At 60.8% G+C, this 461,373-nt stretch carries 406 protein-coding genes, 18 tRNA genes, 6 pseudogenes and 2 riboswitches (2 of these 432 only partly in view); of the genes and pseudogenes, 168 read left to right on the forward strand and 262 right to left on the reverse strand.

What is annotated here, in order from left to right; genetic code table 11:
• The 4 genes from ACSQ17_RS01370 to cysW form a co-directional block, all read left to right on the forward strand.
• On the forward strand, positions 1-729 hold the 3' portion of the coding sequence (locus ACSQ17_RS01370; RefSeq protein ID WP_436067277.1) for a SulP family inorganic anion transporter. Its footprint begins 837 nt before the window's first position; only the last 729 of its 1,566 coding nucleotides appear in the window; the start codon falls outside the window, past its left edge; it ends in the stop codon at positions 727-729.
• A gap of 160 nt (positions 730-889) precedes the next feature.
• Positions 890-1,903 carry a thiosulfate ABC transporter substrate-binding protein CysP gene (gene cysP / locus ACSQ17_RS01375; RefSeq protein WP_436067278.1) on the forward strand — a complete coding sequence of 338 codons (1,014 nt, stop codon included), beginning with the start codon at positions 890-892 and terminating at the stop codon, positions 1,901-1,903.
• Positions 1,904-2,113: 210 nt separating this feature from the next.
• Positions 2,114-2,962, forward strand: coding sequence for a sulfate ABC transporter permease subunit CysT (gene cysT / locus ACSQ17_RS01380; protein ID WP_436067279.1), 849 nt, complete (start codon positions 2,114-2,116; stop codon positions 2,960-2,962).
• The gene (gene cysW / locus ACSQ17_RS01385) at positions 2,959-3,786 is read left to right on the forward strand and encodes a sulfate ABC transporter permease subunit CysW (protein ID WP_436067280.1); all 828 of its coding nucleotides are present in this window, start codon (positions 2,959-2,961) and stop codon (positions 3,784-3,786) included. The genes cysT and cysW overlap by 4 nt, the downstream gene beginning before the upstream one ends.
• Before the next feature lie 85 nt (positions 3,787-3,871).
• Here the strand turns inward: cysW and ACSQ17_RS01390 are convergent, their stop codons facing one another.
• From ACSQ17_RS01390 to ACSQ17_RS01405, 4 genes are all read right to left on the reverse strand, one after another.
• Positions 3,872-5,056, reverse strand: coding sequence for a YeeE/YedE family protein (locus ACSQ17_RS01390; protein WP_436067281.1), 1,185 nt, complete (start codon positions 5,054-5,056; stop codon positions 3,872-3,874).
• A 165-nt stretch (positions 5,057-5,221) separates the two neighbouring features.
• Positions 5,222-6,148, reverse strand: a complete 927-nt coding sequence (locus tag ACSQ17_RS01395) for a sulfurtransferase (RefSeq protein WP_436067282.1) — start codon at positions 6,146-6,148, stop codon at positions 5,222-5,224.
• 103 nt (positions 6,149-6,251) lie between these two features.
• Entirely contained in the window at positions 6,252-7,487 is a 1,236-nt protein-coding gene (locus tag ACSQ17_RS01400; protein WP_436067283.1) for an acyl-CoA dehydrogenase family protein, read from the reverse strand.
• A gap of 3 nt (positions 7,488-7,490) precedes the next feature.
• Entirely contained in the window at positions 7,491-7,805 is a 315-nt protein-coding gene (locus tag ACSQ17_RS01405; RefSeq protein ID WP_436067284.1) for a hypothetical protein, read from the reverse strand.
• 390 nt (positions 7,806-8,195) lie between these two features.
• On the opposite strand from ACSQ17_RS01405, the gene ACSQ17_RS01410 reads away from it, so the two are divergent.
• From ACSQ17_RS01410 to ACSQ17_RS01460, 11 genes are all read left to right on the forward strand, one after another.
• On the forward strand, positions 8,196-9,527 hold the full coding sequence (locus tag ACSQ17_RS01410) for an OprD family porin (protein WP_436067285.1): 1,332 nt from the start codon (positions 8,196-8,198) through the stop codon (positions 9,525-9,527).
• A gap of 318 nt (positions 9,528-9,845) precedes the next feature.
• Positions 9,846-10,838: an aliphatic sulfonate ABC transporter substrate-binding protein gene (locus ACSQ17_RS01415; RefSeq protein WP_436067286.1), complete on the forward strand. Its 993-nt coding sequence runs from the start codon at positions 9,846-9,848 to the stop codon at positions 10,836-10,838.
• Between the two features lie 3 nt (positions 10,839-10,841).
• Complete coding sequence (locus ACSQ17_RS01420) at positions 10,842-11,666, forward strand: ABC transporter permease (RefSeq protein ID WP_436067287.1); 825 nt, start codon at positions 10,842-10,844, stop codon at positions 11,664-11,666.
• 2 nt (positions 11,667-11,668) lie between these two features.
• Positions 11,669-12,400 carry an ABC transporter ATP-binding protein gene (locus ACSQ17_RS01425; protein WP_436067288.1) on the forward strand — a complete coding sequence of 244 codons (732 nt, stop codon included), beginning with the start codon at positions 11,669-11,671 and terminating at the stop codon, positions 12,398-12,400.
• 380 nt (positions 12,401-12,780) lie between these two features.
• A complete protein-coding gene (locus tag ACSQ17_RS01430; protein WP_233684648.1) occupies positions 12,781-13,419 on the forward strand; it encodes a peroxiredoxin in 639 nt (212 codons plus the stop codon).
• A 22-nt stretch (positions 13,420-13,441) separates the two neighbouring features.
• A complete protein-coding gene (gene ssuE, locus ACSQ17_RS01435; protein ID WP_436067289.1) occupies positions 13,442-14,035 on the forward strand; it encodes an NADPH-dependent FMN reductase in 594 nt (197 codons plus the stop codon).
• A gap of 83 nt (positions 14,036-14,118) precedes the next feature.
• A complete protein-coding gene (locus ACSQ17_RS01440) occupies positions 14,119-15,084 on the forward strand; it encodes a sulfonate ABC transporter substrate-binding protein (RefSeq protein ID WP_436067290.1) in 966 nt (321 codons plus the stop codon).
• 71 nt (positions 15,085-15,155) lie between these two features.
• On the forward strand, positions 15,156-16,304 hold the full coding sequence (gene ssuD, locus ACSQ17_RS01445) for an FMNH2-dependent alkanesulfonate monooxygenase (RefSeq protein ID WP_436067291.1): 1,149 nt from the start codon (positions 15,156-15,158) through the stop codon (positions 16,302-16,304).
• 88 nt (positions 16,305-16,392) lie between these two features.
• Complete coding sequence (gene ssuC / locus ACSQ17_RS01450; RefSeq protein WP_436067292.1) at positions 16,393-17,187, forward strand: aliphatic sulfonate ABC transporter permease SsuC; 795 nt, start codon at positions 16,393-16,395, stop codon at positions 17,185-17,187.
• Positions 17,184-17,984, forward strand: a complete 801-nt coding sequence (ssuB, locus tag ACSQ17_RS01455) for an aliphatic sulfonates ABC transporter ATP-binding protein (RefSeq protein WP_436067293.1) — start codon at positions 17,184-17,186, stop codon at positions 17,982-17,984. The genes ssuC and ssuB overlap by 4 nt, the downstream gene beginning before the upstream one ends.
• Before the next feature lie 94 nt (positions 17,985-18,078).
• Complete coding sequence (locus ACSQ17_RS01460; protein ID WP_056842174.1) at positions 18,079-18,294, forward strand: TOBE domain-containing protein; 216 nt, start codon at positions 18,079-18,081, stop codon at positions 18,292-18,294.
• Positions 18,295-18,355: 61 nt separating this feature from the next.
• Here ACSQ17_RS01460 and ACSQ17_RS01465 read toward each other — a convergent pair whose 3' ends face one another.
• Positions 18,356-18,925 (reverse strand): hypothetical protein, encoded by a 570-nt coding sequence (locus tag ACSQ17_RS01465; protein ID WP_436067294.1) that lies wholly within the window; start codon positions 18,923-18,925, stop codon positions 18,356-18,358.
• A 106-nt stretch (positions 18,926-19,031) separates the two neighbouring features.
• Between ACSQ17_RS01465 and ACSQ17_RS01470 the strand changes: the two genes are divergently transcribed.
• Together ACSQ17_RS01470 and ACSQ17_RS01475 are read left to right on the forward strand one after the other, a co-directional pair.
• A complete protein-coding gene (locus tag ACSQ17_RS01470; RefSeq protein ID WP_436070408.1) occupies positions 19,032-19,568 on the forward strand; it encodes a DUF3087 family protein in 537 nt (178 codons plus the stop codon).
• A gap of 136 nt (positions 19,569-19,704) precedes the next feature.
• Positions 19,705-21,558 carry a diguanylate cyclase gene (locus tag ACSQ17_RS01475; RefSeq protein ID WP_436067295.1) on the forward strand — a complete coding sequence of 618 codons (1,854 nt, stop codon included), beginning with the start codon at positions 19,705-19,707 and terminating at the stop codon, positions 21,556-21,558.
• 18 nt (positions 21,559-21,576) lie between these two features.
• Here ACSQ17_RS01475 and ACSQ17_RS01480 read toward each other — a convergent pair whose 3' ends face one another.
• From ACSQ17_RS01480 to ACSQ17_RS01535, 12 genes are all read right to left on the reverse strand, one after another.
• Positions 21,577-23,325: a NahK/ErcS family hybrid sensor histidine kinase/response regulator gene (locus tag ACSQ17_RS01480; protein WP_436067296.1), complete on the reverse strand. Its 1,749-nt coding sequence runs from the start codon at positions 23,323-23,325 to the stop codon at positions 21,577-21,579.
• A complete protein-coding gene (ercA, locus tag ACSQ17_RS01485) occupies positions 23,309-24,472 on the reverse strand; it encodes an alcohol dehydrogenase-like regulatory protein ErcA (protein WP_090252847.1) in 1,164 nt (387 codons plus the stop codon). Before ercA ends, ACSQ17_RS01480 begins: the two co-directional genes overlap by 17 nt.
• 90 nt (positions 24,473-24,562) lie before the next feature.
• Positions 24,563-26,431: an alpha/beta hydrolase family protein gene (locus ACSQ17_RS01490; RefSeq protein WP_436067297.1), complete on the reverse strand. Its 1,869-nt coding sequence runs from the start codon at positions 26,429-26,431 to the stop codon at positions 24,563-24,565.
• Positions 26,419-27,573: a pyrroloquinoline quinone biosynthesis protein PqqE gene (gene pqqE / locus ACSQ17_RS01495; protein ID WP_436067298.1), complete on the reverse strand. Its 1,155-nt coding sequence runs from the start codon at positions 27,571-27,573 to the stop codon at positions 26,419-26,421. Before pqqE ends, ACSQ17_RS01490 begins: the two co-directional genes overlap by 13 nt.
• The gene (gene pqqD, locus ACSQ17_RS01500; RefSeq protein ID WP_090252838.1) at positions 27,545-27,823 is read right to left on the reverse strand and encodes a pyrroloquinoline quinone biosynthesis peptide chaperone PqqD; all 279 of its coding nucleotides are present in this window, start codon (positions 27,821-27,823) and stop codon (positions 27,545-27,547) included. Before pqqD ends, pqqE begins: the two co-directional genes overlap by 29 nt.
• 85 nt (positions 27,824-27,908) lie before the next feature.
• Complete coding sequence (gene pqqC / locus ACSQ17_RS01505) at positions 27,909-28,661, reverse strand: pyrroloquinoline-quinone synthase PqqC (RefSeq protein WP_422909651.1); 753 nt, start codon at positions 28,659-28,661, stop codon at positions 27,909-27,911.
• Positions 28,662-28,738: 77 nt separating this feature from the next.
• A complete protein-coding gene (pqqB, locus tag ACSQ17_RS01510; RefSeq protein WP_090252832.1) occupies positions 28,739-29,653 on the reverse strand; it encodes a pyrroloquinoline quinone biosynthesis protein PqqB in 915 nt (304 codons plus the stop codon).
• 70 nt (positions 29,654-29,723) lie between these two features.
• Complete coding sequence (gene pqqA / locus ACSQ17_RS01515; RefSeq protein WP_003243383.1) at positions 29,724-29,795, reverse strand: pyrroloquinoline quinone precursor peptide PqqA; 72 nt, start codon at positions 29,793-29,795, stop codon at positions 29,724-29,726.
• Positions 29,796-30,166: 371 nt separating this feature from the next.
• Positions 30,167-31,687, reverse strand: a complete 1,521-nt coding sequence (gene exaC, locus ACSQ17_RS01520) for an acetaldehyde dehydrogenase ExaC (RefSeq protein ID WP_436067299.1) — start codon at positions 31,685-31,687, stop codon at positions 30,167-30,169.
• 168 nt (positions 31,688-31,855) lie between these two features.
• Positions 31,856-32,584 carry a thiosulfate oxidation carrier protein SoxY gene (locus ACSQ17_RS01525; RefSeq protein ID WP_436067300.1) on the reverse strand — a complete coding sequence of 243 codons (729 nt, stop codon included), beginning with the start codon at positions 32,582-32,584 and terminating at the stop codon, positions 31,856-31,858.
• Positions 32,581-33,861, reverse strand: a complete 1,281-nt coding sequence (locus ACSQ17_RS01530; RefSeq protein ID WP_436067301.1) for an FAD-dependent oxidoreductase — start codon at positions 33,859-33,861, stop codon at positions 32,581-32,583. The genes ACSQ17_RS01525 and ACSQ17_RS01530 overlap by 4 nt, the downstream gene beginning before the upstream one ends.
• 194 nt (positions 33,862-34,055) lie before the next feature.
• A complete protein-coding gene (locus tag ACSQ17_RS01535) occupies positions 34,056-35,831 on the reverse strand; it encodes a methanol/ethanol family PQQ-dependent dehydrogenase (RefSeq protein ID WP_233684633.1) in 1,776 nt (591 codons plus the stop codon).
• Between the two features lie 314 nt (positions 35,832-36,145).
• Between ACSQ17_RS01535 and ACSQ17_RS01540 the strand changes: the two genes are divergently transcribed.
• Positions 36,146-37,399 carry an ABC transporter substrate-binding protein gene (locus tag ACSQ17_RS01540; protein WP_436067302.1) on the forward strand — a complete coding sequence of 418 codons (1,254 nt, stop codon included), beginning with the start codon at positions 36,146-36,148 and terminating at the stop codon, positions 37,397-37,399.
• A gap of 209 nt (positions 37,400-37,608) precedes the next feature.
• Here the strand turns inward: ACSQ17_RS01540 and ACSQ17_RS01545 are convergent, their stop codons facing one another.
• From ACSQ17_RS01545 to pedF, 5 genes are all read right to left on the reverse strand, one after another.
• Complete coding sequence (locus ACSQ17_RS01545; RefSeq protein WP_090252817.1) at positions 37,609-38,538, reverse strand: quinoprotein relay system zinc metallohydrolase 1; 930 nt, start codon at positions 38,536-38,538, stop codon at positions 37,609-37,611.
• A 59-nt stretch (positions 38,539-38,597) separates the two neighbouring features.
• On the reverse strand, positions 38,598-38,915 hold the full coding sequence (locus tag ACSQ17_RS01550) for an EthD family reductase (RefSeq protein ID WP_090252814.1): 318 nt from the start codon (positions 38,913-38,915) through the stop codon (positions 38,598-38,600).
• A gap of 18 nt (positions 38,916-38,933) precedes the next feature.
• The gene (locus ACSQ17_RS01555) at positions 38,934-39,683 is read right to left on the reverse strand and encodes a quinoprotein dehydrogenase-associated SoxYZ-like carrier (protein ID WP_090254090.1); all 750 of its coding nucleotides are present in this window, start codon (positions 39,681-39,683) and stop codon (positions 38,934-38,936) included.
• Between the two features lie 38 nt (positions 39,684-39,721).
• Positions 39,722-40,561 (reverse strand): substrate-binding periplasmic protein, encoded by an 840-nt coding sequence (locus ACSQ17_RS01560; protein WP_436070409.1) that lies wholly within the window; start codon positions 40,559-40,561, stop codon positions 39,722-39,724.
• A gap of 62 nt (positions 40,562-40,623) precedes the next feature.
• A complete protein-coding gene (pedF, locus tag ACSQ17_RS01565) occupies positions 40,624-41,043 on the reverse strand; it encodes a cytochrome c-550 PedF (RefSeq protein WP_436067303.1) in 420 nt (139 codons plus the stop codon).
• Positions 41,044-41,352: 309 nt separating this feature from the next.
• Here pedF and exaA point away from each other — a divergent pair, with 309 nt between their 5' ends.
• Together exaA and ACSQ17_RS01575 are read left to right on the forward strand one after the other, a co-directional pair.
• Positions 41,353-43,224 (forward strand): quinoprotein ethanol dehydrogenase, encoded by a 1,872-nt coding sequence (gene exaA, locus ACSQ17_RS01570; RefSeq protein WP_436067304.1) that lies wholly within the window; start codon positions 41,353-41,355, stop codon positions 43,222-43,224.
• A 116-nt stretch (positions 43,225-43,340) separates the two neighbouring features.
• Positions 43,341-43,988, forward strand: coding sequence for a pentapeptide repeat-containing protein (locus tag ACSQ17_RS01575; protein ID WP_436067305.1), 648 nt, complete (start codon positions 43,341-43,343; stop codon positions 43,986-43,988).
• 370 nt (positions 43,989-44,358) lie between these two features.
• Here ACSQ17_RS01575 and ACSQ17_RS01580 read toward each other — a convergent pair whose 3' ends face one another.
• The 3 genes from ACSQ17_RS01580 to ACSQ17_RS01590 are packed head-to-tail and all read right to left on the reverse strand — an operon-like array spanning position 44,359 to position 46,701.
• Complete coding sequence (locus ACSQ17_RS01580; protein ID WP_436067306.1) at positions 44,359-45,009, reverse strand: response regulator transcription factor; 651 nt, start codon at positions 45,007-45,009, stop codon at positions 44,359-44,361.
• A complete protein-coding gene (locus ACSQ17_RS01585; protein ID WP_090252801.1) occupies positions 45,006-46,262 on the reverse strand; it encodes a HAMP domain-containing sensor histidine kinase in 1,257 nt (418 codons plus the stop codon). Before ACSQ17_RS01585 ends, ACSQ17_RS01580 begins: the two co-directional genes overlap by 4 nt.
• A gap of 1 nt (position 46,263) precedes the next feature.
• The gene (locus ACSQ17_RS01590) at positions 46,264-46,701 is read right to left on the reverse strand and encodes a copper-binding protein (protein WP_090252799.1); all 438 of its coding nucleotides are present in this window, start codon (positions 46,699-46,701) and stop codon (positions 46,264-46,266) included.
• Positions 46,702-46,857: 156 nt separating this feature from the next.
• Here ACSQ17_RS01590 and ACSQ17_RS01595 point away from each other — a divergent pair, with 156 nt between their 5' ends.
• The 7 genes from ACSQ17_RS01595 to ACSQ17_RS01625 all read left to right on the forward strand — a co-directional run bounded on the left by ACSQ17_RS01595 (position 46,858) and on the right by ACSQ17_RS01625 (position 52,734).
• Positions 46,858-48,051: an ABC transporter substrate-binding protein gene (locus ACSQ17_RS01595; protein WP_436067307.1), complete on the forward strand. Its 1,194-nt coding sequence runs from the start codon at positions 46,858-46,860 to the stop codon at positions 48,049-48,051.
• 99 nt (positions 48,052-48,150) lie between these two features.
• Entirely contained in the window at positions 48,151-49,116 is a 966-nt protein-coding gene (locus ACSQ17_RS01600; protein WP_436067308.1) for a YVTN family beta-propeller repeat protein, read from the forward strand.
• The gene (locus ACSQ17_RS01605) at positions 49,113-49,835 is read left to right on the forward strand and encodes an ABC transporter ATP-binding protein (RefSeq protein ID WP_436067309.1); all 723 of its coding nucleotides are present in this window, start codon (positions 49,113-49,115) and stop codon (positions 49,833-49,835) included. The genes ACSQ17_RS01600 and ACSQ17_RS01605 overlap by 4 nt, the downstream gene beginning before the upstream one ends.
• 73 nt (positions 49,836-49,908) lie before the next feature.
• Positions 49,909-50,700, forward strand: coding sequence for an ABC transporter permease (locus ACSQ17_RS01610; RefSeq protein ID WP_436067310.1), 792 nt, complete (start codon positions 49,909-49,911; stop codon positions 50,698-50,700).
• A gap of 120 nt (positions 50,701-50,820) precedes the next feature.
• The gene (locus tag ACSQ17_RS01615; RefSeq protein ID WP_436067311.1) at positions 50,821-51,366 is read left to right on the forward strand and encodes a PQQ-dependent catabolism-associated CXXCW motif protein; all 546 of its coding nucleotides are present in this window, start codon (positions 50,821-50,823) and stop codon (positions 51,364-51,366) included.
• A 55-nt stretch (positions 51,367-51,421) separates the two neighbouring features.
• Positions 51,422-52,087 carry a response regulator gene (locus tag ACSQ17_RS01620; RefSeq protein WP_090252782.1) on the forward strand — a complete coding sequence of 222 codons (666 nt, stop codon included), beginning with the start codon at positions 51,422-51,424 and terminating at the stop codon, positions 52,085-52,087.
• 92 nt (positions 52,088-52,179) lie between these two features.
• Positions 52,180-52,734 (forward strand): cysteine hydrolase family protein, encoded by a 555-nt coding sequence (locus tag ACSQ17_RS01625; RefSeq protein WP_090252780.1) that lies wholly within the window; start codon positions 52,180-52,182, stop codon positions 52,732-52,734.
• Between the two features lie 69 nt (positions 52,735-52,803).
• Here the strand turns inward: ACSQ17_RS01625 and nahK are convergent, their stop codons facing one another.
• The 5 genes from nahK to pqqF all read right to left on the reverse strand — a co-directional run bounded on the left by nahK (position 52,804) and on the right by pqqF (position 61,183).
• Complete coding sequence (nahK, locus tag ACSQ17_RS01630) at positions 52,804-55,446, reverse strand: hybrid sensor histidine kinase/response regulator NahK/ErcS' (RefSeq protein WP_436067312.1); 2,643 nt, start codon at positions 55,444-55,446, stop codon at positions 52,804-52,806.
• On the reverse strand, positions 55,385-56,539 hold the full coding sequence (nosP, locus tag ACSQ17_RS01635) for a nitric oxide-sensing protein NosP (RefSeq protein WP_167144905.1): 1,155 nt from the start codon (positions 56,537-56,539) through the stop codon (positions 55,385-55,387). Before nosP ends, nahK begins: the two co-directional genes overlap by 62 nt.
• A 94-nt stretch (positions 56,540-56,633) precedes the next feature.
• Positions 56,634-57,026: a hypothetical protein gene (locus ACSQ17_RS01640; protein ID WP_233684619.1), complete on the reverse strand. Its 393-nt coding sequence runs from the start codon at positions 57,024-57,026 to the stop codon at positions 56,634-56,636.
• Positions 57,027-57,188: 162 nt separating this feature from the next.
• The gene (locus ACSQ17_RS01645; protein WP_436067313.1) at positions 57,189-58,373 is read right to left on the reverse strand and encodes a porin; all 1,185 of its coding nucleotides are present in this window, start codon (positions 58,371-58,373) and stop codon (positions 57,189-57,191) included.
• Positions 58,374-58,711: 338 nt separating this feature from the next.
• Positions 58,712-61,183: a pyrroloquinoline quinone biosynthesis protein PqqF gene (pqqF, locus tag ACSQ17_RS01650; RefSeq protein WP_436067314.1), complete on the reverse strand. Its 2,472-nt coding sequence runs from the start codon at positions 61,181-61,183 to the stop codon at positions 58,712-58,714.
• Between the two features lie 225 nt (positions 61,184-61,408).
• Here pqqF and ACSQ17_RS01655 point away from each other — a divergent pair, with 225 nt between their 5' ends.
• The 3 genes from ACSQ17_RS01655 to ACSQ17_RS01665 all read left to right on the forward strand — a co-directional run bounded on the left by ACSQ17_RS01655 (position 61,409) and on the right by ACSQ17_RS01665 (position 62,825).
• A complete protein-coding gene (locus tag ACSQ17_RS01655) occupies positions 61,409-62,002 on the forward strand; it encodes a hypothetical protein (protein WP_436067315.1) in 594 nt (197 codons plus the stop codon).
• Positions 61,983-62,606, forward strand: a complete 624-nt coding sequence (locus tag ACSQ17_RS01660) for an HD domain-containing protein (protein WP_436067316.1) — start codon at positions 61,983-61,985, stop codon at positions 62,604-62,606. The genes ACSQ17_RS01655 and ACSQ17_RS01660 overlap by 20 nt, the downstream gene beginning before the upstream one ends.
• A gap of 129 nt (positions 62,607-62,735) precedes the next feature.
• Positions 62,736-62,825 (forward strand) — tRNA-Ser (locus ACSQ17_RS01665).
• Positions 62,826-62,980: 155 nt separating this feature from the next.
• Here the strand turns inward: ACSQ17_RS01665 and ACSQ17_RS01670 are convergent.
• The 3 genes from ACSQ17_RS01670 to dapA form a co-directional block, all read right to left on the reverse strand.
• On the reverse strand, positions 62,981-63,850 hold the full coding sequence (locus tag ACSQ17_RS01670) for a phosphoribosylaminoimidazolesuccinocarboxamide synthase (RefSeq protein ID WP_436067317.1): 870 nt from the start codon (positions 63,848-63,850) through the stop codon (positions 62,981-62,983).
• Between the two features lie 87 nt (positions 63,851-63,937).
• Positions 63,938-65,056: an outer membrane protein assembly factor BamC gene (gene bamC, locus ACSQ17_RS01675; RefSeq protein WP_436067318.1), complete on the reverse strand. Its 1,119-nt coding sequence runs from the start codon at positions 65,054-65,056 to the stop codon at positions 63,938-63,940.
• Positions 65,057-65,073: 17 nt separating this feature from the next.
• Complete coding sequence (dapA, locus tag ACSQ17_RS01680) at positions 65,074-65,952, reverse strand: 4-hydroxy-tetrahydrodipicolinate synthase (RefSeq protein WP_436067319.1); 879 nt, start codon at positions 65,950-65,952, stop codon at positions 65,074-65,076.
• Between the two features lie 227 nt (positions 65,953-66,179).
• Here dapA and ACSQ17_RS01685 point away from each other — a divergent pair, with 227 nt between their 5' ends.
• Positions 66,180-66,737, forward strand: a complete 558-nt coding sequence (locus tag ACSQ17_RS01685) for a glycine cleavage system protein R (protein WP_436067320.1) — start codon at positions 66,180-66,182, stop codon at positions 66,735-66,737.
• A 10-nt stretch (positions 66,738-66,747) separates the two neighbouring features.
• Positions 66,748-67,221, forward strand: a complete 474-nt coding sequence (locus tag ACSQ17_RS01690; protein ID WP_436067321.1) for a peroxiredoxin — start codon at positions 66,748-66,750, stop codon at positions 67,219-67,221.
• 135 nt (positions 67,222-67,356) lie between these two features.
• Here the strand turns inward: ACSQ17_RS01690 and ACSQ17_RS01695 are convergent, their stop codons facing one another.
• A complete protein-coding gene (locus tag ACSQ17_RS01695) occupies positions 67,357-67,608 on the reverse strand; it encodes a sulfurtransferase TusA family protein (protein WP_436067322.1) in 252 nt (83 codons plus the stop codon).
• A gap of 106 nt (positions 67,609-67,714) precedes the next feature.
• Here ACSQ17_RS01695 and ACSQ17_RS01700 point away from each other — a divergent pair, with 106 nt between their 5' ends.
• Positions 67,715-69,148 (forward strand): M48 family metalloprotease, encoded by a 1,434-nt coding sequence (locus tag ACSQ17_RS01700; RefSeq protein WP_436067323.1) that lies wholly within the window; start codon positions 67,715-67,717, stop codon positions 69,146-69,148.
• A 45-nt stretch (positions 69,149-69,193) separates the two neighbouring features.
• Here ACSQ17_RS01700 and nadA read toward each other — a convergent pair whose 3' ends face one another.
• The 16 genes from nadA to aspS all read right to left on the reverse strand — a co-directional run bounded on the left by nadA (position 69,194) and on the right by aspS (position 82,624).
• The gene (nadA, locus tag ACSQ17_RS01705; RefSeq protein ID WP_257779261.1) at positions 69,194-70,252 is read right to left on the reverse strand and encodes a quinolinate synthase NadA; all 1,059 of its coding nucleotides are present in this window, start codon (positions 70,250-70,252) and stop codon (positions 69,194-69,196) included.
• A gap of 171 nt (positions 70,253-70,423) precedes the next feature.
• Positions 70,424-70,499 (reverse strand) — tRNA-Lys (locus ACSQ17_RS01710).
• A gap of 58 nt (positions 70,500-70,557) precedes the next feature.
• Positions 70,558-71,232, reverse strand: a complete 675-nt coding sequence (gene queC, locus ACSQ17_RS01715) for a 7-cyano-7-deazaguanine synthase QueC (RefSeq protein ID WP_436067324.1) — start codon at positions 71,230-71,232, stop codon at positions 70,558-70,560.
• A 1-nt stretch (position 71,233) separates the two neighbouring features.
• Positions 71,234-71,881 (reverse strand): 7-carboxy-7-deazaguanine synthase QueE, encoded by a 648-nt coding sequence (gene queE / locus ACSQ17_RS01720; protein WP_436070410.1) that lies wholly within the window; start codon positions 71,879-71,881, stop codon positions 71,234-71,236.
• A gap of 335 nt (positions 71,882-72,216) precedes the next feature.
• Positions 72,217-73,038 carry a tol-pal system protein YbgF gene (gene ybgF, locus ACSQ17_RS01725; protein ID WP_436067325.1) on the reverse strand — a complete coding sequence of 274 codons (822 nt, stop codon included), beginning with the start codon at positions 73,036-73,038 and terminating at the stop codon, positions 72,217-72,219.
• A 6-nt stretch (positions 73,039-73,044) separates the two neighbouring features.
• Positions 73,045-73,542 (reverse strand): peptidoglycan-associated lipoprotein Pal, encoded by a 498-nt coding sequence (gene pal, locus ACSQ17_RS01730; protein ID WP_436067326.1) that lies wholly within the window; start codon positions 73,540-73,542, stop codon positions 73,045-73,047.
• 66 nt (positions 73,543-73,608) lie between these two features.
• The gene (gene tolB / locus ACSQ17_RS01735; RefSeq protein ID WP_436067327.1) at positions 73,609-74,907 is read right to left on the reverse strand and encodes a Tol-Pal system beta propeller repeat protein TolB; all 1,299 of its coding nucleotides are present in this window, start codon (positions 74,905-74,907) and stop codon (positions 73,609-73,611) included.
• Positions 74,904-75,854, reverse strand: a complete 951-nt coding sequence (gene tolA, locus ACSQ17_RS01740) for a cell envelope integrity protein TolA (protein ID WP_233684601.1) — start codon at positions 75,852-75,854, stop codon at positions 74,904-74,906. The genes tolB and tolA overlap by 4 nt, the downstream gene beginning before the upstream one ends.
• A complete protein-coding gene (gene tolR, locus ACSQ17_RS01745; protein WP_436067328.1) occupies positions 75,854-76,306 on the reverse strand; it encodes a protein TolR in 453 nt (150 codons plus the stop codon). Before tolR ends, tolA begins: the two co-directional genes overlap by 1 nt.
• 33 nt (positions 76,307-76,339) lie before the next feature.
• Positions 76,340-77,011, reverse strand: coding sequence for a protein TolQ (gene tolQ / locus ACSQ17_RS01750; RefSeq protein WP_436070411.1), 672 nt, complete (start codon positions 77,009-77,011; stop codon positions 76,340-76,342).
• A 32-nt stretch (positions 77,012-77,043) separates the two neighbouring features.
• Positions 77,044-77,496, reverse strand: coding sequence for a tol-pal system-associated acyl-CoA thioesterase (gene ybgC / locus ACSQ17_RS01755; RefSeq protein ID WP_436067329.1), 453 nt, complete (start codon positions 77,494-77,496; stop codon positions 77,044-77,046).
• A 52-nt stretch (positions 77,497-77,548) separates the two neighbouring features.
• On the reverse strand, positions 77,549-78,601 hold the full coding sequence (ruvB, locus tag ACSQ17_RS01760) for a Holliday junction branch migration DNA helicase RuvB (protein ID WP_436067330.1): 1,053 nt from the start codon (positions 78,599-78,601) through the stop codon (positions 77,549-77,551).
• On the reverse strand, positions 78,602-79,207 hold the full coding sequence (ruvA, locus tag ACSQ17_RS01765; RefSeq protein WP_436067331.1) for a Holliday junction branch migration protein RuvA: 606 nt from the start codon (positions 79,205-79,207) through the stop codon (positions 78,602-78,604). It lies immediately after the preceding gene.
• Positions 79,208-79,230: 23 nt separating this feature from the next.
• Positions 79,231-79,755, reverse strand: coding sequence for a crossover junction endodeoxyribonuclease RuvC (gene ruvC / locus ACSQ17_RS01770; RefSeq protein WP_436067332.1), 525 nt, complete (start codon positions 79,753-79,755; stop codon positions 79,231-79,233).
• Between the two features lie 241 nt (positions 79,756-79,996).
• Complete coding sequence (locus ACSQ17_RS01775; RefSeq protein ID WP_436067333.1) at positions 79,997-80,746, reverse strand: YebC/PmpR family DNA-binding transcriptional regulator; 750 nt, start codon at positions 80,744-80,746, stop codon at positions 79,997-79,999.
• Between the two features lie 102 nt (positions 80,747-80,848).
• Entirely contained in the window at positions 80,849-82,624 is a 1,776-nt protein-coding gene (aspS, locus tag ACSQ17_RS01780; protein WP_436067334.1) for an aspartate--tRNA ligase, read from the reverse strand.
• 292 nt (positions 82,625-82,916) lie between these two features.
• Here aspS and ACSQ17_RS01785 point away from each other — a divergent pair, with 292 nt between their 5' ends.
• The 5 genes and pseudogenes from ACSQ17_RS01785 to ACSQ17_RS01805 all read left to right on the forward strand — a co-directional run bounded on the left by ACSQ17_RS01785 (position 82,917) and on the right by ACSQ17_RS01805 (position 86,589).
• Positions 82,917-84,035, forward strand: coding sequence for an HD domain-containing phosphohydrolase (locus tag ACSQ17_RS01785; protein ID WP_436067335.1), 1,119 nt, complete (start codon positions 82,917-82,919; stop codon positions 84,033-84,035).
• A 147-nt stretch (positions 84,036-84,182) separates the two neighbouring features.
• The gene (locus ACSQ17_RS01790; protein ID WP_108489828.1) at positions 84,183-84,653 is read left to right on the forward strand and encodes a Dps family protein; all 471 of its coding nucleotides are present in this window, start codon (positions 84,183-84,185) and stop codon (positions 84,651-84,653) included.
• A gap of 102 nt (positions 84,654-84,755) precedes the next feature.
• Positions 84,756-85,826, forward strand: a complete 1,071-nt coding sequence (locus ACSQ17_RS01795) for a GGDEF domain-containing protein (protein WP_436067336.1) — start codon at positions 84,756-84,758, stop codon at positions 85,824-85,826.
• A gap of 160 nt (positions 85,827-85,986) precedes the next feature.
• Positions 85,987-86,259, forward strand: a pseudogene (locus ACSQ17_RS01800) (cold shock domain-containing protein membrane protein); the annotation flags it as partial.
• Between the two features lie 105 nt (positions 86,260-86,364).
• Positions 86,365-86,589, forward strand: coding sequence for a cold-shock protein (locus ACSQ17_RS01805; protein ID WP_233685204.1), 225 nt, complete (start codon positions 86,365-86,367; stop codon positions 86,587-86,589).
• A gap of 49 nt (positions 86,590-86,638) precedes the next feature.
• Here ACSQ17_RS01805 and ACSQ17_RS01810 read toward each other — a convergent pair whose 3' ends face one another.
• Positions 86,639-86,845 carry a SlyX family protein gene (locus ACSQ17_RS01810; protein WP_436067337.1) on the reverse strand — a complete coding sequence of 69 codons (207 nt, stop codon included), beginning with the start codon at positions 86,843-86,845 and terminating at the stop codon, positions 86,639-86,641.
• Positions 86,846-86,848: 3 nt separating this feature from the next.
• On the reverse strand, positions 86,849-87,274 hold the full coding sequence (locus ACSQ17_RS01815; RefSeq protein ID WP_436067338.1) for an HIT domain-containing protein: 426 nt from the start codon (positions 87,272-87,274) through the stop codon (positions 86,849-86,851).
• 768 nt (positions 87,275-88,042) lie between these two features.
• Between ACSQ17_RS01815 and ACSQ17_RS01820 the strand changes: the two genes are divergently transcribed.
• Positions 88,043-89,347: an OprD family porin gene (locus ACSQ17_RS01820; protein ID WP_436067339.1), complete on the forward strand. Its 1,305-nt coding sequence runs from the start codon at positions 88,043-88,045 to the stop codon at positions 89,345-89,347.
• Between the two features lie 95 nt (positions 89,348-89,442).
• Here ACSQ17_RS01820 and ACSQ17_RS01825 read toward each other — a convergent pair whose 3' ends face one another.
• Complete coding sequence (locus ACSQ17_RS01825; protein WP_233685203.1) at positions 89,443-89,850, reverse strand: PaaI family thioesterase; 408 nt, start codon at positions 89,848-89,850, stop codon at positions 89,443-89,445.
• A 115-nt stretch (positions 89,851-89,965) separates the two neighbouring features.
• Here ACSQ17_RS01825 and ACSQ17_RS01830 point away from each other — a divergent pair, with 115 nt between their 5' ends.
• Genes ACSQ17_RS01830 through ACSQ17_RS01840 form a run of 3 tightly spaced genes read left to right on the forward strand, consistent with a single transcriptional unit; the run spans position 89,966 to position 93,240 of the window.
• Positions 89,966-91,681 carry a proline--tRNA ligase gene (locus tag ACSQ17_RS01830; protein ID WP_436067340.1) on the forward strand — a complete coding sequence of 572 codons (1,716 nt, stop codon included), beginning with the start codon at positions 89,966-89,968 and terminating at the stop codon, positions 91,679-91,681.
• A gap of 26 nt (positions 91,682-91,707) precedes the next feature.
• Positions 91,708-92,661, forward strand: coding sequence for a hypothetical protein (locus ACSQ17_RS01835; RefSeq protein ID WP_436067341.1), 954 nt, complete (start codon positions 91,708-91,710; stop codon positions 92,659-92,661).
• 6 nt (positions 92,662-92,667) lie between these two features.
• Positions 92,668-93,240, forward strand: coding sequence for a transglycosylase SLT domain-containing protein (locus tag ACSQ17_RS01840; RefSeq protein ID WP_436067342.1), 573 nt, complete (start codon positions 92,668-92,670; stop codon positions 93,238-93,240).
• Positions 93,241-93,272: 32 nt separating this feature from the next.
• On the opposite strand, the gene ACSQ17_RS01845 is transcribed toward ACSQ17_RS01840, so the two are convergent.
• Entirely contained in the window at positions 93,273-93,548 is a 276-nt protein-coding gene (locus tag ACSQ17_RS01845) for an acylphosphatase (protein ID WP_436067343.1), read from the reverse strand.
• Positions 93,549-93,551: 3 nt separating this feature from the next.
• Positions 93,552-94,031 carry a TlpA disulfide reductase family protein gene (locus tag ACSQ17_RS01850; RefSeq protein WP_436067344.1) on the reverse strand — a complete coding sequence of 160 codons (480 nt, stop codon included), beginning with the start codon at positions 94,029-94,031 and terminating at the stop codon, positions 93,552-93,554.
• Between the two features lie 30 nt (positions 94,032-94,061).
• Here ACSQ17_RS01850 and ACSQ17_RS01855 point away from each other — a divergent pair, with 30 nt between their 5' ends.
• Both ACSQ17_RS01855 and ACSQ17_RS01860 read left to right on the forward strand, forming a co-directional pair.
• The gene (locus tag ACSQ17_RS01855; RefSeq protein WP_436067345.1) at positions 94,062-95,471 is read left to right on the forward strand and encodes a PilZ domain-containing protein; all 1,410 of its coding nucleotides are present in this window, start codon (positions 94,062-94,064) and stop codon (positions 95,469-95,471) included.
• A gap of 139 nt (positions 95,472-95,610) precedes the next feature.
• Positions 95,611-96,003, forward strand: coding sequence for a hypothetical protein (locus ACSQ17_RS01860; protein WP_436067346.1), 393 nt, complete (start codon positions 95,611-95,613; stop codon positions 96,001-96,003).
• A 50-nt stretch (positions 96,004-96,053) separates the two neighbouring features.
• Here ACSQ17_RS01860 and ACSQ17_RS01865 read toward each other — a convergent pair whose 3' ends face one another.
• Positions 96,054-96,260 carry a hypothetical protein gene (locus ACSQ17_RS01865; protein ID WP_436067347.1) on the reverse strand — a complete coding sequence of 69 codons (207 nt, stop codon included), beginning with the start codon at positions 96,258-96,260 and terminating at the stop codon, positions 96,054-96,056.
• A 168-nt stretch (positions 96,261-96,428) separates the two neighbouring features.
• Positions 96,429-97,658 carry a virulence factor BrkB family protein gene (locus ACSQ17_RS01870; protein ID WP_436067348.1) on the reverse strand — a complete coding sequence of 410 codons (1,230 nt, stop codon included), beginning with the start codon at positions 97,656-97,658 and terminating at the stop codon, positions 96,429-96,431.
• Between the two features lie 104 nt (positions 97,659-97,762).
• On the opposite strand from ACSQ17_RS01870, the gene arsC reads away from it, so the two are divergent.
• Genes arsC through ACSQ17_RS01885 form a run of 3 tightly spaced genes read left to right on the forward strand, consistent with a single transcriptional unit; the run spans position 97,763 to position 99,118 of the window.
• A complete protein-coding gene (gene arsC / locus ACSQ17_RS01875; RefSeq protein WP_436067349.1) occupies positions 97,763-98,116 on the forward strand; it encodes an arsenate reductase (glutaredoxin) in 354 nt (117 codons plus the stop codon).
• Positions 98,113-98,718 carry an NAD(P)H:quinone oxidoreductase gene (gene wrbA / locus ACSQ17_RS01880; protein WP_436067350.1) on the forward strand — a complete coding sequence of 202 codons (606 nt, stop codon included), beginning with the start codon at positions 98,113-98,115 and terminating at the stop codon, positions 98,716-98,718. The genes arsC and wrbA overlap by 4 nt, the downstream gene beginning before the upstream one ends.
• Positions 98,711-99,118 carry a DUF2069 domain-containing protein gene (locus ACSQ17_RS01885; protein ID WP_436067351.1) on the forward strand — a complete coding sequence of 136 codons (408 nt, stop codon included), beginning with the start codon at positions 98,711-98,713 and terminating at the stop codon, positions 99,116-99,118. The genes wrbA and ACSQ17_RS01885 overlap by 8 nt, the downstream gene beginning before the upstream one ends.
• A 58-nt stretch (positions 99,119-99,176) precedes the next feature.
• On the opposite strand, the gene hda is transcribed toward ACSQ17_RS01885, so the two are convergent.
• From hda to ACSQ17_RS01900, 3 genes are all read right to left on the reverse strand, one after another.
• A complete protein-coding gene (gene hda / locus ACSQ17_RS01890; RefSeq protein ID WP_436067352.1) occupies positions 99,177-99,881 on the reverse strand; it encodes a DnaA regulatory inactivator Hda in 705 nt (234 codons plus the stop codon).
• Positions 99,878-100,969: an AI-2E family transporter gene (locus ACSQ17_RS01895; protein ID WP_436067353.1), complete on the reverse strand. Its 1,092-nt coding sequence runs from the start codon at positions 100,967-100,969 to the stop codon at positions 99,878-99,880. The genes hda and ACSQ17_RS01895 overlap by 4 nt, the downstream gene beginning before the upstream one ends.
• A 120-nt stretch (positions 100,970-101,089) precedes the next feature.
• Positions 101,090-102,130, reverse strand: coding sequence for a DUF2066 domain-containing protein (locus ACSQ17_RS01900; protein WP_436067354.1), 1,041 nt, complete (start codon positions 102,128-102,130; stop codon positions 101,090-101,092).
• A gap of 312 nt (positions 102,131-102,442) precedes the next feature.
• Here ACSQ17_RS01900 and purM point away from each other — a divergent pair, with 312 nt between their 5' ends.
• Genes purM through ACSQ17_RS01915 form a run of 3 tightly spaced genes read left to right on the forward strand, consistent with a single transcriptional unit; the run spans position 102,443 to position 104,893 of the window.
• Positions 102,443-103,501: a phosphoribosylformylglycinamidine cyclo-ligase gene (purM, locus tag ACSQ17_RS01905; protein ID WP_233684573.1), complete on the forward strand. Its 1,059-nt coding sequence runs from the start codon at positions 102,443-102,445 to the stop codon at positions 103,499-103,501.
• On the forward strand, positions 103,501-104,151 hold the full coding sequence (purN, locus tag ACSQ17_RS01910; RefSeq protein ID WP_436067355.1) for a phosphoribosylglycinamide formyltransferase: 651 nt from the start codon (positions 103,501-103,503) through the stop codon (positions 104,149-104,151). Before purM ends, purN begins: the two co-directional genes overlap by 1 nt.
• A gap of 25 nt (positions 104,152-104,176) precedes the next feature.
• Positions 104,177-104,893 carry a DUF3108 domain-containing protein gene (locus ACSQ17_RS01915; protein ID WP_436067356.1) on the forward strand — a complete coding sequence of 239 codons (717 nt, stop codon included), beginning with the start codon at positions 104,177-104,179 and terminating at the stop codon, positions 104,891-104,893.
• A gap of 76 nt (positions 104,894-104,969) precedes the next feature.
• Here the strand turns inward: ACSQ17_RS01915 and ACSQ17_RS01920 are convergent, their stop codons facing one another.
• The 13 genes and pseudogenes from ACSQ17_RS01920 to ACSQ17_RS01980 all read right to left on the reverse strand — a co-directional run bounded on the left by ACSQ17_RS01920 (position 104,970) and on the right by ACSQ17_RS01980 (position 120,261).
• Positions 104,970-105,509 (reverse strand): DUF2058 domain-containing protein, encoded by a 540-nt coding sequence (locus ACSQ17_RS01920; RefSeq protein ID WP_436067357.1) that lies wholly within the window; start codon positions 105,507-105,509, stop codon positions 104,970-104,972.
• Between the two features lie 71 nt (positions 105,510-105,580).
• A pseudogene (mazG, locus tag ACSQ17_RS01925) lies at positions 105,581-106,411 on the reverse strand (nucleoside triphosphate pyrophosphohydrolase).
• A gap of 27 nt (positions 106,412-106,438) precedes the next feature.
• On the reverse strand, positions 106,439-108,682 hold the full coding sequence (relA, locus tag ACSQ17_RS01930; RefSeq protein WP_436067358.1) for a GTP diphosphokinase: 2,244 nt from the start codon (positions 108,680-108,682) through the stop codon (positions 106,439-106,441).
• 155 nt (positions 108,683-108,837) lie between these two features.
• A complete protein-coding gene (gene rlmD / locus ACSQ17_RS01935) occupies positions 108,838-110,190 on the reverse strand; it encodes a 23S rRNA (uracil(1939)-C(5))-methyltransferase RlmD (protein ID WP_436067359.1) in 1,353 nt (450 codons plus the stop codon).
• A complete protein-coding gene (gene cysM / locus ACSQ17_RS01940) occupies positions 110,190-111,101 on the reverse strand; it encodes a cysteine synthase CysM (protein ID WP_436067360.1) in 912 nt (303 codons plus the stop codon). The genes rlmD and cysM overlap by 1 nt, the downstream gene beginning before the upstream one ends.
• Before the next feature lie 94 nt (positions 111,102-111,195).
• On the reverse strand, positions 111,196-111,534 hold the full coding sequence (locus ACSQ17_RS01945) for a DUF3325 domain-containing protein (protein WP_436067361.1): 339 nt from the start codon (positions 111,532-111,534) through the stop codon (positions 111,196-111,198).
• A gap of 1 nt (position 111,535) precedes the next feature.
• The gene (locus tag ACSQ17_RS01950; protein ID WP_436067362.1) at positions 111,536-113,065 is read right to left on the reverse strand and encodes a PepSY-associated TM helix domain-containing protein; all 1,530 of its coding nucleotides are present in this window, start codon (positions 113,063-113,065) and stop codon (positions 111,536-111,538) included.
• Positions 113,062-113,358 (reverse strand): iron transporter, encoded by a 297-nt coding sequence (locus ACSQ17_RS01955; protein WP_436067363.1) that lies wholly within the window; start codon positions 113,356-113,358, stop codon positions 113,062-113,064. The genes ACSQ17_RS01950 and ACSQ17_RS01955 overlap by 4 nt, the downstream gene beginning before the upstream one ends.
• Positions 113,351-114,247, reverse strand: coding sequence for an alpha/beta hydrolase (locus tag ACSQ17_RS01960; protein WP_436067364.1), 897 nt, complete (start codon positions 114,245-114,247; stop codon positions 113,351-113,353). Before ACSQ17_RS01960 ends, ACSQ17_RS01955 begins: the two co-directional genes overlap by 8 nt.
• Complete coding sequence (locus ACSQ17_RS01965) at positions 114,244-115,734, reverse strand: class I SAM-dependent methyltransferase (protein WP_436067365.1); 1,491 nt, start codon at positions 115,732-115,734, stop codon at positions 114,244-114,246. Before ACSQ17_RS01965 ends, ACSQ17_RS01960 begins: the two co-directional genes overlap by 4 nt.
• A gap of 89 nt (positions 115,735-115,823) precedes the next feature.
• Positions 115,824-118,064, reverse strand: coding sequence for a TonB-dependent siderophore receptor (locus ACSQ17_RS01970; protein ID WP_436067366.1), 2,241 nt, complete (start codon positions 118,062-118,064; stop codon positions 115,824-115,826).
• A 142-nt stretch (positions 118,065-118,206) separates the two neighbouring features.
• Positions 118,207-119,547 (reverse strand): histidine kinase sensor domain-containing protein, encoded by a 1,341-nt coding sequence (locus ACSQ17_RS01975; RefSeq protein ID WP_436067367.1) that lies wholly within the window; start codon positions 119,545-119,547, stop codon positions 118,207-118,209.
• 3 nt (positions 119,548-119,550) lie between these two features.
• Positions 119,551-120,261, reverse strand: a complete 711-nt coding sequence (locus ACSQ17_RS01980) for a response regulator transcription factor (RefSeq protein WP_436067368.1) — start codon at positions 120,259-120,261, stop codon at positions 119,551-119,553.
• A gap of 115 nt (positions 120,262-120,376) precedes the next feature.
• On the opposite strand from ACSQ17_RS01980, the gene ACSQ17_RS01985 reads away from it, so the two are divergent.
• The 3 genes from ACSQ17_RS01985 to ACSQ17_RS01995 all read left to right on the forward strand — a co-directional run bounded on the left by ACSQ17_RS01985 (position 120,377) and on the right by ACSQ17_RS01995 (position 124,044).
• Positions 120,377-123,127, forward strand: coding sequence for an ATP-binding protein (locus ACSQ17_RS01985; protein ID WP_436067369.1), 2,751 nt, complete (start codon positions 120,377-120,379; stop codon positions 123,125-123,127).
• 63 nt (positions 123,128-123,190) lie between these two features.
• Entirely contained in the window at positions 123,191-123,619 is a 429-nt protein-coding gene (locus ACSQ17_RS01990; protein ID WP_436067370.1) for a hypothetical protein, read from the forward strand.
• 20 nt (positions 123,620-123,639) lie between these two features.
• Entirely contained in the window at positions 123,640-124,044 is a 405-nt protein-coding gene (locus ACSQ17_RS01995; protein WP_436067371.1) for an META domain-containing protein, read from the forward strand.
• Between the two features lie 132 nt (positions 124,045-124,176).
• On the opposite strand, the pseudogene ACSQ17_RS02000 reads toward ACSQ17_RS01995, so the two are convergent.
• The 4 genes and pseudogenes from ACSQ17_RS02000 to ACSQ17_RS02015 form a co-directional block, all read right to left on the reverse strand.
• Positions 124,177-124,937 (reverse strand): annotated as a pseudogene (locus ACSQ17_RS02000) (amino acid ABC transporter ATP-binding protein).
• 9 nt (positions 124,938-124,946) lie between these two features.
• Positions 124,947-126,044 (reverse strand): amino acid ABC transporter permease, encoded by a 1,098-nt coding sequence (locus tag ACSQ17_RS02005; RefSeq protein ID WP_436067372.1) that lies wholly within the window; start codon positions 126,042-126,044, stop codon positions 124,947-124,949.
• Between the two features lie 9 nt (positions 126,045-126,053).
• Positions 126,054-127,238 (reverse strand): amino acid ABC transporter permease, encoded by a 1,185-nt coding sequence (locus ACSQ17_RS02010; protein WP_436067373.1) that lies wholly within the window; start codon positions 127,236-127,238, stop codon positions 126,054-126,056.
• Between the two features lie 101 nt (positions 127,239-127,339).
• Positions 127,340-128,368 carry an amino acid ABC transporter substrate-binding protein gene (locus ACSQ17_RS02015; protein WP_436067374.1) on the reverse strand — a complete coding sequence of 343 codons (1,029 nt, stop codon included), beginning with the start codon at positions 128,366-128,368 and terminating at the stop codon, positions 127,340-127,342.
• Positions 128,369-128,849: 481 nt separating this feature from the next.
• Here ACSQ17_RS02015 and ACSQ17_RS02020 point away from each other — a divergent pair, with 481 nt between their 5' ends.
• The 5 genes from ACSQ17_RS02020 to rhlB all read left to right on the forward strand — a co-directional run bounded on the left by ACSQ17_RS02020 (position 128,850) and on the right by rhlB (position 135,510).
• Positions 128,850-129,509 (forward strand): alpha/beta hydrolase, encoded by a 660-nt coding sequence (locus ACSQ17_RS02020; RefSeq protein ID WP_436067375.1) that lies wholly within the window; start codon positions 128,850-128,852, stop codon positions 129,507-129,509.
• Positions 129,510-129,531: 22 nt separating this feature from the next.
• Positions 129,532-131,433 (forward strand): acyl-CoA synthetase, encoded by a 1,902-nt coding sequence (locus tag ACSQ17_RS02025; RefSeq protein ID WP_436067376.1) that lies wholly within the window; start codon positions 129,532-129,534, stop codon positions 131,431-131,433.
• A 194-nt stretch (positions 131,434-131,627) separates the two neighbouring features.
• Entirely contained in the window at positions 131,628-132,566 is a 939-nt protein-coding gene (locus ACSQ17_RS02030) for a GGDEF domain-containing protein (protein ID WP_436070412.1), read from the forward strand.
• 236 nt (positions 132,567-132,802) lie between these two features.
• The gene (locus ACSQ17_RS02035) at positions 132,803-133,966 is read left to right on the forward strand and encodes a dipeptidase (RefSeq protein WP_436067377.1); all 1,164 of its coding nucleotides are present in this window, start codon (positions 132,803-132,805) and stop codon (positions 133,964-133,966) included.
• Between the two features lie 104 nt (positions 133,967-134,070).
• Positions 134,071-135,510: an ATP-dependent RNA helicase RhlB gene (gene rhlB / locus ACSQ17_RS02040; protein ID WP_436067378.1), complete on the forward strand. Its 1,440-nt coding sequence runs from the start codon at positions 134,071-134,073 to the stop codon at positions 135,508-135,510.
• Between the two features lie 68 nt (positions 135,511-135,578).
• On the opposite strand, the gene dinB is transcribed toward rhlB, so the two are convergent.
• On the reverse strand, positions 135,579-136,640 hold the full coding sequence (gene dinB / locus ACSQ17_RS02045; RefSeq protein ID WP_436067379.1) for a DNA polymerase IV: 1,062 nt from the start codon (positions 136,638-136,640) through the stop codon (positions 135,579-135,581).
• A gap of 415 nt (positions 136,641-137,055) precedes the next feature.
• Here dinB and ACSQ17_RS02050 point away from each other — a divergent pair.
• The 6 genes and pseudogenes from ACSQ17_RS02050 (at position 137,056) to ACSQ17_RS02075 (ending at position 142,265) form a co-directional block, all read left to right on the forward strand.
• Positions 137,056-137,132 (forward strand) — tRNA-Met (locus ACSQ17_RS02050).
• Between the two features lie 122 nt (positions 137,133-137,254).
• Positions 137,255-137,331, forward strand: a tRNA-Met gene (locus tag ACSQ17_RS02055).
• Between the two features lie 122 nt (positions 137,332-137,453).
• Positions 137,454-137,530 (forward strand) — tRNA-Met (locus tag ACSQ17_RS02060).
• A 255-nt stretch (positions 137,531-137,785) separates the two neighbouring features.
• A pseudogene (gene mprF, locus ACSQ17_RS02065) lies at positions 137,786-140,347 on the forward strand (bifunctional lysylphosphatidylglycerol flippase/synthetase MprF).
• 7 nt (positions 140,348-140,354) lie between these two features.
• Complete coding sequence (locus ACSQ17_RS02070; RefSeq protein WP_436067380.1) at positions 140,355-141,632, forward strand: virulence factor family protein; 1,278 nt, start codon at positions 140,355-140,357, stop codon at positions 141,630-141,632.
• 84 nt (positions 141,633-141,716) lie between these two features.
• A complete protein-coding gene (locus tag ACSQ17_RS02075; protein ID WP_436067381.1) occupies positions 141,717-142,265 on the forward strand; it encodes a cytochrome b in 549 nt (182 codons plus the stop codon).
• Positions 142,266-142,362: 97 nt separating this feature from the next.
• Here ACSQ17_RS02075 and ACSQ17_RS02080 read toward each other — a convergent pair whose 3' ends face one another.
• The gene (locus tag ACSQ17_RS02080; protein WP_436067382.1) at positions 142,363-144,264 is read right to left on the reverse strand and encodes a potassium transporter Kup; all 1,902 of its coding nucleotides are present in this window, start codon (positions 144,262-144,264) and stop codon (positions 142,363-142,365) included.
• Positions 144,265-144,482: 218 nt separating this feature from the next.
• On the opposite strand from ACSQ17_RS02080, the gene rimO reads away from it, so the two are divergent.
• Positions 144,483-145,805: a 30S ribosomal protein S12 methylthiotransferase RimO gene (rimO, locus tag ACSQ17_RS02085; protein WP_233686608.1), complete on the forward strand. Its 1,323-nt coding sequence runs from the start codon at positions 144,483-144,485 to the stop codon at positions 145,803-145,805.
• Positions 145,806-145,898: 93 nt separating this feature from the next.
• Here the strand turns inward: rimO and ACSQ17_RS02090 are convergent, their stop codons facing one another.
• The gene (locus ACSQ17_RS02090) at positions 145,899-146,867 is read right to left on the reverse strand and encodes an integron integrase (RefSeq protein ID WP_436067383.1); all 969 of its coding nucleotides are present in this window, start codon (positions 146,865-146,867) and stop codon (positions 145,899-145,901) included.
• Between the two features lie 144 nt (positions 146,868-147,011).
• Between ACSQ17_RS02090 and ACSQ17_RS02095 the strand changes: the two genes are divergently transcribed.
• The 12 genes from ACSQ17_RS02095 to ACSQ17_RS02150 all read left to right on the forward strand — a co-directional run bounded on the left by ACSQ17_RS02095 (position 147,012) and on the right by ACSQ17_RS02150 (position 157,135).
• Positions 147,012-147,506 carry a metal-dependent hydrolase gene (locus tag ACSQ17_RS02095; RefSeq protein WP_436067384.1) on the forward strand — a complete coding sequence of 165 codons (495 nt, stop codon included), beginning with the start codon at positions 147,012-147,014 and terminating at the stop codon, positions 147,504-147,506.
• 117 nt (positions 147,507-147,623) lie between these two features.
• Complete coding sequence (locus ACSQ17_RS02100) at positions 147,624-148,043, forward strand: hypothetical protein (protein ID WP_436067385.1); 420 nt, start codon at positions 147,624-147,626, stop codon at positions 148,041-148,043.
• 76 nt (positions 148,044-148,119) lie between these two features.
• Positions 148,120-148,509, forward strand: a complete 390-nt coding sequence (locus ACSQ17_RS02105) for a hypothetical protein (protein ID WP_436067386.1) — start codon at positions 148,120-148,122, stop codon at positions 148,507-148,509.
• A gap of 608 nt (positions 148,510-149,117) precedes the next feature.
• Entirely contained in the window at positions 149,118-149,528 is a 411-nt protein-coding gene (locus tag ACSQ17_RS02110) for a hypothetical protein (RefSeq protein ID WP_436067387.1), read from the forward strand.
• Between the two features lie 413 nt (positions 149,529-149,941).
• Positions 149,942-150,475, forward strand: a complete 534-nt coding sequence (locus tag ACSQ17_RS02115; protein ID WP_436067388.1) for a hypothetical protein — start codon at positions 149,942-149,944, stop codon at positions 150,473-150,475.
• Positions 150,476-151,063: 588 nt separating this feature from the next.
• Positions 151,064-151,879: a hypothetical protein gene (locus ACSQ17_RS02120; RefSeq protein WP_436067389.1), complete on the forward strand. Its 816-nt coding sequence runs from the start codon at positions 151,064-151,066 to the stop codon at positions 151,877-151,879.
• 219 nt (positions 151,880-152,098) lie between these two features.
• Positions 152,099-152,557 (forward strand): SRPBCC family protein, encoded by a 459-nt coding sequence (locus tag ACSQ17_RS02125; protein WP_436067390.1) that lies wholly within the window; start codon positions 152,099-152,101, stop codon positions 152,555-152,557.
• Between the two features lie 88 nt (positions 152,558-152,645).
• The gene (locus ACSQ17_RS02130; protein ID WP_436067391.1) at positions 152,646-153,041 is read left to right on the forward strand and encodes a hypothetical protein; all 396 of its coding nucleotides are present in this window, start codon (positions 152,646-152,648) and stop codon (positions 153,039-153,041) included.
• 133 nt (positions 153,042-153,174) lie between these two features.
• Entirely contained in the window at positions 153,175-153,507 is a 333-nt protein-coding gene (locus ACSQ17_RS02135) for a YegP family protein (RefSeq protein WP_436067392.1), read from the forward strand.
• A 115-nt stretch (positions 153,508-153,622) separates the two neighbouring features.
• Positions 153,623-154,294 (forward strand): COG3650 family protein, encoded by a 672-nt coding sequence (locus ACSQ17_RS02140; protein WP_436067393.1) that lies wholly within the window; start codon positions 153,623-153,625, stop codon positions 154,292-154,294.
• A gap of 96 nt (positions 154,295-154,390) precedes the next feature.
• The gene (gene gap / locus ACSQ17_RS02145; RefSeq protein WP_436067394.1) at positions 154,391-155,398 is read left to right on the forward strand and encodes a type I glyceraldehyde-3-phosphate dehydrogenase; all 1,008 of its coding nucleotides are present in this window, start codon (positions 154,391-154,393) and stop codon (positions 155,396-155,398) included.
• A gap of 120 nt (positions 155,399-155,518) precedes the next feature.
• The gene (locus tag ACSQ17_RS02150) at positions 155,519-157,135 is read left to right on the forward strand and encodes an NAD(P)/FAD-dependent oxidoreductase (RefSeq protein WP_436067395.1); all 1,617 of its coding nucleotides are present in this window, start codon (positions 155,519-155,521) and stop codon (positions 157,133-157,135) included.
• A gap of 9 nt (positions 157,136-157,144) precedes the next feature.
• Here ACSQ17_RS02150 and ACSQ17_RS02155 read toward each other — a convergent pair whose 3' ends face one another.
• From ACSQ17_RS02155 to ACSQ17_RS02200, 10 genes are all read right to left on the reverse strand, one after another.
• Positions 157,145-157,540, reverse strand: a complete 396-nt coding sequence (locus tag ACSQ17_RS02155; protein WP_436067396.1) for a DUF488 domain-containing protein — start codon at positions 157,538-157,540, stop codon at positions 157,145-157,147.
• Between the two features lie 63 nt (positions 157,541-157,603).
• Complete coding sequence (locus ACSQ17_RS02160; protein WP_436067397.1) at positions 157,604-158,698, reverse strand: PLP-dependent cysteine synthase family protein; 1,095 nt, start codon at positions 158,696-158,698, stop codon at positions 157,604-157,606.
• A 10-nt stretch (positions 158,699-158,708) separates the two neighbouring features.
• Positions 158,709-159,614, reverse strand: coding sequence for a DMT family transporter (locus tag ACSQ17_RS02165; protein ID WP_436067398.1), 906 nt, complete (start codon positions 159,612-159,614; stop codon positions 158,709-158,711).
• Positions 159,615-159,707: 93 nt separating this feature from the next.
• On the reverse strand, positions 159,708-160,040 hold the full coding sequence (locus ACSQ17_RS02170; RefSeq protein WP_436067399.1) for a Na+/H+ antiporter subunit G: 333 nt from the start codon (positions 160,038-160,040) through the stop codon (positions 159,708-159,710).
• A gap of 10 nt (positions 160,041-160,050) precedes the next feature.
• Positions 160,051-160,320: a K+/H+ antiporter subunit F gene (locus ACSQ17_RS02175; RefSeq protein WP_436067400.1), complete on the reverse strand. Its 270-nt coding sequence runs from the start codon at positions 160,318-160,320 to the stop codon at positions 160,051-160,053.
• A complete protein-coding gene (locus tag ACSQ17_RS02180) occupies positions 160,305-160,802 on the reverse strand; it encodes a Na+/H+ antiporter subunit E (protein WP_436067401.1) in 498 nt (165 codons plus the stop codon). Before ACSQ17_RS02180 ends, ACSQ17_RS02175 begins: the two co-directional genes overlap by 16 nt.
• Positions 160,799-162,304 carry a monovalent cation/H+ antiporter subunit D gene (locus ACSQ17_RS02185; RefSeq protein WP_436067402.1) on the reverse strand — a complete coding sequence of 502 codons (1,506 nt, stop codon included), beginning with the start codon at positions 162,302-162,304 and terminating at the stop codon, positions 160,799-160,801. The genes ACSQ17_RS02180 and ACSQ17_RS02185 overlap by 4 nt, the downstream gene beginning before the upstream one ends.
• The gene (locus tag ACSQ17_RS02190; RefSeq protein ID WP_436067403.1) at positions 162,301-162,633 is read right to left on the reverse strand and encodes a Na+/H+ antiporter subunit C; all 333 of its coding nucleotides are present in this window, start codon (positions 162,631-162,633) and stop codon (positions 162,301-162,303) included. The genes ACSQ17_RS02185 and ACSQ17_RS02190 overlap by 4 nt, the downstream gene beginning before the upstream one ends.
• Positions 162,633-165,425 (reverse strand): monovalent cation/H+ antiporter subunit A, encoded by a 2,793-nt coding sequence (locus ACSQ17_RS02195; protein ID WP_436067404.1) that lies wholly within the window; start codon positions 165,423-165,425, stop codon positions 162,633-162,635. The genes ACSQ17_RS02190 and ACSQ17_RS02195 overlap by 1 nt, the downstream gene beginning before the upstream one ends.
• Before the next feature lie 310 nt (positions 165,426-165,735).
• Positions 165,736-166,197 (reverse strand): glycine zipper domain-containing protein, encoded by a 462-nt coding sequence (locus tag ACSQ17_RS02200; RefSeq protein WP_233686047.1) that lies wholly within the window; start codon positions 166,195-166,197, stop codon positions 165,736-165,738.
• Between the two features lie 175 nt (positions 166,198-166,372).
• On the opposite strand from ACSQ17_RS02200, the gene ACSQ17_RS02205 reads away from it, so the two are divergent.
• On the forward strand, positions 166,373-166,609 hold the full coding sequence (locus tag ACSQ17_RS02205; RefSeq protein ID WP_436067405.1) for a hypothetical protein: 237 nt from the start codon (positions 166,373-166,375) through the stop codon (positions 166,607-166,609).
• A gap of 7 nt (positions 166,610-166,616) precedes the next feature.
• Here ACSQ17_RS02205 and pdxH read toward each other — a convergent pair whose 3' ends face one another.
• From pdxH to dinG, 5 genes are all read right to left on the reverse strand, one after another.
• Positions 166,617-167,264, reverse strand: a complete 648-nt coding sequence (gene pdxH, locus ACSQ17_RS02210) for a pyridoxamine 5'-phosphate oxidase (RefSeq protein WP_436067406.1) — start codon at positions 167,262-167,264, stop codon at positions 166,617-166,619.
• A gap of 89 nt (positions 167,265-167,353) precedes the next feature.
• Complete coding sequence (locus ACSQ17_RS02215; RefSeq protein WP_436067407.1) at positions 167,354-168,034, reverse strand: OmpA family protein; 681 nt, start codon at positions 168,032-168,034, stop codon at positions 167,354-167,356.
• Positions 168,035-168,128: 94 nt separating this feature from the next.
• On the reverse strand, positions 168,129-169,274 hold the full coding sequence (locus ACSQ17_RS02220; RefSeq protein WP_436070413.1) for a serine hydrolase domain-containing protein: 1,146 nt from the start codon (positions 169,272-169,274) through the stop codon (positions 168,129-168,131).
• A gap of 114 nt (positions 169,275-169,388) precedes the next feature.
• A complete protein-coding gene (locus ACSQ17_RS02225; RefSeq protein ID WP_436067408.1) occupies positions 169,389-171,590 on the reverse strand; it encodes a beta-agarase in 2,202 nt (733 codons plus the stop codon).
• A 136-nt stretch (positions 171,591-171,726) separates the two neighbouring features.
• A complete protein-coding gene (gene dinG, locus ACSQ17_RS02230) occupies positions 171,727-173,871 on the reverse strand; it encodes an ATP-dependent DNA helicase DinG (protein ID WP_436067409.1) in 2,145 nt (714 codons plus the stop codon).
• Positions 173,872-173,969: 98 nt separating this feature from the next.
• Here dinG and ACSQ17_RS02235 point away from each other — a divergent pair, with 98 nt between their 5' ends.
• A complete protein-coding gene (locus ACSQ17_RS02235; RefSeq protein WP_436067410.1) occupies positions 173,970-174,434 on the forward strand; it encodes a CopD family protein in 465 nt (154 codons plus the stop codon).
• A 47-nt stretch (positions 174,435-174,481) separates the two neighbouring features.
• On the opposite strand, the gene ACSQ17_RS02240 is transcribed toward ACSQ17_RS02235, so the two are convergent.
• From ACSQ17_RS02240 to ACSQ17_RS02255, 4 genes and pseudogenes are all read right to left on the reverse strand, one after another.
• A complete protein-coding gene (locus tag ACSQ17_RS02240; protein ID WP_436067411.1) occupies positions 174,482-175,243 on the reverse strand; it encodes a collagen-like protein in 762 nt (253 codons plus the stop codon).
• Positions 175,236-175,556, reverse strand: coding sequence for a DUF1145 domain-containing protein (locus ACSQ17_RS02245; protein ID WP_436067412.1), 321 nt, complete (start codon positions 175,554-175,556; stop codon positions 175,236-175,238). The genes ACSQ17_RS02240 and ACSQ17_RS02245 overlap by 8 nt, the downstream gene beginning before the upstream one ends.
• A 200-nt stretch (positions 175,557-175,756) precedes the next feature.
• Entirely contained in the window at positions 175,757-176,479 is a 723-nt protein-coding gene (locus ACSQ17_RS02250; protein WP_436067413.1) for an OmpA family protein, read from the reverse strand.
• A gap of 141 nt (positions 176,480-176,620) precedes the next feature.
• Positions 176,621-176,974, reverse strand: a pseudogene (locus ACSQ17_RS02255) (OmpA family protein); the annotation flags it as partial.
• Positions 176,975-177,411: 437 nt separating this feature from the next.
• Here ACSQ17_RS02255 and ACSQ17_RS02260 point away from each other — a divergent pair.
• Entirely contained in the window at positions 177,412-177,909 is a 498-nt protein-coding gene (locus tag ACSQ17_RS02260) for a DUF6231 family protein (protein WP_436067414.1), read from the forward strand.
• Between the two features lie 4 nt (positions 177,910-177,913).
• Positions 177,914-178,384: a YchJ family protein gene (locus ACSQ17_RS02265; RefSeq protein WP_436067415.1), complete on the forward strand. Its 471-nt coding sequence runs from the start codon at positions 177,914-177,916 to the stop codon at positions 178,382-178,384.
• A gap of 16 nt (positions 178,385-178,400) precedes the next feature.
• On the opposite strand, the gene ACSQ17_RS02270 is transcribed toward ACSQ17_RS02265, so the two are convergent.
• Entirely contained in the window at positions 178,401-178,967 is a 567-nt protein-coding gene (locus tag ACSQ17_RS02270; RefSeq protein ID WP_436067416.1) for a hypothetical protein, read from the reverse strand.
• A 112-nt stretch (positions 178,968-179,079) separates the two neighbouring features.
• On the opposite strand from ACSQ17_RS02270, the gene ACSQ17_RS02275 reads away from it, so the two are divergent.
• The 5 genes from ACSQ17_RS02275 to nadE all read left to right on the forward strand — a co-directional run bounded on the left by ACSQ17_RS02275 (position 179,080) and on the right by nadE (position 184,098).
• A complete protein-coding gene (locus ACSQ17_RS02275) occupies positions 179,080-179,571 on the forward strand; it encodes an LEA type 2 family protein (RefSeq protein ID WP_436067417.1) in 492 nt (163 codons plus the stop codon).
• Positions 179,572-179,576: 5 nt separating this feature from the next.
• Positions 179,577-179,780, forward strand: a complete 204-nt coding sequence (locus ACSQ17_RS02280; RefSeq protein WP_436067418.1) for an SEC-C metal-binding domain-containing protein — start codon at positions 179,577-179,579, stop codon at positions 179,778-179,780.
• A gap of 7 nt (positions 179,781-179,787) precedes the next feature.
• Positions 179,788-180,252 (forward strand): DUF2489 domain-containing protein, encoded by a 465-nt coding sequence (locus tag ACSQ17_RS02285; RefSeq protein WP_436067419.1) that lies wholly within the window; start codon positions 179,788-179,790, stop codon positions 180,250-180,252.
• Positions 180,253-180,404: 152 nt separating this feature from the next.
• Positions 180,405-182,918, forward strand: coding sequence for a penicillin acylase family protein (locus tag ACSQ17_RS02290; RefSeq protein WP_436067420.1), 2,514 nt, complete (start codon positions 180,405-180,407; stop codon positions 182,916-182,918).
• Between the two features lie 352 nt (positions 182,919-183,270).
• Positions 183,271-184,098: an ammonia-dependent NAD(+) synthetase gene (gene nadE / locus ACSQ17_RS02295; RefSeq protein ID WP_436067421.1), complete on the forward strand. Its 828-nt coding sequence runs from the start codon at positions 183,271-183,273 to the stop codon at positions 184,096-184,098.
• A 58-nt stretch (positions 184,099-184,156) separates the two neighbouring features.
• Here the strand turns inward: nadE and dcd are convergent, their stop codons facing one another.
• A complete protein-coding gene (gene dcd / locus ACSQ17_RS02300) occupies positions 184,157-184,723 on the reverse strand; it encodes a dCTP deaminase (protein WP_233686065.1) in 567 nt (188 codons plus the stop codon).
• A 326-nt stretch (positions 184,724-185,049) separates the two neighbouring features.
• On the opposite strand from dcd, the gene ACSQ17_RS02305 reads away from it, so the two are divergent.
• Complete coding sequence (locus ACSQ17_RS02305; protein ID WP_004423761.1) at positions 185,050-185,259, forward strand: cold-shock protein; 210 nt, start codon at positions 185,050-185,052, stop codon at positions 185,257-185,259.
• A 176-nt stretch (positions 185,260-185,435) separates the two neighbouring features.
• Here ACSQ17_RS02305 and apbC read toward each other — a convergent pair whose 3' ends face one another.
• Positions 185,436-186,527 (reverse strand): iron-sulfur cluster carrier protein ApbC, encoded by a 1,092-nt coding sequence (apbC, locus tag ACSQ17_RS02310; protein ID WP_436067422.1) that lies wholly within the window; start codon positions 186,525-186,527, stop codon positions 185,436-185,438.
• 169 nt (positions 186,528-186,696) lie between these two features.
• Between apbC and metG the strand changes: the two genes are divergently transcribed.
• The 9 genes from metG (at position 186,697) to ACSQ17_RS02355 (ending at position 195,668) form a co-directional block, all read left to right on the forward strand.
• Positions 186,697-188,739, forward strand: a complete 2,043-nt coding sequence (gene metG / locus ACSQ17_RS02315; protein WP_436067423.1) for a methionine--tRNA ligase — start codon at positions 186,697-186,699, stop codon at positions 188,737-188,739.
• Between the two features lie 146 nt (positions 188,740-188,885).
• On the forward strand, positions 188,886-189,470 hold the full coding sequence (gene rsxA, locus ACSQ17_RS02320) for an electron transport complex subunit RsxA (protein ID WP_090252381.1): 585 nt from the start codon (positions 188,886-188,888) through the stop codon (positions 189,468-189,470).
• Positions 189,467-190,042 (forward strand): electron transport complex subunit RsxB, encoded by a 576-nt coding sequence (gene rsxB, locus ACSQ17_RS02325; protein WP_436067424.1) that lies wholly within the window; start codon positions 189,467-189,469, stop codon positions 190,040-190,042. Before rsxA ends, rsxB begins: the two co-directional genes overlap by 4 nt.
• A complete protein-coding gene (rsxC, locus tag ACSQ17_RS02330) occupies positions 190,039-192,330 on the forward strand; it encodes an electron transport complex subunit RsxC (RefSeq protein ID WP_436067425.1) in 2,292 nt (763 codons plus the stop codon). The genes rsxB and rsxC overlap by 4 nt, the downstream gene beginning before the upstream one ends.
• 40 nt (positions 192,331-192,370) lie before the next feature.
• The gene (locus tag ACSQ17_RS02335) at positions 192,371-193,402 is read left to right on the forward strand and encodes an RnfABCDGE type electron transport complex subunit D (RefSeq protein ID WP_436067426.1); all 1,032 of its coding nucleotides are present in this window, start codon (positions 192,371-192,373) and stop codon (positions 193,400-193,402) included.
• Between the two features lie 29 nt (positions 193,403-193,431).
• Positions 193,432-194,046: an electron transport complex subunit RsxG gene (rsxG, locus tag ACSQ17_RS02340; protein ID WP_436070414.1), complete on the forward strand. Its 615-nt coding sequence runs from the start codon at positions 193,432-193,434 to the stop codon at positions 194,044-194,046.
• A complete protein-coding gene (locus ACSQ17_RS02345; protein WP_436067427.1) occupies positions 194,039-194,746 on the forward strand; it encodes an electron transport complex subunit E in 708 nt (235 codons plus the stop codon). The genes rsxG and ACSQ17_RS02345 overlap by 8 nt, the downstream gene beginning before the upstream one ends.
• On the forward strand, positions 194,743-195,381 hold the full coding sequence (gene nth / locus ACSQ17_RS02350; protein WP_436067428.1) for an endonuclease III: 639 nt from the start codon (positions 194,743-194,745) through the stop codon (positions 195,379-195,381). The genes ACSQ17_RS02345 and nth overlap by 4 nt, the downstream gene beginning before the upstream one ends.
• A 107-nt stretch (positions 195,382-195,488) precedes the next feature.
• Entirely contained in the window at positions 195,489-195,668 is a 180-nt protein-coding gene (locus tag ACSQ17_RS02355) for a PA3496 family putative envelope integrity protein (RefSeq protein WP_436067429.1), read from the forward strand.
• An 84-nt stretch (positions 195,669-195,752) separates the two neighbouring features.
• Here ACSQ17_RS02355 and gloA read toward each other — a convergent pair whose 3' ends face one another.
• The 3 genes from gloA to ACSQ17_RS02370 form a co-directional block, all read right to left on the reverse strand.
• Positions 195,753-196,145, reverse strand: coding sequence for a lactoylglutathione lyase (gloA, locus tag ACSQ17_RS02360; RefSeq protein WP_436067430.1), 393 nt, complete (start codon positions 196,143-196,145; stop codon positions 195,753-195,755).
• Positions 196,146-196,239: 94 nt separating this feature from the next.
• The gene (locus ACSQ17_RS02365) at positions 196,240-197,457 is read right to left on the reverse strand and encodes an argininosuccinate synthase (protein ID WP_108486094.1); all 1,218 of its coding nucleotides are present in this window, start codon (positions 197,455-197,457) and stop codon (positions 196,240-196,242) included.
• A 131-nt stretch (positions 197,458-197,588) separates the two neighbouring features.
• On the reverse strand, positions 197,589-198,506 hold the full coding sequence (locus tag ACSQ17_RS02370; protein WP_436067431.1) for a flagellar protein MotY: 918 nt from the start codon (positions 198,504-198,506) through the stop codon (positions 197,589-197,591).
• A 216-nt stretch (positions 198,507-198,722) separates the two neighbouring features.
• Here ACSQ17_RS02370 and pyrC point away from each other — a divergent pair, with 216 nt between their 5' ends.
• On the forward strand, positions 198,723-199,769 hold the full coding sequence (gene pyrC, locus ACSQ17_RS02375; RefSeq protein ID WP_436067432.1) for a dihydroorotase: 1,047 nt from the start codon (positions 198,723-198,725) through the stop codon (positions 199,767-199,769).
• Positions 199,766-200,440, forward strand: a complete 675-nt coding sequence (gene rnt / locus ACSQ17_RS02380; RefSeq protein WP_436067433.1) for a ribonuclease T — start codon at positions 199,766-199,768, stop codon at positions 200,438-200,440. Before pyrC ends, rnt begins: the two co-directional genes overlap by 4 nt.
• Positions 200,441-200,542: 102 nt before the next feature.
• Here rnt and ACSQ17_RS02385 read toward each other — a convergent pair whose 3' ends face one another.
• Positions 200,543-205,387, reverse strand: a complete 4,845-nt coding sequence (locus ACSQ17_RS02385; RefSeq protein WP_436067434.1) for an NAD-glutamate dehydrogenase — start codon at positions 205,385-205,387, stop codon at positions 200,543-200,545.
• Positions 205,388-205,571: 184 nt separating this feature from the next.
• Here ACSQ17_RS02385 and ACSQ17_RS02390 point away from each other — a divergent pair, with 184 nt between their 5' ends.
• From ACSQ17_RS02390 to ACSQ17_RS02415, 6 genes are read left to right on the forward strand one after another with little or no spacing between them, the layout of a single operon-like run.
• Positions 205,572-206,531, forward strand: a complete 960-nt coding sequence (locus ACSQ17_RS02390; RefSeq protein WP_233686077.1) for an AAA family ATPase — start codon at positions 205,572-205,574, stop codon at positions 206,529-206,531.
• Between the two features lie 5 nt (positions 206,532-206,536).
• The gene (locus ACSQ17_RS02395; protein ID WP_233686078.1) at positions 206,537-207,478 is read left to right on the forward strand and encodes a DUF58 domain-containing protein; all 942 of its coding nucleotides are present in this window, start codon (positions 206,537-206,539) and stop codon (positions 207,476-207,478) included.
• Complete coding sequence (locus tag ACSQ17_RS02400; RefSeq protein ID WP_436067435.1) at positions 207,475-207,969, forward strand: DUF4381 domain-containing protein; 495 nt, start codon at positions 207,475-207,477, stop codon at positions 207,967-207,969. The genes ACSQ17_RS02395 and ACSQ17_RS02400 overlap by 4 nt, the downstream gene beginning before the upstream one ends.
• Positions 207,962-208,993 carry a vWA domain-containing protein gene (locus tag ACSQ17_RS02405; RefSeq protein ID WP_436067436.1) on the forward strand — a complete coding sequence of 344 codons (1,032 nt, stop codon included), beginning with the start codon at positions 207,962-207,964 and terminating at the stop codon, positions 208,991-208,993. The genes ACSQ17_RS02400 and ACSQ17_RS02405 overlap by 8 nt, the downstream gene beginning before the upstream one ends.
• Positions 208,990-210,738, forward strand: a complete 1,749-nt coding sequence (locus ACSQ17_RS02410) for a VWA domain-containing protein (protein ID WP_436067437.1) — start codon at positions 208,990-208,992, stop codon at positions 210,736-210,738. Before ACSQ17_RS02405 ends, ACSQ17_RS02410 begins: the two co-directional genes overlap by 4 nt.
• A complete protein-coding gene (locus ACSQ17_RS02415) occupies positions 210,735-212,375 on the forward strand; it encodes a BatD family protein (protein WP_436067438.1) in 1,641 nt (546 codons plus the stop codon). Before ACSQ17_RS02410 ends, ACSQ17_RS02415 begins: the two co-directional genes overlap by 4 nt.
• 284 nt (positions 212,376-212,659) lie before the next feature.
• Here ACSQ17_RS02415 and ACSQ17_RS02420 read toward each other — a convergent pair whose 3' ends face one another.
• The 10 genes from ACSQ17_RS02420 to ACSQ17_RS02465 all read right to left on the reverse strand — a co-directional run bounded on the left by ACSQ17_RS02420 (position 212,660) and on the right by ACSQ17_RS02465 (position 226,964).
• Entirely contained in the window at positions 212,660-215,038 is a 2,379-nt protein-coding gene (locus ACSQ17_RS02420) for an efflux RND transporter permease subunit (RefSeq protein ID WP_436067439.1), read from the reverse strand.
• Between the two features lie 19 nt (positions 215,039-215,057).
• The gene (locus tag ACSQ17_RS02425) at positions 215,058-216,149 is read right to left on the reverse strand and encodes a WD40/YVTN/BNR-like repeat-containing protein (protein ID WP_436067440.1); all 1,092 of its coding nucleotides are present in this window, start codon (positions 216,147-216,149) and stop codon (positions 215,058-215,060) included.
• A gap of 195 nt (positions 216,150-216,344) precedes the next feature.
• Positions 216,345-217,715: a DUF1329 domain-containing protein gene (locus ACSQ17_RS02430; RefSeq protein WP_436067441.1), complete on the reverse strand. Its 1,371-nt coding sequence runs from the start codon at positions 217,713-217,715 to the stop codon at positions 216,345-216,347.
• Between the two features lie 64 nt (positions 217,716-217,779).
• Positions 217,780-219,741, reverse strand: a complete 1,962-nt coding sequence (locus ACSQ17_RS02435) for a DUF1302 domain-containing protein (protein ID WP_436067442.1) — start codon at positions 219,739-219,741, stop codon at positions 217,780-217,782.
• 634 nt (positions 219,742-220,375) lie between these two features.
• Positions 220,376-223,036, reverse strand: coding sequence for an aminopeptidase N (gene pepN, locus ACSQ17_RS02440; protein ID WP_436067443.1), 2,661 nt, complete (start codon positions 223,034-223,036; stop codon positions 220,376-220,378).
• Positions 223,037-223,090: 54 nt separating this feature from the next.
• The gene (locus tag ACSQ17_RS02445) at positions 223,091-223,927 is read right to left on the reverse strand and encodes a DUF2797 domain-containing protein (RefSeq protein ID WP_436067444.1); all 837 of its coding nucleotides are present in this window, start codon (positions 223,925-223,927) and stop codon (positions 223,091-223,093) included.
• Positions 223,927-224,190 (reverse strand): YeaC family protein, encoded by a 264-nt coding sequence (locus tag ACSQ17_RS02450; protein WP_436067445.1) that lies wholly within the window; start codon positions 224,188-224,190, stop codon positions 223,927-223,929. Before ACSQ17_RS02450 ends, ACSQ17_RS02445 begins: the two co-directional genes overlap by 1 nt.
• A 46-nt stretch (positions 224,191-224,236) precedes the next feature.
• Complete coding sequence (locus ACSQ17_RS02455) at positions 224,237-225,106, reverse strand: rhomboid family intramembrane serine protease (protein WP_436067446.1); 870 nt, start codon at positions 225,104-225,106, stop codon at positions 224,237-224,239.
• Positions 225,103-226,077 carry a metallophosphoesterase gene (locus tag ACSQ17_RS02460; protein WP_436067447.1) on the reverse strand — a complete coding sequence of 325 codons (975 nt, stop codon included), beginning with the start codon at positions 226,075-226,077 and terminating at the stop codon, positions 225,103-225,105. Before ACSQ17_RS02460 ends, ACSQ17_RS02455 begins: the two co-directional genes overlap by 4 nt.
• A complete protein-coding gene (locus ACSQ17_RS02465) occupies positions 226,077-226,964 on the reverse strand; it encodes an NAD(+) kinase (RefSeq protein WP_233686090.1) in 888 nt (295 codons plus the stop codon). Before ACSQ17_RS02465 ends, ACSQ17_RS02460 begins: the two co-directional genes overlap by 1 nt.
• Before the next feature lie 97 nt (positions 226,965-227,061).
• On the opposite strand from ACSQ17_RS02465, the gene ACSQ17_RS02470 reads away from it, so the two are divergent.
• Complete coding sequence (locus ACSQ17_RS02470) at positions 227,062-228,006, forward strand: DUF1853 family protein (protein ID WP_436067448.1); 945 nt, start codon at positions 227,062-227,064, stop codon at positions 228,004-228,006.
• 1 nt (position 228,007) lies between these two features.
• Here ACSQ17_RS02470 and ACSQ17_RS02475 read toward each other — a convergent pair whose 3' ends face one another.
• From ACSQ17_RS02475 to ACSQ17_RS02495, 5 genes are all read right to left on the reverse strand, one after another.
• The gene (locus ACSQ17_RS02475; protein WP_436067449.1) at positions 228,008-229,117 is read right to left on the reverse strand and encodes a cyclic nucleotide-binding domain-containing protein; all 1,110 of its coding nucleotides are present in this window, start codon (positions 229,115-229,117) and stop codon (positions 228,008-228,010) included.
• A gap of 27 nt (positions 229,118-229,144) precedes the next feature.
• Positions 229,145-230,092, reverse strand: coding sequence for a 1-aminocyclopropane-1-carboxylate deaminase/D-cysteine desulfhydrase (locus tag ACSQ17_RS02480; protein ID WP_436067450.1), 948 nt, complete (start codon positions 230,090-230,092; stop codon positions 229,145-229,147).
• A 2-nt stretch (positions 230,093-230,094) separates the two neighbouring features.
• Positions 230,095-231,465, reverse strand: coding sequence for a chromosome partitioning protein ParA (locus ACSQ17_RS02485; RefSeq protein ID WP_436067451.1), 1,371 nt, complete (start codon positions 231,463-231,465; stop codon positions 230,095-230,097).
• 265 nt (positions 231,466-231,730) lie between these two features.
• Positions 231,731-232,099 (reverse strand): nuclear transport factor 2 family protein, encoded by a 369-nt coding sequence (locus ACSQ17_RS02490; RefSeq protein ID WP_436070415.1) that lies wholly within the window; start codon positions 232,097-232,099, stop codon positions 231,731-231,733.
• A gap of 126 nt (positions 232,100-232,225) precedes the next feature.
• Positions 232,226-234,259, reverse strand: coding sequence for an FAD-dependent oxidoreductase (locus ACSQ17_RS02495; protein ID WP_436067452.1), 2,034 nt, complete (start codon positions 234,257-234,259; stop codon positions 232,226-232,228).
• 221 nt (positions 234,260-234,480) lie between these two features.
• On the opposite strand from ACSQ17_RS02495, the gene ACSQ17_RS02500 reads away from it, so the two are divergent.
• A complete protein-coding gene (locus tag ACSQ17_RS02500) occupies positions 234,481-235,518 on the forward strand; it encodes an AraC family transcriptional regulator (RefSeq protein WP_436067453.1) in 1,038 nt (345 codons plus the stop codon).
• A 280-nt stretch (positions 235,519-235,798) separates the two neighbouring features.
• Here the strand turns inward: ACSQ17_RS02500 and ACSQ17_RS02505 are convergent.
• The 12 genes from ACSQ17_RS02505 to gspE form a co-directional block, all read right to left on the reverse strand.
• Positions 235,799-235,875 (reverse strand) — tRNA-Asp (locus ACSQ17_RS02505).
• Positions 235,876-235,974: 99 nt separating this feature from the next.
• Positions 235,975-236,051, reverse strand: a tRNA-Asp gene (locus ACSQ17_RS02510).
• Positions 236,052-236,083: 32 nt separating this feature from the next.
• Positions 236,084-236,159: transfer RNA gene (locus ACSQ17_RS02515), tRNA-Val, on the reverse strand.
• Between the two features lie 125 nt (positions 236,160-236,284).
• Positions 236,285-236,806, reverse strand: coding sequence for a type II secretion system protein M (locus ACSQ17_RS02520; RefSeq protein WP_436067454.1), 522 nt, complete (start codon positions 236,804-236,806; stop codon positions 236,285-236,287).
• A complete protein-coding gene (gene gspL / locus ACSQ17_RS02525; protein WP_436067455.1) occupies positions 236,803-237,933 on the reverse strand; it encodes a type II secretion system protein GspL in 1,131 nt (376 codons plus the stop codon). The genes ACSQ17_RS02520 and gspL overlap by 4 nt, the downstream gene beginning before the upstream one ends.
• Positions 237,930-238,895 carry a type II secretion system minor pseudopilin GspK gene (gene gspK / locus ACSQ17_RS02530; protein WP_436067456.1) on the reverse strand — a complete coding sequence of 322 codons (966 nt, stop codon included), beginning with the start codon at positions 238,893-238,895 and terminating at the stop codon, positions 237,930-237,932. The genes gspL and gspK overlap by 4 nt, the downstream gene beginning before the upstream one ends.
• Positions 238,892-239,590, reverse strand: a complete 699-nt coding sequence (gspJ, locus tag ACSQ17_RS02535; protein WP_436067457.1) for a type II secretion system minor pseudopilin GspJ — start codon at positions 239,588-239,590, stop codon at positions 238,892-238,894. Before gspJ ends, gspK begins: the two co-directional genes overlap by 4 nt.
• A complete protein-coding gene (gspI, locus tag ACSQ17_RS02540) occupies positions 239,587-239,976 on the reverse strand; it encodes a type II secretion system minor pseudopilin GspI (RefSeq protein WP_436067458.1) in 390 nt (129 codons plus the stop codon). Before gspI ends, gspJ begins: the two co-directional genes overlap by 4 nt.
• Positions 239,973-240,515: a type II secretion system minor pseudopilin GspH gene (gene gspH, locus ACSQ17_RS02545; protein ID WP_436067459.1), complete on the reverse strand. Its 543-nt coding sequence runs from the start codon at positions 240,513-240,515 to the stop codon at positions 239,973-239,975. Before gspH ends, gspI begins: the two co-directional genes overlap by 4 nt.
• Positions 240,516-240,520: 5 nt before the next feature.
• Positions 240,521-240,946: a type II secretion system major pseudopilin GspG gene (gene gspG / locus ACSQ17_RS02550; RefSeq protein WP_257778607.1), complete on the reverse strand. Its 426-nt coding sequence runs from the start codon at positions 240,944-240,946 to the stop codon at positions 240,521-240,523.
• Between the two features lie 3 nt (positions 240,947-240,949).
• On the reverse strand, positions 240,950-242,167 hold the full coding sequence (gene xcpS, locus ACSQ17_RS02555) for a GspF family T2SS innner membrane protein variant XcpS (protein ID WP_436067460.1): 1,218 nt from the start codon (positions 242,165-242,167) through the stop codon (positions 240,950-240,952).
• On the reverse strand, positions 242,167-243,654 hold the full coding sequence (gspE, locus tag ACSQ17_RS02560; protein ID WP_436067461.1) for a type II secretion system ATPase GspE: 1,488 nt from the start codon (positions 243,652-243,654) through the stop codon (positions 242,167-242,169). Before gspE ends, xcpS begins: the two co-directional genes overlap by 1 nt.
• A gap of 246 nt (positions 243,655-243,900) precedes the next feature.
• Here gspE and ACSQ17_RS02565 point away from each other — a divergent pair, with 246 nt between their 5' ends.
• Positions 243,901-244,545 carry a type II secretion system protein N gene (locus ACSQ17_RS02565; RefSeq protein WP_436067462.1) on the forward strand — a complete coding sequence of 215 codons (645 nt, stop codon included), beginning with the start codon at positions 243,901-243,903 and terminating at the stop codon, positions 244,543-244,545.
• 4 nt (positions 244,546-244,549) lie between these two features.
• The gene (gspD, locus tag ACSQ17_RS02570) at positions 244,550-246,499 is read left to right on the forward strand and encodes a type II secretion system secretin GspD (protein ID WP_436067463.1); all 1,950 of its coding nucleotides are present in this window, start codon (positions 244,550-244,552) and stop codon (positions 246,497-246,499) included.
• Positions 246,500-246,634: 135 nt separating this feature from the next.
• Here gspD and ACSQ17_RS02575 read toward each other — a convergent pair whose 3' ends face one another.
• The 16 genes from ACSQ17_RS02575 to leuC form a co-directional block, all read right to left on the reverse strand.
• Positions 246,635-249,379 (reverse strand): peroxidase family protein, encoded by a 2,745-nt coding sequence (locus tag ACSQ17_RS02575; RefSeq protein WP_436067464.1) that lies wholly within the window; start codon positions 249,377-249,379, stop codon positions 246,635-246,637.
• A 143-nt stretch (positions 249,380-249,522) separates the two neighbouring features.
• Positions 249,523-252,162, reverse strand: a complete 2,640-nt coding sequence (locus ACSQ17_RS02580; protein WP_436067465.1) for a LuxR C-terminal-related transcriptional regulator — start codon at positions 252,160-252,162, stop codon at positions 249,523-249,525.
• Between the two features lie 224 nt (positions 252,163-252,386).
• Complete coding sequence (locus tag ACSQ17_RS02585; RefSeq protein ID WP_436067466.1) at positions 252,387-253,598, reverse strand: O-succinylhomoserine sulfhydrylase; 1,212 nt, start codon at positions 253,596-253,598, stop codon at positions 252,387-252,389.
• A gap of 45 nt (positions 253,599-253,643) precedes the next feature.
• Complete coding sequence (gene purF / locus ACSQ17_RS02590) at positions 253,644-255,152, reverse strand: amidophosphoribosyltransferase (protein WP_257778887.1); 1,509 nt, start codon at positions 255,150-255,152, stop codon at positions 253,644-253,646.
• 45 nt (positions 255,153-255,197) lie between these two features.
• Complete coding sequence (locus tag ACSQ17_RS02595) at positions 255,198-255,752, reverse strand: CvpA family protein (protein WP_436067467.1); 555 nt, start codon at positions 255,750-255,752, stop codon at positions 255,198-255,200.
• A 140-nt stretch (positions 255,753-255,892) separates the two neighbouring features.
• Complete coding sequence (locus ACSQ17_RS02600; RefSeq protein WP_436067468.1) at positions 255,893-256,489, reverse strand: SPOR domain-containing protein; 597 nt, start codon at positions 256,487-256,489, stop codon at positions 255,893-255,895.
• Positions 256,473-257,780, reverse strand: coding sequence for a bifunctional tetrahydrofolate synthase/dihydrofolate synthase (folC, locus tag ACSQ17_RS02605; RefSeq protein WP_436067469.1), 1,308 nt, complete (start codon positions 257,778-257,780; stop codon positions 256,473-256,475). The genes ACSQ17_RS02600 and folC overlap by 17 nt, the downstream gene beginning before the upstream one ends.
• Positions 257,777-258,661: an acetyl-CoA carboxylase, carboxyltransferase subunit beta gene (gene accD / locus ACSQ17_RS02610; RefSeq protein WP_436067470.1), complete on the reverse strand. Its 885-nt coding sequence runs from the start codon at positions 258,659-258,661 to the stop codon at positions 257,777-257,779. Before accD ends, folC begins: the two co-directional genes overlap by 4 nt.
• 202 nt (positions 258,662-258,863) lie before the next feature.
• On the reverse strand, positions 258,864-259,484 hold the full coding sequence (locus ACSQ17_RS02615; protein WP_436067471.1) for a phosphoribosylanthranilate isomerase: 621 nt from the start codon (positions 259,482-259,484) through the stop codon (positions 258,864-258,866).
• A 106-nt stretch (positions 259,485-259,590) separates the two neighbouring features.
• Positions 259,591-260,457 (reverse strand): tRNA pseudouridine(38-40) synthase TruA, encoded by an 867-nt coding sequence (truA, locus tag ACSQ17_RS02620; protein WP_436067472.1) that lies wholly within the window; start codon positions 260,455-260,457, stop codon positions 259,591-259,593.
• Positions 260,458-260,460: 3 nt separating this feature from the next.
• Positions 260,461-263,316, reverse strand: coding sequence for a FimV/HubP family polar landmark protein (locus ACSQ17_RS02625; protein ID WP_436067473.1), 2,856 nt, complete (start codon positions 263,314-263,316; stop codon positions 260,461-260,463).
• A gap of 154 nt (positions 263,317-263,470) precedes the next feature.
• Entirely contained in the window at positions 263,471-264,481 is a 1,011-nt protein-coding gene (locus ACSQ17_RS02630; RefSeq protein WP_436067474.1) for an aspartate-semialdehyde dehydrogenase, read from the reverse strand.
• 129 nt (positions 264,482-264,610) lie between these two features.
• Positions 264,611-265,723 carry an aspartate-semialdehyde dehydrogenase gene (gene asd, locus ACSQ17_RS02635; protein WP_160015298.1) on the reverse strand — a complete coding sequence of 371 codons (1,113 nt, stop codon included), beginning with the start codon at positions 265,721-265,723 and terminating at the stop codon, positions 264,611-264,613.
• Between the two features lie 52 nt (positions 265,724-265,775).
• Positions 265,776-266,858, reverse strand: coding sequence for a 3-isopropylmalate dehydrogenase (gene leuB, locus ACSQ17_RS02640; RefSeq protein WP_436067475.1), 1,083 nt, complete (start codon positions 266,856-266,858; stop codon positions 265,776-265,778).
• A 75-nt stretch (positions 266,859-266,933) separates the two neighbouring features.
• Positions 266,934-267,581, reverse strand: coding sequence for a 3-isopropylmalate dehydratase small subunit (gene leuD / locus ACSQ17_RS02645; protein ID WP_436067476.1), 648 nt, complete (start codon positions 267,579-267,581; stop codon positions 266,934-266,936).
• A 10-nt stretch (positions 267,582-267,591) separates the two neighbouring features.
• Positions 267,592-269,019 (reverse strand): 3-isopropylmalate dehydratase large subunit, encoded by a 1,428-nt coding sequence (gene leuC, locus ACSQ17_RS02650; protein ID WP_436067477.1) that lies wholly within the window; start codon positions 269,017-269,019, stop codon positions 267,592-267,594.
• A gap of 182 nt (positions 269,020-269,201) precedes the next feature.
• On the opposite strand from leuC, the gene ACSQ17_RS02655 reads away from it, so the two are divergent.
• Positions 269,202-270,095, forward strand: a complete 894-nt coding sequence (locus tag ACSQ17_RS02655) for a LysR family transcriptional regulator (RefSeq protein ID WP_233686122.1) — start codon at positions 269,202-269,204, stop codon at positions 270,093-270,095.
• 103 nt (positions 270,096-270,198) lie between these two features.
• The gene (locus ACSQ17_RS02660; protein ID WP_436067478.1) at positions 270,199-273,492 is read left to right on the forward strand and encodes a sensor domain-containing protein; all 3,294 of its coding nucleotides are present in this window, start codon (positions 270,199-270,201) and stop codon (positions 273,490-273,492) included.
• 48 nt (positions 273,493-273,540) lie between these two features.
• Here ACSQ17_RS02660 and ACSQ17_RS02665 read toward each other — a convergent pair whose 3' ends face one another.
• On the reverse strand, positions 273,541-273,984 hold the full coding sequence (locus ACSQ17_RS02665; RefSeq protein ID WP_233686124.1) for an Hsp20 family protein: 444 nt from the start codon (positions 273,982-273,984) through the stop codon (positions 273,541-273,543).
• A 125-nt stretch (positions 273,985-274,109) separates the two neighbouring features.
• On the opposite strand from ACSQ17_RS02665, the gene ACSQ17_RS02670 reads away from it, so the two are divergent.
• The gene (locus ACSQ17_RS02670; RefSeq protein WP_436067479.1) at positions 274,110-274,856 is read left to right on the forward strand and encodes an SDR family oxidoreductase; all 747 of its coding nucleotides are present in this window, start codon (positions 274,110-274,112) and stop codon (positions 274,854-274,856) included.
• An 83-nt stretch (positions 274,857-274,939) separates the two neighbouring features.
• Here the strand turns inward: ACSQ17_RS02670 and ACSQ17_RS02675 are convergent, their stop codons facing one another.
• From ACSQ17_RS02675 to ACSQ17_RS02695, 5 genes are all read right to left on the reverse strand, one after another.
• The gene (locus tag ACSQ17_RS02675; protein WP_436067480.1) at positions 274,940-275,911 is read right to left on the reverse strand and encodes a tRNA dihydrouridine synthase; all 972 of its coding nucleotides are present in this window, start codon (positions 275,909-275,911) and stop codon (positions 274,940-274,942) included.
• Between the two features lie 115 nt (positions 275,912-276,026).
• A complete protein-coding gene (locus ACSQ17_RS02680) occupies positions 276,027-276,476 on the reverse strand; it encodes an acyl-CoA thioesterase (RefSeq protein ID WP_436067481.1) in 450 nt (149 codons plus the stop codon).
• On the reverse strand, positions 276,473-277,123 hold the full coding sequence (locus ACSQ17_RS02685) for a bifunctional 4-hydroxy-2-oxoglutarate aldolase/2-dehydro-3-deoxy-phosphogluconate aldolase (RefSeq protein ID WP_436067482.1): 651 nt from the start codon (positions 277,121-277,123) through the stop codon (positions 276,473-276,475). The genes ACSQ17_RS02680 and ACSQ17_RS02685 overlap by 4 nt, the downstream gene beginning before the upstream one ends.
• A 36-nt stretch (positions 277,124-277,159) precedes the next feature.
• Positions 277,160-278,968 carry a phosphogluconate dehydratase gene (gene edd, locus ACSQ17_RS02690; RefSeq protein ID WP_436070416.1) on the reverse strand — a complete coding sequence of 603 codons (1,809 nt, stop codon included), beginning with the start codon at positions 278,966-278,968 and terminating at the stop codon, positions 277,160-277,162.
• A gap of 89 nt (positions 278,969-279,057) precedes the next feature.
• Positions 279,058-279,738: a 6-phosphogluconolactonase gene (locus ACSQ17_RS02695; protein ID WP_436067483.1), complete on the reverse strand. Its 681-nt coding sequence runs from the start codon at positions 279,736-279,738 to the stop codon at positions 279,058-279,060.
• A 94-nt stretch (positions 279,739-279,832) separates the two neighbouring features.
• On the opposite strand from ACSQ17_RS02695, the gene ACSQ17_RS02700 reads away from it, so the two are divergent.
• Positions 279,833-281,695 (forward strand): sensor domain-containing diguanylate cyclase, encoded by a 1,863-nt coding sequence (locus tag ACSQ17_RS02700; protein ID WP_436067484.1) that lies wholly within the window; start codon positions 279,833-279,835, stop codon positions 281,693-281,695.
• Here the strand turns inward: ACSQ17_RS02700 and ACSQ17_RS02705 are convergent.
• From ACSQ17_RS02705 to ACSQ17_RS02740, 8 genes are all read right to left on the reverse strand, one after another.
• Positions 281,665-282,504: an alpha/beta fold hydrolase gene (locus ACSQ17_RS02705; protein WP_436067485.1), complete on the reverse strand. Its 840-nt coding sequence runs from the start codon at positions 282,502-282,504 to the stop codon at positions 281,665-281,667. The genes ACSQ17_RS02700 and ACSQ17_RS02705 overlap by 31 nt on opposite strands.
• Before the next feature lie 11 nt (positions 282,505-282,515).
• On the reverse strand, positions 282,516-283,055 hold the full coding sequence (locus tag ACSQ17_RS02710; protein WP_436067486.1) for a TetR/AcrR family transcriptional regulator: 540 nt from the start codon (positions 283,053-283,055) through the stop codon (positions 282,516-282,518).
• A 171-nt stretch (positions 283,056-283,226) separates the two neighbouring features.
• Positions 283,227-283,302 (reverse strand) — tRNA-Glu (locus tag ACSQ17_RS02715).
• Positions 283,303-283,350: 48 nt separating this feature from the next.
• Positions 283,351-283,426 (reverse strand) — tRNA-Ala (locus tag ACSQ17_RS02720).
• Between the two features lie 51 nt (positions 283,427-283,477).
• Positions 283,478-283,553 (reverse strand) — tRNA-Glu (locus ACSQ17_RS02725).
• A gap of 66 nt (positions 283,554-283,619) precedes the next feature.
• A tRNA-Ala gene (locus ACSQ17_RS02730) sits at positions 283,620-283,695 on the reverse strand.
• A gap of 146 nt (positions 283,696-283,841) precedes the next feature.
• Positions 283,842-285,323, reverse strand: a complete 1,482-nt coding sequence (gene gltX / locus ACSQ17_RS02735; protein WP_436067487.1) for a glutamate--tRNA ligase — start codon at positions 285,321-285,323, stop codon at positions 283,842-283,844.
• Between the two features lie 32 nt (positions 285,324-285,355).
• The gene (locus tag ACSQ17_RS02740; protein WP_436067488.1) at positions 285,356-286,276 is read right to left on the reverse strand and encodes a LysR family transcriptional regulator; all 921 of its coding nucleotides are present in this window, start codon (positions 286,274-286,276) and stop codon (positions 285,356-285,358) included.
• Positions 286,277-286,383: 107 nt separating this feature from the next.
• Here ACSQ17_RS02740 and ACSQ17_RS02745 point away from each other — a divergent pair, with 107 nt between their 5' ends.
• From ACSQ17_RS02745 to ACSQ17_RS02755, 3 genes are all read left to right on the forward strand, one after another.
• Positions 286,384-287,433, forward strand: a complete 1,050-nt coding sequence (locus ACSQ17_RS02745; RefSeq protein WP_436067489.1) for an HlyD family secretion protein — start codon at positions 286,384-286,386, stop codon at positions 287,431-287,433.
• A 49-nt stretch (positions 287,434-287,482) separates the two neighbouring features.
• The gene (locus ACSQ17_RS02750; RefSeq protein ID WP_436070417.1) at positions 287,483-288,973 is read left to right on the forward strand and encodes an MDR family MFS transporter; all 1,491 of its coding nucleotides are present in this window, start codon (positions 287,483-287,485) and stop codon (positions 288,971-288,973) included.
• Between the two features lie 70 nt (positions 288,974-289,043).
• Complete coding sequence (locus ACSQ17_RS02755) at positions 289,044-289,943, forward strand: EamA family transporter (RefSeq protein ID WP_436067490.1); 900 nt, start codon at positions 289,044-289,046, stop codon at positions 289,941-289,943.
• Positions 289,944-290,178: 235 nt separating this feature from the next.
• Here the strand turns inward: ACSQ17_RS02755 and uvrB are convergent, their stop codons facing one another.
• Complete coding sequence (uvrB, locus tag ACSQ17_RS02760) at positions 290,179-292,194, reverse strand: excinuclease ABC subunit UvrB (protein ID WP_436067491.1); 2,016 nt, start codon at positions 292,192-292,194, stop codon at positions 290,179-290,181.
• A 175-nt stretch (positions 292,195-292,369) separates the two neighbouring features.
• Here uvrB and ACSQ17_RS02765 point away from each other — a divergent pair, with 175 nt between their 5' ends.
• The 4 genes from ACSQ17_RS02765 to ACSQ17_RS02780 all read left to right on the forward strand — a co-directional run bounded on the left by ACSQ17_RS02765 (position 292,370) and on the right by ACSQ17_RS02780 (position 296,129).
• On the forward strand, positions 292,370-293,566 hold the full coding sequence (locus ACSQ17_RS02765; protein WP_436067492.1) for an amino acid aminotransferase: 1,197 nt from the start codon (positions 292,370-292,372) through the stop codon (positions 293,564-293,566).
• A 64-nt stretch (positions 293,567-293,630) separates the two neighbouring features.
• Positions 293,631-293,706, forward strand: a tRNA-Asn gene (locus ACSQ17_RS02770).
• 541 nt (positions 293,707-294,247) lie between these two features.
• Positions 294,248-294,472, forward strand: a complete 225-nt coding sequence (locus ACSQ17_RS02775) for a DUF2061 domain-containing protein (protein WP_436067493.1) — start codon at positions 294,248-294,250, stop codon at positions 294,470-294,472.
• A gap of 97 nt (positions 294,473-294,569) precedes the next feature.
• Entirely contained in the window at positions 294,570-296,129 is a 1,560-nt protein-coding gene (locus ACSQ17_RS02780) for a beta (1-6) glucans synthase (protein ID WP_436067494.1), read from the forward strand.
• Here the strand turns inward: ACSQ17_RS02780 and ACSQ17_RS02785 are convergent, their stop codons facing one another.
• Positions 296,130-296,498 carry a hypothetical protein gene (locus tag ACSQ17_RS02785; protein ID WP_436067495.1) on the reverse strand — a complete coding sequence of 123 codons (369 nt, stop codon included), beginning with the start codon at positions 296,496-296,498 and terminating at the stop codon, positions 296,130-296,132.
• Positions 296,499-296,657: 159 nt separating this feature from the next.
• On the opposite strand from ACSQ17_RS02785, the gene ACSQ17_RS02790 reads away from it, so the two are divergent.
• The 3 genes from ACSQ17_RS02790 (at position 296,658) to ACSQ17_RS02800 (ending at position 299,439) form a co-directional block, all read left to right on the forward strand.
• Positions 296,658-297,230 carry a hypothetical protein gene (locus tag ACSQ17_RS02790; RefSeq protein ID WP_436067496.1) on the forward strand — a complete coding sequence of 191 codons (573 nt, stop codon included), beginning with the start codon at positions 296,658-296,660 and terminating at the stop codon, positions 297,228-297,230.
• A gap of 141 nt (positions 297,231-297,371) precedes the next feature.
• A complete protein-coding gene (locus tag ACSQ17_RS02795; protein WP_436067497.1) occupies positions 297,372-298,670 on the forward strand; it encodes a serine/threonine protein kinase in 1,299 nt (432 codons plus the stop codon).
• Positions 298,663-299,439, forward strand: a complete 777-nt coding sequence (locus ACSQ17_RS02800; RefSeq protein WP_436067498.1) for an MlaA family lipoprotein — start codon at positions 298,663-298,665, stop codon at positions 299,437-299,439. The genes ACSQ17_RS02795 and ACSQ17_RS02800 overlap by 8 nt, the downstream gene beginning before the upstream one ends.
• A 66-nt stretch (positions 299,440-299,505) precedes the next feature.
• Here ACSQ17_RS02800 and ACSQ17_RS02805 read toward each other — a convergent pair whose 3' ends face one another.
• The 10 genes from ACSQ17_RS02805 to ccmA all read right to left on the reverse strand — a co-directional run bounded on the left by ACSQ17_RS02805 (position 299,506) and on the right by ccmA (position 306,806).
• The gene (locus ACSQ17_RS02805) at positions 299,506-299,832 is read right to left on the reverse strand and encodes a hypothetical protein (RefSeq protein ID WP_436067499.1); all 327 of its coding nucleotides are present in this window, start codon (positions 299,830-299,832) and stop codon (positions 299,506-299,508) included.
• Entirely contained in the window at positions 299,829-301,031 is a 1,203-nt protein-coding gene (ccmI, locus tag ACSQ17_RS02810) for a c-type cytochrome biogenesis protein CcmI (RefSeq protein WP_436067500.1), read from the reverse strand. Before ccmI ends, ACSQ17_RS02805 begins: the two co-directional genes overlap by 4 nt.
• Positions 301,031-301,513: a cytochrome c-type biogenesis protein gene (locus tag ACSQ17_RS02815; protein WP_436067501.1), complete on the reverse strand. Its 483-nt coding sequence runs from the start codon at positions 301,511-301,513 to the stop codon at positions 301,031-301,033. The genes ccmI and ACSQ17_RS02815 overlap by 1 nt, the downstream gene beginning before the upstream one ends.
• Positions 301,510-302,046 (reverse strand): DsbE family thiol:disulfide interchange protein, encoded by a 537-nt coding sequence (locus tag ACSQ17_RS02820; RefSeq protein WP_436067502.1) that lies wholly within the window; start codon positions 302,044-302,046, stop codon positions 301,510-301,512. Before ACSQ17_RS02820 ends, ACSQ17_RS02815 begins: the two co-directional genes overlap by 4 nt.
• Positions 302,043-304,016: a heme lyase CcmF/NrfE family subunit gene (locus tag ACSQ17_RS02825; RefSeq protein WP_436067503.1), complete on the reverse strand. Its 1,974-nt coding sequence runs from the start codon at positions 304,014-304,016 to the stop codon at positions 302,043-302,045. Before ACSQ17_RS02825 ends, ACSQ17_RS02820 begins: the two co-directional genes overlap by 4 nt.
• A complete protein-coding gene (ccmE, locus tag ACSQ17_RS02830) occupies positions 304,013-304,501 on the reverse strand; it encodes a cytochrome c maturation protein CcmE (protein WP_233686147.1) in 489 nt (162 codons plus the stop codon). The genes ACSQ17_RS02825 and ccmE overlap by 4 nt, the downstream gene beginning before the upstream one ends.
• On the reverse strand, positions 304,498-304,674 hold the full coding sequence (gene ccmD / locus ACSQ17_RS02835; RefSeq protein ID WP_436067504.1) for a heme exporter protein CcmD: 177 nt from the start codon (positions 304,672-304,674) through the stop codon (positions 304,498-304,500). The genes ccmE and ccmD overlap by 4 nt, the downstream gene beginning before the upstream one ends.
• Positions 304,671-305,429 carry a heme ABC transporter permease gene (locus ACSQ17_RS02840; RefSeq protein WP_436070418.1) on the reverse strand — a complete coding sequence of 253 codons (759 nt, stop codon included), beginning with the start codon at positions 305,427-305,429 and terminating at the stop codon, positions 304,671-304,673. The genes ccmD and ACSQ17_RS02840 overlap by 4 nt, the downstream gene beginning before the upstream one ends.
• 73 nt (positions 305,430-305,502) lie before the next feature.
• Positions 305,503-306,174 carry a heme exporter protein CcmB gene (gene ccmB, locus ACSQ17_RS02845; RefSeq protein ID WP_108490504.1) on the reverse strand — a complete coding sequence of 224 codons (672 nt, stop codon included), beginning with the start codon at positions 306,172-306,174 and terminating at the stop codon, positions 305,503-305,505.
• The gene (gene ccmA, locus ACSQ17_RS02850) at positions 306,171-306,806 is read right to left on the reverse strand and encodes a cytochrome c biogenesis heme-transporting ATPase CcmA (protein WP_436067505.1); all 636 of its coding nucleotides are present in this window, start codon (positions 306,804-306,806) and stop codon (positions 306,171-306,173) included. The genes ccmB and ccmA overlap by 4 nt, the downstream gene beginning before the upstream one ends.
• A gap of 163 nt (positions 306,807-306,969) precedes the next feature.
• Between ccmA and fliK the strand changes: the two genes are divergently transcribed.
• Together fliK and ACSQ17_RS02860 are read left to right on the forward strand one after the other, a co-directional pair.
• Positions 306,970-308,514 (forward strand): flagellar hook-length control protein FliK, encoded by a 1,545-nt coding sequence (fliK, locus tag ACSQ17_RS02855; protein ID WP_436067506.1) that lies wholly within the window; start codon positions 306,970-306,972, stop codon positions 308,512-308,514.
• Positions 308,511-308,840, forward strand: coding sequence for an EscU/YscU/HrcU family type III secretion system export apparatus switch protein (locus tag ACSQ17_RS02860; RefSeq protein WP_436067507.1), 330 nt, complete (start codon positions 308,511-308,513; stop codon positions 308,838-308,840). The genes fliK and ACSQ17_RS02860 overlap by 4 nt, the downstream gene beginning before the upstream one ends.
• 20 nt (positions 308,841-308,860) lie before the next feature.
• Here the strand turns inward: ACSQ17_RS02860 and ACSQ17_RS02865 are convergent, their stop codons facing one another.
• The 34 genes from ACSQ17_RS02865 to putP all read right to left on the reverse strand — a co-directional run bounded on the left by ACSQ17_RS02865 (position 308,861) and on the right by putP (position 340,576).
• Positions 308,861-309,265 carry a DUF2802 domain-containing protein gene (locus ACSQ17_RS02865; protein ID WP_257778649.1) on the reverse strand — a complete coding sequence of 135 codons (405 nt, stop codon included), beginning with the start codon at positions 309,263-309,265 and terminating at the stop codon, positions 308,861-308,863.
• A 3-nt stretch (positions 309,266-309,268) separates the two neighbouring features.
• On the reverse strand, positions 309,269-309,748 hold the full coding sequence (locus ACSQ17_RS02870) for a chemotaxis protein CheW (protein ID WP_108490500.1): 480 nt from the start codon (positions 309,746-309,748) through the stop codon (positions 309,269-309,271).
• Between the two features lie 105 nt (positions 309,749-309,853).
• Entirely contained in the window at positions 309,854-310,714 is an 861-nt protein-coding gene (locus tag ACSQ17_RS02875) for a CheW domain-containing protein (RefSeq protein ID WP_436067508.1), read from the reverse strand.
• 87 nt (positions 310,715-310,801) lie between these two features.
• Positions 310,802-311,590 (reverse strand): ParA family protein, encoded by a 789-nt coding sequence (locus ACSQ17_RS02880; protein WP_436067509.1) that lies wholly within the window; start codon positions 311,588-311,590, stop codon positions 310,802-310,804.
• Positions 311,591-311,641: 51 nt separating this feature from the next.
• Positions 311,642-312,511, reverse strand: a complete 870-nt coding sequence (motD, locus tag ACSQ17_RS02885; RefSeq protein ID WP_233686156.1) for a flagellar motor protein MotD — start codon at positions 312,509-312,511, stop codon at positions 311,642-311,644.
• A gap of 12 nt (positions 312,512-312,523) precedes the next feature.
• A complete protein-coding gene (locus ACSQ17_RS02890; RefSeq protein WP_436067510.1) occupies positions 312,524-313,264 on the reverse strand; it encodes a flagellar motor protein in 741 nt (246 codons plus the stop codon).
• Entirely contained in the window at positions 313,264-314,382 is a 1,119-nt protein-coding gene (locus ACSQ17_RS02895) for a protein-glutamate methylesterase/protein-glutamine glutaminase (RefSeq protein WP_436067511.1), read from the reverse strand. The genes ACSQ17_RS02890 and ACSQ17_RS02895 overlap by 1 nt, the downstream gene beginning before the upstream one ends.
• Before the next feature lie 43 nt (positions 314,383-314,425).
• Positions 314,426-316,654: a chemotaxis protein CheA gene (locus tag ACSQ17_RS02900; RefSeq protein ID WP_436067512.1), complete on the reverse strand. Its 2,229-nt coding sequence runs from the start codon at positions 316,652-316,654 to the stop codon at positions 314,426-314,428.
• Positions 316,655-316,666: 12 nt separating this feature from the next.
• Positions 316,667-317,455 (reverse strand): protein phosphatase CheZ, encoded by a 789-nt coding sequence (locus tag ACSQ17_RS02905; protein ID WP_436067513.1) that lies wholly within the window; start codon positions 317,453-317,455, stop codon positions 316,667-316,669.
• A 19-nt stretch (positions 317,456-317,474) separates the two neighbouring features.
• Complete coding sequence (locus tag ACSQ17_RS02910; RefSeq protein ID WP_177480012.1) at positions 317,475-317,849, reverse strand: chemotaxis response regulator CheY; 375 nt, start codon at positions 317,847-317,849, stop codon at positions 317,475-317,477.
• Positions 317,850-317,956: 107 nt separating this feature from the next.
• Positions 317,957-318,703: an RNA polymerase sigma factor FliA gene (fliA, locus tag ACSQ17_RS02915; RefSeq protein ID WP_233686161.1), complete on the reverse strand. Its 747-nt coding sequence runs from the start codon at positions 318,701-318,703 to the stop codon at positions 317,957-317,959.
• Positions 318,700-319,530, reverse strand: a complete 831-nt coding sequence (gene fleN / locus ACSQ17_RS02920; RefSeq protein WP_233686162.1) for a flagellar synthesis regulator FleN — start codon at positions 319,528-319,530, stop codon at positions 318,700-318,702. The genes fliA and fleN overlap by 4 nt, the downstream gene beginning before the upstream one ends.
• Positions 319,531-319,608: 78 nt before the next feature.
• Complete coding sequence (gene flhF, locus ACSQ17_RS02925; RefSeq protein ID WP_436067514.1) at positions 319,609-320,916, reverse strand: flagellar biosynthesis protein FlhF; 1,308 nt, start codon at positions 320,914-320,916, stop codon at positions 319,609-319,611.
• A gap of 15 nt (positions 320,917-320,931) precedes the next feature.
• A complete protein-coding gene (flhA, locus tag ACSQ17_RS02930; RefSeq protein ID WP_436070419.1) occupies positions 320,932-323,055 on the reverse strand; it encodes a flagellar biosynthesis protein FlhA in 2,124 nt (707 codons plus the stop codon).
• A gap of 133 nt (positions 323,056-323,188) precedes the next feature.
• Positions 323,189-324,325 carry a flagellar biosynthesis protein FlhB gene (gene flhB, locus ACSQ17_RS02935; RefSeq protein WP_436067515.1) on the reverse strand — a complete coding sequence of 379 codons (1,137 nt, stop codon included), beginning with the start codon at positions 324,323-324,325 and terminating at the stop codon, positions 323,189-323,191.
• Positions 324,325-325,101: a flagellar biosynthetic protein FliR gene (gene fliR / locus ACSQ17_RS02940; RefSeq protein WP_436067516.1), complete on the reverse strand. Its 777-nt coding sequence runs from the start codon at positions 325,099-325,101 to the stop codon at positions 324,325-324,327. Before fliR ends, flhB begins: the two co-directional genes overlap by 1 nt.
• Position 325,102: 1 nt before the next feature.
• Positions 325,103-325,372 carry a flagellar biosynthesis protein FliQ gene (gene fliQ / locus ACSQ17_RS02945; protein ID WP_233686166.1) on the reverse strand — a complete coding sequence of 90 codons (270 nt, stop codon included), beginning with the start codon at positions 325,370-325,372 and terminating at the stop codon, positions 325,103-325,105.
• A 2-nt stretch (positions 325,373-325,374) separates the two neighbouring features.
• The gene (gene fliP, locus ACSQ17_RS02950; RefSeq protein WP_233686167.1) at positions 325,375-326,160 is read right to left on the reverse strand and encodes a flagellar type III secretion system pore protein FliP; all 786 of its coding nucleotides are present in this window, start codon (positions 326,158-326,160) and stop codon (positions 325,375-325,377) included.
• Positions 326,160-326,591, reverse strand: coding sequence for a flagellar biosynthetic protein FliO (gene fliO / locus ACSQ17_RS02955; protein WP_436067517.1), 432 nt, complete (start codon positions 326,589-326,591; stop codon positions 326,160-326,162). Before fliO ends, fliP begins: the two co-directional genes overlap by 1 nt.
• 2 nt (positions 326,592-326,593) lie before the next feature.
• Entirely contained in the window at positions 326,594-327,064 is a 471-nt protein-coding gene (fliN, locus tag ACSQ17_RS02960) for a flagellar motor switch protein FliN (RefSeq protein WP_436067518.1), read from the reverse strand.
• Between the two features lie 37 nt (positions 327,065-327,101).
• Positions 327,102-328,073 (reverse strand): flagellar motor switch protein FliM, encoded by a 972-nt coding sequence (gene fliM, locus ACSQ17_RS02965; RefSeq protein ID WP_108490484.1) that lies wholly within the window; start codon positions 328,071-328,073, stop codon positions 327,102-327,104.
• A 13-nt stretch (positions 328,074-328,086) separates the two neighbouring features.
• Complete coding sequence (fliL, locus tag ACSQ17_RS02970; RefSeq protein WP_436067519.1) at positions 328,087-328,617, reverse strand: flagellar basal body-associated protein FliL; 531 nt, start codon at positions 328,615-328,617, stop codon at positions 328,087-328,089.
• 232 nt (positions 328,618-328,849) lie between these two features.
• Positions 328,850-330,097 carry a flagellar hook-length control protein FliK gene (locus ACSQ17_RS02975; protein ID WP_436067520.1) on the reverse strand — a complete coding sequence of 416 codons (1,248 nt, stop codon included), beginning with the start codon at positions 330,095-330,097 and terminating at the stop codon, positions 328,850-328,852.
• 116 nt (positions 330,098-330,213) lie between these two features.
• Positions 330,214-330,567: an Hpt domain-containing protein gene (locus tag ACSQ17_RS02980; protein ID WP_233686172.1), complete on the reverse strand. Its 354-nt coding sequence runs from the start codon at positions 330,565-330,567 to the stop codon at positions 330,214-330,216.
• 30 nt (positions 330,568-330,597) lie between these two features.
• Positions 330,598-332,292: a SpoIIE family protein phosphatase gene (locus ACSQ17_RS02985; protein WP_436067521.1), complete on the reverse strand. Its 1,695-nt coding sequence runs from the start codon at positions 332,290-332,292 to the stop codon at positions 330,598-330,600.
• 15 nt (positions 332,293-332,307) lie between these two features.
• A complete protein-coding gene (locus ACSQ17_RS02990; RefSeq protein ID WP_090252075.1) occupies positions 332,308-332,613 on the reverse strand; it encodes an STAS domain-containing protein in 306 nt (101 codons plus the stop codon).
• Between the two features lie 157 nt (positions 332,614-332,770).
• The gene (gene fliJ, locus ACSQ17_RS02995) at positions 332,771-333,223 is read right to left on the reverse strand and encodes a flagellar export protein FliJ (RefSeq protein ID WP_436067522.1); all 453 of its coding nucleotides are present in this window, start codon (positions 333,221-333,223) and stop codon (positions 332,771-332,773) included.
• Between the two features lie 3 nt (positions 333,224-333,226).
• On the reverse strand, positions 333,227-334,588 hold the full coding sequence (gene fliI / locus ACSQ17_RS03000; protein ID WP_436067523.1) for a flagellar protein export ATPase FliI: 1,362 nt from the start codon (positions 334,586-334,588) through the stop codon (positions 333,227-333,229).
• On the reverse strand, positions 334,578-335,396 hold the full coding sequence (gene fliH, locus ACSQ17_RS03005) for a flagellar assembly protein FliH (RefSeq protein WP_436067524.1): 819 nt from the start codon (positions 335,394-335,396) through the stop codon (positions 334,578-334,580). Before fliH ends, fliI begins: the two co-directional genes overlap by 11 nt.
• A gap of 3 nt (positions 335,397-335,399) precedes the next feature.
• On the reverse strand, positions 335,400-336,416 hold the full coding sequence (fliG, locus tag ACSQ17_RS03010) for a flagellar motor switch protein FliG (protein ID WP_436067525.1): 1,017 nt from the start codon (positions 336,414-336,416) through the stop codon (positions 335,400-335,402).
• Complete coding sequence (gene fliF / locus ACSQ17_RS03015; RefSeq protein WP_436067526.1) at positions 336,409-338,196, reverse strand: flagellar basal-body MS-ring/collar protein FliF; 1,788 nt, start codon at positions 338,194-338,196, stop codon at positions 336,409-336,411. The genes fliG and fliF overlap by 8 nt, the downstream gene beginning before the upstream one ends.
• A 15-nt stretch (positions 338,197-338,211) precedes the next feature.
• The gene (fliE, locus tag ACSQ17_RS03020; protein ID WP_090252062.1) at positions 338,212-338,541 is read right to left on the reverse strand and encodes a flagellar hook-basal body complex protein FliE; all 330 of its coding nucleotides are present in this window, start codon (positions 338,539-338,541) and stop codon (positions 338,212-338,214) included.
• 94 nt (positions 338,542-338,635) lie between these two features.
• A complete protein-coding gene (locus ACSQ17_RS03025) occupies positions 338,636-338,857 on the reverse strand; it encodes a VF530 family DNA-binding protein (RefSeq protein ID WP_436067527.1) in 222 nt (73 codons plus the stop codon).
• 231 nt (positions 338,858-339,088) lie between these two features.
• Positions 339,089-340,576, reverse strand: coding sequence for a sodium/proline symporter PutP (gene putP, locus ACSQ17_RS03030; protein ID WP_436067528.1), 1,488 nt, complete (start codon positions 340,574-340,576; stop codon positions 339,089-339,091).
• Between the two features lie 603 nt (positions 340,577-341,179).
• Between putP and ACSQ17_RS03035 the strand changes: the two genes are divergently transcribed.
• Complete coding sequence (locus ACSQ17_RS03035; RefSeq protein ID WP_436067529.1) at positions 341,180-342,040, forward strand: HDOD domain-containing protein; 861 nt, start codon at positions 341,180-341,182, stop codon at positions 342,038-342,040.
• On the opposite strand, the gene ACSQ17_RS03040 is transcribed toward ACSQ17_RS03035, so the two are convergent.
• The 5 genes from ACSQ17_RS03040 to ACSQ17_RS03060 form a co-directional block, all read right to left on the reverse strand.
• Positions 342,041-342,460, reverse strand: a complete 420-nt coding sequence (locus ACSQ17_RS03040) for a group I truncated hemoglobin (RefSeq protein WP_436067530.1) — start codon at positions 342,458-342,460, stop codon at positions 342,041-342,043.
• A gap of 2 nt (positions 342,461-342,462) precedes the next feature.
• Positions 342,463-343,320, reverse strand: coding sequence for a DUF3034 family protein (locus ACSQ17_RS03045; protein WP_436067531.1), 858 nt, complete (start codon positions 343,318-343,320; stop codon positions 342,463-342,465).
• 2 nt (positions 343,321-343,322) lie between these two features.
• Positions 343,323-345,662 (reverse strand): putative bifunctional diguanylate cyclase/phosphodiesterase, encoded by a 2,340-nt coding sequence (locus ACSQ17_RS03050; protein ID WP_436067532.1) that lies wholly within the window; start codon positions 345,660-345,662, stop codon positions 343,323-343,325.
• A complete protein-coding gene (locus ACSQ17_RS03055) occupies positions 345,646-346,329 on the reverse strand; it encodes a methylamine utilization protein (protein WP_233686185.1) in 684 nt (227 codons plus the stop codon). The genes ACSQ17_RS03050 and ACSQ17_RS03055 overlap by 17 nt, the downstream gene beginning before the upstream one ends.
• A 162-nt stretch (positions 346,330-346,491) precedes the next feature.
• Complete coding sequence (locus ACSQ17_RS03060) at positions 346,492-347,244, reverse strand: AraC family transcriptional regulator (protein WP_436067533.1); 753 nt, start codon at positions 347,242-347,244, stop codon at positions 346,492-346,494.
• Positions 347,245-347,418: 174 nt separating this feature from the next.
• On the opposite strand from ACSQ17_RS03060, the gene ACSQ17_RS03065 reads away from it, so the two are divergent.
• The 4 genes from ACSQ17_RS03065 to cmoB all read left to right on the forward strand — a co-directional run bounded on the left by ACSQ17_RS03065 (position 347,419) and on the right by cmoB (position 350,357).
• Positions 347,419-347,814, forward strand: a complete 396-nt coding sequence (locus ACSQ17_RS03065; RefSeq protein WP_436067534.1) for a protease inhibitor I42 family protein — start codon at positions 347,419-347,421, stop codon at positions 347,812-347,814.
• A gap of 96 nt (positions 347,815-347,910) precedes the next feature.
• Positions 347,911-348,546 carry a lysoplasmalogenase gene (locus ACSQ17_RS03070; RefSeq protein ID WP_436067535.1) on the forward strand — a complete coding sequence of 212 codons (636 nt, stop codon included), beginning with the start codon at positions 347,911-347,913 and terminating at the stop codon, positions 348,544-348,546.
• 69 nt (positions 348,547-348,615) lie between these two features.
• The gene (cmoA, locus tag ACSQ17_RS03075) at positions 348,616-349,392 is read left to right on the forward strand and encodes a carboxy-S-adenosyl-L-methionine synthase CmoA (protein WP_436067536.1); all 777 of its coding nucleotides are present in this window, start codon (positions 348,616-348,618) and stop codon (positions 349,390-349,392) included.
• The gene (gene cmoB, locus ACSQ17_RS03080) at positions 349,389-350,357 is read left to right on the forward strand and encodes a tRNA 5-methoxyuridine(34)/uridine 5-oxyacetic acid(34) synthase CmoB (RefSeq protein ID WP_436067537.1); all 969 of its coding nucleotides are present in this window, start codon (positions 349,389-349,391) and stop codon (positions 350,355-350,357) included. The genes cmoA and cmoB overlap by 4 nt, the downstream gene beginning before the upstream one ends.
• A 74-nt stretch (positions 350,358-350,431) precedes the next feature.
• Here the strand turns inward: cmoB and pdxJ are convergent, their stop codons facing one another.
• The 12 genes from pdxJ to rpoE form a co-directional block, all read right to left on the reverse strand.
• Positions 350,432-351,178: a pyridoxine 5'-phosphate synthase gene (gene pdxJ, locus ACSQ17_RS03085; protein ID WP_436067538.1), complete on the reverse strand. Its 747-nt coding sequence runs from the start codon at positions 351,176-351,178 to the stop codon at positions 350,432-350,434.
• Positions 351,171-351,869, reverse strand: a complete 699-nt coding sequence (gene recO, locus ACSQ17_RS03090) for a DNA repair protein RecO (RefSeq protein WP_436067539.1) — start codon at positions 351,867-351,869, stop codon at positions 351,171-351,173. Before recO ends, pdxJ begins: the two co-directional genes overlap by 8 nt.
• A gap of 46 nt (positions 351,870-351,915) precedes the next feature.
• On the reverse strand, positions 351,916-352,818 hold the full coding sequence (gene era, locus ACSQ17_RS03095; RefSeq protein ID WP_436067540.1) for a GTPase Era: 903 nt from the start codon (positions 352,816-352,818) through the stop codon (positions 351,916-351,918).
• A complete protein-coding gene (rnc, locus tag ACSQ17_RS03100; RefSeq protein WP_436067541.1) occupies positions 352,811-353,500 on the reverse strand; it encodes a ribonuclease III in 690 nt (229 codons plus the stop codon). The genes era and rnc overlap by 8 nt, the downstream gene beginning before the upstream one ends.
• A complete protein-coding gene (locus ACSQ17_RS03105) occupies positions 353,497-353,874 on the reverse strand; it encodes a DUF4845 domain-containing protein (RefSeq protein WP_422909860.1) in 378 nt (125 codons plus the stop codon). The genes rnc and ACSQ17_RS03105 overlap by 4 nt, the downstream gene beginning before the upstream one ends.
• A 104-nt stretch (positions 353,875-353,978) precedes the next feature.
• Positions 353,979-354,833, reverse strand: a complete 855-nt coding sequence (lepB, locus tag ACSQ17_RS03110; protein WP_436067542.1) for a signal peptidase I — start codon at positions 354,831-354,833, stop codon at positions 353,979-353,981.
• Between the two features lie 5 nt (positions 354,834-354,838).
• Entirely contained in the window at positions 354,839-356,638 is a 1,800-nt protein-coding gene (gene lepA, locus ACSQ17_RS03115) for a translation elongation factor 4 (protein ID WP_436067543.1), read from the reverse strand.
• Positions 356,639-356,829: 191 nt separating this feature from the next.
• Positions 356,830-358,266 (reverse strand): DegQ family serine endoprotease, encoded by a 1,437-nt coding sequence (locus ACSQ17_RS03120; protein ID WP_436067544.1) that lies wholly within the window; start codon positions 358,264-358,266, stop codon positions 356,830-356,832.
• A 28-nt stretch (positions 358,267-358,294) separates the two neighbouring features.
• Complete coding sequence (locus ACSQ17_RS03125; protein WP_436067545.1) at positions 358,295-358,750, reverse strand: SoxR reducing system RseC family protein; 456 nt, start codon at positions 358,748-358,750, stop codon at positions 358,295-358,297.
• Entirely contained in the window at positions 358,747-359,694 is a 948-nt protein-coding gene (locus tag ACSQ17_RS03130; RefSeq protein ID WP_436067546.1) for a MucB/RseB C-terminal domain-containing protein, read from the reverse strand. Before ACSQ17_RS03130 ends, ACSQ17_RS03125 begins: the two co-directional genes overlap by 4 nt.
• A gap of 23 nt (positions 359,695-359,717) precedes the next feature.
• The gene (locus ACSQ17_RS03135) at positions 359,718-360,311 is read right to left on the reverse strand and encodes a sigma-E factor negative regulatory protein (RefSeq protein WP_233686202.1); all 594 of its coding nucleotides are present in this window, start codon (positions 360,309-360,311) and stop codon (positions 359,718-359,720) included.
• A gap of 38 nt (positions 360,312-360,349) precedes the next feature.
• Positions 360,350-360,925: an RNA polymerase sigma factor RpoE gene (gene rpoE / locus ACSQ17_RS03140; protein ID WP_233686203.1), complete on the reverse strand. Its 576-nt coding sequence runs from the start codon at positions 360,923-360,925 to the stop codon at positions 360,350-360,352.
• A gap of 367 nt (positions 360,926-361,292) precedes the next feature.
• On the opposite strand from rpoE, the gene nadB reads away from it, so the two are divergent.
• On the forward strand, positions 361,293-362,909 hold the full coding sequence (gene nadB / locus ACSQ17_RS03145; protein WP_436067547.1) for an L-aspartate oxidase: 1,617 nt from the start codon (positions 361,293-361,295) through the stop codon (positions 362,907-362,909).
• Here nadB and ACSQ17_RS03150 read toward each other — a convergent pair.
• Positions 362,878-363,330: a protein YgfX gene (locus tag ACSQ17_RS03150; RefSeq protein ID WP_436067548.1), complete on the reverse strand. Its 453-nt coding sequence runs from the start codon at positions 363,328-363,330 to the stop codon at positions 362,878-362,880. The genes nadB and ACSQ17_RS03150 overlap by 32 nt on opposite strands.
• Positions 363,314-363,568, reverse strand: coding sequence for a succinate dehydrogenase assembly factor 2 (locus ACSQ17_RS03155; protein WP_233686206.1), 255 nt, complete (start codon positions 363,566-363,568; stop codon positions 363,314-363,316). Before ACSQ17_RS03155 ends, ACSQ17_RS03150 begins: the two co-directional genes overlap by 17 nt.
• Positions 363,569-363,888: 320 nt before the next feature.
• Between ACSQ17_RS03155 and ygfZ the strand changes: the two genes are divergently transcribed.
• From ygfZ to ACSQ17_RS03170, 3 genes and pseudogenes are all read left to right on the forward strand, one after another.
• Positions 363,889-364,830, forward strand: coding sequence for a CAF17-like 4Fe-4S cluster assembly/insertion protein YgfZ (gene ygfZ / locus ACSQ17_RS03160; RefSeq protein WP_436067549.1), 942 nt, complete (start codon positions 363,889-363,891; stop codon positions 364,828-364,830).
• A gap of 55 nt (positions 364,831-364,885) precedes the next feature.
• Positions 364,886-365,722, forward strand: a complete 837-nt coding sequence (locus ACSQ17_RS03165) for an HDOD domain-containing protein (protein WP_233686208.1) — start codon at positions 364,886-364,888, stop codon at positions 365,720-365,722.
• Positions 365,723-365,790: 68 nt separating this feature from the next.
• Positions 365,791-365,994 (forward strand): annotated as a pseudogene (locus ACSQ17_RS03170) (substrate-binding periplasmic protein); the annotation flags it as partial.
• A gap of 175 nt (positions 365,995-366,169) precedes the next feature.
• Here ACSQ17_RS03170 and ACSQ17_RS03175 read toward each other — a convergent pair.
• Positions 366,170-367,540 (reverse strand): transposase, encoded by a 1,371-nt coding sequence (locus tag ACSQ17_RS03175; RefSeq protein ID WP_436067550.1) that lies wholly within the window; start codon positions 367,538-367,540, stop codon positions 366,170-366,172.
• 107 nt (positions 367,541-367,647) lie between these two features.
• Between ACSQ17_RS03175 and ACSQ17_RS03180 the strand changes: the two genes are divergently transcribed.
• Entirely contained in the window at positions 367,648-368,163 is a 516-nt protein-coding gene (locus ACSQ17_RS03180) for a substrate-binding periplasmic protein (protein WP_436067551.1), read from the forward strand.
• 15 nt (positions 368,164-368,178) lie between these two features.
• Here ACSQ17_RS03180 and ACSQ17_RS03185 read toward each other — a convergent pair whose 3' ends face one another.
• Positions 368,179-369,591 (reverse strand): sensor histidine kinase, encoded by a 1,413-nt coding sequence (locus tag ACSQ17_RS03185; protein ID WP_436067552.1) that lies wholly within the window; start codon positions 369,589-369,591, stop codon positions 368,179-368,181.
• Positions 369,584-370,255, reverse strand: coding sequence for a response regulator (locus ACSQ17_RS03190; RefSeq protein ID WP_436067553.1), 672 nt, complete (start codon positions 370,253-370,255; stop codon positions 369,584-369,586). The genes ACSQ17_RS03185 and ACSQ17_RS03190 overlap by 8 nt, the downstream gene beginning before the upstream one ends.
• 206 nt (positions 370,256-370,461) lie before the next feature.
• On the opposite strand from ACSQ17_RS03190, the gene ACSQ17_RS03195 reads away from it, so the two are divergent.
• The 6 genes from ACSQ17_RS03195 to ACSQ17_RS03220 all read left to right on the forward strand — a co-directional run bounded on the left by ACSQ17_RS03195 (position 370,462) and on the right by ACSQ17_RS03220 (position 376,873).
• Positions 370,462-371,727, forward strand: coding sequence for an OprD family porin (locus ACSQ17_RS03195; protein ID WP_436067554.1), 1,266 nt, complete (start codon positions 370,462-370,464; stop codon positions 371,725-371,727).
• Positions 371,728-371,756: 29 nt separating this feature from the next.
• Positions 371,757-372,740: a Bug family tripartite tricarboxylate transporter substrate binding protein gene (locus tag ACSQ17_RS03200; protein ID WP_436067555.1), complete on the forward strand. Its 984-nt coding sequence runs from the start codon at positions 371,757-371,759 to the stop codon at positions 372,738-372,740.
• A 90-nt stretch (positions 372,741-372,830) separates the two neighbouring features.
• Positions 372,831-373,286, forward strand: coding sequence for a tripartite tricarboxylate transporter TctB family protein (locus ACSQ17_RS03205; RefSeq protein ID WP_436067556.1), 456 nt, complete (start codon positions 372,831-372,833; stop codon positions 373,284-373,286).
• 3 nt (positions 373,287-373,289) lie between these two features.
• Positions 373,290-374,804, forward strand: a complete 1,515-nt coding sequence (locus ACSQ17_RS03210) for a tripartite tricarboxylate transporter permease (RefSeq protein ID WP_436067557.1) — start codon at positions 373,290-373,292, stop codon at positions 374,802-374,804.
• Positions 374,797-375,843 (forward strand): AbrB family transcriptional regulator, encoded by a 1,047-nt coding sequence (locus tag ACSQ17_RS03215; protein ID WP_436067558.1) that lies wholly within the window; start codon positions 374,797-374,799, stop codon positions 375,841-375,843. The genes ACSQ17_RS03210 and ACSQ17_RS03215 overlap by 8 nt, the downstream gene beginning before the upstream one ends.
• Positions 375,844-376,006: 163 nt before the next feature.
• The gene (locus ACSQ17_RS03220; RefSeq protein ID WP_436067559.1) at positions 376,007-376,873 is read left to right on the forward strand and encodes a DUF6279 family lipoprotein; all 867 of its coding nucleotides are present in this window, start codon (positions 376,007-376,009) and stop codon (positions 376,871-376,873) included.
• Here ACSQ17_RS03220 and ung read toward each other — a convergent pair.
• Complete coding sequence (gene ung, locus ACSQ17_RS03225; RefSeq protein WP_436067560.1) at positions 376,870-377,565, reverse strand: uracil-DNA glycosylase; 696 nt, start codon at positions 377,563-377,565, stop codon at positions 376,870-376,872. The genes ACSQ17_RS03220 and ung overlap by 4 nt on opposite strands.
• Positions 377,566-377,895: 330 nt before the next feature.
• Here ung and ACSQ17_RS03230 point away from each other — a divergent pair, with 330 nt between their 5' ends.
• Positions 377,896-378,783: a DUF2971 domain-containing protein gene (locus ACSQ17_RS03230; protein WP_436067561.1), complete on the forward strand. Its 888-nt coding sequence runs from the start codon at positions 377,896-377,898 to the stop codon at positions 378,781-378,783.
• Positions 378,784-378,914: 131 nt separating this feature from the next.
• Here the strand turns inward: ACSQ17_RS03230 and ACSQ17_RS03235 are convergent, their stop codons facing one another.
• On the reverse strand, positions 378,915-379,796 hold the full coding sequence (locus ACSQ17_RS03235) for a helix-turn-helix domain-containing protein (protein WP_436067562.1): 882 nt from the start codon (positions 379,794-379,796) through the stop codon (positions 378,915-378,917).
• Positions 379,797-379,979: 183 nt separating this feature from the next.
• On the opposite strand from ACSQ17_RS03235, the gene ACSQ17_RS03240 reads away from it, so the two are divergent.
• From ACSQ17_RS03240 to mmsB, 6 genes are all read left to right on the forward strand, one after another.
• On the forward strand, positions 379,980-381,476 hold the full coding sequence (locus ACSQ17_RS03240) for a CoA-acylating methylmalonate-semialdehyde dehydrogenase (protein ID WP_436067563.1): 1,497 nt from the start codon (positions 379,980-379,982) through the stop codon (positions 381,474-381,476).
• A 161-nt stretch (positions 381,477-381,637) separates the two neighbouring features.
• The gene (locus tag ACSQ17_RS03245) at positions 381,638-382,885 is read left to right on the forward strand and encodes a substrate-binding protein (RefSeq protein WP_436067564.1); all 1,248 of its coding nucleotides are present in this window, start codon (positions 381,638-381,640) and stop codon (positions 382,883-382,885) included.
• Between the two features lie 6 nt (positions 382,886-382,891).
• Positions 382,892-384,058 carry an acyl-CoA dehydrogenase family protein gene (locus ACSQ17_RS03250; protein ID WP_436067565.1) on the forward strand — a complete coding sequence of 389 codons (1,167 nt, stop codon included), beginning with the start codon at positions 382,892-382,894 and terminating at the stop codon, positions 384,056-384,058.
• 101 nt (positions 384,059-384,159) lie between these two features.
• The gene (locus tag ACSQ17_RS03255) at positions 384,160-384,978 is read left to right on the forward strand and encodes an enoyl-CoA hydratase (protein ID WP_436067566.1); all 819 of its coding nucleotides are present in this window, start codon (positions 384,160-384,162) and stop codon (positions 384,976-384,978) included.
• A gap of 54 nt (positions 384,979-385,032) precedes the next feature.
• Positions 385,033-386,136 carry an enoyl-CoA hydratase/isomerase family protein gene (locus tag ACSQ17_RS03260; RefSeq protein ID WP_436067567.1) on the forward strand — a complete coding sequence of 368 codons (1,104 nt, stop codon included), beginning with the start codon at positions 385,033-385,035 and terminating at the stop codon, positions 386,134-386,136.
• A gap of 43 nt (positions 386,137-386,179) precedes the next feature.
• Positions 386,180-387,100: a 3-hydroxyisobutyrate dehydrogenase gene (mmsB, locus tag ACSQ17_RS03265; protein WP_436067568.1), complete on the forward strand. Its 921-nt coding sequence runs from the start codon at positions 386,180-386,182 to the stop codon at positions 387,098-387,100.
• A gap of 133 nt (positions 387,101-387,233) precedes the next feature.
• Here the strand turns inward: mmsB and ACSQ17_RS03270 are convergent, their stop codons facing one another.
• Genes ACSQ17_RS03270 through ACSQ17_RS03280 form a run of 3 tightly spaced genes read right to left on the reverse strand, consistent with a single transcriptional unit; the run spans position 387,234 to position 392,127 of the window.
• Positions 387,234-388,568 carry an HlyD family type I secretion periplasmic adaptor subunit gene (locus ACSQ17_RS03270; RefSeq protein ID WP_436070420.1) on the reverse strand — a complete coding sequence of 445 codons (1,335 nt, stop codon included), beginning with the start codon at positions 388,566-388,568 and terminating at the stop codon, positions 387,234-387,236.
• A gap of 31 nt (positions 388,569-388,599) precedes the next feature.
• Complete coding sequence (locus tag ACSQ17_RS03275) at positions 388,600-390,735, reverse strand: type I secretion system permease/ATPase (RefSeq protein WP_436067569.1); 2,136 nt, start codon at positions 390,733-390,735, stop codon at positions 388,600-388,602.
• A gap of 48 nt (positions 390,736-390,783) precedes the next feature.
• Positions 390,784-392,127, reverse strand: a complete 1,344-nt coding sequence (locus ACSQ17_RS03280; RefSeq protein WP_436067570.1) for a TolC family outer membrane protein — start codon at positions 392,125-392,127, stop codon at positions 390,784-390,786.
• Between the two features lie 320 nt (positions 392,128-392,447).
• Between ACSQ17_RS03280 and ACSQ17_RS03285 the strand changes: the two genes are divergently transcribed.
• Complete coding sequence (locus tag ACSQ17_RS03285; RefSeq protein ID WP_436067571.1) at positions 392,448-413,348, forward strand: Ig-like domain-containing protein; 20,901 nt, start codon at positions 392,448-392,450, stop codon at positions 413,346-413,348.
• 77 nt (positions 413,349-413,425) lie between these two features.
• A complete protein-coding gene (locus ACSQ17_RS03290) occupies positions 413,426-413,764 on the forward strand; it encodes a tryptophan synthase subunit beta (RefSeq protein WP_233686244.1) in 339 nt (112 codons plus the stop codon).
• Between the two features lie 68 nt (positions 413,765-413,832).
• Here ACSQ17_RS03290 and lapD read toward each other — a convergent pair whose 3' ends face one another.
• The 3 genes from lapD to ACSQ17_RS03305 all read right to left on the reverse strand — a co-directional run bounded on the left by lapD (position 413,833) and on the right by ACSQ17_RS03305 (position 418,168).
• The gene (gene lapD / locus ACSQ17_RS03295) at positions 413,833-415,767 is read right to left on the reverse strand and encodes a cyclic di-GMP receptor LapD (protein ID WP_436067572.1); all 1,935 of its coding nucleotides are present in this window, start codon (positions 415,765-415,767) and stop codon (positions 413,833-413,835) included.
• Between the two features lie 264 nt (positions 415,768-416,031).
• Positions 416,032-416,283 carry a DUF1145 domain-containing protein gene (locus ACSQ17_RS03300; protein WP_233686246.1) on the reverse strand — a complete coding sequence of 84 codons (252 nt, stop codon included), beginning with the start codon at positions 416,281-416,283 and terminating at the stop codon, positions 416,032-416,034.
• Positions 416,284-416,380: 97 nt separating this feature from the next.
• Positions 416,381-418,168, reverse strand: coding sequence for an alkyl/aryl-sulfatase (locus ACSQ17_RS03305; RefSeq protein WP_436067573.1), 1,788 nt, complete (start codon positions 418,166-418,168; stop codon positions 416,381-416,383).
• 96 nt (positions 418,169-418,264) lie between these two features.
• On the opposite strand from ACSQ17_RS03305, the gene ACSQ17_RS03310 reads away from it, so the two are divergent.
• Entirely contained in the window at positions 418,265-419,188 is a 924-nt protein-coding gene (locus ACSQ17_RS03310) for a LysR family transcriptional regulator (protein ID WP_436067574.1), read from the forward strand.
• 13 nt (positions 419,189-419,201) lie between these two features.
• On the opposite strand, the gene ACSQ17_RS03315 is transcribed toward ACSQ17_RS03310, so the two are convergent.
• Complete coding sequence (locus ACSQ17_RS03315; protein ID WP_233686249.1) at positions 419,202-419,639, reverse strand: hypothetical protein; 438 nt, start codon at positions 419,637-419,639, stop codon at positions 419,202-419,204.
• A 251-nt stretch (positions 419,640-419,890) separates the two neighbouring features.
• Positions 419,891-420,015, forward strand: a riboswitch (guanidine-I (ykkC/yxkD leader).
• 53 nt (positions 420,016-420,068) lie between these two features.
• Between ACSQ17_RS03315 and ACSQ17_RS03320 the strand changes: the two genes are divergently transcribed.
• The 12 genes from ACSQ17_RS03320 to ACSQ17_RS03375 all read left to right on the forward strand — a co-directional run bounded on the left by ACSQ17_RS03320 (position 420,069) and on the right by ACSQ17_RS03375 (position 433,569).
• Positions 420,069-421,145: a putative urea ABC transporter substrate-binding protein gene (locus tag ACSQ17_RS03320; protein ID WP_436067575.1), complete on the forward strand. Its 1,077-nt coding sequence runs from the start codon at positions 420,069-420,071 to the stop codon at positions 421,143-421,145.
• A gap of 320 nt (positions 421,146-421,465) precedes the next feature.
• Positions 421,466-421,573, forward strand: a riboswitch (guanidine-I (ykkC/yxkD leader).
• 66 nt (positions 421,574-421,639) lie between these two features.
• The gene (locus tag ACSQ17_RS03325) at positions 421,640-422,707 is read left to right on the forward strand and encodes a putative urea ABC transporter substrate-binding protein (RefSeq protein WP_436067576.1); all 1,068 of its coding nucleotides are present in this window, start codon (positions 421,640-421,642) and stop codon (positions 422,705-422,707) included.
• 97 nt (positions 422,708-422,804) lie between these two features.
• Positions 422,805-423,620: an ABC transporter permease gene (locus ACSQ17_RS03330; RefSeq protein ID WP_436067577.1), complete on the forward strand. Its 816-nt coding sequence runs from the start codon at positions 422,805-422,807 to the stop codon at positions 423,618-423,620.
• A complete protein-coding gene (locus ACSQ17_RS03335) occupies positions 423,617-424,411 on the forward strand; it encodes an ABC transporter ATP-binding protein (protein WP_436067578.1) in 795 nt (264 codons plus the stop codon). The genes ACSQ17_RS03330 and ACSQ17_RS03335 overlap by 4 nt, the downstream gene beginning before the upstream one ends.
• Positions 424,408-425,136 (forward strand): urea amidolyase associated protein UAAP1, encoded by a 729-nt coding sequence (locus tag ACSQ17_RS03340; protein WP_436067579.1) that lies wholly within the window; start codon positions 424,408-424,410, stop codon positions 425,134-425,136. Before ACSQ17_RS03335 ends, ACSQ17_RS03340 begins: the two co-directional genes overlap by 4 nt.
• A 10-nt stretch (positions 425,137-425,146) precedes the next feature.
• On the forward strand, positions 425,147-425,782 hold the full coding sequence (locus ACSQ17_RS03345) for an urea amidolyase associated protein UAAP2 (protein ID WP_436067580.1): 636 nt from the start codon (positions 425,147-425,149) through the stop codon (positions 425,780-425,782).
• A gap of 191 nt (positions 425,783-425,973) precedes the next feature.
• Complete coding sequence (gene uca, locus ACSQ17_RS03350) at positions 425,974-429,573, forward strand: urea carboxylase (RefSeq protein WP_436067581.1); 3,600 nt, start codon at positions 425,974-425,976, stop codon at positions 429,571-429,573.
• A gap of 195 nt (positions 429,574-429,768) precedes the next feature.
• Positions 429,769-431,241, forward strand: a complete 1,473-nt coding sequence (locus tag ACSQ17_RS03355) for a sensor domain-containing diguanylate cyclase (protein ID WP_436067582.1) — start codon at positions 429,769-429,771, stop codon at positions 431,239-431,241.
• Entirely contained in the window at positions 431,238-431,444 is a 207-nt protein-coding gene (locus tag ACSQ17_RS03360; protein WP_436067583.1) for a cysteine-rich CWC family protein, read from the forward strand. Before ACSQ17_RS03355 ends, ACSQ17_RS03360 begins: the two co-directional genes overlap by 4 nt.
• Before the next feature lie 2 nt (positions 431,445-431,446).
• Complete coding sequence (locus tag ACSQ17_RS03365; protein WP_436067584.1) at positions 431,447-432,139, forward strand: pseudouridine synthase; 693 nt, start codon at positions 431,447-431,449, stop codon at positions 432,137-432,139.
• 376 nt (positions 432,140-432,515) lie between these two features.
• Entirely contained in the window at positions 432,516-433,400 is an 885-nt protein-coding gene (locus tag ACSQ17_RS03370; RefSeq protein WP_436067585.1) for an alpha/beta fold hydrolase, read from the forward strand.
• 95 nt (positions 433,401-433,495) lie between these two features.
• Positions 433,496-433,569, forward strand: a tRNA-Gly gene (locus ACSQ17_RS03375).
• A 51-nt stretch (positions 433,570-433,620) separates the two neighbouring features.
• On the opposite strand, the gene ACSQ17_RS03380 is transcribed toward ACSQ17_RS03375, so the two are convergent.
• Positions 433,621-435,003, reverse strand: coding sequence for a heavy metal sensor histidine kinase (locus ACSQ17_RS03380; RefSeq protein WP_436067586.1), 1,383 nt, complete (start codon positions 435,001-435,003; stop codon positions 433,621-433,623).
• Entirely contained in the window at positions 435,000-435,671 is a 672-nt protein-coding gene (locus ACSQ17_RS03385; protein ID WP_436067587.1) for a heavy metal response regulator transcription factor, read from the reverse strand. The genes ACSQ17_RS03380 and ACSQ17_RS03385 overlap by 4 nt, the downstream gene beginning before the upstream one ends.
• Before the next feature lie 147 nt (positions 435,672-435,818).
• On the opposite strand from ACSQ17_RS03385, the gene ACSQ17_RS03390 reads away from it, so the two are divergent.
• Both ACSQ17_RS03390 and uraH read left to right on the forward strand, forming a co-directional pair.
• A complete protein-coding gene (locus ACSQ17_RS03390; RefSeq protein ID WP_436067588.1) occupies positions 435,819-436,319 on the forward strand; it encodes a GlcG/HbpS family heme-binding protein in 501 nt (166 codons plus the stop codon).
• 14 nt (positions 436,320-436,333) lie between these two features.
• Entirely contained in the window at positions 436,334-436,744 is a 411-nt protein-coding gene (gene uraH, locus ACSQ17_RS03395; protein WP_436067589.1) for a hydroxyisourate hydrolase, read from the forward strand.
• 121 nt (positions 436,745-436,865) lie between these two features.
• Here uraH and gdhA read toward each other — a convergent pair whose 3' ends face one another.
• Both gdhA and ACSQ17_RS03405 read right to left on the reverse strand, forming a co-directional pair.
• On the reverse strand, positions 436,866-438,203 hold the full coding sequence (gene gdhA, locus ACSQ17_RS03400; RefSeq protein ID WP_436067590.1) for an NADP-specific glutamate dehydrogenase: 1,338 nt from the start codon (positions 438,201-438,203) through the stop codon (positions 436,866-436,868).
• A gap of 328 nt (positions 438,204-438,531) precedes the next feature.
• Positions 438,532-438,606: transfer RNA gene (locus ACSQ17_RS03405), tRNA-Arg, on the reverse strand.
• Positions 438,607-438,729: 123 nt separating this feature from the next.
• On the opposite strand from ACSQ17_RS03405, the gene ACSQ17_RS03410 reads away from it, so the two are divergent.
• On the forward strand, positions 438,730-439,209 hold the full coding sequence (locus ACSQ17_RS03410; RefSeq protein WP_436067591.1) for a GNAT family N-acetyltransferase: 480 nt from the start codon (positions 438,730-438,732) through the stop codon (positions 439,207-439,209).
• Positions 439,210-439,330: 121 nt separating this feature from the next.
• Here ACSQ17_RS03410 and ACSQ17_RS03415 read toward each other — a convergent pair whose 3' ends face one another.
• Together ACSQ17_RS03415 and ACSQ17_RS03420 are read right to left on the reverse strand one after the other, a co-directional pair.
• Positions 439,331-440,383 carry a Glu/Leu/Phe/Val family dehydrogenase gene (locus ACSQ17_RS03415; RefSeq protein ID WP_436067592.1) on the reverse strand — a complete coding sequence of 351 codons (1,053 nt, stop codon included), beginning with the start codon at positions 440,381-440,383 and terminating at the stop codon, positions 439,331-439,333.
• Between the two features lie 107 nt (positions 440,384-440,490).
• Positions 440,491-443,958: an indolepyruvate ferredoxin oxidoreductase family protein gene (locus ACSQ17_RS03420; RefSeq protein WP_436067593.1), complete on the reverse strand. Its 3,468-nt coding sequence runs from the start codon at positions 443,956-443,958 to the stop codon at positions 440,491-440,493.
• A gap of 201 nt (positions 443,959-444,159) precedes the next feature.
• On the opposite strand from ACSQ17_RS03420, the gene ACSQ17_RS03425 reads away from it, so the two are divergent.
• Positions 444,160-444,627: an Lrp/AsnC family transcriptional regulator gene (locus ACSQ17_RS03425; RefSeq protein WP_160088079.1), complete on the forward strand. Its 468-nt coding sequence runs from the start codon at positions 444,160-444,162 to the stop codon at positions 444,625-444,627.
• 108 nt (positions 444,628-444,735) lie between these two features.
• Here the strand turns inward: ACSQ17_RS03425 and phnN are convergent, their stop codons facing one another.
• Positions 444,736-445,317, reverse strand: a complete 582-nt coding sequence (gene phnN, locus ACSQ17_RS03430; RefSeq protein ID WP_436067594.1) for a phosphonate metabolism protein/1,5-bisphosphokinase (PRPP-forming) PhnN — start codon at positions 445,315-445,317, stop codon at positions 444,736-444,738.
• Between the two features lie 427 nt (positions 445,318-445,744).
• On the opposite strand from phnN, the gene ACSQ17_RS03435 reads away from it, so the two are divergent.
• Positions 445,745-446,062: an Arc family DNA-binding protein gene (locus ACSQ17_RS03435; RefSeq protein WP_233686265.1), complete on the forward strand. Its 318-nt coding sequence runs from the start codon at positions 445,745-445,747 to the stop codon at positions 446,060-446,062.
• 171 nt (positions 446,063-446,233) lie between these two features.
• Here the strand turns inward: ACSQ17_RS03435 and mgtE are convergent, their stop codons facing one another.
• Positions 446,234-447,676, reverse strand: coding sequence for a magnesium transporter (gene mgtE, locus ACSQ17_RS03440; RefSeq protein ID WP_436067595.1), 1,443 nt, complete (start codon positions 447,674-447,676; stop codon positions 446,234-446,236).
• A gap of 325 nt (positions 447,677-448,001) precedes the next feature.
• On the opposite strand from mgtE, the gene ACSQ17_RS03445 reads away from it, so the two are divergent.
• Positions 448,002-448,499 carry a DUF4124 domain-containing protein gene (locus ACSQ17_RS03445; protein WP_436067596.1) on the forward strand — a complete coding sequence of 166 codons (498 nt, stop codon included), beginning with the start codon at positions 448,002-448,004 and terminating at the stop codon, positions 448,497-448,499.
• A gap of 115 nt (positions 448,500-448,614) precedes the next feature.
• Here ACSQ17_RS03445 and ACSQ17_RS03450 read toward each other — a convergent pair.
• The 14 genes from ACSQ17_RS03450 to ACSQ17_RS03515 all read right to left on the reverse strand — a co-directional run.
• Positions 448,615-448,691, reverse strand: a tRNA-Arg gene (locus ACSQ17_RS03450).
• A 68-nt stretch (positions 448,692-448,759) separates the two neighbouring features.
• Positions 448,760-448,836, reverse strand: a tRNA-Arg gene (locus ACSQ17_RS03455).
• A 106-nt stretch (positions 448,837-448,942) separates the two neighbouring features.
• Positions 448,943-449,033: transfer RNA gene (locus ACSQ17_RS03460), tRNA-Ser, on the reverse strand.
• Positions 449,034-449,094: 61 nt separating this feature from the next.
• Positions 449,095-449,280, reverse strand: coding sequence for a carbon storage regulator CsrA (gene csrA / locus ACSQ17_RS03465; protein ID WP_025165378.1), 186 nt, complete (start codon positions 449,278-449,280; stop codon positions 449,095-449,097).
• A 187-nt stretch (positions 449,281-449,467) separates the two neighbouring features.
• On the reverse strand, positions 449,468-450,706 hold the full coding sequence (locus ACSQ17_RS03470) for an aspartate kinase (RefSeq protein WP_436067597.1): 1,239 nt from the start codon (positions 450,704-450,706) through the stop codon (positions 449,468-449,470).
• Positions 450,707-450,819: 113 nt separating this feature from the next.
• Entirely contained in the window at positions 450,820-453,444 is a 2,625-nt protein-coding gene (gene alaS, locus ACSQ17_RS03475; protein ID WP_436067598.1) for an alanine--tRNA ligase, read from the reverse strand.
• Positions 453,445-453,565: 121 nt separating this feature from the next.
• Positions 453,566-454,570 (reverse strand): low-specificity L-threonine aldolase, encoded by a 1,005-nt coding sequence (gene ltaE / locus ACSQ17_RS03480; protein WP_436067599.1) that lies wholly within the window; start codon positions 454,568-454,570, stop codon positions 453,566-453,568.
• Between the two features lie 239 nt (positions 454,571-454,809).
• Positions 454,810-455,820 carry a succinylglutamate desuccinylase gene (astE, locus tag ACSQ17_RS03485; RefSeq protein WP_436067600.1) on the reverse strand — a complete coding sequence of 337 codons (1,011 nt, stop codon included), beginning with the start codon at positions 455,818-455,820 and terminating at the stop codon, positions 454,810-454,812.
• A 10-nt stretch (positions 455,821-455,830) separates the two neighbouring features.
• Entirely contained in the window at positions 455,831-456,118 is a 288-nt protein-coding gene (locus ACSQ17_RS03490; RefSeq protein WP_090382908.1) for a topoisomerase II, read from the reverse strand.
• Positions 456,119-456,134: 16 nt separating this feature from the next.
• Positions 456,135-457,499, reverse strand: a complete 1,365-nt coding sequence (gene astB, locus ACSQ17_RS03495; RefSeq protein WP_436067601.1) for an N-succinylarginine dihydrolase — start codon at positions 457,497-457,499, stop codon at positions 456,135-456,137.
• Positions 457,496-458,959: a succinylglutamate-semialdehyde dehydrogenase gene (gene astD, locus ACSQ17_RS03500; RefSeq protein ID WP_436067602.1), complete on the reverse strand. Its 1,464-nt coding sequence runs from the start codon at positions 458,957-458,959 to the stop codon at positions 457,496-457,498. Before astD ends, astB begins: the two co-directional genes overlap by 4 nt.
• Positions 458,960-459,034: 75 nt before the next feature.
• Positions 459,035-460,051 carry an arginine N-succinyltransferase gene (gene astA / locus ACSQ17_RS03505; RefSeq protein WP_436067603.1) on the reverse strand — a complete coding sequence of 339 codons (1,017 nt, stop codon included), beginning with the start codon at positions 460,049-460,051 and terminating at the stop codon, positions 459,035-459,037.
• A gap of 11 nt (positions 460,052-460,062) precedes the next feature.
• Complete coding sequence (gene aruF / locus ACSQ17_RS03510) at positions 460,063-461,079, reverse strand: arginine/ornithine succinyltransferase subunit alpha (protein ID WP_233686275.1); 1,017 nt, start codon at positions 461,077-461,079, stop codon at positions 460,063-460,065.
• A gap of 175 nt (positions 461,080-461,254) precedes the next feature.
• Positions 461,255-461,373, reverse strand: the 3' portion of a protein-coding gene (locus tag ACSQ17_RS03515; protein WP_436067604.1) for an aspartate aminotransferase family protein. Its footprint extends 1,102 nt past the window's final position; only the last 119 of its 1,221 coding nucleotides appear in the window; its start codon lies beyond the right edge, outside the window; the stop codon is at positions 461,255-461,257.

The raw sequence follows: 461,373 nt of genomic DNA on the forward strand, positions 1-461,373 counted from the left end.
GCAGACCGCTCGCAACAACTGCTGGATGCCAACCAGGAAGTACGCGCCCAGGGCCTGTCGAATATCCTCGGCCCCTGGTTCGGCGGCTCGCTGTCGGCAGGCTCCTTCACCCGCTCGGCACTCAATCAGCAAGCCGGGGCCTGCTCGCCGATGGCCGGGGTCTTCGCCGCCCTGCTGGTGGCGCTGTTCGCCCTGTATGGCAGCCGCCTGTTCGCTTATGTGCCAATTCCCGCCATGGCGGCGAGCATTCTGCTGATCTGCTGGGGACTGTTCGACCTCGCTGCCGTCAAGGCCCTCAAGCGCGTCAGCCCCAGCGAGTTTCTGGTGATGCTGCTGACCGTGCTGGCAACCCTGGTGCTGGAGTTGCAGAGCGCTATCTACGCTGGCGTGCTGGCTTCGCTGGTCGTCTACCTCAAGCGCACCTCTCAACCGCGCGTGCGTCAGTGGCAGGACGGTGAACAGGAGTGGCTGCGCATCGAAGGTTCGATCTTCTTCGGTGCCTGCAATTACCTGCAACAGTTGCTGCAACGCAGCTCGGCACGCTCGGTAATGATCGATGCGCGGCACATTAATTTTATCGACTACGCCGGGGTCGCCATGCTGCACCAGGAAGCCCGCCGCCTGCATAACCAGCAGCGCCTGTTGGTTGTGCACCACGCACGGCCCCAGGTGATCGCAGACATCTACAAGCTGGAAGGCCGTGAACACTGCCCGGTGCAGTTCGCCTGAACAGCACCTCATTAAGACATAAAAGGAATATAAATAGCGTTAAAAATTACTTTTTATGAATAAAAAAGTTGTGCAGTATCCCCTCGTACTCCTGGCCCAGTGGTCAGGCATTCAAGCAAACGCCTGCAAGACGGGCTCAGTGACGAGGAAAGTCTGCATCATGCTCAAGAAACTTCTGCTGGCCAGCGCCATTACCTCAAGCCTGTTGAGCAGCGCCGCTGCCCTGGCCCAGGACAAGCCAATCCTGAATGCCTCCTACGACATTGCCCGGGAACTGTTCGCCGAGATCAATCCCAAGTTCGTCGCCCACTGGAAAGCCCAGACCGGCAAGGAACTGAAGATCGACCAGTCGTTCGCCGGTTCCTCGCGCCAGGCGCAAGACATCATCCAGGGCAAGAAGGTCGATACCGTGACCTTCAACCAGGTCACTGACGTGGACATCCTGGCCAAGCGTGGCCTGGTCCGCGAAGACTGGGCCAAGCAGTTCCCCAACAACAGCTCGCCCTACTACAGCACCACCGCTTTTCTGGTGCGCAAAGGCAACCCGAAAAACATCAAAGGCTGGGACGACCTGGCCCGTGAAGACGTGAAACTGGTCTTCCCCAACCCGAAAACCTCCGGCAATGCGCGCTACAGCTACCTCGGTGCCTGGCTGCATGCCAATGAACAGTTCAAGGGCGATGAAGCCAAGATCAAGAGCTTCGTCGGCAAAGTGCTGCACAACGTCGAGAACTTCCCCACCGGTGGCCGCGCCGCCACTGTTGCCTTTGCCCAGAATGGCCAGGGTGACGTGCTGCTGACCTTCGAGTCGGAAGTGGTGAACATTGCCAAAGGTGAAGAGTTCAAGTCCGGCGAATACGAGATCGTCGTGCCGCCGGTCAGCGTACTGGCCGAGTTCCCGGTTGCCCTGGTCGACAAAGTGGTCGATGAAAAAGGCACTCGCGAGGTCTCCAAAGCCTACCTAGACTTCCAGTACAGCAAGGACATCCAGCAACTGCTGACCACCTACAGCTACCGCGTGCATCACCCGGAAGTCGTGGCGGCCACTGCTGACCAGTTCCCCAAGATCCGCCTGATCAACCCGACCGAGGTTCTCGGCACCTGGGATGAGATCACTGCCAAGCACTTCGATGCCGATGGTATCCTTGACCAACTGTTGGCTGAGGGCCGCTAGGAACCTCTTTACGATCTGCTGCGCGTCGGCCCTGCGGCGTTAAAAACCGGCTCGGAATGCTCATGTACAAAAGTACACTCCGCTTCCTCGCCTGTTTTTGCCTTGCAGGACTCTAGCTCGCGAGATCGTAAAAAGGCTCCAAGGCCCTGCTGGTTTGAGTCACACACAGACCGCCGTACCTACGGCGGTTTGTGCATTCAGAGATTTGTCGTGCCAAACACTCCCCGCTTCTTTCTGCAGAACCCGCTGCTGCCAGGCTTTGGTCTGAGCTTCGGCTTCAGCACTTTTTATATCTCGCTGATTATTCTGTTCCCGCTGTCGGCGCTGCTGCTGTATGTCAGTGACATGAGCTGGGCGCAGTACTGGCGGGCCATTAGCGACCCCCGCGTGGTGCAGAGCTACAAGGTGACCTTGAGTGGTGCCTTCTACTCGACCATCGCCGCGCTGCTGATCGGCCTGCTGCTGGCCTGGATCATCACCCGTTACGATTTCCCAGGCCGGCGTCTGGTGGATGCCTTGGTTGATCTGCCCTTCGCCCTGCCCACCTCGGTGGCCGGACTGACCCTGGCGACGCTGCTGGCCCCTGGCGGCTGGCTCGGCCAATGGTTCGAGCCGCTGGGCATCAAAGTGGCCTACGCCTACCCTGGCATTCTGATCGCCATGGTGTTTACCAGCCTGCCCTTTGTGGTGCGCACCGTGCAGCCGGTGCTGCAGGACCTGGGCCGCGACTACGAAGAAGCCGCCAGCACCCTGGGTGCCAATCGCCTGCAGACGTTCTTCTACGTGGTGCTGCCTACCCTGACCCCGGCGCTGGTCACCGGCGCGTCGCAATCCTTTATCCGCAGCCTCGGCGAGTTCGGCGCGGTGATCATGATCGCCGGCAATATCCCGTTCAAAACTGAAGTCTCCTCGCTGATGATTTTCGTGCGCTTGCAGGAGTTCAACCACAACGCGGCTGCGGCGATTGCCTCAGTCATTCTGCTGGCCTCACTGGTGCTGCTGTTCAGTCTGCAAGTGCTGCAAGGCCGCCTGTTCAAATGGCAACGGCAAGGCAAATGAGAAAACCACAATATTGGCATCAATGGTTGCTGATCGGCCTGGGGTTGAGCCTGGTCACCCTGCTGCTGCTCATTCCACTGGCGTTGATCTTCAGCAAGGCGTTCTCCGGTGGCCTGGCGTTGCTGTGGAGCAACCTGGGCGAAGACTACATGCTGCATGCCATCGGCCTGACCCTGCTGGTTGCCGGGCTGACCGTGCCGATCAACCTGTGCTTCGGCATCATGCTGGCCTGGTGCGTGACCCATTACGATTTCCGTGGGCGCAAACTGCTGACCACGATAATCGACATTCCCTATGCCGTTTCGCCCGTCGTCGCCGGGCTCTGCTACCTGGTCGTGTATGGCCTGGAGCACGCCCTGGGGCGCTGGTTCTACGACAACGGCATGCAACTGATGTTTGCCTGGCCGGGCATCGTCATGGTCACCATTTTCGTCACCGCGCCCTATGTCGCGCGCATTCTGATTCCAGTGATGCAGGCCCAGGGCCAGGATGAGGAAACCGCCGCCCTATGCCTGGGTGCCGGCGGCTGGCAGATCTTCCGCCATATCACCCTGCCGAAGATCAAATGGGCGCTGCTGTATGGCGTGGTGGTGACCAACGCCCGTGCAGTTGGCGAGTTTGGTGCGGTGTCGGTGGTGTCCGGCACCATTCTCAACCAGACCCTGACCCTGCCCTTGCTGGTCGATCAGTTGAACAACGACTACAAGCCCTCCGCCGCCTTTACCGCCGCCGCACTGCTGGCTTGCATGGCGCTACTGACCCTGCTGCTGAAGACCTTTATGGAATGGCGGCAACGCACCCTGATGCAGCGCGCCGAAGCGTAAGCCCGGCGGGTTACGCTTCTGTAGGAGCACGCCATGCGTGCGAAGTGCATTCGCGGGCATGGCCCGCTCCTACACGCGTTAGCATTTACGGCCAATAGCGCCGTAGCCTAAGGCCTATCAGCACCCCCAGCAGGCAAAACACACCGAACACCCAGCCGGACACCGCACCGGCCATAACCCCCGACAACAGCGTGCCCACGGTGCAACCCAGTGCCAGCATGCTGCCCCAGCCCAGCAATACGCCGCCCAGTAGATTACGCAGCAGTTCACTGACGCGCGGACGCTTGGGCTGGAAATCCCCCGCTAGCAAGGCACTGGCCCAGGACGCCACAACCAGCCCCAGGATAAACAGGCCGTTGTTCGACAGCAGCGTCTCCTTGATCACCGTGGCGCAACCGGAAAAACCATCCAGCCCTTCCAAGCGTTCCGGCAACCAGCCGAAGCCATCAGCAGCCGTGCGCGCCACACTGCCCAGCTCAGCCGTCACCCCCAGAGGGCCGACGCGCAGGTAACTCAAGGTGGCGAGAAAGCCGATCAACACCCCGCCCACCCAGGTCGGCCAACGCTGGCCAAACAGCAGTTGCAACAGATTGCGCACAGGTGCACGCGGCTCAGCACTGGGTTGCACATGCAGCAACAGCCAACTGGCCAACCCACCCAGCAACGCAAGCTGCAGCAGCAACGACACGCTATACCCCTGCCAGGCGGGCAACCAGACCACCGGAGCCTGCTGGATGCTCAGCAGATACAGCGGGTTCCAGCAGAGAAAGCCCAGGTAAAAACCGATCAGCGCACCGAACACTGCAAACAGCGAGGCGAACGCGCCTTCACCCAAACGGTAAAGATGCGCACTGATGCAGGAGCCGGACAGTGCCATACCAATGCCGAACACCGCGGCACTCAGCCCCAGCACCCAGCTCAGCGGGCCAACATGGGCATCCGGCGGCAAGCGCCCAGCGCTCGGGTCCGGCAAGAACGCACCAAACACCAGGTGATAACCAAGCGTCCCCACTGTCAGCGCCGCGATAATGCCAAGCAGGCCGTCCGGCTTGCGTTGCTCGATAAAGTCGCGGGTTACGCAGAAAAAACAGAAACGTGAACGCTGCAACAGCACGCCAAACACAGCACCGCCGAGCAGCGACAGGCTCAACGCCTGACTACCGCTGTCTGCCCCGGACAAGCGCCAGATAGCAAAGCCCAGCGCCAGGCTCGCTACCAGAGCCAATCCGCCCGCCCAGCGTCCGGGCGTATGCAGAGAGGTCGTGACCATATAAACCCCCAAATAAAAAAATGACCGGAGTCATTTTTGATGTCGCGTAACGACGGTCCGCAGGGTGGCCGCCAATAAAAGAAGAGCGAGCGCCCTGCCTGAACGCTCACCCTTAAAAAGTGACACGGCGGTTAAGCGCCGTGCCGATAGATGTTTATGCCGTAGTTACTTGCCGCCCCAGACGGTGCCAGCCACGTTAACCACCGGCACACCAACGGCGTTGCCGTACTCGGTCCAGGAACCGTCGTAGTTGCGCACGTCATAGCCGAGGATCTTCTTCAGGGCGAACCAGGTGTGGCTGGAGCGCTCGCCGATGCGGCAGTAGGTGATGATCGGCTTGCTGCCATCAATACCCACCGCGCCGTAGACCTTTTTCAGCTCTTCAACCGATTTGAAGGTGCCATCGGCAGCCACTGCCTGGCCCCAGGGCACATTGACGGCACCCGGTACGTGGCCGGCGCGCACTGCCAGTTCCTGCACACCCTGCGGGGCGAAGACCTTGCCGTTGTATTCATCAGCGGAACGGATATCCACCAGTTGTACGTCGCTGCGGTTCTCTGCCGCTGCCAGCACGTCCGGGAGGAAGGCGCGCAGGTCTTTATTCGCCGTTTTGACCGTGACATTGCCGGCTACCGGCGTTTTCGCGCGGTTATCCAGAGCGCGTTTTTCCGCCTCCCACTTCACTCGGCCGCCATCGAGCAGTTTGACGTTGTCCACGCCATACACATCGAACACCCAGGCGCCCCAGGCGGCGAACCAGTTGTTGTTATCGCCGTAGAGCACCGTGGTGGTGTCCGCCGAGATGCCTGATTTACGCAGCAACGCCTGGAAATTTTCCTGGCTGGCGATATCACGGCGCACCGGATCGACCAGATCACGGTGCCAGGCAAAATTCACCGCACCCGGGATATGCCCACGCTCGTAAACGCCCGGTGCAACACTCACCTCGATGATCCGCACCTTGGGGTTGTTCAGGTTCTTTTCCAGCCACTCGGTGCTGACCAGCACATCACTGGTGGCCAGCGCCTGGGCGGCTTGCAACAGCGTGGCAGCCGCCAACAGGCCGGCACCAAACAGGTTTTTGATAGTCATTTCACACTGCCTCAACGGTTATGAAACACGGCCAGGTGGCCCTATTGGTTTACTGGTTTATCAATCTGCTGCATGTCTTTTCTGCGCGCCCCTCCCTGTCGTATCAGCCATACAGCGAAGGCGTGGGCGCCTTGCCGTTGAGTAACCAGTGCCCGAGATCGCGCACCTTGTAATCGAGCGGGTCATGCAGGCTGTGCACCCGCACGTTTCTCCAGAAGCGATCAAATCCGTACTTCGAACTGGTGGAACTGGCGCCCATGTTTTCAAAGATGCGTGCGGTGATTTCCAGCGCGGCGCGGGCCGACACCACCTTGGCTTCGCTGATATGCAAGGCCACCTCGGCGCGTTCGGCAGCCGTCAGTGCGGGTTTTTCCCAGGCGCTCTGCAGGCGCTGGGCGGCGTTGTCCGCCAACAGCTGGGCGCTGCGAAAAAGCAGCCACAGCTCGCCATAACGCTGTTGAATAAAAGGATCATCACTGGCCAGGGCCACACCGGAAGCCGGCCAGGCGCGACTGCTGTCACGGGTGTAACGCAGCGCAGCATCCAACGCGCCCTGGGCATTACCCAGATACAGCTGGGTCAGAATCAGTTGCGACAGGCACGCGCGCAGCGTGGTGCGCGGGCTGACGCCAGTGGGGCCGAGCAACTCGCTGCTGTCGACAAAGACATTCTCGAACTGCACCGTGCCGCTGTCGGTCTGGCGCTGGCCAAAACCATCCCAGTCATCATTCACCGCCACCCCTTCGCGCTGCGTGGGGAGCACGATAAACACCCGGTCGTCGGGGTTGTGACTACGCGGCACATTGATCACCAGGGCATCGGCACCGAGCGCGCCGGAGCAGAATGATTTGCTGCCATTGAGCTCGTAATGCTCCTCACGGCGGCTGAGTTTCAGACGGGTATCGCGACCGTTGGTGGCATTGCCCCAGAACCAGCGCTCATGCACCGTACGGCTCAACCAGTGGCGCTGCTGATCGGGGTTGCCGAACAGCAAAATGGTCGCTACCTGCAGGTGTTGAAAGGCGAACAGATGGGCCAGCGAGCTGTCCACGGCGGCCAGGTAACGGATGATCCGGTAGAGCTCCGGCCAGACCAGGCTCTGACCACCAAACTGCTGTGGAATGGCCAGGGTCAGCAGGCCGCTGTCGCGCAGTAACTGACGCTCGGCCTGGGCACTACCGCCCTGCCGATCACGCTGCACGGCAGTGGCCGCCAGCTTGCGCGCCAGGCGTTCAATCTTGCCGCTGCGGTTGGCGAAGTCACTGGGAAACAACCTGGGATCAAACAGCGGCTCGGCACTTTCAAAGGCCTGCGCAGTGGCACGAAACTCGGCAGCCATAAACTATTGCACCCGACCAGCAACACGCTCAAGGCGCTGCGCCCACCGATCCTGTTCACCAGCCGACTGCTGGATACGCGGCTCGGAGGGCTGCCATTGCACAAGCTGCAGTGCCTGATCGCGGTGTTGAGCGCCGGGCTGCTCGACGATGGAGCGATCCAGATGCCCCCATAGCTGGGTGCTGGTCGGGACGGGCTGTTGATAGCCGCTACGCGCTTGCACGGCGGCATCGGCGGGTACTGCGCTGAACAGACCAAGGCCCAGCGCCAGGCTAGTGCCGAGTAAGGGATGACGGCTAAAGGTAGACAACTTGGGCATGGCAGACCTCGTCAAGGACGTGCCGGCCATCAATGCGGGCCGGATCACTGGCAACTTCAGGTTTGAACAGGAAGTCCGGTGATCCGGTAGAGACAAGCTAAATGATCTAAAAAACATGAGGCAAATAATTTTTAAGCATTAGCTTATGGGTCTTGCACCTAAGCACCTCTTATTCTTTTTAGTTACTACAAAGTGAAAATAAATTCTTTTTAGGGATTACCAATAATCCCTACAGTGCGCTCAAGCCGACAGCGGACCACCGCATCGGGCCCATGAAACATCAAGGGGCTCTTTGCTATTTCGCTGAGACAGGTGCAACGCACACCGTCCGCTCGAGCCCCTCTGCAGTGCCACACACAACAGCACAGACCTGCATTTGGAGCCTCGAACATGAAGAAATCCACACTGGCCCTGGCCATCACTCTGGCCGCCATCGCCAACCAGGCCACTGCCGCCGGCTTTATCGAAGACAGCAAAGCCAGCGTCGGCCTGCGTAATTTCTACTTCGACCGTAACGACAAGAACACCGCCAACAGCAACAGCGAAGCCAGCGAATGGGGTCAGGGCTTTATCCTCAACTACCAGTCCGGCTACACCGAAGGCACCGTCGGTTTCGGCCTGGACGCTATCGGCCTGGTCGGCATCAAGCTCGACTCCGGCGGTGACAACAGCACCCCGCGCAGCCGCGCCCCAGGCTCGTTGTTCCCTCTGGAAAACGACGACAGCGCGGTAGACAGCTACGGCAAGGCCGGCGTGACTGCCAAGGCGCGCATTTCCAAAACCGAGCTGCGCATCGGCACCCTGCAGCCCAAGCTGCCGGTAATCAACTTCAACGACGGCCGCCTGCTGCCGCAAACCTTCGAAGGCGCGCAGATCACCTCCGCCGAGATCGATGGCCTGACCCTCACCGCCGGCCAGCTGGAGAGCACCAAGACCCGCAGCTCCACTGACGACATCGCCCTGCGCATTGGTGGCGCCGGTAGCTTCCAGGGCAAAGCCGCCGACTCCAATGAATTCACCTACGCCGGTGGCGATTACAAGATCACCAAGGACCTCACCGCGCAGTACTACTACGGCAGCCTGGAAGACTTCTACAAACAGCACTTCCTCGGCCTGACCCACAACCTGGCGCTGCCGGTGGGCGCGCTGAAAACCGACCTGCGCTACTTCAACAGCGGCTCCGACGGCAAGAACGGCAACCTCGCCGGTCGCACCGAAGGCTACAAGAGCAGCGGTTTCTGGCGTGCAGGCGACAGCAAAAACGGTGAAGTGGATAACAACACCTGGAGCGCCCTGTTCACTTACAGCCTGAGCGGCCACGCCCTCAGCGCCGGTTATCAGCAGGTTTCCGGCAACAGCGCCTTCCCGTTTGTCAGCCAGGGTGATGGCGCCACCGCGTACCTGATCACCGACCGGCAGATCGGCAAGTTCGCCAGCGCCGGTGAGCGCACCTGGCTGGCCGAGTACGCCTACGACTTCGCCAGCGCCGGCATTCCCGGCCTGAAAGCCACCGTGACCTACCTGTCGGGTAGCAACATCGACGCTGCCGACAGCGACCGCAAGGAATGGGAACGCGACTTCCGCCTGGATTACACCCTGCAGGAAGGTGCCCTGAAAGGCCTGGGCGTGTCCTGGCGCAACGCCACCTTCCGTGGCAACACCGCGACTGCCGATCAGGATGAAAACCGGCTGATCCTCAGCTACAGCCTGCCATTGCTCTAAGAACCTATTCACGATCTGCTGCGCGTCGGCGCTACTGCGTTAAAAACAAGCTCGGCAAGCCGCTGGCGGCTAACGCGCTTTAGCGCGGCCCGAAGGGCGAGCGAAGTGAGTAGTGCTCATTTACAGCTCGTAAACTCCGCGTCCTCGCTTGTTTTTGCCTTGTATCGCTCTAGCTCGCAAGATCGTGAACAGGCTCTAACGCACACGCAACCACTGTGCACCGGCCTGACCACAGGCCGGTTTTACCTTCGCTTTACGCTGACCTGAAGTGCCCGTCCACGGGTCGACAGGCGACAACCCTAACCAGAGGAAACGACCATGGGTCTGTTCAATCTGCGTCGGGGGCTGACCGCCCTGTTTGTGGCGATTCTGCCTGCCGGCGCTTATGCCGAAACACCAAAAGAAGTCCGCCTGGACTACGCCTATTACGCCCCCACTAGCCTGGTACTGAAGCAACAGGGACTGCTGGAGAAAGCCCTCGCGCCACAAGGTATCAGTGTCAAATGGGTCTTCAGCCAGGGCAGCAACCGCTCGCTGGAATACCTCAATGGCGGTAGCACCGATTTCGCCTCCACTGCCGGCCTGGCCGCCGTACTCAGCCGCGCCAATGGCAGCCCGATCAACACCGTTTACGTGGCCAGCCGCCCGGAATGGACCGCGCTGGTGGTGCCCAAGGATTCACCGATCAACAGCCTGGCCGGTCTGAAAGGCAAGAAGATCGCCGCCACCAAAGGCACCGATCCATTTCTGTTCCTTCTGCAAAGCCTGCAGAAAGCCGGGCTGGATAAAAACGCCGTGGAAATCGTCCACCTGCAACACCCCGATGGCCGCGTCGCGCTTGAGCGTGGCGATGTCGACGCCTGGGCCGGGCTTGATCCGCTTATGGCCTCCAGCCAACTGCAAGCCGGTTCGCGCCAGCTGTATCGCAACCTCGACTTCAACAGCTATGGCGTACTCAGCGTCACCGAGAAATTCGCCGCCACTCAGCCCGAGCTGATCAAGCAGGTAATCGGTGCCTATGAACAGGCCCGCGAGTGGGCGATTGCCAACCCGGATGCCCTCGCCCAGCTGCTCGCCGATGAAGCCAAGCTGCCGCTGGAAGTGGCCAAGCTGCAACTGTCGCGTACCGACTTCAGCAACTCGCAGCCCGGCGCCGAGCATATCGCTGCACTGAAAGCCGCCGCGCCGATTCTGCTGGATGAGCAACTGGTGCGCCCAGGCACTGACGTGGCCAAGGTGGTGGATCAACTGATCAGCCCACAACTGGCTGCCAGCGTGATCAAGCAATCCGTAGCCAACGCGAGCAACTGAGTCATGGGCACCCTCAACCTCACACTCAGCCGCTGGGCCGAACGCCTGCCACGCTGGCGGCCAAGTCTGGCCAATCTGCGCGGTTGGGCGGTGCCCCTGGCACTGCTGCTGGGCCTGGAAGCCCTGGTGCGTTTCGCGGTGCTGCCGGCGCACCAGATGCCTGCGCCGACTCAAGTGGCGCAAACCCTGTTCAACCTGGCGGTCAGTGGCGAGTTGCTGCGGCATATCAACGCCAGCATGCTGCGAGTTGCTGCCGGCTTTCTGATCGGTGCTGGCCTGGCCATCGTGATCGGTACCTGGGTCGGCCTTAGCAGGCGTGCCGAGGCCTATCTGGAGCCGACCTTTCAGGCACTGCGGGCGATTCCCAGCCTGGCCTGGGTACCTTTGCTACTGCTCTGGCTGGGCATTGATGAAACGCCCAAGGTGGTGCTGATCGCTCTCGGCGCATTCTTTCCGGTGTACCTGGCGCTGCTGGCCGGGATCCGCAATATCGACCGCAAGCTGGTCGAAGTCGGCCAGCTTTATCAACTCAGCCGCTTCGCCCTGGTGCGGCGGATTCTCCTGCCGGCCGCCCTGCCCAACCTGTTCACCGGGCTGCGTGGCGCGCTGAGCCTGAGCTGGATGTTTCTCGTGGCGGCCGAGTTGATTGCCGCGACGCGCGGGCTTGGCTACCTGCTCAGTGACGGTCGGGAGACTTCACGGCCGGACCTGGTAATTGCCGCCATTCTGCTGCTGGCGGTGCTCGGCAAACTCAGCGACAGCCTGCTCAAATACTGGGAAACCCGCGCACTCAAATGGCGTGACAGCTACCAGGGCGGGGAGAACTGAACATGAGCGCACTGCTGCAACTACAGAATATTCACAAAGCCTACGACGGCCTTCGCGTGCTCGATGATGTCAGCCTGAGCCTGGCCCCTGGCGAGATCGTCAGCCTGCTCGGCCCCAGCGGCTGTGGCAAAAGCACCCTGCTGCGCATCGCCGCCGGGCTCGATCAGGATTTCAGCGGCGGGCTGGAATTCAACCCACTGCTGCAATTTGGCCGTGGCACCGGCATCGGTGTGGTGTTTCAAGAACCGCGCCTGATGCCCTGGTTGAATGTCGCGCAGAATGTCAGTTTTGCCGATGGTTGGATCGCCGATGACAAATGGGTGCAGCAACTGCTGCGCGATGTCGGCCTCAGCGGGCATGCCGATGCCCTGCCCAAGCAATTATCCGGTGGCCAGGCGCAGCGCGCGGCGATTGCCCGCGGCCTGTATGGCAAACCCCATGTGCTGCTGCTTGATGAGCCATTCAGCGCAGTGGATGCCTTTACCCGCATGAAGCTGCAGGACCTGCTCGGCGAGCTGGCCGAGCGCTATGAAATTGCCGTCCTGCTGGTCACCCACGATCTGGACGAAGCGTTCTACCTGAGCGACCGCGTGCTGATCCTCGGTGGCAGCCCCAGCCGCCTGCAACGCGAACTGGCAGTGCCGCTGGCGCGCCCTCGCGACCGCCGCTCGGCGGAGCTGGCCTACCTGCGTGGCGAGGCCCTGACTGAGCTGTACCAGTCCCACGCCTTGTAACCAGGCAACGAATTCCTCAGGTGGAATATTTACCGGGCGCATGGCCCGGTTTTTTTATTACCCGTACCAATAGCCTGCGATGCCGGTCGTCATCCGCAACTGACGCGAATCGGATTCGTAGGGTGCGCCGTGCGCACAAAGCATTTCGACTGTTTGGAAACAATACCGGTGCAGAGCAAAAATCCCGGTGCGCACAGCGCACCCTACAGACGGCCACTGGTATGCGGCGCGGAACATAGCCTTTTAGAGCCGCCGCTGCGTACTCAAGCACCGCCTTATATATCTTTAAGTGCTAAATAAATTGTTATTTATTCTTTTTAAAATCTATCAAGCCTAAGCATAGTGAGCGCCACGCAACGACTTACCCAAGGAGCACGAGCATGACCATCCGCCTCGGCGACATCGCCCCCGACTTCGAACAGGACTCCAGTGAAGGCCGCATTCGCTTCCACGAATGGCTGGGCACTAGCTGGGGCGTGCTGTTCTCTCACCCAGCCGACTTCACCCCGGTGTGCACCACCGAGCTGGGCTTTACCGCCAAACTGAAAGAGCAATTCGCCGAGCGTGGCGTCAAGGCCATCGCCCTGTCGGTAGACCCGGTGGACTCGCATCTGAAGTGGATCGACGACATCAACGAAACGCAGAACACCCGGGTCAACTTCCCGATCCTGGCTGACGCTGACCGCAAGGTCTCCGATCTCTACGACCTGATCCACCCGAACGCCAACGACACCCTGACCGTGCGCTCGCTGTTCATCATCGATCCGAACAAGAAAGTACGCCTGATCATCACCTACCCGGCCAGCACCGGGCGCAACTTCCACGAGATCCTGCGGGTGATTGATTCGCTGCAACTGACCGACAACCACAAGGTCGCCACCCCGGCCAACTGGGTAGATGGTGAAGAGGTGGTGATCGTGCCATCGCTCAAGGATGAAGAAGAGATCAAGCAGCGCTTCCCCAAGGGTTACCGCGCCGTAAAACCCTACCTGCGCCTGACCCCGCAACCGAACCGCTAAGCATTTGTTTTAAGGAGCCAGCATGCTGGTCGTATCCCTGGGCGGCAGCCCGAGCCTGAAATCACGCAGCAATATCCTGCTTGATCGCGCCAAACACTGGCTGCAACTGCGCGGTGTTGAAGTGATCAGCTATCAGGTGCGTGATTTCGATGCGCAAGACCTGCTGTTTGCCGATTTCGGCAGCCCGGCCGTGCGGCAACTGATTGAGCAGGTGGAGCGCGCCGACGGCGTGATCATCGCCACGCCGGTCTACAAGGCGTCGTTCTCCGGCGCATTGAAAACGCTGCTCGATGTACTGCCCGAACGGGCCCTGAACCACAAAGTAGTGCTGCCCATCGCCACCGGCGGCAGCAGCGCCCACATGCTCGCCGTGGACTACGCGCTCAAGCCGGTACTGGCGGCGCTGAAAGCCCAGGAAATGCTGCACGCGATCTTTGCTGACGACAGCCAGATTGCCTACGGTGAGAACGGCGCACCGGCGCAGTTGGCCCCCGCGCTGGAGCAGCGTCTGGACGATGCCTTGCAGCACTTCCAGCAGGCTCTGGCACGCAGGCCGGCACCGATTGATCCAGGCGTGCTGAATGATCGACTGATCAACGCACGCTGGAGTATTTGAAACACCGCTACACCCCACCTTACTCGCCCGCCAACGGGCAAGCAGGTCGCAACCCAATAACCCCAATAGCAAAGGAGAGCGCTATGCGCACTATCACTTTGCGTCGGAGTCTGGTCGCCCTGTTTGCCGCGGCCATTTCCTTCGGCGCCATCACCCAAGCACAAGCTGAAACCTTACGTATCGGCTACCAGAAATACGGCACCCTGGTGCTGCTCAAAGCCAAGGGCACGCTGGAAAAGCGCCTGGCCGAACAGGGTGTAGAGGTCAAGTGGACCGAATTCCCCGGCGGCCCGCAGCTGCTCGAAGGCCTTAACGTCGGCTCGGTAGACTTCGGTGTGACCGGCGAAACCCCGCCCGTATTCGCCCAGGCCGCTGGTGCCGACCTGGTTTATGTGGCCCACGAGCCACCGGCCCCGACCGGTGAAGCGATCCTGGTGCCGAAGGATTCGTCGATCAAATCGGTCGCCGAACTCAAGGGCAAGAAAGTCGCCCTGAACAAGGGTTCCAACGTGCACTACCTGCTGGTGCGTGCCCTGGAAGACGCTGGTCTGAAATACAGCGATATCCAGCCGGTGTACCTGCCACCGGCCGACGCCCGTGCGGCGTTCGAGCGCGGCAGCGTTGACGCCTGGGTCATCTGGGACCCCTTCCAGTCCGCCGCCGAACACCAGTTGCAGGCGCGCACCCTGCGCGACGGTACCGGCCTGGTCGACAACCACCAGTTCTACCTGGCGACCAAACCTTATGCCGAGAAAAACCCGCAAGTAATCGGTGCCCTGGTGGAAGAAATCCGCGGCGTGGGTGAGTGGGTACAGGGCAACCTCAAAGAAGCCACCTCTCAGGTTGCCCCGCTGATCGGCCTGTCGCCGGAAATCACTCGGCAGGCTGTTGAGCGTCAGGGCTACGGCGCGCAGTTCATCTCGCCACAAGTGATCGAGGCGCAGCAGAAGATCGCTGACACCTTTACCGACCTCAAGCTGATCCCCAAAAAGCTCAGCATCAAGGACGTGATCTGGACGCCACCAGCCAAAGTCGCCGCTGCCCAGTAACGCTCGCCACACCACCGTAGCCCGGATGCATTCCGGGCTACGCCAACGATTTCACAAGAGGAGACAACTCCATGAGCTTGAATATTTTCTGGTTCCTGCCCACCCATGGCGACGGCAAATACCTGGGCACCGCCGAAGGCGCACGCGCCGTCGATCACGGTTACCTGCAGCAGATTGCCCAAGCCGCCGACCGCCTTGGTTTTGGCGGTGTATTGATTCCCACCGGACGTTCCTGCGAGGACTCCTGGCTGGTGGCAGCGTCCCTGATTCCCGTCACCCAGCGCCTGAAATTCCTCGTGGCCCTGCGCCCCGGCATCATTTCGCCGACTGTTGCAGCCCGTCAGGCGGCCACCCTGGATCGTCTGTCCGGCGGCCGCGCGCTGTTCAACCTGGTCACCGGTGGCGACCCGGACGAACTGGCTGGCGATGGCCTCAACCTGTCCCACGCCGAACGCTACGAAGCCTCGGTGGAATTCACCCGCATCTGGCGACGCGTGCTGGAAGGTGAAGTGGTGGATTACGACGGCAAACATATTCAAGTCAAAGGCGCAAAACTGCTCTACCCCCCTATTCAACAACCGCGTCCGCCGCTGTATTTCGGCGGTTCATCGGATGCGGCGCAAGACCTCGCCGCCGAGCAGGTCGAGCTGTACCTGACCTGGGGCGAACCACCGGCCGCCGTGGCCGAGAAGATTGCAGCGGTGCGTGAGAAGGCCGCAGCGCAAGGCCGTGAAGTGCGCTTCGGCATCCGCCTGCACGTGATCGTGCGCGAAACCAACGCCGAAGCCTGGGCCGCCGCCGACAAGCTGATCAGCCATGTCGATGACGAAACCATCGCCCGCGCTCAGGCTTCCCTTGCGCGCTTTGACTCGGTTGGCCAGCAACGCATGGCCGCCCTGCACGGCGGCAGCAAGGACAACCTGGAAGTGTCACCCAACCTCTGGGCCGGGGTTGGTCTGGTGCGTGGCGGTGCTGGCACCGCGCTGGTCGGCGATGGCCCGACCGTGGCCGCACGGGTCAAGGAATACGCCGAGCTGGGTATCGACACCTTTATCTTCTCCGGCTATCCGCACCTGGAAGAGTCGTACCGGGTTGCCGAACTGCTGTTCCCGCACCTGGACGTCAACCGCCCGCAACTCCCGACCGGCACCGGCTATGTCAGCCCGTTCGGCGAGATGGTCGCCAACGACATCCTGCCCAAGGCGGCTTCGGCCAGTTGAAGCAATGCCGTAGGAGCGGGCCATGCCCGCGAACCGTAACGACCTCGCGGGCATGGCCCGCTCCTACAGAGACCTGATGGGGTTTGCAATGAGCAACACAACCTTGAACAAAATGGCCCTGCGCCTGGCCCCCTGGGCCTTGCCGGTGGCGTTGCTGACGGCCTGGCAACTGGCGGTGGTCGGCGGCCTGCTGTCCACCCGTATTCTGCCGGCCCCGAGCGCGGTGATCAGTGCCGGTTGGGAGCTGCTGCGCAGCGGTGAAATCTGGACGCACCTGGCCATCAGTGGCTGGCGCGCCAGTATCGGTTTTGCCATCGGCGGCGGCCTGGGCCTGCTGCTGGGTTTTATCACCGGCCTGTCGAAATGGGGCGAGCGCTTTCTCGACAGTTCCGTGCAGATGATCCGCAACGTGCCGCATCTGGCGCTGATCCCGCTGGTGATCCTCTGGTTCGGCATCGACGAGAGCGCGAAGATCTTTCTGGTCGCCCTCGGCACGCTGTTCCCGATCTACCTGAACACCTACCACGGCATCCGCAACGTTGACCCAGCACTGGTGGAAATGGCCCGCAGCTATGGCCTGTCGGGCTTCAGCCTGTTCCGCCAGGTCATCCTGCCCGGTGCCCTGCCCTCGATCCTGGTCGGCGTGCGTTTCGCCCTGGGCTTTATGTGGCTCACCCTGATCGTCGCGGAAACCATTTCCGCCAGCTCCGGCATCGGCTACCTGGCGATGAACGCCCGCGAATTCCTGCAAACCGACGTGGTGGTACTGGCCATCCTGCTGTACGCCGTACTCGGCAAGCTGGCGGATGTGGCCGCACGCACGCTTGAACGCATCTGGCTGCGCTGGCACCCGGCCTATCAGGTCAAGGCAGGTGGACAATGACAGCGCTGCATACATTGAAACGCGGCCTGCCGCTGGCGATCAACGCGATTCACAAGGCCTTCGGCGAGCGCGAAGTGCTCAAGGATATTCAGCTGAATATCCCTGCCGGACAGTTCGTCGCCGTGGTCGGCCGCAGTGGTTGCGGCAAGAGCACCCTGCTGCGCCTGCTGGCGGGCCTCGACGTACCGATCCAGGGAAATTTGCATGCCGGCAATGCGCCGCTTGCAGCATCACGCGAAGACATCCGCCTTATGTTTCAGGACTCACGCCTGCTGCCCTGGAAGCGGGTGATCGACAACGTTGGTCTGGGCCTGTCCGGCGACTGGCGGCCACGGGCGCAACAAGCGCTGGAAGCCGTCGGCCTGGCGGATCGCGCCAACGAGTGGCCAGCGGCCCTATCCGGTGGGCAAAAGCAGCGCGTGGCCCTGGCTCGTGCGCTGATTCACCAACCACGCCTGCTGCTGCTAGACGAGCCGCTCGGCGCGCTGGATGCCCTGACCCGCATCGAGATGCAGCAACTGATCGAGCGCCTGTGGCAACAGCATGGATTCACCGTACTGCTGGTAACTCATGACGTCAGTGAAGCGGTGGCCATCGCCGACCGGGTGATCCTGATCGAAGACGGCCAGGTCGGCCTGGACATCAACGTCGACCTGCACCGCCCACGCCAGCGTGCCTCGGCGAAGCTGGCCGCCTATGAGGAACAGGTGCTTAACCGCGTGCTGTCGCTGCCCGAGCTGCCTGCACAACCCGAACCCGTTTCACCCTTGCCCACGCAACTGCACTGGGCACTCTGAAAACCTACCCGTAGCCCGGATGCCATCCGGGAGCGGTGCCAACTATCCCCCGGATCGCATCCGGGCTACTTGAAGACCTGAAAGGAGCATCACCATGACCATTAAAGCCATCAACGTACGCAACCAGTTCAAAGGCACCATCAAGGAGATCGTGCTGGGCGACGTACTCTCGGAAATCGACGTGCAGACTGCCTCCGGCATCGTCACCTCGGTCATCACCACCCGTTCGGTCAAAGAGCTGGAACTGGGCGTGGGCAGCGAAGTGATCGCCTTCGTAAAATCCACCGAGGTATCGATCGCCAAGCTGTGAACGGCAGCACCCGAGCAGATCGGCATACTCCGATCTGCTCATCTATTCCTGCTGCCATCCTTCACTGCAAGCGATAACGCTTCAGTTCGCTGGCACTGAGCATCCGCATGCGCTGCGGCGCGGTGCTGTTGATTGCCTCAAGCAACTCGGGCGCTATCTTCATGTCCTTGAAATAGGCAATCTGACTGGCACGACTGACACTGTTGGACGTCGAGTGCACTGAATCACTGCCCGAGTAATAGGGCCGGTGAATGCCAACATGACCGCGCACGGTCTTGTTGCGCCCCGCCGCCAGCAGGTACACGCAACTGCCCTGACACACGCCGGTGGACGGCACCAGGCTGTCGAACGCGGTTTCACGCAATAAGCGGCCAATGCGCATGGCCTCGCTGACGCTGCCGCCAATGCTGTCGAGCATGACGATTTTCCGGGAGAACTTGCCCGGATTGGCCTTGATGCCCTTGAGCAAGGCTTCATAATCGCCCGGCACAATTTCCTCGGAAACCTTGGCCACCAGAATCCGTCCCAGGGTCTTATGCTGCCCGGCCTGCACTTCAACCTTGGCCAGCACCTGGCTGGAGCCCAGCAACGCTGCACAGAGAATTACAGCCTGATACACACTACGCCTCATAAATCCGTTATTTCCTTAACCCACAGCACTGATGGATCGGCAAGATACCCTTGACCCGCTGATCGCGCACACGCTAATTCACCGCAGAGAGAGCCCCGTGGCCACGATGTTCAAAACCCAGCCGCTCAACCCCGAAGATTACCGCCAGCAGACACGTCGCAGCAGCCTGATCATTGCCCTGACGTTCATCGCCCTGGCCCTGCTGCTGTCCACTGCTGCCGTTGCACTGTTCGGCCAGGCCGGCGGCGACAACTTTCGCTGGAACCTGGGCGGTGTGCTCGTCGCCCTGCTGCTGACCGTCGCCCTGGTGCGCGGCTTTATGTGGTCGCAGCCATGGATGGCCGCTGCGGTCTACGGCTGGCGGCTCAAACGCAGCCTGATGCGCGTCACCAACGTCATGCATCACGTCAAGGCCGGGGTAAGCGCCCATGACCCCGACGCCATGCGCCTGCTGCGGTTCTATCACCTGGGCCTGACCCAGATGCACCAACTGGATGGCAACTCCAGCGCCCTCAGCGAGGCTGTTGCAGAGATCAACCGGCACAAGGAACGCATGGAAAGCCTGGGCATGGATATCGACCAGCCGCGACTGAATCCGGACTGGCTGACCGCGGTCAAAAAAATTCCGGCCCTGCCCAGCTGACCGAGCTATCGACGGGTATGCGCGGGATCGATGGTGTTTGGTCGGCACCCGGCCACTCTTGTAAACTCGCCGCGCAAAACCATGGGCCGGTTTTACCAGCGCCACGTTTGCCTTTATCCACTCAGCGGTAGCTCACATGCACACCCCCCGCGTCCGTCAGTGGCTGAGCACCTGGTTGCTGACCTGTCTGATCTGCCTGGCGGTTCCAGCCTGGGCACGTGCGCAGGTGGTGGACGTCAGCGTGATGCCGAGCGAACCGCTGTCACTCACCCAGTATGTCGCCCTGCTGGAAGACCCCGAGCACAGCCTGAGCCTGGCCGATGTACAGACGCCCGAGCAGGCCGCGCGCTTTCGTGGCGACCTGCCGGATAGCAGCTCCCTGACACTGGGGTTTACCCGCTCGGCCTACTGGCTGCGGCTGACCCTGCGTAACAGCAGTAAACACCCGCTAGCGCACATGCTGGTAGTGGAAAACCCGCGTATCTCGCATGTCCAGGCCTATCTGCCGGATGCCCAGGGCCACTACCAGAGCTACGCCACGGGCTGTGACACCGCCACCGCGCGCCTGTACCCCAACCGTAACTTCGTGTTCCCGCTGAGCCTGCCGCCTGACAGTGAACAGGTGGTGTACCTGCGCGTGCATTCCAGCGTTGGCCTGCTGGTACCATTACGGCTGTGGTCAGACGCGGCATTCCACCTGCACGAGCGTGACGACTACCTGGTGCAGGCCTGGTACTTCGGCATTGCCAGCGCGATGATCCTGTTCAACCTGATGCTGTTTGTCGCCCTGCGCGATCGCATCTACCTGCTTTATGTGGCCTTTGTCGCCTGCATGGTCTGCACACTGGCCATCAAGAACGGGCTGATGGGCGAATTTCTGCCAGGCGGCACGGTCCTCGACTCTAACGCGGCCTACTACTCCGGCGCCTCCCTGACGGTCAGTGCACTGATGCTGTTTATGCGGCGCATGCTGCGCACAGATCAGTTGCTGCCCAGAGTGGATCGCCTGCTGCTCGGGCTGATCGTGCTCTTTGCCCTCACTCCGCTGGCCTATGCCCTGGCCCTGCCAATGCTGGCACGTGCGGCAATCCTGCTGTACCTGAGCAACGTGCTGGTGATTCTTGCGGTGGTGGTGGCCTGCGCCATCAAGCGCCAGCGCAGCGCCTATTTCTTTCTCGCCGCCTTTGCCCTGCTGATGCTTGGGGGCGCGATGACTACTCTGCGGGCCATGGGCATCGTGCCCACCAATGCCTTTACTGTGGATGGCATCCAGCTCGGCTCGGCGATGGAAATGCTCCTGCTGGCCTTCGCACTGGCCGACCGTTTCAACGTCATGCGCCGCGACAAGGCCAGGGTGCAGGAACAACTGCTGCACGCACAGCAGCAACTGGTGGACACCCTGAAAAGCTCCGAGCGCGAGCTGGAACAACGGGTGGCACAACGCACCGATGAATTGCAGCTGCTCAACAACAAGCTGGAAACCCTGAGCCTCACCGACAGCCTGACCGGTATCGCCAACCGCCGTCACTTCGACAGCATCCTGCAGCAGGAATGGCAGCGCGCCGTGCGCCAGGGACAGCCCTTGGCCCTGGCCATACTCGATGTGGATTGGTTCAAACGCTATAACGACCACTACGGCCACCCGGCCGGTGACGCCTGCCTGCGGCAGATTGCGCAAACCCTGGCCACCACGGTCAGCCGCGCCAGTGATCGGGTGGCGCGCTACGGCGGCGAGGAATTTGTGTTTATCGCACCGATGACCGATGCCCAGGGCGCACTGGAGATTGCCAACCGAGTGATCCAGGCACTCGACGCACTGGCCTTGCCACACAGTCAGGCACCCAGCGGCCGCGTGAGCGTAAGCATTGGCGTAGCAGTCCTGGTGCCCAGCGCCGAGCAAACCGCCAGCATGCTCCTGCAACATGCAGATGCCGCGCTCTACCAGGCCAAGACCCAGGGCCGTAACTGCGCGGTACTGGCCAGTTTGTAAGCGCGCGCTTAGCGAGGCTCAGGCGCTTTGCAGAATCTGGCTCAGCACCGCGCGCAGCTTGCCGGGTTTGACCGGTTTGTTGAGCAGAGGCACGCCCATGCCGTGCAGTTCACGACGGCACTGATCGCTGCGATCAGCGGTAATCATCACCGCGGGAATTGTCACCCCGAAGTGCTCACGCAAATGCTGCACCACCTGGCTGCCAACCACCCCATGGTCGAGGTGGAAGTCGGCCAGGATCAATTCCGGGGCCTGCAGGCCAAGCACCTGCAACGCAGTGGCCTGATCGGTGGCGGTGAGTACCTCGCAGCCCCACTGTTCCAGCAGTGCTCTCATGCTGTGCAGAATGCTCAGCTCGTTATCCAGCACCAATAATCGCCGCCCTGGCAGCGGATCCCCCAGGCGCTGTTGTGGCGGCATCGGTGCTGCCAATGTGCGCGGCTGGCTGCCGCTGGCCAGTGGCACCTGAATGCTGAACACCGAACCACGCCCCGGTTGTGAACGCACCTTGATCGGGTAACCGAGGATGCGCGCAATCCGCTCGACAATCGCCAGGCCCAGGCCCACGCCCTTGCGTTCGGCGGCGCGGCCGACATTCAGCTGGTTGAATTCAAGGAAGATGCTTTGCAACTGGTCTTCGGCAATCCCCGTGCCGCTGTCCCACACCTGCAACTCGACATACCCGCCACGCTTGCGCGCGCCAAGCAGCACACGGCCCTGCTCGGTATAACGGCAGGCGTTGCTGAGAAAATTACGCAGGATGCGCGTGAGCAGGCGCAGGTCAGTATTGAGCAGGTGCTCGCCATGACGTACGCGCAGTTGCAGCCCGGCTGCAGCTGCCACCGGCTGAAACTCCGAGGCCAGTGGCGCAAGCAGCTCGTCGAGGCTGTAGACGTCCAGATCGGGTTTGATCGCCGCCTGATCCAGGCGGGCAATGTTCAGCAGATCGGTAAGCAGGTCTTCGGCGCCTTCCAGTGCCTGGTGAGTGCGCTCCACTAGGTTCTGCTCACTGGCCGGCAGGCTGCGCTCGCGCAGGGTCGAGATCAGCAGGCGCGCGGCGTTCAGCGGTTGCAGCAAGTCGTGGCTAGCGGCGGCCAGGTACTTGTCCTTGCTGCGGTTGGCCTCTTCAGCGGCATCACGGGCTTCGCGCAGGGCCTTCTCGATCCGCTTGCGCTCGACGATCTGCTGCAACAGGTTGCGGTTGGCCTCCTGCAACTCACCGGTGCGTGCGCCGACCCGTTGTTCCAGTTCGTCATTGAGTTGTTGCAGGCGTTGCTGGGCCTGTTTGCGCTCGGTGATATCGGCGACAAAGCCTTCGAACAGACCGTTCTCATCGGGTTTGAGCAGCAGGTTCATCAGCACGTCGATCACGCTGCCGTCACGGCGGCGCAGCTGGGTTTCATAGCCAAACAGCCCAGGTTCATGGGCCAGCACGCTACGTATATGTTCCAGCTCGGCAACACCGCCAACGAACAGGTAGTTGGCCAAGCCCGTCAGCGACCAGAGCACCTGCTGCGGATCGTCGTACCCCAGCATACGCGCCAGGGCTGGATTGGCGGCAAGCAGGCCGTCCTGCAGGCTGGCCTGGAAAATCCCGTGCACGGCGTGCTCGAACAACCATTTGTAGCGGTTGCGCTCGGTTTCCAGCTCCTCCAGGCGCGCCAATAGCTCGGGGTAATGGCTTTTGCGTGCCGAATGACTGCCCAGCCCCAGCAGGCCGGCAAGGGCCTCACTCTGCGACTGCGGCAAATCAGAGGGCTTCGCCATAGACGACCTCGACATCACGCTGACTGGACTCACGCGGGTTGGTCAGGATGCACGGGTCTTCCATGGCATGCCGCGAGAGGAACGGAATATCGGAGCTGGAAACCCCGTGCAGCTTGAGGGTTTCATGAAAGCCTACGGACTTCTTGAAGGTCACCAGATGCTCTACCAGCCGCTGGCGGATCTGGTTGTGGTTGAGCCCGCGCACATCGATACCGAGGGTTTGCGCAACCATGCTGAAACGCTCGGGTGCGGCACTGTAGTTGAACGCCACCACATGCTCGACCAGCGCCGCATTACACATGCCATGGGGCAGATCGAGAAAGCCGCCGAGGCTGTGGCTCATCGCATGCACCGCGCCGAGAATCGCATTGGAGAACGCCAGCCCGGCCTGCATGCTGCCGAGCATGATCTTCTCGCGCAGGGCAATATCGTTCGGCGTGGCAATCATCTGCACCAGGTTGCCGTTGATCAGGCGCATGGCCTCCAGCGCATGGGTATCGGTGAGCGGGCCACTGCCGGTGGAAACGAAGGCTTCGATGGCATGCACCAGTGCATCGATGCCGGTACAGGCGCTGAGGAACGGATCCATGCTCAGGGTGGTTTCCGGGTCGATCAGCGATACATCCGGCACTACCGCTTTGCTGACGATGGAGAACTTCATCCGTTCCTGTTGGTTGGAGATGATCACGAACTGCGACACGTCGGCCGAGGTGCCGGCGGTGGTGGGAATCAGGATCAGCGGCGGGCTGGGCACACGGATGGTGTCCACGCCTTCGAATTCGAGAATGCTGCGGCCGTGAGCGACAGCAATACCGATGCCTTTGGCGCAGTCCATCGGGCTGCCGCCACCAATGGCAACGATCACGTTGCAGGCGTTGGCCCGGTAGATTTCCGCGCCGAGCATCACCTCTTCAACCCGTGGGTTGGGCGATACATCGGTGTACAGGCAGTAGTCGATATTCTGCGCCTGCAGGCTGGCTTCAACATCCGCGACCCAGCCGGCGGCAACCACGCCGGGGTCGGACACCACCAGCACCTTACGCGCACCAAAGGTACTGGCGTAGTTGGCAACGTTGTGCCGGCAACCGGCACCAAAAATGATTTCCGGTGAAACGAATTTACGTAACTGGCTGAGGGTGTGGCTCATACAACGGCCTGTTCTTGTTGTTATGGAATAGGTTAAGCGAGGTATGCGCCAGCCTACTGCATTGCTCGGTTTATGCAATGCGACCTGCGCTCAGCTCAACTGCTGATAAAACCCATATTCGGCACGCAACGCGGCGGCCAGATTGGCGGCCTGACGGAAACCGTGGCGTTCGTCGGCGAACAGCTGATATTCCACCGGCAACCCACGCTGGCGTAATGCTTCGACCATGGCCTCGGTCTGGCTCGGTACCACCACGGCATCCAGCGCGCCCTGGAAGAAAATAACCGGTGCCGTGATCCGCTCGGCCTGCACCAGGGGGGTGCGCTCCCGGTAGCGCTCGGCATCCTGCTCCGGGTCGCCAATCAGCCAGTCGAGGTAATCCGCCTCGAACTTGTGGGTCTGCCTGCGCAGCGCCAGCGGGTCACTGACGCCATAGAGACTGGCTCCCCCACGAAGCGGCGGCAGCTCGACCAAAGCCCGCAGCGCGCTGAAGCCCCCCGCGCTGGCGCCGCGTACGAACACGCGTTGCGGATCAATACGACCAGCAGCGGCCAGCGCATCGATAGCGGCGCGAATGTCCTCGACCTCCAGCTCGCCCCATTGCGCAGCCAGACGCAGACGATAGGCGCGACCATAGCCGCTGCTGCCACGGTAATTGAGGTCGAGCACCGCATAACCGCGCAGGGTCCAGAAGGCGATACGCGGGTCGAACACCGGGTAGCAGGCCGAGGTGGGGCCGCCATGCAGAAAGATCACCAGCGGCGGGCGCTCCCCGGTTGATACCGGCGAGTAGAAAAAACCGTGGCTGCGTTCGCCTTCACCCACAACGCAGTTAAATGGTTGGGGGCGGGACAGTTGTTCCTCGCCCAGTGGCTGTTCACCACCGGCCAGTATCTGCACCGTACCATCGCCTCGGCTAATCGCCAGCACCGCCGGCAGGCGATTCGGTGCGGCAGCGATGCAATAGAAGTAAGCGGCATCGGCAGCCAGGCTGCGAAAACGCGTGAAGTGCTCGGCGAGTTGCCGCTCGTAGGTTGCACCGTGCGCACCATCAGTCTCGGCAGCAAAACAATCGGTGCGCGCAGCGCACCCTACAAGAACGCCTGTGCCTTGCTCGAAACGCGTCAGCAACAGTTCGCCGTTTTCCAGCGGCAGGTAGGTTCGACCGCCCAGTTGCCAGGGCGCGGGGGCATGATCAAAGGGCGCAGCGCGTGCATCATGCTGTTTATCAACGCACCTGGGCTGCCACCAACCCGCCTTGTCGCTCAGCACCCACAACCGGCCCTGCACATCGAAACGCGGCTGCTGCAACGATTGATCACGCCCCTGCCCGGCCAGCACCTGGGTGCGCTCGCCCGACTTACGTTGGCACAGGCGTGTGGCAACCCAGGGCTGATCGGGGCGATCCCATTCGATCCAGGCCAGCCGCTGGCCATCGGTATTGGCCACTGGCGCGACGTAAAAATCAGCGCCTTCGACCAGTACCTCGCGCTTGCCCGTCAGACCAATACGCACTAGGCGATGCACCACCGCGCCGCCTTCATGGCTTTCCTCCACGGCCAGCAGCGCCTGCCAAGCGGGCACAAAACACAGGTCGCCATAACGGCAGTTGGGTGAGTCGGTCACGCCGTAGGGTGCGCTGTGCGCACCGCCGCTCTCGGTGATATCGATCAGGTAAACCTGCTGATCATTTTCATTGACGAAGGCCACGCCCTGCTCCGTGGCACAGCACGCACCACCGCCGTATTCGTAAACCCGGCTGCGTACGGAGAACCCCGGCGGGGTCAGTTCAGTCACGACTCCATCACGACAAAAGAACAACCCACAGCGCGCCAGTAACGGATCAAACGCCACCCACAACACTCCGCCGTGGGCCGCATGCAGTTCGGCGAAGTCAGCGCTGGCCGCTGCGGCCTGTTCGGCGCTCCAGATCGCGTCGGGGTCGATCAGGCCTTGCATATGATCCGCGAGGCCTTCTCATTGCGGTATTGCAGGGCCTCCAGCCCCAGCGGCGCGTCATCGGCCTGCTGGCGCGCGGCGAGAATCACGCCATGGTGCGCCGACTTGCTGCACACCGGGTCGGCGTTGCTGGCATCGCCGGTGAGCATAAAGGCCTGGCAACGACAGCCGCCGAAGTCCTTGTGTTTCTCGTCACAGCTGCGGCATGGCTCGGGCATCCAGTCATCACCACGGAAGCGGTTGAAACCGAAGGAATGCCGCCAGATATGTTCAAGGCTGTGCTCGCGCACATTGGGAAACTGCACCGGCAACTGCCGCGCGCTATGACACGGCAACGCGGTGCCATCCGGGGTGATGTCGAGGAACAGGTTGCCCCAGCCGTTCATGCAGGCCTTGGGACGCTCCTCGTAATAGTCCGGGGTGACGAAGATCAGCTTGCAGGGGTGATTCTCGGCCGCCAGCTTGTCGCGCCACTGATTGGTGATGCGTTCGGCGCGCTCCAACTGGGCACGGGTCGGCAGCAGCCCTGCGCGATTCAGTTCGGCCCAGCCATAGAACTGGCAGGTGGCCAGCTCGACGAAATCCGCCTCCAGCTCCAGGCACAGCTCGATGATCCGCTCGATGTTATCGATATTGTGCCGGTGGGTGACGAAGTTCAGCACCATCGGGTAGCCATGCGCCTTGACCGCACGGGCCATGGCCAGCTTGTGAGCGAAAGCCTTTTTCGAGCCGGCCAGCAGGTTGTTCACCTCCTCGTCGGCGGCCTGAAAGCTGATCTGGATATGATCAAGCCCGGCCTCGGAGAACTCAGCAATACGCGCTTCGGTCAGACCGATACCAGAGGTGATCAGGTTGGTGTAATAACCCAGATCACGCGCGGCCTTGATCAGCTCGGCCAGGTCCTGGCGCACCAGCGGCTCGCCGCCGGAAAAACCCAGTTGCGCCGCGCCCAGCTCACGGGCCTGGCGGAACACCTCGATCCACTCGGCAGTGCTCAGCTCCGCGCCCTGCTGGGCGAAATCCAGCGGGTTGGAGCAGTACGGGCATTGCAGCGGGCAGCGGTAGGTCAGTTCGGCCAGCAGCCACAGCGGCGGCCCTGGTTCATGACCTGCTTTAGCGAAGCTCGATCCAGAACTGAGCACTGGCGACCTCCATAAAGGCGAGAATATCTTCGTCGATCCCCGGCACATCCGGGAAACGCTGGTGCAGGCTGTCGATGATCTCGGCCACCGAGCGCTTGCCATCGACCTGCTGGAGAATCTCACTGGCACTGTCGTTGAGCTTGATCATGCCTTCCGGGTAGAGCAGTACATGGCAACCCTGGGCCGGCTCGAATTGCAGACGAAAGCCGCGGCGAATGGCGGGGATAGTGGGCAGGATGGTGGCAGTCATAATCTCGGCTCCGTTGCGGTGCGCGCGGCGCACCCTACATACCGTTCACCCGTAGGGTGCGCCATGCGCACCTTTTGTCTGTGGCTCATAGCGCAATCCCCCGATGCCAGACGCGCTCGGCGGTCACCGTGTGATACGGCGCGCGCTCCAGCTGGTAGGCCATGCTCATGGCGTCGAGCATGCTCCACAGCACATCCAGCTTGAATTGCAGAATTTCCAGCATGCGCTCCTGCGCTTCACGGGTGCGGTAGTGCTCCAGGGTGATCCGCAGGCCATGCTCGACATCACGACGCGCCTGTTGCAACCGCGCGCGAAAATAGCTGTAACCCTCGGCATCGATCCAGGGGTAATGCTGCGGCCAACTGTCCAGGCGTGACTGGTGGATTTGCGGGGCGAACAGTTCGGTCAGCGAGCTGCTGGCGGCCTCCTGCCAGGACGCGCGGCGGGCGAAATTGACGTAGGCATCCACGGCAAAGCGCACGCCGGGCAGCACCAGCTCTTGCGACAGCACCTGCTCGCGCTCAAGGCCCACGGCTTCAGCCAGACGCAGCCAGGCTTCGATACCGCCCTCCTCGCCCTGCGCACCGTCGTGGTCAAGAATGCGTTGCAACCATTCGCGGCGGGTGTCGCGATCGGCGCAGTTGGCCAGGATCGCCGCATCCTTGAGCGGGATGTTCAGTTGGTAGTAGAAGCGATTGGCCACCCACCCTTGAATCTGCTCACGGCTGGCGTGGCCGGCATACATCGCCTGATGAAACGGGTGGTGAATGTGGTAGTACGCGCCCTTGGCGCGCAAGGCCTGCTCAAACTCGGCAGGGCTCATGGCGGGTTGGCTCATCAGTATCTCCAATACGCGTTGCCGTAGGGTGCGCCGTGCGCACCCGCATTCGTTGAGGTGCGCACGGCCTGGGCGCCCTACAAAACGATGCTCATGCCATCAAACGCGACCTCGATACCGTGCGCGTCGAGTTCGGCGCGCTCAGGCGAATCCAGGTCGAGAATCGGGTTGGTGTTGTTGATATGAATAAGGATCTTGCGCGCGGATGGCAGGCCGTCGAGCACCTCGATCATGCCGCCAGGACCGCTCTGGCACAGATGGCCCATCTCGCTGCCGAGCTTGTCGCCCACTTCGCACACGCGCATTTCATCATCGCGCCACAGCGTACCGTCCACCAGCAGGCAGTCGGCGCGGCGCATCCAGGCCAGCAACGGTTCATCAACCTGACCCAGACCGGGGGCATAGAACAGCGTGCTGCCGGTGCGGCGATCCTCGACAAACAAACCAATGTTGTCGCCCGGATGCGGGTTGCCACGGTGCGGTGAATACGGCGGTGCACTGCTGCGCAGCGGCACGGCCGTGATCGACAAGTTGGCACAGGCCGCAATGCTGAACGGCTCGCCATCGAGGGTAATCAGGTTGTGCTGCAAACCGCCATTCCAGTGGCTGAGCATGTTGAACAGGGGAAAGCCGCTGGTCAGGTCCTGATGCACCATCTCGCTGCACCAGACCTGGTGCGGACAGCCTTCGCGCAGGGTCAGCAGGCCAGTGGTGTGGTCGATCTGGCTGTCGAGCAGGATGATCCCGGCGATGGCGCTGTCGCGCAGCCGACGCGCCGGGTTGAGCGCAGGAAAGGCTTCGATCTGTACGCGGATATCCGGCGAGGCGTTGCACAGGATCCAGTCCTGGCCATTGTCACTCAGGGCAATCGAAGACTGGGTACGTGGCTGCGCCCGTACGCTGCCCGCGCGCACGCCACGGCAGTTACGGCAGTTGCAGTTCCACTGGGGGAAGCCACCGCCGGCGGCGGAGCCAAGAATCTGGATATGCATGGACGCTTCCGATTGCGATGCCGATGGGCATGCCTGTTGGGATGCCCCGGCAATGCCGGGGCAAAACGGCTCAACGATTGGCGAAGTACATGGTCACTTCGAAACCAATACGCAGGTCGGTGTAGGCGGGTTTAGTCCACATGGCGCGGTCCTCTTCTTATCGACGCCGGCGAATTCCGGCCCCTTCATTAAGCCCCCCGACCGACAGCAGCCAAATGGTACTTTGGGATGAATTTCTGCTGACATTGGTAGCGTTTACGGGCCCCGGCTGATGCCAACCGATTTAGGGTGCGCCGCGCGCCGCGCAATAGTGGAAGCACTGGCCTGCGGTGCGCACGGCGCACCCTACAGGTACATGTTTGGCACGGCGCAATAAAAAACGCGGCCGAAGCCGCGTTGCGATAGTGACCTGCTGCAGCAGTTATCTGCCCAGACCACAAACAGATCTCGCCGACCGGCGAATCGCAGGAAGGAGCCCGGCGCACTGGAGCGGATACGCCGGGGTTACACGAGTTAGAAGAAGCCCAGCGGGTTGATGTCGTAGCTCACCAGCAGGTTCTTGGTCTGCTGGTAGTGGTCGAGCATCATCTTGTGGGTTTCACGGCCCACACCGGATTTCTTGTAGCCACCGAACGCGGCGTGCGCCGGGTACAGGTGGTAGCAGTTGGTCCATACGCGACCGGCCTTGATTGCCCGACCCATGCGGTAGGCGACGTTGATGTCGCGGCTCCACACGCCTGCACCCAGGCCGAACTCGGTGTCGTTGGCAATCGCCAGCGCTTCGTCTTCGTCCTTGAAGGTGGTCACGCCGATCACCGGGCCAAAGATTTCTTCCTGGAACACGCGCATCTGGTTAGTGCCCTTGAGCAGGGTCGGCTGGATGTAGTAACCGTTGGCCAGGTTGCCTTCGAGTTTCTCCACGCCACCGCCGGTGAGCACCTGAGCACCTTCCTGCTGGGCGATCTCCAGGTAGCTGAGGATCTTGTCGAACTGCTGCTGCGAGGCCTGGGCGCCGACCATGGTGTCGGTGTCCAGCGGATCGCCACGCTTGATCTGCTTGATCTTCTTCATCACCTCGACCATGAACGACTCATAGATCGATTCCTGCACCAGCGCACGCGACGGACAGGTGCACACCTCGCCCTGGTTGAAGAAGCCCAGTACCAGGCCTTCAGCGGCCTTCTCGATAAACGCCGGCTCGGCATTCATGATGTCGGCGAAGAAGATGTTCGGCGATTTGCCGCCCAGTTCGACGGTGCTCGGGATGATGTTTTCGGCGGCACACTTGAGGATATGCGAGCCCACTGGAGTCGATCCGGTGAAGGCGATCTTGGCAATACGTTTGCTGGTGGCCAGTGCTTCACCGGCTTCACGGCCGAAGCCCTGGACGACGTTGAGCACACCCGGCGGCAGCAGGTCGCCAATCAGTTCCATCAGCACGGTGATCGACAGCGGCGTCTGCTCGGCCGGTTTGAGCACGATGGCGTTGCCAGCGGCCAGAGCCGGTGCGAGTTTCCAGGCACCCATCAGCAGCGGGAAGTTCCACGGGATGATCTGCCCGACCACGCCCAGCGGTTCATGGAAGTGGTAGGCCACGGTACCTTCATTGATCTCGGCGGTGCTGCCTTCCTGCGCGCGGATGCACCCGGCGTAGTAGCGGAAGTGGTCAGCAGCCAGCGGCACGTCGGCGTTGAGGGTTTCGCGCACGGCCTTGCCGTTATCCCAGGTCTCGGCCACGGCCAGCAGTTCAAGGTTGGCTTCGATGCGGTCGGCGATCTTCAGCAGAATGTGCGAACGCTCCTGCACCGAGGTCTTGCCCCAGGCATCGGCAGCGGCGTGAGCAGCATCCAGCGCCTTGTTGATATCGGCGGCGTCGGAGCGGGGGAACTCACCGATCACCGAACCATCCACCGGGCTGGTGTTGCTGAAGTACTGGCCACTCAGCGGGGCAACAAACTCACCATTGATGTAGTTGCCGTAGCGCGGTTTGAGGGTGATAACGGCGCCTGGCGTACCGGGTTTGGCGTAAAGCATGGGATTGACCTCTCTTGTTGGCGGAGCCTGCCCCCTGGGACGTGGAGCAGGTCATGGTTCGATCTTAGGAAGCGCCCTGCTCGACCGGTATGCGCCCATGGCACAAAACCTCTCGTCATTTGGTAGTAGAGCCGTAAAGCTCGCCCCAGAGCCGTGCACCGCCCTGTTTCAGGGCAGCTGCTGGCTAAACGCGCGGCCATCGGCATCCACCCAACGCAGCAGCAGCGGTGTCTGCCCGGCGGGCAGCAGCATCCTCCAGTAAGGGTTGGCCGCCAAACCCTCGAAAGGTTCGATGCGCAGCAGATTGCCGTGCGTCCCGCTGACCTCAAAATGTGTCGGCAAATGCCGGGGCAGCAGTTGGCCATCCACGCTCGGACGCCGCCCGGTTTCCATTGGATGGCGCAACAGGCTGCGCAACTCCAGACCGCGTCCCTGCGGCTTCAGCCAGGCCTGCAACGGCCCCAGGTTGCTGCCTGGCTGAGCGGTGCTCGGCGACAGGCAACTGCTGTTCAACACCTCCACCGCCTGCGCCGCCAGCCACACACGCCCGCGCCCATCACGGGCCAGTACGATCAGTTGCTGACTGCGCGGCAGGCGCACACGGGTCGACAGACGCAGCGGCGCGTCCCAGGCCTGCACGTGCAGCGTGGCGATACGCGGATCGTCTTCGCCGCTGCGCAGCAGGCTGAGCGATACCGGGGGCTGGGCATTGCGCAGGGTCAGGTCAATGGCGACAAACGCGCCATCCTCGACCCAGGTCGGCACCGCCAGGCTCAGCCCTTGTGTCTGCACCTCATGGCCCTGCAACCACTGTTCAACGCTGTGCTGCGCCTGGCCCCAGGGCTGCGCAGCCACAGGGCCGGCCAGCACCAGCAACACCAGCAGGCGCAGGGTCATGCCAGATGCCCCCAGGCATCCATGCAGATGCTCTGGTACCAGGCGTCGGCCAGCGCCGCTTCCTGTGCCCGTAACCCGGCGGGCGGTTGCAACGGGCTGAGCGTCAGGCTGCCTGGCAGCTCAACCAGGCGCTGCTCCTGAATGCCGTAATCGGCCGCAATCGACACCGCCTGGCCCGGTGCCAGCGCGCTGTAACAGGTGTTGCGCCAGGCCGCACTTGGCGGCTCCTGGCCGGCCAGGTCTGCCAACAGGGCCGCCACTGCCACTTTGGCCTGAGCATTGGCGCTGTAGGCTGACTTGGGCATGGGCGCGGCGATGCAGGCATCCCCCGCCACATAGATGTCACCGGCTTCGCGGGCCTGAAAGGTGGCCGGGCGAATCGGCACCCAACCGCTGCTATCGACCAAGCCGCTGCGGGCAGCAATTTCGGCGGCTTTCTGCGGTGGAATCAGGTTGATCACCGCTGCGCGATGGCGCTGGCCAAACTCACAGAGCAGCTCGCGCCGCCCGGCATCGGCGCGCACCACGCGACCATCGCCGGCACGCCCAACCCACTCGATGCGCTCGCCATAAAGCGCCTGCCAACCCTGTTGAAACAGCGCCTGCTTGGAGAAACTGTCCTTGCTGTCGAGGATCAGCACCTTGCTGCGTGGCTTGGCCTGGCTCAGGTAATGGGCAATCAGGCTGGCCCGCTCATAGGGCCCCGGCGGGCAGCGATAGGGATTGTCCGGCACGCTGATGATCACCAGGCCGCCATCGTCCATGGCCTGCAGTTGCCGGCGCAGCAGAGCGGTTTGTGCGCCAGCCTGCCAGGCATGCGGCAGACGGCTGGCGGCATTGCGGTCGTAACCTTCGATGGCCTGCCAGTCCATGTCGATTCCAGGCGCCAGCAACAACCGGTCATAGCGCAGACGCTGGCCGCCCTGCAGCACCACCTGCCGGGCCTGCAGGTCAATTTCCCGCGCCCATTCGCGCACATGCAGCACCTGTTGCTGCTGCAAGGCGCGGTAATCCTGACGCAGGCTGCGCAGCTCACGCAGCCCGGCGAGCACATGATTGCTGAAGGGGCAGGTGTGAAAGTCAGACTTCGGCTCAATCAGCACCACATCCAGCTGCTCGGCCTGACGTTTCAGGTAGCGCGCCGCCGTAGCGCCGGCAAAACCACCGCCGATCACCAGTACCCGCGCCCGGCCGACACTGGCTTGCAGCGCCCCCGGCAACAGCCAGGGCAGCATGGCGGCCCCGGCGAGCAATTGACGACGTGTAAGGCCCTGCATAGCGGCTCCTGCTTTCGTTGATGCTGCCACGCTGCTACAGCACGGCGGAGATGACCATGCCTCTTTGGTCTTGAGGCAGCCGTGCCAAAGCATAGGCAGCGCGCAGAATTCAAGCCTGCGCGCACCCGATTTGCCTGCTGCACAAATGCAAATGGCCGGTCTAGACCGGCCATTTGCTACAGGCTAATTACCACTCAACGCTTGCTGACCAGGTCCTTGGGCAGTTTGAAGGTCCAGAGCATGCCGCCCTGGTTGTAGTTCTTCACCCGCTTGGCCACTTCGCCGCCCCACAGTGGTACTGCACCACCCCAGCCGGAGAGCACTGAAACATACTGCTCGCCGTCCATCTCCCAGGTTACGGGCGAACCCAGCACGCCGGAGCCGGTCTGGAATTCCCAGACCTTCTCGCCGGTCTTGGCGTTGAAGGCCTGCAGGAAACCTTCCGGGTTGCCGGTAAACACCAGGTTACCCTTGGTGGTCATCACCCCACCCCACAGCGGCGCGTAGTTCTTCTGCCGCCAGACTTCCTTGCCGGTTTTCGGGTCGATGGCGCGCAGCACGCCGATGTAGTCCTCGTTCAGCGGCTTGATGGTGAAGCCAGCACCGAGGTAGGCCGCGCCTTTCTTGTAGGCGATGTCCTCGTTCCAGATGTCCATGCCCCACTCGTTGGACGGCACGTAGAACAACCCGGTGTCCTGGCTGTAGGCCATCGGCATCCAGTTCTTCGCACCGAGGAAGGCCGGCGCGGAGAACACGCTCTTGCCCTTTTCCTTCGCGCTTGGCGAACCAGGACGGTTGCTGTCGTCGTAGATCGGCCGACCATTCTTGTCCAGGCCTTTGGCCCAGGTGATCTTGTCGACAAACGGGAAGCCACGGATGAACTTGCCGTTGGTGCGATCGAGCACGTAGAAGAAGCCGTTACGGTCAGCGGTGGCTGCGGCCTTGATGGTCTTGCCGCCTTCCTGATAGTTGAAGGACACCAGCTCGTTGACACCGTCGAAGTCCCAGCCGTCATGCGGGGTGGTCTGGAAGTGCCACTTGATGCTGCCATCATCCGGGTTCAGCGCCAGGCGCGAAGACGAATAGAGGTTGTCGCCCGGGCGCAGGTGCGAGTTCCACGGCGCCGGGTTACCGGTGCCGAACAGCAGCAGGTTGGTTTCCGCGTCGTAGTAACCGCCCAGCCAGGGCGCGGCGCCACCGGTTTTCCACAGGTCACCCGGCCAGGTCTTGCCGGCTTCGCCACCGCTGATGCCGTTCTCAATCGCCTTGCCGTCCTTGTAGACGTAGCCCATGTGACCTTCCACGGTCGGACGGCTCCACAGCAGTTCGCCGTTTTTCGGGTCGTAGGCTTCGATTTTGCCGACCACGCCGAATTCGCCACCGGACACCCCGGTGATCAGCTTGCCGTTGACCACCAGCGGTGCCGCCGTGATCGAGTAACCGGCCTTGTGGTCCGCCACGTTCTTGCGCCAGACCACCTTGCCGGTGTCCTTGTGCAGAGCCACCAGCTTGGCATCCAGGGTGCCGAAGATCACCAGGTCGCCATACAGCGCCACGCCACGGTTGATCACGTCGCAGCACGGACGAATGTCATCCGGCAGACGCGCATCGTATTGCCACAGCTCGCGCCCGGTGCGGGCATCGACGGCAAACACCCGCGAGTAGGACGCGGTGACATACATCACGCCGTCCTTGATCAGCGGCTGCGCTTGCTGACCACGCTGCTTCTCGCCACCGAAGGACAGCGTCCATACCGGGCGCAAGTCCTTGATGTTGTCTGTGTTGAGTGTGGCCAGCGGGCTGTAGCGTTGGCCTTGCAGCCCCAGGCCGTTGGTGACGATCTGGTCGGTGGTGGTGGCGTCCTTGAGGATTTCCTCATCGGTCACCGCCAGGGCGGCGGCGGACGGCATCAGCATCGCCGCGCACAGCGCGGTGAGGAGGAAAGGCTGGCGAAGACCGGTGTGTTTCATTGCGGCTACCTCTGTGGGTTCATTGTTATCACCGGGAATTTTTCCCGATCTGCCACAGATTCTTGGCTGCCCAGCCTCCCCCAACAATTGAACGCAGTACCGATTTAGCTACTCCCTTGGTAGCAATACCGCCCGTTTTATCGCTGCCTGACGCAGCTGCCACGCAGGCAATTTTCCCGCCCGGATGTGCACCCACACCGTACCGGCACATGGCCTGGCCGACTTAAGTGCTAGCCCTGCCCCCTGAAAAGAGCATACCCAGCCCCCGGCCCAGCCGTTAGAAAGCTACTCCCCCACGCTAAGGAGCAAGCCATATGGGCCGCACCACCCCACTCAGCCACCTGTTGTTGAGCTGCCTGCTGCTGGCAGGCCTGGGCAACCTTGCCCAGGCCGAGCCCATCAAGATCGGCCTCAACTACCCACGTACCGGCAATTACAAGGATGAAGGTCTGGAGCTGCGCCGTGGCGCGCTGCTGGCCGTGGACGAAATCAACAAGGCAGGTGGCGTGCTCGGCAAACCGCTGGAGCTGCTCAGCAAAAACACCAGCTCACAGGCCGACAAGGCCGTCAGCAATGTCGATTACTTCGCCAACCAGGACGCGCGCATGGTGTTTGGCGGCGCCACCAGCGAAGAGGCGATAGCCGCCGGGCAACGCGCCCGCGAGCGCGGCCTGCTGTATTTCGCCACCCTGAGCTATGCCAATGAAGTGACCGGCCAGGCCGGCCATCGCTATCTGTTCCGGGAGTCCAACAGCGCCTGGATGAGTGCACGGGTGCTCGGCGAATACCTGTCCTGGCATATGCCACGCCAGCGCTATCACTACATCATTGTCGATGACGCCTGGGGCCGCAGCATGGAAAACGCCCTGCGCCTGGCCACCAACAGCACCGACCGTGCACGCCACGGCCGTACTGCGCTACCCAGCGGTCTGGTGCGCCGTGAGCAGTACCTGGCGGCGCTCAATAAAGCGGCCCGCAGCGAGGCGGATATCCTCGTGCTGGTGCTGCTCGGCGAGAACCTGCAGCGCAGCATGCGCATGGTGCACAACATGGGCCTCAAGCAACGTACGCAGATCATCGTGCCCAACCTGACCAAGAGCGTGGTGCAGCAGGCCGGGCCGCTGGTGATGGAGGGCGTGATCGGCACCGAAGCCTGGACCTGGAACCTGCCCAGCCAGGACAACATCGCCCAGGGCCAGCAATTCGTTGAGCGCTATATCAGCGATTATCAGGAGTACCCCGGCAGCACCAGCGCCTCCGCCTACTCCATCGTCAAGCAATGGGCCGATGCCGTGCAGCGCACGCAAAGCCTGGACAGCGAACGGCTGATCAGCACCCTGGAAGACCACAGTTACCAGTTGCTCAAGGGGCAGCAGCAGTGGCGCGCCTTCGACCATCAGAACGTGCAGAGCATCTATGCGGTACGGGTACGCAAGCGTGACGACGTGATGCTCGACCCGTTCAAGCAGCACTACTTCGACATCATCCACCATATGGACGGCGACCAGGCCGCGCCGAGCCAGGATGAGTGGCAGCAGGAGCGCGGCGAGGAATTGCAGCTGCGCTAAGCCAATCATGTGTTGCCAGGGACAACCCGTAGGGTGCGCTGCGCGCACCGGGATTCAACGTCTGCGCGGACATACCCCCAATTAGACGAGTAATGACTTGTGCGCACGGCGCACCCTACGAAGCAAGAGCACCTCACGTCTGTGTCGATAAATACAGACGTACCACACTCGTGGTATAGAGCCACCGCATCTGGGTATCGCAGTTTTTCTTAGCGATCCACCCGCTGCATCGCGGCCTGCTCATAACGCGGGTAGAGATGACTGACGCTGCGGATCAGCTCATAACGGCTGAGGTTTACGCCGGCAAAGCGTTCCGGGATGGCGGTGCGGATCAGTTCATTCATTTCCGCGCCCTGCTCGGCACCGCTGCGCATGACGCCGTCCAGCCAGCCGAGGTAATCACGCATCTGGGCAAAGGGCGCAGCATCGCTGGCCAGCGGGCCATGGCCGGGCACGATCTGCTTCCAGGGCAGGTGCTGCAGCTGGTCGAGATCCGCCAGCCAGGTGGCCAGGCTCGGTGTGCCGGGTGTGGTCAGGGCACGTTGATAAAACACCAGATCACCGGCAAACAGCACGCCGCTCTGCACATCGAGAATCGCCAGATCAGCCCCGGTGTGGCCGCTCAGGGCCAGCAGTTGCAGCGTCCGCCCGCCTACCTCAAGCATTCCCGGCTCAAGGCTCTCAGTGGGCAGCAGCACTTCGGTGCCGCGCATCCAGTCGCCCACCAGGCGGTACATGTTCTCCGCCATGGTATCGCCCTGCTCTACCAGCAACGCGGTGGTGCCGGGCAAGGCGGCAATCGGCACATCGCTGAAGGCCTGATTGCCCAGCACATGGTCGGGATGATGATGGGTCAGCATGACCTTGAGCAGCGGCTTGTCAGTGACGCGGGCAATCGCTTGGCGCATCACCTCGCCGTAACGCCGCGACGGCCCGCTGTCGATCACCACAACGCCTTTATCGGTGACGATAAACCCGGTGTTGACGATATTGCCGCCATTGGCCTGGGAGAAGTTGTCCGTGCTGCCTTCAAACAGCCACACGCCATCGGCAATCTGCCGGGGCTGTAGGTCGTAGGCGAGCGGATTGGCGTGCACGCAGGCGCTGGCCAGCGCCGCCAGTATGAGTATCCAGCGCATAAGCACCTCGCGATAAGACGGGCAGCGCCGTGCTGGGCTGCCCAGGGCAGAACCGCCATTTAGGGCGCGAGGCGGACCTCGCTGATCTGCACCAGCGGCTGGCTGTCGGTAAAGTTCGGCAGATCGCCCATGATCCGTGCCGCGTGCGGGGCAAAGCTCTGCTCGAACACCGCCACGCTGTCGAAATACAGATGCCCCATGGCGATATAGGGCGCGGCCTCACCGGGCGTGGCGCTGGCCAGGCCAGCGTCCACGGCAATGCCTTGGCACGCGCTGCCCAGGCATTCGCGCACGATCGCCATATGCTGCTCGCAGTAATAGGTCATGTCGAAACGCACACCGGGAGTATTGGGGTACAGCACGCTGACTTTGATCATGGCAGGTCCTTGTGGCTTTCAGAGTTCGGCTTTGAATTCATTGCCGTTGTTGTCACGCAACCATAGCTCGGTCTCGACGTTGCCCTTTACATCGAGGCTGATGGTCGGGTTTTCGCTGACGGCGGGAAACAGTTCGAGGCTGGCCAGGGTGTTGCCGCTGCGATCACGCAACTGCGCCTGGTTGAGAAAAAATTCCGGAATACCGCCGACCAGGCCGTTGTCCATCGGGTGGGCCACCTGCACGCGAAGGCGGTTGGCATCAGCCAGGACAAAGCGCTTGCCGAGCACTTCACCCAGATGCTCCTCCCAACCGGCCTGGGCGCGCACCACACTGGGGGCTGTGCAGCCGCCACCGGCAGCATCGATTTGCGTCGAACCGACATGCCAGAGCCCGTCACGGGTCAGTACCGCCACCCGCAGCGGCGTGGCCTGCTCGACCCGAATGCGGATGGCCAGCCGTGGCAGCACCTGCTCACCCGGCTGGAAATCGAAGATCTGTGGAATCGGATTGAGTTCGGCCCAGGCCAGCATGCGCACCACCTGACCGTCGAAGGCACTGGCGTCGATCTGAATCGGCACCTGCCGCGCGTCCTCGGCAAACGGCGGCGCGCTGAGCTTGACCCGCTCATCGAAAACAAAGGCTTCGCCGCCCAGCAGACGCTCGTGGTAGTAGTCCCACATCACCGATGTGACCGGGTCGCGCTGGCTGCCCCAGCTGTCCCAGGGCACGGCAAACAGCGCCAGCAGTAGAAATGAACGCCAATCCAGTTCCATCCCACACCTCCCGGTGCCGTTGACCTGCAGCCCTACTCAACCTCCTGGTACAACCCCGGCAACTCATAACGCAGACCGTAGTGGCCATAGATACGCTTGAGCTCCCCGGCGAGAATCAGCTCTTCGAGCTTTTCTTCCAGGGCATAGGCCAATTGCCGATTGCTTTCATGCACCGCCATGCCGATGTCCCAGACCTGCTTGCCCATGTCCGGGTAAGCGTTCTCGGCCAGCGCCAGTTGCTCGTCAGCCGCCAGTTTGAGCTGCCAGTCGACCTCGCCGCGCAGCGCCATCACCGCATCCACTTCACCGGCTTTCATCGCCGCGAACGCTTGCTGAACATTGCTGTAGTGATGGGTCTGCTGGCTGAGCATGCCGTCTTTCACCGATGACAGATAAAAGGACGGCACGCTTTCCACCTCGACACCAATGGGGTGGCGCTGAAACACCGCCACACTGGGCACCGCGTCCAGCCGGCGGCGGTCGAATGCCACCTGCCAGCGCTCACGCTGATACGGGCCGAACATCACCACCAGTTCGTTGACCAGCTCGCCGAACTCGTTGCTCTTGTAGGAAAACTCGCGGTCATAAGGCACGCGCAGCATCACATCCGCCAGCTCATGCGGGCGCAGGTAATGCCCGCGCCAGATGTAATCACGCAGGTCATCGTCGAGCTTCTCGCCCGGCGGTGCCCAGATCACCTCAAGCCTGAGTCCCAGACCTGCGGCCAAAGCCTCGGCGACCTCATAGTCGACGCCACGGGATTTCCCGTCCTGCTGAAAGCTGTAAGGCGCGAAATCCTGATACAGCGCCACCTTGAGCACACCGGACTCGACAATCGAGTCATAGCTGCGCACCTGCGCCTGCAGCGGCATACAGACCGCCAGCAGTACAGAACACCACAGCCCCAGCCACGCCAGTCGCCGAGCCATGCCGATTACTCCTCGATGGCCACGCTCTCCAGGTAACTGCGCACGGCCCACAGCGCTTCCTGGCTGAGGTAGTCGGCCATTTTCGGCATATACACACGACCATCACGCACGGCGCCGTTGATCACCCGCTCCTTGAACCACTCATCGCCGCTGATGCCGGCTTCGAGCAGGCGCAGGTCCGGGGCGATACCGCCGGACTTGGCTTCCAGGCCATGGCACGCCGCACAGTTCTGGTTGTAGGCCGAAGAGCCAATCTCGATGGCGCGCGGGTTGCCCCGGTAGGGGTTCTCATCACGCCATTCTTCACCCAGCGGCTCCAGACCTTCGGTCTTTACCGCCTGCGGCACCACATCACCATGCGCCCAGAGGTTGGCCGAGAAGGCCAACAGCAGCAGAGCAAAACCGGTGTTCTTTTTAATTGTCATGTTCAAGGCCTCATCGAATGCACGCACACAGCTCGTACGGAGCTTGCTTGCGAGCATCTTAGAAACAGCGCCGCGCCCGCCGAATGCTGCTTTGGTGGCCCGCGACTAGTCCCTTGGTAGTAGAGCTTGCGACCCCATGACAGGTGGCTTTGGCAGCAAGGCTAAGTCATGTCCGGTTTGGGCATTCTTCCCGGCGCAGGCGGGAGTTTTTCCGTTTCGGCGCAACCCCCGTGGTTCCACTATCGGCTCGCCAGGTCGCCAACAGCACAGGACCTGCAACCTTCACCACCACGATGGGAAACCACAACCATGACAACAAGATCGTTACCCAGCATGCCGCGCCCCGTGGCACTTGCCGTCCACAGCCTGCTGCTGGCCGGTGGCCTGGCCTTGAGTGGCAGCGCCCTGGCCAAGAATGTCACCTGGGACGACATCGCCAACGACCACACCACCACCAACAACGTGCTGCAGTACGGCATGGGCACCAACGCCCAACGCTGGAGCCCGCTGGCCCAGGTCAACGACCAGAACGTGTTCAAACTGACGCCAGCTTGGTCCTTCTCCTTCGGTGACGAAAAGCAGCGCGGCCAGGAATCCCAGGCCATCGTCCATGACGGCGTGATCTACGTCACCGGCTCCTACTCGCGGGTATTCGCCCTCGACGCAAAAACCGGCAAACGCCTGTGGACCTACAACCATCGCCTGCCGGACAACATTCGTCCGTGCTGCGACGTGGTCAACCGCGGCGCGGCCATCTATGGCGACAAGATCTACTTCGGCACCCTCGACGCCCGCGTCGTGGCGCTGAACAAAGACACCGGCAAGGTGGTGTGGAACAAGAAGTTCGGTGACCACGCCGTCGGCTACACCATGACTGGCGCACCAACCCTGGTGAAAGACCAGAAGAGCGGCAAGACCCTGCTGATCCACGGCAGCTCCGGTGACGAATTCGGCGTAGTCGGCAAGCTGTTTGCCCGCGACCCGGACACCGGTGAAGAAGTCTGGATGCGTCCGTTCGTCGAAGGCCACATGGGCCGCCTGAACGGCAAAGACAGCACCCCGACTGGCGACGTGAAAGCACCGAGCTGGCCGGATGATCCCAACCACCCAACCGGCAAAAAGGCCGCTTGGAGCCAAGGCGGTGGTGCACCGTGGCAGAGCGCCAGCTTCGACGCGGAAACCAACACCATCATCATCGGCGCTGGCAACCCGGCTCCATGGAACGGTTGGGCACGCACCTCCGACGGTGGTGATCCGAAGGATTACGACAGCCTCTACACCTCCGGCCAGGTTGGCGTAGACCCGACTACCGGTGAAGTGAAGTGGTTCTACCAGCACACCCCGAACGATGCCTGGGACTTCTCCGGCAACAACGAACTGGTGCTGTTCGACTACAAGGACAAGGCCGGTAAAACCGTCAAAGCCACCGCCCACGCCGACCGCAACGGTTTCTTCTATGTGGTCGACCGTGCCAACGGCAAGCTGCAGAACGCCTTCCCCTTCGTCGACAAGATCACCTGGGCCAGCCACATCGACCTGAAAACCGGTCGCCCGGTTGAAAACGAAGGCCAGCGCCCACCAAAACCGGAGCCAGGTGAAGCCAAAGGCAAATCGGTAGAAGTGTCGCCGCCATTTCTCGGCGGCAAAAACTGGAACCCGATGGCCTATAGCCAGGACACCGGCCTGTTCTACGTTCCGGCCAACCACTGGAAAGAGGACTACTGGGCCGAGGAAGCCAACTACAAGGCTGGCTCCGCTTACCTGGGCATGGGTTTCCGCATCAAGCGTCTGTATGAAGACCACGTCGGTATCCTGCGTGCGATGAACCCGACCACCGGCAAGGTCGTTTGGGAGCACAAGGAAAAACTGCCACTGTGGGCCGGCGTACTGGCGACCAAGGGCAACCTGGTGTTCACCGGCACCGGCGACGGCTACTTCAAGGCCTTCGACGCGAAGAACGGCAAGGAGCTGTGGAAGTTCCAGACCGGCACCGGAATCATCTCCCCGCCCATCACCTGGGAACAGGATGGCGAGCAGTACATCGGCGTAACCACCGGTTACGGCGGCGCAGTACCGCTGTGGGGTGGCGACATGGCCGAGCTGACCAAGCCGGTCGCGCAAGGCGGCTCGTTCTGGGTATTCAAGCTGCCAAGCTGGGATAACAAGACCGCACAACGCTGATCGCAACTCGCATGGCGCACCCTAGGGTGCGCCATGCGCATCCACTTTCGCGCTTCCAAGCAACCACCTGCGTTGCTCCCGTGGTGCGCACGGCGCACCCCACCCGAGGACTCGCCATGAATTACCTGCCTCTGCTTCTGCCTGTCGTACTGCTGACTCTGGGTACCGAACTGGTCAACGCCGATGAGGTGCTCACCGTCAACGGCTGCCGCATCGAAGCCGACAGCCAATGCCCCAACGCCAACCTGCAAGGTGCCAACCTGAGCAACCAGGACATGCGCCGCATGAACCTGGAAGGTGCCGACCTGCGTGGTGCCGATTTACGCCATAGCCGCCTGGACCTGGCCAATCTGGAAAAAGCCAACCTGCAAGGTGCCAACCTGACCCGTGCCAGCCTGCAACAAAGCCAGTTGCGCCTGGCCGACTTCAGCAACAGCACCCTGGTGGCCATCAACGGCTGGGCCATGTATGCACAGGCGGCAAAGTTCAATCAAGCCGATATGCGCGCCGCCAACCTGGAATTCGCTCGCCTGTCTGCAGCCAAGCTGCACAATGCCAACCTGCAAGCGGCCAATCTGGAAATGACCTGGCTAAGCAAGGCCGACCTCAAGGGCGCCGATCTCCAGGATGCCAACCTGCAAGAGGTCAAACTCTCCGGCTCCAACCTCGCCAACGCCGACCTAAGCGGCACGCGCACCCACTATGGCAACTTCCAGGGTGCCAATATGGAAGGCTGCACCGCCTGCCCCGATGGCTGGGAATAACCCCACGCTACCCCCCTACAACCCCCCTTCCTCTGTAGGAGCGGGCCATGCCCGCGAACCTCTACACAGCACAAAGCCGTAGCCCGGCTGCACTCCGAGGAGTTCAGCCGGGCTACCTATTATTTCATCTAGAAAAACTGCTCAGAACCTGTTCACGATCTCGCGAGCTAGAGCGATACAAGGCGCTACGTTAGTAACAGCCTCCGGCTGGTCAAAACAAGCGAGAAACGCAGCGCAGCGGAGTAACAGACAACGGCTGGCCCGCAGGGTGAGCGCAGCGAATCACGCGGAGTTTACGAGTTGTAAATGAGCAGGCCGAGCTTGTTTTTAACGCAGTAGCGCCGACGCGCAGCAGATCGTGAACAGGTTCTCAGGCGCTTTCCAGGCCCAGGCGGATGACCCCGGTATCGATGGCCAGATGCACCAGCTCGGCCTGAGAGCTGACCTGCAGTTTGCTCTTGAGCAAGGTCAGGTAGTTGGACACGGTCTTGCCGCTGATGCACAGCCGCTCGGCAATCTGCCGGCTGGGCATGCCTTTGGCCAGCATCACGAATATCTCGAACTCGCGCTGAGTCATGCCGCGCAGGCGCGGGTCACTGCTGCCCTCCCCCTGAGGATTACAGGCCAGGTGCGTGGCCAGGCTCTGCTCGATATAGGCATGCCCGGCCAGGGTGCGTTTAACCGCTTCAACCAGCACCTCAGGTGAGGAGGTCTTGGTCAGGTAGCCCAGCGCACCGGCTTCCAGGGCCTGGCGCACCAAAGGCAGTTCATCGTGCATGCTGAAGAACAGCACCCGCAGTTGCGGCAGGCGCTGCCGCAGCCGCCGAGTGGTTTCCAGCCCGCTGATCCCCGGCAGGCCAATATCCATGATGACCAGGTTGGGGATTTCCTCCTGAACCATCTGCAGGGCCTGTTCGCCATCGCAGGCCTCGCGCACCTGCACCTCTGGCAACAAGGCCCGCAGCAGGCTGGCATAGCCCTGACGGACCACCGCATGATCATCGACCAGCAGAATCTTCATAGCTCAGGCTCCGGCACTATCAGGGTCAGGCACAGTGCCCACCCCGCTTGAGGACGGCTGTGTACGCGCAGTACGGCACCCAGGCTGCGCGCCCGCTCGTGGATCGAGCGCAGGCCGATGCCGGGACGCTGCGGCAGTTGCGCACCACAACCATTGTCACGAATAAACAGACGCAAACGCTGCCCCTGATAATGCAGGCGCACGCGCACTTCGCTGGCCTGGGCGTGCCTGGCGACGTTGGTCAGGGCCTCCTGCACCAGCCGGTACAGATGCGCCTTGGTCGGCAGTGGCAAACTTGGCAGCCGGCGGCTGAGCGAAACCTGGCACTGCACGCGCTGTGCGGCCTGCCAGTTATCAGCGAGCAGTTGCAGCGCCTCGTCCAGTTCAAGGCGCTCCAGTACCACCGGGTAGAGATCACGGATCAAGGCGCGAAAACCGTCCTGCAAGCGCTGGCAGTGGTTGTCCAGATGCTGGGCGGTCAGGCGCACCTGCTCGGGCTGAGCGGCCACCGCTTGCAGCAGGCAGGCCTGGGCACGGATACCGCTGAGGTACTGGCCGAGGTCGTCATGCAGGGTCTGCCCAAGACGGGTGCGCTCGCGCTCTTGCAACGCCATCAGCGCTTGAGTCAGTTCGGTATTGTCGGCCTGCACCTGTTGCAGGGTGGTGGCCATGGCATTGAAATGCCCGGCCAGTTGCCGTGCCTCTGGCAGGCTGTGCGCCGGCAGACGCGCATCGAACTGGCCCTGAGTCACCTGTTGCAGACCGCATAGCAACTCATCCAGCACGCGCAGGCCACGGTGCACGGCCCAGCGAATCGCCACCAGGCTGATCAACAGCGCCAGCAGGCAGAGCAACAGCAGTTGCAGAAGCGAATCCCAGACTTCATCGATTTCATCCGCCGGATCGACGGCAATCTGCAACTGTCGGCCATCGGCCAGTTGCACCACACGCGGGCGGTGTTGCTGCGGGAACAGACGCTGCCCCAGCCATTGTTCAAGCGACAACTGTGGCACGGCGGCAGGTGCTGGTAGCCACTGCACCCGCACATGCCGCAGGTTGCCGGTCAGCCCGCTGTGCAGGCTGGCCGGGTCACGCTGAGCCGCTTCGTACAGGTACTCGACCACCGCCTCGGCAGCCTGCACCTCACGCTGTACATCCTCGCGGGCCTGGCGCAGCAGCAACGCCAGGCCCAGCACCGTGACCAGTGCAAAAAACAGCGTCACCAGCAGGTAGATGCGCCATAGAACGGACACGTTACTTGACCACGAAGTGACCGAGCATGCCCTTGCCTTCCAGGCCCTTGGCATAGAAACGGAACGTGCCGGGCTTGATCGGCACGAAGAAGATCTCCGCCTCACCGGCTTCCTCAAACTCCAGTTCGGTAAGGGTGATGGCCTTGATCTCGACACCACCGGCTTCGACCTTGCGCAGGTAGATCGAGGTGGCGAACTCGGGGGCCTGGAAGGCGTACTCCTTCAGCCCGCTGGCGATGATCTTCAGCTGATAGGCCTTGCCAGTTTCCAGCTGGTATTCGCTCTGCGACAGGCTGTAGTCGCTGGCCTCACTGCCCAGCAGCAGATCCGGCAATTTCTCGGTGCGACGGGTCAGGTCGCCGGCCGCATAAATGTTGTCAAAACCGATCAGGCTGCTCAGCAGAATCAGCGCCAGGGCGAGTGTTTTGAGCGTGCTCATGGAGGGTACCTGTTCTTGTTTTATGGGATGGGATCATCCTAAAACGCTGACGCACCCGCCGACTTACTACCTTGGTACTGGCGTACTGGTACTTTGGGCATATTTCCCGAATACCGGGCTGTTCCTATGCTGGCAACACCTATCCAGGAGTTGCCCATGCGTCGGATCAGCCACCCCCTCATGCTCTGCGCCGCCGCCCTGCTCGGCATGAGCGAACCCGTCCTGGCCAACCCGCCGGCCACCGAGTTGCAGGTGCGTATCGCTTACCTGGGTTACACCCCGGCAACCGGCCCGGTGCTGTCCAACGTCATCCCCGAGCCGGCCGATACCGGCCTGCGCGGGGCCGAGCTGGCGATTGTCGACAGCAACAGCACTGGGCGTTTTCTCAAGCACAGTTACCAGCTCGACGTAGCCGAACGCGGCGACAACGACAGCCTGCTGGCTGCAGCCCGTGAACTGCACGCACAGGGCCTGCGCCTGTTCGTGGTCAATGCGCCGGCAGCAACCCTGCGCCAACTCAGCCAGGCGCTGCCCGACAGCCTGCTGCTCAATGCCGGCAGCGCCGACGACAGCCTGCGCCACAGCCAGTGCCTGAACAATGTGCTGCACACCCTGCCCAGCCGCGCCATGCTCGCCGATGCCTTGGCGCAGTTTCTCGCCGTGCGCAAATGGACGCGCTGGCTGCTGGTGACCGGCAGCACCGAGGACGATATCGCCTACGCCGCCGCACTCAAGCGCGCGGCCAAACGCTTCGGCCATCGCATCGTCGCGGAAAAGGCCTGGAGCTTCGACAACGACCAGCGCCGCAGCGCCCAGGCGGAAATGCCGCTGTTCACCCAGACGGCGGAATACGATGTGGTGCTGGTGGCCGACGAGCGTGGCGACTTCGGCGAGTACCTGCCCTACAACACCTGGTACCCGCGCCCGGTGGCCGGCACCCAGGGCCTGACCCCGACTGCCTGGCACAAGACAGTGGAAACCTTCGGTGCCGCGCAGTTGCAGAAACGCTTCGAGGCCCACGCCCAGCGCTGGATGAACGACCGCGATTTCGCCGCCTGGATGGCCGTGCGCAGCATTGCCGCCGCGGTGACCAAACTGCGCCAGAACGACGCCCAGGCAATCCGCACCCTGGCCTTGAGCGAGCAGCTGCCGCTCGATGGTTTCAAGGGTCGCAAGCTGAGCTTCCGCCCGTGGAACGGCGAACTGCGCCAACCAATCCCGTTGGTACAGCCGCGCGCGCTGGTCAGCACCTCGCCACAGGATGGTTTTCTGCACCCCAACAACGAAATGGACAGCCTCGGCTATGACCGGCCGGAAGTGAGCTGCGATCTGGCAGGCAACAGTAATTGATGGTGCGCGCGGCGCACCCTACCGCGCGTAGAACCGTAGGGTGCGCCGCGCGCACCACCCACACAACTTGCAGCCCAAAACAACAAGAGGATCAACCCCATGCGCCTGACTCACCTTGCCTGCGCCATTGCCCTTGGCCTGGCCAGCCACACCGCCCTGGCGGCCACCGCCTATGTGTCCAACGAGAAAGACGACAGCATCAGCGTGATCGACCTGGACAGCCTTGAGGTCACCGCCATCCTTGAGGTGGGCATGCGCCCGCGCGGCCTGCTGCTGTCTTCCGACAACAAGCTGCTGTACATCTGCGCCAGCGACTCGGACCGGGTACAGGTGATGGACCTGGCCACCCGCACCATCGTCAAGGAGCTGCCTTCTGGAGCCGACCCCGAGCAGTTCGCCCTGCACCCCAACGACCGCTGGCTGTACATCTCCAACGAAGACGATGCGCTGGTGACCGTGGTCGACACCCAGAGCGACGAGGTGCTGGCGCAGATTGATGTCGGCGTCGAGCCGGAAGGCATGGCCGTCAGCCCCGATGGCAAATGGGCGGTCAACACCAGCGAAACCACCAACATGCTGCACTGGATCGACACCAGCACCCAGCAGTTGGTGGACAACACCCTGGTCGATCAACGCCCCCGCCATGTCGAATTCGACAAGACCGGCAAACGCCTGTGGGCTTCAGCCGAGATCGGCGGCACGGTCAGCGTGATCGATGTGGCCAGCCGGCAGATCGAGAAGGTGCTGACCTTCCAGATCAAGGGCGTGCACCCGGACAAAGTCCAGCCGGTCGGGGTCAAGCTGAGCGACGATGGCAAGTACGCCTTTGTCGCCCTCGGCCCGGCCAATCATGTGGCCGTGGTCGATGCCAAAACCTATGAGGTGCTCGATTACCTGCTGGTCGGACGCCGCGTCTGGCATATGGCGTTCACTCCAGATCAGAAACGCCTGCTGACCACCAACGGGGTCAGCGGTGATGTGTCGGTGATTGATGTCGACAGCCTCAAGGTGACCAAGTCGATCAAGGTCGGTCGCTACCCTTGGGGCGTGGTTGTCACGCCATGAGTGCACTCCAGGTACAGGGCGTGAGCTTCGCCTACGGCCCACGCCAGGCGTTGCAGGAGGTCAGCTTCAATGTCGCGGCGGGCAGCTTCAGCGCACTGCTAGGGCCTAACGGTGCGGGCAAGTCGACGCTGATCGCCCTGCTCACCCGGCTCTACGACCTGCAACACGGCGACATCCACATCTTCGGCCACAGCCTGCGCCGCGAGCCGCGTCAGGCCCTACGCCAGCTGGGTGTGGTGTTCCAGCAGAGCACCCTGGACCTGGACCTGTCGGTGCAGCAGAACCTCGCCTACCACGCGGCGCTGCATGGTCTGAGCAAACGCGAAGCCGGGGCGCGCATCGACGAGGAACTGGCCCGCCAACAGCTCGGCGAACGCCGCCACGAGAAGATCCGCGCGCTGAATGGCGGCCACCGCCGCCGCGTCGAGATTGCCCGTGCCCTGCTGCACCGGCCACGCCTGCTGCTGCTCGATGAAGCCAGCGCCGGCCTCGACCCGGCCAGCCGCCTGGCGCTGAACCAGCATGTGCGCACGCTGTGCAGTGAGCAGCAACTGGCGGTGCTGTGGACCACCCACCTGCTCGATGAGATCGACAGCCAGGACGACCTGCTGATTCTCAACCGCAGCCGTCTGGTCGCCCAGGGCCCAGCCGGCGAATTGGGTGATGATCTGGCCGCCAGCTTCGCCCGCCTCACTGCACCAGCGCCGTGCCAGGCGTAGGGTGCGCCGTGCGCACCGTCATTAATTCATGCAAGAACCTGGTGCGCACGGCGCACCCGATGGAGGTTGGTCGATGAACGCCTACTGGTATTGCCTGCAAGGCATCGTGCAACGCGAATGGCTGCGTTTCGTACTGCAGCGCAGCCGCTTCTTCAGCGCTCTGGTGCGGCCATTACTGTGGCTGCTGGTGTTCGCCGCCGGTTTTCGCGCGGCGCTGGGCATCGCCATCATCGAGCCGTACGACACTTACATCACCTACGAAACCTATATCGTGCCGGGGCTGGCCTGCATGATTCTGCTGTTCAACGGCATGCAGGGCTCGCTATCGATGGTCTACGACCGCGAGATGGGCAGCATGCGTGTGCTGCTGACCAGCCCGCTGCCACGGGCCTTTCTGCTCGCCGGCAAACTGCTGGCCATCGCCCTGATCTCGCTGCTGCAGGTGTACGCCTTTCTCGCCATTGCCTGGTTCTACGGCGTGCAACCGCCGGTCTGGGGCCTGCTCAGCGCCCTGCCCGCCCTGCTGCTGGTGGCCCTGTTGCTCAGCGCCCTCGGCTTGCTGCTGTCCAATGGCATTCGCCAGTTGGAGAACTTCGCCGGGGTGATGAACTTCGTCATCTTCCCGCTGTTTTTCCTCTCATCAGCGCTCTACCCACTGTGGAAGATGCGCGAGGCCAGCGAGTGGCTGTACTGGCTGTGCGCCCTCAACCCCTTCACCCATGCCGTGGAGCTGGTGCGCTTTGCCCTCTACCTGCGCTTCAGCCCCTTGGCGCTAGCCGTATGCCTGGGCCTAACCCTGCTGTTCGCAGCGCTCGCGGTGCTGACCTTCAACCCGCAACATGCAGCCCTGCGCAAAGGCAGCTAGGCATATCAGGCACCACGCATATCTACTACTTTGGTACTGGTTTTCATCTCCAACGTAGAATTCCCAAAGCATCGGCATTGCCCTGTAATAGATCCATAAAAAGAATCGAGAACAAAGGCGATGAAACACTGGCCAAAGGCCCTGATATTGCTTGCCAGCCTGCTACCGACCAGCGCCATACTGGCCGATACCCCGTTGTTTTCTGCCGATGGCTATCGCCTCAGCCATTACCGCAGCCCCACACCGCTAACCCACGAACACGCACGCACCCTGGACACCGTTGCCCTGCAGCAGTTGCTGCGTGAACAGCCTGGCACTCGGCTGATCGACGTTTATCGCCAGCAATGGCTGCACGGCCAGTTCATCGAGGATGAAGTGCACGCCAACCTGCCTAACAGCCTGTGGCTGGCCAATACCGGCGACGGTGAGCTGAGTCCGCAGTGGCAGAATTACTTCCAGCGCAGCCTGGCCCAGGCCAGCCAGGGCAATCGCGCCTGGCCGCTGGTGTTCTACTGCCGCTCCGACTGCTGGCTGGGCTGGAATGCGGTAAAACGCGCCCATCATCTGGGTTACACCAAACTGTACTGGTACCGTGACGGCATCGACGCCTGGCAACAGGCCGGCCTGCCCCTGATACCCGCACAACCACTGCCCTTGCTGCGTTAAACCATGCGTTACGGCTGCAACCCCACCATAATCAAAACAACGAGGTGATAAGGCCATGTACAAAATTCTGATTGCCGATGACCACCCGCTGTTTCGCGAAGCCATCCACAACGTCATCAGTGACGGCTTCCCCGGCAGCAACATCATGGAAACTGCCGATCTCGACAGCGCCCTGGTAATGACCCAGGAACATGACGACCTCGACCTGATCCTGCTCGACCTGAACATGCCTGGCATGCACGGCCTGGGCGGGCTGATTAACCTGCGCAACGAGGCGCCGACCATTCCAGTGGTGATCGTCTCGGCCGAGCAGGACAAACAGATCGTCCTGCAGGCGATTACCTACGGCGCGGTCGGTTTTATCACCAAGTCCTCGCCACGGGCGCAGATGACCGATGCCATCCAGCAGATTCTCAACGGCAACGTCTACCTGCCGCCGGACATCATCCGCACGCAGAAGAGCGGCTCGCAGCGCAGCCACGCCGACCACCACAGCTTCCCGCCGGAACTGCTGCAGGCACTGACCCGCAAACAGCTGCTGGTACTCGAACGCATGACCAAGGGCGAGTCCAACAAACAGATCGCCTACAGCCTGGACATCGCCGAAACCACGGTGAAGGCCCACGTCTCGGCCATCCTGCGCAAGCTCAATGTGCACAACCGGGTACAGGCCATTCTCTCGGCCGGGGATATCGACTTCGCCGCTTATCTGCGCCGCTGAACCGCACCCACAGCCATATGCGGCAACGCCCACGGAGGGCGTCGAGTCGCCAGCGACTACTCACCTCACGCTCTCACTACAAGGCTTAGCGCATGTCTAAAACAGCACTGATCATCGTCGACCTGCAGAATGACTATTTCCAAGGTGGCAAATGGCAGCTCGAAGGCAGCGAAGCGGCCGCCGCCAATGCCGCACGCCTGCTCACCGCGTTTCGCGCCAAGGGCTTGCCGGTGGTGCACGTGCGCCATGTATTCGCCAGCAGCGATGCGCCCTTCTTCGCCCCAGGCTCCAAGGGTGCCGAGGTCTACCCACTGGTGCAGGAGCAACCGGGCGAGGCCGTGCTGATCAAGCAGCAGATCAACAGCTTTCGTGATACCGAGCTCAAACAGGTGCTCGACCAGGCCGGAGCCAGTCAGGTGCTTATCTGCGGGGCCATGAGCCACATGTGCATCGACGCCGTAACCCGCGCCGCACATGACTTCGGTTACAGCTGTGCGGTCGCGCATGACGCCTGCGCCACCCTGGCCCTGGAGTTCAACGGGGTGAGCGTGCCGGCCAGCCAGGTACACGCCGCCTATATGGCCGCACTGGCGTTCGCTTATGCCAAGGTGGACACCACCGACGCCCTGCTCGGTGATCTGGCGTAACCATCAGATGCGATATGCACCGGCCCGCTTTACCGGCCGGTGCATCCAGGAACGAAACGGCAACCAACCCTAGCCAGCCGCGCCGCGATCCAGCAAATGACTCATCGCCGTCTTCAGTTTCATCGGTCGCACCGGCTTGTGCATCAGGGTGTGGCCCAGCTCGCGCATCTGTTGTTTGAGTTCGTTGCTGTAGTTGGCGGTGATCATCAACGCGGGCAAGGGTGAGCTGCGCCGGGCATTGATCTGCGCCACGGCATCAACACCGTTGTGGTCGTCATCGAGGTGGTAGTCGGCGATCAGCAGGTCGGCATCGGCATGGAAGTTGTCGACCTGGCGTGCCAGGTCCTCTTCGGACAAGGCCGTCACCACCTGACAGCCCCAGGCTTCCAGCAGCGTGCGCATACCGGCACAGATGGCGGCATCGTTATCCAGCACCCAGATGCGCGAACCGCTAAGCCGCTCCACCAGCGGGTTGGGCGCTTCCTGCACGGCACGGGCACGCGGCGCGAGGCTGGTCAACGGCACTTCGATGGCGAACATCGAACCCTTACCCTGGCGCGAGGTCACGCGAATGCGGTGGCCGAGCATGCGGGCGATCTTCTCGACAATCGCCAGGCCCAGCCCCAGGCCACGGTCCTGCTTGCGGTGGCTGACATCACCGCGTTTGAACTCCTGGAAGATCTCGCCGAGTTTGTCATCGGCGATGCCAATACCGGTGTCCCACACTTCGATCGACAGGCTTTGCCGGCGCCGCCGACAACCCAGCAGGATGCGCCCGCTGGAGGTGTAGCGGATGGCATTGCTGAGCAGGTTGCGCAGAATCCGCGCGAGCAACTGAATATCGCTGCGCACCAGCGCCGAGCTGGGGATGAAGTCCAGGCGCAGACCTTCGCTGCCGGTGATCTGGTGGTATTCGGCGGCCAGGTTTTCCAACAGTTCGCCAACCGCGAACGGAGCGATATCCGGCTTGATCACCCCGGCATCGAGTTTGGAAATATCCACCAGGGTGCCAAGCAGGCTTTCCACATCTTCCAGCGAGTTGCTGACATTGCGCACCAGGGCGGCGCTGTCGGCGAGGTCGCGTTTTTCCAGCAGTGCACTGGTAAACAGCCGCGCCGCATTGAGCGGCTGCAACAGGTCGTGGCTGACGGCAGCAAGAAACTTGGTCTTCGACAGGTTGGCCTGCTCCGCCTCGCCTTTGGCCTCACGCAGGCGGGCTTCCATTTGCGTGCGCTCATCGATCTCGCGGCGCAGCTGGGTGTTCAGATCGGTCAGTTCGGCAGTGCGTTCACGCACCCGCTGTTCCAGGTGCTGGTAGGCCTGATGCAGGGCTTCGGCAGTACGCCGGCGTTCGGTGATGTCGCGGATCAGCACGAAGATGCCGACCACCTCACCGCTGGCCTGACGGTTGGGCACATAGGAACGCAGCATGTAGCGCTCCTGACCATGGTGATTGGTTTCGGCAAATTCAAAGGTCACGCTTTCGCCAGACAGCGCCCGTTCGATAAACGGCTCCAGCCGCCGGCAATGCTCTTCGCTGTGCACCACCCGCAGGCTTTGCCCGAGCATCGCATCACGGGGCCAGCAGTACCATTCCTCGTAAACCTTGTTGGTGAACTGGTAGACCAGATCCGCCGTGAGGTAAGCAATCAGCGCTGGCACATGGTCGGTGATCAGGCGAATCCAGCGCTCGCTTTCGCTCAGTGCCTTGGCATGGCGGTGGCGCTCGGTGATGTCGGTGAAGGTGTTGACGAAGCCGCCGGTGGGCAGCGGATGGGTGCGCACCTCCAGCATGCGCCCATCGAACAGGCACAACTCCAGCTCCGCAATCAGCCGACCGTTGGCATCGCGACTGGCCGGCGTCAGCAGTTCCAGCTCGCTCTCGGCCATTACCTCGGCAAACGGCCGATGGGCACTGATTGGCGCCAGGCCGCAGAGGTCGAGAAAACGGTGGTTCCACAACTCCAGCTGGCCCTCGGCATTGACCATGGCCATGCCTTGGGACAGGTTGTCCATGGCCCGTTGCAATAACCGCGACTTCTGCGCCAGGGCTTGCTCGCGGCGCATGGTTTCGTTGAGTTTGACCTCGGTGATGTCGGTGTAGAGGATCACCAGCCCGCCCTCGCGAGTCGGCCGTTCGCTGACCTGCACCCAGCGGCCGTCCTGCAGGCGGTAGAGCATGTTGTCGTCGCGATTGCCGCGCTGCTCCTCGACCACCAGGCCAGTGCTCTTGCTCAGGCGCTTGATCTCGGTCAGGCGCGTGCCGGGGGTGATCCGCGCCCGGCTGCCGGCCCAGAACGACTTGAAGCGGCTGTTGAACAGCACGATGCGCTGCTCGCGATCAAACAGCACGAAGGCATCGGAAATACTTTCGATGGCATCGATCAGGTGCTGGTGAGCCGTCTCTGCCCGCAGGCGCGCGTCGCTGAGCAACTGGTTGCTGGATTTCAGCTCGGCCATGGCCTGGTTGAGGGCATCGGTGCGCTCACGCACCTGCTCGGCCAGCACAACCGAATGCTGGAACGCGGCGTAGGCATCGTCACCGCGTGAATGCACCGATTCGACCCGCTCGATCAGTGCGCTGTTGATCTGCCGGAGTTTGCCATTCTGCCGCTCCAGTTCCAGGCAACGGGCTTGCAGCTCGGCCACATCAGCCGCGACCGGGACGGCCAATGGCGACTCCGGTAAAGGTCTGGTTGATGTGCATGCCATTGAACTGCTCTCCGTAGGTGTTGAAGCCGATCACGTTCTGGCTGCGCAGAAAGGCCGACACCGGCTCGACCCCGTCGCGCCCTTCGATTTCCAGACGACGCAGAAAGCAGTCGCAGCCTATCGTCAGCAGCAACGGCCCAAGCCGCTCACGCAGGCCGTCGAACACCCCTTGCAGGTCCGGCAGCAATGGTCCGGGCTGCATGGCGGTCAGCACGATGCCGTTCTCCACCGCGCAATAGAAGGTCAGGCTGAGGTCATCATTGACCCGCTGGATGGAGCGCACGTAGTACTGACCACCAATGCGCACGGCCAATGGATGGGCGGCAAACAGGCGATGGTCGAGGGCCTCCAGCGGCACGCCGATCAGCTCGGCATACTCCAGCGCCGCCGGTGCGGCATTGAGTTCATAGACCCGCCGGCTGGTGCTGTCGGCACGGGTTACTACCAGCTTCTCGTCGCGCGGCAGGATGTGATGGGTGCTGAACACCTCGAAATCCAGCCAGGTATTGAACAGCACCACCACAGCGGCCCCTGTGTGGAACTCGCCGTTGTAGTAGACGTGGGTGTGGGTCAGGTGGTTGTCGTCGCCGGCCGAACCGCCGAAGTGCGGAATGCTGCCAAAGGCTGCGCTCAGCGCGCCGAGCACCACTTCCTCGCGGCTGGACAGGCCGTCGAGCAGGGTCAGGGCGAAACTGTGCCCCTTGATGGTGGCCAGTTCATTGTTGCGGCAATCACTCACCAGGCGCTCAACCAGCTGTTGCGCATCGATCAGGCTAAAGCGCTCCATCTCGTCGATCAGCGCGCTGGCAATCGAAAAACTGCGGTGATCAAAGCCGATGGCGCTGACGCAACCACGGTCATAGCCCTGGGCAGTGATCTCCCCCGCACTGGTGCAGCCCACCAGGTTGATCCCGCCGAAGTATTGATCCAGGGCTTCGCCCAGGCTCTGCAGGTCGTATTCCGCCGAGCAGAAGAACAGTACGAAGCCAAGGTGCGGGTGGATCAGCTGACGGGCCAGTTCCTGCGCCACCAGCTCGACATCCGTGGCGTTGGCGGTGGCGGTCACCACACCTTCGGTAAGCGTATGCGGCATCGCGGCCCCCATGAGAAACACGGTTATTACTGGGGTTATTCTACGAAGCCGCCCCACCGCCCCACATGCCACTTGAGTAGCGCAGGACTAGTTCCTAAGTAGCGGGCCAGAACAACAGTGTCAGCACCAGCAGGCCGCTGTAGAAGCCGATCTCCAGGGTTTCACTGAGCGGCTGAATACGCCGTAGAGCCCCGTAGATATGGACGATGATCATCATCACAGCCACGGCGGCGAGCACCTCGAAAGTCGTGTGAATCGCCTCGCCAGTCAATGCGGCGCGCAACATCAACGCTTCGACAATCAGGATAAAAGCCCCCAGGCAGCGCCCGAAATACACCGCCAGGTGGGTGTGGCTGGGCAGCGTCCAGCCCATCAGACGGGCCCAGACCAGCGGGATGCAGAAAATCGGTAATGCAAAGACCAGGGTGGTGGCCAGAGTCAGCCACAGCAGGTATTGCTGGGCATGTGCACTCCATAAACCGAGCATGGTGTCTTCCTTGGTGTCAGGTGGGGTTACAGGCAACGCATCAGCACGAGTGGCAATGCGAGCAGTACGCTGCTGCAGGGCAGCAGAATCAGCAGGGCATCCAGGGGCATGGCAACCTCCAGGTAAAAGCCGGGCAAGGTTTGCCCGGCCTGTGCTGCATGCTTACCAGCTGAGAACGGCACCCACCGCGAAGGTGTTGGTGTCCTCACCCAGACCGCTGCCCTCGGCGGCATCGATCTCGTACTGGTTGTACTCGGCCACCAGCTTGAGGTTGTCGTTGATGGTGCGGAAGTAGGCAATGCCGCGAGTCTCGTAGTCGGCGGCCGTACCCAGGCCGTTGCCGTCATCCTCGGTTTTGCCATAGGACAGCGCCACGCGGTTTTTGCCGAAGGTGTAGGAGCCCTGCAGCAGGTAGCCTTCGCTGTCGATCTCGCGCAGCGTGGCTTCACCGGCGTTGTTGGTGAAGAACGGGTTGATCCCTTCAGCCTGGAAGCCCGACGCAGTGACCGAGAAGCCGGCCATCTTCGCCTGCACGCCGTAACCCAGGCCTTGCGAGGTCACGCTGTCGACGGCCTTATCGGTGTTATCGGAGGTTTGGTAAGCGCCGTTGAGCCAGGAGTAGATGGTCGCGTCGCCCACATCGAACTGGTAGCTGACCTCGGACTCGAAGCGCGGCTCTTCCTGGTAGGACTTGCCCACGGCGCTGTCATCGTTGGTGTCCACTGGGTCCATGATGCCCACGGCCACGCGCAGGCCTTCTGCCAGGTTGTTGTTGCGGTAGGTGATCTGCGACGTCGGGAACGGATACGGGTAGCCGGTGCCGATGTTGCCGAACGATACGCCGTTGCCATCCACCAGGCCCAGGGTGTCACTGACGTTGCCGTAACCGGCCAGCAGTTCGTCCAGGAAGATGTTCGAGCGCGAGAACAGGCCAAAGTCCTTACCCACCAGCACCTCGCCCCACTCCGGGCTGGAAACGGTGCCGTAGAACTGACGCACATCGATAGCGGTATCGGTGCCGTTGGTTTCGCTGTCGTTGATGGTGACCCAGAACGACGAACGCCCGCCGAGTTTCAGGCCATCGATCTGCTTGCCAAAGTTGAAGCCGATCCAGTTGGGCAGAAAGCCCATTTTCACTCGCGACTGGCGACGGTCAAACTGCTCGCCTTCACGGTCGACATCGCTGTTCACATAGAAGGCGTTGATATAGCCATCGGTGGAAAAGGTGGTTTCGTCCTGGTCATACAGGACGATCTCGGCAGCTGCATGTTGTGCTGTCGCCATGGCGACGGCAGCAACCAGGGTCAGGGGCAGAAATCGGGTGCTGGCGATCTTGTTGTTGTTCATAACACTCTCCGCTGGATGGGACGACCGGCAACGGTCAGTCGGGTCGGAGGCGATTATCGAAAAGCCCTGATAGCGGCCATACGCTGCCATGGCCTTGATTGCCTGCTGCTTTGGCGCGTCCTGGAGGCGCTGTCGGAACGGTGTACGACCGCCACTCCCAAAGACCCTGCCCGCAAGGATGCCCACCCAAGGTCGTAGACGGACTAAGCCCTGCCCAGATGAACAATGGCGGCATGGCTGCGGGTGAGAAATGCATGGACGCGAACGAACCCGTCCGCAAACGGGCTGAACCCGAGAGGCGCGCAAACGTAGAGAAGGAACGTGGCGAGAAGCAGCCCTTAGATGTGAGCGGGCGCGGGCTCGTTGCTCAGCACGTACCAGCCCGCAGACGTTTCAAGCAGCGTCTGCTGAGCCTGCTGCACGGCCTCCAGGCTGAGCGACTGCAATGCCTGTTGCACGGCCTCGCCATGTGCATCTGCAAGACCGGCCAGGTGCGCCAGCCAGGCTTGCTCGGCCAGCCCGTCACAGCTGCGCGCCTGCACCTGCCACTGACCACGCAGTGCAGTAATCGACGCAGCCAATGCAGCCTGATCCAGCCCAGCCAGCCAGGCACTGCGCGCCTGCAGAAAAGCCTGAATGTGCTGCAGAATGTCTCCAGCCTTGCACCCCGGTGATTGCACACCGAACAGCAACCCGCGTCGCCCCTGGATCTGCCGGTAACTGCAGAACACCGCATACCCCAGCTGCAACTCACTGCGCAGACGCTGGTAGAACGCGCCCTGGTGCAGATGCGCCAACAGCCGCCAGCAGGCCTCGGTGGCGGGCGACTCATCCACTTGCGGACAGAACAGCAGCAGCGCGCTGTCCCCAGGCGCGGTCCGTGTTCGCCAGTGCAAGCCAGACTGCAACGGGGCAACGAGCGCAGACGGCCAGAGCGCTGAGGTGCTGAACAGGCGCTCAATCCGTAGCTGATCCGGGCGATCCAGCCCTACCCCGAGGGCTTCGATGCGCATCGGGCGATAACGCTGTTGCAGCGTAATAGCCACCTCGCCCGCAAGCGCTTGTGCTTGACCTTGCATCAGCTCGGCAGACGCCACCAACAACTGGCGTATCGGCATGCTCGGCGCCTCAGCGACCGCCAGCGCTGAGCACTGCGCCGGCGGAGGCTGCAACAGCGCCGGCATCAACAGACCAACCGCCGCGGGAATCAACCTGGCACTGCCTTGCACACGCACACTCAGGCTGGCGGCCTCTGCCTCCAGACTCAGGCTGATACCGACGTTATGCAGATGCTGGGTCACGGCCCGCAAAGCGGTGTGCGCCAGGTTGAGCAATACGCTCGCACCCAATGGCTCAGCAAAACAGCAACGCGCCTGCCACACCGCCATGGTCGCCGGCACCCTGTAATCAACCGGCGTCGCTAGCCAGCGCCATGCGGCGGGCACGGCAAGCTTCACCGTCGGCAACTCGGCCGCTGCCAGCAAGGGGTTGCGTGCCGGTAACTGCCAACGGCCACGCAGCACTGGCAGCGGCAGCGCCGGCTCGGCACGCATCTTCAAGGGGAACCCCGCACCAGGCCAGGGTGGCAGCTCGTGCTCATCCGCCAGCAGCACACAACGGCGCTGCGGCTCTTGCAACTGCTGCAACAGCTGGCAAATCGCCCCGCCGTCATCAGACGCGGGAGCTTGCCAGTCACGGGCCAACGCCAGTGGTGTCATGCCACACAGGCGCAACTGGCGAGTCTGCTGATACGCCTCATGCCACGCCAGAGGATCGGCCTGCGCGCTGACGAAGGCCAGCCAATCAAGCAGCAACGCCACCGCCTCATCCGGGGCAACACCACCGCGCATACTCAACAGCAGCAGGGCTTGTCCGGCATGGCAGTACAACACCTGGGCACGCGCCACCTCGCCCAATCCACGCTCGCGCAAGCCGGCATTCAAGCCTGCCGGCGCTTCATCCAATAGCCAGCCGAGCAGCCAGTCCAGGGCGCTGTCCGCATGGGTTTCAGGCAACTCCAGGGCAAACCCCAGGTGCAAAGTGGCGGTTGCATTCGGCAGGTTCAGCCGCAGTCGTTCCGTGCGCAGCGGCAACAGTGGCGCCGGCCGACTGCGCACGACTGCCTGCGCCTGGGGCAGTAGCGCCCCATGGCGTTGCGACAGAGCCTTGAGATGCGCCAGTGACAGCGGCGCAACAATACTCAACTGACAATTGCCCGCGCGATAGAACACCTGATGAAAAGTCCGTAACGCCAGCTGGAACGCGGCATCGGTGACCGGCAACGTGTCGCGATTACCCGCCTGAAACACAGCGCAACGATGCCCTTCGGCCAGGGTTTGCCCCAACGCAGCGCCAAGCAGGGTGTCGACATCCTGGCTACGGGCAATGAATTCGGCATGCACCACGTCTCGCTCGCGCAGTTGCTCGGCCTCATCCAGCAGCGGCCGGGCCAGCATGTCCAACAGCCGCACCAGCGCCTCTTCCAGATAATCGGCCGGCACCTCACAGAAATACTCGGTGTAATTCGCCTGCGTGGTGGCATTCACCTGGCCGCCGCACGCCTGCACAAAGGGCATCAGGCGTTGCTCAGCGGTAAACCCGGCGCTGCCAAGAAACAGCAGGTGCTCCAAAAAATGCGCCAACCCCGGATACGCCAACGGTTCATCATGGCTGCCCGCATTCACCCGTACACACAGCCCTGCCCGGCTTGCCCAGGGCTGACTGAACAGACGCACCGCCAGGCCGCTCTCAAGCGTCAGACGCAGCGGTTGTAGACCGAGATGGATGGGGCAATCAGGCAGTTCGGACATAGCAGGCAACGCCATAGGCGCACAATCAAGCACGCAGCATCGACCGCCTAAAGCAGCGGCACAATTGTTCTTTGGGAGTAATTCTGCCCAACACTGAGCCGGGGATAACGCCGTGCATTGAACGAATCAGCGCCCAGCTAGACAGCTCGGCTGACTGGCAGTAGCTTCTAGGCTCATTTGCAGGTGTTCACTCTGGACGCCTAATCCGCTATCTCCTGGCCCCGTATGCAGACGCGCAAAAACCTTCTAAGCCTCCTGCTGCTAGCCCCGATTGCGGCACTGGCAGCCGAGCCGATCCTCACTGCCAGCACCGAAACGCACAGCCCGGATGAGCGCATACCCGCCGAGGAAATCGTCGAGGCGATGCTGCAAACAGCGCAACCTGAGGATCTCGAAAGCCTGGCCAGCTGCACAACCGAGCAGGGACTGACAACGGCGCAGACCCGTTCACTGTTTAGCAGCGTGGCACTCCCCCGCCTGAGCACAACAGAGCGTATTCACTTCCTGCGCCCGGCGTTACAACCCTACTGCTTCACCTTCTATGGCGCTCACCTGTTCCGCTACTGGCTGATCGCCGAACGCGAGCAGGCCGGCGCAAAGCACTACGCCGTACTCTGGAGTGGCATCGGTGACGCCTTCGAAGTCTTGCCAGCTATCAGTCATGGCCAGTACAGCATCCGTGAAACGAACTGCACGGCTACGGCTTGCCGCACCCGCGAATTGCGCTTCAACGGCCAGACCTACAGCGACGCCCACTGCACCCACACAGCGTTTGATAAGAGCGGTAAGGAAATCACCCGTGACGAACCTTGCTCATGAAGCCCTCGCCCACTCCTGGCAACGCGCCTGGAGTCAGCTCGGCCTGCACGCACCTGACGGCCTGTTTGAACGGCTACTGACTGCGTATAACGAGCCGCATCGCCGCTACCACACGCAGCAACATCTGGCGGAATGCCTCGAACATTTAACCGCCGCCTACAGCTTGGCCAGCGAACCCGGCGAGGTCGAACTCGCCCTGTGGTTCCACGATGCGATCTACGCCCTGCGCGGCCCCGACAATGAACAGCGCAGCGCCGACTGGGCGGTCAAGGAGCTTGCAGCATGCGGCGCCATTGCTGTCACACAGGCGCGCGTTCAGGCCCTGATCATGGCGACCTGCCATAACGCAGTACCCAGCGACCCCGATCAGCAACTGCTGGTGGATATCGACCTGGCCATACTGGGCGCAGCCCCTGCACGCTTCAGCGAATACGACCGGCAAGTGCGTGAGGAATACAGCTGGGTACCCGGCCTGCTCTACCGCATCAAACGCAAGGCCGTACTCAAACACTTTCTAAGCCGTGAGCGCCTCTACAACACAGATCACTTTCAAGAGCACTACGAGGATCAGGCCAGAATCAACCTAAAGACCGCAATTGGATAAATACTGATCGACCTAGCCAAATTTCGCTCCTGCTCACCTGCTTTGATCCCAAGCTTCTGAAAGTATGTGAAAAATTTCAAACCGGGGGTTCGCCAAACGCACTTCAGCTGTTATCATGCGCGCCGCCACGGGAAGATGCCGGAGTGGCCGAACGGGACGGATTCGAAATCCGTTGTATCAGCGATGGTACCTAGGGTTCAAATCCCTATCTTCCCGCCATATAGCAGTATTAAAGCCCCTGACTTTTTAGCGAAGTCAGGGGCTTTTTCGTTTCAGGCCGTTAATAAATGTCGCATGCCTGATTCAAGCGCCACCCACAAAAAAGGGGCACCGCAGTGCCCCTCTATGCCGCTATAGCCAATTCGTCGAAGAGGTTAGACCGTCAAACGCGTCAAAGCCTCGCGGTACTTGTCGGCAGTTTTCTGGGCAACCTCGGCGGGCACTGCTGGGGCTGGCGGCTCTTTGTTCCAGCCGGTGGATTCCAGCCAATCGCGGACGAACTGTTTGTCGAAGCTGGGCGGGTTCTTGCCTTCTGCATAGCTGTCCGCCGGCCAGAAGCGGCTGGAGTCAGGGGTCAGGGCTTCATCCATCAGGGTCAAGGTGCCGTCTTCGTCCAAGCCGAATTCGAACTTGGTGTCGGCGATGATGATGCCGCGGGTGGCGGCGTATTCCACCGCTGCACTGTAGAGGGCGATGGCAGTGTCGCGCACTTTGGCGGCCAGTTCAGCGCCGATGATCGCTTCACACTGTTCGAAACTGATGTTTTCGTCATGGTCGCCCACAGCGGCCTTGGTCGATGGGGTGAAGATTGGTTGCGGCAGTTTGGCCGCTTCCTTGAGTCCGGCTGGCAGTTGAATGCCACAGACGGTGCCGCTCTTCTGGTATTCCTTCCAGCCGGAGCCAACGATGTAGCCACGTACGATGGCTTCCACCGCGACTGGTTTAAGGCGCTTGGCGACAACTGCGCGGCCTTCGACCAGCGGCAGTTCAGCGGCCGGCACGATGTCTTCAACCTTGTCGCCGGTGAAGTGGTTCGGCACCAGGTGCTCCAGCTTGGCAAACCAGAAGTTGGAGATGGCGGTGAGGATCTTGCCCTTGTCCGGGATCGGCTCGTTGAGGATCACGTCGAATGCCGAAAGGCGGTCGGTGGCGACCATCAGCATGCGTTTGTCGTCGATCTCATATAGATCACGGACTTTGCCCGAATAGATTTTCTTCAGGCTCAGGGTGGTGGCTGTGCTCATGTCGGAATTTCCGCCTCTGGTAAACAAAACAGGCGAAACCCGCCGGGTTTCGCCTATTGGTAGTGCCGGTGCAGCAGTTGCCTGCTATCAGCCAAGGTTTTCCTGGATCAGGTCAAGCACCTTGCGCGCCACATCAGCGGGGGCGATGGTGTTGAGGTCTTTTTCCACGGTGACCTGTACGCTGTCGCCAACGGTGCTCAGGCGTACCTGATAGCGCTCGGCGCGGGCTTCGATTTCTTCCTTGCTTGGCTCGCTACCGAAGACTTTGCCAAAGAAGCCTGGCTTGTCGTCCGGCTTCTGAGCGCGCTCAGCCAGGTTGATGTAATACACACCGAGGCTGCGGTTGATGTCGTCGATACGTACATCTGCCATTTCCAGTGAGCGACCGACACCCGACCAGGCGCGGTCAAAATCGGCGCCCAGGCTCAGCACCGGGTTGCCGTTGCCGTCTTCCGACAGGCTGACGCGGTTGGGAGCGTCAAAGTCGCGCGCAGCCAGCAACGATACCGAACCACCCTGCTCGGCGCTGCGCGCCAGGGTCACGAGCATTTCATCGAGCAGTGCAGCATCCAGGCTTGGGTTGCTGCTGCGGTTGGTGAACGCGACATCAGCTGTGCTGCCAGCTGGACGCTCGGCGCTGACCACGAAGATTTCGCTGGTATTGCGCTGCACGCCTGGCTCGATACGCACCCGCACGCGGGTTTCGGCATCTGGATTGACGCCGGATACACGGCTGCTCAGACGACGTGCCATGGATTCGGACAAGGCATCAAAACGCTGCCAGGCGGTGCTGAACTCACCGGTCTGCGGACGCTCTTCGGCAATCTGAAAACCATTGTCAGCAAAGAACTGACGCGCCACCGGCCAGACTTCAGCCGGTACACGCTGCGCCACAACCCAGCGCGACTCGCCGCTCTTCTGCAGGCTGAAGTCGCTGGTGTTGTTGGCTACGGCCAGGGCTTGCGGGCGCGGCACGATAAACTCACCGGTATCGGTGGTCGTGGCGACCTGCTGCGGCACAGGCAACAGCGGGTCGATACGCTTGGCGTCCACGTTTGCAGGGATTTGCATCGGAGCCGTCTGGCGCGCCTCGAGGTAGTCGCTGCCACGGTCACGGAAGTAGCCGTTTTCGCCATAGATCCAGCCACAACCGCTGGTACCCGCGATAATCAGGGCCAGTGCAGAAAGTCCGGTGAGTCGCTTCATGCGTAGTAATTCCTCAATTAAACCAATACGCCGGACTGGCGCAGGGCCTGACGCAGCGGTTCATGACAACGCGGGCTGAGCCAGGTGAGCGGCAGACGGATACCGTCTGGCATCAAACCCATTTCATGCAGAGCCCACTTCACCGGAATCGGGTTGGATTCGATAAACAACGCCTTGTGCAGCGGCATCAGGCGGTCATTGATGGCGCGAGCGATGGCCGCTTCACCGCGCATGGCAGCGGCGCACAGGTCACTCATGGCGCGCGGAGCGACGTTGGCAGTTACCGAAATATTGCCTTTGCCGCCCATCAGCATCAGCTCCACGGCGGTGGCGTCGTCACCGGAGTAGACGAGGAAATCCTTGCCTACGCGATCCAGCACTTCCTGGCCGCGTTGCAGGTCGCCGGTGGCTTCCTTGATACCGATGATGTTGTCGATCTTGGCCAGACGCTCGACAGTTTCCGGCAGCATGTCGCAGACCGTACGGCCCGGCACGTTGTAGAGAATCTGCGGAATGGCAACCGACTCGGCGATATGGCGGAAGTGCAGGTACAGGCCTTCCTGGGTCGGTTTGTTGTAATACGGGGTGACCAGCAGACAGGCGTCAGCGCCAACATCTTTAGCGGCGCGGGTCAGTTCGACCGATTCGCGGGTGGAGTTGCCACCGGTGCCGGCGATAACCGGGATACGCCCGGCAACCTGATCGACCACTCGACGGATCACTTCTACGTGTTCACCCACGTCAAGCGTGGCGGACTCACCCGTGGTGCCGACCGCGACGATGGCGTTGGTGCCCTCTTGCAGGTGGAAATCCACCAGTTTGCTCAAGGCCTGCCAATCAAGACCACCTTGCGCATCCATGGGCGTAACCAGTGCCACCATACTGCCCGCAATCATGCAACCGCTCCTGCCGGAAAAAGAGAGCCGTAATGGTACTGGGGCCACCTGCCTTGCACAAGCGAAGTACCGCGGCAACGCGTATACAATCTTTCTCAGGCAAACGCGGCACATTCCACATCGCCAGACCCCGCCGGCATTCCCCTGAGCGGTGCTTTTCGCTACCCTTCCGGCTTTAGATCGGCGCTGTACAAACAGGTCGACCGCTTATCGTCTAGGAAGGCTGCATGTCCACCCCCCCAGTTCGCGAACAATTCCTGCTTGTCAGCGCCCTTGGCCCTAACGCCATGGAGCTGACCAATGTGCTCTGCCGTACCAGCCATGAGAACCGTTGCGCCGTGGTCAGCACCCGCCTGAGCCGTCATGGCGAATATAGCGCGCTGGTCTTGCAGATATCCGGCAGCTGGGACGCGCTGGCGCGCCTGGAATCGAGCCTGCCGGCACTGGCCAAGAAGCACAGCTTTTCGGTCAATGTGATCCGCAGTTCGGCATCGGAAAGCCGTCCACAGGCCCTGCCCTATGTGGCCTATGTCAGCTCGGCCTACCGCCCGGACATTCTTAATGAGTTGTGCCAGTTCTTTCTCGACCACCATGTCGAACTGGAAAACCTTACCTGTGACACCTACCTGGCCCCACAGACCGGCGGCACCATGCTCAATGCCACGCTGACCGTGACCCTGCCAGCCGGCACGCAGATCAGCTGGTTGCGCGATCAGTTCCTCGATTTCGCCGATGCGCTGAACCTCGACGCGTTGATTGAACCCTGGCGTCCACAGAATCCATAAGGAGCATTTTATGGCCGTAGCACTCGACACCCCGGTTGCAGATTTTCAGGCAGAGGCCACCAGCGGTCAGACCGTCAAGCTGTCAGCACTCAAAGGCCAGCAAGTGGTCATCTACTTCTACCCGAAGGACAGCACTCCAGGCTGCACCACCGAAGGCCAGGGCTTTCGTGACCACTACCCGGCGTTTCAGGCGGCCAATACCCTGGTGTTTGGCGTTTCCAGGGACGGCATGAAGTCCCATGAGAACTTCAAGTGCAAGCAGGAATTCCCCTTCGAGCTGATCTCCGACAAGGACGAGGCCGTGTGCCAGCTGTTCGACGTGATCAAGCTGAAGAAGCTCTATGGCAAGGAGTATCTGGGCGTCGATCGCAGCACCTTCCTGATCGACAAAGACGGCGTGTTACGTCAGGAATGGCGCGGCGTCAAAGTACCCGGCCATGTCGAGGCCGTACTGGCAGCAGCCCAGGCATTGCACAAGGCCTGAGAGACACCCGATAAAAAGCCGGTCAATTGACCGGCTTTTTTCTGCCTGCAACCTACGCAACTCCGAGTAACCCATTGCTCAGCCAGTGCAATGGCAAAGCCCTTCAGAACCCAACTAATTCTGTAACACGCAGGGCTACGCCTTGCGCAGCCAATAGCGGTACACACCTTCATCAACCTCTTCACGCAACAGGCGATGCCCTGCCAGGCTGGCGAAGGCACGAAAATCCCGCTGCGAACCGGCATCAGTGGCTTCAACCTTGAGCACTGCGCCGCTGGCCAGGCGGTTGAGTTCCAGCTTGGCCTTGAGCAAAGGCAGCGGGCAGTTGAGGCCGCAGGCATTCAAGTGCGCATCGAAGTCTTCGGCACGCCATTGCATATCAGTCATTTATCTACTCCAAGAAGGCCGCAAGGATAACCAAGGCCGCACAACCCTGGCCAGCACCGCTGCCTGGCAGCTACAGTAGCGGCTTTGTTCGACACGAGCTTTGTGCATGAACCTTCTGCGCCCTACCCTGTTGACGCTAACCTGCCTGCTGGCAACCCCCGGCATGGCCAGTGATCTGCCGTCCCTTGGCGACGCCAGTTCCGCCATCGTATCGCCACAACAAGAACACCAACTCGGCCGCGCCTGGCTGAGCCTGGTGCGTGGCCAGGTCAGTCAGCTCGACGACCCGCAACTCAAGGATTTCGTCGAAACCAGCGTCTACCGCCTGAGCGAAACCAGCCAGCTGCAAGATCGCCGCCTGGAGTTCGTGCTGCTCAACAGCCCGCAGATCAACGCCTTTGCCGCACCAGGCGGGATTGTCGGGGTCAACGGCGGCCTGTTCCTGTATGCCCAGACGGAAGCCGAATACGCCTCGGTGATGGCCCACGAACTGGCGCACTTGTCGCAGCGACACTTCGCCCGAGGCCTGGAAGCGCAGCAGCGCATGCAACTGCCGGTCATGGCCGGCCTGCTTGCCGGCATCGTGGCGGCCGCAGCTGGCGCGGGCGACTTGGGCATCGCAGCCATCGCCTCGACCCAGGCAGCGGCTATGCAGGAGCAGCGACGTTTCTCCCGACAGAATGAGCAGGAGGCCGACCGCATCGGCCTGGTCAATCTGGAGAAAGCCGGCTTCGATCCCCGCGCCATGCCCAGCATGTTCGAGCGCCTGATGCGCCAGTACCGCTATGATCGCATGCCGCCGGAATTCCTCCTGACCCACCCGGTGTCCGAATCACGAATCGCCGACACCCGCAACCGCGCCGAGCAGTACACCGCCAAGGGCACCCTCGACAGCGTGCGCTACCAACTGATGCGCGCACGCGTGCAATTGACCTATGAAGAAACTCCTGGGCTCGCTGCCAAGCGTTTTCGCAACATGCTCGACGAAAACCCGCAGATGGAAGCCGCGCGTTACGGCCTGGCGATTGCGCAGATCAAAAGCGGCCAGCACAAGGACGCCCGCGAAACCCTGCAACCGTTGCTCGCCAGCGCCCCCAACGATGTCAGCTACAACCTGGCGCAGATTGAACTGGACATGGCCGCCAACCGCCTGAGCGACGCACAGAGCCGCGTCACCCGTCTGCTTTCGCTGTACCCGAACAGCTACCCGGTCAACCAGGCGCACATTGACCTGCTGATGAAACAGAGCCGCACCCAGGAAGCCGAACGGGCGCTGGATGATCTGTTGAAGACTCGCGGCAAAGACCCTGACGTCTGGTATCAGGTGGCCGAAGTACGCGGTCTGATCGGTAACACCATTGGCCTGCACCAGGCCCGTGGCGAATTTTTCGCCCTGGTCGGCGACTACAACCAGGCCCTGGAACAACTCGACTTTGCCAAACGCCGTGCCAGCAACAACTTCCAACTGGCATCGCGGATCGACGCCAGGCAGCGCGAATTGATGGAAGAGAAGCGCATCATCGAACAGATGTTGCGCTAAACACGAAAAAGCCCGGCACTGGCCGGGCTTTTTCATTTTATGGCATCAGGCATTGCCGCTGAGCTTGAGCCGCGCCGCCTGAGTGAAATCCAGCATGCGCTTGAGTGGCTTGATCGCCTTGGGAATCAGTGCCGGATCGACGAATATCTCGTTACTGCCCTCGCGCAAGCACTCCAGAGTGCGCTGCAGAGTATTCATCGCCATCCATGGGCAGTGCGCGCAACTGCGACACGCGGCGCCGTTGCCGGCGGTGGGCGCGGCGACAAACTCCTTGTCCGGGCACAACTGCTGCATCTTGTAAAAGATCCCAGCATCGGTGGCGACGATAAAGGTCTTGTTCGGCAGGCGCTGCGCTGCAGCAATCAGCTGACTGGTGGACCCCACCGCATCGGCCAGCTCGATAACCGCTGTTGGCGACTCTGGGTGTACCAGTACCGCGGCATCCGGGTACAGCGCCTTCATATCCGCCAGTTGCTTGGCCTTGAACTCTTCATGAACGATGCAGGCGCCGTCCCACAACAGCATGTCGGCACCGGTCTTGTTCTGGATATAGCGTCCCAGGTGCTGATCCGGGGCCCAGATGATGCTTTCACCGTTATCCATCAGGTGTTCGACGATCTCCACGGCGCAGCTGGACGTCACCACCCAGTCGGCCCGCGCTTTAACCGCGGCCGAGGTATTGGCGTACACCACAACGGTACGCTGCGGATGCTGATCGCAGAACGCCGAAAACTCTTCCACCGGGCAACCCAGATCAAGCGAGCAAGTCGCCTCAAGCGTCGGCATCAGCACGCGCTTTTCCGGATTGAGGATCTTCGCCGTCTCCCCCATGAATTTGACGCCCGCCACCAGCACCGTCTGCGCGGGATGCTGATTGCCAAACCGGGCCATTTCCAGGGAGTCGGACACACAACCGCCGGTCTCTTCCGCCAGCGCCTGCAACACCGGATCGCAGTAATAGTGAGCCACCAGCACAGCGTTCTGCTTTTTCAGCTCGGCGGCGATCTCGGCGCGGTAAAACGCCTCCTGCTCGGGCGTCAGCGGCTTGGGTTGCTTGGCATCAAGGTGGGCTTGTACCAGCAGGCGTTCGGAAATCTGGGTCATGTCATCAGGCTCTGAATATGCTTTCAGTGCAGCGAGTATACCCGCCTGGATGATGCCGCAGCAGGCAGCGTGCAACCCCATGCAGGCGGTAAAAGTTACAGATACAAAAAAGCCCGAAAATTCCGTTAATCAGAATTTTCAGGCTTCTCATACCTTCGAGGAAGGTCAATATGGTGGGTCGTGTAGGATTCGAACCTACGACCAATTGGTTAAAAGCCAACTGCTCTACCAACTGAGCTAACGACCCGACGCGGTGCGCATGATACTGATTTAATTCATAAATTCAACAGTTCATGACGATTTTTTTAGAAATACCGGGTTGGATCAGCCAAGCCCGCAGCACTAAAACCCGCAGCGCGCAAACGACAGCTGTCGCACTTGCCACAGGCACGGCCCTGCTCGTCGGCCTGGTAGCAGGACACGGTCAACGCATAATCAACCCCCTGCTGCACACCCGCCTGGACAATCTCGGCTTTGCTCATGTTCTGCAACGGCGCCTGAATGCGAAAGCCCTGTCCCTCAATGCCGGCCTTGGTCGCCAGGTTGGCCATGCGTTCGAAGGCCCCGATAAACTCCGGTCGGCAATCCGGGTAACCGGAGTAATCCACGGCATTGACCCCAATAAAAATGTCGCGTGCGCCTAATACCTCTGCCCAGCCCAAGGCTAGGGAGAGGAAGACCGTATTACGGGCCGGCACATAGGTCACCGGAATGCCTTCAGTGGGACCTTCCGGTACATCAATAGTCGCATCGGTCAGGGCCGAGCCGCCCATGCCATTGAGATTAAGGCCAATCACCTTATGCTCGACCACGCCCAGCTGCCGCGCTACCTGCTCAGCCGCTTGCAGCTCGGAACGATGGCGCTGACCGTAATCGAAACTCATGGTGTAACAGCTGTAGCCCTCAGCCTTGGCCAGCGCCACCACGGTGGCCGAATCCAGGCCGCCGGAAAGTAGAATTACCGCTTTTTTATCGCTCATCTCAGTGTCCCGGCTCGTCATTCCAGAGAATCTTGTGCAGTTGCATCTGCAAGCGCACAGGCAGGTTGTCGGCAATGATCCATTCGGCTAGCGAACGCGCATCCAGCTCATGATGGCTGGGCGACATCAGCACCTCGCTGACACGCGCTTCCAGGCGGTACTGAATCAGCTTGCTCACGGCCCAGTCGTAATCCTCACGCGAGCAGATAACAAACTTGACCTGATCATTCGGTGTCAGCAGATCGATATTTTCATAACGATTCCGCGCCACTTCAGCCGAACCCGGAGTTTTAAGGTCGAGCACTTTGCTCACCCGCGGATCGACCGCCGACACGTCCAGAGCGCCGCTGGTTTCCAGCGACACCTCATAGCCGGCATCGCACAGGCGCTTGAGCAGAGGAATGCAGTTGGGTTGCGCCAGCGGTTCGCCACCGGTCACGCAGACATAGCGCGGCTTGTAGCCGGCCACCTGCTCGATGATGGCATCCAGCGACATGATCTCGCCGCCACTGAAGGCATAGGCGGTGTCGCAGTATTGGCAACGCAAAGGACAGCCGGTCAGGCGAACGAACACAGTCGGCAAGCCGGCGGTGCGCGTCTCGCCCTGCAGCGAGTAGAAAATCTCGGTAATGCGCAGGGTTTCTTGCATATCAGCCACGGGCGTGACGGCTAAACAGGCCATCCGCCTCCGTTGCGGGAAAAGGGCCGCGGATTGTATACGAAAAAATTTCCGGGAGAAATTTTTAACGTTGCGCAGCAACGGCCCGCGGGGTGGCTGCCAAGGATGGCAGTCCATAAAAAACTGCCTGGAGCAGTCTTTAACGTCGCGCAGCGACGGCCCGCAGGGTGGCCGCCAGAGATGGCAGACCATAAAAACCTCCGCAGGAGATTCTGCTTCCCACAGCGATGGCCACAGAACGCCCTCACAAATACCGGCGCATAAAAAACCCGCGCCAGGCGCGGGTTTCATGACTGCAATTCAGCTTACGGCAAGCGCTGCAAGTCGCGCTGTGCCAGCTGTGCAGCAGAACTGCCTGGGTACTGCGCAATAACCTGCTGCAGAATACCCTTGGCCTTGTCGCTATTACCCAGACGTTGCTCAACGTCCGCCAGTTTAAACAGCGAATCCGGCACCTTGGCGTGGCTCGGGTAGGTCTGGCTGACGCGCGCAAAAGCCTGGCCTGCACCCTGCAGATCGCCCTTGGCCAAGTTCACCTCACCCAGCCAGTACTGCGCATTGCCGGCGTATTGGCTATTTGGGTATTTGCGCAGAAAGGCTGTGAATGCCTGGCTGGCCTTGTCGAAGTCCTTGGCCTTGATCAGGTCAAAGGCGGCTTCGTAGAACAGCTTTTCCTTGGCCGGATCGGCAGGCTCGCTGCTTGCCGGCGCTTGCGCCTGACCAGCCACTGGCGGGGTCGGCGTACCGTTGGCGTTGATCGCGCCAGCGGTTGAAGAATTCGGGTTGACTGCAGCACCTGCTGCGCCACCACTCAGACGCTTATCAAGATCCTGATAACGCTCCAGGCTTTCTTGTTTAAGACGCTGAATCTCGTTCTGTTGCTCTTCCAGCGTACCGCGCAGTTGCGCGATCTCTTCCTGCATCTGCTGCAGCTGGTTGAACAGCATGCCCTGCGCCGAGACAGGAGCCGCAGCCCCTGCCCCGGCGTAGGTGCCGGACGTACCATAACCAGCAGGCGGGTAACTGCTGCCGTAACCGGCATTGTTATCCACCACGGGAACCTCAGCCACAGCCGCAAGCGGCAGGCTGAGCGCCAAAACGGTTAAAGCACGACGGCACGTACGCATATCGAATTACTTACGCAGTTCGACGCGACGGTTTTGAGCCCAGGAAGACTCGTCGTTGCCAGTTGCAACCGGACGCTCTTCACCGTAGGAAACCAGTTCCAGTTGAGCTGGGGAAACGCCTTGCAGTACCAGGTAACGCTGTACAGCTTTGGCGCGACGCTCGCCCAGAGCCATGTTGTACTCACGGGTACCGCGCTCGTCAGCGTGGCCTTCCAGAACTACGCGAGCGCCATTGCCTTGCAGGTCTTTGGCGTGCACGTCCAGAGCGCGCATGGCCTCTGGCTTCAGGTCGGAGCTGTCGTATTCGAAGTAGAAAGTGGTGATAGCGCGCAGAGCAGCTTCTTCGCTCAGGCTGCCATCAACAGCGCCAGTGTTGGCACCGTAACCAGCGTTAGGATCAACAGCGCCTTCGCCAGCAGCGTCGCCGCCTTTCGAGGAGCAACCAACTACAACGGCCAGAGCCAGGCTCAGGGCAGCAAACTTACCAAATTTCAGCATTTCCATCATGTAACTCCTAATGAACCCCAGTGTGTTAAGCAGTATTTCAAGCAACAAAGGTGTAGCGCCGCATCAGTTCAGGTAAGGGGACCAAGAAGGCTCTCGAACTTCGCCTTGAGCGGTAGGAAGAGGGAGCCTGACGCGACCATTGGTGGACGCTAATACCAGGACTCCCCGGCCCTGCTGGCGGGTGGCGTAGATTACCATGGTGCCGTTGGGCGCGACAGTAGGCGACTCATCCAGACTGGTATCTGAAAGTATCCGCAAATTGCCGCGCTGCAGGTCTTGTGCCGCCACTTTGAACACGGTGTAACCATCCTGGCGATGAATCATGACCAGGGTCTTCTCATCGGCGGAGAGTTTCGGGTTGGCGTTGTAGTTACCAATAAAGGTCACACGCTCTGCCGAACCACCGTTGATGTTGGTTTTATAGATCTGCGGTTTACCGGAACGATCCGAGGTGAAGTACAGGGTCTGACCGTCCTTACCCCAGAAGGGTTCGGTATCGATCGACGGCTGGTTGGTGACACGACGCAGCTGACGAGACCCCATATCCATCACATAGATTTCCGGGTTGCCATCGCGCGACAGCACGAACGCCAGGCGATTGCCATCTGGCGACCAGGCTGGCGCGCCATTGAGGCCTTCGAAATTGGTGATCTGCTCGCGGCGACCGGTATCGATGTGTTGTACGAAGATGCGCGGACGCTTCTGCTCGAACGACACGTAGGCGATGCGACGGCCGTCGGGCGCGAAGGACGGCGACAGAATCGGCTCACGCGACTGCAGCAGGGTTACCGCACGCGCACCGTCATAGTCGGAGCGCTGCAAGGTGTAACGGGTGTTGTTGACCGCAAAACGCTCGGCCGTCACATACAGCATGCGCGTCGAAAAAGCGCCCTTGACACCGGTGAGCTTCTCGAAGGATTGGTCAGCAATGTGGTGCGCCATATCACGCAGTTGATCAACGCCGCCGCCTACGCTGCCAGTCATGACCTGCTGCTGGGTGGTGACGTTGAACAGAGCGAACTGCACCTGCAGACGACCCGCGTTGGGCACGATGCTGCCCACCAGCACATATTGCGCGCCCAGAGCCTGCCAGTCGCGGTAGATCACTTCAGCCGCCTGAGTCGGCAGGCTGATCATGTTTTGCCGGGGAATCGGCTCGAATACGCCGGAGTTGCGCAGGTCGCTGCCGATAATTTCCGCCATGTCTTCAGGCAGCACATTGCCGCCCTGCCAGCCAAACGGCACCACGGCGATGGGCGTGGCACGGTCGGTGCCACTGCTGATCACCAACGGATCAGCAGCCTGAACGGTGCCGACCACCAAGGTCAGACCGAGCAGAACAAGACGCATCAGGGTATTCACAGACCTAAATCCTCCGGTTTGAAGACAGCGCGACGCTGCCGGTAAAGGCGATCAAAAGTAGCGCGGTCCAGCTGTTGCATTTCAGCAATACGTCCGACGTTACGCACCGCTTGTACGGCTGAATTATCAAATGGCGAGTCACCGCTGGAGCGTGTCACGCTGGCATTGGTAATGGTGCCATCGGGCAGCATTTCGATCAGCACTTCTACGCTCATGCCATTACGCGCTGATGGCGGTCGCCGCCATTGCTGGCTGACCAGCATAACAATCAGGTCATCCAGGCTGCCGGCAACTTCATCACCAACCGTATCAGCGATTGCCTGCTGGCGCCCCACATCCTCGGACAGCAACTCGGCCAATGCAGCAGCCTTCTTGTCTTCTACGGCCTTGCGCTGGGCCGCTTCTGCCGCCTTTTTCTTGGCGTCATCCGCTTTTTTCTTCTTTGCAGCTTCAGCGGCGGCTTTCTTCTTCGCCTCTTCTGCTGCTTTTTTCTTGGCGTCTTCAGCGGCTTTTTTCTTAGCAGCCTCATCCGCGGCTTTCTTCTTGGCTACATCAGCAAGCTTTTTCTGCTCAGCCGCTTTCTTCTCGGCATCAGCTTTTTTGGCTGCTTCGGCTTTCTGAGCCTCTTGCGCTTTCTTTTGTTCCGCAGCCTTGGCTGCTACTTTTTCCTGTTCGGCTTTTTTCTGCTCAAGCTGCTCGGTCTCGTACACCGGAGCCGTGGTCTTTTTGGTTTCGCCGGCGATTTTCTGATTGGTCTGGGTCGTGGCCTGGCTCTGTGACTGCAACTTGTACAGGGTGGCTTGCACCACAGGTTTGGCCGGCGGCAGATCGGGGGCAAAAGCAAAGCTGACGAACAGCATGGCAAACATGATGACGTGCAGGCCCACAGCCCAGACCACAGGCCAGAACAGACTTTCCGAGGGCGAACGCTCGCGCTGGTCGTGCATCAGGGGGCCTCGGTAATCAGCCCGACGTTACCGACGTCAGCCTGTTGCAGGCCGCCCATGGCCGCCATGATGGTGCCGTAGTCGACTGTCTTGTCACCACGTACAAACACCTGCACCTGCTTGCCGGTTGCCCGGCTCTGACTGATGATCGAGGTGACCGCGCGGGTCATTTCTTCCAGTGTCAGTGCTTTGTCCTGCACCGTGTCGACATCGACCTCGGTGCCCATATTCCAGTAATAGGACTTGTCAGCCTTGATCGAGATGGTCAACACCTGCGCGTTGTTGTCCTGTGGCAGGGCTTCACTGCTGACTTTCGGCAGATCAACCTTGACGCCCTGATTGAGCATCGGCGCGGTCACCATAAAGATCACCAGCAGCACCAACATCACATCGATGTAGGGCACCACGTTCATCTCGGCGACGGGCTTGCGTCTGTTGCGAATTCTGGCCATGGCTTAAAACCTTTCTTAAAGAGTGCCTAAGGCTTAGTCGTCGCTGGTGTGGACTTTGCGGTGCAGGATCGCCTGGAACTCATCGGCGAAGGTGTAGTAGCGGCCAATCAGCATTTCGCCGCGCGCCGAGAAGCGGTTGTAAGCGATCACCGCAGGAATTGCGGCGAACAGACCGATCGCGGTAGCGATCAGCGCCTCGGCAATACCCGGCGCCACAGTGGCCAGGGTCGCCTGCTGCACTTGGGCCAGGCCGCGGAAGGAGTTCATGATGCCCCATACGGTACCGAACAAACCGATATAGGGGCTGGTCGAACCCACGGTGGCAAGGAACGGCAGGCTCTGCTCAAGCTTCTCTTCCTCACGGGAGATCGCCACCCGCATGGCACGCGCTACGGCATCCATCACCGCATCCGGATCGACACCAGCCTGCTGACGCAGACGCGAGAATTCTTTAAAACCTGCACGGAATATCTGCTCCAGGCCAGAATCCGGGTCCGGGTTGCTACCCGCCTGGCGATAGAGTTTGGACAGGTCGATGCCCGACCAGAAACGCTCTTCGAAGTTGTCCAGCGCACGCTTGGCTGCGCGCAGCAGTGCCGTGCGCTGGAAGATCATGACCCATGACATGACCGATGCGGCCACCAGCGTCAGCATTACCAGTTGCACCACCAGGCTGGCGTTGCTGATCAGACTCCACATCGACATATGGTCAACGGCGTTGGCTGTTGCTTCCACGCTTACTCTCCTGCTCTAGATGTACCCGCGCCGCCCTGCCCGGCAAAGGCCGCATGCAGAGTTTGGGGAATGGCCCGGGGTTTCAAATTGTCGGCGCGCACACAAGCCACCATAAACTGCCCTTCACACAGCAGCACATTATCCGCCGCCCGCCTGACCTGTTGACGAAAACGCAGGCTGGCGCGGTTCAACTCGACTACTTCAGCACTTACCAGCAACTCATCATCAAGCCTGGCCGGTGCGTGATAGCGCGCCTCGGCCGAATGCACAACGAACAACAGGCCCTCCTCGGCCAGCGTCGACTGGAGAAAACCCAGATCACGCAGGCGCTCGGTGCGAGCCCGTTCCATAAATTTGAGGTAATTGACGTAGTAGACGATGCCGCCCGCATCGGTGTCTTCGAAATAAACCCGACAACGAAGGGTGAACGGCTGAACTCCGTTTTGCGCGCGCATACTCTAGTGCCAGCTCCTGGTCTTGCCAATCGTCTTGGCCAAGTATTTTTTCTTAATCATCGTCGCGGCCAAACAGATCTGCGGTAGGCAACTCGCCCATACGCTTGGGCACATTGAGACCAAAGTGCAGGTAGGCATGCCGCGTGACGACACGTCCACGCGGGGTGCGCATGATATAGCCCTGCTGAATCAGATAGGGCTCGAGCACATCCTCAATGGTGTGACGCTCTTCACTGATCGCCGCAGCCAGGTTGTCGATACCGACCGGGCCACCGTCGAACTTCTCGATCATGGTCAGCAGTAGACGTCGGTCCTGGTGATCGAAGCCACGCTCATCGACATCCAAGAGATTCAGCGCCAGGTCGGCAATAGGCCGGGTAATCTCGCCCTGCCCGCGCACCTCGGCAAAATCACGCACGCGACGCAGCAGGCGGTTGGCAATACGCGGCGTACCGCGCGCGCGTCGGGCAATCTCAAAGGCACCATGGGGTTCGATGGGCAAACCAAGAATTCCCGCCGAACGCATGACGATGGTCGCCAGATCGTCGGTGTTGTAGAACTCCAGACGCTGGACGATACCGAAGCGATCACGCAGCGGATTGGTCAGCATGCCGGCGCGCGTGGTCGCGCCGACCAGGGTAAAGGGCGGCAGATCGAGTTTGATCGAGCGCGCAGCCGGACCTTCACCGATCATGATGTCGAGCTGGAAGTCTTCCATGGCTGGATAGAGCACTTCTTCGACAATCGGCGACAGTCGATGAATTTCATCGATAAACAGTACGTCACCCGGCTCAAGATTGGTCAGCAAGGCGGCCAGATCACCCGGGCGTTCAAGCACAGGGCCCGAGGTGCTTTTGATCGAGACGTTCATTTCCTGCGCAATGATATTGGCCAGGGTGGTCTTGCCCAGGCCGGGCGGGCCGAAGATCAGAGTGTGATCAAGCGCTTCACTGCGGCCACGGGCAGCCTGGATAAACAGCTCCATCTGCTCACGCACATTCGGCTGGCCAATATACTCAGCCAGTTTCAGCGGACGGATGGCGCGATCCACCTGCTCATCACGGTCGCGACTGGTGGCGGTAATCAGGCGATCAGCTTCTAGCACTTAGACCATTCCCTTCAGGGCTCGACGAATCATATCTTCACTGCTCAAACCGTCTTCCTTAATAGCTGAGACGGCGCGACTGGCTTCCTGGGGTTTGTAGCCGAGCGAAATAAGTGCACTGACTGCATCATTCTCCGCGCTTGTGACTGCACTAGCACCGCGAGGTTCCACCACCAGGGTCGACATGCCCGGCACGGTTTCCCAGGCCTTGAAGCGGTCCTTCAGTTCAACCAGCAGGCGTTCGGCGGTTTTCTTGCCAACACCGGGGATCTTCACCAGCACCGAGGTGTCCTGAGCTTGCACACAACGCACCAACTCATCGACCTCAAGGCCGGACATCAATGCCAGCGCCAGTTTCGGGCCAACGCCATTAAGGCGAATCAGTTCGCGAAACAGCTCACGCTCACGCTTTTCAAAAAAGCCGTACAGCAAATGCGCATCCTCGCGCACCACCAAATGGGTGTGCAGGATCAACGGCTCACCCACTGCCGGCAGACGGTACAGGGTGGTCATGGGCACTTCCAGCTCATAACCCAAACCATTTATGTCAATAATCACATGGGGCGGCTGTTTTTCCGCCAGGGTGCCGCGCAAACGTCCGATCACCGTTGCTTTCCTTAAAAATGAAGTTACAACCGAAGGCGACCGGCGCGCCGCTTGGCACCGACCAGACCGTGAGGAATCAGACTTTGCCGATGATGGACATGACACAGGGCAATGGCCAGAGCGTCGGAGGCATCGATTTGTGGCTTCTGCACCAGTTTGAGCAGGTGCATGACCATCAGCTGCACTTGTTCCTTATCCGCCCCGCCCGTGCCGGCAATCGCCTGTTTGACCTGGGTGGCGGTGTATTCGGCAATATCCAGCCCCGCTTCGATACCCGCAACAATGGCCACACCACGCGCCTGCCCGAGCTTGAGCGCGGAATCAGGGTTGCGCGCCATAAACACCTGCTCGATGCCCATGGTCACCGGCCCGTAGGTTTCGATCACCTCGCGCACCCCGCGAAACACCACCTGCAATCGCTCCGGCATCGAACCGTTGCCCGTACGAATGCAGCCCGAGGCGACATATTCGCAGTTGCGCCCGGTATCACGCACCACACCGTAACCGGTGATGCGCGAACCGGGGTCGATGCCAAGGATCAAGGTCATGCCTTCCGCCCACTCAAGGTACCAGCCACTTAGCCAGCACACTGTCTATTTATCCAGCTCGCGAGTATAGAGCCCGCCTGCGCCTACGTCACTCAGGCACAGGCTATAAAAGCGGCCAAGCATCATTCATATCGACCCACAACGGCACACCGCTCAGCTCAATGAGCAGCCAGCCACAAAAAAGCCGGAGCGCTCAGGCCAATGACCTGAATACCTCCGGCTCTGCTCTACCCGTAACCACTCAGCCAAGCTGTTCCATAATCTCGTCAGGAATCTCGGCGTTGTGATAGACCTCCTGCACATCATCGAGGTCTTCGAGCATGTCGATCAGCTTGATGACTTTCTGCGCAGTTTCCAGGTCGGTAATCGGTGCACTGATCGACGGAATCATGGCGATTTCCGCCTCTGCCGCCTTGAAGCCGGCCGCATGGAGCGCCTCGTTGACGGCATGAAAGTCAGCAAAGCTGGTGGACACCATTGCCGAGCTGTCTTCGGCCATTTCCACATCGTCGGCACCAGCCTCCAGCGCGGCCTCCATCAAGGCATCTTCGCTCACACCGACAGCAAAGCTGATCTGCCCCTTGCGATCGAACATATAGGCCACCGAACCATCGGTACCCAGGTTGCCGCCACACTTGGTAAAGGCGTGACGCACTTCGGCCGCGGTGCGATTGCGGTTGTCGGTCATGGCCTCGACGATGATCGCCACACCACCCGGCGCATAGCCTTCGTAACTCAACTCGGCAACGTTGTCGGCTTCGTTATTACCAGCACCGCGGGCGATGGCGCGATCGATCACGTCGCGCGACATATTGTTGGTCAGCGCCTTGTCCACCGCCAGGCGCAGACGCGGGTTGTCCGCCGGGATCGGACCACCATGCTTGGAGGCGACGGTCAGTTCGCGAATCAGTTTGGTGAAAATCTTGCCGCGCTTGGCGTCCTGACGCCCTTTGCGGTGCTTGATGTTGGCCCACTTGGAATGACCAGCCATAACTCACTCCGGTTGTTTCATATCCGATTTCGAGGCCTGAGAGTGCGAGTCTCGCAGGCTCTATAAAGAAGAAGCCTGGTAAACCAGGCTTCTTGTGACGCTTTATTCCGCTTTCGGCTGCTCGCGCAGGCGAATGTGCAGTTCACGTAGCGACTTGTTGTCCACCTCACCCGGCGCCTGAGTCATCACGCAGGCCGCGCTCTGGGTTTTCGGGAAGGCAATCACTTCGCGGATCGACTGCGCACCGGTCATCAGCATCACCAGGCGATCCAGGCCGAAGGCCAGGCCGCCATGGGGCGGCGCACCGAACTTCAGGGCGTCAAGGAGGAAGCCGAACTTCTCCTGCTGCTCGTCTTCACTGATGCCCAATACGCGGAACACGGTCTGCTGCATGGCCTTGTCGTGGATACGGATCGAACCGCCGCCCAACTCGGTGCCGTTGAGCACCATGTCGTAGGCACGCGACAGCGCCGCCGCCGGGTTGGCTTCAAGCTCAGCCGGGGTGCACTTCGGCGCGGTGAACGGGTGGTGCATGGCGGTCAGGCTGCCATCGTCGTTTTCTTCGAACATCGGGAAGTCGACAACCCACAGCGGCGCCCACTCGCAAGTCAGCAGATTGAGATCGTGACCCAGCTTGATGCGCAGCGCGCCCAGGGCTTCGCTGACGATCTTGGCCTTGTCGGCACCGAAGAACACGATGTCGCCATCCACTGCACCGACGCGATCAAGGATCACATTGATGTTGTCCAGTGGGATGTTCTTGACGATCGGCGACTGCAGGCCATCCACGCCATTGGCACGCTCGTTGACCTTGATATAGGCCAGGCCTTTGGCACCGTAGATGCCTACGAACTTGGTGTACTCGTCGATCTTGCTGCGCGGCATGCTCGCCCCGCCCGGCACGCGCAGCGCGGTCACGCGGCATTTCGGGTCGTTGGCTGGGCCGGCGAAGACTTTGAAATCAACGTCTTTGAGCTGGTCGGCAACATCCACCAGCTCCAGCGGGTTACGCAGGTCCGGCTTGTCAGAGCCGAAACGACGCATGGCTTCGGCCAGGGTCATGTGCGGCAGCTCGCCGAATTCGACGTTGAGCACTTCCTTGAACAGCTGGCGAATCATCTTCTCGGTGATGGCCATGATGTCGGCCTCATCGAGGAAGCTGGTTTCGATGTCGATCTGGGTGAATTCCGGCTGGCGGTCAGCACGCAGGTCTTCGTCACGGAAGCACTTGGCGATCTGGTAGTAGCGGTCGAAGCCCGCGACCATCAGCAGCTGTTTGAACAGCTGCGGCGACTGCGGCAGCGCGAAGAAACTGCCGGCGTGGGTGCGGCTCGGCACCAGATAATCACGCGCGCCCTCAGGGGTGGCACGGGTAAGAATCGGCGTTTCCACATCAAGGAAGCCGTTGTCATCCAGATAACGACGAATGCTGCTGGTGATGCTCGAACGCAACTTCAACTTGGCTGCCATTTCCGGGCGACGCAGGTCGATAAAGCGGTAGCGCAAGCGGGTTTCTTCGCCCACATCTGTGTATTCGTTGAGTGGGAACGGAGGAGTTTCCGCTTCGTTCAGCACTTGCAGCTCATAGCCCAGCACTTCGATCGCGCCGGACGCCATGTTGGCGTTACCGGCACCGGCCGGACGCAGACGCACCTTGCCGGTGATCTTGACCACGTACTCGCTGCGCACTTTATCGGCAGTGGCAAATGTCTCAGCGCGATCCGGGTCGAATACCACCTGAGCCAGACCTTCACGGTCACGAATGTCGAGGAAAATCACCCCGCCATGGTCACGGCGGCGATGTACCCAACCGCAAAGGGTGACTTCCTGGCCGTCCAGGCTCTCGTTCAGTTGGCCGCAATAATGGCTGCGCATCATGGTGGTAGTCGCTTCTCTTGAGTCTTGAATTCGTTGGGCCGCAATGACTGCGACGCTCGTTGGCCGGACAACCGGCTGGCGCAGGCGCCATTTTCCGCAATTGCGCTGCCTTTCAGGGGTACTAACGACCAGCGGCGCATGCGCAACCGCCTGCCAGCGCCCACAAAACGCGGCAAAGCGCGGGATTATATATGGTTAGACCGCCACTTGCAGCCGCCGGCCCACGCGCTTTTGCCAGCTCTTTCTATACTCAGACGTGCAGCGCCCTGACCATCGAGATAGGAAGAGGCTTATGGCCACGCCGAATCTGGCAGAAATACCCAGCGACTTACTGGCCGATTTTCGCCTGGAGTCCAGCGAACAGTTTCAGCGCTGCGAGCAATTGCTGATCGAACTGGAACACACGCCCGGTGACAGCGAACGCCTGCGTGAGCTGTTTCGCCTGGTGCACACGCTCAAGGGCAACCTTGGCTATATCGGCCTAGACGCACTGATGAAGGTGCCACAAGCCATGGAGGATGTGCTCGCACGCCTGCGCGAAGCGCAGCTCGATTTCGACAGTTTGCTCGGCGACATCCTGCTGCTGACCCTTGACCACCTCAAAGAGCAGATCCGCCACGCCCTTGGCGGCGCCGAACCGCAGCTCAGCCCAGCACAGAGCAAGGCCCTCACGCAGGCGCTCAGTGCCCTGGCGCTCGCCCCAAACACTCAACAAACCGGCATTCGCAGTGCCCTATTGCAGCAACTCGACCCCAGTTCACGCCCACCTGCCAGTATCGCGACCGCCGAGCCGGAAGCCGCCGAATTGCTCAGACACTACGGTATCGAGGCAGACGCCGACCTGTTGTTCTTTGTCGATTTGATGCAAGCCAGCGAACGTCGCTCGCACTTCTGGCAAGGACGCGGCCTGCGTCAGCTCGACCTGGGCCTGGCGATCAACCAACGCGGCGGCAGCCCCGAACACCCCGAACAGCTGGCCGCCGCCATCTGCCTGCATGATCTCGGCATGGCCTTTCTGCCGTTGGAGATGCTGCACAAGGAGGCGAACTTCACTCGCGAAGAACGCCGGCAGATGCAGTCACACCCGCGCCTGGCCTACGAGCTACTCAAACGCATGCCGCGCTGGGACGCTGCTGCCGAAATCACCCTGCAGCATCAGGAACAGGCCGACGGCAACGGCTATCCAAAAGGACTGAAAGAAATCGAGATCAGTCCAGGCGCCTTAATCATCAGCATCGTCGATACATTTGACGCCCGCACCCATGAGCGTGCTCATCAAACCTTGAACAAGCGCCCGCTGCTACGTGCCATCCTTGAAATCAACAACCTGGCTGGGCGGCAGTTCAGCGCACACTGGGTTGAGCTGTTTAACCAGACACTGCAACAACAACCAGAGCTGGCGCACCGCTAAACGCCCGGAAATTGAACCCACGCCAAGTAATAGCCTCCAATCATCACTTTCATTGATATAAACCACGATAAAGCTCGGTAAAGCCCATGGTAGTCTCTGCCCATTAATGGGCAGCCAAGCCCCGAGCCACCTGAGAGGAGAAATGGTATGGAAATCAATATCGGAATTGCCGAGCAAGACCGCGCCGCCATCGCCGAAGGCCTGTCACGCCTGCTTGCCGACACCTACACCCTGTACCTGAAAACCCACAACTTTCACTGGAACGTCACCGGCCCGATGTTCAATACCCTGCACCTGATGTTTGAAGGTCAGTACACCGAACTGTCACTGGCCGTCGACCAGATCGCCGAGCGTATTCGCGCCCTGGGCTTTCCGGCACCTGGCACTTACGCGGCCTACGCCCGCCTCTCCTCCATCAAAGAGGAAGAAGGCGTACCGGCGGCCCAAGACATGATCAAACAGTTGGTACAAGGTCAGGAAGCGGTCGTACGCACCGCGCGCGGTATTTTCCCGCTACTGGACAAGGTCAGCGACGAACCGACAGCGGATTTGCTGACGCAACGCATGCAAGTCCATGAAAAAACTGCCTGGATGCTGCGTAGCCTGCTGGCGGCATAGGTAAATCACGTAAAAGGCCCGTTTCTACGGGCCTTTTGCTAGGCGCTTGAGCGGCAGCTGTTCTATGCTTTGGTCAATTGCAACTTGGCCACAGTGACGTGCATGAACAAACCCGCAAAAGCCCCCAGCGTCCTGGAACTGTTCCCCGAAGAAACCCGCGATGCAGCGGCGCTTCTGAAGAAAGCAGTCCCCCTGATGATGCGCCACGATATTCCACCGAACCCGGTGCATTACGCCCTCTGGTACACCTACAGCAAGGGCCTGGAACCCGAACTCAACCGCCGCCTGGACAAAACCGTCGCCGACTTTGACAGTTTCCCTCCGGAAACTGCGGCCAAGCTGTTTCGTGACTACATCATCCATGGCGAACTTGAAGAAGCCCGCGCCGGCCAGCAACAGGTCATCGAATTGGTCGACGATATCGAAGGCAATGTGTCACGCAGCATCCTGGGCAGCCGCAACTACCAAGTTAGCCTGGAACATGGCCTCGCCGCCTTGCAGGAACCGATCATTGATGACCTGCCCAATGTGCTCAACGAACTGCAGCAAAGCACCCAGTTAATGCAGGATCAGCAGGACAAATTCCTCTACCGCCTCAACGCCGCGCAACAGGAAATCAAAAGCCTGCGCAGCCAGCTGGAGCGTGCGCACATCGCCGCGACACTGGACAGCCTGACCCAGGTATTCAACCGCAACGCCTTCAGTCGCCTGCTGGAGCAGACCTTGAGCAGCGAACACGATGGCGTCGCCCTGGTCATGCTGGATATCGACCACTTCAAACAATTCAACGACCAGTACGGCCATCCCCTGGGCGATCGCGTGCTACAGCATGTTGGCCAGCTACTACGCGATATGCTCCCGGCACGCGCAATCGCCGCGCGTTATGGCGGCGAAGAGTTCTGCATCATCCTGCGCGACTGCTTTGATGCGGCAACCGTGCATACCTTTGCCGAACAATTGCGCCTGAAAATCCAGTCATTGCGCATCAAGGTGCGCCGTACTGACGAAGTACTCGACAGCATTACCGCCTCTTTCGGCTATGCCCTGGCAATCCCTGGTGACACGCTAGAGACCCTGCTGACCCGCGCTGATGACGCGCTCTATCAAGCCAAACGCGACGGCCGCAACCAGGTAACCCCCCCCCCAGCCAAACAGCACTCAGCGCCTGATTGAGAACCCCACCTCTTTACTGTTAAATACGCCCCGTGCCGCCGGGCCACCTCCATGGTTCGGCGTATAGGCTGGCTTCACGCGCTCTACTCCCTCCCGCAACAGCAACTACGCGCAACCAGCTCTTCCTGATGATTATTTGAATTAAGCGAGCCCATCGAACATGTTGAAAATTGTCCACCTTCTGACCGGCGCACTTGCTCTACTGCTTTCTTTTGCACCCTCCTTACGCGATACCCCTGAATCACTGCTGCAACAACCCGAGGCTCTGTGCCTTGCCCTGTTCGGTTTCCTCAACCTGCTGCTTGCCCCACAACTGCCAATCTGGCATGCCGGCCTGCGCCATCAGGCACAAAACCTGGTTTCCGCACTGCTGGTACTTGGCACACTGCTGCAAACACTGATCCTGCTCGCGCCACTGCCGCAGATTGCCAGCCAACCCGCCAGCCTGTTCAGCCTGATCATCATCGCCACCGCCATTGCCATCCATCTGGCTACCAACCTGCGTCTGAAATCACGCAGCGCCTCCAGCACGCAAGACCTGGGCGACCGCGAAACAGGCACCGTCAAATGGTTCAACACTTCCAAGGGTTTCGGCTTTATCTCCCGCGACTCGGGTGACGATATCTTTGTTCACTTCCGCGCCATTCGTGGCGAAGGGCATCGCGTTCTGGTTGAAGGCCAGCGCGTTGAATTCGCAGTCATGCAGCGCGACAAGGGTCTGCAAGCCGAAGACGTAATCGCCGCATTACCGACACGCCGCTAACCCTTAAATGAAAAGGCCCGCACAATGCGGGCCTTTTCATTTGATCAGATCAGTAATGCGGTGGTGGGGCTTCACTCTCAGCCTGCCCAAACTGCGAACTCACCTCATCCTGCCGTTTAACCAACGCCGCAACCTGCATCTGCAAACGCTCAATCAAGCGCTGCTGCACCACCAACTCATCATTGAGTGCCTGAATCGTGTCGTCCTGAAAAGCCAGACGGCTTTCCAGCTCATTGATACGCTCGTCTATGTTCACAAATCAACTCTCAGCAAAATTGAAATCGCCAGTCAGCACCAACCGTAAGCGTACTTTTAATATTGCCAACTGCTTAGCACTGTAGGCCTGTGCAGGATGCCGCCCCCATACTGGCGCCGGCCAGGCAATGTCTTCACGCCGACGCACAATGACATGCATATGCAGCTGACTGACCACATTCCCTAAAGTCGCCACGTTCATCTTGTCCGCAGCAAAACAATCCTTGAGCACCTCAGCCAACCCAGTGGTTTCACGCCAGAGCTGCAACTGATCCTCTGCATCCAACTGAAACAACTCACTGACATCCTCACGGCGCGGCACCAGGATAAACCAGGGGTACTGCACATCATTCATCAGCAACAAACGGCTCAGTGGATAATCGCCCATCCAGATAGTGTCCTGCTGCAAGCGCGCATCGAGTGCAAACATAATCATTTCCCTTGCTACAAACTCAGAATGTGGGTACCGCAATCACTTATAACCGCATAAACCGCTCAACTTTCGTTGCACAGAAATAAAAGCAGAACAAATCGAAAATAACCGTCTGTTGCCGTACCCCAGCCACTGCACAAAGGATACGCCGAAGCGCCACAACCAACACCTGCCCCAGCAAAACCATCACGCACCAAGAGGCAGCACACCCCACATGCACCACAGGGAGGCGCACCAAAATTGTTCCCTTCGGTAATCCCTCACAACATGCCACTGATGGCAGACCAGCCTCACTACAAGCCTGTGCCAAGCCATAGCGGAAAGCAGTTCACAGAAAAGCCTGCCGGCCCATTAAAAAACAGAAATAACCACTGAAAATTTCAGGAAAAACCAACGCAAAGCCCGAAAACACTGGACCCCAATCACTGCAACACAAGAAAATTCCGAGTTTTTCGATTTTGAGCATGACTATTGCTATACAAACCCTGACAAATCGCACTGCACCGTTTGGCAGCCCCAGGCCACCAGCGAGCAAGGGCAAAAATCCGTCAGTATTGACTCGCAGCACGCCAGGAACTTCTACAAAATTGCGACATGATTCATAAGCTTTTGCGACACGAGCGTGAAGAAATCGTAATGAATAGATTGCAACTATCGCCAACATTGGCAGCGTGCTATAAGTTACCGCCGACACAAAAAGAAAGAGCCGTCCATATAACAACCAACCGGACGACACAACTTTTCTAAACCAAAGGAGCAATCACGATGCAAGTGATGAAGTGGAGCGTAATCGCCCTCGCAGTAGCAGCGGGCACCACCCAAATGGCAGTGGCTTCCAGCCAGTCCGAATCCAAGGGTTTTATCGAAGACACCAGCTTCGACATCTTCACCCGCGCCCTGTACTTCAACCGCGACTTCCGCAATGGCGACGGCAACGTTGCTGACGCAAATAAGGCGAGCGGCTTCAAGAGTGGTTACCGTGAAGAGTTCGGCCTTGGCGTACGCCTGCTGCTGGAATCCGGCTTCACCCAAGGCACTGTAGGTGTTGGTTTTGATGCTCACAGCCTGAGCAGCGTAAAACTGGACAGCGGCCGTGGTCGCCAGGGCACTGGCCAGTTCGCAGTGACGGATGAAGGCCGCCCTGATGACACCCAAACAGAGGTTGGTGGTGCTATCAAATTCCGCGTATCTGATACCGTGCTGAAACATGGCAACATGTTCACCGCCAGCCCAGTATTTTCTACCGACGACAGTCGCATCCTGCCGGAAGTTGCCACTGGCACCCAAATCGTCAGCAATGAGATCGAAGGCCTAGAACTCAACGCTGGTCGTTTTACCGCACTGAGCAGCCAAACTGCCACCGGTCGCGACGTTAACGACAACGCCCCCCTAACTTCCACCAACCTTGTTGGTGCCAACTACCAGTTCACAGAAAACTTCAGCGCTGGCTACCACTATGCCGACACTGAAGATTACTGGAAAAAGCACTACATCAACGCCAACTACACCATTCCTCTCAGTGATGACCAGTCCCTGAACTTTGACTTGAATGCTTACCGCACCAAGAGCCAAGAAAAGGAACTAGGTGACAAAGTTGACAACAAGCTCTGGAGCCTGGCAGGGGCCTACAACTTTGGCGCCCATACTGTAACCCTCGCTTACCAACAGTCTTCCGGTGAAACAGCCTATAACTACGGCGTGGATGGCGGCGGCACTGTTTGGGTCGCAAACGCCACTACCAGCGAGTTCTGGAGTGAAGACGAGAAGTCTGCACAGGTTCGTTATGACATCGACATGGAGTCATACGGCGTGCCGGGTTTGAGCTTTATGGCTCGCTACATCAGTGGTTGGAACGTAACTTCAGCTGCAGGAACCGATGGTAAAGAGCACGAACTTGGCCTTCAGGCCAGGTATGTGATTCAAGAAGGCGCAGCTAAAGACCTTTCCTTCCGCGTTGCACACAACCTGACACGTGCCGATAGGGTAGCTGCAGCAGGCCCATCCAACGCTCGAGATGGTGATGTGAACGAAGTACGTATCTTTATCGACTACCCACTGGACGTTCTGTAATCCAGTTGTAGTTTGATACTGAAACAAGAAAGCCCGACTTAGGTCGGGCTTTCTTATTGCACGTCTGAACTGTAGCCAGACAAGGAGCCCAAATATTAAATGGGCAACGCATAAGTCCCTGTCACATGCGCTACCAACTCATCTTCATTACCCAATGAATAGACCGAAACTTCGCAAACTGCCTGCCTGCGACTCAATCTCAATATCTGCGCCTCTGCCAATAGATCAATCGGCTTAGGCTTAACCAAGAAGTTGATATTGAGGTTTGACGTTACCGCCATCTCAACCCGCCCGAGGCGACCCAATACAACGGCATACATGGCCGCATCTGCCAGCGCCATGATGGTCGGGCCGGACAAGGTGCCACCAGGACGCACCAGTTTGCTGTGAAATGGCACGCGCGCCAGTGCTCCCTCGCCGTCCAGACGATCAATACACAAGTTGATGTCTTCCGCCATCGGCAACCCTGCACGAATCAGCGCCTGCACCTGCTCTGCCGTCAATATCGACACACTCCCCTCCTTTTATAAGCACACGCCAGCATCCTGTACGCATCTGTACAGGCACCGTACAATGCGGGCCATTGAAAATCTCTTGCAACCGACAGAACAGCCAAATATGCGTACTAGCCAGTTCCTGCTCTCGACTCTCAAAGAAACCCCGTCCGACGCCGTAGTGATCAGCCATCAACTGATGCTGCGTGCCGGCATGATTCGCAAGCTCGCTTCCGGCCTCTACACCTGGCTGCCCATGGGTCTGCGCGTGCTGCGCAAGGTTGAGAACGTTGTACGTGAGGAAATGAACGCCGCCGGCGCACTGGAAGTACTGATGCCTGGTATTCAACCCGCTGAACTGTGGCAGGAGTCCGGGCGTTGGGAACAGTACGGCCCTGAACTGCTGCGTATGAAGGATCGCCACGGCCGTGACTTCTGCGCAGGCCCGACTCACGAAGAAGTGATTACTGATCTGGCACGCAACGAGCTGAACAGCTACAAGCAGTTGCCGATCAATATGTATCAGATCCAGACCAAGTTCCGCGACGAGATTCGTCCGCGCTTCGGCCTGATGCGTGGCCGCGAGTTCATCATGAAGGATGCCTACTCCTTCCACGTTGACCAGGCTTCGCTGCAAGAAACCTATGACCGCATGCACCAGGCCTACTGCAATGTATTCACCCGCCTGGGTCTGAACTTCCGACCTGTGCAGGCGGATACCGGCTCCATCGGCGGTACTGGCTCTCACGAGTTCCACGTGCTGGCCGACTCCGGCGAGGACGATATTGCCTTCAGCGACAGCTCCGATTACGCCGCCAATATCGAAAAAGCCGAAGCAATTCCGCGCGAAAGCAGCCGTGGCGCGGCGACTGAAAGCATGCGCATGGTTGAAACACCGGACACCAAGACCATCGATGCACTGGTGCAGGGCTTCGGTCTGGCCATCGAAAAAACCATCAAAACCCTGATCGTCCACGGCGCCAAAGAAGGCACCCTGGTCGCCCTGATTGTCCGCGGCGACCACGAGCTCAATGAGATCAAGGCTGCCAATCTGGAACAGGTTGCCAGTCCGCTGGTGTTTGCCAATGAAGCCGAGATCCGTGCAGCTGTCGGTGCCGGCCCAGGCTCGCTTGGCCCAGTGAACCTGCCGATTACTTGCATCATTGATCGCTCGGTTGCCCTGATGAGCGACTTCGCTTCTGGCGCCAATATCGACGACAAGCACTACTTCGGCGTCAACTGGGAGCGCGACCTGCCCTTGCCGGAGGTTGCCGATCTGCGCAATGTGGTGGCCGGTGACCCTAGTCCTGACGGCAAAGGCACCCTGGAAATCAAGCGCGGCATCGAAGTCGGGCATATTTTCCAACTCGGCACCAAGTACAGCCAAGCGCTGAACTGCCAAGTGCTGGGCGAAAACGGCAAGCCGGTAATCCTGACCATGGGCTGCTACGGCATCGGTGTTTCTCGCGTGGTGGCAGCCGCCATCGAGCAGAACAACGACGAGCGCGGCATCCTCTGGAATGACGCGCTCGCGCCTTTCCATATCGCCCTGGTACCGCTGCGTTACGAAACCGACGCTGTGCGCGAGGCCACCGACAAGCTGTATGCCGAACTCACCGCAGCAGGCTTCGAAGTGCTGCTGGACGACCGTGACAAAAAGACCAGCCCAGGCATCAAATTTGCGGATATGGAACTGATCGGTATCCCGCACCGCATTGTCGTCAGCGACCGCGGTCTGGCCGAAGGTAACCTGGAATACAAGAGCCGTCAGGAAACCGAAGCCCAGGCCGTGCCTGTGGCCGACATCATGAGTTTTATCCAGGCCCGTATCCGCCACTGATCTCAGCCCTTTTAGCAAGAGTCGTCATGTTCAAGCGAAACACCCTCAGCCTCATTGCCACCCTACTGGGTGGCACCCTGCTACTTAGCGGTTGCGCCAATCATTTGCCGCAACGCAGCGAGCACGAGGAGCGTATCGAGCGCAAACTGCTCGATCACAGCCTGCAGATCGATGTGGGGGAGCCGCGCGTACTGGAGCTGCCACAGCGCCGTGTACGCGTGCATGAACAGAAGACCTTCGAAGTGACAGCCTTCGACGTGACACGCCGTTACGACCGCTATACGCCTTACCAACCCTGGCGCGAACTGTATGAAGTACCGCTCGGGGCACTGGCGATTGTCGGCGGTATTGGCGCAAACGTGATGAATGTGGTGCTACTAGGCAGCCTGCCGGATACCGTCACCAAGGACTGGATCAGTTACGGCTTTGCCGGTATCAATCCGGCGATGAACGTCGAATCCAACGGACGCTCACAGCAGAACCTCGCCAGCCTGGAAGAGCGCCGCCAGGATGCGCGCATGGAGTACTCCAGCCTGCCTTGGGCCGAACGCCCGGTGCAGGTCAAAGCGGGCGAACAGACCCATGAACTGCTCACCGACCGCAACGGCATCCTGCGTCTGAACCTGCTCGACAGCCCATTTGCCGAGCAGGATATGACACGCATCAGCACCCTGCTGCTGACCGTCGAAGATGACCAGGGCTCGGCCCGCGCCGACGCCTCCCTGCTGGTCAGCCGTACCTTGCGCGGCAAGCTGCAGGAAGCCCACGAGCTGATCTATGCCGACCTTGAAGGCGATGACGTGGCCCAATGGGTACATCGGGTCAAGCGCCTGTCGGAACTCGGCCTTGAGGAAGAAGCCAGCGAGCTGGAACAGAGCCTGATCGAACTGACGCGCAATGACCCCGAGCTGCAGAAGATCTTCCTGCTGGCCCTGACCAGGGATGCCGGACGCCTAGTCGCTGACCCCGGCCACGACTGACACCCCATGTGGCCGCGCCTGACCTGCGTCCTACTTGGCCTGCTGTGGTGGGGCGCGAGTCAGGCGGATGTGCGCCAGGCCCCGGAACCGGAACTGCGCGCCCTGCTCCAGCAAACAGTGGCTCAGGCTGATAGCTTTCAGGATCGTTTTGATGCCGAGGTCTGGCTGCTGGATATGTCCACGCGCATGCGTCGCTACATTCCAGATGCAGAGGAACGTCTGAGCCTGTTACGGCTCGTGCATCGTGAGGCCAGCAAGGCGGGTTTGCGCCCTGATTTAGTGATTGCCCTGATTCATGCCGAGAGCCATTTCGACCGCTTCGCCATTTCTTCGGTCGGCGCTCAAGGCATGATGCAGGTGATGCCGTTCTGGAAAGCCGAGCTGGGGCGGCCACATGACAACCTCACTGACAACGCCACCAACCTGCGCTACGGCTGCACCATTCTCAGTTTCTATCTGCGCAAGGAAAACGGCGATCTGAATCGCGCGCTGGCACGCTATAACGGCAGCCTCGGCAAGCACGCTTATCCGGCCAAGGTGGTCGGTTTCTGGCATGACTTCTGGTACGTCAAACCCTAGGATCGGTTAGCGGCGCATAAGCCATCATCGACTTATCGCCGCACAATAAACCCGGCAACCCCCTGCACAGCCTGCTCATGCAGCTCCAGGCCACTGACCTGCGCAGCTTGCGGGCCTGCCTGCAACCAACTCGCCAATTCGCTCACAGCGGCCTCAGCCCCCTCAAACAGCACTTCAACCCGACCGTCCGCCAGATTGCGCACCCAGCCACTCAGCTCAAGGCGTTCAGCCTGCTCCGCTGTCGTTTGCCGAAAGCGCACACCCTGAACATGCCCACTGACATAGCCATGCATACAAACATGCGCCATGGCCTACTCCTGCGCCTTGAGCGCGGCCAGATGTGCCGTTAAGCCGGCTGCCGTCTGCTCGCCCAGCAAACGCTCACGCATTCGCCCCTGAGGATCGACGATATAGGTCACGGGCAGTACCTCTGCGCGTGGCAACTGATAACGTTCGGCCGGGTCCTGCGCCAGTACTGTGAAAGTGATGTTCATGTCCTGCGCCGCCTGGCTCAGCTTTTCACCCTGCAACCCGTCGAAATTCACCCCGAGCACCTGCACCGATTGTGCCTTGAGCTGGGTTTCCAGGGCATTGAGTTCAGGAATCTCGGTACGGCATGGCGCACACCACTGCGCCCAGTAATTAATCACTAACCACTGGCCTTCCAGGCGCTCAACCGCTACCTTTCGTCCATATTGATCGACGCCTATGTCTTCAGCACACCCTGCCAGAATCAGACCTATGCCGACGCCTGCCACAGCACGAATGATCGCCTGGAAACGCATTCCCATGCATTCGCTCCCTGATTCGATAAGGTTGATATGACATTAGATGCCTTGCGCCTGGAAGTGCCAGACATCCTCGACAACGACGTCGCGCCGCTGGCCGATCTCAACGAGCAACTGGCCCAGGCGCGTCTGCAACCTGCAGAACAGTCCCTGCAGCAGGTGCTTGGTCTGCTCTTCAGGCTGAACCGCAGTGCCATGACCTTACTCGAAAGGCAGCGCGCACTGCAAAGCTTCAGCGATCAGTACCGGCACTACAGTAAGGCCTATCAAGGCGAGATGCCGCCCAGTGCACTGTTCGTGCATCTGTGCAGCGAACTGGCGATCGGTTTCAAACGCCTGCTGCTGCAAATTCTCCAGGGCCGCCAGCCGTCACGTCCGCACCTGGCCTGGTGCCTGTATATGGCTCAGCACTTCCTGGCGCAGAGCCTCTTGCGGCACTACCAGCTTTATCAGGAACCACCAGCAAGCCTGTGGCGCGACAGCCACCTGCTGTACTGGATCGGCGAACACCAGGATTGCCTGGATGAACCCGTCGCCGCCGCATTCCTACCACAACCCGCCAGTACCTTGCGCGGCATCTACCAACAGATGCTGCTACTGGCACTGAGTAACCCGTTCCACCTGGCTGATGGTGAATGTGCCTTATTGTTTGGCGCCCTCTCCCCTCTATCCGGCCTGGCTCGCCTGCTGCCCTGGGATGAAGACGACGATATCGAAGGTCCGACAATCGACCTGACCGAGTCTCAACCCTGCCTGAGTTACGATCAGGCTGCCGAAGGCAGCCCGGCCTATTTGCGCCGTTTTGAGCTGGGCGCTCTACTGGTCGCCCTGCATGAGCCCGCGCCACTGCAAAGTCAGGCGGAGCGCCAGGTATTGGAGCGCGTGCAACAGCACTGGTTGGGACGTCAGCAACGTCGCCACGCCCGCGCCGACCACAGCTCCACATGCGAGATGGTGGTTGGGCTGACGGGCATCCATACCCAACTGCTGGAACAACGACCTGCCCGCACTGCCGCACAGATGCTCGACGCAAGCCCCGGTGGCGCTCGCCTGCTGTGCAATGCCGACCACGCCGTTCAACTATCAGTTGGTCAACTGGTGCTGCTGCTCACCGGCAGCGATACCCCGACACTGGCCCTGGTACGCTGGCGCCACCTGAACAGTGAAGGCCTGCACCTCGGTCTGCGCTATTTGAAAGGCCTGCCACGCCCCGTGTGGTTGCGCCGTGCGCCCAGTGCACAAACCCATCCCGGCGTGCTGCAAAGCACACCGGCACCGGGTAATGGCTGGCATCACGGGCTGTGGCTGCCCAATGGGCAGTTCGTCGAAGGGGAAAACGTCTGGCTGCAACTGGCCAGCGCACACAATCAGGCCATTCTGCCGCTGCCTGCAGCCAACCTGATTACAGCCTCGGTCACCCGCCACCCGATGCAGTTGGCCTAGATGGATTTACCCTTACGCTAAAACTGCGAGAAAGGTCACGCCGAACATCGGCCAAGCGCACAGTTTCATCGGGAAGGCTCCACTTATAATGGATCGCACTCACGCATGATGCGATCTGTTATTACCCTGGAACACAACCATGACCCAAGCCCTCGACAAGTTGGTAGGCCCAGTACCTGCAGCCATCGTCAACCTCGCCCGCTTACAGGTCACCCCATACGAAGGGCGTGTCGCCGAGTTCAATGTAGCCGCCTGGTTGCACTTGCCCGGCTTGGCTAACCTGCCGGTATCCCTGCTGATCAGCTACCGTGACGGCGGTAACCTGCGCGAAGTGATGGTCGACCACGGCAAGGTCAATCAACACAGCAAGATCCTGCTTTCCGGCGTAGCGCGCCTGCCGGTCAAACAGAAAATCGAAGACATGCAGGTGCGCCTGCGCTCTGCCGTATCGGCAAACAGCCTGATCGTCGAAGAGTTGTTTGTGCAAGCTATGGAACTGGCACAAGCCGACAGCCGCCAGGCACTCGCCTGAGCCACCGCGAAGCAGCCCAAAACCCCGCGCACTGTCGCGGGGTTTTGCATTCAGCCTGAGACTACACCACTGGGCGTTTTGCTGGATTGTGCCTCAGGAAGCGCTAGAGCTGAGGACTCGTCGGAAGATGTAGCAATATTGACCAACGATTGCGGCCAGCTGCTAAAACGCAGACCGGTGATGCGGTTGAGGCGCTCAAGGGCCTCCTGGGGATCACGCTTATACAGATGAATCACTTTGCCTTTGCTGGCTGTCATAACGCCTTCACACTCCGCTAATCCCTGCCCTGCTGGCAACCTGATCGCTATCTGCAGTTGCGATAGCGAGAAGCGTGCCAGCCTCCCTTATAAGCTCATTTGGCGACCTTCATGGTCACCGGTGCCATCATGCGCCATCAGTGCAGCGCCGCAAACTGACGTTTTACGTCACTCGGCAGCGTCAGCCTGAGGCTGCAGCCACTGCGCCAGGTCTGCTGCAAACAGTTGCGTCTGCTCATCCTGCAAACGCTCCACCCCCCTGCGCAGCGACGGATACCAGGGTTCCTCAAGTTGCTCTGGCAGGTTCTCCACCCGAGGTAACGGCCACGGGCTGTGGCTCAGCAGTTGTTGCACCGGATAATGACTGAGATCGCGGCTCAGCACCCAAGCGCCGGGACCGGTCGAGGCAATCAACTTCTGCTGTTCGAGGAATGCCAGAATCTCTTCCCACTCGTGCTCGGCCAATTGCCAACCCTGGCGCTGTACATCACGTAAACGCACCTTGAGGCCTGCTTGTTGGCGCTCATAAAACACCCGCAGCACGCCGAAGACTGTCAGTAAGCGCGGCATGGCACGCCTGCGCCATTGCTGGGAAATCCCCAGATTGCACACCAACTCCGCGCCGAACAACACGATCAACCAGGACAGATAGATCCACAGCAGAAACAGCGGCACCGTGGCAAAGGCGCCATAGATCAGTTGATAGCCCGGAAACAGACGTACATACAGGCCGAACAGCATCTTCGCCACTTCAAACAGGATGGCGGCAAACAAGCCGCCCAATAGCGCATGTCGCAGCGGCACTCGGGCATTCGGCACCGTGGCATACAGCAAGGTGAAGGCCGCGACGCTGAACAGCAGCGGCATGAATTTCAACAGCGCCTGCATGCCAAGCAAGGCATCCGGCCCGGAGATCAGCGACAGCGAGGTGATATAGGTGCTGATGGCAAAGCCACCGCCCAGCAGCAACGGTCCTAGGCTGAGAATCGCCCAATACAGCAGAAAGCTGGAAACACCGCGCCGCGGTTGGCGCACACGCCAGATGGTGTTGAAGGTTTTCTCGATGGTGACCAGCATCCAGAATGCCGTGGCGGCCAACACCACCACCCCTACCCAGGTCAGCTTTCGCGCCTGGGTAGTAAAATCACGCAGGTATTGCTGCAGGGTTTCACCAGCCGAGGGCACAAAGTTGCGGAAGATGAAATTCTGGATTTGCTCGCCGGTATCCTGAAATGCCGGGATGGCAGACAACATGGAAAATGTCACGGTCATCATCGGCACCACCGCAAACAGGGTGGTATAGGTCAGCGCCGCCGCATTGTTGGTACCTTGATCAGCGATAAACCGCTGCAACAGGAAACGCCAGAACTCCAACAGGTTGATAACGCGCTGCCGCATGCACTCTCCTTAGCCACCCGCACTCAGCAACCTGCTGTGGACGCAGGCGTAAATGCCGTTAGCAGGTAGAATAGCCGCCATTGATGGCCACAGGCGACCCGAACATGACCGATCTGACGCTCTACCATAACCCGCGCTGCTCGAAATCGCGCAGCGCCCTGCAACTGCTCGAAGAGCGCGGACTCACCCCAGCCATTGTGCGCTATCTGGAAACCCCGCTAAACGCCGCGCAGTTGCAGGAACTGCTGGGCAAACTCGGCATCCGCCCCCGGCAACTGCTGCGCACCGGCGAGGACGAGTACAAGGCCCTCGGCCTGGACGACCCACAATTGACGGATGAACAGTTGATCACCGCCATGACCAGCCACCCCAAACTGATCGAACGCCCCATCCTGGTTGCAGGCGACAAAGCCGTGGTCGGCCGTCCACCGGAAAGCATTCTGGAGATCCTGCCGTGAGCGCCGCCTATATTCTGGTGCTGTATTACAGCCGCCACGGCGCCACCGCCGAAATGGCCCGGCAGATTGCTCGCGGCGTCGAAATGGGCGGTTTGGAAGCGCGCCTGCGCACGGTGCCGGCTATTTCCGCCGAGTGTGAAGCCACTGCCCCTGCAATTCCGCCGGAGGGCGCGCTGTACGCCAGCCTGGACGACCTGAAAAACTGTGCCGGTCTGGCGCTCGGCAGCCCGACTCGTTTCGGCAATATGGCCGCGCCGCTCAAGTACTTCCTCGATGGCACCAGCGGCCTGTGGCTGACAGGCGGCCTCGTGGGCAAACCGGCAGGGGTATTCACCTCCACCGCCAGCCTGCATGGCGGCCAGGAAAGTACCCTGCTGTCGATGCTATTACCGCTGCTGCACCACGGCATGCTGATCACTGGCCTGCCCTACAGCGAAGCCGCACTGCTGGAAACCCGTGGCGGCGGTACACCTTACGGTGCCAGTCACCATGCCGGCGCCGATGGCAAACGCGCCCTGGATGAACATGAAACGGCCCTGTGCCGTGCGCTCGGCCAGCGCCTGGCATACACCGCAATCAAACTGGAGAGTGCCCGTGGCTAGAATCGCCAAACCGCTGCCCAGCCTGGAATGGCTGCAACCGCGCCTGAACATCAGCCGCGCCGCCAGTCTGTTGAGCTTCTTTAGCCTGGCCGCCCTGCTGCTGGTGTGGAATCTGCACTACGCCAACATCCCCGGCAAACTGCTGTGGGTCATCCTTGGCTTGCAACTGACGCCACTGTTACTGCTCGCCCCAGGTCTGCTGTTGGGCAACGCACGCGCACATGCCTGGGCCTGTTTCGTGGTCAACCTGTACTTTATCCAGGGTGTGCTCGCTGCTTTCGACCCGAGCAAAGCGCTGTATGGCTGGCTGCTCACCCTGCTCAGCTTCAGCCTGTTCTGCGCGGCACTGATGTTCACCCGCTGGCGCTTTCAGTACGAACGCAAGCTGGCTGGGGAATAACGGCGCATCCCTGACCTCAAAGCAACACTCGCAAGTGCCGTTGCTTTGAGGTGGGCAGTTACCAGCCCAGGGTTTCCTTGAGGAAGGGAATGGTCAGCTTGCGCTGAGCCTGCAACGAGGCCTGATCCAGGCGCTCAAGCAATTCAAACAGCGCATTCATGCTGCGCTCACCGCGAGTCAGGATAAAACGCCCGACTTCATCACTGAGATGCAGGCCACGGCGCGAGGCGCGCAGCTGCAGGGCGCGCAACTTGTCCTCATCAGACAGCGACTGCAACTGGAACACCAGCGCCAGGGTCAGGCGCGATTGCAGATCCGCCAACTTGATTGGCAGCTCCCGCGGCGACGTACCCGCTGCCAACAGCAGACGGCGACCACTGTCACGCAAGCGATTAAACAGGTGGAAGAGCGCCTCTTCCCACTCACTGTTGCCAGCCACGGCATCCAGGTCATCCAGACAGACCAGCTCGCACTGCTCAAGGTTATCCAGCAGCGCCGGGCCATACTCGACCACGTCGGCCAACGGCAGATACACCGCCGGCTCGCCACGCTGCTCAAAACGCAAGCACGCCGCCTGCAACAAATGACTGCGTCCAACGCCCTCACCGCCCCACAGGTAGATCAGGCTCTCGGTCCAGCCAGCGTCGGCCTCGCACAGCCGCTCGACATAGCCGAGGGCCGCCGCGTTAGCACCGGGGTAGTAGTTGGCGAAAGTGGCGTCATCACGCAGACGCACACCTAAAGGCAGTTGTATGGGGGTCATGCTGGGTTGGGCGGCTCGTCGGAACCACTGGCTGGCTCACCGTAAAGATCGGAAAGTTTATAGAAATCATGCAGATGACGCACTAACACCATGATCACAGCCGCCACTGGCAGCGCCAGAAGGATGCCGGTAAAGCCGAACAGTTGACCGCCGGCCATGATGGCGAAGATCACTGCGACCGGGTGCAGGCCAATGCGGTCGCCCACCAGCATCGGTGTCAGCAGCATGCCTTCGAGCATTTGCCCGACGATAAAGACCGCTGCAATGCCCAGCAGCGGGTAGAAGTCCAGGCCGAACTGGAACAGCCCCGCCGTCAGCGCGGCCCCGATGCCCACCACCACGCCCAGGTACGGCACGATGCTGGCCAAGCCGGCCAGCACGCCGATCAGCAAACCAAGTTCGAGGCCAATCACCATCAGGCCAGTGGCATACAGCACTCCCAGCGCCAGCATCACCAAGAGTTGGCCACGCAGGAATGCCCCCAGCACTTCGTGGCATTCGCCGAACAGTTGCACGATCAGCCCCTCACGGCCGCGCGGCAGCAAGCTGCGCAGTTTGGCGACCATTAAGTCCCAGTCACGCATCAGGTAAAAACTCACCACCGGTATCAGCAGCAAGTTGGCCAGCCAGGCCAGCAGTGCCATACCCGAGGCCGTGGCCGTGGACAGCAGCGCACCAACGATATCGGTGGTTTTACCCAGCTGCCCGGAGAAGGCAGCCTTGAGTTGATCAAAGCGCCAGAAGCCATCGTTCAAACCCAGTTTGAGCTGAATCCATGGCAACGCCTGATGCTGCGCCCAATCGAGCATCTGCGGCGCCAGTTCGTACAAACGCACCAACTGTTTGCCCAGCATGGGCACCAATACCAACAGCAGAATGGCCATGATCAGCGTGATCAGGGCAAACACCACCACAACGCCCCAGGTGCGTGACAATTTCCAGCGTTCCAGACGATCAACCAGTGGATCGCCCATGTAGGCCAGCAGAATGCCGATCAAAAACGGCGAAAGAATCGGTGCCAGCAGGTACAGCAGACCACCCAGCAGTAATGCCGCAACTATCCATATCCAACGATGCGAATCGATCATGCCCTGCGCTCCATATGCCCACTGCTATCCAGAAATCTGCCTGACCTGTACCTCAGCCCATATGAAAAACCGCAGCTATGAGCTGCGGTTTTCAACTTGAGAAGGCGCTATGCCCGCAGTCTACCAGCGAAACCTCAACACATTATCAGGCGCTGCCGCAGCAGGCTCAGCAGCCGCAGCTGGCGGCGTGAGCGGCTGCCCGGCATCCACCGCCGCCTCGGCCGGCACTTCCTGCAAGCGCGCCAATGCCAGTTGTGCGCGCAACTGTTCAGCATTGGCATTCACCGCAAAGGTCAGCGTATCGCCCTGAACCTTGCGCAATTGCGCGGCAAAAGGCTCAAGAATCCGCTGTAGCTCGGCATAGCGCGCCAGGTCGACACCCTGCACCTGCACGGTCAGGGCCGTGGCCGCACCTGGGGCGACAATAAAGCGTGGTGCTAAACGCTGATTGACGGCCAGCAGGATGGCATCGGCCAGCGCAGCCTGGTCAGCGCCCTGCACGGAGCCTTGCTCACGTTCATCACCCAGCCACAAGCGCCACTCGGCCTGCCACTGACCATTTGCCTCGCGCGCAACGACGGCCAGCAAGGCATCGGCGGCGTAGCGCTCGGAGGCTTCACGCAAGGCAGCCGGATCATTCGCAGTGAGGTTTTCCGCAACCGCCACCAGTTGCTCGGAAAGATCGGCCAACGGCAAGCGCAGCGGCAGACCACGGTGCTGCGCGGCCTGATTGAGCGGCGTAGCAGCGGCTTGGCCATCACCAAGCAGACGACTGCCGTCGCTGGCATCACTCAACCACCACAGCAGAATGCTCGGGCGATTGGCGCCCCACAGCGCCAGACCGGCCTGACGCAGGCTGCGGTCGGTACTCTGTGGGTCAAAGTCGACCAGCAGTTTGTCGCCTTCATAGCCATATTGACTGACGATCTGCTGCGGGTCCTTGTGCAGTGCCGCCAGGGCCGGGTTCTGCGCTGCATCGGCTTTGCCCGTCAGGCGCAATACCAGGGTATCCAGCGCGCGGCTCAGAGCGGCCGCGCGCTCTTCCGGCTGCTGGCTGCTGACTGTTTCACGAACTTGGTACAGGTCAGTCACGGGGGCAGCAAAAGCTGGCAGGCCGAACAGCGACACACAGACAAGAAACAGGCGAGCGGTCAAACGCATGGATGGATTCTCGACGGACGGAAAGTGGCGCGCAGGCCGGGTTGAAAAATACTCGCCCCTGCCAATAGCGCAGCAGGCAGAGGACACAAGCGCGAGTTTAGGGCTGTCAGGGCGCATTCCAAAGCCATTTTCACCACCCAACCGACAGTAACGCTTCATATACAGCCCTTGGCTACCTTAAACAGCCGTCTACACAGCCGCAACCAGAGCGGGTGGCCGCTGCCGGGCAAGCCTGATAAAATCGCGCGCCTTCGCAGACCGCCGCCATAAGCGGTGGTGCCAATCCGCATTTCCCCCTAAAGGCCTGGATCTATGAGCAAGCAACCCTCCATCAGCTACAAGGACGCAGGTGTAGATATCGACGCGGGCGAAGCCCTGGTCGAACGCATCAAAGGCGTGGCCAAGCGCACCGCGCGTCCGGAAGTCATGGGTGGGCTGGGCGGCTTCGGCGCGCTGTGCGAGATCCCGGCAGGCTACAAACAACCCGTACTGGTCTCCGGCACCGACGGCGTGGGCACCAAGCTGCGCCTGGCGCTGAACCTGAACAAGCACGACAGCATTGGCCAGGACCTGGTCGCTATGTGCGTCAACGACCTGGTGGTCTGTGGCGCCGAGCCGCTGTTCTTCCTCGACTACTACGCCACCGGCAAGCTCAACGTTGACGTGGCCGCCACCGTAGTCACCGGCATCGGCGCTGGCTGTGAACTGGCGGGTTGCTCGCTGGTTGGCGGTGAAACCGCTGAAATGCCGGGCATGTACGAAGGCGAAGACTACGACCTGGCCGGTTTCTGCGTCGGCGTGGTGGAAAAAGCCGAAATCATCGACGGCTCGAAAGTCGCCACCGGTGACGCGCTGATCGCCCTGCCATCGTCAGGCCCGCACTCCAATGGCTACTCGCTGATCCGCAAGATCATCGAAGTGTCTGGTGCAGACATCGAAACCACTCAGGTCGATGGCAAGCCGCTGACCGACCTGCTGATGGCCCCGACCCGCATCTACGTCAAACCGCTGCTCAAGCTGATCAAGGACACTGGCGCGGTCAAAGCCATGGCCCACATCACCGGTGGCGGCCTGCTCGACAACATCCCGCGCGTGCTGCCAAAAGGCGCACAAGCCGTGGTCGACGTGGCCAGCTGGACGCGCCCGGCGGTATTCGACTGGCTGCAGGAAAAAGGCAACGTTGATGAGCACGAGATGCACCGCGTACTCAACTGCGGCGTCGGCATGGTGATCTGCGTGGCCCAGGATCAGGTTGAAGTCACCCTGCAAACCCTGACCGCTGCTGGCGAGCAGCCTTGGGTGATCGGTCAGATCGGCGAAGCCGCCGAAGGCGCTGCTCAGGTCGTATTGAACAACCTGAAACAGCACTAATGCCAGCACAGTGCAATGTGGTGGTGCTGATCTCCGGCTCCGGCAGCAACCTGCAGGCGCTGATCGACAGCATCGCCCATGACAGCAATCCGGCACGCATCAGCGCGGTGATTTCCAACCGCGCCGATGCCTACGGCCTGGAACGGGCCAAACAGGCCGGCATTGCCACCGCCGTGCTCGACCACAAGCAGTTCGACGGCCGCGAGGCCTTCGATGCTGCGCTGGTCGAGGCCATTGATGCGTTTGATCCGCAACTGGTGGTACTGGCTGGCTTTATGCGCATCCTCACCCCCGGTTTCGTTCGTCACTACGCCGGCCGCCTGCTGAATATCCATCCGTCTTTGCTGCCGAAATACAAAGGCCTGCACACCCATCAGCGGGCGCTGGACGCCGGCGATACTGAGCATGGTTGCAGCGTGCACTTCGTCAGCGAGGAACTCGATGGCGGACCACTGGTCGTACAGGCAGTGGTACCGGTACAGTCGGATGACTCGCCCAGCAGCCTGGCACAGCGTGTACACGAGCAGGAACATGTGATTTACCCGCTGGCTGTGCGCTGGTTTGCCGAAGGCCGTTTGCAGCTGGCCGCGCAGGGGGCGATGTTGGATGAGCAATTGTTACCGAGCACTGGACAGCTAATTCGAACGTAGCCACTTATTCGAACCGGGAGACACCATGCGCCGCGCCTTACTGTTCGCACTGACCCTTTTGAGCCTGCCGGCACTGGCCGTCGAGCTGAAGCCATTCTCCGCCAGCTACACCGCCGACTGGAAACAACTGCCCGTCAGCGGTAGCGCCGAACGCAGCCTTGAAGCCCTGGATAACGGGGTGTGGAAGCTCAACTTCGAAGCCTCCATGTTGGTGGCCAGCCTGACCGAACAAAGCACCCTGCGTGTGGACAAAGAAGTCTTCCTGCCGCAGACCTACTTGTATGAACGCAACGGCCTGGGCAAGGGCAAGAAGATCGAGCACGACTTCGACTGGAGCGCCAAACAGGTCATCGGCAGTGATCGCGACACCCCAGTGCGCCTGCCACTGAACCGTGGCCTGCTGGACAAATCGACCTACCAGTTGGCCCTGCAATATGACGTGGCCGCCGGCACCAAGAGCATGAGCTACCAGGTGGTCGATGGCGACGAAGTGGAAACCTACGATTTCCGCGTGCTGGGTGAAGAAACAGTGCGTACCAAGGCCGGCCTGATCGATGCCATCAAGGTAGAACGCGTGCGCGACCCGACGCAAAGCAGCCGCAAAACCATCCTCTGGTTCGCCAAGGACTGGGACTTCCTGCTGGTACGCCTGCATCAGGTCGAGAAAGACGGCAAGGAATACCAGATCATGCTCAAGGAAGGCAGCGTCAACGGCAGAACGGTCGAAGGCCGTAAGGACTAAGCCATAGCCAATAAAAAGCCGAGCTAGATGCTCGGCTTTTTTATGCGCTGATTTCTGCAGGCTTAGCCCGGGGCCATTACCACATCAGATCATCCGGCACCTGATAGGCCGCGTAAGGATCATCAGCATCTGGCGCTTCGGTCGGGGTATTGAGCAGTACCACGCGCCGGGCGTCGCGCTCCTGAATCTTTAGCGCGGCTTCACGCGGGATCACTTCATAGCCACCGCCGTGACGGACAATGGCCAGCGAGCCGCTGCTGAGCTTGTTGCGCATCAGGGCGTTGACCGACAGACGCTTGACCTTCTTGTCGTCGACAAAGTTGTAGTAATCCTCGGTGATCAGCTTGGGCAGGCGCGAGACTTCGATCAGTTGCTTGATCTGCGCTGCACGGGCTTTCTGCTCGATCTTTTCCTGCTGCTGACGGTTCAGTTCCTGATCACGCGCCGCCTTCTCGGCCATGGCCTGCTGCGCGGCGAGCTTTTGCGATTCGTCCTTCTCGGCCTGGCCTTTATTCACCAGGCGCTGCTGTTTCTGTTGCTGCTTGCCGGCCTGCTTGGCCTGCTTTTCATTGACCAGCCCGGCTTTAAGCAACTGATCGCGTAGTGAGAGAGCCATAACCTACCTTTCCAACCATCAATTTAAAGCGGGCGTGCCCACCATCGGCGGGCAGACTGCACCCGCACAACTCAACAACTCGGGGTCTGCTTTTCCAGTTTCTTGGCTTCGCCCCAGAGCGCGTCCAATTCATCCAGGGCGCAATCTTCCATGCTGCGCCCCGCTTCGCGCAATGCCTGCTCGATAAAACGAAAACGCCGTTCGAACTTGGCGTTAGCCGCACGCAGCGCCGTTTCCGGATCGACCCTTAGGTGCCGGGCCAGGTTGCTGACCACAAACAGCAGATCGCCGATTTCTTCGCCAATCGCCTCGGGGTCGTTCTCGCTCATGGCCTCCAGCACTTCATCCAGCTCTTCGCGCACTTTATCCACCACCGGCAAGGCATCGGGCCAGTCGAAGCCGACCTAAGCAGCGCGCTTCTGCAACTTGATCGCCCGGCTCAGCGACGGCAGCGCCGTGGGCACATCGTCGAGCAGCGACAGCTGCTCGGGAGCGGCCGCCTTCTCGGCGCGTTCCTCGGCCTTGATCTCTTCCCAACGCTGCTTGACCGCGGCCTCCTCCAGCTTGGCCACATCCACGGCGCCATACAGATCGCCATCGGGGAACACATGAGGATGGCGGCGAATCAGCTTGCGGGTAATGCCATCGACCACCTGGGCAAACTCGAAGCGCCCTTCTTCACGGGCCAGCTGGCTGTAATACACCACCTGAAACAGCAGGTCGCCCAGCTCACCCGGCAGATGATCGAAGTCGCCACGCTCGATGGCATCGGCCACTTCGTAGGCCTCTTCGAGGGTGTGCGGCACGATAGTCGCGTAACTCTGCTTGAGGTCCCAGGGGCAGCCATGCTGCGGGTCGCGCAGCCGGGCCATCAGGTGCAGCAGGTCATCGAGTTGGTACATGGCACATCCAGTTAAGTCGTAATCGCCTCAGGAAACTCGATGGCGGCGCGCTTCAATAATGTTGGGCAGCTGAGAAATACGCCCCAGCAGCCGGCCCAATGCATCCAGCCCAGGAATCTCCACGGTAATCGACATGGACGCGGTGTTGTCGTCCTTGTTCGAGCGGGTATTCACCGCCAGCACATTGAGCTTCTCGTTGAGCAGCACCTGGGTCACATCACGCAGCAGACCAGAACGGTCGTAAGCCTTGATGATGATGTCGACCGGATAGGTCTGCACCGGTACCGGCCCCCAGCTGACCTGGATGATCCGCTCCGGTTCGCGCCCGGACAGCTGCAGCACCGAAGCACAGTCCTGGCGGTGGATGCTCACGCCACGGCCCTGGGTGATGTAACCGACAATCGGGTCACCCGGCAGCGGCTGGCAGCAGCCGGCCATCTGCGTGAGCAGGTTGCCGACACCCTGAATCTGGATATCGCCACGCTTGCCCGGCTTGAAGCCCAACGCCTTACGCGGGATCAGCTCCAGTTGCTCATTGACCCGGTCCGGCTCGACCAGTTGCTGCGCCAGGTTGACCAGTTGCACCAGGCGCAAATCACCGGCGCCGAGCGAAGCAAACAGGTCCTCGCTGGTTTTCAGGTTGGCTTTCTCGGCCAGTTTGTCGAAGTCCACATGGGGCAAGCCCAAGCGCAGCAGTTCACGTTCAAGCTGCTGCTTGCCGGCGGCAACGTTCTGGTCGCGGTCCTGCAATTTGAACCAGTGGACGATCTTCGCCCGTGCCCGGCTGGTGGTGACATAACCGAGGTTGGAGTTCAGCCAGTCGCGGCTCGGCGTGCCGTGCTTGCTGGTGATGATCTCCACCTGCTCGCCGGTCTGCAGGCTGTAGTTGAGCGGCACGATGCGCCCGTTGATCTTGGCGCCACGGCAGTTGTGGCCGATCTCGGTGTGCACGCGATAAGCAAAGTCCAGCGGTGTCGCGCCTTTGGGCAGGTCGATGGCGTGACCGTCCGGGGTGAACACATAGACCCGGTCCGGCTCGATATCCACGCGCAGTTGTTCGGCCAGACCGCCGATATCGCCCAGTTCTTCATGCCATTCGAGCACCTGACGCAGCCAGGAAATCTTCTCTTCGTAATGGTTGGAGCTGGCTTTGACGTCGGTGCCTTTGTAGCGCCAGTGCGCGCACACGCCCAACTCGGCTTCTTCGTGCATCGACTGGGTGCGGATCTGCACCTCCAGCACTTTGCCTTCCGGGCCAAGCACGGCGGTGTGCAACGAGCGGTAGCCGTTTTCCTTGGGGTTGGCGATGTAGTCGTCGAACTCTTTGGGAATGTGCCGCCACAGGGTGTGGACGATGCCGAGGGCGGTGTAGCAATCACGCACCTGCGGCACCAGCACGCGCACCGCGCGCACGTCGTAGATCTGGCTGAACTGCAAGCCCTTGCGCTGCATTTTGCGCCAGATCGAGTAGATGTGTTTGGCCCGGCCACTGATGTCGGCCTTGATCCCGGTGGCTTCCAGCTCGCTGCGCAACTGGTCCATCACTTCATTGATGTAGTGCTCACGGTCCAGCCGGCGCTCGTGCAGCAGCTTGGCGATCTGCTTGTACTGCTCGGGCTCCAGGTAGCGGAAGGACAGGTCCTCCAGCTCCCACTTGATATGGCCGATGCCCAGGCGGTGGGCCAACGGTGCATAGATGTCGAACACCTCACGGGCCACGCGCTGCCGCTTCTCGTCGTCAGCGCCCTTCACCGCACGGATCGCGCAGGTGCGTTCGGCCAGTTTGATCAGCGCCACGCGCACGTCATCGACCATCGCCACCAGCATCTTGCGCAGGTTTTCCACCTGGGCCTGGGAGCCGAGCACCAGAGAATCGCGCGGGTTCATCGAAGCGCTGATCGCCGCCATGCGCAGCACGCCCTCGACCAGTTTGGCCACCACCGGACCGAAGCGCTGATGCACCAGCGCCAACGGCACCTTGCCTTCACGCACGCAGCGATAGATCACGGCGGCGACCAGGGAATCCTGGTCGAGCTTGAGATCGGCGAGAATTTCGGCGATTTCCAGACCGGAGCGAAAACTCGATGCACCCTCGGTCCACAGGTTCTGCGCGGCATTGGCCTGCTGCTCCGCTTCACGGGCGAATTCGCAGGCCTCACGCAGGGCGTCACGATCCAACGCCGGATCGACACTCAGTACATGCCCGAGCCAGGCTTCAAGGTTGATGCTGCCGTCATCGTTGATCGGCTGATGCGCTCTGACCTGAACCATCTTGCTACCTTCCCTACGGCAGACCAGAGCCTGCCGAATAGTCGCCAGCTTCTATGAGCCGGTCGGTTGAACCGCTTGAAAGCGCAATCCCTGTGCGCCCCGTTACCACTCACTGGGCTATTGCCCCGGTAAAACCTTGACCGCAGGTATTAAGCCTAGGGTCGAACAAACAGCGCCATCGCTTCAACGTGCGCAGTTTGTGGAAACATATCGAGGATACCCGCCCGTTCCAGCTGATACCCCTGCGCCAGCAATTCGGCGCTGTCGCGGGCCAGGGTAGTCGGGTTGCACGACACATACACAACCCGTTTGGCGCCCAGCGCCGACATCTGCTGAACAGCCTGCAACGCGCCATCACGCGGCGGATCCAGCAGCACCGCCGCAAAGCCACCCTGGGCCCAGTCCGCGTCGGCCAGCGGCTTGGACAGATCGGCCTGGAAAAAGTGCGCGTTGCCCAGACCGTTGCTCACAGCATTTTCAGCGGCGCGCTCGACCATGGTTTGCACGCCCTCCACCGCCACCAGCTCGCGCACCCGCAGGGCCAGTGGCAAGGCGAAATTGCCCAGGCCGCAGAACAGATCCAGTACCCGCTCATCGGCCTGCGGTGCCAGCCACTCCAGCGCCTGCGCAACCATGGCGTCATTCACTGGCGGGTTGACCTGAACAAAATCACCAGGCCGATACGCCAGGTCGAGGTCAAACGCATCCAGGCGATAACTCAGTGGCTGCGCCGGCCCAAACGGCTGCGGCTCGCCCGTACCGTGCAACCAGAGCTGTGCCTTCTGCGCCGTGCAGAACGCCTGCAAACGGGCCAGGTCCGCTTCGCTCAACGCAGCGGTATGTCGTATCAGCACAGCACTGGAGCTGCCGCTGAACAACTCGACATGACCAATGGCCTGGGGCTTGTCCAGCTCGCGCAATACCTGGGGTAACGCGCGCAGGATCGGCTGCAAGGCTTGTACCAGCACCGGGCAATCGCTGATGGCGATGATGTCCTGGCTGGCTGCTGCGCGAAAACCGACATCCAAACGCTTGGCCTTGTTGTCCCAGCGCACGGCGATCCGCGCGCGGCGGCGATAACCCAGTTCAGGGCCGACCAGCGGCGCAGCCCACTCCTGCGGCTGAAGATTGGCCAGGCGGCTAAGTTGCTCGGCAAGCATGCGCTGTTTCAGGGCAAGCTGCTCGGCATGGGGCATATGTTGCAGGCTGCAACCACCGCAGACCTTGGCATGCGCGCAGGCCTCGCTGCGGCGTTCGGCGTTGGCGGTGAGAATGCGTTCGACCCGCGCCTCGACCACCTTGCCGTGGGCGCCGAGTACCCGCGCTTCGATCTGCTCGCCGGCCAGTGCGCCACTGACAAACCAGGTGCGCCCCTCGCTGAACGCGATACCCCGGCCGTCGTTGGCCAGGCGCTCGATAGCCAGTTTCTGCTTCTTGCCCACCGGCACCTGGGGGGCACGGGAACCGCCGCTGGGTTGAAAGCGCAGGCCGCCGTCTTTCTTGGCCATTAGTTGCTCTGGCCATCCGTATTGGGGGCGTCGTAAACACCGCTGGACAGGTAACGGTCGCCACGGTCGCAGATGATCGCCACCATCACCGCGTTCTCCACTTCCTGGGACAGGCGCAACATCGCCGCCACCGAACCGCCGGAAGACACGCCGCAGAAGATGCCCTCTTCACGCGCCAGACGACGCATCACGTCTTCGGCTTCCTGCTGGCCCATGTCGATGATGCGGTCCACCCGCTCGGCCTGATAAATCTTCGGCAGGTACTCCTGCGGCCAGCGGCGGATGCCGGGAATCGCCGCGCCTTCCATCGGCTGCAAACCGACAATCTGCACCTCGGGCTTCTGCTCTTTCAGAAAGCGCGAGACGCCCATGATGGTCCCGGTGGTGCCCATCGAGCTGACGAAATGGGTGATCTGCCCGCTAGTCTGCTGCCAGATTTCCGGGCCGGTGCTGGTGTAGTGGGCAATCGGGTTGTCGCCGTTGGCGAACTGATCAAGCACCTTACCCTTACCGTCGGCCTGCATCTGCAGGGCCAGATCGCGGGCTTCTTCCATGCCACCCACCAGAATCAGCTGCGCGCCGTAGGCGGTCATCGCTGCCTTGCGTTCGGCGGTGGAGTTGTCCGGCATGATCAGGATCATCCGGTAACCCTTGATTGCCGCTGCCATGGCCAGGGCGATGCCGGTGTTGCCACTGGTGGCTTCGATCAGCACATCACCGGGTTTGATGTCTCCGCGCAGTTCGGCGCGGGTGATCATCGACAACGCCGGACGATCCTTCACCGAACCGGCCGGGTTGTTGCCTTCCAGCTTCAACAGCAAGGTGTTGCTGGTGGTACCCGGCAAGCGCTGCAAACGCACCAGCGGGGTGTTGCCGACGCAATCGGCGATGGTTGGGTAATGCAGGCTCATGGCGAACGAAATGATCCAGAAGCAAAGAAAGCCGCCATGATAACGGCAAACTGCGCTCGGCCATATCAGCGAACACCACTACACGGCAGCAAAATTACCCCGCCAGGGCATACAGCAGCAGCCAGCACGGCAGTCCCAGCACCGGCGCGTACACCGCCAGGCGCGGTGCATAGGGCAACAACAGCGCCAGGGCAAAGCCGCTCAGCGACAGCATGCCGAACCAGCCCACCGGGCCCATCGCCCAGCCCCAGGCTTGTGCGCACCCCAACAGGCTGGCGGCCAGCAGCAACCAGCCGCTGCCACGCAGAACGCGGCGTTGCAGCAACGTCGGTACCCTGCCCCAAACCTGTTTGTAATGCCGCTCCAGGCCCTGACACAGGGCCAACATGCAGCTGTAGGCCAGCAAGAAGCTGCCCAAGAATGCCGTCATCATTTCAATTCACCTGCGCCTGTGCGTGCCGTACCCGCCGCTCGCTGTGTTGCACCTGTGGCTGACGCAAACGCCAGACACTCCAGGCCAGCAGCAGCCCCAGCGCCACCACCGTCACCTCCAGCCACAGGCGCATGCTGTCGCCCCAAGCCTGGCCGTCACTGACTGCACTGAGCAGCGGCAAGCCCAGGCACAGCAGCGCCGCCAGGCTCAGCTGCTCACGCCAGGCTTGCAGACGCGGGCGCAGCCAGGCATGCAGCAGGCTCAGCAGCCAGATTGCGAAGAAGCCACGCACCTCCCAACCGCCACGCTGGGCCAGCTCAACCGGCAGCAGGCGGTTGAGCCACAACAGGCCGATACAGGCCACAGCCAGACCGGCAATTGTCGCCACGTTGAGGCTTTCCACCAGGCGATAGAGCTGTTGCCCCAACGGGCTTTCACTGGCGTATTTACGCCGCCGCTTGACGGTAAACAGCACCAGCCCGGTGCCGATCATGGCGCTGCTGAGCAAGCCGCAGACAAAGTACAACCAGCGCATCGGGTAGCCGCCGAACTGCGCAAAATGCAGACCAAACATTACCCGCTGCGCCAGCACGCTGGGGCGCAGCTCCGGCGGCCCGGCCAGCAGCTCACCGGTGACGCCGTCAAACAGCATGTTGTGGCCTTTGGTCAGAGCAATGCGGTTACCCAGCACCCGGCGCATTTCGATATGTGCATCACTGCGTCCGGGGTGCTCGATCACCACACCACTCAGCGGCCCCATGCGCGCTTCAGCCTGAGCCAGCAGTGGAGCCAGCGCCGTCAGCGGCGCCGGGTGGGTCTGCGCCTGACGGGGCTCTTCCACGACCTCAATGTGCTCGCGGTAGAACGCCGCAAAATCACCTTTATAGAGGCTGTCCAGCGCCGCTGGCATATAGATCAGGGCAAAAATCGACAGGCCGGTGTAGGTGATCATCAGGTGAAACGGCAACAGCAGCACTGCCCCGGCATTGTGTGCATCCAGCCAGGAGCGCTGGCCCTTGTTCGGACGGAAGGTGAAGAACTCCTTGAAGAACTTCTTGTGGATGATGATGCCGCTGACCAGTGCCGCCAGCATGGCCATGGCGGCCAGGCCGACAATCCAGATACCCGGATTGCGTGGCATGCTCAGGCTGTAGTGGAAACGAAAGAAAAATGTACCGCCGGCCGTGTCGCGCACCACCAAGGGCTCACCGGTGAGTGGGTCCAGGTAGGTGCTGATGCCCGAGCGCCGGTCGCCCGCTGTCACCCGCAAGGCAGACATGCGCTCGCTGGGCAGGCTGATGTTCCAGGCGCTGGCATCAGCATGCTGGCGTTGCAGATAAGTCACCGCATACTCGACAGCCTGGGCGTTGCTGACCGACGTCTGCTTGATCTCCGGCTGCATCCAGTGATCGATCTCCTGGTCGAACACCGCCAGGCTGCCGGTGAGGAAGATGGCAAACAGCAGCCAGCCGAACAGCAGGCCACCCCAGGTGTGCAGCCAGGCCATGGATTGGGTCAGGGTCTGTTTCATGCCAGGCGCTCCAGCAGGTGTGGCCAGAAGCCGATCAGCGCCAGCGGTGCAGCGGCCGGCACCACCGCCCAGGCGCGCCAGACGCTGCGTGCGGCAAACGCCCAGAGAATCGCCAGGGTGTAGAAGGTGAATGACAGCAAGCTGGCGATCAGCAGCGCATCCACCCGGGCCAGCGGCAACAGCTGCGCCAGGGCGGCGGTCAATGCGTAGGTGAACACATAGCCGCCCAGCAGCCCGGCCAGCACCCGTGAACAGATCGGCCATGCCTGGGTTGTTTCAACGGCCTTACTCATTGCTAACCTCCTGCGCCAAGCCGGCCGCCATGCGCAGTGCCGGCCGCAAGGACGCGGCCAGCATCGGTCCATGGCCCAAACCGGCAAATTCCTGATAGGTCACCTGCATGCCCGACCAACGCGCCAGGCGTTCGGCCATCTGCCGCGCGGCATCGGCCGGAACCGCGGCCATGGCCTTGCGCCGCTGCTCCAGCAGCGCCGGATCGACTCCGGGTCGAGCGTTACCGGGCAGGCCTTCGTCACTGCCGCGCACGACCAACAGCTGGGCAGTGGCCCCGGCAAAATCACGCTCTGCCTCCAGCAACAGCCCGGACTGCCACCACAGCGACGGGCTGGCGGCGATGTAGCGGCTAAAGCTGGCCGGCTGGGTGAACAGGGTATTGAGCACGAACAGCCCGCCGAACGAATGCCCCCAGAGCGCCTGTTGCGCCGGATCAACCGGCTGCAGCGCAGCCACCTGCGGCTTGATCCGTTGTTCCAGCAACGCCAGAAAGGCCGCGGCACCGCCACCCTGCACCCCGTTGAACGCCTGCATCGGCTGACCATCGCGGCGCGCCGGGGTGTAATCGAGGGTGCGTGCCGGCACATTGAAGGGCCGCTCACCGGCATGCCCGATAAACACCAGCAGCGGTGGCGTCCCCGCCCTCAGCTCATCCAGCCATTGCGCCTTCAGCGCTGCCAGCGCGGCATGGCCATCGAGTAGATAAAGCACCGGGAAACCGCCGGCCGGTGCTGCACGCGCCGGCACCAGCAGCTGCACCTGATAGCTGCGCTGGGCATCTGCCGACTGCACCTGAAACGGCTCAAGCCGTTGGTAACCGGGATAATCCGCAGCGTTCACCACGCTCAGCCAGGACAGACAGAACAACCACAACCAGCAGCGCTTCATGGCACGACCCCCAGCACTTGCCAGCTGGGCAAGGTGTGTTGCTCGAAGTGCTGCACGCGCTCGGCGGCCTGCTCCACCGTTACACCGTGGCGGCGTAGCAGGGCCTGAATGGTTTCACTCATTAAAACGCCGCGTAACTGCGGATGCTCCAGCAGCACGCGGGCGGCGGCCATTTCCAGCTTATCTGCCGGCACACTCGCGCCCAGGCTCGGTGCCGCCAGGTGCGCGTAGCCCTCACCTTGCAAGGCTCCTTCGGCCAGCAGACGGTTGAGTGTCTGACAGCGGGTGACATCCACCGGAGCCTGCAGCAAGGGATGGGCATAACCCGCCCAGGTCAACAGCTGCAAGGCGCCGCTGAGCTGGCCAACCTGCGCCGTCAGGGCGGGCCGCCGCACCAGTTTGGCAAAGCTCTGCGGTCCCTCGCCAAGGGCCTGCAGCAGCGGCTGATACAACTCGGCAGGGCCCTGCAGCGGGCCGATGCGCGTTGAAAATTCCACCGCCCCCGGTGCTGGCGCGGCGGGCAACAGTGCCCAGCAGCTGTCCAGCAAGGCTTGACGATGTGCAGTGGCCGACAGGGCCTGATCGCCGCGCTGATACAGGTCACTGCGCTGGGCCTGGTTGCGCGCCAGGTCCTTGGCGGTTTCCCGCAGCAGCGGGTCAGTCAGGCCCTGGATCGCGGCCAGGCAGTTACCGGGCAACGACAAAGCATCAATGTTTTCCAGTGGAATGGCGCTGCCGATCAGTTGACAGCCAAGGCGGGCAAATTCCGCCATGACATCAGCCACCGGCAACGGCTGCCAGTGCTCGCACAGCAGCTCATGGGCCAGATAATCCAGCCCCTGCTCGGCACTGCGCGCCAGCAGCCGGGCCATCTCAGGCTGCTCGACAAAATAGCCGGCACCGCCTTGTTGCAAGGCCTGCAATGCCTCCAGCGCCGCCTGCACACGCTGCGGCGGTGAACCTTTGCTGTGTTGCGCGTGCTGCCAGATAAACCGCTGAGCTGCTGCCAACGGCGCCATGCCGGGCTGACACATATAACCCAGGCACAGCAGCCCATTGGCGTTGAGGCGCTGCTCAACAAAGCCACGGATGGCCGCCCGCTGCGCGGGCGCTACCCAGCTGTACACGCCATGGGCAACGATAAAGTCATAGCCCTCGCCCGGCTGCGCGAGCAACTCGGTGAAATCGGCTTGCACAAACTCGATATTGCTCAACTGCGCAGCGGCGGCCAAACGCCGGCCCTGCTCGATATGCCGGGGGTTGAAGTCCACCGCCACGAACTGCCCCGCCGGGTTGCTGGCGGCCAGCAGCAGGCTGTTCAGGCCTTGCCCACAACCCAACTCGCAATAGCGAAACCACGACAACAAGCTGCTTGCTCGTTGCCCGAGGGCAGTTTGCAGCGCCACTAGCCAGCTGGGTGCCAACTGCGGCTGTACATGATGGGGATAGGGCAACTCGGCCAGATACCCCTGATTCCACACTTGCATTAAGCGTTTTCCTGCACTGAAAAGGCTCCGCCAGGACACGCCCGACGGAGCCGAAACCCGCCGTAGCAACGGGTAAGGAGCACGATGACCTAGAAGGACGCGGTGACCGAGGCGAAGTAGGCACGCCCGGCTTCGTTGTAGGTGTTGGCCCCGGCTTCGGTGGCGTTGCCTTCGCGGTAGATGCGCTTGTCGAACAGGTTGTTGATGCCCATGCGCACGCTGTACTGCTCATTGAAGGCATAGCCGGCGCTGACGCCCATCAGGCCGTAGGGATCGATGTCCTGCTGTGCCTGACTGTCGATCGCCACGTTGCGTCGGGCGTTGTAGCTCGGGGACTCCTGGGTGCCGTAGTAGGTGCCACTGACCTGCAGCGACAACTTCTCGGTGGCGGCCCAGTCCAGACTGGTGTTGAGGGTGTATTCGGGAATGATGCTCAGCGGCTCGCCGCTGTCCTTGTCCTTGGACTCGATCATGTAGGTGAAGTTGGTATTCCACTCCAGCGTCGGGCTGAGGGTGACGAACAGGTTGCCTTCAACCCCCTCGACCACCGCCTTGCCGGAGTTTTCCCAGTTCTGCACACGACGACCGTTCGCCAGGCGGAACTCCGCCGTGTTGCTGGAAACGATCTTGTTCTTGTAGTCGTTGCGGAAGTAGGTCGCGCTGGTACGCCAGGTGCCTTTATCGAAGGCCAGGCCGATTTCCTTGTTGATGCTGGTTTCCGGCTCCAGGTTCGGGTTCCCGATCAGGTAGCAGCCACCGGCGTTGGCTTCTGCCGCGTTACAACCAAAGCCCATGCTGTAGAGCAGGTAGTTGGGGTTGGACTGATACAGGTTGGGGGTCTTGTACGCCCGCGCGATACCGCCTTTGAGGGTCAGCTCATCGGTCAATTCATGGGAGGCATTGAGACTCGGACTCCAGTTGCCGCCGAACTCTTCATGGTTGTCGTAGCGCAGGCCCGGGGTAACGATGGTGCGCTCACCCACCTCGATGTTGTCCTCGGCAAACAGCGCAAAGCTGTGCGCGGTGGTCTTGGTCTGGCTGCGATCAAAACCGGGAATCGCCGGCACACCGCCAACACCCGGATCCCAGGTTTGCGCACGCATGGAGCCTGGGTCATTCAGGCTCTCATACAGGTATTCTCCGCCCAGGGTCAGCACCTGTGGCGCACCGACTTCCAGCGGCAAATTGACTTCAGCGTTGGCGCGGGTGTTGCGCAGACGCGACATAAACACCCCGGCACCTTCCGCCGGCGCGCCCTCACCGCCCCCGGCCAGCCCCTCATTAAGGCGCTCGTTACGGGTGTAGTCGTAAGCCAGCGAGGCGGTGGAGCTGCCCCAGTCATAAATGCCGTTGTGGGTCAGCGCGTAGCTGCTGCGCTGGATGATGTTGGTTTCCTTGCCATACAGCTGGTTCACGAATGCACCGCCGCCATTGAGCATGGTATCGCCGGCATAGATGTTGCCCTGACGGCTGTAGGTGGCTTCCAGGTCCAGGCTGTGATCGGGATTCAGCTGCCAGCTGAGCAGGCCGCTGATGTCCTTGTTGCGCACGCCTTCACGACCCGCCACCAAGGTATCGGCCCCCACCTGATGTTCACCGTTGATATCAGCATCATCGGCATTGGTCTTGTTGGCACCGCCATACAGGCGGAAGGCCAGGCTGTCGTTCAGCGCACCGCTGAGGTTGAAGTTGGCACGCTGGCCGGTCCCTTCGGCATCGTCTTCCGGCTGGATCGCGTACAGGGTGACCGAGCCACGCAACTCCTCGGTCGGCCGCTTGGTGATGATATTCACCACCCCACCCATGGCCCCGGAACCATAGCGGGCGGCGGCCGGGCCGCGGAGGATTTCGATGCGCTCGACTTCTTCAGCCGGCACCCAGTTGGTTTCGCCACGGGTGTCACGGTCACCGGTCCAGCCATAACGTACGGCGTTGCGCGAGCTGGAAGGACGACCATCGATAAGAATCAGGGTGTTTTCCGGACCCATGCCGCGCAGGTCGATCTGGCGGTTGTTGCCACGACTGCCACTGGTGCTGTTGCCGGTCAGGTTGACCCCCGGCTCGCGGCGGATCACGTCGGAGAGGTCATTGGCCGGCGGACGCTTCTTGATGTCCTCAGCGGTGATGATCGACACACCCGGCGCCTGCTTGAGCTCCTGTTTAGCGGTGACCACGGCATCCTTGAGCGTGATCGCATCGGTGGGTTCGGCGGCTGCACTCAGGGCATCCACCTCGGCATCCACCACCTCGGCGGCAAACAGTGTGCAAGGGGAAAGACTGGCCGCAACGATGGCCAATGACAGATGACTGAGCTTGAATCGCGACTGCATGAACACCCTCTCCTGTGGCGAATGGTCCGCATCCAGGCTCAGGCTCAGGCGCTGACAGCAAAGCGCTGCGCCAACCCGACCCGTATGCGGGAACGGCGCAAATGCTACTTATTCCTATTTGATAGTAAAGTGCATTTACAATCTATACACTTTTCAGCCGAAAATTCAGACGCAAGCCTTCGCCCGCGTTCTCGGCCCACATCGCGCCGCCCTGCATTTGCATGGCGCTGCGGGCAATCGCCAGGCCCAGACCAAAACCATCACCACCGGGGCGAGCCGCTGACAGACGAATAAACGGTAAGAACATCTGCTCCAGCTGCGCGCCCGCAACGCCACCACCCTGATCCTCCAGCCAGAACAGCCACTCGCCCTGCTCCATGCGCCCACCCAGGCTGATCAGCCCGCCTGCCGGAGAATGCCGAATGGCATTGCGCAACCCGTTCTCTAGCGCCTGCGCCAAGGCATTGAGGTGCCCACACACGCAGCAGTCATCAGGCAGCAGACAACGCAGCTGGGCCTGCGGCCAGCCACTTTCAAAGCAGGCATCCTCGACCAGCAAGGCCCACAGTGACGGCAGGCTGATCGGCTCCAGCTCAGGTTGCGGACGCTCGGTACCCAGCCAGATCAACTCCAGGGTGTCATCCACCAGGCACTGCATGCCGCTGACCTCGCGCTCCAGGCGCTGACGCAGCGGCTCGGCATCCAGGCCACTCTCACAGGCCACCCGCAAGCGGCTCAAGGGGGTGCGCAGCTCATGGGAAAGATCGCGCAACAGCTGCCGTTGCAAGCTGAGCATGCCCTGCAGGCGCTCGGCCATATGGTCGAAGGCACGGCCCAGCTCGCCCAGCTCATCCTGACGGGTACTGATCTGACTGGCCGTGCGTACACTCAGCTGCTCATCACGCAAGGCGTTGGCCTGCTCACGCAGGTGCTGCAGCGGGGTAATCAGTAGGCGATAGAGCAAGGCACAGAGCAGCAGCGCCAGCCCACAGGGCAGCAGGCCGTGCACCAGCAACTGGGCATGCCAGGTAAAACCTTCCGGCAGAAAACGCTCCGGCAACTCGATCACCAACTGGCCATCCAGGGGCTGTTGCGGAAACGGCAAGGCAAGCACTGGCAGGCCACTGGCGCGCTTGCTCATCGGCCAGTCAATGCGGCGCATGGCTGTCAGACGCTCGGTTTCCTCAAGACTCAGGACGCGCGTACCCAGCGCACGCAAATCACGCCCAACAACCGTCAGCCAGACTGACTCGCGCTGCTGCATCTGCGCCTGCCAACGCTCAACGCCTGCGGCACCGCCGCTGCGCCAAGCCTGTTCAGCTTCACCGGCATAGCCGAGCAATTGCTGCTGAGCCGCTTCGCTGAGCAAATAACCGCGAAATTCGATACGCCCGCCCCAGGACCAGCTGACCCAGATGATCAGTAGACAGAAGGCCAGGACCAGCAAAGCCAGCCGCCAGAACAGCGAATGACGCCCCGGCACGGCTCAGGCACCTTCACGAGTAAACAGGTATCCCTTGCCCCACACGGTTTCCAGGCGCCCGGCGGTATAGCCGACAGCCTGCAACTTGCGGCGCACGTGGCTGATATGCATGTCCAGGCTGCGGTCATGTCGCGAATAGGCGCGGCGCAACACCTGCTGATAGAGGAAGGCCTTGCTCATCAGCCCTTCCGGGTGACGCACAAACAGTTCAAGCAGGCGAAATTCGGTGTGGGTCAACTCGGCCCACTGCCCCTGCCGCGACACATCCATGCGCGCCTCATCGAACTGCAATTGCGGGTCAAGGCTGGCCTGCACCGGCTCACGTCGCTCATAGGCCACCCGGCGCAACACTGCGGCAATCCGCACATGCAACTCATCCATGCTGAAGGGCTTGGCCAGGTAGTCGTCAGCGCCCTGACTGAAGCCAGCAATGCGGTCCTGCTCGCCACCCAGGGCCGAGATCAGAATCACCGGCACCCCTAGGCGCTCACGCAGATGTTGCAACGCCTGCAAACCGCTGATGCCTGGCAGCAGGATATCCAGCAGCACCAGGTCAAACGCTCCACTGCTGGCCAGGCGCAAACCCTCGCGACCATCCTGGCTAAGGCTGACGTTATAGCCGCGTGCCTGCAGGTTGACCTGCATGTGACAGGCCAACAGGGGATCATCTTCAACCAGAAGAATGCGCGCGGCAGGGAAATGACAGGAGAGCACGAGTAGCACCAGATCAAATGATAATAATTATACCTATTATTCTCACCACACTCATCTACAGATTCTCGCTCGCCGAATCGCTACACTGCCGACATATCACCCCAGGAGGCGTCGCGTGTTAAAGGATCTAGGCATCAAAGGCCGTGTGCTTATGCTCACCCTGCTGCCCACCAGCCTGTTGGCGCTGGTTCTGGGTGGTTACTTCACCTGGGTGCAGCTGTCCGGCTTACAGGGGCAACTGCTGCAACGCGGCCACATGATCAGCGAACAGCTCGCGCCTCTGGCCGCCCCCGCCTTACGGGCTGGTGATGCGCTGCTGCTGCAACGCATCGCCACCCAGGCTCTGGAGCAACCGGACGTACGCGCGGTGAGTTTTCTAGCCCCGGAACGCAGCCCACTGGCCCATGCCGGCCCGCGCATGCTGACGCCCTCACCCATGGCCGAAGAACAGCAGCCGGCACAGAGCAGCAGCCAGGACGCCACACGCTTTCTCATGCCGGTGTATCAGCAACACCTGAGTCTGACCGGCAGCACATTCAGCGAACCTGGCACCCAGCTGCTCGGCTGGGTCGAGCTGGAGCTGTCGCATCACAGCACCCTGCTCAGCGGCTACCGCAGCCTGCTGGCCAGCCTGCTGCTGATTGCCACCGGGCTGATGGTCACCGCCCTGCTCGCCGTGCGCATGAGCCGCACCATCAACGACCCGCTGCGACAGATCAAACAGAGCGTTGCCCAGCTCAAGGACGGCCATCTGGAAACCCGCCTGCCGCCACTCGGCAGTCATGAGCTGGACGAGCTGGCCTCGGGCATCAACCGCATGGCCGAGTCCCTGCAGAACGCCCAGGAAGAACTGCAACACAGCGTCGACCAGGCCACCGAAGACGTGCGGCAGAACCTGGAAACCATCGAAATCCAGAACATCGAGCTGGACCTGGCGCGCAAGGAGGCCCTGGAGGCCAGCCGGATCAAGTCCGAATTCCTCGCCAACATGAGCCACGAGATCCGCACCCCGCTCAACGGCATCCTCGGCTTCACCAACCTGCTGCAAAAAAGCGAACTCACCCCGCGCCAGCAGGATTACCTGGGCACCATCGAAAAGTCCGCCGACAGCCTGCTGGCGATCATCAACGAGATTCTCGACTTCTCGAAGATCGAGGCCGGCAAGCTGGTACTGGAAAATATTCCGTTCAACCTGCGCGACCTGCTGCAGGACACCCTGACCATCCTCGCCCCGGCGGCCCATGAGAAACAGCTGGAACTGCTCAGCCTGGTCTATCGCGACACGCCACTGTCGCTGATCGGTGACCCGCTGCGACTCAAGCAGGTGCTGACCAACCTGGTGAGCAACGCGATCAAGTTCACCCGCGCCGGCACCATCGTGATTCGCGCCATGCTCGAAGACGAAAGCGCCGACCGCGCACAGCTGCGCATCAGCGTGCAGGACACCGGCATCGGCCTGTCCGATGAAGACCTGCGCGAACTGTTCCAGGCCTTCAGCCAGGCCGACAACTCGCTCAGCCGCCAGGCCGGCGGCACCGGTCTGGGCCTGGTGATTTCCAAGCGCCTGATCGAGCAGATGGGCGGCGAGATCGGCGTCGACAGCACACCTGAACAAGGCTCGGAGTTCTGGATCAGCCTGAGCCTGCCCAAGGCCCGCGATGACGCCGAAGACCTGCCACGGCCACCGCTGCTTGGGCGGCGCGTGGCGATTCTGGAAAGCCACGAACTGGCACGCCAGGCCCTGCAACATCAACTGGAAGATTGCGGTTTGCAGGTCAGCGATTTCGACAACCTCGACAACCTGCTGCTGGCCGTCGCCGAAGCCCGCCACAGCAGCCAGCCAATCGAGCTTGCCGTACTCGGCGTCAGCACCCAGACCCTGCCACCGGATCGCCTCGGTCAACGCATCTGGGAACTCGAACACCAGGCCTGCAAAACCCTGTTGCTGTGTCCCACCACCGAACAAACGCTGTACCACGGCCTGCTCCCGGACGCCTACAGCCAATTGCAGGCCAAACCGGCCTGCACTCGTAAGCTGCAGCGCGCTCTGGCGGAACTGATCAGCCCACGTCAGCAGCGCACGGAAAATCCGCAGAGCGCACCCAGCCGAGCACCGCAAATTCTCTGTGTCGACGACAATCCGGCCAACCTGCTGCTGGTGCAAACCCTGCTCGATGACATGGGCGCCCAGGTCAGCATCGCCAACAGCGGCTATGAAGCCGTGGAAAAAACCGCCGAGCATGTCTTCGACCTGATCTTTATGGACGTGCAGATGCCCGGCATGGATGGCCGCCAAGCCACCGAAGCGATTCGCCTGCAGGAAAGCGAGAGCGGCCGCAGCCCGGTGCCGATCGTCGCCCTGACCGCCCACGCCCTGGCCAACGAAAAACGCGCCCTGCTGCAAAGTGGCCTGGATGACTACCTGACCAAGCCGATCAGCGAACGCCAGCTGGCCCAGGTAGTGCTCAAGTGGACCGGTCTGGCCCTGCGCAACCAGAGCGTCGAGCCGCCCAGCGCAGGCAAGGTGCAGCACAGCCTGAGCGTACTGGATGCCGAAGAAGGCCTGCGCCTGGCAGCCGGCAAGGCCGACCTCGCGGCTGACATGTTGAGCATGTTGCTGGCCGGCCTGCCCGGCGACCGTCAGGCCATTCGCCAGGCGCGTGACAGCGGCGAGCGCAACAGCCTGATCGAACGGGTACACCGTCTGCACGGGGCTACGCGCTATTGCGGCGTGCCGCAGTTGCGCGCCGCTTGTCAGCGCAGTGAAACCCTGCTGAAACAGAACGACCCGGCCGCCCAACAAGCCCTGGATGAGCTGGATGCCGCCATCGAACGACTGGCCCGTGAGGCGCAAGTCAGCGCATGATGCGGCCGGCCAACGCCGCCCATGGCGGCTGCGTGTTAGCATTTGCGCCTATTTGGAGGCTCCATGGCTGAACACGACTTTCGCTACAACCTGCTCAACCCCGAACACACGCTGATCGAATGCCGCGCACTGGCCCCAGGCCGTTACCAGGTTACTGGCAATGGTGGCTCGATCCAGAGCGGCGACACCCTGCTGGTCACCCTCAAGGGCAGCCGCGAGCTGTCCATGCGCTTGCAGGCCGACAAGGTGCGCCACCTGATCAACCCGCGTGGCCAATGGGTCGCCGTGGCAACCGGCCCGGCGTTCAAGGAGCTGGCCATCTTCAATTGGCAGGTCAACTGCGACAGCTGCAATGCTCAGCTCGATTTCGAGTTTGCCGTCGATGCTGCCCTCGGCAAGAAGGCCCAGGCCCCAGCGGCCGAAGCGCGCATCAACGAGTTGGGCTGGCAGTCGCACAACGCCAAACACCTGTGCCCTAAATGCCAAAAATAAGCCGCATCCCAGGAGGCTATATGAACCGACTACTGACCATCAGCCTGCTGGCCTTGGGCCTCACCGGCTGCGCCTCATCCGGCCCGCAACTGGAAACCGAGCACAGCTACCGGGTGGAATGGATTGGTGAGCGCCCGCTGATCGACCGTAGCTACCTGAGCATTACCTTGGCTGACGATGGTCGGGCCTACGGTAATGCCGGCTGTAACCACTGGTTTGCCAACTACAGCCTGAACGGCGAAAAACTCAGCATCAGCACGCCGGGCAGTACCCGAAAAATGTGCGCACCGGCGCTGATGGAGCAGGAAACCCGCTTTCTCGAAAGCCTGAGTCAGGTACAGCGCTGGGACTTTTCGCCCACCGGGCAACTGCGCCTGTGGCCCGCCGAAGGCAAGCCGCTGCGCCTGTGGTCAGAAGACAAGTAAGCATTGGCATCAGATAAAAAAGGGAGCCCGAGGGCTCCTTTTTTATGCCAGCCATCCCTGGCGGCTATCTTGCGGGCCGTCGCTACGCGACGTTAAAAATGGCTCCCAGCCATTTTTTGTTACCGCTGAAACTCAATGAATGATCTGGCTGAGGAACAGCTTGGTGCGCTCGTTCTGCGGATTGGTGAAGAAGGCGTTGGGCTCGTTCTGTTCAACGATCTCGCCCTTGTCCATAAAGATCACCCGGTTCGCCACGGTGCGGGCAAAGCCCATTTCATGGGTTACGCAGAGCATGGTCATGCCGTCTTCGGCCAGGCCGATCATGGTATCCAGCACTTCCTTGACCATTTCCGGATCGAGTGCCGAGGTCGGCTCGTCGAACAGCATGATCTTTGGTTTCATGCACAGCGCACGGGCAATCGCCACACGCTGCTGCTGACCACCGGAGAGCTGCCCAGGAAACTTGTTCGCCTGCTCCGGAATACGCACACGCTCAAGGAAGTGCATGGCAATTTCCTCGGCCTGGCGCTTGGGCATCTTGCGCACCCACATGGGCGCCAGCGTGCAGTTCTGCAGCACCGTCAGGTGCGGGAACAGGTTGAAGTGCTGGAACACCATGCCCACTTCGCGGCGCACCGCCTCGATGTGCTTGAGATCGTGGGTCAGCTCGGTGCCATCAACAATGATGCGCCCCTGCTGATGCTCTTCCAGACGGTTGATGCAGCGAATGGTGGTCGATTTGCCCGAGCCAGAGGCCCGCACAACACGATACGCTCACCTTGCTGAACGCTCAGGTTGATGTCCTTGAGCACATGGAACTGGCCGTACCACTTGTTCACGCCTTGCAGCAGGATCATCGGCTCGGCGCTGGGCTGCTTGATTGCTTCACTCATGATTCACTCCTAACGCTTGTGGCCGGTGTCCAGCTTTCTCTCCAGACTCTGGGAATAGCGGGACATACCAAAACAGAAAATCCAGAAAATCAGCGCGGCGAACACATAGCCTTCAGTGGCCATGCCCAGCCAGGCTGGATCAGTAGTGGCTTGCTTGATGCTGTTGAGCAGGTCGAACAGGCCGATGATGATCACCAGGCTGGTGTCCTTGAACAGCGCAATAAAGGTGTTGACGATGCCGGGGATCACCAGCTTCAGGGCTTGCGGCAGGATCACCAGGCCCATCATCCGCCAGTAACCCAGCCCCATGGCCGCTGCGGCTTCGTACTGGCCTTTGGGAATGGCTTGCAGACCACCGCGCACCACTTCAGCGATATACGCCGACTGGAACAGGATCACCCCGATCAGCGCGCGCATCAGTTTGTCGAAGCTCAGGCCTTCCGGCAGGAACAGCGGCAGCATCACCGAAGACATAAACAGCACGGTGATCAACGGCACACCGCGCCAGAACTCGATGAAGGTCACGCAGATCACGCGGATCGCCGGCATGTCCGAACGCCGTCCCAGCGCCAGCAGAATGCCCAACGGCAAGGCACCGGCGATACCGACAGCAGCGATCACCAGGGTCAGCATCAGGCCGCCCCACTGGCTGGTCGGCACAGTCGACAGGCCAAAGAAGCCACCGTGCAGCAGCCAGAAAGCCAGCACCGGGTACACCACCAGGAAGCCCAGGCCATACAGCGCCTTGCGCGGCATCAGCGACACGAACAGCGGTGCAGCACCGATGATCGCCAGCCACAGCGTGGTATCCACCCGCCAGCGCAGCTCCGTCGGGTAGAAGCCGTACATGAACTGGCCAAAGCGTTGCTGCACAAACACCCAGCAGGCTCCGCCGCTGGTGCAGTCAGCACGGGTCGTGCCGGTCCAGTCCGCATTGATGAAGGCCCACTGAATCAGCGGTGGCAACATCAGCCAAACCAGGTAGACCGCGAACAGCGTCAGCAGTGTATTGAACCAGCTGGAGAACAGATTACTGCGCAGCCAGCCGACCACGCCGACGCTCATCGCCGGTGGTGGTAGATCAGGTTTGAATGTATGAGTTTGCATGGCTGCTCCTTACCGCTCGATCAGCGCAATGCGCTTGTTGTACCAGTTCATCAGCATGGAAATGCTGATACTGATCGCCAGGTACACACTCATGGTGATGGCAATCACCTCGATGGCCTGACCGGTCTGATTGAGCACCGTACCGGCAAACAGCGAGACCATGTCCGGGTAACCGATACCAGCGGCCAGCGAGGAGTTCTTCGCCAGGTTCAGGTATTGGCTGGTCAACGGCGGAATGATCACCCGCAGTGCTTGCGGAATGATCACCAGGCGCAGGGTCTTGCCTGCGGGCAGGCCCAGCGAACGCGCCGCCTCGGTCTGCCCGTGGCTGACGGCCATGATCCCGGAGCGCACGTTCTCGGCAATAAAGGCGGCGGTGTAGATGGTCAGCGCCAGGGTCAGCGCCATCAACTCAGGGATCAGCACCCAGCCGCCACGGAAGTTGAAACCGGTCAATTCAGGCACGCTCCACTGCAGCGGATTGCCGCCCAGCAGAATCGCCAGACATGGCAGCCCGATCAGCAGCGGAATAGCGCCCAGGGAAACCGGAAACAGCTGGCCGGTGGCCTCGAAACGCGCCTTCGACCAGCGCGACAGCAGCACCACGCAGATGATTGCCACAATCAGCGCACCGGCAAACAGCGCAAAGCTGTCGGTCGGGCTGGGGGCCGGCATATACAGGCCACGGCTGTTGAGGAAGAAGGCTTCACCAACGCCAAGGCTCTGCCGCGGTCCTGGCAGCGAGAGCATGACGGCGAAATACCAGAAGAATATCTGCAACAACGGCGGGATATTACGGAAGGTTTCGATGTAAACGGCGGCCAGCTTGCTGACCAACCAGTTGGGCGACAAGCGCGCCACACCCAGCAAGAACCCCAACAGGGTCGCAAAGACGATACCGATCACCGACACCAACAGGGTATTGAGCAAACCCACCACGAAAACACGCCCATAGGAGTTGCTTTCGTTGTAGTCGATCAAGTGCTGGGCAATGCCGAAACCGGCGCTGTTATTGAGGAAGGAAAAGCCGGAGGTAATCCCGCGTTTTTCCAGGTTGGTCTGGGTGTTGTCAAACAGAAACCAGCCGAGCGCCACAACGGCGATAACGGCAAGAATTTGAAATAGCCAGGCACGCACCTTGGGGTCGGTCCAAACCGATCCACCCGGGCGCGGGACATTTGCAGTGGTTTGCATAAGAGCCCTCTTGGAACCCTCATGCCCGCAACAGCGGGCATGAGGTTCACATCAGTCAGAACAATGCCAGCCACTCAGGACGAGCGGTTGGCAGCGGACGGTCAGCGCACCGGCGGTGCGTACTGCAGACCACCTTTGTTCCACAGGGCGTTGAGGCCACGCTCGATCTTCAGCTCGCTGCCGGTACCGACGTTGCGCTCGAAGCTCTCACCGTAGTTGCCCACTTGCTTGACGATCTGTACCGCCCAGTCTTTCGGCAGTTTCAGGTCTTTGCCGAACTCGCCTTCAGCACCGAGCAGACGCGCCACGTCGGGGTTCTTGGTGGATTTGGCCTGTTCTTCAACATTAGCCGACGTCACACCCAGCTCTTCAGCGTTGAGCATCGCGTAGAGCGACCAGCGCACGATGTCGAACCACTCTTCGTCACCCTGGCGTACGACCGGGCCCAGTGGCTCTTTCGAGATCACTTCCGGCAGTACCACGTAGGAATCCGGATCGGCCAGTTTGATGCGCTGTGCGTACAGCTGCGACTGGTCGGAAGTCAGCACGTCGCAACGGCCCGCTTCAACCGATTTGGCGCTCTCGTCGGAGGTATCGTAGGTGATCGGGGTGTACTTCAGGCCGTTGGCGCGGAAGTAGTCGGAGAGGTTCAGCTCGGTGGTGGTACCCGCCTGGATGCAGACAGTCGCGCCGTCGAGTTCCTTGGCGCTGGAAACGCCGAGCTTCTTGTTCACCAGGAAGCCTTGACCGTCGTAGTAGTTGACGCCGGCAAAGTTCAGACCCAGACCGGAATCACGCGAGCTGGTCCAGGTGGTGTTACGCGAGAGGATGTCGACTTCACCGGATTGCAGCGCAGTGAAGCGCTCCTTGGCGGTCAGCGGGCTGTACTTGACCTTGGTCGCGTCACCGAATACTGCAGCAGCCACTGCGCGGCATACGTCAACGTCGAGACCCAGGTAATTACCCTTCTCATCGGCGTAGGAGAAGCCAGGCAGACCATCGCTGATACCGCACTGTACAAAACCTTTTTTCTGGATCGCGTCCAGGGTAGCGCCTGCGTGAGCGAAACTGCTGACACCGAGAACAGCGGCGGTGGTCAGTACTGCCAATGTGGATTTCACCATCTTCATTAAAACCTCCAGTTGCTTTTGTTGTGTTTGGAGTCTCGGCCCTACCACCGTACCCTTATGGGGCTCGTTGACTGTGTCGGCAGCAACACACTCAGCCGGGGATCAGACCTTAGTTAGAGTCTAGTTGCCGATTGCTCCAGCGGCCATAGACTCTCACCCGCCCATTATTTGAATGGGCTAGAGACAGATAGCAAGTGACTTGTCGCACAGCCTGTAGCGCCTGGCGAACGGTTTGAAAAGCCTGTTACAAGGCATTTCAGTCTGCTCCGTGCCCGCTTGAGTGGCAGTGTTACCACCGGCGAACAACGTCATCAGTCCCTAGGGTGTATAGCAAGGCCCGTACCAGCACCGCGCTTTGAGCACCATACGGAGAGGTCAAGAGCAAAACTTGCACCCTGGCGACAACTTCTTTCTAGAATCGCCACCCTGAAAATTTTCCCGCGCACTAAATCAGCGCGCACGCACCACAGCGGAGCCTCAGATGAGCGAACCCTTGATTCTTCAGCCCACACTTGCCGCCGATTCGTGCGTCATTTGGTTGCACGGCCTGGGGGCCGACCGTTACGACTTCATGCCCGTGGCCGAAGCGCTGCAACAGCGCCTGCACAGCACTCGCTTCGTATTGCCGCAGGCACCAACCCAGGCGGTGACCATCAACGGCGGCTACGCCATGCCCAGCTGGTACGACATTCTGGCCATGAGCCCAGCGCGGGCGATCAACCGTGAGCAACTGGAAGCCTCGGCGCAACAGGTGATCGAACTGATCGAGGCGCAGCGCGACAGCGGCATCGATCCGGCGCGCATCGTTCTCGCCGGTTTCTCCCAGGGCGGCGCGGTGGTGTTGCACACCGCCTTCCTGCGCTGGCAATTCGCCCTCGGCGGAGTGCTGGCACTGTCGACCTATGCGCCGACCTTCAGTGACGACATCCAGCTGGTGGATACAAAAAAACAACTGCCGGTGCTGTGTTTGCATGGCACATTCGACGATATCGTGTTGCCGGCCATGGGTCGTGCAGCCCATGACTACCTGGAGGCCTCTGGCGTCAGTGTGCAATGGCGTGATTACCCGATGGGCCACGAAGTGGTAAACGAGGAAATCCGCGACATCGCTGACTGGCTGGAGCTACGGTTCAACAGTTGACTGCCTGCGAGCGAAACCACCTATGCCTGCTATTCCTGCGATCAAGACCCTGCGCGACATTCAGCAGATCGAGCAAACCCCGCTCACCGAGCGCGACCTGCCGACCAGCACCTATGAGCTGATCCGCCGCAGTGCCACGTTGCAGGGTGACGCGCCAGCGCTGTCCTTCATCTTGCAGGGCAACGTGGACGAGCCGGCCTACCGCCTGAGCTACCGCCAACTGCTGGGCAAGATCACCCAGACCGCCAATGCCTTCCACCACCTGGGCCTGCGTCCAGGCAAAGCAGTGTCGTTTCTGCTGCCCAACCTGCCGCACACCCATTTCACCATCTGGGGTGGCGAAGCCGCCGGGATCGTCAACGCAATCAATCCGCTGCTCGACCCGGAGCATATCGCCGAGCTGATTCAGGCTTCGGACTCGGAGCTGCTGGTCACCCTCGCCCCCTTCCCCGGCACTGACTTGTGGGCCAAGGTCGAAGGCCTGCGCGATCAGTTGCCGAACCTCAAGGCGATTATCTGCGTTGACATGGCCAACCTGCTGCCAGAGCCGCAGCGCAGTGGCCTCAAAGCCCAGCGCGGCGCCCTGCCTGCCGGCGTACTGGATTTCGATGAGCTGATCGCCAACTGCCCGGACGATCACCTGGAAAGCGGCCGGGTGATCGCAGCCGACGAGATTGCCAGCTACTTCCACACCGGCGGCACCACTGGCACGCCGAAACTGGCGCCGCACAGCCATGGTAACGAAGTGGCGATGGCTTACAGCATGAACCTGGTCACCCGCTTCGAGCCGGGCGATGTCACCCTCTGCGGCCTGCCGCTGTTCCACGTCAACGGTGTGATCGTCACCGGCCTGACCGCCTTTATCGGCGGCGCCGAAGTGCTGCTGGCTACCCCGCAGGGTTATCGCAACACTGCGTTGATCGGTAATTTCTGGAAGATTATCGAGCGCTTCAAAGTCAGCTTCTTCAGCGGCGTACCGACCATCTACGCCGGCCTGCTGCAAGTTCCCAGCGAAGGCCATGACCTCAGCTCGTTGAAATACGCCCTGTGTGGCGCCGCGCCGATGCCGGTGGAGCTGATCCGCCAGTTCGAAAGCAAAACCGGGCTGACCCTGATCGAAGGCTACGGCCTCACCGAAGGCACCTGCGGCAGCTGCGCCAACCCGCCAGCAGGCGAACGTCGCTCGGGCTCCATTGGCCTGCCGATGCCCTACTGCGAGGTGGCGATCAAGGTACTCGATGAACAGGGCAACTATTTAAGGAATGCGGCCAACAATGAAATCGGCAATCTGTGCATCCGCGGTGCCACGGTATTCAAGGGCTACCTGCAGAGCAGCAAGAATGCCGGCATCTGGGTCGATGGCGACTGGTTCAACACTGGCGACCTGGGTCGTGTGGATGCAGACGGCTATATCTGGCTGACCGGCCGCAGCAAGGACCTGATCATCCGCGGCGGCCACAATATCGACCCGCAGATGATCGAAGAAGCCTTGCACAAACATCCGGCCGTGGCTATGGCCGCAGCAGTCGGCAAGCCTGATGAAAAAGCCGGTGAACTGCCGGTGGTCTACGTGCAGCTCAAGCCAGGCGCACAGGTCAGTGAAGCCGAGCTGCTGGAACACGCGGCCGCGCATATCCCCGAGCGGGCAGCCATCCCCAAGGACGCCTGGATCATCGATGCCATTCCGCTGACCGCCGTGGGCAAGACCTTCAAACCAGCCCTGCGCTTCGACGCCATTGCCCGGGTCTACCAGGCCGCGCTGACGGAACTGGACGAGCAGTTGCGCGTGGAAGTGCTCAGCGATGACCAGCGCGGCCAGGTGGCGCACATCCACCTGCCAGCCGGGAAAGCCGCACTGGCCGATGCCGTGGCCAAGCGCCTGAGTGGCTTTGCCGTCGGCATACAACTGCACCACGATCAATAACAACCACCCGGCGCAAGGATCGCGCCAGATTTGTGACCAACCATTCAACTTTAAGACCACTGGTCGCCCAACGCCCATACAAGGATTGTCAGCCCTCAGGCAGCGGAATATGTTCAGCCATGGTGTTCGCCCTTAATGCAGGGAGCGTTAGCGATGCACACTCGGCCCAAGACAAGACCCTACCTGCCACCGCGATGAAAAACGCCAAGTGGCAGGCAGACCTGCACCAACTCCGCCACCTGCGACTGTTCAATAATGTCGCCGCCAGCAGCATCAGCCAGCTGCTCAAGGAATTTCGCGCCTGCGATCTGGACGCTGGCGAAGTGCTACTTTCGCCCTTCAACCGCAATCAGTACCTCTACCTGCTGCTCAAAGGTCAACTCAAGGTCTACCTCGGCTCGCTCGACAGCCAGCCAGTGAGCACCCTGAAAGTGGGCGACTGCGCCGGCGAAATCAGTTTTATCGACAATGAACACCCCTCGGCCTATGTGGTGGCCAGCGAGCCCTGCTGCGTGCTGCGCCTGCATCGCGAGTCGCTGTTCAACCTGTTCCGGCAATCACCCGAACTGATGCAGAACCTGCTTGAACTGCTGTGCGATCGAGTGCGCCAAGGCAATCGGATCATCCTCGACAGCGAGCAGACCGCCAACATCGACGCCCTGACCGGCACCTACAACCGTCGCTGGCTGGAGCATATCTTCGAGCGTGAAAGCACCCGCAGCGCCTTCAATGAAAAACCGCTGTGCATGCTGATGCTCGACGTCGATCACTTCAAAGCCTACAACGACCAGCACGGCCACCTCGCCGGCGACTATGCGCTGTGCCTGGTCGCCCACACCCTGCGCAATCAGCTACGCCCCAAGGACAGCCTGACCCGCTACGGCGGCGAAGAGTTCGTCATCCTGCTGCCGGAAATCAGCCTCGATGAAGCGCGCCATATCGGCGATCGCCTGCGCCAGGCGCTGCATCACGTCAGCTCGTTCCATTCACCGATTGGTGTGCTGCCGGGTGTGACCGTATCCATCGGTCTGGCGCAGATGCAGCCCAAAGACAGCCTGCAAGGGCTGATCGCCCGCGCCGACAGTGCGCTGTATCGGGCCAAACAAAAAGGCCGCGACTGCCTCTGCGGCTGACCTCTACGATCTGCTGCGCATCGGCCCTGCTGCGTTAAAAACAAGCTCGGCCTGCTCATGTACAAAAGTACACTCCCCCCTCGCTTGTTCTTGCCTTGCATGGCTCTAGCTCGCGAGATCGTAAACTGGCTGCAAAAGCGCACGCGTCTGAAACCCACTCACTCGCTACCAATCACTTTTCTACCCACTCTTGTTAGAGTGCTGCGCATAACAACAACGCCCGGATGGCACCCACTATGCGCAAAATTCTGCTGACCCTCCTGATTGTGCTGCTGATCGCTGCTGGCAGCGTGTTCGCCCTGCCCGCCTTGCTTGACCGCAAGATGAACAGTGTCGAATCTCCCGCGCCCTACACGGCCAGCGAACCGGCCAAGCAGCTGCATCAACAGCTGTTTATCGCCGACCTGCACGATGACGTGCTGCTGTGGGAACGTGACCTGCTCAAGCGCTACGACTTCGGCCACTCTGACCTGCCGCGCATGCTCGAAGGCCATGTAGGCCTGCAGGTGTTCTCCACCGTGACCAAAACCCCGCGCGGCATCAACTACGAACGCAACAGCGGCGACAGCGACAACATCACCCTGCTGGCCATGGCCCAACGCTGGCCCAAGGAAACCTGGACCAGCCTGCTGCAACGCGCGCTCTACCAGGCACACAAGCTCAATACAGCCAGCACCAACAGCGACGGCCGCCTGGTGCTGATCAAAACCCGCGACGACCTCGGCCGCTTTATCAGCGCCTGGCAAAAAGACCCGCAACGCGTCGCGGCGATTCTCGCCACCGAAGGCCTGCAACCGATCGAGGGCAAACTGGAGAACGTCGATGCACTGTATGACGCCGGCTTTCGCATCACTGGCCTGACCCACTTCTTCGATAACGAAATCGGCGGCTCGGCCCATGGTCTGGAAAAAGGCGGCCTGACCCCGTTGGGCCGGCAAGTGATCAAGCGCCTGGAAGAAAAAGCCATGCTGATCGACCTGGCTCACGCTTCACGCCCGTTGATTGACGATGTACTGACCATCGCTACCCGCCCGGTTCTGGTCTCCCACACCGGCGTCGAAGGCACCTGCAAGGGCACGCGCAACCTCAGCGACAAACACCTGAAAGCCATTGCCGCCACTGGCGGAGTGATCGGCATTGGTTACTGGGATGCCGCCGTTTGCGCCACCTCGGTCGAGGCAATCACCAAGGCCATCCGTTATACCGCCGACTTGATCGGCGTACAGCATGTGGCCCTCGGCTCGGATTTCAACGGCACCATCCACGCCCCCTTTGATGTAACAGGCCTGCCACAGCTGACCGAAGGCCTGCTCAAGGCAGGCTTCAACCGCGATGAAATTGCCGCCATCATGGGCGGCAACGTACAGCGCCTGCTGCTTGCCAGCCTCCCCGCAGATTGAGTAAAAACCAGTCAACCGCTGCCATCCGGCGTGGCACTTCGCCGCGCCGGCTTCTTGCTTTACACTGGCGGCCGTTCACTCCTTAACCAATTGATGAGATGACCGTGCTCAAAGCACTCAAGAAAATATTCGGCAAAGCCGAGGGCGAGCAGCCCAGCCCAGCAAGCCCGCCCGTAACGCCCAGCGCACCGCGCGCCAAGCAGGATGCCCACGCGGACAACGACAGCCGCAACAGCAAACCGCGCGTTGCAGAAACCGCTGAAAAACCGCCACAGCGCCAGGAAAAATCGGCAAAACCGCGTCGCGAACGCCCGGCCAAGCCTGTCGATACCTGGAAACTGGAAGACTTCGTCGTCGAACCGGCCGAAGGCAAGACCCGTTTCCACGATTTCAAGCTCTCTCCCGAGCTGATGCACGCCATTCATGACCTCGGCTTCCCCTACTGCACGCCGATTCAGGCGCAGGTGCTGGGTTACACCCTCAGCGGCCGCGATGCGATTGGCCGTGCCCAGACCGGCACTGGCAAAACAGCAGCCTTCCTGATCTCGATCATCACCCAGCTACAACAGACCCCTGCGCCGAAAGAGCGCTACATGGGCGAGCCGCGCGCGCTGATCATTGCGCCGACCCGCGAACTGGTGGTGCAGATCGCCAAGGATGCCGCCGCCCTGACCAAATACACCGGGCTCAACGTGATGAGTTTTGTCGGTGGGATGGACTTCGACAAACAGCTCAAGCTGCTGGAGTCGCGCTTCTGCGACATTCTGGTGGCGACACCGGGTCGTTTGCTCGATTTCAACCAGCGGGGCGAAGTGCACCTGGACATGGTAGAGGTGATGGTGCTCGATGAAGCCGACCGCATGCTCGACATGGGCTTTATCCCGCAGGTACGGCAGATCATCCGCCAGACTCCGATGAAGGGCGAACGCCAGACCCTGCTGTTCTCCGCCACCTTTACTGACGATGTGATGAACCTGGCCAAGCAGTGGACCACCGACCCGGCCATCGTCGAGATCGAACCGGAAAACGTCGCCAGCGACACCGTTGAGCAGCACGTCTACGCCGTAGCCGGCAGCGACAAATACAAACTGCTGTACAACCTGATCACCCAGAACGACTGGATCCGTGTGATGGTCTTCGCCAACCGCAAGGATGAAGTGCGGCGCATCGAAGAGCGCCTGACCCGCGATGGCATCAGTGCCGTGCAGATGTCTGGCGATGTGCCGCAGCACAAGCGTATCCGCGCCCTGGAAGGTTTCCGCGAAGGCAAGATCCGCGTAATGGTCGCCACCGACGTCGCCGGCCGCGGCATCCACGTTGACGCCATCAGCCACGTGATCAACTTCACCCTGCCGGAAACCCCGGACGACTACGTACACCGTATCGGTCGTACCGGCCGCGCCGGCACCAGCGGCACCTCAATCAGCTTTGCCGGCGAAGACGACGCCTACGCCCTGCCCGCCATCGAAGCGTTGCTGGGCCGCAAGATTGCCTGCGAAATGCCGCCGGACGAGCTGCTCAAACCGGTACCGCGCAAGCACTGACCTAGGCACGACTAAAAAGGCGAAGCCCCAAGGCTTCGCCTTTTTTATGGCCTGCCGGCAACAACCTGTCAGGGCGCAAACAACTCCAGCTGCTCGTGCTGGCCGCGCAGGTCATGCAACCGCACGCCAACCCCCAGCAGACGCACCGCCTTGTTGCCTCGGGCGTAGGCGGCACTCAGCAGCCGCGCGTAGCTGTCCAGATCACGCCGTGCGCCGGCCTGTTCCAAGGTGGTCTGGCTGAAGTCGTGAAACTTGATTTTGACAAAAGGCTTGTCTGGCCGATAACTCGCATCCAGCCGCGCCATACGGGTTGCCAGTTGCTCCAGCAGCGCAGGCAACTGCTCCAGGCAGGCAGCCAGATCGGGGAGATCCTTGTCAAAAGTATTTTCCACACTGACGGACTGGCGCCGGCTGTCGTTATGCACCGCGCGCTCATCAATACCACGCGCCAGCCCCCAGAGACGTTCGCCGAAGCTGCCAAATTCCTTGGCCAGCGCCAGCTTGTTCCACTCGCGCAAGTCACCACATGTGCGAATGCCCAGACGACCGAGCTTGTCGGCCGTGACCTTGCCCACGCCATGCAACTTGCTCACCGACAAAGCCGCAACAAAATCCTCAACCTGATCGGGAGTGATGACAAACAGGCCGTTGGGTTTTTTCCAATCGCTGGCGATCTTGGCCAGGAACTTGTTCGGCGCCACACCCGCGGAAACGGTGATGTGCAGCTCCTGCGACACTCGCCTGCGAATATCCTGAGCAATACGCGTGGCACTGCCGGCAAAATGCGGGCTGTCACTCACATCCAGGTAGGCTTCATCCAGCGACAGCGGCTCAATAAGCTCGGTGTAATCGCGAAAGATCGCCTGAATCTCTCGCGACACCGCCTTGTAGACATCCATCCGCGGTTTAACGATCAACAGCTCCGGGCATAGCTTCAGCGCCTGCCCCGAAGCCATCGCCGAGCGCACACCATAACTGCGCGCCTCGTAATTACAGGTAGCAATCACCCCACGGCGATCCGCCGAGCCACCGACTGCCAAGGGTTTACTGGCCAGGCTCGGGTTATCACGCATCTCGATTGCCGCATAAAAGCAGTCGCAATCGACGTGGATGATTTTGCGGCTGTTCATCGTCAAATCCACAATCCCACTGAGCGCTACTGCTCAGCCGCGCCAATTGGAGCCGTGAGTGTGGCCTTCACACCATCGTCCGACTTATTGGTATAGGGCTGGATGATCAAGGCAACGACCAACATAAAGGCCACCAGCGGCAACCGTATGCTCTTGGCAGCCACTGCGACGCCGTATCCGGGACAAGCCCTGGTGTCAGCGGCGAGGTATTCAGTACTGATGACATCGCTCCTCTTCAATGGCCACGGACTCTAGCCCAACAGCCGGGCTGCGGGCTATGGCGAAAAGCTCGTGTCTTACCGGGCAGGCTCTAACTCAGGGCTTGCCAAGGGCCAAATGGCTAAGCGACTGAATAAAAACAACTTCCGCCGATCTTTAAGGTTGACACAGAGGTTTTTGCCGCTAAAATGGCCGCCGCGGGATGGAGCAGTCTGGTAGCTCGTCGGGCTCATAACCCGAAGGTCGTTGGTTCAAATCCAGCTCCCGCAACCAGATACTCAAAAAAGGCCACTCAAACGAGTGGCCTTTTTTGTTTCTCCACCGCCATTATTTAAGTTATTGATTAAAAACCACTAATCAATTGACAAAAGACCATTGGTGTATAGAATGGCCGGCGCGGGATGGAGCAGTCTGGTAGCTCGTCGGGCTCATAACCCGAAGGTCGTTGGTTCAAATCCAGCTCCCGCAACCAGATACTCAAAAAAGGCCACTCAAACGAGTGGCCTTTTTTGTTTCTGCCTCGCTAAAAATCTAAGCATTTGATTAAAAACACTATTTTGTTGACAGCTCGCGCTTTCTATATAGAATGGCCGGCGCGGGATGGAGCAGTCTGGTAGCTCGTCGGGCTCATAACCCGAAGGTCGTTGGTTCAAATCCAGCTCCCGCAACCAGATACTCAAAAAGGCCACTCAAACGAGTGGCCTTTTTGTTTATGGGCACTTTATCGCTCAGGTGCCCATATGGGTTACTCAGCCGCTTTAAGAAATATTGTTTTCTTCAGGGCTTGGAAGTTGTTCACATCGCCCACATGCTGCGGTGCAAACAGCATGAGGTGCTCGATGCGCGCCACACCCGACTCCACCGGCAATACCACTCCTGACGACACCCAACCGGACGACAATCGGCAGCTACGCTGGCTCGAACGATTGAGCGCCTATCGCCAGCCCATCGGCCTGCTTTTCACCCTGCTGCTGTTCAGCGCCGGCCTGTTTGCCTGCTGGCATCTACTCCATGAGCTGGACCCCGACGCGCTGCGCAGTGCCATCGCCGAGGTGCCCGCAAGCAGCCTGCTGGCGGCCGTCGGGGCAACCGCCATCGGGTTCCTCGCACTCGCTGGCTACGAGTGGTCCGGCTGCCGTCTGGCCGGGGTTCAACTGCCCATCGGGCGCATGTTGCTGGGGAATTTCTGTGCGTCGGCCATCGGCAACGCGATCGGTTTTTCCATGCTCACCGGCGGCTCGGTTCGCTACCGCCTGTATGCTCGAGACAATCTTGGCGCAGCCGATATTGCCCGCATCACGCTGTTTGCCAGCCTGGCCTTGGGTTGCGCGTTACCACCACTGGCTGCCCTGGCCGCACTGATCAACCTGGAGGCGGCCTCCCTGGCGCTACGCCTGCCCCCCTTGCAGGTGCAGGTTATCGCCGGCAGCGTGCTGCTGTTTACTCTGGGGCTGATTGTCGTACTGGCGCAACAGCGTGAACCGTAGGCACCCACACCGGGCTGCGTGACCATCCGCCTGGGCGCACGCCGCCTGCGTTTGCCGGGCTTACGCCTGAGCGGTCTGCAATTGCTGATTACCCTGGTTGATGTGTGTGCCGCTGCCAGCGTGCTGTACCTGCTGCTGCCGGAAGCACCGCCGCTGGCAACCTTTCTACTGGTCTACCTGCTGGCTCTGGCCGCTGGCGTGCTTAGCCATGTTCCCGGCGGCGTCGGGGTATTCGAGGCAGTGCTGCTGGCTGCGTTCGCCGGGCAACTGGGCGCGGCGCCACTGGCGGCCGCCCTGCTGCTTTACCGCCTGATTTATGTGGGCCTGCCGCTGTTGATCGCCTGCCTTCTGCTGCTGGCGAATGAAGCACGTCGCTTTCTACCGGCGGGCCGCCAGGCGGTACAGAGTGCTTCGGGGCTCGCCGCACCGGTGCTGTCACTGCTGGTGTTTCTTTCCGGGGTGGTGCTGCTATTTTCCGGAGCGACACCGGCCATTGATACCCGCCTGGAATACCTAAGCTTTCTGATTCCTCACCGCCTGATCGACGCCTCTCACCTGGCCGCCAGCCTGATCGGGGTTCTCTGCCTGCTGCTGGCTCATGGCTTGCGACGCCGACTGTCTGCCGCCTGGGCGCTGACAGTTGGTTTACTGGCCTGCGCGGCCGTGCTGTCGATACTCAAGGGGTTCGACTGGGAAGAGGCCAGCCTGCTACTGCTCACTGCGGCCTTGCTGGCGCTATTTCGCGGCGCCTTCTATCGCCCAAGCCGCCTGCTGGAGATGCCCTTCTCCCCGGTCAATCTGGTGGCCAGCATCTGCGTGCTGAGCGCAGCACTGTGGCTGATGCTATTCGCCTATCAGAATGTGCCCTACAGCCACGACCTGCTCTGGCAGTTTGCAGTGGACGCCGATGCACCGCGAACCCTGCGCGCCACCCTGGGCAGCGGCTTGCTGCTCGCCGCCCTGGCTCTGCTCTGGCTGCTGCGACCAACGCCGATGGTGATCCACGCACCGACAGCTGCAGAACTGAGCACGGCAGCGCGCATCGTCAAAACATCGGAGCAGCCGGATGGCGGCCTGGTGCTGACCGGTGACAAGGCCCTGCTGTTCAACCCCAGAGGCGATGCCTTTCTGATGTTCGCCCGCCAGGGACGTAGCCTGATTGCCCTGTTCGACCCGATTGGGGCCGCCAGTTGCCGGGCTGAGCTGATCTGGCAGTTCCGCGACCTCTGTGACCTGTACCACGTACGCCCGGTGTTTTATCAGGTGCGCGCCGAGAACCTGCCCTATTACATGGACATTGGTTTGAGCGCCATCAAGCTCGGCGAAGAGGCGCGCGTTGACCTGCCGCGCTTCGATCTGGAGGGCAAAGGCAAGGCCATGAAAGACCTGCGCTACACCCTAAACCGTGGGCAGCGCGACGGCCTGGCCCTGGAAATATTCGCTGCCGGACAAGCCCCCATGGCCGCACTGCAAGCTATTTCCGAGGCCTGGATGCAGGGTAAACAGGTGCGTGAAAAGGGCTTTTCCCTGGGCCGCTTCGACCCTGACTACCTCAAGCACTTCCGCATTGCCGTGGTTTCGCTGGCCGGCCGGCCACTGGCCTTTGCCAACCTGCTGGAAACTGACAGCCAGGAATTGGCCAGCCTCGACCTGATGCGCGTGCACCCCGAGGCGCCAAAGCTGACCATGGAGTTCCTCATGCTCAACCTGCTGCTGCACTTCAAGGCCAGCGGCCACCAGCGTTTCAGCCTGGGTATGGTGCCCCTGGCCGGCCTGCAACTGCGCCGCGGTGCGCCACTGACCCAGCGCCTGGGTTCGCTGGTCTTTCGCCGGGGTGAACAATTCTACAATTTCCGGGGCTTGCGCCGCTTCAAGGATAAATTCCAACCGGAATGGGAGCCGCGCTACATGGCCGTACCGCCAGGCATTGATCCACTGGTGGCACTGGCAGACACCGCGGCGCTGATTGCCGGCGGTTTTACCGGACTGATCAAACGCTGAGGCCCGCATGCTCAAACGTCTCTGGCAACGCTTACTGCTGGTGCTTGTCCTCACCCTGGGTCTGTCGGCGATTGCCTGGCAGCTCTGGCAGCACCCTGCGCAACAGACCAAGATAGAGCGGCGCCAACTGACCGATGGCAGCTCGGCCAGCCTGGCAACCCCCGCCGGCACGGCCAAAGCCCAGGTACTGCTACTGCTCGACCCCAGTCAACACTTGCAGGATGGTGAATTGCTGGCCCTGGCCCAGGACAGTGGCGCACGCATCCTGCAACTGAGCCTGCCCGGCAATGACTGCGATGCCCAACAACACCGCCTACAGGCTGCCACAGATGCGCTGCAGCACACCCCTACGCTGGTCGCCGGTATCGGCCCAGGTGCAGCATTCGCCTGGCGCTGGCTGGCTACACAGAGCAATGACGAGGCGCAGGCCCTGTCGGTGGGTTTCAGCCTGCAAAAACCGGACTGCGCCGCCCCACTGCCCGAGCGTGCGGCCCATGGTCGCTGGAACGTGGCCTGGAACAACAACCCGGATGAACCCAGTGCAGGTTTCGCGCGCGCCCAGGCCAACGCACAAACCAGCATCAGCGACTACAGCACCCAACTACCAGAGCTGCTCAAGCAACGCCTGCTGAGCCTGTTACAGGGCCAGGGCGAACCGATGCCGGTGATTGAAGTAGCGGCCAGCCAGCCAGGTGATACCGTCACCCTGTTCTATTCCGGCGATGGCGGTTGGCGCGACCTCGACCGTGACGTGGCAGCGGAAATGGCCAAACGCGGCTATCCCGTGGTGGGCATCGATGCCCTGCGCTACTTCTGGCAGCACAAAAGCCCGCAACAGGGCGCCGCCGATCTGGGCCAACTGATGCGGCAGTACCGCGAGAAATGGGGCGCCAAGCGCTTTGTTCTGGCCGGGTACTCTTTCGGCGCAGATGCACTGCCGGCGTTCTACAACCGGCTCACGGCAGACGAACAGCAGCAGGTGGACGCCATTTTGCTGCTGGCCCTGGCGCGCAGTGGCAGCTTCCAGATCGAGGTGCAGGGCTGGCTCGGCAAAACCGGGCAGGAAGCGGCCACCGGCCCGGAGCTGAGCCGGCTACCAGCGCACAAAGTGCTCTGCGTCTATGGTCAGGAAGAAGGTCCGGAGAGCGGCTGTACCCAACCCAATGCCGTCGGTGAGGCGCTGAAACTGCCTGGTGGCCATCACTACGACGAGAACTACCCGGCACTGGCTGACAAACTCTTGCAGGCCATCCAGCAACGCCAGGCCAACGGCCACAAAGATTGATCTGCCTTCATGCTCCGTTAAGTTTTTTTAACTAACCTAGGCCACACCGCAGTACCTAAAAACGAGAAACAGCAAGGAACCGTGATGAACCAGAACCCTCTCCCCACGCGCTACGGAAAGCTCTCCATCGCCCTGCACTGGCTGATACTGATATTGATCGCGGGGGTGTATGCCTGCATCGAACTCAAGGGCAATTTCCCCAAAGGCAGTGATACCCGCGAACTGCTCAAGCAATGGCACTTCATGCTCGGCCTGGCAGTATTCGCCCTGGTCTGGCTGCGCCTGCTGGCTCGCAGCCTCAGCCCGACACCCGCCATCGTACCGGCCCTACCCGCCTGGCAGGCCATCCCGTCGAAACTGATGCACCTGGCGCTCTATGCACTGATGATCGGCGCACCACTGGCGGGCTGGCTGATCCTCAGCGCGGCGGGTAAACCAATCCCGTTCTTCGGCCTGGAGCTGCCAGCGCTGGTCAACAAAGACCCTGACCTGGCGGGCACCATCAGGGAATGGCATGAGCTGGCGGGCAGCGCCGGCTACTGGCTGATCGGCCTGCATGCGGCGGCTGGCCTGTTGCACCACTTTGTAGTGCGCGACAACACCCTGACCCGCATCCTGCCTGGTCGCGGCTAAGGCTGATCACCTGCACCAGTGTGCCCAACGGCACGTCGGTGCAGGTGCAATGCCCGCCAGCCAATGCCTGAGCTAGCGCCCAGGCGCTGTGCCCACTTCAGATCTCGACCTGAGTACCCAGCTCAATCACACGATTGAGTGGCAGTTTGAAAAACCGCAGATTGCTGTTGGCATTCTTCAACATGAAGGCAAACAGCGCCTCACGCCATCGCGCCATGCCGATACGCCGGGTCGGGATCACCGTCTCACGGCTGAGAAAGTAGGTGGTGCGCATCGGGCTGAAATCCAGCTCATTGAGGTGGCAAAGCCTCAATGCCTCGGGCACATCGGGCTCATCCATAAAGCCAAAATGCAGCACCACGCGGAAGAAGCCCTCACCAAAGGCGTCCACTTCAAAACGACGCTCCGGTGCAACCCGTGGGCTGTCTTCACTCACCACAGTCAATAGCACCACCTGCTCGTGCAACACCTGGTTGTGCAACAGGTTATGCAGCAGCGCATGGGGCACCGCCCCCGGCCGGGCCGTGAGAAACACCGCCGTACCCTGTACCCGATGCGGTGGTTGCGCCCGAATGCTGTTGATAAACAGCGGCAGGCCCAAGGCCGTTTCATCCAGGCGCTCGACCAGAATCTGTCGCCCGCGTTTCCAGGTGGTCATCAACGTGAACAACACAATCCCCGCCAACACCGGGAAAGCCCCGCCTTGAAGAATTTTCGGCACGTTAGCGGCGAAGAACAGCGCATCGACCAGCAAAAAACCCAGCAGCACAGGGATCGCCAACAGCTTGGGAAGCTTCCACAGCAGCAACATCACCGCCGACACCAACAAGGTGGTGATCAGCATGGTGCCCGTCACCGCCACGCCATAGGCCGAGGCCAGTGCGCCGGACGACTCGAAGCCCAAAACCAACAGCACCACGCCGACCATCAAGGCCCAGTTAACCGCGCCGATATAAATCTGCCCCTGTTCATGGTCAGAGGTGTGCTGCACGAACATGCGCGGGATGTAACCCAGCTGGATGGCCTGATGGGTCAGCGAAAACGCCCCGGAAATCACCGCCTGCGAGGCGATCACCGTGGCCAGGGTGGCCAGCAGCACCATCGGCAGCAACGCCCAGGCCGGGGCCAGCAGATAGAACGGATTGCGTGCCGCCTCGGGACTGCCGAGGATCAACGCACCCTGACCGAAGTAGTTGAGCAAAAGCGCCGGCAACACCAGCAGAAACCAGGCTCGGGCAATCGGCTGCCGACCAAAATGGCCCATGTCGGCATACAGCGCTTCCGCCCCTGTCAGAGCCAGCACCACGGCGCCGAGAATGACCACGCCAATCCCCGGGTGCGAGATAAAGAAATTCACACACCAGTAAGGGTTCAGCGCCTTGAGCACTTCCGGCTGCTGAACGATGCCGTATACCCCCAAGGCACCCAACACGCTGAACCAGAGCACCATGATCGGCCCGAACAGCACGCCAATCCGCGCCGTACCGTGCTTCTGAATCATGAACAGTGCCACCAGCACCACCAGCGACAGCGGTACCACCCAAGGCTCCAGCCCCTCGAAGGCCAACTCCAGCCCCTCAACAGCGGACAGCACTGAAATCGCCGGTGTAATCATGCTGTCGCCATAGAACAGCGCCGCCCCAAACAACCCCAGCAACACCAGCAGCGCCTGCAACCGCGGGAATGGCCGTGCCGCGCGCTGCGCCAGTGCGGTCAACGCCATGACCCCGCCCTCACCCTGGTTATCCGCACGCAGGACAAACAGGATGTACTTGATCGACACCACCCAGATCAGCGACCAGAAGATCAGCGAGAGAATGCCCAGCACCCCGTCATGGTTGGCCTGCACCCCGTACTGCCCCGCGAAGACCTCCTTGAGGGTATACAGCGGGCTGGTGCCGATATCGCCGTACACCACCCCCACGGCCGCGATCAGCAACTTGCCAGATGACTTCGACTGCGCATGCTGCTCGGCCGTTTGCGTAACACTTTCGCTCATCCACATGCTCCATGACGTGATAATGCTGCGCTTCCAGGTACTGACCACAGCGGCGTACCAGCCACTCATCCAGCCGCGTGGCATTCCTACAGGCTAGCGGCTAAAAGACCCTTCGTAGTGGTGGCAATGGCGCAAGTCTGCCGCTAGAATTGCGCACTTTTTGATCAGAGGCGCAGTAAGCGCCCAGCATCCATCCGTACACGCCTGAGGTTAACGCCATGTCCACCCCCGCCACGCCGAAAGTCGGCTTTGTCTCACTCGGCTGCCCCAAGGCCCTGGTGGACTCCGAGCGCATCCTCACCCAGTTGCGCATGGAAGGCTATGAGGTTGTGCCGACCTACCAGGATGCCGACGTTGTCGTGGTTAACACCTGTGGCTTTATCGACAGCGCCAAGGCTGAATCCCTGGAAGTGATCGGTGAAGCGATCAAGGAAAACGGCAAGGTGATCGTCACCGGCTGCATGGGCGTGGAAGAAGGCAGCATCCGTGACGTGCACCCCAGCGTGCTTTCGGTGACCGGCCCGCAGCAGTACGAACAAGTGGTCAACGCCGTGCATGAAGTCGTGCCGCCACGCCAGGATCACAACCCACTGATCGACCTGGTGCCGCCACAGGGCATCAAACTCACCCCGCGCCACTATGCCTACCTGAAAATTTCCGAAGGCTGCAACCACAGCTGCAGCTTCTGCATCATCCCGTCGATGCGCGGCAAACTGGTCAGCCGCCCGGTGGGTGAAGTGCTCAGCGAAGCCGAGCGCCTGGTCAAAGCCGGCGTCAAAGAGCTGCTGGTGATCAGTCAGGACACCAGCGCCTATGGCGTGGACATGAAGTACAAGACCGACTTCTGGAACGGCCAGCCGGTGAAAACCCGCATGACCGAACTGTGTGAAGCGCTCTCCAGCATGGGCGTGTGGGTGCGCCTGCACTACGTCTACCCCTACCCGCACGTTGACGAACTGATCCCGCTGATGGCGGCTGGCAAGCTTCTGCCCTACCTGGACATCCCCTTCCAGCACGCCAGCCCGCGCGTACTCAAACTGATGAAGCGCCCCGCCTTCGAAGACAAGACCCTGGCGCGCATCAAAGCCTGGCGCGAGATCTGCCCGGAGCTGACCATCCGCTCGACCTTTATCGTCGGCTTCCCCGGCGAAACCGAAGAAGACTTCCAGTACCTGCTCGACTGGCTGACCGAAGCCCAGCTCGACCGCGTGGGCTGCTTCCAGTACTCGCCGGTAGAAGGCGCCCCCGCCAACCTGCTCGACAACCCGGTACCGGATGACGTCAAGCAAGATCGTTGGGATCGTTTCATGGCCCACCAGCAAGCCATCAGCACCGCCCGCCTGCAACTCAAGGTCGGTAAAGAAATGGACGTGCTGATCGATGAAGTCGACGACCAAGGCGCCGTTGCCCGCTGTTACGCCGATGCACCAGAGATCGACGGCAGCGTGTTTATCGCCAGCACCGAGGTCAATCCGGGTGACAAAGTCCGCGTACGCATCATCGACGCTGATGAATACGACATGTGGGCCGAACTGATCTAAGCGTCACGCAACTGCACGCAACCTCCAAAAGCCCCGCCTCGTGCGGGGCTTTTGCCATCTGCTTAAGCAGGGATCAACAAGCAAAGCTGCCTGCTAGATACGATCAAGCGGACTAAGCACACCCAGTGCGCCGCGATTGAGCACATGGGTATAAATCTGCGTCGTCTTCACATCCGCATGACCGAGCAATTCCTGCACGGTACGAATGTCCTGGCCAGCCTCAAGCAGATGAGTCGCAAACGAATGGCGAAAGGTGTGAGGCGTAGCCGGTTTAATCAATCCCGTACGCCTTACTGCTTCACGTACCGCGCGCTGAATGGTTTTCTCATGCACATGATGACGGAATATGCCTTTGGAGCGCGGGTCTTGCGAACGATTACCTGACGGAAAGACAAACTGCCAACCCCACTCCGCCGCCGCATTCGGGTACTTGCGCGCCAACGCGAATGGCAGGTTGGCTCGGCCAAAACCCTCTGCCAGATCGGTGCGATGCAAAACAGCGACTTTCTGAAGATGCTCCTGCAACGGCACAATCAAACGCTGCGGCAGCATAGTCACCCGATCCTTCTGCCCCTTGCCATCACGCACCAGCACTTCACCACGGGCAAAATCGATATCCTTGACCCGCAAGCGCAACGCCTCCAATAAGCGCAGCCCGGCACCATAAAGCAGATTGGCAACCAGCCACTGCACACCCGACAACTCATCCAGCACCCGCGCCACCTCATCGCGCGTCAGTACAACGGGCAAATGCTTGGGCTTTTTGGCGCGAACAATGTCATCGAGCCATGGCAAGTTCACACCCAGAACCTGCTTATAAAGAAACAACAGCGCCGCCAGCGCCTGATTCTGCGTCGAGCCTGATACATTCCGGCCAACAGCCAAATGACTCAAAAACGCCTCAATCTCCGCAGCCCCCATTTCAGCGGGATGCCGATAACGATGAAAACGTATATAACGCTTCACCCACTCGGCATAGACAGCCTCGGTACGAATCGAATAATTTCTCAAACGAATCTGCTCGCGCACCTGCGCCAGCAGTTTTGGCTTGCCGTCATCCATGTCGTGTTGCTCCCTGAGTAATGTCGCGTTTGCCGCGACCTACTCCAAGCTAGACAAGGACTTGAAAAACGACAAGGAACGTTATCCGACATTCACTCGGATGTTATGCGACAGCGATGTCGTCTAATTATAGTTAGGGTCTTTATGTTCATTGGCCATCTTCCAGCTGGGTATATTTCCGCGAAATTGCTGCTTAAGCAGTTCGCAGATACTGGAGTTTCTACAAAATTTTTTATCTTAGCCGGAGCACTTGGAGGCATCGCACCGGACTTAGATATGTTCTATTTTTACTTAATCGATAACAGACAGAATCATCATCATACATACTGGCCGCACTACCCCGTACTTTGGCTGACCATCCTGGCAGCGTCGAGCATCTGGTTCAAACTCGCCAACAATAAATCAGCCCCAGCACTCGCAGTAATTTTCTCAATTAGCGGATCAATTCACATGCTGCTAGATTCAATAGTAGGCGACATATGGTGGTTTGCTCCATTCATAGATAAACCCTTCGCACTTTTCACTGTAGAAGCTGTTTATAAGCCTTGGTGGCTAAATTTCATTCTGCACTGGTCGTTTGCGCTTGAAATACTAGTATTAGGTTGGGCTTATTATTTATGGCGCTCCAAATCTGCATAACCCTAACAAATGGTTCAAACCGTTCGCTTCGCTCACTGGGACGGGCTAAAGCCCGCCCCTTAACCAAACGTTAGGCCCTATATGTCTCGCATAGTAAAACGACCAGGCGACCTTCTGATGCTCCCACTATCAAAACAAGGGAGACATGCGTACTGCCAATGGTTACCGGACGGCACTGCTCGCTTCTTTCTTGCTTCTTGCACTACAGAATTGAAGGCAGAGGAAATTATTGCTCTACCAGCTGCATTTCGCGTCGTCGTATTTAACGACACACCAAATCGCTATAAGTGGGCAAAGGCAGGAAAAGCAGAAATCCCTGCACCACATATGCGCCCCCAGAGCTATGCCAAAAAAGATGCAATTACTGGAAAATTAAGTATCTACACTGAGGGTAACGAAATACCAGCCACCCCTGAAGAAGTAAAAGGCCTAGAGACCATGGCTGTTTGGGCTCACCCTCACATTGTCGAAAGACTCGAAGCGCAGCTTGAAGGTAAGGAATCAATGTTCTTTCGTAGCATTAGCGTTGTGGCCTAACAAATGGTTTAAGCCGTTCGCTTCGCTCACTCGGGACCGGCTAAAGCCGGCCCCTTAACCAAACGTTAGAGGTCGCATGGATCGCGTCGATAGATCACCAAAGAAAATTTACGCAATAGCCGGTGCAATAGCGCTTCTCGTCATTTCGGGAATTAGTTTCTTGCTTTGGCCATTAAGCGGTGAAAAGTTCAACAAAGATGCATGGCAGAGAACCATCACAGATAAAGAAAGCTCAACCTGTTACCGCGGAGAAATGGCAAAAGATATAATCAAAAACCACCTTTCCGCCGGAATGAAACAACAAGAGATAATCTCCTTACTTGGTAAACCTGACACAGATAAGGGCGTAGACGAGATCCGCTACATTCTTGGCATGTGTAGCGGGCTTGGCTTCGATTACGATGCACTACATATCTACTTCAAAAAGAGTGGCGAGTTCTCGCATGCCAAAATTTACCAACACTGAGCGGGCGCCTCTAACAAATGATTCAAATCGCTCGCTCCGCTCGCTGGGACCGGCGAAGCCGGCCCCTTAACCAAACGTTATGTGTACCGTCCCGGTAGAGCTTGACCTTCTAAGCCGGGATTCAATTCCTGCCCCTGGCTGGCAGGGTAAAATAATATCCGCTATGGAGATTTAGCTCTCACAGATATTTAACCCTCTTGGTACTGAGCGGCCCTGCCTAGTCTCAAGAAGGAATTTCTATGTTAACTATGAGCTTTGTTATCGCGGTCTGCGTAACAGTTGACCCCGTTAGCTTAGTTCAATTTACCACTGAAATAGTGAAGTTGGCTTTCTGGGGAGTGAAACTCTACCTAGTCGCCAAACAAATTAATGAAAGTAGTAAAAAGAACAAAAACTAATACCGAGGGTATTTCAGAATAAAACTGAGAAAATTGAAAATAAAAAATAAATTTCAAATTAGAAGCGTCTTTCTCTCAAACGAGACCTGAGTTTGGCGCTCAACAGAATTAACTGTAGCTAGGCACACATAACAACTGGTTCAAATCGCTCGCTCCGCTCGCTGGGACCGGCTAAAGCCGGCCCCTTAACCAAACGTTAGGTTCTACAGCATGGAAGCATCACAAACCTCATCACCTCTCCAAAAAATGAGCTTCATCGAAGGGAGCCAGCCGCTATGGAAGGCATTCTGGGTTTTGTATGTTATAGGCAGCCTTTCTTTCACGGCTATTTTCGTAGTACTAATAAAATCCCTCTCAACAAGCTATGCACTATTACAAGCAAGTCGTATTTTAAATTTACAAACGGAACAAGTATTGGTAATAGCTGCCACTACAGCTGTAGTGGTCTATGTTATGTATTTCTTGTTTTGTTTAATCGCTGTCTGGCGCTGCTCCATAAACTCCGCAAACCAATATTGGCAGCTTCTCGCTAAATCCATAGTTTTAATACACTTTGCTTGGCTTTCTTGGAAAGCGTTTGTCGCCTTCGGCTCTTTAGTAACGTACTTTTCTCACCAGTGAATAGCGTAAAACCTAACAAGTGGTTCAAGCCGTTCACTTCGCTCACTCGGGACCGGCTAAAGCCGGCCCCTTAACCAAACGTTAGGCGTAAGAGCAAAGCCATGCTCGATGACCGTGCACAGGAACACAGCAGCCGCATCGCGGCGTCAGCACAGAATCGAGTGGCCGTCTGAAGATAGAGGCCGTTATTTGTGCTCAGCAAGGGAGTTGTTTTCAGGAAATGCGCACATCACAAATAACTTCCGGGGTCGAAACCGACACACCGTGCGCCCCGCCGGTTAAGCTCAGCGCTGGCAGCAAGTCCTTCGTCCGGCTCGAAGCCCCCAGCCTAACAACTGGTTCAAGTCACTCGCTTCGCTCGTTCGGGACCGCGTTCCGCGGCCCCTTAACCAAACGTTAGGCAAAGGAAATACATGAGCGACTGGGACTTTCTCCACGATATGCATAATGAAGGTTATAGCGCAGAGCAAATAGCGGATGCCGCTGCATGTGGATATAACCCTTGGGAAGACTACATCGATGAGCTGATTGATGATGAGGGAGGCTGGGATTCTAATAGTGAACTAAAGAACCCAACAAATCTTCAGCTTTGGGAGTTGCTAGATGAGCTAGTTGAAACAGCTCGAAATTATCTAGAAGTAACGGGGCGACACTTGCCAATTTATGGAGAGCTTGGCGAGCTCTATGGCGAGGCTCAATATGGAATCAAAAGGCATAAACCATTTACGCAAGGCTCCGATGGTAAATTGGGCAACGATTTCGTCGAAATAAAAACAATTAGCCCATTCAAATCAGGCGACACCGTTTCGGTCAAGCGAGCTGGAAATTTCAATAAGCTTCTTATCGTGAAGATCAGTGAAGATTTCGAGTTTAAGGCAAAGCTGCTCGATCGAAAGAGTCTACAGAAAGGGCAAGGAAAACATATTAAGGCCAAGTGGAGTGAGTGAGCTGCCTAACAATTGGTTCAATTCGCTCGCTCCACTCGCTGGGACCGGCTAAAGCCGGCCCCTTAACCAAACGTTAGAGCTATACATGAACCCAAAAAAGCTGAAACCGTGGCTCTTTACATCGCTTCTAGCGCTGTCAGTGCGATTTTGTGCTGGTCTTTATTACATATACATAGGCTGCCCAAGAATCTTGGGAGATTGCTATAAAGAAGGTGCTAGCGCCGCATTTTGGCCAATAACAGTTTCCACGCTAGCATTTTACATATCGACATTGGCAATTATTGCCATATTAGCAATAAGAACACTTAAATTCTTAGTGCGGTTTGCGAAACAAAAATTTATCGCGAATAGCTCTAACTAGTGGTTCAAATCGTTCGCTTCACTCACCGGGGCAGGCTAAAACCCCTGTCTAGACACAACGTTAGACATTCATGCTTTCAAAGCTTTTTTGTATTGTGTACACCCACAACAGCGCACGCTTGCTTGCGAGAGGGTGCGTAGCATTTTGTGTGACAGGGGTCGGGCTCTACCCTCTTTAACTCAGCGCCTGCAACAGCCCCTAAAAATGACTGGAGTATTAAACCCACGATGAAAATCTATGTATTTCTTGTGTTTGCAGCGGTTGGTTTGATCGCGCAACCAGCATTGGCGAACTACCCGTGCCCGGGTGGTCCAGGGCCTGGTGAGCAGCAAATTGGGGTTGGCGGTGGCTCGCATGGAGTTGCCGCTGTTCCTCTGTGTGTGGCAACCGGTGGAGGGGCTGATGGTGGTGGCGCTGAGAGCGCTGGCGGTGGATATGCGGGCGGCTATAGATGTGACGGCTGCAATATTTTTGCCGATCCCGGCCCGCCTAGTTACGACGCCATGAGTATCGCCATCAACGAGCAGGCGGCCAGAAACGCAGAAGTCCAAAAGCAGATGCTGGAAGCCGAAGCAAAGCTGAAAAAGCTGGAAGCGGATCCGGATTACCAACGCTTCAAGCAGGGTGAATGGAAAGTTTTTCAGGCTAAGAAAGATTCAGCCCCCGGAGACAATTGCGTTGCCATGTGGAGCAAAGAGGGTGGCGCGGTCAGTATTGTCGGCCCCGGAAAAGCCTATCAGGGTGGCATGTTGATCTTCTGGAGCGCCGATATTCCCAGGCCCTCGGACACGCAAACTGTAGCGGTGACGCTTAAGCAGTCGAAGTATCAACCGCAGTCGGTGAATGCGTTGAATTTTTCGGTACCGAATATCCCGGCCGGCGCGATTGGCATGACAGTGCCGAACATTGAAGCGGCGCTGAACACGATGCTGGATGTTGAGCATTTCATCGTTGAGATGGGTGGACGTGCTGTTGCAGATATCGACTGGACCGATGGTTTGGCAGCACGAGCCAAGCTGAGTCAATGCGTCAGTAACCGCTAATGGAAACGCTGATATTGCGGCTTTCAGTTGCATCACAGTATTGAACTTATTGCGCTTCGCCAGGCGTAACGCGTAACAATCAAGAAAACAGCACTTTAAATGATGTGTACATCTGAGTATCTAACAATTGGCTGAAAACGCTCACAGTACTCACTGGGGCCGGCTAAAGCTGGCCCTTTAACCAAAAGACTCACTTATCAAACAAATAGCGGGGAACCAGTGAAGAGTTTTAAATGTGAACTTTTACTCGCAGCACCCGTATCGCTAATCTACGAAGCCTTAACCACTCAGCATGGCATCGAGGGCTGGTGGACTACCTCTAGTACGGTCGGCACATCTGTTGGCGAGCAGATAACCATTCACTTTGGTGATACCTACAAAGTGATGCACATTGAAGCCCTGCATCCATTTACCGAGGTTCGATGGAGCGTCACCGACGCACAACTGATAGCCCCTAGGTTAACACGAACAAATGAATGGATTGGCACAACGATTGTTTTTCAACTCACTCCCCAATCCGGGAAAGTCACGCAACTGCAACTTGAACACGTCGGGCTCACGCCACAGATTGAGTGTTACGAGATTTGCAGTCAGGGCTGGAATCAGTTTTTGGGAAGCCTCAAGACCTATGTAGAAACGGGTAAGGGCTCTCCGTATGTCGAGCAACCCACGGCCTAACCCATCTACGCCACATATTTGACTCGATGAGCGCAGCGCCTACCGCGCTCTGGCGGATCGGGTGCACGGCAATCAGGACACCCGAACCATGAATCAGCACCCACCCCATTCGCTCAAAAGGTTCTGCGCCGGGCTGCTGCTTGGCATGCTGCCCGTCGCCAGCCTGGCCTCGCCCATAGGTCCGATCAGTGAGATCAGGGTACTGGAACAGGGCGTTGGGCCGCAGGCAGAAGGCTGTGCAGGCTTTAGCATCAGCCCGGCACAGGTGCAGGCCTTCCTGAGCCAGGCTGTGTTGCTTTCTGCGCGCCAGCAGCACGATTTCTTCCTTTACGGCCCATGCAGCGCGCGCGGTACGTTGCAAAACCGTTATGGGCAGTGGCACTGGGTTATCCGCAACCTGGGCACAGCTACGCTGACGTCCAGTCATGGCAACAGCTTTCTGCTGGGTGACCCAACCCAGGAGTCGGACCTGTCCGGCGACTAGCCCATTGGGCACAACCATGCGCATCTCACTCACACGGTCATATGCCCTTGCTATGCTTTGCCTCGTCGATCACCGCCGGTAAGCGCGGTTGATCGTTGTCCTACCCCTTCCTTACTACTTGTTGGAGGCCGCCATGGCTGGTTGGTATGAACTGACGAAAAACGATAAAGGCCAGTTCTTTTTCGTGTTGAAAGCGGGTAACGCCGAGGTGATTTTGCGCAGTGAACAGTATGAGAGCCGCGCTGCTGCCGAGGGCGGGATTGCCTCAGTGCAGAAGAACGCACCGGCCGATGAGCGTTACGAGCGCAAGGATGCCAGCGATGGGCGTTTTTACTTCAACCTCAAGGCGGCCAACCATCAAGTGATCGGCTGCAGCCAGATGTACAAGGCTGCAGCCAGCCGCGAGGTCGGCATCGAGTCGGTCAAGAGCAACGGCCCGACCACCATCATCAAGAGTGATCTTTAAACTCAGGTGCACGCTGGCTCAGGCTGGCGTGCACCTGCCGCTCAAGCGGGCGGGCTTGCCCTTGTGATCGACCAGGGGCCTAGGTAACGTGAGCGCACTTTTCAGGAGTGCCACGATGCGTTTCAGCCGCCCGTTCTGCTTTGCCTTGCTGCCACTGCTTGCCAGTTGCCAGGTGTTTACCGACAAACCTACTGAAACTGCGCCCACGCAGAGCCGCCTGCAGGGTGAACTCAGCCTGAACGCGGGACAACTGCGCTTTCGCCCCTGCCAGGAGCAGCGCCAGTTTGTGGTTGAGGATGCCGGCGCAAACGGACTGAGCCGTGATGTTGCCGGCCTTCTGGCCGATGGCTCTGGCAGCCTGTATGTCGATATGCGCGGCCAGTTGCTGGCCAGCCCTCAGAAGGATATCGACGGCAAATTCCTCCCCAGCCAGGTGTATCGCCTACAAGCCGAAGGGCCTGGCTGTAGCGACATCAACTTCGCCCGTACGCTGCTGCGTGCCAGCGGCCATGAGCCGGACTGGAGCATTGCGGTAAGCAACCAGGGGCTGGTCCTGCACCGTCCGGGGCAAGAGCCGCAGGCACTGCCCTATCTGGAAGAACAACTGCCGGAAGGCCGCCTGAACCTGAGCAGCGAGGCCAATGGCCAGCAGCTTGAACTCTGGGTAGCCAAGCAGCGTTGTGTCGACAGCATGAGTGGCACCGTCCAGCACCTGAGTGCCGAGCTGCGTCTTAACGGTCAGGTTCTGCGTGGCTGCGGCTACCTCGGCGGCGCGCGCAACGATTAACCAAACCGCATAAATACGCAGTGAGCTGAGATAGATCAGCTGCCTGCTAGGTGATTGGCCTAAGCTGAAAAGGAAGTCAGCCAAAGGAATATCACTATGCTGCGCATTGCCATCAATGGATATGGACGTATTGGCCGCTGCTTGGTGCGTGCCCTGTTCGAACGCGAACTGCACCAGCAGATCCACATCACCGCCATCAACGACCTGGGCGAACAAAGCACCCTCGCCCACCTCACCCGCTTCGACTCGACCTTCGGCCGCTTTCCCGGGCAGATCAACCTGCAAGGCGATGTGCTGCAGGTCAACGGCCAATCCATCCAGCTGCTGCGCGAGCCGGAGGTCAGCAATCTGCCGTGGCGCGCGCACGCATTGGACCTGGTGCTGGAATGCTCAGGCAAGATGAAAAAACGCGCCCAGGTCGAACAGCACCTGAGTGCCGGCGCGCCGCGCGTACTGCTCTCGCACCCGCTGGATAGCGCCGATCTGACGGTGGTTTACGGGGTCAATCATCAGCTGTTGGGTGACCAGCAGATCGTCTCCAACGCCTCCTGCACCACCAACTGCCTGGCGCCGCTGGCCAAGGTACTGCACAAGGCCGTGGGCATCCGCCAAGGGCTGGTGAATACCATCCACGCCTACACCAACGATCAGAACCTGCTGGACAAGACCCATAGCGATCTCTACCGCGCCCGCGCCGCCGCCTTGTCGATGATACCCACCAGCACCGGCGCGGCCAAGGCCATCGGCCTGGTGATGCCGGAGCTGGCCGGCCGCCTGGATGGCCTGTCGATCCGTGTGCCGACACCCAACGTCTCGCTGGTCGACCTGACGTTTACCAGCGAACGTCCAACAAGCCGTGAAGCGATCAACGCCGCGCTGCTGGAAGGTGCGCAGCAATTGCCGCCGGGTGTGATGGAGTGCAATGAGCTGCCGCTGGTCTCCAGCGACTTCAACGGGCATCCCGTGTCCTGCGTGGCAGACCTCAGCCACACCCGCGTGCAGGGTGGTCTGGTCAAGGTGCTGGCCTGGTATGACAACGAGTGGGCCTTTGCCAACCGCATGCTCGATGTGATGCTCGCCTGGGTAAAACCTGAAGCACGCTAATACTTCGCAGCCAGGCCGCTGCCCGTGATCGGCGGCGGCCTTTAAGCACCGATCAGGCGTATAATCGCCGCCTTTTAAAAGCTGCCGGGTTGCCTCCGGCCCTGAAAGTGGATCGCCTTCATGCTTCGTATCACTGAACTCAAGCTGCCCCTCGACCACCCCGAAGAAGCCCTGCGCCCGGCCATCGTCCAGCGCCTGGGCGTCGCCGACAGCGAGCTGCTCGACTTCACCCTGTTCAAGCGCAGCTACGATGCGCGCAAGAAATCCACCGAACTGCACTTTATCTACACCATCGATTGCCAGGTCAGCGATGAAGCGGCGCTGCTGCACAAGCTCGCCGATGACCGGCATATCAGCATTGCCCCTGACACATCCTACAAACCGGTTGGCCACGCCCCACACGACCTCACCGAACGCCCGCTGGTGGTCGGCTTTGGCCCCTGCGGGATTTTCGCTGCGCTGATTCTCGCCCAGGCGGGCCTCAAGCCCATCGTGCTGGAGCGCGGCACCGAAGTGCGCCAGCGCACCAAAGACACCTGGGGGCTGTGGCGCAAGAAGGTGCTCAACCCCGAGTCCAACGTGCAGTTCGGCGAAGGCGGTGCCGGTACCTTCTCAGACGGCAAGCTGTACAGCCAGATCAAGGACCCCAAGCATTACGGGCGCAAGGTGCTGCACGAGTTCGTCAAGGCCGGAGCACCGGACGAGATTCTCTACGTCAGCAAGCCGCATATCGGCACCTTCCGCCTTACCGGCGTGGTCGCCACCATGCGTGAAGAGATCAAGGCACTGGGCGGCGAAGTGCGCTTTCAGCAGCGCGTCAGCGATGTGCTGATCGAAGATGGCCAGCTCAAGGGCGTGGTGCTCGACAGTGGCGAGCAGATCCTCAGCCGCCAGGTGATCCTGGCCCTGGGCCACAGCTCGCGTGACACCTTCCGCATGCTGCACAAGCGCGAAGTGTTTATGGAAGCCAAGCCCTTCTCGGTAGGCTTTCGTATCGAACACCCACAAGGTCTGATCGACCGTGCGCGCCTAGGCAAATACGCCGGCCACCCAAAACTGGGGGCAGCAGATTACAAGCTGGTGCACCACGCCAAGAATGGCCGCTCGGTGTACAGCTTCTGCATGTGCCCGGGCGGCACCGTTGTTGCGGCCACCTCAGAGCCGAACCGCGTGGTCACCAACGGCATGAGCCAGTACTCGCGCAACGAGCGCAACGCCAACGCCGGCATCGTCGTAGGCATCACCCCGGAGCAGGACTATCCGGGTGGTCCGCTGGCCGGTGTGGAATTGCAGGAGCGGCTGGAATCCCAGGCCTACCTGCTCGGCGGCAGCAACTACGAAGCGCCAGGGCAACTGGTCGGCGACTTTATTGCCGGCAAGCCTTCTACTGAACTGGGCAGCGTCGAGCCCTCGTACAAACCGGGAATCAAACTGGGCGACCTGGCACTGGCATTGCCGGACTTCGCCATCGAAGCAATCCGCGAAGCGCTGCCGGCCTTCGGTAAGCAAATCAAGGGTTTCGACCTGCATGATGCGGTGCTCACCGGCATCGAAACCCGCACCTCCTCGCCACTGCGCATCACCCGTGGCGCGGATATGCAAAGCCTTAACGTGCGCGGCCTGTACCCGGCCGGTGAAGGTGCTGGTTACGCTGGCGGTATTCTCTCCGCCGGGGTGGACGGCATTCGCGTGGCTGAAGCGCTGATTCGCGACATGCTCGGCATTGCTGAAAGCTAATCCAGCACATTACATCCTGTCGGCGTAGCAAACCGGCGAGCTGGGCGGCCCACGACGCGCCAGCTCGTCCTCGAGAAACTCGGCCAGCACCTGGGCATTGTTCAACTGCGTATCACGGGCAGTGAACAGCAGGGTTAATACGCCCTGTTCGGCCAGTTCCAGCAGCCCTTGCCAATATTCAGGGTGGGCCGCCAACTCGATACGGTACTGCGCACGGAATGCCTCAAACGCTTGCGGCTCGTGGGCAAACTGCCGGCGTAACGGCGTGGACGGCGCCACCTCCGGCAACCAGGCATCCAGCTGCAACTTCGTCTTACTCAGCCCACGCGGCCAGAGGCGATCAACCAGCACTCGCCGACCATCCGTTGCCGAACTGGCTTCATATACTCGCTTGCACTGGATCATTAGCCCGCCCTCCTTACATGCCCAGGCGCCAGTGGCACATGGCCAGGTCGGCCACGGGCCGCTCTACAGTCCAGCCGTAGCGACTTCAGCTGACAGAACGAGCCCTTGTTCGGCGCAACCGGCCACTGCCGCGATCAGCGGCGCGAGGTCAAAGCCCTGGGCATGCAGCCAGTCCTCGTCGTAATAGGTGGTGGCATAGCGTTCGCCACCATCACAGAGAATTGCCACCACCGAACCGGATTCCCCCGCTGCGACCATCCGCTGCGCCACCAGCAGTGCGCCGATCAGATTGGTGCCGCTAGAGCCACCCACCTTGCGCCCCAGACGCTGCGCCAGGTAATGCATGGCCGCCAGTGACAAGGCGTCCGGCACCTTACACATGGCATCGATCACCGACGGCAGAAAGGACGCCTCGACCCGGGGCCGGCCGATGCCTTCGATCCGCGAGCCACAGTCCAGGCTCAGGCTGGCATCGCCGGTGCGGTAGTAATCGAAAAACACCGAACGCTCAGCATCAGCGCAGAACACCTGAGTGTTGTGGCGGCGATAACGCACATAACGCCCCAGTGTTGCCAGGGTGCCGCCGGTGCCAGGGCTGGACACCAGCCAGCTCGGCTCAGGGAAGCGCTCGCTGCGCAACTGCTGGAAGACCGACTCGGCGATGTTGTTGTTGGCGCGCCAGTCGGTGGCGCGCTCGGCGTAAGTGAACTGATCCATAAAATGCCCGCCGCTCTCACGGGCCAGGCGTTCGGACTCGGCATAGATCTGCGTGGGATCCTGCACCAGATGGCTCTGGCCGCCGTAGAAGGCGATTTGCGCGATCTTCTCCTTCGAAGTGCTGGCCGGCATCACCGCGATAAACGGCAGCCCCAGCAAGCGGGCGAAATAAGCCTCGGAAATCGCCGTGGAGCCGCTGGATGCCTCGATCACCGGGGCGCCGGGTTTGAGCCAGCCGTTGCATAGCGCATAAAGAAACAGCGAGCGCGCCAGACGGTGTTTGAGGCTGCCGGTGGGGTGACTGGACTCGTCCTTGAAATACAGCTCGACGCCCGGCAAACCCGGTAGCGCCAGGGGAATCAGGTGGGTGTCGGCGCTGCGCTGAAAATCCGCCTCGATAATACGGATCGCCTCGCGCGCCCAGGTTCTTGAATCACTCATCGCATGCTCCTCAATCCAACACCCCAGCCGGCAGCGCAGGTGCCGTACGCCACTGACTCAACAACACGCCGGTAAACACCAGCGCAGCGGCCAATACCTGCATGCCATTAAGGCTCTCCCCCAATAACAGAATGGCAAACAGCAGGGTGAACACCGGGATCAGGTTGGTAAAACCCGACGCCCGGCTGGCCGGCAAGCGGCTAACGCCGAAGTTGTACAACCCATAAGCGCCCACCGTGACCAGAATACCGAGGTAAGCCACAGCGCCCAGGCCCATGGGGCTGATACGGGTGGGCAACGGCTCGGTAACCAGGGCCAAAGGCAGAAAAAACAAGGTGCCGACAAAGGCCACCATGGCGGTCAGTAGAAAGGGCGAATAGCGCGATGACAGGTGCTTGAGCAGCAAGGTGTAACCCATGGCGCAGAGCATCGCCAGCAGCTCGTAGAAGTTGCCGAGAATCGGGTTGCTGGCGTGTTCATCGGCACTGCCGGCCAGGCTCAGCCATACCGCACCAATCACCGCGAGCAGAAAGCCGGCCAACGTCGTGCGGCTGATCCGTTCACCCAGAAAGATAAACGCCCCCACCGCGACCAGCAGCGGCAGCAAGGCCGTCACCATGCCCGCTTGCGCGGCGCTGGTGTGCTGCAGGGCCAGGGCTTCGAAGAGGAAATACAGACAGGGTTCGCAGGCGGCCAGGCCCAGCAGGTACTTCCAGTCACCCGCGCGGTAGTGCATCTGCCCACGCCAGCGCCAGGCCAGCAGAAACACCAGGCTGCCAAGGGCCATGCGGCCGAAGATCACCCACAGCGGCGGCAGCTCGGCAAAGGCCAGTTTCAGCGCAATAAAGGAACTGCCCCACAGCGCCATTGCCACGATCAGGCAACCGATTGCCACGCCCTGCCCTTGCCTGTGCATACCAACCGCCACTGCGCTGAAAACCGCAGTCTATCCAGACCACCTGCCAGGCGACAGGCACAGTGGCGCAGTAAAGCTGTACTGCGTGCAGCCTCAGGAATCCCAGGGCTGGCCGCGGGTACGCTCGAACAGTTTGACCTTCTTCTGCATCGCCGCCTTCGACAGCATGTGTGCGCTCACCGGGGCGGTGATGAACAGGAACAGGGTGATCAGCAACTCATGCATACTCAGCCCCGGCTCCTGGCTGCTGAAGAAGATCATCGAGGCCATGATCACCCCACCCACGCCCAGGGTGGTGGCCTTGGTTGGCCCATGCAGGCGGGTGAAGAAATCCGGCAGCCGGTACAGGCCAATCGCCCCGATCAGGATGAACAGGCTGCCGAGAATCAGGCACAGCGAAACCAGTATTTCGATCCATAGCGGCATGGCATTTCCCTCAGTCGATGATGTCGCCGTGGAGCAGATGCTTGCCCACTGCCACGGTGCTGACAAAACCCATGACAGCGATCAGCAGCGCGGTTTCGAAGAACACATTGGAGTTCAGCCAGATACCAAACAGCACCACAATGGCCAGGCCGTTGATGTACAGGGTATCCAGCGCCAGCACCCGATCGGGCATGCTCGGCCCCTGCAACAGGCGCAGCATATTAAGCAGCGCAGCACCGCCCAGCAGGCACATGCACAGCGGAATTACGTAGGCAAGCATTCGAATATCTCCAGCAGCGGCGCTTCGTAACGGCTCTTCACTTCATCGATCAGGGCCTGTACATCCGGAACATCCAGACCGTGCAAGAGCAAGGTCTTGTGGTCGGCACTGAGACCGGCCGACACCGTACCTGGGGTCAATGAAACGATGCTGGCGAGCACCGCGAGGACAAAGTTGTTCTCGATCGCCATGGGCACTTCGACAAATGCCGGGTTCAACCGGCTACGCGGTCCGAGCACCAGCTTGGCCACATGCAGGTTGGCCACCACGATGTCGCAGAACACCCGCAGCATAAACCTGCACAGCAGCAGCGGCTTGCGCACCGACGGCACATCAAGCAGGAAGTTGCGGGTCAACAGGGTGATTCCCCAGCCCAGCAAAGCCCCAAGCAGCAGTTGTCCAAGGTTGAAGGTATTCACCAACAGCAGCCAGATCAGGGTCAACAGCAGCGTCAGCAATGGATGGGGCAGCCAGCGCTTCATGCCTCACCTCCGGGAATAATGGCCAGGTAGGGTTGCAGGTTCAGCAACTGATCGGCCGTGGCCTGCAAGTACGCGGTGATCGGCTGAGCAGCCAGCACCAGCACCACGCTACCCAACAGCAATCCACACACCGCCAGCAACCGGATCGGGTCGGCCTTGTCGGCCGTTGAGGCAGGTTGCGTGCTGCCCGCCCAGAACAGCGCACTGCCGGCACGGCTCAACGCAATCAGCAGGCCCAACCCGCCGATCAGCAGCAGAGGCCAGAGCAGCAGCGCTTGCCCGTCCAGCGGTACGGCACGTAGCAGCATGACCTTGCCGAGAAACCCGGAAAACGGCGGCAAGCCGGCTACCGAGATGGCGGCAGCAAAGAACAATCCGCCCAGCAGCAGTGGCTGACGCAGCGCCTGTTGCTGCAACAACTCGCCACCGGCACTGCCACGCTGGCGCACCACCAGGTCGGCCAGCAGGAACAGCCCACCCGCCACCAGCGTACTGTGCAGCAGGTAGAACAGCGCCGCGCCCAGGCCTGCCGCACTGCCCAGGGCCATACCGGCCAACAGGGTGCCCACCGAAACCACCACCAGATATGCCAGCAACACCTGCAACTGCCGCGCAGCCAGCACGCCGATCACCCCGGCGGCGATGGTCAGGGCCGCCAGCCACCAGAGCAGCTCATGGGCCAGGTTGGCCAACGCCCCGGCAGCGCTGCCGAAAATCAGGGTAAACACACGCAGAATCGCGTACAGGCCGACTTTGGTCATGATCGCGAACAGCGCCGCCACCGGCGCGCTGGCCGAGGCATAGGCACGCGGCAGCCAGAAGTACAACGGCAGAATGGCTGCCTTGAGGGCAAACACCACCAGCAGCAGATAACCTGCGGCGGCCAGTAGCGGGGCCTGCTCGGGATCGGCAGCGGCAACCTTGGCAGCCAGATCGGCCATGTTCAGCGTACCGGTCAGGCCATACAGCACACCCACCCCGATCAGGAAGAACGAAGAACCCAGCAGGTTCAGCACCACGTAGTGCATCCCTGCTCTCACCCGCGCCGCGCCGTTGCCATGCACCAGCAAGGCGTAGGAGGAAATCAGCAGAATCTCGAAGAACACAAACAGGTTGAACAGGTCACCGGTGAGAAACGCGCCGTTGATACCGAGCAACTGGAACTGGAACAAGGCATGGAAGTTCGGACCGCGCTCGTCATCACCACGGCAGGCATACAGCACGGCAAACCCGCCCAGCAGCACCGTTAGCAGCAGCAATACGGCACTCAGGCGATCCAGCAGCAGGATGATGCCAAACGGCGGTTGCCAGTTACCCAGGGCATACACCCGCAACTGATCATCCCCGGCCAGCAGCAACAGGGCCACCGCCACCGGCACCAGGGCCCAGGTTGCCAACAGCGACAGCACACGCTGGGCCGGTTTGCCCATGCGGTGGGCGACCAGCAGCACAGCGCCCATCAACATCGGCAACAGAATCGGCAGAATCAACAAATGGTTCATGTGCGCGGCTCCTCACCGTCGACATGGTCGGTCTTCAGCTCACCCAAACCGCGCAGTGACAGCACCACGACAAAGGCGGTCATGGCAAAACCGATGACGATCGCGGTCAGCACCAGTGCCTGCGGCACCGGGTCGGCATACTGGCTGCTGCCGGAGCCGATCACCGCAGCTCCGCCGGTCACCAGGCGGCCCATGGCAAACAGGAACAGGTTGACCGCATACGAGAGCAGCGTCAGCCCCAGCACCACCGGGAAAACCCGTGCACGCAGCAGCAAGTAGGTGCCAGTGGCCGCCAATACGCCCAGGGTGATTGCAAATAGCGACTCCATCAGAGTACCTCCTTGCTGGACTCGTCCTGACTGACATGGCCGATATTGGAAAGGATCAGCAAAGTGGCCCCGACGACCGCCAGGTACACCCCCAGGTCAAACAGCAAGGCAGTGGCCAACTCGATCTCACCGATCAGCGGAATCGCGAAGTGACCGAAGCTGGTGGTCAGGAACGGATAACCGAACAGCCAACTGCCCAATCCGGTCAATGCGGCCAGCAATACGCCGCTGCCGGCCATGGCGTGGTAACTCAGGGGCTGACGGGTTTGCGTCCAGGTCACGCCATGGGAGATGTATTGCAGGATCAGCGCCACGGCCGTGATCAGCCCGGCAATAAAGCCACCACCGGGCAAGTTATGCCCACGCAGGAAGATAAAGGCCGAGATCAGCAGCGCCATCGGCAGCAGCACCCGCGAGAGCTTGTCGAGGATCATCGGGTGGCTGTCGGTGGACCACAGCCGTCCCTGCGCATCACGCTCCGGGTGCGGCAGGTGCAAGCCGTACAGCAGCGCATAGATGCCGACAGCTGCAATCGCCAGCACGCTGATCTCGCCAAGGGTATCGAAGCCGCGGAAGTCGACCAGAATCACGTTCACCACGTTGGTGCCACCGCCACCCGGCACGCTGTTCTCCAGGAAGAACCCGGCAATGCTCTGATAAGGCCGGGTCATCACCGCATAGGCCAGCAGCGCAATCAGCAGGCCCACACCGCCGGCGATGCCCAGATCACGCAGCACGCGCAGGCTGCTGGACTCGGCCGGGGTGCGATCGGGCATAAAGTACAGCGCCAGCATCAGCAGGATGATGGTCACCACCTCAACCGACAGTTGCGTCAGGGCCAGGTCCGGGGCCGAAAAACGCGCAAAGCCCAAGGCCACCATCAAGCCGGCCGCCCCGAGAATCATCAGTGCCACCAGGCGTTGCCGGTGGAACGCTACGGTAAACAGTGCGGCCAGGCACAAAATGGCCATGCCCAGAGCCGTCATAGCGTCTATCGGGGTCAGAGCCAACGGCCCCTGCAACTGCTCCAGCGGGCTCAGGGCCACCACCACCAAAAGCAGCGCCGCGCCCAGCATCCAGCCCAGATAGCGCTGCTGCGAGCCATTTTCCAAACGCCCGGTGATGCTGCGCGACAGCAGGTTCAGGCTGCGCATCGCCTGCTCGAAGACCTGCGTGGCATCAATACTCGGCAAGCCCTCATACCAGCGAAACAACGGCTTACGGCAGGCATACACCAGCAACCCGCCGAGCAAGGCGACAAAACTCATCAGCAGCGGCAGGTTGAAACCGTGCCAGATCGCCAGGCTGTAACTCGGCAGATCGCCACCCAGAGCGGCCGAGGCGCTGACGGCCAATAACGGCGCCACGGTGTACGCCGGCACCACCCCCACCAACAGGCAGAGGAACACCAGAATCTCCACCGGAATCTTCATGTAACGCGGCGGCTCATGTGGCGGGTAATTCGGCAGGTCGATCGGCTCACCATTGAAGAACACGTCATGGATAAAACGCAGCGAATAGGCCACAGCAAACACCCCGGCCAAGGTCGCGACCGCTGGAATCACCCAGTTAAAGCTGCCCAGCAGGTGCTGGTTGAGGGTTTCGCTGAAGAACATTTCCTTGCTCAGGAAGCCATTGAGCAACGGCACTCCCGCCATCGCCGAGGCCGCCACCATGGCCAGCAGCGCGGTATGCGGCATGTATTTCCACATGCCGTTGATACGGCGCATGTCGCGGGTGCCCGTCTCATGGTCGATGATCCCCGCCGCCATAAACAGTGAAGCCTTGAACGTGGCGTGGTTGATGATATGGAACGCCGCAGCCACCGTGGCCAGATCGGTGTCCAGGCCGAACAGCAAGGTAATCAGGCCCAGATGACTGATGGTCGAATAGGCCAGCAGGCCCTTGAGGTCATGCTGGAACAACGCCATGCAGGCACCGACCAGCAACGTCACCAGACCGGTCATGCTGACCAGGTAGAACCACCACTCCGAACCGGCCAGAGCCGGATACAGGCGGGCCAGCAGAAACACTCCAGCCTTGACCATGGTCGCCGAGTGCAGATAAGCCGACACCGGGGTTGGCGCCGCCATGGCATGCGGCAGCCAGAAATGAAATGGAAACTGCGCCGACTTGGTAAACACCCCCAGCAGCACCAGAATCAGCGCCAGCGGATACAGGGCATGACCACGAATCAGCTCGCCAGCGGCCAGCACCTCACTCAACTCAAAGCTGCCCACCATATGACCGATCAGCAGAATGCCGGCCAGCAGCGCCAGGCCACCACCACCGGTCACGGTCAGGGACATGCGCGCGCCGCGCCGGGCATCCGAACGTGCCCCCCAGAAACCGATCAGCAGGAACGACGACAAGCTGGTCAGCTCCCAGAACATCAGCATCAGCAGCAGGTTTTCCGAGAGCACCACACCCAGCATGGCGCCCATGAACAGCAGCAGGAAGGCAAAGAAGCGCCCCATCGGCTCAGCGTCCGACAGGTAATAACGGGCATAAAGAATGACCAGCAGGCCGATGCCGAGAATCAGCAAGGAAAACAGAAAACCCAGGCCATCCAGGCGCAGACTGAGGTTCAGGCCCAGCGCAGGCAGCCAGTCAAGACGAGCCACCAGAGGCTCACCGGTAAATACCGCAGCCTGCTGGGACAGCAGCAGAGCCAGTGCAATCAGAGGGGCCACGGCAGTCGCCATGGCGCAAGCAGAACGCCCAAAACGCTCGGCCAGTAATGGCAGAAGAATGCCGAGAAACGGCAAGGCGATGATCAGCGCAAGCGTCATAGAAAAACCCCTTAATACGAACCAGGCACACGCACCTGGCTGGCTGACTGCCAAACCTGCTTATGGGCTGCTCGCTACAGAACCTATCTGCAACGCAGCCGGCACAGAAGTATTACACCGCCCAACAGCGAACGCGCAGCAACGCAACGCGGCAGCGATTATCCATAACTATCGTCTAACCGTCATGGATAGAATTATTACTAAAAGCTCAATACGCCCCACATACAAACCGGGCAAACCACTGAACAGGCTGAAAAACAGCCATAAAAAAACCGGATCAGCCTTACGACTGATCCGGTTTTTGCGTCACTCAGTGAGTAACGCGGCTGGTGCCATTGACGGTCATGATGCGCACACGCTCACCGACACGGAAGATCTGATTTTCTTCCACCGCCTGAACATAGGCACGCATGCTGCCGTCATCTTCCAGCACGGTGATTTCCACGCCCTGGGTACGGGTCAGGCCTTCTTCGGTCATGGCACCCAACAGGCCACCCGCCACTGCGCCAATCACCGCCGCCACGGCACTGCCGCGACCACCACCCACACCACTGCCGGCGACACCGCCGATCACTGCACCGGCACCGGCACCGATAGGGGTTTTCGTGCCTTCGATCTTCACCGGACGCAGCGCTTCGATGGTGCCCATGCGCACGGTCTGTACGGTACGCGCCTCGTCGCGCGAATAGGTATCACCGGTCAGGCTGGAGGCACAGCCACCCAGCAGGGCCAACGCAGCAAACGAGGCAACCAACAGCAAGGGTTTACGCATGATCAGTTCTCCAATTGGGCAGGTATCCATTAGAACGCCTGCGGGGCTTATATGTCACTCGACAATCTGCCGCAAAACTTTACCCCGACAGCATGCCAGAAGCGTGGCGCGACACTGTGCCACGTTCAGGGCTAACCGCCGCGTGGCCTAAGCTAGAACCTGATTTGGGGGGCTTATGGATTACTTTATCGTCGTCATCACCAGCGTTGCCGGGCTTTACTTTCACTGGTGGCTGTATGTGCGCATCAAGCGCTGGGGCGACCGTGATCTGGCGCTGTCGCTGGCTGGCGACTCGCCGGCGAAACGCAGTTACATGCTTGAGCGCCTGCGTGAAGCCCAAGCGGCCGGCATCAAGCGCAACGCCCTGCCCGCCTGGCTGGAACAGGCCGCCGCGCAGTATTGCGAAGACTAGAGCAGCATCAGGGCGCCAGGCGCTCACGCAGCCAGGCGTCGTTGTGCAGGCGGAAATTCAGGCGATCATGCAGACGGCTGGAGCGCCCCTGCCAGAATTCGATCCGCTCTGGCAGCAGGCGATAGCCGCCCCAGTGCGGCGGACAGTGTGGCGTGCGATCCAGAAAGCGTTGCTCGGTCTGCGCCAGCAGCCCTTCCAACTCGGCACGATCGGCAATCACCCGGCTCTGCGGTGAAGCCCAGGCCCCCAGACGGCTGCCCAATGGGCGCACCTGAAAATAAGCATCGCACTCTGCCGCCGTCACCCGCTCGACACGCCCTTCGATGCGCACCTGACGCTCCAGGCTAGGCCAGAAAAAGGTCATGGCGGCAAACGGATTGGCGGCCAGGTGTTGGCCTTTGGCGCTGTCGTAGTTGCTGAAGAAGGTGAAACCGCGTGCATCCAGGCCCTTGAGCAACAGAACCCGGCAGTGCGGACGACCTTCGCCATCCACAGTCGCCAAGGTCATGGCATTGGGTTCGACCGGCGGTTGCTCGGTCTTGACTGCATCGGCAAACCATTGCTCGAACAGCGCAAACGGCTCAAGCGGTGCTTGTGCTTCGCTCAGGCCGTCACGGGTGTAGTCACGGCGCATGTCAGCCAGGGTCTGGGTCATCGGCAAATCCTCTTGAACAGATGCGCCCTAGCTTACCCGCGAGCGCTCTATTTGGCTTGATCTGCGGCAACACCCGGTTGCGCAGCAGCCTATTGGCTGCTGGCTGGCTTGTCGGCCTTGGCGACGGTTTTGGCGTTCTTGTCGGCAACCGGCTTGACCGTAGCGACCGCAGCAGCCGGGAGCGGCTGGCTGTATTTGGCGATCAGGGCGTTGAGGGTGTCTTTCGAAGTCAGGAGGATTTCCACCCGGCGGTTCAGCGCACGGCCTTCCTGGCTGTCGTTGGCGGCACGCGGCATGTCCGAGCCCAGCCCCTTGACCATCAGACGGTTCTGCTTGAGACCACTGAGGCGGAAGATCGAGGTGAACGCACGGGCGCGCTGCTGGCTCAGTTCGCGGTTGGCATTCACTTCACCGCTGCTATCAGCATGGCCGAGAATCAGCACACCAATGGTTTCATCACTCTCCAGCAGCTTGGCCATGCGGCTCAACGGGCCGAGGGTAGTCGGCAGCATCATATGTGGACGGTCCGGGTTGAATGACCCTTGTACCGGCGCGGTGACCACCAGCAGGTTTTCCCGGCGCTCGAACTCGAAGTGGGTGCCCTTGATGGCTTCGCGCACCTTCGGCTCATACACATCCAACCAGGCCTGAGTCACTGCCGGTGGCGGCATGGCGACGACTTTCGGTGCAGGTTTTTCGGACTTTTCGAACAGGCTGCAGCCGCTGATCAGGACACACAGGGCAATGGCGAGAGTTCTGTTGGCGAGCATCGGGAATCCACATCGTGATAAACAAAAAGAAGCCGGCGATGGCCTGCACGAACAGCAGGCCATGCCATGTTGCGCCGCAGTTTAGCCGAGCTGGCTATAAACAATCAGCCAATAGACGCGCAAGTTTCTGCGCACGGGGGTCCATCAAGACGAACGGTCCCAGGTTATTGGTGACAAATCCGAAGGCTACGTCCCGTTCCGGGTCGGCAAAACCAATCGAACCACCCGCGCCAGGATGACCAAAGGCCCGTGGACCGAGGCCATAGGTGGCATTGGCCACCTCGGGCTGATCCAGCATGCAGCCCAGACCAAAGCGGGTGCGGGTCAGCAGAGTCTTGTCGTCGCCCACGGCGTGCTCGCGGGTCAGCTCGTCGAGCAATTCGCTTTCCAGCAGACTGCCATCGAGCAGGCCAGTGTAAAAACCGGCCAGGCTGCGGGCATTGCCGTGGCCGTTGGCTGCCGGCTGCTGCATGCGCCGCCATTCGGGCTTGTTGGTGCTGGTCATGATCGACGGCGGGTTGGTGAAGGCCCGCGTACTCATGGCGGCAGGCTCGCTCATCATGGTTTTGAGCAGGCGCTGGGCTGCCGCATCGCCAAAATTGCCCTTGCCACGGGAAATGATCGCCACCCGGTCGAACTCCTCGTCGGCCAGGCCGACGTGAAAGTCCAGCCCCAGCGGCTTGGCAATGCGCGCAACAATCGACTCACCCGGCCCGCGCCCTTCAACCCGGCGCAGCACTTCACCGACCAGCCAGCCGTAGGTAATCGGCGCATAGCCATGGCCGTCACCCAGTGACCACCAGGGCTCCTCGGCGGCCAGCGCGGTGGTCATGGCCTGCCAGTCATAGAGGGCTTCGGCCGGCAGCATCTGACGCAGGGCCGGCAGCCCGGCCTGGTGACTAAGCAGATGACGCAGGGTGATTTTTGCTTTGCCGGCCGCCGCAAATTCGGGCCAATAGCGGGCCACGGGGGCATCCAGCTCCAGCTTGCCTTCGGCGACCAGTTGCAGCGCAGTCACCGCAGTAAAAGTTTTGGTGCAGGAAAACAGGTTGAGAATGGTGTCGCTGTGCCAGGGCTGTTGGCCGTCCTTGTCGGCCACACCGGCCCACAGATCGACCACGGTTTCACCGCCCACCTGCACACAAAGTGCCATGCCACGCTCTTGCGGCTCATCAAACAGCGCCGCAAAACCATCGCGCAGCGCCTCGAACTTGAGGTCGAAATAACCCTGTATCTGCACCACCCTCTCCTCGTTCATGCTTGGCTTAATGCCTGCGGATTGTTCCAGCTCCGGCGCCGGCGGTGAACCCGGCGCAAGATTGGCAACCCCATTATCAGCCTGGCGAATAGCGCGTTACGGCTTCTCAGGCGCACTCGCCGGGATGGGCTTAAGCAGCAAGTTCGGCACGCCCAGGTTGGCTTTGCGCACCGTTTTGACAAAGCCCTGCCAAGGGCGGTCGGTGATGGCAACCAGGCCCAGGTGACCATTTTCACCATCCAGCAGGCGACCGGTAACCGGCTGATCGAGGTACTGGAACCAGTGCACACCGACAACCTGTGGTTCTTCCAGGGCCTTACTGAGAAAGTGCGCATAGGCCGGGCCACGCTCTTCTTCCTTGTAAACCTCGGCCACACCGCCCCAGAAAGGCCCGCGATCACGCGAGCCGAAGTGGAATTCACTGACCATCACTGGCTTGTCCAGCTGCCGCAATGCCGCAAAGTCATAACCTTGCTGCGGTTCACGGGTGTAGAGATTGAAACTCAGCACATCACAGAAGCGTGCGCAGGCACTCACCGCCTCGGGGATGCTGCTGGCAAAACGGCCGCCCAGCAGCAAGTGGTTGGGCGCATGCCAGTCAAGCGAGTCGGCAATGGTCTTGAAGTAGGTTTCCGCGTACAGGCGCAGGAAGGTCTGCATGTCCTGCTCGATGGCTGGAAATTCGGCGCTCGGCAACGGTGCCTGGAACCCTGGATCTTCCATCAGCTCCCAGGCTTGTAGCTCGATACCCCAGGCGCGGGACAGACCATTGTGGTTCCGGTACTTGTCGCGCAACTGTTTGAGGAAGGCCCGCTTTGCCGGCACATCGGTGGTCAGGCGCAACGTGGCGTAAGCCAGGGCATATCGGCCGTTGGGGTCATCCGCCGGGCCGGCCCAGGCCAGCTCGTTGTCGGCGAAGTAACCCAGCAACCAGGGGTTGTCGCGATGGTCACGCGCGGCAATCGCCACAGCCCGTTCGGTGGCCATGGCAAAACGCGGATCGAACGGATCCGGCATCGCGCCCCACCAATCGACACCGGTGCTGATGGTGGCGTAATCGCCACGGATCGACAGCGAGAGGGTGAACGGCATCCGGGCATCGCCAGCAAAAGTCGGCTCACTCCAGCCGCCCAGGGTGTTGAAGCCCCAGGCCTGCAGGCGGTCCTGACTGCGCGAACGCCAGGCGGCGGCGTCAAACTGACCGTAGCTGCGGTGCACGTTGGCCTTGTAGAAGTCGAACCAGCGCCCGCTGGCATAAGCCCGGCCCTGATTGGCACCAGTATCACTGCGGCTATCGGCAGTGCCGGAGTATGCGGCCAGCGCTTCGCCCGTTTGTGGCAGCGCGCTGAACATCGCCTCACGCCCCTCGACATAGGTCGCGCTCTGCTGGGTGGTCACGGCGTTCACGCCCAGCGAGTAGAACGGGTTGCCCTCGGGCGTCACCAGGTACCAACGACCGTCACGTTTTTCCGTACGGAAAAAACCGCTGGCCTCGAACGGCTGACCGCCCGTCCAGCCGGCGAACTTGTCCTGCGCTGGACGCTCGGCCAACCAGCCTTGCAGCTGCTTCTGCTCCTGGCCGATGGCCTGCTGCAGTTGCTCGTCGCTCTTGACCTTATCCGGCCAGTCGGCGCGGGTGAACTGGCCATAACTGTCGACGATGCCGGCATAGGCTGCCGCCGACAGCTGCTCGCTGCTCACCCCAAACTGGCTGATCAGGATATGTTGCGCCGCTTTCGGCTGCGGAATCGACACGGTAACGGCGCTGACCTTACTCAGGTCCAACGCACCACTGACGGTGTCCGCCAGCAACAGACGCTGACCCTTGTGTGTCCAGGGCGGCACACCAGCACGCATGCCCTGATCGCGCGGCGAAGTGGCCTTGAGCGGAATCAGCAGGGTTTGCGCCGGGCCAGCCGGTAAGGCGATACGCGTGGTCAGGCGCTGGCCATCGCTGCTCTCAACCAGTACATCCAGCGTCAGCGCCCAGTCCATGGCATTTTGCAGCCGCAGGCTGACCAACGTCTGCTGCGACCAATCCCAGCTGCCGCTTTGCGGCGTCAGGCGCAGGCTCGGTTGCGCTGCCGGATGGAAGGTCACCCGGCGCAATACTTCGCCCTGCGGGGTCGGTTCGCCAATGCGATTGGGCAGTTCAGCGTCCTGCGTGGTCACTTGTACGGCGTCTAGCGGCCGGACGAAGTTGAACAGCTCCTGTCGCTCCGTGGCCAAGGCTGCACTGCAAAAACCCAATAAAGCTGATACCAGAACGCCCGCCTGCAGCCTGCGCTTAACCTTCACGAACCTCACTCCTCGACTTACAGCATGATCACGACCACTACGGGTAGAGCGCCCGCCGTGGCAACTTGGCTTGGTTGTACAACATGGCCATTGTGGTGTGGCGTTCAGACGTTAGCCAGCGCGACAGGTTCATCGCTCAGCTGATTTCCCGGCGAAAAGGCGGCAAGGCATTGAGAATCGACTTGCCATAACGCTGAGTCACCACCCGCCTGTCGAGCAAGGTAATGATGCCGCGATCCGCTTCAGTCCGCAGCAAGCGTCCGCAGGCCTGCACCAGACGCAGCGAGGCATCCGGTACGGCAATTTCCATGAACGGGTTGCCGCCGCGCGCTTCGATCCATTCGGCCAGCGCGGCCTCGACCGGATCATCCGGCACGGCAAAGGGAATTTTGGCAATCACCACGTGTTCGCAATAGGCTCCCGGCAGGTCGACCCCCTCGGCAAAGCTGGCCAGGCCGAACAACACACTTTCCTCACCGGAATCCACCCGCGCCTTGTGCTTGTTCAGGGTTTCCTGTTTGGACAGGTTGCCCTGGATAAACACCCGCTTGCGCCAGTCTCGCTCCAGGCCATCGAACACATCCTGCATCTGCTTGCGCGAGGAAAACAGCACCAGGGTGCCGCGCGAACCTTCGACCAGCCCCGGCAGTTCGCGAATGATCGCCGCCGTATGCGCGACCGCATCGCGCGGATCGGCGTTCAGGTTGGGCACCCGCAGCACACCGGCGTCGGCGTGGTGGAATGGGCTTGGCACTACGGCAGTGACCGCGACCTTGGGCAAACCCGCGCGCATACGATAACGCTCGAAGGTGCCCAGCGCGGTCAGCGTGGCCGAGGTCACCAGCGCGCCATAGGCAACGTTCCACAGGTTACGCCGCAGGGTTTCCGCAGCAAGGATCGGGCTGGCATTGACTTCGATGTCGAACAGCGCGCCGCTTTCCGCCAGCGTCAGCCAACGCGCCATGGGCGGGCTTTCCTCCGGGTCTTCCGTGGTGAAAGCCAGCCAAAGTTCCCAGTTGCCCTGGGCGCGCGCCAGCAGGCTGCCGAACAGCGGGTACCACTCCTCGGCCTGATGGCTGGCGATACCGACCGTGGCCTCACCATCCATGGCCTCTTTAAGCTGCTCAGTCACCCCGGTGAACAGGTCAGTGAGCTTGGAAAAGCCCTTTTTCAACTCGGTGCCCAGCTCAATCAGGTGGGGCGGCACCAGACCGCCGACAAAGCGATGGCGCGGGCGCTCGCGGCCTTCCATATCTTCACCGGGTTTGAACTCGGCGACCTGCTCGCAGGCGGCGAACATGAACTGCTGCTGGGTTTTGATCTCCCGCGCCAGTTCTGGCACCTGCTCGATCAAGCGCCCCAGATCACCGGGCAAGGGGTGCTGGGCCAGTAGTTTGGTAAGGTTCTTGGCGGTCTGTTCCAGCCAGTCGGCGGTCGAGCGCAGGCGGGTGAAATGAGCGAAATGGCCGATGGCTTTGTCCGGCAGGTGGTGACCTTCGTCGAACACATACAGGGTGTCGCGCGGGTCCGGCAGTACTGCACCGCCGCCCAACGCCAGGTCAGCCAGCACCATGTCATGGTTGGTGACAATCACATCAACCTTGCCCATGCCTTCCCGCGCTTTGTAGAAGGCGCATTGCTGAAAGTTCGGGCAATGCCGGTTGGTGCATTGGCTGTGATCGGTGGTCAGCTGCGACCAGCGCGTGTCTTCCAGTTCTTCCGGCCAGCTGTCACGGTCACCATCCCATTTGTTGCCGGCCAGTTTCTCGATCATCGCGGTGAACAGTTTCTGGCTCTGCTCATCGACATCGATCTTGAAGCCTTCTTCCTCGAACAACTGCGCGGTGGCACTCTGCGCCTGACCTTCCTGCAACAGGATATCCAGCTTGGACAGGCACAGATAACGGCCTCGGCCCTTGGCCAGGGCAAAGCTGAAATTCAGCCCACTGTTGCGCATCAGATCGGGCAAGTCCTTGTGCACGATCTGCTCTTGCAGCGCCACGGTTGCCGTGGCGATCACCAGACGCTTGCCCGCGGCCTTGGCTGTAGGAATGGCCGCCAGGCTATAGGCCACAGTCTTGCCCGTACCGGTTCCGGCCTCGACCGCCACCACCGCCGGCTCGCCGAGGCGGCGACCTTCATCGTCCGTGGTGATCGCGCCCAGCACCTTGGCAATTTCGGCAATCATCAGACGCTGGCCATAGCGTGGCTTGAGCGACTTGGCTTCGAGAAAACGCGAATAGGCACCCTGGATCTGGGTCTTGAGTTCAGTACTGAGCATGGGGTCTTGGCGAGAAAGGCTGGATAAATTTTCAGTGTTTGCAATCGGCGGCTATCATAGCGCGCTAATTGATCCAGCGCTCTGATAGGAGTACCCGCATGACCCCCTATGCCTTTGTCTACAGCCTGCATCTACTTGCCGCCCTGGTCTGGGTCGGCGGGATGTTCTTCGCCTGGATGATCCTACGCCCGGCGGCGGTCGCCGCGCTGGAGGCGCCGGCCCGCCTGAAACTCTGGCTGGAGGTGTTTCCGCGCTTCTTCTACTGGGTCTGGGCGGCGGTGCTGGTATTGCCGATCACCGGCGTTGGCATGCTGCATCTGCGCTTTAACGGCTTCGACAGCGCGCCCCGCTATGTGCACATCATGATGGGGCTGTATATCGCCATGCTGGCGTTGTTTCTGCGTATCCAGGCCCTGCAACTGCCGGAACTGCGCCGCGCGGTGGAAGCGCAAGACTGGCCAAATGGCGGCGCCGTGCTGGGCCGCATCCGGCGACTGGTGGGATTGAATCTGCTGCTCGGTCTGCTGTTAGTCAGTATCGCTGCTGCGCGTCCGAGCTTCTGAATGGCAGCAACCGCTGCCCCAAGGCAGCGGTTGCTGATCGAGCCCGCTTAAAAACGCACCACGTTCAACGCACCGGTCGGCCCTGCTTCGCCAGCACGCCCGGCCTGCCCCGGTTTGCCATCGCCGGCACCCGCAGTGCTGTAGAGCCAGCAGCCCTTGCTGCCCCCCCCTTGACCGCCCGCCCCCGGCGTACCCGGCAGACCACCTGCGCCACCCTCGACCCGTACTTGCAGCGACTCAACCGGGAAGTCCTGCGGTACTTCCAGACGTACCTGAGCACCCGCCGCCCCAGGCTGGCCATCGCCACCATCCAGACCGTCATGACCATGGCTGGCCTCGCCCCAGGTGCAACCGCCAGGCTTGCCGTTCGCACCGGCCAGACCGGCATACCCAGGTGCACCATTACCGCCACGGGCATCAACCAGCAGGCTTTCGACGGTAACAACTTGCAGCCGCAGGCTCAGGTTACGCCCGGGTAATGCCGGTTGTTCACTGCTGCCCTGAGCGCCACGGGCGCTGATCTGCGCACCACTGGCAATCTCTGCCGTCGCAGCTTCCAGGCGCAGCTCGCGCTCGCTGGGCGCAACCGAGAGACGCGCGTCACGCCCCAGACGCAATTGGGCCACACGCAGTTCAGTCACCCCTGCTGGAATCAGCAACGTGCCGTGATCGGCAATGTCCAGACGATCCAGCAACAGCACGCTGGTATTGCCGGGCAGGCGCATAAAGGAATTGGATTCAACTTCGATAACTGCTTCAGCCATAACCAATGGGCTGACCAGCGCAGCAAGTACAAGCCAGTTACGCATTTTCAGCCTCCAGCTGCAGTTCTTCCTGAGGGTGCTCCACAGCGTGCTGCGGCGCAGTAGGCTCATCTGGCAACCCCAGCAACTGGAACACACCGAACAACATGACCTGCACGCGCTCCTGAGCCGGCTTGGCGCTGGTCGCAATGCGCTTATCGAAAAGCCACAGTTCCAGCCCATGCACCAGCAGAATTAACGCACCGGCTGCATGCAGCAGCAGAGCAAAGGGCTGCGCGAAAGGTTGCAGTAGATTGGCCAGTACGACACCCCAGAACAATGCCGTCAGCACTTTTCCCAGCAGTAAAAATGTCTTCATACCCGCCCCAAGCAGTTTTTATTTCGCTGCACCTTAACTGCTTTGGGAGAGTGCTGCTAGAAGGCCAGTAAAAACCATAACGGACAAACGCCCGCACAGCTTTTACTGGTGAATGGAAGCCCTGCCACTGGCAAGCTATTGAGAACCTACGAACGCACAGATCAGGAAATTCTCAACAGCTTGCCAGTGCCGCAGCAGCTTTAAGGTTGCGCCTCGACCTCGGCCTCCACGCGGCGGTTGATGGCGCGTCCGGACTCGCTGTCATTGTCCGCAACCGGCCGCGACTCACCATAACCAACGGAAGACACCCTACTGCTGTCGATACCATGCTGATTGACCAGCACATCGCGCACAGCATTGGCCCGACGCTCGGACAGTGCCTGGTTGTAGGCATCACTGCCAACAGCATCGGTATGCCCTTCAACGGTCGTGGTGGTTTGCGGGTATTGCTTCATGAAATCAGCCAGGCTCTTGATATCTGCCTGACTGTCTTCTTTGACATCGGACTTGTTGAAGTCGAATTTGACATCCAGCTCCACACGAACCGACTCGACAACCTCTATGGGTTCTGAGACAGGCTCAGCCGGCGCGCTTGCATATTCCTTGAGAGGGCAACCGTTGTGGTGCACAGGCGTATTAGGAGGAGTACCGGGGCAACGGTCACGACGGTCAAATACACCGTCATCGTCTTCATCACCGTCCTGGGCATAACAAATCAGCGTGCCGATGACCGCACCGGCCACTGCACCACCTGCTGCCCATGTTGAACTTTCGATTGCGCCCAGACCTGCACCGGTCAGACCGCCAATTGCACTGCACAGGGGCCAGTTCCCTTGGTTGAGCGGCGCATCTCCCGTACTGGAAGTTGTGACGCAACCTGAAAGAACACTGCTGACCAAGAGAATGGGGGCTACCCCCATCATGGATCTAACTCTCATGGTAGAAATCTCCTGTTGTACCGGCTACTGCCGGTAACTTAGGAGTAAAGACCCACCCTTTGAGCTGCACAAGCCGGACCCTCGCGGGCCCGGCCTGTTTTTTTCAGAAAGCCTGGATTCAGGCAATCAAGGACGTGCTTCTACTTCTGCTTCTACACGACGGTTGACGGCGCGGCCATCAGCGGTGGTGTTGTCCGCAACCGGACGAGTCTCACCATAACCTACAGCGTTCACGCGATCAGCGCCTACGCCATACTGGTTGACCAGCACGTCACGCACGGCATTGGCACGGCGCTCGGAGAGTTTCTGGTTGTAGGCATCGCTGCCCACGGAGTCAGTGTGGCCTTCAACCACGGTGGTGGTTTGCGGGTACTGGGTGAGGAAATCGGCCAGGTTCTTGATATCGCCGTAGCTTTCTGGCTTGACCTGTGCTTTGTCAAAATCGAACTTGACGTCCAGTTCAACGCGTACAGCTTCAGCTGGCTCAGCCACAGCCACTTCTTCAACCACTTCCTCAACCACAACAACCTGCTCTTCGCTGGCACCGTGCACCCAGCAATAAGCTGCTGCCAGACCTGCACCGGCTACAGCACCGCCGCCCGCCCAGCTGGAGCTCTCGATTGCACCCAGAGCAGCACCGCCCACACCGCCGATCGCGGCGCAGGTTGGCCAATCCGTTTTTTGCAGCCCGGCACAACCGGTCAAAAAGCTACTCGCGACAATCAGGGGTAATGCTTTCCTGGTGATGCTCATATGTCCGTCTCCTATTGGTAAATCGGTAAAAACCGATACTGACGAAGTAAAGACGCCAGTAACAAAATATGCCAGAGAATATGCAAAGACATTAGTAGCACGATCCGCACTAGGCCGCATTGCACTGGCACGTTAGTCTTTATGCACCCGAGCGAGGACTTTTCATGCCTGCAACCTTGTCATCCCGAACACCCCAACAAGCCCTTGCCGCTCTGCTGGCCCGTTATACACCGCAACGCCTATTGGTCATTGGCAGCCGTGAACTACCGGCGATTGACGCCTTTCTCGCCGCTCACCCGGACTGCCAGATCGCCCACGCCCCAGCTGCGGCACTGCCGGCACAACTGGCGGCTCAGCGCTTTGACCTGGCCCTGGTGGTCGATTGCCTTGAACATATCGAGAAACGTATTGGCCTGCAGTTGCTGGGCGGGGTTCGTAACCTGAACGCCAGCCGCATCGCCGTATTGGTCGATATGGACGCCTGCGAGTGGCAGGAAACCGACTTTTTTGCCCTGGCCTTACAGGCCAGCGAGCGCTTCCAACGGGATGGGCAAACCCTCAACCTGTTTACCTACGACCTGCTCGATTACAAACAGGTACCCGACTGGCTGAATGCGAAGTTCTGGGCCAACCCGGAAAACTTTGGAAAATATTGGTGGTAAACCCATGAGCAGCACACCCTGCCCGTGCGGCAGTGAGCAGTCATTGGCGCAATGCTGCGGCGCTTACCATGCCGGTACACCCGCCCCCAGCGCCGAAACCTTAATGCGCTCGCGCTACAGCGCCTATGCCTTGGGCCTGATTGACTACTTGGTGCGCAGCACATTACCCGCACAGCAAAATGGCCTTGATCAACAGGCCATCCGCAGCTGGAGCCAAAGCAGCACCTGGCTGCGACTTGAGGTAGAAAAAGCAGAAAATATCGCGGGTGATCCCGCACACGCCTACGTCACCTTCACCGCCCACTGGCAAGACAGCAGCGGCGAGCATAGCCACCGAGAACGCTCGGCTTTTGTTGCGCATGCTGGTAACTGGTACTTCATCGACCCGACAGTCGAGCTGAAGACCGGTCGCAATGACGCCTGCCCCTGCGCCAGCGGACTGAAATTCAAGAAGTGTTGCTCAGCCTACTTCTAGCGCAATGGCTGCAGAACTAATCTTGCAGTTTCAGGTGTGAAATGTCCGGTGGTGGCCCTGCTGGGGCCTTTTTCAGCTCACCCATGTCGCTACCTGCGGGGGCCAGGCTGAACTGCGACAAATCCAGAGACGGTGCGGGTGCCGCCGGCTTGTTGTCTTGCAGGTCATCACCCAGCGGGGCAATGCCGAAATCAGGGGCATCCACCTCGGCAAATGCGGCCATGTATTCGTCACGCGGGGCCACCTGCAGGCGCCCTGCCGACCCACTGGCCGCTTGTGCCTGTGCTGTCGCGACGGGTGCGGGAGCAGGAAAAGCAGCTGGCGGTGGGGCCAGCTCTATCTCTTCAATGACCTCGTCCATGTCGGCCACTTCGACCACAGCGCCAGCACGTTCAAGGGTCGAGCGATATTTCTCGGCTCCGGCCTCGTCCAGGTTGCTTTTGATGACGATACGCCGACCGGAAAACAACAGCGCCAAACGCTGCTCATCCGCCTGAAACAGCTTGGCAACGTTGGCTTTTACCAGCTCCAACTGAGCCCCCGGGACCAACTGCGCACTGAAGGCAATTTCGTAGCGAGCCATGGTCATACTCCTGTCCTAATCGTTGCTCAGTATGGCGCAGGTTTTTTTACCGTCACAACAGGTTGCAGCCAAGCACTTGCTTGTTACACTGATGCGTCCTTCGGAGTATGCAATGTTTTACCAGGCGCAAACGATAAGAATTCTCAGCCTATTGATGTTTTTTGGCCTCCTGTCGGGCCTCGGCGGTTGTTCCTCTCCAGGTGATCTCAAATCTCCGGAAGTGCGCCTCGTTAAAGTCGACGTGGTTAAAGCCAAACTGCTGGAGCAGCATTTCACGCTGCGCTTTCGCATCGATAATCCCAACAACTTCAGCCTGCCGGTGCGTGGGATGGATTACACCGTGCATCTGAATCAGGTGAAGCTGGCCGAAGGCGAGTCCAACGTGTCGTTCACCGTCCCCGCCCACGGCCACCATAATTTCTCCATTCCGGTGCGCACCAACCTCTGGCGCCACCTGCGGCAGATCGTCAAAGCGCTGGAAAAACCCGATGAAGCCATCCCTTATCGCCTGCAAGGCGCAGTAAAAACTGGCTGGTTGTTTGGACAGAGCGTGCACATGTCGCGCAATGGCGAGATAATTCCCGGCGATTACATCCCGGAGTAACCCGCATGACCCAGCAAGAACACGTCCACGGCCCTGACTGCAATCACGACCATGATCACGCTCACAACCATGACCATGACCACGTGCACGGCCCCCACTGCAATCACGGCCACCAGGAGCCGGCGCGCAACGCCCTGAAGGACGTTGGCCGCAATGATCCCTGCCCATGCGGCAGCCAGAAGAAATTCAAAAAATGCCACGGCGCATAAGCCGTCAATGAGCAATCCTGGCCTGCTCCTACTGAGCGCCGGCGGCATACTGATCCTCGCGCTAGGCCTGTATGCCCTGCATCTGTGGCGACGGGTCTGGAACCAGGAAAGAGCCCGTAACGCGGCGCTTAGCGCCCAGCGAACACGCCTTGCGGGCGACCTGCAGATTCTCGCCCGTAGCCTGCTCGATGATCAGTTGCCACTGATTGAAGGGGCCATTCGCATCAAGGTGCTGCTGGACAACTGCGACAGCAGCCTTAGCCAGCACCCTCGCTGCGCCGTCTTCCACCAACTGTTTGCAGCCACCGCCGAAGTGCCCACCCACGCCGACTGGAAGGCCCTGGATAAAAGCGTGCGGCGCCAGCACGAGCAGCGTTTCAGTGCGCTGGAGTTGCAGCACAAGGCTGCCGCTCGCGCCACGGCTCGCTGGTTGCTCTACGAAGCCTTGCCGCCATTGCGGCAAAGCGCCTGATTTGCCTGCCGCGCGGCTTGTCAGTTGCATAGCCGCTGGCTAACGTAGTACCTCCGCCCCATATCCGCACATGGCGCCGAAAGGCGCACACCCCACTTGAGCATTTCTACCCGCAAGGAGCCTGCTGCATGCTAGCGCGCGCGTTACGCCCCATGAGCCATTTCAGCCTCGCCGTCATACTCACGGCCATGGTCGCGCTCAGTGGCTGTCAATCATTGCTGAACAGCCGCTACAGCGACAGCGTGCACCCGGACCAGGGCATCGTTCGGGTCAAGGGTCTGGCGCAAAGCGTGGTGATTCGCCGCAACGCATTGGGCATGCCGCTGATCGAAACTACCACCTTCCACGACGCGCTATTCGCCCTGGGCTATGTGCATGCCAGCGACCGCCTCAGCCAGATGGTCGGCTTGCGCCTGATGGCAGAAGGCCGACTGGCCGAAATGGCCGGCCCCGGCGTGCTGGAAATGGACCGTTTCATGCGCGCGGTCAACCTCAAGAAAAGCGCAGAGGTGCTCTATAGCAATGCCTCGCCGCGGATCAAGAAGTTCTTCGAAGTCTATGCCCGTGGGGTCAACGCCTACCTGTTCCGCTACCGCGACAAACTGCCGATGGACCTGGCCGAGTCCGGCTATCGCCCGGCCTACTGGAAAGCCGAAGATTCGGTGCTGGTATTCTGCCTGCTGAACTTCGGTCTGGCGGTCAACTTGCAAGAAGAAATCGCCTCGCTGGTGCTCGCGCAGAAAGTCGGTAGCGACCAACTGGCTTGGCTACTGCCAACTTACTCCGACGAGCCATTGCCGTTTGACGAGGCCGACAAACTCAAAGGCCTCGATCTCAAGGGTCAACTCGCAGGCCTGAATGCCGTTAGCTCAGCTGTCAGCCAATTCGCCGACGCCCATATGCTCGGCGTGGCGGCGTCCAACAACTGGGCCTTCGCCCCGCAACGCACCCGCAGCGGCAAGAGCCTGCTGGCCAACGACACTCACCTGCCGCTGTCGATGCCATCGGTGTGGAACTTCGTACAGATCCGCTCGCCGAAATACCAGGCCGCTGGCGTATCGATTGCCGGCGTACCGGCTGTAGTGGCCGGTTTCAACGGCAAGCTGGGTTGGGGCATGACCATGGTCATGGGCGACAATCAGGACCTGTTCCTTGAGCAGGTCAAGCAGCAAGGCGGCCGTCTGCACTACCTGGCCGACGGTAAATGGCTGCCCGCGCAGGAACGCCAGGAAACCTTCTTTATCAAAGGCCAGCGGCCGATCCGCGAAACCATCTTCGAAACCCGCCACGGCCCCTTGCTGAATTCGGTGTTGGGCGAACGTAAGCACATGCTGCAGCCCATGGAGCTGAGCAGTCGCTACGGTTTGGCCCTGAAAACCACCCAATTCGAAGCCGACAAGACCCTGGACGCCTTCTTCGACCTGTCGCGCGCGCAATCGGTCGAGCAGGCGTTTGAGGCCACGCGCGAAGTCCGCGCCATGCCGTTGAACATCGTGTTTGCCGATGCGCAGCATATCGGCTGGCAAGTGACCGGGCGCTTCCCCAACCGCCGCGCCGGCCTGGGCCTGATACCGTCGCCAGGCTGGGACAGCCAGTACGCCTGGGACGGCTTCGCTGACCCGATGCTGCACCCCTATGACCAGGACCCGCCGCAAGGCTGGCTAGGCACCGCCAACCACCGCACCGTGCCACGCGGCTACGGTATGCAGCTGTCCAACTCCTGGTTCTACCCTGAGCGCGCCGAACGCATTGCCGAACTCGCGGCCACCGGCCGACATGACACCCAAAGCATGATTGCCATGCAGTACGACCAGACCTCACCTTTCGTGGCCAAGCTGCAGAATATGTTCAGCGCACCCGGCATGGCTGAAGGCCTGAAAGCAGCTATCGCTGCCCTGCCTGTAGCCGAACGCAACAAAGCCCGCGAGGCCTATGCTCGCTTGATGAAATTCGACGGCAAGATGGCCGCCAGTTCGGCGGATGCGGCGCTGTACAGCGCCTTCCTCTACCAAAGCGCGCGAGACACCTTCCTCGACGAACTAGGCCCGGAAAGCAGCCCGGCCTGGAAGGCTCTGATCGATACCGCCAACAACTCCTATTCGGCACAGGCCGACCATCTGCTGGGTCGCGAGGACAGTCCGTTCTGGAACGACACCCGCACTGCGCAACGCGAAGACAAACCCGCCATCCTCGCGCGCAGCCTGGCCGGCGCCGTAACCCTGCTGGAAAGCAAGCTGGGCAGTGACCGCACTGCCTGGCAGTGGGGCAAGCTGCACACCTACAACTGGACCACCGAGACCACCCAACTGGCGCAGTACATGAGCGCCAGCCAACGCACCAGCATCAACGCCATCAAGGGCTATCTCGACCGCGGCCCCTACCCGGCCGGCGGCGATCACGGCACGCTGAACGTTGCGGCCTACAAATGGGGGGAGAACTTCGATACCTGGTTGATCCCTGCCATGCGCATCGTGGTTGATTTCGGCCGCGAAGAACCACTGATCGGCCTGAACAGCTCCGGGCAATCCGGCAACCCGGCCAGCAAGCATTACGCTGACGGTATCGATGCCTGGCTCAAGGGCAGCTATATGAGCTTCCCCTTCCAGTCGCAGAACCTCGACAAGGTCTACGGCAACAAGCGCCTGCTGCTGATGCCCGGAAACTGACTCAGGATCAGCAAGCAAATCGACCGTTCGTCGGCAATCGCTGAACCTATTGCGCGATTGCCGCTCAGAGAAAGTGGACTTACTCCACACATCATCGTTTTAGGGCGCCTCTGGCGCCCTTTCTTTTTATAGCGGCCACCCGGCCGTCGCTACGCGGCGTTAAAAAATGCTTCAGGCAACTTTTGCCCGCGACGCTCCCTACCTCACAAAGCCATACAGCTCTAGCGTGCACTTTGCCGCCAGTTCAACGTAAGCTTTGCGCCTTGTTCCAACGCTTGCTGCCATACCCGCCCATTGCCTGCCGCGCGGTTACGCAAGCTACGTGTTCTGCTCCCTGTGAGGACTTTGAAAGATGAGCAACCGCCAAGCCGAAATCGCCGCTGCCCTCGACGTGGTGCCGCCGTTCGCCGACACCGCCGCACTGGTCGCGCAGATCGAAAAGCGCAAAGCCTTTATCAAGCAATGTCTGCGTAACTCCGGACTGAAAGTGCTGGTGCTGGGCATCAGCGGCGGGGTCGACTCGACCACTGCCGGGCGCTTGACGCAGTTGGCCGTCGAGGAGCTGCGCGCCGAAACGGGCGATGCGGCCTACCGCTTTATCGCCGTGCGCCTGCCCTACAACACCCAGCACGATGAGGCGGACGCCCAGACTTCGCTGCGCTTCATCCGCGCCGATGAAGAAGACACGGTGAACATCGCCGATAGCGTTCTCGGCCTTGGCGAGCAGGTCACTCACCTGCAAAAGCTCAGCGACGCCCGCCGCGACTTCGTGATCGGCAACGTCAAGGCGCGTATCCGCATGGTCGCCCAGTTCGCCATTGCCAACGCCAACAACGGCCTGGTGATCGGTACTGACCACGCCGCCGAAGCAGTGATGGGCTTTTTCACCAAGTTCGGCGACGGCGCCTGCGACCTCGCGCCACTGTCGGGCCTAGTCAAAGGCCAGGTGCGCGCCATCGCCCAACACCTGGGCGCACCGGAAAACCTGGTGTTCAAAGTGCCAACAGCCGATCTGGAAGAGCTGCGCCCTGGCAAGCCGGACGAAGAAGCCCATGGCGTCAGCTACGCGGAAATCGATGCCTTCCTGCACGGCCAGCAAGTGCGCGAAGAAGCCTATGCCATCATCGTGCGCACCTATGACGCCACTCGCCATAAACGCGAATTGCCGCTGGTTCCCTGAGTTTCTGAAACCCATGAAAAAGCCGGGCATTGCCCGGCTTTTTCATTAACGCGGTCGATCAAGCCCTGGGCAGGGTCACACCCAACTGGCCCTGGTACTTGCCGCCACGGTCCTTGTAGGAAACCTCGCAGGCCTCATCCGACTGCAGGAACAGCATCTGCGCTACCCCCTCGTTGGCGTAGATCTTCGCCGGCAACGTGGTGGTGTTGGAGAACTCCAGGGTCACATGGCCCTCCCACTCCGGCTCCAGCGGCGTGACGTTGACGATAATGCCGCAGCGCGCGTAGGTGCTCTTACCCAGGCAGATGGTCAGCACGTCACGCGGAATGCGGAAAAACTCAACGGTGCGCGCCAGGGCGAAGGAGTTCGGCGGAATGATGCACACATCACTTTTCACATCGACAAAGCTCTTCTCATCGAAGTTCTTCGGGTCGACGGTGGCCGAGTTGATGTTGGTGAACACCTTGAATTCATCGGCGCAGCGCACGTCATAGCCATAGCTGGAAACCCCGTAGGAGATCAGTCGATCGGCCCCTTCGTTGCGCACCTGACGCTCGACGAAAGGTTCGATCATGCCGTGCTCTTGGGCCATGCGGCGAATCCACTTATCCGATTTGATGCTCATGGCGGGTGTCCTGCTATAGGCGAGATGATGAAAAAGTGAGCGCATCTTACCGGGGCTGGCGGCAGGGTTCAAAGGCTGTTGCGCCAGCCCGCGCGCGCAGTGGAAAAACCACCTATTAATCGGTAAATAACAGAAAGATGCACAGAGCATTCGCGCTTAGCGCTAAAAGCGGGTATGGTGAGCCCACTGTGCTGCATGTGTCACCGCGAATCGCTACCTGATGCCTAGATTTCGATCAAACATCGTCCGACTCCTAGTACTCGTTGCACTCAGTCCCGGCCTGGGCTTTTCCAGGGCTGTTATTACTTTTGTTAGGAGACATTCACATGTCCAATCGTCAAACTGGCACCGTTAAGTGGTTCAACGATGAGAAAGGCTACGGCTTCATCACTCCGCAATCCGGTGACGATCTGTTCGTACACTTCAAAGCTATCCAGAGCGATGGCTTCAAGAGCCTGAAAGAAGGCCAACAAGTGACTTTCGTGGCCACCCGTGGTCAGAAAGGCATGCAAGCTGAGGAAGTTCAGGTTGTATAACCTGCGCTAACCCGCTTGAGAAAAAGCCCCGCCTAGTGCGGGGCTTTTTTATGTTCAGCACATCCATGTGCTTCACCCCTTCGGGGCTGGCTCGCAAAAATGCTCCCGACATTTTTGTGGGCGCTTATTTATCTGCGACCACGGATGTGGCGCACTGACGTGCGCCACATCCGTGGTCAGTCCTCGCTGATCACGATACTCGGCATTGCCTGCTGCGCACCGCCCTGGGCAATCCGCGCACCGACGTTGCGTGCAGTTTCCTGATAAATCATCGCAATCTGGCTTTCCGGATCGGCAATGGTCGTGGGCTTGCCGCCATCGGACTGCATGCGGATGGCCATCGACAGCGGCAGCGACGCCAGCAGATCGACGCTAAACTGCGCCGCCAGCTTCTCACCGCCGCCCTCGCCGAACAGATGCTCGGCATGCCCGCAGTTCGAACAGATGTGCACGGCCATGTTTTCCACCACACCGAGCACCGGGATGTTCACCTTGCGGAACATCTCCACACCCTTCTTGGCATCCAGCAGGGCCAGATCCTGCGGCGTGGTGACGATCACCGCGCCGGCCACCGGCACCTTCTGCGCCAGGGTCAGCTGGATATCGCCGGTGCCGGGCGGCATATCCACCACCAGGTAATCCAGGTCATCCCAGGCGGTCTGGGTGATCAGCTGGATCAGCGCACCGGAGACCATCGGCCCGCGCCACACCACTGGGGTGTTCTCGCCGGTGAGAAAGGCCATGGACATCACTTCCACACCATGAGCCTTGAGCGGCACAAACCACTTCTGGTCCTTCACCTGCGGCCGCGTGCCTTCAGGGATGCCGAACATGATGCCCTGGCTTGGCCCATAGATATCCGCATCGAGAATGCCGACCTTGGCCCCTTCACGGGCCAGCGCCAGCGCCAGATTGGCGGCAGTGGTGGACTTGCCCACCCCGCCCTTGCCCGAGGCTACAGCGATCACGTTCTTCACATTGGCCAGCGCTGGCACCTGATCCTGCGCCTTGTGCGCCTCGATCTCACAATCAATCTGCACTTGCGCGCGCTCAACACCATCCAGGTTCTCCAGGGCCATTTGCAGAATCTGCGCCCAGCCACTCTTGAACAGCCCGGCGGCATACCCCAATACCAAACGCACCTTGACCTGCCCGCCCTGGATATCCACCGCACGCAGGCAACCGGCACTGACCGGGTCCTGATTCAGATGCGGGTCGGTGTATTGGGACAAGGCAGCTTCGACCGCTGCGCGGGTAACGGCACTCATGGACGGCTCCGAAAGGTCGAGTAAAACAGGCGGGTATGATAACAGCAGCCACAGGCTTCAAGCCGCAAGCAACAAGTCAGCGGCGCTTTTACTTGTAGCTTGTAGCTTGTGGCTTGCCGCTTCCTTTATAGTTACCGGCTTCCTAGAGTTACCAGTGCAGCCGATCACCATGAGCCAAGCCCGCAAGATTCTCGTTACCAGCGCCCTGCCCTACGCCAACGGTTCGATCCACCTCGGCCATATGCTCGAGTACATCCAGACCGACATGTGGGTGCGCTTCCAGAAGCTGCGCGGCAACCAGGCCATCTACGTCTGCGCCGACGATGCGCATGGCTCGGCGATCATGCTGCGCGCTGAAAAAGAAGGCATCACGCCCGAGCAACTGATCGCCAATGTGCAGGCTGAACACACCGCCGACTTTGCCGATTTCGGGGTCAATTTCGACAACTACCACTCCACCCACTCGGAAGAGAACCGTGAGCTGTCGGCGGCCATCTACCTGAAGCTGCGCGATGCCGGGCATATCGCCACCCGTTCGGTCACCCAGTATTTTGACCCTGAAAAGGGCATGTTCCTCGCCGACCGCTTTATCAAAGGCACCTGCCCCAAGTGCGCAGCGGAAGATCAGTACGGCGACAACTGTGAAAAATGCGGCGCCACCTACGAGCCGACCGAGCTGAAGAACCCGCGCTCGGCGATCTCGGGTGCAGTACCGGAGCTGCGCGACTCCAAACACTTCTTCTTCAAGCTGCCGGACTTCGAGGCCATGCTGAAGAGCTGGACCCGCGGCGGCGCGTTGCAGGATGCGGTGGCAAACAAGATTGCCGAATGGCTCGATTCCGGTTTGCAGGAGTGGGACATCAGCCGCGATGCGCCCTACTTCGGCTTTGAAATCCCCGACGAGCCGGGCAAATACTTCTACGTCTGGCTGGATGCGCCGATCGGCTACATGGCCAGCTTCAAGAACCTCTGTGCACGCACGCCGGAGCTGGATTTCGATGCGTTCTGGGGTAAGGACTCCACCGTCGAGCTGTACCACTTTATCGGCAAGGACATCGTCAACTTCCACGCCCTGTTCTGGCCGGCGATGCTCGAAGGCGCGGGCTACCGTAAGCCGACCGGGGTTAACGTGCATGGCTACCTGACCGTCAACGGCCAGAAGATGTCCAAGTCGCGCGGCACCTTTATCAAGGCGCGCACCTACCTCGACCACCTCAACCCCGAGTACCTGCGTTACTACTACGCAGCCAAGCTCGGCCGTGGCGTCGACGACCTTGACCTGAACCTGGAAGACTTCGTGCAGAAGGTCAACTCCGACCTGGTCGGCAAAGTGGTCAACATCGCCAGCCGCTGTGCCGGCTTTATCCACAAAGGCAACAACGGTCTGCTGGTGGCCGGCAATGCTGCGCCGGAGCTGACCGAGGCCTTCGCGGCCGCCGCACCGAGCATCGCCGAAGCCTATGAGGTCCGTGATTTCGCCCGGGCCATGCGTGAAATCATGGCCCTGGCCGACCGCGCCAACGCCTGGATCGCCGACAAAGCGCCCTGGTCGCTGGCCAAACAGGACGGCAAGCAGGACGAAGTACAGGCCATCTGCGCACTGGGTGTAAACCTGTTCCGTCAGCTGGTGATCTTCCTCAAACCGGTGCTGCCGCAGTTGGCTGCTGATGCCGAGGCGTTCCTCAACGTCGCACCGTTGAGTTGGGACGACCAGCAAACGCTGCTGGCCAATCATCAACTGAACCCGTTCAACGCCCTGCTAACGCGCATCGAGCCCGCGAAAATCGACGCCATGGTCGAAGCCTCCAAGGAAGACCTGGCCGCCAGCGAAGCTGCTCCGGCGGCATCCGGCAATGGCGAACTGACAAAAGACCCACTGGCCGCCGAGATCGCCTTCGATGCATTCGCCGCCGTGGATCTGCGTATCGCTCTGATCGAGAAGTGCGAATTCGTTGAAGGCGCCGATAAGCTGCTGCGTCTGACCCTGGATATCGGTGACGCCAAGCGCAACGTATTCAGCGGCATCAAGAGCGCCTACCCGGACCCAAGCAAGCTGGAAGGCCGCCTGACCCTTTACGTGGCCAACCTGGCCGCACGCAAGATGAAATTCGGCATCAGCGAAGGCATGGTGCTGGCCGCCGGCCCTGGCGGCGAGGAAATCTACCTGCTCAGCCCGGACAGCGGTGCCAAGCCGGGCCAGCGGGTCAAATAGCCCTGCAACCCGCCAGTGCAGCCGGCCAGGCCCGGTTGCACTAGCCTTATGGCAGCACCGTAGGCAGGCTTGTACGGCCGGTTCGGCTTACCGATAATAGCCACCCTTTTCCTGCGGCCTTTGCCCGTCCACCCACGGAACCCGCAATGACCGAACTCGCCTTGATCATGGTCAGCGCCATCCTGGTCAACAACTTCGTGTTGGTCCAGTTCCTTGGCCTGTGCCCCTTTATGGGCGTTTCGAAAAAAATCGAAACGGCCATCGGCCTGTCGCTGGCCACCACCTTCGTACTGACACTGGCTGCCATGTGCAGCTACCTGGTGCAGCAGTACGTGCTGAAGCCGCTGGATATCGAATACCTGCGCACCATCAGTTTTATTCTGGTAATCGCGGTGGTGGTGCAGTTCACCGAAATGGTGGTGAACAAGACCAGTCCGCTGCTGTACCGCGTGCTGGGGATTTTCCTGCCGCTGATCACCACCAACTGCATCGTCCTCGGCGTAGCCCTGCTCAACGCCAACAAGGCCGAGTTCACCTTTATCACCGCCACTGCCAACGGCTTTGCTGCCGGGCTCGGTTTCTCCCTGGTGCTGGTGCTGTTCGCCGCCATGCGTGAGCGCATTGCGATTGCCGACGTGCCGAAATCCTTCCAGGGCGCGGCCATCGGCATGATCACCGCGGGGTTGATGTCCCTGGCGTTTATGGGTTTTACCGGACTGATCAAGCTATGAGCCTGGTACTGATCGCCGTTCTCGCCCTGCTCGCCCTGTGCCTGGTGGCCGGGGCCATCCTCGGTTTTGCGGCGGTGCGTTTCAAGGTCGAAGGCAACCCGATTGCCGAGCAGATCAACGCCCTGCTGCCACAAACCCAGTGCGGTCAGTGTGGCTATCCGGGCTGCAAGCCCTACGCCGAGGCGATTGCCGGCGGCGACAAGATCAACAAGTGCCCACCCGGCGGCGAAGCCACCATTCAAGCCCTGGCCGACCTGCTCGACGTTGAAGCCGAGCCGCTCGACGCCGTGGAAGGCGAAAAGCCGCAGATGGTTGCCTATATACGCGAAGCCGAATGCATTGGCTGCACCAAGTGCATCCAGGCCTGCCCGGTGGACGCCATCGTCGGCGCGGCCAAACAGATGCACACGGTGATCGTCAGCGAGTGCACCGGCTGCGACCTGTGCGTCGAGCCTTGCCCAGTGGACTGCATCGACATGATCGAAGTGGGCAGCAGCGTGCAAAGTTGGAAATGGGAAAAACCCCTGCTACCCGGCCAACTGATTGCCAGCGACCGGGAGCAGGCGGCATGAGCGCATTGCACAAGGCAGAAGCACTGATCTGGGATATCCCCGGCGGCATTCATCCGGCCGAGCGCAAGGAGCTGTCCAACCGCACGCCGATCCAGCCGGCGCCGCTGCCCAAGCGCCTGACCCTGCCGCTCAACCAGCATATAGGCACGCCTGCAGAACCGGTGGTCGCCGTCGGCGAGCGCGTGCTCAAAGGCCAGCTGATCGCCGCCGCCAATGGTTTTGTCAGCGTGCCCGTGCATGCGCCGACCTCTGGCACCGTGAGTTTTATCGGCCCGCAGCCTTACCCGCATGTCTCGGGCATGCTCGCGCCGGCCATCGTCATCGATAGCGATGGGCTGGATGAGTGGATCGAACTGACGCCACAACCGGGTTATCGCCAGCTGGACAGCAGCACCCTGGTTGAGCTGATTCGCCAGGCGGGCATCAGCGGCCTCGGCGGCGCGGGCTTTCCCACCGCGGTAAAACTCAACGCGCGGCCGACGCAGAAAATCCACACCCTGATCATCAACGGCACCGAGTGCGAGCCCTATATCAGCGCCGATGACCTGCTGATGCGCGAGCGCGCCAGTGAACTGATCAGCGGCATCGACATTCTCGTGCACCTGATTGAACCGGAGCAGGTGCTGATCGGCATTGAGGACAATAAACCCGAAGCCATCGCCGCCGTGCGCAGCGCCCTGAGCGAGCGCAGCTACCAGCTCAAGGTATTCCCCACCAAGTACCCCTCCGGCGGCGAAAAGCAGCTGATCCAGATTCTTACCGGCGTGGAAGTGCCCAGCGGTGGACTGCCGGCGGATATCGGCATGCTCTGCCAGAACGTCGGCACCTGTGTGGCCATCCATGACGCGGTGACGTACGGCAAACCGCTGATCTCGCGCATCACCACCCTGACCGGTGAAGCCCTGGCCCGGCCGATGAACGTCGAGGTGCTGCTCGGCACTCCGGCCGGTGAACTGCTGGAATTTGCCGGCATCGATCAGGGCAAGCTGAACCGCCTGATCATGGGCGGGCCGATGATGGGCTTTACCCTGCCCGACTTTGCTGTACCGGTAATCAAGACCACCAACTGCCTGCTGGCCTCGACCAGCGCCGAGCTGCCAGCGCCGCCACCGGCCATGCCGTGCATCCGCTGTGGTGAGTGCGCCGAAGCCTGCCCGGCCAGCCTGCTGCCGCAGCAACTGCATTTCTTCGCCATCGGCCAGGAGCACGAGCAGCTCAAGGCGCACAACCTGTTCGACTGTATCGAATGCGGCGCCTGCGCCTATGTCTGCCCGTCGAGCATCCCGCTGGTGCAGTACTACCGCGCGGCCAAGGGCGAGATTCGCGAGCTTGAGCAGAAGCAGCTCAAAGCCGAACAGTCGAAACAGCGCTTTGAACTGCGCCAGGAACGCCTGCGCCGCGCCGAAGAGCAGAAAGAAGCCGAACGCCAGGCCCGCGCCACCAAAGCCGCGCAAGCCAAAGCGGCCCAGACGCAAACCACACCGGCGACAGCGGATAACGCTGCACCAACCAGCAAGCCCAGTCTGAGCGATGAACAGAAGAAGCTGAAGATCGAAGCCAGCATGGCCCAGGTCGCGCTGAAAAAGGCCGAGAAGCAGCTGGCCACCCACGCCACTGCCGAGCTACAAGCCCAAGTCGATGCGTTGCGCGACGCAGCAGCCGCCGCGCAACAGGCCCTCGACAGCGCCATGGCCGTCACCCCACCAGCAGCACCAACCGTGGACGATGGCGCGCTGAAAAAAGCCAAAATCGATGCCGCCATGCTGCGCGCCCAGGTGCGCAAACTGGAAAAACTCGATGCGCCAAGCGACGAGCAGCAAAGCGAATTGCAGCAACTGCGCAGCCAGCTGGAAACCGCCGAAAAACTGCTGGCCAGCCTGGAAGCCCAGGCACCCGTCGCTGCCGCGAAAGCGCCTGATGCAGACACACCCGATCCGCTGAAAAAAGCCAAGATCGAACTGGCGATGAAACGCGCCGAGCTGAAAAAGGCCGAGAAAACCGGCAGCGATGAAGCCACGCTTGGCAGTTTGCGCGAAGCATTAAGCGCCGCTGAGCAGGCCCTGCACCAGGCCGAGGATGCATCCGGCAAGCCGGCTCCCGAGCTGGTGCGCACCGACAAGAAGCCAATCGACGAAACCACCCGCGCGTTAAAGACCGAAGTGGCCTTTGCCCGCGCCGATCTGCGCAAGCTGGAGCGTGATGACAGCAGTGCAGCCGACGCCCTGGCGGCCGCACGTCAACGCCTGGCCGATGCCGAACGCCAATTACAGGAACACGCAGGCAGCTGATAAAAAGCCCTGTGTAGCCGACTCAACGACCGGAGCGCCAATGGCCCTGCCCCGTATCACATCGCCCCACGCCAAGGGCAGCAACCGCACCCAGCAAGTGATGCTGCAGGTGCTGCTGGCTACGGTGCCGGGCATTCTCGCCCTGACCTGGCTGTTCGGTGCCGGCACCCTGATCAACCTGCTGTGGGCCAGCGTCTGTGCCCTGGGTTGCGAAGCCGCCATCCTGGCGCTGCGCAAACGCCCGGTGCTGTTTTTCCTCAAGGACTACAGTGTGCTGGTCACAGCCGTGCTGCTGGCCCTGGCGCTGCCGCCCTATTCACCCTGGTGGCTGACCCTGGTGGCCACCGGCTTTGCCGTGGTGTTCGGCAAGCAGCTGTATGGCGGCCTCGGACAAAACCCGTTCAACCCGGCCATGCTCGGCTATGTAGTGGTGCTGATTTCCTTCCCGGTGGAAATGACCAGTTGGCCAACACCGCATGGGATCGGTCTGCTTGAGGGTCTGCAGCAGATTCTCGGTATCGCCAACCTGCCCGATGGCTGGGCCCAGGCCACTGCCCTGGATGTGCTGAAAATTAATAAAAGCCTGACCATCGACGAGTTGTGGACACAAAACCCCGCATTCGGGCATATCGGCGGTTCGGCCAGTGAACTGGTCAATCTGGCCTTCCTCGCCGGCGGCCTGTATCTGCTGCACAAGCGCCTGTTCACCTGGCATGCACCGGTGGGCATGCTCGCAGCCCTGGCCTTGATGAGCCTGCTGTTCTGGAATGGTTCAGGCTCGGACTCCAATGGCTCGCCACTGTTTCATCTGCTGACTGGCGCGACCATGCTCGGTGCCTTCTTTATCGTCACCGACCCGGTCAGTGGTGCCACCAGTAACCTGGGCCGGCTGATTTTCGGCATCGGCGTTGGCGTGCTGGTCTATGTGATTCGCACCTGGGGCGGCTACCCAGATGGTGTGGCGTTCGCCGTGCTGCTGATGAACCTGGCAGCCCCGACCATCGACTACTACACGCGGCCGCGCACCTACGGCCATCGCAAGCCGACGCGCGGCTTCAAGTTGGGAGAGTGACTGTGGCCCTGCCTGAAATCAGCCGTTCGATGCTGAAAAACAGCCTGGTTCTGGGGGCGTTCGCCATCCTGACCGTAGGTATCGTCGCCACGACGCAACTGGGTACGGCCAAGCGCATTGAGGCAGCCCAGCGTGAAGCCAAAGTTCAGGCTCTAGCGCAGATTCTGCCCGCCGACAGCTATGACAATCACCTGCTGGATAACGCCCGCAACGTCGATGACCCCTTGCTGGGCAACAAGGGCCCAACGCCGGCCTACCTGGCCACTCGCAATGGCGAACCCAGTGCAGTGATCCTGCAGGCCACAGCACCGGACGGTTACAGCGGCAGCATCAACCTGCTGATCGGCATCCTCGCCGATGGCCGCCTGGCTGGCGTGCGAGTGATCAGCCATAAGGAAACCCCAGGCCTGGGCGACAAGATCGAGCTGGCCAAGGGCAACTGGATCAACAGTTTTGTCGGCACCTCGTTGCAGACTCCGGATGAATCCGGCTGGGCGGTGAAGAAGGACGGCGGCCAGTTCGATCAGTTCGCCGGGGCCACCATCACCCCGCGTGCCGTGGTCAAGGCGGTGCACAAGGCGCTGCAGTATTTCGATGCGCACCGGGCAGAACTGCTCACGCCCCAGGAGCCTGACAATGGCTAGTTATCGCGAAATCACCGTCAACAGCCTGTGGAAGAACAACCCTGGCCTGGTTCAGCTACTTGGCTTGTGCCCCCTGCTGGGTGTTAGCAACTCGGTAGTCAATGCCTTGGGCATGGGCATGGCCACCGCCCTGGTGCTGGCCTGTTCGAATGCCGCTGTGTCGCTGATCCGTAATGCGGTCACCGATGCCGTACGCTTGCCAGCCTTCGTCATGATCATCGCGGCGCTGACCACCTGCACCGAATTGCTGATGCAGGCCTTCACCTACGAGCTGTACCAGATCCTCGGCATCTTCATCCCGCTGATCACCACCAACTGCATCATCCTCGGCCGCGCCGAAGCCTTTGCCGCCAAGAACAAGGTCAGTCACGCCAGCTTTGACGGCCTGATGATGGGTATCGGTTTTGGCCTGGTGATGGTGGTGATCGGGGCTGTGCGTGAACTGCTCGGTACCGGCGCACTGTTCGCCAATATGCAGTTGCTGTTCGGCCCGGTTGCCGCCAACTGGCAACTGACCCTGTTCAGTGACTACAAGGGTTTCCTCCTGGCGATCCTGCCGCCTGGCGCGTTTCTGGTGCTGGGCCTGCTGGTGGCGGGCAAGAACCGCATTGATGAACACCTGGCGGCCAAAGCCCAGGCGCAAGCACCAGAAGTCCCCGTGCAGAGCCGCCGCGTACGGGTTACCGGAGTGATCGAGTGAACGCCGCCAAACGCTACGAAATCTTCCGACGCCTGCACGAAGACAACCCTGAACCAAAGACCGAGCTGGCCTACAGCACGCCCTTCGAACTGCTGGTGGCGGTCACCCTGTCGGCCCAGGCCACCGACGTCAGCGTCAACAAGGCCACCGCCAAGCTGTTCCCGGTGGCCAATACGCCCGAGGCGATTTATGCACTCGGCGTCGAGGGGCTGAGCCAACACATCAAGACCATCGGCCTGTACAACAGCAAGGCGAAGAACGTCATCGAGGCCTGCCGCATCCTGATCGAGAAACACGGCAGCCAGGTGCCGGATAACCGCGAAGACCTCGAAGCCCTGCCCGGTGTCGGCCGCAAGACCGCTAACGTGGTGCTCAATACGGCGTTTCGCCAGTTGGCCATGGCGGTGGATACGCACATCTTCCGCGTCAGCAACCGCACTGGCATTGCCCCCGGCAAGAACGTACTGGAGGTGGAAAAGAAGCTGATGAAATTCGTGCCCAAGGAATTTCTCCTCGATTCACACCACTGGCTGATCCTGCATGGTCGCTACGTGTGCCAGGCGCGCAAGCCACGCTGTGGCAGCTGCCGCATCGAAGACCTGTGCGAATACAAACAGAAAACTTCCGACGATTGAGGCGCTATTGAGCCTCTCCATAAGCTGATTGAAAAAATCTTTTTTACCCGCTCAGGTTTTGCCGTTATAAGGTGCGCAAATGGCCCTTGTAGCCTGGAGTGAGACACATGAGCACTGATAAAGAAGATCTTGAGCTCGACGAAGATTTTGTTGCCGAAGAAGCTGATGAAGCCGACGCACCGGTAGAGGTGGCCAAAACCAACCTGACCAAGCGCCGCATCATCGACAACTTCCTCGAAGAGCGACGCTTGCACAAGCAGTTGGCCGAATACGACTTCGACCTCTAAGCCCGCCAGTAACAAAAAGCCCCTCAATATGGCGGGGCTTTTTTATGGAGCAGCGCTGGGCTGATTCGCGTCCAGCAGCGCCTTTCAGTCGGCTCGCGACGGCGACAGCAACTCGATCTTGTAACCGTCCGGGTCTTCAACAAACGCCAGAATGCTGGTGCCGTGTTTCATCGGGCCCGGCTCACGGGTGATCTTGCCGCCACGCGTGCGGATGTCTTCGCAGGCCTTGTACACATCCGCGACTTCCAGAGCGATATGGCCATAGCCGGTGCCCAATTCGTAGCTTTCCACGCCCCAGTTGTGCGTCAGTTCAATCACGCTGTTGTGCGCCTCGTCACCGTAGCCAACGAAAGCCAGGGTGAACTGCCCTTCCGGGTAGTCCTTGCGGCGCAGCAGGGTCATGCCCAGCACTTCGGTGTAGAACGCGACGGATTTATCCAGATCGCCGACGCGCAGCATGGTGTGCAGCAGTCTCATCAAGTGTCTCCTCATCAATGCCCGGCTTTGTGGGCTTATAAATGCAAACCCCGGCTTATGGCCGGGGTTTGGTGTGGCTCAGGCGCTCAGTCTATCAGAGCATCTTGCGCCCTTTGCCTGCCGCGATGCGCATGCGCAGGGCGTTGAGTTTGATGAAACCACCGGCGTCAGCCTGGTTGTACGCGCCGCCGTCTTCTTCGAAGGTGGCGATATTGGCGTCGAACAGCGAGTCGTCAGACTTGCGACCGGTGATGATCACGTTGCCTTTGTACAGCTTCATGCGCACCACGCCGTTCACGTTGGCCTGGGAGGCGTCGATCATCTGTTGCAGCATCAGGCGCTCAGGGCTCCACCAGAAACCGTTGTAGATCAGGCTGGCGTATTTCGGCATCAGCTCGTCTTTCAGGTGGGCAACTTCACGATCCAGGGTGATCGACTCAATGGCGCGGTGGCCCTTGAGCATGATGGTACCGCCAGGGGTTTCGTAGCAGCCACGGGACTTCATGCCGACAAAGCGGTTCTCGACGATATCCAGACGGCCGATGCCATTCTCACCGCCGATGCGGTTCAGCTCAGCAAGCACGGTGGCTGGGCTCATTTCCTTACCGTCGATGGCAACGATGTCGCCCTTGCGGTAGGTCAGCTCGATATAGGTCGGGGTGTCCGGCGCCGCTTCTGGCGACTTGGTCCAGCGCCACATGTCTTCTTCGTGCTCGGTCCAGGTGTCTTCCAGCACGCCGCCTTCATAGGAGATGTGCAGCAGGTTGGCATCCATGGAGTACGGCGACTTTTTCTTGCCATGACGCTCGATCGGGATGGCGTGCTTCTCGGCGTAGTCCATCAGCTTCTCGCGCGACAGCAGATCCCACTCACGCCATGGAGCAATTACTTTCACGCCGGGCTTGAGTGCGTAGGCACCCAGTTCGAAACGCACCTGGTCGTTGCCCTTGCCGGTAGCGCCATGGGAGATGGCGTCGGCACCGGTTTCGTTGGCGATTTCGATCAGGCGCTTGGCGATCAGTGGACGGGCAATCGAGGTGCCCAGCAGGTATTCGCCTTCGTAGACGGTGTTGGCGCGGAACATCGGGTAGACGAAATCGCGGACGAACTCTTCGCGCAGATCATCAATATAGATTTCCTTGACGCCCATGGCCTGGGCCTTGGCGCGGGCTGGCTCGACTTCCTCACCTTGGCCGAGGTCAGCGGTGAAGGTCACCACTTCGCAGTTATAGGTATCTTGCAGCCACTTGAGAATCACCGAAGTGTCCAGGCCACCGGAATATGCCAGGACTACCTTGTTTACGTCGGCCATGCCATCAACTCCACGGGGTTGTGCGGGAAAACCGACGATTCTACTGCCCACGCCGCCCGATTTACAGAGGCGCGACAGCTTGTGACGACCAAGCGACGGTTAATTGTTGGACAACGGACGAATAGCAGGCCTCAGGAGGTGGCCGCAGGCTCCGCAGCAGTGGGCGCAGGCGCTGCTTCGGGCGGCACTGCCGCCTCAGGTACACGGTCAAGCAGGATGGTCACCCGGCGGTTCTTCGCTCGATTGGCCTCACTGGTATTGGGCACCACCGGATAACGCTCGCCGTGGAAGCGCATGGTGATCTGCTCGGCCGGGATGCCATTGGCCTTGAGGTATTCCATCACCGCCAGCGCGCGACGGCGCGACAGGTCACGGTTGGTCAGACGATTGCCACCATTGTCGGCATGGCCATCGAGCTGAATGCGATTGACGCTGGGGTCAGCCTTGAGAAAGCTCAGGATGATGTCCAGCTTGGCCTGGGCCAGCGGCTCCAGTGCCACCCCACCGCCGGGAAAGCCCACCTGGCTCTTGCGCACCTGATCGAAGTTCACCGGTAGCAGCTTGGCGGTGCAATCCAGGTAGTCGTTATAGGCCTTGTTGAACTTGGCCGGCAGCAGCCGCACCTCGATACTCTCGCTACCCATCGCCGTGCGGTGCCGCACCACGGGGCTGCGTCCTTCCAACAGCCCCGTCAGCAACCGCGTGCCCTGCTCCTGGGAGCTGTTGAACAGCACCTCAGCAGGCTCCACGCTGACCGAGCCCAGATTGATGTCACCGCGTCCTGGCTGCCAAGGCGCTGCGGCAGCCAGCAGCGTGGCATTGCCGGCCCCCAGCCAGCGCTCACGGGCCTTGAGGCTGAACGTCACCTGCTCACCTGCTCGTCGTACGAACACCCCGGAACCGAAGTCGGTAATGGGCTGCGACAAACGACACTCGAACTGATCACCCTCGACCTTCCATTCGATCTTCTCCAGACGGGTCTGGAAACTAATGGCAAGGACCGACTGGCTTGCCAGCAGGCAAAGCACCGCGAGTGGATAGGGTCGCACGACAGACTCCAGGGAATACGGCTTACCTTCTGTCTATCGGTGCCGTAACGGAAAACTTGAGCACGCCGTAATGCCCTGACGCCGCCACCCCGATAACCCGTCAGGCGATGACTGCGGGCATGCGGCCGCGTTTGTCCGACACACCCGCATTCAGCGTGCTGCCAGGGGGCTTTTCCGGTAGCATTCCCGCCACGTTTTGCCCGCCTGGAAGCTTCCATGACTGACCGCCTTACCCTGCTGCGTCCCGACGACTGGCACATCCACCTGCGTGACGGTGGCGTGCTGCCACACACCGTCGCCGATGTAGCCCGCACCTTTGGCCGCGCCATCATCATGCCCAACCTGGTACCGCCGGTGCGCAACGCCAGCGAAGCCGATGCCTATCGCCAGCGCATTCTCAGCGCCCGCCCTGCCGGCAGCCGCTTCGAACCGCTGATGGTGCTGTATCTCACTGACCTGACTCAGCCTGACGATGTGCGCACCGCCAAAGCTTCGGGCTTTGTGCATGCTGCCAAGCTCTACCCAGCTGGCGCGACCACCAACTCCGATTCCGGCGTGACCAGCATCGACAAAATTTTCCCGGTGCTCGAAGCCATGGCCGAAGTCGGCCTGCCGCTGCTGGTACACGGTGAAGTGACACGCAGCGAGATCGACGTATTCGACCGCGAAAAGATCTTTATCGGCGAACACCTGAGCCGGGTAGTCGAGCGCTTCCCGACCCTCAAAGTGGTGTTCGAGCACATCACCACCCGTGATGCGGTGGAGTTCGTGCAAGGTGCGTCGGCCAACGTCGGCGCAACCATCACCGCCCACCACCTGCTGTACAACCGCAACCACATGCTGGTCGGCGGTATTCGCCCGCACTTCTATTGCCTGCCGATCCTCAAGCGCAACACCCACCAGGATGCCTTGCTGGATGCGGCCACCAGCGGTAACGCCAAGTTCTTCCTCGGCACCGACTCGGCGCCGCACGCCAAGCACGCCAAGGAAGCCGCCTGCGGCTGCGCCGGCTGCTACACCGCCTATGCGGCCATCGAGCTGTATGCCGAAGCCTTCGAGCAGCGCAATGCGCTGGACAAACTGGAAGCCTTCGCCAGCCTGAACGGCCCGGATTTTTACGGCCTGCCGCGCAACACCGACCACATCACTCTGGTGCGCGAAGACTGGACCGCCCCCGCCAGCCTGCCGCTCGGCGAGCAAACCGTTATACCGCTGCGCGCCGGTGAAACCCTGCGCTGGCGTCTGCTGGAGAGCCAAGCGTGAGTGAAGACCTGTACGACGACGAACTCGAGAGCAGTGGCCACTCCGGCCCGCGCCACCCCATGGCGGCGCGCTTTCGTGGCTACCTGCCGGTAGTCGTGGACGTGGAAACCGGTGGCTTCAACTGCGCCACCGACGCCCTGCTGGAAATTGCCGCCACCACCATCGGCATGGATGAAGGCGGCTTTCTCTATCCGGAGCACACCCACTTCTTCCGCATCGAGCCATTCGAAGGCGCGAATATCGAGCAGGCGGCGCTGGACTTCACCGGAATAAAACTCGACCACCCACTGCGCATGGCCGTCAGCGAAGAGCATGCCCTAGGCGAGATCTTCAAGGGTCTGCGCAAGTCGCTGAAAGCCAACAGCTGCAAACGAGCAATTCTGGTCGGGCATAACAGCAGCTTCGACCTGGGTTTCCTCAATGCGGCCGTGGCACGCTGCGGTATCAAACGCAACCCGTTCCACCCCTTCTCCAGCTTCGACACCGCCACCCTGGCTGGCCTGGCTTACGGCCAGACCGTGCTGGCCAAGGCCTGCCAGGCCGCTGGCATCGACTTTGACGGCAAGGAAGCACACTCGGCCCGTTACGACACCGAGAAGACCGCTGAACTGTTCTGCGGCATCGTCAACCGCTGGAAGGAAATGGGTGGTTGGATGGACTTCGACGACTGATAACCGCAGTCGCCGCATAACCATCGCTCACAAAAAAGCCCCGCAATCGCGGGGCTTTTTATTGGGTCAGGGGCGGCGCAGGCCAGGCCTGCGCCGTTTCCTTTAGGCGCTTTGCGCCAGGTCCATCAACTCCCGATTGGCCACCGCGTACATGGCGTAATCGGTGGTGGTGGCCGCACGCAGCTCACCGAGCATGACTTTCCAGCGGTCTACCAGGCGACGGTGCTGATCCAGCCACACCCCAACCCGCTCTTCGACATCCGCCGGCCCTTCGGCCATCTGCAGTACCGAGACGGTAATGGCGCGCTGCTGCCAGTCCAGATCATCACGGAAGGCTTCGCGGGCCAGGGCCTGCCAGTTGTTTTCCACCGGCAGGCTGGTGATCTGCTGCAAGTACCAGGACAGCTCCAGCGCCCCGCCAGTGGCGAAGTAAGCGGTGGCCACCTCGCCGGCGTCCTTGCCGGTGACATCAGCGGCTTCGATGATCGGCAGCAGGGTGTACAGATGACTGGTACCGGCCACTACACGCGCCAGCTCTTCCGGCACACCCGCCTCGACATACCCTTGGAAGCGCGCCAGCCATTGTTCACGGGCCGGGCCTTCAAGCAGCTCGTCGAGTCGACCGACCAGTGCCTCGATGCGCGGCGCGAAATGCGCCACATCGCGGGCCGCATCCAGTTCGTTGCGACGGCTGCGCAGGAACCAGCGGGTCGCGCGGCGGCCCAGACGCATCAGCTCGTCCATCAGTTGCAGTTGCAGCTCGGCAGGGACCTTGTAGTCCAGCGCCTCGATCTGCTGCCACCAGTGCGGCAGACGGAACAGATCACGCACGATCACATAGGCGCCGGCCACATTCGCCGCGCTCATGCCCGTGGACTCCTTCAGGCGCTGCACGAAGGTGATGCCCATGTGGTTGACCAGATCGTTGGCAATCTGCGTGCTGACGATTTCGCGCTTGAGGCGATGACGGCGCATCGGCTCGCCAAACTTCTTCGCCAGCAACGGCGGGAAGGCGGTTTCCATTTCGCGCGCCAAGTACTCGTCGTCCGGCACCAGGGATTTGAGCAGCGACTCCTTAAGGTCGATCTTGCTGTAGGAGATCAGCACCGACAGCTCCGGGCGGGTCAGCCCCAGGCCATTGGCAGCGCGTTCGTTAAGCTCGTCGTCGGTAGGCAGGAACTCCAGCGCGCGGTCCAGCTTGCCGGCCGCTTCCAGAGCACTCATCAGGCGCTTGTACTCACCGACCCGCTCACGGGCACGGCGCTCAGCCAGCGACAACGCCTGGGTCTGTTTGTAGTTGTTGCCCAGCACCAGACCGCCAACCGCATCGGTCATTTCCACCAGCAGCTTGTTGCGCTGCTTGCCGGTCATATCGCCCGCACCAACGATTTCGCCGAGCAGGATCTTGATGTTCACTTCGTGGTCGGAGCAGTCCACACCACCGGCGTTGTCGATAAAGTCGGTGTTGCTCTTACCGCCATTGAGGCCGTACTCGACGCGACCCAGTTGGGTCATGCCGAGGTTACCGCCCTCACCCACAACTTTGGCGCGCAGTTCGCGGCCATCCACGCGCAGCAGGTCGTTGGCCTTGTCGCCAACATCGGCGTGGCTTTCCTTGCTGGATTTGACGTAGGTACCGATACCGCCGTTCCACAGCAGGTCCACCGGCGCCTTGAGCAGCGCATTGAGCAACTCGGTCGGTGCCAGCTTGTCGGCGCTGATGTCGAAGCGCTCTTTCATCTGCGGGCTGATGGCGATGCTCTTGGCGCTGCGCAGGAAAATCCCGCCGCCCGCCGAGATCAGCTTGGCGTCATAGTCGGCCCAACTCGAGCGTGGCAGGTCGAACAGGCGCTGACGCTCGACAAAGCTCTTCGCCGCATCCGGGTTCGGGTCAATAAAGATGTGCATGTGGTTGAAGGCCGCCACCAGTTGCAGGCTTTGCGACAGCAGCAGGCCGTTGCCGAACACGTCGCCGGCCATGTCGCCGATGCCGATCACGGTGACATTGTCCTTCTGCACGTCGATGCCGCGCTCGCGGAAATGGCGCTGCACCGAAACCCAGCCGCCCTTGGCGGTGATGCCCATGCCCTTGTGGTCGTAGCCGGCGGAGCCGCCCGAGGCGAACGCATCGTCCAGCCAGAAGCCGTAGTCCTGGGCGATACCGTTGGCGATATCGGAGAAGGTTGCAGTGCCTTTATCCGCGGCCACCACCAGATAAGGGTCATCGGCATCGTGACGCACGACATTCTGCGGCGGCACCACGGCGCCATCTTTGAGGTTGTCGGTAATGTCCAGCAGGCCACTGATAAAGATCCGGTAGCAGGCGATGCCTTCGGCCAACACCTCATCACGGCTGCCGCCAACCGGCAGGCGTCGTGGGATAAAGCCGCCCTTGGCACCCATCGGTACGATGACCGCGTTCTTCACCTGCTGCGCCTTGACCAGGCCCAGCACCTCGGTGCGGAAGTCTTCCTCGCGGTCCGACCAGCGCAGGCCGCCGCGTGCCACGTCGCCGAAGCGCAGGTGCACACCTTCGACACGCGGTGAGTAGACGAAGATTTCGAACTTCGGCGTCGGCCGTGGAATTTCCGGAATTGCCCGCGGGTTGAGCTTGAAGCTGAAGTAGGCCTTGTTCTGCCCGGCTGCGTCGGTCTGGTAGAAGTTGGTGCGCAGGGTGGCTTTGATCAGGTCCAGGTAGCGGCGCAGGATGCGGTCTTCGTTGAGCACCGCCACGTTGTCCAGCGCAGCGAGAATCGCTTGTTCGAGCTTCTGCTGCTTGTCTTCCAGGCCATCGTTGGCGAGTTTGCGCGCCAGGTAGAAGCGCGTTTTGAACAGGCGCACCAACTCCTTGGCGATATCGGCGTGGTTGACCAGGGTGCTGGCGATATAGCTGAGGTCGAAGCCCAGGCGAATCTGCTTGAGGTAACGGGCGTAGGCACGCAGCAACGCCACATCACGCCACGGCATGGCGGCCATCAGCACCAGACGGTTGAAGCCGTCGTTCTCTGCTGCGCCGCCAACGATATTGACGAAGGCATCCTGCAGGGTGTCGTTAAGCTGCTGGATATCGACATCCAGGCCTTCGGCGTAGGTAAAGGCAAAGTCGTGAATCCAGAACTCGCGGCCATCGGCGCGGCGCAGTTTGTAAGGGAACTCACCCAGTACACGCAGGCCGAGGTTTTCCAGAATCGGCAGCACATCCGACAGCGGCAGCGGCGTATCGGCGTGGTACAGCTTGCAATGCAGTTGCTGCTCACCGCCCTGGGTCAGCGGTTGATAGAAGCTCATCACCAACTGACGCTGGCTGTTGAGGCTGAGCAGGTGTTGCATATCCACCACTGCCGAGTGCGGGGCGAAACGCTCGCGGTAACCGGCCGGGAAACCGACGGGGAATTCGCTGAGCACTTCGGTGCCCTGGGCTTCGCCAAGGCTTTCGACGATCAGGCTGGTGTAGTCGTCCTTCCACGAACGGCAGGCCTGGATAACTTCCTTCTCCAGACGCAGCGGGTCGATTTGTACCCGCTTCGACGGGTCGACCTTGAGGATGAATTGCACCCGCGCCAGCACCGACTCGGAGAAGAAGGTCCAGAACTCGCAATCAGTGGCCTGCAGGCGCTCCATCAGCACCTGCTGGATCTTCATGCGGGTTTCGGTGGAGTACACATCGCGCGGCACATAGGCCAGGCAGTAGCAGAAACGGCCATAGGGATCGCGGCGCAGGAATACGCGGATCTTGTTGCGCTCCTGAATCTGCACAATCGCCATGGTGGTGTTGAACAGTTCGTCCACAGGGGTCTGAAACAGGTCGTCACGCGGCAGCACTTCCAGCACCTGAGCCAGCTCCTTACCCAGGTGTGCGCTGCTGTCGAAACCGGAACGCTGCTTGATCACCGCCACCTTGCGGCGGATAAACGGAATGTTCCACACACTCTCGGCATACACCGCAGAAGTGTACAGGCCCATAAAGCGGCATTCCTTGACCACCTTGCCCTTGGCATCCAGCTCGCGGATCGACACCAGATCCGGGTAGGCCGGACGGTGCACCCGGCTCGGCACCGCAGCCTTGGCGAAGGACAGCAGCTGCGGCTCGCGCAGGTAGGCCACGGCCTCCGGTTCGATATGCAGCTCATCGGCCTTGAGCCCAGCGCGCAAACGTTTGGACAGGCCCAGCAAGGATTTCTCGTCGTACACCAGATTGCCGCCGTTGGCGCTGTCAGCGACGGTGAACTCTTCATAACCGAGGAAGGTGAAGTGGTCGTCGAGCAGCCAGCTCATGAACACCTTGATCTCTTCCAGCTCCGCGCCTTCAACCTTGAGTTTGGCCTTGTCCAACCAGGCCAGCAGCTCCTTGGCCTTGGCTTTCATCGGCTGGAAGTCCGCCACGCTCAGGCGTACATCGCTGAACACCTCGTGCAGGTCTTTTTCCAGGGTTTTCAACTCACCGACATTGGAGCAGCGGTCGATCTCCAGGAACATCAGCGCTTCCTGCTTCACATCCTTGCCTTGCGCGCCCTTGGGCAGAATCTCCAGCAGCTCGCCGGCCTTGTTACGGCGCACGCTGAACACGCTGTTCTGCAAGGTGTGGATGCTGTAACCGCGACGGTTCAGCTCCATGCGCACCGAGTCGACCAGGAATGGAATGTCGCTGTGCAGAATTTCCACCGCGGTGTGGGTCGATTGCCAGCCGTGTTTTTCGTAATCGGGGTTGAACACCCGCACTTCGGGCTTGGCCGGGACAAAACGCTCCAGCACCCGCCAGGACGACAAGGTGCAGCCCACCAGATCGGAAAGGCGCCGCTGGGTCAGCTCTTCGAGAGCGATGATGCCGAAGAATTGTTCGGCGAAGAGGGCTACTTGTGGCAGAACCTGATCGCTGACGTGCTGCGCCAGGGCCGTTTGCAGTTGATGCTGAAAATCGGCTTTGCTGGCCGCCGTAAAGAACGCCATGGTGTGCTCCATTTGGCTTGTTGTTCGACTGGTGACTTGATCGGGGCCGTCGCGAGAAAGGACCTTCGCCACAACCTTGTTGTTCAACGTTAGTCTAGGAGGCAGCGATTGCATTAAAGTGGCTGCCACTTAACTCTGGCGAGGTTCGAGACTCGCCGGTCACATTTGCCGGATGAGCTTAACGATGGAACACCGTGAAGCGCTTATCGCGCTGCGACATTTTCTTTCAGCACAGATCCTCGGCCAGGAAAAACTCATCGAAAGGCTGCTGATTGCCTTGCTTGCCGATGGCCACATGCTGGTCGAAGGCGCCCCTGGCCTGGCCAAGACCAAGGCGATCAAGGAGCTGGCCGAAGGCATCGAAGCCGAGTTTCACCGCATCCAGTTCACCCCTGACCTGCTTCCGGCGGATATCACCGGTACCGAGATCTATCGCCCGGAAACCGGCAGTTTCGTATTCCAGCAGGGGCCGATCTTCCACAACCTGGTGCTGGCTGATGAAATCAACCGCGCCCCGGCCAAGGTGCAATCGGCGCTGCTTGAAGCCATGGCCGAGCGCCAGGTCAGCGTCGGGCGCAGCACTTATCACCTGTCGCCGCTGTTTCTGGTGATGGCCACGCAGAACCCGATTGAGCAGGAAGGCACCTACCCGCTGCCTGAAGCCCAGCTCGACCGCTTTCTGATGCACGTGAAGATCGGCTTTCCCGACGCCAGTGTGGAACGCAAGATCCTCGCCCAGGCCCGTGGCGAAGCGCTCAACGGCGAAACCAAGCCCGAGCATCTGGTCAGTCAGCAGGCGATCTTTGCCGCACGCCAGGAAATCCTCGGTCTGTACATGGCCGACGCGGTGGAGGAATACCTGGTGCAGCTGGTGATGGCCTCGCGCACTCCGGCCAAATTTGACCCGGAACTGGCCGAGTGGATCGCCTATGGCGCCAGCCCGCGCGGCTCGATTGCTCTGGATCGTTGCGCGCGTGCGCACGCCTGGCTGGCCGGACGCGATTTTGTCAGCCCGGAAGATATCCAGGCGGTGCTGTTCGATGTGCTGCGTCACCGCATCATCCTGTCGTTCGAGGCAGAAGCCGCCGGTATCGACCAGGACCGCGTGGTGCAGCGCATTCTCGACGTCGTGGCGGTCGCCTAAACACCATGCACGACCAGCCCGCGCAGCCCGGTATTCGCGTCAGCCTCGGTGAACTGATCGAGATGCGTCACCGTGTGCGTGAGGTGCAGCTGTTCTCCACCCCGGCACGGCGCAGCCCATTGATTGGTCTGCACCATTCCAAGCTGCGTGGGCGCGGCGTGGACTTCGATCAGGTGCGCGTGTACCAGGCCGGCGACGACGTACGCACCATCGACTGGCGGGTGACTGCACGCACCCAGGAACCGCACACCAAGCTGTTCCATGAAGAGCGCGAACGGCCGATCTACATCATGGTCGAGCAGAGCAAACGGCTGTTCTTCGGCTCCGGGCTGATGTTCAAGTCGGTGCTCGCCGCTCAGGCTGCCAGCCTGATCGGCTGGGCCGCGCTGGGCCACAACGACCGCATCGGCGGCCTGGTATTCGGCGATCTGGAACACCATGAAATCAAGCCACGACGCAGCAAACAAAGCCTGCTGCAACTGCTCAGCCGCCTGGCCAAGGCCAACCAGGCCCTGAGCAGCGACAGCCAGGGCAGCCGCGACAGCTTCGGCCTGGCCCTGCGCCGCGCCCGTGAAGTGCTGCGGCCCGGCAGCCTGGTGGTGATTCTGTGTGATGAGCGCACTTTGAGTGACAGCAGCGAACAGCAGTTGTTGCTGCTGGCCCGGCATACCGACTTGTTGCTGTTGCCGCTATCCGACCCACTCGACCACGCCCTGCCCAATGCCGGCCTGCTGCGCTTTACCGAGCATGGTGCCCAGCTGGAGCTGGACACCCAGGACGCTGAGCTGCGCCAGGCTTACCGCAGCCTCGCCGATGCCCGTCAGGCACGCTGGCAGCGCCTGGCGCAGAAGCTCGGCGTACCGCTGCTGGCGCTGAACACCCAAAGCGAGATGATCGAGCAACTGCGCGAACACCTGAACGCCCAGCGACCGAGGAAAGCCCTGTGAACCCGCTGGACCAACTCGAACCGCTGATCGCCCCTGCACCGATCAGTTGGTGGCCGCCGGCGCCAGGCTGGTGGTTGCTCGCCCTACTCCTGCCCGTGCTGCTGTGGGGCACCTTCAAGTTGCTGCAACGGCTGCCGCGTAAAGCCAGCACGCAAACCGCCGATGCGCCCCTCGACCCGCTGCGCCAGGCCGCGTTGAACGAACTCGAACGCCTGAGCAAACCCTATGACGGCGTCGACGCGGGGCCCTGGCTGCAGCAACTCAACGCCATCCTCAAGCGCCTGTGCCGCGAGCGCTACCCGCAAAGCCACAGCCACACCCTGAGCAGCCGCGCCTGGCTGGCCTTTCTCGACAGCCGTTGCCCGGCGGCCGGCCTGACGCGCTGGATGATTCTGGTGGAAGGTGCTTACCGCCCGCATTGCAGCCTGGATGACAAAGCCATCGCCGGGCTCAGCCAGGCAGTGTCGATCTGGATTCGCAAGCATGTTTGAATTTGCCTGGGCTTGGATCTTTCTGCTCGCCCCGCTGCCCTGGTTGCTACGTGCCTGGCTGCCACCGGCAGACAGCGGTGAGGCGGCGCTGAAAATCAGCTTCCTGGCAGAGTTGGAAGGCCTGAGCGGGCGCCGCGCGCGGGTGCGACTGCCCGCCCTGCGGCAACAAGCACCCTTTGCCCTGATCTGGCTGCTGCTGTTGCTCGCCTGCGCCCGCCCACAGTGGCTGGGTGAGCCGCTGCCCTTGCCGGCCAGCGGCCGCGACCTGCTGCTGGCGGTGGATGTGTCCGGCTCCATGGATTACGCCGACATGCTCTGGGAAGACCAGGAAGTCAGCCGCCTGACCCTGGTCAAACACCTGCTCGGCGAGTTTATCGACGGCCGCCAGGGTGACCGGGTCGGCCTGATCCTGTTCGGCAGCCGCGCTTATCTGCAATCGCCGCTGACCTTCGACCGACAGACCGTGCACACCTGGCTGGATGAAGCGCAGAAGAACATCGCCGGGCCGCAGACCGCCATCGGCGACGCCATCGGCCTGGCGGTCAAGCGCCTGCGCGAACGCCCGGCAAAAAGCCGCGTGCTGGTCCTGGTCACCGATGGCGCCAACAATGGTGGGGAAATCGACCCGCTGACCGCAGCGCGCCTGGCAGCCGAAGAAGGCATCACCATCTACCCGATTGGCATCGGTGCCGACCCGGAACAAGGCGGCGTGCTCGGCATGCTCGGCTTCAACCCCGGTATCGACCTGGACGAACCGAGCCTGCGGGCGATTGCCGAGGCCACCGGTGGTGAATACTTCCGCGCCCGTGACAGTCAAGAGCTGCAGGCCATCGAAGCCACCCTCGACCGTCTGGAGCCGGTGGCACAGAAACCGACCCTGGCGCGGCCCACCTTGCCGCTCTATCCCTGGCCGCTGGGCCTGGCCCTGCTGCTCAGCCTGCTGCTGGTCAGTCGCACACTCTGGCCAAGCCTGCCACAGCAGTGGCGTACTCGCCTGAGCTTACGCCGGGGGCAAACCTCATGAGCGAACTGACCAGCCTCTGGCCACACTGGCAACGTCCCTTCTGGCTCGTGCTGCTGCCGTTGCTGAGCCTGCTGCTCTGGCAACTCTGGCACCGGGAGAAACGCACAGGGCGCTGGCAAGTGCTGCTGCCAGCGGCCTTCCAGACGGCCCTGCTGACCAGTCGCCGTGGCCGCAGCAGTCGCCTGCCCTGGCTGGCCCTTGGCCTGGCCTGGCTGCTGACATTGCTGGCATTGCTGGGGCCAAGCTGGCAGCGCATTGAGCAACAGAACCCCAAGCCGGCCGATCCACTGGTGGTGCTGCTCGAACTGACTCCCGAGATGCTCGCCAGCGATGCTTCGCCCAACCGCCTGGGCCAAGCCAAGCGCAAATTGCTTGATCTGCTGGAAGCACGCCAGGATGCGCAAACTGCCATCGTGGTGTATGCCGGCAGCGCGCACACGCTGGTGCCGCTGTCCGATGACCTGGCCACCAGCCGCAACCTGATCGACGCCCTCAGCCCTGGCATCATGCCAGAGCCCGGCAAACGTGCCGACCTCGCCGTGGTCAAGGCCCTGCAACTGCTCGAACAGGGCGCTCAGGGCAATGGCCGCCTGCTGTTGCTGACCAGCACCCTCAACGAGGCCGAACGCCTGGCCATCACCCAGGCGCTCGGACGACGTGGCGAACGCCTGCATATTCTCGGCATCGGCACCACTCAGGGGGCACCGATCATTCAAGAAGACGGTTCATTCCTCAAGGATGCACAAGGCGCGATCCTGCTGCCACGCCTGGACAGCAACGGCCTCAAACGCTTTGCCGGCGACCTGGGTGGCCACTACCAGGGGACGACCCTGGATGAGCGCGATCTGCGCAGCCTGGGCCTGCTAAGTGCCCCCCAGCAGGTCCGCCATGATGGCGAGCTGACCCGTCTGCAGGCCTGGGCAGACCAGAGCCATTGGCTGCTCCTGCCACTGCTTCTGCTGGCGGCCTGTGCAGCACGGCGCGGCTGGCTGCTGTGCCTGCCGCTGTTGCTGCTGAGCCTACCGCAGAATAGTTACGCCTTCAGTTTCGAAGACCTCTGGCTGCGCGCCGATCAGCAGGGCCAGCGCCTGCTTGAGGCGCAGCAACCCGCAGCGGCGGCGCAGCGCTTCAGCGATCCACGCTGGCAGGGTCAGGCGCTCTACCAGGCCGGCGACTACGCTGCCGCCGCCGAGCGCTTTGCCATGGGGGAAAGCGCCAGCGATCACTACAACCGGGGTAACGCCCTGGCCCGCAGCAATGAGCTGGAAGCGGCCGTGGACGCCTACACCCAGGCCTTGGAGTTGCAGCCCGACCTGCAGCAGGCGCAAAAGAACAAGGCATTGGTCGAAGAACTGCTGCGCCAGAACCAGCAGCAACAAACTGATCCGCAGCAGGAACAGAATACCGAGCAGAATCAGTCCAGCACCCAGCCGCAAAGTGGCCAGGCCGAACAGAATGGCCAGCCACAGCCTGAGCCACCTGCGGCCACGCAAAACGAACCGAACGAAGCCCCCGCTCAACCGGAGCAGCCCAACTCAGGCGAAGAGCGCGAAACGCCTCCCGCACAACCGCAGGATGATGACGGCGAACCCGGCGAAGAACAGCTCGCCAGCGTCGAACCGGCCCTCGACGGCGAACGCCGCCAGGCGCTGGAACAATGGCTGCGGCAGATCCCAGATGATCCGGGCGAGCTGCTGCGGCGTAAATTCAGGCTGGAACAACAGCGCCAGGAACAACTGCAATGAGCCGACTGCTCTGTACCCTTCTGCTCAGCCTGCTGGCCCTGCATGCCAGCGCGCAGAGCTTTACCGCCAGCGTCGATCGCACCCGCCTGAACGCCGGTGAGAGTGTCGAACTGACCCTGGAATCGAATGACCCCACACTGTTCGGCAAACCAGACCTACAGCCACTCAACGAGCTGTTCGAGGTGCTTGGTACCCGCCAGGTCAACCGACTGACCAGCAACAATGCCGGTGCCCAGGCTAGCACCCGCTGGATCATTACCTTGCAGCCCAAGCACAGCGGTTATGTGGTGATCCCGCCACTGCGCCTCGGCCAGCTGCACAGCGAGCCGATCACCCTGCACATCCAGCAGAGCAGCAATGCCGATGACAACCGCCTGGCTCCGGTGTTTATCGACGCCAACCTGGATCAGGAAAGCGTCTATGTGCAGGCACAGACTGTGCTGACCCTGCGTATCTACCATTCCGTATCACTCTACGATGACAGCAGCCTGACCCAACTGGACATGCCCCAGGCCCGTGTTGAATCCCTAGGCGAACCACGCACCTATGAAAAAGACATCAATGGCGTACGCCATGGCGTGATCGAGTTGCGCTACGCCATCTTTCCCCAGGAAAGCGGCGAACTGCTAATCCCCGCGCAGACCTTCACCGCCACCGCAGTCGACCGTTCAAGCGGCACGGCCTACAACCCGTTCGGTCCACGACCCGGCAAGGTGGTGCGGGTCAAATCACCGGAAATCCCCCTGACGGTCAAAGCCAAACCAGCCAGCTACCCGGCTAATGCGCCCTGGCTGCCCGCCCGCTCAGTGACCCTGAGCGAGGTGTGGAACCCACAGCCGGACAGCGCCCGCGTCGGCGACTCGCTGACCCGCAGCCTGCTGCTCAAGGTCGAAGGCCTGGCCAGCGCCCAGCTGCCGCCCTTGCCAGCCACCCAGGTCAGCGGCCTGCGCCGCTATCCCGACCAGCCGCAACTGGCCAACCAGGTTGGTGAAAACGGCCTGGTTGGCAGCCGTGAAGAACGCGAGGCACTGGTCGCCAACCGTGAAGGCTTGCTGGTTTTACCGGCCGTTGAAGTGCTGTGGTGGAATACCCGCACCGATCAACTCGAGCGCAGCAGCCTGCCCGCCCGCGACCTGCAGGTAGCGACCAACCCGAATATGGAAACCCTGCCTGTCGAGGCTGAACGCGTGGCTCCCGTCGCGGTACCAGGCTCTGCGCTGTGGCCCTGGCAACTGAGCACCGCATTGCTGAGCCTGACCACCCTGCTCGGCTTTGTCCTCTGGTGGCGCGCCCGCCGTCAGCCAGCCGTACTGCCCAGCCAGCAAACCGGCCCAAGCCCACGCAACCTGCTCGACGACCTCAAGCGCAGCTGCCTGGCCAACGACTCGCAAGCCACCCGCCATGCACTGGATGCCTGGGCCCGTCAGCAACCGGAAACCCTGGCCGACATGGCGGCGCGCTTTACCCCGCTCTCGGACGCCCTCGACGGCCTCAATGGCGCGCTGTACAGCGAAAGCGGCCAGCACTGGCAAGGCCGCAACCTGTGGCTGGCGATCCGCAGCCTGCCTGCAGTAGAAGACCTGGAAACCAGCGCCAACCAGGAAGCCAGCGCGCTGCCGCCGCTGTATCCACGCTAAAACCATTCCCAGATTTAGTGAGGGCACTTGTGCTGCGCGGCTGTGCAGCACAAGTAACAGCCCCAGCTGCCTTATCGGCACCTGTCAGTAAGCTGCCAGTGCCCATCACCAGCAGACTGACGCAGCAGAGCCAAGCAACCCACACACGTGCTTAATCGGCAGCGCAGGGCTACCCCCATAAACAGTCAATCGCTAGAAACAGAAAACCCTCGGGAATCGCTTCACCGAGGGTTTCTGTTGAGTCATGACTCAGGTGCCCAGGGCACCCGGATCATCGCCTGCGCTTAGTGCGCCAGCAGCGAACCGCCTGTCTTGCCAACCAGTTTCTCTGGTTTGATCAGGAAGCGCGCCAGTGCCGGCAGCAGCAGCAAGGCACCGAACATGTTGACGATAAACATGAAGGTCAGCATCAGACCCATGTCGGCCTGGAACTTGATGGCCGAGAAGATCCAGGTCGCTACGCCAATCGCCAGGCACAGACCGGTGAACAGTACTGCCTTACCGGTGGACTTGAGCGTCTGGTAGTAGGCCTCTTGCAACGGCAGGCCAGCACGCAGGAAGCTTTCCAGGCGGCTGTAGATGTAAATGCCGTAGTCCACACCAATACCCACACCGAGCGCGATCACCGGCAACGTCGCAACCTTCATGCCGATCCCCAGGAACGCCATCAGCGCGTTACCCAGAATCGAGGTCAGGATCAGCGGCAACACGATGCAGATGGTCGCGGGCACAGAGCGGAAGGTGATCATGCACATCACCGCCACCCAGATATACACCAGCACCAGAATGGTCAGCTCGGACGTGGAGATCACCTCGTTGGTAGCCGCCTCGATCCCTGCGTTACCAGCGGCCAGGCGGAACTCCAGGTCATCCTGGTTGTTCACCTTGGCGAACTCTTGCACCGCACTCACCGCACGCTTGAGCGTCTCAGCCTTGTGATCCTCAAGGAACACCAGCACCGGCGCGACCGAGCAATCTGCGTTGTACAGGCCATCAGCCCGGGCAATCGAGTTGTTTAGCACGTCCTGGTTACGCGACAGGGTTTCCCACTTCAGGTTGCCTTCGTTCATCCCCTTGATCATCTGGCGCGACACCGTGACCATGGAAACCGCCGACTGCACGCCTTTGGTGTTTTCCATCTTCCACATCAACTCGTCCATGGCCGACAGCGTTTTGAAGGCCGAACAGCCTTCAGGTGCTGCCTTGACCATGACCACCAGCACATCCGAACTGGTCGAATAGTTCTTGATGATGAAGTCGTTGTCCTGGTTGTAGCGCGAGTCCGGGCGCAGCTCGGGCGCGCCCTGATCCAGGTCACCGACCTGCAGGTTGGCCTTCTGGTAGAAGAAGCAGCTGACGCCGCCCACCAGTGCCAGAACCACCATGAACGGCGCAACATTGGGGTGAGCAACGTTGGACAGCAGACGCCACATCGGCTTCTCGGCCGACTCATCCTTCTTACTGCGATCAATGGCCTTCTTGCTGATGCCCAGATAGGAAATCGCCACCGGCAGCAGAATCAGGTTGGTGAAAACGATCACCGCCACACCAATCGATGCGCCGATAGCCAGCTCGTGGATCACACCAATGTCGATGATCAACAGGGTGATAAAGCCCACGGCGTCAGCCAGAATCGCGATCATCCCCGGCAGGAACAGCTGGCGGAAAGTGCGCCGCGCTGCCATCAGCGAGTTTTCAGCACCGCTGGATTGCAGGGCAATACCGTTGATCTTCTGCACACCATGGGAAATACCAATGGCAAAGATCAGGAATGGCACCAGCATGGAGTAAGGATCGAGGCCAAAACCCACCAGGTTCATCAGGCCCAACTGCCAGCCCACAGCAACCAGCGTGGTAACCAGCACGCCGACGGTACTGCGGATACACCAGCTGAACCAATACAGCAGGACAAAGGTGATCAGCAGGGCGATGGCAAAGAAGCCCACCACCATCACCAGACCATCGATCAGATCACCCACCTTCTTGGCAAAACCGATGATGTGGATCTGCACATTGGGGTTCTGTGCCTGGTACTTCTCGCGGATCTTCTCTTCCAGCTGGTGGGAGAATTTCTGGTAGTCCAGCTTGATCAGCTTGCCCTGGTCGTTAGGGTCCGGGTAGGACTCCAGCAGTGGCACATCGACGATGCTGGACTTGAAGTTGTTCGCCACCAGACGGCCGACCTGACCGGACTTGAGTACGTTGCTGCGCAACTCCTCAATGCTTTCCGGGCTGCCATCGTAGGTTTGCGGAATCACCTCACCGCCGGCAAAACCTTCCTCGGTCACTTCGGTCCAGCGCACGCTCGGCGTCCACAGCGACTTCAGACCAGAACGGTCAACGCCAGGAATATAGAAGGCCTCGTCGTTGATCTGACGTAGGGTCTCCATGTATTCCTTGGTGAAGATGTCGCCATCTTTGGCTTCCACCGAAATACGCACCGTGTTGCCCAGGTTGGCCAGGTCATTGCGGTGCTCCATCATGTTCTGAATGAACGGATGGCTCAGCGGGATCATTTTTTCGAAGCTGGTCGAAGGACGGATTTGCGTCGCTTGGTAGAACAGGAAAATGCTCACCAGCAAGCAGATCAGAATCACCGCAGGCCGGTTGTTGAAAATCAGGCGCTCAAGAAAGCTCGCCTTGTCCTGGTGATGGTTACTCATCAAACGCTACCCCAGCTTATTATTGTTGGCCAAGACTGGCATCAGTCGGCGCGGAAACATGTACGCCACCCTGCCCGACGAGGATCAAACGGCCATTGTTATCCATGGCCACACCGGCCAAAGACAAACGATCCGGGCGGTTCAGCACGCTGAAACTGCGCCCTTTGTCGATGCTGCGCAGCACGCTGCCGCCATGGCCGACAATCACGATGCTGCCATCTTTGAAGACGCTGCCATTGGCCAGGCCGAACTCCAGCTCGCCCTTGTTCGCGGCTTTGAGCGAAATACGCTCCCAGTTGCTACCGAAGTCCGCTGAGCGGAACAGGTGACCACGCAAGCCATAAACCACCAGGGCACCTGGCTCGCCGACACCCAGCGCGCCGAACAGCGATCCCTCGTAAGGGCTTTCCAACTGCTCCCAGGTTTGTCCCCAATCCGGCGAGCGGAACATCACACCCTGCTCACCGACGATGAACAGACCGGAATCCTCCACTTCAACAATGGCATTGAGGTGATAAGCGTCTTCGTTGTCCATACGATCGCTGACATCATCCCAGGTCGCGCCGCCATCGGTGGTTGCCAGCAAGGCACCATAGGCCCCCACCGCAAAACCGTTGTTGCGATCCTTGAACCAGACGTCCAGCAATGGCGCTTCACGCTCGAGGTCTTCGAACTGTTTTACCCAGGTGCTGCCGCCGTCACTGCTGGCGAGAATCTGGGCGTCATGACCGACAGCCCAACCGTGGCTATTGTCGAGAAAGAAAACGGCAGTCAGCATCTGCTTGGACGGCACACTGGCCTGACTCCAGCTGTCGCCATTGTCATCGGAGTACAGGATGTGACCACGGTCGCCTACAGCAACCAAGCGCTTGCCGACACTGACAACATCCAGCAGCAGGCTGTGTTGAGCTTTGGCTGAAGCGACGGACTGAACTTCGGTTTTGGCAGTTTCGGCTTGCACGTGCAGAGGCGCACTGGCGAGCATCAGCATGGACAGCACACTGCACAGCGAAAGCGCTTTAGTCAGTGGCGAGTGAACGCGGAACGCCGGTGTGCGGGACGACCCCACAACATGCCCGGCCTGGGTGCGCCGCATAATGGGCTCACTCATATACCTTCCCCCTTATTCTTATAGGTAGCACTACCCTTATAGCAGTCCACCTATCCTACTGAGCTTTCAAAAGGCCTGACAATCGGTGCGACGTTATGTTTTGTTAAACCAGACCGTCTACCCTGCCCTGTTTGACCCACAAATAGCAAAAGGCCGCTACAACAGTAGCGGCCTTTTGCTCAACCTACACGCGAATTAACGTGTGCCACGACGGCGCAGAGCAGCTGGCTTGAAGTAGCCATCGTCTGGAACCGGCTGACTGAAGTCGATGGTGCTCGGCTCTTCGTTGTCCAGGTTCTGTACGTGGTAACGACGGGCCTGCAGATCGTGGAAGGTATCCAACGCAGACCAGGTGGTCGGCAGGTCGTAGTAGTTTTTCAGGTAGGCAATCGAAACGCGCCACAGCTCGCCACGACCGTCGTACTGATCAACCACTGCTGCTTGCCAGCTGTCCTCGTCAAGGAACAGGGTACGCTTGGAGTAGATGTGACGAGCGCCAGATTTCAGCGTGCCCTCAACAACCCATACGCGGTGCAGTTCGTTACGAGTCACGGCCGGGCTCAAGTGGCCCACTTGCAGCAGGTCCTTGTACTTGACGTCCGGGCTGGTGACTTTGTAGCTGTTGTAAGGAATGTAGATTTCCTTCTTGCCGATCAGCTTCCAGTCATAACGGTCTGGCGAACCGTTGATCATGTCAGTGTCGTCCGCAGTACGCAGGCCGTCAGCAGCAGCAATCGGGGTGTCATAGGCTAGGTTCGGCGCACGACGTACACGGCGCTGGCCGGCGTTGTAGCCCCAGGCCTGACGCGGCTCTTTCACCTGATCCAGAGTCTCGTGCACCAGTACCGCACCACCGGCCAGACGCGCCGGGCTCTTGGTGAAGGACAGGTAGTAGAACATGATGTTGTTCAGGTCGGCTGCAGTCCCTTTCGGGTTGTAGAACTTGAACATGGCTTCCTGCTGCGAGGTCACCAGCGAGTAGCTGCCGTTACGCTGCACAGCCACTTCCGAAGCGCGACGCACGATGTAGGTACCGCGATAACGGGCGATGTGGTTCCACAGCGCTTCTACGCCATTTTGCGGAATCGGGAACGGGATGCCGCCGTAGGCATCAGCAAAACCGTTGCCGCCATCCAGCAGCTTGGCCGTGGTGGCATTCTTGACGGTGTTGTCATACACCCATTGCGGCGCAGAACCTGAACGACGGGTCTGATAGACCGGCATCTGGTAGCTGTTCGGGTAGGTGTTAAACATGGCGATCTGACCCGGGGTCAGGTTGGCCTTGTACTGATCCAAGTTGGCCTTGGTGATGGTAAACAGCGGCTTGTCATCAGCAAACGGATCAACGTGGTGCTGGCCTGGCGTGGTGTAACCCGCCGGAGCCTTGGTGATACCACCAGTCCACTCCGGAATGGTGCCTGCGGCATTACCGGCCTTCTCGGCACCGAACGGGGTGAGGCTTGCGCCCAACTTGGCTGCTTCTGCAGGCGAAACTGCAGCCAGCGCGTTGCCAGCAGACAGCGCCAGCGCAATGGCGGCACCAATCAGCGTGTGCTTTTTCAGCATCTTGATTCTCCGTGATAAGTCATCAACCGAGTGCCCGCAGGCACTCGGTATTTTCTAGTTATGTTTAGAAGGAATACTTGACGTTCAAGCCGATATTGTCGCGATCACGGCCCGAGTTGCTCTGACCTGCGCCCATAAACTCGGTGTATTGAATTTCAGCTTCCAGGCTGTTCAGGTAGCTGGCACGCAGACCTACGGTGTAAGCCTTGCGGTCTTCAATAAAGTTACCGGTTTGGTGCGAGTTGCCTTGGAAGTCGTGCTTAAAGACAGTGAACGGCGACAGGTTTACACCAGCGTATACGTCGTTCCAAGTGCCGGACAGCACCAAGGTATAGCCATAAGCGTCACTCGAAGCGCAGTCCTGCTTGGCCATAGCAGCATCAGTTGCGTAAGAAGTGTTAGCACGACCCGCGATGCAACGCTCACCATTAACAGAGCTGTATTTCAGACTATCGCCACGGATATGCTCCGAAGCAAGTTCCGCGACACCAAACAGCGAGTCAAAACTCAAAACATTGCCGAAATTATGAATAGCACCGATGGATGAATTGAATGCTTCAACACGACGGTAGTTGCTTACAGAACCATCACGCGTAATCTGCTGTCCAGAGATAAGTGCCGTCCCTGCACCTGGCAAAGTACCCGAGTTATCTGCAAGCCTAGCGCCTTGCAAAACAAGATCACCCAAGAGGTCATTTGTAGCCGCAATACCAACTGGCAAATTAGGACGATATGCAAGCTCACCAAAAACAGAAGTTTCGTTAATGGTTGTATTGAAGCTAAAACCATACATACGAATATCTTCGGCATACTCGCGCTTAGCCTGAGTAGAACCCAGAAGATCAATCGTAGCCAAACCACCTGCAGTTTGAACACCCAACGCCCCAGTACCTGGGTTGAACGCAGCCAAATTAGCTATATTAACACCCTTATAACCATTCAGATCCGCGTATATAGTAGGCTCTTTGGCATGATAGTTAACCAAGTAAGCACCGAACTCCGTTGAATTTAGCTCCTCAGCGATATACTTGAAAGAGAGCCCATACTGACCATCATTTTTGGCATTAATATCACTGGTAACATCAGCAACTTGTAGAATATTCCCAAAAGAAGTATTGACTCCCGAAGCATAAAGCCCTGTACCCGCTGCTAGAGGCCCAGCGAACGCGGACAAGTTCCGATAACCTGGAATAGCAGGCGCAAGATTAGTACCTGAAAAATTATTGTAAGCAGTATTCCCACCCTCACCGAACAAGTCAGTTTCGGAGAAGAAAGTACCTACCGGATCAATCGCTGACTCTTTCCAGTTGAACTGATAGAAAGCATCCATAGACAGGTTGTCAGTCAGACCAACGCTAAAGCTCAGCGCCTCAACTGGAACCAGGACTTCTTTAACTTCTGCACCTGGCAAACGGAACTTGCCGGCATCTACCGGGTTGGTGGTGTTTACACCACCACGGTAGAACAGGCCTTCACCCCAGTTAAATACCTGCTTACCGAAGCGCACGCCAACCGGCATGTTGGCGATATCCCAGTTGCCGTACACATAAGCATCGAGGATTTCTGCGTTACGGCCCGCTGAGTGGCGAGTGCCACGAGTAAAGCTGTCGTCTTTCGGCACGTTCTGGCTTGGCTGATAAGCCAGGCTGGTGTCGTAGTAGTCGTTACGCTTATCCATGATCTGAGTGTCATAGAAAGCAGTACCGCGTACGAAGGCACCGTAGTTCTTGTAGGTCACTTCCAGGTCGGAGGTCACCTTGAATACTTCAGAAACCAGACCGGTACCGAAGTTACGGTTACCGTCGTTGGTGTTGATATCGTTGTTGGTCTTGTCCTGACCCTGTACACGCCAGAGTTGGCCATAGGACACGGTGGTGTCGATGGAGCCGCTGATTTCATCGTCGGCAAAGCTAAATTCCACGGCTTGAGCATGCGCTGCTACCAGCAGGGGAAGGAGGCCGACAAAAGCAAAACCTGCCTTGGCAGGCGCGAAACGCAATACGGGCTTACGGGACTTAATTTCCATCGAAACGTTACTCCGTGGACAGATCATCTTTTTTGTACCCCAACCACTGGGGCACGTTATGGCCATACTGATGACGGCCTTAAATGTTGATTGGAAGGCAATCCCCCAACGCGTTTGCACGCACCTCACTGTTTGGCATACACCATGACGAGGTCAAATCGGCTTAACACGTGCAACCATAGTGCCAATTCAAACGAACGTATAAAAAATTCGCCACCCACCGAAAGCCAACTATCCATCCATCTTGTGACTGATCATTCAGCAACCAAATAGCGGCATGCAGTGACGGATTTTTCCTTTTTTGTCCTACCATCTGGCGCAATCAGTCACTTTATTGCTGCGCGCACGCACAGATGCTTCAAACAAATTGGCCAAGGTCAAGCCAAGCAGCCCAATCAACATTGCGCAAACTTTACTTACACTTAATCGGGTAACACAAAAAGTGTTACCCGATTAATTCGGGTAACACTTTTGCGGGAGAAAAGAGCCGAATCAGTGGCCGGTAACCCTATGCCTTGCACATAGTTCGGCAGAATCGGCCTTTAGTGTTAGTAGCGCTGTTCATAAAACAACCAGAACACACTAATACTGCAAAGTGGGTGAAGGACTCCCCCACACTGTTACTGCACAATAATTAACCAACCAGGCTCTTGCTGACGACTTCATAGACATCACTGGACAGCTCGCCCGTGTCCAGAATGCGCTGCAACTCGGCCTTCATCTGTGCCTGGCGGGCACTGCCGTATTTGGCCCAACGGGTCAGCGGGGCCAGCAGGCGTGAGGCGATCTGTGGGTTGAGGGCATTGAGGGTAATCACCTGATCGGCCAGGAAGCGGTAACCGCTACCATCAGCTTGGTGGAAACCCAGCAGGTTCTGCCCGGCAAACGCGCCAATCAACGCCCGCACCTTGTTCGGGTTCTTAAGGGTAAAGGCCGGGTGTTGCATCAGTTGCTCAACACGCTGCAACGCACCTGGCAAGGCGCAGGCAGCCTGCACGCTGAACCACTGATCCATGACCAGTGCATTGTCCTTGAAGAACTCGGCAAAACTGGCCAGCGCAGCCGCTTTTTCAGTCTCGAACGGGGAATTGACCAGCACGGCCAGAGCGGCCAGGCGCTCGGTCATATTGTCGGCGCTCTCAAACTGCTCCAGGCATGCAGCCAATACCTCGGCCTTGCCACTGAGCATCAGGTAGGACAGCGCAATGTTCTGCAGGCTGCGTCGGGCAAAGTGCTCGGCTTCTGCCACATAGGCGCTGGCACGAGAAGTCTCGCGATTACGCTGGTAGCGCCGCCACAGCAAATCGAACAGTGCATCCGCCAGTTGCTTGCGGGCAAATTCGCGGGCGACGTGGATGGCTTCGACATCGGCCACAACACTGATTTCTGTCAGGTACGCCTCACCTGGCAACGAGAGCATCTCGGCAACCATGGCCTGATCCAGCGAATCATCCGCTAGCAGCGTGCGACAGGCCTCAACCAGACGCTGATCCATCACCAGCGTCTCACCACGCTGATGCTGCGCAATCAGCTCTTGCAACACCTGCACCGACAATTGCTGCCCCGCTTCCCAGCGGTTGAAGCCATCACTGTCGTGCTGCATCAGGAACATCAGCTGATCACGGCTGTAGGGGAAACTCAACTTGATCGGTGCCGAGAAGCCGCGCAGCAAGGACGGCAGCGGCTTTTCCGCCAGATTGACGAAGGTGAAGGCCTGTTCGGCTTCCGTTACCTGGAGTACACGGGAAGTGCCCACTGCGGCGTCTTCACTGACCAATTGCAGCGGCAGCTCACACCCCTGAGCATCGAGCAAAGCCAGCTCGACCGGGATAACAAACGGCTGCTTCTCCGCCTGCCCTGGTGTTGCCGGGCAGCTCTGACGGAAGTGCAAGCGATAGCTGTTGGCCGCCGCGTCGTAGCTTTCACTGACTTCCAGCCGCGGTGTGCCGGCCTGGCTGTACCAGCGTTTGAACTGGCTCAGGTCGATGCCATTGGCCTCTTCCATCGCGCGGATAAAGTCATCACAGGTCACGGCCTGACCATCATGGCGCTCAAAGTAGAGATCGCTACCTTTGCGGAAGCCCTCGGCGCCGACCAGGGTGCGGATCATGCGCACCACTTCCGAGCCTTTCTCGTACACCGTCAGGGTGTAGAAGTTGGAAATTTCCATAAAGGCATCCGGACGCACCGGATGGGCCATAGGGCCGGCATCTTCAGCGAACTGGTGCGTGCGCAGATAAGCAACGTCCTCAATGCGTTTGACCGTGCGCGAGTGCATGTCAGCACTGAACTCGGCATCGCGGAACACGGTAAAGCCTTCCTTGAGCGACAGCTGGAACCAGTCGCGGCAGGTCACGCGGTTACCAGACCAGTTGTGGAAGTACTCGTGGGCCACTACCGCTTCGACGCGCTGGTGCGCGGCGTCGGTGGCGGTTTCGGCCTTGGCCAGTACACAGCTGGAGTTGAAGATATTCAGGCCCTTGTTTTCCATGGCCCCCATATTGAAGTCGTTGACCGCAACGATCATAAAGATGTCGAGGTCGTACTCACGGCCGTAGACCTCTTCATCCCACTTCATGGATTTCTTCAGGCTGTCCATGGCGTGTTGGCATTTGTCGATGTTTTCCGGCTCGACATAAATACGCAGCGCCACGTCGCGCTTGCTCATGGTGGTGAAGCTGTCTTCCACACACCACAGATCGCCGGCGACCAGGGCAAACAGGTAGGCCGGCTTCATAAACGGGTCTTCCCAGGTCGCCCAATGACGCCCGCCCTCTTCATTGCCGCTGGCAATCGGGTTGCCGTTGGACAGCAGCACCGGGTAGTCATGCTGCGCCGCGCTCAGGGTGGTGGTGAACTTGCTCATCACGTCCGGGCGGTCGAGGTAATAGGTGATTTTGCGGAAGCCCTCGGCCTCGCACTGGGTGCAGAACATGCCACTGGATTTGTACAGCCCTTCCAGCGCGGTGTTGCTTTCCGGATGGATGCGCACGCTGCTGTCGATCACGAAACTGTTGCTGGTCGGCTGCAAGGTCAGGTGACTGTCGCTCAGCTGGTAATCACCGGCACTCAGCTCGCGGTCATCCAGCGCCACACTGAGCAGCTCCAACTGCTGACCATCCAGCACCAGCGGTGGCAATCCAGCACCCGCCGCCGGGTTACGGCGCATCACCAGTTGCGCATGCACCAGGGTGTGATCCTCGAACAACTCGAAGGTCAGGTGCGTTTCATCAATCAGATAATCCGGGGCCTGGTAGTCCTTGAGGTAGATCATCTTCGGCTGTTCGGTGCGCATGGCTTTTGGCCCTTTGTCTGCGGCGCGCGGGCGCCGGGTTCGCGAATAAGTAACTCAGGCGGCCAGTTCGTGGACGGCCAACTGGTAAGCGGTGTACTTGCGGATATTGATCACGCCGGTGTCGAACATCAGGTACTGGCCCTTGATGCCCAACAAGGTGCCTTCGGCCAGCGGCTGCTTGTCCAGGTTGAAGCTGGTGATCTTCGCCGGATAGGCGTCAATCGGGTAGGCAATCTGCACCACCGGCTGATCGCCGAGCGGCTGAATGGCCTGGATGCCAAAGCGTTGCTGCAACTCAGTCAGGCCAGTACCGCATGTGGCAAACAGCTGCTCACGTACGGCAAGCAGATCCACCGGCGCGGCGTCACCCTTGAGCAGCGCGCGCCAGTTGGTTTTGTCCGCCACCTGGCTGCGCAGCAGGTCTTCGACAAAGCCGGACTGCTGACGGGTGGCGACGCGCAGAATCGGCAGCGCTTGGGTCGCGCCCTGGTCGATCCAGCGCGTAGGAATTTGCGTGGCGCGGGTGATGCCCACCTTGATGCCGCTGGAATTGGCCAGATAGACCACATGATCGGTCATGCAGAACTGTTCACCCCAGCTCGGCTCGCGGCAGGTGCCAGCCTCATAGTGACATCGCTCCGGGCTCATGATGCAGACGTCGCACTGCGCCAGCTTCTGCATGCAGGGGTAACAGTAACCCTGACTGAAACTGCTCTTGGTCTTGCGCCCACAGTGGGTGCAATGGATTGCGCCCAGGTATTCCAGGCGCAGGGTCTTGCCAATCAGCGGGTTGACCGGCAACAGTTCATCACCCAGGCGAAAGCTGTACTGCACCGGCGCATCCAGCTGTGCCGCCATTTTGCTCAGGGCACCACGGGCCAACTCGCTCATCAGTGCAGGGTATCCGACGACTTAAACAACAGATTGGGGATCGGCTCGGACTTGGAGCTGCATTCCTGCGGGCCCATGTAACCGATGCGCTCGTCTTCCGGCAGGTTCTGGATTTCCCAGGCGATCAGCGCCTGCAGGGTCAGCTCCTTCTGCTCCTGGGTCAGCTTGCGGCCATCGGGCCATTTGCCGATTTCCACAGCCAGTTTGAGGTTCTGATAGATCTCAGGGGTGATGTTTTCAATCGCTTCGAGAAAGGACGACATACGCGCCTCCAAATGCAAAGTGGCAGTTTACCAGCCTGTAGAAGAACTAACTGTGTCGCCGACGTGCCAGCGCGCCACCAAGCAACCCGGTCAGGCAACCAGCGAGCAGGCCACCGACGTGCGCTGCGTTGGCAATTGCGCCGAATTGCAGCAGTTCAAAGATGCCGGTCATGCAGATCAGCAGCCACACCAGCATCATCACCAGCACACCAGGCGGCAGGCGGTATGCCGGGGTTGGCGCAAGGCGTTGAAAGATCCAACAGTGCCCGAGCAGACCGTAAAGCACCCCGGACAGACCACCAAACAGTGAGGGGCCAGCGTGCAGGTATTGGGCGAAATTGGCCGCAAGGCTAAACAGCAGTGTGAGCCCTAGCAGCATCACGGCACCCTGACGCGCCTCAATCCGCCGCCCCAATTCCCAGTACCAGAGGCTGTTCATCGCCAGATGAAGAATGCCGAAATGAATCAGCATCGGCGTCAACAGGCGCCACCACTGGCCGCTGGCCAACGTGTCATTGAGGTAGCTGAAATAGATGTAATCGCCTTGCACGCGGTAATCGACAAAACTCAGCCAGCTCACCGCCGCCAGGTTATCGCCCAGCAGGGTGATGGCGGCGACAACAAAAGTCAGCAGAAGCACCACTGCGGTCATGCGACTGCTGCGCAGCTGCTGGATAAACCCCGGTGCTGCCTCTGTGCTCACGGCTAATGGTTCAGGTACCTCAAGGGCATCACCCTGCGGGTAACGTGAATACAACGCACGCACCTGCTCGGCTAGCAGTTCATCAGGCACCCAGAGCACCTGATCGCCAGCCTCCTCCGCCACGCGGTGCGGCACCTGCAGGCGTTGCAGCAGCGCAACAAAACCACTCAGATCAATCTGCTCGGGCAAGCGCATGGCCGCTACGGCACTCATGGTCGTGCCTCCGGGCTGTCGACATCGACCCAGACGAACTTGCTGGCATCCAGACGCGCTTCCTGGTCGAGGCGATAAGCGACCAGTTTGCCGTTTAGCACGGCGCTGTAGTCCAGGCAGGCCAGGTTGTTGCGAATCGGTGCGGGTTTGCCACTGCGCCAATAATGGCCAACAAACAGCAGCGGTTGATCGGCGCCGTATTTGAGCAGCTCGCCCTTCTGCATTTCACTCAATGGCATCTGCGCTGCCAGCTCTGGTAGCGCATCGGGCTGGAAGACGATATCGCCGTAGGTCTGTGGATCCTCTTCCCAGAACTTGGTGCGAAAATGCGCCCGAGTAAAACCGTCATCGCTGGTCAGCGTCATGCCATGCGGCAGGCGCATGTCAGTGCCGCGCAGCAAGCGGTCCAGCGCGATGTTGGCGAAGCTGCCGTATACAGCCGCTTGCTGGAGGAAGTCCTCATCAATACAGCCATCGGCAAACTGCGCGCGCAGTGGCTCGATCAGGCTGTCGTCCCAGCAGGCATGCACCACCCGGAAACGCCCGGCATCGATAAACAACGGCAATTCGTAGAACCAGTCGAGAAACCCCTGCCACTCCGCTGGGTAGGCATCGAACTGCTCCAGGGTTTCCTTGATCAGCCGCGCATGCCGCGGTGTGTGCTCACGTACAAACCGCCGCCCACTGCCCGGCGCTGCCGGCGTACTCCAGCCCAGGGCATTGAATTCATGATTACCCATGATGCACAGCGCTTGCCCGGCGCTCACCATGTCACGCACCAGATGCAGCGTCTCGCGAATACGTGGACCGCGATCAACCAGATCACCCAAGAAGATCGCCATGCGCTGCGGATGCCGCCAAACGCCGGCTTGCAAGCGATACCCCAGGGTGCTCAGCAGGCGCTCCAGCGTTTTCGCACAGCCGTGGATATCACCGATCAGGTCGTAACCACGAGCGGGATCGAGGTGCATCAGTCTCCTCCTCCAAGCCGGCTGCCCCAGCCGAGCTTGGTCCGGCAGACCTCGTAGTAGTTGTGATCCAGCGGGTGAATCAGGCGCAGCTTCTGTGGCCGCTTGGCCACCGTGATGGTATCTCCCGGCGCACAGGTAAAGTGGTTCTGCCCATCACAGGAAACCAACGGGTAAATCTGCAGGTCCTTGGAGACGACGATTTTCAGCTCACTGTTGGCATCCACCACAATCGGCCGGCTGGACAGGGTGTGTGGGTACATCGGCACGATGACGATGGCATCCAGCTTGGGGTGCATGATCGGGCCGCCAGCCGACAGCGCATAAGCGGTAGAACCGGTCGGCGTGGCGATAATCAGACCGTCGGCCTTCTGGCTGCAAACGAACTGGCCGTCGATATACAGCTCGAACTCGATCATCTTGGTGGATTTGCCAGGGTGCAGCACCACATCGTTGAGTGCATCGCCCTGGCCAATGGCTTCGTCATTACGCCGCACCTCGGCTTCCAGCAGAAAGCGGTTCTCGGTCAGGTAATGCCCTTCCAACACCTGCGCAACCTTCACTTCCAGCTCATCGGGGCGAATATCGGTAAGAAAGCCCAGGCTGCCCCGGTTGATCCCTAACACCGGCACCTTGTGCCGCGCGAGAGCACGGGCGGCGCCCAGCATGCTGCCGTCGCCACCGACGACGATCACCAGGTCACAGACTTCACCGAGAATTTTGCGCGACGAGGTCTGCAAACCATGACCCGGCAGCACTTCAGCGATGGTGTCTTCGAGGATCACATGCAGATGACGAGCGAGCAGAAATTTCTTCAGCCGGCGAATGGTGTCGAGAACCTGGGTGCTGCCCAGTCGACCGATGATGCCGATATTACGAAATTGCTCCATGGTGCTCCTGCCAGGCTCTGGATCTAGAGGCCCAGATTATGGGCGAAAGCCCATGGCAGCAGCAAACCGCAGGCCGGCTCTGCGCTATGCTCGCCACATGACGCCTTTTCCCTCACTCACCGACCTGCCCTCACACCTGCGCCAACCTGCCGTGCGCGACCTGGCCTGGGTGCTGCTTTCACCGCCCTTGTTGGCGCAGACTGCCTGGCCACAGCGCTATCCACTCAAAGCCAGTGCCTGGAGCCAACAACCGGGGGCGCTGGCTGACTGGTTACTGAGCCTGGACGCCGACAGCCAACCCCTGCAGCAATGGCTGAGCCAAAGCTCGGTGCGCCGTCTGGGGTTGTACTACGAACGCCTATGGCAGTTCGCCCTGCATGCCGCGCCGGGTATCGAGGTGTTGGCGGCCAACCTGCCCATTCGCCAGCAAGGTCACACCCTGGGTGAGCTGGATATGCTGCTACGTGATGAAGAAGGCGTGCACCACCTTGAACTGGCGATCAAGCTCTACCTGGGGCAGCAGCAGGCCAGCGGTGATGATCTGTCGGACTGGCTCGGCCCGGGCAGTCACGACCGCCTGGATCTCAAACTGGCGCACCTGGGCCAGCACCAGCTGCCTCTATCAGCCCGCACCGAAGCCCAGCAGCGGCTGGCGGAACTGAATATCCAACGCCCCCAGCCAGCATTGTGGCTCGGCGGTTACCTGTTCTCACCCTGGCAGCAGCCCTACACCACACCCCTGGCTGGCAATCCCGAGCACCTGCGTGGGCGCTGGTTGCATCGCACCGACTGGGCGCACTTTGCCGCACAGCGCGACGGCCATTGGCAGCCGTTGGAGCGGCATGCCTGGCTGGCACCCGCACGGATCGAAGAAGCACAACGATGGTCGCACGAGACGTTCACGCAATGGTTGGCGACGTTGCCCCCAGACGCCAACGCGCAGCTGCTCGTACGCTTGGTCGAAAGTTCGGAGCACAACTGGCAGGAAGCTGAACGGGTGTTTCTGGTCAATGACCACTGGCCGACGCAGCCGGCCAGCTAGTTCAGCGGCTACGCTCGGTGCGGCCACCTGAGCGCGCCAGGTAGCCCGAGCCGCTTTCGCACAGTAGCGCATCACGCTGCACCGCCGGCAGAGCATCCACCCCATCGCGCAGGGCATAGGCGCGATACCCCAGCTGCGAAAGGAGAAACACGGCACTGCTGCTGCGCTTGCCGCTGTCGCAGTAGCACAGATAAGTGCGCTGCTTGTCGAGCAGGCGGGCCTTCAGACGCAGCAACTGCAAGGGCATGTTCAACGATTGCAGCGCATGGGCACGCTCGTATTCGTCTTGCAGGCGCACATCCAGCCATTGCGCCCCCGCTACCAGCAAACGCGAGGCCTCACCCAGCGACACCTCATCGACCACTGGAGCCTTGAGCAAGGCGAAGAAATCCTGGCGATCAAGGCGCAGCACCGTACCGTCTTCCAGCATGGTGACCGTGGCATTGCGCGGGCTGTCGGCCAGCAGGGCTTCTTCACCAAAACAGGCGCCGATTTCCAGCTCAGCCAACACCTGCTGAGCACTGCCGGCACCACGAATCACTTCGGCGCGGCCGTTTTTCAGGAAGTAGCAACTGTCGCCCGCATCACCTTCCTGCAACACGGTACTGCCTGCCGGCAATTCGATGCGCTGCAAGCGTTCGAGCATCGCGCGCACATTGGAAGGGGGGACTTTGGCAAACAGCGGGTTTTCCAGCAGCCGCTCCAGCCACTCGACTTCCTCATGGTTCTGCCCCAGTTCCAGCAACAGGTCCTGATAGGCCAGGCGCCAGGTCAGCAGACGGTTGAGGGTCGCAGTATCCAGCGCCAACACGCTGACATCAGTCAGCGCCCGCGCCTCATGCAGGCGCGGCAAACTTGGCGACAACGGATGGCAGCTGGCTTCACTGCCAGCCTGCAAGCGCTGCTCCTGGCCATCGATCGACTGCAGCAGCAATTCACCCGCCAGCAGGTAATACGTCAGGCGCGCTTGGTCCCCGGGCCGAAACAGCAACTGCCCCGCCAGCAAAGGCTGCGGAATCAATTGCGCACGCAGCTCACGCCATTGTTGCTCAGACAGCACATTGAGTGGCGTCAGGCTGCGTAACTGTTCGGGATTAAGGGGTTCGCTCATGGAATATCCAGGCTCCGCTGGTGGAATTCAGTGTAGCCGCGTTACGCCTGCGTGCTGCAACAACGCCGCAGCCCGGCCCTGCAAGCCGCCAGTATGGACGAACACCAAGCGGCTGCCGCGAGCAAAGTAACCGGCCTCGACCTGCTGGCGCAACGCCATTAACGCCTTGGCGGTATACAGCGGTTCCAGCGCTATGCCGCTGGCGGCCTCACAGACCTGCATAAAAGCCAGTAAGGCGTCATCCACCCGCGCGAAGCCGCCTCGGCAGGCCTCATGCAGATGGTAACGCCCAACTGTCCGCCCGGCCGCTTGTACAATCACCTGCACCTGCTGTTCGACGCCATGGTCGGCCGGCACGGCCAAGGCTGCATGCACGGGATGCGCGGCCGCCTCGCCCAGTAGCAGGCCGGCCATGGTGGTGCCGGTGCCGGCCGCCAGCCACCACGCGTCATAGTCATCCCAGCCCAGAGCGGGTAACTGCTCGCGCACCTGCTGTACCAGGCACATGCAGCCCAACGCGCCTGGCAGGCCACCACCACCTTCCGGCAGCGTATAGAAATGTGGGTATTGCGCCTGCCAGGGCAACCAGAAGTCGGCCGCATGCCGAGCGCGATAACCGGCATAACCCAACCAATGCAGCTGCATACCAAATGCCTGTAGATCGCTGATCGTTGGTGTTTGTTGCGGATGGCCGCGCAGCAGCCCGACCGTCTTAAACGCAAAGCGCTTACCGGCAGCGGCCAGCGCATGCAGATGGTTGGAATGAGCACCGCCCAGGCTGATCACGCCGGCAGCATCACTGGCCTGAGCAGCCGCCAGATGCTGGGACAGCTTGAACCACTTATTGCCGCTGATCAGCGGGTCCAGCAGATCCAGACGCAGTACCGCCAGCTCAAGCCCGGCGGCCTGAGCCCAGTCCAGCGGCAATGGCTGTAAAGGCGCACGGGGCGCCCAGTCAGGCAGGACGACAGGCAAGGTTAACTGACAGTGCGCAAACGACTACTGGCCTTGTGCCGTGCACAGCAGTTGGATTCACCCAAGGCAAACCGGCTGGGCGTGTCGATGCGGTCAATCGGGATGGCACAGCGTTCGCCACTGGGCAGCAACGCCTCACAACTGGGCTGCTGATAATGTGCCAGCCAGTGCCGGTATTGCTCTTCACTGACAAAACACTTGGCCGCGGCATAGGCCAACGGGTTGTCCTGATAGGTGGCGATATCCTGCAATGGAATGGTCAGGTGACCGGCGCCTGGGTGGTAGACCACAAACACCACGCCGAGCTTGGCCAGACGCTCGAGAATCTGGTCGCCGCCCTGGCTGACCAGCTCGGTGTAGGCGCGCTTGAGCCGGTTGATCTCTTGCAGCGCCTGGGTGTCCTGCTCGCCGCGGTAGGCCAGTTCGACATCACGGATGGCAATCTGCTCTTTGTACTCAGCCACGGCAGCGGCAATCTTGGCCTGCATCTCGCTCTCGAACTGCGCACGCAGGCTGTCCGTCTCACTGCGACCGTCACGCTCCAGCTCGCGCAGTTGTGCGGTCATTTCCTCGCGGGAACTCTGAAAACTGGCGGCCTGCGCGGCCAACTGGGCCTTCAGTGCCGCGTTGTGTTCTTCCTGCTGGCGTAAGGCCTGATGCAGGCCATGGATCTGCGCCTGCAGATTCTTGCTCTGTTCATCACTGGTCAGTTTGAACTTGGCCAGTTCTTCCTCGTGCTGCTGGGTCAGGCTGCTGATCCGCAGACGCTGTTGTTTGATCAGCTGCGCCGTTTTCAGGCGATGCTCCTGATCGAGTTTGTCACTCGCTTTGACGGCTTCTTCCTGGGCCGAATCAGGGGCATACCACTTGTCTTCGGAAGCCATCTGCAGGCGCTCGGGGGCAACCGCCTGCGGCGCTTCTTCTTCGACCAGCAGACCCAGACTGTTGCGCTTGACCACATCACGCAGCAGAGCCAGGTCATTGTTGCCGGGCGTCAGGCTCGGGTCCCAGAGGTGCATCTGGTGCCAGGACACCGGGCACTGGCTGCGGCAGGCCAGACGAATCGGCCCAGCGCCCAGATCAGGCCCGCGCCCAGCACGCTCGGCCAAGTGCTGCAAGGGGATATTCCAGCCAGAATCCGGGGCGCCCTTTTCGTCGAAATCCAGGTAGAAAAACACCAGCGCCTTGATCAACAGGCGTGGGTTGATCAGCGCATAGGCCACGCGCATCTGCTGGTCAGCGAACTCCGGCATGTTCACCACGCCGTCGAGCAACGCTTCAAACTCGGGGAAGAACATTTGCTTGCAGATGCCGCCACGCTCACTGAAAAACAGTACGGCCTCGACCATCTGCGGCTTGTTCTGCATGCTCATCGGTTTTCCTCTAGGCCGAAACGGGACGCTCCGCTCAGCGCGTGACAGGTCATGCGTATGCTGCGCAAAAATTGGCGCAAATGGCAAGACTGCCAATATTCTGACGAGCCAAGCAAGGCCCACAGCGCAGGCGATGCACCCTTGTTCAGGCAAGTCTAGGGGAAAAACCAAGCCCAGCAATGTGACTGGGTTGGCAGTCGCCCTGCCCGCCGGCCGCGAAAAACCGGGCGACAGGGCGAAACTGTGATGGATTTGGTGCAACGCGTCAGGCTTTGGCGGCTGCCAGAAAAGGCGCCAGGCGTCGGCCCATTTCGTCACCCAAGGCTTGTAGGCCACTCATGGGGCGAACCATTACTTCGAAATCGACAATCTGGCCGCTTTCATCAAAGCGGATCATGTCGATGCCCTTGAGTTCGCGCTCACCCACCTTGGCACTGAACTCCAGCACCACGTTGAGGCCATCATCACTGGCCAACTCGCGGTGGTAAGCAAAATCGACAAATACCTTGCTCACCGTATTCAGAATCAGCGACACCACGGGCGCGCCGGCATAAGGCTTGTAGGCCATGGGCGAGCGGAATACCGCCTGCGGGTGCAACAGCTCAGGCAATGGACTCAGGTCATTGTTCTGCATCAGGGTATGCCAGCGCGCCAGTGTGGCGGCAGCGGCCGGTTGCAGTTGAACATTCTCAGTCACGGGCTTCTCCTTATTGTTGTGAGCCACATGCAAAACGCCCCGCACAAGGCGGGGCGTCGGTTATCAGAGTTCGGCAGCGAGGCGCGAGCCCTGGTTGATGGCGCGCTTGGCATCCAGCTCACTGGCAACATCCGCGCCACCGATCAGGTGTACAACCTGGCCGGCGTTTTCCAGACCTTCCTGCAGTTCACGCAGCGGATCCTGACCCGCGCAGACGATCACGGTATCCACCGGCAATACCTGCGGCTCGCCCCCGGCGATGCTGATATGCAGACCAGCGTCATCGACCTTGAGGTACTCGACCGAGTTGAGCATCTGCACGTTCTTGTTCTTCAGACCGGTGCGGTGAATCCAGCCAGTGGTTTTGCCCAGACCGTCGCCGACCTTGGTTTTCTTGCGCTGCAACAGGAACACCTCACGCGCCGCCGGGTGCGGATGGGCCTGCACGCCCGCCACGCCACCGCGAGCCTCAAGCGCGGTATCGATGCCCCACTCCTTCCAGAACTCGTCGCGGTTAAGGCTGGTTGCTTCACCTTGATGAGTGATGAACTCGGAAACGTCGAAGCCAATGCCGCCCGCACCAATCACCGCCACTTTCTGGCCGACTGGCTTGCGCTGCAGAATGGCGTCCAGGTAGCTGATCACCTTGGCGTGCTCGATGCCCGGAATGGCCGGGGTGCGCGGAGCAATACCAGTGGCCAGGATAATTTCGTCGTAGCCGCCCTTGGCCAGGTCATCGGCCGATACGCGGGTATTCAGGCGCAGATCGACACCGGTGGTTTCCAGCTTGCGCTTGAAATAGCGCAGGGTTTCATAAAACTCTTCCTTGCCCGGCACACGCTTGGCCACGTTGAACTGACCGCCGATTTCGCTGGCTGAATCGAACAGGGTCACGCTGTGGCCACGCTCGGCAGCTACGGTGGCGGCAGACAGGCCCGCCGGGCCGGCGCCGACCACAGCAATCTTCTTCACCGCAACGGTCGGGATGTAATTCAGCTCAGTCTCATGGCAGGCACGCGGGTTGACCAGGCAACTGGTCAGCTTGCCGCCGAAGGTGTGATCCAGGCAGGCCTGGTTGCAGCCGATACAGGTGTTGATCTCGTCACTGCGACCAGCAGCCGCCTTGTTGACGAAGTCCGGGTCAGCCAGGAACGGACGGGCCATCGACACCATGTCAGCATCGCCTTCGGCCAGGACCTGCTCAGCCACTTCCGGGGTGTTGATGCGGTTGGTGGTGATCAACGGAATACCGACTTCGCCGCGCAGCTTGGCGGTGACCTTGGTGAAGGCAGCACGCGGCACTTTGGTGGCGATGGTCGGAATACGCGCTTCGTGCCAGCCGATGCCGGTGTTGATCAGGGTCGCACCGGCTTTCTCGATAGCCTTGGCCAGCAGGACGATTTCGTCCCAGGTGCTGCCGCCTTCGACCAGATCAAGCATCGACAGGCGGTAAATGATGATGAAGTTCGGGCCAACGGCCTCGCGCACGCGGCGGACGATCTCCACCGCCAGGCGCATGCGGTTCTCGTAGCTGCCACCCCAGCGGTCAGTACGCTGGTTGGTGTGGGCCGCGAGGAACTGGTTAATGAAATAACCTTCCGAGCCCATGATTTCCACGCCATCGTACTCAGCCTGCTGAGCCAGCACGGAGCAGTTGATGAAATCCTGGATCTGCTTCTCGATGCCTTCCTCGTCCAGCTCTTTGGGCTTGAACGGGTTGATCGGTGCCTGAATGGCGCTTGGCGCTACCGATTTCGGGCTGTAGGCATAGCGGCCAGCGTGGAGGATCTGCATGCAGATCTTGCCGTCCGCAGCATGCACGGCGCGGGTAACGATCTTGTGCTTTTCCGCCTCTTCCGGGGTGCTCAGCTTGGCTGCACCGGAATACACCCCACCTTCCTCGTTCGGGCCGATACCGCCCGTCACCATCAGGCCAACACCGCCACGGGCACGCTCGGCAAAATAGGCCGCCATGCGCTCAAAACCATTCGGCTTTTCTTCCAGCCCGGTGTGCATCGACCCCATCAGGGTACGGTTCTTCAGCGTGGTGAAGCCCAGATCGAGCGGGGCCAGCAGGTGGGGGTACTGAGCAGTCATGAAAATCTCCACATCGGGTATTGGCTGTTCACGGGAATGCCGCAGCCTCTTGTTGGGTGCGGTCGATAGGGTCTAGACGATAATCAGCCGAGCCGAGCGCCTCAATGACTCAAAATTACAACTTATTGATCATAAATAGCAGCACAGCTTGGCAAAACCCAGGCACTTGCCTACCCTGACGCCACCGCACTACCTGAGCAAGACAGAGGCAAAGCCAGGCGATGAAAACCACACGGGTCAAACTGGGCGATCTTTCCGTTGGCTTTGTCGACAACCTGGCTGATGCCATGCGCCACTGCGGACACAACCCGCAGCCCCTGCTCGACAGCTACGGCCTGGATGCCGCACGCCTGGCAGAACCACGCGCACGGCTGTCGATCCCGCGCTATATGCGCCTGGGCCATACCGCCATCCAGCAATGCAATCAGCCCGGACTCGGCTTGCTGATGGGCCAGGCCAGCCGTCTGAGCCAGATCGGCCTCGCCGGCGTGACCGCAGCGCAAGCCCCGACCGTGCGCGAGGCGGCGCGCGCGCTGATCCGCTTCGAACCGCTGTATGCCGCCAACTACCGCGGCCAGTCGAGCCTGCATGAGGACCATCAGGGCGCCTGGCTGCGCTTCTATTCGATCAGCCCGTATAACGCCTACAACCGCTTTGTGGTCGATTCAGTGCTGGCCAGTTGGGCGCAGCAATTGAGCCGGCTGGCGCAACAGGCCCTGCCAGTGGAGAAAGTGCAGATCGAATTTCCTGCGCCGGACTATGCGTCGCAGTACGGCGGATTATTTGCCTGCCCGGTGGAGTTTTCTAGCGAGCATAACCAGCTGCGCTTGAGTCAGCAGAGCCTGAACCTGCGCAACCCGGAACACTGTTCAAGTACCTGGCGGCACCTGCTGGAAATCTGTGAGCGGGAACTGACGCAGCTGACCCGCACACGCAACCTGCGCGAACGCATTACCCAACTGCTCGGCCCGCTGCTGCACGGCCGCGAGCCCGACTTGGCGGAAGTTGCCGCGCGCCTGCAACTGCCGACCTGGACCTTGCGGCGCAAACTGGCCGAGGAAGGCACGCAGTTTCGCAGCATCCTCAACGACACCCGCCGCGACCTGGCCATGGCCTATATCCGTGACACCGAACTGGCCTTTGGTGAAATCGCCTACCTGCTCGGTTTTGCCTCCGCCGAGGCGTTTCAGCGCGCATTCAAACGCTGGAATCAGCAAACCCCGGGCGAATATCGCCGTGAGCAGCGCCGTGCACTCTAAAACGGCTCAAAGCTCGGTGGCGTCTTCCTCGCGCTCCGGCACATCCTGCTCGGTGGCGCGAGCTTCCAGCAGCTCTTCTTGATAATCGTCCATTGCCTGTTCCTCCCACTCGATATGTCAGCAACCGCTCATTGCACAAACAAAGAGCATGCCAATCAAGCTAGAGCAGGCAGATGAACGCAAGATGACAGGTTGTCGCGCGACAACCGAAAAGCTGCCGCAATTAAATGACGGGCAATAAAAAACCCGCTGATATCGCTATCAGCGGGCTTCCTATATATGGCGCAGCGGACGGGACTCGAACCCGCGACCCCCGGCGTGACAGGCCGGTATTCTAACCGACTGAACTACCGCTGCGTGTCGGTGGACTTGCGTCCGTAGAACTCTTGCTTCGTCTGATAAATCAGCCCTTAGGGCTTTTTCATCTCAACCTGAGCTAACCCAGGCTGGAAAATATGGCGCAGCGGACGGGACTCGAACCCGCGACCCCCGGCGTGACAGGCCGGTATTCTAACCGACTGAACTACCGCTGCGCGTCGGTGGACTTTCGTCCAATTCACAAGAGTGGTGGGTGATGACGGGATCGAACCGCCGACCCTCTGCTTGTAAGGCAGATGCTCTCCCAGCTGAGCTAATCACCCGCTGCTTGCGAGGCGCGAAATTTACGCAAGGCCCGCACCTAAGTCAACACCCTGCTTAAAGTTTTTCTAAAAAAGTGTAAAAACTGCTGCCCTTCACAGGTGCCATTGAAGAGCTCGCCATACCCTTATTGCGCCACCCGCAGACTTAACCGAGCTGCGACCTTATTGTCATCCGCGCGATCCAACCCGGCTTCGGCGATTTGCACGCCCTGCTCTTGCAGCACGGTGAACCAACGCAGCAACTGAGCAAAGGGGGCCGGTTGCAGGTTGAGCTGCAACGCACCGTCGCCGGCATTGTCCAGCCGTTCGATGGTCAGCCCCTGAGTCGCTGCACTGGCAGTCACGGTGCCTTGCAGGCGCGCCGGATCAATACTCTGCTGCGGTGCACTGGCCAAGCCGCGTGCCGCCGGCGCCTGGCTCTGCAGATAGGCATGCAGTTCGCGCTGCGTTTCAAAGGCACTGCGCGCGGCCTGCAAACGCTGCTGCGCGGGTTGCCAGAGCGTCAGGTAAAGCAGCACTAGCAACAGGAACAGCGCCAGGCTGCCGAGGGCGAGCTGTTCACGGGAAGCCAGGCTGCGCCAACGCTGCACCAGTTGCGAGTTATCCAGCTGCGCGGTAAAACCCTTGCTTTGCGAAGTCATGCTCATCCTCCAATCACCACGCGCGCGCTGACACCTGCGCCTTCCCGACTGGCCGAGCCCAGCTGTACCGCCAGACCGCTTTCCTGCAAACGCTCACGCAGGCGTTCCAGCTCAGCAAACCCCGGAGCCTGCACCTGCATGGCCAGATCCCCGCGTACCTCGCTGAAATCCACCTGACTGATCTGCACCTGCCCACCCGCCATTGCCCCACTGACCTGAGCGAGCAGGCCGAGCAGACGATTGTGTCCGGCGCCGGCACTGCCCTGCAGATGCTGATCAAGCTGCGCACGCAGATTGACCAGCTTGCTGTCCTGCGGGAACAGCTCCTTGTACAGCGCCGCGCTGGCCGCCGCGTACTCATCCGCCTGACGTTGCAGATGCCAGGCCTGAGCCAGATTGAAGCCCCACTGCAACACCAGCCACATGCCCACCAACCCCAGCAGCGGTCGCCAGCGTTGCCATTGACCGCCACTGGACTGAACAGCGAACTCACCTTGCGCCAGGTTATTGCGCAGTGGTTGCTGGGCCAGCCAAACAAAGGGATCCGCCAGCGCCATCGTTTCATCCACTGGCTGCGGCGCGCGCTGCGGCGCATCACACCAGGCCACCTGCGGTTGCGCGCACAAGGGGCTCAGCTGCGGCCAGTCCTGCGCTTGCAAGGCCATCCGCGCGACATTCTCACCGCCCAGCAACCAGCGCCCGTGCAGTGACAGCAGCGCCGTTCCCGGCCCAGGCAGCAGGTCGGCATCCACGGCAATCGCCTGGGGTGGCACTGCACACAAGGCCAGCCAGGCCGATAACCAACTGCGGCGCACGGCAAACACACGATGACGGCCATCGGCCAACGGCTCACCCAGGGCCAGATGCATCAGTTCGACCTCTTCGGCGAGCATTTCTTCCACCGCAAATGGCAGCGCCTGACGCAACCAGCGGGCCTTGCGCGTTGGCAGATTGACCGCACAGGACGTCACCGCCTCGACGGGTAATACAAGGGTCCAGTTGCCAGCCAGCTGCGCTTGCACCGCCTCGAACACCAGGGTTTCGCTCACCCCGGCCACCACCCGCTGCACCGGCAGTTCGGCCTGTACCGCGCTGCACGCGGCCGGCGGCAGGAACACATAGGTCTGACTCATGGTTGCACTTCCTCGACAGGCACTGGCGCCATTGCACCCTGCCCCAGATCACGGGCTAGAACATATACGCGGCCATCACTGGCGCGTTGCACGGTGCTGCGCAGAATCTGCCGGCGTTCGCCGACCGTGACCTCGCTCACCACCTGAAAATACTGGCTACCCACTGCCAGGCCCTGGCTTTGCACCTGCAAACCGCTGAGCTGGGCCATAAAACTCGGCAGATCACGATAGCCCTCGCTGCCCCGCGCAGCGACCAACCCCTGCGCTGTACTCAGCGGTAGCCCTTCTGCCAGGCTGGCCAGCACCCGCGCACTGGCAGTGTTGACGTTGAGGGTGGCATCGGCCGGCAAAGCGCTGACATAAGGCAGCAAGCGCTGATAATCCGCCTCGCTCATTTCCAGCAGCAGGCGCAATTCGGACACATCAGCCAGCTCGCGGTTGCCAGCCCGATAAGGCGGTTGGGCCAGCAGGTACTGGTTATCTTCGGCGCCGTAACCGCCATTGGGCTGGTCATCGCCATCCAACCAGTCGAGCAGACGTTCGGCGTAAGGCGTATCGATCTGCAAACCGAGCAACAGGCGACGCAATTGCCCGACTGCCGCCTCGTTGGGCTGGCCCTGACGCAACAGGCTGTTGAGGTTGAAGCGCCCTGTCGGATCGCTGATCTGCACCCGCAGCGCACCGCCTTCATCCAGGCTAAACGGCGGGCGCGGTTTGGCCCAGACCTCGGCGAGATGATCAATTGGTGCACGCGGGTCGCCCTGGCGCAGGTCGCGCTGCAAGATGGCCTTGGCCAGGGTTTCGCCGCCCAGGGCGTACTGCCACGCCTGACGCACATGCAACTGATTGGCGCTGCTGCGGATCGACAGCTGCTGACGCGCGATGATCCCGGCACTGACCACCGTGACCACAACAACCACGAGCAGCACGGTGATCAGTGCCATACCCCGCTGCTGCCTCATGGCTGCACCTGCGCAGCCGATTCATCACCCGCGTCACCAGGGTCGGCAGGATTCTCGCCCGGGGCTTGTTGCGCCAGACGCTCGGGCAAACCTTCCGGCAGGCGCAGCAGACGCCGCACCTCGCCATAACGGCGATGCTGCAAGACCAGCTCAATGGCTTGCGGCAGCACCTTGAGTGCCTCGTCAGGGTTCTTTTCCAGCGGCGGCCAGCTGCTCTGCCAGAGACCTTGCTGATCCAGATAACGCAGCTGCAGCTGTGTCACACCATCCAGTGCCTGCTGAATCTGCGGCTGGCTGTCCTGCGCCTGGTCCAGCACCGTCCAGTAGCGCCGCTGCCATTGCTCACCACTGAGCTGCCAGCGTACCCGTTGCAAGCTGGCCCGCGGCTGCCCAAGCGGATTGCGCCAGCCGCTGCGGGTCAGTTCCAGCGCCGGGCTTTCCAGGTCTTCACCGAGCAGGGCCGCACGCGGATCACCAAACGGATCACGCGTCGGACGCACCTGCACTTGCAGCACATCCCGCTCAAACGCCGCCATAGCCCGCACCAGCTCACGCAGTTGCTGTTCGTGGGCGCGGGTGACCTGGTCGGTTTGCAACACACTGTCGAGCATGCGGTAGGTGCCCAGGCCCAGCAATGCAAAGATGGCGATGGCAATCAGCAGTTCGAGTAGGGTGAAACCGCGCGCCACCCTCATTGCATCACCCCGAGAAAGCCATTGAGGCTGACCACGGCGCGCTCACGCACCTCGCCTGCGGCACGCTCCGCAGGCATGGGGGCGACCCACAAGGTCACGCGGCGCATATCCGGCTCGCTGGTGCCCTGCACCTCGCTTTGCCACTGCCAGCGGCGCCCGGCGAACTCCACCTCACCCTGCTCACGGCCATCCGCCACCGGGCTTTGCGACAACTGCAGCTCCGTCAGGCGGTTATCGGCGATCCACATGGCCAGGGTTTTCTCTTCCAATCGCGAGGCGGTTTGCAGGCTATGCGCTGTGGCGCTCAACACGCTGGCCGCGACCAGGGCGAAGATCGCCAGCGCCACCAGCACTTCAAGCAAGGTGAAGCCCTGCACACGCTTCATCGGCTGCGCCCTGCCGGTTGTTCAATCTCGACCTTGGGCAGCTGAAAGCCATCACTGGCCAGTTGCAAGCGCAGGCCATTGGCCCGTCGCTCGTGCAAGCGCACACGAAACGGGCTGATCTCGCCACTGGATAACAACAGCAACTGCGGCACCAACGCACCTTTGCGCGCAGCTTCACCTTCGGGCGCTGGCAACTCCAGCGCCGTGCCTTCCAGCTCAACACTGAGTTCGGCCCAGGTTGGTAAGGCATGGGGTTTGTCATTCAGCGTCTGCCATTGCTGCTTGAGCGGCTCATAGCGCAGCACCTGATAGGCCTCGCGGCTGAGCAACAGGCCGTACTCCTGGTTGTCCAGTACGGCCTCTTCGGCGAGTACACCAATCAGCCCGGCCAGCCGTTCAGCTTCGTTATGCAACTCGCGTCCAGGGCCGGCAATGCCCACGCTGAGCACCGCAATACCGATCAGACTGCCAAGAATCACCAGCACCACCAGCAGTTCGATCAGGGTAAAGCCCCCGGCCGGGCTCGGTTGCTGGCGCATAAGAATCAGAGATCCCAGTTACCGATATCGGCATCCTGATCGCTGCCGCCTTCCTTCCCGTCAGCGCCCAGGGAATACAGGTCGAAAGCCCCCTTGGTGCCCGGCGCCAGGTATTGGTAGACGTTGCCCCAAGGGTCAACCGGCAGGCGCTTGAGGTAACCGTCACGGTTCCAGTTCTTCGGCTGCGGGTTACCGGAAGGCTTCTTCACCAGCGCTTCCAGGCCCTGCTGGGTGCTCGGGTAGGCATGGTTATCCAGCTTGTACATGTCCAGCGCGGCCGCTACGGCCTTGATATCGCCCTTGGCCACGGTGACCTTGGCCTGATCGGGCCGACTCATCACCTGCGGCACCACCAGGGCAGCCAGAATCCCCAGAATGACCACCACCACCATGATTTCGATCAGCGTGAAACCGGATTGACGCTTATTCACTGCTTACCCCACCAACTGATTGAGAGACAGAATCGGCAGCAGAATGGCCAGTACGATCACCAGCACCACCGCCCCCATAAAGACCAGCATAAAAGGCTCGAACAGCCCCACCAGCAGTGCCACCTGGGCACCCAGGTCGTTTTCCTGATTGCGCGCTGTGCGCGCCAGCATCTGGTCCAGCTCACCCGAGCGTTCGCCGCTGGCGATCATGTGCAGCATCATCGGCGGAAACTGCCCGCTGGCCTCCAGCGCACGGGTCAGGCTGCCGCCCTCGCGGACCTTCTGCGCAGCAATCACCACATCGGCGCGAATCACCCGGTTGGCGATCACCTGCGCACCAATACCCAGGGCTTCAACCAACGGCACGCCGCTGCGAGTCAGAATCGCCAAGGTCGAGGCAAAACGCGCGCAGTCAGTAGCGCGAATCAAGCGTCCCACCAGCGGAATGCGCAGCAGAAAGCCATGCCAGCGCGCCTTGAGCGCGTCATCACGCAGCGCCCAACGCAGGACGAACACACCCAGAATGACGAGAATCACTGCCAGCCAGCCCCAGCCCTTGACCCAATCACTCAGGGCAATCAGACCGCGCGTGAGCGCCGGCAGGGTTTGTCCGGAATCGATAAACACCCGCACCACGTCCGGCACCACATAACCGAGCAGAAAGCCGACGATCAGCAAGGACGCGCACATCAGAATCAGCGGATAAAGCAGCGCCAGCTGAATTTTCTGCCGCGACTGCTGGCGTTGTTCGGTGTAGTCAGCCAACTGCTCCAGCACCGGGCCCAGATGACCGGCATGCTCGCCCGCCGCCACGGTGGCGCGGTACAGCTCAGGGAAAGCCGAGGGGAATTCTTTCAGACTGCTGGCCAAATCATGACCTTCCAGCACCCGCGCACGCACCGCCAGCAACATGCTTTGAATGCGCGGCGAACTGGCCTGGGCAGCCGCCGCGCGCAGGGCTTCCTCAATCGGCAACGCCGCTTGCACCAGAGTCGCCAGTTGCCGGGTGATCAGCGCCAGATCGCGGGCGGAAATACCACGAGCAAAACTGAAGTGCGAACCTGCGCCAGTCTGTTCACGGGTGCGCGTGGCTTTGACATCCAGCGGCGCCAGCTGGCGCTCACGCAGAATCTGCCGCACCTGACGCGCGCTGTCAGCTTCCAGCACGCCCTTCTGCTGACGCCCCTTACCGTCGAGGGCGAGGTATTCGAACGCGGCCATTATTCTTCTCGCGTCACGCGCAGCACTTCCTCAACCGTGGTCGCCCCTTCCAGCACCTTGCGCCGGCCATCCTCGCGGATGCTCGGGCCGAGGCTGCGGGCGTGACGGGTCATGTCCTGCTCGGAGGCGGCGTTGTGAATCAGGGTGCGCAGGTGGTCGTCGAACACCACCAGCTCGTAGATGCCGGTTCGACCGCGATAGCCCTGCTGATGACAGTGCGCGCAGCCACGGGCGTGATAGAGGGTTGGCGGCGTTGCCGAGGACACGCCAAGCAAGGCGCACTCGGCTTCGTCAGCCTGATAGGCCTCTTTGCACTGCGGGCAAAGCACCCGCACCAGGCGTTGCGCCAGCACCCCGAGCAGGGATGAGGACAACAGAAACGGCTCGATGCCCATATCCACCAGGCGGGTAATCGCGCCGATGGCGCTATTGGTGTGCAGGGTCGAGAGCACCAGGTGGCCAGTCAGCGAGGCCTGCACGGCGATTTCGGCGGTTTCCTTGTCGCGAATCTCACCGACCATCACCACGTCCGGGTCCTGCCGCAGAATGGCACGCAGGCCACGGGCGAAGGTCATGTCGACCTTGGAGTTGACCTGGGTCTGACCGATACCTTCGAGGTGGTATTCAATCGGGTCTTCGACGGTGAGGATATTGCGCGTGCGGTCATTCAGGCTCACCAGGCTGGCGTACAGCGTGGTGGTCTTACCCGAACCGGTCGGCCCGGTGACCAGCAGAATGCCGTGGGGTTTACGCACCGTGGCTTCCATCAGGTCGCGGTCGCGCACGCTCATGCCCAAGTGCTGCAAATTCAGGCGACCGGCCTGTTTATCCAGCAAGCGCAGCACCACCCGCTCGCCATTGGCCGACGGCAGGGTCGAAACCCGCACATCCACCTCGCGGCCGCCGACTTTCAGGGAAATTCGCCCGTCCTGAGGGATGCGTTTCTCGGCGATATCCAGGCGCGCCATGACCTTGATCCGCGACACCAGCAACGCCGCCAGTTCGCGCTTGGGTTCCAGCACCTCACGCAGAATGCCGTCCACGCGGAAGCGTACGACCAAGCGTTTTTCAAAGGTTTCCAGGTGAATATCCGAGGCGTTTTCCTTGATCGCCTCGCCGAGGATGGCGTTGATCAGGCGGATGATCGGCGCATCGTCTTCCTGCTCCAGCAGATCCTCGGTTTCCGGCACCTGCTCGGCCAAGGCGGCCAGGTCAAGACTGCCACCGATGTCCTCGGCCAACTGCATGGACGCCGAATCATGCTGATAGGCCTTGCCCAGGGCCTGTTCGAAAGCCTCTAGCGATAGCGCCTGCAATGGCAGCTGTACGCCGGCAAAACGTTGCGCCTCGGCCAATGCCACCGGGTCAACGCCTGGCCGGTAGGCCAGACTCGGCACACCGTCAGCATTCAGCAACAGCACCCCTTGGCGCTTGGCAAAGCTGAATGGCAGACGCCTTGAGGGCACTTCGATAAGCAGCGCATTCATTCGTAACATGCCTTTAGCACAGTAACCCGACGCCGCGTAACGGACGCCAAACGCAGGACAGCAAGCCAGGGTTCTGTGAATTAATTGTTGTAAGTTGGCGGAAATAGCATGAAAACAGCGCGCTATCTTTAGCACATTGAGCGGATCGACACACTACCCCAACGGGGGGCTGCCAAATGCCCGGCAAGTGTCTATGATCAGCGCGCGATCCACGCCACATAATAATAAGTTCCGGAGTGACGCCCCTTGCCCTTTTTGGCTTCCCAACGCTGGCTGCAGCGCCATGCCACCACCCTGGTGGGCCTTGCGCTGGTAACCGCCATGAGCGTCAGCCTGGCCTGGCAAAGTGCCGATTGGTTGCGCCTGCTACGCACCCCGGCGAAAACGACTGAAACCTCGGCGCACAGCGCCCAAACCACTGCGCAGCCCACTGAAATCGGTCAGCTGTTCGGCACCAGCAGCGTGGCCAACGACAGCCCCGCGCCCAACACCACCCTGCGTCTGACCCTGCTCGGCAGCTTTGTGCATGCCGACCCGCAGCGCTCCAGCGCGATTATTCGCAGCGAAGGCAGCAGCGCCCAGCGCTACACCATCAACAGTGAAATCAGCAGCGGTGTACGCCTGCATGCCGTGGCCGCCGACCGCGTCGAGCTGTTACGCAATGGCCGCCGTGAAAGCCTCAGCTTCCCCATCAGCAACTCAGCGACCAGCAGCCTGCAAAGCAGCACCAGCGAGGTTGTGGCCGACCCGCTGGAGCAGCTCAGCGAACTGGAATCCGATGACCTGGTCCAGCTGCGCGAACGCATGGACGCCCTGCGCCAGCAGATGCAGGCCTCCGGTAGCGTGCCGGACAGCCCAGAACCCACCGAACAGCCCACGGAAAACAACTGACACGATGACCCCGACTCTTTCGCGCCTTACCTTTGCTTTGTTGGCTGCGGGCCTGGCTTGCAGCCCACTGCCGCTGAGTGCTGCCGTTACTGCTGTGGCGCCCAGCGCCAGCCAGCAGGAGGAAAGCTGGACCATCAATCTCAAGGGTGCCGATATCCGCGAATTCATCGATCAGGTGGCGCAGATCAGCGGGCAGACCTTTGTCGTCGACCCGCGGGTCAAGGGCCAGGTCAGCGTGGTGTCCAACAGCCCACTGACGCTGACCGAGGTCTATCAGCTGTTTCTTTCGGTGATGGCCACCCACGGTTTCAGCGTGATTACTCAAGGCGATCAGGCGCGCATCGTGCCCAACGCCGAGGCCAAGGCCGATGCGGATGCCGGCCGCAGCGCACCGGACCGTCTGGAAACCCGACTGATCCAGGTGCAGCACGGTTCCGCCACCGAGCTGATTCCGCTGATCCGTCCACTGGTGCCGCAGTATGGTCACCTGGCGGCCATCACCACGGCCAACGCAATCATCATCAGTGACCGCACTGCCAACATTGAGCGCATTGAAGACCTGCTGCGCCAGCTCGACCAGAAAGGCCAGAATGACTACAGCGTGCTCAACCTGCAGCACGCCTGGGTCATGGACACCGCCGAAGTGCTGCGCAATGCCGTGGATCGCGGCCAGGCCAAGGGTGCGTCGGGCACTCAGGTGATCGCCGACGGCCGTACCAACCGCCTGATTCTGCTCGGCCCGCCGGCCGCGCGGGCCAAACTGGTGGCCCTGGCCCAGTCACTGGACACCCCCACCAGCCGCTCAGCTAACACCCGGGTGATTCGCCTACGCCATGGCGATGCCAAGAGCCTGGCGGAAACCCTCGGCGAGATTTCCGAGAAGCTCAAACCGGAAGCCGGCGGGGAAACTACCGGCAAGCCGCAAACCATCCTGATTCGCGCCGACGAAAGCCTCAACGCCCTGGTATTGCTGGCCGAGCCTGACGTGGTGGCGACTCTGGAAGACATCGTGCGCCAGCTGGATGTGCCGCGCGCCCAGGTGATGGTTGAAGCCGCGATTGTCGAAGTCTCCGGTGATATCAGTGACGCCCTGGGCGTGCAGTGGGCGGTGGATGCCCGCGGCAGTACCGGCGGCCTGGGCGGCACCAATTTCGCTGGCACCGGGCTGTCGATTGGCCGGGTGCTGCAAGCGATTCAGGATCGCGACAGTGATACCGACAACAACACCCTGAACAACCTGCCCGATGGCGCCATCATCGGCCTGGGCACTGATGACTTCGGCGTACTGATCACTGCACTGTCGGCCAACAGCAAGAGCAACCTGCTATCCACGCCGAGCCTGCTGACCCTGGATCACCAGAAAGCGGAAATCCTCGTCGGGCAGAACGTGCCCTTCCAGACCGGCTCCTTCACCACCAGCGCCTCGGGGGCCGACAACCCCTTCACCACCATCGAGCGCCAGGACATCGGCGTGACCCTCAAGGTCACCCCGCATATCAACGAAGGCGCCTCCCTGCGCCTGGAGATCGAGCAGGAAATCTCCTCCATCGCCCCCACCAGCCAGGGCGTCAATGCGGTTGACCTGATCACCAACAAGCGCTCGATCAAGAGCACCATCCTTGCCGAGAACGGCCAGGTCATCGTGCTTGGCGGGCTGATTCAGGATGACGTCACCCAGGCCGACTCCAAGGTGCCGCTGCTTGGCGATATTCCGCTGATCGGAGCACTGTTCCGCTCGACCAAGGAAACCCGCATCAAGCGCAACCTGATGGTATTCCTGCGCCCGACCGTGGTACGCGATGGTGCCGGCATGGCCGCACTGTCCGGCAAGAAGTACAGCGATATCCGCGTACTGGGCGATGTGCGTGAGGACTACCGCCCAGGCATTCTGCCGAGCAACCCAAACCACCTGTTCGACAAAGCCGAGCCCGGCGCCATCGACCTGCGCGAGTAACCCTCTCGCGTTCAGGAGAGGGCCATGCCCGCGAACAACCATCGCAAGCATGGGCCGCTCTTACAGAAAAAACAGCAGAAAATAAAAAGGCCTCGGTATCACTACCGAGGCCTTTTGCGTTGCAGCGTCTGACGCTTATTTGTCTTCGTTACGCTGGTGCTTGAAGAACACGCCGTTGTCACCGAAGGCCGAGGCGATAAAGGCCGAAGTCAGCTCCATCTCACCGATCTTCACTGCACTGTTACGCCGCTGGGTGGCGTAGCTGCGACTGATCGATGGGATGATCGAGGTCTTGATCTCCATCGAGGTGGCGTACACGTCATAGACCTTGGTGCCTGCATTCAGGGTCAACAGGTCGGCACGGAAATCGTGCGGTGTGCTGGCGAAACGATTGCTCAGCTCAGTACGCGGCACAAAGTAGATCTGCGTCGGCGCCTTGGGCTTGGCCACAGCGGCGCCCGCCTGAGTGACTTCTGCCATGTCGTTGAGCAGCAACAGCGTCGGCTTGAGGCTCACTGCCGAGAACAGGATGGTCGTGCCCAGGGTGTCATTGGCTTCCGGCACCACGTACTGCGACAGCTCGTTGGCGAAGAAGTTATGGTTATTGCCCTGCCCGCTCAGGGTGTACAACGCGGACACGTTCTCCGACGGTTTGCCATCGACAAAGGCCTTCCACGCCAAGCCTGGGGCAAAACCGCGGTCGGCCGGATCACCGGTCACCGACAAACGCAGCAGGCCATTGTCGGAGCCCTGGAACAGCCCGCTGTAGGGGTTGTTCGGCACGGCAACGAACTTGACCTTGGCCATCACGCCATGCGGATGGATCGGCTTCTCATAACCGGCAGGGGCCACGTCGCTGCGCACCTTGACCTTGTTCCACAGGATCGAGCCAATCAGCCCGCCAACATTCACCGGCTGCAACGCCGGCAGCTTGTCCGCCGCGTACTGGGTGCGCAATGCGCCGTTGACCCAGAGGTTTTCCTGCTTGTTGGCACCCGGCCAGCTTTCATAATCCGCCGGGATGTTCAGACCCCAGGGTTTGAAGGCGTTCTCCACCCCAACCAGGCTGGCTTGCAGCTGCGGATTGTGACGGCGCAGCACATCAACCATGGTGGTGTGTTCGACCCAGTCGATGCCTTCCGGGGTATACACCTCAGGACGATAGTCCTTGGTGTAGAAGCGGTCGGTCATCAGGCGGCGCGAAGCGTTCATGATAAAGATCTGGAAGGCCGTTTCGCCGAAGGCAAAACCTTCCGGGCGCACGGTTTCAGCGAGCATGCCCACCAGGGTGTCGATGCGCTCGATGTTGTTGCCGTAGATGCGCTTGAGCTCAGCCAGGGTCGCGGCGTCCTTAGTCAGGTCCTCGAACTTGGTGATCGGGTTGAGACCGATCTGCCGACGGAACTCGTTGTAGCGCGGTACACCACGCTCACGGTCACGCAGCACGTCGATGGCGGCCAGGTCGATATCACCAACCAGCGGCATCGACAGGTTGCGCAGGAAGTTCGGGTAGTTGTTCAGCGTCAACGAACCCGGATTGGTGATACCGAAGGAGTACCACAGACGCTCCGGACGCTCGACATTGAGCAGGTTCTCGGCATCACGGTCGCGGGTGTTCTGCACAGCGATGGTACGCGACACCTGGTTGGAGCCGATGTCATACACCTGCACGTTGTCGCGCATCAGTGGGTGCATGCGGTACACCGCAACGAACTCTTCGGTGAGGGTGAATGGCACGCCGTAGTTATTGGGTGCAGTGGAGCCGACGATGCCGGTCAGGGCGTGGTCGATGGCGCTGTTGCCAACACCCGGCGCAACATTCGGGTCGAAACCGAGGATGCGTTTGACGAACGAGTCGGACTTGGCCAAATCCGCTTGCAGCATGCGCACTTCGGCCTGGAAGTCATCGCGCGGGCCGCCCTGGCCGAGCAGGCCCCACCAGTTGGAGTACATGGCCCGCTCGGTGATCGGGTTGGCGATCACCGCCGGAGTCCACTCCACGGTGTGAATCTTGGCCATCAGCGCCGAGTTGATCAGCCGCGCGCGGTCGTACAGCCACTGATCGCTCTGCGTCGGGTACTTCTGCTTGAGTTTGCTGGCGATGGCGTTGTGCTCAAGGGTGAACAGCTGATGCAGCATGCTCAGCCCAACCCACCAGTTTTCGTTGAATCCGGTGACCGGCTTGCCGCTGAGCAGTTCGCTGGGCAGGGTGCCGTTGGCATTGACCTTGAGCTTGCCATCAACAAACGAGCGGACTTTGTCATTGGTGGCCTTGTTGCTGCCGTAGAGCTGCGAACCATCCCACCAATGGGTGTTGTGGTTGCGGTAGGTCTGCGGCTTGCCCGCGTCGGCGCTGCTGCGGCTCGGGTCAGGCTGGGTACGCTTGACCGACATGCTGCCACTGCCCAACACATCGCCCGGCGGCAGCGGGAACTGGATCGGATCGGCATCGGCATTCGGGCCATGGTCGAACCAGTCATGGACCATGAACTGAATCCAGGCGGCGGCAATAAAGTTCAGGCTGGGGGCTGGCTTGAACTCGCCACGCGCCATCAGCTTGTTACTCACCTCACGCGGGTTGGGGGTCAGCAGCGTGCTGGTTTCACCATGGGTGACCGCCGGGTTGACGTTGCGCCCGAAGCGCCGGTACACCGAGCCCTCGGCCGGGTTGCTGAGAATGTTACAGGTGCCATCCTCGGTGCGGGCCGCCAGGCTGCGGGCGTCACAGGTGATTTCGGCGTTGTAGCCGGCATAGCGTTCAACATCGAAGAGGTTGTTCTCGAACAACGACTGGCGTTCGACCGCCAGCACCAGTAGTCCGGAGACTACGCCCAGCGTTCCCAGCTTGGTCAAAGCTGGCCAGGTGACCCATACCGACATGGCAATTGCTCCCGTTTTTATTGTTGTACGGACAAGGCGGCTACCGACATAGCAGCGCAGGATCAAGCCTATTGGTCGTGCTGACGCAACGCCCCCCTCCCGCGGAGGGGTGGTCGCCAATCAGTCGGTGGGAAGGTGGGGGTCTAGCTGAGTGAGGCGCGCGGCCGTACGGCGAGAATCGCCTCGGTGCGGCTGGAGACATTGAGCTTGGAGTAGATGTTCTTCAGGTGCCATTTGGTGGTGGACAGGGCAATACCGGTCTTGTCGCTGATCTGCGTGTTCGACAGCCCGCTGAGCAGGCACTCGAACACCTCCACTTCCCGCCCGGTGAGCAGGCCACTGGCCAGTGGATCAAACGGCGGCACGGTCTGTTCACCCTGCAGGAATTCAGCATAATGCTCGCGATACTTGTCTGGCACGGCGAGCAAACCGGCCTGTACCAGACTCAGCACACCCGCAGCAAAACCAGGGGCCTCATCAAATACCGAGCGGTTGATATTGACGATGCCATGGGCCTCCACCAGACGGCTGAGCGCCTCCAGTTGTTGGGTTTTGCTCTGTGTGGGCGCAGCCAAGACCAGTTGATTGGCCTCGACGATCAGCAGTCGCGCGCGCATTTCACTGCGCTGCAGCGCCGCACCGAGCACCTTGAGAATCCGCGCCGCCTGCACCTGCGCACCGCGCGCCTGCAACCAGTAGACGCAAGCAAGCCCCAGGCGCTCCCAGCTTTCATCATAAGGCCGCACCGTTTCCCACTCCCCGGCCTGCAAACGCGCCAGCAGCTCATAACGCTGGGCCACCGCGTCCATGGCGGCTGCCTTACCGCCAAGCCAAGCCTGACGCATGCTTTCCTGAGCCACCTGGCTGACAAACCGCGCATAGTTGCCCAGTTGCAGGATGCATGACAGTTGATCCAGCAAGCGACTGGCCCGTGCGTGCTGCTGACGCCGGTGCAACAGCCGCGACAGGGTGATGTAAACCGTGGCAATCGCCTCGGTGGCCGAAGACGAGTTGACCATCGCCATCAGCTCATCGCACAGCTGTTGCGCCTCATCCAGCTGATTCTGCTCGTAGAGCACCACCACCATTGCCGTGGCGCGGTTGACCCAGGCCGGCGAGGCCGGATCGGTGCCCTGATAATCCAGACACACCTGCTTGCGTGCGTGAGTGGCGCGCCCGGCATTGCGGTGGCACAGGGCGATGATCAGGTCGGTGTAGCTCTCCAGAAAACTGTGCCCGCATTGCGCCAGCAGTTGCTTGGACTCACTGGCAAAGCGAGTGGCCTCTTGCAGACGCGCAGCCAGCAGGTGCTGGTAGGCAATCACCGCCAGAGTACAGGCGCGGATTTCCAGATCCTGCCCTGGCCCAAGCAGCTCACGCCAGGTCGGCGGCGGCTCAAAGTCCTTGTCCTGTTCGAACAAGCCAAGCAGCAGAGCGAGAAACTGCCGCGTAGCCGGCTCCAGGTTCGCGCTCGGTGCGCGCTCCTGTAGGTCATCGAGTAATTCCAGGTGGTAATGCGCCTGATGAAAACGCCGCGACAGTGACAACGCGGCAATCAGCCAGCCCAAGAGCTTAGGCTGAGCCAGCAGCAGCGCTTCCGGCAACGGCTCCAGCCAGCGCAGGATGTCACCGAACTGGCCGCTGCGAACCCAGGCCGCGCAGCTCTGCTCCAGCAGCCCGAGAAACAGCTGCTGACCCGCACAGTGGCGGGCATGTTGCAAAGCCTGCTCATGCGCGCCCAAATGCATGAAGTAATCCGCCGCGCGGCTGTGCAACTGATCCAAACGGGCGTATTCCTCAATCAGCAGGCGCCGGCAGAGAAAGTCCTGCAACAGCGCATGGAAGCGAAAGCTGCCGGGCTGGTTTTCCACTGGCAGCAGGAACAACTGCCGCTCAGCCAGTTCCTCCAGTAACAGCGCCGAGCCCGTGCGCTGCAGCACATGGTCACAGAGCGCACCGTCAAATCGCTCGAACAACCCGCAACAAAGGAGAAACTCACGCAGCGGCGGTGGCAACTGCCGCAGCACCACATGGCCAAAGTAATCGACGATTTCCGGCTGGCTGCCGTTGAACCGTTGCAATGCCTGGGTGCCGAAACGCGCATAGGCCAACAAGGCGATCTTCACCCCGGCCACCCAGCCTTCGGTCATACCCAGCAGGCTGTCGAGGTAATCCGGATTCAGCGCCTGCCCGCCCAGGTGGTGGTTGAGCTGCTGTACCTGCTCGGCGGACAGGCGCAAGTCGTGCTGATCAATACACAGCAGGCGGTTTTCCAGCTTCAGCTGGCTCAGAGCAAAGCCTGGGTGATTGCGGCTGGCGATGATCAGATGAACATGGCTCGGAAGCTGCTCCAACAGCACCGCCATCACCTCCAGAATGCTGCGCGACTCGATCCACTGAAAATCATCGAAGGCGATAAACAGCGGCCCGTCGACCCGCTCCAGCGCATCGCCGAACAACTCGCCCAGCAAGCGTGGTGACAGGCTGGACGCCAGCGCCAGCGGGTTGAACCAGGACGTATCGAAATCACTGACCTGGGCGCGAATGCCTTCGGCCAGATGGCGGAAAAAACACAGTGGGTCGTTGTCCCGCGCCTGTAGCGGGTAATGCACCAGCGTCGCCGCACAGCGAGCACGCCAATGCTGCAGCAAGGTCGACTTGCCGGAGCCCGCCGGGGCCAGCAACAAGGTCAGGGCAAAATCTTCACTGCGCCCCAGCAGGTCCAGCAGACTCTGGCGGAGCACACCATTGGCAGACAAAACGCACGGTTGAAGTCGGTCCATCAGGCAGACCCTGTTCTTATTATTGTCGCGCGGTCAGACGCCGCGCCTGGCGATGGATGCTAGCGCCTGTGCAGGGAGAAAATTTGAAGTGCGTCAAAGTTCGCCTGCGGCTAGCCAAAGGTTGGCCCAAAGTTGAGCACGCCATCAGATAGCGCGAAGCAAGAAAAAGCCGCTGGTAAACAATCGAACACCTGGCGGGCCGCCCGCCAGGTGCTGGGAGTGGCTTAGAGCGCCGCCAGACCGCGCGCCAGATCCGCCTGCAGATCAGCCAGGTCTTCAAGACCGACGGCAACGCGGATCAGGTTGTCACGAATCCCGGCATTGGCCCGCTCGGCCGGTGTCAGACGGCCATGGGAAGTGGTCGCCGGATGGGCAATGGTGGTCTTGGTATCACCGAGGTTGGTGGTGATGGAAATCACCCGCGTGGCATCAATAAAGCGCCAGGCGGCCTCTTTGCCGCCCTTGACCTCAAAGCTGACCACGGCACCGAAGGCACTCTGCTGACGCTTGGCCAGTTCATGCTGCGGATGGCTGGGCAAGCCTGCGTAATACACACGCTCAATGCCTGGTTGCTGCTCGAGCCATAACGCCAGTTGCAACGCGCTGGCGCAATGCGCCTGCATGCGAATGCGCAGGGTTTCCAGACCCTTGAGGAAAACCCAGGCATTGAACGGGCTGAGCGTCGGCCCGGCGGTACGCAGAAAACCCACCACTTCGGTCATCAGCTTGACCGAACCGGCGACCACGCCGCCCATGCTGCGGCCCTGGCCGTCGATATATTTGGTCGCCGAGTGCATCACCACATCGGCACCGAGCTTCAACGGCTGCTGCAACGCCGGGGTACAGAAGCAGTTATCCACCGCCAGCAGCGCGCCTTTACTGTGGGCAATCTCGGCCAAAGCCGGGATGTCCACCAATTCGGCCAGCGGGTTGGACGGCGACTCGACAAACAGCAGCTTGGTGCTGGGTTTGAACGCAGCGGCCCAGCCGTCGAGATCTGCCAGAGGCACGTAGTCGACCTGCACGCCAAAGCGTTTGAGGTACTTCTCGAACAGGCTGATGGTCGAGCCGAATACACTGCGCGATACCAGCACGTGATCGCCAGCGCTGCACAGACTCATGACAATCGCCAGAATCGCCGACATGCCAGACGCGGTGGCTACTGCCTGTTCGGCGCCTTCCAGGGCGGCGATGCGTTCCTCGAAGGCACGCACCGTCGGGTTGGTGTAGCGCGAGTAAACGTTACCCGGCACTTCCCCGGCAAAACGCGCAGCCGCGTCGGCCGCCGAGCGGAATACATAGCTGGAGGTCGGGTAGATCGCCTCGCTGTGCTCACCTTCGGGTGAGCGGTGCTGGCCGGCACGGACCGCCAGGGTGTCGAAACCGACGCCGTCCAGATCACTGTCCAGACGCCCGGCTTGCCATTCATTCATCATTGCCAATTCCTTCAACCGGCCCGCCACAGCGGGCCGGGCTGCAACCTAGTTGTTATACAGGTCGATGATTGCACTGACCGCCTGCGACTTGGCCTTAGTGGCGTCGTTACGCGCCTGCTCGATACGGTTCAGGTAAGCCTCATCGACATCACCGGTGACGTACTTGCCGTCGAACACCGCGCAGTCGAAGTTGTCGATCTTGATCTTCTTGCTGCCGCTGACCGCTTCGATCAGATCCGGCAGGTCCTGATAGACCAGCCAGTCAGCACCGATCAGCTCGCAGACTTCCTCGGTGCTGCGACCGTGGGCGATCAGCTCGTGCGCGCTGGGCATGTCGATGCCGTAGACGTTCGGGTAACGCACCGCCGGTGCCGCCGAGCAGAAATACACGTTCTTCGCCCCGGCTTCGCGGGCCATCTGGATAATCTGCTTGCAGGTGGTGCCACGCACAATGGAGTCATCCACCAGCATCACGTTCTTGCCGCGGAACTCCAGCTCAATGGCGTTGAGTTTCTGCCGCACGGACTTCTTGCGCGCCGCCTGGCCCGGCATGATGAAGGTACGGCCGATGTAGCGGTTCTTGACGAAGCCTTCGCGGAATTTCACGCCCAGGTGGTTGGCCAGTTCCAGCGCTGCGGTACGGCTGGTATCCGGAATCGGGATAACCACGTCGATGTCATGATCCGGACGCTCGCGCTGGATCTTCTCGGCCAGCTTCTCGCCCATACGCAGACGCGCTTTGTACACCGAGATGCCATCCATGATCGAGTCCGGACGTGCCAGGTAAACGTGCTCGAAGATGCACGGCGCATATTTCGGATTCGCGGCGCACTGGCGGGTAAACAGCTTGCCTTCCTCGGTGATGTATACCGCTTCACCTGGCGCGAGGTCACGGATCAGGGTGAAACCGAGCACATCGAGTGACACGCTTTCCGAGGCGATCATGTATTCCACGCCCTCGTCGGTGTGACGCTGACCGAAGACGATCGGGCGGATACCGTTAGGGTCGCGGAAGCCGACGATGCCGTAACCGGTGATCATCGCCACCACCGCATAACCACCCAGGCAGCGCTCGTGCACATCGGTCACAGCGGCAAACACGTCTTCTTCGGTGGGCTGCAACTTGCCGCGCTGGGCCAGCTCGTGAGCGAACACGTTGAGCAGCACTTCCGAATCGGAGTTGGTGTTGACATGGCGCAGGTCCGACTCGTAGATCTCCTTGGCCAGCTGCTCGACGTTAGTCAGGTTGCCGTTGTGCGCCAGGGTGATGCCATACGGCGAGTTGACGTAGAACGGTTGCGCTTCGGCCGAGCTGGAACTGCCCGCAGTCGGGTAGCGCACGTGACCGATGCCCATATGGCCGACCAGGCGCTGCATGTGCCGCTGCTGGAACACATCACGCACCAGACCGTTATCCTTGCGCAGGAACAGGCGACCATCATGGCTGGTGACAATACCGGCAGCATCCTGGCCGCGGTGCTGGAGGACGGTCAGCCCGTCATACAGCGCCTGATTGACGTTCGATTTACCGACGATACCGACAATGCCGCACATGTGACGCAACCCCTACTCAATGAAACACGATGATTCGCAATGCACTTACGGCAGCTTTGGCTGCAGCAGCGCCTCTTTGAACGGTAACTCCACCGGCGCTGTCACGCCGCTGGCAAGCCACTGACTGGACATCCCCAGAATCAGGTTTTTCGACCAGTCTGCAACCATCAGAAAATGTGGCAGAAGTGCTGACTCCTGCCACCAGCTGTCTTGCTGCACCGGGGCCAGGCTGATCAGCCCAACCAGCACCACGACCAGCAGGCCACCGCGCGCCGCGCCGAAGACCATGCCGAGAAAGCGATCAGTGCCCGACAGACCGGTCACCCGTATCAGTTCACCAATCAGATAATTGACCAGAGCTCCCACCAGCAGGGTGACTACAAATAGAATGGCGCACCCTGCAATCACGCGCGCCGAGGGCGTATCGATATAGTCCACCAGGTGCTGCGACAACGCGCCGCCGAACATCCAGGCGACCACGCCAGCAATGATCCAGGTAAGCAGCGACAGGGCTTCCTTGACGAAGCCTCGGCTCAGACTGATCAGACTTGAAATGGCGACAATGGCGATGATCGCCCAATCGACCCAGGTGAATGCCACGATGCAGGTTACCGACGGGAAAGGCGCTGCATTTTAGCAGAGCACCTACAAAGGGAGTAAGCAAAGGATTCACCAACCGCTGAAATGCCCGGCCAATCCGGCGATTTGCCTGAACTGACAGGGCCTATCAAGCCGATTGATCAGCCTGCTTCTGGCTGAAAGCGCACCACAAACCCATTGAGCTTGTGCTGACGGTTGAGCTGATCACGCAGGCGATCCGCCTCGGCACGCTCAATCAGCGGCCCGACAAATACCCGGTTCATACCATCGACGCTGCGGATATAGGCGTTATAGCCCTGACTGCGGAGGGTTTTCTGCAGTTTCTGCGCACCCTCGCCACTGGACAGACTCGCCAACTGCACCGACCAGCTGATCGGCAGGCTATTGGCATCCAGCTTGGTCTGCGCAGCAGGTGGCGCGGCCACTGGCGCAGCAGCAGGCGCCGGCACTACGGCAGCAGCGGGTTGTTCAAGCGACGGTGCCTCGACCGGTTCCAGACTTTGTGGCGCATCGGGAGCAACCGGCTCATCTGGCAGCAACTGTGGCTCAGGCACAGCCACTGGTTGCACCTCAATATTGGGCATTTCAGGCACAGCCGGCATTTCGGGGGCATCTACCTGTACCCGACGCGACTCGTCTTCACGCGATAACAGCATGGGCAGGAAGATCACTGCCAGCGCCAGCAACACCAGCGCACCGACCATGCGCTGTTTCAATCCTTTATCCAGCAAAGCCATCCTGCACGCCCCCATTGGCTTGGCGGGCCAGCCAATCCAGGGCCTCGGCCACGCAGTAGAAAGATCCAAACAGCAGCACTTCATCGCCATCGGCGGCCTGTTCGCACTGAGCTTCCAGTGCCGCCTGCACGCTGGCATAAACAGCTACTTGCGCACCACAGCGTTGCAGATGCGCCTGCAACTCGGCGGCTTCACGACTACGACTGGTCGGCAATGGCGCCACTGCCCAGTTATCCACTTCGCTCAACAAGGGCGCCACCACACCACCCAGATCCTTGTCGGCGAGCAGGCCAAACACCGCCAAACGCTTGCCAGGCAAGGCTCGCGCGGACAGACGCTGAGCCAGATAGTCAGCCGCATGGGGATTATGCCCAACATCGAGCAGCAGCGTGAGTGACTTACCCTGCCAATTGAGCGATCTGCGATCCAGTCGCCCGGTCACTCGCGTCTGCTGCAGTGCCTGACTGATCACTTCGGGCTGCCAGGGCAATTGCATCACTGCGTATGCCTGCAAGGCCAATGCAGCGTTTTCCATGGGCAGATCAAGCAGCGGCAATTGACTCAGACGCAGCACTTCCCCCTGGTGATTAAGGCCACACCAGGACCAACTTTGCCCATCAATATTCAGGTCGTAATCACGACCACGCAGGAAGAATGGCGTATCCAGCAGCGCAACCTGGTCAAGCAGCGGCTGCGGCGGATCGATATCGCCGCACAAGGCCGGTTTCGCAGCACGCAGAATACCTGCCTTCTCGAAGGCGACTGATTCACGGCTATCGCCAAGCCAGTCGGCGTGATCGATGCCAATGCTGGTAACCACGGCAATATCAGCGTCCAACAGATTCACCGCATCCAGGCGGCCACCCAGGCCCACTTCCAGCACCAGCGCATCCAGACCGGCTTGCTGAAACAGCCAGAACGCCGCCAGGGTACCCATTTCGAAATAGGTCAGTGAGGTGTCGCCACGCGCCGACTCGACCACGGCAAAGGCTTCGCAGAGCTGGGCATCAGTTGCCTCAACACCGGCAATCTGCACCCGCTCGTTGTAACGCAGCAAATGGGGAGAGCTGTAAACACCAACCTTGAGCCCCTGCCCTTGCAACAGCGAGGCAATAAAGGCACAGGTCGAGCCCTTGCCATTGGTGCCGGTGACGGTGATCACCCGCGGAGCAATCCTGGCCAGACCCAGGCGCTGCAACACGATCCGCGAACGCTCCAGCCCCATATCAATGGCGCTGGGGTGCAGTCGCTCCAGATAGCTCAGCCAATCGGCAAGGGAACGTTCAGTCATGCAGTCGCCGGCAGCGCAACAGGCGATGGCAGCCCCATCAGCTGGGCCAATAGACGCGCCAGACGCGGACGCAGTTCGGCACGGTGAATGATCATGTCGATGGCGCCATGCTCCAGCAGGAACTCACTGCGCTGGAAGCCTTCCGGCAGTTTCTCGCGCACGGTCTGCTCGATCACCCGCGGGCCTGCGAAGCCGATCAGCGCACGGGGCTCGGCAACAATCACGTCACCGAGCATGGCCAGACTGGCAGACACGCCGCCGTACACCGGATCGGTCAGCACGGAAATAAACGGAATACCTTCTTCACGCAGACATGCCAGCACAGCCGAGGTTTTGGCCATCTGCATCAGCGAGATCAGCGCTTCCTGCATACGTGCACCACCGGACGCGGAGAAACACACCAGCGGGCAACGCTGCTCCAGCGCGGCATTGGCGGCACGCACAAAACGCTCACCGACGATGGCCCCCATGGAGCCACCCATAAAAGAAAACTCGAATGCACAGGTGACCACCGGCATGCCTTCCAGGGTGCCACGAATGGCAATCAGAGCGTCTTTCTCACCGGTCTGCTTCTGCGCACCGACAAGGCGATCCTTGTACTTCTTGCTGTCACGAAACTTCAGCCGGTCAACCGGTTCAAGCTCGGCCCCCAGCTCTTCTCGGCCATCAGCATCAAGGAAGATATCCAGCCGCGCACGGGCATCGATGCGCATGTGGTGATTGCACTTGGGGCAGACGTCCAGGGTCTTTTCCAATTCGGGCTTGTACAACACCGCGTCGCAGGACGGGCACTTGTGCCACAGCCCCTCGGGCACCGAACTCTTCTTGACCTCGGAACGCATGATCGATGGGATCAGTTTATCTACCAACCAGTTGCTCATGCTCTTGACTCTCCAACGCTGTTAACCGGGCGGGCTGCGCTATATGCGACCGGGCCTGCCAGGGAAAATTCATGAGTACAGCCATTTCAGGGGCCGGTGCCAGCACCAGCCACCTTTAAATGACCGCCTGCAGTGTTCATACAACCTGCAACAGGGTTATGGACGGCCAAGCCAGCGGCGTCGTCACATCCCCCAGCACCACTCAAACGCGCCTGACTGCCTGCATGAACGCGTTGATCTTCGCCGCGTCCTTGATGCCTTTAGCTGACTCAACACCACCACTGACATCCACCGCGTAGGGACGCACCTGAGTAATGGCTTGCGACACATTCTCGGCCGTCAGGCCACCGGCCAGAATCACCGGTTTGTTCAACTGTGCCGGCACCAGCGACCAATCGAAAGCCTCGCCCGTACCGCCCGGGATACCTGGGACATAGGTGTCCAAAAGTACGCCGCTGGCATTCTTGTACAGCGCCACCTGCGCAGCAATGTCATCGCCCGGTTTGACCCGCAACGCCTTGATATAGGGGCGGTGAAAACCATCACAGGCGGCCGGGGTCTCGTCACCGTGGAATTGCAGCAAGTCGAGTGGCACCGCATCAAGAATTTCGCCCAGCTCACAGCGACTGGCATCAACGAACAAGCCAACCGTAGTCACAAAAGGCGGCAAGGCAGCAATAATGGCCCGCGCCTGCTGCACGCTGACCGCCCGCGGGCTCTTGGCATAAAACACCAGACCAATCGCATCCGCGCCCGCCGCTACTGCGGCCAGTGCATCCTCTATGCGGGTAATGCCACAAATCTTGCTGCGAACGGCTGACAACAGGAAGACCTCAGTAAATTCAGTGAAAGCCGGATGCTAGGGTTTGTTGGCGCATCTACGCAAGCTGCACACTCACAAAAGCACAGCAGCCCGTGGTTGATGCGCGTCAGATATCGACGGCAACGTCCGGTAAACCAGAGAGGAAATGCGGCCCCAGGTAACGTTGGGGCAAGTCGAACTCCTTGGGATAGTCGACCTGCACCAGATACAGCCCATAGGGATGCGCAGTCACGCCCCCGGTACGCCGCACGCGAGTTTCCAGCACTTCCTGCGCCCATTCCACCGGCCGCTCGCCCGCACCAATGGTCATCAGCACACCGGCAATATTGCGCACCATATGATGCAAAAAAGCATTGGCGCGGATATCCAGCACAATAAATCGGCCATGCTGGAGTAACTCCAGGTGGTGCACCGTCTTGATTGGCGATTTGGCCTGACATTGGCGCGCGCGGAACGCACTGAAATCGTGGGTACCGATAAAACACCGCGCCGCCTGGCGCATGCGTTCGATATCCAGAGGCCGGTGATTCCAGGTGACCTCTTCAGCCATATGCGCCGGGCGAATCTGGTCGTTATAAATCACATAACGGTAACGCCGCGCCTGGGCGCAGAAACGCGCATCAAAGTGCGCGGGCATCGACTTGGCCCAGGTCACGCTGATATCACCGGGCAAATTCATGTTCGCCCCCATCACCCAAGCATGCATGGAGCGCTCGACCGGTGTATTGAAATGCACGACCTGGCCACTGGCATGCACCAGCGCATCGGTACGCCCGGCACAACTTAAGGTTACGGGAACACCGCCGGCGACTTTCGCCAGGGCTTTCTCCAACGACTCCTGGATTGAAGGCACACCGGCGCGCTGGCGCTGAAAGCCGCGATAGCGCGAACCCTTGTACTCGACACCCAGAGCTATCTTGAAAACGCCAACGGCAGCCGAGTCGGCTGCCGTTGTAGTAAAACCATCAGACATGTATCAAACCAGTTTAGCGATCAGCTCACGCGCTTCCTGTTGCTGACCTTCGTTACCTTCGGTGATGACTTCATCAAGGATGTCGCGAGCACCTTCGGTATCACCCATGTCGATGTAGGCGCGCGCTAGATCAAGCTTGGTGGCCGTTTCATCGGTACCAGAGAGGAAGTCGAAGTCATCGTCATTATCCAGTGCAGCGCTGGCAGGCGCGGTGCTTGGCGATAGATCCAGATCAGCAGGCTGATCCAGGTCATCGGAAAGCAGATCCAGCTCGGCGCTGACTTCGTCCAGTTGCGCCGCAAAACTATCGCTCGACGGCTGAGCTGGGGCGTCATCACTCAGCGACAGATCAAAGTCAGCTGACAGGTCAAAGTCACCTGCCGCATCTTCCGCTGGCAATTCAAAACTTGGTTCAGCAGCAGCCGGCGCAACCTTGGGCTCATCATCCAGGCTCAGCAGGAAATCATCTTCGGCCGCAGCGCTTTCGGTCGATTTGGCCGGTGCATCCAGATCCAGACTGAAGTCCGCCAGATCGCCGCCCAAATCTAGGCTGTCGCTGGTACTGTCCGCCAGACTCAGGTCAAAACCCAGATCATCTTCTTTGCTGTCGGCTTGCTCAATCGGAGAACTGAAGTCCAGGTCACTGTCCAGCGCCAGGCTGTCCAAATCATTCAGCGAAGCATTGTCACCCGCTGCCTGCAGGTCACGGTCCAGTTCAGATTCAAGGTCGTCCAGGCTCAGGTCAAATGCATCGTCCTGATCACCAGCCGGCGCTTTCGGAGCCGGATCATCCAGAGTCAGGTCATCCAGGCTGAAGCTGTCCAGATCTTCGGCAGCCGCAGCCGCTGCAAAACCGGCACCAGCGGCTACCGCCGCCATTGCGGGGTACTTGGCCTTGATTTGATCGACTTCGGCGGCGCTGCCACCGATTTCACGCAGCTCGTCGTCCTGACGGGCAAAACCATTGCGGTCACCCATCTCGGCATAGACTTCCATCAGTTTCAGGCGCAGATCACTGCGCTGCGGCTCGTCATTGATCGCAGTCTGCAGCAACTCGGCAGCCTGCGGGAAACGGCCATAGGCGATATAGATATCGGCCTCACCCAGGGCATCACCAGTCTGCGCGGTTACCCGCTCTTCGCTCGGCGCATCGGACTGCTGGCTGCCGAGGTCATCGCTCAGACCATCAAAGCTGTCGTCAGGCAAATCCAGACCCGCACCCAGGTCAGAAGCATTATCGTCGGCGGCCAGGCTTTCCTGCAGCTCCGCCTCTTTCAAAGCATTACGACGGGACAGCATCATCAATGCCAACAGCAGCACCAACAGTGCACCACCACCGGCAACTCCCAACAGCACCGGGTTAGCCAACAAATCGTCAATGACATTGCTCTCGGCCTGTGGCTCTGCAACCACCGGAGCCTCAACAACAGGCGCTGGCGGAGCTACCGGGGCAGGCTCAGCTGCAACAACCGGAGCGGGCTCCTGCACTGCGGGCGCAGCTGCTTCAGGCTGTGCAGCAGGCTCTTCGCTGTAGTTGAAATCGGTTTCACCTGTTGCGGCCGGCTCAACCGGAGCAGGTACGACCGCAGGCTCTTGCGGTACAGCTGCTGGCGCAGGTGTTGCCGGGGCTTCAGTAACTACGGGGGCTTCAACCACTGCCGCAGGAGCCGGAACAACAGCTGGAGCTGGTGCGTTGTTTTGTGCAGCCAGATCAGCCTGTAGCTTGGCCATCTGATCGTCTTTGAGCTGAATCAGACGCTGAAGCTTGTCGAGCTGGCTCTGCAAGTCGGTCATACGGCCTTTCAGCTCGTCGTTTTCACGGCGGCTGGAGTCCAGGCTTTCTTGGGTCACAGCCAGCTTGTCGGTCAAAGCCTTGCTGTCAGCTGCGCCTTTGTCACTGCCGGTAGTGGCTTTGCCACTCTCAGCGGCAACCAGTTTCAAGCTATCGCCTGTCTCGACCTTGGCTGGCGCGGCAGCGGCGCTGGTGCGTTTGGTGGCATCTAGCTGGCGAGCACTGGTCGCTACGCTACGGCCTTCACGCCAGGCAGCATTCTGCTCAGCGACCTGGGCAATGGCTTCACCCTGGGCGCGGCTCTTGACCTGTTGCTCATCCGGCAGACGCAGCACCTGGCCACTTTTCAGACGGTTGATGTTGCCGCCAACAAAGGCATCCGGATTCAGATCCTGAATGGCCAGCATGGCTTGATGCACACTGCCACCCGCACGTGCGCGCTGGGCAATTTCCCAAAGGGTGTCATTGGCAGTGGTTTTGTATTCATTGCCATCCAGCGGCTTGGCTGCTGGCGCAGTCGGGGCGGAAGGGGCAGTTGGAGCAGCAGGACGAGCAACCGGAGCCGCTGCGACAGCTGGACGCGGAGCGGCTACAGGAGCCTGCACACGTGGTGCGGGGGCGGCAACAGGCAGTTGTGCAGTCGCTGGGATTACGCTCTGCGGGGTATAGAGCGGTGGATCAAGCAGCAAGGTGTATTCACGCAGCAAACGGCCATTGGGCCACAGCACTTCAACCAGGAAGTTCAGGTAGGGCTCGCGCATGGGCTTGCTGGAAGTCACCCGAATGACACTTTTGCCATTGGGTTTGAGCACGGGTGTGAACTTGAGGTCCGTCAGGAAGTACTGACGATCAACACCAGCCTTGGTGAATGCTTCGGGGGACGCCAGGGTTGGAATGACTTCGTTGGAAGCCAGGTCGCGCACTTCCAGCAACTCGATCTCTGCGACCAGCGGCTGATTGAGCGCCGATTGCAGGGTCACCTCACCCAGCCCCAGCGCGTGCGCCATACCGGATGACAGCGCCGAAGCAGCTGCGATTGCCAGCACCAGTTTGCGAACCCGAACCATAGCGTTATCCCTTGTTTTATCTTTTTTTCTCGACCAGCGAGAGGATCTTGAAAATTGCTGCCTGCCCCACCCGAAGGTGTTACCCCATTCAGCAATCAACTCAGCCAGTATTGCCAAGCTCGAAAGATTCTTCAAATTTCTAGGTAAGTATCTTTTACAGATAGTGTTTTATCAACAACTCGGCTATTTGCACAGCATTCAGCGCCGCGCCTTTTCTCACATTATCAGACGTGATCCACAAATTGAGTTGGGCTGGATCATCCAGACCCGCACGCACCCGGCCCACATAGACCACGTCCTGGCCGACGGCATCGCCCACCGCAGTAGGGTAATCATCCGGTTCAACCAGCTCCAACGCAGGTGCGCTGTCCAGCGCAGCACGGACCTGTTGCAAGTCGATAGCCGAATTAGCTTGCAGGGAAACAGTCAAACTGTCGCCAAAAAACACCGGCACCTGGATACAGGTTATGGCAACCGGCAGGTGCAGCACGCCAAGCAATTGCCTGATTTCACCGGCTATCTGCCGCTCCAGCGCGGCATGTCCGTCGCTGTCGGGCTGCTCGACCTGCGCCAACACGTTGAACGCCACCTGCCGATCAAACAGCCGTGGCTCAAGAGCACGGCCGTTAAGCAATTCAGCGGTCTGGCGCGCCAGTTCGGATACCGCTTCACGGCCGCGACTGGAAACAGCCAAGCAAGCGGTCACGGTCAGTCGCTGGATAACCAGAGACTCTGGCAGCGCGGCCAGCACCGCAGCCAGGGCGATGGCCGGCGCACTCGGACTGGTCAGCAGATAAGGCGCGTTCAGTGTCGCAAGCACCTGCGCATTGACCTCAGGCACCAGCCGCGGTGCCTGTTCAGCAGGCAGGCCGCTGGCCAGATCGATCACTGCACAGCCGGCAGCCGCCGCTTGCGCCGCATGCATCTGACTAACCTTGCTGCCCGCAGCAAAGAACGCCAGGCGTACAGTGGCAAAATCAAAGCCCTGTAGATCGCGAACGCGCAGGCTTTTGCCCTTGAAGGTCAGTGAACGCCCTGCTGACTCTCCGCTGGCCAGCAAATGCAGATTGGCTACCGGGAATTCGCGCTCTTCCAGCAGTTGCACCAAGGCTTCGCCAACACTACCGGTGGCACCGATCACGGCAATATCAAAGGTTCGGGTCATGGCAGCACTTCAAGCGAAATAAGCCCAGCACTGTATAGCCAGGCCCGACAAATGCAAAGAAGCGGGCTGCCAAGCGCTCGATTTGACTCGAACACTCGACAACCCGCTCCTTTAACAGCGTATTGCGTATCAGCGCTCCAACAGAATCCGCAGCATGCGACGCAGCGGTTCGGCCGCGCCCCACAGCAGTTGGTCACCGACAGTGAACGCGCCGAGGTACTGCGAACCCATATTGAGCTTGCGCAGACGGCCAACCGGAACACTCAGGGTACCGGTTACAGCAGTCGGCCCCAGCTCGCGAATGCTCGCTTCACGCTGGTTTGGCACCAGTTTGACCCAAGGATTGTGCTGGCTGATCAGACCTTCGATGTCCGACAGCGGCACATCCTTGTTCAGTTTGATGGTCAGCGCCTGGCTGTGGCAGCGCATGGCGCCAATACGCACGCACAGGCCATCAACCGGGATCGGGTTTTTGAAGCGACCCAAAATCTTGTTGGTTTCCGCCTGGCCCTTCCACTCTTCGCGGCTCTGGCCGTTCGGCAGTTCCTTGTCGATGTAAGGAATCAGGCTGCCGGCCAGCGGCACGCCGAAGTTATCGACCGGGAACGACTCACCGCGCATGGCCTCGGCCACTTTGCGGTCGATATCCAGAATGGCGCTGGCTGGATCGGCCAGTTCATCGGCCACCGAGGCGTTGATCGCGCCCATTTGCTTAATCAGCTCACGCATATTCTGCGCGCCAGCGCCGGAGGCCGCCTGATAGGTCATGGCGCTCATCCACTCGACCAGGCCGGCTTCGTACAGGCCGCCCAGCGCCATCAGCATCAGGCTGACGGTGCAGTTGCCGCCGATATAGTTCTTGGTGCCCGCATCCAGTTGCTGATCGATCACCTTGCGGTTGACCGGGTCGAGCACGATCACCGAGCTGTCATCCATGCGCAGCGACGAGGCGGCATCAATCCAGTAACCCTGCCAGCCGGCTTCGCGCAGCTTAGGGAAGACTTCATTGGTGTAGTCGCCACCCTGGCAAGTCAGGATCACGTCCAGGCTTTTCAGCTCGTCGATGCTGTAGGCGTCCTTCAAAGGCGCCGTTTCCTTGCCAATCGCCGGGCCTTGGCCGCCGACATTGGAGGTGGTGAAGAACACCGGCTCGATCAAGTCGAAATCCTGTTCTTCCAGCATGCGTTGCATCAGCACGGAACCGACCATGCCGCGCCAACCGATCAGACCTACACGTTTCATAACACTCAAACCTCTATATGCGACCCCGCCTAGTACGACGGGGCCGGAAAGATTACAGACTACGCAGCGCTTCGACTACCGCATCACCCATTGCCGCAGTGCCGACCTTGGTCGTACCCGCGCTGTAGATGTCGCCGGTACGCAGGCCCTGATCCAGCACCTTGCTTACAGCCAACTCAATGGCATCGGCGACCGCTGCCTGATTGAAGCTGTAACGCAGCATCATCGACACCGAGAGAATGGTGGCCAGCGGGTTGGCGATGCCCTTGCCGGCGATGTCCGGCGCAGAGCCGTGGCACGGCTCGTACATGCCCTTGTTGTTGGCGTCCAAGGATGCCGACGGCAGCATGCCGATGGAACCAGTGAGCATCGAAGCTTCGTCGGACAAAATGTCACCAAACATGTTGTCGGTGACCATCACGTCGAATTGCTTGGGTGCGCGCACCAGTTGCATAGCAGCGTTGTCGACGTACATGTGGCTCAGCTCGACGTCCGGGTAGTCCTTGGCCACTTCCTCGACCACGGCGCGCCACAGCTGGCTGGACGCCAGAACGTTGGCCTTGTCCACCGAGCAGAGCTTCTTGCCGCGCACGCGGGCCATGTCGAAACCGACCTTGGCGATGCGGCGGATTTCGCTCTCGCTGTACGGCAGGGTGTCGTAGGCCATGCGCTCGCCGTTTTCCAGCACCTTGCTCTCGCGCGGTTGGCCGAAATAGATGCCGCCGGTCAGTTCACGGACGATGAGGATGTCCAGGCCCGCGACCACTTCCGGCTTGAGGCTGGAGGCCTCGGCCAGTTGCGGGTAGAGGATGGCCGGACGCAGGTTGCCGAACAGGCCCAGCTGCGAACGGATTTTCAGCAGGCCGCGCTCTGGACGGATCGCAGGATCGATGGTGTCCCACTTCGGCCCGCCAACGGCACCGAGCAGCACCGCATCGGCAGCCTTGGCGCGTGCCAAGGTCTCGTCGGCCAGCGGCACGCCATAACGGTCGATGGCCGCACCACCGAGGTCATCGAAGCTCAGTTCGAAGCCCAGGTTGTACTTATCGTTGGCCAGGTTCAGCACCTTGACCGCCTCGGCCATGATTTCCGGGCCGATACCGTCGCCGGGGAGAATCAGAATCTGCTTGCTCATCACATCCTCGATACGCAGGAGGGTGCGCCGTGCGCACCTTTTAAATAGTGAGTCAGTCGGTGCGCACAGCGCACCCTACTTGATTGCGCCGAACAGCCAGGGGCTGCGCTGCTGATAGGTGCTTTCAAAGGCCTTGATCGCATCGCTGTCCTGCAGGGTCAGGCCGATATCGTCCAGACCGTTGAGCAGGCAATGCTTGCGGAAGGCATCGACCTCAAAGCTGTACTGCACGCCGTCCGGGCGAGTCACGGTTTGCGCGGCCAGGTCGACGGTCAGTTGATAACCCACAGTGGCTTCCGCCTGTTGGAACAACGCATCAACCTCGTCTTCCTTGAGGATGATCGGCAGCAAGCCGTTCTTGAAGCTGTTGTTGAAGAAGATATCGGCAAAGCTCGGCGCGATGATCGTACGGAAGCCGTACTCCTCCAGCGCCCAAGGCGCGTGTTCGCGGCTCGAACCACAGCCGAAGTTCTCCCGCGCCAGCAGCACGCTGGCGCCCTGGTAACGCGGGAAGTTCAACACGAACTCCTGGTTGACCGGACGCTTGGAGTTGTCCTGATTCGGCTGACCGACATCGTGGTAGCGCCATTCATCGAACAGGTTCGGGCCGAAGCCAGTGCGCTTGATCGACTTCAAGAACTGCTTGGGGATGATCTGGTCAGTGTCGACGTTGGCACGGTCAAGCGGTGCAACCAGGCCGGTGTGTTGAGTAAAGGCTTTCATCGTCAGCTCCTTAGGCCTGGATCAATTCGCGCACATCGATAAAGCGACCAGTCACCGCCGCCGCCGCGGCCATCGCTGGGCTGACCAGGTGGGTACGACCACCCGCGCCCTGACGGCCTTCGAAGTTGCGGTTGGAGGTAGAGGCGCAATGCTCGCCACTGCCGAGTTTGTCCGGGTTCATCGCCAGGCACATGGAGCAGCCCGGCTCGCGCCATTCAAAGCCAGCCTCGATAAAGATGTGGTGCAAGCCTTCTTGTTCTGCCTGCGCCTTGACCAGGCCCGAACCTGGCACCACCAGCGCCTGCTTGATGGTGCTGGCAACCTTACGGCCCTTGGCCACTTCAGCGGCAGCGCGCAGGTCTTCGATGCGCGAGTTGGTGCAGGAGCCAATAAACACACGATCCAGTTGAATATCGGTAATCGGCTGATTGGCCGACAGACCCATGTACTTCAGCGCGCGGATGATCGAGTCCTTCTTCACCGGGTCGCTTTCAGCGGCCGGGTCCGGCACGTTCTGGTCCACAGCCAGAACCATTTCAGGGGAAGTCCCCCAGCTGACTTGCGGTTTGATGTCTTCAGCCTTCAGTTCGACCACGGTATCAAACACTGCATCCGCATCGGAAACCAGGTCCTGCCACTGCGCCACGGCCTTGTCCCAATCAGAGCTCTTAGGCGCAAACGGACGGCCTTCGACGTAGGCGATGGTCTTTTCATCCACAGCCACCAAGCCCACGCGAGCACCCGCTTCGATGGACATGTTGCAGATGGTCATGCGTCCTTCCAGCGACAGGTCGCGGATTGCGCTGCCGGCGAACTCCAGAGCATGCCCGTTGCCGCCCGCAGTGCCGATCTTGCCGATCACGGCCAGCACGATGTCCTTGGCGGTGACACCGAACGGCAGCTTGCCTTCGACACGCACCTGCATGTTCTTCATCTTCTTGGCCACCAGGCACTGAGTGGCGAGCACATGCTCGACCTCGGAGGTGCCGATGCCATGGGCCAAGGCACCGAAGGCGCCATGGGTGGAGGTGTGCGAGTCGCCGCAGACCACGGTCATGCCTGGCAGAGTGGCGCCCTGCTCCGGGCCGACCACGTGGACGATGCCCTGACGCACGTCGTTCATCTTGAATTCGAGGATGCCGAAGTCATCGCAGTTCTCGTCCAGGGTCTGTACCTGGATGCGCGACACTTCATCAGCGATGGCTTCAAGGCCGCCCTGACGCTCAGCCTTGGTGGTCGGCACGTTATGGTCCGGGGTAGCGATGTTGGCATCGATACGCCACGGTTTACGGCTGGCCAGACGCAAGCCCTCAAAGGCCTGGGGCGAGGTCACTTCGTGGAGGATGTGGCGGTCGATGTAGATCAGCGACGAACCATCGTCGCGACGCTTCACCTCGTGCATGTCCCAGAGCTTGTCGTACAGCGTTTTGCCGGCCATCAGCGATTCCCTCATCAACTTGTTTCTATGCCTGGGCAAATAGCCCTTTGGCTTATGAGGCCATCCTATGGCCGCGAATGAAATTACTCAAATTCATATTTTTTATTCAAAAAATTCCAAATGGGAATACGAGTGCGGCATGCTGATCGCAATCCACCCCACTCGCCGCCAGGACCTGCCACATGGATCTCGCCACCCTGAATGCCTTTATTGCCATTGCCGAGCTGGGCAGCTTCTCGGAAGCGGCAGAGCGCCTGTTTCTGACCCAGCCAGCGGTGAGCAAACGTATCGCCAGCCTGGAGCAACAGCTCAATGTGCGCCTGTTCGACCGCCTGGGCCGCGAGGTGAGCCTGACCGAGGCCGGCCGCGCTCTGCTGCCACGGGCCTATCAGATTCTTAATGTGCTCGATGATACGCGCCGCGCACTGACCAACCTGAACGGCGAGATCAGCGGTCGCCTGACCCTGGCCACCAGTCACCATATCGGCCTGCACCGCTTGCCTGCGCTGCTGCGCGCTTTTACCCGTGCCTACCCGCAGGTGGCATTGGATATCCAGTTCCTTGACTCAGAAGTGGCCTATGAAGAAGTGCTGCATGGCCGCGCCGAGCTGGCGGTGATCACCCTCGCCCCGGAAACCCGCGAGCCCGTGCATGCCGTGGCCGTGTGGGACGATCCACTGGATTTCGTCGCTGCCCCCGAGCATCCGCTGGCGCGCAATGGTGCCGTCAGCCTGGCGGATGTGGCCCATCACCCGGCGGTATTTCCCGGCGGCAACACCTTTACCCACCACATTGTGCGGCGCCTGTTCGAGGCGCAGGGGCTGACGCCGAATATCGCCATGAGCACCAACTACCTGGAAACCATCAAGATGATGGTTTCCATCGGCCTGGCCTGGAGCGTACTGCCGCGCACCATGCTCGATGACCAGGTTGCGCGCCTGCCGTTGCCCGGCATCCAGCTGACGCGCCAGTTGGGCTATATCAGCCATACCGAACGCACCCTGTCGAATGCTGCGCGAGCCTTTATGAACCTGCTGGATGCCCAGCGTGACGGTCTTGCACAGGCAAGCGAGTAAAGGCTAACGTGGGCCCATAACGATAAGAAAGGTTTCTGCATGACTCAGCCCAGTTGCTCAGCCAACGGCCACGAAACCCGCGCACGTAAAGGAAGAGTGGATCGTGGCCAAATCCAGTGATCGCCGTCCGCCACTGCCGTTTATCCCGGCACTGGATCCTGCCGAATTCGAAAGCACCTGGAACGATGCCCCACGCCTGTTGCGTGCGCTCAATGGCGCCAAACTCGGCACCTGGTACTGGGACATTGAAAGCGGCCGGGTCAGTTGGTCACGCGGTGCCCAGGCACTTTTCGGCCTTGATCCCAAACAGCCGCTGCAAAAGCGCATCGACTATATCGAGCTGATCCCGGAAGAAGACCGTCCGGAAATCATTCGCCTGTTCGAACAACTGCTCGCTGGCACCCCAAGCACGCGCGCCTTCCGCCACCGTATCCGCTGGCCAGATGGCAGCCTGCACTGGCTGGAAATCAGCGGCAGCCTGCAGCAGGACGCCGACGGCAAGCACCGAGTCATCGGGGTCATCCGCGATATCAGCAACCAGCAGGCCCGCGAGCAGGCCCTGCGTAGCAGCGAAGAAAAATTCGCCCAGGCCTTCAATTACAGCCCCGATGCGGTGGTAATCACCGACAAAGCCAGCGGTCGCTTTATCGAAGTCAACGCCGGCTTCGAACGTCAGTTCGGCTGGACCGTTGAACAGACCCTGGGCCGCACCTCACTGGAAATGGGTGTCTGGGCCTGTCTGGAAGATCGCCAACGGATGATGACGGCGATCAGCAACAACAGCCTCAATGGCCTGGAAGTGCCGCTCTACCACCGCGATGGCAGCATCCGCCGAAACCAGTTGTTCGGCGGCGAAATCATGCTAGAGGGCAAGCTCTGCCTGGTTCTGTCGCTGCGTGACATTACCCAGCAACGCCAGCAGGAACAGGCGTTGCACGACAGTCAGGAGCGTCTGGATCTGGCATTGGACTCCGCCTACCTCGGCACCTGGGACTGGCACATCCCCAGCAATATGCTGTTCGGCTCGGCCCGCGCCTCCAAACTGCACGGTTTGAAAGAGGAACCCTTCCACGACGATTTCCGCAAGTTCTTCAGCTGTGTACCGCTGGCTGACCGCCACGCCATGCGTAAGCATTACCAGAACCTGGCGCAGGGCATCACTGAGGATTATCAGGTCACCTACCGGGCGATCTACACCAATCAGGAAGTGCACTACCTGGAAAGCACCGCCAAGCTCTACCGCGACGCCCAGGGCCAGCCTGAACGCATGGCCGGCATCCTCATCGACATCAGCGAGCGGGTGCGCCGTGAGCAACGCCTGGCCGCCTCGGAAGCCAAATTCGCCAGCCTGTTCCAGGCCAGCCCAGACCCTGTCGCCCTGACTACCCTGCCCGACGGCTTTGCCCTGGAAATCAACTCCAGCTTTAGCCAGACCTTCGGCTGGCAACCAGAGGAAGTGGTCGGCCGCAAGATGACCGACCTCAACCTGTGGGCCGATCTGAGCCAGCGCACCGCGCTTTACCACAAGCTGCAGCACGACCAGAGCCTGGACAACGAGGTAGCCGACTTTCTCGACAAGCAGGGCAATGTCATCACCTGCGTGGTGTCCTCACGGCCGATCATGCTCAACAACCAGAGCTGCATCCTCACCACCTTTCGCGATATCAGCGAGCGGCAAAAAGCCCAGGCAGAACTGCAGGCCAGCCAGGAGAAATTTGCCCTGGCATTCCACTCCAGCCCCAACGCCATCACCATTACCGAACGCGACACTGGCCGCTATATCGAAGTCAACGAAGGATTCAGCCGCCTGACGGGTTACAAACCTGAAGAAGTGATCGGCCGCAGCGCCATGGAACTCAATGTCTGGGCTGACCTGGCAGAGCGCGATCTGATGGTGGAAAAGCTCAAGCGCGACGGCCATGTCTACCACATGGAAATGCACGGCAAGCACCGTGACGGCATGGTCAAACTGGTTGAAGTGTCGGTCGAGTCGATCGAGTTGAACAACACCGCATGCCTGTTGCTGACCGCCCGCGACATCAGCGAGCTGAAAAGCGCTCAAGCCCAGGTGCAGCACCTGGCCTACCACGACTCACTAACCAACCTGCCCAACCGTGCCCTGCTGCTCGACCGCCTGACCCAGCAGATTGCCTTGCTCAAGCGCCATGAACTGCGCGCAGCCTTGCTGTTTATCGACCTTGATCACTTCAAGCACATCAACGATTCCCTCGGCCACCCGGTCGGCGATGCCGTGCTCAAGCTGGTGACCGCGCGCCTGGAGTCCAGCGTGCGCCAGGAGGACACCGTGGCGCGCCTGGGCGGCGACGAGTTTGTCGTGCTGATTTCTGGCCTGGAGGGCAAGCGCTCGACGGTGGTCAGCCAGGTGCGCATGGTGGCGGAAAAACTGCGCCACCTGCTGGCCGAACCCATGCTGCTCGACGGTCACCAGCTGCAGGTCACCCCGAGCATCGGCATCGCCCTGATTCCCGATCATGGCGACACCCCGTCCGATCTGCTCAAGCGCGCCGATATCGCCCTCTACCGGGCCAAGGACTCGGGGCGCAACTGCATCCAGCTGTTTCGCAATACCATGCAAAAAGCCGCCAGTGAGCGTCTGCGCCTGGAAAACGACCTGCGCCTGGCCCAGGCCCGTGGCGAATTCGAGCTGCATTTTCAGCCGCAGGTGGATGCACGCAACAATCAGATCATCGGTGCCGAAGCGCTGCTGCGCTGGATGCACCCGACTCTGGGCGCGCAGTCACCGGCGCTGTTTATTCATATCCTCGAAGAAAGTGGGCTGATCCTCGAAGTCGGCGGCTGGGTACTGGCCGAAGCCTGCCACGCCTGCGCCCAACTGCTGCGTCAGGGCCTGGTCGATGCGTCACAGTTCAGCCTGTGTGTAAACATCAGCCCGCGGCAGTTCCGCCAGCATGACTTTGTCGAGCGGGTGGAAAGCAGCCTGACCAGCAGCCAGCTGCCCGCCAATATGCTCAAGCTGGAAATCACCGAAGGCATCGTGATCCAGAACATCGACGACACGGTCGCCAAGATGAACCGCCTCAAACGCCTGGGCGTGAGCTTTGCCATGGACGACTTCGGCACCGGCTACAGTTCGCTGACCTACCTCAAGCGCCTGCCGGTGGATGTGCTGAAGATTGATCAGTCATTCGTGCGCGACGCCACCCAAGACGCCAACGATGCCGAAATCATCCGTGCCATCATCGCCATGGCGCGCAGCCTGGGGCTGGATATGATTGCCGAAGGGGTCGAACAGCCGGATCAGCTGGAGTTTCTCCAGCAGCAAGGCTGCCACCACTATCAGGGCTACCTCTTCAGCAAGCCGGTGCCACTGGAACAGTTCAGCCAACTGCTCCTCGGCACACCGAGCCCCCGCTAAAACAACAAGGGCACCCGAAGGTGCCCTTATTGCTCACATGCAGCGCACTTAGCTCTGCAGTACGCGACCGGCCCCAATCGGAATACGCTTGGCCTTGGCCTCTTCCGGCACGATGCGCACCAGATCGATGTTCAGCAGGCCGTTGACCAGGCTGGCAGCCTTGACCTCGATATGATCGGCCAGGCGGAACGACAGCTTGAAGGCACGCTGGGCGATGCCCTGGTACAGGTAAGTGACGTTCTCGGCGCTGGTATCACGTTTGCCACCAGTGACGGTCAGTACGCCGCGCTCGACCTGCAACTCAAGGTCGTCTTCCTGGAAGCCCGCCGCCGCGACTACGATGCGGTATTGGTCGTCGGCATACTTTTCGACGTTGTAGGGTGGGTAGCTGCTACCCGACTCATTGCGCATGGCCGACTCGAACAGATCATTGAAACGGTCAAAGCCAACGGACTGACGGAACAGCGGGGTCATGGAAAATGCAGTGCTCATAATTTAAATCTCCTGAAATTCAGCGAGTGATACAGGACCCGACTTCGGCATCCTGCATGACTGAAAATGTGGTTACTCAACTGGATTTCAAGCCTCTGCAAAATTTTCTTACAGGGAGCAATCTGATGAGCAAGGTTATGCTGATCACCGGTGCCAGCCGCGGTATTGGCGCAGCCACCGCCAGGCTAGCGGCAACTCAGGGCTATGCACTGTGCCTGAACTACCACCGGCAAGAAGCTGCGGCGCAGGCGCTGGTCGAGGAAATCACCCAGGCTGGTGGCCAGGCCATTGCCGTGCAGGCGAATGTCGCCGATGAAGGCCAAGTGCTGCAGCTGTTCGCCCAGCTCGACCAGCACTTTGGCCGCCTTGATGTGCTGGTCAACAACGCCGGCATCCTGGAAACCCAGATGCCTTTGCAGCAGATGGAACTGGCGCGCTGGCAGCGGGTATTTGCCGCCAATGTGTTTGGCAGCTTTCTCTGCTGTCGCGAGGCGATCAAACGCATGTCGACGCGCCAGGGCGGTAGCGGCGGTGCCATCGTCAACCTGTCCTCGGTGGCCGCCAAACTCGGCGCACCAGGTGAATACATCGACTATGCGGCGGCCAAGGGCGCCATCGATAGCATGACCCTGGGTCTGGCCAAGGAAGTGGCGGCCGATGGCATTCGCGTCAATGCGGTGCGTCCCGGGGTAATCGAAACCGAGATTCACGCCAGCGGTGGTGAGCCGGATCGGGTCGCGCGGGTCAGCCAGAGTGTACCCATGGGCCGCGGCGGCCTGGCCAGCGAAGTGGCGGAAGCCGTGCTCTGGCTGGCCAGCGAGCAGGCGTCATACACCAGTGGCGCGCTGCTGGATGTAAGCGGCGGACGCTAAGTAGCGCCAGCTGGTAGGGTGCGCCGCGCGCACCAGCAGTTCTGCTGGCTCTACGCCTGGGCGCGCACGGCACACCCTACCAGCTAAACGCTCGCGTACTCAGCCCCGACAAACTCGATACCGAGCAGAGCATCAATACGCAGACAGTCGCTTTCACGGCGCAGGAGATTGAACAGCTCGGTCGCTTCCGGGTAGCTGCGCGTCAGCATGGCCAGCCATTGTTTGAGCCGCCCCGGCGCATAACGCGGCGACATCTTGCGCCGCGCCTGCAGCCAGAAATCCGCCAGCAGCGGCTGTAGGTCAGCCCAATTCATGGCCACCACCTCCTGTCCGGCCCTGGCCGCCGCGATCTGCCGGGCCAAGTCCGGGCGCGCCACCAGGCCACGGCCGAGCATGATGTCCTCAACCCCGCTCACCTCGCGACAGCGCCGCCAGTCATCCAGGGTCCAGATTTCGCCATTGGCAAATACCGGGACCTTGACCGCGTCCCGCACCCGCGCCACCCACTCCCAATGCGCCGGCGGCTTGTAGCCTTCGACCTTGGTTCGTGCGTGCACCACGATCTGCGCTGCGCCGCCCTCGGCCAGGGCCGAGGCGCACTCCAGGGCATAGTCTTTGTGATCAAAACCCAGGCGCATTTTCGCCGTGACCGGAATGCTTGCCGGCACCGTACCGCGCACTTCACGGACGATGGCGTGCAACAGTTCGGGCTCCTTGAGCAAAACCGCACCGCCACGGGACTTGTTAACCGTTTTGGCCGGGCAGCCGAAATTGAGGTCGATCACCGGTGCACCGAGGGTGCAGGCAAACGCGGCGTTATCCGCCAGGCAGGCCGGATCGGAGCCAAGAAACTGCACACGCAGCGGTGTACCGGCGGCCGTCTGCGCGTCGCTGAACAGCTCCGGGGCGAGCTTCTGGTAAGTGCTGACGGGCAGCACCCGCTCGGTGACCCGGATAAATTCCGTCACGCACCAATCAATGCCGCCCACCTGAGTGAGCACATCGCGAAGGATTTCGTCGACCAACCCCTCCATCGGGGCCAGGGCGATTTGCATAGGCAGTCTCTTGAAAATGCACTGCTGCGCCTCGGCTAAAAGTCGCAGGTAGAAAAACGCCGCGTAGTGTACGCGGCGTGCGGGTGAAACGCTCAGGCATTAGCCCAACGGCGCGTCACAGTTCCATGGGAAAAGGGGGCTGCAAGGCCGCGCCATACCCCTCAACAAACTCCGTCGGCATACGCTTGGGTTTGCCACTGGACAGCTCGATACAGACAAAGGTGGTTTTCGCCCGCAACAGGGTCATGCCATCTTCCGGGCGAATCAGCTGGAAGCGCCGGTCCATCTTCAAGCGCTGATCGGACTCGACGATCCAGGTGGCCATCTGCAGCTGCTGGTCTTCGTAGGCGCTGGCCAGGTAGTCGATCTCATGGCGCAGCACTGCCATGGCGCGGTCGAGGCGGCGGTACTCGGCCAGGTCCAACCCGAGAAACTGCGAGTGGCGCCAGGCGCAACGCTCCAACCAACTGACGTAGACCGCGTTGTTGGCATGGCCAAGACCGTCGATGTCCTCTGCCGTGACCTGGATGTCGATGACAAACGGATTGCTCAGCTCCCAGCTCATGCCGGCTGCTCCAGGCTACCGGCCAGGGCGCGGGCTTCGGCCGCCAGTTGGGTGATCTGATCCCAGGCGCGGGCGCGCACCAGGTTACTCGGGGCAATCCAGGTGCCGCCGACACAGGCCACGTTAGGCAGGCGCAGAAAGCTCAGCAGGTTATCCGGGGTTACCCCACCGGTCGGGCAGAAACGAATACCGGTGAATGGCCCTTTGAAGCTCTTGAGCATTTTGATGCTGGTCGCGCCGTTAGCGGGAAACAGTTTCAGCGAGCGATAGCCATACTCCAGCGCCAGCAGCACTTCCGAGGGCGTCATCACCCCTGGCAAGTACGGCAGGCCGGAATCCTCCGCCGCTGCTGCCAGACGCTCGGTACAGCCAGGGCTGACAGCGAACTGCGCACCAGCATCGCGGGCCTCCTGAAACTGCTCGGCATGGATCAGCGTACCGGCGCCAATCAGCAGGTCCGGTAACTCCTTGCGCATCGCGGCCAGCGCATCCAGCGCGCGTGGCGTGCGCAGGGTGACTTCCAGCACACTGATGCCACCGGCGTGCAGGGCACGGGCCAGGTCCAGCGCCAGGCTGATGTCTTCGATCACCAGCACCGGCAACACCGGGCGGGCCTGTTGCAGCACCATATCCATCGTCAGGCTCATGCCTTGCTCCCCGCTTTCAAGATTCAATCTTCTGCTTCAGTCTTCAAACAGGCTGCTGGCCCCCTGCTCGGCCGAGCCCACCAGGCGACGCTGGGCGGCGAACAGTTCCAGACCATAACCCAACTCCAGTTCGGTGCTGGCACTGGCCAATGGCCGAGCGGCCAATTGTTGCGCGCTTAGCTCAACCTGCAGCAGGCCCTGTTGCGCATCCAGCACGAGCCAGTCGCCGTCCTGCAAACGTGCCAGCGGGCCACTCGCGGCAGCCTCCGGGGTCACATGCAGGGCACTGAGTACCTGCCCGGAAGCGCCAGACATACGCCCATCCGTGATCAACGCCACTCGTTGGCCGGCTTGTTGCAAATTGGCCAGCAAGGGCATCAGTTTATGCAGCTCGGGCATGCCATTGGCTTGTGGGCCTTGGAAGCGCACCACCAGCACCAGGTCACCTTGCAACTCACCGGAGCTGTAGGCGGCCTGCACGGCCGCTTCCGAATCGAAGATGCGCGCCTGGGCGCGGATGTGCCAGAACGCCGGATCGACCGCCGAGGTTTTCACAATTGCGCGGCCCAGATTACCGCTCAGCAACACCAGCCCGCCTTCTGCGGCAAACGGCTCGCTGGCAGGCCTGACAATATCCGGTGCCGGGCTCTGCGCCGGCAGGTCGCGCCAGGCCAGGCGCTCGCCCTCCAGCCAGGGTTCGCGGGTATAGGCACGCAAACCATGTCCGGCAGCGGTGGCAACATCGTCATGCAGCAGGCCGGCGTCGAGCAGTTCACGCAGCAACCAGGCCGGCCCACCGGCGGCCTGAAACTGGTTAACGTCTGCGGCCCCATTCGGGTAAACCCGCGCCAGCAAGGGCACCACCTTGGACAACGCGGCGAAATCATCCCAGCTCAGTTCATAGCCCGCCGCACGAGCGATAGCCGGCAGGTGCAAGGTGTGATTGGTCGAACCGCCGCTGGCAAGCAAGGCCACTACCGCGTTGATCAGCGCCCGCGCATCAACCTGCTGACCGACCGGCAGATAACGCTCGCCCTGGCGACTGTTGTGCGCCACCAGGCGCGCCGCCTCATCAGTCATGGCATCGCGCAGCGGCGTATAGGGATGGATAAAGGCACTGCCCGGCACATGCAGGCCCATGGCTTCCATCAGCAACTGATTGGTATTGGCCGTGCCATAGAAGGTGCAGGTGCCAGCCTGGTGATAGGCAGCCAGCTCGGCAGCCAGCAGCTCCTCACGACTGGCCTCGCCGCGTGCATAACGCTGACGCACAGCAGCCTTCTCCTTGTTCGGCAGCCCCGACTGCATCGGCCCGGCCGGCACGAATACCGCCGGCAGATGACCAAAATGCAGCGCGCCGATCAGCAGGCCGGGGACGATCTTGTCGCACACGCCCAGGTACAGCGCGCCATCAAAAATACCGTGGGTCAGCCCGATGGCGGCGGCTTGGGCAATCAGATCACGGGAGAACAGCGACAGCTGCATACCCGCCTCGCCCTGGGTGATGCCATCGCACATGGCCGGTACCCCGGCGGCAAACTGCGAGGTCGCGCCGGCCTTGGCCAACGCCACTTTCAGGCGTTCGGGGTAATCCCTGAGCGGCGCGTGGGCCGAGAGCAGATCGTTATAGCTGGAAATGATCGCCACATGTGGCGAGCCGCCCTGCTTCATGATCAGCCGCGCCTCCTCAGGCTGCGCCGCCAGGGCATGGGCCAGGTTGGAGCAGCCCAGCGCCTGATGCGCAGTACGCCCGGCGGCCTGTGCCAGGCGTTGCAGATAGCGTTCGCGGCGTTTGGCCGAGCGCTGTTCCAGCGCAGCGGTCACCTGCTCAACAACCGGGTGCAACATGACGGGGTCCTTTCTCAGCGAGGTACTGGCTTGCAGTGTAACGGCTTAAGGCCCGCTTTAACCCATGCACGTAACAACCCAGGCGCTCACGGCGCCCAGTAGATATTCACCGGTAATGGGCTGTGCTGCAGCCAGGCATACAACGGCAACTCACGCGCGGCTGGATGGTCGCTCAGTACCGACTCAATCAATTCACGCTTGCGCCCCCCAAAAGCCAACAGCCCCAGCCATTGGCCACGCTGCAACATGGCCAGATTCAGTGACAGTCGCTGCCGGGGTTCCTGTGGTGCCAGGGCTGGCAAAGCGGCTGGCAGCGCCTGCGGATCGAGCGCCGTGGCCAAGCCCGGCATGCCGGGAAACAGCGAAGCGATATGACCGTCCTCCCCCATACCCAGCAACACTGCGCTAAACGACGGCCACTGCGTCAAGTGCTCGCCCCAGCTCAATGCCGATTGCTCCGGGGTCACGCCCTGACGCGGATCCAGGCAGTTGGCCTGCGGTAAACCCTGATGCAGCAACTGCCAGTTGCTCTCAGCAGCCTGCGCGGCCACCCAGCGCTCATCACTGGGGCTAAGGTCAAGGCGCGCACTCTCCAACTGGTGCGCCAGTAACGGCAACAAGGCTTGCGGGCTGCTACCGCCCGGCAAAATCAAGGCGGCACGCGACTGCTGCGCCAACGTGGCCTGGACCTGCATCACGAGATCAGCAGCCAGCGCCCTCAGACAGTCGTCACGCAGGGTATGGAAATGCAGCAAGTTCTGACTCATGGGCAACCCCGGCTACGCTATCGGTATGTCATCAGGCCGCGCAATAATGCACCTTTGTCGCGACTGCCAACATACTTGCCATGGAATGCCTGTTTTGACTGCGATACTGCGCCTCTTTCTTCTGCTGTTGCTGCCGGCACTCGGACAAGCCGCCAGCCTGCCCCTACAGGCCAGCGCTGCGCCGCTTCTGCCAGGGCCGGTCATGTATGTCTGGGCTGACCCTGAAGGACAGGCCGACATCCACCACGTGCGCCAGTTGCCTGAGTCCGCCTGGCAACCCGTGGCCCGCCGCGACGCCAGCTTCGGCTACAGCAAGCAGGCGTACTGGCTGCGTTTTAGCCTGCACAACCCGGCCGACGCGCCCATCAACTGGATTCTGCTGATCGGCAACCCACTGCTCGACAGCCTGGAAGCCTATGGCCTGGATAACGAGCGGGTCTATCAGGCCGGCGATCAACATCCCTTCGACCAGCGCTGGGTCGAACACCGACAATTGGTACTGCCTGTGAACCTGGCGGCCGGCGAAGCGCGGGAACTGATCCTGCGCATGCAGACCGATGGCTCGGCCAACCTCAGCGCCAGCCTGATGAGCGCCGAGGCCTTCAACCATCACGAACAGCGTATGTTGCTGCTGCAAGGACTGTTCTTTGGCGCGCTGCTGGTGATGATGATCTACAACTTGTCGATCTTCATCATCACCCGCGACCGCAACTACCTGTGGTACAGCCTGTTTGTCGCCAGTTTCAGCCTGTATCAGTTCATTCAGCTGGGGTTTGCCCTGCAGTGGCTGTGGCCGAACTCATTGACCTGGCACCAGTTGAGTTTCCCGTTCAGCTCGGCGCTGGCAACCCTGTTCGGCATTCTGTTCACCTATGGCGTACTTGACCTCAAGGCCAAGCACCCCGCCTACACTTGGATCAGCCGCCTGCTGATCGGTTGCAGCCTGCTGGTGATGCTGCTGGCCCTGGTCGCGCCTTACCTCGTAGCACTGCTCGGCAGCTTTATCCTGCTGCTGGCCTGTGCAATCTTCGGCTGCATCTTTACCGTTGTGCGTTGGCGTGATGGTTACCCACCGGCCAAGCTGTTCGCTCTCGGCTGGTCGACCCTGATCATCGCCAGCCTGTTCAGCGTGCTCAGCGGCACCGGCCTGATTGCCAACTCCCTGCTCACCCTGCACGCCCAGCAGATCGGCAGTCTGCTGGAACTGGTGATTTTCTCGATAGCCCTCGGCACGCGCATTCGCCTGGCGCAGAGCGAACAGCAGATCGCGCAGGCCCGCCTGTTTGCCAACGAGCACCAACTGCGCATGGAACAAGCCAAGAGCCTTGAGCTGCAACGGCAGATCAATGAGGGGCTGGAAACCCGTGTGCAGGAACGCACCGCCTCCCTGCAACAAGCCCTGGAGGAGCTGTCCAGCGCCAACCAGCGCCTGGCCGAACTGAGCCGGCACGACAACCTGACCGGCCTGTTCAACCGCCAGGTACTCAACGAGGAACTGGAGCGCATGCTCGCGCAAGCACGCCGCAGCCAGCAGCCGATTGCCATGCTGATGATGGATCTGGACCACTTCAAGAAGGTCAACGACGCCTACGGTCACCTGGTCGGCGATGCCTGCCTGCAGCACGCGGCCCAGCGCATGCAGCAGCGCATGCGCAACAACGACCTGCTGGTACGCTTCGGCGGTGAGGAGTTTGCCGCCGTACTCTGCGACACCGATCAGGCAGGCGCCATGAACCTCGCCGAGCAGCTGCGCACAGACCTGGCAGAACACCCCTGCCTGCACCAGGACTTGCGCATCGATCTAAGCCTGAGCATTGGCGTCTATGCGCTGATCCCGGATGCCAGCAGCAACCGCGAGCAATTGCTGCGGCATGCCGATCAGGCACTGTATCGAGCCAAGGCCGCTGGCCGTAACCGGGTAGAGGCTTACGACGCCAGTGCCTTGGATGGCCGCTGAGCCAAAGGCTCCAGCAATTCCAGCACGGCCTGCAACAGGCGGGGATCAGCCAACAAACGCTGATGCCCACCGTTTTCCAGGCGCAGTAAACGGCTGTCGAACCAGTTCTGATGAATCGCCTCGGCCTCACTGAACGGCACCATCGGGTCGTCCGCGGCATGCACCACCAGCCCGGGAATGTCCAACTGGTAGCAGGCGCTATCCAGCTGCCCAGCGGGGATACCGGCATTCTCTTCGACCAGCTTCACGAAATGTTCGCGCGCCTGACGCGGCAAGCCCATATAGCGTGAGAACCGCCCCAGCATGCTGAGAATCCGACTCGGCGCGGAAATGCTGATCAACGCCTCAGTTCGCAGGCCCAACTGCGTGGCCAGCAAGGCACTCGCGCCGCCCATCGAGTGGCCAATCACCGCCTTCAGCGGTGGCAACTCACTGGCCGCCTCAAGCAAAGCCCTGGCGAACATCACCACATTGGCTTCACGCCCCGGTGAGCGGCCATGGGCCGGCGCATCCAGCGCCACCACGCCATAACCGGCCTTGACCAGCACTTTGATCAACTCGGCAAATTGCGTCGGCCGGCCTTCCCAGCCATGCATCAGCAACACCGCCGGGCCACTGCCCCAACGCAGCGCCGACAAGCCGAAGCGCAGGGTAATGCGCTCGGCCTGCTCCAGCAGCGGCAGCTCCCAGTCCCGCGGCGGCAGGCGACGCGGCGTCATGAAGGCTCGACGCCAGGTGCTCGCCAACGCATGCGGTGCCAGCAAACCAACAGACGCATTGAAACCACGCACCCAACTCATGTTGTTCATTGCCTTGCTCCTCAGACGATGGCCGATTTGGCAGCACGTAGAACGCGATCAGACAACTCACCCGGCCCCAGCGCCCGTGCCAGCGCCAGCCCTCCTACCATCAAAGCAATATCGGCCAGCACCTTGTTGGCATCCTCAGGGCCGCCTGCCAGCTGTGCACTCATCAACTCCAGGTGCTCGGCCAGCGCCGTGCGGAAACTCTCCGGCAGGCGCGTCAACTCACCAAGCGAACTGGGCAATGGGCAGCCTTGGTCGCTGGCATCGCGATGCTTGCGCGACAGGTAGAAGGCCGCCAGCAACGCACGGCGCTCCTCGGCCGGCAACTGGCTGTCCATCTGCTCAATCAACTCGCGACGCTGGCAGAGCATCTGCTGGAACACCTCCAGCATCAGCGCGTCCTTGCTGTCGAAATGCGCGTAGAAACCACCTACCGTCAGCCCGGCTGCGCCCATAACCTCACCGACACTGGGTTCCGCCGGACCGCGCTGCAACAAGGCAGCACCGGCCGCAGCAAGAATCCGTTCACGGGTCTGAGCTTTCTTGTCGTTCATCTTCGCCTCCTAATATTACGATTGAAATATTATGCTTATAATAAATCTACGCAAGCGCCAATCACGACCATCGGTCGGCTGCATTCGGAGCAGGAAGAAATTTTCGTGCTGAAAAACAAAAGGGCCATTCCATAGGAATGACCCTTCAAAATCCCGCATTGCGGGTAAAAATGGCGTCCCCTAGGGGACTCGAACCCCTGTTACCGCCGTGAAAGGGCGGTGTCCTAGGCCACTAGACGAAGGGGACGAAACCTTCGAAGAACAAGGCCAGCGCTAGGCTGGCCTGTCGTGGAATTGGTGGAGCTAGACGGGATCGAACCGTCGACCTCTTGCATGCCATGCAAGCGCTCTCCCAGCTGAGCTATAGCCCCGGATTTAACGTCTCTCGACACACAATGCCGAAGCACTGTGGCTGGAAATAGTGGCGTCCCCTAGGGGACTCGAACCCCTGTTACCGCCGTGAAAGGGCGGTGTCCTAGGCCACTAGACGAAGGGGACGCAGATACCCTTCAAAACTCAGCCAGCTCAGTGAGCCAACTGTGGCAAGCCTTTCGGCTTTGAGATTGGTGGAGCTAGACGGGATCGAACCGTCGACCTCTTGCATGCCATGCAAGCGCTCTCCCAGCTGAGCTATAGCCCCATCTCAAGGACGGGGCGCATGTTAAGAGCGCGCCCCCTACCTGTCAACAAGATTTTTCCGTATTTCTGCATTCTTTATGCTGACAGAACAACCACTTACCCAACTCCGACCAGGCGCATCAGTGCCTGGTCGGGCGCGTGAAGCGCTTAGGCGATGCTCGCCAGCAGCTTTTCCCACTCTTTGTTTTCTTTCTTCGACACGCCACCGAGCAGCTCAATGGCCTGGCGCAAACGGAAACGGGTCAGGTCCGGGCCGAGAATTTCCATGGCATCGAGCACCGACACCGAGCTGGCCTGGCCGGTTACCGCGGCAAACATCAACGGCATGGCATCGCGTAGTTTCAGTTCAAGGTGCTCGACCACGACCTGGATGCAGGCGGTGATCTTGTCCTTCTCCCACTGACGCAGCGCTTCGAGCTTCCACAGGATCAACTGCATCACCTGACGCACCTGATCGGCAGAGAGCTTCTTGTGCTCAAACAGCTTGGCATCCAGCGCCAGGCCGCCTGCAAAGAAAAAGCTGGCCAACGGCGCGATCTGACTGAAGGTTTCCACCCGCCCTTGTACATGCGGGGCAATCTGCATCAGGTAGTTGCTGTTGAAGGCCCACTTCTGCGCACCAGCAGCAAACTCTTCAACACTCAACTCACGCATCCATTGGCCGTTGAGCCAGGACAGCTTCTCCAAGTCAAAGATAGGCCCGCCAAGGGAAACGCGATTGATGTCGAAGTGTTCGACCATCTCATCGAGGCTGAACTTCTCGCGCTCATCCGGCATCGACCAACCCATACGACCGAGGTAGTTGAGCATCGCCTGGGGCAGAAAACCCATGCGCTCGTAGAAGGTGATCGAGGTCGGGTTCTTGCGCTTGGACAGCTTGCTCTTGTCCGGGTTACGCAGCAGCGGCATGTAGCAAAGCTGCGGTTTTTCCCAGCCGAAATACTCGTACAGCAGGATCAATTTGGGCGCCGACGGCAGCCACTCTTCACCACGCAGCACGTGGGTGATACCCATCAGGTGATCGTCAACCACGTTGGCCAGGAAGTAGGTTGGCAGGCCATCGGTCTTCATCAGCACCTGCATGTCCATGCGATCCCAGGGGATTTCCACTTCACCACGCAGCATATCCGGCACCACGCAGACGCCTTCGCTCGGCACCTTCATACGCACGACATTCGGCTCGCCAGCGGCCAGACGCTGTTGCACCTCGTCAGCGGTCAGGTGCATGCAATGGCCGTCGTAACGTGGCGTCTGCTTGGCTTCCATTTGCTCGGCACGCACCTTGTCCAGGCGCTCGGCGCTGCAGAAACAGTGGAAGGCATGGCCGTTCTCCACCAGCTCGGCGCTGTACTTCTGATAGATGTGGCCGCGCTCGCTCTGCCGGTACGGGCCGTGCGGGCCGCCGACATCCGGCCCTTCGCTCCACTCGATGCCGAGCCAGTGCAGGGCGTCATAGATCTGCTGTTCCGACTCACGGGTGGAGCGCAGCTGATCCGTGTCTTCGATACGCAGGATGAACTCGCCACCGTGCTGACGGGCAAAACACAGGTTGAACAGGGCTATATAGGCGGTGCCTACGTGCGGATCACCAGTGGGCGACGGCGCAATACGGGTGCGGACGGTGGTCATGGAAAGTCTCGAAGAGTTGCAGTGAACGCGGATTAAGGCGGCGATGTTAACAGGCCAGCCAGGGGCGGCTCCAGCAGCCGACCTGCGGATAGCGGCAGACTGCGAATCAGAAAATCGAGAAAGGTTTTCACCTTCATGGCCTGAAAGCGCCGAGATGGGTAGACCGCATACAGCTCGCCAGCCGGCAGCCGGGCCTCGGGGAGCAGCGCCACCAACTGCCCGGCCTGCACCGCCGCTTCGCAAATCATGATTGGCAGGCCGGCAATCCCGGCACCTGCCATGGCCACTTCACGGGCAAAAGTGATGTTGTTGCACGACAGTACGCCCTGACAAGCAATGTGCTCGCCCTCCAGCGGCCAGTAACGCGTCGAATCATTCGGCAGCACCACCGCGCGGTGCCCGGCCAGCTCGGCAACCGTCTGCGGCGTGCCGTGCCGGGCCAGATAGTCCGGACTGGCATACAAACGCCGACTGGTTTCATAGACCTTGCGCGCAATCAGTGTGGAGTCCTGCGGCTGCCCCACCAGAATGGCGATGTCCACGCCCTCCTCGACCGGATCGACGCGCCGCGAGGTCAGCTCCACTTCGGCGGTAATCTGCGGGTACTGGCGCATGAAATCGCCCAGCACCCGACCGAGAAACAGCTGGCCAAATTCGATTGGCGCCGTGATGCGTAACAGGCCCGCAGGCGCCAACTGCAATTGCATCACTGCCTGCTCGGCCTCGGCGAAGTCGAGCATGATCTGCCGGCAACGCTCGTAATAAGCCTGCCCCACTTCGGTCAAGCGCAACTTGCGCGTGGTGCGATTGATCAGGCGCACACCCAGGCGTTCTTCAAGCAGGGCAATACGTCGACTGACTGTCGACTTCTGCATGCCCAGGCCCTCAGCCGCCTGGGTAAAGCTGTGGCACTCGACCACGCGAGTGAAGATCAGCGCATCATCCAGCCCCATGATTGTTCCCTATAAGCAACAAAGTTTATGAAGTCTAGCGACTACAGGCGAGAAAGGAACATTGTTAAATTCACTTACAATTTTTGCCCGACCTTCGAGCACCTGCCATGCCTGCCCAACTGCAACGCCGCCTGTTTATCTTTCTGGCCCTCCTCGCCCTGATCGTCGCCAGCCTGTTCGGCCACTGGTGGCTGGTTAGTCGCCACCTCGAAAGCACCGACAATGCCTACGTGCAGGGGGAAATCACCCGCGTTTCGAGCCAGCTCGGCGCACGCATCGAGCAGGTTTTGGTGCAGGACAACCAGCACGTCGAACAGGGTGAACTGCTATTGGTGCTCGAAAGCGCCGACTTCCAACTGGCCAAGCAGCGTGCCGAAGCGACCCTGGCCACCCGTGAAGCCGAACTCAGCCAAGCACGCAGCACCCTGGATCAGCAGGCCAGCCTGATTGCCGCCAGCCAGGCCGACGTTTCAGCCAGCCAGGCTACCCTGGGGCGCACGCAGATCGACCTGTCGCGCGCACAGACCCTGCGCAAACCCGGCTTCGTCTCCGAAGAACGCGTCACCACACTGGCCGCCGACAGCCGCATCGCCCGCTCGCAAGTGAGCAAAGCGCAAGCCGACCTGCAGGCACAACGCCAGCAGGTCAATACCCTGCACGCCGAGATTAAGCGCCTGGAAGCGCAAATCAGTAGTGCCCGCACCGACCTCGCTCAGGCTGAGCTGAACATCGCCCGTACCGAAATCCGTGCGCCGATCAGCGGCTTTGTCGGCCAGCGCGCCGCGCGCCACGGCCAGTATGTGCAGACCGGTGCCTACCTGCTGTCGCTGGTGCCGGACCAGGACATCTGGATCCAGGCCAACTTCAAGGAAACCCAGATCGGCCACATGCGCCCTGGGCAGACAGCAGAGCTGACTTTCGACAGCTTCCCCGACACGCCGGTCGAAGGCCGGGTCGACAGCCTGTTTGCCGCCTCAGGCGCGCAGTTCAGCCTGCTGCCGCCGGACAACGCCACCGGCAACTTCACCAAAGTGGTGCAGCGCATCCCGGTGAAACTCACCTTTGCCGCCGATAATCCACTCAAAGGCCTGATTCGTCCGGGCATGTCGGTCGAGGTCAAGGTCGACCTGCAGTCCGAGCCGCACCATGGCAGCTGATGCGCTGATCCGCCCCACAGGCGAGCCGAGCCGGCGCGACTGGATCGCGGTGATGAGCGTAATGCTCGGTGCCTTTATGGCGGTACTGGATATCCAGATCACCAACTCATCGCTGAAGGACATCCAGGGCGCGCTGTCGGCCACCCTGGAGGAAGGCTCGTGGATTTCCACCTCCTACCTGGTGGCGGAAATCATCATGATCCCGCTCACCGCCTGGCTGGTGCAGCTGCTCTCGGCACGTCGCCTGGCGGTTTGGGTATCGCTGGGTTTCCTCGCCTCATCCTTGCTCTGCTCGATGGCCTGGAGCCTGGAGAGCATGATCGTGTTTCGCGCCATACAGGGCTTTACCGGCGGCGCGCTGATCCCCCTGGCGTTCACCCTAACCCTAATCAAGCTGCCGGAACACCACCGCGCCAAGGGCATGGCGTTGTTCGCCCTGACCGCCACCTTCGCCCCGTCGATCGGCCCGACCCTGGGCGGTTGGCTGACGGAAAACTTCGGCTGGGAATACATCTTCTATATCAACGTACCGCCGGGCTTGCTGATGATCGCCGGGCTGATGTACGGCCTGGAGAAAAAGCCCTCTGACTGGCAGCTGCTGAAAAGCACCGACTACGCCGGCATCGTCACCCTCGGCATGGGCCTGGGCTGCCTGCAAGTATTTCTCGAAGAAGGCCACCGCAAGGACTGGCTGGAATCCAGTCTGATCAGCGGGCTGGGCAGCATCGCCGCGATCAGCCTGGTGCTGTTCGTCATCCTGCAAATCTCGCGGCCCAACCCGCTGATCAACCTCGGCGTGCTGCGCGAGCGCAACTTCGGCCTGTCGAGTATTTCCAGCATCGGTTTGGGTATGGGGCTTTATGGCTCGATCTATGTGCTGCCGCTGTACCTGGCGCAGATCCAGGGCTACAACGCCCTGCAGATCGGCGAGGTGATCATGTGGATGGGCGTGCCACAGCTGTTTCTGATTCCGCTGGTGCCGCTGCTGATGAAAAAGATCTCGCCGAAATGGCTGTGCGCCCTGGGGTTTGGCCTGTTCGGCGGTGCCAGTTTTCTCTCAGGAGTACTCAATCCAGATTTCGCCGGCGAGCAGTTCAACCACATCCAGCTGTTACGCGCGCTAGGCCAGCCGCTGGTGATGGTCACCATTTCACTGATCGCCACTGCTTATACGCTACCGCAGGATGCCGGCTCGGCGTCGAGCCTGTTCAACATTCTGCGTAACCTCGGCGGCGCCATTGGCATCGCCCTGCTCGCGACCCTGCTGGACAGCCGTGCCAAGGTGTATTTCGACTACCTGCGCGAGTCGCTGGTGCCGAGCAACCCGCAGGTTGCCGAGCGCCTGGCATTGCTGACCGAAAAGCTTGGCAGTGAGCAGGCGGCCCTGGCCAAGCTCAGCGAAATCACCCATCAGCAGGCGGCGATCATGGCCTACAATGACGCCTTCCACTGCATCGGCATCGCCCTTGGCATCAGCATGCTGGCGGTGCTTCTGACGCGCAAACTGCCAGCCGGTGCCACCGGCGGCGCGGCCCACTAAAGCCTGCGACCGCGACCCAATCCTAATTATTGCGCGCCGCCTGGCGGCGCATCCTGTATTCAGGTTGTTCATGCCCACGAGTTCTTCCCCTGCCCGCAGCCTGCTGCTGGTCATTGCCTTTGCCACTATCTATATCGGCTGGGGCACCACCTACCTGGCCAACCACTTCCTTCTGCTGGAAGTACCGCCGTTCGTGATCGGCAGCCTGCGCTTCTCGATTGCCGGAACGCTGGCATTGGCCTGGGTGCTGCTCAGCGGGCAGCTACGCATACAGCGCAGCGACTGGGGCGGCGTACTGATCGGCAGCCTGGCGCTGATTGCAGTCGGCCAGGGCGCATTGATTTACGCCAATCAGTACCTGCCCACCGGCATGCTGGCGATGCTCTACACCACCCTGCCGCTGTGGAGCGTGGCGCTGGAATGGCTGCTCGGTGAGCGCCCGCCACTGTGGGTGATGTGCGGTCTGGCCCTGGCCTGCGGCGGCATCGTGCTGCTGATGAACAACGGCCTGGACCACAGCGCCTCCATCGAACAGTGGTTCGCCGGTTTGCTGGTGGTATTCGCCACCCTGCTCTGGGCAGGCGGTGCCTGGCTGATGCGTCAGCGTCCAGCCTTTCGCTCCAGCTGGCTGGGGCTGAGCCTGCAAATGCTGATCGGTGCGCTGCTGTTGGCGCTGTTTGGCCTGTGGCATGGCGACTGGCAGGCACTGGACCTGCACGCCATCAGCGGCAATGCCTGGCTGTGGCTGGCCTATCTGGTGCTGCCGGTCAGCCTCGGCGTATACCCGGCGTATTTCTGGTTGCTGCGCGAGGTCAGGCCGAGCCTGGTATCAACCTTCGCCTTCGTCAATCCGGTGGTGGCGCTGCTGCTGGGCTACCTGCTGCTGGATGAACGCCTCAGCCTGCTGGCGATGCTGGCCTGCGGTATTACGCTAAGCGGCGTGGTGCTGATTATCTTCGGCCGGCGCTAAGAAGTTGCTTACGATCTGCTGCGCGTCGGCTAAACGGCGTTGAAAATGACCTCGGAATGCTCATTTACAGCCAGTAAACTCCGCTTCCTCGGCCTTTTTCGCCACCGTTTATCTCTAGCTCGCGAGATCGTAAACAACTTCTCAAGGGCATAGTGGGAGGGGCTTTAGCCGCGACAGAGCGGCACTGCTTTCGCGGCTAAAGCCCCTCCCACATAAATCCCCCACACCCAGCCAATCAGACCTGTAGCAAGCGATCACGCAGTTTCTGGATCTCATCACGCAGCTGCGCCGCCGCCTCGAACTCCAGGTCGCGGGCCAGGGCGTACATTTTCTCTTCCAGCTGACGAATGCGTTTGGTGATTTCGCTCGGCGAGCGCAGTTCGTTCTCGTAGCGCGCGCTTTCTTCGGCGGCCTGGGCCATGCCTTTGCGCTTCTTGCTGCGTGCGCCAGGCACGACTGCGCCTTCGAGGATGTCCTGAACATCCTTGAATACGCCCTTGGGCACGATGCCATTGGCTTCGTTAAAGGCAATCTGTTTGTTGCGGCGCCGTTCGGTTTCACCGATGGCGCGCTCCATCGAGCCGGTCATGCGGTCGGCATAGAGGATGGCGCGACCGTTGAGGTTACGCGCGGCGCGGCCGATGGTCTGGATCAGCGAGCGCTCGCTGCGCAGGAAGCCCTCCTTGTCGGCATCGAGGATCGCCACCAGCGACACTTCCGGCATGTCCAAACCTTCGCGCAGCAGGTTGATCCCCACCAGCACGTCGAACGCGCCGATACGCAGGTCACGAATGATCTCGACCCGTTCCACTGTGTCGATATCCGAGTGCAGGTAGCGCACCTTGACGCCATGATCACCCAGGTAATCGGTGAGGTCCTCAGCCATGCGCTTGGTCAGCGTGGTGACCAGTACACGCTCTTCAATGGCCACGCGCTTGTGGATTTCCGAGAGCAGGTCATCGACTTGGGTCAGCGCCGGACGCACCTCAATCTGCGGGTCAACCAGACCCGTCGGCCGCACCACCTGCTCGATCACCCGCCCAGCATGCTCGGCCTCGTAAGGTCCGGGTGTGGCAGACACGAAGATGGTTTGCGGACTGGCCGCCTCCCACTCCTCAAACCGCATCGGCCGGTTGTCCAGCGCCGACGGCAGGCGGAAGCCGTATTCCACCAGCGTCTCCTTGCGCGAACGGTCGCCTTTGTACATCGCGCCAACCTGCGGCACCGAGACGTGGGACTCGTCGATCACCAGCAGCGCCTCATCCGGCAGATAGTCGTACAGGGTGGGTGGCGGCGCACCGGCCGGACGGCCAGACAGATAGCGCGAGTAGTTCTCAATGCCGTTGCAATAACCCAGCTCAAGGATCATCTCCAGGTCGAAGCGCGTGCGCTGCTCCAGGCGCTGCGCTTCCACCAGCTTGTTCGCCCCGCGCAGATAGTCCAGACGCTGCTGCAGCTCGACCTTGATGTGTTCCACTGCCTCCAGCAGGGTTTCACGCGGGGTGACGTAGTGGCTCTTGGGGTAGAAGGTGAAACGCGGCAGCTTCTGGATCACCTCACCGGTCAACGGATCAAAGGCGCTGATGCTCTCCACTTCGTCGTCGAACAGCTCGATGCGAATGGCTTCCAGATCCGATTCCGCCGGAAAAACGTCAATCACATCACCACGCACACGGAAGGTGGCACGGGCAAAGTCCATGTCGTTGCGCGTGTACTGCAACTCGGCCAGCCGGCGCAGCAATGCGCGCTGGTCCATTTTGTCGCCCCGGTCGAGGTGCAGGACCATTTTCAGGTACTCCTCAGGGCTGCCCAAGCCATAGATCGACGACACGGTGCAGACCACGATCACGTCCTTGCGCTCGATCAGCGCCTTCGTCGCCGACAGGCGCATCTGCTCGATGTGGTCGTTGATCGAGGCATCCTTCTCGATAAAGGTGTCCGACGACGGTACGTAGGCTTCCGGCTGGTAGTAGTCGTAGTAGGAGACGAAATACTCCACCGCGTTGTTCGGGAAGAAGCTCTTGAATTCGCCATACAGTTGCGCGGCGAGGGTCTTGTTTGGCGCCAGCACCAGCGTCGGGCGCTGCACCTTGGCAATCACATTGGCGATGGAAAACGTCTTGCCCGAGCCAGTCACGCCCAGCAGGGTCTGGTGCGAGAGACCGGCTTCCAGCCCCTCGACCATCTGCCGAATCGCCTCGGGTTGATCGCCGGCCGGCTGGAAACGGGTGACCAATTGAAACTCGGACATGACGAACCTCGACAAGCGGGTGTGACGCGGGCTGAAAGCCTACGTCAAAAGCGGTGAAAAGCGTGTGCCTGCTGTCGCGGCACAGGTTATGCGTCGGTATACTACCGGCCCACTGATGCAACCCCTAGCGGGTGTTGCCTGATACTCAACTTCTCCTCTGCGAGCTGCCGCATCCATGAGTCTGTTCTCCGCCGTCGAAATGGCTCCGCGCGACCCCATCCTGGGCCTCAATGAAGCTTTCAACGCCGATACCCGCGCGACCAAGGTCAACCTGGGCGTAGGCGTTTACTACAATGAGGAAGGCCGCATTCCCCTGCTGCGCGCCGTAGCCGAAGCCGAGAAAGCCCGGATTGAAGCCCACGCCCCGCGTGGCTACCTGCCGATTGAAGGCATCGCTGCCTATGACAGCGCCGTGCAGAAACTGTTGCTGGGTGCCGACTCCGAGCTGGTTGCGGCTGGCCGGGTGATCACCACCCAGGCCGTGGGCGGTACCGGCGCACTGAAAACCGGTGCTGACTTCCTCAAGCGTTTGCTGCCCGATAGCGTGGTGGCGATCAGCGACCCAAGCTGGGAAAACCACCGCGCACTGTTCGAGTCCGCCGGTTTCCCGGTGCACAACTACCGCTATTACGACGCCGCCAGCCACGGGGTTAACCGTGCCGGCATGCTCGAAGACCTGAAAAACCTGCCCGCACGCTCGATTGTCGTGCTGCACGCCTGCTGCCATAACCCGACCGGCGTCGACCTGTCGCTGGACGACTGGAAAGCGGTGCTTGAGGTATTGCGCGAGCGCGAGCACGTGCCATTCCTCGACATCGCCTATCAGGGCTTTGGCGATGGCATCGAGCAAGACGCCTTTGCCGTGCGCCTGTTCGCTCAAGCGGGCATCCCGTTCTTCGTCTCCAGCTCGTTCTCGAAATCCTTCTCGCTGTACGGCGAGCGCGTCGGCGCGCTGTCCATCGTCACCGGCAGCCAGGAAGAAGCCGGCCGCGTGCTGTCGCAAGCCAAGCGCGTGATCCGCACCAACTACTCCAACCCACCGACCCACGGCGCCACCGTGGTCGCCAGCGTGCTTAACAGCCCTGAGCTGCGCGCCCTGTGGGAAGAAGAGCTGGCCGGCATGCGCGAGCGTATTCGCAGCATGCGCCTGGCCATGGTTGAGCAGCTGGCGGCACTGAACTGCAAGCGCGATTTCGGCTTCGTTGCCCAGCAGCGTGGCATGTTCTCCTACTCGGGCCTCACCGCCGAGCAGGTTGAGCGACTGAAAACCGAGTTCGGCATCTACGCCGTCAGCACGGGTCGCATCTGCGTGGCCGCGCTGAACCAACGCAACCTGCCCGCTGTTACCCAGGCCATCGCTGCGGTTCTCTGACTCACTGGGGAAGTCGATCAGGTGTTGACTTCCCCTTTCTAATCAGTAGGATACGCGCCGTTGTTCCGCGATAGCTCAGTCGGTAGAGCAAATGACTGTTAATCATTGGGTCCCTGGTTCGAGTCCAGGTCGCGGAGCCAAATTCAAAAACCCAGCCTAACCGCTGGGTTTTTTATTGCCTGTGGACTCTCACCAGGGACTACGTCCCAGGTTATTCGCTTCGCTCACCCCTTCGGGGCCGCGCTAAAGCGCGTTCAGCTGCGCTGTCGAGTCCAGGTCGCGGAGCCAAATTCAAAAACCCAGCCTAACCGCTGGGTTTTTTATTGCCTGTGGACTCTCACCAGGGACTGCGTCCCAGGTTATTCGCTTCGCTCACCCCTGCGGGGCCGCGCTAAAGCGCGTTCAGCTGCGCTGTCGAGTCCAGGTCGCGGAGCCAAATTCGAAAGCCTCGGTTAATACCGGGGCTTTTTTGTATCCGCCGGACGCTCACCCCTGCGAGGCAGCGCTGAAACACACTCAGCGGAGTCCACTTTAAAAACCAGCCACGCACTGGTTTTTTATTACCTACGCCAAATAAATCAACAAAAACTATTAAAGCAATTCAAATGCAACATTTTCCCAATTGATCATGAGCCACTACGCTGCACCTCAATAAAGAATAATTCTCACTCGAGGTGGGCCATGCTCAAGACTCTGACGTTTACTCTGATGCACTTCTGCATTGCCTTCGGTGTTACCTACGCACTGACCGGCAGCGTTGCCGCCAGCGGGCTGGTAGCCGCCATTGAGCCGCTGTGCAATTCGGTGGGATTCTACTTCCATGAGAAGGTCTGGCAGCGTTTCGAAGGGCGCACCGCACAAGCCTCAACGCAGCCCAAACATGCCTGGTTGCATCACCAGGCATAAGCGGCAAACAACACGGTCTGAGCGATAAAAAACAGCCCGCCGAGAAGTCGAGCAATCCGCTACTATGCGCGCCTCAACCACCATACGCGCACGTATCATGCCCGCCACTTCCCGCTTCCCCGCTGCTCCCTATGCACTGGCCTTGCTACTCGGTCTGCTGGCCCTTTGTGGTCTCTGGTTCGGCATTGGCCAACCGGTTGAACTGGCGGACGCCGCCACGCCAACGCACAAGCTGCAATGCGCCTCTTACACACCGTTCGACAAAGACCAGTCGCCCTTCGATCAACCGATGCAGTTGCGCCCCGAGCGCATGGAAGCGGATCTAGCTCTGCTGGCCGAGCGCTTCGAATGCCTGCGCACCTACTCGGTGACGGGGCTGGAAGAACTGCCGAATATCGCCCGCAAACACGGCCTGAAGTTGATTGCCGGCGCGTGGGTCAGCCGCAGCCCAAGCGATACAGCTGTTGAGATTGCCGGACTGGTGAAGCTGGCCAACGCCCATCCTGATGTCATCCAGTCGGTCATCGTCGGCAACGAGGCCCTGCTGCGCAAGGAGGTCACGGCCGAGCAACTGGTGACGCTGATCGAGCAGGTCAAGGCGCAGATCCAGCAGCCGGTGACCTATGCCGATGTCTGGGAGTTCTGGCTCAAGCACCCCGAGGTTGCCCCGGCAGTGGACTTCATCACCATCCACCTGCTGCCTTATTGGGAAGACAACCCGGCCGGCATCGAAACAGCCCTGCATGAAGTCGCCGAGGTACGCCAGACCTTCGGCAATGCCTATGCCCCCAAGGACATCCTGATCGGTGAAACCGGCTGGCCCAGCGAAGGCCGCCAGCGTGAAACAGCCGTGCCCAGCCTGGTCAACCAGGCCAAATTCATTCGCGGTTTCGTCGCCATGGCCGAGCAGAATGGCTGGCACTACAACCTGATCGAGGCCTTCGATCAACCCTGGAAACGCGTCAGCGAAGGCGCCGTAGGCGGTTACTGGGGGCTGTATGACGCCGACCGCCAGGACAAGTCGATCCTCGCCGGGCCAGTTTCCAACCTACCGCATTGGCCGGTCTGGCTGGCCGCCAGCCTGATCCTGTTTACGGCCACGCTGCTGTTTGCCGGCCGCCCGCAGTCGACCCGCGCTGCCCTGCTGCTGCCCCTGCTGGCCGCCCTGGGGGCTGGCTGCATCGGCCTGTTCGCAGAGCTGACGCTGGTGACCAGTCGCTACCTCGGTGAATGGCTGTGGGGCGCGGCGCTGATCACGCTCAACCTGCTGGTACTGGCCCATGCGGCCTTGCAGCTCAGCCAGGCAAGTGGCTGGCGCTTGCAGCTGCGCCAGTGGTTAAGCAGCAAGGCAGCACTTTGGCTGGTGCTGAGTGGCTTTGCCGGCGCGGTGATGATGCTGGCACTGGTGATGGACGCGCGCTACCGCAGCTTCCCCAGCGCCGCGCTGCTGCTGCCGGCAGTGGTTTACCTGTGCCGGCCGGTCAGTGGCTACCGCCGCGAAGTGGCGCTATTGGCCCTGCTGATCGGTGCCGGTATCGCCCCGCAGCTGTATCAGGAAACCCTCAGCAACCTGCAAGCCCTAGGCTGGGCCTTGACCAGCACCCTGCTGGTCGCTGCGCTGTGGCGCAGCCTGCGGGCCAAGGCGCAAACCGCCTGATCAGGCGGTTTTAGGCCCACGCACCAGACGCAACAACGCCAGGACCACGGCAAAAACCGCGAGGCTGGCGCTGTACAGCACCAATGCCGGCAGGCCCAGCAGCAAGGCTGGCACCGCCAGACGCTGCCCCCACACCCCCGGCAGGACAAAGGCCAACAGCGCGCAGCCCAATGCACCCAGCGACAGCACCCGGAAGTGGATCAGCCAGCCGAACAGGGCCCGTACCTCACAGCTCAAGCGCTGCGGCTCAGCCACACACACGCCTACCCACAGCTCGTTCTCCATCAACTGGTAACGCAGCAGCAGACTGGCGGCCAGACTCAGGGCAGCAGCGATCAACACGAGGGCCAGGGGCAAGTAACGCGGCATATAAAAGCTCGGGACAAGAAAATGGCTGCGTAGGATAAGCCGCCGCGCCGCGGATAACATCCCCCGCGCTTCAGCCGGGGTGATGCAGCCACCTTGCGGCAAGGTCATCCACGCGCGCAGGGCTGTGAATGCAATGCCAACAGGCCCTAGACTCTCCCCATGCCTATTCGTCGTCTGATTCTGATCACTGCCGGCCTGCTTGCCCTGTGGATGCTCTGGGTGATCCTACTCCCCAACCCCGGCAACCTGCCGCCCCAGACTGCGCAGCAGAGCGGCAGCTGGCGCGTGGCCGAGCATACCCTCAGCCACCTGCAAGACTTCCAGCTGGAAGCGCGGATTCTCGGCCGTGAAGACTATTACTTCGACCGCGGTGCCAAGCTCTCGCCCACCGACCTGGCACTCGGCTGGGGGCCGATGGCCAACCCAGAGGTGCTGCGCCATATCAGCATCAGCCAGCGCAACCGCTGGTACTTCTGGCGCGCCGAACAGCTGCCGATCGAGCGCCGGCAGATCGAGATCAACAGCGCCAATATGCACATGATCCCAGCCACAGCCGAGGTGGCGAAAACCCTGAGCAAACTCAAACCGGGCCAACAGATTCGGTTGGTCGGGCAACTGGTGCGGGTCGACGGCGATGATGGCTACCGCTGGGTCAGTTCGCTCAGCCGCGAAGACACCGGAGATGGTGCCTGTGAACTGATCTGGGTCGAGCAACTGCAATTACTGCCTTGAACCGGCGTGGCCGCGAAGTGGCGTTTCTGCCTGAAAACCTGTGCTTCTATAACTAAACGGCACTTAGCAAGACTTATGTGGTCAAATCGATCCGCGTCGACCGCCATCCCGAACCAGCCCTAGCGCTCAAGAGATTTAGCCATGTTGCCTGTCCCTCGTTTGCTTGTCCTGCTCAGTTGCCTGGCCCTGACTGCCCCAGTCAGCGCGGCCGATATCGACGCCAGTAGCTATGGCTACCCGCTGAGCAATCCGTTCGAAGCCACCCTGGCCACCACCCCGCCCGAACTGCGTCCGGTACTGCCAGCCGATGCCGACATCAATCAGGCGGACTATCAGGCCAAACTGCGCCCGGAGCGCGAATTCGAGGTACCAGAGAATTTCTGGCCGGTCACCAAGATGCGCTATCGCCTGGCCAAGCAGTCAGGCGAGGCGCCGCTGATATTCATCATTGCCGGCACCGGCGCGCATTACGCCAGCGGCACCCCGGAATACCTGAAAAAGCTGTTTTACGGCGCCGGCTACCATGTGGTGCAACTGTCATCACCCACCAGTTATGACTTCATGACGTCCGCCTCGCGCTTTGCCACCCCCGGCATTAGCCGCGATGACGCTGACGATCTGTACCGTGCCATGCAAGCCGTGCGGGCACAGCATCCACGCCTGAAAGTCAGTGAATTCCACCTCACCGGCTATAGCCTAGGCGCACTGCAAGCAGCCTTTGTCAGCGAGCTGGACGAAACCCGGCGCAGCTTCAACTTCAAGCGCGTGCTGCTGCTCAACCCGCCGGTCAACCTCTATACCTCGGTCAGCAACCTCGACCGCATGGTACAAACCAAGGTAAAGGGCATCGATAACAGCACCACCTTCTATGAGCTGGTGTTGAGCAAACTGACCCGCTACTTCCAGAACAAGGGCTATGTCGATATCAACGACGCCCTGCTGTATGACTTCCAGAATTCCAAGGAAAAGCTCAGCGACGAGCAAATGGCCATGCTGATCGGCGCAGCGTTCCGCTTCTCTTCCGCCGATATCGCCTTTACCTCGGACCTGATCAACCGTCGTGGGCTGATCACCCCGGTCAGCTACCCGATCAAGGAAGGCACCAGCCTGACACCCTTCTTCAAACGCGCGCTGCAATGCGACTTCGACTGCTACCTGACCGAGCAGGTTATCCCTATGTGGCGCGCGCGCTATGACGGCGGCAGCCTGGCGCAGCTGATTGATCAGGTCAGCCTGTATGCCCTGACCGACTACCTGAAAAACAGCAACAAGATTGCCGTCATGCACAACGCCGATGACGTGATTCTCGGCCCGGGTGACCTGGGCTACCTGCGCAGCACCTTTGGTGAACGGCTGACGGTCTACCCACTGGGTGGCCATTGCGGCAACCTCAACTACCGCGTCAACAGCGACGCCATGCTGGAGTTCTTCCGTGGCTAAGCCTCTTTCCCTTGCCCTGTTCGTGGGCCTGCTGCTGGGCAGCAACCTGGCCAGCGCCGAACACAGCGCCGATGCCGATGGCTTCAAACGGCCGCTGCAACACCTGCAATTCAACCCGGGGCTGGATCAACGCGAATTCGAGCGTTCCACCCTCTCCGCGCTGAACGTCTATGACCCGCTGGAGTCATGGAACCGCCGCGTGTACCACTTCAACTACCGCTTCGATGAGTGGGTGTTCCTGCCGATTGTCGATGGCTACCGCTATGTCACCCCCACGCTGGTGCAAAGCGGCATCAGCAATTTTTTCAGCAACCTGGGGGATGTGCCCAACCTGCTCAACAGCGCTTTGCAGCTCAAGGGCCAGCGCACCATGCAGACCACCGCACGCCTGCTGCTCAACACCACAATTGGCGTAGCCGGCCTGTGGGATCCGGCCACACGCATGGGCTTGCCCAAGCAGAAGGAAGACTTCGGCCAGACCCTCGGCTACTACGGCACACCGGCTGGGCCGTACCTAATCCTGCCATTGCTGGGGCCTTCGAACCTGCGCGACACCGGCGGCCTGGTGGCGGACTTTGCCGCGAAAAGCCAGATCAACTGGCTGAACGTGGCCGAGGCCAGCACCAGCCACCCGGAAATCACTCTGTTGGAAGTGGTCGATCAACGCTCTACGGTGAACTTCCGCTACGGCCAGCTCAACTCGCCCTTCGAGTACGAGAAAATCCGCTTCTTCTACCACGAGTCACGCAAGCTGCAGATCGCCGAGTAAGGCAAACGTAAAAAGGCCGCCGACAGTGCGAACTGCGGCGGCCTTTATTTTTTGCCTGGTGCGTGACTACTGCGCGTAACGACGAGACAACCCAGGCGGCACACCGCTGCTGTCGGTGGGCAACCAAGGGCCTTGTGGGTTGCTCGCCCAGCTCCAGCCAGCGCTCCAGCGGTAATAGGTACGCTCGCGGTAATACAGCTCAGCGCTGCCAGCCACCACGTACACGCCCAGTGCCGCGTCCCAGCGGCTTTGCACCCCAGGTGGTGGGGCAAAGCGCGGATGATTGCTGCTGCCGCTCGGTGTATTGACCGGCACCGTGGCCAGCGGCAGCTGCACACAACCCGCCAGCCCAAGCAGACCGGCGAGTACGGCCCCGCGCAGCAGCGCACTCATGGTGCTTTGCTGTCGGCGCTGTCGATCAACAGCTGTTGCAGTTGTGTGGTCTTGCTGTCCAGCGGCTGGCTGCTGCCAATCCACTCACCTGCCGTGGCGTTGCCACTGCGCGAAATCCGCGCCACCAATTGCACCTGCTCGAAGCCGGAGATTTTCAGCTGCGGCATCATTGCATCGCTGTCCGACAGGCTGACCTCAGCCGGCAGATCAGCCACGCTCAAACGCTTGACCGCCAGCGGCATGGGTGGACCGGAAACCGCGCGGGCAAACACGAACACCGCATCGCCCGGCTGCACCTTGGCCTGCAACGCCGGGGCCAGCTCAACCCGCACCGTCAGACCCTTACTGGTCGCCGGCGCAGCTGCGGCAGCGGGCTCACCCAACTGTTCACGCGCACGCTCAATACCGCCCTGAATGGCTTGGCGAGAAGGGTCTTCAGCCGGCAGTACAGCCACCAGCTGCTGCCAATGACCGATGGCTTTCTGGAACTGGCCACTTTCATAAGCGGCAATCCCCAGCAGCCCCAGGCTGGTGACTTCGGTCGGGTCGGCTTTCAACGCCTCATCGGTCAACGCCTGCAGCTGTGCGGTCCATTGCTTGTCACTGGCGAAATACAGCGCCTGGGCCCATTGCCCGAGCAGCTCCGGCTCGCGCCCGGCCACACCGACAGCCCGCTCAAAGGCCTGCGCCGCATCAGCCGCGCGCTCCTGGGCCATGTAGGTACGCCCCAGGAAGTACCAGCTCTCGGCCGATTCAGGGTTGCTCTTGACCGCCGCTTCCAGGCGCGCGGTCATTTCCTCGATGGTTTTTGGCTGCGCTGCAAAAACCTGTGCACGTTCAACATCGCCAATAGCCCCCCAGTGCTGATAGAGGCCATAGCCCAGTAGCGGCATCAGCAGCGCGGCAATCAATGGGACTGTGCTGCCCAGCTTACGCTGGGTCGGCTGCGCCAGCGCACCCTCAGTATCCGCGAGCAGCTCGCGGGCAGCCTCGTCACGGCCACTGGCCAACTGCTCAGCATTCAGCGCCCCGGCATCATGCTGGCTTTGCAGATCCATCAAGCGCTCCTGGTACAAGGTCACGTTGAGGGCCGTACGGTCTTCTTCAGCCTGCACTTTGCGTGCACGCAGCACCGGAATAAGCAGAAACGCCAAGGCCGTGAGTAACAGCAGACCGGCGCACAACCAGAATTCAATCATCAGTCTTTCTTATCCACAGGCGTTTGATTAAGCAGAGCAGTCAGGCGCTGCTGTTCATCGACAGACAGGCTGCTGGCGACAACACCAGGCTTGCTACGACGACGCAACAGGATGACCCCAAGCAGGACAAAACCACCGGCCAGCAAACCCGCCGGGCCATACCACAGCAGCAAGGTGCGCGCCGTTACCGGCGGTTTGTAGAGGACGAAATCGCCATAGCGGCTGACCAGAAAATCGATGATCTGCTCATTGCTCTGGCCTTCCCCCAGCATGCGGTAGATCTGCGCACGCAGGTCCATGGCAATCGGCGCATCGGAGTCGGCGATGTTCTGGTTCTGACACTTGGGACAGCGCAGCTCTTCCACCAGATTGCGGTAACGCTCGCGCTCGGCCTCAGTGGCAAATTCGTAGGTATCGATAGCGGCCTGGGCGGTGCCCAGCAAGGCCAGGCCCAGTACCGCCGCACTCAGCAAACGCTTCATGGCTGGGCCTCATCGACAAGGGCCTGATACAGCGGGGCCAGTTGTTCGCGCCAGACACGTTCATCGATCACACCGACAAACTTGTGGCGGATGATGCCGTCCTTGTCGATCAGGAAAGTCTCAGGTGCGCCGTACACACCCAGGTCCAGGCCCAGGGTGCCACGCGCATCGTTGATATTGAGCTGATAGGGGTCGTGAAACTCCACCAGCCACTTCTGCGCGGCGGCGTTGTCATCCTTGTAGTTGACCCCGTAGATGGTCACGCCCAGTTTGGCCAGCTTGTTCAGCACCGGGTGCTCAACGCGGCAGGCCACACACCAGGTGGCCCAGACGTTGACCAGCGCCGGCTTGCCCTTGAGGTCAGCCTCGGTGAGCGGCTTGCCATCCTGCACCGCCGGCAGGGAGAACGCCGGCAGTGGCTTGCCGATCAACGCCGACGGCAGTTCGGAAGGATCGAGAAACAAGCCGCGGTAGAGAAACACCGCCACGCCAAGAAAGATCACCAGCGGTAACAGCAGCAATAAACGCTTCATGCCTGCGCCCCCGCCATGCCTAGTGCGTCGCGCACGCGGGTACGTACCTTCATCCGGTAGCGCTTGTCAGCCGCCGCCAGGAAGCCACCAAAGCCCATCAGCAGCGCACCGAACCAGATCCAGCGTACGAACGGTTTGATGTGCACGCGTACCGCCCAGGCACCCTCCCCCAGCGGCTCGCCCAGGGCCACGAACAGGTCGCGGGTGATCCCGGCGTCGATACCAGCCTCAGTCATCACCGACTGCTGCACGGTGTACAGGCGCTTCTCCGGGTGGAGCACGGCGATCTGCTTGCCATCCTCGAAGATACGCACGGTGCCTTTGTCCGAGGTGAAGTTCGGCCCCTCGAAGTGCTCGGCACCGTCGAAGGTGAACTGATAACCACCGATTTCCACCGACTCGCCCGGTGCCATGCGCATGTCACGTTCGAAGCTGCCCATGCTGGTCAGCACCACGCCTAGGGCACACACCGCCATGCCCAGGTGGGCCATCTGCATGCCCCAGTAGCTGCGGGTCAGGCTTGGCAGGCCTTTGAGCAAACCCTTGTGGCGGGTCTTTTCGAGAATGTCGCGCACACCGGCCAGCACCACCCAGGCCGCCAACAGGCAGACACCGAGTACCGCCCAGTTGAAATCACCAACCAGCAAGGTGGCGATTACCGCCAGCACCACGCTGCCGATCAACACGGGGGCCAGCATGCCAAGCAGCCACTGCAGCGGTGTGTCCTTCCAGCGCACGATCACCCCAACCGCAATCATCGCCATTAGCAGGCCCATCAGCGGTACGAACAGCGCATTGAAGTACGGCGGCCCCACCGACAGCTTGGCCCCGGTGGTGGCATCCAGCACCAACGGGTAAAGGGTGCCGAGCAGGATCATCGCAGCGGATACCACCAGAATCAGATTGTTGACCAGCAGGAGGGTTTCCCGCGACCACAGGGCAAAACCAACCTGGCTTTTCACCACCGGCGCGCGGATGGCGAACAGCGCCAACGAGCTGCCTACCACGATCAGCAGGAACACCAGAATAAACACGCCGCGCTCAGGGTCACTGGCGAAGGCATGCACCGAGGTCAGCACCCCGGAACGGACCAGGAAGGTGCCCAGCAGGCTGAGGGAGAACGCGGCAATCGCCAGCAGCACGGTCCAGCTTTTGAACACCCCGCGCTTTTCCGTCACCGCCAGGGAGTGGATCAGCGCAGTGCCGACCAGCCAGGGCATAAAGGAGGCGTTTTCCACCGGATCCCAGAACCACCAGCCACCCCAGCCAAGTTCGTAGTAGGCCCACCAGGAACCCAGCGCAATACCGATGCCGAGGAAAGCCCAGGCAACGATGGTCCACGGCCGCGACCAGCGCGCCCATGCCGCATCGAGCTTGCCGCCCAGCAACGCCGCAATGGCAAAGGCGAAGGCCACGGAGAAGCCGACATACCCCATGTAGAGCATCGGCGGGTGGATGATCAGGCCAAAGTCCTGCAACAGCGGGTTGAGGTCGCGGCCATCGGCCGGAGTATCGAACAACAGGCGTTCGAACGGATTGGAGGTGATGATCAGAAACAGCAGAAAGCCGATGCTGATGATGCCCATCACCGCCAGCACACGGGCGAGCATCTCTTCCGGCAACTGCCGCGAGAAGATCGACACGGCAAAGGTCCAGCCGGCAAGGATCAGCCCCCAGAGCAGCAGCGACCCTTCGTGGGCGCCCCACACGGCGCTGAACTTGTAGTACCAGGGCAGCGCGCTGTTGGAGTTGTTGGCCACATAGGCAACGGTGAAATCGTCAACCATAAAGGCATAGGTCAGGCAGACGAAGGCGAACAGCATAAAGGCGAACTGCCCCCAGGCAGCCGGCTGCGCCAGGCTCATCCACTGCCGATCACCGCGCCACGCACCGATCAGCGGCAGTGTTGCCTGCACCAGCGCCATGCACAGCGCCAGGATCATCGCCAGATGGCCAAGTTCGGGGATCATTGTGCGTACTCCGCTGGGGACGCCTGCTTGGCCGCTTTGGCCGCGTCGTGCTGCTGTTTCATGCCGCTTTTTTCCAGCGCCTGCATGACTTCCGGTGGCATGTAATTCTCATCGTGCTTGGCCAGCACTTCATCGGCAATCAGCACGCCATTGGCGTCGAGTTTGCCCATGGCGACGATGCCCTGCCCTTCACGAAACAGGTCCGGGAGGATGCCGCTGTAGCGGATGGTCACGCTCTTGGCGCCGTCAGTGACCACGAAATCGGTATCCAGCGAGTCACTGGAGCGCTTTACCGAACCCTCCTCGACCAAGCCACCGGCACGGATGCGGGTGTCTTGCGGGGCTTCGCCGTTGGCGATCTGAGTCGGCGTGTAGAACAGGTTGATGTTCTGCTGCAACGCGCTCAGGGCCAGCGCCACGGCGATGCCGACACCGGCGATGATCGCCAGGACGATATACAGGCGTTTTTTACGCACGGGGTTCACTTCGACTCCTCCCGGCGCAAACGACGCGCCTCGTCTTGCAGATAACGGCGACGTGCCAGGATTGGCAGCACCACATTCAGCCCCAGCACAGCCAGGCTGATGGCATAACAGGACCAGACATAAGGCCCATGGGTGCCCATGGCGATAAAGTCGCTAAAGCTGGCAAAACTCATTGGTCTTTCTCCACCAGCGCCTTGACCTCGGCTTTGGCCCAACTGCTGCGCGCCTCGCGCTTGAGCACTTCCAGACGCATACGCATCAGCAGCACGGCACCAAAGAAGCAGTAGAAGCCCAGCACCATGATCAGCAGCGGCATCCACATCTCGAACGGCATGGCCGGCTTGGCCACCACACTAAAGGTCGCCGGCTGGTGCAGGGTGTTCCACCACTCCACCGAGTATTTGATGATCGGAATGTTCACCACTCCGACGATGGCCAGTACCGCACAGGCCTTGGCCGCGCTGTCACGGTTGGTGATGGCATTGCCGAGGGCGATCACCCCGAAATACAGGAACAGCAGAATCAGCATCGAAGTCAGGCGGGCATCCCACACCCAGTAGGTGCCCCAGGTCGGTTTACCCCACACAGCACCGGTGACCAGGGCGATCACCGTCATCCAGGCACCAATGGGCGCAGCCTGCTGCAGGGCGACATCGGCCAGTTTCATCTTCCACACCAGCCCGACAATGCCGGCCACCGCCAGCATCACGTAGATCGACTGAGCAAGAAAGGCTGCGGGCACATGGATGTAGATGATGCGAAAGCTGTTGCCCTGCTGGTAATCCGGCGGTGCAAAAGCCAGCCCCCAAACCAGACCGACCACCAGCAGCACAGCGGCGGCCAGGGCCAACCAGGGCAGCCAGCGACTGCTGATTTCATAGAACCATTTGGGCGAGCCGAGCTTGTGAAACCACGTCCAGTTCATCAGGTTACTCATCAGTGCTAGGGCTGATCAGGGCGCAGGCAGGCACCCGGTTCAACCGGCCATTCAGGCTTATTGTCTACTCAGCGACACTGATCGTCAGACCAGCGGCGATGGCAAAAGGTGTCAAGGTCACCGCCAGGGCGGTGAGGCTGGCCAACCACAACAGGTGGCCGACCGCCGGCAATCCTTGCAGGCTGGCTTGTAACGCACCGCTGCCGAGAATCAGCACCGGGATGTACAACGGCAAAATCAACAACGCGAGCAACAGGCCACCGCGTTTGAGGCCCACGGTCAGCGCGGCCCCAACCGCACCGAGCAAGCTCAGCACCGGCGTACCGAGCAGCAGTGAGATCAGCAGCACCGGCAGGCAGCGCCCCGGCAAACCCAGCATCAAAGCCAGCAGTGGCGCCAACAGCACCAGCGCCAAGCCCGAGAACAGCCAGTGTGCCAGCACCTTGGCCAGAACCAGAAGAGCCAGGGGGTGCGGCGAAAGGACCCACTGCTCCAGCGAGCCGTCCTCGAAATCACTGCGAAACAGCCCGTCCAGCGAGAGCAGCACAGCTAGTAGCGCCGCTACCCACACCAGCCCAGGCGAAAGGCTTTGTAACAACTGCGTCTGCGGCCCCACCGCCAACGGGAACAGGGCAATCACGATGGCAAAGAACACCAGCGGGTTGGCCAGCTCGGCCGGGCGACGAAACAACAAGCGCGCTTCACGGGCCAGCAGCAGGGTAAAAACATTGCTCATGATGTGCGTTGCCCCAGGTCAAGCTCGCGGTAACCGGCCGGCTTGACCGTCAATTCGTGGTGCGTGGTCAGCACCACCAAACCGCCCTGCTGACAATGGGCAGCCAGGTGGTTTTCCAGCTGCGCCACCGCAGCTTTGTCCAGCGCGGTAAACGGCTCATCCAGCACCCAGAGTGATGGGGCCGGCAGGTACAGACGGGCCAGCGCCACACGGCGTTGCTGTCCGGCAGACAGGGTGTGACAGGGCACATCTTCAAAGCCGCGCAGCCCCACCGCCGCCAATGCCTGCCAGATGGCCTCACGTTCGACGGGCTGATGCAAGGCACACAGCCAGGTGAGATTTTCCTCGGCAGTGAGCAAGCCCTTGATGCCGGCGGCATGGCCAATCCACAACAGATTGCGCGCCAGCTCGGCGCGCTGCGCTGACAATGGGCGACCATTGAGGCGAATCTCACCGGCGGTTGGCTGCATCAAACCGGCCAAAAGGCGCAACAGGCTGGTCTTGCCACTGCCGTTGGGTCCTGCCACCTGCAGCATCTCACCGGGAACCAGACGCAGCTCCAGGCGCTCGAAGAGCATGCGCCAATCCCGCTCACAAGCGAGCGCAACGGCTTCGAGAAGAGGGCTGGTCAAGGCATTGGCACCTAAGATGGATGGCAAAAGCTGTTCAAGTCAGCAGGGTCTTGGCCGCTATACTGACGCAAGTGGAATGCGCAGCCGAACCAGACGGGGCGCGATTATACATGCCCAGCTGCGCCTCCCGCAGCGGGCATTTTCGACAGGGTGTAACCCGCCAATGAGCGAAATCAGCAGCCCGCGGCCCCTGCCGCCAGCGCCCCCCAGCAGCCGCCCCAACGCCGTAGCGGCTGATCTGGCGGTAAAACTGCTGCAGCCCATGCAAGGCTTGCTGGCCAGCGGTGAAACCGCCAAGGCCGAGGTGATTGCCCTCAAGGAAGTGGCGCAGAGCTTTCAGATGCTGCTCAAGCTGACCCTGGAGAATGGTCGCCAGACCACCCTGGAAGCCAGCAGCCCACGACCGATTGCCCAGGGCACATCACTGGCGGTGACGGCCCTGTCGGAAACCCGCCTGGCCCTGTCCGTCCTGATGGGCACCGACAAACCCCTCACCAGCCTGGACCTGGAGCAACTGCCGGTTGGCACCCTGCTGCAGGGCAAGGTGGTAGCCCGCGAGCAGTTGTTGCAAAGCCGCTCTCAACAGGCGGTCTACAAGGTGCTGGTCAACCTGCTCAACACACCTCTGGCCGGCAGCAAACTGTCCCTGGAAACCCCGCTGGCCCTGCCCCTCGGCAGCCTGCTCAGCGCCCAGGTACAAGGCAGCCAGGCGTTGAACTTTCTGCCACTGAGCGGACGCCTCGATCAGCTCGCCCTGAGCCAGCAACTGGGCATGCAGGGCAGTCGCCAGGGTTCTCTGGAAGGCCTGTTCAGTGCCCTGCAGGGCCTGCGCGGCAATGCCGAGATGAGCGAAGGCCTGCGCACCAGCATTGATAAGCTCTTCGGCGCACTGCCCGACGCCGCTCAGCTGAGTACCGCCAAGGGACTGGCGGCGGCCCTGGAAAACAGTGGCATCCTGCTGGAAAGCAAATTACTCGGCGGCCAGGGCCAGGCATTGCCGACCGATCTCAAGGCCAACCTGCTGCGCCTGATTACCCAGTTGCTGCCCAATCTGCCTGCGGGCACTCCACTGACCGCAGCCAATGCCAGCTCTGCCCTGGCACAGGCCATGCCGGCACTGGCTCGCGATCTGCTGGGCAGCCTGGGCAAAGCCAGCAACCGTCAGCAGGCACTGAGCTTTCCCCTGCCATCGCGCCTGCTTCAGGCCATGGACGGTGAAGCCGATCTGGAGGCCCTGTTGAAACTTGCCGCCGCCGCCATTTCACGCTTGCAGACCCACCAACTCTCCAGCCTGGCACAGAGTCAGGTCGGTCCGGACGGTAATCTGCTCACCACCTGGCAACTGGAACTGCCCATGCGCAACCAACAGGAGCTGGTGCCCTTGCAGGTCAAGATCCAGCGCGATGAGGGCAACCCGCAAGGCAAGCCCGAGAAAAAGGAACCGCTGTGGAAGGTCGAACTGGCTTTTGATCTGGATCCACTAGGCCCTTTGCAGGTGCAGGCGCAACTGGCCCACGGGCGACTGTCCAGCCAGCTGTGGGCTGAACGCGGCAGCACCGTGAACCTGATCGATGCGGAGCTGGAAAACCTGCGCCAACGTCTTAGCGATGCAGGCCTGCAAGTCGGCGAGTTGGCATGCCACCAGGGCATGCCACCGCGCGGCCCGCGCACCACTCTGGAACAACGCTGGGTGGACGAAACGGCATGAAGAAAAGCGCTCCCCGCCAAGCCATCGCCCTGACCTACGACGGCCAAAACGCACCCGTACTCAGTGCCAAAGGCGACGACGAGCTGGCTGAAGCCATTCTGGCCATCGCCCGCGAATATGAAGTGCCAATCTATGAGAATGCCGAACTGGTGCGCCTGCTGGCACGCCTGGAGCTGGGCGATGCCATCCCTGAACAGCTGTATCGCTGCATCGCGGAAATCATTGCCTTTGCCTGGTACCTGAAAGGCAAAGCGCCGGCCGGCAGTGAGCGTGATACCGATATCACGCCGCCGTTGCGCTTATTGGAGGGGCCTGCAGCATCTTGAAGTTGAAGGTTGTTCAGGCGTCAGGAACGCTGCAACTTGGCCTGCTGCATCTTGCTGATCAGCTCAGCTTCGGCCTTGCTCAAACCACAGGACTGGGTCAGATCATCCACACTGGCCCCCATGCCGGCCAAACGCGCAGCCTGGGTAAACGACAGACTGCTGGGATCACGTTGCTCGATCTGATTGAGCTTGTCCGGTAGCGGCGCAACAACCCGACGCAACTCATGCAACTCTTCACCCATCTGCACACTGCCAGTCAGGTAGGCGTCCAGTCGCCGGCTGAGTTCCTTGAGCCGCCGATCACGCACCGCATCACGCTCGCCCTGCAGCTTGATGGCATCACGCAGCTGCCGAGTCAGCCAGATGCATGCGCCTACCAGCCCCAGACAGACCAGGGCCAGCGCGATCAGCAGCGCGTCGAGCATGGCTTAGATGCTCTCCAGCTCGGACCACTCTTCTTCGCTCATCATCTTGTCCAGCTCAACCAGAATCAGCAGCTCGCCGTTCTTGTTGCAGACGCCTTGGATAAACTTGGCGGATTCGTCATTGCCCACGTTCGGCGCGGTTTCCACTTCCGATTGGCGCAGGTAAACCACCTCGGCCACGCTGTCGACCAGAATCCCGATCACCTGCTTGTCGGCTTCAATGATCACGATGCGCGTGTTATCCGTGACTTCACTGGAATCGAGGCCAAAGCGCTGACGAGTGTCGATCACGGTGACCACATTACCGCGCAGGTTGATGATGCCCAGCACATAGCTCGGAGCACCCGGCACAGGAGCAATCTCGGTATAACGCAGGACTTCCTGAACCTGCATCACGTTGATGCCATAGGTTTCGTTGTCCAGGCGGAAAGTCACCCACTGCAGAATCGGATCTTCAGAACCTTGTGCAGAACTCTTCTTCATGTCCCTAGCCTCGTCATGAACCGCTCGCGGCGGCGATCGCGGGTATATATCCCGCTGTCATTACTATAGTTGCAAAGCTGCGCTCATCGCACCGCCTGGCGTTATTCAATGTACCCGGTTGGCTGCCATACGCTTGGTCGCACCACTGGCAATCAGTTCGGCCAGAGACGCGATATCCAGCAAGGCGCACATGTGTTCGATCACCGTACCCGCCAGCCATGGGCGCTGAGTGCGCTGACTGCGCCACTTCACTTCATTGGGATCCAGACGAATCGAGCGGCTGACCTGATGCACTGCCAGCCCCCATTCATAGCCCTGCACGGAAATTACATACTGCAGGCCTTCACGAAAATCATCGCGGTAACGATCCGGCATCACCCAGCGAGCGGTATCCAGCACCTTCAGGTTGCCTGCCTGGCACGGCAGTATGCCGAGAAACCAGTCCGGCTGGCCAAATAATGGCGTGAGCTCCTGGCCTTGCAGAGGGTAGATCGAGCCCAGGCATACCAGTGGAACCGCCAGGGTCAACCCGGCCACATCGAACAGCAGGCACTCGAATGGCCCTTCGGCCCACTCAGGCCGCCCCTGCTGCACCAGCTCAGGTACCACCAAGGCATCAGGTACGGCCTGCGTGGCTTCACTCTCCGGGTTTTCAGCCACTACGACCGGCACAGGCTCTGGCGTCTCAACCGCAGGTAAAGGCATTTCAATGGTCGGCAACACCAGCGGGCGTGGCGCCAGCTCAATCACCGGTTTGGCGACAGGTACCTGCTGAATGATGCGGGCATCACGCACCTGCTCTTCCAGCACAGCGGCCTCGAACTCATCCAGGCTGATGCTATCGGCGCTGAAATCATCCGCCTCAAGACTATCGGCCAACTCACTCGCAGCATCCTGCAGCAAGCCGTCCAGGTAGGACTGCAAGGCCAGTTGCGGACGTGTTGCGGTGGCAAGGGGACGACTCATGAACACAACCCAAAATAACGATCTGTACAGACTATCGGCCGCTCTAGCGACAGACTTGAGCCAACCACTTCAGCATAGCTTTTCATCTCAGGCGACCTGCGCCGCGATCTGCTGCGACAGCAAGTGCTTGAGCAGCGCACGGTAGGCAATCACACCACGGCTGTTGTTATCAAATTGCGAAGGCGTGAGCCCTGCCCGGCTGGCATCACGCAAGCGCGTATCCACCGGAATATAAGCTGGCCACAGGTGATCCGGATAACTATTACGCAGCACCCGCAACGTGCCCATGGAGGCCTGGGTACGGCGGTCGAACAGAGTCGGCACAATGGTGTAAGGCAGAGCCTGCTGACGCGAACGGTTGATCATCGCCAGGGTATTGACCATCCGCTCCAGGCCTTTGACGGCCAGGAATTCGGTTTGTACCGGAATCACCAGCTGCTGGCTGGCGGCCAGGGCATTGACCATCAACACACCCAGCAAGGGTGGGCTGTCGATCACCGCATGGTCGAAATCCTGCCAGAGCTGCGCCAGGCTCTTGGCAATCACCAGCCCCAGACCACTCTGCCCAGGCGACTGACGCTCGAGGGTGGCCAGCGCCGTACTCGACGGCAGTAGGGAAATACACTCATGGCTGGTGGGCAACAGCAGTTGCTGCGGCAAGCCACGCGGCACGCTGCCCTGATGCTGAAACAGGTCAAAGCAACTGTGTTCCAGGCTATCCGGATCGTGTCCAAAATAGCTGGTCATGGACCCATGGGGGTCGAGGTCGACCACCACCACACGCTTACCGGCATCGGCCAACAGGCCTGCCAGGGCGATTGATGTGGTGGTCTTGCCGACTCCACCTTTTTGATTGGCTACTGCCCAGACTCTCATCGTTATCATCCTCCCGGTACAGCTGCAGCCTGACCGAGAACGGGGCCACCCTTATGGGGCCGGCGACGGGGGATTGACGGCTCCCGCTTGCGGGGCCGGCGCTGCTGGGGCTGGTGCAGGTTGCGTGCCAGCCCGTTGCAAGGCCGCATCGGGTTTGGCATTGGCGCTGCCAACACCACTCACACTGCGGCGCACATCAAGATTGCGCGATATCACCAGTACCACCCGACGGTTACGTCCGCGGCCTTCTGCAGTGCTATTGTCCGCCACTGGTTGAAATTCGCCATAGCCAACAGCAGCCAGCCGGCTGGGATTGACCCCATCCATGGTCAGCATACGCACGATACTGGCCGCCCGCGCGGTAGACAGCTCCCAGTTGGTCGGGAACTGTGCTGTCTGAATTGGCAGGTTATCGGTAAAGCCTTCCACATGAATCGGGTTTTCATAAGGTGCCAGAATTTTGGCGACCTTTTCGATAATGTCGAACGCGGCATTGTTGGGGATCGCATCGCCACTGGTGAACAGCAAGCTGGAGCTGAGCTCGATCTCGATCCACAACTCGTTGCCACTGACCTTGAGCTGCTCGGACTGAATCAGGTCGCCAAAAGCTTCGCGCACGCTGTTGGCAATGCTTTCCAGTGAGTCCGCAGCCGAGAGCGTGGTTTCCTCATCCACCAGTGAGCGATCCGGCTCGGTTGTGCGCGGTCGCTCATCACCCACCGGAATCGGCTTGATCGCCCGATCAGGCTGGTTGAATACCCCAGTGAGGCTGTCTGAAAGAATCTTGTACTTGCCTTCGTTGATCGAGGAGATCGAATACATCACCACGAAAAACGCGAACAGCAAGGTGATGAAGTCGGCATAGGAAACCAGCCAACGCTCGTGGTTTTCATGTTCTTCATGATGACGCCTGCGGGCCATGCGCTGTCCCCATCAGTCCATAAAGCCTTGCAGCTTCAATTCGATGGAGCGCGGGTTCTCACCCTCGGCAATCGACAGGATGCCTTCAAGCAGCATTTCGCGGTAACGCGACTGTCGCTGGGCGATGGCTTTGAGTTTGTTGCCAATCGGCAACAGCAACAGGTTAGCAAAACCAACCCCGTAGATGGTCGCGACAAAGGCTACGGCAATACCACTGCCCAGCATGCTCGGGTCAGCCAGATTGCCCATCACATGGATCAGACCCATCACCGCACCGATGATGCCGATGGTCGGAGCATAGCCACCCATGCTCTCGAACACCTTGGCGGCCTGGATATCGCGGCCTTCTTGGGTATACAGATCAACTTCGAGAATACTGCGGATGGCTTCGGGCTCAGCACCGTCAACCAACAGTTGCAGACCTTTACGGGCATAGGGGTCAGCTTCGGCATCAGCCACCGCTTCCAGCCCCAGCAGGCCTTCCTTGCGTGCAGTCATGCTCCAGCCCACCACACGGTTAATACCGCCGGCCAGATCAATCCGTGGCGGGAAAAATATCCAGCTGATAATCGCAAGCGCACGCTTGAATACACTAACCGGGGCCTGCAGAAACGCAGCTCCCAGCGTACCGCCTATCACGATCAGGGCGGCCGGGCCATTGAGCAAGGCTCCGGCATGACCACCTTCCAGGTAGTTGCCACCGAGGATGGCGACAAATGCCAGGATGACCCCGATAAGGCTCAGTACATCCATTAAGCGCAGGCCTCCGCCAAATGCCTGCCAATATCATCCAGCGGGTAGATCGCATCAGCCAGGTTGGCTTTGACGATGGCCATCGGCATGCCATAAATCACGCAGCTGGCTTCGTCTTGCGCCCACACCTGGCTGCCGCCCTGCTTAAGCAGACGCGCGCCTTCTCGGCCATCCGCGCCCATACCGGTGAGCACCACCGCCAGTACCTTGTCGCCATAGGACTTGGCCACTGATCCAAAGGTGATATCCACACAGGGTTTGTAATTCAGGCGCTCATCGCCTGGGAGAATCTTTACCACCCCACGCGCATCAATCATCATCTGTTTGCCGCCAGGAGCCAGCAATGCCAGCCCCGGACGCAGAACATCGCCGTCTTCGGCTTCCTTGACGCTGATGCGACACAGTTTATCGAGGCGTTCGGCAAAGGCCTTGGTAAACGCTGCCGGCATGTGCTGAATCAGCACGATCGGAGCCGGGAACGTGGCTGGCAGCTGAGTCAGGACCCGCTGCAACGCGACGGGTCCGCCGGTTGAGGTGCCAATGGCAACCAGTTTGTAGGGCTTGCGTTTGGGCGCTGCACTGCTGGTCGCAGTGGCCGGTGTCGGCGCAACAGCTGGCCGGCTGACCGGCGTACTGGTTGGCGCTGGGCGGGCAGCCGGTTTGCTGAGGCCTGCCGCTGGCGCCACTGGCGCTGCCGGCGGTGGGTTAAGGCTGCGGCGGTTGCTGCGCGCAATGGTGTGGATCTTCTCGCAGAGCAGTTGTTTGACCCGCTCCGGGTTGCGCGAAATGTCCTCGAAATTCTTCGGCAAAAAATCAACCGCACCCGCCTCCAACGCATCCAGGGTCACCCGTGCGCCTTCATGGGTAAGGGAGGAAAACATCAAGACCGGAGTCGGGCAACGCTGCATGATGTTACGCACGGCCGTGATGCCATCCATCATCGGCATCTCGTAATCCATGGTGATCACATCGGGTTTCAGCGCCTGTGCCTGTTCGATGGCTTCACGGCCATTGGTGGCGGTACCGATCACCTGGATATTCGGATCGGCCGAAAGAATTTCCGACACACGCCGGCGGAAAAAACCGGAGTCATCAACCACCAACACCTTAACAGCCATAAACACTCCTAAACGATGCGACAAACACCTGCATCGCTAACAATCACATACGCCGTGCGTAACGTTTGAGCATGCTCGGCACGTCAAGAATCAGGGCGATGCGACCATCACCGGTAATGGTCGCACCGGACATGCCTGGAGTGCCCTGCAGCATTTTGCCCAGCGGTTTGATGACCACTTCCTCCTGACCGACCAGTTGATCGACCACGAAGCCGATACGCTGGCTGCCAACGGTAAGGATCACCACATGCCCCTCGCCTTGCTCAACATGCGCCGCACTGCCGATCAGCCAGCGTTTGAGATAGAACAACGGTAAGGCCTTGTCGCGCACGATCACTACTTCCTGGCCGTCGACGACATTGGTACGCGACAGGTCGAGGTGGAAGATCTCGTTGACGTTGACCAACGGGAAGGCAAACGCCTGATTGGCCAGCATCACCATCAGCGTCGGCATGATGGCCAGGGTCAACGGCACTTTGATGACGATTTTCGAGCCTTGGCCCTTGGTCGAAAACACATTGACCGTACCATTGAGCTGGGAAATCTTGGTTTTCACCACGTCCATACCTACACCACGGCCGGACACGTCGGAAATCTCGGTCTTGGTCGAGAAACCTGGGGCAAAAATCAGGTTGTAGCATTCGAATTCGTTGAGGCGATCTGCCGCGTCCTTGTCCAGCAGGCCTTTCTCCACAGCCTTGGCACGCAGCACATCGGCATCCATTCCTTTGCCGTCATCGGAAATCGACAGCAGGATATGGTCACCCTCCTGCTCGGCAGACAGCACCACCTTACCGCCACGGGCTTTACCGGCAGCCTCACGCTCTTCTGGGGTTTCAATGCCGTGGTCGACGGCGTTGCGCACCAAGTGCACCAACGGATCGGCCAGTGCTTCAACCAGGTTTTTGTCGAGATCGGTTTCTTCACCGACCAGTTCCAGGTTGATTTCTTTCTTCAGGTTGCGCGCGAGGTCACGCACCAGGCGTGGGAAGCGGCCGAATACCTTTTTGATCGGCTGCATACGGGTTTTCATCACGGCGGTCTGCAGATCCGCCGTGACCACGTCCAGGTTGGATACCGCTTTGGACATGGCCTCATCGGCACTGCTGGCACCCAGGCGTACCAGGCGGTTACGCACCAGCACCAGCTCACCCACCATGTTCATGATTTCATCCAGCCGCGCGGTATCGACCCGCACAGTGGTTTCCGCCTCACTGGGCGGTGCAGCTTTGTCCGCTACCGGAGCCGCAGCAGCGGCAGGTACCTTGGCCGGTTCGACCTTGGCAGCGGGCTTGGGCGCAGGTTTGGCAACCGCCTTAGCCGGCTCTGCCGGTTTAGCCGCAGGCGTTGGCGCGGCCGGCTTGATGGCCTCGGGCTCAACAAACTTGCCTTTGCCATGCAACTGATCCAGCAGAGCCTCGAACTCATCATCGGTGATGTCATCACCCGCCGCCTCGGCAACAGGCTCAACCTTGGCGGCAGGAGCGGCTGCAACCGGAGGCGGCACGAACTGCCCTTTGCCGTGCAACTGATCCAGCAAGGACTCGAATTCATCATCAGTAATTTCGTCGCTGCTGCTGGCCGCCGCCGGGGCTGCCGGTGCAGCTGACACAACCGGTGCAGCGCTCACATCGGCTACAAACTGGCCTTTACCGTGCAACTGATCCAGCAACGACTCGAACTCGTCGTCGGTAATCTCGTCACTGCTGGCCGCAACAGCCACCGGGGCTGGCGTTTCATCCAGAGCGCCGAGCAGTTGTTCAAATTCGCTGTCGGTAATATCCCCTGCTGGGGCTTGGGCAACTGCCGGTTCGGGTTCCGGCTCCGGTTCGGGTTCAGGTTCGGCTGCCGGCGCTTCAGCCTGCATCAACTCATCAGCACTGGCTGGCTCAGCCAGACGAGCCAATGCTGCCAGCAATTCAGGCGTCGCTGGGGTCAGGTCAGTTCGCTCGCGGACTTCACTGAACATACTGTTGACGGCATCCAGTGCTTCTAGCACCACATCCATCAATGCGGAGTCGACGCGCCGCTCACCCTTGCGCAGGATGTCGAAGACGTTTTCTGCGATATGGCAGCATTCCACCAGCTCATTGAGCTGGAGAAAACCGGCACCACCTTTAACGGTATGGAAACCGCGAAAAATAGCGTTGAGCAGATTCATGTCGTCCGGGCGGCTTTCAAGCTCCACCAACTGCTCGGACAGTAATTCAAGAATCTCGCCGGCCTCTACCAGGAAGTCCTGGAGGATTTCTTCATCGGCGCCGAAGCTCATATAGACGTGCTCCTAAAATCCCAGGCTGGAAAGCAGGTCGTCGACATCATCCTGATTCGATGCGACGTCTTCACGCTTATCGGCATGAATCTGCGGACCTTCACCACGGGAAGGCTCTTTTTGTTTTTCTTGTTCGGCACGGAGCAACTCATGGTTGTGTTCAATGCCGGCAAACTGGTCCACCTGGCTGGCCATCAGCACCAGTTTCAGCAGGTTGCTCTCAACTTCGGTGACCAACTGCGTGACACGCTTGATCACCTGCCCGGTCAGATCCTGGAAGTCCTGAGCCAGCAGAATGTCGTTGAGGTGAGCAGATAACTTGGCCCCATCGCGCTCGCTACGAGCAAGGAACAGTTCGACGCGCTTGGCCAGTTCACGAAAGCCGTCAGCGCTCATTTCGCGGCGCATGAAACGGCCCCAATCAGCACTCAGGCTCTGAGCCTCGTCGCTGAGATCATTGACCAGCGGCGCACTCTGCTCGACCAGATCCATGGTGCGATTGGCCGCTTTCTCGGTCATGGTCACAACATAGTTGAGCCGCTCGGTGGCATCGGTGATTTGCGACACTTCGGTAGCGTGTGGCACACGCGGGTCAAGCTGAAAATTGACGATAGCGTTATGCAACTCACGGGTCAGCTTGCCAACCTCGTGATAGAGGCCGCGATCACGCGCCTTGTTGAGTTCATGAATCAGCTGTACCGCTTCACCAAAATTGCCCTGTTCCAGGCTGTCGACCAATTGGCGAGCGTTGTGTTTCAGGGTCGACTCAAGGTCGCCTTGAACGGAATCTTTATGCTCCATAGCACCCTCATGGCAGACATCAGCCGTTGACCCGCTCGAAGATCTTCTCAATCTTCTCTTTCAGCACCTGGGCAGTGAACGGCTTGACCACATAGCCGTTAACCCCAGCCTGAGCTGCTTCGATGATCTGATCGCGCTTGGCCTCGGCCGTTACCATCAGCACCGGCAGGGTTTTCAGACGATCATCCGCGCGTACGGCGCGCAGCAGGTCAATCCCGGTCATGCCGGGCATGTTCCAGTCCGTTACCAGAAAATCGAAACTGCCGCTTTGCAGCATCGGCAAGGCCGTGGTGCCGTCATCGGCCTCGGCGGTGTTGGTGAACCCCAAGTCACGCAGGAGGTTCTTGATGATCCGTCGCATCGTTGAAAAGTCATCAACGATGAGGATTTTCATGTTCTTGTCCAAGTCGACCTCCGTACAGTCCCAAACGCACCCAGCAACCTGTGTACGCCTTTAATCGTGAAACCGGCCCAGATATCAGCGAGTGCCGCAACCGCCACTCAGTGTGCGCGCCACTCGCCCAAACGGGCGCGTAAACGGGCGGCACACTGACTGTGTAGTTGGCTTACGCGTGATTCGCTAACCCCCAGTACTTCGCCGATCTCCTTAAGATTTAATTCTTCATCGTAATATAGCGCTAACACCAGGCGCTCGCGCTCCGGCAGGTTGGCGATGGCATCGGCCAAGGCTGCCTGAAAGCGTTCATCTTCCAGATCACGAGAAGGTTCGAGGTGGTTGCTGCCAGCGTCTTCACCCAGCCCACCATGCTCGCCGTCCTGCAACAGGTCGTCGAAGCTGAACAGGCGGCTGCCTAAAGTGTCGCCAAGAATGCCGTAGTAATCCTCGAGACTCAATTGGAGTTCGGCCGCAACCTCTTGATCTTTAGCATCTCGGCCCGTTCTGGCCTCAATTACTCGAATGGCATCACTGACCATGCGGCTGTTGCGGTGCACGGAACGGGGGGCCCAGTCGCCTTTACGTACCTCGTCGAGCATGGAGCCACGAATGCGAATGCCAGCGAACGTCTCGAAACTGGCACCTTTGCTGGAATCGTATTTTTTTGACGCTTCGAGCAGGCCGATCATCCCGGCCTGGATCAGGTCGTCGACCTGCACATTGGCAGGCAGACGCGCCAACAGGTGATAGGCAATGCGTTTGACCAGAGGCGCATAGCGCTCGATCAACTGGTGCTGGGAGTCCTGCGCCTGTGCCTTGCTATACATACGAAGTCCAGAGGCTGCTGTCATATGGCCGTGTCCGCGATCGGTTGGTGCACCAGACGCTCAACGAAAAATTCCAGGTGACCGCGCGGATTGGCCGGTAACGGCCAGGCGTCGACTTTCTGGGCTATCGCCTTGAACGCCAACGCGCACTTCGAACGCGGGAAGGCTTCGTAAACCGCGCGCTGCTTTTGCACGGCCTTGCGCACTGACTCGTCATACGGCACCGCACCTACGTATTGCAGGGCAACGTCAAGAAAACGATCAGTCACTTTAGTCAGCTTAGCAAAGAGGTTGCGGCCTTCCTGCGGGCTGTGGGCCATATTGGCCAGGACGCGAAAACGGTTCATGCCGTGGTCACGGTTGAGCAGTTTGATTAGCGCATAAGCGTCAGTGATTGAGGTCGGCTCGTCGCAGACCACCACCAGCACTTCCTGGGCCGCGCGTACAAAGCTGACCACGCCATCACCAATACCTGCTGCCGTGTCGATGATCAACACGTCGAGGTTATCACTAATATCGCTGAACGCCTGGATCAACCCGGCATGCTGCATCGGTGACAGCTGCACCATGCTCTGAATGCCCGAAGCCGCCGGCACGATGCGGATGCCGCCCGGCCCCTGCAGCAGCACATCGCGCAGCTCACATTCGCCACTGATAACGTCTTCCAGGGTGCGTTTGGCACTCAAACCAAGCAGCACATCGACGTTGGCCAAGCCCAGGTCGGCGTCCATCAGCATCACCCGGCGGCCGAGATCAGCCAGGGCCAATGCCAGGTTCACCGAGACGTTGGTCTTACCGACGCCACCTTTGCCGCCGGTCACCGCAATCACCTGTACGGGATGCATACCCATATTTTCTACACACCTTGTCTAACTTCGACTGGAGCCACTCGGCCGGCTACGCGCGGTTCAATTGCAACAGCCTGGCGCTTAACTGACACGCCGTGCGGGCTGCTGATAAAGGCCGGCAAACATCTCCGCCATCGTATCCTCGCTTGGATCTTGGGTCGCCTGCAGCCCCACGGCCCGGCTGACCAACTGATGACTGCGCGGTACCTGCAGATCATCGGGAATTCGTGGCCCATCGGCGAGATAGGCTACCGGTAGACGCTGGCTAATAGCCAGCCCTAAAACCTCACCCAGGCTGGTGGCTTCATCCGCCTTGGTGACAATACAACCTGCCAGACCACAGCGCTTATAACTATGGTAGGCGGCTTTCAGCACTTGGCCCTGACTGGTAGCGGCCATTACCAGATAATTTTTTGCATTGACGCCACGGCTGGCCAGCGTTTCCAGCTGCATACGCAGCGCTGGATCGTTAGCGGGCAGGCCGGCGGTGTCAATCAGCACCACACGCTTGCGCGCCAGCGGGGCCAGGGCTTGGGTCAGGGACTGGCCAGGATCGACCAGGGTTACCGGGACATTGAGAATACGCCCGAGGGTCTTGAGTTGCTCTTGAGCGCCAATGCGATAGCTGTCCAGGCTGACCAAGGCGATGTGCTGTGCGCCGTATTTGAGGACATAACGCGCAGCCAGCTTGGCCAGGGTGGTGGTCTTGCCCATACCGGCCGGACCAACCAGGGCGATCACCCCGCCTTCGTCCATCGGCTCCTGCTTCGGCGTTTTGATCGCATGCGCCAGGTGCGCTAGCAGCATGCGCCAGGCCTGACGCGGCTCGGCCACGTTGGCCACGCGCTCCAGCAAGGCTTTCGACAGTTCAGCCGACAACCCCATGCGCTGCAGACGACGCCACAGGTTGGCCTGCTGCGGACGGCGGTTCTGTAGCTGCCCCCAGGCAATCGAGCCCAGTTGCACTTCGATCAGCTCGCGCAGGCCGTGCAGCTCGAAACGCATGGCATCCAGCGCCCGCTGATCAGTGGCGGCGGCAACGGCAGGAGCATGCTGGGATTTGCGCATCACCGCAGCCAGACTGTCGGCCGGCAGATCCAGCTCTGCGCCAAACAGTTGGCGATCCTTGCCGGCATCCACCTTGGCGCGGGTAGTCAGTTCGGCCTGGGCCGTGGCGATTTTCGCCTGGGTCTTGCGCAGCTCGGCTTCCAGCGCCGGGTTGGGCTGGCGGGCCGGCGCGGCAGGTGCCTGATAATCCAGCGCGGCGGTCAGTTCGACACCGCCGGCGACCCGACGATTGCCAATGATCGAGGCATCGGCACCCAGCTCATCACGCACCAGCTTCATGGCGGTACGCATATCGGCGGCGAAAAAGCGTTTGACCTGCATGGCCTGTAACCTCGGTTAGTTCTGCCCCACCGTCGCAACGATGGTGACCTGCTTGTTATCCGGAATTTCCTGGTATGCCAGTACATGGATACTCGGAACCGCCAGCCGCGCGAATCGCGAGAGCATCGCCCGGACCGGACCGGCCACCAGCAGAATCACTGGCTTGCCGAGCATTTCCTGGCGCTGCGCCGCTTCCACCAGGGAACGCTGCAGCTTCTCGGCCATGCCAGGCTCCAGGAGGATGCCCTCCTCGGAGCCTTGACCGGCCTTCTGAATACTGTTGAGCAATATCTGTTCCAACCTTGGTTCAAGGGTGATCACAGGCAGCTCCAGCTCTAGTCCCACAATGCTTTGCACGATTGCGCGGGCCAACGACACGCGCACGGCGGCGACCATCGCGGCGGGATCTTGACTCTTCACCGCCACGTTGGCGATGGCCTCGGCGATGGTGCGGATGTCGCGCACCGGTACCTGCTCCTGCAACAGGGCTTGCAGCACCTTGAGCAGGGTCGACAAGGAAATCATTCCCGGCACCAGCTCCTCGGCCAGCTTGGGCGAGGTCTTGGCCAACAACTGCATCAGTTGCTGCACTTCCTCGTGCCCAAGCAGCTCGTGGGCGTGCTTATGCAGCACCTGATTGAGGTGGGTGGCAACCACCGTGCTGGCGTCCACCACGGTGTAACCCAGTGACTGCGCCTGATCACGCTGGCTGGGGTCGATCCATACCGCCTCCAGGCCGAATGCCGGATCCTTGGCGGCGATGCCATTCAATGGGCCGAAGACCTGGCCTGGGTTGATCGCCAGCTCGCGATCCGGGTAGACCTCGGCTTCGGCCACGCTGACGCCCATCAGCGTCAGACGGTAGGCATTGGGCTGCAGGTCGAGGTTGTCGCGGATATGCACCGAGGGCATAAGAAAGCCCATTTCCTGGGAGAGCTTCTTGCGCACGCCCTTGATCCGCGCCAGCAACTGACCGCCTTGGTTACGGTCCACCAGCGGAATCAATCGATAACCCACTTCCAGGCCGACCATATCCACCGGGGTGACGTCATCCCAACCCAGCTCCTTGACCTCCTGCGCTTTTTGCGCCGGCAGCAGCTCCTGTTGACGCTGCACTTCCTTGATTTCGTTTTCCTTAACCGTACGCTGCTTGTTGGCAATCCAGTACGCAGCGCCCGCTGCCACCAGCCCCAGGCTGATAAAAGAGAAATGCGGCATGCCGGGCACCAGGCCCATGGCGATCATCACCGCCGCCGTGACCGCCAGCGCCCGGGGCGAGGCGAACATCTGCCGGTTGACCTGGGCGCCCATGTCTTCCGAGCTGGAAACGCGGGTGACCATGATCGCCGCCGCCGTCGACAGCAGCAGCGAGGGAATCTGCGCCACCAGGCCGTCACCGATGGTCAGCAAGGTGTAGATGCGGCCGGCGTCAGCAAAGCTCAGGTCATGCTGGAGGATGCCGATGGCCATGCCACCGATCAGGTTGATGAACAGAATCAGCAGGCCGGCAATCGCATCACCGCGAACAAACTTGCTGGCACCGTCCATGGAGCCGTAGAAATCCGCCTCCTGGGACACCTCACTGCGGCGCTTCTTGGCTTCGGCCTGATCGATCAAGCCGGCATTCAAATCGGCGTCGATGGCCATCTGCTTACCCGGCATCGCATCCAGGGTAAAACGAGCGCTGACCTCGGAGATGCGTCCAGCACCCTTGGTCACCACCACGAAGTTGATGATCATCAAGATGGCGAACACCACGATACCAACCACGTAGTTGCCGCCGATCACCACCTCACCGAAGGCCTGGATCACCTTACCGGCGGCGTCATGGCCATCCTGACCGTGCAGCAGCACCACCCGGGTGGAGGCCACGTTAAGGGCCAGACGCAACAGCGTCGCGGCTAGCAAAATGGTCGGGAAAACAGCGAAGTCCAGCGGACGCAGCGCATAGATCGCCACCAGCAGAACGACGATGGACAGGGCAATACTGAAGGTGAACAGCACATCGAGGAGGAACGGCGGAATCGGCAGCATGACCATGCCGAGCATGACCAGCAGCAACAGCGGAATGCCCAGATTGCCGTGCCGCAACCCCGACAGGTTGCTGCGCACATCACCGATCATTTGTGAGCGATCTATTGCCACATCCCTACCCCAGCCAATTCAATCTTTTGACGCTGAACGCGCCTTTGGGGAGGGTTTTGCAAGAAGCTGTCCAACTTTGCCAGGCTGCAGCAAAAGCTGCCCACACGGGCTGCAACAGCTGATGAAATTACTCGTCGCGGCGTAAATCCGGCGGGATCGGCAGATCCGGTAACGGCGCCGGGCGCTTGCCCTTGCCGGCCTGGTACTGGCGCAGCTGGTAGACGTAGGCGAGCACCTGAGCGATGGCCAGATACAGGCCAGCCGGGATTTCCTGATCCAGCTCGGTGGAATAGAACACGGCACGCGCCAGGGCTGGTGATTCCAGCACCATGACCTTGTGCTCATTGGCGATTTCGCGAATTTTCAAAGCGGTGAAATCGCCGCCCTTGGCCAGCAAGACCGGCGCACTGCCCTTGGCCGGATCATATTTCAGGGCCACGGCAAAGTGCGTCGGGTTGGTGATCACCACATCGGCATCCGGAACCGCCTGCATCATGCGCCGCTCGGCCATCTCGCGCTGCAACTGACGAATACGCTGTTTGACCTCGGGCTTGCCCTCGCTGTCCTTGTATTCGTCGCGCACTTCCTGCTTGGTCATCATCAGCTTCTGCTTGCTGCTCCAGAGCTGGAACGGCACATCCACGGCAGCGATCAGAATCAACCCGCAAGACATCCACAAGGCACTCCAGCCCACCACCTTGGCCGAGTGCAGAATCGCCGCTTCAATCGGCTCATGAACAATCGCCAGTAGGTCGTCCTGCCAGGCCGATAACACCGCAATGCCCACCAGCAGAATCAAGGTAAATTTGGCCAAGGCCTTGAGCAACTCCACCAGCGCATCAGTGGAGAACATGCGCTTGAGCCCCGCCAATGGATTCATGCGGCTGAACTTCGGCGCCATCGCCTCGGCCGAAAACAGCCAGCCACCGAGGGAAATAGGCCCGACAATCGACACGATCAACAGCAGCACAAACAGCGGAAACAAAGCTTCCAGAGCAATCTGCCCGGACGCGGCGAGCCACAGCGCCATGCTGCGCTCGTCCATGATCACCTCGCGCGACAGGGAGAAATTGCCACGCATGATATTCAGCATGGCATTGCCCATGCTGCCGCCGAAAGCCAGCAGGCCGCCAAAACCACCGAGGGTCACGGCCAGGGTATTGAGCTCTTTGGAGCGGGCAATCTGGCCCTTCTCACGGGATTCGCGCAGGCGTTTCTCCGTGGGTTCCTCGCTTTTATCGGCACCACTTTCCGATTCGGCCATCAGCTCGCCCCTGCCATTTCACGCAAGAACTGCAAGGCCTCGGTGGCGAACACCTGGTACTGCGCGAGGATATCGGCCATGCCAATCCAGACGATCACCAACCCCAGCACCAGGGTCAACGGAAAGCCGATAGAGAAGATGTTCAACTGCGGTGCGGCACGGGTCATGACCCCAAATGCCAGGTTAACCACCAACAACGCGGTAATCGCCGGTAGCACCAGCAGCAGGGCCGCGCCCATCACCCAGCTCAGCTTGTTGGCAATTTCCCAGTAATTCTCCACCAGAAAACCGCTCCCCACCGGCAGGGTGAAGAAACTTTCGGTGAGCACCTCGAACACCACCAGATGGGCATTCATGGCGAGGAATAGCAAGGTCACCAGAATCATGAACACCTGCCCGATCACCGGCACCGAAATGCCGTTGGCCGGGTCGATCATGGAGGCAAAGCCAAGGCCCATCTGCATGGCAACAATTTGCCCGGCAATCACGAAAACCTGAAAAAACAGCTGCAGGACAAAGCCCAGCATCATGCCAATCAGAATTTCCTGAGCGATCCAGAGAAAGGCCTGCAGGTTGATCGCATCGATCACCGGCATCGGCGGCAGGGTCGGCATGATCACCAGGCAGATGGCCAGTGACAGATACAGACGCACCCGCGCCGACACCAGCTGGGTGCCGATGATTGGCATGAACATCAGCAGCGCAGCAATACGAAATAGTGGCAGCAGAAAACTGCCTACCCACGCGCCGATCTGCTCGTTGCTTAACTCGAGCATGTCAGCCGATCAGCAACGGAATGTTCATGATCAGGTTCTCGGTGTACTCCATCAGCTCGCGCACCAGCCAGGGTCCGGCGAAGATCAGCACCAGAAGAATCACCAGCAAGCGCGGCAGAAAGCTCAGGGTCTGTTCGTTGATCTGGGTTGCCGCCTGGAACATCGCCACCAGCAACCCGACCACCAGGCTCGGTACCACCAGGATGCCGACGATCATCGCAGTCAGCCACAAGGCTCCGCGTACCAGATCAACCGCCACTTCAGGGGTCATGGCTAAGTGCCTCCGAAACTGGCAGCCAGGGTGCCCATGATCAGCGCCCAGCCATCAATCAGTACAAACAGCATGATCTTGAACGGCAGCGAGATGATCAGCGGCGACAGCATCATCATACCCATCGCCATCAGAATACTGGCCACCACCATGTCGATGATCAGAAACGGGATAAAGATCATGAAACCGATCTGGAAGGCGGTTTTCAGCTCTGATGTGACGAAAGCCGGAATCAGAATGGTCAGCGGTGTGGCTTCCGGACTGACAATATCGGTGCGTTTGGACAAGCGCACAAACAGCTCCAGATCGCTCTCGCGAGTCTGCGCCAGCATGAAGTTCTTGATCGGCACTTCTGCCTTGAGGATCGCTTCCTGCGCCGGCAGTTGCTCGTTCAGGTAAGGCTGCAAGGCGTCGCGGTTAATCTGATCGAACACCGGCGCCATGATGAACATGGTCAGAAACAGCGCCAGGCCCACTAGGATCTGGTTGGACGGCGTTTGCTGCAGCCCCAGGGCCTGCCGCAGGATCGAGAAGACGATGATGATCCGGGTAAAGCTGGTCATCAGCATGACAAACGCTGGAATAAAGCTCAGCGCGGTCATGATCAGCAGGATCTGCAGGCTGACCGAATACTCCTGCTGACCACCGGCATCGGTGCTCAGGGTAATAGCCGGGATCGACAGTGGGTTACTGCCCGACTGAATCAAAGTACTGGCAGTTGGCGGATCAGCGGCGAACGCCAGCGAAGCCCCCAGGCTGAAAAACACAACCAGCAACAAACGCAGCATCAAGATTTGTCCTTTTGATCCTTGCCCAACAGCTCCATCAGGCGCTGGGCAAACTCGCCCGAGGCCGGCTCCGCATCGGGTAGATGCACAGGTTCCTTGAGTACATGCAGGGCACTGATGGTGCCGGGCGTCAGCCCCAACAACACCTGTTCGCCGCCCACCTGTACCAGTACCAGGCGATCCCGTGGGCCCAGCGGCTGAGTAGCCAAAACTTTGATCACCTGCCCGCCACGCGGCACGATCTGCTGCACCCGACGCATCAACCAGGCCAACAGGAAGATCAAGCCGATAACCAGCAGCAGCCCCAGCAGCAATTGCACCACCTGCCCACCCATACCACTGCTGGCCAACGGTGCAGCAGTCTGCGCAGCAGGCTCGGCGGCCCAGGCAACAACGGGTAGGAACAGGCCCAGCAACAGGGATTTATGCATGGTCAGCGCAGCTTCTTGATGCGTTCGCTGGGGCTTATCACGTCAGTCAGGCGGATGCCGAACTTTTCGTTCACCACCACCACTTCACCGTGCGCAATCAATGTGCCGTTGACCAGCACATCCAGCGGTTCACCTGCCAGGCGATCCAGCTCGATCACCGAACCCTGATTGAGCTGCAGCAGGTTGCGGATGGTGATATCGGTATTGCCCACTTCCATGGAAATCGACACCGGAATATCCAGAATCACATCCAGGTTCGGACCGTCCAGATTCACCGGCAGGTTGACCTTGGGTGTGCTGTTGAACTCCTCCATCGGCGCACGTGGAGCCGCTGGTACCGGGTCGCTGGCGGCCAGCATGGCATCGATATCATCCTGGCCGGCGTCACCCGCTTCGGACAATGCCGCCGCCCACTCATCGGCAAGCGCCTGTTCCTCGGGGGAAGTGGCTTCGTTTTCGTTTTCGTCTGCCATCGTTTTTCCTCGGCTGGCGTTGAATGGGGTTTAACGGTTAGCGCTGGCGCTCGATCGGTTCAAGCACCTGCAAAGCCAGGTTGCCTTTGTGTGCACCCAGCTTGACCTTGAACGCCGGCACGCCATTGGCACACAGCACCACGTTTTCCGGCAGTTCCACCGGAATCACGTCACCGGGCTGCATATGCAGAATGTCGCGCAGCTTGAGCTGACGACGGGCGACAGTTGCCCCCAGCGGCACGCTGACGCCAAGAATGTCTTCACGCAGGGCCTTGATCCAGCGTTCATCCTGATCATCGACATCGGACTGAAAGCCGGCGTCGAGCATCTCGCGGATCGGCTCAATCATCGAATAAGGCATGGTGATATGCAGGTCGCCACCACCGCCATCAAGTTCGATGTGGAAAGTCGAGACCACGATCACTTCGCTGGGGCTGACGATGTTGGCCAGGGCCGGGTTCACTTCCGAGTTGACGTACTCGAAGTTGATATCCATCACCGCATGCCAGGCTTCCTTGAGGTCGATAAACGCCTGATCCAGCACCATGCGTACCACGCGCAGTTCGGTTGGGGTGAACTCACGGCCTTCAATCTTGGCGTGACGGCCATCCCCGCCGAAGAAGTTGTCCACCAGTTTGAACACCAGCTTGGCATCCAGGATGAACAGCCCGGTACCACGCAGCGGCTTCATCTTCACCAGGTTGAGGCTGGTCGGCACGTACAGCGAATGCACGTATTCGCCGAACTTCATCACCTGCACGCCCCCCACCGCGACATCGGCAGAGCGGCGCAGCAGGTTGAACATGCTGATGCGGGTGTAACGGGCGAACCGCTCGTTGATCATTTCCAGCGTCGGCATGCGCCCACGGACAATGCGGTCCTGGCTGGTCAGGTCATATTGCTTGACGCTTCCCGGTTCGGCTTCGTCCTCGGTTTCCACCAAGCCGTCATCGACGCCATGCAGCAGGGCATCGATTTCATCCTGGGAAAGCAGGTCTTGCACAGCCATATACGGCTCCTGATTACTGCAACACGAGGTTGGTGAACAACACTTGCTCGACCGTGACTTTACCGGTCTCCTTCTGTGCCAGTTCCTGCACGCTGGCTGTTGCCTGCTGACGCAGCATTTCCTTGCCGACCGGGGTGATCAGCGAGGCAAAATCCTGGCTGGAAAACAGCATGACCAGACGATTGCGCAGCACCGGCATATGCACTTTGAGGGCATCCAGGGCGGCCTGATCACGGGTCATCAGGGCCACGCTGACCTGCATGTAACGGGCTCGCCCCTGATGATTGAAATTCACCACGAAAGCCGGAGCTAGCTCTTCATAGATCGCCGCCTGCTTGACCGGCACAGCCGGTTCGGCCTCCGCAGCTGCCTTGGCTTCCTCGGCAGCACCATCATTCTTTTTGCTCAGGAAGAACCAGGTTCCGCCAACGGAAAGGCCCACAGCCAGCAGCACAGCAATAACGATGATGATGATCAGCTTCATTTTGCCGGCTGGTTTCGCCTCGGCGCCCGCCGCTGCTGGTGCTGCTTCTTTCTTAGCCATGCCAATAATCCGTCGTTATTCGGAGTTTTATCCGTTTTCAAAGGGTTAAGAGCAAGTGTTATGCCAGTCTATCAACAAACCTGCTCAATCTCGGTGACCTGCCCCGTGGGGCAATACGGCCAAGGCACACGCCAGCAGCGGGCCCAAACAAAATCGCCCGGCTCCCACAATCGGGGAACCGGGCGAAATGCAGTTTAGATCAGTGAGCCTGGCAACTACAGCGGCAAGCGCTCTAGGCGTAATAATCCACCAGACCACGGGCACTGACTGTGCTTGCCCGAGCGGACTCAACGCCCCCCGGATGCAGTTCCTCATCAGCACCCAACAGCTCGCTGGAAGCGCCGCCACGACCACGCCCACCATCACCTTCCTGGCCTTGCCAGCCACGACTGAGCGATTGGTCAGAGACGTTGACGTCCAGCTGGTTCATGCCCTGCTGGGCAAACAGCTCACGCAGGCGATGCATCTGCGAATCCAGCGCCTCGCGCACCCCGGCATGGGGGCTGGCAAAGGTTACCTGGCTTTGCTCCTGATTGACGCTGATGCGCACTTCCAGACGCCCCAGCTCAGCAGGATCGAGTTGAATCTCGGCAGATTTGAGGTTCTGGCTGGACATCACCATGACCCGATCCACCACGGCTTCACTCCAGCCGCCCTGATGCATCGGCACAGGCTGCCCGACCACCACCGGCGCCCGAGCCGACAACGGTGTCTGTTGACCAATGGCCTGGCTCAGCGCATTGAGCTTGCTGACGAAGTTTTCCGGCGTGGTGTTTGCCGTGCCCTCTTTCAACGCCTCAAGGCCCTTGCCCGTCAGCGCCTCCAGTTGCAGTTCGGGGAGTTCTAGGGCATCGCCCTCTACCGGCACTTCATCCTGCACAACCTGACTGGCCAGCAAGCTCTGGCTGACACTTTGCGCCTGCGCCGAAGGTGTTGCCGCCTGGTCGGCCTGCAGCTTGTCCTTCGCCCCCATTTCCAGGGCCATACGCACGGCCGGCAACTGGTTGAGCGCGTCCAGTTCAGGATCAAAACTGGCGTCGGTCATACTCGCCGGACCGGAGCTGGTCAGGCTGGTCGTAGCCACGGGTAGCGTGTCACTGACGGTTGTCAGCTCTTCGCTGTCCTCGGGCGGCAACTCACCGGTAATGCCCAACAGCAACAGCGGATCAAGTACCGCACCCTCAACTGCCGGATCACTCGGCAAAGGCTTGCCGCTATCGGCAACCTCGCCCTGTCCGGCAGCGGCAACTGCCTGCGTATCTTCGTCTTTCTTTTCCGCTGGTTTGCTTTCGCGCGCAGGCTTGGCAGAGGCCTCGCTGCGCTCGGAAGCCTTGGCCTGACGCGCCTTAGCATACTCCTGAGAGAAGCTGGAAGCCTCATTCCTGCTGGGCTCTGCGGGTTTGGCCGGCGCTTTTGCTGCAGCAGCCCGGGTCTTAACTTCAGGGGCCGATTTGAGCAGCAGATCGGGGGCAACGGACATGGATACTCTCCGCTCTGGGTTGGTCGTACGGAGAGTTTTGCAAGGGGCGGGCCAACTTGTTGGCCACAGGATAGACAGCGGGGAAATGCAGCAGCTGCAGGCTCAGTGCAGCAAGACTAGTGCCGATAACGCTGGCGCTCGGACTTGAGCAGGATGCGGACGATGGCAAATTCCCGCTCGATCTGCTCGACCAGATCGGGCGCCAGCTCAAGCTGCTCACGCCGTCCGACTTCTTCCAGCTGTTTGCACAACCCCGCCAGCATCAGCGCGCCCATGTTGCTGCAACTGCCTTTGAAGCTGTGCGCGGACAACCGCAGGTTCTGCGCATCGGCAGCCTGCTCGGCTTGGCGCAGCACCAGCAGACGCTCTTCGGAGTCAGCCAGAAAAGTGTCCAGCAGCACCGGATACTCATCTTCCATGACATCCTGTAACGCCGCCAATACGGCACTATCAAGGTGAATATCGGACAACGGCTCGCTCCCCTCGCGTGTTGCCCCGGATTATGCCCCAGGCAACCAGGAAAACTCCACGCGCACCCCCGGTTCGCCGTCGCCCCAGCTGCAACGTTCACTCAGTTGCCTGACCAGGGCCAGCCCGCGGCCGCTCAGGCTATAGCGGTTGCCGGGCGCCGCCGGTACATGCTGCGCATCGAACCCCGAGCCGCTGTCTTCGACGCGAATAATCAAGCGCCCACCCGTGCCCTCCGGCAACAACTGCAGGTGAAAGCGCACAAAACCATCGGTCAGTGCCGCCAGGCGCATGCTGCGCTGACGGTAATACTCGGCAAACCCTTCGGCATCGGCCTTGAGCGCCGAGTCCAGACCCAGCACACCATGCTCCAGGGCATTGGAATAGAGCTCGGCCAGCACACTGAACAGCGCGCCACCTTGCGGGCGCAGGCCTTGCACCTCCAGCAGCAACTGCAGCAGAAACGGCAGCGGGTTGAAGTGGCGCAGGGTTTCCCCGCGAAACTCGAAACTGGCAGACCAGTCCAGCGAATGACTCTGGCCATTGTCGGCAAAGGCCAGTGGCGGTCGCGTCAGTTGGCCATCGGCGACCAGACTGACTTCCAGCAGGCTGACATCATCCTGCTGCTCACCACTGAAACGCAGCAGCGCCTGCTGAATCTCGGCAAACAGCGCCTGCGGTTGCCGGTTGGCGGCAAACACCTCAAGCAGCCGCCCTTCACCAAACAGCTCGCCCTGCTTGTTACAGGCCTCCAGCACACCATCAGAGAGCAGAAACACCCGATCCCCGGGTGCCAGTGGGTATACCTCGTACTTGTCGTTGAAGGCAGCGGGTTCCAGAACGCCCAGGGGCAAGTGCCGCGACACCAGTGGCAAACGCTGGCCATCAGCGTGCAGCAGGTAGCCATCAGGCAGACCACCGTTCCACACCTCGACCACCTGACGCTGAAAGCTGATATTCAACACCGTGGCGCAGCAGAACACCCCGCGCGGCAGGATGCGCTTGAGCTTGGCATTGATCTCGCGCAGCACCTCGGCCAGGGAATACCCCTTGGCGGTCATGCCGTAGAACACTTCAGCCAGCGGCATCGCGCCAATCGCGGCGGGCAGACCATGACCGGTGAAATCACCCAGCAGCACATGCATGCCGCCAGAAGGTTTGAAGGCCGCCAGCAGCAGGTCGCCATTGAAGACCGCATAGGGCGATTGCAGGTAGCGGATATTCGGCGCATCCAGGCAACCAGAATGCGCCACCTTGTCGAACACGGCTTTGGCCACACGCTGCTCATTGAGCAGGTGCTCGTTGTGCCGGGAAATCAGGTCGCGCTGTTGCAGCACGGTTTCCTGCAGGCGACGCAGACGGTCCATAGCCTTGATCTTGGCTTCGAGAATGACCCGGTTATAGGGTTTGGCGAGAAAGTCGTCGCCGCCGGCCTCCAGGCACCGCACCAGGGCTTCGCCTTCGGTCAACGAGGTGAGGAAAATAATCGGCACCAGCTCTTCGCCGGCCGCCTGCTTGATCCGCCGCGCCGCCTCGAAACCGTCCATAACCGGCATCAGGGCATCCATCAGCACCAGCTGCGGGCGCTCCTGCTCAAACAGCGCCACGGCCTCCAGGCCATTACTGGCCGTCAACACGCGATGCCCCTGACGGCTGACAATAGTCGACAGTAGCATGCGATCAGCCGCGTTGTCCTCGGCAATCAGGATGGACAAGCGCTCGGACATGACACGTGCTCCGTGTCAGGCGATCTTGAACAGCTGCTCGAAATTCGAGATGGCGAGAATCTTGCGCACATCCGGGTTGCAGTTAAGCAAGCGGATCTGTGCACTGTCACCACCCGCGTGATCGCGCAGCAGCAGCAGCATGCCGAGCGCCGAACTGTCCAGGTAGGTGGTGTCTTTGAGGTCTACAACGTAGCGTTGCGGGGTGCTGTTGACGCGCTCGTAGGCATTGCGAAATTCCTGATGAGCACCGAAATCAAAGCGTCCCTGAATCAGAATGGTCAGCTCTTGCCCGTCGGATGAGGGCAGCGAGGTGATGGCCATGAATTACTCCTATCAACGAAAAGACCGGGCCGCACGTTCAGGTGGGCCAGACTGCAGGTTATGCATGATCAAGATGTAGCATCGCTACGCCCATGCGGCAACTGTTTAGGGTGAGGTGATGTTGCCATTCATGCGCCGCCGCTGACGGCAATTCGGCCTAGTACTGCGAATTGCGCGCGCTCAGGCGTTGCGACAACTCATCAAGCAGTTTCTGCTCGCGCTTGTCTTCGGCCATGCGGGCTTCGTCCTGGTAGCGCTTGACCAGTTTGCGCAGGCCCTCCAGACGGGCATAACGCTGCTGCCAGACGTCACGTACCTTATGCATATTGGCGCGGTGCCAGTCCACGCTATTGCGCTGCTGACCAATCGCCGTTTCCAGTTGCGAAAGAAAGCGCTGGTAGTTCATCAGCCACTGCCCGGAAACGCCGCGCTGGCCCTCGGTGATCCACTGCTGCTGATAATCACCGCGGTAGCGCTCCAGATCGCCCAGCTGCACTTCAGCCTGACGCAACAGGCCTTGGGCGTGGCCAAGTTGCAAGGCAGCTTCGCGCTCGGCGCGCTCGGCCATGTCGACTACCGGGGCCAGCCGTGCGGCCCGGCTTTGCGCCATGGATTAGGCCCCTGCTGCAGCGGGGTTGAAGGTGGCCGCCAACTGGGTGCGACTGTTTTCCAGGCTCTCGTTATCTTGCAGGCTCTGGCGCAGGTACTTGACCATGGCGGGCTGGCGGGCAATTGCCAGATCAGTGTCGGCATCGCCACCGGCAACGTAAGCGCCCACACTGATCAGATCACGACTCTGCTGGTAACGCGACCACAGTTGCTTGAAGCGCTGCGACAGCCGCAGGTGCTCTTCGCTGACCACCTGCGGCATCACCCGGCTGATCGACGCTTCGATATCGATGGCCGGGTAGTGCCCTTCTTCCGCCAGGCGGCGGGACAACACGATATGCCCGTCGAGCACACCACGGGCAGCATCGGCAATCGGGTCCTGCTGGTCATCGCCTTCGCTGAGCACGGTGTAGAACGCGGTAATCGAACCGCCGCCCTCCTCCGCATTGCCGGCACGTTCCACCAGCTTGGGCAGGCGGGCAAACACTGAAGGCGGATAACCCTTGGTGGCGGGTGGCTCACCGATGGCCAGGGCGATTTCGCGCTGGGCCTGGGCAAAACGGGTCAGCGAGTCCATCAGCAGCAGCACGTTCTTACCCTTGTCGCGGAAATACTCGGCAATGCGCGTGCAATACATCGCCGCGCGCAGACGCATCAACGGCGCATCGTCGGCTGGCGAGGCTACCACCACCGAACGCTTGAGGCCCTCGTGGCCGAGAATCTCATCGATAAACTCCTTAACTTCGCGGCCCCGCTCACCAATAAGCCCAACCACGATGATGTCGGCCTCGGTAAAGCGCGTCATCATGCCCAGCAACACCGATTTACCTACGCCGGTGCCGGCAAACAGGCCCAGCCGCTGGCCACGGCCAACGGTCAACAAGCCGTTGATCGAACGAATACCCACATCCAGCGGCTCGCTGATCGGATGACGGTTGAGCGGGTTGATGGTCGGACCATCCATCGGCACCCAGTCTTCGGCCTTCATGCCACCTTTGCCGTCGAGGGCGCGGCCGGTGCCATCAAGCACTCGGCCGAGCATCGACATGCCCATCGGCAGCCGACCGGTGTCAGGCAATGGCACCACGCGGGCACCTGGCGCGATACCGGCCAGACTGCCGACCGGCATGAGGAAGATCTTGCCGTTGGCAAAGCCCATGACCTCGGCTTCAACCTGCACCGGGTGGTAGCTGTCGTCGTTGATCACCAGGCAGCGGCTGCCCAGGGCTGCGCGCAGGCCTTCTGCCTCCAGAGTCAGGCCGACCATGCGCAGCAGGCGCCCTTCCACCAGCGGTTGAGTGGGCAACTGCACGGCATCGGCATAACCGCCCAGGCGCTTGGCGAAGCTCACCCGATCAAGGCGCATCGACGCTCGCCTGCTTATCTATCTGCGGGGCATCCAGGTCGATATGCAGATCCGCTTCCTGCGGGTGCGCGGCCTGTTCACGCTGCTGCTCGAAGAGTTGCTTGAGGGCCTGATTGAGGCGGGTTTCCACAGTGGCGTCGATACGACTGAGCTCGCTTTCCACGCGGCAACCGCCGGGCAGCAACGAAGCATCTTCGAGAATGCGCCAGTTTTCTTCATGGCGTTCGCGCAAGGCCTTGATCATCTCGAAGTCTTGCGGGTTAACGTGAATGCGGATGTTGCTGGTGCCCATAGGCAGCAGTTTGAGGGCCTCGCTCAATACCTGACGGATCTGGCTGGAGTCGCTGACCAGCTCGCGCTGAATCACCTGGCGCACCATCTGCCCGAGCAGCGTCACCATCGCTTCTTCCAGCTGCTGATCCTGCGCGGCAATAGGCTCGAACAGCTGAGTCATCAGTTGTTCAAGACCGACCATTTTCGCTGCTAGGGCCATGTCGGCCTCTTGCTTGGCTTTCAGTTGGCCGGCGTGGAAGCCGTCTTTCTCGCCCGTGGCAAAGCCTTCGTTGTAGGCATCCTGGCGAATGGCTTCCAACTCGTCCAACGTCAAGGGTTTGACGTCTTCCAGGGCAATCTCTTCGCTTTCGGCCGGCGCCTGCTCGCTCGTCTCAACCAACGGCTCGGCCGCCTGCTGCTCTGCGCTGGGTTCAGGCGTTTCCACTTCGGGGTCGAAGCTGGGCAGCGCCCACAGATCGACACCCTTGAGGTCCTTGGCGCGAATCAGCTCACTGGGCGGCTCTTTGCTGGACATTGTTTAGACCATTTCCTCGCCGCCCTTGCCGCCCAGGACAATTTCCCCGGCTTCGGCCATGCGGCGGGCAATGGTGAGGATTTCCTTCTGCGCGGTTTCCACGTCGCTGACGCGTACCGGGCCTTTGGCCTCGAGGTCGTCGCGCAGCAACTCGGCAGCACATTTGGACATGTTCTTGAAGACTTTTTCCTTGATCGCCTCGTCCGCACCCTTGAGCGCCAGCACCAGCACATCGGAGGACACTTCGCGCAGCAGCGCCTGAATACCGCGGTCGTCGACATCGGCCAGGTTGTCGAAGACAAACATCAGGTCTTCGATCTGGTTGGAGAGGTCTTCGTCGACTTCGCGGATCGAGTCCATCAGTTGACCTTCGACCGAGCTGTCGAGGAAGTTCATGATGTCCGCTGCACGCTTCACCCCGCCCAATGCAGCACGGGTGGTGCTGGCACTGCCGGAAAACTGTTTCTCGAGAATCTGGTTGAGTTCTTTCAGCGCCGCAGGCTGCACGGTATTCAGCGAAGAGACACGCAGGACGATATCCAGGCGCACCTTGTGATCGAAGTGGCCAAGCACTTCACCGGCCTGATCAGGATCAAGGTAAGCCACCACGATGGCCTGGATTTGCGGGTGCTCATAGCGGATCACATCCGCCACCGCGCGCGGTTCCATCCATTTCAGGCTGTCCAGACCACTGGTGCTGCCGCCTAGCAGAATGCGGTCGATCAGGTTGCCGGCCTTGTCCTCGCCCAGTGCTGCGGTGAGCATCTTGCGGATATAACCATCGGCGCCGACGCCCAGACTGGTCTGATCACCGACAATCTCGACGAACTCGCCCATTACCTGTTCGACCTGCTCGCGCTGCACGTTACGCATGCCGGCCATGGCCACGCCAACCCGCTGCACTTCCTTCGGCCCGAGATGGCGCAGCACCTGAGCTGCGTCGGTTTCACCCAGCGACAGCAGCAGAATCGCGGCCTTGTCGACCTTGCTCAACTTAGTGGCGGTTCGATTCTCACTCATCAGCGTTAATCCACTCTTTGACAACCTGGGCTACGCGGCCCGGGTCTTCGGCAACCAGGCTCTTGATTGCGTTCAATTGTGCATCATACCCCTCGCTCGGGCTCGGCAGGAGGATGCTTTGCGGGCCGCCCAGGCTGACCCGATCCTCGGCCAGCTCGCCACCCAGCGCACCCATTTCGCCCAGTTCGACGTCACCATCGCGGCCATCACCCTGCCCCTTACTGCCATTGGTGATGTTGTTGAGCACTGGACGCAACACACCAAACACCAGAATCAGGATAAACAGCACACCGAGCACTTGCTTGACGATGTCCCAGAACCACGGCTGGGTGTAGAACGGAATATCGATCAGTTCCTCGCCCAGTTCGGCGGAGAACGGCGTATTGATCACGCTGACGCTGTCGCCACGGCTGGCATCGAAACCCACCGAGTCCTGCACCAGGCGAGTAAAGCGTGCCAGGTCATCACTGCTCCATGGCACCCGGGTGGTTTCACCCGTGGCTGCGTCAACCTTGACCTGATCATCCACCACCACGGCCACCGACAGACGGCGCAAGCGCCCCTGCTGCTGCTTGGTGTAGCTGATCGAACGGTCCAGCTCGAAGTTGCGTGTGGACTGCTCGCGCTTGTCCGCTGGGTATGGCGCCAGCATCGGCAGGCCGGTGGCCGGGTCGATAATCTGCGCACCATTGGCATCCAGCAGCGGCTGCCCGGCAGCAATCGGCCCTGGCACTGCTGCCGCACCTGCGCCGGCCTGTTGCGGAGCCGCGCCAGCTGCCGGTGGCTGATTACTCAGTGCACCCGGTACACCCTGCGGCGGCTGGCTGCTGGTACGTTGTTCGTTGACCGACTGCTCACTGCGCAGCGCTGGTTGATCCGGGTTGAACATTTCCGAGGTGGACTCCACGGCACTGAAGTCCACATCTGCCGACACCTCGGCCTTGTAGCGACCCGAGCCGAGCACCGGCTGCAGAATGTTGTGCACGCGCTGGGTGAACAGGCTTTCCATCCGGCGGCTGTAGTCGAATTGCTTGCCGGCCATGGTCAGTTCGGACATTTCCTGAATATCCGAGAGCAGGTTGCCCTTCTGGTCGACCACGGTGACCTGCGACTTGTCCATTTCCGGCACGCTGCTGGCGACCAGATTGACAATGGCCATCACCTGACTGGGCTCCAGGCCACGACCGGAATACAGCTCAACCAGCACCGAGGCGCTGGGCTTGCGCTCATCACGCACGAATACCGAACTCTTCGGGATGGCCAGGTGCACGCGGGCGGCCTTGACGTTGTTCAGGCTGGAAACCGTGCGCGCCAGTTCACCTTCCAGGCCACGGCGATAACGGGTGGCCTCCATAAACTGGCTGGTGCCCAGGCCTTGTTCTTTATCGAGGATTTCAAAACCGACGCTATTGTCCTTCGGTGCGACGCCAGCTGCCGCCAGGCGCATACGCGCGCGAGCCAGATCATCGGACTTGACCAGCAACGCGCCGGAGTTAGGTTCCACGGTGTATTTGATATCGGCGGCAGACAGCGTCTCCATCACCTGGGACGCATCCATGCCATCCAGACTGCCGTACAGCGGGCGGTAATCCGGCTGCTGCGACCACAGCACCACAGCAAAGCCGATCGCCACACTGGCTGCCAGGCCCACCAGCAGACCGATCTGCCGCAACATCGACATATCGGAGAGGTTTTCCAGAAAGGTCAGGCCGAACAGCGGTTTCTTCGGCTCATCGCCACCGGTGGTGGCAGGTACGTTTGCAGCGACGGCTTCAGCCATGATTCAGCCCTACCCTTAAACCGGCATCTGCATAATGTCTTGATACGCCTGAACCAGCTTGTTACGCACCTGGGTCATGGCCTGAAAGGAAACGCTGGCTTTCTGCGAAGCAATCATCACGTCCGTCAAATCTACGCCACTGGTGCCCATTTCAAAGGCTGTGGCCAGCTTATTGGAGGCTTGCTGGGTTTCGTTGACCTTGCCCACCGCCTGCCCGAGCATCTCGGAAAAGCTCGGCGCACCGGGTTCAGGCGTGCTGGCGACAGGCTTCTGACGCGCCATGGCGTCGGCCTGCATGGAACGCATCTCCAGCATCAAGCGATTGAATTCAACACCCTGGCTCATCACTACCTCCACTGGCCGCGGTTTTTTGACGCTTCGCGGCGTTTGCAGAGGTACTGCAACAAGGGTGCCAGATTCTCGAAGTGCTCTTCAGCGCCTACTGGCGCGTTTGCGAGCGGATATACAGCGCCTCGACCTTCTCCCGCGCCCAGGGCGTTTTGCGCAGGAAGGTCAGGCTGGACTTGATGCTCGGGTCACTCTTGAAACAGCGAATGTCGATGCGCTGCGCCAGGCCATCCCAACCATAGCGTGCCACCAGAGCATTGAGAATGGCTTCAAGGGTTACACCATGCAGCGGGTTGTTCGGTGATTGAGTCATGCGGAACCTGTTTGGCAAGGCAATGAGAGGAACAATGCCCGCCACCTTAGCCAAGCGTGCCGCCGAGGCAAAGCCCAAAGACACCACAGGCTTTTTTACGGGCCCATAAAAAAGCCGGCCCAACACCAAGGGTGTGGGCCGGCGAAGCACTATCGGGTCACACGCACACAACCGCGGAAAGCTCCCGCGCGGCAACTGAGCGACCAATCAATTGCCGTTTATCAGTGGCACTCAGGCCGACTGGTATTCCTTCTCGGCTTCGTCGAAGCGCTTGATCATGCTGGCGGACGGACCATTGCCGACCTTGCTGAACACCAGAATGGCGATGGTGGCGAAGATAAAGCCCGGGATGATTTCGTACAGGCCCAGGTGACCGAGGAAGTTTTTCCACAGGATCACGGTCAGGGCACCAACCAGCATGCCGGCCAGCGCGCCGTTGCGCGTCATCTGTTTCCAGACCAAGGACAGGATCACCACCGGACCGAAGGCAGCACCAAAGCCTGCCCAGGCGTAGGACACCAGGCCCAGAACGCGGTTTTCCGGATTGGCGGCCAGCATGATGGCGATAACAGCGATCAGCAGCACCATGGCGCGGCCGACCCAGACCAGCTCGGTCTGCGAAGCATCTTTACGCAGGAAGGCCTTGTAGAAGTCTTCTGTCAGGGCGCTGGAGCACACCAGCAACTGGCAACTCAGGGTGCTCATCACGGCAGCCAGAATGGCAGACAGCAGGATGCCGGCAATCCACGGGTTGAACAGCAGTTTGGCCAGCTCGATAAATACGCGCTCCGGGTTCTCGGTTACCGGGCCAGCGAGGTCCGGGTTGGCGGAGAAGTACGCGATACCGAAGAACCCAACTGCCACTGCACCGCCCAGGCACAGGATCATCCAGGTCATGGAGATGCGACGGGCTGCCGGGATCGATTTCACCGAATCGGCCGCCATAAAGCGCGCCAGGATGTGCGGCTGACCGAAGTAGCCCAGGCCCCAGGCCATCAGCGAAATCACACCAACAAAGGTTGCGCCTTTGAGCATGTCGAAGCTGGTAGCGTCTTTCAGTTCAATAGCCGCGAAAGTGGCATCAGCACCGCCAGTGGCAATAATCACCACAATCGGGGTGAGGATCAGGGCGAAGATCATCAGCGTAGCCTGCACGGTGTCAGTCCAGCTCACCGCCAGGAAACCACCGATAAAGGTGTAGGCGATGGTCGCTGCCGCACCGGCCCACAGCGCCGTCTCGTAGGACATGCCGAAGGTGCTTTCAAACAGGCGGGCACCGGCCACAACGCCCGAGGCGCAGTAGATGGTGAAGAACACCAGAATCACCAGCGCGGAGAAGATGCGCAGCACACGGCTGCTGTCTTCAAAGCGGTGAGTGAAATAATCCGGTAGGGTCAGGGCGTTGCCGTTGTGCTCGGTCTGCACACGCAGACGGCCGGCTACGAACAGCCAGTTGAGGTAGGCACCGACGATCAGGCCGATGGCGATCCAGCCTTCGGACAGGCCGGAGAGGTAGACAGCACCTGGCAGGCCCATCAGCAGCCAACCACTCATGTCCGAGGCACCGGCCGACAGCGCGGTGACGAAACTGCCCAGGCTGCGGCCGCCCAGGATGTAGTCGGAAAGGTTTTTGGTGCGCATGTAGGCGAACAGGCCAATCAGCACCATCAGTGCGATGTACACCACGAAGGTGACGAGCATCGGAGTATTTGCAGTCATTGGGGAGCTCCCCTCTTGATTGTTGTTATTTCGGCAACAGGGGGTAGCCCCATTGCCCACGTGGCAATCCACACCCGCGGTAACGGGTATCTGTAGCGACAAATCGGTTCAAGCAGCGGGCAACGGCAACTGCAAACCCCATGCAGCACTCACCACCGCCCAACCGTTTGCCCCTGTCGAGGCAACTGAAGCCCCAATACAACAACGGGCGCATGCCATATCAGACAGTCGCCCGTATAAATCCATTTAGGCGCCAGCCAGCGACATGCATACCGCTAACTGACGTCGCCAGCTCCACCACAGACACGCTGAAACGGGTCAACCACACCCCGTCAAAGCCCTTGAATGAACACTGTCTGTATATAGGTGTAGCCCAACTGCACTAACCTGCCGTGACAACCGGCCGGCAAAAAACTGCGCAATGCATAAGTAGGGAACGGAATTTAGTGGCAGAGGCATGGCCGCTTCTTACAAAAAACTCTGAAGTTTTTGCAAAAACCTCCAGGCCTGGGAACTTCCCGCAAACGATTGTTTTATGCCAATGCCGCGAAAAACTGCTGACAGTGCCACCCATCGCCTGTACGCATGGCAGCCAGGAGGTGTGTGTTGCTGAGCGAAGCGTCCGATTACGCCATTTACCGACGTGCAATCTCGCAATTGATGCAGGGCGAAGAACAATTGCCCAGCCTGCCGACCATTACCTTGGATATTCGCCGCGCCCTGGGTGACCCGAACCTGTCGAGCAACGCTCTGGTGCGACTGATCAGCCGCGACCCCGCACTCAGTGCCCTGCTGATGAAACACGCCAGCAGCGCGCTCTACCGCCAGGCCATCGCGCCGAAAACCCTGCGTGATGTGATCAACCTGCTCGGTCTGGCGGAAGTGGATCGGATCACCATGGTGCACAGCATCAGAAGCCTGTTCACCCTGCACAGCGCCGCGCACAAACGCCTGTTTGTCGAGACCTGGGAGCGCCTGGTGATCAAGGCCAGCACCTGTGCCATGCTTGCCCGTCTGCTCGGCCACGTCACGGCTGAACATGCACTGCTGGCCAGCCTGCTCAGTGAAGTGGGCAATCTGGTCGTGCTGTCAGCCTTCAAGAATGACAGCCAGGCACCCTCAGGTGCGTTGTACGACAAGCTGTGCTGCGAATACGGCAAGTCGCTGGGAGTGATCGTGCTGAAAAAGTGGTCGGTGGATAGCCACTACATCGAAGTAATCCGCGACACCGGCAACTGGCAACGCAGCCCAGGGCGTAGCCTGCAGTTGCTGGATTTGGTCAATCTGGCGCTTTACCACGCCACCAAGCAGCACAGCCCAAGCGCCGAACTGCCGCCGCTGGAACAGCTGGCGGCCTATCAAAAATTATTGCCACCGCAAAATTTCATCAGTGAGAACGGCGAGCTTGAGGTGGTCGTCAGCCATCATGATGAAATCCAGGCGATTGCCCAGACCCTGCGCTAGCTAACGATCCAGCACCTGACCCCGCTGCGGTGCCAGGCGCGCCAGCAACCGATTCTGGGCTGTAATGGCCACGCCCTCAGCGGTCATGGCCTTCTGCAGGTTCTCCACCAATGCATTGAAGTCACTGGGTGTCAGCCCCAGCCCCTTATGGCTTTCCTCCAGGCTGTCACCGGTGTAGGTGCACGGGCCTCCGGCGTCCACGCAGAAATGCTCGACCAGTTTGTCACGCAACCGCTCGATATCGATGTTCTCGAAGTGCCGCACAATGCGCGGGTCACCGGCAACGTTGAGCAGCATCCCCTCGACAATCCGGGTAATCCCCGCCTGTTCACCCAGCTCACGGTACAGGCTGTCGTCTTTGACCGACGACTGGGCACAGGCCGTCAGGGTCAGAACAGCAGCCAATAACAGACTACGCATACTTAAAAACTCCCCTGCACAGACAGGTAGACGCCATCCTGATGCTCCAGCGTGGCGATTTCGCCAAGCCGGGCATAAGCCAGCACCACGGCCAGGTGCTTGTTGGGAAAGTAGCCGAGAAACAGATCCGCCCAGTCACTTTCCCCGGCAAAATTCAGGTTGTCCGGTTTTTCGCGGTACTCCACGCCCAACGCCCAACTGGGGTTGAACAGCACGGCGACGGAGCCCTCTTTGAGCACGGAATGGCGGTCACGGCGATCGCCACCAAAGCCCAGCAAGCCCAGTTCATTGGCCCGGCTATAGCGAACACCACCATTGAGCAGCAGGTTGTAGCCAAAAGCGCCACCCAGGATCAACCGGCTGGCGGTGATATAGCCTTCGGTGTCTTCGCTACGCTGCGCGCCCACCAGACTGGGGATCAGAAAATCCTTCTGTCGCTTGTGCTGGAGCCCCAGAGACACCTGCGGCAGCTGGTCATAAATCAGGTCACCGAACAGGCGCACCTTGAGGCCGAAGATGTCCTGGCTCAGGCTGTTCTCCGGCAGATTCAGGCCGCGCGCCAGGTTGCCCAGATCAAAACGCTGGCGGGCGTAGGACAGCTCGATGCGGTTATCAAAGGCAACACCAACGCCGGCCACATCCAGGCGGTAATCACCGGTTTCCACCCGTGTGGCAAACACATCCGCGCCCCACTCACCGCGCTCGCCATAGCCTGAAAGCACCGCCCAGGGCGTGATGCCACCACCGGCAGCGCCCTCAATACTGCTGGCTCCACCAGTGGCCAGCAGCCTACCATCAGCACAGGCCAGCTGGCTCAGCAGGCCGAGAAACAGCACAACACAAGAAGACCGTTTATTCATGCTCAATGCACCAGACTCGAGGTGGCGTGCACGTGCTGCGCCATCCAGGTTTCAAAGGCTTTGGCCGCCAGGGGCCGACTGATCAGGTAACCCTGGGCGATGTCGCACTGCCAGCGCCCGAGCAGTTGCAGGCTGCGCTCGAACTCGACCCCTTCGGCCACCACCTTGAGCCCCAGGCTATGGCTCATTTCGATGGTCGAGCGGACGATCACCGCGTCTTCGCTAGCGTCGTCCAGGTCACGGATAAACGACTGGTCGATTTTCAACTCCTGCACCGGCATGCGCTTGAGCTGCGCCAGAGACGAATAGCCCGTGCCAAAATCATCCACCGACAGGCTGATGCCGCACTCACGCAGCCCATGCAACACCTGCAGGGCCACTTCGGGGTTGAGCATCACCCCGCTTTCGGTAATTTCGAAAATCAGCTGCTGCGCAGGCACCTGGTAAGTATCCAGCAACTGGCGGACGCGAGCCGGCAGCTGCGGATCAATCAGATCCTCGGTGGAAATATTCAACGACACCTGCACACGCAACCCACGGCCCGCCCACTCACGCAGCTGACGGCTGACCTCTTCAATCACCCAGGCGGTCAGTAGCTGGATACTCCCGGTGCGCTCGGCCAGCGGGATGAATTCCCCCGGCGAGACCATCCCCAGCACCGGATGCTGCCACCGTAGCAGGGCCTCAGCCTGCCGCACCAGGCCGGCGGCGATATCCAGTTTCGGTTGATAGTGCAGCAGCAGTTCGCCCTTGCTGGCGGCATGGCGCAGATCACGAATCAGGCGAATCTGCCGCTGCTGGGCATCATCACGGCCACGCTGATACACCTGCAGATGGCTGGCCAGCCCAGCGGCATCCTGCATGGCAATGGCCGCGCGGCGCAGCAAGTCCTCCGGAGCATTGCCATCTACGGGGTAGCTGGCAATGCCGATACGGCAATCCAGGGTGACGTCATGACTGCCAACGCGCAGAGGTTTGAGCAGCAACTGCTGCACCTTGTCGGCAATACCCACTGCGCTGTCGCTATCGGTGTTTTCCAGCAACAGCAGAAACTCGTCGCCAATGATCCGCGCCACGCTGTCGCCGGGGCGCAGAGTCGCCTGCAGACGCCGGCTCATCTGCTGCAGGGCCAGATCGCCCCCCTCAGGCCCGAGGCTTTCATTGACTGCACGAAAGTTGCCAATCCCCAGGTAGATCAGAGCCGTGCTGCGCTGCGCAGTTATCGCACTGCCCAGCCGTTCCAGGGCCAGGGTGCGGTTGGGTAAACCCGTCAGGGGGTCATGCAAGGCATTGTGCGCCAGCTGCCGCTCACGCTCGGCAATTCCGTGTTGCATGGCCTTGAACGCCTTGGCCAACTGCCCCAGCTCATCGCTGCGCTGCAGATCCAGCTCCGCCTCGTAATCCCCCTGACGCACCCGCTCGGCGACCCCTGCCAACTGCTGCACAGGCTGGGAAACCGTACGCGCCAGCAATAGCGCACCAGCCAGCGAGGCCGTCAGGGCCGCCAGCGCAATCAACAGAATCTTCTGATCCAGCGGGGCAAACGCCAGCTGCGCCTGACTGAGGGATTTATGCAGCAACACCCGCACCTCAAAGCCATCCCCCACGGCCAGCACCAGATTCTGGTTGAGGTACTGCTGGCTGCCCAGTACACGAATGGCATCACCGTTCATCCCCCCTACGGCAACACGCAGCTGCTCGCGCTCGGCCGGCATCAGGGTGCTGATCCAGATATCCGCGGCACCCTCTTGAGTCGCCAGCAGCGTCAGATCCAGGTGGGTCAACTCACGCAGTTCAGCCGCAAATGCAGTGTCCACCTGAAAGCCCATCATTACCCGGGCAATCGGCAATGGCGCGGTAACGGTGGCTTGCACCAGCAGGTAGATCTTGTCGGCAATCGGCATCAGGAAGATCTGCACGCCTTCGCGCTGACGCTGCACCACCTGGGCACTCAGGCGTTTGGCTGTCTGCTCACTGACCTGCTGATCGGTACTGACTTCCAGACGACCATCCAGGCTCAGCATCATCACCACGCTGGCATTAATCCGTGCACCATGATTGGCCAGCGCCGAGCGAATGGTTTCCGCGTCGCCACTGGCCACCGCATCCTTAAAGCCAAAATCCGCCGCCAGCACCTGCACCGCGTCGTGCAACTGGCTGCCGCGCATCTCCAGCAAGCGCTGAAACACCAGACTGCCGACTTCCAGTTGCTCATTAGCCTGACTGCGTACCGCTGCGTTAGTAGCCGCCTGGACTGCCACATACAGCGCCCCCACCACGACCAGAAGCAGCAGCACCAGTACGCCGGCAATACGCGCCTGAAAACTATTGCGCAGCATCACGAGCTTTCTTGAAGGCCTCACCAAAGGCGCTGGTCGGCGCACGAGGTGCTAGCGGATTGGCGGGAGCCTGCATGGCCAGGGTGAAACGTTGCTGACTGCCTGCCGCACTCACCTGCACCTCCCCCGCAGCCTGCGGCAACATATCGGGCGCCTGCGGGTGCCAGAGGCTGACGCTGTAGCTGCCAGCGGGCAACTGATCAATATTCAGCCGCCCCTGCTCATCACTAACGGCAAACCAGGGATCATCCGTGACATAGACATAGCCCACCATCCAGTCATGGATATTGCAGCCGAGCACCACCACACCCGGTTTGTCGAAGATCACCGGTTCACTCGGCGTACCCTGATAGAGGCGCAGCTCGAAGCGCTTGGCCAGCGAAAAGGAATAGACGTGATGGCGAATATTGTCGCTATTGGGGAACGACACCGCGGTGCCGGTACGCACCGCCAGCACATTCGGGGCGAACTGCTGTGAGCGCTGGTCCATGATGGACTGACCTGCAGCTGCGGACGTGCCCGTCGTACCGCGCAGAGTAAGCACGGCATTGGCCAATGGCTGCCCCTGACTGTCCACCAGCTCAGCCGCGAGATTGGCCGCCTGCAACGACAACGCACTCAGCAACCCGCCTAACAGCAGCGGCCAACGCAATAACGGATGCTTACTCATCAAGACTACTCGCACGTTCAGGGCACACTTGAATATGAACAGCATCCTTGCCCTTGCACAGCTTTATCTGTGTCCAGCTCAGCTTAGCCGGCCCTCCGCAGAAGAGCACGCTTCTGCGGCGATACAAACCATGCAGGGTATTCAGGTGGTCTGCGCAGCGGCCTAGTTGGCACCACGCAAGCGTTTGGGCGTCAACCCGAGGTAGCGCCGCATCGCCGTGGTCAAGGCGCTCTGGCTGGAAAAACCACATTCCTCGGCAATCCGGATCAGCGGCAAGCCACTCTCGCGCAGCAGCCGGGCCGCGCGATCAAGCCGGGTTTTCAGCAGGTACTGGTGCGGGGTCAGGCCGACAGCGTCTTTGAACTGGGCATGAAAGTGACTTGGGCTCAGACAGGCAACCTGCGCCAGCTCGGCGACACTGATGCGCCGCGCCAGATGCTCGACGATATAACTGTCGAGCCGCTCCAGATTCAGCGGCCCCAGCGCCCGTGCATGTGGCTCGCCAAACAGGCGCAGGTGCAGCGCACGCAGCAGTACGCCACCCAACGCCCGCGCCAGTAATGGATCAGAGCCGTAGCGCTCAAGCTCAGCGCCGGCGTAGCTCAGCAGGTTCTGGAAATCAGCATCCAGCTGCGGGTAGCGCGGCGTCTCGAACAGCCCCGTCAGCAGCTGCAGGTCTTCGCTGGAGATGCCCTGCTCGTCGAGATCAATGATCAGCATGCGGTTGTCACCCATGCCGGCGAACTGGTGATCGGCATCCCCCGGCACCAGACAGGCGCGCATGCGGCACACTTCACCACCGCGCCCGTTCACCTCGAATTCGGCACGCCCAGCCAGCGACAACACCAGTTGGTGGTGATCATGAGTGTGTTCATGGGCTTGGTCATCGAGGCGTATCAAGCGCGCATTGAGCATTGAAAGTGCAACCCTGATTTGCAAAGGTGCAACTTTACTCCTTTGAAAGGTAAAACTGCAGCCTGAACGACAGATGGAGAAAAGTGAAACCTCGTTTCACCCCTCTGCCAAATTTACTCCGCGCACCCGGAACCGCTATGCTGACCAGCCCTCAACCTGCCTCAGGAGTTCGCCATGCCTGTGATCCGCACGGCACTGCTACTCAGCCTCGCACTGCTCGCAGCCTGCGCGCAAACACCCAGCAGTGTCACCCTGGAGCAGAAGCAGCAAGGCAAATGCCCGCTGTCAGTGCAGGTTGGCCAGCAATTTATCCTGCGCCTGCCCAGCAACCCCACCACCGGCTTTCGCTGGTTGCTACGTGACGCTGCCCCGCAGGTGCTGCAAAGCCTCGGCCCGGAGGTTTACAGCAACCCGGAAGACGCCGGCCTGGTCGGTAGCGCCGGGATTTCCACCTGGCGATTCCAGGTGGCCAAGGCCGGCGAAGGCCAACTGGCCCTGACCTATGAGCGCCCGTGGGAAGTCGGTGTAGTACCGGCCCAGCGCTTCAACTGCACGATCAAGGCCCGATAACTGGCGCGAAATGCTGCTCTAACTGGCACCTATGGCGTGGTCAGTTAATTGGCGACACGCCATAGTGCTGACCTTTCAAGCATCAAGGAAAAGGTCATGCGTTATCTGCTGCTGGGTTTGCTGGGCGCCGCACTGTTTCTCTATGCACGGCTCAGCGGCCTGAATGAACTGGGCCTGCTCAGCAAAGGCATCCCGGTCATCGCCCTGCTGCTGTGGCTGCGCACAGCACCCAGCGGCCTGTATCGACGCTGGATCAGTCTCGGCCTGCTCGCTTCACTGGCAGGCGACATTCTGCTCGACTGGCCGGCTGATCTGTTCGTTTTCGGCCTGGGCGCCTTCCTGCTGGCCCACCTGGCCTACCTGCGCGCCTACCTGAGCGATTGTAGACAACCCGCCTGGCTGGCCCTGCTGCTGGCTCTGGGCGCGGGCGGGACGATGTTTGCCATCCTCGCCAGCGCCAACCTGGGGCCCCTGCTGATCCCCGTGGCCTGTTACGCCCTGGCCATCAGCGCCATGCTCTGGCGCGCCCTCGCTCGCCTTGGTCAACCTGGGCTGCCCAGTACCTCAACACGCCTGGCCGCCGTAGGTGCCGCGCTGTTTGTGCTGTCTGACAGCCTGATCGGCATCAACCGCTTTGTTGCACCCTTCGAGGCGGCGCCCCTGGCGATCATGCTCAGCTACTGGCTGGGGCAATGGGCCATCGCCGCGTCGGCCTTCAAACCGCCCCGCTAAGCCATCGCCACGCAGATTTGCGACCAATAACGGCAATCAAGGTTTGGCTATACCGCGCACTTGGCTAAAATGCCCGGCTTTATTGACCAGTGCGCAGCCATCGTGAGCAAACAGCCCGACCGTCTTTTCGCCCAACCCCTGGCCCAGGTGCCGGACTTCGTGTTCAACGAGGATGTGGTGCGGGTCTTCCCCGACATGATCAAGCGCTCGGTGCCGGGCTACCCGACCATTGTCGAGAATATCGGCGTTCTGGCCGGTCAGTTCGCCCAACCGCACAGCGTGCTGTATGACCTGGGCAGCTCTCTGGGTGCCGTTACCCAGGCGCTGCGCCGGCATGTGCAGATCGCCGACTGCCGGGTGATCGCCGTGGACAACTCCAGCGCCATGGTCGAACGCTGCCGCGAATACCTGCACGCCCAGGACTCGATGTTTCAGGAGTTGCTACCCGTCGAGGTGCTTGAAGCCGACATTCTCCGCCTCGACTTTCAGCCCACTTCGCTGGTCGCACTGAACTTCACCCTGCAATTTATCCAGCCTGAACAACGCCTCGACTTACTGACGCGGATTCGCCAAGCCCTAGTGCCCGGCGGCGCGCTGATCCTCTCGGAAAAACTGCAATTCGAAGATGCCGAACAGCACGCCCTGCTCGGCGACCTGCATATCGCCTTCAAGCGGGCCAACGGCTACAGCGAGCTGGAAATCGCCCAGAAACGCAGCGCCATCGAGAAAGTCATGCTCCCCGACAGCCTGGAGCAGCACCGCGAACGCCTGCTCGCCGCCGGCTTCAGCCAGGTAGTGCCGTGGTTCCAGTGCCTTAATTTTGCCTCGATGATTGCTCTGCCATGATCAGCCGCCTCGACCTCGACGCCCTGCAAGCCACGCTTGCCGGCACCCCACTGCAAGACTGGTCGGCAGATCTGCCCGGGCAGATCGACGCCAAACTGGCCATCGGTCACGGCGACCTGCCACGCTGGTATGGCGCGGTACAGGCACTGCCGGAACTGAACGTCGAACAGCTGGAGCTGCTGCACAACTTCACGTTCGACGGCAGCTGTGATGAAGCCACACGCGCCGAACTGAAAAGCGCCCTGCAGGGCCTGATTCCCTGGCGCAAGGGACCCTTTCATCTGTTTGGCGTGCATGTCGACACCGAGTGGCGCTCGGACTGGAAGTGGCAGCGGGTCGCCCCCTACCTCGACCTGAAGGGCAAGCGCGTGCTGGATGTCGGCTGCGGCAACGGCTACTACATGTGGCGCATGCTCGGCGCCGGTGCAGACAGTGTGATCGGCATCGACCCGAACTGGCTGTTCCTCTGCCAGTTCCTGGCCATGAAGAACTACCTGCCGGATCTACCGGCCTGGCACCTGCCCCTGGCCTTCGAGGAGTTGCCAGGCAAGCTGCAAGGCTTCGACACGGTGTTTTCTATGGGAGTGCTGTATCACCGCCGCTCGCCCATCGATCACCTGATCGACCTCAAGGATTGCCTGGTCAAGGATGGCGAACTGGTGCTGGAAACCCTGGTGGTGGAAGGTGATGCACAGCAGGTATTGGTACCCGAAGACCGCTACGCGCAGATGCGTAACGTCTGGTTTCTGCCTTCGGTGCCGGCGCTGGAGCTGTGGCTGCGCCGCGCCGGTTTCGTCGATGTGCGCTGCGTAGATGTCAGTACCACCAGCGTGGACGAACAGCGCTCGACCGAGTGGATGCGCTTCCAGTCGCTGCCGGAATTTCTCGACCCCGCCGACCATAGTCGCACCGTGGAAGGCTTGCCGGCACCCAGCCGTGCGGTGCTGATCGCCCGCAAGCCGTAACTCCCTGCACAACTCCCGTGCGGTGGACATGGCTCAACATGTCCACCGCGTAACGGATCCACTTATATCTCTAGCTAGCCGCGGTTGGCCGCCGCGATGATCAGCGCCTTCATCTCTGCCACGGCCTGCTTGAAGCCGACAAACAGCGCATGCGCCACCAGGGCGTGGCCAATGTTCAGCTCATTGATCCCGGCGATCGCCGCCACCGGCTCAACGTTGTGGTAGTGCAGGCCATGCCCGGCATTGACGATCAACCCATGTTGCAGGCCGCAGGCCACACCATCGCGAATCCGTGCCAATTCGCGTGCGGCTTCTTCCGGAGTATGCGCGTCGGCATAGCGCCCGGTGTGCAGTTCAATCGCCGGGGCACCGACGCGCTTGGACGCTTCGATCTGCTGTGGGTCCGGGTCGATAAACAGCGACACTTCGCAGCCAATTTTGCTCAGGCGCTCAACCGCGGCGCGAATTCGCGCCTCCTGCCCGGCCACATCCAGACCACCCTCAGTGGTCAGCTCCTGGCGGGTTTCCGGCACCAGGCAGACATGCTCGGGGCGAATGCTCTCGGCGAAGGCGAGCATTTCCTCGGTAACGCCCATTTCGAAGTTCATCCGCGTCTGCATGACCTCCTTAAGCAAGCGCACATCGCGCTCCTGAATATGCCGGCGATCTTCGCGCAGGTGCACGGTAATGCCATCAGCACCGGCTTCTTCGGCATCCAGCGCGGCCTTCACCGGATCCGGGTAGCGGGTGCCACGGGCCTGGCGCAGGGTGGCCACATGGTCGATGTTCACACCCAGCAGAATACGATTGGCATCAGTCACGGCTTGGCTCCTTGAGCGTCATGAAAAGTTCGCGGCTGACCAGCGGTCGACCACCTAAATGAGGGGCCAAGGCCTGACGCATCAGACGCTTGGCGGCAGCCAGAGCACCCGGCTCGGCCCAGTTGGCCTCGGCCATGGCCAGCAGTTCAGCACCCTGAAACACGCCAGGCTGTACATGCCCGACTGGCACCAGGCCGGTCTCGGTGTGCAAGCGGTACAGGCCGGTGGCAACGATGGGTTGGCCTTCGCAGTCCAAGTCCAGGGCAAAACCATAGCCCAGCTCGTCCAGCAAGCGCCATTCAAACGAGCGCAGCAACGGCTCCAACGCGCGCCCTTCGGCCAGCGCCAGAACGGTCATGGCGTAGTGCTGAAAAATCGTCGGATGCGGGTCTTCGGCAGGCAGCAAGCGGATCAACAGCTCATTGAGGTACAGGCCGCTGAACAGCGCCTCGCCCACCAACAGATTGGGAATACCTGCTGGCTCCAGGCGGCCGACAGTCTTCAGCTCGCCACGGCCACGAAATTCGGCTTCCAAGGGAATAAACGGCCGCGCCAGGCTGCCCGCTTTACCCCGCGCCCCGCGCAATACCGCACGCAGTCGGCCTTGCGGGGTAAGAAAGTCCACCAGCGCGCTGCTTTCACGGTAGGCCCGGCTGTGCAAAACATAGGCGGGCTGGCTGGGGGCAAGCATGCAGGCTTACTCGCAATGGCGGGCGCAAGGCGCGCCCGCAGACGGATCAGATATCGTCGTAGCCCAGTGAACGCAGGGCGCGCTCGTCATCGGACCAGCCACCTTTGACCTTGACCCAGAGGTTGAGCATGACCTTGGAGTCGAACATCACCTCCATGTCCTTGCGCGCTTCCTGGCCGATACGTTTGATCCGCTCACCCTTGTCACCAATAATGATCTTCTTCTGCCCATCACGCTCGACCAGGATCAGCGCGTGAATATGCAGGATACGCCCGTCGCGCTTGAATTCCTCGATTTCCACGGTGATCTGGTACGGCAGTTCGGCACCGAGCTGGCGCATGATCTTCTCGCGCACCAGCTCGGCAGCAAAGAAGCGGCTGGAGCGGTCGGTGACCTGATCTTCCGGGAAGAAGTGCACACCCTCCGGCAAACGTTCGCCCACCAGTTTTTCCAGGGTGTCGAGGTTGTGCCCCTGCTGGGCCGACACCGGCACGATCTCGGCGTTCGGCAGTTGCTGGGCCAGCCACTCCAGGTGCGGCATCAGCTCGGCCTTGTCTTCCAGGCGATCAGTCTTGTTGATCGCCAGAATCACCGGGCCTTCGACGTACTGGATACGCTCAAGCACCATCTGGTCCTCATCGGTCCAGCGGGTACGGTCAACCACAAAAATCACCACATCGACATCCTTCAGCGCCGACGAAGCGTTCTTGTTCATATAACGGTTGAGAGCTTTCTCGTTGTTCTTGTGCAGGCCGGGCGTATCAACGTAGATGGCCTGCACCTCGCCCTCGGTCTTGATGCCGAGCATGTTGTGGCGGGTGGTCTGCGGCTTGCGCGAGGTGATCGCCAGCTTCTGCCCAAGGATGTGGTTGAGTAGCGTCGACTTGCCCACGTTGGGCCGGCCAACGATGGCGACATAGCCACAGCGTGTAACAGGTGAATCAGTCATTGCCATTCTCCACACCCAGGGCAATCAGCGCGGCCGCGGCGGCCACCTGCTCGGCAATACGCCGGCTGGCACCCTGCCCCTGGGTTTTATCATTGAGTAGGGTGACCTGGCACTCCACGACAAATGTCCGGCAATGCGGTTCACCCTGAATATCCACCACTTCATAACGCGGCAGCTCGCAAGCGCGCGATTGCAGAAACTCCTGCAGGCGGGTTTTCGGGTCTTTGTTGGTGTCGACCAGGGTCAGGCTGTCCAGTTCATTGGTCAACCAGGCCAGCACGCGCTCGCGTGCCGCCTCCATGCCGGCATCCAGATAAATAGCCCCGATGAGGGCCTCCAGGGCGTCAGCAAGAATCGACTCGCGGCGAAAACCACCGCTTTTCAGCTCACCGGAGCCCAGACGCAGGTATTCACCCAAGTCAAAACCACGGGCCAATACGGCCAGGGTTTCACCTTTTACCAAGCGCGCCCGCAAACGGGACAGCTGACCTTCGCGCGCCTGAGGGAAGCGCTCGAACAACGCCTCGCCAGCAACGAAGTTGAGGATGGCATCACCGAGAAACTCCAGGCGCTCATTGTTGCGCCCGGCAAAACTGCGGTGGGTCAGCGCCAGGATCATCAGCTCCTGATCCTTGAAGGTATAACCGAGCTGACGCTCAAGGCGGGCTAACGAAGCACTCACGGCATGCGCACACGAAATTCTTTGTCGAAGCGCACGACCAGATCGATGTTCTGGATCAATGGCTCACGCTTCTCATACTTCAGGTGAGCCTTGAACTCATTGTTTTCCACTTTAATCTTCAAGGCATCCTGAAGGTTCAGATCACGGATACTGTTGACCTGCATGCCCTTGCTGACATGGCTATAAAACTCGTTAATGCTGCGAATATTGGCAGCCTTGTCGGTTTCAACCGAAGTAATCAGTTTTTCCATCGACATATAGTCGAAGTAATGTGGCAACACCTTAAAAGCCGCACTGGCAAAAAACGCAACCAACGCCAAAACCATCAGCCAACTTAAAATCGACATCCCTTTTTGCGAATGCGCAGATTTCATATTTGTCCCCAAATTCGAGTTATGTAGGAGCCGTTACGGCTGGAGGCAAGACTATATATAGCCTGCGGCGCTGTATTTAACAGCGTCGCAACGTCATCAGCAGGTCAGTGAATAAGGCCTACGCGGGAGAAGTTCGGCAAGTTGCGCGACTTCGGATCCGGCCAGCTCATCCAGATGGCGAAGGCCTTACCGACAATGTTCTGGTCAGGCACCATGCCCAGCAAGTGCTTGGGAATGGCCGGATCATTCCAGTAACGGCTGTCGTTGGAGTTGTCGCGGTTGTCGCCCATCATGAAGTAATAGCCGTTCGGCACCACCCACTCACGCCCTGGCTCAACCCGATAACGCTGCATTTCCTTGCGGATCTGGTGCTCGGCTGCACCGAGTTTCTCGTTATACAGCACCGCGCTGCCCAAACTGCCGGGTTCATCACCGATCAGTTGCTGAGCAACCAACTCACCGTTGACGGTCAGACGCTTGTCGCTGCTGTAGGCAATCCGGTCACCCGCTAGGCCGACCACACGTTTGATGTAGTTGATGTTCGGATCGCTGGGGTAGCGGAACACCATCACATCACCGCGCTGCGGATCGCCCACCTCAATCACCTTGGTGTCCAGCACCGGCAGGCGAATGCCATAGGCAAACTTGTTGACCAGAATAAAGTCGCCCACTTCCAGCGTCGGCTTCATCGACCCCGATGGAATCTGGAACGGTTCGACCAGAAACGAGCGCAGCACCAGCACAATCGCCAGCACTGGGAAGAACGATTTACCGTACTCCACCAGCAGCGGTTCCTTGTTCAGGCGCTCCACCACTTTCTCGTCAGGCTCGCTGACTTGCCCATGGTAGGTGGCGATAGCCGCCCGCCGGCGCGGAGCCAGAAAGACCAGATCGAACAACGCCAGCACACCACAGACGGCGACGGCGATAACCAGCAACAGCGGGAAATTTAGCGACATAGGACCTAACTATCCAACCTGAGCACTGCAAGGAAGGCTTCCTGTGGGATTTCCACGTTGCCGACCTGCTTCATGCGTTTTTTACCGGCCTTCTGCTTTTCCAGCAGCTTGCGTTTACGGCTGACGTCACCGCCGTAGCACTTGGCCAATACGTTCTTGCGCAGCGCCTTGACCGTAGTCCGCGCGACGATCTGGCCACCGATGGCCGCCTGAATCGCCACATCGAACATCTGCCGAGGAATCAGCTCTTTCATCTTCTCGGTCAACTGCCGGCCTTTGTAGTGGGCGTTGTCCTTGTGCACGATCAGCGCCAACGCATCGACCTTGTCACCGTTGATCAGCACATCCAGCTTGACCAGATTGGCTGACTGGTAGCGATCAAAATGGTAATCCAGCGAAGCATAACCACGGCTAGTGGACTTCAGGCGGTCGAAGAAATCGAGCACTACTTCGTTCATCGGCAGGTCGTAACGAACCTGAACCTGGGACCCGAGGAACTGCATATCACGCTGTACACCGCGCTTCTCGATACACAGGGTAATCACGTTACCCAGGTGTTCCTGCGGCACCAGGATAGTCGCAGCGACGATCGGCTCGCGGAAATCCTCTACCGACGAAACATCCGGCAGCTTGGATGGGTTGTCGACGTAGATCGTCTCACCATTCTTGAGCAGCACCTCGAAAATCACGCTTGGCGCGGTGGTGATCAGATCCAGGTCGTACTCGCGCTCCAGACGCTCCTGGATGATCTCCATGTGCAACATGCCGAGGAAGCCGCAACGGAAGCCAAAACCCAGCGCATCAGAACTTTCCGGCGAGTACTGCAGTGACGAGTCGTTGAGGGTCAACTTCTGCAACGCATCACGGAAATCTTCAAAATCTTCGGAGCTGACCGGGAAAAGGCCGGCGTAGACTTGCGGCTGAATACGCTTGAACCCTGGCAGCATCTCAACATCAGGCGTCGAACTGAGGGTCAGGGTGTCACCCACTGGAGCACCGTGAATGTCCTTGATGCTGGCAATGATAAAGCCGACTTCGCCAGCTTTCAGGTCAGCGGTGGCAGTGTGTTTAGGGTTGAACACGCCGACGCTATCGACCAGGTGCACCTTGCCGGTGGACTTGACCAGGATCTTGTCGCCCTTCTTCACCCGCCCCTGACGCACACGTACCAGGGAAACTACGCCCAGGTAGTTGTCGAACCAGGAGTCGATGATCAGTGCCTGCAACGGCGCGTCGATCTCGCCGGTCGGTGCCGGAATGGTTTGCACCAGGCGCTCGAGCACCTCGTCCACGCCCATACCGCTCTTGGCACTGCAGGCCACAGCGTCGGTCGCATCGATGCCGATGATTTTCTCGATCTCATCTTTGACGCGATCCGGATCCGCCTGCGGCAGATCCATCTTGTTCAGCACGGGCATGACTTCCAGGCCCTGCTCGATGGCGGTGTAGCAGTTGGCCACCGACTGCGCTTCCACGCCCTGCCCGGCATCAACCACCAGCAGTGCACCTTCACAGGCAGCCAGAGAACGGCTGACTTCATAGGTGAAGTCGACGTGACCGGGAGTATCGATAAAGTTCAGCTGGTAGGTAACGCCGTCACGGGCCTTGTAATACAGGGTGACGCTGTGCGCCTTGATGGTGATCCCGCGCTCGCGCTCCAGGTCCATGGAGTCCAGTACCTGGGCTTCCATCTCACGGTCAGCCAGGCCGCCACACATCTGGATAAACCGGTCAGCCAAGGTCGACTTGCCATGGTCAATGTGGGCGATGATGGAGAAATTGCGGATATGACTCAAATCACTCACGGATCAACACTCAAAAAGGTCGTAGGCGACTGCCCGCCGAAAATAGCCGCGAAGTGTACCTGAAAGCCGCCTGGCGCGTCATCAAGGCCGCGTCGCTGGATAAGGTCTGGACGTTTAAGCGCAAACGGTGCAACGCCAATCGCCCTAAGCAAAAGGGCGACCGAAGTCGCCCTTTATGTCACTGACCGTAGTCAGTCAGCCAGCTTGAAGGTGATAAAGCTGGCACGCCCCTGGCGCAAGACGCGCATCGATACCGAACGATTCTTCGGCAGCGCTTGCGCCACCTCGGTAAAGGTTTTGGCCGAGTTGATCGCCTGGTTGTTCAGGTGAGTGATCACATCGCCTGGACGCAGGCCGATCAGCGCAGCAGGACCATCCTGTACCTCGGAGATTGCCACACCGCCCTTCAGATCAAGGGTTTTCTTCTGCTCAGCAGTCAGCTCAACCACCTTGACGCCAAGACGATTGCTGCTGCGCTCCACACCCGGCGCCGCTGCGCCAGCCAATGCCTCACCTTCTTCTGGCAATGCACCAATACTCAGTTTCAGCTTCTTGCGCGCGCCATCACGCACTACATCCAGCTCAGCCGTGGAGCCCGGCTTGAGAGCACCCACCAAGTGCGGCAAATCAGCCGACATGATGATTGGCTTACCGTCCAGGCTGAGAATCACGTCCCCCACCTGCAGACCGCCCTTGGCAGCAGGCCCGTCTTCCAACACCTGAGCCACCAGCGCACCAGCCGGTTTATCCAGCCCGAACGATTCAGCCAGATCCTTGTTCACTTCCTGAATCACCACACCCAACCAACCACGACTGACCTTGCCATCAGCTTTGAGCTGATCAGCCACATCCATGGCCACGCTCATGGGAATGGCGAACGACAGCCCCATAAAACCGCCAGAACGGGTGAAAATCTGCGAGTTGATGCCCACCACTTCACCGGCCAGGTTGAACAGCGGACCACCGGAGTTACCCGGGTTGATGGCCACGTCCGTCTGGATGAACGGCACATAGCTCTCATTTGGCAGGCTACGGCCCTTGGCGCTGACGATACCGGCGGTCACCGAATGATCGAAGCCAAATGGCGACCCAATGGCCAGCACCCACTCACCCACCTTGAGATCTTCCGACTTGCCCAGCTTGACGGTTGGCAAGCCCTGCCCTTCGACCTTGAGCAAGGCCACATCGCTGCGCGGATCAGTGCCCACCAGCTTGGCTTCAAGCTCACTGCGATCCGACAGACGCACGATGATTTCATCGGCATCGGCAATCACATGGTTGTTGGTCAGCACATAGCCATCAGCGGAAATGATAAAGCCCGAACCAAGCGACTGAGCTTCACGCTGCCGGCCACCGCCAGGCGCGCGCGGCACCTGTGGGATATTGCGCTCGAAGAACTCGCGGAACATCGGCGGCATGCCTTCCAGATCCGGCATATTGAGCTGCCCACCACTGGCAACCGCACGCTCCGGCATTTTCTGTCGCGTACTGATATTCACCACCGCAGGCGAGGCCTGCTCAACCAGCTCGGTGAAATCCGGCAGACTCGCCTGGGCGACCAGCGCCTGCCCCAAGAGCAGCATGGCAAACAATGCAGAAAGTGAAGATTTCAGACCAAGCTTCGACATACAACTCCCCATCAGGCCAGCAAAAGTCTTAAAAAGTGGCGACTGCCCCGGCGAGCAGGGCACGCAACACCACAGGTTGCAAAGCAGGGTCAGCCGCGATCTGACGACTGCGCCAACGCACGCCGGCACATGCCCCAACAAAACCGCACAGCGCGCTGAAAATCACCCAGGGCTCACTCAGCGCCAACTGCTCAGCCAGTACTGCCGCAGCAAACAAGCCCAACAACGGCAGCAGATAAACCAATAACGAGCCACGAACCAGCAGCTCTTCACGGACACCGATTACCACGGAATCACCGACATTCAGACTCAAGTCCGATAACGCACGCACATGACCGCGTTTGCCGGCTACACCCAACTGATCAAGCAGGCCCTGACCACAGCCAGCCTTGACCGAACAACTTGAGCAAGTGCTTTGACGCAGCGTTTCGACCCACACCGCACCGGCCTCAACAGCGATCACCCGCCCCTGCTCTTCAATCACGGGGCAACCTCGGCAGCCGAACGCATCGACAACGCGACCCGCTCAGCGGTACCCAGCGGAATTTCACCCACAACGGTCACCATGACATCGCCATCTGCGGTTTTCAGCCGCCGAGAAACCGCCACCGTAGGGCCCAACTGGGTACGTACATCTTCAACAGCAGCCCCACGCAGGGGCTCCATAAATACCGAGAAACGCGCCAGACCATCGCCATACACCTGGCAGGCAACCGGCTCATCCGAGGCAGGACTGCGGCGCTGAGTCACCGAATTCAAACTGAAGCCGGGCGGCAACCAATCTGAACGCCAAGCCTCAGCCACCTCGGTCTGAGCCGGTGACAAACGTACGGGACGGCAGCCCGCACCAGGCTGCAGATTCGCATCGGCGGGTAATTCTGTTTGCAGATAAGTGAACTGGAAACGTTCGAGCAACTGGCCCTTGTCGTTGACCAGTAGGGACTTGAGCGGCAGCCCCGTCTGCTGATCAAGGTGCAGTTCAATGCCATAACGATGCTGGTCACGAGGCACCAAGGCCAGCACACGGGTAGCACGACCGGCCACGCGCGAGTCGCCCAAAACACGCAACTCGTACCACTCGGCCAGCTGCACTGCATTCAGTTCACGGGTTGGCCACAACTGGCTGTCAATCAACTGATCGGCCAACGCACCACTGGCGCACTGCACACGACCGTCGACACGCAGCACCTCCTGGGCAGAACCATCAAGCTGCAGCAGACGCTCACGCAAAGCGCCATCACCGCCGACCTGATGCCAGATGCTATGCGTGGAAAAACTGCCATTACGCTCATAAACGAAGGTGCCGTTGAAACTTTGCGTGCGCTCGGCATCGACCAAACGCTGCAACAGCGCAGCACCATCATCAGCCACTGCAGGCAGCACCAGGCAGCTGCCCAACAGTAAAACGCTTAAAGGAATAAAGCGCATGCGACTCCTTAACCGAAGAGCAGTTAACGATTTTCCAGGCTGGCCGCACGCGCATAGGGCAGCGCGCCTTCGTTAGTGCCCATCGCAGCCTGCTGCGCATGTTGACGCAGATAGGCGGGTAGACGCTGCTCATGCCAACCCGGCTGACCTTCACCCACTGCACTGGCAGCCGGAGCAGCCTGTTCTTCAGAGGTATTAAAGCCTGCCAGCATGGCTGGGCCACTGACTTGCGGAATATTCAGCACAGGCTGAGATGCCTGTTGAGCCAACTGCGCACCGGTGATGTCGTCCTGATTATAGAAACGCACACCTGCCAGAACAGCGACCGTGACCGACGCCGCAACCGCCAGACGCCCAACGGTGCGCCAAGGGCCACGCGGCACCTGGCTTACCGCAGGCACTGGCTCATCCGCCAGAGCTGCCGAGACAGCAGCCGCAATATCCAGGCGCGGCTCGAGCAGTTCTTTGTGCATCACGGCGCGGGCAATCTGGTAACGCGACCAAGTGGCACGCAGTTCAGGGTCATCGCTGGCTGCCAGCACGCGTCTCAGCTCCAGTTCGTCCGCTTGGTTATCCATTACCGCGGACAGCGATTCCTGCAGGGTTTCACGACTCATGGCGGTTCCTCTCTTGGCTGACGCCGCTGTCTTTAGGCTTACTGCAACAAAGGTTGCAGGGATTTATCAATGGCCTCACGCGCCCGGAAAATTCGCGAACGCACGGTACCAACCGGACACTGCATGACGCTCGCAATGTCTTCGTAACTCAGACCATCAAATTCACGCAAGGTTAGCGCTGTGCGTAAATCTTCTGGCAATTGCTCAATACTGCGGTGCACCGTGGCCTCGATCTCGTCACGCAACAGTGCACGCTCCGGCGATTCGATGTCCTTGAGGGCGTGATCACCATCATAGAACTCGGCATCCTCTGCACTCACATCACTGTCTGGCGGCCGCCGACCACGGGAAACCAGGTGGTTCTTCGCCGTGTTGATGGCAATACGGTACAGCCAGGTATAGAACGCACTGTCACCGCGAAAGTTACCCAACGCCCGGTATGCCTTGACGAAGGCTTCCTGCGCCACATCCTGAGCCTCATGGGTGTCATGCACAAAACGCACGATCAACCCGAGAATCTTGTGCTGATACTTCAGCACCAACAGATCGAACGCCCGCTTATCGCCACGCTGTACGCGCTCGACCAGCTGCTGATCTTCTTCCTGGGTTAGCATGAAAACTCCTTATTAGGTTCGAAGGAGTACAACACCAACCCTTGAATCGGTCTGCCAAAGTAGACTTGGGCATTGCGCAAAAGTTCTCTCCTTCAAACAAGCTTCCTGCAGAACACTGTAAATCCTGCACGGAATAGCGCAGCAAAGGGACTCCACTGCTGCGTCGGTAGTCTGGATCACCCGCGTTCAGGCAACAAAACCGCGAGCCCGTTTTAAAAACGCCTGACAGGCGAATTTCCACCAAAACAACCGCCTATGGAACCCAGAACACTTAAAAAGTTCCTGAGTAACGTACTTGGTCATAAGCCGGCTATTGTGCCGTTCACCCCCTCGATATACTAGAGACCGCTTTTCGCGGAATTCGGACATGAGCCAACACTATCAACACGACGTTCTGGTTATCGGTAGCGGCGCAGCCGGCCTGACATTGGCCCTCACGCTGCCAGAGCACCTGCGCATTGCCGTATTGAGCAAGGGCAACCTGTCCAATGGTTCAACCTACTGGGCCCAGGGTGGCGTGGCCGCCGTGCTGGACGACACCGATACTGTCGAATCGCATGTTGCCGACACACTCAACGCCGGCGGCGGCCTGTGCCGTGAAGACGCGGTGCGCTTTACCGTGGAACACAGCCGTGAAGCCATCCAATGGTTGATCGACCAGGGCGTGCCCTTTACCCGCGACGATGAACACGCCCGCGAAGATGGCGGCTTCGAATTCCACCTGACCCGCGAAGGCGGCCATAGCCACCGGCGCATCATCCATGCGGCCGATGCCACAGGCGCGGCCATCTTCAACACCCTGCTGGAACAGACCAAACAGCGCGACAATATTGAGCTGCTGGAACAGCGCGTCGCCGTCGACCTGATCACCGAACGCAAGCTCGGCCTCGACGGCCAACGCTGCCTAGGTGCCTATGTGCTCAACCGCGCCAGCGGCGAGGTCGACACGTACAGTGCGCGTTTCGTGATTCTGGCCACTGGGGGCGCCGCCAAGGTTTACCTCTATACCAGCAACCCGGATGGCGCCTGCGGTGATGGCATCGCCATGGCTTGGCGCGCTGGCTGCCGGGTCGGCAACCTGGAGTTCAACCAGTTTCACCCAACCTGCCTGTATCACCCACAGGCGAAGAGCTTCCTGATCACCGAAGCTCTGCGCGGTGAAGGCGCACTGCTCAAACTGCCCAATGGCGAACGCTTTATGCCGCGCTTCGATGAGCGCGCCGAACTGGCCCCACGCGACATCGTTGCCCGCGCCATCGACCATGAGATGAAACGCCTGGGGATCGACTGCGTATTTCTCGATATCAGCCACAAACCGGCTGACTTTGTGAAATCTCACTTCCCTACCGTATATGAACGCTGCCTGGACTTCGGCATCGACATCACCAAAGAACCGATCCCGGTGGTGCCTGCTGCGCACTACACCTGCGGTGGTGTGCTGGTCGGCCAGAATGGCCAAACCGACGTCCCCGGCCTGTATGCCATCGGCGAAACCAGCTTCACCGGCCTGCACGGGGCCAACCGCATGGCCAGCAACTCGCTGCTTGAGTGCTTCGTCTATGCCCGCTCGGCAGCGGCTGACATCGTCGCCCAACTGGATCAGGTGAAAGCTCCAGCATCACTGCCTGACTGGGATGCCAGCCAGGTCACCGACTCGGACGAGGACGTGATCATTGCGCACAACTGGGATGAATTGCGCCGCTTTATGTGGGACTACGTTGGCATCGTGCGCACCAACAAGCGCCTGCAACGCGCCGAGCACCGCGTACGCCTGCTGCTCGATGAAATCGACGAGTTTTACAGCAACTACAAGGTCAGCCGTGACCTGATCGAGCTGCGCAACCTGGCTCAGGTCGCAGAATTGATGATTCGCTCAGCCATGCAGCGCCACGAAAGCCGAGGCCTGCATTACACCCTGGACTACCCGCAGCAACTGGCTGAAGCCAGGGACACTATCCTGCTGCCGCCCATCTATGGCGACTGAACTTCAAGCGCACCCGCAGGCGTCGATGCTGGTCACGACTGAGACTGTCACGGGCAATGCACAGTGACCGCACGCGGCGCTGCCCAGCCAGACGAAAGCGCAACAACACAATAAGGGGTAACGCCAGGCTATCGGGATGCAGCTCGATGGCCTGCCAGCCCCGCGCAGCGCTGTACACCTGCCAGCCATCACTGTTGCAACGCAACGCCCGGTAAGCCGAAGGTCGATTAAGCAGCAGGTGCCGCGGCAGCACCCAGGCGGCATGGGTCATACAGAACAGCGCACCCAACAGATGCGCCCACAGCGGCATGACCACCAAGCCCAGACTGAGCAGCGCCAGCCCCTGGATCAGGGCATACGCAACCAGCAGCCAGCGAGATGGCTGCCAGTGACACTCGAATGTTTCACTTGGGCTGGACACGATCCAGAATCATCCGAACCATGCGTTTAAGGTCGGCATCTTCCGGCTCGCCGCGCTGCATAAACCAGCCGAACATGTCCTGATCCTCACATTCGAGCAGCTTGCGATAGCGCTCGCGATCCGCCTCATCAAGGTGCGGATAGACTTCACGAACAAAGGGCACCAGCAGTACATCCAGCTCCAGCATGCCGCGGCGGCTGTGCCAGAAAAGACGATTGAGTTCTACTTCATCAACCACGGATCAGCTCCTTGAAAAATGGCATTACGCCATTTTTAGCGTCATTCAGCGACGGCCAGAGGAATGGCCAGTAAAGATGGCAGGCCATAAAAATTGTCTGGAACAATTTTTAACGTCGCGCAGCGACGGCCTGCAAGGTGGTCGCCACGGATGGCGGGCCATAAACAAGGCGCGCAGTATACGGGGAAAAGCCCAGCTATTGACCGCACTCGTCAGCCGGGCGGTTATTCCTGCAACGAGTCAAGCGCAAGCGCTGACAAGGCGCGAGGCGCACTCTATGATGAGCCCCCTAACTTTTATCCAGCGATACCCAATCCACCATGGCCGATACCGCGTTCTATTGCATCCTCAGCCACGAAGGCATCCTCGCCGTGCGCGGCCCGGATGCCAGCAAGTTTCTCCAGGGCCAAGTCACCTGCAACCTCAACTACCTCAGCGACAGCCACTCCAGCCTGGGCGCACGCTGCACACCCAAAGGCCGCATGCAGTCGAGCTTCCGCATTGTCAGCGTCGCCGACGGCTACCTGCTGGCAATGGCCAGCGAGCTGCTCGAAGCGCAACTGGCTGACCTGAAGAAGTACGCCGTTTTCAGCAAATCCAAACTCGGCGACGAAAGCCCGGACTGGCTGCGCATTGGCCTGAGCCGTGGCGATGATGTTCTGCACAGCCTCGGCCTGCAGCTGGCCGCAGAGGCCGACAGCGTGGTACACCACAACGAGTTGCTGGCCCTGCGCCTGAGCGATGGCCGCGCCGAACTCTGGGTTCCCGCCAGCCAGGCCGCAGCCGTGCAGACGCAACTGGATAGCCAACTGCCGCAAGCGCCGCTCAATGACTGGCTGCTGGCGCAAGTGCGTGCCGGTGTCGGCCAGGTCATGGGCAGTACCCGCGAGCTGTTCATTCCACAGATGATCAACCTGCAAGCCCTGGGCGGCGTCAGCTTCAAGAAAGGCTGCTACACCGGCCAGGAAATCGTGGCGCGCATGCAATACCTGGGCAAGCTCAAACGCCGCCTGTACCGCCTGACGCTCGCAGACCCGCAAATCCCCGAACCGGGCACCCCGCTGTTCTCTCCGGTGCACAACTCCAGCGTCGGTGAGGTGGTACTGGCCGCACGCAGCGCAGAGGCGGTCGAACTGCTTGCGGTGCTGCAGGACGATGCCGCGCAGAATGGCCACATCCACCTGGGTTCTGCCGAGGGCAGCACACTGAGCGTGCTCGATTTGCCGTATACACTGGATTCAGATCGCGAAATACAGCGCTGATGACCGCGCGCTGCTGACTACACTCATTAAGCCGAACGTCCACAGAGAATTGCCCATGAGCAAGCTTGCCGAAAAAGTGCAAAAGGAACTGATCCAGGCCATCGACAGCGATGAACTGGTCCTGCCGACCCTCCCCGAGGTCGCTCTGAAAGTCCGCGAGGCGGCAGAAGATCCGGATATCGGCATTCCACAACTGAGCAAGGTCATCGGCAACGACGCAGCCCTCACCGCGCGTATCATCAAGGTGGTGAACAGCCCGCTGCTGCGCACCAACAAGGAAATCACCGACCTGCAGATGGCCGTCGGCCGCCTCGGCATCAATTACACCTGCAACCTGGCCACGGGCCTCGCCATGGAACAGATGTTCCAGGCCACCAGCGATGTAGTTGACCGTAAAATGCGCGAAGTGTGGAACAAAAGCACAGAAATTGCCGGCATCTGCCACGTTCTGTGCAAACACTACACCCGCTTGCTGCCAGACCAGGCCACCCTGGCCGGCCTGGTTCATCAGATCGGCGTACTGCCCATCCTCACCTACGCCGAAGAACACAGCGAACTGCTGGCCGACTCGATCAGCCTCAACCACGTGATCGAGCAAATCCACCCGATCATTGGCGACAAGATTCTGCGTACCTGGGAGTTCCCGGAACTGATCGCCGCAGTACCCAGCCAATACCTGGACTTCACCCGCGACAGCGCCAAGGTCGACTACGTCGATATCGTTCAGGTCGCCACCCTGCAGAGCTACCTGGGCAGCGAGCATCCCTACACCCAGCTGGACTGGAGCCAGATCCCGGCCTTCCGCAAACTGGGCCTGGACCCGAACCAGAACCTGAATGACGACGAAGACCTTTCCGCTGCGATGGAAGCAGCCATGAGCATGCTTCAGTAACCCCGTCACACGCATGCAGCCGAATGCAACTAGACTGCCCCACAGTCCACTGCAATCGGCCACGGTTCATGCGCACACTGCTGTTATCCGCCCTGTTCCGCCTACTCAGCTGTGGTTTTGCCACAGCTGAGTCGGTGCGTCTGACCAATGGCGAATGGGCGCCGTATCTGGGCGAACAACTGCCACACCATGGCGTAGCCTCACGCATCGTGGCCGAGGCCTTTGCCCTGCAAGGCATTGATGTAGCCTGGGAATTTCACCCTTGGGCGCGCTGACTGCAATTGGCCGATTCTGTTGAAAAAGTAGGTTTAGCGGCAGCCGGCCGGTCGAATGTGCCTGCTGTCGAAGTGGCTGGAAGCCACTTCAAGTTGCCTTTCGGCGTTTCACTGAGCTTTTTTGCCCAGGTCTGAGGGTTAATTCGAGGGTTTCTGCTCGCCGCAGGCGCACCTATCCCGTGATCGGCGGCCCGTGAGGCAGTAGCTTGGCCATACGTCTCAGGTTTTGCACGGTCGCCGCCAAGGTGAATTCGTCAGTCGCACCCGTCAGTCCACGCAGTCGTAAACGGTCCAGTTTCATGATCCGTTTGAGGTGGGCGAACAGCATCTCCACCTTCTTCCGTTCGCAACGAGAGACGAGGTATTCCGGCGTCTTGGCGATGCGTCGCGCCACGTCACGGGTCGCTTCATGGATGCTCCGAGCGATCTTGCGAAATGCGGTATTGGGGCAGCACTTCGCTTTCAGCGGGCAGGTGGCGCAGTCGGTTTGGCTGGAGCGGTAGATGATGGTGTTGGCCTTGGTCACCCGCGATCTTTGCTGGGTGAAGGTGCGCCATGCACTGCGCAGCGGTTTGCCGGCTGGGCAGCGGTATTCATTGGCCTCCTGATTCCAGTGGAAGTCATTACTGGAGAGGGTGTCGTCCTTGCGTTCGGTCTTGTCCCACACCTGCACATGCGGCTCGATGTTCTTCTCTTCGACCATCCAGGCCAGCATCGGCGCAGTGCCATAGGCGGTGTCGCCGATGAGGCGTTCCGGTGTGAGGTCGAACTGCGCTTCGACACGCTCAACCATCGTCCTAGTCGAATCAACCTCGGCGGTACGATGCGCCGGAGTCGCTTCCACATCCATGATCACGCCATACTCGGTGTCGATCAGGTAGTTGGTGGAGTAGGCAAAGTAAGCCGGGCCGCCTGGCGCTGCTGTCCAACGAGACAGCGGATCGGTGAGCGAAATCTTCTTGGGGAGGGCTTCAGCCAACACCTCTTCATCAAGGGCTTCGAGGTACTCGCGTACGGCGCGGCTGCTGAGCTTTGGATCACTCCAATCGACTTCATCTCCCGCTACCCCACGTTGCCGGCTGGCATCCGCCTTGATGATGCTGGCGTCGACGGCGAAACCTTCACCCTTGACCAGACCGGCCGCCATGCAGCGCCGCAGCACCTCATTGAACAACCAGCGGAACAGATCGCTGTCACGAAAACGTCCATGGCGATTCTTCGAGAAGGTCGAATGATTGGGTACTTCATCCTCCAAGCCCAGTCGGCAGAACCAGCGATAGGCCAGGTTTAGGTGCACCTCTTCGCACAATCGCCGCTCGGAACGGATGCCATAGCAGTAGCCGACGACCAGCATGCGCACCATTAACTCCGGATCAATCGAGGGGCGCCCGATGGGGCTATAGAAATCTGCCAGGTAGGCGCGCAGATCACTGAGATCTAAGCACTGGTCGATGCTGCGCAGGAGGTGTTGGGCCGGGACGTGATCTTCCAGATTGAACGAGTAGAACAGGCGCTGCTGTCCTCCCGGTAACTGCCCCATCATGCTGTTCGCCCCCGCGCTCGCTGACAGGGCAATTCTGCCGAAGGCATGGGGAAGCAGCTACTTTTTCAACAGAATCGGCCGAACGCGGCCAGCGCGCCGGCAGCGCGGTGTGGCTGCACAGCCGGGAGCGCGAAAACCAGTTCTTTATCAGCGACCCGGTGGTGGAAAGCGGTTATTACCTGTTCCACCGCAAGGGCCACCACGTTGACTGGCAGCAGATTGGCGACTTACAGGGCCAGCGAATTGTCGGCACACGCGGCTATGACTACGGTGCCGACTTCCAGCAGGCCGAGGCCAGTGGACAGCTGCAGGTCAACCGGGTCACCAGCGATGAAACCGCCTTTCGCCAGTTACTCGCCGGCCGGGTTGACCTGTTCCCGATGGACAAGGTGGTCGGCTTCGACATGCTGCACCAGCATTTCAGCGCGGCCGAGCGTGCGAAGCTGAGCTTCCACCCCAAACCGCTGCGCAGCGACAGCCTGCACCTGCTGCTATCACGGAAAGTGGCCGGCAATGCCGAACTGATCGAGCGGTTCAACCGTGGCCTGGCGCAGCTGCGCGAAAGTGGCAAGATCGCCCAGTATCTGCTGGAGGTCCAACAGCCGCTCAGCCTTAACCCCTAGAGCAGCAACAGCCGCTCACTGCTCACAGACAAACGCCACCCGCACCAACAAACCCTGGGGTTGCGCCTGATGCAGGCTGATCTGTGCCTGATGGGCGCGGCAGATCTCGCCGACAATCGCCAGGCCCAAGCCTGCTCCGGTGCCCTTGTTATTGCGCCGATAGAAACGTGCAAACACCCGCTCATGTTCTTCTGGCGGAATCCCCGGACCGTCGTCTTCGACTTCCAGCACCCCAGCCGGCAATACCCGCAGAATCACATTGCCGCCGGCAGCGGTGTGCGCCAGAGCGTTATCCAGCAGGTTGCACAGCAGCTCGTTGAGCAGTGTCGGTTCGCCACTGACCCACACTGCCTGCTCAGCTTCCAACGCCAGCGCAATCCCCCGCGCATGGGCCAGTGGCGCCAGCGCCATGCCCAGCTCACGCGCCAGCTGACTGAGATCCAGACGCTGTGCGCCACCTTCGGCAATCGCCCGCGCGCCGCTCTCGATCCTCGCCAGCGACAGCAGCTGATTGGCCAGGTGGGTCAATTTGTCGGTGTTCAGCGCGGCTTCTTCCAGCGTGCTGCGCCACACCGCCGGCTCCTGGGCACGCAAACCCAGCTCAACCCGCGCCTTGAGCGCAGCCAACGGCGTGCGCAGCTCATGAGAAGCATCGGCGATAAATTGCGACTGGCGCTCGAACAGGTTGCGCAGGCGATCATTGAACTGGTTGAGCGCCGCAATCAATGGCAGCAGTTCGCGTGGCATACCGGCATCGGGCAAGGGTTGCAGGTCGTCACTGGTGCGCTGCGCCACACTGCGGCGCAGCGCCTCCAGCGGACGCAAGGCCGCACTTACCGCCAACCACACCAGCAATAACGCGCTCAGCGCCAACAGCCCCATCCGCATGAGCGTGCCGAGTAACAACTCACGAGCCATGCGCTCGCGAGCACCCTGGGTTTCTGCCACACGAATTTCTGCAACACCGGTATGCCCCGGCTCGCTGACCGGCCGCAGCAAGCTGACCACCCGCACACCCTGGTTGCGAAACTCGCCATCGTAGAAGCGCGCCAGTGCCGGGTAATCCTCAGTGCGCTGAGCGTCGTCAGGGGGCGCAGGCAGGTCCTCATACCCAGAAACCAGCTCGCCCTGCACATCCAGCACTTGGTAATAGATACGCCCAGCACTGTCATACGCAAAGCTGTCCAGAGCCACATAAGGCACATTGGCATTCAGCCGTCCGCCCCTGGCATACAGCCCTTCGGCAACGGCACGCGCCGAGGCCAGCAAGGTGCGGTCATAGGCGGTATCGGCGGCATGCCGAGCGCTCCAATAGGCACTCAGGCTGCTCAGCAGCAGAATCAGCGCCAACAGCACGGCCAGGCGACGGATCAGTCGCCCGCGCAAGCTACCCGACTCAGCCGTAGAGGCGCGCCGGAATTCAATCACCAAGCGCCTCCAGCAGATAGCCAAGGCCACGGAACGTGACAATTCTCACTCCGCCGCCTTCAAGCTTCTTGCGCAGACGATGCACGTAGATTTCGATGGCATCGCTGCTGGCTTCCTCATCCAGGCCGAACACCTGGGCCGCTAGCTGCTCCTTGCTCATCACCCTTCCGGGCCTCGCGATCATGGCTTCCAGTACCGCCTGTTCGCGCGAGGTCAGCACCAGCAAAGCATCGGCCAGGGTAAAGCGCCGGGTGTCCAGGTCATACAGCAGATTGCCGCAGCGCTGCTGGCGTTCGCCGCCGAGCACGGTGCGCCGCAGCAGGGCTTTGACCCGCGCCTCCAGCTCGCTCAATTCGAAGGGCTTGGCCAGGTAATCATCCGCCCCCAGGTTGAGGCCGTGCACCCGATCCTTGACCTCGCCACGTGCGGTCAGCATCAGCACCGGCAGGTTCTTGCCGCGCTCACGCAGGCGCGCCAGCACCTGAAAGCCATCCAGGCGCGGCAGGCCAATATCGAGAATCGCCAGGGCGTAGTCCTCGCTGCTCAACGCCAGATCGGCGGCAATACCGTCATGCAGCATGTCCACGGTCAGCCCGGCGCCACGCAGGGCCTGGGCCACGCTTTCAGCCAGGGGCAGATGGTCTTCGACCAGCAGGATTCGCACGGTAATGGCACTCCACGAACTTGTTTTTATGTGCTCAGTGTAACGGCGCAAAAGCGGCTGCGAATGTCCCAGTGAGTTTCTTTCAAGCTGAAAGCCTGGTGAAAGCTTGGCCTCATAGCATCGGGCTCAGGTGGCTCGATCCACCGCCCAGAACGGCTGACGCAGTGGTGCCCAGCCGTGACAAAAACAACAATGGAGACCACAAGATGCCGACTGCATCTCATCAGGCACTTGCGCCTGCTCGCCTGCTTAGCCTGGCCATTGCCACGACCCTGCTTGCCCCCATGGCCCACGCCGAATTTATCGCCGATAGCACGGCCAGCCTGACCACCAGCAACATTTACCTCAATCGTGATTTCCGTGAGAACGCCGGGCAGAAAAAACGCGAGGAATGGGGCCAGGGTTTCCTGCTCGACCTCAAATCCGGCTACACCGAAGGCACTGTCGGCTTTGGCCTCGACGCCATGGGCATGCTGGGTATCAAGCTGGACTCCGGTGGCGGGCGCACCGGCACCGACCTGCTGCCGGTACAGGATGACGGCGGCACCCCGGACCAATACGGTCGCCTGGGCCTGACCGCAAAGGTAAAAATCTCCAGCACCGAACTGCGCTACGGCTCCCACGTACCCGAACTGCCCGTGGTCAAGGCCAGCGACAGCCGCCTGCTGCCCCAGGTATTCGAAGGCGGCCTGCTGACCTCCAGCGAACTCGACGGCCTGACCTTTACCGGTGGCCGATTGGACAAGGTGATCGACCGCGCATCGACCAACTCCGAGGAGCTGATCCTCAACAGCAAGAACCGTCGCTTCGCCGCCGGCATCACGGCGGATCATCTCGACCTGCTGGGCCTCGACTACCAGTTCGCCAAGGGTCTGACCGGGCGTTACTACTTCGCTGATCTGGACGACATCTACCGTCAGCACTTCTTCGGCCTGCTCGCCAGCCAGCCACTGGGCGGCGGCACCCTGAGTGCTGATGTACGCCTGATGCTGAGCAAGGACAGCGGCGCGGCCAATGCCGGCAAAATCGACAACCGCGCGTTCAACGCCATGCTCACCTACGCCATCAACGGCCACAAACTGGGCTTGGGCTTTCAGGACATGAGCGGCGACACCGGTTATGCCTATATCGATGGAAGCGATCCGTTTCTGGTCAACTTCGTGCAAATCAACGACTTCGCCAACGCCGACGAGCGCTCCTGGCAGGCCCGTTACGACTACGACCTGGGCAAGCTCGGCATCCCCGGCCTGAGCTTTATGACCCGCTATATCAAAGGCAGTGACGCGCAGATCGCTGGTAGCAACGACACCGGCGGCGAGTGGGAGCGCGACATTGAGGTCAAGTACGTGGTGCAAAGCGGGCCGCTGAAAGATGTCTATGTGCGTCTGCGCAATGCCAGCTTCAAATCCGACTTCGCCCGTGATGCGGACGAGAACCGCGTGATCGTCGGCTACACACTGCCGATCTGGTAACCCACAATAAGAACCAAGAGGATCGCCAAATGAAAACTGCCTTTACCCGTATCGCCTTAGCCACAGCCTGCCTGGCCTTCGCCGGCCAGATTCTGGCCGCCGAGCCCAAGCGCCCGGAATGCATCGCCCCGGCTGCGCCTGGCGGTGGTTTCGACCTGACCTGCAAACTGGCGCAAAGCGCCCTGCTGCAGGGCAAACTGCTGAAGTCGCCGATGCGCGTGACCTACATGCCCGGCGGCGTCGGCGCAGTGGCCTACAACGCCGTGGTCGCCCAGCGCCCTGCCGATGCCGGCACCATCACCGCGTTCTCCAGCGGTTCGCTACTCAACCTGGCGCAAGGCAAGTTCGGCCGTTTTGACGAGAACGCGGTGAAGTGGCTGGCCGGCGTTGGCACCAGCTACGGTGCCCTGGCCGTGCGCCAGGACTCGCCGTACAAGACCCTCGACGATCTGGTCACTGCCCTCAAAGACAATCCGGGCAAGGTAGTGATCGGCTCCGGCGGCACCGTCGGCAGCCAGGACTGGATGCAGACCGCACTGATCGCCCGCGCCGCCGGCATCAACCCGCGTGAACTGCGTTACGTGGCGATGGAAGGCGGTGGTGAACTGGCCACAGCGCTGCTCGGCGGCCACATTCAGGTTGCCAGTACCGACATCTCCGACTCCGTGCCGCACATCGAAAGCGGCGACATGCGCATCCTCGCGGTGTTCTCCGAAGAGCGTCTGCCAGGCAGCGTGGTCGAATCCATACCCACCGCCAAAGAGCAGGGCTTCGACGTGATCTGGCCGGTGATCCGTGGTTTCTACCTCGGCCCGAAGGTCAGCGACGAAGCCTACACCTGGTGGAAGAACTCCTTCGACCAACTGCTGGCCTCGGAAGACTTCGCCAAACTGCGTGAAGATCGCGAGCTGTATCCATTCGCCATGACCGGCGAAGAGCTGGATGTCTACGTGAAGAAACAAGTCGCGCAGTACAAGGAACTGGCCCAGGAATTCGGCCTGATCCAGCAGTAACACCCAGCCACACCAACCGCATACCACTCACACCATCCTCTGGGCCTGGCCCAGGGGGTGCTTTTGCCATGGCCAAACGAGGACCTCCTCATGTCTCAACGTATTTTTGGCGCGGTGCTGCTACTGGCCTGTGCCGGGCTGAGCATCATCGCCTGGGGCTACCACGCACCCTTTTCGTATGAGCCGGTCGGCCCACGCGCCTACCCACTGCTGCTGCTGATCCTTCTGGGCCTGGGTGCCGTGTACCTGCTGGTCAAGCCGGCCAGCAACACCGCGCACAGCGATGAGCCGCCCCTGGACAAACACGTGATCCGCAAGGTGGTGGGTTGCGTGGTGATCCTCACGATTTACGCCGCGCTGTTCGAGCCACTGGGCTTCGTGCTGGCCAGCCTGATTTTCGGCATCGCCATGGCCCGTCTGTATGAAGGCACCTGGGTGGCCAGTGTGGTGTCCGGCGTGGTGCTGGCGATTGGTCTGTACCTGCTGTTCGACAAGGTCCTCGACGTTCCTCTGCCACTCGGCATTCTTTCCGCCCTGGAGATCTGACCCATGGATACATTCGCCTACCTGGGCCAAGGCTTCGGCGTTGCCCTGAGCCCCTACAACCTGTTTACCGCCCTGTGCGGCACCCTGATCGGCACCGTAGTCGGTCTGCTGCCGGGTCTGGGCCCGATCAACGGCGTGGCGCTGCTGATTCCCATCGCCTTCGCCCTTGGTCTGCCACCGGAAACCGCGCTGATCCTGCTCGCGGCCGTGTACCTGGGCTGCGAATACGGCGGCCGTATTTCCTCGATCCTGCTGAACATCCCAGGCGAAGCCTCGGCCGTAATGACCACTCTAGACGGCTACCCACTGGCACGTCAGGGCAAAGCAGGTGTTGCTCTGTCGATCTCCGCCTGGAGCTCCTTCGTTGGCGGCCTGATGGCCACCTGCGGCGTGGTGATCTTCGCTCCGCTGCTGGCCAAATGGGCCGTGGCCTTTGGCCCTGCCGAATACTTCGTGCTGATGGTGTTCGCCATCGTCTGCCTGGCAGGCATGGCCGGCAACAAACCGATGAAGACCGCGATTGCCGCCTGTATCGGCTTGTTCCTGTCCTGTGTCGGCATCGACTCCAATAGCGGCGTGTACCGTTTCACCTTCGGCAGCCTGGGCCTGAGTGACGGCATCCAGTTCGTGGTACTGGTGCTCGGTCTGTTCTCGGTCAGTGAGATTCTGGTGCTGCTGGAACGCACCCACCACGGTCAGAAAGCCATCGAAGCCAAGGGCCGCATGCTGTTCAACCTCAAGGAAGGCCTGTCGGTGCTGGGCACCAACCTGCGCAGCGGCGCGGTCGGTTTCGGCCTGGGCATCCTGCCGGGTGCTGGTGCAACCCTGGCCAGCGCCGTGGCCTACATGAGTGAAAAACGCCTGGCGGTGAAAGACAACAAGTTCGGCAACGGCGACCTGCGCGGCCTGGCCGCTCCGGAAACTGCCAACAGCGCCTCGGCCTGCGGTTCCATGGTGCCGATGCTGACCCTTGGCGTACCCGGCTCCGGCACCACCGCAGTGATGCTCGGCGCGCTGACCCTGTACAACATCACCCCCGGCCCGCTGCTGTTCCGCGACCAGCCGGATATCGTCTGGGGCCTGATCGCCTCGCTGTTCGTCGCCAACATCATGCTGATCGTGATGAACGTACCGATGATCAAGATCTTCACCAAGATCCTCGCCGTGCCGTACTGGGCACTGGTGCCGGCCATCGCCATCATCACCTCGATCGGTGTCTATGCGATCCACGCCACTGCGTTCGACCTGTACCTGATGATCGCCATCGGCGTCGCCGGCTACATCCTGCGCAAGATGGACTTCCCGCTGTCGGCCATTCTGCTCGGCTTTATCCTCGGCGGGCTGATGGAACAGAACCTGCGCCGCGCGCTGTCGATCTCCAACGGCGAGCTGGGCATTCTGTTCGCCAGCCCGATCACCTGGGGCGTCTGGACCCTGATCGTCGGCATGATCGCCCTGCCGTTCTACCGCGCCTGGCGTAAACGCAGTCAGAACAAGGCCGAACTGGCCAATGCCTGATAGCACTGCCACCTCGTTCAACCCGAAACACCTGCGCAACTGGTGGCTAACGCCGCTGGTTGGCGCAGGCGGCGGTTACTTGGCCAGCCTGATCGGCTGGCCTTTGCCGTGGATCATCGGTTCGTTGCTGGCGGTCATCGCCCTGCGCTGCTGCGGCGTGCTTAGCCGCGAAATGCCAGGCGGGCGGCAAGTCGGGCAATGGCTGGTGGCCAGCGGCATTGGTCTGCACTTCACCAGTGAGGTGCTGGAACAGGTGCTGAGCAACCTGGCGATCATCGTCGTCGGCGTGCTCGCCACCCTGCTGCTCAGCGTGATCGGCATCATCGGCTTGCGCCGCTCCGGGGTCGACCGGGCCACCGCGTTCTTCGCCAGCATGCCCGGCGGTGCCAGCGAGATGGTCAACCTGTCGCTGCGTCACGGCGCACAACCCGCACGCATCGCCGCCGCACACAGCATGCGCCTGCTGCTGGTGGTACTGCTGATCCCGGCGCTGTTCACTTGGGGCCTGCCAGCCATGGAACCGCCACCAGCGGCAACCGTGAACTGGATCTGGCTGGCCATTCTGCTACCGGCGGGTGCCCTGGTGGCGGTGCTCTGGCGCAAATCCGGGCAACCCAACCCGTGGATGCTCGGCCCGCTAACCCTGTGCGCTGCAGCCAGCGTCACCTTCGACCTGCACATCGGCATGCCCAGCGACCTGGGACAGTTCGGCCAATGGTTGATCGGCTGTGCACTGGGCTGCCATTTCGACCGGGCGTTCTTTCGCAGCGCACCGGCGTTCCTGGCGCGGGTACTGCTGCTCACCCTGCTGGCGATGGTCTGCACCGCACTGCTTGGCACCCTGCTCGGCTGGTTTGCCGGTATCGAAGCGGTTTCGCTGATGCTCGGCATGATGCCTGGCGGTATTACCGAACTGTGCCTGACCGCCGAAGCGCTGCACCTCTCGGTCGCCCTGGTAACCGCCTTGCAGGCCCTACGGCTGTTTATGGTGATGTTTCTCGCAGAACCGCTGTTCAGGCTCTGGCAACGCCACGCCTGACAATTGCTCTGCAACCCAAACCAACGACCACTTTTAGCCCGCCTTGTGCGGGCTCTTTTTTGCCTGAGTCGCGGCCGGTTTTTTGTTTAACAGATATGTCCGCCACCCCGCAGACGGCTGCGGCTGGCGTACCCTCAGGCCTTCAGCATTGAGGCACCCCGATATGAGCGTACTGCGCTGGCCCGCCATGAAATCCCTGCTGCTATTGCTCTGCCTGAGCCTGCTGGTGACTGCCTGCAGTCGCCTGGGGCTGGCCTACCGCAATCTAGACTGGCTGGTGCCCTGGCGGCTGAACGACTACCTAAATCTCGACGGGCAGCAGCAGGCCTGGCTCAAACCACGTGTGCAAACGCATTTGCAATGGCACTGCAGCAGCGAGTTGCCGCGCTATATCGACTGGCTGCACACCACCGAAAGCATCCTCGCCGCGCCACAGCCTGACAGCGAACAACTGCTGGAGCAGTTCACTGAATTCGATGCCGCGCTCAAACGCATCAGCATCGAGATCACCCCCACCGCTATCGAATTGCTACAGGGGCTGAGCGAGCGTCAGGTCAACGAGTTGTACGCGGCACTCGACGAAGACAATCTGGAAGACCGCCAGGACTTCCTCGACCCGCCTCTGGCCACCCAGATCAGCGAACGCCAAAGCCGTATGCAGGAGCGCCTGCACGCCTGGCTGGGCCGCCTGAACACGGCCCAGGTGGAGCATGTGCAAGCCTGGGCCAACACCCTTGGTGAGCAGAACCGTGTATGGCTGGAGAATCGTCAACGCTGGCAAGCTGAGCTGCGCAGTGCGATCGCCGAACGCAGCCAAGCCGACTTTGCCGAACGCCTGACCCGCCTGCTGCAACAGCGCGAAAGTTTCTACAGCGACGAGTACCGCGCGCGTTACGCCGCATCACGTCGTGCGCTGGCCCACCTGTTCAGCCAACTGCTAAGCAGCAGTGACGCGGCCCAGCGCGAACGCCTGGGCCACCGCCTGCGCGACCTGCGTCGGGATCTGGCCGAACAACAATGCAGTGCCTAAGCAGGCTCGGGCAAACGCCAATCAATCGGGCTCAGCCCATGCTGCTGGAGGAACTTGTTGCAACGGCTGAAGTGCCCATTGCCGATAAACCCCCGGTGCGCCGAAAGCGGCGACGGGTGCACCGACTTCAACACCAGATGCTTACTGCTATCGATGAGCTTTTCCTTGCTCTGCGCATGGCTGCCCCACAGCAGAAACACCAGACGCTCCTGCTGCTGGCTGACCACCTCGATCACCTTGTCGGTGAAAAACTGCCAACCCTTGCCGGCATGCGAGCCCGCAATACCATGCTCCACCGTCAATGAGGTGTTAAGCAGCAACACACCCTGCTCCGCCCAGTGCTGCAGATTGCCATGGCTGGGGATGTCGATATTCAGATCGCGCTTGAGCTCTTTATAGATATTCACCAGCGACGGCGGCGTCTTCACCCCAGGCTGCACGGAGAAACACAGCCCGTGGGCCTGCCCCGGCCCGTGGTAAGGATCCTGACCGATCACCACCACCTTGGTCTGCGCCAACGGCGTGGAGTTGAGCGCATTGAAAATCAGCGAGCCGGGCGGATAAATCGCCTTACCCGCCGCCTTCTCAGCTCGCAGAAAATCGCCCAACTCACGCATATAGGGCTTCTCGAACTCTTCATGCAGCGCGGCCTTCCAGCCAGCTTCGAGTTTGACGTTATCGGCGGCGCTCATGGCTGTGTCCTGCTTTATACCAACGGAAGCGGCACGCTAAGGAAGGCGCTGGGGCAAGTCAAGGCTGGTGGCGCGTGGCCGCGTAGGTTGTGGTTTAGCGCAGCGAAGCCCAGCGATGGGATTGCCCGGACTTGTGAAGAAAACGGGAGACAGACCACGGTTAAATCCCCCGAAACCATGGTCAGTCCCTTATTGTTTAGCATGGCCACGAACCATTTGAGCGTTGTCCTGCGTGAGTTAGAAGTGCGACTGGGATTTCTGCTCCGCGCCCCTCTGACAAAGAACTGTAAAGTTATTGAAACGATGAAAATTGAATGGGAGTAGTAAACGATGCCTCTTTACAAGTACGTGACAGCCAAGACGGCCATAAAGATTCTTAAAGGAAGCATACGATTTACTCAGCCTGGGGCGTTCAATGATCCATTCGAATTGCTGCCGCAGTTCATTACGCCAAAGACTATTGCTGAGCAGGATCAATATTCTCTTTCAGTGGACTGCATAGGCTCTCGCAGAAAAGGAATACTCCGAAACTGGGTTAAGGAGGATGACCGTTATAAAGGTGACTTTCAGGCACGAAAGATTGTGGAGTCACTGAATGATGCCATTGGGTTACTTTGCCTGAGCAGAAACCCAGAAAGCCTTCTCATGTGGGGGCACTATGGGGATGAGTACCGTGGGGCAATCATTGAATTTGATGAAAGACACCCGTTCTTCGAGGGTAAAATTTCAGTTGTCTACAGAAAGAATCGTCCAGTTTATGATATTGCCGACTTTCTGAGCCAGCCGTTCCCAGTTGCAGATCTATGTATCAAGCCAAATGTCTGGTCTTATGAAAGAGAGATTAGAATAGCAAGGCCGTTATCGAGTTGTACCGAAGTTGCAAAAGATGAGAACGGAAACCGAGTAATGACTATGGATGTTCCGATTGATTGCATTCGTGGAGTAATAATGGGTGAGCGAATGACAATTGAAAACCAGCGCACAATGTGGGAGCTGGTTAAGAAATCTGATATTTCTCTTTTGTTGGCTGCGGTTGCCAACTGGGATTACGCATTCAGAAGTGAAATCATTAAGTATCCAGGCCCATTAACTGGATCGCCAACTATTAGTCCACGAACAGCACATATTTTTTCGGAAGAACCTGGGCAGTTTGGAGATGTTGCTCGCTGGATGATTGAAAATCATCCAGCTTCTGAATTCGTCAACTTACCCTGCTGACCTTCTGCCCCTACCTATACTCTGCACGACTCACGTCAGACGAGAGGCAATCAGGGGTAGACCACACTACTGGTGCTGTTGACCGATCACTTCTGGCCGAAAGTAACTGCCTGCCTATGGAAACCTCTGACTCACCCCTGATGCAACGCCCGGTAATGACTGGGCGCCATCCCCACCACTTTGCGAAACAGCCGCGAGAAGTAATACATATCCTCGTAGCCCAGTTGCTCCGCGACCTGGCGGATGCCCTGCTCGCCTTCGTCGAGCAGGCGGCAGGCGTGGGCCATTTTCAGTTGGATAAAGTCCTGGATCGGCGCATGTCCGGTTAGCGCGCGGTAGGTTTTGGCGAAGTGAAAGCGCGACAGCTTGAACTGTGCGGCCAGCTCATCGAGGTTTAGCGAGCCATGCAGATGGGCGCGCATGACTGCCTGCACGGCGTCCACATCCAGCACCCGCCCGGACTTCAGCGTGGTACGTGCTGGCAACACTGCCAGTGAGGTGAGCAGCACCTGCAACTGGTGCGCGGCATGAATAAAGTGCGCCAGATTCAGGCCCTGCTTGCGCAGGTTCAGCAGTGCATCGAACTCGGCCAGCAAGCGCGGCTGCACGCCGATACGCCACAACGGTCCCTTGCCCAATGGCTTGAGAAAGTCCGCCACCAGCTCGCCATCAAAATGCACCCAGTACAGCGTCCAGGGCCGTTGCGGGTCTGCGCCATAGGCGTGGGCCTGCCCTTTTGGCAGCAGCAGCAGATCGCCACCACTGACAGCTAATCGTCCATCCGATGTTTCCAGCCAACCCTGCCCTGCACGGCAGTAGATCAGCAGATGATCCTCCGGTTGCGGGCGGTGCATGCGGTGTTCCAGCGCCTGCGGATAAAACCCCAGGGCCAGCGGGTAACAGCCTTGTGCCAACGGGCTGCGGGCCAGTAGGCGGCGCAGCCTGGGCGGCGTGATAAAGCGCACACCGTTGGCTGGCAAAGGCCAGTTGGAGGTTTCAACGTTGGCTTTCATGTGCCCCCCGGTAGCCCGGATGCAATCCGGGAGAAGTGGCCAGAATTGGTATCATAGCCAGGCATTAAATCCCAAGATAGTCCATCTACCGACCAAGATCGTCAATCCACAAAGCCAACCGAGGCGGCTATAACACGGGCAAAACAACAACCGAACCCGCTCTGAGGTTCGCCGGAGGAAGGCATGGCCAAGGCAATTGCACAGTTGATCGACGGTGAATGGCGCGAAAGCCGCGCCCGCGAATTTATCGAAGTCACCGACCCGGCGACCCAGGAAGTTCTAGCGCTGACCCCCAAGGCCACTGCCGAGGAGATCGAAGCGGCGATTGCCAGTGCCAAGGCGGCCTTTCTCACCTGGCGCGAAGTGCCGGTATCCGACCGCGCACGGGTGATGCTGCGCTATCAGCACCTGCTCAAGGAACACCACGACGAGCTGGCAGAGATTCTCGCTGGGGAAACCGGCAAGACCCTGGCCGACGCCAAGGGCGATGTCTGGCGCGGCATCGAGGTGGTCGAGCAGGCCTGCAATATCGCCAGCCTGATGATGGGTGAAACCGTGGAGAACGTTGCCCGCGATATCGACACTGCCAGCTGGATTCAGCCACTGGGCGTGTGCGTCGGCGTCACCCCGTTCAACTTCCCGGCGATGATTCCGCTGTGGATGTTTCCCCTGGCCATCGCCGCCGGCAACACCTTTATCCTCAAGCCCTCCGAGCAGGACCCGCTGACGCCTAACCGCCTGGCCGAGCTGTTTATCGAGGCCGGCGCACCCAAGGGCGTACTGCAGGTGCTGCATGGTGCGCGCGAGGTGGTCGACAGCCTGCTGACCCACCCGGATATCCGCGCCATTTCCTTTGTCGGCTCGGTCCCGGTGGGCCAACACATCTACCGCACCGGCACTGCTCACCTCAAGCGTGTGCAGGCCTTTGCCGGGGCGAAAAACCATATGGTGATCATGCCCGACGCCAACAAGCAGCAGGTGTTGAGCAACCTGGTGGGTGCCAGTTGTGGCGCAGCCGGGCAACGCTGCATGGCGATCAGCGTGGCGGTGTTCGTGGGCGACTCGAAGCAGTGGATCGACGAGTTGCAGGCGCAGATGGCCGACCTGCAACCCGGCTACTGGACCGACGGCCACGCAGCCTTCGGCCCACTGATCAGCCAGCAGGCCAAGCAACGCGTGCTGCGCCTGATCGCCGAAGGCAAGGCGGAAGGTGCCGAGTGTCTGCTGGACGGCTCGCACTGTGCAGTCGAGGGCTACCCCAACGGCAACTGGGTCGGCCCGACTCTGTTCCGTGGCGTCACTAGCAAGATGAGCCTGTACCGCGAGGAAATCTTCGGCCCGGTGCTGGTGTGCATGGAGGTCGATACGCTGGAAGAGGCCATCGAACTGGTCAACGCCAGCCCCTACGGCAATGGCACCTCAATCTTCACCCGCTCCGGCGGCGCTGCGCGGCATTACCAGCACGCAGTGGAAGTCGGCCAGGTCGGTATCAACGTACCGGTGCCGGTACCGCTGCCGTTCTTCTCCTTTACCGGCTGGAAGGGTTCGTTCTACGGTGACCTGCATGCCTACGGCAAACAGGGCGTGCGCTTCTTCACTGAAACCAAAACGGTGACCAGCCGCTGGTTTGATGAGGATGCCGTCAGCGCGGCCGCCAACATGACCATTCAGCTGAAATAGACCCAAGGTCTACCGGCCGGTGTCTGCAAAAGGAGATAAAACCGCGTTCTTGAGCGGTTATTGACCCATTGCAATACGCCGGTCTTTAGACCAAAAGACAATGCCTCCCTGTTCGCCAGAGCCTCACAGTGCCCTGGCATAACAAACACACGGAGGATGTGATGAAAAGACTGACTGCCACTCTGGCCCTGTGGGCTGGAATCACCGCTGTTGCGCAAGCTGCCGAGCCAATTACCCTCGGCCTCAATTACCCGCGCACCGGCCCGTATAAGGAAGAGGGTTTGGCCCAGATGCGTGGAGCCTTGCTGGCCATAGATGAGCTGAACGAGCGCGGCGGCGTGCTCGGTCGGCCGCTGCGCCTGAGCAGTAAGGACAGCGCCTCGCGCCCTGAGAAAGCTGAGCGAAATGTCGACCGTCTGGCAGCAGAGGGCGCAGCCATGCTCTTTGGCGGTGCCTCCAGCGCGGTGGCCATCGCCGCCGGTAAACGTGCAGCCAAACATGGCCTGCTGTACTTCGGCACACTCACCTACTCCAACGACACCACCGGCAAAGATGGCCATCGCTATATGTTCCGCGAGTGCAACAACGCCTGGATGAGCGCCCGCGCCCTCGGCCAGTACCTGAACAAGACGCTGCCGAATCAGGATTACTTCTACATCACCGCTGATTACACCTGGGGCCACACCACGGAAAGCTCCCTGCGCCAGACCACTGGCAGCACCGATGCCGGCAAGCACCCTGGCCTCAAGGTGCCGTTCCCCGGCGCACGCCAGGCTGACTATCAGGACGCCCTGAAGCAAGCCGCCGCCAGCAACGCCAAGGTGCTGGTATTGGTGTTGTTCGGTGAAGACCTGGTGCGCGCCATGCGCCTTGCCAAGGACATGGGCCTGACTGAGCGCCTGCAGATCGTCGCCCCCAACCTGACCCAGCACATGGTCGAACAGGCCGGTCCCGGCATCATGCAGGGCGTCCTGGGCACCGAGCCATGGACCTGGCGTGTACCCGAACTGGAAAAATCCGAGCGCGGCCAGGCGTTCGTCAGCCAATTCAGTGAACGCTATCAGATGTACCCATCCAGCTCCGCCGCTTCGGCCTACAGCATTGTCTACCAGTGGGCTGACGCCGCTCAGCGAGCCAATAGCCTCGACAGTGAAGCCTTGATCAAGGCCCTGGAAAACCACAGTTATCAGCTACTCAAAGACCGCCAGCAATGGCGCGCCTTTGATCACCAGAACGCGCAGACCGTTTATGTTGTCCAGGTTAAAACCCGCGCCGAGGTGATGCTCGACCCACTCAAGCAAGACTACTTCGCCATCGTCGATCGCCTCGACGCCTCCCAGGCAGCCCCCGACCTTGCCGATTGGCAAGCCGAGCGCAAAGCTGCCGGGCAACCCCCGACCCTGCAATGAGGATTTATGGACTTCGAACTCAGCGATGAACAACGCCTACTGGTAGACAGCGCCCGCGCCTTCGCCAGCAAGGAACTGGCACCGCATGCCGCCGACTGGGACCGCGACCACCACTTCCCGGTGGATGTGATCAAGCGGGCGGCTGAACAGGGTTACCTGGCCCTGTACATCAAGGAAGAAGACGGCGGCCTGGGCTTGTCACGGCTGTCTTCATCGCTGATTTTCGAACAACTGTCGGCGGGCTGTATCGCCACCACGGCGTTTCTCACCATCCACAACATGGCTTCGTGGATGCTTGCCAGCTTTGCCGACCAGGCGTTGAAAGATGCCTGGTTGCCACGCCTGGTCAGCGGCGAGTTGCTGGCCTCCTACTGCCTGACCGAACCGGACGCCGGCTCCGACGCCGCGCACCTGCGCACCCGTGCCAAGCGCGATGGCGACGACTATGTGCTGGACGGCAGCAAGTGCTTTATCTCCGGCGCGGGCAGCACCGATGTGCTGATCGTGATGGCGCGTACCGGTGAGGACAGCGGAGCCAAGGGCATTTCCTGTTTCCTGGTGCCGGCCGATGCCGAGGGCGTGAAGTACGGCCGCAACGAACTGAAAATGGGCTGGCGGGCCCAACCGACCCGCACCATCACCTTTGAAGGCGTGCGCATTCCGGCGGGCAACCGCATCGGCCCGGAAGGCCAGGGCTTCGTCTACGCGATGAAAGGCCTGGATGGCGGCCGCATCAATATCGCCAGTTGTTCGCTGGGCGCGGCCCAGGCAGCGCTGGAGCAATCGCTGCGCTACGTCGAGGAACGCAAGCAGTTCGGCAAGCCGCTCAGCGACTTCCAATCCCTGCAATTCAAGCTCGCCGACATGCTCACCGACCTGACCGCCAGCCGGCAGATGGTGCGCCTGGCCGCACACAAGCTCGATCATGGCCACAGCGAGGCCAGCCTGTACTGCGCCATGGCCAAGCGCTTCGCCACCGACCACTGTTTCACCCTGTGCAACGAGGCACTGCAACTACACGGCGGTTACGGTTATCTCAATGATTACCCGCTGGAGCGCTGGGTGCGCGACAGCCGCGTGCATCAGATACTCGAAGGCACCAACGAGATCATGCGGGTGATCATCGCCCGCCGCCTGCTGGATCAGGGCGGCATGCTGGATCGCTTGCTCTGAGCAAAACATCGGACCTGTAGGCGCCAGCTTGCTGGCGATCAAATGCCCAAAAGCATCGCCAGCAAGCTGGCGCCTACACAAACTCAGATATGAGGATACCCATGAGCACTGCCATCGAACCCTACAACCCCGGTGTATTCGACCTGACCCACAAGCTCACCGTTGAGAAACACGGGCATACCGCGCTGATCACCATCAACCAGCCGCCGGCCAACACCTGGGACCGCGACTCGCTGATCGGTCTCAAGCAACTGGTCGAGCACCTTAATCGCGACGATGACATCTATGCCCTGGTGATTACCGGGCAAGGTGGCAAGTTCTTCAGCGCCGGGGCCGACCTCAAGCTGTTCGCCGATGGCGACAAGGCCCGCGCCCGCGAGATGGCCCGGCGCTTCGGCGAAGCCTTCGAAGCGCTGCGCGATTTTCGTGGCGTATCGATTGCCGCAATCAACGGCTACGCCATGGGCGGCGGCCTGGAGTGCGCCCTGGCCTGCGACATCCGCATCGCCGAACGCCAGGCGCAGATGGCCCTGCCGGAAGCCACCGTTGGCCTGCTGCCCTGCGCTGGCGGCACCCAGCACCTGAGCTGGCTGGTCGGCGAAGGCTGGGCCAAACGCATGATTCTCTGTGGTGAGCGCGTGGATGCAGAAACCGCCCTGCGCATCGGCCTGGTCGAGCAGGTGGTCGACAGCGGCGAAGCCCGTGGTACCGCCCTGCTGCTGGCCGCCAAGGTGGCGCGCCAAAGCCCGGTGGCAGTGCGCACCATCAAGCCGCTGATTCAGGGTGCTCGCGAGCGCAGCCCGAACACCTGGCTGAGCGAAGAACGCGAGCGCTTTGTCGACCTGTTCGACGCCGACGACACCCGCGAAGGGGTCAATGCCTTTCTGGAAAAACGCGACGCCCAGTGGCGCAACAAGTAATCCGCGGCTCCGATCCGCCCGTAGGGTGCGCCGTGCGCACCGAGAATCAGAACAATGAATGTGACCTTTGAAGAACGCCCGGCCCAGCACGGCATGCGCATAGGCATCGCCAGCCTGGATGCCGAGAAAAGCCTAAACGCCCTGTCGCTGCCGATGATCGAAGCGCTGGATGCCAAGCTGAAACAGTGGGCGGAGGATCCAACCATCGCCTGCGTAATGCTGCGCGGCAACGGCCCCAAGGCCTTCTGCGCCGGCGGTGACGTGGTTCAACTGGTGCACCAGTGCCGCGAACACCCCGGTGAAATCCCGCCCTTGGCACGGCGCTTCTTTGCCGACGAATACCGCCTCGACCACCGCATCCACACCTACCCGAAACCCTTTATCTGCTGGGCCCATGGCCATGTGCTGGGTGGCGGCATGGGGTTGATGCAGGCTGCCGGCATCCGCATCGTCACCCCAGGCAGCCGCCTGGGCATGCCGGAGGTGAATATCGGCCTGTACCCGGACGTTGGCGGCAGCTGGTTCCTCGCCCGCCTCCCCGGCAAGCTCGGCCTGTTTCTCGGCCTGACCGCCAGCAGCATCAATGCCACCGACGCCCTGGAACTGAACCTGGCCGACCGCGTGCTGCTCGACAGCCAACAGGACGACCTGCTCAGCGGCCTGGCCCAACTCAACTGGCAAGAGCACAGCCCGCAGCAACTGCACAGCCTGCTCAAGGCCCTGGAAAACCAGGCCCGCAGCGAACTGCCGCAAGCCCAGTGGCTGCCACGCCGCACGCACATTGACGAACTGCTGGATGTACCCGACCTGCCCCAGGCCTGGCAGGCCATCAGCGCCCTGCAAACAGATAGCGATGCGCTGCTGGCCCGCGCCGGCAAGACCCTGGCCGGTGGCTGCCCATTGACCGGGCATCTGGTGTGGGAGCAGATCAAACGCGCCAAACAGCTATCGCTGGCCGAAGTGTTCCGCATGGAGTACGCCATGAGCCTGAACTGCTGCCGTCACCCGGAATTCCCCGAAGGCGTACGCTCGCGGCTGATCGACAAGGATCATGCGCCGCACTGGCAATGGCCGGATGTGGCGAATATTCCACAGCAGGTGATCGACGCGCACTTTGCCCCGGCGTGGGACGGCGAACACCCATTGGCGGATCTGTAAACCGTTGTAGGGTGCGCCGTGCGCACCACCCCATGGAACCCTGGTGCGCACGGCGCACCCTACGAGGAGAGGACTTCGCATGACCCGGATCGCTTTTATCGGCCTCGGCCATATGGGCCTGCCCATGGCGCGCAACCTGCTCAAGGCCGGCTTCACCCTCACGGTGTTTGACCTGGTGCCCGCCGCCATGGACGAGCTGGCCAAAGAAGGCGCAGTACGGGCCAGCAGTGCCCTGGATGCGGTACAGGATGCCGATGTGGTGGTCAGCATGCTGCCCGCCAGCCGGCACGTCGAAGGTCTGTACCTGGGTGACAACGGCCTGCTGGCTGCGCTCAAACCCGGCACCCTGGTGCTGGAATGCTCAACCATCGCCCCGGACGTTGCGCGCAAGGTGCACCAGGCCGCCAAAGCGCGTGCTATCGAACTGCTCGACGCACCGGTATCCGGCGGTACGGCGGGTGCAGCAGCCGGCACCCTAACCTTTATGATCGGCGGCGCAGCCAGCACCCTGGAAAAGGCCCGTTCGCTCTTCGAAGCCATGGGCAAGAACATCTTCCACGCCGGCCCCGATGGCGCCGGCCAGGTGGCCAAGGTGTGCAACAACCAGGTGCTGGCAGTGCAGATGATCGCCACCGCCGAAGCCATGGCCATGGGCGTGGCCAACGGCCTGGAGCCGGCCGTGCTGGCCGAGATCATGCGCCAGAGTTCAGGCGGTAACTGGGCCCTGGAAAAATACAACCCCTGGCCCGGCGTGATGGAAAACGCTCCGGCGTCCAAAGGCTACAGCGGCGGCTTTATGGCCGAGCTGATGGCCAAAGACCTCGGCCTCGCCCAGGAAGCCGCCCAAGCCAGCGGCAGCAGCACACCGATGGGCGCACTGGCGTTGCAGCTGTATCGCCTGCTGCTCAAGCAAGGCAAGGGCAAACAGGACTTCTCGGTGGTGCAGCAGCTGTTTGTAGAGTAGAACGCCGTAAGGTGCGCCGTGCGCACCTGAAGCCCCTCTCTCGGTGCGCACAGCTCACCCTACAACCGAAGTAAGCCCCGCAAAGCAAAACGCCGCAAAAATGCGGCGTTTTGCTTTGCGGGTATATGGCCTGTCACCGCTCGCGCAGCGCCTCGGCGCGGGCGCGGATAATCGGTTTGAGCAGGTAGCTGAGCACGCTCTTCTTGCCGGTGATGATGTCCACCGACGCCACCATGCCCGGGATGATCAACAGCGGATTCTCTTCGCTGCCCAGGTGGCTTTTGTTGGTACGCAGTTTGATCACGTAAAAACTGTTACCGTCATCGTCGGTGACCGTGTCGGCACCAATCTGCTCCAGCTCGGCCTTGAGCCCACCGTAGATGGTGTAGTCATACGCGGTGAACTTGACCACCGCCTCCTGGCCAGGATGCAGGAAGGCAATATCCTGTGGACGGATACGCGCCTCGACCAGCAGGTTCTCACCCAGCGGCACGATTTCCACCAGATCGCTACCCGGCTGAATCACCCCACCAATGGTGTTGACCAGCAGTTGCTTGACGATGCCGCGCACCGGCGACGTGACCAAGGTGCGGTTGACCCGGTCCTCCAGCGCCTTGCCGGTCGACTGGATCTTGCTCAGCTCGGTGCGTGCCTCATTCAGCTGCGTCAACGCCTCACTGCGAAAGCGCCCACGGGTTTCGTCGATCTTGCGCTCGACTTCCTTGATCGCCGCTTCGGCACGCGGAATGGCCAGGGTGGTGGCCTCCAACTGACCACGGGCCTCGACTTCGGCGCGCTTGAGGCGCAACACCTCCACCTGAGAAATCGCCCCCTCGGCCACCAGCGGCTCGGACATGCGGATTTCCTGGCGCAACAGGTTCAGGCTGTTACTGAACTGACCCTGCTTGGAGGCGAACTCACGCAGCTCCTGACGGCGCTGGATCAACTGTTCTTCCAGGCCCGCGACTTCATCGAGCAGTTGCTGCTTGCGGCTGTTGAACAACTGAATCTCGTTGTCCGCCTGCCCTGGGGCTTTTTCCCGCACCTCATCGGCCACCACCAGCTCGCGATCCTGCACTTCGGCGCTCAAGCGCTCCACCCGCAGCAACAGCGCCAGGCGGTCAGCTTCGGTCTCACCCACGTTGGAGGCAAACCGGGTGTCATCCAGACGCAACAAGGCATCACCGACCTCGACAATCTGCCCTTCACGGACAAACAGTTCGGCGACGATACCGCCCTCCAGGTTCTGAATTTTCTGCAGCCGTGAAGACGGAATCGCCTTGCCATCACCGCGGGTCACTTCATCGACCACGGCAAAGTTGGCCCACAGCAGGCAGAACACCACAAAGGCGATCAGCCCCCAGATGGTCAGGCGCACCACCCGTGGTGCATCCTCGATCAACGCTTTGTTGACCTCTGGCAACGGCTCGTCACCCAGCTCATCATGGCCGCCAAAATAGGCGGCCATGGCCTGGCGCAGGCTCTTCTTCTCAGGCGCGTTAGCTGACACTGATCTGCCCCTTCTTCAGCGCTTCCATGACACTGCCTTTTGGCCCGTCGGCGATGATCTGCCCACGGTCGACAATGATCAGCCGGTCTACCAGGCTGAGCATCGAGGCGCGGTGCGTGACCAGCAACAGGGTCTTGGTACCGATCACCGCAGACAGGCGCTGTTTGAGGCGCTCTTCGCCGGTGTTGTCCATGGCGCTGGTGGGTTCATCGAGCAGCAGGATCGGCGGATCGAGCAGCAGCGCACGGGCCAACGCAACGTTCTGCCGCTGGCCACCGGAAAGGTTCTGGCCGCGTTCGCCGACTTGCAGCTCATAGCCCTTGGGGTGCAGTCGGGCAAATTCGTGCACACCGGCCAACTCGGCCGCCTGCAACACCAACTCGTCTTCCACGTAGCGCGCCCCGGACACCAGGTTGTCGCGCAGGGTGCCGCTGAACAGCTGAATATCCTGCGGCACATAGCCGATGTTGTGGCGCAGATCGCTGACATCCAGTTGGCGCACGTCAATGCCGTCCACCAGCAAGTTGCCGGCATCCGGTTGATACAAGCCGACGATCAGTTTGGCCAGCGAGCTTTTGCCTGAGCCACTGCGGCCGATGATGCCAATCTTCTCGCCCGGACGAATCACCAGGTTGACGCCCAACAAGGCGGCCTGCTGCTGATCCGGGTAATGGAACTCCACCTGACGGAACTCCACGGCACCTTGCAAAGCCTGGCGCTTGAGCGGTCGCTCGTCGGCATGCCGCTCCTGCGGCAACTCCATCATCTGGTTGACCGAATCAAGGGTGACCCGCGCCTGCTGGTAGCGCGTAAGCAACCCGGAAACCTGTGTGAGCGGCCCCAAGGCACGGCTGCTGAGCATGTAACAGGCGATCAAGCCGCCCATGCTCAGGTTGCCATCGATGATCTGGTACACGCCGAGCACGATCACCACCACACCGGCCAGTTGCTGCAGCAGCATGGTCGAGTTCATGGCCAGACTGGAGAGCATGCGCGCACGCAACTCCAGACGACTGAGGGTGCCGATAGTCTGCTCCCACAGGTACTGGCGCTCGCTCTCGGCATTGTTGACCTTGACCGCATCCAGGCCGGCCAGGCTCTCGATCAGGCTCGACTGACGCTCAGCCGCCAGGGCCATGGTGCGCTGCATGGTTTCCGCCAGCGGCCGCTGCAACAGCCAGCCAATCAACGCCACCAGCGGGAAGGCCAGGATCGGAATCCACACCAGGTGCCCGCCGATCATGGCGATCACCGCGAGAATCAGCAGGGTAAATGGCAGGTCGATGACGCTGGCCATGGTCAGCGAAGCGAGAAAATCACGCAGGCTTTGAAATTCGTGGATGTTCTGCGCGAAGCTGCCAACCCGCGCCGGACGGAACTTCATGGCCATGCCAGCGATGCGTTCGAACAGCGTGGCGGAGATGATCAGGTCGGTTTTCTTGCCCGCCAGATCGAGACACAGACCGCGCAGGGTCTTGAGCAGCAGGTCAAAACAGAACACCCCGGTGATGCCGACGGCCAGCACCCACAGGGTCGCTTCGGCCTGGTTGGGCACGACCCGGTCATACACGTTCATCACGAACAGTGGCGTGGCCAGGCCGATCAGGTTGATCAGAAAACTCGCGGCAACAGCATCGATGTACAGCCAACGGGAACGTTTGAGGGTGTCGCGAAACCAGGAGGTGGCACGCGGAATCAGCTCACCACGGTTGAAATCGAATTTGTGCAGCGGCTGAGCGAAGAACACCTGCCCGCTGTAATCCTTGGTCAGAGCCTCGGCACTGACGCGCACCTCGCCCCCTTCGCTTTCGCTGGGCATGATGCGTGCCCGGCCCTGATCATCCCAGCCCAGCAGAATGGCGCTGCGGCCGTCGTGCAGCAGCAATAGAGCCGGCATGGCCAAAGCTGGAATCTTTTCCAGACCACGGCGCAGCCAGCGCCCTTGCAAACCAGCGCGGGCGGCGGCGCGTGGCAGCAATTCGGCACTCAAACGCTGTTCGGGAAGTGGCAGACCTGCGGTCAACATCGCGCGGCTGACCGATTTCTGGTGCAGGCTGCACAGCGACAACAGGCTATCTAGCAGAGGGTCGTCGTAGCGATCACGGGGATCGCTACGGGTTTGCATCGGGCTTGGGTCTACTGCCACAAGGATTCACTCATACTTGAATAGGGCCTAATTCAGGCCCGGCAAGTTTACCTGAGCCTTGATCTCGTCCAGCGGCGCAGCCGCCATAGGTGCAACTACCCCCTGACTCTTGAGCAGGGAGCCCATGGTGGCCTTGATCCGATACTGAGTAAACAGTTCAGTGAAGCGAACTTCCTCAAGACGACGCGAAGCGGTGAACAGTTCGTTCTCGCTGTCGAGCAGGTCCAGCAAGGTGCGATCACCAAGGCTGAACTGCTTCTGATAGGACTCGCGCACACGGCTGCTGTAGTCGACATACTGCTGGGCAATCGGCAGCTGCTGGCGAGCATTTTCCAGGGCATTCCAGGCCAGGCCGAGGTCTTCGTTGAGCACACGCAGGGCGTTGTTGCGGATGTCCATAGCCTGATTGGTCTGATAGGCCTTGGACTGCAGATCCGCCTTGTTGCTGCCACCGGCAAACAGGTTGTAGCGCATGTTGACCATCGCGCTCCACTGGTTGTTATGGCCTTTTACGCCATCCAGATTGTTATCCATACCGCGCGACAGTTCGGCATCGAAACGCGGATAGAAACTCGACTTGGCCGCCTCATACTGCTGCTCGCTGGCCTGCACATCCGCCTCGGCCGAACTCAGAAACGGGTTGTTGGCCAGCATTTCCTGGCGCGCCGCTGACAGGCTCTCCGGCAGATGCCCCAGCAAACCAGCTGGGCGAGTCAATTCACCCGCATCACGCCCCACCACGCTGAAATAGTTGACCTGCGCATCAGCCAGGTTGGTCTTCTCGGTAATCAGGTTATTGCGCGCCTGCGCCAGGCGCGCTTCGGCCTGGTCGAGGTCGGCAGTACGGCCAACACCGCTTTGGCTACGCAGGGTAATCTGATCGTAAATACGTTCGTGGCTCGCCAGGTTGTTCTCGGCCAGACGCACCAGTTCCTGGCGAGTCAGAACATCCAGATAGACCTGCGCTACGGCCAGCCCGGTACGTTCGGCAGTGCCCAGCAGTTCATAAGCACGGGCATTCACCGTGGCACGCTGACGACCGACTTCACTGCTGGTGGCAAAACCGTCAAACAGCATCTGCTGCACACGCAGGCTGGATTCACCGCGATTCAGGGTTTCAGTGTTGTGATCCAAACCGCGGGTGCCTGGACTGTCGGTACCCTCGCGGCCATAGCCGGCCAACAGGTCAACCCGCGGCAGGTAGCCGCCCTTGGCGGCCTTCATCTGTTCTTCAACCGACAAGCGCGCATTAATCCCCGCCTGGATCTCCGGATGCACCTCAAGGGCACTTTGCATGGCTTCGTTGAGCGTCTGGCCATGGGCCGTCATCGATACAGCAAGAGCAAGAGGGAACAGTGCAAAAAAACGCATCGGGTGGAATTCCTTTCAGGCTGGGCTAGTGACTTGGAACAACGACGGCGCAATGCGCTTGACGCAAAGTGGCACAGGATACATAAACAGCCGAAAAACGTGACACGCATCACAAGAGCAAAAACCAATATCAAAGTGACATCAGCGCGCGCATTGTTTATTATCGCGAGCGCTCGGTCAATAGTTTGGCATATTACTAATTCCAGAATGGAATAAGCCAAATTTATGACGACAATATTTTGTCAGGCAAGCACCATTCAACGCAAAGCATTGCTTCACTATATTTAACGCTTTACCGAGCCCACACCGGAGCCCGCTTTATGAGCACAATCGTCGCCATCGTAAAAAGTCTTGTCGGTCAGGTTTTTGCCGTTTCTCTCGACGGCCTCAAGCGCCAAGTATTCGAAGGCGAACGTCTGCTCATGGGCGAACAGATCCTCACTGGTCTGGGCGCAGAAGTAACCCTGCAACTGGCCAACGGCGACGTGGTCGATGTGGCGCAGAACAGCAGCTGGCAGGCAGCCCCCAGCGAGGCGCCAGCCGACGCTGAAAAGGCCCAGGCCAATCCGGATCTGGAACAAGCCCTGGCAGCCGGCTTCGACCCCACCACCGACCTTGAAGCCACCGCAGCAGGCCCTGGTTCCGGCGGCGGCACTGGCGGCGCAGCGGGTGGCGGCCACAGCTTTGTGATGCTGGATACCGTGGGCGGGCAACTAGATCCGACAATCGGGTTTGAGACTTCCGGCCTGGGAGTTGGGGGTAACGGGCAGGATGAGCTGCTTGGTTTGGGTGGTGATGCCAATGCTGCGACTTTGCAACCAAACCGTGCACCAACTGCACAAAACGATACGTTTATTCTCAATGAAGACGGCACCATCACAATTGATGTACTTGCTAATGACAGCGACCTTGATGGCGATACGCTGAGCATTTCTCAGATTAATGGCCAAGCCATCTCCGAAGGTGGATCTATTATTGTAAGCGATGGCACAGTGACCCTGAGCAATGGCTTGCTGATATTCACCCCGAACGCCAACTACAACGGCCCCGCCAGCTTTACCTATACAGTCACCGATGGAGTACTGAGCAGCACTGTAACTGTCAGTGGCACGGTGACACCCGTTAACGATGCACCGGTTGCCGCCAATGGCAGCATTACCGTGGCCGAAGAAAGCATCGGAACCAGCCTGGGCCTGAGCGCGCCATCGGATGCTGACAGCAACCCGCTGACCATCACCGTCACCGGCCTGCCGACCCTGGGCACCGTCACCAAAGCCGATGGCTCCGCCATCAGCAATAACGACACCCTGACCGCCGCCGAACTGACCGGCCTGGTCTACAACGCACCGGCTGACTACAACGGCACCGATGCCGTCGGCTCCTTCACCTACTCGGTCGATGACGGCCAGGGTGAAGCCAACAGTGTCGTCACCGGCACCGTCACCATCGGCGTCACCCCGATCAACGATGCGCCGGTTGCCGCCAATGGCAGCATTACCGTGGCCGAAGAAAGCATCGGAACCAGCCTGGGCCTGAGCGCGCCATCGGATGCTGACAGCAACCCGCTGACCATCACCGTCACCGGCCTGCCGACCCTGGGCACCGTCACCAAAGCCGATGGCTCCGCCATCAGCAATAACGACACCCTGACCGCCGCCGAACTGACCGGCCTGGTCTACAACGCACCGGCTGACTACAACGGCACCGATGCCGTCGGCTCCTTCACCTACTCGGTCGATGACGGCCAGGGTGAAGCCAACAGTGTCGTCACCGGCACCGTCACCATCGGCGTCACCCCGATCAACGATGCGCCGGTTGCCGCCAATGGCAGCATTACCGTGGCCGAAGAAAGCATCGGAACCAGCCTGGGCCTGAGCGCGCCATCGGATGCTGACAGCAACCCGCTGACCATCACCGTCACCGGCCTGCCGACCCTGGGCACCGTCACCAAAGCCGATGGCTCCGCCATCAGCAATAACGACACCCTGACCGCCGCCGAACTGACCGGCCTGGTCTACAACGCACCGGCTGACTACAACGGCACCGATGCCGTCGGCTCCTTCACCTACTCGGTCGATGACGGCCAGGGTGAAGCCAACAGTGTCGTCACCGGCACCGTCACCATCGGCGTCACCCCGATCAACGATGCGCCGGTTGCCGCCAATGGCAGCATTACCGTGGCCGAAGAAAGCATCGGAACCAGCCTGGGCCTGAGCGCGCCATCGGATGCTGACAGCAACCCGCTGACCATCACCGTCACCGGCCTGCCGACCCTGGGCACCGTCACCAAAGCCGATGGCTCCGCCATCAGCAATAACGACACCCTGACCGCCGCCGAACTGACCGGCCTGGTCTACAACGCACCGGCTGACTACAACGGCACCGATGCCGTCGGCTCCTTCACCTACTCGGTCGATGACGGCCAGGGTGAAGCCAACAGTGTCGTCACCGGCACCGTCACCATCGGCGTCACCCCGATCAACGATGCGCCGGTTGCCGCCAATGGCAGCATTACCGTGGCCGAAGAAAGCATCGGAACCAGCCTGGGCCTGAGCGCGCCATCGGATGCTGACAGCAACCCGCTGACCATCACCGTCACCGGCCTGCCGACCCTGGGCACCGTCACCAAAGCCGATGGCTCCGCCATCAGCAATAACGACACCCTGACCGCCGCCGAACTGACCGGCCTGGTCTACAACGCACCGGCTGACTACAACGGCACCGATGCCGTCGGCTCCTTCACCTACTCGGTCGATGACGGCCAGGGTGAAGCCAACAGTGTCGTCACCGGCACCGTCACCATCGGCGTCACCCCGATCAACGATGCGCCGGTTGCCGCCAATGGCAGCATTACCGTGGCCGAAGAAAGCACCGGAACCAGCCTGGGCCTGAGCGCGCCATCGGATGCTGACAGCAACCCGCTGACCATCACCGTCACCGGCCTGCCGACCCTGGGCACCGTCACCAAAGCCGATGGCTCCGCCATCAGCAATAACGACACCCTGACCGCCGCCGAACTGACCGGCCTGGTCTACAACGCACCGGCTGACTACAACGGCACCGATGCCGTCGGCTCCTTCACCTACTCGGTCGATGACGGCCAGGGTGAAGCCAACAGTGTCGTCACCGGCACCGTCACCATCGGCGTCACCCCGATCAACGATGCGCCGGTTGCCGCCAATGGCAGCATTACCGTGGCCGAAGAAAGCACCGGAACCAGCCTGGGCCTGAGCGCGCCATCGGATGCTGACAGCAACCCGCTGACCATCACCGTCACCGGCCTGCCGACCCTGGGCACCGTCACCAAAGCCGATGGCTCCGCCATCAGCAATAACGACACCCTGACCGCCGCCGAACTGACCGGCCTGGTCTACAACGCACCGGCTGACTACAACGGCACCGATGCCGTCGGCTCCTTCACCTACTCGGTCGATGACGGCCAGGGTGAAGCCAACAGTGTCGTCACCGGCACCGTCACCATCGGCGTCACCCCGATCAACGATGCGCCGGTTGCCGCCAATGGCAGCATTACCGTGGCCGAAGAAAGCACCGGAACCAGCCTGGGCCTGAGCGCGCCATCGGATGCTGACAGCAACCCGCTGACCATCACCGTCACCGGCCTGCCGACCCTGGGCACCGTCACCAAAGCCGATGGCTCCGCCATCAGCAATAACGACACCCTGACCGCCGCCGAACTGACCGGCCTGGTCTACAACGCACCGGCTGACTACAACGGCACCGATGCCGTCGGCTCCTTCACCTACTCGGTCGATGACGGCCAGGGTGAAGCCAACAGTGTCGTCACCGGCACCGTCACCATCGGCGTCACCCCGATCAACGATGCGCCGGTTGCCGCCAATGGCAGCATTACCGTGGCCGAAGAAAGCATCGGAACCAGCCTGGGCCTGAGCGCGCCATCGGATGCTGACAGCAACCCGCTGACCATCACCGTCACCGGCCTGCCGACCCTGGGCACCGTCACCAAAGCCGATGGCTCCGCCATCAGCAATAACGACACCCTGACCGCCGCCGAACTGACCGGCCTGGTCTACAACGCACCGGCTGACTACAACGGCACCGATGCCGTCGGCTCCTTCACCTACTCGGTCGATGACGGCCAGGGTGAAGCCAACAGTGTCGTCACCGGCACCGTCACCATCGGCGTCACCCCGATCAACGATGCGCCGGTTGCCGCCAATGGCAGCATTACCGTGGCCGAAGAAAGCATCGGAACCAGCCTGGGCCTGAGCGCGCCATCGGATGCTGACAGCAACCCGCTGACCATCACCGTCACCGGCCTGCCGACCCTGGGCACCGTCACCAAAGCCGATGGCTCCGCCATCAGCAATAACGACACCCTGACCGCCGCCGAACTGACCGGCCTGGTCTACAACGCACCGGCTGACTACAACGGCACCGATGCCGTCGGCTCCTTCACCTACTCGGTCGATGACGGCCAGGGTGAAGCCAACAGTGTCGTCACCGGCACCGTCACCATCGGCGTCACCCCGATCAACGATGCGCCGGTTGCCGCCAATGGCAGCATTACCGTGGCCGAAGAAAGCACCGGAACCAGCCTGGGCCTGAGCGCGCCATCGGATGCTGACAGCAACCCGCTGACCATCACCGTCACCGGCCTGCCGACCCTGGGCACCGTCACCAAAGCCGATGGCTCCGCCATCAGCAATAACGACACCCTGACCGCCGCCGAACTGACCGGCCTGGTCTACAACGCACCGGCTGACTACAACGGCACCGATGCCGTCGGCTCCTTCACCTACTCGGTCGATGACGGCCAGGGTGAAGCCAACAGTGTCGTCACCGGCACCGTCACCATCGGCGTCACCCCGATCAACGATGCGCCGGTTGCCGCCAATGGCAGCATTACCGTGGCCGAAGAAAGCACCGGAACCAGCCTGGGCCTGAGCGCGCCATCGGATGCTGACAGCAACCCGCTGACCATCACCGTCACCGGCCTGCCGACCCTGGGCACCGTCACCAAAGCCGATGGCTCCGCCATCAGCAATAACGACACCCTGACCGCCGCCGAACTGACCGGCCTGGTCTACAACGCACCGGCTGACTACAACGGCACCGATGCCGTCGGCTCCTTCACCTACTCGGTCGATGACGGCCAGGGTGAAGCCAACAGTGTCGTCACCGGCACCGTCACCATCGGCGTCACCCCGATCAACGATGCGCCGGTTGCCGCCAATGGCAGCATTACCGTGGCCGAAGAAAGCATCGGAACCAGCCTGGGCCTGAGCGCGCCATCGGATGCTGACAGCAACCCGCTGACCATCACCGTCACCGGCCTGCCGACCCTGGGCACCGTCACCAAAGCCGATGGCTCCGCCATCAGCAATAACGACACCCTGACCGCCGCCGAACTGACCGGCCTGGTCTACAACGCACCGGCTGACTACAACGGCACCGATGCCGTCGGCTCCTTCACCTACTCGGTCGATGACGGCCAGGGTGAAGCCAACAGTGTCGTCACCGGCACCGTCACCATCGGCGTCACCCCGATCAACGATGCGCCGGTTGCCGCCAATGGCAGCATTACCGTGGCCGAAGAAAGCATCGGAACCAGCCTGGGCCTGAGCGCGCCATCGGATGCTGACAGCAACCCGCTGACCATCACCGTCACCGGCCTGCCGACCCTGGGCACCGTCACCAAAGCCGATGGCTCCGCCATCAGCAATAACGACACCCTGACCGCCGCCGAACTGACCGGCCTGGTCTACAACGCACCGGCTGACTACAACGGCACCGATGCCGTCGGCTCCTTCACCTACTCGGTCGATGACGGCCAGGGTGAAGCCAACAGTGTCGTCACCGGCACCGTCACCATCGGCGTCACCCCGATCAACGATGCGCCGGTTGCCGCCAATGGCAGCATTACCGTGGCCGAAGAAAGCACCGGAACCAGCCTGGGCCTGAGCGCGCCATCGGATGCTGACAGCAACCCGCTGACCATCACCGTCACCGGCCTGCCGACCCTGGGCACCGTCACCAAAGCCGATGGCTCCGCCATCAGCAATAACGACACCCTGACCGCCGCCGAACTGACCGGCCTGGTCTACAACGCACCGGCTGACTACAACGGCACCGATGCCGTCGGCTCCTTCACCTACTCGGTCGATGACGGCCAGGGTGAAGCCAACAGTGTCGTCACCGGCACCGTCACCATCGGCGTCACCCCGATCAACGATGCGCCGGTTGCCGCCAATGGCAGCATTACCGTGGCCGAAGAAAGCACCGGAACCAGCCTGGGCCTGAGCGCGCCATCGGATGCTGACAGCAACCCGCTGACCATCACCGTCACCGGCCTGCCGACCCTGGGCACCGTCACCAAAGCCGATGGCTCCGCCATCAGCAATAACGACACCCTGACCGCCGCCGAACTGACCGGCCTGGTCTACAACGCACCGGCTGACTACAACGGCACCGATGCCGTCGGCTCCTTCACCTACTCGGTCGATGACGGCCAGGGTGAAGCCAACAGTGTCGTCACCGGCACCGTCACCATCGGCGTCACCCCGATCAACGATGCGCCGGTTGCCGCCAATGGCAGCATTACCGTGGCCGAAGAAAGCATCGGAACCAGCCTGGGCCTGAGCGCGCCATCGGATGCTGACAGCAACCCGCTGACCATCACCGTCACCGGCCTGCCGACCCTGGGCACCGTCACCAAAGCCGATGGCTCCGCCATCAGCAATAACGACACCCTGACCGCCGCCGAACTGACCGGCCTGGTCTACAACGCACCGGCTGACTACAACGGCACCGATGCCGTCGGCTCCTTCACCTACTCGGTCGATGACGGCCAGGGTGAAGCCAACAGTGTCGTCACCGGCACCGTCACCATCGGCGTCACCCCGATCAACGATGCGCCGGTTGCCGCCAATGGCAGCATTACCGTGGCCGAAGAAAGCACCGGAACCAGCCTGGGCCTGAGCGCGCCATCGGATGCTGACAGCAACCCGCTGACCATCACCGTCACCGGCCTGCCGACCCTGGGCACCGTCACCAAAGCCGATGGCTCCGCCATCAGCAATAACGACACCCTGACCGCCGCCGAACTGACCGGCCTGGTCTACAACGCACCGGCTGACTACAACGGCACCGATGCCGTCGGCTCCTTCACCTACTCGGTCGATGACGGCCAGGGTGAAGCCAACAGTGTCGTCACCGGCACCGTCACCATCGGCGTCACCCCGATCAACGATGCGCCGGTTGCCGCCAATGGCAGCATTACCGTGGCCGAAGAAAGCATCGGAACCAGCCTGGGCCTGAGCGCGCCATCGGATGCTGACAGCAACCCGCTGACCATCACCGTCACCGGCCTGCCGACCCTGGGCACCGTCACCAAAGCCGATGGCTCCGCCATCAGCAATAACGACACCCTGACCGCCGCCGAACTGACCGGCCTGGTCTACAACGCACCGGCTGACTACAACGGCACCGATGCCGTCGGCTCCTTCACCTACTCGGTCGATGACGGCCAGGGTGAAGCCAACAGTGTCGTCACCGGCACCGTCACCATCGGCGTCACCCCGATCAACGATGCGCCGGTTGCCGCCAATGGCAGCATTACCGTGGCCGAAGAAAGCACCGGAACCAGCCTGGGCCTGAGCGCGCCATCGGATGCTGACAGCAACCCGCTGACCATCACCGTCACCGGCCTGCCGACCCTGGGCACCGTCACCAAAGCCGATGGCTCCGCCATCAGCAATAACGACACCCTGACCGCCGCCGAACTGACCGGCCTGGTCTACAACGCACCGGCTGACTACAACGGCACCGATGCCGTCGGCTCCTTCACCTACTCGGTCGATGACGGCCAGGGTGAAGCCAACAGTGTCGTCACCGGCACCGTCACCATCGGCGTCACCCCGATCAACGATGCGCCGGTTGCCGCCAATGGCAGCATTACCGTGGCCGAAGAAAGCACCGGAACCAGCCTGGGCCTGAGCGCGCCATCGGATGCTGACAGCAACCCGCTGACCATCACCGTCACCGGCCTGCCGACCCTGGGCACCGTCACCAAAGCCGATGGCTCCGCCATCAGCAATAACGACACCCTGACCGCCGCCGAACTGACCGGCCTGGTCTACAACGCACCGGCTGACTACAACGGCACCGATGCCGTCGGCTCCTTCACCTACTCGGTCGATGACGGCCAGGGTGAAGCCAACAGTGTCGTCACCGGCACCGTCACCATCGGCGTCACCCCGATCAACGATGCGCCGGTTGCCGCCAATGGCAGCATTACCGTGGCCGAAGAAAGCATCGGAACCAGCCTGGGCCTGAGCGCGCCATCGGATGCTGACAGCAACCCGCTGACCATCACCGTCACCGGCCTGCCGACCCTGGGCACCGTCACCAAAGCCGATGGCTCCGCCATCAGCAATAACGACACCCTGACCGCCGCCGAACTGACCGGCCTGGTCTACAACGCACCGGCTGACTACAACGGCACCGATGCCGTCGGCTCCTTCACCTACTCGGTCGATGACGGCCAGGGTGAAGCCAACAGTGTCGTCACCGGCACCGTCACCATCGGCGTCACCCCGATCAACGATGCGCCGGTTGCCGCCAATGGCAGCATTACCGTGGCCGAAGAAAGCACCGGAACCAGCCTGGGCCTGAGCGCGCCATCGGATGCTGACAGCAACCCGCTGACCATCACCGTCACCGGCCTGCCGACCCTGGGCACCGTCACCAAAGCCGATGGCTCCGCCATCAGCAATAACGACACCCTGACCGCCGCCGAACTGACCGGCCTGGTCTACAACGCACCGGCTGACTACAACGGCACCGATGCCGTCGGCTCCTTCACCTACTCGGTCGATGACGGCCAGGGTGAAGCCAACAGTGTCGTCACCGGCACCGTCACCATCGGCGTCACCCCGATCAACGATGCGCCGGTTGCCGCCAATGGCAGCATTACCGTGGCCGAAGAAAGCACCGGAACCAGCCTGGGCCTGAGCGCGCCATCGGATGCTGACAGCAACCCGCTGACCATCACCGTCACCGGCCTGCCGACCCTGGGCACCGTCACCAAAGCCGATGGCTCCGCCATCAGCAATAACGACACCCTGACCGCCGCCGAACTGACCGGCCTGGTCTACAACGCACCGGCTGACTACAACGGCACCGATGCCGTCGGCTCCTTCACCTACTCGGTCGATGACGGCCAGGGTGAAGCCAACAGTGTCGTCACCGGCACCGTCACCATCGGCGTCACCCCGATCAACGATGCGCCGGTTGCCGCCAATGGCAGCATTACCGTGGCCGAAGAAAGCACCGGAACCAGCCTGGGCCTGAGCGCGCCATCGGATGCTGACAGCAACCCGCTGACCATCACCGTCACCGGCCTGCCGACCCTGGGCACCGTCACCAAAGCCGATGGCTCCGCCATCAGCAATAACGACACCCTGACCGCCGCCGAACTGACCGGCCTGGTCTACAACGCACCGGCTGACTACAACGGCACCGATGCCGTCGGCTCCTTCACCTACTCGGTCGATGACGGCCAGGGTGAAGCCAACAGTGTCGTCACCGGCACCGTCACCATCGGCGTCACCCCGATCAACGATGCGCCGGTTGCCGCCAATGGCAGCATTACCGTGGCCGAAGAAAGCATCGGAACCAGCCTGGGCCTGAGCGCGCCATCGGATGCTGACAGCAACCCGCTGACCATCACCGTCACCGGCCTGCCGACCCTGGGCACCGTCACCAAAGCCGATGGCTCCGCCATCAGCAATAACGACACCCTGACCGCCGCCGAACTGACCGGCCTGGTCTACAACGCACCGGCTGACTACAACGGCACCGATGCCGTCGGCTCCTTCACCTACTCGGTCGATGACGGCCAGGGTGAAGCCAACAGTGTCGTCACCGGCACCGTCACCATCGGCGTCACCCCGATCAACGATGCGCCGGTTGCCGCCAATGGCAGCATTACCGTGGCCGAAGAAAGCATCGGAACCAGCCTGGGCCTGAGCGCGCCATCGGATGCTGACAGCAACCCGCTGACCATCACCGTCACCGGCCTGCCGACCCTGGGCACCGTCACCAAAGCCGATGGCTCCGCCATCAGCAATAACGACACCCTGACCGCCGCCGAACTGACCGGCCTGGTCTACAACGCACCGGCTGACTACAACGGCACCGATGCCGTCGGCTCCTTCACCTACTCGGTCGATGACGGCCAGGGTGAAGCCAACAGTGTCGTCACCGGCACCGTCACCATCGGCGTCACCCCGATCAACGATGCGCCGGTTGCCGCCAATGGCAGCATTACCGTGGCCGAAGAAAGCACCGGAACCAGCCTGGGCCTGAGCGCGCCATCGGATGCTGACAGCAACCCGCTGACCATCACCGTCACCGGCCTGCCGACCCTGGGCACCGTCACCAAAGCCGATGGCTCCGCCATCAGCAATAACGACACCCTGACCGCCGCCGAACTGACCGGCCTGGTCTACAACGCACCGGCTGACTACAACGGCACCGATGCCGTCGGCTCCTTCACCTACTCGGTCGATGACGGCCAGGGTGAAGCCAACAGTGTCGTCACCGGCACCGTCACCATCGGCGTCACCCCGATCAACGATGCGCCGGTTGCCGCCAATGGCAGCATTACCGTGGCCGAAGAAAGCACCGGAACCAGCCTGGGCCTGAGCGCGCCATCGGATGCTGACAGCAACCCGCTGACCATCACCGTCACCGGCCTGCCGACCCTGGGCACCGTCACCAAAGCCGATGGCTCCGCCATCAGCAATAACGACACCCTGACCGCCGCCGAACTGACCGGCCTGGTCTACAACGCACCGGCTGACTACAACGGCACCGATGCCGTCGGCTCCTTCACCTACTCGGTCGATGACGGCCAGGGTGAAGCCAACAGTGTCGTCACCGGCACCGTCACCATCGGCGTCACCCCGATCAACGATGCGCCGGTTGCCGCCAATGGCAGCATTACCGTGGCCGAAGAAAGCACCGGAACCAGCCTGGGCCTGAGCGCGCCATCGGATGCTGACAGCAACCCGCTGACCATCACCGTCACCGGCCTGCCGACCCTGGGCACCGTCACCAAAGCCGATGGCTCCGCCATCAGCAATAACGACACCCTGACCGCCGCCGAACTGACCGGCCTGGTCTACAACGCACCGGCTGACTACAACGGCACCGATGCCGTCGGCTCCTTCACCTACTCGGTCGATGACGGCCAGGGTGAAGCCAACAGTGTCGTCACCGGCACCGTCACCATCGGCGTCACCCCGATCAACGATGCGCCGGTTGCCGCCAATGGCAGCATTACCGTGGCCGAAGAAAGCATCGGAACCAGCCTGGGCCTGAGCGCGCCATCGGATGCTGACAGCAACCCGCTGACCATCACCGTCACCGGCCTGCCGACCCTGGGCACCGTCACCAAAGCCGATGGCTCCGCCATCAGCAATAACGACACCCTGACCGCCGCCGAACTGACCGGCCTGGTCTACAACGCACCGGCTGACTACAACGGCACCGATGCCGTCGGCTCCTTCACCTACTCGGTCGATGACGGCCAGGGTGAAGCCAACAGTGTCGTCACCGGCACCGTCACCATCGGCGTCACCCCGATCAACGATGCGCCGGTTGCCGCCAATGGCAGCATTACCGTGGCCGAAGAAAGCATCGGAACCAGCCTGGGCCTGAGCGCGCCATCGGATGCTGACAGCAACCCGCTGACCATCACCGTCACCGGCCTGCCGACCCTGGGCACCGTCACCAAAGCCGATGGCTCCGCCATCAGCAATAACGACACCCTGACCGCCGCCGAACTGACCGGCCTGGTCTACAACGCACCGGCTGACTACAACGGCACCGATGCCGTCGGCTCCTTCACCTACTCGGTCGATGACGGCCAGGGTGAAGCCAACAGTGTCGTCACCGGCACCGTCACCATCGGCGTCACCCCGATCAACGATGCGCCGGTTGCCGCCAATGGCAGCATTACCGTGGCCGAAGAAAGCACCGGAACCAGCCTGGGCCTGAGCGCGCCATCGGATGCTGACAGCAACCCGCTGACCATCACCGTCACCGGCCTGCCGACCCTGGGCACCGTCACCAAAGCCGATGGCTCCGCCATCAGCAATAACGACACCCTGACCGCCGCCGAACTGACCGGCCTGGTCTACAACGCACCGGCTGACTACAACGGCACCGATGCCGTCGGCTCCTTCACCTACTCGGTCGATGACGGCCAGGGTGAAGCCAACAGTGTCGTCACCGGCACCGTCACCATCGGCGTCACCCCGATCAACGATGCGCCGGTTGCCGCCAATGGCAGCATTACCGTGGCCGAAGAAAGCATCGGAACCAGCCTGGGCCTGAGCGCGCCATCGGATGCTGACAGCAACCCGCTGACCATCACCGTCACCGGCCTGCCGACCCTGGGCACCGTCACCAAAGCCGATGGCTCCGCCATCAGCAATAACGACACCCTGACCGCCGCCGAACTGACCGGCCTGGTCTACAACGCACCGGCTGACTACAACGGCACCGATGCCGTCGGCTCCTTCACCTACTCGGTCGATGACGGCCAGGGTGAAGCCAACAGTGTCGTCACCGGCACCGTCACCATCGGCGTCACCCCGATCAACGATGCGCCGGTTGCCGCCAATGGCAGCATTACCGTGGCCGAAGAAAGCATCGGAACCAGCCTGGGCCTGAGCGCGCCATCGGATGCTGACAGCAACCCGCTGACCATCACCGTCACCGGCCTGCCGACCCTGGGCACCGTCACCAAAGCCGATGGCTCCGCCATCAGCAATAACGACACCCTGACCGCCGCCGAACTGACCGGCCTGGTCTACAACGCACCGGCTGACTACAACGGCACCGATGCCGTCGGCTCCTTCACCTACTCGGTCGATGACGGCCAGGGTGAAGCCAACAGTGTCGTCACCGGCACCGTCACCATCGGCGTCACCCCGATCAACGATGCGCCGGTTGCCGCCAATGGCAGCATTACCGTGGCCGAAGAAAGCATCGGAACCAGCCTGGGCCTGAGCGCGCCATCGGATGCTGACAGCAACCCGCTGACCATCACCGTCACCGGCCTGCCGACCCTGGGCACCGTCACCAAAGCCGATGGCTCCGCCATCAGCAATAACGACACCCTGACCGCCGCCGAACTGACCGGCCTGGTCTACAACGCACCGGCTGACTACAACGGCACCGATGCCGTCGGCTCCTTCACCTACTCGGTCGATGACGGCCAGGGTGAAGCCAACAGTGTCGTCACCGGCACCGTCACCATCGGCGTCACCCCGATCAACGATGCGCCGGTTGCCGCCAATGGCAGCATTACCGTGGCCGAAGAAAGCACCGGAACCAGCCTGGGCCTGAGCGCGCCATCGGATGCTGACAGCAACCCGCTGACCATCACCGTCACCGGCCTGCCGACCCTGGGCACCGTCACCAAAGCCGATGGCTCCGCCATCAGCAATAACGACACCCTGACCGCCGCCGAACTGACCGGCCTGGTCTACAACGCACCGGCTGACTACAACGGCACCGATGCCGTCGGCTCCTTCACCTACTCGGTCGATGACGGCCAGGGTGAAGCCAACAGTGTCGTCACCGGCACCGTCACCATCGGCGTCACCCCGATCAACGATGCGCCGGTTGCCGCCAATGGCAGCATTACCGTGGCCGAAGAAAGCACCGGAACCAGCCTGGGCCTGAGCGCGCCATCGGATGCTGACAGCAACCCGCTGACCATCACCGTCACCGGCCTGCCGACCCTGGGCACCGTCACCAAAGCCGATGGCTCCGCCATCAGCAATAACGACACCCTGACCGCCGCCGAACTGACCGGCCTGGTCTACAACGCACCGGCTGACTACAACGGCACCGATGCCGTCGGCTCCTTCACCTACTCGGTCGATGACGGCCAGGGTGAAGCCAACAGTGTCGTCACCGGCACCGTCACCATCGGCGTCACCCCGATCAACGATGCGCCGGTTGCCGCCAATGGCAGCATTACCGTGGCCGAAGAAAGCATCGGAACCAGCCTGGGCCTGAGCGCGCCATCGGATGCTGACAGCAACCCGCTGACCATCACCGTCACCGGCCTGCCGACCCTGGGCACCGTCACCAAAGCCGATGGCTCCGCCATCAGCAATAACGACACCCTGACCGCCGCCGAACTGACCGGCCTGGTCTACAACGCACCGGCTGACTACAACGGCACCGATGCCGTCGGCTCCTTCACCTACTCGGTCGATGACGGCCAGGGTGAAGCCAACAGTGTCGTCACCGGCACCGTCACCATCGGCGTCACCCCGATCAACGATGCGCCGGTTGCCGCCAATGGCAGCATTACCGTGGCCGAAGAAAGCATCGGAACCAGCCTGGGCCTGAGCGCGCCATCGGATGCTGACAGCAACCCGCTGACCATCACCGTCACCGGCCTGCCGACCCTGGGCACCGTCACCAAAGCCGATGGCTCCGCCATCAGCAATAACGACACCCTGACCGCCGCCGAACTGACCGGCCTGGTCTACAACGCACCGGCTGACTACAACGGCACCGATGCCGTCGGCTCCTTCACCTACTCGGTCGATGACGGCCAGGGTGAAGCCAACAGTGTCGTCACCGGCACCGTCACCATCGGCGTCACCCCGATCAACGATGCGCCGGTTGCCGCCAATGGCAGCATTACCGTGGCCGAAGAAAGCATCGGAACCAGCCTGGGCCTGAGCGCGCCATCGGATGCTGACAGCAACCCGCTGACCATCACCGTCACCGGCCTGCCGACCCTGGGCACCGTCACCAAAGCCGATGGCTCCGCCATCAGCAATAACGACACCCTGACCGCCGCCGAACTGACCGGCCTGGTCTACAACGCACCGGCTGACTACAACGGCACCGATGCCGTCGGCTCCTTCACCTACTCGGTCGATGACGGCCAGGGTGAAGCCAACAGTGTCGTCACCGGCACCGTCACCATCGGCGTCACCCCGATCAACGATGCGCCGGTTGCCGCCAATGGCAGCATTACCGTGGCCGAAGAAAGCACCGGAACCAGCCTGGGCCTGAGCGCGCCATCGGATGCTGACAGCAACCCGCTGACCATCACCGTCACCGGCCTGCCGACCCTGGGCACCGTCACCAAAGCCGATGGCTCCGCCATCAGCAATAACGACACCCTGACCGCCGCCGAACTGACCGGCCTGGTCTACAACGCACCGGCTGACTACAACGGCACCGATGCCGTCGGCTCCTTCACCTACTCGGTCGATGACGGCCAGGGTGAAGCCAACAGTGTCGTCACCGGCACCGTCACCATCGGCGTCACCCCGATCAACGATGCGCCGGTTGCCGCCAATGGCAGCATTACCGTGGCCGAAGAAAGCATCGGAACCAGCCTGGGCCTGAGCGCGCCATCGGATGCTGACAGCAACCCGCTGACCATCACCGTCACCGGCCTGCCGACCCTGGGCACCGTCACCAAAGCCGATGGCTCCGCCATCAGCAATAACGACACCCTGACCGCCGCCGAACTGACCGGCCTGGTCTACAACGCACCGGCTGACTACAACGGCACCGATGCCGTCGGCTCCTTCACCTACTCGGTCGATGACGGCCAGGGTGAAGCCAACAGTGTCGTCACCGGCACCGTCACCATCGGCGTCACCCCGATCAACGATGCGCCGGTTGCCGCCAATGGCAGCATTACCGTGGCCGAAGAAAGCACCGGAACCAGCCTGGGCCTGAGCGCGCCATCGGATGCTGACAGCAACCCGCTGACCATCACCGTCACCGGCCTGCCGACCCTGGGCACCGTCACCAAAGCCGATGGCTCCGCCATCAGCAATAACGACACCCTGACCGCCGCCGAACTGACCGGCCTGGTCTACAACGCACCGGCTGACTACAACGGCACCGATGCCGTCGGCTCCTTCACCTACTCGGTCGATGACGGCCAGGGTGAAGCCAACAGTGTCGTCACCGGCACCGTCACCATCGGCGTCACCCCGATCAACGATGCACCGGTTGCTACTCCCACCTCAATGATGGGTTCAGAAGATCAGTCCATTACCCTAACTTGGTCACACTTCGGCGTCAGCGATGAAGATTCTGCAGTTGAGGACCTCGGTTTAATCATCAACGACCTACCGGCAGCCGGCACGCTGGAGCTACAAAACTCTTCGGGCCAGTGGGTTGCGGTAACTCATGGACAAACCATCAGTCAGGTCGATATCGCAGCCAACAAGCTGCGCTTTACCCCAGATGAAAACGAATCAGGTAGCGACGCTTATGGCGGTAGTGGGGTCGGCAACCAACAAGCCGACTACGCCCACATCAAGTTCAAGCCGACCGATGGCGTGAATGAAGGTACGGAGGCCACACTCGTAGTCGACATTGCACCAGTAGCCGATACACCCGTACTTAACCTGAATGATCAGCTCAACCTGCCCGACGGCAGTGGCCTGTTGGTTCAGACTTGGATAGGTCTACCACTGGGTACGAACGGTAACGGCGCCAACCCAAATACTTTGCAATCCGTAATTGATCAGGCTGGCGCACCGAACGGCAGCACGACACTGAGCGATGTAAATAACAACAATGTAATTGAAGGTACTGCCAGCAAAGTCTCTGGCTTGATCTACCTGGAAGCTGGCCAGACCTATACCTTCAGCGGCGTTGGTGACGACAGCATTCGCGTCGTGGTCGGTGGCAACAATGTGGCTCAGGCTACGTGGAGCCCTGGCAGAGGGCAGTTCAATGGCAGCTTTACACCGGCTAGCAGCGGCTACTACACCCTGGCGATTTATCACCACAACCAGAGTGGCCCCGGTGACTATGATGTGAACGTATCGGTTAATGGTGGACCGTCACAAGATCTCAACAGCACAAACTTTGACTTGTTCCCTAATAGCAACGCGATTACAGATCAAGGCATCCGCCTGAGCGATCTACAAACCGACGCAAGCGGCACCTTCTATCACCCATTCAACATCAACGAAGGCAATGAGGACAGTTCGATTCCGCTGTCCAAAATCACTGCTGGCCTGGTGGATACTGATGGTTCCGAAACACTGGTAATTAACATCTCAGGATTGCCAGAAGGCGCAACACTTAGCGATGGTATCCATACCTTTACCGCATCGGCAGGCAATACCATTGCCCCCGTCAGCGGCTGGACGCTCAACAATCTGTCGCTCACTCCGCCACAAAATTTCAATGGCACAATTAACCTCAGCGTGACAGCCACTGCCACTGAGCAGGCCAATGGCAACCAAGCCAGCACCACGCAGAATCTGGTGGTAACGGTATATCCGGTTAATGATGCGCCAGTGGGAAATAGTGACAGCTACTCAACAGTCGAAGGCACCACAGTGATTCACGGCACTGTTCTGGCCAACGACACGGATGTGGATGCAGCCCACTCGGCACTGCGTGTGGCGCAGTTCGCAACCAACAACAGCAGTAGTGCTACCGCGGCGAACGGCAGTAATTCGATCACCACAGCACTTGGCGGCACAGTGGTGATGAACGCCGACGGGACCTTCACTTACACTGCACCCGTGCGTAACCATGGTGATGCAGTAGCAGATGTCGACAGCTTCGTTTATCGGGTTTCTGACGGCAGCCTGAGTTCCGCATGGACGACGGTAACCATCGACATTACCGATACCGCCCCAATCGCCAATCCAGACACGGACAACGTTGGCGTGGGAGTACGCAGCCATAACGCCAATAATTACGCGACCATCACTGGCAATGTCGTGACCGGTGAAGGCAGCATTGGTGGGCAAGACACTCTGGGAGCCGATGCAGCTCGGGTTTCCAGCATCGAGTTCAATGGCACGAGCTATAACCTTGGTGCCGGAAATACCACTATCACGACTACTCACGGCACGCTGGTAATCAACCAAACTGGCAGCTATAGCTACACCTCGGCATATCAGAACAAGGTGGTGCCGGCATCCACAGGCACAGGGAGTGGTGAATCTACGACTGCCGCTACGATTGCGGGCTGGAATAACGCTGGCATCAGCCTATTTGGTTTTGATGGTTCATCGCCGCTCAATAGCAACGGCACTCTTAATACAACTGGCACCGCGACTGTTCGCTATCGCAATAACATCGGTAGTACCGATGATGGAATCGGCATTGAGTCAAGTACAACGTCAAACAACACTAATGATGGTATTCAGGCAAATGAGCATCTGGTTCTCAACCTGAATATGTTGAGCCGCAGCACAAGCGTTACCCTGACTGGCCTTAGTAATGGTGAGAGTGCGCAATGGCAGGCTTACGATGTCGACGGCAAGCTTGTTGACTCCGGAACTATTGCTGGTTCGAATAATAATAACGGTGTCGTAACCCGTGAGATCACCAGCCCGGAGGCATTCCAGTACCTCGTGTTCTCCGGCACCAGTGTTTCCAACTACCGAATCAACGGGCTGACAGCTACACCGGATCTGAGCAGTATCACGCCGGATCAATTCACCTACACCCTGACCGATGCCGACGGTGATAGCTCAAGCACAACCCTGACCATCAGTACCAGTGGCAGCCCAAGCGCCATGGCCGATACGGCCACAGTATATGAATCGGGTCTGGCTGGCGGGACCCAGGCAGGTGTAGCAACGACAACGGTGACGGGCAACCTGCTGCTCAACGATGCCGGCATCAGCACCAACACCAGCATCGCCACCATTAATGGTGTTGCGCCATCCTCCGGCGGCAGCATTACCATCAGCAATACCACTGGTACCCTGGTAGTGAATGCCAATACGGGCGCTTACACCTATACGCTGAACGGGGCCACGATCGAGGGCGTCAACGACAAACCGACGTTCAGCTATACCCTCACCGACAGCATCACCGGCAAGACCACCAGCAGCACGCTGACCATCAATGTAGTCGATGACGCTCCCATCGGTGGTGACATCACCCAGACACTGCAGGCGGCCGATGCGGCGGCTACCTACAACTTGGTCATCGTACTCGACCGCTCAGGCAGCATGGCCTACGACGCAGCAGGACGGTCGTCCAGCAACGCGAACTTCGACTCCACGAGCGTACGCATGGACATCGCCAAGGATGCGTTGGAGCAGCTGATTAAGAGCTACGACAGGCTAGGCAAGGTCAACGTCAAGATCGTCAGCTTCGCCGACGACGTCACGACCTCCAACTGGTATGTCGACAACACGACTGGCGCGATCCAGTACGTCGATCAGACGCAGGCCAATGGCGGCACGCGATACAGCACGGCACTGGATTCGGTGAGAACCAACTGGGGCACGCCACCCGCGGCCGACAAAACCCTGTTCTACTTCGTCACCGACGGTGAACCCACCAGCGGATATGCGGTTGGCGGGTCAAACACCACTAACTGGCAGAACTTCGTCCAAGACAATGGTGACATTGCCTTTGCCATCGGTATCGGCACCAATGTCTCCTTGGGCAATATCACCCCCATCGCCTATCCAAACACGGTCGATGGCGTCAACGAGCCATATGCCATCACGCTCACCAACCCAGCCGACCTGGCCAACACCCTGCTACAAACAGTGGATGGCGGTGTGGTGCTGGGCAATGTCTCCGTGCTTTCCAACAACGGCACCAGCGGCATGCTGTTGGGGGCCGATGGCGGCACGCTGACCAGCGTGGTGGTGGACGGCACGACCTATACCAAGGCCGCTGGCAACGAGCAGACCATCTACACCATCAAGGGTGGCGAGCTGACAGTGAACTTCACCACCGGTGCCTATACCTATCGTCTGGAAGTGAACCAGAGCGTCCACAACCAGACCGAGGTATTCCACATCACCGCTACCGATGGTGATGGCGACACCAAGAGCATCAACCTGAATATCGTGCTGGATTATGAGGCCAACCTGGATGCCAACCGCGACACCATTCTGACCAATATCCAGAGCGGTACGCCAATCACACTTTCGAGTGATGCCTTGTTGCACAACGACACCAGCGGTGGCGATGCCAGCATCAGCAGCGTCGGCAACGCGGTCAATGTCACGGTAAGCGGCACAGACACCATCACCTTTACCCCTGCAATGGGCAGTAGCGTCGGTATCACGACCGAGGCGAGTGCTGACAGTGCCACCAACCAACTAAACAATACCCGGCAAACTGCGATCGACTTCACCGATCGCAGTCAGTTCGGCAATATTGGCACCTCAGGCACTGGCTGGGCGGTAGACTCGGGCATCGTGGGCTATACACGGGTACTGAGGGGTACGCTGAGCAACGGCGGCAATAGCAACCGCGACCAGGATTGGGTCAAGATCCACCTGCATGCCGACGAGCGCATCCGGATAGACGTGGACGGCATCAGCGGGACAAATAGCAGCCCTGAGCGAACAGTGCTGCGAACTGTTTACGACGCCAACGGCAACCAGTTGCAATCTGGGACGTCCGATGCGTGGTTCACCGCTACGACGACGGGTGATTTCTACATTCGCCTGCAAACCGACAGCAGCAACAACAATACCAACACCACCTACAATCTGGTGCTGACCATTGACCCTACCCCTTCCAGCTTTAGCTACACCCTCAGCGAAAATGGCGAGAGCACCAGCACCACTGTCGATATCCGGCATGTCACAGGCAATATCATCAATGGTACCGATGCCGACGAGATACTGATCGGCGGCAGCACCAACGACACTCTTAATGGTGGCGCGGGCAACGATGTATTGATCGGTGGCGCAGGCAACGACATTCTCAATGGCGGTACAGGCCGCGACCGACTGGAGGGCGGCGCGGGCAACGACACCCTCAATGGTGGAGCGGGCAACGACATCCTTATCGGCGGAGAGGGTGATGACATTCTCTCTGGTGGTACTGGCGCGGATACCTTTGTCTGGAAAGCAGGTGATCTGAACAGTGCCAATCGCAAAGACGTGATCATGGACTTCAATGTCGCCCAAGGCGACCGTATCGACCTGAGCGATCTGTTGCAGGGTGAATCTGCGGAAAACATTGAGCAGTTCCTGCAATTGGTAACCGTGAACGGCACTTCGACCTTGCTGGTCAGCTCAACCGGGCAATTCGAGGAAGGTGACAGCAATGCGGCTATCGCCAGCAAGACGGACGTCAAAATCGAGTTGTCCGGCGTAAACCTGTCGGGCTATGACATCAGCACGCTAATCGGGACAACTGACACCTCGACCATCAAGATCGACTAAACCGATAACCACAACCCCGCTACCATAAAGTGGCGGGGTTGTTCAGTCAGGGTGGCCACAGAGGCAAGGAGCGGTCGATGTTGTATGTAAAGCGGGACGCCTGGGGCAATCTGCAACAGGTGGAAGCGGCGCCCTTCGAGGGCATGGACGGCGAGTTGTTGGCCGACAGCCAGGAAGCTCAGGCCTGGTATGCCAACCAGACGGTCGAAAGCAGCCTGCTGCAACTCAAGCAGAGCGACCTGGACATGATCCGGGTACTGGAAGACTTGATTACCGTACTGATCCGTAAAGGTGTGGTACGCATCACCGATTTACCGGAAGCTGCGCAAAGCAAACTGGTCGGCCGTAGCAAGGCGCGGGATGCCTTGGGCGGGCTGCATCGGTTGATCAATGATGATGAATCAAAGCTGATCTGATCCAAGCGCATTGATACGTCAGGCTAACAAGGGTTCGCGGGCATGGCCCGCGCCTCCAGAGACTGCTGTCAGCGCCAAGGCCCGGGCTCACCGAACAGACGACCCTGTACGCCGCTAATACCCATGGCACGTAGCACCTGCCACTCCCCTTCGCTTTCCACACGTTCGGCAATCAACGGCAAATCAATGCTGTTGGCCGCGCGCTGCATGGCCTCGATAAACAGGCGTTTGTCGTTTTCCTGATCGATGTCGCGGATATAGCTGCCATCCACCTTGAGGTAACCCAGGCCCAGCTTGGCCAGGTTGCCGATCATGCTGAAACGCCCACCGAAGTGCTGCAGGCCGAGACCAAAACCCAGGCTGCGCAAGCGCTGGGTCAGGCTTTCCAGCAGTGCCTGGTCGGGGAGCTGGTCTTCATCCAACTCCAGGGTCAAACGCGGCCCCAGTTGGCGGTTCTGCTGGAGTACGGCATACAGTGCCGCCAGCGCTTGCGGATCACGAATACTGCTGCCAGACAGGCTCAGCGCCACAGCGGCCTGATGCCCTTGCAGCTGTTTGAGCACCAGGCCAAGCATCACCTGATCCAGCCGTGCGGCCCAGCCAAAGCGCTCAACCCAGGGCAGGAAGCGCCCGGCGGGAATCACTGCGCCCTGTTCATCCAGTACCCGCGCCAGCACCTTGTGGTGCAGCACGCGTGCAGAGTCACCGGCAGCCACCACCGGCTGGAAGAACAATTGGATACGCCCCTGCGTCAGAGCCTGATCCAGCAGGCGGTACCAGCTTTGCCCTTCATCCACCGCCAGCGACTGTTCAAGCAGCTCATTAAATGTCCAGCTCGGTTGCGCCTGGCTGGCGGCTTGCGCCAAGGCGCTGTCCAGCGCGCGGAACAGGTCGTTTTCTGCAGCACCTGGGGCGAAACTGGTCAGGCCCATATGTGCGACCGGCAGGCAGTCGCTGGCTCCAGTTTGCTGCAGGCTGTTTAGCTTCTGCTCCAGCTGCTCAGCCAGCTGTTGCGCCTCATGCCGTTCATACCCCGGCGCGAGCAAGGCGAACTCGCCCCCGCGGTTACGCGCCAGCACAAAGCGTCCCTGGCTGAGCTGTTGCAGCTGCTCGGCAATGCTGACCAGCAACTGGTCGGTGCGCTGACCGCCCAGACGCTGGTTGAGGCCGCTCAGGTCATTGACCCGCAGCAATAGCAAATAACCACTGCAGGCCTGCTCGTCGACATTCAGTCGGGCATGCAGTTGCAGATCGAAATAGCGCCGATTGGCCAGCCCGGTCAGGCTGTCCTGATAGGCTTCAGCGCGCAACGCTTCACTGCGTGCGGCCTCTTCGGCAAACAGTGCCTTGAGCTTGCCGACCATCTGGTTCATGGCGTTGACTACCCGGCGAAACTCGGGGGTTTTCGGCAGTTCCGGCAAGCTGAGGAATTCGCGGCGGGCGATGGCATTGGACTGCTCGACCATATAATCCAGCGGCCGCAGCTGGCGCTTGAGCAGTAGCACACCCAGGGCAATGCACAGCACACCGCTCAGGGTCAGCCATAACAGGTTGCCAAGGGTGCTCTGCCAGAGTTTGCCGACAGCAAACAACGGGTGACTGATCACCTGCACCTGCGCGGCCTGACGCCAGCCATCACTGACAATCGCATCGCCCTGGGCTGGCTCCAGATCGACCAGGCGGGCAAACCACTGGGGCGCCTCGCCGCTGACCGGCACACCGCTGCGTTCAACCAACAGCTTGCCGGTGGCTGGGTCGGTAACGCGAATGCTCTCGAAATAGCCACTGTCGAAGATCGAGCTGACCATCAATTCGATCATCGCGGTGTCGTTGACATGCGGGCTGAGCGAAAGACCCAGCGCCGTGGCGGCATCCTGGGCATGGGCGCGCAGCTGGTTGACCTGCTGCTCACGCGAGCTTTCCACACTGACCAGAAAACTGCCGACGAAATTCACCAGCATCAACATGCAGATGGCGATAAACAGCTGCTTGAACAACGACATCAACCACTCCTGTCGAGCCCACCGCACAGTTACCGGCCCGAATACGCGTAAACAGATCAGATCGTCGCGGCCGGCGCGGCACTCAGAAAGCGCTAACGCCCGCTCGCAGCACAGCTGTGCGACGCCCGTCATGGTGCGGGGCGTAGGCGCAAAACACAATGTTCAGCGCATCTGCGAGGACAACTCAGCGGAGGGAAACGAGAGGGTTGCGATGGCGGTCGCATTGCCCGTTGCAGGCAAGCGACCGCGCAACGAAGGTGGAACTCAGGCGCGGGGCAGACCACGCAGGTGGATAAAGCCGAACAGCAGCACTTGCAGACGCTGCAACCAGAGCTGCGGCTGGCCAACCAGGCGCGCGTTGAATAGCAGCATCTCGCCGAGATGCGCCAGCAGCATGCCACCGGCAATCAGATTGACAGCCAGGTGCCAGCCCTCACCCATGGGGTAAAACAGGTTGAGCAGCGCCAGCAACCAGAATGCGGCCAGCGCACCCTTGGCGAATATCAGAACAGGCATGAAGCACTCCTTCATCAGGTGAAAAACCTGAGCAGTCTGCCCTGATAACGCCTCAAGTGAGTCCGCACTTTGGTCGGGTCGCACAGCGCAGCAACACTCAACGCAGGGTCAGGGCAATCGGCGTATCGCCGAAGTCAAAGCAGCCGAGGAAAGTCTTGATATCCAGCAGATTGCCGTCGACTTTTACATCACCCAGTAATGCGCCCTTGAGCAGGCCGTTCTCGCCACTCATCACGGTGTCCAGATACGTCTTATCGAGGGTCAGCTTGAGCGTGGTGCCCTCGGGTATGCCCTGGTGCAGCTGCACCACGCCACGGCGCACTTCCAGTGCCCACTGCTCGCCGATATCCGGGAAGCTGAAACCCAGGGTCAGCTGCACATCATTGGCCTTGTCCGGATCGACCCGGGTAATCCAGTTCTGCAGGAAGATCCGCGCCGGGAAGGTCTTCAGCATGTCGGTGGAGAGAAACGCGCTGCGCATGCTCTGGGCCATCTGCTGCACCTGGTCGCCGGCCAGTTTGCCTTCCAGTTCCATAGCGCTCATCAGGTACCAGTTACGCCAGTTGATGTTCATGCTGGCATAGCCCAGCTTGCGGAAACTGCGGGCCTTGATGTCGCGGGCCAGCGTGTCCTCGTTGTCCACCTGAATGGCGTAGCTGGACAGCTCGGCGGCCCATTGGTAATCACCCTTGAGGTAGGCCTCGCCAGCGGCCAGCAGCAGTTTTTCCCGACCACCCATCAACGTAATCAGGCGCTCGGCTTTATCTTTAGGCGGCAGCGGATCAAGCGCCACCGGGTCACCCTGGAACCAGCCCAGGTAACCGTTGTAAATCTGCCGCACGCTGTGTTTGACCGTGCCGTAGTACTCACGCAGGTAAGGTGTGTAGCCGGCCAGGTGCGGCGGCAGTTTGACCTTCTCGACCAGCTCGTCCGGGGTCAGGCCCTTGTTCATCCAGCGCACGGTCTGGTCGTGGATATAGGCGATGCCGTCGCGGGTCATGCGCAGCACTTCCTCGACCTGATCCTGGCCACTGACAGGCCGGCCGTGCAGCGGCACCATGTGCTCGGCCTGATAGGCGCGCAGCTTGTCCAGGCTTTCGACCCACACCACCGGGTCGCGGAACTTGGTGCCGCGCAGGGTGTGGATATTCGGCAGTGTTGGCCCCTGCTCCACCTCGGCGCTGATCAGCACGCGGTTATCCGGCAGGTAGACGATGATCTCGTCCGGCGCTTCGCTGGGCACATGCAGAAACTGCAGATCCAGGCCGGCGATGCGCGTATCGAGTTTGTCCTTGAAGGTCAGGGTCGGCGCGATAAAAGTCGAAGCCTCGGCCTTGGCCAACGGGCCGATCCCGGCGTTCATCTGTTCATGGTCACTGGCCGGCAGCGCCGCACCGAAGCTGTAGCCGGAACGCACCGAGAGAATCGGCCCGACCAGCGCCCCCTGCGCCACCACATTGGCCAGCAGGGTGTCGTGGGCGATGATCTGCACCTCGCCATTGCGCACCTGCTCTTCCGTGACGAAAGCCTTCACGCCGTTGATGTGGTCCGGGTGGAAGTGGGTATAGACCACCGCCTTGACCGGCTTGTCGCTGATCTTGCGGAACTCGGCCATGATCTTGCGCGACTCGCTGACAGACTCGCCGGTGTCGATGATGATCAGCCCTTCCGGCGCCTCGATCATCGCCACGTTGCCCAGCTGCCAGCCGACAGCGGAATAAACGTTGCCGGCCACCTGGTAGACCTTCTGCGCGAAGTGTTTGGTGTGCTCGGCCAGCTCCGGGTTGATCGACGGGCGGATCTGTTCTTCGGGCAGCGCGGCCTGACCGGCCAGGGGTAATGCCAGGCTCAGCAGCACGGCGGCAGTTCGATTCAGTAAAAACATGCGAGTCGCTCATTGTTATTGGCGGTATTGGCAGAGTGGCCAAGCGACAGCAATAATTCCAATGCATTCCAAATCAATAAATGATGCAATCAGCGCATGAATGACCTTCGTCAGCTTCGCCATTTTGTCGCCCTTGCCGAACACGGCCATTTCGCCCGTGCCGCCGAAGCCGTGCACCTCAGCCAACCCGCGCTGAGTCGCAGCATCCAGGCGCTGGAAAGCAGCCTCGGCTGCAACCTGGTCGACCGGCACAGCCGCGGTATCAGCCTAACCACCCACGGCCAACTGGTGCTGGAACATGCACAGCGCCTGCTGGCTGGCAGCCAGGCGCTGAAAAACGCCGTTAGCCAACTGGGTAATCTGCAAACCGGTGAACTGCGCCTAGGCGCCGGCCCCTATCCGGCGGCGCGCCTGGTGCCACGGGCGGTGGGTCGTATGGCGCTGCGCTATCCACGGGTACGGGTCAACCTGCAGATCGGCAACTGGCTGGAACTGCGCAGCAGTCTGCTGGATGACGCCCTGGAGCTGTTTGTCGCCGACAGCCGTGAACTGCTCGATGACCCACTGCTGTGCATCGAGCCACTGCAGCGCCACAGCGGGGTGCTGTTCTGTCGCCCTGGTCACCCGTTATTGGCGCACGCCAGGCTGCAGATGCAGGCGCTGCTCGACTACCCCATGGCGGGCACCCAGCTGCCGCTGGCCGTGGCGCAGAACCTGCGTGCACTCAGTGGCCGCGAGCAGCCGCTGAGCATTCAATGCGACAACTTTATGGTGCTCAAAGCCTTGGTGGCCGACAGCGACGTGCTGAGCATGGCGCCTTGGGATGTGGTGGCTGAGGATATCCAGGCCGGCCGCCTGGCGCGTTTGCCGCTGGCCGACGGTGTGCTGACCGAGCAATCAGCCTACGCCTTGATCAGCCGCGCCGGGCATAGTCTGTCGCCGGCAGCCGAAGTCATCCGTGAGGAAATCCTGGCCGAAGACCGCATCTTCGGCCAGCAGGTGGCGGATACACCTAACTGACTGGCGTACGCCATCAGTTGCGCTGGCGCTCCCAGCCGCGCCGCTCATCACGCCGCTGTTCGCCACCATGGCGGCCGTCGTAACGTTCCTGACGGTGTTGCGGACGCTCGCGAGAGTATTCCCGCGGTCGGTTATCCCAGCCGGCACGCGGCTGCACGGCGCGGTAGTCGTGGCGCTTCTGATAGCTGTGCGGTTGGTAATGCCGTGGGGGTGGCGCCGGCACGTAATAGCGCGGGGGCTGACGGTAATGTTCGTGGCGCCGCCCGTCATGGCGGTAGGCCGGATAACGCTGCTGCGGCACCACATAGACCGGGTAGCGTTGCACTTGGTAATAGGTGGTCGAATAGTGCCGGTCATAACCGCGGTGGCCATAGCCACTGCCGCCGCCGTAGACCGCACAACCGCTTAACGAGACAAACAACAGCGCCAACAGCATGGATTTATAGGACATGGCGGCCTCCTTCGACCGCAGGTACGGCAACAACTGCTGTCGCTGCCAGGGAGGGTTCCCAACAGATCAGACAACGCTAACCCCTCGCCAGTGCGCTGAGCCTGTACGGCAGATTTCATGACAAATCATTTCAAAGGTGCCACACGCAGCCCCAACCGACCGCCCTCGGGGCAACCTGGCACAGTCCTCGCTTAAGCCTGGCGACACCAAGGAAATGCGTACGGCAGCACGTCGCTTGCAGCCTGACAATAGCAATGGTCGACTAGGGTTCCGATTCGCCGCTCAGCGCAGCCGCGAATGACTGGTCCGAGAGTTGACGACCTCACGCAGTGGCCTCGGCCATGGGGTTACACGGCGGGATAAAAGCCCGGGAGAACGCACAGCACAGCTGTCCGCTTTCCTGTTCCCGCTGACTGCCCCGAGGTAACCATGCCCCTACGTACCCTGCTCGCCCGCTTCACCTGCAGCTGCCTGCTGGCCAGCCTGCTGCTGCAACCGGCGCACGCCGCCACTGAACCGAAAACCTTCAAGCTGTGCTGGTCGATCTTTGCCGGCTGGATGCCCTGGGGCTATGCCGCCAGCGAAGGGATCATGCAGAAATGGGCCGACAAGTACGGCATTCGCGTGGACATCAGCGAGGTGCCGGATTACGTCGGCTCCATCGAACGCTACAGCGCGGGCGAGTTCGATGCCTGCTCGATGACCAATATGGATGCACTGACCATCCCGGCTGCGGCGGGCGTCGACTCCACAGCGCTGATCATCGGCGACTTCTCCAACGGCGCGGATGCCATTCTGCTGCGCGGCCCTGGCCTGACCCTGAAAGACCTCAAGGGTAAGACCGTGCTGCTGGTGGAAAACTCGGTGTCGCACTACCTGCTCAGCCGCGCCCTGGAATGGGCCCTGCTCAAGCCTGAGGATGTGACCATTCAACACATCTCCGACACGCAGATTGCCGAAGCCTTTCTCGCCGGCCAGGGCGATGCGGTGATCACCTGGAACCCGATCCTGGCCAAGATCAAACAGCAGTCTCAGGTCAGCCAGGTGTTCAGCTCCAACCTGATTCCCGGCGAGGTCGTCGACCTCACCGTGGTCAACAGCAAGGTTCTGGCAGCGCACCCGGAGCTTGGCAAGGCACTGACCGGAGCCTGGTTCGAAACCCAGCGGCTGATGGGCATGCCCACCGATGCCGGGCGCGCAGCACGAGCGAAGATGGCCAGCGCCGCCGGCACCACACCCGAGGATTTCAGCCAGCAACTGGACACCCTGCGCTCGTTCTACTCGCCGCGTTACGCCCTGGCTTTTGCCAGTGCCAACAAGATGCCCGAGCTGATGCAGCGGGTTGCCCAGTTTGCCGACCAGCAGAAGCTGCTCGGCCACGACGGCAAGGGCCTGGAGAAGCTGGGTATCGCCTTCAGCGGGGAACGCAGCCTGGGTAATGCCAGCAACATTCTGCTGCGTTTCGATGGCCGCTATATGCAGATGGCCGCAGACAAGCAACTTTGAGAAGCAGTCTACGATCTGCTGCGCGTCAGCTCTGCTGCGTTAAAAACAGGCTCGGAATGCTCATTTACAGCTCGTAAACTCCGCTTCCTCGCCTGTTTTTGCCTTGCATAGCTCTAGCTCGCGAGATCGTAAACCGCTTCCGAGCAGACGCCCCGCAATGCAGCACAGCCGCTGCATTGCGCACCGCCAGGGCGCACAAGCCGGGCCTGGTGTCAGCAGAAACCCCGTGCCAGCGCAGCCAGAACAAGCTGGCACGATGTTCGCAATATCTATTACGTGCAGGAACAACCCGCTGCGGCGGGATCGCGGCACCACAATTTGCAATAGCCAACTAGGGTTCCGATCCGCGCTCCGATGAATGCGGGTGACTGGTCCGAGAGTTGGCGACCTCCTTCGAGGTTACACGGCGGGATAAAAGCCCGGGAGAACGCGCCCCACCCGTGGGGAAACCGCCGCGCACTCCTGCCCGTCTTTCTCGAACTGGAGGCTCCACCATGCGTAAGACCCGTCTGTGTTCAGTACTTGCCGCCGGCCTGGCCGCCGCCATCAGCCTCAATAGCCACGCCGCGCCGAAAACCGACTTCAGCGTCTGCTGGACCATCTACGCCGGCTGGATGCCCTGGGAATACGGTGACGCCGAAGGCATCGTCGACAAATGGGCGAAGAAGTACGACATCAACATCGATGTGGTGCAGATCAACGATTACGTCGAATCGATCAACCAGTACAGCGCTGGCCAGTTCGACGGCTGCACCATGACCAATATGGATGCCCTGACCATCCCGGCCGCCGGCGGCGTGGACAGCACCGCGCTGATCATCGGCGACTTCTCCAACGGCAACGACGGCGTCGTGCTCAAAGGCGAGAAAAAGACCCTGGGGGACCTCAAGGGTCAGAACGTCAACCTGGTTGAACTCTCCGTATCCCACTACCTGCTGGCCCGCGGCCTGGAAAAAGCCGGTCTCAGCGAGAAAGACCTGAAAGTGGTGAATACCTCCGACGCCGACATGGTCGCGGCCTTCGCCACCAGCGACGTCACCGCCTTGACCACCTGGAACCCGCTGCTGGCCGAGATCGAAGCCACGCCGAATGTGACCAAGGTGTTCGATTCCAGCCAGATTCCCGGTGAAATCATCGACCTGATGGTGGTCAACAGCGACACCCTCAAGGACAACCCCGCCTTCGGTAAGGCACTGACCGGCGCCTGGTACGAAATCATGGCCACCATGAGCGCCGACACCCCGGCCGGCAAGGCCGCCCGCGAGCATATGGCCAAAGCCTCCGGCACTGACCTGGCCGGCTATGACGCACAACTTGCGGCGACCAAGATGTTCTATTCGGCCAAGGACGCCGTGGCCTTCGCCACCAGCCCGAAACTGCCGGCCACCATGACCAAGGTCGCGGAGTTCTCCTTCGGCCACGGCTTGCTCGGCGAAGGCGCACAAAGCGCTGATGCCATCGGCATGAGCTTCGCCAAGGGCGTGGTAACCGGCGACAAAGGCAACCTCAAGCTGCGCTTTGACCCGAGCTATATGCAGATGGCGGCTGACGGAAAACTCTGACGCCGTAGGGTGCGCCGTGCGCACCGGCAAGCCCGTACGTGCCGCCGGTGCGCGCAGCGCACCCTACACAGCTCTCGTTCACCCATGAGATAGCCCCATGCGTCTGATCAACCGCCACCCGGACCGCAGTGGTCGCCTGCTGCTGATCCTGCTGCCCTTCGCCCTGCTGCTGTTTGCCTATTTCGTAGGTTCGGCGCAACGGCTAACGGCCAACCCCAACGACAAACTGCTGCCCAGCGCCAGCCAGATGGTCGCAGCGGTTGATCGCCTGGCCTTTACCGAGGACAAGCGCAGCGGCAACTACCTGTTCTGGGAAGACAGCGCATCGAGCCTCAAGCGCCTCGGCATGGGCATCAGCATCGCCGCGTTGGCAGGCCTGTGCCTGGGCATCGCGGCCGGTATTCTGCCGCTGTTCCGCGCGCCGCTGTCGCCACTGTTGACCGTGCTGTCGATGGTGCCGCCGCTGGCGATCCTGCCGATCCTGTTTATTGTCTTCGGCCTGGGCGAGCTGTCCAAGGTGATGCTGATCGTCATCGGCATCACCCCGGTGCTGGCCCGCGATCTGGAACAGCGCGCCCGCGAGATCCCCACGGAAATCCTGATCAAGGCGCAGACCCTCGGCGCCAGCACCTGGACCCTGATCCTGCGCGTGGTGCTGCCGCAACTGCTGCCGCGTCTGTTGATCGCCCTGCGCCTGGTGCTCGGTTCGGCCTGGCTGTTCCTCATCGCCGCCGAAGCCATCGCCTCCACCGACGGCCTCGGTTACCGCATCTTCCTCGTGCGTCGCTACATGGCGATGGACGTGATCCTGCCGTACGTGGTGTGGATCACCCTGCTCGCCTGGCTGATGGACCTGGGCCTGCGCCAGCTCACCCGCCTGTGCTTCCCCTGGTATGAAGGAGCGAAAGCATGAGCGCCTTTATCGAAGTGAAAAACGTCTGGCAGGAGTACGGCGACCAGGTCGTGCTTGAGCGTTTGAACCTGAGCATCAACGAAGGCGAGTTCTGCACCCTGGTCGGCGCCTCCGGCTGCGGCAAGTCGACCTTCCTGCGCCTGCTGCTGGGCCAGGAGCGCGCCAGCCGTGGCGAGATCCTGCTCGGTGGCCAGCCGCTGGCCGGCGAGCCGGATAGCAGCCGTGGTGTAGTGTTTCAGCGCTACTCGGTGTTCCCGCACCTGAGCGTGCTGGACAACGTCGCCATCGGCCTGGAGCTGCCGCGCTCGCCGCTGCTCGGCCGCCTGTTCGGCGCCGCCAAGCGCGACGCCCGCGCCCAGGCCGAAGTGATCCTGAGGAAAGTCGGCCTCGGCCACGCCCTGGACAAATACCCCAGCCAGCTCTCCGGCGGCATGCAGCAACGTCTGGCCATCGCCCAGGCGCTGATCATGAAGCCGCGCGTGCTGCTGCTCGACGAACCTTTCGGCGCCCTCGACCCGGGCATCCGCAAGGACATGCACACCCTGCTGCTGGAACTGTGGCACGAGACCAGACTGACCGTGTTCATGGTCACCCATGACCTGAGCGAGGGCTTCAGCCTCGGCACCCGTCTGCTGGTGTTCGACAAGACCCGCATCGACCCGCACGCGCCGAATGCCTTCGGCGCGCGCATCACCTACGACATCCCCCTGAACAGCGACCGCCGCGCCACCCGCGCCGCCGTCGAGGCGCTGCCGGCGCACGTCACCGAGCCCTATAAGGAGCAAGCATGACCGCATCCCTGACCCTGCGCCCCAGCCTGTACGAGGAACTCGTACCCGGCGGCGGCCACACCTCCTTCGTCCTCAAGCGCGGCCAGCTGCTGCGCATCACCGACCTCGAAGGCGACGCCAACGTCAGCCTGCTGCTGCTCAGTGCCGCCGAGAAAAGCGAGCGCCTGAACCTGCCGGACACCCTCAAGTGCCAGCACACCGCCAGGCTCACCGCCGGCCACTGCCTGTACTCGGACATGGGCCGCGTGCTCGCCACCATCACCGCCGACACCTGCGGCTGGCACGACAGCTTCGGCGGCGTGCTCAACGCCGAAGAAGTCAGCGAGAAATACGGCGCCGGTCGTTATCAGGAACTGCGCAACGGCTACTTCCGCAACGGCACGGACAACCTGCTGGTGGAAATGGGCAAGTGGAACCTCAACCTGCAGGACCTGCTGATGGCGCTCAACCTGTTCAGCAAGGTCAGCGTCGATGGCGACGGCCGCTTCCACTTCGAGCCGGGCAACTCCAGGGCCGGCGACTACATCGAGCTGTACGCGCCGATGGACGCCCTGGTGGTACTCACCGCCCTGCAACACCCGCTGGACCCCAACCCGCAGTACGCGCCCAAGCCGGTGCAACTGAGCTGGAGCCGCGTCGAGAGCGACGGCATCAGCGTGCTCTGCCGCACCTCGCGCCCGGAGAACGGCCGCGGCTTCCACAACACCGAACGCCTGTATATCTGAGGACGCCGACATGAGCCTTACCGCCAGCGACAAGCATGCCGCCACCGCCGTCTACCGCCATGAGATCCCGGCCGGCGAACCGTTCCTCTGCGAAGTCAAAGCCGGGCAGACCGTGCGCCTGCTCGACCTCGAAGGCAACCAGGCGGTCGACACGCTGTTCTTCAGTGCGAAGAACCCGCGCGAGCGCTACGACCCGCAACGCACCCTGCGCAAGCAGAACAGCGTGTACCTGACCACCGGCACCGTGCTCTGGTCCAACCTGGGCAACCCGCTGCTGACCATCAGCGCCGACACCTGTGGCCGCCACGACACCCTCGGCGGCGCCTGCGCGCAGGAGAGCAACACGGTTCGCTATGCGCTGGACAAGCGCTACATGCACAGCTGCCGCGACAACTTCCTGCGCGCCAGCCTGCACGACGGCCGCCTGGAGAAGCGCGACATCGGCGCCAACATCAACTTCTTTATGAACGTGCCGGTCACCCCGGAAGGCGGCCTGACCTTCGAGGACGGCATCTCCGCGCCGGGTAAGTACGTCGAGCTGGTCGCGCACATGGACGTCATCGTGCTGATCTCCAACTGCCCGCAACTGAACAACCCGTGCAACGGCTGGAACCCGACCCCGGCCGAGGTGCTGGTATGGGACTGAAGCAGCTTCGCGAGTGGCTGTTCCGCCTGTGCCAGAGCCGCTCGGGGCAGTGCCTGGAACAGAAGCCCACGCCCACCGAGAAACCCTAGGTACCAGCCCGCTGGCACTCATACCGATTTCCCACCCCGGACGACCGTGGTGCAGACCGAATAGCGGCGGGACGGCCCGCCAACCCTTTCGAGGGCAAGCAGATGTTCGACAAACTCCTGATCGCCAACCGCGGCGCCATTGCCTGCCGCATCCTGCGCACTCTGCGTCAGCTCGACGTGCAGGGCGTGGCCGTGTACTCCGAGGCCGACGCCGCCAGCCTGCATATCCAGCAGGCCGATGAAGCCTTCAGCCTCGGCGAAGGCCCGGCCGCCGGCACCTACCTGGTGGTCGACAAGATCCTCGCCGTGGCCAAACAGACCGGCGCCAAAGCCATTCACCCTGGCTACGGTTTCCTCTCCGAGAACGCCGCCTTTGCCGAGGCCTGCGAAGCGGCCGGCATCGCTTTTGTCGGCCCGACCCCGGAGCAGCTGCGCGTATTCGGCCTCAAGCACACCGCCCGCGCACTCGCGAAACAGCACGGCGTACCGATGCTGGAAGGCACCGAACTGCTGGAAAACCTCGACGCAGCACTGGTCGCAGGCGAACAGGTCGGCTACCCGGTGATGCTGAAAAGCACCGCCGGCGGTGGCGGCATCGGCATGCGCGTGTGCAACAGCGCGGCCGAGCTGAGCGACGCCTTCGAGGCCGTCAAGCGCCTCGGGCAGAACAACTTCAGCGACAGCGGCGTGTTTATCGAGAAGTACATCCAGCGCGCCCGCCACCTGGAAGTGCAGGTATTCGGCGACGGTAAAGGTGAAGTGCTGGCCCTCGGCGTGCGCGACTGTTCGGTGCAACGACGCAACCAGAAAGTGCTGGAAGAAACCCCGGCACCCAACCTGCCGGCCGGCATGGCCGAGGAACTGTGCGCGGCAGCGATCAAGCTGGCCAAGGCGGTCAGCTACCGCAGCGCCGGCACCGTGGAATTCGTCTACGACAGCGAGGCCGAGCGCTTCTACTTCCTCGAAGTGAACACCCGCCTGCAGGTCGAGCACGGCGTCACCGAGCAGGTGTGGGGCGTCGATCTGGTGCGCTGGATGATCGAACTGGCGGCCGGCGACCTGGCCCCACTCAGCGAACTGGGCAAAGGTCTGAAAGCCAGCGGCCATGCCATCCAGGCGCGCCTGTACGCCGAAGACCCGGGCCGCGACTTCCAGCCAAGCCCCGGCCTGCTGACTGCCGTGCAGTTCCCGGCGGCCGATGGCAAGGCCCTGCGCATCGACACCTGGGTCGAAGCCGGCTGCGAGATTCCGCCCTACTTCGACCCGATGATCGCCAAGGTCATCACTTGGAAGCCGACCCGCGAGGAAGCCAGCGCCGCACTCAACCAGGCGCTGGCCGATACCCTGCTGTACGGCGTGGAAACCAACAGCCAGTACCTGCGGCAGATCCTGGTCGATGCGCCGTTCGCCAGCGGCTCGCCCTGGACCCGTTGCCTGGAAGGCCTGACCTACCAGGCGCACAGCTTCGAGGTGCTCTCCGCCGGCACCCAGACCACCGTGCAGGACTTCCCCGGCCGCCTCGGCTACTGGGCGGTCGGCGTGCCGCCGTCCGGCCCGATGGACGACCGCGCGCTGCGCCTGGGCAACCGCCTGCTGGGTAACGACGAAGGTGCCGCCGGCCTGGAAATCACCATGAGCGGCCCGCTGCTGCGCTTCAACACCGATGCGGTGGTGGCGGTGACTGGTGCGGAAATCCCGGTCACCCTCGATGGAGCGACACAACCGCTGAACACCGCGCTGCTGATCAAGGCCGGCAGCACGCTGAGCCTCGGCACCATCGCCGGCTCCGGCGCACGCTCGTACCTATGCCTGCGCGGCGGCCTGCAAGTGCCGGAATACCTGGGATCGAAAAGCACCTTCACCCTCGGCCAGTTCGGTGGCCACGGCGGCCGCGCCCTGCGCGCCGGCGATGTGCTGCATATTCCCGCTTTGAGCGATGCGGACAACGGCGCGCAACTGCCCGCCGCGCTGTGCACCGCCCTGCCAACCGTCCGTGAAATCCGCGTGATCTACGGCCCGCACGGCGCGCCGGAATACTTCACCCCGGCCTATATCGAGACCTTCCTCGCCACCGACTGGGAAGTGCACTTCAACTCCAGCCGTACTGGCGTGCGCCTGATCGGCCCGAAACCGGAGTGGGTGCGCGACAGCGGCGGCGAAGCCGGCCTGCACCCGTCGAACATCCACGACAACCCCTACGCCATCGGCGCGGTGGACTTCACCGGCGACATGCCAGTGATCCTCGGCCCGGACGGCCCAAGCCTGGGCGGCTTCGTCTGCCCGGTGACCATCATCGAGGCCGACCTGTGGCAGCTCGGCCAGCTCAAAGCCGGCGACAAGCTGCGCTTCGTACCGGTGAGCATCGAAACTGCCCGCACGCTGGCCAAGGCACGCAAGGCCGAAGTCGCCGGGCTGGAGTCCGTCGCCGTCAACTGGCAGCCGATCCCGCTGGAGCCACCGGTGATCCTCGACATCGGCAGCCAGGACAAGCGCCTGGTCGCCCGCCTCTCCGGCGACACCCACCTGTTGCTGGAGATCGGCCAGGCCGAGCTGGACCTGGTGCTGCGCTTCCGCGGCCATGCGCTGATGCAGGCGCTGGAGGCGAAAAACCTCAATGGCGTGATCGACCTGACCCCGGGCATCCGCTCGCTGCAGGTGCACTACCAGCCGGAAACCCTGTCGCTGGCCAACCTGCTGGCGGTGGTGATCGGCGAGTGGGACGCGGTGTGCAACGCCCAGGACCTCAAGGTGCCGTCGCGCATCGTGCATCTGCCGCTGTCCTGGGACGACCCGGCCTGCCAGCTGGCCATCGACAAATACATGACCACAGTGCGCAAGGACGCGCCCTGGTGCCCGAGCAACCTGGAATTCATCCGCCGCATCAACGACCTGCCGAACCTCGACGAGGTGTACCGCACCGTGTTCGACGCCAGCTACCTGGTGATGGGCCTGGGCGACGTCTACCTTGGTGCCCCGGTGGCCACCCCGCTCGATCCGCGCCACCGCCTGGTCACCACCAAGTACAACCCGGCGCGCACCTGGACTGCGGAGAACTCGGTGGGCATCGGCGGCGCCTACATGTGCGTGTATGGCATGGAAGGCCCCGGCGGCTACCAGTTCGTCGGTCGCACCCTGCAGATGTGGAACCGCTACCGCGAAGTCGCCGCCTTCCACGGCAAGCCCTGGCTGCTGCGCTTCTTCGACCAGATCCGCTTCTACCCGGTGGGCGCCGAGGAGCTGCTGCAGATCCGCCGCGACTTCCCGCTCGGCCGCTATGAACTGCGCATCGAAGACAGCGAACTGGCCCTGGCCGACTACCAGGAATTCCTCGCCGAGGAAGCCGAGGGCATCGACGCCTTCCGCAGCCAGCAACGCGCCGCCTTCGACGCCGAGCGCCAGCGCTGGATCGCTTCCGGCCAGGCCCACTACGAGAGCGAGGAAGTGCTCGCCGAACTGGGTGACGACGCGCCGCTCACGGCCGGTCAGCACAGCATCGACAGCCATATCGCCGGCAACCTCTGGCAGGTGCAGGTCGAGGAAGGCAGTGCAGTGAAAGCCGGCGATGTGCTGGTGATCCTCGAGTCGATGAAGATGGAAATCCCCCTCACCGCCCCGCGCGACGGCGTGGTGCGCGAAGTGCGTGTGCAACCCGGCTCGCCGGTGCGCGCCGGTCAGCGCGTGGTGGTGCTGGAAGAGGACTGAGGGATCAATCGGCACATGCGTGGGAGGGGCTTTAGCCGCGACAGCATCAACCTGGCAACAACCGTCGCGGCTAAAGTCCCTCCCACACTACTGACGCCATACTCGACAACCAATCGGCCGAGGTCCGATGTTTCAGCAGCGTATTGACGTGCCGAAGGCTACAATGCAGCCATTATTTAGCCAGCAGAGTCTTGCATGCCACAGCCCTCGCCCCTGACACGTCAGCGTTCCTTGATTGTGCTTCTGCTGGTTCTGCTCGGCTGTGGCTTCCTCGCCACCTCCCTGGCAAGTTATTACACCGCCCTCGACTCGATCCGCGCCGGGATCATCAACACCGAACTGCCGCTGACTTCGGACAATGTCTACTCGGAAATCCAGAAAGACCTAGTTCGACCCATCCTGATTTCCTCGATGATGTCGCGCGACACCTACGTGCGCGACTGGGTGCTGGGTGGCGAGCAGGATGGTGAACAGATCACCCGCTACCTGCGCGAGGTGCAGGAGCACTACGCCACGGTCACCAGCTTCTTCGTCTCCGAGAAGACCCATACCTACTACCAGGCCAAAGGCGTACTCAAGCAGGTGCAAGAAGCCGAAGCGCGTGACGACTGGTATTTCCGCGTGCGCGATATGCAGGCGCCTTACGAGATCAATGTCGATGTCGACATGGCCAACGATGACCGCCTGACCGTGTTTATCAACTACAAGGTATTCGACTACCAGCAACGCTTTATCGGTGCCACCGGTGTGGGTCTGACGGTGGATGCAGTGGTCAAACTGATCGACACCTACCAGCAGCGCTACAATCGCAGCGTATTCTTCGTCGATACCACCGGCCGCCTGGTGCTTACTGGAGCCGACGGCGGGCCGATGGGCGCGCGCGTCGGCCAGTCGCTCAGCGAACTGCCGGGCCTGGAACAGCTGATGGCCAAGCTGCCGCACCCACAAAGTGGGGATTTCGAGTATCAGGAACATGGCCGCGACCACTTCCTCAACGTGCGCTTTATTCCCGAACTGAACTGGTACCTGTTCGTCGACAAACATGAAGATGGCGCGGTAGCCGGCATTCGCAAGTCGCTGTATCTGAACCTGCTGATCTGCCTGGTGATCACCAGCATTGTCATCACCTTGGTCAGCCTGGCGATGGGCCGCTATCAACGGCGTATCAGCGCCCTGGCCACCACCGATCAGTTGACCGACCTGCCCAACCGCCGTGGCTTTGACCTGCTGGCCAACCAGGCCGTACAGGAAGCCCGACGCACCCCCAGCCCACTGTGCGCGTTGATGCTTGATTTGGACAATTTCAAGCAGCTCAACGACAGCCAGGGCCATATGGCCGGTGATGAAGTGCTGCGCCGCTTTGCCAGCGACCTGCGCAGCACCCTGCGCCAGTCAGACATCATCTGCCGCTGGGGCGGTGAGGAATTTATCCTGCTGCTCAAGGACACGACCCCGGAACAAGCCCGCGAACTGGGCGAGAAAATACGTCAGCAGACCGAGCGCAACACCATCAGCTTCAACGGCAGCGACCTGCAAATCACCACCAGCCTCGGCCTGGCGCAACTGCATGCTGGCGATTCGCTGGAGCAACTGATTACCCGCGCCGACCGCGCCCTCTACCGGGCCAAGCAAGGCGGCCGCAACCGCCTGTGTGAAGAAACCGCGTGAGCACTGATAGCACCCGATGCCCCTGCTGCGAACAGCTCAACCAGTGCGCCCAGGCTGGAGCCGATGCACCGGTAAGCCAGTGCTGGTGTTTTAGCGTGCCGGTCGATGCCCAGCAGTTGGCCAACCTGCCGCCTGAGCAGCTCAATCGCAGCTGCCTCTGCCCGCGCTGCGCCCAGGGCTTGCCTGAGTCGTCTGCCGACTAGCCATGCGTCTCGACCGCTTTCTCAGCAACCAGCCCCAGCTCAACCGACAAGCCGCCCGCCAGTTGCTGGTCAACGGCCGCGTACGGGTGGATGGCACGGTAGTTGGCGATGGCCTGCACGAGGTCAGCCAGTTCAGCCGCATTGAGCTGGACGCACAACTGCTGCAAGCCGGCAAACCCGCCCGTTACTTTATGCTGCATAAACCCATCGGCGTGGTCAGCGCCACCGCGCATGAACAGCATCGCACGGTGCTGGATCTGCTCGACGAACCGGACAAAGCCGACCTGCACCTGGCCGGCCGCCTGGACCTGAATACCAGCGGCCTGCTGCTGATCACCAACGATGGCCAATGGTCGCGCCGCCTCACCGAGCCGCGCAGCCGCCTGGGCAAGGTCTACCGGGTCGAAACCGAACAACCGATCACAGCCGAATACATTGAGGTATTCGCCCGCGGCCTGTACTTCGCCTATGAAGACCTCACCACCCTGCCCGCCGAACTGGTCATCCTCGGCAGCCATAGCGCCCTGCTGACCCTGCACGAAGGCCGCTACCATCAAGTCAAACGCATGTTTGGCCACTTCCAGAACAAGGTCATCGGCCTGCACCGCCTGAGCATGGGCAGCATCGAACTCGACCCGCTGCTCGCCCCCGGCCAGTACCGCCCGCTCAGCAGCGCAGAAATTGCCAGTTGCTAGGCGCAAGATTGCCCGCACGCATTTTGTGCAGAAAGGCAAATTAGCGCTTGTCAGCCCTTCACGCGGCTGCTTAAATCAAACCATAAGGTCTTAACGTGACTCAACAGTCACGAAAGCCATCTAAGTGCTCCATCGGTTACTTGCGCACTGCGCAAAATGGGTTCCTGCCTGGTCAAAGACGCCGTTCCACACCTGCCAAAAGGTCGTGGATAGATGCTCTATTTCAGCCCTAACTGATTGAAAATAAATAACTTATAAAATCCTCCAGCCTGACATCGTGCTGTCACGTCCAGGCGCTTTCCTGACTGTCCTACTTAGCCCGGCTCAACGGCCCCGCCGTTCTGCCAAGCCCATTTTTGCGCCAGGAGGAAACGACATGAAACCAGCCATTGCTGTCGTCGATATACACAGGACGTTCAAGGTACACACGGAGTTCTACGCCAACCCCAGCGCGCGCAAGACCATCATCCTGATCAACGGCTCGCTGGCCACCACCGCCGCGTTCGCGCAAACCATCAAGTACCTGCAACCGCAATTCAATGTGGTGCTCTACGACCAGCCCTACGCCGGCCAGTCCAAGCCGCATAACAGCCATACCCGGCCAATCAGCAAGGAGGATGAAGCAGCGATCCTGCTGGAGCTGATCGAACAGTTTAAGGTCGACTACCTGCTGTCGTTCTCCTGGGGTGGCGTCGCCGCCATGCTGGCACTGGCGCAGCGCCCTGCGCGTATCGAAAAGGCGGTGATCACCTCCTTCTCGCCGCTGCTTAACGCGCCGATGCTCGATTACTTGGAAAAAGGCATGACCTACCTGCAGGCCACCGATGGCGAAAATGTCGGACAACTGGTCAACAGCACCATCGGCAAGTACCTGCCCTCGCTGTTCAAACGCTACAACCAGCGCCATATCAGCAGCTTGGACAGTCACGAGTACCTGCAGATGCACGCGCACATCAACCAGGTGGTACACATGGACAACCACTGCCAGATGGACTGCCTGGCGGCCATCGACATACCGCTGCTGTTTATCAACGGCGAGCACGACGAATACACCTCGCCAGATGACGTGCGCCTGTTTGCCGAGTATCTGAGTGACTGCCAGTTCGCCACTATCGACAACGCCGGACACTTTCTCGATATGGAACACAAAAAGGCCTGGCTGCAGAGTCAGACGGTGATGCTCAACTTCCTGCAGGCCCCGGTACGCAACAACTCCAGCTACCGCCCACAACACAACCAGCACCACGCGATCGCCGTATGACGCGCCGCCACGCCTCAAGCCTGCAGCACCTATCCACAGATAGCCGCGCTGCAGGCTTCATTTCGGCCAAGACTTCCGGTATAAAGGCACCCGCTGCGGGTGTCGTATAATGGTAATACCCTAGCTTCCCAAGCTAGAGCCGTGGGTTCGATTCCCATCACCCGCTCCAAATCGAAGTTTCTAAAGCCCTGAATTCTCTACAGATTTCGGGGCTTTTTGCTTATTGGTTCAAGCGCGCGCTGTTCAGCGGAAATAACAGGCTAAAGCTCGTGCCCGCTGCAGTGCTGTCAACGCTGACCTGCCCGCCATGAGCCTGCATGATCGAACGTACGATAGCCAAGCCAAGGCCACCTGAGTCATCAGGCTGATTACGTGAAGGGTCGCAGCGGTAAAAGCGCTCAAACAAACGCGGCAGGTGTTCGGCGGCAATCGGTTCACCGCAGTTATGCACGCTGATCTCGCACGCACCTTCGCGTATAGCGCTGCTGATGGTCACCACACTGTCTGCGCTGCCATAACGCAACGCATTGGCAAGCAGGTTAGCCAGTGCCCGTCGCAACAAGTGCGGATCTGCGATCAATGTGCCGCTGGCCTGGTTGATCAGCTCAATGCTGCACTCCTGAGCCATACCCTCGAAGTACTCATAGAGCTGCGCAACCAGCTTGTGCAGCTCGAGCGTTTCACGGTTGATCGTGGCATTCGCATGCTCGGTGCGCGCCAGGAACAGCATGCTGTCGATCATCCTCGCCAGGCGCTCATATTCTTCAAGGTTGGACACCAGCAAGTTCTGGTATTCATCAACCGAGCGTTTACGTGCGAGGGTTTGCTGCGCGTGCCCCATCAGATTACCCAGTGGGGTACGCATCTCATGGGCCAGGTCTTCGGAAAAGCGCGAGAGCTGGGCAAAGCCATCCTCCAGACGAGCGAGCATCTGGTTGAGGGCATGACTGAGCGCTTGTAGCTCACTCACATCATTAAACTCCTCCAGGCGCAAATACAGATGCTGCACGTCAATCGCGGCGGCGCGCATCGCCAACTGGCGCACCGGACGCAAGCCCCGCTGGCTGACCAGCCAACCGAGTACGAACGCCAGCACAGCCCCAACAATCAAGGCCAGCCAGAGTTTTAGGCGATAGGCGGCGAGCATCTGCTCACGCTCACTGAGCAACTTACCGGCAATCAGGGTCAGGCGTCGCTCACCACGGTTTACATCCAGCCAGGCCAGGCGTAACGACTCGCGGCCAGCACTATCACCCAGGGTTGCTTGCGGGGCTGGACGCACTTCTGGCAACGGTAATAGCGCCGGGTTGATCTCGATCAGCCGCTGCCCTGCGTCATCGATAATCCACAACAGGCTATCGCGATTGCCCAGCATGTTTTCATAGAGCTGCGGCCTGCTACGCAGGGAGTCGATGCTCTTGCTGTCATCAAGCAAGGCTTGCATGCGCTCGAGTCTCCCGAGCAAGGCTTGGTCATCGCGCCAGGCGATTTCGCGTTGCAGTGATTGGTACAGGTAAAAGCCAATCGAGCCCAATATCAACGCACTGACCAGCGCGAACATCAGCGCCAGACGCACACTCAGCGTGCGTGGCCATAGCCTCATACCTGCACCTCAAGCATGTAACCCATGCCGCGCACGGTATGAATCAACTTCAGCGGATAAGGGTCGTCGACCTTGGCACGCAGGCGGCGGATGGCAACATCGACCACATTGGTATCGCTGTCGAAATTCATCTGCCACACCTGCGAGGCAATCAGCGTACGCGACAACACCTCGCCTTCTCGGCTAAGCAGCAGGTGCAGCAGGGCAAACTCCTTATTGGTCAGGGTAAGGCGTTCGCCATTGCGCATGACTTTGCGCCGCAGCAGATCCAGATGTAGGTCTGCGACCTGAAACTGCTCGACTTCACGCGGCGGACCACGGCGTAACAAGGTGCGCACGCGGGCCAGTAGCTCGGCATAGGAAAAAGGTTTGACCAGGTAATCATCGGCGCCCAGCTCCAAGCCTTTGACTCGGTCCTCAACTGCATCGCGTGCCGTCAGAAACAGCACAGGGGTTTGCCATTTACGCCGAATGATCTGCAACAGCTGCCAGCCATCCAGGCCGGGCAACATGACGTCAAGGATGATCAGGTCGAATTCGTGCTCCTGCACCAGGTGCTGGCCATCCAGGCCGTTCAGGGCAATTTCGACCCGATACCCTGACTCGCTCAAGCCTTTGCTCAAGTAATCCGCCGTTTTTACTTCGTCTTCGACCACCAGAATTCGCATCTTTTCCTCCAGCACTGGCGCATAGCCTAGGCCGATCTGCGCGGCGCTCCCATTACAAATTGGTAATCCAGGCGCAATCGGTTTGACGGCGGCAGCTGGGCAGTATGGCCAGCAATCGCTCAGCTGAGCCTAACCCTGGAGAACGGCATGCTTACCCGTAACGCCACCCTGTCATTACTCGCACTGGCCATGAGTGCATCCGCCGCATGGGCCGCTAACGCAGAAGTTGCCCAACGCCAGGACATCACCCTGGCACTGGCAAATGACCTGCTCAGCGCCACGCTGGCAGCGTGCCATGCCGATGGCCGCACTGGCGTTGCCGCCGTAGTCGACCGTGGTGGCAACCTGGTTGCTGTACAGCGTGACGACAATGTCGGCCCGCACAACACCCTGGCGGCGCAGCGTAAAGCCTTTACCGCACTGTCGACCAAAACCGAGACACGCCTGCTGGCCGAACGTGCCCGCAACAACCCGGACGCCGAGAACCTCAACACCCTCGATGAGCTGCTACTACTCGGCGGCGGCGTGCCATTGAAGATTGGCGATCAGGTCATCGGTGCCATCGGCGTGGCGGGCGCCGGCGGTGCTGAAATTGATGAAGGCTGCGCGCTGAAAGCCATTGCTCAAGTTTTACCTACCACTCACTAATTAGGAGTCACACCATGAAACTGTTGAAAACCCTGTTTGCCGGCGCCGTATTCAGCGGCCTGTCCTCCCTGGCCCTGGCGGCAGGCAACCCGCTGAGCGTGCACGTGCTGAACCTGCAAGACGGCCTGCCTTCGCCGGAAGTCAGCGTGACCCTGGAAAAACAGGACGGTAAAAATTGGAACATGCTCAACAACGGCACAACCAACGAGCAAGGCCGTATCACCGCCCTGTACCCGGAAAACAAAGCGCTGGAGAAAGGTACCTACCGCGTCACCTTCAAGACTGGCGAGTGGTTCAAAAAGCACGCCACTGCGAGCTTTTTCCCGGAAGTACCGGTGATTTTTGAAGTCGACGGCACCGTGCCGCACTACCACATTCCGTTGCTGCTCAGCCCATACGGCTTCTCGACCTACCGCGGTAACTAAGCCGCCAGAGGCCGGCTAATGCACCGCGCAGTCATCGGCGCATTAGCTTAGAGCGAATAAAAAATGCCCGCATTGCGCGGGCATTTTTTGTTGGTGGCAGACGTACTTGGATCGACGCAGGTTAGACCACACCCTGTGCCAGCATGGCGTCAGCAACTTTGACGAAGCCGGCGATGTTGGCACCTTTGACGTAGTTGATCCGGCCGTTCTCTTCGCCATAGCGCACGCAGGCGCTGTGGATGCTTTGCATGATGCTGTGCAGGCGCTCATCCACTTCACCGGCGGTCCAGTTCAGGCGCATGGCATTCTGGCTCATCTCCAGGCCGCTGGTGGCCACGCCACCGGCATTGGATGCCTTGCCTGGGGCAAAGCAGATGCCGGCTTCAATAAACAGATCCACTGCTTCCAGGGTCGACGGCATGTTCGCGCCTTCGGCCACGCAGAAGCAGCCATTGCCCAGCAGAGCCTTGGCATCCTCTGCGTCCAGTTCGTTCTGCGTGGCACATGGCAGGGCAATGTCACAAGGCAGGTGCCAAGGGCGCTGGCCAACCAGGAAATTCAGTTTGAAATGCGCGGCCATCTCGCTGAGGCGGCCACGGCGCACGTTCTTCAGCTCCATCAGGTACTGCCACTGCTCTTCGGTCAAACCGTCCGGGCTGTGCAGAGTACCTTCGGAGTCCGACAGGGATATCACCATGCCGCCCAGTTCCATGACTTTCTGCGCCGCATACTGGGCCACGTTGCCGGAGCCGGAAATGGCCACGCGCTGCCCTTCTACGCCGCGGTTAATGCGTTTGAGCATTTCCTGAGCGAAATACACGCAGCCGTAACCGGTCGCTTCCGGACGGATCAGGCTACCGCCGTAGGTGATGCCCTTGCCAGTCAGCACCGAGGTGAACTGGTTGGCCAGGCGCTTGTATTGGCCGAACATATAGCCAATCTCGCGGCCACCCACACCGATATCACCAGCCGGCACATCCAGGTCGGCGCCAATATGTCGGTACAACTCGCTCATAAATGCCTGGCAGAAGCGCATCACTTCGTTGTCGCTTTTGCCCTTCGGGTCGAAGTCCGAACCGCCCTTGCCGCCGCCCATGGGCAGCGAGGTCAGCGAGTTCTTGAACACCTGTTCGAAGGCGAGGAACTTGAGCACGCCGAGGTTGACCGAGGGGTGGAAGCGCAGGCCTCCTTTATAAGGACCAATGGCGCTGTTCATCTGTACCCGATAGCCACGGTTGACCTGCACACGCCCGGCATCATCAACCCAGGACACGCGAAACAGCACCACGCGCTCAGGCTCGACCATACGCTCGACGATACCGGCTTGCAGGTAACGCGGGTTGGCTTCCAGAAATGGCCACAGTGAGCGCAGCACCTCTTCCACCGCCTGATGAAACTCCGGCTGGTGAGGATCGCGCTGCTTCAGGCGGGAGAGGAAAAGCTCGACGGATTCGCTCATAGGGGTACCCCAACAGTGCCCATAGACCGGGCAGATCGACTGAAAAGTGCGCCGCACTCTAGCAGCCACAAAGGCACCGCAACAGCGCAAAATGTCGCCTTGATGAATCTTTTTGGTGCATTGACATAAAGTGACCGCTCTATTCAGCACATAATCGCGGGCAATCGAATGCGCAAAATAAGGGCGATTGCGCACGAATTTAAGGCAATAGCGCTATATAAGGGACTGAGGCGCATCCCGGCAGTGCGTATTGTGGTTATCGTTGGGCAGAGGATCGGCTTCAGTGCAGAGCAAGCTGGCGACGGCAGTTGGCCGCGACTGAGAGAGATGGCGTTCCCAACTGGATTCGAACCAGTATCTAGCCCTTAGGAGGGGCTTATTCTATCCATTGAACTATGGGAACCGAGGCTGGATAGACGGGCCACCAGCGGGCGGCATCTTAGCGAGACTCGGCCGCTTTGTCATGCCACCGCCATCATCCCCGCGCCATACTGCCAACTGACGGTCATAAGGAGAGGAGATCACCATGCGTGCCACCGTTTCGCATCATCTGCCGGACTCGCCCTTTGCCGACTTTCAGCTGCGCGCAGCCAGCATGACTGATGCCGCTGCCCTGGCAGCCCTGCTGCAACAACTGGCCCCGCAAGAGCCACGTGGCGATGCCAAACTGCTGGCCCTGCGCCTCAGCGAGCTGCCGGTAAGTCGCGTGGTGCTGGTGGCCGAGCGCGATGGCAAATTGCTCGGCACCTGTACCGTCAACCTGATTGAACACCTGGCGCACAACTTCGCCCGCTCGGCGATTGTTGAAGATGTGGTGGTGGATGAAGCAGCGCGTGGCCTGGGGATTGGCCAGGCGCTGATGGGCAAAGCCATCGAACGCGCCCGCGCCTGGGACTGCTACAAGGTCGCGCTGTCCAGCAGCCTGAGCCGCGAAGCCGCCCATGCCTTTTATGCCGGCCTGGGTTTTAAACCGCACGGCATTAGCCTGGCGCTTAAGCTGGACTAAAAGCAGCCAACGGCTTTTGTAGGAGCGGGCCATGCCCGCGAATCGATGCTGACCTGAGAGCGTCGCGGGCATGGCCCGCTCCTACGAGTTTGGTTTTGTAAAACCGCCCATTTAGCTGTTTTTAACGACCGAAGCGCTCTTCGGCCAACTGATCAGCAACCTCCACCGTGGTTTGACCACTGGCGGCTGCACGCTGGAAGATCTGTTCCAGGGTCGCGCCGATGCCTTCGATATGGGCCTTGAGTTGCCCTGCACTGCCGCCACTGCGACCGTAGTAGACATCAATAATGCCACCGGCATTGATTGCGTAATCCGGCGCGTACAGGCAATCGTTGCGGCGCAAGGTTTCCGCCAGGCTGGCATCTGCCAGTTGGTTGTTGGCGGCCCCTGCGATAATCGGCGCGCGCAGGGCTTCCAGGGTTTGCTGGTTGATAATGCCGCCCATGGCGCAGGGTGCGAACACATCCACATCCAAACCGAAAATCGCCTGCTGGGTGACGGCGGTTGCGCCCAGCTGCTCGACCGCACGGCGCACATTGGCTTCGACGATATCGGTTACCCACAGCTCGGCCCCGGCGGCTTTCAGCTGACGGGCCAGGTCGAAGCCAACCTGCCCCACTCCCTGGATCGCGACTTTCAAACCGTGCAGATCATCACGACCCAGGCGGTGTTTGACCGCGGTCTGGATGCCGATAAACACCCCATAAGCAGTGGACGGTGACGGGTCGCCATTGCGCGTGCCGCCAGCGAAGGCTTCGCGCAGTTCGGCGCCGGATACGTGGCGCGTGCGCTCGGCCATGATCTGCATTTCCGCAACGCCGGTGCCGGAGTCAGCGGCGGTGATATAGCGCCCGCCGAGGCTGTCGACAAAATCGCCCATGGCCTGGAACAGCGCCGCGCTCTTGCCGGTATGCGGGTCGCCGATGATCACCGCCTTGCCGCCGCCCAGCGGCAGGTTGGCCAGGGCCGACTTGTAGGTCATGCCGCGCGACAGGCGCAGCACATCACGCAGCGCTTCATCGTCATTAGCGTAATTCCACATGCGGCAACCGCCGAGGGCCGGGCCAAGGTTGCTGTTGTGAATGGCGATAATCGCCCGCAGGCCGCTGGCCTTGTCGTGGCCGTAGACCACCTGTTCGTGGTAGTCGAAATCGATATGGGAAAACACGGACATGGGAGTTCCTTGATGGTTCTTGTTGTAGGAGGTGAGCGACTGTAGGAGCCAGCTTGCTGGCGATCCGCTGGTGATCGCCAGCAAGCTGGCTCCTACAGGGAGGTGGCTTATGCAGCTGGTTCGAACAACTGCACCGCTGCGATCTCGCTGACGGTCATACGTGCTTTAAGCTGAGCGCTCTGCTCACTCACTTTGGCCAGGCTGCGTTCCTTGACGTGGCCATAGCCGCGGATCTGCTCCGGCAACTCAGCCAGGGCCAGAGCAGTGCGGTAGTTGTCGGCGTTGAGCTCCTTGAGCAGGTAGTCCAGATCCTGCTCGTAGTCGTCGATCAGCTGCAGCTCAAGCCGGCGCTCGGCGCTGTAGCCGAACAGGTCCAGCGGTGTGCCACGCAAGAACTTGAATTTGGCCAACACGCCGAAAGCCTTGAGCATCCAGGCGCCGAACTGACGTTTGCGCGGCTCGCCGGTGCTGGCGTCCGGCTTGCTCAGCCAGGACGGAGCCAGGTGGAACTCCAAGCGGTAATCGCCAGTGAACTGCGCCTCCAGCTGACGGATAAAGTTGCCGTCGCTGTACAGCCGCGCCACTTCGTACTCGTCCTTGTAGGCCAGCAGTTTGAAGTAGTAACGCGCCACGGCCTTGCTCAAGGCTTGGTCCGCGCTCTTGTCGACCTGCTGCACCCGCGCCACCTGCTCGCGGTAGCGCTCGGCGTAAGCTGCGTTCTGGTAGGCGGTCAGGCGCACCACGCGGTCAGCGATGATTTCTTCCAGGGTTTGGCAATGCGGCGCTTCGATCACCTCTGGCTTGGCCAGACGTTCCACGGCGACCACATCATGGGCGGTACGACGGCCCCAGAGGAAGGCCTGCTGATTGAGCTGCACGGCCACGCCGTTAAGCTCGATGGCCTTGTTGATGGCTTCGGCGGAAACCGGCACCAGGCCCTTCTGATACGCGAAACCGAGCATAAACAGGTTGGTGGCGATGCTGTCGCCGAGCAGGCGCGTGGCCAGGCGGCTGGCATCGACAAAGTGGGTTTTGCTCGCGCCGACCGCTTCGATCAGCGCCTCGCGCATGGCCGCGCCAGGCACCTGAGCATCGGGGTTGCGGGTGAATTCGGCGGTGGCCGCTTCATGGCTGTTGACCACCGCATGGGCGATCTTGTCATTCAGCTTGGCCAATGCCTCTTCACTGGCCGACACCACCAGATCGCAGCCGAGCAGCAGGTCGGTTTCACCAGCGGCGATGCGCACGGCAAAGATATCGTCCTGCTTGGCGGCAACGCGGATATGGGTGATCACCGGGCCGAACTTCTGCGCCAGGCCAGCCTGATCGAGCACACTGCAGCCCTTGCCCTCGATATGCGCAGCCATGCCGAGCAACGCGCCGACTGTGGTGACACCGCTACCGCCGACACCCGGCAGGAGGATATTCCAGGGACGATCCAGCGCCGGTTGTTTGGGTTCTGGCAAAGCAATAAACAGCGCGCTCAAGCCCACTGCTTCCGGCTTGCGCAGGTTTCCGCCATGCACGGTGACAAAGCTTGGGCAGAAGCCTTCAACGCAGCTGAAATCCTTGTTGCAGGAGTTCTGGTCGATCTCGCGCTTGCGCCCCAGTTCGGTTTCCAACGGCAGCACCGACAGGCAGTTGGATTTCACACTGCAATCGCCACAACCCTCACACACCGCAGAGTTGATAAAGGCACGCTTCTGCGGATCAACCAGCTTGCCGCGTTTGCGCCGACGGCGCTTCTCGGTGGCACAGGTCTGGTCGTAGATGATCACCGAGCAGCCCTTGAACTCGCGCAGCTCGCGCTGCACGGCGTCCAGATCACGGCGATGGTGGAAGGTGACGATGGGCGCGAAGGTGGTGCGGGTTGGGTACTTCTCCGGCTCGTCGGTGACCAGGGCAATGCGTTTCACCCCTTCGGCATACACCTGCTGGCTCAGTTGATCGACACGCAGTTCGCCGTCGATGGGCTGGCCGCCGGTCATGGCCACGGCGTCGTTGTAGAGAATCTTGTAGGTGATATTCACCCCGGCGGCCACAGCCGCGCGCAGGGCCAGCTGGCCGGAGTGGAAGTAGGTGCCGTCACCCAGGTTCTGGAAGATATGCGGCGTATCGGTAAACGGCGCCTGACCGATCCAGGTCGCGCCCTCGCCGCCCATCTGGGTAAAGGTGTCGGTGTTGCGGTCCATCCACTGGGTCATGTAGTGGCAACCGATACCGCCCTGGGCGCGGCTGCCTTCCGGCAGTTTGGTCGAGGTGTTATGCGGGCAGCCGGAGCAGAAATGCGGAGTGCGCACGGTGGTGTGCTTGGGTGCGGCCAGCGAGGCTTCCTTGGCCGCGAGAAAGGCCAGGCGCTCTTCAATCTGTGGGCTGCTGTAGATCGGCGCAAGGCGTTTGGCGATGGCGCGGGCGATCATCGCCGGGGTCAGTTCGGACAGGTTAGGCAGCAGCGAATGGCCGGCTTCGTCGAACTCACCCACCACCACCGGGCGCTTGCCCACGGGCCAGTTGTAGAGCTGACCGGTGAGCTGGTCTTCGATGATGCTGCGTTTTTCCTCGACCACAAGAATTTCGTCCAGGCCATCGGCAAATTCATGCACGGATACTGGCTCCAGCGGCCAACTCATGCCGACCTTGAGCACGCGCAGGCCGACCTGAGCGCACAGCGCTTCATCCAGGCCGAGATCATCCAGGGCCTGGCGCACATCCAGATAGGACTTGCCGGTGGTGATAATGCCCAGGCGCGGATTGGGCGAATCGAGCTTGATCTGGTTGAGGTTGTTGGCCAGCGCAAAGGCACGGGCGGCGTAAATTTTGTAGGTATTGAGGCGCGCCTCCTGGGCCAGGGGCGGGTCCGGCCAGCGGATATACACGCCGTCCTCCGGCAGCTGGAAATCCTCGGGAATCTTCACCTGCATGCGCAGCGGGTCGACATCCACAACGGCAGAAGAGTCGACGTTCTCGGCGATGGTTTTCAGCGCCACCCAGCAACCGCTGTAGCGCGACAGCTCCCAGCCGATGATGCCGTAATCGAGAATTTCCTGAACGTTGGCCGGGTTGAGCACCGGGATCGAGGCGGCGATAAACGCATGCTCGCTCTGATTGGCAATGCTCGAGGATTTGCAGCCATGGTCGTCACCGGCCAGCAGCAGCACGCCGCCATGCTCAGAGACGCCGGCCGAGTTACCGTGTTTGAACACATCACCGCAACGGTCCACACCCGGACCCTTGCCGTACCACATGGCGAACACGCCGTCATAGCGTGCACCGGGGAACAGGCTGGTCTGCTGGCTGCCCCACACGGCGGTGGCCGCCAGCTCTTCGTTGACGCCTGGCTGGAAGTGGATGTGATTGTCCTTGAGGTACTGCTTGGCGTCCCACAGGCTCTTGTCGAGGTTGCCCAGTGGCGAGCCTCGGTAGCCGGAAATAAAGCACGCGGTATTCAGGCCATGCGCTGCGTCGCGTTGCTTCTGCAGCATGGGCAGACGGGTCAGTGCCTGGGTGCCGGTCAGGTAGAGGTGACCGGTAGCAAGGCGGTACTTGTCATCCAGGCAGATCTCGGCCAGAGACATGGTGGTGCTCCTGTTATTTTTATCGAGAGCTGGGTTGGCAACGGTGAATGCCACCCTTGTTAAGCCTAGTGCGGGATCACCCCACCAGGCGTATGGCCAAGAATATGACCGAGCAGTACGGAGATTTTCTTTCTATTTACGGGTTAAAAAGCCAATACTGCGCATGAAATTTCCAATAAACAAAATAATCCAGGAAAAATCATGCAGGACTTGCTTAGCCCCATTGATCGGAAAATTCTCCGCCTGCTGCAACACAACGCCGACCTCTCCGCCGCCGAGATCGCCGAGAAGGTCGAATTGTCACAATCGCCCTGCTGGCGGCGGATTCACCGCATGCAGGAAGACGGCATCATCGAGCGCAAGGTGGCCCTGCTCAGCCACAAGCAGTTGGGCTTCAGCATCACCGTGTTTGTCGATATCAAACTCTCAGCCCACGGCCGCAGTAACCTGGAAGAATTCGAACGCGCCGTGGTCGGTTACCCCGAGGTGCTGGAGTGCTTCACCATGGCCGGCGGCTCGGATTACCTGCTCAAGGTGGTGGCCAAAGACATCGCCAGCTACGAGCGCTTTCTGCGCGACCACCTGCTACAACGCCCACACGTGCACGAAGCGCACTCGCATATCGCCATGAGCGAGGTTAAGCGCACCACCGAGTTGCCATTGGATTGAAGGCTCGTACTGAGAACACCTTAGGGGCGCACAGCGCGCCCGGCACGCCCACCCTTGCATCTCCGGGCGTCAAAGCTATCGGTGAGCGAGCGCCCATACCGTGAAGACTTAGGCGTATGCGCGCGCCTCGCTCAGCAGTTGTAACAACTGAGTGACGGTCTGTTCGAGAGGGCCGGAATTGTCGAGCAGGTATTGCGACTTGGCCTCTTCCTTTTCTCCAAAGGAGCGCGACAGCAGTTGCAGTTCGCGACTGCGCGCCAGGCGCGCTTCTATCTGTTGCGCACTTTCCCGGCCGCGCGCCAAAAGGCGCTGACGCAAAGCAGCCTCATCCACCTGCAGCAGGATGGCCAGCAGCCCAGGATAGCGCTCACGCGCTTGAGGCAGATAACCGCGTGAGCCATTGACCAGCACATCCTGCCCCGCTGCCAGCCAGGCGTCGATCTGCCGAGGGATGCCATAGGCCAGGCCATTGGCGCGCCAACTCAGAGCAAAGGCACCGGCGGCTTCCTGTTGATCAAACTCAGTCGGCGACACGCCGATGGCGTCCTCACCCAGCGCTTCCGCCGAACGGGTAATGACCCGCCGGGCAATTACACAACCGCGCTCGCCCAGGCGCTCACGCGCGGCATTCAGCAGGCTGTCCTTGCCCGAGCCCGAAGGCCCCATCAGATAGATCAAGCGGCCGCTCATCAGAACACCTTTTTCACTTGTCACCGAGCTTACTGAATCAGCGCCTGACCATTTCGCGGTTACAGCGCAGTTGAAAGCCGTCGCATGGTACAGAACAAGATAGAGAAACCGCGTATCAGGACGATCAATTAGGCATGACCCAACGTGACCATTGCTAAATGGTTTTCCGATGCAGGGTCGGTTTTCCCTGCTTTTTGCACAGCACAGCGCATTTCTGATGATCGGTGCTGGCATAACGCCTTTATTCAACGCAAAATTCGGCACGTAATTGACGTCAATTTAACGACCTTGCGACTAGTGGGTCACAAGGTATCTAAGCGGCTTTCTGGCTGAACGGTTAGTGCTAAAGATGGTCAAACCGGTGACAATCCTATAGCCCATTGCCAGTATCGCTTTCCTGAACTAACCGGTTTAATGTACGCGCCCTATGAAACAAGCACTCTATTCCAGCCGTACCGCTGACAAATTCGTAGTTCGTCTGCCTGACGGCATGCGCGAACGCATTGCGGATGTCGCACGCAACCATCACCGCAGCATGAACTCGGAGATCATTGCTCGCCTTGAGCAAAGCATGCTCCAGGAAAGCGCCCTGAGTGATGACCTCAACATGCGCCTGGACAGCCCCGAGCTGTCACTGCATGAGCGTGAACTGCTGCAGCGCTTCCGCCAGCTGTCGCGTCGCCAGCAAAATGCCCTGGTGGCATTGATTGCTCACGACGCCGAAATGGCCGCCGAAGAAGCCTGATCGTTCAGCACCACAAGAAAGCCGGCTTATGTCGGTTTTTTTGCTGCCAATAAAAAACCGCCTCAGTGGCGGTTTTTTTATGCCCCGCCATCCCTGGCGGGCACCTTCTGGCCGTCGCTACGCGACGTTAAAAATGGCTCCTGGCCATTTTTATTGGCAGCCAATTAGCGGCTAAAGCAGGAACAGGCTCGCCAAGCCCAGGAAGATAAAGAAGCCGCCACTGTCGGTAACCGCCGTGATCATCACACTGGCGCCCATGGCCGGGTCTCGCCCCATACGCACCAGCGTCATCGGGATCAGCACCCCCATCAATGCCGCCAACAACAGGTTTAGAGTCATCGCGGCGGTCATCACCACACCCAGCGACCAGCTGTCATACAACAAAAAGGCAACAACACCGATCACCCCCCCCCAGATAAGGCCGTTGACCAAGCCCACACCTAATTCCTTGCGAATCAGCCGTCCGGTGTTGCCGGTGCTGACCTGATCCAGCGCCATGGCGCGCACGATCATGGTGATGGTCTGGTTGCCCGAGTTACCGCCAATCCCGGCCACAATCGGCATCAAGGCCGCCAGGGCCACCAGCTTCTCGATCGATCCCTCGAACAGACCGATCACCCGCGACGCCATAAAGGCCGTCACCAGGTTGATCGCCAGCCAGGCCCAGCGGTTGCGCAGGGATTTCCACACCGAGGCGAAGATGTCTTCTTCCTCGCGCAGACCCGCCATGTTGAGGACTTCGCTTTCGCTCTCTTCACGAATCAGGTCGACCATTTCATCGATGGTCAGACGGCCGATCAGCTTGCCGTTCTTATCCACCACCGGAGAGGAAATCAGGTCATAGCGTTCGAAAGCCTGCGCCGCGTCATAAGCATCCTCATCCGGATGGAAACTAACCGGGTCGGTGGCCATGACCTCACTGACCAGCTTCTCCGGGTCATTGACCAGCAGGCGCTTGACCGGCAGCACACCCTTGAGCACCCCGTCGTAATCGACCACAAAGAGCTTGTCGGTGTGCCCCGGCAGCTCCTTCAGGCGGCGTAGATAGCGCAATACCACTTCCAGACTGACATCTTCGCGGATGGTAACCATCTCGAAGTCCATCAGCGCACCAACCTGCTCATCCTCATAGGACAAGGCTGAGCGCACACGCTCACGCTGCTGGGCGTCGAGGGTTTCCATCAGCTCATGCACGACGTCGCGCGGCAGCTCGGAGGCCAGGTCAGCCAGCTCGTCAGCGTCCATCTCCTTGGCCGCCGCGAGAATCTCATGGTCATCCATGTCCGCGAGCAGGGTTTCGCGCACCGCATCGGACACTTCGAGAAGGATGTCGCCGTCGCGCTCGACCTTGACCAACTGCCAGACGGTCAGGCGATCGCCGAGCGGCAAGGCTTCGAGGATATGGGCAACGTCAGCGGAGTGCAGCTCATCGAGCTTGCGCTGCAATTCGGCAAGGTTTTGCCGATGCACCAGGTTTTCCACCCGGTCGTGGTGCAAGCCTTCCTGACGGTGGGTCAGGTCTTCCACCACTTTGTGGCGATGCAACAGTTCGACCACCTGAGCCAGGCGATCCTGCAGGCTTTCCTGCGGTTTTTTTGCTTCTACTTCAGTCATGGCGCGCTCCATCCCCAGCGACGGCGCACGCCACAGGGGATCAATCAGGTCTTACACGATTGTGCGATAAGCGATTTGAGTAACTACTGGGTAAGTCCATGGTGGTTTTCCACAAGCCCCGGCGGGGCTGACGCGGCGAATGATACCACCGCCAAGACGCTTTGCATGTGACAAAAACAATCCTAGAACAAGCGCTTGCAAGCAAAACTTGAGTGCGCGCTTACATATCTTTAGCTGCGACGAGCCACACACTGCACAAGACACGGCTGGCGATCACAAAGGTATCGACTACCCTTCTGAGCTGAACCGTCATGGAGGACGTACGATGCTAGGACTGCGCTACGCAGCTTGCTGCGCCATTCTGCTTTGCCCACTGAGCACACTCGGCTCAACCGTGTACCGCTGCGAAGACACCAAGGGGCATGTCACCTTCACCCGCCAGGGCTGCCCTGATAGCCACCAGCAAAGCCTGCAACAGGCTTACAACCCCACACCCGGCAGCGGCAAGCCAGTGCCACTGGCCAAACCACATAAAAGCAGCCGCAGCAGCAAGAAGGCCGATAAGCAGGAACTGACTGTGGTTGGCGTCAAACAGGATGACTGCGGCAACCAGCTGAGCAGCAGTGAACGCCGCGCTGCGATCATCAAACAACAGGTGCGCACTGGCATGAACCGCGCAGACGTGGAAAGCAGCCTGGGCAGACCCGACAAGGTCAGCGAACACAACGGCCAGACGCGCTACGTCTATCAAGGCAAGAAAGGCAACAAGCGCAATGTCAGCTTCGATGAGGCCGGCTGCGTCAAAGGCAAAGCAAAACGCTGAGCCTGCAAGGCACCTGAGTGAAAACGCACCTAAAGCACATCACGCAATACGGCAGCCCGACCAGCAAAATCTAGGCAATAAAAAAGGGCCTGCATTACTGCAGGCCCTTCTTGTATGGCGGACTCAGGAGGATTCGAACCTCCGACCGCTCGGTTCGTAGCCGAGTACTCTATCCAGCTGAGCTATGAGTCCAGTTTGCGTTTTTTATACCAGATCACCACTGGTTGCCCGAATCACCTGCTGTGCAGATGTTTCGTATATGGCGGACTCAGGAGGATTCGAACCTCCGACCGCTCGGTTCGTAGCCGAGTACTCTATCCAGCTGAGCTATGAGTCCGTAGAGCGTGCGCATTATAAGGAGTCGATTTTCATAATCAAGCATTAAATCGAATAGTTTCAATAACTTATCGCTTTAACGCAGCACCACCTTACAACACTAAATATGGCGGAGAAGGGGGGATTCGAACCCCCGACACCCTTTTGAGGTGTACTCCCTTAGCAGGGGAGCGCCTTCGGCCACTCGGCCACCTCTCCGCAACACGGGGCGCATGATAACCATGTTTTCCCCGTTTGCAAAGCCAAAATTTCAATAAAATTAGTGGCTTGGTTCTTCGCCTTTCTCTTTCTGGATGCGCTGGTAAATTTCTTCGCGGTGCACGGCAACCTCTTTCGGCGCGTTAACGCCAATGCGCACCTGATTACCTTTAACGCCCAACACGGTGACAGTGACTTCGTCACCCACCATCAGGGTCTCTCCGACCCGGCGAGTCAGAATCAGCATTCCTTTCTCCTTACGGATATCAGTTCAGGACAACAGCAGTCTGCAAAAAAGAAAATGGTGGCAGCCCCGAACATCTCAAGCAGAGCCTTCACCCAAGTATTGACCAGTGTGAGCAGAAAGAAAGTTCCCGCTCATGCCAACCAAAAAGACAAAAGGCGCGGATAAACCGCGCCTTTCGGATAATGCCTCAGTCGCCCTGACGGGCCGGGGCATCCAGTTCAAAAGCAGTGTGCAGGGCGCGCACTGCCAACTCCAGATATTTCTCTTCGATCACCACGGAGACTTTGATTTCCGAGGTCGAGATCATCTGAATATTGATATTTTCCTTGGCCAGCGCTTCGAACATACGGCTGGCGACCCCGGCGTGAGAACGCATGCCAACGCCAACGATGGACACTTTGGCAATCTTGGTGTCGCCAATCACTTCGCGCGCACCCAACTCACGGGCGGTGTTTTCCAGCACCTGCTGCGCCGCACTGTAGTCATTGCGGTGCACGGTGAAGGTGAAATCGGTGGTGTTATCGTGTGCAACGTTCTGCACGATCATGTCCACTTCGATATTCGCGGCACTGATCGGGCCGAGGATTTTGAACGCCACGCCCGGGATGTCCGGTACGCCACGGATAGTCAGCTTGGCTTCGTCGCGGTTGAAAGCGATGCCGGAGATGATCGGCTGTTCCATGGATTCCTCTTCATCAAGGGTAATGAGGGTGCCCGGCCCCTCTTGGAAGCTGTGCAACACGCGCAGCGGGACGTTGTACTTGCCGGCGAATTCCACCGAACGAATCTGTAGCACCTTGGAGCCGAGGCTGGCCATTTCCAGCATCTCTTCGAAGGTGATCTTTTCCAGACGCTGAGCCTGCGGCACCACACGCGGGTCGGTGGTGTAAACACCATCAACATCGGTGTAGATCTGGCACTCATCGGCCTTCAGCGCAGCGGCCAGCGCCACACCGGTGGTGTCAGAGCCGCCCCGACCGAGGGTGGTGATGTTGCCGTGCTCATCGACACCCTGGAAACCGGCGACCACCACCACGCGACCGGCCTTGAGGTCGGTACGCAGCTTCTGATCATCGATCTGCAGGATACGCGCCTTGTTGTGCGCGCTGTCCGTCAGGATGCGCACCTGATTGCCGGTGTAAGACACTGCCGGCACGCCGATCTTGATCAGCGCCATGGCCAGCAGGGCAATCGTCACCTGCTCACCAGTCGAGACCATCACGTCAAGTTCACGCGGTACCGGCTGACCATCACTGACCTGTTTGGCCAGATCGATCAGGCGATTGGTTTCACCGCTCATGGCGGAAACCACAACCACAATGTCATCGCCGTTTTCGCGGAATTTCTTCACCTTCGCAGCCACCTGTTGAATACGCTCAACAGTGCCGACGGAGGTGCCGCCAAATTTCTGTACGATCAAAGCCATTTCAAAGCCGCCTCAGCCCGTGAAGGGCGCCCATTAAACAGATAACTCAAAACCCTGCCAAGGCCCGCCGGGCGTATACCGGACCTTGGTCTTTGCAGACAGCAACCTGATCTTTACAGACCCTGTTCGACAAAAGTGACGGCCAACGTCAGCGCGCCATCCAGCGCAGCTGCGTCAACACCACCACCTTGCGCCATGTCCGGACGACCGCCGCCCTTGCCGCCGACAGCCGCAGCCGCCTGCTTCATCAGCTCACCGGCCTTCAACTTGGCGGTCAGATCCTGAGTCACGCCGGCTACCAGCACGACTTTGTCGTCCTGCACGCCGCCGAGCAGGATGACTGCACTGCCCAATTTGTTCTTCAACTGATCAACCATGGCCAACAACGCTTTGCCGTCCAGGCCATCGAGACGCGCAGTCAGCACCTTGATGCCTTTGACGTCGACGGCCGAACCGGCCAGGTCATTGCCCGCCGCGCTGGCGGCCTTGGCCTTGAGCTGCTCCAGCTCTTTCTCCAGCTGACGGTTGCGCTCCAGCACACCGGCCAATTTGTCCAACAGGTTGTCGCGACTGCCTTTGACCAGCGCCGCAGCTTCTTTCAGTTGCTCTTCCGCGCCATTCAGGTAGGCAAACGCGGCTGCACCGGTGACCGCTTCGATTCGACGCACGCCAGCCGCCACACCGCCTTCGCTGATGATCTTGAACAGGCCAATGTCACCTGTACGCTTGACGTGAGTACCGCCACACAGCTCAACGGAGAAATCGCCGCCCATGCTCAACACACGCACCTGATCGCCGTACTTTTCACCGAACAGCGCCATGGCACCTTTGGCCTTGGCGGTTTCGATGTCGGTTTCCAGGGTTTCGACTTCTGTGTTGCCACGCACTTCGCGGTTGACGATGGCTTCCAGCTCTTTCAGTTGAGCCGAGGTAATCGCCTCGAAGTGGCTGAAGTCAAAGCGCAGGCGCTGGCTGTCGACCAGCGAACCCTTCTGTGTCACGTGTTCGCCTAACACCTGACGCAGTGCAGCGTGCAGCAAGTGAGTTGCAGAATGGTTGAGCGCCGTAGCCTGACGCACACTGGCGTCGACTTCAGCCTTGACCGAGGTGCCGACACTCAGACCGCCCTTGACTGCAACACCGTGGTGCAGGAATGCGCCGCCAGCTTTGGTTGTATCGCGCACATCAAAACGCACGCCTGCGCCTTCAAGGAAGCCGCAGTCACCAACCTGGCCACCGGATTCGGCGTAAAAAGGCGTCTGATCGAGGACCACTACGCCCTCCTCGCCTTCACTCAGACTATCCACCGCTTGACCGGCTTTGAACAACGCAATGATCTTGCCGCTACCGCTGGTGCCCTGGTAGCCAAGGAACGCAGTGTCACTGTCGACTTTAACCAGGCTGTTGTAGTCCATGCCGAAGGAGCTGGCGGAACGCGCGCGCTCACGCTGCGCCTGCATTTCGCGCTCGAAACCTTCTTCATCCAGGGTCAGCTCGCGCTCACGGGCGATATCGCCGGTGAGATCCATCGGGAAGCCGTAGGTGTCATACAGTTTGAAGATCACATCACCCGGAATCACGCTGCCTTTCAGCTCGGCCAGATCCTGTTCAAGGATTTTCAGGCCCTGCTCCAGGGTCTTGGCGAACTGCTCCTCTTCGGTTTTCAGCACGCGCTCGATATGCGCCTGCTGCTGTTTCAGCTCTGGGAAAGCTTCGCCCATCTCAGCCACCAGCGCGGCAACGATCTGGTAGAAGAAGCTGCCCTTGGCGCCCAGCTTGTTACCATGGCGGCACGCGCGGCGGATGATGCGGCGCAGCACGTAGCCGCGACCTTCGTTGGACGGCGTCACGCCATCAGCGACCAGGAAGCCGCACGAGCGGATATGGTCAGCCACCACTTTCAGCGAAGCCTGGGCCTCGTTGGCACAACCGATGGCCTTGGCCGCTGCATTGAGCAGGCTCTGGAACAGGTCGATCTCGTAGTTCGAGTTGACGTGCTGCAGCACGGCACTGATGCGCTCCAGCCCCATGCCGGTGTCCACGCTCGGCGCCGGCAGCGGATGCAGTACACCATCCGCGGTGCGGTTGAACTGCATAAACACGTTGTTCCAGATTTCGATATAGCGGTCGCCATCCTCTTCCGGGCTGCCGGGTGGCCCGCCCCAGATGTGCTCGCCGTGATCGAAGAAAATCTCGGTGCACGGGCCGCACGGGCCGGTGTCGCCCATGGTCCAGAAGTTGTCGGACGCGTACGGCGCGCCTTTGTTGTCGCCGATGCGGATCATGCGCTCGGCCGGAACGCCGATTTCCTTGTTCCAGATATCAAAGGCTTCATCGTCTGTGGCATAGACGGTGACCCAGAGTTTTTCCTTGGGCAGGTTCAGCCAGTTTTCACCGGTGAGGAATTCCCAGGCGAAGTGAATGGCATCGCGCTTGAAATAGTCGCCAAAGCTGAAGTTGCCGAGCATTTCGAAGAAGGTGTGGTGACGTGCGGTATAACCGACGTTTTCCAGGTCGTTGTGCTTGCCGCCGGCACGCACGCACTTCTGGCTGGTGGCGGCGCGGGTGTAGGCGCGCTTTTCCAGGCCGAGGAAGCAATCCTTGAACTGGTTCATCCCCGCGTTGGTGAACAGCAGGGTCGGGTCATTACCCGGAATCAGGGAGCTGGAGGCGACACGGGTGTGTCCCTTCTGTTCGAAGAAGCTGAGGAAGGCTTCACGGATTTCTGCGCTTTTCATAGGAATCTTCCAAAAACCAGCGGCCACGACAAAGCCGGCAAAGGGCCGCATTATATCGGGCCTGCGCTAGGGGGCTAGTGCCTTTATTGATAGAGAGCGACTATTCATCGCTCCAAGACAATCAATTCCGACGAAATTCGGCGAAGGTCGCCACCACCTGATCGATATCCGCAGGGGAGATATCCAGGTGAGTGACCATGCGCAGCCGCGGCGCTGCGGTGAGTTTGATCCCGCGCTCGGCGCAGAAGGCTTTCAGCGCGCCGGCCTGCTCGCCCACCTGGGCATAGACCATATTGGTCTGCACCGGCTCCACGGTATAACCCAACTCGCGCAGGCCAGCCGCCAGACGTTCTGCATTGGCATGATCCTCGGCCAGACGCTGCACCTGATGCTGCAGCGCATACAAGCCCGCCGCCGCGAGCATACCGGCCTGGCGCATACCGCCGCCGACCATCTTGCGCAGACGCCGCGCTCTGCCGATCAGCTCGACTGAGCCGCACAACACCGAGCCAATCGGGGCACCGAGGCCCTTGGACAGGCACACCGACACCGAATCGAAGTACTGCGTAATATCCCGCGCCGGCACGCCCAACTTGACCGCCGCGTTATACAGCCGCGCACCATCCAGATGCAGGGCCAAACCGCGTCGTGTGCACAGTTCACGTGCCGCTTGCAGATACGCCTGCGGCAACACCTTGCCCTGCATGGTGTTTTCCAGCGCCAGCAGGCGGGTGCGTGCAAAGTGGAAGTCATCCTGCTTGATCGCGGCTTCTACCTTGGCCAAATCCAGCGAGCCATCGGCTTCGCCATCGATCGGCTGCGGCTGGATCGAACCGAGCACGGCCGCACCGCCGCCTTCGTATTTATAGGTATGCGCTTGCTGACCAACGATATATTCGTCGCCACGCGCGCAATGGGCCATCAGCCCGAGCAGGTTGCTCATGGTGCCCGTGGGCACAAACAGCGCCGCCGCAAACCCCAGCTCAGCCGCCAGATACTGCTCCAGACGGTTCACCGTAGGGTCTTCGCCATACACGTCATCGCCCAGTTCGGCGGCTTGCATGGCCTCACGCATACCAGGGGTCGGCTGGGTGACGGTGTCGCTGCGCAGGTCGATCACGGCCATGGCGGGCAGTCCTTAGATGGGGCTAAAGATCGATGCTAAAGCGCACCACTTAGGCGAACAAGGTACAGATCGAGCGATAAAGCGCAGGACAGATTGTGCCAATAAATCGCTCTACGATCTCGCGAGCTAGAGCCATGTAAGGCGAAAGCAGGCGAGGAAGCGGAGTGTACTGTTGTACATGAGCATTCCGAGCCTGCTTTCAACGCAGCAGGGCCGACGCGCAGCAGATCGTAACTAGCTCAGGCTAGTTGCACGCCTTCGGCGGGAACTATCAGGATACCGGCACGCAGGCCGTTCTTGACCTTGGGATTAGGGAAGATAATCCGCGCACCCGGCTCATCCACCACCCAGCGGGTGTCGGCCAGATCCTCGGCCAGCAGGTAGCCAAGCGGCAGTTCGCTGAAGTTCTCGATATCGGTCGGCAGGTGCAGCTTGAAGGCGTCGCTGTGCTTGATCACTTCGCGGGCCACGGCAAACAGTTTGAGCTCGCCTAGATCATCAGTGGCACCTTTAGGCTCGCGGCCTTCGATCAGCGCCTGCAGATGCTGTTCAAGCAGATCAAGGTTAACCAGTTCGTTCTGCCCGAACGGTCGCGCCTTACCCAACTCCAGGGTGAAGGCTTCTGCACCCAACTGGGTGTAGGTGTAGGCGCTGAAGGTGATCGAGCTTTTGTTGTGCAGCAGCACCGCTTCAATCCCGGCAGCACTCAGGCGCGCCAGTTCACGCTGGCTGCGCGGGCGACCTTCCTGAAACGGGTAGAGAGCGAACTGCTCAATCTTCGACCCGCGAATTGCGGTGTGCAGATCGTAATGCAGACGGGTGCGTTCCGGCTTGCTGAAAAAGGTGGCGGCTAGGTGTTCCAGGTCGCAGGCTCGCAGCGCTTCGGCACCGGTGTGCTGATCGTGACGGCCGTTGAACAGGCGATTGATGTCCTGCTCGATATAGCGCTCGCCGCTGCGCATGGCGGCGGGGTTACCGAACAAAAAGAGAATCCGCGCACGGGGCTTCAACTGACTGCGGGCAATGCCTTGCAGCAGACGGTCGAGCAGTTCAATCGGTGCGGTTTCATTACCGTGGATGCCGGCAGAGAGCAGCAGATCCAGGCCATTGTCGCTGGCCACGGGCGGCGTTATTTCCAGCGCACCTTCGGCCAGCCAACGCAAACGCGTGCCCTCGGGCGTCAGCTGAATCTTCGCTGCCGGCTCATGGCCGGCGAGGGTCAGTTCAAGCAGTTTGCCGAGGGCAAGCATGGGCGTTTCCTCAATCGTGATTGCAGTCAGGGCCGTGCACGTGATCGTCGTCTTCGTCAAGGCCGGCGGCTTCCATTTCCAGCTCCAGGCTGACCAGGTTGGTGGCCAACGGACGCAGCAGCAGGTTGGCGTATTCGGTGTCGCCCTCCTCCACGTCCACGCCAATCATCAGCTGGCCATTACCAACCTGCTGAATCCAGATTTCCTTGCCCTGCCAGACCACGGCAAACCGCGTGCAGGAGGTTTCCAGCTGGGTGCCATCGGTGTCTTCGAGGATCAGTTGCAGGGCGTCAGACATGGTAATAAGTACTCAATCAAGCTAATTGGAATGGATAAACCGCGCCCAGTTTAAGGATCTGCGTCAGTTCGTCCAAGGCCGTGCGGCATTCATTGAGCAATTGTGGGTCAGCCAGGTCGTTTTCGCTCAGGCGATCACGGTAGTGCTTGTCGACCCAGACATGGAGAGTGTCGTGCAGGGTCGGGGTCATGATCACACCCTGGTTGACCGCCGCCAGCTCATGCTCCTTGAGCGCCACGCGCAGACGCAGGCAGGCAGGGCCACCGCCGTTCTGCATGCTCTGCTTGAGGTCGAAGACCTTGACCTCGCGGATCGGCCCATTACCGCTGGTCAGTTGCTCCAAGTAGCGCCAGACATTGGCGTTGTTACGGCACTCTTCCGGCACGATCAGCAGCATGCCGCCATCCGCGCGAGTCAACAGCTGGCTGTTGAACAGGTAGGACTTGACCGCATCCTCCACCGTCACCGCATCACGCGGCACACACACGGCCTGGAAGTTGCCGCCACGGCGGGCGAGCTTGTCGCTCAACTCAGCCAGTACCTTGTCGGTGTCGAGGAAGGCGTCCTGGTGATAGAACAGCACCTCGCCATTGCCTACCGCGATCACGTCGTTGTGAAACACACCCTGATCGATCACCGCAGGCGTTTGCTGGGCGTAGACCACGCCGTCATCGCTCAGGCCGTGCAGTCGGGCCACCGCCTGCGAGGCTTCCAGGGTCTGCCGCGCCGGGTAGCGCTGCGGCGCCGGGAAGCGGCTGTCGAAGGCGCTGCGGCCGAATACGAAGAACTCCACGCCAGCATCGCCGTAGCCTTTGCAGAAGCGCGTGTGGTTGGCCGCGCCTTCGTCACCAAACTGACCGACGGCCGGCAACGCGGCGTGGTGAGCGAAGTGCTGCTCATTGGCGAACATCGCGCCCAGTACCCTGCTGGTAGTCGGGTGCTCAATCGAGCGGTGGAATTTGCAGTTGAGGTTGGCGGCGGTGAAATGCACGCGGCCATCCGCCGTATCCGCACTCGGGCTGACGGTACAGGCGTTGGCTGTCCACATGCTCGACGCCGAACAGCTTGCGACCAGCAGTGGCATGGCGTCTTTCGCCGCCTTCTGGATCACCTGCGCGTCGCTGCCGGTAAAACCCAGGCTGCGCAGCACGGCGACATTGGGGCGCTCCTGCGGGGCCAATACGCCCTGCTTGAAGCCCATTTCCATCAGGGCCTTCATCTTGGCCAGGCCCTGCTTGGCCGCTTCTTTCGGGCTGGACGCAGCCTGACTGTTGCTCTGCGAGGCGACGTTGCCGTAAGACAGCCCGCCATAGTTGTGCGTTGGCCCGACCAGACCGTCGAAATTCACTTCAAATGCAGACGCTTTGGATACTTGGCTCACAGGCTAACTCCGGGGGTCAGGGTGGCAGGCAGGCTCAGGCTGTCGGATTCCAGCGAAGCCACCGGGTAGGCGCAGTAATCGGCCGCGTAATAGGCGCTGGCGCGGTGGTTACCCGAGGCACCCACGCCGCCAAACGGAGCAGTACTGGCGGCACCAGTCAGCTGCTTGTTCCAATTGACGATGCCGGCGCGGCTGTGCAGCCAGAACTGCTCGTAGCGCGCCTTGGAATCAGACAACAGGCCAGCGGCCAGGCCGTATTGGGTGTTGTTGGCCTCGGCAATGGCCGACTCGAAATCGGCGTAGCGAATCACCTGCAGCAACGGGCCGAAGAACTCTTCATCCGGACGATTGGCGACTTCAGTCACATCAATGATGCCCGGGGTAAGCAAGGCGGCGCCCTGCAGCGGCTGAGTCATTTCCAGCAGTGGTTTGGCGCCCTGAGCCAGCAGGTGCTGCTGCGCCTTGATCAGGTGCTGCGCGGCCTCCAGGGAAATCACCGACCCCATAAAGGGCGCAGGCTGGGCGTCGAAGCAGCCGACCTTGATGCTGGCGGCAACTTCCACCAGGCGTTCCAGCAGGCTGTCACCCCAGGCGCCTTGCGGCACCAGCAGGCGACGGGCACAGGTGCAACGCTGGCCAGCGGAAATAAAGGCCGACTGAATAATGGTGTACACCGCCGCATTGAGGTCAGCGACCTGATCCACCAGCAGCGGATTGTTGCCGCCCATTTCCAGGGCGAGGATCTTGTCCGGACGGCCGGCAAACTGGCTGTGCAGCAGATTGCCGGTGCGGCTGGAGCCGGTGAAGAACAGCCCGTCGATACCCTCATGCGCGGCCAGCGCCACGCCAGTTTCGCGCGCACCCTGCACCAGGTTGAGCACGCCCGCCGGCAAACCGGCTTCAATCCAGCATTTGACCGTCAGGTCGGCAACTTTCGGGGTCAGCTCACTGGGCTTGAACACCACGCAGTTACCGGCCAGCAGCGCCGGCACGATATGCCCGTTGGGCAGGTGACCGGGGAAATTGTACGGGCCAAACACCGCCACCACGCCATGCGGTTTATGCCGCAGTACAGCGGTAGCATCAGCCAGCGGGCCGCTCTTCTCACCGGTGCGCTCGCGGTAGCTCTGAATCGAGATGGCAACCTTGTTGACCATGCTGGTGACTTCGGTGGCGGTTTCCCACAGCGGCTTGCCGGTTTCTTCACCGATGCAGTGGCCCAGGGCTTCGGCATGGGCTTTCAGGCTGGCAGCAAACTGTTCGAGCACGGCAATACGCTCATCCAGCGAACGCGCCGCCCAGGCTGGGAATACCGCACGAGCAGCCTGCACGGCGGCGTCCACCTGCTCCGGCGTGGCCGCGCGGCCATGCCAGATAGCTTCCTGGCTGACCGGGTTGAGTGATTCCAGGGCCTCGCCCTGGCCCGCGAGCCAGGCACCGGCAATGTAATGAGTGCTCATTTTGTTTTATCACTCCCAGCAAGGTGTAGACCCGGCCTGCACCGGATCGGCAAATAGAGACAGCGGCACCCGGGTTTAGCCGCGAGCGGAAACCGCAACCGCACGCACCTGATCGCCCGCCGACAGCTGCAGGCGCTTGGCAGTCGGCGCATCCACCACCAGGGTGCCGGCGGCCAGACGCGCTGGCGCGGCAGTAATCCGGCAGTCTTCGCGCTTGCGGTTATGGATCAGAAACTGCGGGGCATCGTCGCCCGGCGTGCCGATGGCCAGCACCAGCACCTGGCTGTCCTGCACGGCGCGAATCTTCGCGGTTTCGGCCTCGATGGCCGGGCCGGCGTCGAAGATGTCGACATAGCCCTGGTAGCTGAAACCCTCGCCCTTGAGCATGGCCAGCGCCGGCTCGGTGTCCGGGTGGACGCGGCCGATGATGTTGCGCGCGTCTTCCGAGAGGAAGCAGGTGTAGAGCGGAAACTTGGGCATCAACTCGGCGATAAAGGCCTTGTTGCCCACGCCGGTGAGGTAGTCGGCCTGGCAGAATTCCATCTTGAAGAAGTGCCGACCCAGGCTTTCCCAGAACGGTGAGCGGCCCTGCTCATCGGACATGCCGCGCATCTCGGCAATCACCTTGTCGCCGAACAGCTCGCGGAATTCGGCGATAAACAGAAAGCGCGCCTTGGACAACAGTCGGCCATTCAGGCCGCTGCGCTGGTCGCTACGCAGAAACAGCGAGCACAGCTCGGAGTTGCCGGTCAGGTCGTTAGCCAGAAACAGGGTGGGAATCTGCCGGTGAATATTCAGTTCCTGCGAGGCGCTGACGGTCAAACCAACCCGGTAGTTGTACCAGGGCTCGCGCAAGCCAACGGCACCGGCGACAGCGGAGATGCCGACCACTTCGCCGTTGTCGTCTTCGAGCACGAACAGGTAGTCGGCATCGGCCCGGCTGGCCTCGCCACGGAAAGCTTTCTCGGCCCAGCCCACGCGGTGCGCCAGGCGCTCCTCGTTGGCCGGCAAGGTGGTCAGCCCTGCGCCGGTGCTGCGCGCCAGTTGAAACAGAGCCGGCAGATCGGTGCTGCGGACGGGACGAACGATCATGCGCTAACTCCTTAAACCGCAACCAGGCGTACGCTGACGCCTTCGCCGACACCCAGGGCTTCGGCGGCCGCAACACTCAGGGTGACCGGCTTACCCGGTACCCAATCCAGCTCCGCGACAATCGCGCGGAAATCCTGCAGCTGACCATTACAGACCAGATACGGCCGCCCGCCTTTGCCAGGCTCGCCAATGCGCACCGGCACCACACGGCTCTGGGCAATCGAGCGAATGCCTGAAGTGCGTGCATGCAGGGTCGGACCACCGTCGAAGATGTCGATGTAATGATCGGTCTCGAAGCCTTCACGCATGAGGATGTCGAAGCTGATCTGCGCCCGTGGATGCACCTGGCCCATGGCTTCCTGTGCCTCATCCGGCAGCAGCGGCACGTAGATCGGGTAATGCGGCATGAGTTCAGCCAGGAAGGTGCGGCTCTTCAACCCACACAGGCGTTCGGCCTCGGTGTAGTTCATGTCGAAGAAGTTGCGCCCCACGGCGTCCCAGAACGGCGAATCACCGGCCTCGTCGCTATAACCGACGATCTCCACCACCACCGCATCGGCAAAACGTTCCGGGTGATTGGCGAGAAACAGCAGACGACCGCGGGAATTGAGCTCCGACCAGGCGGTGTTCACCAACGGCCGCTCGACATAGAAGCTGGTCAGCAGGCTGTTGCCGGTGAGATCGTGGCACAGCGAGAGCACGTGGATCTTGTTGTGTATCTTCAACTCACGGGAGTTGTGCACGAAGGTTTCGTTGCGGAAGCTGTAGAACGGCTCGGAGTAGCCGGCCGAGGCGACGATGCCGGAGCAGCCGACCAGGCGGCCGCTCTCGCTGTCTTCCAGAACGAAGAAGTAGCTTTCTTCACCGTTGAAACTGACTTCGGCGGCAAACGAGGCCTCCGAGGCGGCGATCTTTTCGCCCAGACGATCAGCGTCGTCCGGCAGTGAAGTCACACCAACCGGGCTGTCCGCGGCGAGACGCTGCACTTCAGTGAGGTCGGCCATTTGCGCGGGGCGCATCACCAGCATGGTGTCACTCCTTTTGATAAAAGCTCCAAGCTGCCCAACACGGGCGGCTCAGAGAAAACCGCAACACAGGTTGCGGCACACACAGAGACGGGCTTCCTTGCTGTTCACTCAACCCATCCATGGGTCGAGCAGGCGCAGCCTGATCCATCGCGTTAACGGCGGATCAGGCCGGCAGTCAGGCTTGGGTCAGTTTGGCCACCGCACGCTCGAAACGCGCCAGACCTTCATCGATATCAGCGTCGTCCACCACCAGACTCGGGGCGAAACGCACCACATCCGGGCTGGCCTGCAGCA

The sequence above is a fragment of the Pseudomonas sp. LjRoot71 genome (genome assembly GCF_964253255.1).
GTDB lineage: Bacteria > Pseudomonadota > Gammaproteobacteria > Pseudomonadales > Pseudomonadaceae > Aquipseudomonas.

Coding starts and splice junctions, on each gene's coding strand:
- csrA (WP_025165378.1), bottom strand. CDS start 449,280: ATGCTGATTCTGACTCGCCGGGTCGGAGAGACCCTGATGGTGGGTGAC.
- ACSQ17_RS02450 (WP_436067445.1), bottom strand. CDS start 224,190: ATGTCGTCCTTTCTCGAAGCGATTGAAAACATCACCCCTGAGATCTAT.
- ACSQ17_RS02010 (WP_436067373.1), bottom strand. CDS start 127,238: ATGCAAACCACTGCAAATGTCCCGCGCCCGGGTGGATCGGTTTGGACC.
- ACSQ17_RS02495 (WP_436067452.1), bottom strand. CDS start 234,259: ATGACTGCTCAGTACCCCCACCTGCTGGCCCCGCTCGATCTGGGCTTC.
- ACSQ17_RS02470 (WP_436067448.1), top strand. CDS start 227,062: ATGACGCCTTTTCCCTCACTCACCGACCTGCCCTCACACCTGCGCCAA.
- putP (WP_436067528.1), bottom strand. CDS start 340,576: ATGACTGCAAATACTCCGATGCTCGTCACCTTCGTGGTGTACATCGCA.
- gap (WP_436067394.1), top strand. CDS start 154,391: ATGCTGCGCATTGCCATCAATGGATATGGACGTATTGGCCGCTGCTTG.
- ACSQ17_RS02465 (WP_233686090.1), bottom strand. CDS start 226,964: ATGGAGCAATTTCGTAATATCGGCATCATCGGTCGACTGGGCAGCACC.
- ACSQ17_RS02685 (WP_436067482.1), bottom strand. CDS start 277,123: ATGAGCCTGACGATGGATATGGTGCTGCAACAGGCCCGCCCGGTGTTG.
- ACSQ17_RS02270 (WP_436067416.1), bottom strand. CDS start 178,967: ATGGCTCGCTACGAAATTGCCTTCAGTGCGCAGTTGGTCCCGGGGGCT.
- ACSQ17_RS03315 (WP_233686249.1), bottom strand. CDS start 419,639: ATGTCCTATAAATCCATGCTGTTGGCGCTGTTGTTTGTCTCGTTAAGC.
- cmoA (WP_436067536.1), top strand. CDS start 348,616: ATGCCCGGCTTTATTGACCAGTGCGCAGCCATCGTGAGCAAACAGCCC.
- ACSQ17_RS03310 (WP_436067574.1), top strand. CDS start 418,265: ATGAATGACCTTCGTCAGCTTCGCCATTTTGTCGCCCTTGCCGAACAC.
- rlmD (WP_436067359.1), bottom strand. CDS start 110,190: ATGGCCAAGAAAGACGGCGGCCTGCGCTTTCAACCCAGCGGCGGTTCC.
- ACSQ17_RS02745 (WP_436067489.1), top strand. CDS start 286,384: ATGCCTGCCCAACTGCAACGCCGCCTGTTTATCTTTCTGGCCCTCCTC.
- era (WP_436067540.1), bottom strand. CDS start 352,818: ATGACTGATTCACCTGTTACACGCTGTGGCTATGTCGCCATCGTTGGC.
- ACSQ17_RS02025 (WP_436067376.1), top strand. CDS start 129,532: ATGCCTGCTATTCCTGCGATCAAGACCCTGCGCGACATTCAGCAGATC.
- ACSQ17_RS03285 (WP_436067571.1), top strand. CDS start 392,448: ATGAGCACAATCGTCGCCATCGTAAAAAGTCTTGTCGGTCAGGTTTTT.
- ACSQ17_RS01595 (WP_436067307.1), top strand. CDS start 46,858: ATGCGTCGGATCAGCCACCCCCTCATGCTCTGCGCCGCCGCCCTGCTC.
- ACSQ17_RS01395 (WP_436067282.1), bottom strand. CDS start 6,148: ATGACTATCAAAAACCTGTTTGGTGCCGGCCTGTTGGCGGCTGCCACG.
- ACSQ17_RS01955 (WP_436067363.1), bottom strand. CDS start 113,358: ATGAGTAAGGCCGTTGAAACAACCCAGGCATGGCCGATCTGTTCACGG.
- ACSQ17_RS03245 (WP_436067564.1), top strand. CDS start 381,638: ATGAAAAGACTGACTGCCACTCTGGCCCTGTGGGCTGGAATCACCGCT.
- asd (WP_160015298.1), bottom strand. CDS start 265,723: ATGAAACGTGTAGGTCTGATCGGTTGGCGCGGCATGGTCGGTTCCGTG.
- leuD (WP_436067476.1), bottom strand. CDS start 267,581: ATGAAAGCCTTTACTCAACACACCGGCCTGGTTGCACCGCTTGACCGT.
- ACSQ17_RS01815 (WP_436067338.1), bottom strand. CDS start 87,274: ATGTTTGCACTCGATGCGCGCTTGCAGCAGGACACTATCTGGATGGGC.
- ercA (WP_090252847.1), bottom strand. CDS start 24,472: ATGAGCCACACCCTCAGCCAGTTACGTAAATTCGTTTCACCGGAAATC.
- dapA (WP_436067319.1), bottom strand. CDS start 65,952: ATGATTGCGGGCAGTATGGTGGCACTGGTTACGCCCATGGATGCGCAA.
- ACSQ17_RS02200 (WP_233686047.1), bottom strand. CDS start 166,197: ATGCGTAAACCCTTGCTGTTGGTTGCCTCGTTTGCTGCGTTGGCCCTG.
- ACSQ17_RS01695 (WP_436067322.1), bottom strand. CDS start 67,608: ATGACTGATATGCAATGGCGTGCCGAAGACTTCGATGCGCACTTGAAT.
- ACSQ17_RS03425 (WP_160088079.1), top strand. CDS start 444,160: ATGCAGGACTTGCTTAGCCCCATTGATCGGAAAATTCTCCGCCTGCTG.
- rsxG (WP_436070414.1), top strand. CDS start 193,432: ATGCTGAAAAACAGCCTGGTTCTGGGGGCGTTCGCCATCCTGACCGTA.
- ACSQ17_RS02175 (WP_436067400.1), bottom strand. CDS start 160,320: ATGCTTGCCTACGTAATTCCGCTGTGCATGTGCCTGCTGGGCGGTGCT.
- ACSQ17_RS02805 (WP_436067499.1), bottom strand. CDS start 299,832: ATGAGTGCGCTGCTGCGCGGGGCCGTACTCGCCGGTCTGCTTGGGCTG.
- ACSQ17_RS02030 (WP_436070412.1), top strand. CDS start 131,628: ATGAAAAACGCCAAGTGGCAGGCAGACCTGCACCAACTCCGCCACCTG.
- ACSQ17_RS02575 (WP_436067464.1), bottom strand. CDS start 249,379: ATGTCGGTATGGGTCACCTGGCCAGCTTTGACCAAGCTGGGAACGCTG.
- ACSQ17_RS02190 (WP_436067403.1), bottom strand. CDS start 162,633: ATGGAGTCGCTATTTGCAATCACCCTGGGCGTATTGGCGGCCACTGGC.
- ACSQ17_RS02305 (WP_004423761.1), top strand. CDS start 185,050: ATGTCCAATCGTCAAACTGGCACCGTTAAGTGGTTCAACGATGAGAAA.
- uca (WP_436067581.1), top strand. CDS start 425,974: ATGTTCGACAAACTCCTGATCGCCAACCGCGGCGCCATTGCCTGCCGC.
- ACSQ17_RS01775 (WP_436067333.1), bottom strand. CDS start 80,746: ATGGCTGGTCATTCCAAGTGGGCCAACATCAAGCACCGCAAAGGGCGT.
- ACSQ17_RS03120 (WP_436067544.1), bottom strand. CDS start 358,266: ATGTCGAAGCTTGGTCTGAAATCTTCACTTTCTGCATTGTTTGCCATG.
- ACSQ17_RS01625 (WP_090252780.1), top strand. CDS start 52,180: ATGTCTAAAACAGCACTGATCATCGTCGACCTGCAGAATGACTATTTC.
- ACSQ17_RS01530 (WP_436067301.1), bottom strand. CDS start 33,861: ATGCAGGGCCTTACACGTCGTCAATTGCTCGCCGGGGCCGCCATGCTG.
- ACSQ17_RS03060 (WP_436067533.1), bottom strand. CDS start 347,244: ATGCTCAATGCGCGCTTGATACGCCTCGATGACCAAGCCCATGAACAC.
- exaC (WP_436067299.1), bottom strand. CDS start 31,687: ATGCTTTACGCCAAACCCGGTACGCCAGGCGCCGTTATCACCCTCAAA.
- ACSQ17_RS01865 (WP_436067347.1), bottom strand. CDS start 96,260: ATGACAGCCAGCAAAGGCAAAGTGATTCATCTGTATAAGCGTGATCCC.
- ACSQ17_RS01795 (WP_436067336.1), top strand. CDS start 84,756: ATGAACAAACCCGCAAAAGCCCCCAGCGTCCTGGAACTGTTCCCCGAA.
- queC (WP_436067324.1), bottom strand. CDS start 71,232: ATGAGCGATAAAAAAGCGGTAATTCTACTTTCCGGCGGCCTGGATTCG.
- ACSQ17_RS02475 (WP_436067449.1), bottom strand. CDS start 229,117: ATGAGCGAACCCCTTAATCCCGAACAGTTACGCAGCCTGACGCCACTC.
- ACSQ17_RS01970 (WP_436067366.1), bottom strand. CDS start 118,064: ATGCAGTCGCGATTCAAGCTCAGTCATCTGTCATTGGCCATCGTTGCG.
- purN (WP_436067355.1), top strand. CDS start 103,501: ATGCCAGCACAGTGCAATGTGGTGGTGCTGATCTCCGGCTCCGGCAGC.
- ACSQ17_RS03275 (WP_436067569.1), bottom strand. CDS start 390,735: ATGCAAACCCGTAGCGATCCCCGTGATCGCTACGACGACCCTCTGCTA.
- gspI (WP_436067458.1), bottom strand. CDS start 239,976: ATGAAGCGTGTGCAGGGCTTCACCTTGCTTGAAGTGCTGGTGGCGCTG.
- ssuE (WP_436067289.1), top strand. CDS start 13,442: ATGCTGGTCGTATCCCTGGGCGGCAGCCCGAGCCTGAAATCACGCAGC.
- queE (WP_436070410.1), bottom strand. CDS start 71,881: ATGCAAGAAACCCTGCGCATTACCGAGATTTTCTACTCGCTGCAGGGC.
- ACSQ17_RS03215 (WP_436067558.1), top strand. CDS start 374,797: ATGCCTGATAGCACTGCCACCTCGTTCAACCCGAAACACCTGCGCAAC.
- ACSQ17_RS02430 (WP_436067441.1), bottom strand. CDS start 217,715: ATGCTGAAAAAGCACACGCTGATTGGTGCCGCCATTGCGCTGGCGCTG.
- ACSQ17_RS02785 (WP_436067495.1), bottom strand. CDS start 296,498: ATGCCGCGTTACTTGCCCCTGGCCCTCGTGTTGATCGCTGCTGCCCTG.
- ACSQ17_RS01830 (WP_436067340.1), top strand. CDS start 89,966: ATGCGTACTAGCCAGTTCCTGCTCTCGACTCTCAAAGAAACCCCGTCC.
- gspJ (WP_436067457.1), bottom strand. CDS start 239,590: ATGAGGGTGGCGCGCGGTTTCACCCTACTCGAACTGCTGATTGCCATC.
- ACSQ17_RS03410 (WP_436067591.1), top strand. CDS start 438,730: ATGCGTGCCACCGTTTCGCATCATCTGCCGGACTCGCCCTTTGCCGAC.
- ACSQ17_RS02910 (WP_177480012.1), bottom strand. CDS start 317,849: ATGAAAATCCTCATCGTTGATGACTTTTCAACGATGCGACGGATCATC.
- ACSQ17_RS02035 (WP_436067377.1), top strand. CDS start 132,803: ATGCGCAAAATTCTGCTGACCCTCCTGATTGTGCTGCTGATCGCTGCT.
- ACSQ17_RS01490 (WP_436067297.1), bottom strand. CDS start 26,431: ATGCAAGGCCTGATCGACCCCGACGCGATCTGGAGCGCCGAACAGGCC.
- ACSQ17_RS01950 (WP_436067362.1), bottom strand. CDS start 113,065: ATGAAACAGACCCTGACCCAATCCATGGCCTGGCTGCACACCTGGGGT.
- fliR (WP_436067516.1), bottom strand. CDS start 325,101: ATGCTCGAGTTAAGCAACGAGCAGATCGGCGCGTGGGTAGGCAGTTTT.
- ACSQ17_RS01900 (WP_436067354.1), bottom strand. CDS start 102,130: ATGCGTTTGACCGCTCGCCTGTTTCTTGTCTGTGTGTCGCTGTTCGGC.
- ACSQ17_RS01425 (WP_436067288.1), top strand. CDS start 11,669: ATGAGCGCACTGCTGCAACTACAGAATATTCACAAAGCCTACGACGGC.
- ACSQ17_RS01700 (WP_436067323.1), top strand. CDS start 67,715: ATGAACCTTCTGCGCCCTACCCTGTTGACGCTAACCTGCCTGCTGGCA.
- uvrB (WP_436067491.1), bottom strand. CDS start 292,194: ATGTCCGAGTTTCAATTGGTCACCCGTTTCCAGCCGGCCGGCGATCAA.
- apbC (WP_436067422.1), bottom strand. CDS start 186,527: ATGAGTGCCGTTACCCGCGCAGCGGTCGAAGCTGCCTTGTCCCAATAC.
- ssuD (WP_436067291.1), top strand. CDS start 15,156: ATGAGCTTGAATATTTTCTGGTTCCTGCCCACCCATGGCGACGGCAAA.
- accD (WP_436067470.1), bottom strand. CDS start 258,661: ATGAGCAACTGGTTGGTAGATAAACTGATCCCATCGATCATGCGTTCC.
- gspK (WP_436067456.1), bottom strand. CDS start 238,895: ATGAGGCAGCAGCGGGGTATGGCACTGATCACCGTGCTGCTCGTGGTT.
- ACSQ17_RS02250 (WP_436067413.1), bottom strand. CDS start 176,479: ATGATGGGGGTAGCCCCCATTCTCTTGGTCAGCAGTGTTCTTTCAGGT.
- ACSQ17_RS03290 (WP_233686244.1), top strand. CDS start 413,426: ATGTTGTATGTAAAGCGGGACGCCTGGGGCAATCTGCAACAGGTGGAA.
- mgtE (WP_436067595.1), bottom strand. CDS start 447,676: ATGACTGAAGTAGAAGCAAAAAAACCGCAGGAAAGCCTGCAGGATCGC.
- ACSQ17_RS01995 (WP_436067371.1), top strand. CDS start 123,640: ATGAACCGACTACTGACCATCAGCCTGCTGGCCTTGGGCCTCACCGGC.
- ACSQ17_RS02135 (WP_436067392.1), top strand. CDS start 153,175: ATGGCTGGTTGGTATGAACTGACGAAAAACGATAAAGGCCAGTTCTTT.
- ccmI (WP_436067500.1), bottom strand. CDS start 301,031: ATGATTGAATTCTGGTTGTGCGCCGGTCTGCTGTTACTCACGGCCTTG.
- ssuB (WP_436067293.1), top strand. CDS start 17,184: ATGACAGCGCTGCATACATTGAAACGCGGCCTGCCGCTGGCGATCAAC.
- fliQ (WP_233686166.1), bottom strand. CDS start 325,372: ATGACCCCTGAAGTGGCGGTTGATCTGGTACGCGGAGCCTTGTGGCTG.
- ACSQ17_RS02880 (WP_436067509.1), bottom strand. CDS start 311,590: ATGAGAGTCTGGGCAGTAGCCAATCAAAAAGGTGGAGTCGGCAAGACC.
- ACSQ17_RS03355 (WP_436067582.1), top strand. CDS start 429,769: ATGCCACAGCCCTCGCCCCTGACACGTCAGCGTTCCTTGATTGTGCTT.
- ACSQ17_RS02420 (WP_436067439.1), bottom strand. CDS start 215,038: ATGAGTAACCATCACCAGGACAAGGCGAGCTTTCTTGAGCGCCTGATT.
- ACSQ17_RS02665 (WP_233686124.1), bottom strand. CDS start 273,984: ATGAGCACTGCATTTTCCATGACCCCGCTGTTCCGTCAGTCCGTTGGC.
- fliF (WP_436067526.1), bottom strand. CDS start 338,196: ATGGCTGAAGCCGTCGCTGCAAACGTACCTGCCACCACCGGTGGCGAT.
- ACSQ17_RS01835 (WP_436067341.1), top strand. CDS start 91,708: ATGTTCAAGCGAAACACCCTCAGCCTCATTGCCACCCTACTGGGTGGC.
- ACSQ17_RS02765 (WP_436067492.1), top strand. CDS start 292,370: ATGAGTCTGTTCTCCGCCGTCGAAATGGCTCCGCGCGACCCCATCCTG.
- ACSQ17_RS03175 (WP_436067550.1), bottom strand. CDS start 367,540: ATGATGGGGCAGTTACCGGGAGGACAGCAGCGCCTGTTCTACTCGTTC.
- ACSQ17_RS02410 (WP_436067437.1), top strand. CDS start 208,990: ATGAGCGAACTGACCAGCCTCTGGCCACACTGGCAACGTCCCTTCTGG.
- ACSQ17_RS03300 (WP_233686246.1), bottom strand. CDS start 416,283: ATGCCTGTTCTGATATTCGCCAAGGGTGCGCTGGCCGCATTCTGGTTG.
- ACSQ17_RS02390 (WP_233686077.1), top strand. CDS start 205,572: ATGGAACACCGTGAAGCGCTTATCGCGCTGCGACATTTTCTTTCAGCA.
- fliO (WP_436067517.1), bottom strand. CDS start 326,591: ATGCATAAATCCCTGTTGCTGGGCCTGTTCCTACCCGTTGTTGCCTGG.
- ACSQ17_RS01785 (WP_436067335.1), top strand. CDS start 82,917: ATGGCCACGCCGAATCTGGCAGAAATACCCAGCGACTTACTGGCCGAT.
- ruvC (WP_436067332.1), bottom strand. CDS start 79,755: ATGACCTTGATCCTTGGCATCGACCCCGGTTCGCGCATCACCGGTTAC.
- leuB (WP_436067475.1), bottom strand. CDS start 266,858: ATGAGCAAGCAGATTCTGATTCTCCCCGGCGACGGTATCGGCCCGGAA.
- ACSQ17_RS02100 (WP_436067385.1), top strand. CDS start 147,624: ATGCTCCCACTATCAAAACAAGGGAGACATGCGTACTGCCAATGGTTA.
- hda (WP_436067352.1), bottom strand. CDS start 99,881: ATGACCCCCATACAACTGCCTTTAGGTGTGCGTCTGCGTGATGACGCC.
- gdhA (WP_436067590.1), bottom strand. CDS start 438,203: ATGAGCGAATCCGTCGAGCTTTTCCTCTCCCGCCTGAAGCAGCGCGAT.
- ACSQ17_RS03220 (WP_436067559.1), top strand. CDS start 376,007: ATGAGCGTACTGCGCTGGCCCGCCATGAAATCCCTGCTGCTATTGCTC.
- ACSQ17_RS02625 (WP_436067473.1), bottom strand. CDS start 263,316: ATGGTTCGGGTTCGCAAACTGGTGCTGGCAATCGCAGCTGCTTCGGCG.
- cysM (WP_436067360.1), bottom strand. CDS start 111,101: ATGAGCCTGCATTACCCAACCATCGCCGATTGCGTCGGCAACACCCCG.
- ACSQ17_RS02245 (WP_436067412.1), bottom strand. CDS start 175,556: ATGAAGACATTTTTACTGCTGGGAAAAGTGCTGACGGCATTGTTCTGG.
- ACSQ17_RS02365 (WP_108486094.1), bottom strand. CDS start 197,457: ATGGCCGACGTAAACAAGGTAGTCCTGGCATATTCCGGTGGCCTGGAC.
- gspL (WP_436067455.1), bottom strand. CDS start 237,933: ATGAGTCAGACCTATGTGTTCCTGCCGCCGGCCGCGTGCAGCGCGGTA.
- ACSQ17_RS03040 (WP_436067530.1), bottom strand. CDS start 342,460: ATGCGTAGTCTGTTATTGGCTGCTGTTCTGACCCTGACGGCCTGTGCC.
- pqqF (WP_436067314.1), bottom strand. CDS start 61,183: ATGTCCGAACTGCCTGATTGCCCCATCCATCTCGGTCTACAACCGCTG.
- folC (WP_436067469.1), bottom strand. CDS start 257,780: ATGACTGAACGTTCCCTTGCCGATTGGCTGAGCTATCTGGAGCGACTG.
- ACSQ17_RS02165 (WP_436067398.1), bottom strand. CDS start 159,614: ATGCACAGGCAAGGGCAGGGCGTGGCAATCGGTTGCCTGATCGTGGCA.
- ACSQ17_RS01685 (WP_436067320.1), top strand. CDS start 66,180: ATGTCCACCCCCCCAGTTCGCGAACAATTCCTGCTTGTCAGCGCCCTT.
- pepN (WP_436067443.1), bottom strand. CDS start 223,036: ATGCGCACCGAACAGCCGAAGATGATCTACCTCAAGGACTACCAGGCC.
- gspH (WP_436067459.1), bottom strand. CDS start 240,515: ATGCGCCAGCAACCGAGCCCGGCCGGGGGCTTTACCCTGATCGAACTG.
- alaS (WP_436067598.1), bottom strand. CDS start 453,444: ATGAAAAGCGCAGAAATCCGTGAAGCCTTCCTCAGCTTCTTCGAACAG.
- ACSQ17_RS02425 (WP_436067440.1), bottom strand. CDS start 216,149: ATGAGTGAGCCCATTATGCGGCGCACCCAGGCCGGGCATGTTGTGGGG.
- ACSQ17_RS03470 (WP_436067597.1), bottom strand. CDS start 450,706: ATGGCTTTGATCGTACAGAAATTTGGCGGCACCTCCGTCGGCACTGTT.
- ACSQ17_RS03330 (WP_436067577.1), top strand. CDS start 422,805: ATGCGTCTGATCAACCGCCACCCGGACCGCAGTGGTCGCCTGCTGCTG.
- ACSQ17_RS02240 (WP_436067411.1), bottom strand. CDS start 175,243: ATGCGTAACTGGCTTGTACTTGCTGCGCTGGTCAGCCCATTGGTTATG.
- ACSQ17_RS01790 (WP_108489828.1), top strand. CDS start 84,183: ATGGAAATCAATATCGGAATTGCCGAGCAAGACCGCGCCGCCATCGCC.
- ACSQ17_RS01405 (WP_436067284.1), bottom strand. CDS start 7,805: ATGCCCAAGTTGTCTACCTTTAGCCGTCATCCCTTACTCGGCACTAGC.
- ACSQ17_RS03065 (WP_436067534.1), top strand. CDS start 347,419: ATGCCTGTGATCCGCACGGCACTGCTACTCAGCCTCGCACTGCTCGCA.
- ACSQ17_RS02895 (WP_436067511.1), bottom strand. CDS start 314,382: ATGGCTGTTAAGGTGTTGGTGGTTGATGACTCCGGTTTTTTCCGCCGG.
- ACSQ17_RS03255 (WP_436067566.1), top strand. CDS start 384,160: ATGAGCACTGCCATCGAACCCTACAACCCCGGTGTATTCGACCTGACC.
- ACSQ17_RS03205 (WP_436067556.1), top strand. CDS start 372,831: ATGTCTCAACGTATTTTTGGCGCGGTGCTGCTACTGGCCTGTGCCGGG.
- ACSQ17_RS02150 (WP_436067395.1), top strand. CDS start 155,519: ATGCTTCGTATCACTGAACTCAAGCTGCCCCTCGACCACCCCGAAGAA.
- ACSQ17_RS01480 (WP_436067296.1), bottom strand. CDS start 23,325: ATGGCGAAGCCCTCTGATTTGCCGCAGTCGCAGAGTGAGGCCCTTGCC.
- ACSQ17_RS01600 (WP_436067308.1), top strand. CDS start 48,151: ATGCGCCTGACTCACCTTGCCTGCGCCATTGCCCTTGGCCTGGCCAGC.
- ACSQ17_RS02205 (WP_436067405.1), top strand. CDS start 166,373: ATGGATTACTTTATCGTCGTCATCACCAGCGTTGCCGGGCTTTACTTT.
- nadE (WP_436067421.1), top strand. CDS start 183,271: ATGAGCAACCGCCAAGCCGAAATCGCCGCTGCCCTCGACGTGGTGCCG.
- ACSQ17_RS03210 (WP_436067557.1), top strand. CDS start 373,290: ATGGATACATTCGCCTACCTGGGCCAAGGCTTCGGCGTTGCCCTGAGC.
- ACSQ17_RS01475 (WP_436067295.1), top strand. CDS start 19,705: ATGCACACCCCCCGCGTCCGTCAGTGGCTGAGCACCTGGTTGCTGACC.
- ACSQ17_RS01655 (WP_436067315.1), top strand. CDS start 61,409: ATGCAGACGCGCAAAAACCTTCTAAGCCTCCTGCTGCTAGCCCCGATT.
- ACSQ17_RS02075 (WP_436067381.1), top strand. CDS start 141,717: ATGAACCAGAACCCTCTCCCCACGCGCTACGGAAAGCTCTCCATCGCC.
- fliG (WP_436067525.1), bottom strand. CDS start 336,416: ATGAGTGAGAATCGAACCGCCACTAAGTTGAGCAAGGTCGACAAGGCC.
- ACSQ17_RS01610 (WP_436067310.1), top strand. CDS start 49,909: ATGAACGCCTACTGGTATTGCCTGCAAGGCATCGTGCAACGCGAATGG.
- ACSQ17_RS02260 (WP_436067414.1), top strand. CDS start 177,412: ATGCCTGCAACCTTGTCATCCCGAACACCCCAACAAGCCCTTGCCGCT.
- rimO (WP_233686608.1), top strand. CDS start 144,483: ATGTCCACCCCCGCCACGCCGAAAGTCGGCTTTGTCTCACTCGGCTGC.
- ACSQ17_RS02195 (WP_436067404.1), bottom strand. CDS start 165,425: ATGACGCTTGCGCTGATCATCGCCTTGCCGTTTCTCGGCATTCTTCTG.
- fliE (WP_090252062.1), bottom strand. CDS start 338,541: ATGAGCCAGGGTGTTGAATTCAATCGCTTGATGCTGGAGATGCGTTCC.
- ACSQ17_RS02110 (WP_436067387.1), top strand. CDS start 149,118: ATGGAAGCATCACAAACCTCATCACCTCTCCAAAAAATGAGCTTCATC.
- ACSQ17_RS02500 (WP_436067453.1), top strand. CDS start 234,481: ATGAAAACCACACGGGTCAAACTGGGCGATCTTTCCGTTGGCTTTGTC.
- ACSQ17_RS02395 (WP_233686078.1), top strand. CDS start 206,537: ATGCACGACCAGCCCGCGCAGCCCGGTATTCGCGTCAGCCTCGGTGAA.
- ACSQ17_RS02280 (WP_436067418.1), top strand. CDS start 179,577: ATGACCCAGCAAGAACACGTCCACGGCCCTGACTGCAATCACGACCAT.
- ACSQ17_RS02755 (WP_436067490.1), top strand. CDS start 289,044: ATGCCCACGAGTTCTTCCCCTGCCCGCAGCCTGCTGCTGGTCATTGCC.
- ACSQ17_RS03435 (WP_233686265.1), top strand. CDS start 445,745: ATGAAACAAGCACTCTATTCCAGCCGTACCGCTGACAAATTCGTAGTT.
- ACSQ17_RS02235 (WP_436067410.1), top strand. CDS start 173,970: ATGACCCCCTATGCCTTTGTCTACAGCCTGCATCTACTTGCCGCCCTG.
- dinB (WP_436067379.1), bottom strand. CDS start 136,640: ATGAACAGCCGCAAAATCATCCACGTCGATTGCGACTGCTTTTATGCG.
- ACSQ17_RS01845 (WP_436067343.1), bottom strand. CDS start 93,548: ATGGCGCATGTTTGTATGCATGGCTATGTCAGTGGGCATGTTCAGGGT.
- ACSQ17_RS02335 (WP_436067426.1), top strand. CDS start 192,371: ATGGCCCTGCCCCGTATCACATCGCCCCACGCCAAGGGCAGCAACCGC.
- rsxA (WP_090252381.1), top strand. CDS start 188,886: ATGACCGAACTCGCCTTGATCATGGTCAGCGCCATCCTGGTCAACAAC.
- exaA (WP_436067304.1), top strand. CDS start 41,353: ATGACAACAAGATCGTTACCCAGCATGCCGCGCCCCGTGGCACTTGCC.
- ACSQ17_RS03380 (WP_436067586.1), bottom strand. CDS start 435,003: ATGAGGCTATGGCCACGCACGCTGAGTGTGCGTCTGGCGCTGATGTTC.
- fliA (WP_233686161.1), bottom strand. CDS start 318,703: ATGACAGCAGCCTCTGGACTTCGTATGTATAGCAAGGCACAGGCGCAG.
- ACSQ17_RS02435 (WP_436067442.1), bottom strand. CDS start 219,741: ATGGAAATTAAGTCCCGTAAGCCCGTATTGCGTTTCGCGCCTGCCAAG.
- bamC (WP_436067318.1), bottom strand. CDS start 65,056: ATGAAGCGACTCACCGGACTTTCTGCACTGGCCCTGATTATCGCGGGT.
- fliH (WP_436067524.1), bottom strand. CDS start 335,396: ATGTCCAGCAAAGAGCCGCCCAGTGAGCTGATTCGCGCCAAGGACCTC.
- ACSQ17_RS02630 (WP_436067474.1), bottom strand. CDS start 264,481: ATGACCCGAACCTTTGATATTGCCGTGATCGGTGCCACCGGTAGTGTT.
- ACSQ17_RS03250 (WP_436067565.1), top strand. CDS start 382,892: ATGGACTTCGAACTCAGCGATGAACAACGCCTACTGGTAGACAGCGCC.
- metG (WP_436067423.1), top strand. CDS start 186,697: ATGAGCCAAGCCCGCAAGATTCTCGTTACCAGCGCCCTGCCCTACGCC.
- fliI (WP_436067523.1), bottom strand. CDS start 334,588: ATGCGCCTTGATCGGGTGAGCTTCGCCAAGCGCCTGGGCGGTTATGCC.
- ACSQ17_RS01820 (WP_436067339.1), top strand. CDS start 88,043: ATGCAAGTGATGAAGTGGAGCGTAATCGCCCTCGCAGTAGCAGCGGGC.
- ACSQ17_RS02275 (WP_436067417.1), top strand. CDS start 179,080: ATGTTTTACCAGGCGCAAACGATAAGAATTCTCAGCCTATTGATGTTT.
- ACSQ17_RS02695 (WP_436067483.1), bottom strand. CDS start 279,738: ATGAGTCAGAACTTGCTGCATTTCCATACCCTGCGTGACGACTGTCTG.
- ACSQ17_RS01615 (WP_436067311.1), top strand. CDS start 50,821: ATGAAACACTGGCCAAAGGCCCTGATATTGCTTGCCAGCCTGCTACCG.
- ACSQ17_RS02490 (WP_436070415.1), bottom strand. CDS start 232,099: ATGCAGAACAATGACCTGAGTCCATTGCCTGAGCTGTTGCACCCGCAG.
- cysW (WP_436067280.1), top strand. CDS start 2,959: ATGAGAAAACCACAATATTGGCATCAATGGTTGCTGATCGGCCTGGGG.
- ACSQ17_RS02140 (WP_436067393.1), top strand. CDS start 153,623: ATGCGTTTCAGCCGCCCGTTCTGCTTTGCCTTGCTGCCACTGCTTGCC.
- rpoE (WP_233686203.1), bottom strand. CDS start 360,925: ATGCTAACCCAGGAAGAAGATCAGCAGCTGGTCGAGCGCGTACAGCGT.
- nadB (WP_436067547.1), top strand. CDS start 361,293: ATGAGCCAACACTATCAACACGACGTTCTGGTTATCGGTAGCGGCGCA.
- xcpS (WP_436067460.1), bottom strand. CDS start 242,167: ATGGCCGCGTTCGAATACCTCGCCCTCGACGGTAAGGGGCGTCAGCAG.
- pal (WP_436067326.1), bottom strand. CDS start 73,542: ATGGAAATGCTGAAATTTGGTAAGTTTGCTGCCCTGAGCCTGGCTCTG.
- ACSQ17_RS03025 (WP_436067527.1), bottom strand. CDS start 338,857: ATGACTCAATCACCGAACAACCCGCTGCATGGTGTAACCCTTGAAGCC.
- ACSQ17_RS03305 (WP_436067573.1), bottom strand. CDS start 418,168: ATGTTTTTACTGAATCGAACTGCCGCCGTGCTGCTGAGCCTGGCATTA.
- ACSQ17_RS02710 (WP_436067486.1), bottom strand. CDS start 283,055: ATGAACGACAAGAAAGCTCAGACCCGTGAACGGATTCTTGCTGCGGCC.
- ssuC (WP_436067292.1), top strand. CDS start 16,393: ATGAGCAACACAACCTTGAACAAAATGGCCCTGCGCCTGGCCCCCTGG.
- ACSQ17_RS03385 (WP_436067587.1), bottom strand. CDS start 435,671: ATGCGAATTCTGGTGGTCGAAGACGAAGTAAAAACGGCGGATTACTTG.
- ACSQ17_RS02385 (WP_436067434.1), bottom strand. CDS start 205,387: ATGGCGTTCTTTACGGCGGCCAGCAAAGCCGATTTTCAGCATCAACTG.
- fliK (WP_436067506.1), top strand. CDS start 306,970: ATGAGCGAAATCAGCAGCCCGCGGCCCCTGCCGCCAGCGCCCCCCAGC.
- ACSQ17_RS03230 (WP_436067561.1), top strand. CDS start 377,896: ATGCCTCTTTACAAGTACGTGACAGCCAAGACGGCCATAAAGATTCTT.
- ACSQ17_RS01920 (WP_436067357.1), bottom strand. CDS start 105,509: ATGGCTCTCTCACTACGCGATCAGTTGCTTAAAGCCGGGCTGGTCAAT.
- cmoB (WP_436067537.1), top strand. CDS start 349,389: ATGATCAGCCGCCTCGACCTCGACGCCCTGCAAGCCACGCTTGCCGGC.
- gspD (WP_436067463.1), top strand. CDS start 244,550: ATGACCCCGACTCTTTCGCGCCTTACCTTTGCTTTGTTGGCTGCGGGC.
- fliN (WP_436067518.1), bottom strand. CDS start 327,064: ATGGCAGACGAAAACGAAAACGAAGCCACTTCCCCCGAGGAACAGGCG.
- ACSQ17_RS02990 (WP_090252075.1), bottom strand. CDS start 332,613: ATGGCCATCACCTCGCTGCCCTCATCCGACGGGCAAGAGCTGACCATT.
- ACSQ17_RS02900 (WP_436067512.1), bottom strand. CDS start 316,654: ATGAGCTTCGGCGCCGATGAAGAAATCCTCCAGGACTTCCTGGTAGAG.
- flhF (WP_436067514.1), bottom strand. CDS start 320,916: ATGCAGGTCAAACGCTTTTTCGCCGCCGATATGCGTACCGCCATGAAG.
- ACSQ17_RS02115 (WP_436067388.1), top strand. CDS start 149,942: ATGAGCGACTGGGACTTTCTCCACGATATGCATAATGAAGGTTATAGC.
- ACSQ17_RS01690 (WP_436067321.1), top strand. CDS start 66,748: ATGGCCGTAGCACTCGACACCCCGGTTGCAGATTTTCAGGCAGAGGCC.
- ACSQ17_RS01390 (WP_436067281.1), bottom strand. CDS start 5,056: ATGGTCACGACCTCTCTGCATACGCCCGGACGCTGGGCGGGCGGATTG.
- ACSQ17_RS01440 (WP_436067290.1), top strand. CDS start 14,119: ATGCGCACTATCACTTTGCGTCGGAGTCTGGTCGCCCTGTTTGCCGCG.
- ACSQ17_RS02455 (WP_436067446.1), bottom strand. CDS start 225,106: ATGAGTGCCGTAGCGGCCATGCGCTTGCCCGAGCAGATTGATCTGAGT.
- ACSQ17_RS03240 (WP_436067563.1), top strand. CDS start 379,980: ATGGCCAAGGCAATTGCACAGTTGATCGACGGTGAATGGCGCGAAAGC.
- ACSQ17_RS02120 (WP_436067389.1), top strand. CDS start 151,064: ATGAAAATCTATGTATTTCTTGTGTTTGCAGCGGTTGGTTTGATCGCG.
- leuC (WP_436067477.1), bottom strand. CDS start 269,019: ATGGCCGGCAAAACGCTGTACGACAAGCTCTGGGACATGCACGAGGTG.
- ACSQ17_RS01535 (WP_233684633.1), bottom strand. CDS start 35,831: ATGAAACACACCGGTCTTCGCCAGCCTTTCCTCCTCACCGCGCTGTGC.
- ACSQ17_RS01945 (WP_436067361.1), bottom strand. CDS start 111,534: ATGATGACGGCATTCTTGGGCAGCTTCTTGCTGGCCTACAGCTGCATG.
- ACSQ17_RS02670 (WP_436067479.1), top strand. CDS start 274,110: ATGAGCAAGGTTATGCTGATCACCGGTGCCAGCCGCGGTATTGGCGCA.
- ACSQ17_RS01990 (WP_436067370.1), top strand. CDS start 123,191: ATGGCTGAACACGACTTTCGCTACAACCTGCTCAACCCCGAACACACG.
- ACSQ17_RS02680 (WP_436067481.1), bottom strand. CDS start 276,476: ATGAGCTGGGAGCTGAGCAATCCGTTTGTCATCGACATCCAGGTCACG.
- ACSQ17_RS02585 (WP_436067466.1), bottom strand. CDS start 253,598: ATGATGAATGAATGGCAAGCCGGGCGTCTGGACAGTGATCTGGACGGC.
- ACSQ17_RS02095 (WP_436067384.1), top strand. CDS start 147,012: ATGTTCATTGGCCATCTTCCAGCTGGGTATATTTCCGCGAAATTGCTG.
- ACSQ17_RS02875 (WP_436067508.1), bottom strand. CDS start 310,714: ATGAGTCGTCCCCTTGCCACCGCAACACGTCCGCAACTGGCCTTGCAG.
- gloA (WP_436067430.1), bottom strand. CDS start 196,145: ATGAGACTGCTGCACACCATGCTGCGCGTCGGCGATCTGGATAAATCC.
- ybgC (WP_436067329.1), bottom strand. CDS start 77,496: ATGCGCGCGCAAAACGGAGTTCAGCCGTTCACCCTTCGTTGTCGGGTT.
- ACSQ17_RS01560 (WP_436070409.1), bottom strand. CDS start 40,561: ATGCCGCTGCAGGCGCAGGTGCGCAGCTATGACTCGATTGTCGAGTCC.
- ACSQ17_RS01960 (WP_436067364.1), bottom strand. CDS start 114,247: ATGAAGCGCTGCTGGTTGTGGTTGTTCTGTCTGTCCTGGCTGAGCGTG.
- fliL (WP_436067519.1), bottom strand. CDS start 328,617: ATGGCTAAGAAAGAAGCAGCACCAGCAGCGGCGGGCGCCGAGGCGAAA.
- ACSQ17_RS03325 (WP_436067576.1), top strand. CDS start 421,640: ATGCGTAAGACCCGTCTGTGTTCAGTACTTGCCGCCGGCCTGGCCGCC.
- ACSQ17_RS01620 (WP_090252782.1), top strand. CDS start 51,422: ATGTACAAAATTCTGATTGCCGATGACCACCCGCTGTTTCGCGAAGCC.
- arsC (WP_436067349.1), top strand. CDS start 97,763: ATGACCGATCTGACGCTCTACCATAACCCGCGCTGCTCGAAATCGCGC.
- ACSQ17_RS02005 (WP_436067372.1), bottom strand. CDS start 126,044: ATGCAAACTCATACATTCAAACCTGATCTACCACCACCGGCGATGAGC.
- ACSQ17_RS02860 (WP_436067507.1), top strand. CDS start 308,511: ATGAAGAAAAGCGCTCCCCGCCAAGCCATCGCCCTGACCTACGACGGC.
- ACSQ17_RS01410 (WP_436067285.1), top strand. CDS start 8,196: ATGAAGAAATCCACACTGGCCCTGGCCATCACTCTGGCCGCCATCGCC.
- ACSQ17_RS02975 (WP_436067520.1), bottom strand. CDS start 330,097: ATGTCCGTTGCCCCCGATCTGCTGCTCAAATCGGCCCCTGAAGTTAAG.
- flhB (WP_436067515.1), bottom strand. CDS start 324,325: ATGGCCGAATCGGAAAGTGGTGCCGATAAAAGCGAGGAACCCACGGAG.
- ACSQ17_RS01645 (WP_436067313.1), bottom strand. CDS start 58,373: ATGAACAACAACAAGATCGCCAGCACCCGATTTCTGCCCCTGACCCTG.
- ACSQ17_RS03370 (WP_436067585.1), top strand. CDS start 432,516: ATGAAACCAGCCATTGCTGTCGTCGATATACACAGGACGTTCAAGGTA.
- ACSQ17_RS02820 (WP_436067502.1), bottom strand. CDS start 302,046: ATGAAGCGTTTATTGCTGCTGTTACCGCTGGTGATCTTTCTTGGCGTG.
- pqqB (WP_090252832.1), bottom strand. CDS start 29,653: ATGCATATCCAGATTCTTGGCTCCGCCGCCGGCGGTGGCTTCCCCCAG.
- ACSQ17_RS02020 (WP_436067375.1), top strand. CDS start 128,850: ATGAGCGAACCCTTGATTCTTCAGCCCACACTTGCCGCCGATTCGTGC.
- ybgF (WP_436067325.1), bottom strand. CDS start 73,038: ATGCGTACGTGCCGTCGTGCTTTAACCGTTTTGGCGCTCAGCCTGCCG.
- purF (WP_257778887.1), bottom strand. CDS start 255,152: ATGTGCGGCATTGTCGGTATCGTCGGTAAATCGAACGTCAATCAGGCG.
- ACSQ17_RS02105 (WP_436067386.1), top strand. CDS start 148,120: ATGGATCGCGTCGATAGATCACCAAAGAAAATTTACGCAATAGCCGGT.
- ACSQ17_RS01465 (WP_436067294.1), bottom strand. CDS start 18,925: ATGAGGCGTAGTGTGTATCAGGCTGTAATTCTCTGTGCAGCGTTGCTG.
- ccmD (WP_436067504.1), bottom strand. CDS start 304,674: ATGAGTTTTGCCAGCTTTAGCGACTTTATCGCCATGGGCACCCATGGG.
- ACSQ17_RS01915 (WP_436067356.1), top strand. CDS start 104,177: ATGCGCCGCGCCTTACTGTTCGCACTGACCCTTTTGAGCCTGCCGGCA.
- relA (WP_436067358.1), bottom strand. CDS start 108,682: ATGGTTCAGGTCAGAGCGCATCAGCCGATCAACGATGACGGCAGCATC.
- ACSQ17_RS02890 (WP_436067510.1), bottom strand. CDS start 313,264: ATGGATGTACTGAGCCTTATCGGGGTCATCCTGGCATTTGTCGCCATC.
- truA (WP_436067472.1), bottom strand. CDS start 260,457: ATGTCTGATGGTTTTACTACAACGGCAGCCGACTCGGCTGCCGTTGGC.
- ung (WP_436067560.1), bottom strand. CDS start 377,565: ATGAGCGCCGCCGATAACGTCAAACTCGAAGCTGGCTGGAAGGCCGCG.
- ACSQ17_RS01965 (WP_436067365.1), bottom strand. CDS start 115,734: ATGCAAGTGTGGAATCAGGGGTATCTGGCCGAGTTGCCCTATCCCCAT.
- ACSQ17_RS02705 (WP_436067485.1), bottom strand. CDS start 282,504: ATGAACAACATGAGTTGGGTGCGTGGTTTCAATGCGTCTGTTGGTTTG.
- pdxH (WP_436067406.1), bottom strand. CDS start 167,264: ATGACCCAGACCCTGGCTGACATGCGCCGTGACTACACCCGTGACGGC.
- fleN (WP_233686162.1), bottom strand. CDS start 319,530: ATGGGTATGCATCCCGTACAGGTGATTGCGGTGACCGGCGGCAAAGGT.
- ACSQ17_RS03345 (WP_436067580.1), top strand. CDS start 425,147: ATGAGCCTTACCGCCAGCGACAAGCATGCCGCCACCGCCGTCTACCGC.
- ACSQ17_RS02130 (WP_436067391.1), top strand. CDS start 152,646: ATGAATCAGCACCCACCCCATTCGCTCAAAAGGTTCTGCGCCGGGCTG.
- fliM (WP_108490484.1), bottom strand. CDS start 328,073: ATGGCTGTGCAAGACCTGCTTTCCCAGGATGAAATCGATGCCCTGCTG.
- pqqC (WP_422909651.1), bottom strand. CDS start 28,661: ATGAGCCAACCCGCCATGAGCCCTGCCGAGTTTGAGCAGGCCTTGCGC.
- nahK (WP_436067312.1), bottom strand. CDS start 55,446: ATGGCATGCACATCAACCAGACCTTTACCGGAGTCGCCATTGGCCGTC.
- ACSQ17_RS02405 (WP_436067436.1), top strand. CDS start 207,962: ATGTTTGAATTTGCCTGGGCTTGGATCTTTCTGCTCGCCCCGCTGCCC.
- ACSQ17_RS03260 (WP_436067567.1), top strand. CDS start 385,033: ATGAATGTGACCTTTGAAGAACGCCCGGCCCAGCACGGCATGCGCATA.
- ACSQ17_RS03105 (WP_422909860.1), bottom strand. CDS start 353,874: ATGAAATCTGCGCATTCGCAAAAAGGGATGTCGATTTTAAGTTGGCTG.
- ygfZ (WP_436067549.1), top strand. CDS start 363,889: ATGGCCGATACCGCGTTCTATTGCATCCTCAGCCACGAAGGCATCCTC.
- ACSQ17_RS03235 (WP_436067562.1), bottom strand. CDS start 379,796: ATGAAAGCCAACGTTGAAACCTCCAACTGGCCTTTGCCAGCCAACGGT.
- ACSQ17_RS03135 (WP_233686202.1), bottom strand. CDS start 360,311: ATGAGTCGTGAAACCCTGCAGGAATCGCTGTCCGCGGTAATGGATAAC.
- ACSQ17_RS02905 (WP_436067513.1), bottom strand. CDS start 317,455: ATGGAGCATAAAGATTCCGTTCAAGGCGACCTTGAGTCGACCCTGAAA.
- ACSQ17_RS03280 (WP_436067570.1), bottom strand. CDS start 392,127: ATGCGTTTTTTTGCACTGTTCCCTCTTGCTCTTGCTGTATCGATGACG.
- ACSQ17_RS03270 (WP_436070420.1), bottom strand. CDS start 388,568: ATGGCCGCCTATTTTGGCGGCCATGATGAGCTGGGTGACGAGCCGTTG.
- dinG (WP_436067409.1), bottom strand. CDS start 173,871: ATGCTCAGTACTGAACTCAAGACCCAGATCCAGGGTGCCTATTCGCGT.
- ACSQ17_RS02985 (WP_436067521.1), bottom strand. CDS start 332,292: ATGTCCGAGCGCTTGTCCATCCTGATTGCCGAGGACAACGCGGCTGAT.
- purM (WP_233684573.1), top strand. CDS start 102,443: ATGAGCAAGCAACCCTCCATCAGCTACAAGGACGCAGGTGTAGATATC.
- ACSQ17_RS01855 (WP_436067345.1), top strand. CDS start 94,062: ATGACATTAGATGCCTTGCGCCTGGAAGTGCCAGACATCCTCGACAAC.
- ACSQ17_RS02865 (WP_257778649.1), bottom strand. CDS start 309,265: ATGCTCGACGCGCTGCTGATCGCGCTGGCCCTGGTCTGTCTGGGGCTG.
- ACSQ17_RS03365 (WP_436067584.1), top strand. CDS start 431,447: ATGCGTCTCGACCGCTTTCTCAGCAACCAGCCCCAGCTCAACCGACAA.
- phnN (WP_436067594.1), bottom strand. CDS start 445,317: ATGAGCGGCCGCTTGATCTATCTGATGGGGCCTTCGGGCTCGGGCAAG.
- ACSQ17_RS01870 (WP_436067348.1), bottom strand. CDS start 97,658: ATGCGGCAGCGCGTTATCAACCTGTTGGAGTTCTGGCGTTTCCTGTTG.
- ACSQ17_RS02790 (WP_436067496.1), top strand. CDS start 296,658: ATGCCTATTCGTCGTCTGATTCTGATCACTGCCGGCCTGCTTGCCCTG.
- ACSQ17_RS01525 (WP_436067300.1), bottom strand. CDS start 32,584: ATGACCCTGCGCCTGCTGGTGTTGCTGGTGCTGGCCGGCCCTGTGGCT.
- ACSQ17_RS02160 (WP_436067397.1), bottom strand. CDS start 158,698: ATGAGTGATTCAAGAACCTGGGCGCGCGAGGCGATCCGTATTATCGAG.
- rsxC (WP_436067425.1), top strand. CDS start 190,039: ATGAGCGCATTGCACAAGGCAGAAGCACTGATCTGGGATATCCCCGGC.
- ACSQ17_RS02170 (WP_436067399.1), bottom strand. CDS start 160,040: ATGCCGCTATGGATCGAAATACTGGTTTCGCTGTGCCTGATTCTCGGC.
- ACSQ17_RS02415 (WP_436067438.1), top strand. CDS start 210,735: ATGAGCCGACTGCTCTGTACCCTTCTGCTCAGCCTGCTGGCCCTGCAT.
- ACSQ17_RS02675 (WP_436067480.1), bottom strand. CDS start 275,911: ATGCAAATCGCCCTGGCCCCGATGGAGGGGTTGGTCGACGAAATCCTT.
- ccmB (WP_108490504.1), bottom strand. CDS start 306,174: ATGAGCAATGTTTTTACCCTGCTGCTGGCCCGTGAAGCGCGCTTGTTG.
- ACSQ17_RS02445 (WP_436067444.1), bottom strand. CDS start 223,927: ATGAGCGAGTTGGCCCGTGGTGCCCTGAGCAAAATGGCGGCACAGCTG.
- ACSQ17_RS03420 (WP_436067593.1), bottom strand. CDS start 443,958: ATGTCTCTGGCCGAGATCTGCCTGGATGACAAGTACCGCCTTGCTACC.
- ACSQ17_RS03415 (WP_436067592.1), bottom strand. CDS start 440,383: ATGTCCGTGTTTTCCCATATCGATTTCGACTACCACGAACAGGTGGTC.
- ACSQ17_RS02290 (WP_436067420.1), top strand. CDS start 180,405: ATGAGCCATTTCAGCCTCGCCGTCATACTCACGGCCATGGTCGCGCTC.
- ACSQ17_RS01840 (WP_436067342.1), top strand. CDS start 92,668: ATGTGGCCGCGCCTGACCTGCGTCCTACTTGGCCTGCTGTGGTGGGGC.
- ACSQ17_RS02580 (WP_436067465.1), bottom strand. CDS start 252,162: ATGGACCGACTTCAACCGTGCGTTTTGTCTGCCAATGGTGTGCTCCGC.
- nosP (WP_167144905.1), bottom strand. CDS start 56,539: ATGCCGCATACGCTTACCGAAGGTGTGGTGACCGCCACCGCCAACGCC.
- pyrC (WP_436067432.1), top strand. CDS start 198,723: ATGACTGACCGCCTTACCCTGCTGCGTCCCGACGACTGGCACATCCAC.
- ACSQ17_RS02775 (WP_436067493.1), top strand. CDS start 294,248: ATGCTCAAGACTCTGACGTTTACTCTGATGCACTTCTGCATTGCCTTC.
- tolR (WP_436067328.1), bottom strand. CDS start 76,306: ATGGCCAGAATTCGCAACAGACGCAAGCCCGTCGCCGAGATGAACGTG.
- ACSQ17_RS03445 (WP_436067596.1), top strand. CDS start 448,002: ATGCTAGGACTGCGCTACGCAGCTTGCTGCGCCATTCTGCTTTGCCCA.
- ACSQ17_RS02825 (WP_436067503.1), bottom strand. CDS start 304,016: ATGATCCCCGAACTTGGCCATCTGGCGATGATCCTGGCGCTGTGCATG.
- ACSQ17_RS01640 (WP_233684619.1), bottom strand. CDS start 57,026: ATGCTCGGTTTATGGAGTGCACATGCCCAGCAATACCTGCTGTGGCTG.
- ACSQ17_RS01670 (WP_436067317.1), bottom strand. CDS start 63,850: ATGAGCACAGCCACCACCCTGAGCCTGAAGAAAATCTATTCGGGCAAA.
- ACSQ17_RS02485 (WP_436067451.1), bottom strand. CDS start 231,465: ATGAGCATGCAGAACAAGCCGCAGATGGTCGAGGCCGTACTGTTTTTC.
- ACSQ17_RS01400 (WP_436067283.1), bottom strand. CDS start 7,487: ATGGCTGCCGAGTTTCGTGCCACTGCGCAGGCCTTTGAAAGTGCCGAG.
- ACSQ17_RS01430 (WP_233684648.1), top strand. CDS start 12,781: ATGACCATCCGCCTCGGCGACATCGCCCCCGACTTCGAACAGGACTCC.
- ACSQ17_RS02655 (WP_233686122.1), top strand. CDS start 269,202: ATGGATCTCGCCACCCTGAATGCCTTTATTGCCATTGCCGAGCTGGGC.
- ACSQ17_RS03070 (WP_436067535.1), top strand. CDS start 347,911: ATGCGTTATCTGCTGCTGGGTTTGCTGGGCGCCGCACTGTTTCTCTAT.
- ACSQ17_RS03055 (WP_233686185.1), bottom strand. CDS start 346,329: ATGAGTAAGCATCCGTTATTGCGTTGGCCGCTGCTGTTAGGCGGGTTG.
- ACSQ17_RS02355 (WP_436067429.1), top strand. CDS start 195,489: ATGAGCACTGATAAAGAAGATCTTGAGCTCGACGAAGATTTTGTTGCC.
- ACSQ17_RS02780 (WP_436067494.1), top strand. CDS start 294,570: ATGCCCGCCACTTCCCGCTTCCCCGCTGCTCCCTATGCACTGGCCTTG.
- ACSQ17_RS02285 (WP_436067419.1), top strand. CDS start 179,788: ATGAGCAATCCTGGCCTGCTCCTACTGAGCGCCGGCGGCATACTGATC.
- ACSQ17_RS01545 (WP_090252817.1), bottom strand. CDS start 38,538: ATGCGCTGGATACTCATACTGGCGGCGCTGGCCAGCGCCTGCGTGCAC.
- cysP (WP_436067278.1), top strand. CDS start 890: ATGCTCAAGAAACTTCTGCTGGCCAGCGCCATTACCTCAAGCCTGTTG.
- ACSQ17_RS01580 (WP_436067306.1), bottom strand. CDS start 45,009: ATGAAGATTCTGCTGGTCGATGATCATGCGGTGGTCCGTCAGGGCTAT.
- gltX (WP_436067487.1), bottom strand. CDS start 285,323: ATGACCACCGTCCGCACCCGTATTGCGCCGTCGCCCACTGGTGATCCG.
- astA (WP_436067603.1), bottom strand. CDS start 460,051: ATGATCGTTCGTCCCGTCCGCAGCACCGATCTGCCGGCTCTGTTTCAA.
- ACSQ17_RS02185 (WP_436067402.1), bottom strand. CDS start 162,304: ATGAACCATTTGTTGATTCTGCCGATTCTGTTGCCGATGTTGATGGGC.
- nadA (WP_257779261.1), bottom strand. CDS start 70,252: ATGACCCAGATTTCCGAACGCCTGCTGGTACAAGCCCACCTTGATGCC.
- ACSQ17_RS01860 (WP_436067346.1), top strand. CDS start 95,611: ATGACCCAAGCCCTCGACAAGTTGGTAGGCCCAGTACCTGCAGCCATC.
- lepB (WP_436067542.1), bottom strand. CDS start 354,833: ATGTCGCTAAATTTCCCGCTGTTGCTGGTTATCGCCGTCGCCGTCTGT.
- fliJ (WP_436067522.1), bottom strand. CDS start 333,223: ATGGCGCAAAGCCGGGCCGCACGGCTGGCCCCGGTAGTCGACATGGCC.
- ACSQ17_RS02460 (WP_436067447.1), bottom strand. CDS start 226,077: ATGCACCTCGATCCCGCTCGTGGTTACGACCTGATCGGTGATATCCAC.
- aruF (WP_233686275.1), bottom strand. CDS start 461,079: ATGCTGGTGATGCGCCCCGCGCAAATGGCCGACCTCACTGAAGTGCAG.
- ACSQ17_RS01420 (WP_436067287.1), top strand. CDS start 10,842: ATGGGCACCCTCAACCTCACACTCAGCCGCTGGGCCGAACGCCTGCCA.
- lapD (WP_436067572.1), bottom strand. CDS start 415,767: ATGTCGTTGTTCAAGCAGCTGTTTATCGCCATCTGCATGTTGATGCTG.
- aspS (WP_436067334.1), bottom strand. CDS start 82,624: ATGATGCGCAGCCATTATTGCGGCCAACTGAACGAGAGCCTGGACGGC.
- ACSQ17_RS01590 (WP_090252799.1), bottom strand. CDS start 46,701: ATGAGCACGCTCAAAACACTCGCCCTGGCGCTGATTCTGCTGAGCAGC.
- ACSQ17_RS01605 (WP_436067309.1), top strand. CDS start 49,113: ATGAGTGCACTCCAGGTACAGGGCGTGAGCTTCGCCTACGGCCCACGC.
- recO (WP_436067539.1), bottom strand. CDS start 351,869: ATGCTTGCCCCCAGCCAGCCCGCCTATGTTTTGCACAGCCGGGCCTAC.
- gspE (WP_436067461.1), bottom strand. CDS start 243,654: ATGAATGCGCTGCTTATCGAAGTGCCCTCAAGGCGTCTGCCATTCAGC.
- ACSQ17_RS02815 (WP_436067501.1), bottom strand. CDS start 301,513: ATGAAGCGTTTGCTGAGTGCGGCGGTACTGGGCCTGGCCTTGCTGGGC.
- ACSQ17_RS03490 (WP_090382908.1), bottom strand. CDS start 456,118: ATGTCTGACGCCCTGCAACTGATCCTCGAAGACACCGATGGCACCCAG.
- ACSQ17_RS01575 (WP_436067305.1), top strand. CDS start 43,341: ATGAATTACCTGCCTCTGCTTCTGCCTGTCGTACTGCTGACTCTGGGT.
- ACSQ17_RS02215 (WP_436067407.1), bottom strand. CDS start 168,034: ATGCTCGCCAACAGAACTCTCGCCATTGCCCTGTGTGTCCTGATCAGC.
- ACSQ17_RS03045 (WP_436067531.1), bottom strand. CDS start 343,320: ATGAATAAACGGTCTTCTTGTGTTGTGCTGTTTCTCGGCCTGCTGAGC.
- ACSQ17_RS01415 (WP_436067286.1), top strand. CDS start 9,846: ATGGGTCTGTTCAATCTGCGTCGGGGGCTGACCGCCCTGTTTGTGGCG.
- ACSQ17_RS02015 (WP_436067374.1), bottom strand. CDS start 128,368: ATGAAGATGGTGAAATCCACATTGGCAGTACTGACCACCGCCGCTGTT.
- astE (WP_436067600.1), bottom strand. CDS start 455,820: ATGCTTGCCCTCGGCAAACTGCTTGAACTGACCCTCGCCGGCCATGAG.
- ACSQ17_RS02345 (WP_436067427.1), top strand. CDS start 194,039: ATGGCTAGTTATCGCGAAATCACCGTCAACAGCCTGTGGAAGAACAAC.
- ACSQ17_RS01850 (WP_436067344.1), bottom strand. CDS start 94,031: ATGGGAATGCGTTTCCAGGCGATCATTCGTGCTGTGGCAGGCGTCGGC.
- ACSQ17_RS02795 (WP_436067497.1), top strand. CDS start 297,372: ATGTTGCCTGTCCCTCGTTTGCTTGTCCTGCTCAGTTGCCTGGCCCTG.
- pqqD (WP_090252838.1), bottom strand. CDS start 27,823: ATGACTGCCACCATCCTGCCCACTATCCCCGCCATTCGCCGCGGCTTT.
- ACSQ17_RS02070 (WP_436067380.1), top strand. CDS start 140,355: ATGCTCAAACGTCTCTGGCAACGCTTACTGCTGGTGCTTGTCCTCACC.
- ACSQ17_RS01895 (WP_436067353.1), bottom strand. CDS start 100,969: ATGATCGATTCGCATCGTTGGATATGGATAGTTGCGGCATTACTGCTG.
- ACSQ17_RS02520 (WP_436067454.1), bottom strand. CDS start 236,806: ATGAGCATGACTTCGCAAAGCAAGGGTTTTACCGCGCAGCTGGATAAC.
- tolA (WP_233684601.1), bottom strand. CDS start 75,854: ATGCACGACCAGCGCGAGCGTTCGCCCTCGGAAAGTCTGTTCTGGCCT.
- ACSQ17_RS02180 (WP_436067401.1), bottom strand. CDS start 160,802: ATGAAGCGCTGGCTGCCCCATCCATTGCTGACGCTGCTGTTGACCCTG.
- ACSQ17_RS03195 (WP_436067554.1), top strand. CDS start 370,462: ATGCCGACTGCATCTCATCAGGCACTTGCGCCTGCTCGCCTGCTTAGC.
- astD (WP_436067602.1), bottom strand. CDS start 458,959: ATGAGCACTCATTACATTGCCGGTGCCTGGCTCGCGGGCCAGGGCGAG.
- dcd (WP_233686065.1), bottom strand. CDS start 184,723: ATGAGCATCAAATCGGATAAGTGGATTCGCCGCATGGCCCAAGAGCAC.
- ACSQ17_RS02740 (WP_436067488.1), bottom strand. CDS start 286,276: ATGGGGCTGGATGATGCGCTGATCTTCACTCGCGTGGTCGAGTGCCAC.
- ACSQ17_RS02870 (WP_108490500.1), bottom strand. CDS start 309,748: ATGAAGAAGAGTTCTGCACAAGGTTCTGAAGATCCGATTCTGCAGTGG.
- ACSQ17_RS01540 (WP_436067302.1), top strand. CDS start 36,146: ATGGGCCGCACCACCCCACTCAGCCACCTGTTGTTGAGCTGCCTGCTG.
- fliP (WP_233686167.1), bottom strand. CDS start 326,160: ATGCTGCGTTTGTTGCTGGTTGTGTTTTTCAGCCTGGGGGCTTCGCTG.
- ACSQ17_RS02080 (WP_436067382.1), bottom strand. CDS start 144,264: ATGAGCGAAAGTGTTACGCAAACGGCCGAGCAGCATGCGCAGTCGAAG.
- motD (WP_233686156.1), bottom strand. CDS start 312,511: ATGGCCCGCAGGCGTCATCATGAAGAACATGAAAACCACGAGCGTTGG.
- uraH (WP_436067589.1), top strand. CDS start 436,334: ATGAAACTGTTGAAAACCCTGTTTGCCGGCGCCGTATTCAGCGGCCTG.
- ACSQ17_RS03320 (WP_436067575.1), top strand. CDS start 420,069: ATGCCCCTACGTACCCTGCTCGCCCGCTTCACCTGCAGCTGCCTGCTG.
- ACSQ17_RS02600 (WP_436067468.1), bottom strand. CDS start 256,489: ATGGCTTTGCTGGATAAAGGATTGAAACAGCGCATGGTCGGTGCGCTG.
- ltaE (WP_436067599.1), bottom strand. CDS start 454,570: ATGGCCGTGATCGACCTGCGCAGCGACACCGTCACCCAGCCGACCCCT.
- ACSQ17_RS03340 (WP_436067579.1), top strand. CDS start 424,408: ATGACCGCATCCCTGACCCTGCGCCCCAGCCTGTACGAGGAACTCGTA.
- ACSQ17_RS02090 (WP_436067383.1), bottom strand. CDS start 146,867: ATGGATGACGGCAAGCCAAAACTGCTGGCGCAGGTGCGCGAGCAGATT.
- ACSQ17_RS03165 (WP_233686208.1), top strand. CDS start 364,886: ATGAGCAAGCTTGCCGAAAAAGTGCAAAAGGAACTGATCCAGGCCATC.
- ACSQ17_RS03130 (WP_436067546.1), bottom strand. CDS start 359,694: ATGCGCTTTATTCCTTTAAGCGTTTTACTGTTGGGCAGCTGCCTGGTG.
- ACSQ17_RS02155 (WP_436067396.1), bottom strand. CDS start 157,540: ATGATCCAGTGCAAGCGAGTATATGAAGCCAGTTCGGCAACGGATGGT.
- pedF (WP_436067303.1), bottom strand. CDS start 41,043: ATGACAATTAAAAAGAACACCGGTTTTGCTCTGCTGCTGTTGGCCTTC.
- tolQ (WP_436070411.1), bottom strand. CDS start 77,011: ATGTCGATGTGGAGTCTGATCAGCAACGCCAGCCTGGTGGTGCAACTG.
- ACSQ17_RS01550 (WP_090252814.1), bottom strand. CDS start 38,915: ATGATCAAAGTCAGCGTGCTGTACCCCAATACTCCCGGTGTGCGTTTC.
- ACSQ17_RS01460 (WP_056842174.1), top strand. CDS start 18,079: ATGACCATTAAAGCCATCAACGTACGCAACCAGTTCAAAGGCACCATC.
- ACSQ17_RS01470 (WP_436070408.1), top strand. CDS start 19,032: ATGTTCAAAACCCAGCCGCTCAACCCCGAAGATTACCGCCAGCAGACA.
- ACSQ17_RS02265 (WP_436067415.1), top strand. CDS start 177,914: ATGAGCAGCACACCCTGCCCGTGCGGCAGTGAGCAGTCATTGGCGCAA.
- ACSQ17_RS03335 (WP_436067578.1), top strand. CDS start 423,617: ATGAGCGCCTTTATCGAAGTGAAAAACGTCTGGCAGGAGTACGGCGAC.
- ACSQ17_RS03200 (WP_436067555.1), top strand. CDS start 371,757: ATGAAAACTGCCTTTACCCGTATCGCCTTAGCCACAGCCTGCCTGGCC.
- ACSQ17_RS03390 (WP_436067588.1), top strand. CDS start 435,819: ATGCTTACCCGTAACGCCACCCTGTCATTACTCGCACTGGCCATGAGT.
- rsxB (WP_436067424.1), top strand. CDS start 189,467: ATGAGCCTGGTACTGATCGCCGTTCTCGCCCTGCTCGCCCTGTGCCTG.